General features: G+C 59.9%; 437 protein-coding genes, 9 tRNA genes, 3 rRNA genes, 1 other RNA gene and 4 pseudogenes (1 of these 454 only partly in view). 187 read left to right on the top strand and 267 right to left on the bottom strand.

The features are described 5' to 3' along the window. From nusA to rlmE, 10 genes are all read right to left on the bottom strand, one after another. On the bottom strand, positions 1–892 hold the 5' portion of the coding sequence (gene nusA / locus NL123_RS04610; protein WP_025857112.1) for a transcription termination factor NusA. 590 nt of this gene lie to the left of the window's left edge; only the first 892 of its 1482 coding nucleotides appear in the window; its start codon is at positions 890–892; the stop codon falls past the left edge of the window. A gap of 47 nt (positions 893–939) precedes the next feature. After that, positions 940–1398, bottom strand: coding sequence for a ribosome maturation factor RimP (rimP, locus tag NL123_RS04605; protein ID WP_032865935.1), 459 nt, complete (start codon positions 1396–1398; stop codon positions 940–942). A 140-nt stretch (positions 1399–1538) separates the two neighbouring features. Beyond that, positions 1539–1615 (bottom strand) — tRNA-Met (locus NL123_RS04600). A 96-nt stretch (positions 1616–1711) separates the two neighbouring features. Next, positions 1712–1797 (bottom strand) — tRNA-Leu (locus NL123_RS04595). Positions 1798–1819: 22 nt separating this feature from the next. Continuing rightward, positions 1820–2203, bottom strand: coding sequence for a preprotein translocase subunit SecG (gene secG, locus NL123_RS04590; RefSeq protein WP_003194191.1), 384 nt, complete (start codon positions 2201–2203; stop codon positions 1820–1822). Positions 2204–2207: 4 nt separating this feature from the next. Beyond that, entirely contained in the window at positions 2208–2963 is a 756-nt protein-coding gene (tpiA, locus tag NL123_RS04585) for a triose-phosphate isomerase (protein ID WP_058427650.1), read from the bottom strand. 66 nt (positions 2964–3029) lie between these two features. Further along, positions 3030–4367, bottom strand: coding sequence for a phosphoglucosamine mutase (glmM, locus tag NL123_RS04580; RefSeq protein ID WP_248484603.1), 1338 nt, complete (start codon positions 4365–4367; stop codon positions 3030–3032). Positions 4368–4383: 16 nt separating this feature from the next. Further along, a complete protein-coding gene (gene folP, locus NL123_RS04575; protein ID WP_494357312.1) occupies positions 4384–5235 on the bottom strand; it encodes a dihydropteroate synthase in 852 nt (283 codons plus the stop codon). Between the two features lie 8 nt (positions 5236–5243). Continuing rightward, positions 5244–7154, bottom strand: a complete 1911-nt coding sequence (ftsH, locus tag NL123_RS04570; protein WP_058427653.1) for an ATP-dependent zinc metalloprotease FtsH — start codon at positions 7152–7154, stop codon at positions 5244–5246. Between the two features lie 200 nt (positions 7155–7354). Beyond that, the gene (gene rlmE / locus NL123_RS04565) at positions 7355–8005 is read right to left on the bottom strand and encodes a 23S rRNA (uridine(2552)-2'-O)-methyltransferase RlmE (RefSeq protein WP_010206606.1); all 651 of its coding nucleotides are present in this window, start codon (positions 8003–8005) and stop codon (positions 7355–7357) included. 106 nt (positions 8006–8111) lie between these two features. Between rlmE and yhbY the strand changes: the two genes are divergently transcribed. Further along, complete coding sequence (yhbY, locus tag NL123_RS04560) at positions 8112–8420, top strand: ribosome assembly RNA-binding protein YhbY (RefSeq protein ID WP_028617972.1); 309 nt, start codon at positions 8112–8114, stop codon at positions 8418–8420. Positions 8421–8440: 20 nt separating this feature from the next. On the opposite strand, the gene NL123_RS04555 is transcribed toward yhbY, so the two are convergent. The 8 genes from NL123_RS04555 to grpE all read right to left on the bottom strand — a co-directional run bounded on the left by NL123_RS04555 (position 8441) and on the right by grpE (position 18908). Beyond that, on the bottom strand, positions 8441–8845 hold the full coding sequence (locus tag NL123_RS04555; protein ID WP_248488262.1) for an MFS transporter: 405 nt from the start codon (positions 8843–8845) through the stop codon (positions 8441–8443). Between the two features lie 28 nt (positions 8846–8873). Further along, positions 8874–9350 carry a transcription elongation factor GreA gene (greA, locus tag NL123_RS04550; protein WP_248484608.1) on the bottom strand — a complete coding sequence of 159 codons (477 nt, stop codon included), beginning with the start codon at positions 9348–9350 and terminating at the stop codon, positions 8874–8876. Then, the gene (gene carB, locus NL123_RS04545; RefSeq protein ID WP_010206612.1) at positions 9347–12568 is read right to left on the bottom strand and encodes a carbamoyl-phosphate synthase large subunit; all 3222 of its coding nucleotides are present in this window, start codon (positions 12566–12568) and stop codon (positions 9347–9349) included. Before carB ends, greA begins: the two co-directional genes overlap by 4 nt. Positions 12569–12673: 105 nt before the next feature. After that, complete coding sequence (gene carA, locus NL123_RS04540) at positions 12674–13810, bottom strand: glutamine-hydrolyzing carbamoyl-phosphate synthase small subunit (protein WP_071489993.1); 1137 nt, start codon at positions 13808–13810, stop codon at positions 12674–12676. 259 nt (positions 13811–14069) lie between these two features. Then, on the bottom strand, positions 14070–14876 hold the full coding sequence (gene dapB / locus NL123_RS04535) for a 4-hydroxy-tetrahydrodipicolinate reductase (protein ID WP_248484610.1): 807 nt from the start codon (positions 14874–14876) through the stop codon (positions 14070–14072). 10 nt (positions 14877–14886) lie between these two features. After that, a complete protein-coding gene (gene dnaJ / locus NL123_RS04530) occupies positions 14887–16011 on the bottom strand; it encodes a molecular chaperone DnaJ (RefSeq protein ID WP_248484612.1) in 1125 nt (374 codons plus the stop codon). Between the two features lie 317 nt (positions 16012–16328). Then, on the bottom strand, positions 16329–18245 hold the full coding sequence (dnaK, locus tag NL123_RS04525; protein ID WP_494357311.1) for a molecular chaperone DnaK: 1917 nt from the start codon (positions 18243–18245) through the stop codon (positions 16329–16331). Positions 18246–18347: 102 nt separating this feature from the next. Next, the gene (grpE, locus tag NL123_RS04520; protein ID WP_025857103.1) at positions 18348–18908 is read right to left on the bottom strand and encodes a nucleotide exchange factor GrpE; all 561 of its coding nucleotides are present in this window, start codon (positions 18906–18908) and stop codon (positions 18348–18350) included. A 254-nt stretch (positions 18909–19162) separates the two neighbouring features. Here grpE and recN point away from each other — a divergent pair, with 254 nt between their 5' ends. Beyond that, positions 19163–20836 carry a DNA repair protein RecN gene (recN, locus tag NL123_RS04515; RefSeq protein WP_058427660.1) on the top strand — a complete coding sequence of 558 codons (1674 nt, stop codon included), beginning with the start codon at positions 19163–19165 and terminating at the stop codon, positions 20834–20836. Positions 20837–20921: 85 nt separating this feature from the next. Here the strand turns inward: recN and fur are convergent, their stop codons facing one another. After that, on the bottom strand, positions 20922–21326 hold the full coding sequence (gene fur / locus NL123_RS04510) for a ferric iron uptake transcriptional regulator (RefSeq protein ID WP_003194220.1): 405 nt from the start codon (positions 21324–21326) through the stop codon (positions 20922–20924). Between the two features lie 98 nt (positions 21327–21424). On the opposite strand from fur, the gene NL123_RS04505 reads away from it, so the two are divergent. Next, positions 21425–21952, top strand: a complete 528-nt coding sequence (locus NL123_RS04505) for an outer membrane protein assembly factor BamE (protein WP_071493569.1) — start codon at positions 21425–21427, stop codon at positions 21950–21952. Between the two features lie 63 nt (positions 21953–22015). Here NL123_RS04505 and NL123_RS04500 read toward each other — a convergent pair whose 3' ends face one another. Together NL123_RS04500 and NL123_RS04495 are read right to left on the bottom strand one after the other, a co-directional pair. Next, a complete protein-coding gene (locus NL123_RS04500; RefSeq protein WP_494357310.1) occupies positions 22016–22318 on the bottom strand; it encodes an RnfH family protein in 303 nt (100 codons plus the stop codon). Then, entirely contained in the window at positions 22311–22745 is a 435-nt protein-coding gene (locus NL123_RS04495) for a type II toxin-antitoxin system RatA family toxin (protein WP_005791512.1), read from the bottom strand. Before NL123_RS04495 ends, NL123_RS04500 begins: the two co-directional genes overlap by 8 nt. 166 nt (positions 22746–22911) lie before the next feature. Between NL123_RS04495 and smpB the strand changes: the two genes are divergently transcribed. Then, entirely contained in the window at positions 22912–23394 is a 483-nt protein-coding gene (smpB, locus tag NL123_RS04490) for an SsrA-binding protein SmpB (RefSeq protein ID WP_058427663.1), read from the top strand. 37 nt (positions 23395–23431) lie between these two features. Here smpB and NL123_RS04485 read toward each other — a convergent pair whose 3' ends face one another. Beyond that, the gene (locus NL123_RS04485; RefSeq protein ID WP_494357309.1) at positions 23432–24199 is read right to left on the bottom strand and encodes an FCD domain-containing protein; all 768 of its coding nucleotides are present in this window, start codon (positions 24197–24199) and stop codon (positions 23432–23434) included. 251 nt (positions 24200–24450) lie between these two features. Between NL123_RS04485 and NL123_RS04480 the strand changes: the two genes are divergently transcribed. The 5 genes from NL123_RS04480 (at position 24451) to NL123_RS04460 (ending at position 31387) form a co-directional block, all read left to right on the top strand. Then, positions 24451–26145 carry a lactate permease LctP family transporter gene (locus tag NL123_RS04480; protein ID WP_058427665.1) on the top strand — a complete coding sequence of 565 codons (1695 nt, stop codon included), beginning with the start codon at positions 24451–24453 and terminating at the stop codon, positions 26143–26145. A gap of 70 nt (positions 26146–26215) precedes the next feature. Further along, positions 26216–29026 (top strand): FAD-binding and (Fe-S)-binding domain-containing protein, encoded by a 2811-nt coding sequence (locus tag NL123_RS04475; RefSeq protein ID WP_494357308.1) that lies wholly within the window; start codon positions 26216–26218, stop codon positions 29024–29026. A gap of 137 nt (positions 29027–29163) precedes the next feature. Further along, complete coding sequence (locus NL123_RS04470) at positions 29164–29442, top strand: PA2433 domain-containing protein (protein ID WP_010206635.1); 279 nt, start codon at positions 29164–29166, stop codon at positions 29440–29442. Positions 29443–29546: 104 nt separating this feature from the next. Beyond that, positions 29547–29943, top strand: a transfer-messenger RNA (tmRNA) gene (ssrA, locus tag NL123_RS04465). Between the two features lie 187 nt (positions 29944–30130). Continuing rightward, positions 30131–31387 (top strand): integrase domain-containing protein, encoded by a 1257-nt coding sequence (locus NL123_RS04460; protein ID WP_494357307.1) that lies wholly within the window; start codon positions 30131–30133, stop codon positions 31385–31387. Positions 31388–31561: 174 nt separating this feature from the next. Here NL123_RS04460 and NL123_RS04455 read toward each other — a convergent pair whose 3' ends face one another. The 5 genes from NL123_RS04455 to NL123_RS04435 all read right to left on the bottom strand — a co-directional run bounded on the left by NL123_RS04455 (position 31562) and on the right by NL123_RS04435 (position 36144). Further along, on the bottom strand, positions 31562–31831 hold the full coding sequence (locus NL123_RS04455; protein WP_494357306.1) for a hypothetical protein: 270 nt from the start codon (positions 31829–31831) through the stop codon (positions 31562–31564). Next, positions 31828–32808, bottom strand: a complete 981-nt coding sequence (locus NL123_RS04450) for an integrase domain-containing protein (protein ID WP_494357305.1) — start codon at positions 32806–32808, stop codon at positions 31828–31830. Before NL123_RS04450 ends, NL123_RS04455 begins: the two co-directional genes overlap by 4 nt. Continuing rightward, positions 32792–33145 carry a hypothetical protein gene (locus tag NL123_RS04445; RefSeq protein WP_494357304.1) on the bottom strand — a complete coding sequence of 118 codons (354 nt, stop codon included), beginning with the start codon at positions 33143–33145 and terminating at the stop codon, positions 32792–32794. The genes NL123_RS04450 and NL123_RS04445 overlap by 17 nt, the downstream gene beginning before the upstream one ends. After that, complete coding sequence (locus NL123_RS04440) at positions 33132–34538, bottom strand: YfjI family protein (RefSeq protein ID WP_494357303.1); 1407 nt, start codon at positions 34536–34538, stop codon at positions 33132–33134. Before NL123_RS04440 ends, NL123_RS04445 begins: the two co-directional genes overlap by 14 nt. A 1069-nt stretch (positions 34539–35607) precedes the next feature. Next, positions 35608–36144, bottom strand: a complete 537-nt coding sequence (locus NL123_RS04435) for a LasR-specific antiactivator QslA (protein WP_494357302.1) — start codon at positions 36142–36144, stop codon at positions 35608–35610. Between the two features lie 529 nt (positions 36145–36673). Between NL123_RS04435 and NL123_RS04430 the strand changes: the two genes are divergently transcribed. Both NL123_RS04430 and NL123_RS04425 read left to right on the top strand, forming a co-directional pair. Continuing rightward, positions 36674–37006, top strand: a complete 333-nt coding sequence (locus NL123_RS04430; protein WP_494357301.1) for a hypothetical protein — start codon at positions 36674–36676, stop codon at positions 37004–37006. A gap of 332 nt (positions 37007–37338) precedes the next feature. After that, positions 37339–38382: a DUF4062 domain-containing protein gene (locus NL123_RS04425; RefSeq protein ID WP_494357300.1), complete on the top strand. Its 1044-nt coding sequence runs from the start codon at positions 37339–37341 to the stop codon at positions 38380–38382. A gap of 67 nt (positions 38383–38449) precedes the next feature. Here NL123_RS04425 and NL123_RS04420 read toward each other — a convergent pair whose 3' ends face one another. Next, positions 38450–38791, bottom strand: a complete 342-nt coding sequence (locus NL123_RS04420; protein ID WP_494357299.1) for a hypothetical protein — start codon at positions 38789–38791, stop codon at positions 38450–38452. Positions 38792–38851: 60 nt separating this feature from the next. After that, a complete protein-coding gene (locus NL123_RS04415) occupies positions 38852–39076 on the bottom strand; it encodes a DUF2188 domain-containing protein (protein WP_017136943.1) in 225 nt (74 codons plus the stop codon). 965 nt (positions 39077–40041) lie between these two features. Between NL123_RS04415 and NL123_RS04410 the strand changes: the two genes are divergently transcribed. The 3 genes from NL123_RS04410 to NL123_RS04400 are packed head-to-tail and all read left to right on the top strand — an operon-like array spanning position 40042 to position 42178. Continuing rightward, the gene (locus NL123_RS04410; RefSeq protein WP_494357298.1) at positions 40042–41139 is read left to right on the top strand and encodes a hypothetical protein; all 1098 of its coding nucleotides are present in this window, start codon (positions 40042–40044) and stop codon (positions 41137–41139) included. Then, positions 41136–41486 carry an STAS-like domain-containing protein gene (locus NL123_RS04405; protein WP_494357297.1) on the top strand — a complete coding sequence of 117 codons (351 nt, stop codon included), beginning with the start codon at positions 41136–41138 and terminating at the stop codon, positions 41484–41486. Before NL123_RS04410 ends, NL123_RS04405 begins: the two co-directional genes overlap by 4 nt. Beyond that, the gene (locus NL123_RS04400) at positions 41483–42178 is read left to right on the top strand and encodes a hypothetical protein (RefSeq protein ID WP_494357296.1); all 696 of its coding nucleotides are present in this window, start codon (positions 41483–41485) and stop codon (positions 42176–42178) included. The genes NL123_RS04405 and NL123_RS04400 overlap by 4 nt, the downstream gene beginning before the upstream one ends. 184 nt (positions 42179–42362) lie before the next feature. Here the strand turns inward: NL123_RS04400 and NL123_RS04395 are convergent, their stop codons facing one another. From NL123_RS04395 to NL123_RS04385, 3 genes are all read right to left on the bottom strand, one after another. Then, entirely contained in the window at positions 42363–43292 is a 930-nt protein-coding gene (locus NL123_RS04395; protein ID WP_494357295.1) for an HNH endonuclease, read from the bottom strand. Positions 43293–43356: 64 nt separating this feature from the next. After that, positions 43357–44169, bottom strand: a complete 813-nt coding sequence (locus NL123_RS04390; protein WP_494357294.1) for a hypothetical protein — start codon at positions 44167–44169, stop codon at positions 43357–43359. Positions 44170–44248: 79 nt separating this feature from the next. Then, positions 44249–45412 (bottom strand): hypothetical protein, encoded by a 1164-nt coding sequence (locus tag NL123_RS04385; protein WP_494357293.1) that lies wholly within the window; start codon positions 45410–45412, stop codon positions 44249–44251. A 239-nt stretch (positions 45413–45651) separates the two neighbouring features. Here NL123_RS04385 and NL123_RS04380 point away from each other — a divergent pair. Beyond that, positions 45652–45825: pseudogene (locus tag NL123_RS04380) on the top strand (DNA cytosine methyltransferase); the annotation flags it as partial. On the opposite strand, the gene NL123_RS04375 reads toward NL123_RS04380, so the two are convergent. Continuing rightward, positions 45818–46072, bottom strand: a complete 255-nt coding sequence (locus NL123_RS04375) for a hypothetical protein (protein ID WP_494357292.1) — start codon at positions 46070–46072, stop codon at positions 45818–45820. The pseudogene NL123_RS04380 and the gene NL123_RS04375 overlap by 8 nt on opposite strands. Before the next feature lie 120 nt (positions 46073–46192). On the opposite strand from NL123_RS04375, the gene NL123_RS04370 reads away from it, so the two are divergent. Together NL123_RS04370 and NL123_RS04365 are read left to right on the top strand one after the other, a co-directional pair. Next, positions 46193–46570 carry a DUF7768 domain-containing protein gene (locus NL123_RS04370; RefSeq protein WP_494357291.1) on the top strand — a complete coding sequence of 126 codons (378 nt, stop codon included), beginning with the start codon at positions 46193–46195 and terminating at the stop codon, positions 46568–46570. Continuing rightward, positions 46567–46980, top strand: a complete 414-nt coding sequence (locus NL123_RS04365; RefSeq protein ID WP_494357290.1) for a hypothetical protein — start codon at positions 46567–46569, stop codon at positions 46978–46980. The genes NL123_RS04370 and NL123_RS04365 overlap by 4 nt, the downstream gene beginning before the upstream one ends. On the opposite strand, the gene NL123_RS04360 is transcribed toward NL123_RS04365, so the two are convergent. After that, the gene (locus NL123_RS04360; RefSeq protein ID WP_494357289.1) at positions 46940–47899 is read right to left on the bottom strand and encodes a hypothetical protein; all 960 of its coding nucleotides are present in this window, start codon (positions 47897–47899) and stop codon (positions 46940–46942) included. The genes NL123_RS04365 and NL123_RS04360 overlap by 41 nt on opposite strands. Positions 47900–48029: 130 nt before the next feature. Between NL123_RS04360 and NL123_RS04355 the strand changes: the two genes are divergently transcribed. From NL123_RS04355 to NL123_RS04340, 4 genes and pseudogenes are all read left to right on the top strand, one after another. After that, a complete protein-coding gene (locus tag NL123_RS04355; protein WP_494357288.1) occupies positions 48030–48440 on the top strand; it encodes a hypothetical protein in 411 nt (136 codons plus the stop codon). Beyond that, positions 48418–48537: pseudogene (locus NL123_RS04350) on the top strand (integrase); the annotation flags it as partial. The gene NL123_RS04355 and the pseudogene NL123_RS04350, both read left to right, overlap by 23 nt. A 395-nt stretch (positions 48538–48932) precedes the next feature. After that, the gene (locus tag NL123_RS04345) at positions 48933–49142 is read left to right on the top strand and encodes a hypothetical protein (protein WP_457338646.1); all 210 of its coding nucleotides are present in this window, start codon (positions 48933–48935) and stop codon (positions 49140–49142) included. Positions 49143–49401: 259 nt separating this feature from the next. Further along, on the top strand, positions 49402–50739 hold the full coding sequence (locus NL123_RS04340; protein WP_494357287.1) for a hypothetical protein: 1338 nt from the start codon (positions 49402–49404) through the stop codon (positions 50737–50739). A gap of 435 nt (positions 50740–51174) precedes the next feature. Here NL123_RS04340 and NL123_RS04335 read toward each other — a convergent pair whose 3' ends face one another. Together NL123_RS04335 and NL123_RS04330 are read right to left on the bottom strand one after the other, a co-directional pair. Continuing rightward, positions 51175–51597, bottom strand: coding sequence for a DUF6166 domain-containing protein (locus tag NL123_RS04335; RefSeq protein WP_494357286.1), 423 nt, complete (start codon positions 51595–51597; stop codon positions 51175–51177). A 37-nt stretch (positions 51598–51634) separates the two neighbouring features. Continuing rightward, positions 51635–51832 carry a hypothetical protein gene (locus NL123_RS04330; protein ID WP_494357285.1) on the bottom strand — a complete coding sequence of 66 codons (198 nt, stop codon included), beginning with the start codon at positions 51830–51832 and terminating at the stop codon, positions 51635–51637. A 716-nt stretch (positions 51833–52548) separates the two neighbouring features. Between NL123_RS04330 and NL123_RS04325 the strand changes: the two genes are divergently transcribed. Beyond that, a complete protein-coding gene (locus NL123_RS04325) occupies positions 52549–52800 on the top strand; it encodes a DUF6124 family protein (protein WP_494357284.1) in 252 nt (83 codons plus the stop codon). Between the two features lie 42 nt (positions 52801–52842). On the opposite strand, the gene NL123_RS04320 is transcribed toward NL123_RS04325, so the two are convergent. The 3 genes from NL123_RS04320 to NL123_RS04310 all read right to left on the bottom strand — a co-directional run bounded on the left by NL123_RS04320 (position 52843) and on the right by NL123_RS04310 (position 56834). Then, positions 52843–55251 (bottom strand): TonB-dependent siderophore receptor, encoded by a 2409-nt coding sequence (locus NL123_RS04320; RefSeq protein ID WP_494357283.1) that lies wholly within the window; start codon positions 55249–55251, stop codon positions 52843–52845. Positions 55252–55359: 108 nt separating this feature from the next. Then, positions 55360–56328, bottom strand: a complete 969-nt coding sequence (locus NL123_RS04315) for a DUF4880 domain-containing protein (protein WP_494357282.1) — start codon at positions 56326–56328, stop codon at positions 55360–55362. After that, entirely contained in the window at positions 56325–56834 is a 510-nt protein-coding gene (locus NL123_RS04310; RefSeq protein ID WP_494357281.1) for a sigma-70 family RNA polymerase sigma factor, read from the bottom strand. The genes NL123_RS04315 and NL123_RS04310 overlap by 4 nt, the downstream gene beginning before the upstream one ends. Before the next feature lie 302 nt (positions 56835–57136). Between NL123_RS04310 and NL123_RS04305 the strand changes: the two genes are divergently transcribed. The 4 genes from NL123_RS04305 (at position 57137) to NL123_RS04290 (ending at position 60900) form a co-directional block, all read left to right on the top strand. After that, on the top strand, positions 57137–57829 hold the full coding sequence (locus tag NL123_RS04305) for a DUF433 domain-containing protein (RefSeq protein ID WP_494357280.1): 693 nt from the start codon (positions 57137–57139) through the stop codon (positions 57827–57829). After that, on the top strand, positions 57826–58233 hold the full coding sequence (locus NL123_RS04300) for a PIN-like domain-containing protein (protein WP_494357279.1): 408 nt from the start codon (positions 57826–57828) through the stop codon (positions 58231–58233). The genes NL123_RS04305 and NL123_RS04300 overlap by 4 nt, the downstream gene beginning before the upstream one ends. A 91-nt stretch (positions 58234–58324) precedes the next feature. Then, the gene (locus NL123_RS04295) at positions 58325–59350 is read left to right on the top strand and encodes a hypothetical protein (RefSeq protein ID WP_494357278.1); all 1026 of its coding nucleotides are present in this window, start codon (positions 58325–58327) and stop codon (positions 59348–59350) included. Between the two features lie 116 nt (positions 59351–59466). After that, the gene (locus tag NL123_RS04290; RefSeq protein WP_494357277.1) at positions 59467–60900 is read left to right on the top strand and encodes an ArnT family glycosyltransferase; all 1434 of its coding nucleotides are present in this window, start codon (positions 59467–59469) and stop codon (positions 60898–60900) included. Positions 60901–60915: 15 nt separating this feature from the next. Here NL123_RS04290 and NL123_RS04285 read toward each other — a convergent pair whose 3' ends face one another. Beyond that, positions 60916–61404 (bottom strand): TIGR00645 family protein, encoded by a 489-nt coding sequence (locus tag NL123_RS04285; RefSeq protein WP_017253710.1) that lies wholly within the window; start codon positions 61402–61404, stop codon positions 60916–60918. A gap of 166 nt (positions 61405–61570) precedes the next feature. Here NL123_RS04285 and NL123_RS04280 point away from each other — a divergent pair, with 166 nt between their 5' ends. After that, positions 61571–63394 carry a hypothetical protein gene (locus tag NL123_RS04280; RefSeq protein WP_494357276.1) on the top strand — a complete coding sequence of 608 codons (1824 nt, stop codon included), beginning with the start codon at positions 61571–61573 and terminating at the stop codon, positions 63392–63394. Between the two features lie 3 nt (positions 63395–63397). Here NL123_RS04280 and NL123_RS04275 read toward each other — a convergent pair whose 3' ends face one another. Both NL123_RS04275 and NL123_RS04270 read right to left on the bottom strand, forming a co-directional pair. Beyond that, entirely contained in the window at positions 63398–63706 is a 309-nt protein-coding gene (locus NL123_RS04275) for a PA4575 family protein (protein ID WP_494357275.1), read from the bottom strand. A gap of 420 nt (positions 63707–64126) precedes the next feature. Next, positions 64127–66565, bottom strand: coding sequence for a Lon protease family protein (locus NL123_RS04270; protein WP_248484664.1), 2439 nt, complete (start codon positions 66563–66565; stop codon positions 64127–64129). 267 nt (positions 66566–66832) lie between these two features. Here NL123_RS04270 and NL123_RS04265 point away from each other — a divergent pair, with 267 nt between their 5' ends. The 4 genes from NL123_RS04265 to NL123_RS04250 all read left to right on the top strand — a co-directional run bounded on the left by NL123_RS04265 (position 66833) and on the right by NL123_RS04250 (position 71029). Then, complete coding sequence (locus NL123_RS04265) at positions 66833–67321, top strand: DUF3015 domain-containing protein (protein WP_015885974.1); 489 nt, start codon at positions 66833–66835, stop codon at positions 67319–67321. Positions 67322–67414: 93 nt separating this feature from the next. After that, entirely contained in the window at positions 67415–69268 is a 1854-nt protein-coding gene (locus NL123_RS04260; RefSeq protein WP_248484666.1) for an Lnb N-terminal periplasmic domain-containing protein, read from the top strand. A 158-nt stretch (positions 69269–69426) separates the two neighbouring features. Further along, positions 69427–69726: a chorismate mutase gene (locus tag NL123_RS04255; RefSeq protein WP_494357274.1), complete on the top strand. Its 300-nt coding sequence runs from the start codon at positions 69427–69429 to the stop codon at positions 69724–69726. A gap of 217 nt (positions 69727–69943) precedes the next feature. Continuing rightward, positions 69944–71029 carry a type I restriction endonuclease gene (locus tag NL123_RS04250; RefSeq protein WP_494357273.1) on the top strand — a complete coding sequence of 362 codons (1086 nt, stop codon included), beginning with the start codon at positions 69944–69946 and terminating at the stop codon, positions 71027–71029. 83 nt (positions 71030–71112) lie between these two features. On the opposite strand, the gene NL123_RS04245 is transcribed toward NL123_RS04250, so the two are convergent. Beyond that, on the bottom strand, positions 71113–71403 hold the full coding sequence (locus NL123_RS04245) for a DUF3077 domain-containing protein (RefSeq protein ID WP_494357272.1): 291 nt from the start codon (positions 71401–71403) through the stop codon (positions 71113–71115). 427 nt (positions 71404–71830) lie between these two features. On the opposite strand from NL123_RS04245, the gene NL123_RS04240 reads away from it, so the two are divergent. Further along, entirely contained in the window at positions 71831–72187 is a 357-nt protein-coding gene (locus NL123_RS04240; protein WP_058427696.1) for a hypothetical protein, read from the top strand. Positions 72188–72283: 96 nt separating this feature from the next. After that, positions 72284–72772 carry a GreA/GreB family elongation factor gene (locus NL123_RS04235; protein ID WP_494357271.1) on the top strand — a complete coding sequence of 163 codons (489 nt, stop codon included), beginning with the start codon at positions 72284–72286 and terminating at the stop codon, positions 72770–72772. On the opposite strand, the gene gdhA is transcribed toward NL123_RS04235, so the two are convergent. Continuing rightward, positions 72769–74106, bottom strand: a complete 1338-nt coding sequence (gene gdhA, locus NL123_RS04230) for an NADP-specific glutamate dehydrogenase (RefSeq protein WP_494357270.1) — start codon at positions 74104–74106, stop codon at positions 72769–72771. The genes NL123_RS04235 and gdhA overlap by 4 nt on opposite strands. A 269-nt stretch (positions 74107–74375) precedes the next feature. Next, positions 74376–76040 (bottom strand): energy-dependent translational throttle protein EttA, encoded by a 1665-nt coding sequence (gene ettA, locus NL123_RS04225; protein WP_071493613.1) that lies wholly within the window; start codon positions 76038–76040, stop codon positions 74376–74378. A 287-nt stretch (positions 76041–76327) separates the two neighbouring features. Here ettA and NL123_RS04220 point away from each other — a divergent pair, with 287 nt between their 5' ends. Both NL123_RS04220 and glyA (NL123_RS04215) read left to right on the top strand, forming a co-directional pair. Beyond that, positions 76328–80179, top strand: a complete 3852-nt coding sequence (locus NL123_RS04220) for a sensor domain-containing protein (protein WP_494357269.1) — start codon at positions 76328–76330, stop codon at positions 80177–80179. Between the two features lie 230 nt (positions 80180–80409). Further along, positions 80410–81663, top strand: a complete 1254-nt coding sequence (glyA, locus tag NL123_RS04215) for a serine hydroxymethyltransferase (protein ID WP_494357268.1) — start codon at positions 80410–80412, stop codon at positions 81661–81663. A 183-nt stretch (positions 81664–81846) separates the two neighbouring features. Here glyA (NL123_RS04215) and yjiA read toward each other — a convergent pair whose 3' ends face one another. The 3 genes from yjiA to NL123_RS04200 all read right to left on the bottom strand — a co-directional run bounded on the left by yjiA (position 81847) and on the right by NL123_RS04200 (position 85221). Continuing rightward, positions 81847–82806 carry a GTPase gene (gene yjiA, locus NL123_RS04210; RefSeq protein ID WP_248484676.1) on the bottom strand — a complete coding sequence of 320 codons (960 nt, stop codon included), beginning with the start codon at positions 82804–82806 and terminating at the stop codon, positions 81847–81849. Between the two features lie 135 nt (positions 82807–82941). Next, complete coding sequence (locus NL123_RS04205) at positions 82942–83139, bottom strand: YbdD/YjiX family protein (RefSeq protein ID WP_003194308.1); 198 nt, start codon at positions 83137–83139, stop codon at positions 82942–82944. 15 nt (positions 83140–83154) lie between these two features. Then, positions 83155–85221 (bottom strand): carbon starvation CstA family protein, encoded by a 2067-nt coding sequence (locus NL123_RS04200; RefSeq protein ID WP_058427703.1) that lies wholly within the window; start codon positions 85219–85221, stop codon positions 83155–83157. Between the two features lie 174 nt (positions 85222–85395). Here NL123_RS04200 and NL123_RS04195 point away from each other — a divergent pair, with 174 nt between their 5' ends. Next, positions 85396–85764, top strand: a complete 369-nt coding sequence (locus tag NL123_RS04195; protein WP_058427704.1) for a PilZ domain-containing protein — start codon at positions 85396–85398, stop codon at positions 85762–85764. Positions 85765–85768: 4 nt separating this feature from the next. On the opposite strand, the gene NL123_RS04190 is transcribed toward NL123_RS04195, so the two are convergent. The 4 genes from NL123_RS04190 to katB are packed head-to-tail and all read right to left on the bottom strand — an operon-like array spanning position 85769 to position 90053. Further along, entirely contained in the window at positions 85769–86503 is a 735-nt protein-coding gene (locus NL123_RS04190) for a hypothetical protein (RefSeq protein WP_494357267.1), read from the bottom strand. Positions 86504–86510: 7 nt separating this feature from the next. Beyond that, positions 86511–87878, bottom strand: a complete 1368-nt coding sequence (gene radA / locus NL123_RS04185; RefSeq protein ID WP_058427705.1) for a DNA repair protein RadA — start codon at positions 87876–87878, stop codon at positions 86511–86513. Between the two features lie 35 nt (positions 87879–87913). Next, positions 87914–88453 carry an ankyrin repeat domain-containing protein gene (locus NL123_RS04180; protein WP_248484684.1) on the bottom strand — a complete coding sequence of 180 codons (540 nt, stop codon included), beginning with the start codon at positions 88451–88453 and terminating at the stop codon, positions 87914–87916. 58 nt (positions 88454–88511) lie between these two features. Beyond that, positions 88512–90053 (bottom strand): catalase KatB, encoded by a 1542-nt coding sequence (gene katB, locus NL123_RS04175; RefSeq protein ID WP_058427707.1) that lies wholly within the window; start codon positions 90051–90053, stop codon positions 88512–88514. A 287-nt stretch (positions 90054–90340) separates the two neighbouring features. Here katB and mscL point away from each other — a divergent pair, with 287 nt between their 5' ends. Next, a complete protein-coding gene (gene mscL, locus NL123_RS04170) occupies positions 90341–90757 on the top strand; it encodes a large-conductance mechanosensitive channel protein MscL (protein WP_017737414.1) in 417 nt (138 codons plus the stop codon). Between the two features lie 45 nt (positions 90758–90802). Here the strand turns inward: mscL and NL123_RS04165 are convergent, their stop codons facing one another. Next, positions 90803–91579, bottom strand: a complete 777-nt coding sequence (locus tag NL123_RS04165) for a ferredoxin--NADP reductase (protein WP_494357266.1) — start codon at positions 91577–91579, stop codon at positions 90803–90805. A gap of 380 nt (positions 91580–91959) precedes the next feature. Here NL123_RS04165 and NL123_RS04160 point away from each other — a divergent pair, with 380 nt between their 5' ends. Next, a complete protein-coding gene (locus NL123_RS04160; RefSeq protein ID WP_494357265.1) occupies positions 91960–92670 on the top strand; it encodes a helix-turn-helix transcriptional regulator in 711 nt (236 codons plus the stop codon). Positions 92671–92821: 151 nt separating this feature from the next. Continuing rightward, complete coding sequence (locus tag NL123_RS04155; RefSeq protein WP_494357264.1) at positions 92822–93946, top strand: methyltransferase; 1125 nt, start codon at positions 92822–92824, stop codon at positions 93944–93946. A gap of 65 nt (positions 93947–94011) precedes the next feature. Here the strand turns inward: NL123_RS04155 and NL123_RS04150 are convergent, their stop codons facing one another. From NL123_RS04150 to NL123_RS04140, 3 genes are read right to left on the bottom strand one after another with little or no spacing between them, the layout of a single operon-like run. Beyond that, on the bottom strand, positions 94012–94179 hold the full coding sequence (locus NL123_RS04150) for a DUF2474 domain-containing protein (protein WP_010206690.1): 168 nt from the start codon (positions 94177–94179) through the stop codon (positions 94012–94014). A gap of 12 nt (positions 94180–94191) precedes the next feature. Beyond that, complete coding sequence (gene cydB, locus NL123_RS04145; protein ID WP_058427711.1) at positions 94192–95199, bottom strand: cytochrome d ubiquinol oxidase subunit II; 1008 nt, start codon at positions 95197–95199, stop codon at positions 94192–94194. A 1-nt stretch (position 95200) separates the two neighbouring features. After that, positions 95201–96640, bottom strand: a complete 1440-nt coding sequence (locus tag NL123_RS04140; protein ID WP_494357263.1) for a cytochrome ubiquinol oxidase subunit I — start codon at positions 96638–96640, stop codon at positions 95201–95203. A gap of 319 nt (positions 96641–96959) precedes the next feature. On the opposite strand from NL123_RS04140, the gene NL123_RS04135 reads away from it, so the two are divergent. Further along, positions 96960–98210: an MFS transporter gene (locus NL123_RS04135; protein WP_494357262.1), complete on the top strand. Its 1251-nt coding sequence runs from the start codon at positions 96960–96962 to the stop codon at positions 98208–98210. Between the two features lie 121 nt (positions 98211–98331). Here the strand turns inward: NL123_RS04135 and NL123_RS04130 are convergent, their stop codons facing one another. The 4 genes from NL123_RS04130 to NL123_RS04115 all read right to left on the bottom strand — a co-directional run bounded on the left by NL123_RS04130 (position 98332) and on the right by NL123_RS04115 (position 102547). Continuing rightward, positions 98332–100515: a xanthine dehydrogenase family protein molybdopterin-binding subunit gene (locus NL123_RS04130; RefSeq protein WP_494357261.1), complete on the bottom strand. Its 2184-nt coding sequence runs from the start codon at positions 100513–100515 to the stop codon at positions 98332–98334. Next, complete coding sequence (locus tag NL123_RS04125; RefSeq protein WP_248484700.1) at positions 100512–101501, bottom strand: FAD binding domain-containing protein; 990 nt, start codon at positions 101499–101501, stop codon at positions 100512–100514. Before NL123_RS04125 ends, NL123_RS04130 begins: the two co-directional genes overlap by 4 nt. Further along, on the bottom strand, positions 101498–102004 hold the full coding sequence (locus NL123_RS04120; RefSeq protein WP_071493627.1) for a (2Fe-2S)-binding protein: 507 nt from the start codon (positions 102002–102004) through the stop codon (positions 101498–101500). Before NL123_RS04120 ends, NL123_RS04125 begins: the two co-directional genes overlap by 4 nt. 96 nt (positions 102005–102100) lie before the next feature. Continuing rightward, positions 102101–102547, bottom strand: a complete 447-nt coding sequence (locus NL123_RS04115; protein ID WP_248484702.1) for a DUF4879 domain-containing protein — start codon at positions 102545–102547, stop codon at positions 102101–102103. Between the two features lie 173 nt (positions 102548–102720). On the opposite strand from NL123_RS04115, the gene NL123_RS04110 reads away from it, so the two are divergent. Together NL123_RS04110 and trmA are read left to right on the top strand one after the other, a co-directional pair. Beyond that, entirely contained in the window at positions 102721–104016 is a 1296-nt protein-coding gene (locus NL123_RS04110) for an NCS2 family permease (RefSeq protein ID WP_071493628.1), read from the top strand. Beyond that, positions 104013–105092 (top strand): tRNA (uridine(54)-C5)-methyltransferase TrmA, encoded by a 1080-nt coding sequence (gene trmA, locus NL123_RS04105; RefSeq protein ID WP_248484704.1) that lies wholly within the window; start codon positions 104013–104015, stop codon positions 105090–105092. The genes NL123_RS04110 and trmA overlap by 4 nt, the downstream gene beginning before the upstream one ends. Here trmA and NL123_RS04100 read toward each other — a convergent pair. The 9 genes and pseudogenes from NL123_RS04100 to NL123_RS04060 form a co-directional block, all read right to left on the bottom strand. After that, positions 105075–105545: a DUF2442 domain-containing protein gene (locus tag NL123_RS04100; protein ID WP_248484706.1), complete on the bottom strand. Its 471-nt coding sequence runs from the start codon at positions 105543–105545 to the stop codon at positions 105075–105077. The two genes, trmA and NL123_RS04100, sit on opposite strands and share 18 nt — an antisense overlap. After that, positions 105542–105972 (bottom strand): annotated as a pseudogene (locus tag NL123_RS04095) (DUF4160 domain-containing protein). The gene NL123_RS04100 and the pseudogene NL123_RS04095 overlap by 4 nt, the downstream one beginning before the upstream one ends. Before the next feature lie 135 nt (positions 105973–106107). Next, positions 106108–107424 carry a TolC family outer membrane protein gene (locus NL123_RS04090; protein WP_248484708.1) on the bottom strand — a complete coding sequence of 439 codons (1317 nt, stop codon included), beginning with the start codon at positions 107422–107424 and terminating at the stop codon, positions 106108–106110. Continuing rightward, on the bottom strand, positions 107421–108746 hold the full coding sequence (locus NL123_RS04085) for an HlyD family type I secretion periplasmic adaptor subunit (protein ID WP_248484710.1): 1326 nt from the start codon (positions 108744–108746) through the stop codon (positions 107421–107423). The genes NL123_RS04090 and NL123_RS04085 overlap by 4 nt, the downstream gene beginning before the upstream one ends. Beyond that, on the bottom strand, positions 108743–110479 hold the full coding sequence (locus NL123_RS04080) for a type I secretion system permease/ATPase (protein WP_494357260.1): 1737 nt from the start codon (positions 110477–110479) through the stop codon (positions 108743–108745). Before NL123_RS04080 ends, NL123_RS04085 begins: the two co-directional genes overlap by 4 nt. Before the next feature lie 162 nt (positions 110480–110641). Then, positions 110642–111262 carry a heme acquisition protein HasA gene (locus tag NL123_RS04075; protein ID WP_248484720.1) on the bottom strand — a complete coding sequence of 207 codons (621 nt, stop codon included), beginning with the start codon at positions 111260–111262 and terminating at the stop codon, positions 110642–110644. 81 nt (positions 111263–111343) lie between these two features. After that, positions 111344–114001, bottom strand: a complete 2658-nt coding sequence (locus tag NL123_RS04070; protein ID WP_494357259.1) for a TonB-dependent receptor — start codon at positions 113999–114001, stop codon at positions 111344–111346. 150 nt (positions 114002–114151) lie between these two features. Beyond that, positions 114152–115150 carry a FecR family protein gene (locus NL123_RS04065; protein WP_494357258.1) on the bottom strand — a complete coding sequence of 333 codons (999 nt, stop codon included), beginning with the start codon at positions 115148–115150 and terminating at the stop codon, positions 114152–114154. A 63-nt stretch (positions 115151–115213) separates the two neighbouring features. Continuing rightward, complete coding sequence (locus tag NL123_RS04060) at positions 115214–115735, bottom strand: RNA polymerase sigma factor (protein ID WP_058427728.1); 522 nt, start codon at positions 115733–115735, stop codon at positions 115214–115216. A gap of 207 nt (positions 115736–115942) precedes the next feature. Between NL123_RS04060 and aroQ the strand changes: the two genes are divergently transcribed. Together aroQ and NL123_RS04050 are read left to right on the top strand one after the other, a co-directional pair. Then, positions 115943–116392: a type II 3-dehydroquinate dehydratase gene (aroQ, locus tag NL123_RS04055; protein ID WP_010206717.1), complete on the top strand. Its 450-nt coding sequence runs from the start codon at positions 115943–115945 to the stop codon at positions 116390–116392. Next, positions 116389–117237, top strand: coding sequence for a shikimate dehydrogenase (locus NL123_RS04050; RefSeq protein ID WP_494357257.1), 849 nt, complete (start codon positions 116389–116391; stop codon positions 117235–117237). The genes aroQ and NL123_RS04050 overlap by 4 nt, the downstream gene beginning before the upstream one ends. A gap of 77 nt (positions 117238–117314) precedes the next feature. On the opposite strand, the gene NL123_RS04045 is transcribed toward NL123_RS04050, so the two are convergent. Beyond that, complete coding sequence (locus tag NL123_RS04045) at positions 117315–117956, bottom strand: TetR/AcrR family transcriptional regulator (RefSeq protein WP_033897904.1); 642 nt, start codon at positions 117954–117956, stop codon at positions 117315–117317. Between the two features lie 78 nt (positions 117957–118034). Next, the gene (quiC, locus tag NL123_RS04040) at positions 118035–119936 is read right to left on the bottom strand and encodes a 3-dehydroshikimate dehydratase QuiC (RefSeq protein ID WP_494357256.1); all 1902 of its coding nucleotides are present in this window, start codon (positions 119934–119936) and stop codon (positions 118035–118037) included. A 220-nt stretch (positions 119937–120156) separates the two neighbouring features. Between quiC and NL123_RS04035 the strand changes: the two genes are divergently transcribed. Further along, the gene (locus NL123_RS04035) at positions 120157–121491 is read left to right on the top strand and encodes an MFS transporter (RefSeq protein ID WP_248484746.1); all 1335 of its coding nucleotides are present in this window, start codon (positions 120157–120159) and stop codon (positions 121489–121491) included. Positions 121492–121504: 13 nt separating this feature from the next. On the opposite strand, the gene NL123_RS04030 is transcribed toward NL123_RS04035, so the two are convergent. Then, a complete protein-coding gene (locus NL123_RS04030) occupies positions 121505–122383 on the bottom strand; it encodes a DMT family transporter (protein ID WP_058427732.1) in 879 nt (292 codons plus the stop codon). A 184-nt stretch (positions 122384–122567) separates the two neighbouring features. Between NL123_RS04030 and NL123_RS04025 the strand changes: the two genes are divergently transcribed. Genes NL123_RS04025 through NL123_RS04015 form a run of 3 tightly spaced genes read left to right on the top strand, consistent with a single transcriptional unit; the run spans position 122568 to position 124901 of the window. Further along, positions 122568–122981 (top strand): membrane lipoprotein lipid attachment site-containing protein, encoded by a 414-nt coding sequence (locus tag NL123_RS04025; protein ID WP_248484748.1) that lies wholly within the window; start codon positions 122568–122570, stop codon positions 122979–122981. Between the two features lie 57 nt (positions 122982–123038). Further along, a complete protein-coding gene (gene ypfJ, locus NL123_RS04020; RefSeq protein ID WP_058427734.1) occupies positions 123039–123926 on the top strand; it encodes a KPN_02809 family neutral zinc metallopeptidase in 888 nt (295 codons plus the stop codon). Continuing rightward, positions 123927–124901 (top strand): alpha/beta hydrolase, encoded by a 975-nt coding sequence (locus tag NL123_RS04015; RefSeq protein ID WP_494357255.1) that lies wholly within the window; start codon positions 123927–123929, stop codon positions 124899–124901. It abuts the gene before it with no gap. A 39-nt stretch (positions 124902–124940) separates the two neighbouring features. Here the strand turns inward: NL123_RS04015 and NL123_RS04010 are convergent, their stop codons facing one another. From NL123_RS04010 to NL123_RS04000, 3 genes are read right to left on the bottom strand one after another with little or no spacing between them, the layout of a single operon-like run. Further along, positions 124941–125540 (bottom strand): HAD family hydrolase, encoded by a 600-nt coding sequence (locus NL123_RS04010; protein WP_248484752.1) that lies wholly within the window; start codon positions 125538–125540, stop codon positions 124941–124943. Then, positions 125537–126406, bottom strand: a complete 870-nt coding sequence (tesB, locus tag NL123_RS04005) for an acyl-CoA thioesterase II (protein WP_025858197.1) — start codon at positions 126404–126406, stop codon at positions 125537–125539. Before tesB ends, NL123_RS04010 begins: the two co-directional genes overlap by 4 nt. 38 nt (positions 126407–126444) lie before the next feature. Continuing rightward, entirely contained in the window at positions 126445–127014 is a 570-nt protein-coding gene (locus NL123_RS04000) for a GNAT family N-acetyltransferase (RefSeq protein WP_494357254.1), read from the bottom strand. Positions 127015–127089: 75 nt separating this feature from the next. Between NL123_RS04000 and NL123_RS03995 the strand changes: the two genes are divergently transcribed. The 3 genes from NL123_RS03995 (at position 127090) to NL123_RS03985 (ending at position 132644) form a co-directional block, all read left to right on the top strand. Further along, on the top strand, positions 127090–128010 hold the full coding sequence (locus tag NL123_RS03995) for a histone deacetylase family protein (protein ID WP_248484756.1): 921 nt from the start codon (positions 127090–127092) through the stop codon (positions 128008–128010). 229 nt (positions 128011–128239) lie between these two features. After that, positions 128240–131320, top strand: a complete 3081-nt coding sequence (locus NL123_RS03990) for a type III effector HrpK domain-containing protein (RefSeq protein ID WP_494357253.1) — start codon at positions 128240–128242, stop codon at positions 131318–131320. 97 nt (positions 131321–131417) lie between these two features. Beyond that, on the top strand, positions 131418–132644 hold the full coding sequence (locus tag NL123_RS03985; RefSeq protein WP_494357252.1) for a TIGR03862 family flavoprotein: 1227 nt from the start codon (positions 131418–131420) through the stop codon (positions 132642–132644). A gap of 121 nt (positions 132645–132765) precedes the next feature. On the opposite strand, the gene rhlE1 is transcribed toward NL123_RS03985, so the two are convergent. Beyond that, positions 132766–134100 (bottom strand): RNA helicase RhlE1, encoded by a 1335-nt coding sequence (rhlE1, locus tag NL123_RS03980; protein ID WP_248484769.1) that lies wholly within the window; start codon positions 134098–134100, stop codon positions 132766–132768. Between the two features lie 48 nt (positions 134101–134148). After that, on the bottom strand, positions 134149–135045 hold the full coding sequence (yedA, locus tag NL123_RS03975; protein WP_248484771.1) for a drug/metabolite exporter YedA: 897 nt from the start codon (positions 135043–135045) through the stop codon (positions 134149–134151). 161 nt (positions 135046–135206) lie between these two features. Between yedA and NL123_RS03970 the strand changes: the two genes are divergently transcribed. Both NL123_RS03970 and NL123_RS03965 read left to right on the top strand, forming a co-directional pair. Beyond that, positions 135207–135668 (top strand): Lrp/AsnC family transcriptional regulator, encoded by a 462-nt coding sequence (locus NL123_RS03970; protein WP_248484773.1) that lies wholly within the window; start codon positions 135207–135209, stop codon positions 135666–135668. Between the two features lie 444 nt (positions 135669–136112). After that, on the top strand, positions 136113–136409 hold the full coding sequence (locus NL123_RS03965) for a DUF6124 family protein (RefSeq protein ID WP_494357251.1): 297 nt from the start codon (positions 136113–136115) through the stop codon (positions 136407–136409). A gap of 64 nt (positions 136410–136473) precedes the next feature. Here NL123_RS03965 and NL123_RS03960 read toward each other — a convergent pair whose 3' ends face one another. From NL123_RS03960 to NL123_RS03950, 3 genes are all read right to left on the bottom strand, one after another. Then, positions 136474–137085, bottom strand: a complete 612-nt coding sequence (locus NL123_RS03960) for a 3'-5' exonuclease (protein WP_494357250.1) — start codon at positions 137083–137085, stop codon at positions 136474–136476. 25 nt (positions 137086–137110) lie between these two features. Next, positions 137111–137587, bottom strand: a complete 477-nt coding sequence (locus NL123_RS03955) for a LabA-like NYN domain-containing protein (protein WP_025858209.1) — start codon at positions 137585–137587, stop codon at positions 137111–137113. Between the two features lie 118 nt (positions 137588–137705). Next, positions 137706–138443 carry a DUF2076 domain-containing protein gene (locus NL123_RS03950; RefSeq protein ID WP_068932002.1) on the bottom strand — a complete coding sequence of 246 codons (738 nt, stop codon included), beginning with the start codon at positions 138441–138443 and terminating at the stop codon, positions 137706–137708. 176 nt (positions 138444–138619) lie between these two features. Here NL123_RS03950 and NL123_RS03945 point away from each other — a divergent pair, with 176 nt between their 5' ends. Together NL123_RS03945 and NL123_RS03940 are read left to right on the top strand one after the other, a co-directional pair. Next, the gene (locus tag NL123_RS03945) at positions 138620–139279 is read left to right on the top strand and encodes a DUF7847 domain-containing protein (RefSeq protein ID WP_058427787.1); all 660 of its coding nucleotides are present in this window, start codon (positions 138620–138622) and stop codon (positions 139277–139279) included. Positions 139280–139319: 40 nt separating this feature from the next. After that, positions 139320–140408, top strand: a complete 1089-nt coding sequence (locus NL123_RS03940; protein ID WP_248484779.1) for an endonuclease/exonuclease/phosphatase family protein — start codon at positions 139320–139322, stop codon at positions 140406–140408. Between the two features lie 123 nt (positions 140409–140531). Here the strand turns inward: NL123_RS03940 and hrpB are convergent, their stop codons facing one another. Then, positions 140532–143042, bottom strand: coding sequence for an ATP-dependent helicase HrpB (hrpB, locus tag NL123_RS03935; protein ID WP_494357249.1), 2511 nt, complete (start codon positions 143040–143042; stop codon positions 140532–140534). Between the two features lie 110 nt (positions 143043–143152). Between hrpB and pmcY the strand changes: the two genes are divergently transcribed. Then, the gene (gene pmcY, locus NL123_RS03930; protein WP_058427749.1) at positions 143153–143572 is read left to right on the top strand and encodes a periplasmic Zn2+ metallochaperone PmcY; all 420 of its coding nucleotides are present in this window, start codon (positions 143153–143155) and stop codon (positions 143570–143572) included. Between the two features lie 9 nt (positions 143573–143581). Then, the gene (locus NL123_RS03925; RefSeq protein ID WP_093125738.1) at positions 143582–144475 is read left to right on the top strand and encodes a cation diffusion facilitator family transporter; all 894 of its coding nucleotides are present in this window, start codon (positions 143582–143584) and stop codon (positions 144473–144475) included. Here the strand turns inward: NL123_RS03925 and NL123_RS03920 are convergent. Continuing rightward, positions 144472–145500: a DUF6515 family protein gene (locus tag NL123_RS03920; RefSeq protein ID WP_494357248.1), complete on the bottom strand. Its 1029-nt coding sequence runs from the start codon at positions 145498–145500 to the stop codon at positions 144472–144474. The two genes, NL123_RS03925 and NL123_RS03920, sit on opposite strands and share 4 nt — an antisense overlap. A 397-nt stretch (positions 145501–145897) precedes the next feature. Between NL123_RS03920 and NL123_RS03915 the strand changes: the two genes are divergently transcribed. Together NL123_RS03915 and NL123_RS03910 are read left to right on the top strand one after the other, a co-directional pair. Then, positions 145898–146377: an Lrp/AsnC family transcriptional regulator gene (locus tag NL123_RS03915; RefSeq protein WP_003194418.1), complete on the top strand. Its 480-nt coding sequence runs from the start codon at positions 145898–145900 to the stop codon at positions 146375–146377. 198 nt (positions 146378–146575) lie between these two features. Beyond that, complete coding sequence (locus tag NL123_RS03910; protein ID WP_025999909.1) at positions 146576–146785, top strand: DUF2788 domain-containing protein; 210 nt, start codon at positions 146576–146578, stop codon at positions 146783–146785. Here the strand turns inward: NL123_RS03910 and NL123_RS03905 are convergent. The 4 genes from NL123_RS03905 to NL123_RS03890 all read right to left on the bottom strand — a co-directional run bounded on the left by NL123_RS03905 (position 146780) and on the right by NL123_RS03890 (position 153254). After that, the gene (locus NL123_RS03905; RefSeq protein WP_494357247.1) at positions 146780–147415 is read right to left on the bottom strand and encodes a pseudouridine synthase; all 636 of its coding nucleotides are present in this window, start codon (positions 147413–147415) and stop codon (positions 146780–146782) included. The genes NL123_RS03910 and NL123_RS03905 overlap by 6 nt on opposite strands. 71 nt (positions 147416–147486) lie before the next feature. Then, the gene (gene amn, locus NL123_RS03900; RefSeq protein ID WP_172963337.1) at positions 147487–148959 is read right to left on the bottom strand and encodes an AMP nucleosidase; all 1473 of its coding nucleotides are present in this window, start codon (positions 148957–148959) and stop codon (positions 147487–147489) included. 179 nt (positions 148960–149138) lie between these two features. Then, a complete protein-coding gene (locus NL123_RS03895; protein WP_494357246.1) occupies positions 149139–150794 on the bottom strand; it encodes an acyl-CoA dehydrogenase family protein in 1656 nt (551 codons plus the stop codon). 69 nt (positions 150795–150863) lie between these two features. Beyond that, on the bottom strand, positions 150864–153254 hold the full coding sequence (locus NL123_RS03890) for a hybrid sensor histidine kinase/response regulator (RefSeq protein ID WP_248484794.1): 2391 nt from the start codon (positions 153252–153254) through the stop codon (positions 150864–150866). Positions 153255–153530: 276 nt separating this feature from the next. On the opposite strand from NL123_RS03890, the gene NL123_RS03885 reads away from it, so the two are divergent. The 4 genes from NL123_RS03885 (at position 153531) to NL123_RS03870 (ending at position 157051) form a co-directional block, all read left to right on the top strand. After that, positions 153531–154328: a hydroxymethylpyrimidine/phosphomethylpyrimidine kinase gene (locus NL123_RS03885; protein ID WP_049711392.1), complete on the top strand. Its 798-nt coding sequence runs from the start codon at positions 153531–153533 to the stop codon at positions 154326–154328. A gap of 18 nt (positions 154329–154346) precedes the next feature. Next, on the top strand, positions 154347–154976 hold the full coding sequence (gene thiE, locus NL123_RS03880) for a thiamine phosphate synthase (RefSeq protein WP_494357245.1): 630 nt from the start codon (positions 154347–154349) through the stop codon (positions 154974–154976). A gap of 11 nt (positions 154977–154987) precedes the next feature. Next, complete coding sequence (hemL, locus tag NL123_RS03875) at positions 154988–156271, top strand: glutamate-1-semialdehyde 2,1-aminomutase (RefSeq protein ID WP_016973898.1); 1284 nt, start codon at positions 154988–154990, stop codon at positions 156269–156271. Between the two features lie 225 nt (positions 156272–156496). Next, positions 156497–157051, top strand: a complete 555-nt coding sequence (locus tag NL123_RS03870) for a tetratricopeptide repeat protein (protein ID WP_071489908.1) — start codon at positions 156497–156499, stop codon at positions 157049–157051. Between the two features lie 8 nt (positions 157052–157059). On the opposite strand, the gene NL123_RS03865 is transcribed toward NL123_RS03870, so the two are convergent. Beyond that, positions 157060–157386 carry a DUF1820 family protein gene (locus NL123_RS03865; protein ID WP_003194436.1) on the bottom strand — a complete coding sequence of 109 codons (327 nt, stop codon included), beginning with the start codon at positions 157384–157386 and terminating at the stop codon, positions 157060–157062. Between the two features lie 131 nt (positions 157387–157517). On the opposite strand from NL123_RS03865, the gene miaB reads away from it, so the two are divergent. From miaB to lnt, 5 genes are all read left to right on the top strand, one after another. Continuing rightward, a complete protein-coding gene (gene miaB / locus NL123_RS03860) occupies positions 157518–158846 on the top strand; it encodes a tRNA (N6-isopentenyl adenosine(37)-C2)-methylthiotransferase MiaB (protein ID WP_058427758.1) in 1329 nt (442 codons plus the stop codon). Positions 158847–159061: 215 nt separating this feature from the next. Continuing rightward, positions 159062–160066, top strand: a complete 1005-nt coding sequence (locus NL123_RS03855) for a PhoH family protein (protein ID WP_058427759.1) — start codon at positions 159062–159064, stop codon at positions 160064–160066. After that, complete coding sequence (gene ybeY, locus NL123_RS03850) at positions 160059–160517, top strand: rRNA maturation RNase YbeY (protein WP_248484808.1); 459 nt, start codon at positions 160059–160061, stop codon at positions 160515–160517. Before NL123_RS03855 ends, ybeY begins: the two co-directional genes overlap by 8 nt. Positions 160518–160558: 41 nt before the next feature. Continuing rightward, on the top strand, positions 160559–161398 hold the full coding sequence (locus NL123_RS03845) for a CorC family transporter (RefSeq protein WP_010206772.1): 840 nt from the start codon (positions 160559–160561) through the stop codon (positions 161396–161398). A gap of 8 nt (positions 161399–161406) precedes the next feature. Beyond that, a complete protein-coding gene (gene lnt, locus NL123_RS03840; protein WP_494357244.1) occupies positions 161407–162930 on the top strand; it encodes an apolipoprotein N-acyltransferase in 1524 nt (507 codons plus the stop codon). A 122-nt stretch (positions 162931–163052) separates the two neighbouring features. On the opposite strand, the gene NL123_RS03835 is transcribed toward lnt, so the two are convergent. Both NL123_RS03835 and NL123_RS03830 read right to left on the bottom strand, forming a co-directional pair. After that, a complete protein-coding gene (locus tag NL123_RS03835; RefSeq protein WP_248484820.1) occupies positions 163053–163814 on the bottom strand; it encodes a YdcF family protein in 762 nt (253 codons plus the stop codon). A gap of 99 nt (positions 163815–163913) precedes the next feature. After that, positions 163914–164231, bottom strand: a complete 318-nt coding sequence (locus NL123_RS03830) for a hypothetical protein (RefSeq protein ID WP_494357243.1) — start codon at positions 164229–164231, stop codon at positions 163914–163916. Positions 164232–164492: 261 nt separating this feature from the next. Here NL123_RS03830 and leuS point away from each other — a divergent pair, with 261 nt between their 5' ends. The 5 genes from leuS (at position 164493) to NL123_RS03805 (ending at position 170505) form a co-directional block, all read left to right on the top strand. Next, complete coding sequence (gene leuS / locus NL123_RS03825; protein ID WP_494357242.1) at positions 164493–167099, top strand: leucine--tRNA ligase; 2607 nt, start codon at positions 164493–164495, stop codon at positions 167097–167099. Positions 167100–167187: 88 nt separating this feature from the next. Further along, positions 167188–167793, top strand: coding sequence for an LPS-assembly lipoprotein LptE (locus tag NL123_RS03820; RefSeq protein ID WP_071493669.1), 606 nt, complete (start codon positions 167188–167190; stop codon positions 167791–167793). Positions 167794–167832: 39 nt separating this feature from the next. Then, positions 167833–168870 carry a DNA polymerase III subunit delta gene (gene holA, locus NL123_RS03815; RefSeq protein WP_058427766.1) on the top strand — a complete coding sequence of 346 codons (1038 nt, stop codon included), beginning with the start codon at positions 167833–167835 and terminating at the stop codon, positions 168868–168870. Between the two features lie 83 nt (positions 168871–168953). Further along, complete coding sequence (gene arfA, locus NL123_RS03810) at positions 168954–169118, top strand: alternative ribosome rescue factor ArfA (RefSeq protein ID WP_494357241.1); 165 nt, start codon at positions 168954–168956, stop codon at positions 169116–169118. A gap of 61 nt (positions 169119–169179) precedes the next feature. Then, the gene (locus tag NL123_RS03805; RefSeq protein WP_248484826.1) at positions 169180–170505 is read left to right on the top strand and encodes a lytic murein transglycosylase; all 1326 of its coding nucleotides are present in this window, start codon (positions 169180–169182) and stop codon (positions 170503–170505) included. A 112-nt stretch (positions 170506–170617) separates the two neighbouring features. On the opposite strand, the gene NL123_RS03800 is transcribed toward NL123_RS03805, so the two are convergent. From NL123_RS03800 to NL123_RS03740, 13 genes are all read right to left on the bottom strand, one after another. Next, entirely contained in the window at positions 170618–171538 is a 921-nt protein-coding gene (locus NL123_RS03800; protein WP_494357240.1) for a S66 peptidase family protein, read from the bottom strand. 148 nt (positions 171539–171686) lie between these two features. Beyond that, positions 171687–172688, bottom strand: a complete 1002-nt coding sequence (gene lipA / locus NL123_RS03795; RefSeq protein ID WP_166794335.1) for a lipoyl synthase — start codon at positions 172686–172688, stop codon at positions 171687–171689. A gap of 26 nt (positions 172689–172714) precedes the next feature. After that, entirely contained in the window at positions 172715–173362 is a 648-nt protein-coding gene (gene lipB, locus NL123_RS03790; RefSeq protein ID WP_058427770.1) for a lipoyl(octanoyl) transferase LipB, read from the bottom strand. Further along, on the bottom strand, positions 173362–173637 hold the full coding sequence (locus NL123_RS03785; protein ID WP_015886061.1) for a DUF493 domain-containing protein: 276 nt from the start codon (positions 173635–173637) through the stop codon (positions 173362–173364). The genes lipB and NL123_RS03785 overlap by 1 nt, the downstream gene beginning before the upstream one ends. 84 nt (positions 173638–173721) lie before the next feature. Continuing rightward, positions 173722–174879: a D-alanyl-D-alanine carboxypeptidase family protein gene (locus NL123_RS03780; RefSeq protein ID WP_058427771.1), complete on the bottom strand. Its 1158-nt coding sequence runs from the start codon at positions 174877–174879 to the stop codon at positions 173722–173724. A gap of 180 nt (positions 174880–175059) precedes the next feature. Next, positions 175060–176058: a septal ring lytic transglycosylase RlpA family protein gene (locus NL123_RS03775; protein WP_058427772.1), complete on the bottom strand. Its 999-nt coding sequence runs from the start codon at positions 176056–176058 to the stop codon at positions 175060–175062. After that, positions 176058–177068: a lytic murein transglycosylase B gene (gene mltB, locus NL123_RS03770; RefSeq protein WP_494357239.1), complete on the bottom strand. Its 1011-nt coding sequence runs from the start codon at positions 177066–177068 to the stop codon at positions 176058–176060. The genes NL123_RS03775 and mltB overlap by 1 nt, the downstream gene beginning before the upstream one ends. 17 nt (positions 177069–177085) lie before the next feature. Next, positions 177086–178189: a rod shape-determining protein RodA gene (rodA, locus tag NL123_RS03765; protein ID WP_042570827.1), complete on the bottom strand. Its 1104-nt coding sequence runs from the start codon at positions 178187–178189 to the stop codon at positions 177086–177088. 31 nt (positions 178190–178220) lie between these two features. Further along, positions 178221–180119, bottom strand: coding sequence for a penicillin-binding protein 2 (gene mrdA / locus NL123_RS03760; RefSeq protein ID WP_248484832.1), 1899 nt, complete (start codon positions 180117–180119; stop codon positions 178221–178223). A 15-nt stretch (positions 180120–180134) separates the two neighbouring features. Then, positions 180135–180602, bottom strand: a complete 468-nt coding sequence (gene rlmH / locus NL123_RS03755) for a 23S rRNA (pseudouridine(1915)-N(3))-methyltransferase RlmH (RefSeq protein WP_003176297.1) — start codon at positions 180600–180602, stop codon at positions 180135–180137. A 9-nt stretch (positions 180603–180611) separates the two neighbouring features. Continuing rightward, positions 180612–181106, bottom strand: coding sequence for a ribosome silencing factor (gene rsfS, locus NL123_RS03750; RefSeq protein WP_003176298.1), 495 nt, complete (start codon positions 181104–181106; stop codon positions 180612–180614). A gap of 69 nt (positions 181107–181175) precedes the next feature. Beyond that, complete coding sequence (gene nadD / locus NL123_RS03745) at positions 181176–181820, bottom strand: nicotinate-nucleotide adenylyltransferase (RefSeq protein WP_122427405.1); 645 nt, start codon at positions 181818–181820, stop codon at positions 181176–181178. Further along, the gene (locus NL123_RS03740; RefSeq protein ID WP_058427776.1) at positions 181820–183085 is read right to left on the bottom strand and encodes a glutamate-5-semialdehyde dehydrogenase; all 1266 of its coding nucleotides are present in this window, start codon (positions 183083–183085) and stop codon (positions 181820–181822) included. Before NL123_RS03740 ends, nadD begins: the two co-directional genes overlap by 1 nt. 174 nt (positions 183086–183259) lie before the next feature. Between NL123_RS03740 and NL123_RS03735 the strand changes: the two genes are divergently transcribed. Together NL123_RS03735 and NL123_RS03730 are read left to right on the top strand one after the other, a co-directional pair. Beyond that, entirely contained in the window at positions 183260–183943 is a 684-nt protein-coding gene (locus NL123_RS03735; protein ID WP_494358280.1) for a DNA-3-methyladenine glycosylase, read from the top strand. A gap of 16 nt (positions 183944–183959) precedes the next feature. After that, on the top strand, positions 183960–185276 hold the full coding sequence (locus tag NL123_RS03730) for a bifunctional DedA family/phosphatase PAP2 family protein (RefSeq protein ID WP_494357238.1): 1317 nt from the start codon (positions 183960–183962) through the stop codon (positions 185274–185276). Here NL123_RS03730 and NL123_RS03725 read toward each other — a convergent pair. The 3 genes from NL123_RS03725 to NL123_RS03715 are packed head-to-tail and all read right to left on the bottom strand — an operon-like array spanning position 185273 to position 186951. After that, entirely contained in the window at positions 185273–185863 is a 591-nt protein-coding gene (locus tag NL123_RS03725) for an LON peptidase substrate-binding domain-containing protein (RefSeq protein ID WP_058427778.1), read from the bottom strand. The genes NL123_RS03730 and NL123_RS03725 overlap by 4 nt on opposite strands. A gap of 21 nt (positions 185864–185884) precedes the next feature. Next, on the bottom strand, positions 185885–186601 hold the full coding sequence (locus NL123_RS03720) for an LrgB family protein (RefSeq protein WP_494357237.1): 717 nt from the start codon (positions 186599–186601) through the stop codon (positions 185885–185887). Beyond that, entirely contained in the window at positions 186598–186951 is a 354-nt protein-coding gene (locus tag NL123_RS03715; protein WP_058427780.1) for a CidA/LrgA family protein, read from the bottom strand. Before NL123_RS03715 ends, NL123_RS03720 begins: the two co-directional genes overlap by 4 nt. A gap of 181 nt (positions 186952–187132) precedes the next feature. Between NL123_RS03715 and NL123_RS03710 the strand changes: the two genes are divergently transcribed. The 3 genes from NL123_RS03710 to NL123_RS03700 all read left to right on the top strand — a co-directional run bounded on the left by NL123_RS03710 (position 187133) and on the right by NL123_RS03700 (position 190083). Next, positions 187133–187588, top strand: coding sequence for a MaoC family dehydratase (locus tag NL123_RS03710; RefSeq protein WP_003194496.1), 456 nt, complete (start codon positions 187133–187135; stop codon positions 187586–187588). Positions 187589–187693: 105 nt separating this feature from the next. Beyond that, a complete protein-coding gene (locus tag NL123_RS03705; protein WP_248484839.1) occupies positions 187694–189412 on the top strand; it encodes a C13 family peptidase in 1719 nt (572 codons plus the stop codon). A gap of 29 nt (positions 189413–189441) precedes the next feature. Beyond that, complete coding sequence (locus NL123_RS03700; RefSeq protein WP_494357236.1) at positions 189442–190083, top strand: oxidoreductase; 642 nt, start codon at positions 189442–189444, stop codon at positions 190081–190083. A 113-nt stretch (positions 190084–190196) separates the two neighbouring features. On the opposite strand, the gene NL123_RS03695 is transcribed toward NL123_RS03700, so the two are convergent. The 7 genes from NL123_RS03695 to NL123_RS03665 all read right to left on the bottom strand — a co-directional run bounded on the left by NL123_RS03695 (position 190197) and on the right by NL123_RS03665 (position 198730). Continuing rightward, complete coding sequence (locus tag NL123_RS03695; protein WP_071489882.1) at positions 190197–190481, bottom strand: YceK/YidQ family lipoprotein; 285 nt, start codon at positions 190479–190481, stop codon at positions 190197–190199. After that, a complete protein-coding gene (gene ubiX / locus NL123_RS03690; RefSeq protein ID WP_028618086.1) occupies positions 190474–191103 on the bottom strand; it encodes a flavin prenyltransferase UbiX in 630 nt (209 codons plus the stop codon). The genes NL123_RS03695 and ubiX overlap by 8 nt, the downstream gene beginning before the upstream one ends. Further along, positions 191100–192449 carry a UDP-N-acetylmuramate:L-alanyl-gamma-D-glutamyl-meso-diaminopimelate ligase gene (gene mpl / locus NL123_RS03685; RefSeq protein WP_494357235.1) on the bottom strand — a complete coding sequence of 450 codons (1350 nt, stop codon included), beginning with the start codon at positions 192447–192449 and terminating at the stop codon, positions 191100–191102. The genes ubiX and mpl overlap by 4 nt, the downstream gene beginning before the upstream one ends. 134 nt (positions 192450–192583) lie before the next feature. Beyond that, the gene (locus NL123_RS03680; protein ID WP_248484845.1) at positions 192584–192979 is read right to left on the bottom strand and encodes a hypothetical protein; all 396 of its coding nucleotides are present in this window, start codon (positions 192977–192979) and stop codon (positions 192584–192586) included. Further along, positions 192980–194845: a hypothetical protein gene (locus NL123_RS03675; protein WP_494357234.1), complete on the bottom strand. Its 1866-nt coding sequence runs from the start codon at positions 194843–194845 to the stop codon at positions 192980–192982. 574 nt (positions 194846–195419) lie between these two features. After that, positions 195420–196664: a hypothetical protein gene (locus tag NL123_RS03670; protein ID WP_494357233.1), complete on the bottom strand. Its 1245-nt coding sequence runs from the start codon at positions 196662–196664 to the stop codon at positions 195420–195422. A gap of 176 nt (positions 196665–196840) precedes the next feature. After that, positions 196841–198730, bottom strand: coding sequence for a sigma-54-dependent Fis family transcriptional regulator (locus NL123_RS03665; protein WP_494357232.1), 1890 nt, complete (start codon positions 198728–198730; stop codon positions 196841–196843). Between the two features lie 272 nt (positions 198731–199002). On the opposite strand from NL123_RS03665, the gene exaC reads away from it, so the two are divergent. From exaC to NL123_RS03620, 9 genes are all read left to right on the top strand, one after another. Continuing rightward, a complete protein-coding gene (gene exaC, locus NL123_RS03660) occupies positions 199003–200523 on the top strand; it encodes an acetaldehyde dehydrogenase ExaC (RefSeq protein WP_494357231.1) in 1521 nt (506 codons plus the stop codon). A gap of 149 nt (positions 200524–200672) precedes the next feature. Beyond that, a complete protein-coding gene (eat, locus tag NL123_RS03655) occupies positions 200673–202106 on the top strand; it encodes an ethanolamine permease (protein ID WP_494357230.1) in 1434 nt (477 codons plus the stop codon). A gap of 52 nt (positions 202107–202158) precedes the next feature. Then, the gene (locus NL123_RS03650) at positions 202159–203553 is read left to right on the top strand and encodes an ethanolamine ammonia-lyase subunit EutB (protein ID WP_494357229.1); all 1395 of its coding nucleotides are present in this window, start codon (positions 202159–202161) and stop codon (positions 203551–203553) included. Further along, positions 203550–204383 (top strand): ethanolamine ammonia-lyase subunit EutC, encoded by an 834-nt coding sequence (gene eutC, locus NL123_RS03645; protein WP_248484859.1) that lies wholly within the window; start codon positions 203550–203552, stop codon positions 204381–204383. Before NL123_RS03650 ends, eutC begins: the two co-directional genes overlap by 4 nt. 92 nt (positions 204384–204475) lie before the next feature. Further along, positions 204476–204934, top strand: coding sequence for a GNAT family N-acetyltransferase (locus NL123_RS03640; protein WP_017735604.1), 459 nt, complete (start codon positions 204476–204478; stop codon positions 204932–204934). Positions 204935–205243: 309 nt separating this feature from the next. Next, the gene (locus NL123_RS03635; RefSeq protein ID WP_028618093.1) at positions 205244–205900 is read left to right on the top strand and encodes a DedA family protein; all 657 of its coding nucleotides are present in this window, start codon (positions 205244–205246) and stop codon (positions 205898–205900) included. A gap of 6 nt (positions 205901–205906) precedes the next feature. Beyond that, positions 205907–206722: a M90 family metallopeptidase gene (locus NL123_RS03630; RefSeq protein ID WP_248484861.1), complete on the top strand. Its 816-nt coding sequence runs from the start codon at positions 205907–205909 to the stop codon at positions 206720–206722. A gap of 109 nt (positions 206723–206831) precedes the next feature. Continuing rightward, positions 206832–207359 (top strand): inorganic diphosphatase, encoded by a 528-nt coding sequence (ppa, locus tag NL123_RS03625; protein ID WP_003219382.1) that lies wholly within the window; start codon positions 206832–206834, stop codon positions 207357–207359. A 214-nt stretch (positions 207360–207573) separates the two neighbouring features. Beyond that, positions 207574–208350 (top strand): LexA family transcriptional regulator, encoded by a 777-nt coding sequence (locus NL123_RS03620; protein ID WP_248484863.1) that lies wholly within the window; start codon positions 207574–207576, stop codon positions 208348–208350. 376 nt (positions 208351–208726) lie between these two features. Here the strand turns inward: NL123_RS03620 and NL123_RS03615 are convergent, their stop codons facing one another. Genes NL123_RS03615 through NL123_RS03580 form a run of 8 tightly spaced genes read right to left on the bottom strand, consistent with a single transcriptional unit; the run spans position 208727 to position 214731 of the window. Then, on the bottom strand, positions 208727–209884 hold the full coding sequence (locus tag NL123_RS03615) for a glutathionylspermidine synthase family protein (RefSeq protein ID WP_494357228.1): 1158 nt from the start codon (positions 209882–209884) through the stop codon (positions 208727–208729). 12 nt (positions 209885–209896) lie between these two features. Then, positions 209897–210607 carry a DUF1190 domain-containing protein gene (locus tag NL123_RS03610; RefSeq protein ID WP_494357227.1) on the bottom strand — a complete coding sequence of 237 codons (711 nt, stop codon included), beginning with the start codon at positions 210605–210607 and terminating at the stop codon, positions 209897–209899. A gap of 18 nt (positions 210608–210625) precedes the next feature. Continuing rightward, positions 210626–211054, bottom strand: a complete 429-nt coding sequence (locus NL123_RS03605; protein WP_494357226.1) for a DUF350 domain-containing protein — start codon at positions 211052–211054, stop codon at positions 210626–210628. Positions 211055–211069: 15 nt separating this feature from the next. After that, positions 211070–211744, bottom strand: coding sequence for a DUF2491 family protein (locus NL123_RS03600; protein WP_494357225.1), 675 nt, complete (start codon positions 211742–211744; stop codon positions 211070–211072). Beyond that, positions 211731–212765: an ion channel gene (locus NL123_RS03595; protein WP_494357224.1), complete on the bottom strand. Its 1035-nt coding sequence runs from the start codon at positions 212763–212765 to the stop codon at positions 211731–211733. The genes NL123_RS03600 and NL123_RS03595 overlap by 14 nt, the downstream gene beginning before the upstream one ends. A gap of 52 nt (positions 212766–212817) precedes the next feature. Continuing rightward, the gene (locus NL123_RS03590; RefSeq protein WP_494357223.1) at positions 212818–213378 is read right to left on the bottom strand and encodes a rhomboid family intramembrane serine protease; all 561 of its coding nucleotides are present in this window, start codon (positions 213376–213378) and stop codon (positions 212818–212820) included. Positions 213379–213433: 55 nt separating this feature from the next. Continuing rightward, a complete protein-coding gene (locus NL123_RS03585; RefSeq protein ID WP_078050361.1) occupies positions 213434–214132 on the bottom strand; it encodes a PspA/IM30 family protein in 699 nt (232 codons plus the stop codon). A gap of 17 nt (positions 214133–214149) precedes the next feature. Next, positions 214150–214731, bottom strand: coding sequence for a YjfI family protein (locus NL123_RS03580; protein WP_494357222.1), 582 nt, complete (start codon positions 214729–214731; stop codon positions 214150–214152). A gap of 371 nt (positions 214732–215102) precedes the next feature. On the opposite strand from NL123_RS03580, the gene ycaC (NL123_RS03575) reads away from it, so the two are divergent. Further along, positions 215103–215735: an isochorismate family cysteine hydrolase YcaC gene (gene ycaC, locus NL123_RS03575; protein WP_494357221.1), complete on the top strand. Its 633-nt coding sequence runs from the start codon at positions 215103–215105 to the stop codon at positions 215733–215735. 66 nt (positions 215736–215801) lie between these two features. Here ycaC (NL123_RS03575) and NL123_RS03570 read toward each other — a convergent pair whose 3' ends face one another. Continuing rightward, positions 215802–216734: a nucleotidyl transferase AbiEii/AbiGii toxin family protein gene (locus NL123_RS03570; RefSeq protein ID WP_494357220.1), complete on the bottom strand. Its 933-nt coding sequence runs from the start codon at positions 216732–216734 to the stop codon at positions 215802–215804. Continuing rightward, entirely contained in the window at positions 216724–217488 is a 765-nt protein-coding gene (locus tag NL123_RS03565; RefSeq protein ID WP_494357219.1) for a type IV toxin-antitoxin system AbiEi family antitoxin domain-containing protein, read from the bottom strand. Before NL123_RS03565 ends, NL123_RS03570 begins: the two co-directional genes overlap by 11 nt. 208 nt (positions 217489–217696) lie before the next feature. On the opposite strand from NL123_RS03565, the gene ycaC (NL123_RS03560) reads away from it, so the two are divergent. The 8 genes from ycaC (NL123_RS03560) to NL123_RS03525 all read left to right on the top strand — a co-directional run bounded on the left by ycaC (NL123_RS03560) (position 217697) and on the right by NL123_RS03525 (position 225887). Then, positions 217697–218329: an isochorismate family cysteine hydrolase YcaC gene (gene ycaC, locus NL123_RS03560; RefSeq protein ID WP_494357218.1), complete on the top strand. Its 633-nt coding sequence runs from the start codon at positions 217697–217699 to the stop codon at positions 218327–218329. Positions 218330–218453: 124 nt separating this feature from the next. Then, positions 218454–219098 (top strand): NAD(P)H-dependent oxidoreductase, encoded by a 645-nt coding sequence (locus tag NL123_RS03555; protein WP_494357217.1) that lies wholly within the window; start codon positions 218454–218456, stop codon positions 219096–219098. Beyond that, complete coding sequence (locus NL123_RS03550) at positions 219037–219417, top strand: MerR family transcriptional regulator (RefSeq protein ID WP_494357216.1); 381 nt, start codon at positions 219037–219039, stop codon at positions 219415–219417. The genes NL123_RS03555 and NL123_RS03550 overlap by 62 nt, the downstream gene beginning before the upstream one ends. An 89-nt stretch (positions 219418–219506) precedes the next feature. After that, positions 219507–220646, top strand: a complete 1140-nt coding sequence (locus tag NL123_RS03545; protein ID WP_494357215.1) for a Fic family protein — start codon at positions 219507–219509, stop codon at positions 220644–220646. Positions 220647–220721: 75 nt separating this feature from the next. Continuing rightward, the gene (locus NL123_RS03540) at positions 220722–220964 is read left to right on the top strand and encodes an exodeoxyribonuclease VII small subunit (RefSeq protein WP_248484875.1); all 243 of its coding nucleotides are present in this window, start codon (positions 220722–220724) and stop codon (positions 220962–220964) included. Beyond that, positions 220961–221848, top strand: coding sequence for a (2E,6E)-farnesyl diphosphate synthase (gene ispA / locus NL123_RS03535; RefSeq protein WP_248484877.1), 888 nt, complete (start codon positions 220961–220963; stop codon positions 221846–221848). Before NL123_RS03540 ends, ispA begins: the two co-directional genes overlap by 4 nt. Before the next feature lie 110 nt (positions 221849–221958). After that, on the top strand, positions 221959–223857 hold the full coding sequence (dxs, locus tag NL123_RS03530) for a 1-deoxy-D-xylulose-5-phosphate synthase (RefSeq protein ID WP_494357214.1): 1899 nt from the start codon (positions 221959–221961) through the stop codon (positions 223855–223857). Between the two features lie 140 nt (positions 223858–223997). Further along, on the top strand, positions 223998–225887 hold the full coding sequence (locus tag NL123_RS03525; protein WP_494357213.1) for a TonB-dependent receptor domain-containing protein: 1890 nt from the start codon (positions 223998–224000) through the stop codon (positions 225885–225887). Here the strand turns inward: NL123_RS03525 and NL123_RS03520 are convergent. From NL123_RS03520 to nrdR, 11 genes are all read right to left on the bottom strand, one after another. Next, positions 225884–226666, bottom strand: a complete 783-nt coding sequence (locus NL123_RS03520) for a cobalamin-binding protein (protein WP_494357212.1) — start codon at positions 226664–226666, stop codon at positions 225884–225886. The two genes, NL123_RS03525 and NL123_RS03520, sit on opposite strands and share 4 nt — an antisense overlap. After that, positions 226663–227082 carry a nuclear FMR1 interacting 1 family protein gene (locus tag NL123_RS03515; protein WP_071493707.1) on the bottom strand — a complete coding sequence of 140 codons (420 nt, stop codon included), beginning with the start codon at positions 227080–227082 and terminating at the stop codon, positions 226663–226665. Before NL123_RS03515 ends, NL123_RS03520 begins: the two co-directional genes overlap by 4 nt. After that, entirely contained in the window at positions 227079–227696 is a 618-nt protein-coding gene (ribA, locus tag NL123_RS03510) for a GTP cyclohydrolase II (protein WP_016978544.1), read from the bottom strand. Before ribA ends, NL123_RS03515 begins: the two co-directional genes overlap by 4 nt. Positions 227697–227825: 129 nt before the next feature. Next, on the bottom strand, positions 227826–228545 hold the full coding sequence (locus NL123_RS03505) for a substrate-binding periplasmic protein (RefSeq protein WP_248484886.1): 720 nt from the start codon (positions 228543–228545) through the stop codon (positions 227826–227828). A 66-nt stretch (positions 228546–228611) separates the two neighbouring features. Continuing rightward, positions 228612–229577 (bottom strand): thiamine-phosphate kinase, encoded by a 966-nt coding sequence (gene thiL / locus NL123_RS03500; protein WP_494357211.1) that lies wholly within the window; start codon positions 229575–229577, stop codon positions 228612–228614. Positions 229578–229595: 18 nt separating this feature from the next. Beyond that, entirely contained in the window at positions 229596–230096 is a 501-nt protein-coding gene (gene nusB, locus NL123_RS03495) for a transcription antitermination factor NusB (RefSeq protein ID WP_010206836.1), read from the bottom strand. After that, positions 230093–230569, bottom strand: a complete 477-nt coding sequence (gene ribH / locus NL123_RS03490; RefSeq protein ID WP_003176356.1) for a 6,7-dimethyl-8-ribityllumazine synthase — start codon at positions 230567–230569, stop codon at positions 230093–230095. The genes nusB and ribH overlap by 4 nt, the downstream gene beginning before the upstream one ends. A gap of 90 nt (positions 230570–230659) precedes the next feature. Then, positions 230660–231751 carry a bifunctional 3,4-dihydroxy-2-butanone-4-phosphate synthase/GTP cyclohydrolase II gene (ribBA, locus tag NL123_RS03485; RefSeq protein WP_494357210.1) on the bottom strand — a complete coding sequence of 364 codons (1092 nt, stop codon included), beginning with the start codon at positions 231749–231751 and terminating at the stop codon, positions 230660–230662. Positions 231752–231766: 15 nt separating this feature from the next. Further along, positions 231767–232429 carry a riboflavin synthase gene (locus NL123_RS03480; RefSeq protein WP_058424587.1) on the bottom strand — a complete coding sequence of 221 codons (663 nt, stop codon included), beginning with the start codon at positions 232427–232429 and terminating at the stop codon, positions 231767–231769. A gap of 47 nt (positions 232430–232476) precedes the next feature. Next, positions 232477–233613 carry a bifunctional diaminohydroxyphosphoribosylaminopyrimidine deaminase/5-amino-6-(5-phosphoribosylamino)uracil reductase RibD gene (ribD, locus tag NL123_RS03475; protein WP_248484892.1) on the bottom strand — a complete coding sequence of 379 codons (1137 nt, stop codon included), beginning with the start codon at positions 233611–233613 and terminating at the stop codon, positions 232477–232479. After that, complete coding sequence (gene nrdR / locus NL123_RS03470; RefSeq protein WP_010206843.1) at positions 233610–234074, bottom strand: transcriptional regulator NrdR; 465 nt, start codon at positions 234072–234074, stop codon at positions 233610–233612. The genes ribD and nrdR overlap by 4 nt, the downstream gene beginning before the upstream one ends. A 140-nt stretch (positions 234075–234214) precedes the next feature. Here nrdR and NL123_RS03465 point away from each other — a divergent pair, with 140 nt between their 5' ends. From NL123_RS03465 to trxA, 3 genes are read left to right on the top strand one after another with little or no spacing between them, the layout of a single operon-like run. Further along, positions 234215–234670: a YbaY family lipoprotein gene (locus tag NL123_RS03465; RefSeq protein WP_494357209.1), complete on the top strand. Its 456-nt coding sequence runs from the start codon at positions 234215–234217 to the stop codon at positions 234668–234670. After that, the gene (locus NL123_RS03460; protein WP_248484893.1) at positions 234667–235329 is read left to right on the top strand and encodes a class I SAM-dependent methyltransferase; all 663 of its coding nucleotides are present in this window, start codon (positions 234667–234669) and stop codon (positions 235327–235329) included. The genes NL123_RS03465 and NL123_RS03460 overlap by 4 nt, the downstream gene beginning before the upstream one ends. 32 nt (positions 235330–235361) lie before the next feature. After that, positions 235362–236234, top strand: coding sequence for a thioredoxin (gene trxA, locus NL123_RS03455; protein WP_248484896.1), 873 nt, complete (start codon positions 235362–235364; stop codon positions 236232–236234). Here the strand turns inward: trxA and NL123_RS03450 are convergent. After that, positions 236231–236578, bottom strand: a complete 348-nt coding sequence (locus NL123_RS03450; RefSeq protein ID WP_248484899.1) for a hypothetical protein — start codon at positions 236576–236578, stop codon at positions 236231–236233. The genes trxA and NL123_RS03450 overlap by 4 nt on opposite strands. A gap of 130 nt (positions 236579–236708) precedes the next feature. Here NL123_RS03450 and NL123_RS03445 point away from each other — a divergent pair, with 130 nt between their 5' ends. The 5 genes from NL123_RS03445 to NL123_RS03425 all read left to right on the top strand — a co-directional run bounded on the left by NL123_RS03445 (position 236709) and on the right by NL123_RS03425 (position 240600). Beyond that, the gene (locus tag NL123_RS03445; protein ID WP_494357208.1) at positions 236709–237299 is read left to right on the top strand and encodes a DUF2796 domain-containing protein; all 591 of its coding nucleotides are present in this window, start codon (positions 236709–236711) and stop codon (positions 237297–237299) included. A 6-nt stretch (positions 237300–237305) separates the two neighbouring features. Beyond that, positions 237306–238016: an ABC transporter ATP-binding protein gene (locus NL123_RS03440; RefSeq protein WP_494357207.1), complete on the top strand. Its 711-nt coding sequence runs from the start codon at positions 237306–237308 to the stop codon at positions 238014–238016. A gap of 1 nt (position 238017) precedes the next feature. Then, positions 238018–239283, top strand: coding sequence for an ABC transporter permease (locus NL123_RS03435; protein WP_058424578.1), 1266 nt, complete (start codon positions 238018–238020; stop codon positions 239281–239283). Positions 239284–239294: 11 nt separating this feature from the next. After that, complete coding sequence (locus tag NL123_RS03430) at positions 239295–239807, top strand: DUF3299 domain-containing protein (protein WP_248484905.1); 513 nt, start codon at positions 239295–239297, stop codon at positions 239805–239807. Between the two features lie 94 nt (positions 239808–239901). After that, positions 239902–240600, top strand: a complete 699-nt coding sequence (locus NL123_RS03425) for an OmpW/AlkL family protein (RefSeq protein WP_179030049.1) — start codon at positions 239902–239904, stop codon at positions 240598–240600. Positions 240601–240753: 153 nt separating this feature from the next. Here the strand turns inward: NL123_RS03425 and NL123_RS03420 are convergent, their stop codons facing one another. Both NL123_RS03420 and NL123_RS03415 read right to left on the bottom strand, forming a co-directional pair. Continuing rightward, positions 240754–241638 carry a sugar nucleotide-binding protein gene (locus NL123_RS03420; RefSeq protein ID WP_494357206.1) on the bottom strand — a complete coding sequence of 295 codons (885 nt, stop codon included), beginning with the start codon at positions 241636–241638 and terminating at the stop codon, positions 240754–240756. A gap of 86 nt (positions 241639–241724) precedes the next feature. Continuing rightward, on the bottom strand, positions 241725–243809 hold the full coding sequence (locus NL123_RS03415) for a mechanosensitive ion channel family protein (protein ID WP_494357205.1): 2085 nt from the start codon (positions 243807–243809) through the stop codon (positions 241725–241727). 156 nt (positions 243810–243965) lie between these two features. Between NL123_RS03415 and NL123_RS03410 the strand changes: the two genes are divergently transcribed. From NL123_RS03410 to NL123_RS03400, 3 genes are read left to right on the top strand one after another with little or no spacing between them, the layout of a single operon-like run. Further along, on the top strand, positions 243966–244745 hold the full coding sequence (locus NL123_RS03410) for an endonuclease/exonuclease/phosphatase family protein (protein WP_248484915.1): 780 nt from the start codon (positions 243966–243968) through the stop codon (positions 244743–244745). Next, positions 244742–246004 (top strand): cardiolipin synthase ClsB, encoded by a 1263-nt coding sequence (clsB, locus tag NL123_RS03405; protein ID WP_494357204.1) that lies wholly within the window; start codon positions 244742–244744, stop codon positions 246002–246004. Before NL123_RS03410 ends, clsB begins: the two co-directional genes overlap by 4 nt. Next, positions 245994–246941, top strand: coding sequence for a lysylphosphatidylglycerol synthase domain-containing protein (locus NL123_RS03400; protein WP_494357203.1), 948 nt, complete (start codon positions 245994–245996; stop codon positions 246939–246941). Before clsB ends, NL123_RS03400 begins: the two co-directional genes overlap by 11 nt. A gap of 18 nt (positions 246942–246959) precedes the next feature. Here NL123_RS03400 and NL123_RS03395 read toward each other — a convergent pair whose 3' ends face one another. Then, positions 246960–247919: a GlxA family transcriptional regulator gene (locus NL123_RS03395; RefSeq protein ID WP_494357202.1), complete on the bottom strand. Its 960-nt coding sequence runs from the start codon at positions 247917–247919 to the stop codon at positions 246960–246962. A gap of 96 nt (positions 247920–248015) precedes the next feature. Here NL123_RS03395 and NL123_RS03390 point away from each other — a divergent pair, with 96 nt between their 5' ends. After that, the gene (locus NL123_RS03390) at positions 248016–248579 is read left to right on the top strand and encodes a cysteine hydrolase family protein (RefSeq protein ID WP_494357201.1); all 564 of its coding nucleotides are present in this window, start codon (positions 248016–248018) and stop codon (positions 248577–248579) included. A 21-nt stretch (positions 248580–248600) separates the two neighbouring features. On the opposite strand, the gene tam is transcribed toward NL123_RS03390, so the two are convergent. Then, the gene (tam, locus tag NL123_RS03385; protein ID WP_494357200.1) at positions 248601–249362 is read right to left on the bottom strand and encodes a trans-aconitate 2-methyltransferase; all 762 of its coding nucleotides are present in this window, start codon (positions 249360–249362) and stop codon (positions 248601–248603) included. 102 nt (positions 249363–249464) lie between these two features. Between tam and NL123_RS03380 the strand changes: the two genes are divergently transcribed. After that, positions 249465–250382 carry a LysR family transcriptional regulator gene (locus NL123_RS03380; protein WP_248484927.1) on the top strand — a complete coding sequence of 306 codons (918 nt, stop codon included), beginning with the start codon at positions 249465–249467 and terminating at the stop codon, positions 250380–250382. 57 nt (positions 250383–250439) lie between these two features. Here NL123_RS03380 and NL123_RS03375 read toward each other — a convergent pair whose 3' ends face one another. Together NL123_RS03375 and NL123_RS03370 are read right to left on the bottom strand one after the other, a co-directional pair. Next, positions 250440–250955 (bottom strand): single-stranded DNA-binding protein, encoded by a 516-nt coding sequence (locus NL123_RS03375; RefSeq protein ID WP_003232445.1) that lies wholly within the window; start codon positions 250953–250955, stop codon positions 250440–250442. Positions 250956–250964: 9 nt separating this feature from the next. After that, positions 250965–252359, bottom strand: coding sequence for an MFS transporter (locus NL123_RS03370; protein ID WP_248484929.1), 1395 nt, complete (start codon positions 252357–252359; stop codon positions 250965–250967). 178 nt (positions 252360–252537) lie between these two features. Between NL123_RS03370 and uvrA the strand changes: the two genes are divergently transcribed. After that, positions 252538–255372, top strand: a complete 2835-nt coding sequence (gene uvrA, locus NL123_RS03365; RefSeq protein WP_248484930.1) for an excinuclease ABC subunit UvrA — start codon at positions 252538–252540, stop codon at positions 255370–255372. A gap of 66 nt (positions 255373–255438) precedes the next feature. Here uvrA and bfr read toward each other — a convergent pair whose 3' ends face one another. The 55 genes from bfr to tyrS all read right to left on the bottom strand — a co-directional run bounded on the left by bfr (position 255439) and on the right by tyrS (position 297997). After that, positions 255439–255903 carry a bacterioferritin gene (bfr, locus tag NL123_RS03360; protein WP_033900044.1) on the bottom strand — a complete coding sequence of 155 codons (465 nt, stop codon included), beginning with the start codon at positions 255901–255903 and terminating at the stop codon, positions 255439–255441. 155 nt (positions 255904–256058) lie between these two features. Next, positions 256059–257507, bottom strand: coding sequence for a catalase (locus NL123_RS03355; RefSeq protein ID WP_494357199.1), 1449 nt, complete (start codon positions 257505–257507; stop codon positions 256059–256061). Positions 257508–257745: 238 nt separating this feature from the next. Further along, entirely contained in the window at positions 257746–258132 is a 387-nt protein-coding gene (gene rplQ, locus NL123_RS03350) for a 50S ribosomal protein L17 (RefSeq protein ID WP_003176402.1), read from the bottom strand. Between the two features lie 41 nt (positions 258133–258173). Then, positions 258174–259175, bottom strand: a complete 1002-nt coding sequence (locus tag NL123_RS03345; RefSeq protein WP_003176403.1) for a DNA-directed RNA polymerase subunit alpha — start codon at positions 259173–259175, stop codon at positions 258174–258176. A 22-nt stretch (positions 259176–259197) separates the two neighbouring features. After that, complete coding sequence (gene rpsD / locus NL123_RS03340; RefSeq protein ID WP_003176404.1) at positions 259198–259818, bottom strand: 30S ribosomal protein S4; 621 nt, start codon at positions 259816–259818, stop codon at positions 259198–259200. Between the two features lie 18 nt (positions 259819–259836). After that, complete coding sequence (gene rpsK, locus NL123_RS03335; protein WP_002555466.1) at positions 259837–260226, bottom strand: 30S ribosomal protein S11; 390 nt, start codon at positions 260224–260226, stop codon at positions 259837–259839. Positions 260227–260256: 30 nt separating this feature from the next. Beyond that, the gene (rpsM, locus tag NL123_RS03330) at positions 260257–260613 is read right to left on the bottom strand and encodes a 30S ribosomal protein S13 (protein WP_024077676.1); all 357 of its coding nucleotides are present in this window, start codon (positions 260611–260613) and stop codon (positions 260257–260259) included. Positions 260614–260742: 129 nt separating this feature from the next. Beyond that, entirely contained in the window at positions 260743–260859 is a 117-nt protein-coding gene (rpmJ, locus tag NL123_RS03325) for a 50S ribosomal protein L36 (protein ID WP_002555468.1), read from the bottom strand. Between the two features lie 28 nt (positions 260860–260887). Continuing rightward, on the bottom strand, positions 260888–262216 hold the full coding sequence (gene secY / locus NL123_RS03320) for a preprotein translocase subunit SecY (protein ID WP_003176406.1): 1329 nt from the start codon (positions 262214–262216) through the stop codon (positions 260888–260890). Next, entirely contained in the window at positions 262217–262654 is a 438-nt protein-coding gene (gene rplO, locus NL123_RS03315) for a 50S ribosomal protein L15 (RefSeq protein WP_003176407.1), read from the bottom strand. It lies immediately after the preceding gene. Positions 262655–262657: 3 nt separating this feature from the next. After that, positions 262658–262834, bottom strand: a complete 177-nt coding sequence (gene rpmD, locus NL123_RS03310) for a 50S ribosomal protein L30 (protein WP_003176408.1) — start codon at positions 262832–262834, stop codon at positions 262658–262660. 2 nt (positions 262835–262836) lie between these two features. Then, the gene (rpsE, locus tag NL123_RS03305; RefSeq protein ID WP_003176409.1) at positions 262837–263337 is read right to left on the bottom strand and encodes a 30S ribosomal protein S5; all 501 of its coding nucleotides are present in this window, start codon (positions 263335–263337) and stop codon (positions 262837–262839) included. A 3-nt stretch (positions 263338–263340) separates the two neighbouring features. Next, on the bottom strand, positions 263341–263691 hold the full coding sequence (gene rplR / locus NL123_RS03300) for a 50S ribosomal protein L18 (RefSeq protein ID WP_003186037.1): 351 nt from the start codon (positions 263689–263691) through the stop codon (positions 263341–263343). 10 nt (positions 263692–263701) lie between these two features. Next, on the bottom strand, positions 263702–264235 hold the full coding sequence (rplF, locus tag NL123_RS03295; RefSeq protein WP_003194640.1) for a 50S ribosomal protein L6: 534 nt from the start codon (positions 264233–264235) through the stop codon (positions 263702–263704). 12 nt (positions 264236–264247) lie between these two features. Then, positions 264248–264640, bottom strand: coding sequence for a 30S ribosomal protein S8 (rpsH, locus tag NL123_RS03290; RefSeq protein ID WP_010206883.1), 393 nt, complete (start codon positions 264638–264640; stop codon positions 264248–264250). Positions 264641–264847: 207 nt separating this feature from the next. Then, positions 264848–265153, bottom strand: coding sequence for a 30S ribosomal protein S14 (gene rpsN, locus NL123_RS03285; RefSeq protein WP_003176414.1), 306 nt, complete (start codon positions 265151–265153; stop codon positions 264848–264850). A gap of 13 nt (positions 265154–265166) precedes the next feature. Next, on the bottom strand, positions 265167–265706 hold the full coding sequence (rplE, locus tag NL123_RS03280; RefSeq protein ID WP_003194642.1) for a 50S ribosomal protein L5: 540 nt from the start codon (positions 265704–265706) through the stop codon (positions 265167–265169). Positions 265707–265728: 22 nt separating this feature from the next. Further along, positions 265729–266043 carry a 50S ribosomal protein L24 gene (gene rplX / locus NL123_RS03275; RefSeq protein WP_003176416.1) on the bottom strand — a complete coding sequence of 105 codons (315 nt, stop codon included), beginning with the start codon at positions 266041–266043 and terminating at the stop codon, positions 265729–265731. An 11-nt stretch (positions 266044–266054) separates the two neighbouring features. Next, a complete protein-coding gene (gene rplN / locus NL123_RS03270; RefSeq protein WP_002555479.1) occupies positions 266055–266423 on the bottom strand; it encodes a 50S ribosomal protein L14 in 369 nt (122 codons plus the stop codon). 23 nt (positions 266424–266446) lie between these two features. After that, positions 266447–266713 carry a 30S ribosomal protein S17 gene (rpsQ, locus tag NL123_RS03265; RefSeq protein ID WP_003176419.1) on the bottom strand — a complete coding sequence of 89 codons (267 nt, stop codon included), beginning with the start codon at positions 266711–266713 and terminating at the stop codon, positions 266447–266449. A 2-nt stretch (positions 266714–266715) separates the two neighbouring features. After that, positions 266716–266907, bottom strand: a complete 192-nt coding sequence (rpmC, locus tag NL123_RS03260; protein ID WP_002555481.1) for a 50S ribosomal protein L29 — start codon at positions 266905–266907, stop codon at positions 266716–266718. Further along, on the bottom strand, positions 266907–267320 hold the full coding sequence (rplP, locus tag NL123_RS03255) for a 50S ribosomal protein L16 (RefSeq protein ID WP_003176421.1): 414 nt from the start codon (positions 267318–267320) through the stop codon (positions 266907–266909). The genes rpmC and rplP overlap by 1 nt, the downstream gene beginning before the upstream one ends. Positions 267321–267332: 12 nt before the next feature. Then, positions 267333–268019, bottom strand: a complete 687-nt coding sequence (rpsC, locus tag NL123_RS03250) for a 30S ribosomal protein S3 (RefSeq protein WP_003176422.1) — start codon at positions 268017–268019, stop codon at positions 267333–267335. Between the two features lie 13 nt (positions 268020–268032). Beyond that, on the bottom strand, positions 268033–268365 hold the full coding sequence (rplV, locus tag NL123_RS03245; RefSeq protein ID WP_003103908.1) for a 50S ribosomal protein L22: 333 nt from the start codon (positions 268363–268365) through the stop codon (positions 268033–268035). Positions 268366–268376: 11 nt separating this feature from the next. Beyond that, positions 268377–268652 (bottom strand): 30S ribosomal protein S19, encoded by a 276-nt coding sequence (gene rpsS / locus NL123_RS03240; RefSeq protein ID WP_003232420.1) that lies wholly within the window; start codon positions 268650–268652, stop codon positions 268377–268379. A gap of 16 nt (positions 268653–268668) precedes the next feature. Beyond that, on the bottom strand, positions 268669–269493 hold the full coding sequence (gene rplB, locus NL123_RS03235; RefSeq protein ID WP_003186055.1) for a 50S ribosomal protein L2: 825 nt from the start codon (positions 269491–269493) through the stop codon (positions 268669–268671). Between the two features lie 14 nt (positions 269494–269507). After that, positions 269508–269807 carry a 50S ribosomal protein L23 gene (gene rplW / locus NL123_RS03230; protein ID WP_002555488.1) on the bottom strand — a complete coding sequence of 100 codons (300 nt, stop codon included), beginning with the start codon at positions 269805–269807 and terminating at the stop codon, positions 269508–269510. Then, entirely contained in the window at positions 269804–270406 is a 603-nt protein-coding gene (gene rplD / locus NL123_RS03225) for a 50S ribosomal protein L4 (protein ID WP_003176424.1), read from the bottom strand. The genes rplW and rplD overlap by 4 nt, the downstream gene beginning before the upstream one ends. Positions 270407–270418: 12 nt before the next feature. Next, on the bottom strand, positions 270419–271054 hold the full coding sequence (rplC, locus tag NL123_RS03220) for a 50S ribosomal protein L3 (protein ID WP_003194649.1): 636 nt from the start codon (positions 271052–271054) through the stop codon (positions 270419–270421). Positions 271055–271135: 81 nt separating this feature from the next. Beyond that, a complete protein-coding gene (rpsJ, locus tag NL123_RS03215; protein ID WP_003186070.1) occupies positions 271136–271447 on the bottom strand; it encodes a 30S ribosomal protein S10 in 312 nt (103 codons plus the stop codon). A 159-nt stretch (positions 271448–271606) separates the two neighbouring features. After that, on the bottom strand, positions 271607–272800 hold the full coding sequence (gene tuf, locus NL123_RS03210; RefSeq protein WP_003176426.1) for an elongation factor Tu: 1194 nt from the start codon (positions 272798–272800) through the stop codon (positions 271607–271609). A 30-nt stretch (positions 272801–272830) separates the two neighbouring features. Further along, entirely contained in the window at positions 272831–274936 is a 2106-nt protein-coding gene (gene fusA, locus NL123_RS03205) for an elongation factor G (RefSeq protein ID WP_010206921.1), read from the bottom strand. A 30-nt stretch (positions 274937–274966) separates the two neighbouring features. After that, positions 274967–275437, bottom strand: coding sequence for a 30S ribosomal protein S7 (rpsG, locus tag NL123_RS03200; RefSeq protein WP_002555493.1), 471 nt, complete (start codon positions 275435–275437; stop codon positions 274967–274969). Positions 275438–275555: 118 nt separating this feature from the next. After that, complete coding sequence (rpsL, locus tag NL123_RS03195) at positions 275556–275927, bottom strand: 30S ribosomal protein S12 (RefSeq protein WP_002555494.1); 372 nt, start codon at positions 275925–275927, stop codon at positions 275556–275558. Between the two features lie 217 nt (positions 275928–276144). Continuing rightward, positions 276145–280344 carry a DNA-directed RNA polymerase subunit beta' gene (gene rpoC / locus NL123_RS03190; protein WP_058424562.1) on the bottom strand — a complete coding sequence of 1400 codons (4200 nt, stop codon included), beginning with the start codon at positions 280342–280344 and terminating at the stop codon, positions 276145–276147. Positions 280345–280408: 64 nt separating this feature from the next. Continuing rightward, entirely contained in the window at positions 280409–284482 is a 4074-nt protein-coding gene (gene rpoB, locus NL123_RS03185; protein ID WP_019819139.1) for a DNA-directed RNA polymerase subunit beta, read from the bottom strand. 219 nt (positions 284483–284701) lie between these two features. After that, positions 284702–285067 carry a 50S ribosomal protein L7/L12 gene (gene rplL, locus NL123_RS03180; protein WP_003210093.1) on the bottom strand — a complete coding sequence of 122 codons (366 nt, stop codon included), beginning with the start codon at positions 285065–285067 and terminating at the stop codon, positions 284702–284704. A gap of 78 nt (positions 285068–285145) precedes the next feature. Beyond that, the gene (gene rplJ, locus NL123_RS03175) at positions 285146–285646 is read right to left on the bottom strand and encodes a 50S ribosomal protein L10 (protein WP_010174464.1); all 501 of its coding nucleotides are present in this window, start codon (positions 285644–285646) and stop codon (positions 285146–285148) included. 199 nt (positions 285647–285845) lie between these two features. Continuing rightward, entirely contained in the window at positions 285846–286541 is a 696-nt protein-coding gene (gene rplA, locus NL123_RS03170; RefSeq protein WP_003232403.1) for a 50S ribosomal protein L1, read from the bottom strand. Continuing rightward, complete coding sequence (gene rplK / locus NL123_RS03165) at positions 286541–286972, bottom strand: 50S ribosomal protein L11 (RefSeq protein WP_003176435.1); 432 nt, start codon at positions 286970–286972, stop codon at positions 286541–286543. The genes rplA and rplK overlap by 1 nt, the downstream gene beginning before the upstream one ends. Positions 286973–287089: 117 nt before the next feature. After that, positions 287090–287623, bottom strand: coding sequence for a transcription termination/antitermination protein NusG (gene nusG / locus NL123_RS03160; protein WP_003176436.1), 534 nt, complete (start codon positions 287621–287623; stop codon positions 287090–287092). A 9-nt stretch (positions 287624–287632) separates the two neighbouring features. Then, positions 287633–288001 carry a preprotein translocase subunit SecE gene (gene secE, locus NL123_RS03155; protein WP_025857211.1) on the bottom strand — a complete coding sequence of 123 codons (369 nt, stop codon included), beginning with the start codon at positions 287999–288001 and terminating at the stop codon, positions 287633–287635. Between the two features lie 45 nt (positions 288002–288046). Continuing rightward, positions 288047–288122: transfer RNA gene (locus NL123_RS03150), tRNA-Trp, on the bottom strand. A 161-nt stretch (positions 288123–288283) separates the two neighbouring features. After that, a tRNA-Thr gene (locus tag NL123_RS03145) sits at positions 288284–288359 on the bottom strand. A gap of 25 nt (positions 288360–288384) precedes the next feature. Next, a tRNA-Gly gene (locus NL123_RS03140) sits at positions 288385–288458 on the bottom strand. Between the two features lie 24 nt (positions 288459–288482). Beyond that, a tRNA-Tyr gene (locus NL123_RS03135) sits at positions 288483–288567 on the bottom strand. A 143-nt stretch (positions 288568–288710) separates the two neighbouring features. Further along, positions 288711–289157, bottom strand: coding sequence for a hypothetical protein (locus NL123_RS03130; RefSeq protein ID WP_494357198.1), 447 nt, complete (start codon positions 289155–289157; stop codon positions 288711–288713). Positions 289158–289164: 7 nt separating this feature from the next. Beyond that, positions 289165–289914, bottom strand: a complete 750-nt coding sequence (locus NL123_RS03125) for a pantothenate kinase (RefSeq protein WP_248484933.1) — start codon at positions 289912–289914, stop codon at positions 289165–289167. Then, positions 289904–290863, bottom strand: a complete 960-nt coding sequence (birA, locus tag NL123_RS03120) for a bifunctional biotin--[acetyl-CoA-carboxylase] ligase/biotin operon repressor BirA (RefSeq protein ID WP_248484934.1) — start codon at positions 290861–290863, stop codon at positions 289904–289906. Before birA ends, NL123_RS03125 begins: the two co-directional genes overlap by 11 nt. 168 nt (positions 290864–291031) lie before the next feature. After that, positions 291032–291147: ribosomal RNA gene (gene rrf / locus NL123_RS03115) — 5S ribosomal RNA — on the bottom strand. Positions 291148–291302: 155 nt separating this feature from the next. Continuing rightward, a 23S ribosomal RNA gene (locus tag NL123_RS03110) occupies positions 291303–294194 on the bottom strand. 249 nt (positions 294195–294443) lie between these two features. Next, positions 294444–294519 (bottom strand) — tRNA-Ala (locus NL123_RS03105). A gap of 30 nt (positions 294520–294549) precedes the next feature. Next, a tRNA-Ile gene (locus NL123_RS03100) sits at positions 294550–294626 on the bottom strand. An 82-nt stretch (positions 294627–294708) separates the two neighbouring features. After that, positions 294709–296245: ribosomal RNA gene (locus tag NL123_RS03095) — 16S ribosomal RNA — on the bottom strand. The 16S, 23S and 5S rRNA genes sit together here with 2 tRNA genes alongside, the layout of an rRNA operon. 552 nt (positions 296246–296797) lie before the next feature. Then, positions 296798–297997, bottom strand: a complete 1200-nt coding sequence (gene tyrS, locus NL123_RS03090) for a tyrosine--tRNA ligase (RefSeq protein WP_494357197.1) — start codon at positions 297995–297997, stop codon at positions 296798–296800. 209 nt (positions 297998–298206) lie between these two features. Between tyrS and NL123_RS03085 the strand changes: the two genes are divergently transcribed. Both NL123_RS03085 and NL123_RS03080 read left to right on the top strand, forming a co-directional pair. Beyond that, a complete protein-coding gene (locus NL123_RS03085; protein WP_494357196.1) occupies positions 298207–299625 on the top strand; it encodes a peptidoglycan DD-metalloendopeptidase family protein in 1419 nt (472 codons plus the stop codon). Between the two features lie 2 nt (positions 299626–299627). After that, complete coding sequence (locus NL123_RS03080) at positions 299628–300719, top strand: anhydro-N-acetylmuramic acid kinase (RefSeq protein WP_248484937.1); 1092 nt, start codon at positions 299628–299630, stop codon at positions 300717–300719. Positions 300720–300786: 67 nt separating this feature from the next. Here NL123_RS03080 and erpA read toward each other — a convergent pair whose 3' ends face one another. Next, positions 300787–301137 carry an iron-sulfur cluster insertion protein ErpA gene (erpA, locus tag NL123_RS03075; RefSeq protein WP_003176443.1) on the bottom strand — a complete coding sequence of 117 codons (351 nt, stop codon included), beginning with the start codon at positions 301135–301137 and terminating at the stop codon, positions 300787–300789. A 165-nt stretch (positions 301138–301302) separates the two neighbouring features. Next, the gene (gene argC, locus NL123_RS03070; RefSeq protein WP_010206935.1) at positions 301303–302337 is read right to left on the bottom strand and encodes an N-acetyl-gamma-glutamyl-phosphate reductase; all 1035 of its coding nucleotides are present in this window, start codon (positions 302335–302337) and stop codon (positions 301303–301305) included. 135 nt (positions 302338–302472) lie between these two features. Between argC and hemJ the strand changes: the two genes are divergently transcribed. The 6 genes from hemJ to coq7 all read left to right on the top strand — a co-directional run bounded on the left by hemJ (position 302473) and on the right by coq7 (position 306922). Further along, a complete protein-coding gene (gene hemJ / locus NL123_RS03065; protein ID WP_058424790.1) occupies positions 302473–302901 on the top strand; it encodes a protoporphyrinogen oxidase HemJ in 429 nt (142 codons plus the stop codon). 24 nt (positions 302902–302925) lie between these two features. Next, on the top strand, positions 302926–303888 hold the full coding sequence (locus NL123_RS03060; protein WP_029296746.1) for an NAD(P)H-dependent flavin oxidoreductase: 963 nt from the start codon (positions 302926–302928) through the stop codon (positions 303886–303888). 69 nt (positions 303889–303957) lie between these two features. Continuing rightward, positions 303958–304920: a DUF805 domain-containing protein gene (locus NL123_RS03055; protein ID WP_248484938.1), complete on the top strand. Its 963-nt coding sequence runs from the start codon at positions 303958–303960 to the stop codon at positions 304918–304920. 63 nt (positions 304921–304983) lie between these two features. Next, positions 304984–305772, top strand: coding sequence for an SDR family NAD(P)-dependent oxidoreductase (locus tag NL123_RS03050; RefSeq protein ID WP_494357195.1), 789 nt, complete (start codon positions 304984–304986; stop codon positions 305770–305772). Between the two features lie 46 nt (positions 305773–305818). Continuing rightward, positions 305819–306157, top strand: a complete 339-nt coding sequence (locus NL123_RS03045) for a histidine triad nucleotide-binding protein (protein ID WP_010206940.1) — start codon at positions 305819–305821, stop codon at positions 306155–306157. 117 nt (positions 306158–306274) lie between these two features. Next, the gene (coq7, locus tag NL123_RS03040) at positions 306275–306922 is read left to right on the top strand and encodes a 2-polyprenyl-3-methyl-6-methoxy-1,4-benzoquinone monooxygenase (protein WP_015886151.1); all 648 of its coding nucleotides are present in this window, start codon (positions 306275–306277) and stop codon (positions 306920–306922) included. Positions 306923–306977: 55 nt separating this feature from the next. Here coq7 and NL123_RS03035 read toward each other — a convergent pair whose 3' ends face one another. Continuing rightward, positions 306978–307400: an OsmC family protein gene (locus NL123_RS03035; protein ID WP_005792019.1), complete on the bottom strand. Its 423-nt coding sequence runs from the start codon at positions 307398–307400 to the stop codon at positions 306978–306980. 246 nt (positions 307401–307646) lie between these two features. Here NL123_RS03035 and crp point away from each other — a divergent pair, with 246 nt between their 5' ends. After that, positions 307647–308291 carry a cAMP-activated global transcriptional regulator CRP gene (gene crp / locus NL123_RS03030; RefSeq protein ID WP_071494301.1) on the top strand — a complete coding sequence of 215 codons (645 nt, stop codon included), beginning with the start codon at positions 307647–307649 and terminating at the stop codon, positions 308289–308291. Here crp and NL123_RS03025 read toward each other — a convergent pair. The 14 genes from NL123_RS03025 to NL123_RS02960 all read right to left on the bottom strand — a co-directional run bounded on the left by NL123_RS03025 (position 308288) and on the right by NL123_RS02960 (position 323192). Then, on the bottom strand, positions 308288–308986 hold the full coding sequence (locus NL123_RS03025) for a lipoate--protein ligase family protein (protein WP_494357194.1): 699 nt from the start codon (positions 308984–308986) through the stop codon (positions 308288–308290). The genes crp and NL123_RS03025 overlap by 4 nt on opposite strands. Continuing rightward, a complete protein-coding gene (gene trpC / locus NL123_RS03020; protein WP_071494303.1) occupies positions 308986–309822 on the bottom strand; it encodes an indole-3-glycerol phosphate synthase TrpC in 837 nt (278 codons plus the stop codon). The genes NL123_RS03025 and trpC overlap by 1 nt, the downstream gene beginning before the upstream one ends. After that, positions 309819–310868 (bottom strand): anthranilate phosphoribosyltransferase, encoded by a 1050-nt coding sequence (gene trpD, locus NL123_RS03015; protein WP_010206948.1) that lies wholly within the window; start codon positions 310866–310868, stop codon positions 309819–309821. Before trpD ends, trpC begins: the two co-directional genes overlap by 4 nt. Before the next feature lie 9 nt (positions 310869–310877). After that, entirely contained in the window at positions 310878–311471 is a 594-nt protein-coding gene (locus NL123_RS03010) for an aminodeoxychorismate/anthranilate synthase component II (RefSeq protein ID WP_071490220.1), read from the bottom strand. Between the two features lie 10 nt (positions 311472–311481). Continuing rightward, a complete protein-coding gene (gene trpE / locus NL123_RS03005) occupies positions 311482–312963 on the bottom strand; it encodes an anthranilate synthase component I (RefSeq protein ID WP_025857058.1) in 1482 nt (493 codons plus the stop codon). A gap of 70 nt (positions 312964–313033) precedes the next feature. Then, positions 313034–313852 (bottom strand): phosphoglycolate phosphatase, encoded by an 819-nt coding sequence (locus NL123_RS03000; protein ID WP_248484942.1) that lies wholly within the window; start codon positions 313850–313852, stop codon positions 313034–313036. Continuing rightward, on the bottom strand, positions 313849–314523 hold the full coding sequence (gene rpe / locus NL123_RS02995; protein WP_025857056.1) for a ribulose-phosphate 3-epimerase: 675 nt from the start codon (positions 314521–314523) through the stop codon (positions 313849–313851). The genes NL123_RS03000 and rpe overlap by 4 nt, the downstream gene beginning before the upstream one ends. Positions 314524–314607: 84 nt before the next feature. Then, positions 314608–315756 (bottom strand): iron-containing alcohol dehydrogenase, encoded by a 1149-nt coding sequence (locus NL123_RS02990; protein ID WP_179029317.1) that lies wholly within the window; start codon positions 315754–315756, stop codon positions 314608–314610. Positions 315757–315973: 217 nt separating this feature from the next. Then, a complete protein-coding gene (locus tag NL123_RS02985; RefSeq protein ID WP_015886162.1) occupies positions 315974–316798 on the bottom strand; it encodes an ABC transporter permease in 825 nt (274 codons plus the stop codon). 12 nt (positions 316799–316810) lie between these two features. After that, positions 316811–318058 (bottom strand): ABC transporter permease, encoded by a 1248-nt coding sequence (locus NL123_RS02980; protein WP_058424777.1) that lies wholly within the window; start codon positions 318056–318058, stop codon positions 316811–316813. Between the two features lie 69 nt (positions 318059–318127). After that, positions 318128–319168, bottom strand: a complete 1041-nt coding sequence (locus NL123_RS02975) for an ABC transporter substrate-binding protein (protein WP_494357193.1) — start codon at positions 319166–319168, stop codon at positions 318128–318130. A 43-nt stretch (positions 319169–319211) separates the two neighbouring features. Beyond that, positions 319212–320324 (bottom strand): ABC transporter ATP-binding protein, encoded by a 1113-nt coding sequence (locus tag NL123_RS02970; protein ID WP_058424775.1) that lies wholly within the window; start codon positions 320322–320324, stop codon positions 319212–319214. Positions 320325–320549: 225 nt separating this feature from the next. After that, on the bottom strand, positions 320550–321179 hold the full coding sequence (locus tag NL123_RS02965) for a response regulator (protein ID WP_071490227.1): 630 nt from the start codon (positions 321177–321179) through the stop codon (positions 320550–320552). A gap of 18 nt (positions 321180–321197) precedes the next feature. Further along, positions 321198–323192, bottom strand: a complete 1995-nt coding sequence (locus NL123_RS02960) for a PAS domain-containing sensor histidine kinase (RefSeq protein ID WP_494357192.1) — start codon at positions 323190–323192, stop codon at positions 321198–321200. A gap of 77 nt (positions 323193–323269) precedes the next feature. Between NL123_RS02960 and NL123_RS02955 the strand changes: the two genes are divergently transcribed. Then, positions 323270–324244 carry an alpha/beta hydrolase family protein gene (locus tag NL123_RS02955; RefSeq protein ID WP_248484945.1) on the top strand — a complete coding sequence of 325 codons (975 nt, stop codon included), beginning with the start codon at positions 323270–323272 and terminating at the stop codon, positions 324242–324244. Between the two features lie 3 nt (positions 324245–324247). Here NL123_RS02955 and NL123_RS02950 read toward each other — a convergent pair whose 3' ends face one another. From NL123_RS02950 to NL123_RS02940, 3 genes are read right to left on the bottom strand one after another with little or no spacing between them, the layout of a single operon-like run. Next, complete coding sequence (locus NL123_RS02950) at positions 324248–325015, bottom strand: TerB family tellurite resistance protein (protein ID WP_248484946.1); 768 nt, start codon at positions 325013–325015, stop codon at positions 324248–324250. Position 325016: 1 nt separating this feature from the next. Next, positions 325017–325691, bottom strand: a complete 675-nt coding sequence (gene murU / locus NL123_RS02945) for an N-acetylmuramate alpha-1-phosphate uridylyltransferase MurU (protein ID WP_248484947.1) — start codon at positions 325689–325691, stop codon at positions 325017–325019. Continuing rightward, the gene (locus NL123_RS02940; protein ID WP_494357191.1) at positions 325688–326713 is read right to left on the bottom strand and encodes an aminoglycoside phosphotransferase family protein; all 1026 of its coding nucleotides are present in this window, start codon (positions 326711–326713) and stop codon (positions 325688–325690) included. The genes murU and NL123_RS02940 overlap by 4 nt, the downstream gene beginning before the upstream one ends. 130 nt (positions 326714–326843) lie before the next feature. On the opposite strand from NL123_RS02940, the gene NL123_RS02935 reads away from it, so the two are divergent. The 11 genes from NL123_RS02935 to NL123_RS02885 all read left to right on the top strand — a co-directional run bounded on the left by NL123_RS02935 (position 326844) and on the right by NL123_RS02885 (position 340886). Next, positions 326844–329654, top strand: coding sequence for an LPS-assembly protein LptD (locus NL123_RS02935; RefSeq protein WP_494357190.1), 2811 nt, complete (start codon positions 326844–326846; stop codon positions 329652–329654). Further along, positions 329629–330969, top strand: a complete 1341-nt coding sequence (locus NL123_RS02930; RefSeq protein WP_248484950.1) for a peptidylprolyl isomerase — start codon at positions 329629–329631, stop codon at positions 330967–330969. The genes NL123_RS02935 and NL123_RS02930 overlap by 26 nt, the downstream gene beginning before the upstream one ends. Next, positions 330966–331955, top strand: a complete 990-nt coding sequence (gene pdxA / locus NL123_RS02925; protein ID WP_248484951.1) for a 4-hydroxythreonine-4-phosphate dehydrogenase PdxA — start codon at positions 330966–330968, stop codon at positions 331953–331955. Before NL123_RS02930 ends, pdxA begins: the two co-directional genes overlap by 4 nt. Next, positions 331952–332764 carry a 16S rRNA (adenine(1518)-N(6)/adenine(1519)-N(6))-dimethyltransferase RsmA gene (rsmA, locus tag NL123_RS02920; RefSeq protein WP_248484952.1) on the top strand — a complete coding sequence of 271 codons (813 nt, stop codon included), beginning with the start codon at positions 331952–331954 and terminating at the stop codon, positions 332762–332764. The genes pdxA and rsmA overlap by 4 nt, the downstream gene beginning before the upstream one ends. A 100-nt stretch (positions 332765–332864) precedes the next feature. After that, positions 332865–333245, top strand: coding sequence for a Co2+/Mg2+ efflux facilitator ApaG/CorD (apaG, locus tag NL123_RS02915; RefSeq protein ID WP_010206973.1), 381 nt, complete (start codon positions 332865–332867; stop codon positions 333243–333245). Beyond that, complete coding sequence (locus NL123_RS02910) at positions 333245–334096, top strand: symmetrical bis(5'-nucleosyl)-tetraphosphatase (RefSeq protein WP_248484953.1); 852 nt, start codon at positions 333245–333247, stop codon at positions 334094–334096. The genes apaG and NL123_RS02910 overlap by 1 nt, the downstream gene beginning before the upstream one ends. A gap of 9 nt (positions 334097–334105) precedes the next feature. Continuing rightward, positions 334106–334435, top strand: a complete 330-nt coding sequence (gene glpE / locus NL123_RS02905; protein ID WP_248484954.1) for a thiosulfate sulfurtransferase GlpE — start codon at positions 334106–334108, stop codon at positions 334433–334435. Between the two features lie 285 nt (positions 334436–334720). Then, on the top strand, positions 334721–336643 hold the full coding sequence (locus NL123_RS02900) for a PrkA family serine protein kinase (protein WP_494357189.1): 1923 nt from the start codon (positions 334721–334723) through the stop codon (positions 336641–336643). Between the two features lie 113 nt (positions 336644–336756). Next, positions 336757–338028, top strand: coding sequence for a YeaH/YhbH family protein (locus NL123_RS02895; RefSeq protein ID WP_017138057.1), 1272 nt, complete (start codon positions 336757–336759; stop codon positions 338026–338028). After that, positions 338025–339590 (top strand): SpoVR family protein, encoded by a 1566-nt coding sequence (locus tag NL123_RS02890; RefSeq protein WP_058424761.1) that lies wholly within the window; start codon positions 338025–338027, stop codon positions 339588–339590. Before NL123_RS02895 ends, NL123_RS02890 begins: the two co-directional genes overlap by 4 nt. Positions 339591–339653: 63 nt before the next feature. Further along, positions 339654–340886, top strand: a complete 1233-nt coding sequence (locus NL123_RS02885) for a multifunctional CCA addition/repair protein (protein WP_494357188.1) — start codon at positions 339654–339656, stop codon at positions 340884–340886. Here the strand turns inward: NL123_RS02885 and folK are convergent. After that, a complete protein-coding gene (folK, locus tag NL123_RS02880; protein WP_494357187.1) occupies positions 340879–341397 on the bottom strand; it encodes a 2-amino-4-hydroxy-6-hydroxymethyldihydropteridine diphosphokinase in 519 nt (172 codons plus the stop codon). The genes NL123_RS02885 and folK overlap by 8 nt on opposite strands. Then, a complete protein-coding gene (folB, locus tag NL123_RS02875) occupies positions 341388–341741 on the bottom strand; it encodes a dihydroneopterin aldolase (RefSeq protein WP_015886183.1) in 354 nt (117 codons plus the stop codon). Before folB ends, folK begins: the two co-directional genes overlap by 10 nt. A gap of 74 nt (positions 341742–341815) precedes the next feature. On the opposite strand from folB, the gene plsY reads away from it, so the two are divergent. After that, positions 341816–342385 (top strand): glycerol-3-phosphate 1-O-acyltransferase PlsY, encoded by a 570-nt coding sequence (plsY, locus tag NL123_RS02870; protein ID WP_038843023.1) that lies wholly within the window; start codon positions 341816–341818, stop codon positions 342383–342385. Positions 342386–342409: 24 nt separating this feature from the next. Here the strand turns inward: plsY and tsaD are convergent, their stop codons facing one another. Further along, positions 342410–343435 carry a tRNA (adenosine(37)-N6)-threonylcarbamoyltransferase complex transferase subunit TsaD gene (gene tsaD, locus NL123_RS02865; protein WP_494357186.1) on the bottom strand — a complete coding sequence of 342 codons (1026 nt, stop codon included), beginning with the start codon at positions 343433–343435 and terminating at the stop codon, positions 342410–342412. Positions 343436–343637: 202 nt separating this feature from the next. Here tsaD and rpsU point away from each other — a divergent pair, with 202 nt between their 5' ends. The 5 genes from rpsU to NL123_RS02840 all read left to right on the top strand — a co-directional run bounded on the left by rpsU (position 343638) and on the right by NL123_RS02840 (position 352144). Next, on the top strand, positions 343638–343853 hold the full coding sequence (gene rpsU / locus NL123_RS02860; protein WP_002551877.1) for a 30S ribosomal protein S21: 216 nt from the start codon (positions 343638–343640) through the stop codon (positions 343851–343853). Positions 343854–344298: 445 nt separating this feature from the next. Further along, positions 344299–346272: a DNA primase gene (gene dnaG, locus NL123_RS02855; RefSeq protein WP_078050435.1), complete on the top strand. Its 1974-nt coding sequence runs from the start codon at positions 344299–344301 to the stop codon at positions 346270–346272. A 67-nt stretch (positions 346273–346339) separates the two neighbouring features. Beyond that, entirely contained in the window at positions 346340–348187 is a 1848-nt protein-coding gene (rpoD, locus tag NL123_RS02850; protein WP_248484958.1) for an RNA polymerase sigma factor RpoD, read from the top strand. A gap of 120 nt (positions 348188–348307) precedes the next feature. After that, positions 348308–352051 carry a bifunctional diguanylate cyclase/phosphodiesterase gene (locus NL123_RS02845; RefSeq protein ID WP_248484959.1) on the top strand — a complete coding sequence of 1248 codons (3744 nt, stop codon included), beginning with the start codon at positions 348308–348310 and terminating at the stop codon, positions 352049–352051. A 16-nt stretch (positions 352052–352067) separates the two neighbouring features. Next, positions 352068–352144 (top strand) — tRNA-Ile (locus NL123_RS02840). A gap of 110 nt (positions 352145–352254) precedes the next feature. On the opposite strand, the gene NL123_RS02835 is transcribed toward NL123_RS02840, so the two are convergent. Together NL123_RS02835 and NL123_RS02830 are read right to left on the bottom strand one after the other, a co-directional pair. Next, the gene (locus NL123_RS02835; RefSeq protein ID WP_494357185.1) at positions 352255–353505 is read right to left on the bottom strand and encodes an IS256 family transposase; all 1251 of its coding nucleotides are present in this window, start codon (positions 353503–353505) and stop codon (positions 352255–352257) included. Between the two features lie 264 nt (positions 353506–353769). Continuing rightward, positions 353770–353925, bottom strand: a pseudogene (locus tag NL123_RS02830) (phage portal protein); the annotation flags it as partial. 97 nt (positions 353926–354022) lie between these two features. On the opposite strand from NL123_RS02830, the gene NL123_RS02825 reads away from it, so the two are divergent. Further along, positions 354023–354100 (top strand): DUF6890 family protein, encoded by a 78-nt coding sequence (locus tag NL123_RS02825; protein ID WP_494358279.1) that lies wholly within the window; start codon positions 354023–354025, stop codon positions 354098–354100. A gap of 59 nt (positions 354101–354159) precedes the next feature. Here NL123_RS02825 and NL123_RS02820 read toward each other — a convergent pair whose 3' ends face one another. From NL123_RS02820 to NL123_RS02810, 3 genes are all read right to left on the bottom strand, one after another. Continuing rightward, positions 354160–354624 carry a DUF2442 domain-containing protein gene (locus tag NL123_RS02820; protein WP_248484960.1) on the bottom strand — a complete coding sequence of 155 codons (465 nt, stop codon included), beginning with the start codon at positions 354622–354624 and terminating at the stop codon, positions 354160–354162. Then, positions 354612–354842: a DUF4160 domain-containing protein gene (locus NL123_RS02815; RefSeq protein WP_248484961.1), complete on the bottom strand. Its 231-nt coding sequence runs from the start codon at positions 354840–354842 to the stop codon at positions 354612–354614. Before NL123_RS02815 ends, NL123_RS02820 begins: the two co-directional genes overlap by 13 nt. 80 nt (positions 354843–354922) lie before the next feature. Further along, positions 354923–355348 (bottom strand): VOC family protein, encoded by a 426-nt coding sequence (locus NL123_RS02810; protein ID WP_058424751.1) that lies wholly within the window; start codon positions 355346–355348, stop codon positions 354923–354925. Positions 355349–355460: 112 nt separating this feature from the next. Between NL123_RS02810 and NL123_RS02805 the strand changes: the two genes are divergently transcribed. From NL123_RS02805 to pqqE, 10 genes are all read left to right on the top strand, one after another. After that, the gene (locus tag NL123_RS02805; RefSeq protein WP_248484962.1) at positions 355461–356330 is read left to right on the top strand and encodes a LysR family transcriptional regulator; all 870 of its coding nucleotides are present in this window, start codon (positions 355461–355463) and stop codon (positions 356328–356330) included. 39 nt (positions 356331–356369) lie between these two features. After that, a complete protein-coding gene (locus NL123_RS02800) occupies positions 356370–356816 on the top strand; it encodes an Lrp/AsnC family transcriptional regulator (protein ID WP_010206997.1) in 447 nt (148 codons plus the stop codon). A 146-nt stretch (positions 356817–356962) separates the two neighbouring features. Further along, positions 356963–358654, top strand: a complete 1692-nt coding sequence (locus NL123_RS02795) for a flavin monoamine oxidase family protein (RefSeq protein ID WP_494357184.1) — start codon at positions 356963–356965, stop codon at positions 358652–358654. A 10-nt stretch (positions 358655–358664) separates the two neighbouring features. After that, entirely contained in the window at positions 358665–359459 is a 795-nt protein-coding gene (locus NL123_RS02790; RefSeq protein WP_058424748.1) for a carbon-nitrogen hydrolase family protein, read from the top strand. A 48-nt stretch (positions 359460–359507) separates the two neighbouring features. Continuing rightward, positions 359508–361856 carry a pyrroloquinoline quinone biosynthesis protein PqqF gene (gene pqqF, locus NL123_RS02785; protein WP_494357183.1) on the top strand — a complete coding sequence of 783 codons (2349 nt, stop codon included), beginning with the start codon at positions 359508–359510 and terminating at the stop codon, positions 361854–361856. A gap of 159 nt (positions 361857–362015) precedes the next feature. Continuing rightward, complete coding sequence (pqqA, locus tag NL123_RS02780) at positions 362016–362090, top strand: pyrroloquinoline quinone precursor peptide PqqA (RefSeq protein ID WP_003194766.1); 75 nt, start codon at positions 362016–362018, stop codon at positions 362088–362090. A 66-nt stretch (positions 362091–362156) separates the two neighbouring features. Then, positions 362157–363068 (top strand): pyrroloquinoline quinone biosynthesis protein PqqB, encoded by a 912-nt coding sequence (pqqB, locus tag NL123_RS02775; protein ID WP_494357182.1) that lies wholly within the window; start codon positions 362157–362159, stop codon positions 363066–363068. An 11-nt stretch (positions 363069–363079) separates the two neighbouring features. Next, positions 363080–363832: a pyrroloquinoline-quinone synthase PqqC gene (gene pqqC, locus NL123_RS02770; protein WP_017138042.1), complete on the top strand. Its 753-nt coding sequence runs from the start codon at positions 363080–363082 to the stop codon at positions 363830–363832. Beyond that, complete coding sequence (gene pqqD, locus NL123_RS02765; protein ID WP_092242265.1) at positions 363829–364104, top strand: pyrroloquinoline quinone biosynthesis peptide chaperone PqqD; 276 nt, start codon at positions 363829–363831, stop codon at positions 364102–364104. The genes pqqC and pqqD overlap by 4 nt, the downstream gene beginning before the upstream one ends. Next, the gene (pqqE, locus tag NL123_RS02760) at positions 364097–365227 is read left to right on the top strand and encodes a pyrroloquinoline quinone biosynthesis protein PqqE (RefSeq protein WP_494358278.1); all 1131 of its coding nucleotides are present in this window, start codon (positions 364097–364099) and stop codon (positions 365225–365227) included. The genes pqqD and pqqE overlap by 8 nt, the downstream gene beginning before the upstream one ends. Before the next feature lie 5 nt (positions 365228–365232). Here pqqE and NL123_RS02755 read toward each other — a convergent pair whose 3' ends face one another. Then, positions 365233–365391 (bottom strand): YqaE/Pmp3 family membrane protein, encoded by a 159-nt coding sequence (locus tag NL123_RS02755; RefSeq protein WP_003228885.1) that lies wholly within the window; start codon positions 365389–365391, stop codon positions 365233–365235. 172 nt (positions 365392–365563) lie between these two features. Beyond that, a complete protein-coding gene (locus NL123_RS02750) occupies positions 365564–366826 on the bottom strand; it encodes an aspartate aminotransferase family protein (RefSeq protein WP_248484967.1) in 1263 nt (420 codons plus the stop codon). A gap of 209 nt (positions 366827–367035) precedes the next feature. On the opposite strand from NL123_RS02750, the gene NL123_RS02745 reads away from it, so the two are divergent. Continuing rightward, positions 367036–367935, top strand: a complete 900-nt coding sequence (locus NL123_RS02745) for a LysR family transcriptional regulator (RefSeq protein WP_179030327.1) — start codon at positions 367036–367038, stop codon at positions 367933–367935. 226 nt (positions 367936–368161) lie between these two features. Here the strand turns inward: NL123_RS02745 and NL123_RS02740 are convergent, their stop codons facing one another. The 10 genes from NL123_RS02740 to bioB form a co-directional block, all read right to left on the bottom strand. Continuing rightward, positions 368162–369940 carry an acyl-CoA dehydrogenase C-terminal domain-containing protein gene (locus NL123_RS02740; RefSeq protein WP_494357181.1) on the bottom strand — a complete coding sequence of 593 codons (1779 nt, stop codon included), beginning with the start codon at positions 369938–369940 and terminating at the stop codon, positions 368162–368164. A gap of 123 nt (positions 369941–370063) precedes the next feature. Further along, positions 370064–371833, bottom strand: coding sequence for an acyl-CoA dehydrogenase C-terminal domain-containing protein (locus NL123_RS02735; protein ID WP_494357180.1), 1770 nt, complete (start codon positions 371831–371833; stop codon positions 370064–370066). A 90-nt stretch (positions 371834–371923) separates the two neighbouring features. After that, positions 371924–373213 (bottom strand): GGDEF domain-containing protein, encoded by a 1290-nt coding sequence (locus NL123_RS02730; protein ID WP_248484970.1) that lies wholly within the window; start codon positions 373211–373213, stop codon positions 371924–371926. Positions 373214–373419: 206 nt separating this feature from the next. Next, positions 373420–375225 (bottom strand): phenylacyl-CoA dehydrogenase, encoded by a 1806-nt coding sequence (locus NL123_RS02725; RefSeq protein WP_494357179.1) that lies wholly within the window; start codon positions 375223–375225, stop codon positions 373420–373422. Between the two features lie 328 nt (positions 375226–375553). Continuing rightward, the gene (locus NL123_RS02720; protein ID WP_058426691.1) at positions 375554–375835 is read right to left on the bottom strand and encodes a hypothetical protein; all 282 of its coding nucleotides are present in this window, start codon (positions 375833–375835) and stop codon (positions 375554–375556) included. A 106-nt stretch (positions 375836–375941) separates the two neighbouring features. Then, the gene (gene bioD, locus NL123_RS02715; RefSeq protein WP_494357178.1) at positions 375942–376622 is read right to left on the bottom strand and encodes a dethiobiotin synthase; all 681 of its coding nucleotides are present in this window, start codon (positions 376620–376622) and stop codon (positions 375942–375944) included. Beyond that, positions 376619–377431 (bottom strand): malonyl-ACP O-methyltransferase BioC, encoded by an 813-nt coding sequence (bioC, locus tag NL123_RS02710; RefSeq protein ID WP_248484973.1) that lies wholly within the window; start codon positions 377429–377431, stop codon positions 376619–376621. The genes bioD and bioC overlap by 4 nt, the downstream gene beginning before the upstream one ends. After that, entirely contained in the window at positions 377424–378155 is a 732-nt protein-coding gene (locus NL123_RS02705; RefSeq protein WP_248484974.1) for an alpha/beta fold hydrolase, read from the bottom strand. The genes bioC and NL123_RS02705 overlap by 8 nt, the downstream gene beginning before the upstream one ends. Further along, positions 378148–379329, bottom strand: coding sequence for an 8-amino-7-oxononanoate synthase (gene bioF / locus NL123_RS02700; protein ID WP_494357177.1), 1182 nt, complete (start codon positions 379327–379329; stop codon positions 378148–378150). The genes NL123_RS02705 and bioF overlap by 8 nt, the downstream gene beginning before the upstream one ends. A 175-nt stretch (positions 379330–379504) precedes the next feature. After that, positions 379505–380560, bottom strand: a complete 1056-nt coding sequence (gene bioB / locus NL123_RS02695; RefSeq protein ID WP_058426686.1) for a biotin synthase BioB — start codon at positions 380558–380560, stop codon at positions 379505–379507. 92 nt (positions 380561–380652) lie between these two features. Here bioB and NL123_RS02690 point away from each other — a divergent pair, with 92 nt between their 5' ends. From NL123_RS02690 to rarD, 5 genes are all read left to right on the top strand, one after another. Then, on the top strand, positions 380653–381390 hold the full coding sequence (locus NL123_RS02690; RefSeq protein WP_494357176.1) for a ComFC family protein: 738 nt from the start codon (positions 380653–380655) through the stop codon (positions 381388–381390). Positions 381391–381448: 58 nt separating this feature from the next. Continuing rightward, the gene (locus NL123_RS02685; protein ID WP_494357175.1) at positions 381449–382213 is read left to right on the top strand and encodes a TOBE domain-containing protein; all 765 of its coding nucleotides are present in this window, start codon (positions 381449–381451) and stop codon (positions 382211–382213) included. A 79-nt stretch (positions 382214–382292) separates the two neighbouring features. Next, complete coding sequence (locus NL123_RS02680; RefSeq protein WP_494357174.1) at positions 382293–384191, top strand: PhoX family protein; 1899 nt, start codon at positions 382293–382295, stop codon at positions 384189–384191. Positions 384192–384374: 183 nt separating this feature from the next. Continuing rightward, positions 384375–385349, top strand: a complete 975-nt coding sequence (locus NL123_RS02675; RefSeq protein ID WP_010207031.1) for a serine/threonine protein kinase — start codon at positions 384375–384377, stop codon at positions 385347–385349. A 55-nt stretch (positions 385350–385404) separates the two neighbouring features. After that, positions 385405–386289 carry an EamA family transporter RarD gene (rarD, locus tag NL123_RS02670; RefSeq protein WP_494357173.1) on the top strand — a complete coding sequence of 295 codons (885 nt, stop codon included), beginning with the start codon at positions 385405–385407 and terminating at the stop codon, positions 386287–386289. A gap of 223 nt (positions 386290–386512) precedes the next feature. On the opposite strand, the gene NL123_RS02665 is transcribed toward rarD, so the two are convergent. Then, positions 386513–387025: a glycine cleavage system transcriptional repressor gene (locus NL123_RS02665; RefSeq protein WP_248484979.1), complete on the bottom strand. Its 513-nt coding sequence runs from the start codon at positions 387023–387025 to the stop codon at positions 386513–386515. A gap of 266 nt (positions 387026–387291) precedes the next feature. Between NL123_RS02665 and NL123_RS02660 the strand changes: the two genes are divergently transcribed. Then, a complete protein-coding gene (locus NL123_RS02660) occupies positions 387292–389469 on the top strand; it encodes a malate synthase G (RefSeq protein ID WP_494357172.1) in 2178 nt (725 codons plus the stop codon). A gap of 149 nt (positions 389470–389618) precedes the next feature. On the opposite strand, the gene NL123_RS02655 is transcribed toward NL123_RS02660, so the two are convergent. After that, positions 389619–390065, bottom strand: coding sequence for a response regulator (locus NL123_RS02655; RefSeq protein ID WP_058426679.1), 447 nt, complete (start codon positions 390063–390065; stop codon positions 389619–389621). A 246-nt stretch (positions 390066–390311) separates the two neighbouring features. Between NL123_RS02655 and NL123_RS02650 the strand changes: the two genes are divergently transcribed. The 8 genes from NL123_RS02650 (at position 390312) to NL123_RS02615 (ending at position 399254) form a co-directional block, all read left to right on the top strand. Next, positions 390312–392234: a putative nucleotidyltransferase substrate binding domain-containing protein gene (locus NL123_RS02650; protein ID WP_494357171.1), complete on the top strand. Its 1923-nt coding sequence runs from the start codon at positions 390312–390314 to the stop codon at positions 392232–392234. Beyond that, entirely contained in the window at positions 392231–392938 is a 708-nt protein-coding gene (locus NL123_RS02645) for a 3'-5' exonuclease (protein ID WP_494357170.1), read from the top strand. Before NL123_RS02650 ends, NL123_RS02645 begins: the two co-directional genes overlap by 4 nt. Before the next feature lie 181 nt (positions 392939–393119). After that, the gene (locus tag NL123_RS02640; protein WP_494357169.1) at positions 393120–393638 is read left to right on the top strand and encodes an RNA polymerase sigma factor; all 519 of its coding nucleotides are present in this window, start codon (positions 393120–393122) and stop codon (positions 393636–393638) included. After that, the gene (locus NL123_RS02635; RefSeq protein ID WP_494357168.1) at positions 393635–394603 is read left to right on the top strand and encodes a FecR domain-containing protein; all 969 of its coding nucleotides are present in this window, start codon (positions 393635–393637) and stop codon (positions 394601–394603) included. The genes NL123_RS02640 and NL123_RS02635 overlap by 4 nt, the downstream gene beginning before the upstream one ends. A 227-nt stretch (positions 394604–394830) precedes the next feature. Then, positions 394831–397260, top strand: coding sequence for a TonB-dependent siderophore receptor (locus NL123_RS02630; RefSeq protein ID WP_494357167.1), 2430 nt, complete (start codon positions 394831–394833; stop codon positions 397258–397260). 62 nt (positions 397261–397322) lie between these two features. Next, positions 397323–398417 carry a PepSY-associated TM helix domain-containing protein gene (locus tag NL123_RS02625; protein ID WP_494357166.1) on the top strand — a complete coding sequence of 365 codons (1095 nt, stop codon included), beginning with the start codon at positions 397323–397325 and terminating at the stop codon, positions 398415–398417. Then, the gene (locus NL123_RS02620) at positions 398414–398590 is read left to right on the top strand and encodes a hypothetical protein (RefSeq protein ID WP_494357165.1); all 177 of its coding nucleotides are present in this window, start codon (positions 398414–398416) and stop codon (positions 398588–398590) included. The genes NL123_RS02625 and NL123_RS02620 overlap by 4 nt, the downstream gene beginning before the upstream one ends. 34 nt (positions 398591–398624) lie before the next feature. Then, positions 398625–399254, top strand: a complete 630-nt coding sequence (locus tag NL123_RS02615) for a glutathione S-transferase family protein (protein WP_494357164.1) — start codon at positions 398625–398627, stop codon at positions 399252–399254. Positions 399255–399428: 174 nt separating this feature from the next. Here the strand turns inward: NL123_RS02615 and creD are convergent, their stop codons facing one another. The 4 genes from creD to rloA2 are packed head-to-tail and all read right to left on the bottom strand — an operon-like array spanning position 399429 to position 403472. After that, positions 399429–400802 (bottom strand): cell envelope integrity protein CreD, encoded by a 1374-nt coding sequence (creD, locus tag NL123_RS02610; RefSeq protein WP_494357163.1) that lies wholly within the window; start codon positions 400800–400802, stop codon positions 399429–399431. A gap of 52 nt (positions 400803–400854) precedes the next feature. Continuing rightward, positions 400855–402294 (bottom strand): two-component system sensor histidine kinase CreC, encoded by a 1440-nt coding sequence (gene creC, locus NL123_RS02605; RefSeq protein WP_494357162.1) that lies wholly within the window; start codon positions 402292–402294, stop codon positions 400855–400857. Beyond that, positions 402294–402962 carry a two-component system response regulator CreB gene (gene creB, locus NL123_RS02600; RefSeq protein WP_248484988.1) on the bottom strand — a complete coding sequence of 223 codons (669 nt, stop codon included), beginning with the start codon at positions 402960–402962 and terminating at the stop codon, positions 402294–402296. The genes creC and creB overlap by 1 nt, the downstream gene beginning before the upstream one ends. Positions 402963–402971: 9 nt before the next feature. After that, complete coding sequence (gene rloA2, locus NL123_RS02595) at positions 402972–403472, bottom strand: retropepsin-like aspartic peptidase RloA2 (protein WP_248484989.1); 501 nt, start codon at positions 403470–403472, stop codon at positions 402972–402974. 173 nt (positions 403473–403645) lie between these two features. Here rloA2 and yihG point away from each other — a divergent pair, with 173 nt between their 5' ends. Further along, a complete protein-coding gene (gene yihG, locus NL123_RS02590) occupies positions 403646–404524 on the top strand; it encodes a 1-acylglycerol-3-phosphate O-acyltransferase, YihG family (protein ID WP_494357161.1) in 879 nt (292 codons plus the stop codon). Between the two features lie 37 nt (positions 404525–404561). Here yihG and NL123_RS02585 read toward each other — a convergent pair whose 3' ends face one another. Beyond that, a complete protein-coding gene (locus NL123_RS02585) occupies positions 404562–405104 on the bottom strand; it encodes a hypothetical protein (protein WP_494357160.1) in 543 nt (180 codons plus the stop codon). Between the two features lie 263 nt (positions 405105–405367). After that, positions 405368–405940, bottom strand: coding sequence for a DUF2780 domain-containing protein (locus NL123_RS02580; RefSeq protein WP_071494371.1), 573 nt, complete (start codon positions 405938–405940; stop codon positions 405368–405370). Positions 405941–406091: 151 nt separating this feature from the next. On the opposite strand from NL123_RS02580, the gene NL123_RS02575 reads away from it, so the two are divergent. Both NL123_RS02575 and NL123_RS02570 read left to right on the top strand, forming a co-directional pair. Further along, the gene (locus NL123_RS02575; protein ID WP_248484992.1) at positions 406092–406718 is read left to right on the top strand and encodes an RNA polymerase sigma factor; all 627 of its coding nucleotides are present in this window, start codon (positions 406092–406094) and stop codon (positions 406716–406718) included. After that, positions 406715–407392: an anti-sigma factor gene (locus tag NL123_RS02570; protein WP_494357159.1), complete on the top strand. Its 678-nt coding sequence runs from the start codon at positions 406715–406717 to the stop codon at positions 407390–407392. The genes NL123_RS02575 and NL123_RS02570 overlap by 4 nt, the downstream gene beginning before the upstream one ends. A 91-nt stretch (positions 407393–407483) precedes the next feature. On the opposite strand, the gene fdhA is transcribed toward NL123_RS02570, so the two are convergent. The 8 genes from fdhA to NL123_RS02530 all read right to left on the bottom strand — a co-directional run bounded on the left by fdhA (position 407484) and on the right by NL123_RS02530 (position 417475). Continuing rightward, complete coding sequence (fdhA, locus tag NL123_RS02565) at positions 407484–408683, bottom strand: formaldehyde dehydrogenase, glutathione-independent (RefSeq protein ID WP_016972852.1); 1200 nt, start codon at positions 408681–408683, stop codon at positions 407484–407486. Positions 408684–408864: 181 nt separating this feature from the next. Next, positions 408865–409722 (bottom strand): formyltetrahydrofolate deformylase, encoded by an 858-nt coding sequence (purU, locus tag NL123_RS02560; protein ID WP_494357158.1) that lies wholly within the window; start codon positions 409720–409722, stop codon positions 408865–408867. A 176-nt stretch (positions 409723–409898) separates the two neighbouring features. Further along, positions 409899–410531, bottom strand: coding sequence for a sarcosine oxidase subunit gamma (locus tag NL123_RS02555; RefSeq protein WP_248484994.1), 633 nt, complete (start codon positions 410529–410531; stop codon positions 409899–409901). A gap of 124 nt (positions 410532–410655) precedes the next feature. After that, a complete protein-coding gene (locus tag NL123_RS02550) occupies positions 410656–413673 on the bottom strand; it encodes a sarcosine oxidase subunit alpha (protein WP_494357157.1) in 3018 nt (1005 codons plus the stop codon). Next, positions 413670–413972, bottom strand: coding sequence for a sarcosine oxidase subunit delta (locus NL123_RS02545; RefSeq protein WP_010207083.1), 303 nt, complete (start codon positions 413970–413972; stop codon positions 413670–413672). The genes NL123_RS02550 and NL123_RS02545 overlap by 4 nt, the downstream gene beginning before the upstream one ends. Positions 413973–413987: 15 nt before the next feature. Further along, the gene (locus tag NL123_RS02540; RefSeq protein ID WP_010207084.1) at positions 413988–415238 is read right to left on the bottom strand and encodes a sarcosine oxidase subunit beta; all 1251 of its coding nucleotides are present in this window, start codon (positions 415236–415238) and stop codon (positions 413988–413990) included. Positions 415239–415260: 22 nt separating this feature from the next. Further along, the gene (glyA, locus tag NL123_RS02535) at positions 415261–416514 is read right to left on the bottom strand and encodes a serine hydroxymethyltransferase (RefSeq protein ID WP_248484996.1); all 1254 of its coding nucleotides are present in this window, start codon (positions 416512–416514) and stop codon (positions 415261–415263) included. 238 nt (positions 416515–416752) lie between these two features. Then, on the bottom strand, positions 416753–417475 hold the full coding sequence (locus NL123_RS02530; protein ID WP_494357156.1) for a TraX family protein: 723 nt from the start codon (positions 417473–417475) through the stop codon (positions 416753–416755). Between the two features lie 90 nt (positions 417476–417565). Here NL123_RS02530 and NL123_RS02525 point away from each other — a divergent pair, with 90 nt between their 5' ends. Next, positions 417566–418606, top strand: coding sequence for a threonine aldolase family protein (locus NL123_RS02525; protein WP_494357155.1), 1041 nt, complete (start codon positions 417566–417568; stop codon positions 418604–418606). Between the two features lie 177 nt (positions 418607–418783). After that, positions 418784–418981, top strand: coding sequence for a hypothetical protein (locus NL123_RS02520; protein ID WP_248484999.1), 198 nt, complete (start codon positions 418784–418786; stop codon positions 418979–418981). A gap of 117 nt (positions 418982–419098) precedes the next feature. Here the strand turns inward: NL123_RS02520 and gbcB are convergent, their stop codons facing one another. After that, complete coding sequence (gene gbcB, locus NL123_RS02515) at positions 419099–420199, bottom strand: glycine betaine monooxygenase reductase subunit (RefSeq protein WP_058426657.1); 1101 nt, start codon at positions 420197–420199, stop codon at positions 419099–419101. A gap of 281 nt (positions 420200–420480) precedes the next feature. On the opposite strand from gbcB, the gene gbca reads away from it, so the two are divergent. Beyond that, positions 420481–421776, top strand: coding sequence for a glycine betaine monooxygenase oxygenase subunit (gene gbca, locus NL123_RS02510; RefSeq protein ID WP_058426656.1), 1296 nt, complete (start codon positions 420481–420483; stop codon positions 421774–421776). An 814-nt stretch (positions 421777–422590) separates the two neighbouring features. On the opposite strand, the gene etfB is transcribed toward gbca, so the two are convergent. The 6 genes from etfB to NL123_RS02480 form a co-directional block, all read right to left on the bottom strand. Further along, positions 422591–423361, bottom strand: coding sequence for an electron transfer flavoprotein subunit beta (gene etfB, locus NL123_RS02505; protein ID WP_494357154.1), 771 nt, complete (start codon positions 423359–423361; stop codon positions 422591–422593). Positions 423362–423371: 10 nt separating this feature from the next. After that, the gene (gene etfA, locus NL123_RS02500; protein ID WP_494357153.1) at positions 423372–424592 is read right to left on the bottom strand and encodes an electron transfer flavoprotein subunit alpha; all 1221 of its coding nucleotides are present in this window, start codon (positions 424590–424592) and stop codon (positions 423372–423374) included. Further along, positions 424592–426535 (bottom strand): (Fe-S)-binding protein, encoded by a 1944-nt coding sequence (gene dgcB, locus NL123_RS02495; protein ID WP_248485002.1) that lies wholly within the window; start codon positions 426533–426535, stop codon positions 424592–424594. Before dgcB ends, etfA begins: the two co-directional genes overlap by 1 nt. Before the next feature lie 156 nt (positions 426536–426691). Then, complete coding sequence (dgcA, locus tag NL123_RS02490; RefSeq protein ID WP_248485003.1) at positions 426692–428752, bottom strand: NADH:flavin oxidoreductase; 2061 nt, start codon at positions 428750–428752, stop codon at positions 426692–426694. Between the two features lie 15 nt (positions 428753–428767). Further along, positions 428768–429298, bottom strand: a complete 531-nt coding sequence (locus NL123_RS02485) for a DUF5943 domain-containing protein (RefSeq protein ID WP_008083165.1) — start codon at positions 429296–429298, stop codon at positions 428768–428770. Between the two features lie 76 nt (positions 429299–429374). Beyond that, entirely contained in the window at positions 429375–430352 is a 978-nt protein-coding gene (locus tag NL123_RS02480; RefSeq protein ID WP_010207105.1) for a dipeptidase, read from the bottom strand. Between the two features lie 219 nt (positions 430353–430571). Here NL123_RS02480 and NL123_RS02475 point away from each other — a divergent pair, with 219 nt between their 5' ends. After that, positions 430572–430973 carry a lysozyme inhibitor LprI family protein gene (locus tag NL123_RS02475; protein ID WP_071494402.1) on the top strand — a complete coding sequence of 134 codons (402 nt, stop codon included), beginning with the start codon at positions 430572–430574 and terminating at the stop codon, positions 430971–430973. 3 nt (positions 430974–430976) lie between these two features. Here the strand turns inward: NL123_RS02475 and NL123_RS02470 are convergent, their stop codons facing one another. Both NL123_RS02470 and NL123_RS02465 read right to left on the bottom strand, forming a co-directional pair. Next, positions 430977–432215 (bottom strand): type II toxin-antitoxin system HipA family toxin, encoded by a 1239-nt coding sequence (locus NL123_RS02470; protein ID WP_494357152.1) that lies wholly within the window; start codon positions 432213–432215, stop codon positions 430977–430979. Continuing rightward, positions 432212–432508: a helix-turn-helix domain-containing protein gene (locus tag NL123_RS02465; RefSeq protein ID WP_248485005.1), complete on the bottom strand. Its 297-nt coding sequence runs from the start codon at positions 432506–432508 to the stop codon at positions 432212–432214. The genes NL123_RS02470 and NL123_RS02465 overlap by 4 nt, the downstream gene beginning before the upstream one ends. 217 nt (positions 432509–432725) lie before the next feature. Here NL123_RS02465 and NL123_RS02460 point away from each other — a divergent pair, with 217 nt between their 5' ends. After that, a complete protein-coding gene (locus NL123_RS02460; protein WP_494357151.1) occupies positions 432726–433142 on the top strand; it encodes a DUF3010 family protein in 417 nt (138 codons plus the stop codon). Between the two features lie 109 nt (positions 433143–433251). On the opposite strand, the gene NL123_RS02455 is transcribed toward NL123_RS02460, so the two are convergent. Together NL123_RS02455 and NL123_RS02450 are read right to left on the bottom strand one after the other, a co-directional pair. Further along, a complete protein-coding gene (locus NL123_RS02455) occupies positions 433252–434418 on the bottom strand; it encodes an AAA family ATPase (protein ID WP_494357150.1) in 1167 nt (388 codons plus the stop codon). Between the two features lie 68 nt (positions 434419–434486). After that, a complete protein-coding gene (locus tag NL123_RS02450; protein WP_494357149.1) occupies positions 434487–435431 on the bottom strand; it encodes a GlxA family transcriptional regulator in 945 nt (314 codons plus the stop codon). A 194-nt stretch (positions 435432–435625) separates the two neighbouring features. Between NL123_RS02450 and NL123_RS02445 the strand changes: the two genes are divergently transcribed. The 5 genes from NL123_RS02445 to NL123_RS02425 all read left to right on the top strand — a co-directional run bounded on the left by NL123_RS02445 (position 435626) and on the right by NL123_RS02425 (position 440195). Next, positions 435626–436570 (top strand): choline ABC transporter substrate-binding protein, encoded by a 945-nt coding sequence (locus NL123_RS02445; RefSeq protein ID WP_028618234.1) that lies wholly within the window; start codon positions 435626–435628, stop codon positions 436568–436570. Positions 436571–436648: 78 nt separating this feature from the next. Next, positions 436649–437536: a 3-dehydrocarnitine:acetyl-CoA trimethylamine transferase CdhC gene (cdhC, locus tag NL123_RS02440; RefSeq protein WP_494357148.1), complete on the top strand. Its 888-nt coding sequence runs from the start codon at positions 436649–436651 to the stop codon at positions 437534–437536. A gap of 30 nt (positions 437537–437566) precedes the next feature. Beyond that, complete coding sequence (locus NL123_RS02435) at positions 437567–438532, top strand: L-carnitine dehydrogenase (RefSeq protein WP_248485008.1); 966 nt, start codon at positions 437567–437569, stop codon at positions 438530–438532. Positions 438533–438545: 13 nt separating this feature from the next. Continuing rightward, on the top strand, positions 438546–439025 hold the full coding sequence (locus tag NL123_RS02430) for a thioesterase family protein (protein WP_248485009.1): 480 nt from the start codon (positions 438546–438548) through the stop codon (positions 439023–439025). Between the two features lie 9 nt (positions 439026–439034). Continuing rightward, positions 439035–440195 carry a gamma-butyrobetaine dioxygenase gene (locus NL123_RS02425; protein WP_494357147.1) on the top strand — a complete coding sequence of 387 codons (1161 nt, stop codon included), beginning with the start codon at positions 439035–439037 and terminating at the stop codon, positions 440193–440195. 21 nt (positions 440196–440216) lie between these two features. Here NL123_RS02425 and NL123_RS02420 read toward each other — a convergent pair whose 3' ends face one another. Together NL123_RS02420 and NL123_RS02415 are read right to left on the bottom strand one after the other, a co-directional pair. Next, positions 440217–440822 (bottom strand): hypothetical protein, encoded by a 606-nt coding sequence (locus NL123_RS02420; RefSeq protein WP_494357146.1) that lies wholly within the window; start codon positions 440820–440822, stop codon positions 440217–440219. Next, complete coding sequence (locus NL123_RS02415) at positions 440822–442108, bottom strand: AAA family ATPase (RefSeq protein ID WP_248485012.1); 1287 nt, start codon at positions 442106–442108, stop codon at positions 440822–440824. Before NL123_RS02415 ends, NL123_RS02420 begins: the two co-directional genes overlap by 1 nt. A 438-nt stretch (positions 442109–442546) precedes the next feature. On the opposite strand from NL123_RS02415, the gene NL123_RS02410 reads away from it, so the two are divergent. Further along, a complete protein-coding gene (locus NL123_RS02410) occupies positions 442547–442810 on the top strand; it encodes a hypothetical protein (RefSeq protein WP_071494411.1) in 264 nt (87 codons plus the stop codon). A 95-nt stretch (positions 442811–442905) separates the two neighbouring features. On the opposite strand, the gene gbdR is transcribed toward NL123_RS02410, so the two are convergent. Beyond that, positions 442906–444009: a choline metabolism transcriptional regulator GbdR gene (gene gbdR / locus NL123_RS02405; protein ID WP_005792167.1), complete on the bottom strand. Its 1104-nt coding sequence runs from the start codon at positions 444007–444009 to the stop codon at positions 442906–442908. 508 nt (positions 444010–444517) lie between these two features. Beyond that, positions 444518–445894 carry an L-serine ammonia-lyase gene (locus NL123_RS02400; RefSeq protein ID WP_464704543.1) on the bottom strand — a complete coding sequence of 459 codons (1377 nt, stop codon included), beginning with the start codon at positions 445892–445894 and terminating at the stop codon, positions 444518–444520. 416 nt (positions 445895–446310) lie between these two features. On the opposite strand from NL123_RS02400, the gene NL123_RS02395 reads away from it, so the two are divergent. The 3 genes from NL123_RS02395 to choV all read left to right on the top strand — a co-directional run bounded on the left by NL123_RS02395 (position 446311) and on the right by choV (position 449348). After that, positions 446311–447258, top strand: a complete 948-nt coding sequence (locus NL123_RS02395; protein ID WP_248485014.1) for a choline ABC transporter substrate-binding protein — start codon at positions 446311–446313, stop codon at positions 447256–447258. A 69-nt stretch (positions 447259–447327) separates the two neighbouring features. After that, the gene (gene choW / locus NL123_RS02390; RefSeq protein ID WP_016972877.1) at positions 447328–448173 is read left to right on the top strand and encodes a choline ABC transporter permease subunit; all 846 of its coding nucleotides are present in this window, start codon (positions 447328–447330) and stop codon (positions 448171–448173) included. Next, the gene (gene choV, locus NL123_RS02385; RefSeq protein ID WP_248485015.1) at positions 448170–449348 is read left to right on the top strand and encodes a choline ABC transporter ATP-binding protein; all 1179 of its coding nucleotides are present in this window, start codon (positions 448170–448172) and stop codon (positions 449346–449348) included. The genes choW and choV overlap by 4 nt, the downstream gene beginning before the upstream one ends. Before the next feature lie 140 nt (positions 449349–449488). On the opposite strand, the gene NL123_RS02380 is transcribed toward choV, so the two are convergent. After that, positions 449489–451423, bottom strand: coding sequence for a BCCT family transporter (locus NL123_RS02380; protein ID WP_494358277.1), 1935 nt, complete (start codon positions 451421–451423; stop codon positions 449489–449491). Between the two features lie 390 nt (positions 451424–451813). Here NL123_RS02380 and betI point away from each other — a divergent pair, with 390 nt between their 5' ends. The 7 genes from betI to mdtD all read left to right on the top strand — a co-directional run bounded on the left by betI (position 451814) and on the right by mdtD (position 461291). Then, a complete protein-coding gene (gene betI / locus NL123_RS02375; protein WP_017735982.1) occupies positions 451814–452407 on the top strand; it encodes a transcriptional regulator BetI in 594 nt (197 codons plus the stop codon). Positions 452408–452517: 110 nt separating this feature from the next. After that, a complete protein-coding gene (gene betB / locus NL123_RS02370) occupies positions 452518–453990 on the top strand; it encodes a betaine-aldehyde dehydrogenase (protein WP_494357145.1) in 1473 nt (490 codons plus the stop codon). Between the two features lie 145 nt (positions 453991–454135). After that, positions 454136–455839: a choline dehydrogenase gene (gene betA / locus NL123_RS02365; RefSeq protein ID WP_248485017.1), complete on the top strand. Its 1704-nt coding sequence runs from the start codon at positions 454136–454138 to the stop codon at positions 455837–455839. A gap of 181 nt (positions 455840–456020) precedes the next feature. Further along, a complete protein-coding gene (locus tag NL123_RS02360) occupies positions 456021–457463 on the top strand; it encodes a TldD/PmbA family protein (protein ID WP_494357144.1) in 1443 nt (480 codons plus the stop codon). Then, positions 457463–458779 carry a TldD/PmbA family protein gene (locus NL123_RS02355; RefSeq protein ID WP_248485019.1) on the top strand — a complete coding sequence of 439 codons (1317 nt, stop codon included), beginning with the start codon at positions 457463–457465 and terminating at the stop codon, positions 458777–458779. Before NL123_RS02360 ends, NL123_RS02355 begins: the two co-directional genes overlap by 1 nt. A 199-nt stretch (positions 458780–458978) precedes the next feature. Further along, entirely contained in the window at positions 458979–459827 is an 849-nt protein-coding gene (locus NL123_RS02350) for an alpha/beta fold hydrolase (RefSeq protein ID WP_248485020.1), read from the top strand. A 36-nt stretch (positions 459828–459863) separates the two neighbouring features. Beyond that, complete coding sequence (gene mdtD, locus NL123_RS02345) at positions 459864–461291, top strand: multidrug transporter subunit MdtD (RefSeq protein ID WP_494357143.1); 1428 nt, start codon at positions 459864–459866, stop codon at positions 461289–461291. Positions 461292–461373 lie beyond the last annotated feature (82 nt).

Genomic DNA, 461373 nt, shown 5'->3' with positions numbered 1-461373 from the left:
TTGCCGCCACTTCAGCCGGCGACATGGCGTTGATCACGAACTGCGCCGGGTTATCGTCCCACAGGACGATGTCCACACGCTCGCCACCCAACTCGCCCGACACCGCCTGGACGCGCGAACCGCGCATACCAATGCAAGCGCCTTGCGGGTCGATGCGTTTGTCCTTGGAGCGGACCGCGATCTTGGCACGCGAACCCGGGTCGCGGGACGCAGCCATGACTTCGATCAGGCCTTCGGCGATTTCCGGCACTTCGATACGGAACAGCTCGATCAGCATTTCCGGCGCGGTACGCGACAGGATCAACTGTGGGCCGCGGTTCTCGGTGCGGATTTCCTTGAGCAGCGCACGCAGACGCACGCCAACACGGAAGGTTTCGCGGGAAATGATGTCTTCGCGAGCCAGCAACGCTTCGGCGTTGTTGCCCAGGTCGACGATCACGTTATCGCGGGTGACCTTTTTCACGGTGCCGGAGATGATTTCACCCAGGCGCTCGCGATAGGCGTCAACGACTTGAGCGCGCTCGGCTTCGCGAACCTTCTGCACGATGACCTGTTTGGCGGTCTGTGCAGCGATACGGCCGAATTCGATCGATTCGATCTTTTCTTCGACGACATCACCGACCTTGGCACCAGGATGCGTTTCGGCAACCTTGCTTGGCCAGGTTTCGATGGCCGGATCATCAAGATCGGCTTCTTCGACGACCGTCCAGCGACGGAAAGTCTCATAGGCACCGGTGTGGCGGTTGATTTCCACACGCAGATCAACTTCGTCTTCAAAACGCTTCTTGGTAGCAGTGGCCAGGGCCAGCTCCAGCGCTTCAAAAATCACGTTTGCCGGTACGCCCTTTTCATTGGATACCGACTCAACAACCAGCAGTACTTCTTTGCTCATCGTACGCCTCGCCTTTCGCAAGCCATTGGATCCGCGGGATCCGCGTCTCAGTCAAAACTGGGAATAATGTTGGCCTTGTCGATCATATCGATCGGCAACAGGAACTCATGGTCTTCTACCTGCACCACGACATCCTGCTCTTCTACACCGCGCAGAAGGCCCTGAAAGTTGCGTCGCCCTTCAAAGGGAGAGCGCAGCTTGATCTTCACTTGTTCACCGGCAAATTTTGCAAACTGATCAATAGTGAACAGTGGGCGTTCCATGCCTGGCGAGGAAACTTCGAGGGTGTATTCAACGGCGATCGGATCTTCAACATCCAGCACACCGCTGATCTGACGGCTGACAATGGCACAATCGTCCACCAGCACGCCGCCCTCTTTATCGATATAAACGCGCAACATTGAGTGGCGACCTTGAGCCGAAAACTCAATACCCCAGCATTCATAGCCTAGGGCCACGACCACCGGGGCCAACAAGGCCTGCAACTCTTCTAGCTTGCTCGACACCTGAACCCCCTCGTGCATGTATGTGCATGCTGTGCAAAATAAAAAAATGGGCGAAACGCCCATCCTTGAAACGCCGTCGAACAGCGGCGTTGAAAGTGTCCAGCTAACAAAAAGCCCCTTAAAAGGGGCTCCGCTAAAACTGGTTGCGGGGGCCGGATTTGAACCGACGACCTTCGGGTTATGAGCCCGACGAGCTACCAGACTGCTCCACCCCGCGACAAAGCTGGGGCGGAAGTATACGACCGATCCCTTAAAGGGTCAATGTAACCTTCCACCTACAAGAAAGCCCGCAACAGCGGGCTCTCCTGATAATTGGTACCGAGAAGGGGACTCGAACCCCTACACCCTATGGGCACAACCACCTCAAGGTTGCGTGTCTACCAATTCCACCACCTCGGCAATACAGCGTTTACAACCCTTCTTACTTCTGCTCTTGAGCTGGAGGTACGTCAGTCGCTGGAGTAGCCGACTTTTGCTCTTGAAGCACCGGGACATCATCAGAAGCCGGTTTTGCTTTTGGTACTTCCAACACTGCTGGATTTGGGAGACCTACTTGAGTCAGCACATGAGCTTTCTCTTTAGCAAAGTAACCTAACCCCAAGCTGGTTATGAAGAAACCGGCGGCAAGTATAGCAGTAAACTTACTAAGAAAGGTAGAGGAACCTTGGCTTCCGAACACAGTATTTGAAGCACCTGCACCGAAAGACGCACCAGCATCCGCACCTTTACCCTGTTGCAGCAAAACCAGAGCAACTACGCTCAGAGCAGCCAACAGATGAAAAACGACTACGACTGTTTCCAGCATTTTTTCAGTTTCCCGCGGCGCGACAGATCGCACCGAACTCATCTGCATTCAGGGAAGCTCCACCAATGAGCCCCCCATCGATATCCGGCATGCCGAACAGTTCGACCGCATTGGCCGCCTTCACGCTGCCGCCGTATAGAAGCCGCACACCTTGTGCGACTTCAGAATTCTCTGCCGCCAACTGCGCACGGATGGCTGCGTGCACATCCTGCGCCTGTTGCGGTGTAGCAGTCAGCCCGGTGCCAATGGCCCAGACCGGCTCGTAGGCGATTACTGCCTTTGCAAACGCACCAACACCCAGCTCCTCGATGATGCTGCCCAGCTGACGCGAGACAACTTCAAGAGTCTTGCCCGATTCGCGCTGCTCCAGGGTCTCCCCTATGCACAACACCGGAATCAAGCCACAAGCCTGTGCTGCTGCGAACTTGCGATTGAGCGTCCCATCACGCTCGCCCATCATCTGACGGCGCTCGGAGTGCCCGACAAGCACGTAGGAACAACCCGCATCGACCAACTGACTCGGCGCTATCTCACCGGTCAATGCACCTTGCATGGCTTCCACCGCAGAATTCTGCGCGCCGACCTGGATCGACTTGCCCTTCAAGCCATCAACCACTTGGGTGATATGCAAGCAAGGCGGGAAAACCGCGACATCAACACCGCTCGGCAAGGCCAAGTGACGAAGGCCATTGATCAGCTCAGCGACACTGGCGCGGGTACCGTGCATCTTCCAGTTACCAGCTACCATAGTGCGACGCATGCTGTACCTCGTCGGTCAAAGTGGGCGCAGATGTTACCCAACCACATCATCACTGGCAAGCCGAATTCAGGCGCAAACTTCAGTTACCAGTTTTGCCAGGTCTTCGGCATGGCCGCGAACCTGTGTTTCATCGTCACCTTCGACCATGACACGCACCAATGGCTCTGTGCCGGACTTGCGCAACAGCACACGGCCACGCCCCGCCATTGCCAGGGTTACACGCTCGCATGCCTCTTTGACAGCCGGATGCTCAATAGGATTTTCACCGCCAGCAAAACGCACATTCAGCAATACTTGCGGACACTTGCGCATAGCTTGGCGCGCCTGGGCCAGGCTCTCTTCACGACGCTTCATGGCCATAAGCACCTGGAGCGCAGCAATGATCGCATCACCTGTCGTGGTGTGCTGGAAGCAGACAACGTGCCCGGAATTCTCGCCACCCACCTGCCAGTTGCGCTCAAGCAGCTCGGCGATCACATAGCGGTCGCCGACATTGGCACGCACGAACGGAATACCCAGATCCGCCAAGGCCAGTTCAAGCCCCAGGTTACTCATCAGCGTACCGACGACACCACCTTGCAGCTTGTTACGCTCATGCATGTCGCGGGCAATGATGAACAGGAGGTCATCACCATCAACAATGGCGCCTGTGTGGTCCACCATCAGCACGCGATCACCGTCACCGTCGAAGGCAATACCCAGGTCGGCATGCTCGGCAAGGACGGCCGCCTGTAACTGCTCCATGTGGGTGGAGCCACAGTTCTCGTTGATGTTCAATCCGTTAGGCTGAGCCGACAGCACCGTCACGTCTGCGCCCAACTCCTTGAATACGCTCGGCGCCACCTTGTAGGTCGCACCATGGGCGCAATCGACCACAATCTTCAGGCCGGCAAAATTGGTGCTGCTTGGCACGCTGCTTTTGCAGAACTCAATGTATCGGCCGGAGGCGTCGTTGATACGCGACACTTTGCCAAGCTTGCTGGACTCGACCACCGTCATCGGCGCATCCAGAAGCTCTTCGATCATCAGCTCGATCTCGTCCGGGAGCTTGGTGCCCTGGCCCGAGAAGAATTTGATGCCGTTGTCATCATGAGGGTTATGCGAGGCACTGATTACGATACCGGCTTCAGCATGAAAGGTACGCGTGAGGTAAGCGATCGCCGGCGTCGGCATCGGCCCCAGCAGCATCACATCGGCACCTGCGGCAGACAGCCCCGCCTCCAACGCCGACTCGAACATATACCCCGAAATACGAGTGTCCTTGCCCACTAGGATGCGGCACGCGCCCATGCTGCGGAACGCCATACCTGCAGCCCAACCGAGCTTGAGCATGAAATCAGGAGTAATCGGGAACTCGCCGACCCGACCGCGAATACCGTCGGTGCCAAAATATTTTTTAGTCATAAGTGCTCCATCATTCTTATTCGGCTGATTCTACCGCGGCCATCATACGCACCACATCCATCGTCTCGGCAACATCATGCACCCGCAAGATACGCGCCCCCTTGGTGACTGCAAGCGCCGCCAGCGCAAGACCGCCGTACAGCCGCTCGCCCACAGGACGATTCAGCGCCAGCCCGATCATGCTCTTGCGTGAAACGCCGACCAGAAGAGGCCGACCAAGGGCATGCAAGGACTCCATATGTTTGAACAGACTTAGATTGTGCTGCAGGGTCTTGGCGAAGCCAAAACCGGGATCGAGGACGATCTTTTCTGCAGCAATCCCGGCAGCAGTGCATTGCGCAACCCGCTCGGCAAGAAACCCACTCACCTCACCAACAAGATCATCGTAGTGAGGGTTGTCTTGCATATTGCCGGGCTCACCCAGCATATGCATCAGGCAAACCGGCAAACCGGTGGCCGCAGCCGCATCAAGCGCACCGTCACGCTGAAGCGAGCGCACATCGTTGATCAGCCCCGCCCCAAGGCGCGCCGTCTCACGCATCACGGCCGGCGTCGACGTATCAACCGAGATGATCACATCCAGCTCACGTGCAATGCGCTCAACAATTGGCGCAACCCTCTCCAACTCTTCCAGGGGAGAAACGATGCGAGCGCCAGGCCGCGTCGACTCCCCCCCCACGTCAATCAACGTCGCGCCAGCCGCCACCATCGCCTCGGCATGACGTAACGCCGCATCGAGTTGACTGAAGCGACCACCATCGGAAAAGGAGTCGGGGGTTACATTGAGAATGCCCATGACGTGCGTATGGGCCAAATCAAGAACCCGGTTGCCGCAAGGCAACCGGGTGGAGGACAACACAGAAGTCATTTCAAACCTTAGACGTCAGCTGCGGGACCGCCAATCGGGGTTTCAGGGCGTTCGTTCTGAACCACTGGCGGAGTGCCAGAAGTGCCCGAACCACCTTCCCAATCGCGAGGCTCGCGCGGCGTGCGACCGGCCATGATGTCGTCGATCTGGTCGGCATCAATGGTCTCGTACTTCATCAGCGCATCTGCCATGGCATCCAGCTTGTCGCGGTTGTCCGTGAGGATCTGCTTGGCCGTGCCGTAGCACTGGTCAATGATGCTGCGCACCTCGGAGTCGATCAGCTTGGCTGTCTCACCGGAGAAGCTGGCGTTTTGACCACCACCGCCACGCCCCAGGAACACTTCGCCTTCTTCCTCGGCATACATCAATGGACCGAGTTTTTCCGACAAGCCCCACTTGGTCACCATGTTCCGCGCAATCTGGCTGGCACGCATGATGTCGTTGGAAGCACCAGTGGTGACGCCGTCGAAGCCCAGGGTCATCTCTTCAGCAATCCGGCCGCCGTACAGCGAGCATATCTGGCTGATCAGTGCACGCTTGGAGAGGCTGTAACGATCCTCTTCCGGCAGGAACATCGTGACACCCAGCGCCCGACCACGCGGGATGATCGACACCTTGTAGACCGGGTCGTGCTCAGGCACGACACGACCAACGATGGCGTGACCAGCTTCGTGATAAGCGGTGTTCTGCTTCTCTTTCTCGGACATGACCATGGATTTGCGCTCGGCGCCCATCATGATCTTGTCTTTGGCCAATTCGAACTCTTTCATCTCCACGATACGCTTGCCAGTACGGGCAGCGAACAACGAGGCCTCGTTGACCAGGTTAGCCAGGTCGGCACCGGAGAAGCCTGGAGTACCACGGGCAATCACGGCCGGAGCCACGTCGTCGCCCATCGGCACTTTGCGCATGTGCACTTTCAGGATCTGTTCGCGGCCACGGATATCCGGCAAGCCCACCACAACCTGACGGTCGAAACGGCCTGGACGCAGCAGCGCAGGGTCCAGCACGTCAGGACGGTTGGTGGCAGCGATCACGATGATGCCGTCGTTCATTTCAAAGCCATCCATCTCAACCAGCAACTGGTTAAGGGTCTGCTCACGCTCGTCATGACCGCCGCCCATACCGGCGCCACGGTGGCGACCGACGGCGTCGATTTCATCGATGAAGATGATGCAAGGCGCATGCTTTTTAGCCTGTTCGAACATATCGCGAACACGGCTAGCACCAACACCGACGAACATCTCGACAAAGTCAGAACCGGAAATGGTGAAGAAAGGCACCTTGGCTTCACCGGCAATTGCCTTGGCCAGCAAGGTTTTACCGGTACCCGGAGGGCCAACCATCAGCACACCGCGAGGAATACGGCCACCCAGGCGCTGGAACTTGCCCGGATCGCGCAGGAACTCGACCAGCTCGCCCACTTCTTCCTTGGCTTCGTCGCAACCCGCAACGTCAGCCAGGGTGGTTTTCACCTGGTCTTCAGAGAGCAGGCGAGCCTTGCTCTTGCCGAAGCTCATCGGGCCGCCCTTGCCTCCCGCACCGCCTTGCATCTGGCGCATGAAGAACATGAACACGGCGATGATCACCAGGATCGGGAAGCTGGCTACCAGCAATTGGGTCCAGATGCTCTGCTGCTCAGGCTGCTTGCCTTCGACCACCACGTGATTATCCACCAGGTCGCCGATCAGACCGTTGTCCTGGATTGCCGGACGAATGGTCTTGAAGCTGTCGCCATCGTTGCGTTTGCCGGTGATCACGTAGCCATCAACCGCTACGCGCTCGACCTTGCCATCCTTAACTTGCTGGATGAAGTCGGAATAGTTGAGGGTCTGCGGCTCGTTAGGGCTGGAGAAGTTGTTCATCACCGTCACCAGGACAGCCGCGATGATCAACCACAGGATCAGATTCTTTGCCATATCGTTCAATTAACTACCCTCTGAAGCAAGCTCCGCTACTGGCGCGCGCTTCGCATGATATTCACCGGCCTAACTTACTACATTACCTACAACACTGGCAGGCGCCGTCTGTAACCCTTTGTGAAACTTTGACTACACAATATTCGTAAAGCTTCGTGACGAAAGCGATATAAAAAAACCTATCGACTCCCTTCAAACCTTCAAAGACGCTCATCACTGGCGGCGCCTTCGATGCCACGGAACCCCCGCGCCAACAGATACTGCTCGCGAGACCGGTCACGCGAGGAGTCCGGTTTGCGCATCTGTACCTTGTCGAACAGCTTGCGAATGTTCTTGTGGTACTCGTCGAAACCTTCCCCCTGGAAGACCTTGACCAGGAAATCACCACCCGGACGCAATACCCGACCCGCCAGATCCAGTGCCAATTCGCACAGGAACATGGCTCGCGGCATATCAACAGCCGGTAACCCACTCATATTGGGTGCCATGTCGGAAATCACAAGGTCCACCTGCGAATTTCCTACAGCTTCCAGGATCTCGGCCAGGACCGCATCCTGGGTGAAGTCACCATGCACGAAGGTCACATCCGGGATGCTGTCCATCTCCAGGATGTCAGAAGCGATCAATCGGCCTTGCCCACCAATCAGACGACTGGCCACCTGGGACCAGCCACCCGGGGCAGCGCCCAGGTCGATCACACTCATGCCGGGGCGAAACAATTTGTCCTTGTCCTGGAGCTCCAGCAGTTTGTAGCTGGCCCGGGAACGGTAGCCGTCCTTTTGCGCCTTTTTGACGTAAGGATCGTTGAAATGTTCTTGTAGCCACTTAAGGCTGGTTTTGGAACGGGCCACGGGCCACCTCGAAAAATAAAACGGGTCGTGATTAACTGGGCGGTCCCGGACTCGCTCGGGTAAACTGGCCGCCGCTTTTTACAAGATCAGACGCAGGGGTCAGATTATGCCGCTCACTCAAGAGCAGAAGAAACAGTACAAATCCATTGGCCACCATCTGAAACCAGTTCTGATTGTGGCAGATAACGGTTTGACTGAAGGTGTGTTAGCCGAGTTCGAACGTGCGCTGAACGATCATGAACTGATCAAGATCAAGGTCAACATCCTTGATCGCGAAGCGCGCCTGGCTGCCATTGCAGAACTGTGCAAGGCAGGCAAAGCGGACCTGGTCCAGGTCATCGGCAAGATGGCGCTGCTGTATCGCAAGAACTTCAGCGTCAACAAGCAACTGTCGAACGTACACCGCTTCAAGTAGCTTTTAAATTACAAAAAGGGTCACGGGCGTGCTTCGCGCGCCCCGCCACTCCATCCCGGTGCAGGCTGTAAAACCAGCACCAGGCCGGAGAACCCTAGCACAAGATAGCTGAATAGCTGCCAACGCAACGCTTCCGGCAACCAGACATGCACCACGCAAAACATTGCGCATGCATACAGCGCCATCAACAGCAGTTGCCCGCGAATATCCCGCCACAAACTCTCCAAGCCCTCGGCCTTGACCAGCACCAATGCCTGGAGCGTCACGCACGCCGCCGCGAAACCCACCAACAGCGCACTGAGTAATCCATCGATCTCATCGATCAGCAGCGGTGCCAGGCCTATCAGGCCGAGCGCCGGCAGCACACCAATGTGCAACAACCAAAGGCCGCCCACCCAAAGCATCTGAGAGAGCTGCCAAAGCATGGCGCCCGCACGAAGCGGGCGCCGTCTTTCAGACGTGACGAACTTCAACAATCTCGTACTCGATTACGCCACCTGGCGTCTTTACAGCCACCACATCACCCTCTTCCTTGGCAATCAAGGCACGGGCCAGCGGGGAACCGACAGAGATTTTGCCGAGTTTGAAATCAGCTTCATCCTCACCAACGATGTGGTAGACCACGCTTTCGTCAGTTTCAACGTTGGCGATTTCCACAGTGGTGCCGAAGATCACCTTGCCTGTCTTCGGAATGGTCGTCACATCGATGACCACCGAGTTCTGCAAACGGCCTTCGATGTCACGGATCCGCGCCTCGACCATACCTTGCTGCTCGCGGGCAGCGTGGTATTCGGCGTTTTCCTTCAGGTCACCCAGTTCGCGGGCCGTACCGATGTCCTGGCTCAGCTTCGGACGGACGACCTTGGTCAGATGGGCGTGCTCCTCTTCCAGGGCCTTGAAGCCCTGGACGGTCATTGGGTATTTGATCATGCCTTCAATCCTGCGTGTAGATCCTGCAAGCGGCGCACGGTCTTTTCAGGACCGAACTTGAGCGCTTCGCAGATGGCTTCGCCAGCAGCAATGGTGGTGGTGCAGTAGATCTTGTGCTGCAAGGCGTTACGACGAATGGAGTAGGAGTCCGCGATCGACTGGCGACCTTCGGTGGTGTTGATGATCAGGGTGACTTCGTCATTCTTGATCATGTCGACCACATGCGGACGGCCTTCCGTCACCTTGTTCACGCGACGCACTTTCAGGCCGGCAGCTTCGATCAGCTTGGCGGTCCCGGCGGTGGCCACGACTTCAAAGCCCAAGTTGATCAGATCACGGGCTACGCCTGCAACCAGTGGCTTGTCGTCATCACGCACGCTGATGAACGCAGTACCGCCGGTCGGCAGCACTTCGCTGGCGCCCATCTGGGCCTTGGCAAAGGCTTCACCGAAGGTATCGCCCACACCCATGACTTCACCGGTGGACTTCATCTCTGGGCCCAGGATCGGGTCCACGCCAGGGAATTTGGCGAATGGGAACACCGCTTCTTTCACGCTGTAGAAGTTCGGAATGATTTCCTTGGTGAAGCCGATTTCCTTCAGGGTCTTACCGGCCATCACGCGCGCAGCGATCATGGCCAGGGAGACGCCGATGCACTTGGAAACAAATGGCACGGTACGCGAAGCACGTGGGTTGACTTCGATGACGTAGATGTCTTCGCCTTGCAGCGCCAACTGTACGTTCATCAGGCCGACTACGCCCAGTTCCAGAGCCATTTTCTTGACCTGTTCGCGCATCTCGTCCTGGATGTGCGCCGGCAGCGAGTACGGCGGCAGCGAGCAAGCCGAGTCACCGGAGTGAACGCCCGCCTGTTCGATGTGCTGCATGATCGCGCCGATCACCACGTCAGTGCCGTCGCAGACCGCATCCACGTCCATCTCGATGGCGCAGTTGAGGAAGTGATCCAGCAGCACCGGGCTGTCGTTGGACACTTTCACGGCATCGCGCAGGTAACGCTTGAGCTCTTCTTCTTCATAGACGATTTCCATCGCACGACCGCCCAGCACGTAGGACGGACGCACCACCAGCGGGTAGCCGATCTTGCTGGCTGCGCGGATGGCTTCGTCTTCACTGCGCACAGTGGCGTTTGGCGGCTGACGCAGGTTCAGGCGCTCAACCATTTGCTGGAAGCGCTCGCGGTCTTCTGCACGGTCGATGGCGTCCGGGCTGGTACCGATGATCGGCACGCCGGCAGCTTCCAGGGCACGCGCCAGCTTCAGGGGGGTTTGGCCGCCGTACTGGACGATCACGCCTTTGGGCTTCTCGACGCGCACGATTTCCAGCACGTCTTCCAAGGTCACTGGTTCGAAGTACAGGCGATCGGAGGTGTCGTAGTCAGTGGAAACGGTTTCCGGGTTGCAGTTGACCATGATGGTCTCGTAGCCATCTTCGCGCAGGGCGAGGGCGGCGTGAACGCAGCAGTAGTCGAATTCGATACCCTGGCCGATACGGTTCGGACCGCCACCCAGGATCATGATCTTGTCGCGACCCGACGGCGCGGCTTCGCACTCTTCCTCATAGGTGGAGTACAGGTACGCGGTGTCGGTGGAGAACTCGGCCGCGCAGGTGTCAACGCGCTTGTAGACCGGGAAGATCTCCAGCTTGTGGCGATGGGTACGCAGGTTCTTCTCGGTCACACCCAGCAGCTTGGCCAGACGTTGATCAGAGAAACCTTTGCGCTTGAGGCGGAACATCATGTCGCGGTCGATGCTGGCCAGACCCAGGGTCTTGACCTTCTCTTCTTCCTTGATCAGATCTTCGATCTGCACCAGGAACCACGGATCGATCATGTTCATGCCGAAGATATCTTCGACGGTCATGCCGGCGCGGAAGGCGTCCGCCACGTACCAGATACGCTCGGCGCCCGGCACGGTCAGCTCACGCTTGAGCACGCTCATGCTTTCCGGGTTGCTCAGGTCGAGCTTCTCGTCCAGGCCGCAAACGCCCACTTCCAGGCCGCGCAGAGCTTTCTGCAGGGATTCCTGGAAGGTACGGCCGATGGCCATGACTTCACCGACAGACTTCATCTGGGTGGTCAGGCGCGCGTCAGCCTTGGCGAATTTTTCGAAGGCAAAACGTGGCAGCTTGGTCACGACGTAGTCGATGGACGGTTCGAAGGACGCCGGAGTCTTGCCGCCGGTGATGTCGTTCGACAGCTCGTCCAGGGTGTAACCCACGGCCAGCTTGGCCGCGACCTTGGCGATCGGGAAGCCGGTGGCTTTCGACGCCAGGGCCGACGAACGGGAAACACGCGGGTTCATCTCGATCACGACCATGCGGCCGGTGTTCGGGCAGATGCCGAACTGAACGTTGGAACCACCGGTTTCCACGCCGATCTCGCGCAGTACCGCCAGGGAGGCGTTACGCAGGATCTGGTATTCCTTGTCAGTCAGGGTCTGTGCCGGAGCGACGGTGATCGAGTCACCGGTGTGCACGCCCATCGGGTCAAAGTTTTCGATGGAGCAGACGATGATGCAGTTGTCCTTCTTATCGCGGACAACCTCCATCTCGTATTCTTTCCAGCCGATCAGGGATTCGTCGATCAGCAGCTCTTTGGTCGGCGACAGGTCCAGGCCGCGGGCGCAGATCTCTTCGAACTCTTCACGGTTGTACGCGATACCGCCACCGGTGCCGCCCATGGTGAAGGACGGACGAATGATGCACGGGAAGCCCAGCGTCTCGAGGACCGCATTGGCTTCTTCCATGCTGTGGGCGATACCGGAACGCGGGCACGCCAGGCCGATGGACTTCATGGCCTTGTCAAAACGCGAGCGGTCTTCAGCCTTGTCGATGGTGTCGGCATTGGCGCCGATCATCTCTACGCCGAATTTTTCCAGGACGCCTTCGCGCTCCAGGTCCAGGGCGCAGTTCAGTGCGGTCTGGCCACCCATGGTCGGCAGCAGCGCGTCCGGACGCTCTTTCTCGATGATCTTGGCAACGGTCTGCCACTTGATCGGCTCGATGTAGGTAGCGTCGGCCATGGCCGGGTCGGTCATGATAGTGGCCGGGTTGGAGTTCACCAGGATGACGCGGTAGCCCTCCTCGCGCAGGGCTTTACAGGCCTGGGCGCCGGAGTAGTCGAATTCGCAGGCCTGGCCGATCACGATCGGGCCAGCGCCGAGAATCAGGATGCTTTTTATGTCTGTACGTTTTGGCATGGGTTTGTCACTCAAATCCGCAGGTCAGTCGGCAAGCCGTCTTGAACAATCTTTGAAGAGCCTGCGGGGGCCACCGACACTCAGGGCCGCCCGCAGGCCGCTCAGTCAGCGTCGCTTGGCCATCTCATTGATGAAACGGTCGAACAGCGGCGCTACGTCGTTCGGGCCCGGGCTGGCTTCAGGGTGGCCCTGGAAGCTGAACGCGCTCTTGTCGGTGCGCTCGATGCCCTGCAGGGAACCGTCGAACAGCGACTTGTGAATGGCGCGCACGTTGCTCGGCAGGGTGGCTTCATCTACCGCAAAACCGTGGTTCTGGCTGGTGATCATCACAACGCCGGTATCCAGGTCTTGTACCGGGTGGTTGGCGCCGTGGTGGCCGTGCCCCATTTTCAGGGTCTTGGCGCCGGAGGCCAGGGCCAGAAGTTGGTGGCCGAGGCAGATACCGAACACCGGAATTTCGGTTTCCAGCACTTCCTTGATCGCCTGGATGGCGTAGTCGCATGGCTCAGGGTCACCCGGGCCGTTGGACAGGAACACGCCGTCCGGTTGCAGGGCAAGCACGTCGCTGGCCGGAGTTTGCGCCGGCACCACGGTCACGCGGCAACCGCGCTCGACCAGCATGCGCAGGATGTTGTACTTCACGCCGTAGTCATAGGCCACTACGTGGTAAGGCAGATCTGCGGCTTCGATAGTCGCATGGCTGTCGGTCTTCAAGTCCCAGACCGTGGAGCGCCATTCGTACTTCTCTTTGACGCTGACGACTTTCGCCAGGTCCATGCCCTTCAGGCCAGGGAAGCCCTGGGCTGCGGCAATCGCCGCCTCCTCGGAAATATTGTCACCGACCATGATGCAGCCGTTCTGCGAGCCTTTCTCACGCAGGATGCGCGTGAGGCGGCGTGTATCGATACCGGCGATCGCCACCACGTTGTTGGCTTTCAGGTAATCGGACAGCGACATCGTGTTACGCCAGTTGCTCGCAACCAGTGGCAGGTCACGAATCACCAGACCCGCCGACCAGACACGATCAGACTCGACGTCTTCCGGTGTAGTACCGGTATTGCCGATGTGCGGATAGGTCAGGGTAACGATCTGTTGGGCGTAGGAAGGATCGGTAAGGATTTCCTGATAGCCGGTCATGGCAGTGTTAAACACTACCTCTCCAACGGTCTGACCGTCGGCTCCAATGGCTTCGCCGCGAAAAATGCTGCCATCAGCAAGGGCGAGTATGGCTGGCTTAGTCAAGAAGACCTCCCGTAAATAAAGCCTGAAAGGGCGATCGCAGGTTGTAAAAAAGCGGAGTGACGTATGGACACGTCACCCCGCTTCTTCACCGAATTATTCTGCGCGCTTTTAGTGGACACACTAAAGCTGTAGCTTACAGAAAAAGGCTTTTTTGGTCCACCGCTAATGAGCCTTAAAGGCAGGGGAATGCGACAGGACGTCGCTTAGCGGGTAAAAACGGGGCCTAAGCATAAGCTTGAGGCCCCGTTTTAGCTACTGATTAGTGCAGATCCAGCACATCGCGCATGTCGTAAAGGCCCGCCTCGCGCCCCTCCAACCAGAGCGCAGCACGCACCGCGCCCTTGGCAAACGTCATGCGACTGGACGCCTTGTGCGTGATTTCCAGGCGCTCGCCCTCAGCGGCGAACAACACGGTGTGGTCACCCACCACATCACCACCACGCACAGTTGCAAAGCCGATGGTGTCGCGCGCGCGCGCACCGGTGTGGCCTTCACGGCCATACACCGCCACTTTCGACAAGTCGCGACCCAACGCATCGGCAATCGCTTCGCCCATGCGCAGAGCAGTACCTGACGGCGCATCGATCTTGTGGCGGTGATGGGTCTCGATGATTTCGATATCCGCTTCATCCCCGAGCACACGGGCGGCCAAATCAAGCAGCTTGAGCGACAGGTTCACGCCCACACTGAAGTTGGCCGCGAAAACGATAGGAATATCCTTGCCCGCCTCCACCAACAACTGCTTCTGCTCAACCGTCAAACCGGTAGTACCGATTACCATCGCCTTGCCCGCCTTGCGGCAGAACGCCAGGTTTTTCAGCATCACGTCCGGCAGAGTGAAGTCGATCAGCACGTCGAACTCGTCAGCTACCTGCTCCAGGTTGCCGGACAACGAAACGCCGATGCGCCCCAGTGAAGCCAACTCACCGGCATCTGCACCGATCAACGTGCTGCCCGGACGAACGATCGCCGCGGTCAGCCCAGAGGCCGGCGAGCGTTGCTGTACCGCCTCGACCAGTGTCTTGCCCATGCGCCCGGCAGCGCCCATTACGGCTATACGTCGCATACTCAATTCCTTACAGGTCGCCGAAGAAGCGCTTCACGCCTTCGAAAAAGCCAGAACTTTGCGGCGATTGAGAGCTGTTACCGTCCAACGAACTGCGGAACTCTTCAAGCAGCTCACGCTGACGACGATCCAGATTGACCGGAGTCTCTACCGCCACACGACACATCAGATCACCAGCACCGCCGCCACGCACCGGCGCAACGCCCTTGCCACGGATACGGAATTGCTTGCCGGTCTGCGTGCCCTCAGGGATCTTGAGCTTGACCCGACCGTCGAGAGTTGGAATTTCAAGCTCGCCACCCAGCGCCGCATCAACAAAGCTTATCGGCACTTCGCAGAACAAGTGCTTACCGTCACGCTGGAAGATCGAGTGCTCGCGCACATTGATCACCACGTACAGGTCGCCCGTAGGACCACCTTGAGTCCCCGCCTCGCCCTCGCCCGACAGGCGAATGCGATCACCGGTATCCACACCCGCCGGCACTTTCACCGAAAGGGTTTTGTACTCTTCGACACGGCCTTCGCCGTGGCACGAGTCGCACGGATCGGAAATGATCTTGCCCTGACCATGGCAACGCGGACAGGTCTGCTGCACCGAGAAGAAGCCCTGCTGCATACGGACCTGGCCAATACCGCCGCACGTCGGGCAGGTGATCGGCGAAGAACCTTTCTTGGCCCCCGAACCGTCGCACGGCTTGCAGTTGACCAGCGTCGGCACACGGATATTCACGCTGGTGCCGCGCACGGCTTCTTCCAGGTTCAACTCCAGGGTGTAGCGCAAGTCGCTGCCACGCTGGGCGCCGCCACGCTGACCACCCCGGCCACCGCCGAAGAAGTCACTGAATACGTCGCCGAAGATATCGGAGAAGTTCTGACCACCAAAACCGGCACCGCCGCCACCCATGCTCGGGTCGACGCCGGCATGACCATACTGGTCGTACGCCGCACGCTTGTTGGGATCAGACAGACATTCGTAGGCCTCATTGGCCTCTTTGAACATTTCTTCGGATTCTTTGCTATCCGGATTACGGTCCGGGTGATGCTTCATCGCCAGGCGACGGTAGGCCTTCTTCAGGTCCGCCTCGCTGGAGCCGCGCTCCACACCCAATACTTCGTAATAGTCACGCTTTGCCATAAGTCTTTGCACTCTTAAGGACGTTCAGCCAGACCCTCCTGAGCCTTGCCAAACTCGTTGAGCCCCAATACAGGCCCGGACCCAACTCACGTCAATTCAACGATCCTGGTCATTACTACTTTTAGCCAGGTACCCGGCCAAAAATGCGGTATTTACTGCTCGGAAAGCAGGAGCATTCCCGATCACACCGCCAGCATCCGAACACTGTCGCATGCTGTAAAAATTCGCATACCCCAGACACGCCAACGCGGGAGCAAGCTCCCGCGCGGCGACATCCTACCAGTCACCGCTTGATAGCGGTCAACCGGGCGACCAACTTACTTCTGGTCTTTGACTTCTTCGAACTCGGCGTCGACAACGTCGTCGTGCTTGGCTTCAGGCTCTGCGTGCTGCGCAGCACCGTCAGCCGGCTGGCCTTGTTCGGCGTACATTTTCTGAGCCACTGGCGCAGAGACTTTCGACAGCTCTTCGATCTTGGCTTCGATAGCCGCCTTGTCGTCGCCTTTTACAGCGGCTTCCAGGGCAACTACAGCAGCTTCGATGGCAGCCTTCTCTTCAGCAGTCACTTTATCGCCAGCATCAGCGACCATTTTGCGTGTCGAGTGAACCAGTGCGTCACCCTGGTTACGGGCGCCAGCCAGCTCGGCAAACTTGGCATCCGCATCAGCGTTGGCTTCAGCATCACGGATCATCTGTTGAATTTCTTCATCAGACAGACCGGAGTTGGCCTTGATGGTGATCTTCTGCTCTTTGCCGGTGGCCTTGTCTTTCGCGCCTACGTGCAGGATGCCGTTGGCATCGATGTCGAAGGTCACTTCGATTTGTGGCACGCCACGTGGTGCTGGTGGAATCTCGGCCAGGTCGAACTTGCCCAGGGACTTGTTCTGAGCCGCTTGCTTACGCTCACCTTGCAGCACGTGAATGGTCACCGCGCCTTGGTTGTCGTCGGCAGTCGAGAACACCTGGGATTTCTTGGTAGGAATCGTGGTGTTTTTCTCGATCAGCGCCGTCATCACGCCGCCCATGGTTTCGATACCCAGAGTCAGCGGGCTGACGTCCAGCAGCAGCACGTCTTTGACGTCGCCGGCCAATACCGCACCCTGGATGGCAGCACCCATGGCAACTGCTTCGTCCGGGTTCACGTCTTTACGCGCTTCTTTACCGAAGAACTCGGTAACTTTCTGTTGAACCAGTGGCATACGGGTCTGACCGCCTACCAGAATCACGTCGTTGATGGAGCCAACGTCGATACCAGCGTCTTTCAAAGCGATGCGGCAAGGTTCGATGGTGCGCTGAACCAGGTCTTCAACCAGTGCTTCCAACTTGGCGCGAGAGATCTTCACGTTCAAGTGCTTAGGACCGGTGGCGTCTGCAGTGATGTACGGCAGGTTAACGTCGGTCGACATGCTCGAGGACAATTCGATCTTGGCCTTCTCAGCAGCTTCTTTCAGACGCTGCATGGCCAGCGGGTCACCCTTGAGGTTCATGCCGCTTTCTTTCTTGAACTCGTCAACGAGGTAGTCGATCAAGCGGATGTCAAAGTCTTCACCACCCAGGAAGGTGTCGCCGTTGGTGGCCAACACTTCGAACTGGTGCTCGCCGTCAACTTCAGCGATCTCGATGACCGAGACGTCGAAAGTACCGCCACCCAGGTCATAAACGATCACGGTGTGGTCGCCTTTGGCCTTGTCCATACCGTAAGCCAGAGCGGCTGCGGTTGGCTCGTTGATGATACGTTTTACGTCCAGGCCCGCAATGCGGCCGGCGTCTTTGGTCGCCTGGCGCTGGCTGTCGTTGAAGTAGGCCGGAACGGTAATCACCGCTTCGGTCACTGTTTCGCCGAGATAGTCTTCGGCAGTCTTCTTCATCTTTTTCAAGACTTCAGCCGAGATCTGCGGCGCAGACATCTTTTGGCCATTTACTTCAACCCAGGCGTCACCGTTGTCAGCCTTGGCGATTTTGTAAGGCACCATCTTAATGTCTTTCTGTACGACTTCTTCGTCGAACTTACGACCGATCAGACGCTTTACTGCGTACAGAGTGTTGTGCGGGTTGGTGACAGCCTGACGCTTGGCGGACTGACCAACCAAGATCTCGCCATCATTTGCGTAAGCGATGATCGACGGCGTGGTACGCGCGCCTTCGGCGTTCTCGATAACTTTGGCTTGGCCGTTTTCCATGACGGAGACGCAGGAGTTGGTGGTCCCCAGGTCGATACCGATAATTTTGCCCATGATTTACTCTCCCGAAACTTGAATTTGGTTGCCGCAGCAGTGGTGGCTAACTGCGGTAGCACTTAAACGCTTGACTTATAGATGGGGGCTTTACAGCGTATTTCAAGCCTGCTCATCAATAGAAGGCGAAACCGGTGCAGGCGCCTTGCTCACCACGACCATCGCCGGGCGCAGCAGGCGACCGTTGAGCTGATACCCCTTCTGGAACACTTTCAGCACGCTGTTAGGCTCCAGGTCATGGCTTTCCTGCATGGCCATGGCTTGGTGATGCTCAGCGTTGAACGGTTCGCCGCCGGTTGGATCGATGGCTTCCAGCTGATAACGCTTCAGGGTGTCCTGGAACATTTTCAGGGTCAGCTCGATCCCTTCGCGCATCGGGCGGATGTTTTCATCGTCCGGGTTGGACAACTCGAGACCACGCTCCAGGCTGTCGATGATCGGCAGCAAGTCACTGGCGAATTTTTCCAGCGCGAACTTGTGAGCCTTTTCTACATCCTGCTCGGCACGGCGGCGGACGTTCTGCAGATCGGCGGCAACACGCAAAGATTGATCCTGCGCAGCAGCCAATTGCTCTTCGAGCACTTGCACACGCGTTGCCAGCTCATCGCCGACAGCCGAATTGGCGTCTGGAGTTTGCGTATCCTGCGTCTGTTCGTCAGCCATAGTTTTCTCCTTTCAAAATCATGCACGAACTCAACTCGCGCTTCTGTTCCGGTATATGGGGCCACAATTTCCAGGTTCAAGAGCGCAGGCGTTACCAAAAGTCTTTCCCATGATCGGGATCAATTCCTGCCGCCCCATTCCGCATTGCGCTAAAAAACACGCTCATTCAAGCAAATCGAGCTAAGCGCCAGGATTGTCAGCCCTGAACAAAACACTGTATAAATAACCAGACCTAAAGCCTGGGAGCGCCCGTCATGCTCGTGCACCTGTCCGTACATAATTACGCCATCGTTGAACATCTGGATCTCGAACTGGATCGCGGGATGAGCGTAATCACAGGCGAAACCGGCGCCGGCAAGTCGATCATGCTCGATGCCCTGGGCCTCACCCTGGGTGATCGCGCCGACAGCGGCGTGGTGCGCCCCGGCGCAGACAAGGCCGATATCCTGGCCACCTTCGACCTGGCCGATATTCCCGAGGCCGAAACCTGGTTGACCGAACGCGACCTTAATAATGAAGGCCCGTGCATTCTGCGCCGGGTTATCACGGCGGAAGGTCGCTCTCGCGGCTATATCAACGGCACGCCCTGCCCACTGGGCGACTTGAAAGCCCTGGGCGAGTTGCTTATCGATATCCACAGCCAGCATGAGCACCAGTCGCTGCTGAAAACCGACACCCATCGCCGCCTGCTCGATGAATATGCCGGTGCCACAGACCTTGCCCGCCAGGTGCAACTTGCCGCCCAGCGCTGGCGCCAGACGCGGCAGGAACTGGAGCGACTCTCCAACTCCGGCGATGAACAACGCGCTCGTCATCAGTTGCTCAGTTATCAACTCGAAGAACTGGAAAGCCTGGGCCTGGGCGAGACTGAACTGGAGCAGCTTGAGCAGGAACACAAGAACCTCACCAACGCTGAAACCTTGCTGGGCATTTGTCGCCAGGTAGTAGAGCAATGCAGTGAAAGCGACTCAGGCAACGTGCTCAATGCACTGACTGCCAGCCTCAATCGCTTGTCGAGCGTGAACAATGCCTCCGGCTCGCTGAGCGAAGCTACGACACTGCTCACCAGTGCACAGATTCAGGTGGAGGAAGCGGTCGGTGAATTGAATCGCTTTCTGGACCACTTCGATGCCGATCCTGCACGCCTGCAGGAAATAGAAGAGCGCCTGGACACCATCTATACCCTGGCGCGCAAGCATCGAATCCAGCCTACCGAAGTGGCAACGATGCAGCAAAAGCTGCTGGATGAAATCGAGACCCTGAATGCGAATGACGAATCCATCGAACGACTGGGCGAAGAACTCGCCTCGTTCGCTCGTCATTACCAGGAGAAAGCGCGCGAACTGAGCGACCTGCGCCAACAAGCCGCGACCGGCCTGGCCAGCGCAGTGGAACTTGAGATCCAACGCCTGGGCATGCCGGGCGGGCGCTTCACCATTGAACTGCGCGCCAACGCCAGCAACGAGCTGCAACCCCACGGCCTGGAACAGGTGGAACTGCTGGTCAGCGCCAACCCTGGGCAGCCACTCAAGGCGTTGGCAAAAGTGGCATCCGGCGGCGAGCTTTCGCGGATCAGCCTGGCGATCCAGGTGATTACCGCGCAAACCTCCCGGGTGCCGACGCTGGTGTTCGACGAAGTTGACGTGGGCATTGGCGGGCCGACAGCAGAAATTGTTGGCCAACTGTTGCGACGCCTGGGGGATAGAGGTCAGGTACTGACGGTCACTCACTTGCCGCAAGTGGCAGCCCAAGGGCATCAACACTTGTTTGTGCACAAGGTACGCGGCAGTGATGCGACGCACACAGCCGTGTCCAAGTTGAACAAGTCGGAACGCGTGGAAGAAGTGGCGCGCATGCTCGGCGGTATTGATTTGACCAAGGAGTCGTTGGCGCACGCGAAGAAAATGGTCGTGGCGGCAAAGGCCTGAGCGAAAAATTTCCTTCTTATAGAAAGCACGAAGGCGACCCTGAGGTCGCCTTCGATCGTTTTGCAGCGTAAATCTGCAGCGCTTGTTACTTTTTCTTACGGATGTACAGGACCAGATTATGGTCAACCAGATCGAAGCCATGCTCTTCAGCAATCTTATGCTGCAGCGCTTCAATCTCGGGGCTGGTGAACTCGATAACCTCATTGGTATCCAGATCAACCATGTGGTCGTGATGACCACCGTCAGCCAATTCGAACACTGCATGACCGCCGTCGAAATTATGACGAACCACCAGCCCTGCGGCTTCAAACTGGGTCAGCACACGGTAAACCGTAGCCAGGCCAACGTCCTCGTTAGACTCCATCAGCGCCTTGTAGACATCCTCGGCACTCATGTGGCGCTGCTCAGCAGAATCGAGCATTTGTAGAATCTTGACTCGTGGCAGAGTCACTTTGAGACCGGCTTTGCGTAGTTCGCTATTTTCAACCATGGTTAGCTTTCTCGCGGATGCTGCTTCGCAGCTTCTCTTAATACGGGTATGATCGGCGTTTACGTTGTCCCAGCCAAGATAGTGGAAGTCGCCCACCGATGCAAAACACCAAGCTCTTGCTAACCAGTTTCACCTTTGTGGGACTGCTCGCACTCGCCGGTTGTTCATTCCCCGGGGTTTACAAAATCGACATCCAGCAGGGCAATGTCGTCACGCAGGACATGATAGACCAGTTACGGCCCGGAATGACCCGACGGCAAGTACGGTTTATCATGGGCAACCCCCTGCTGACCGACACTTTCCATGCCGATCGCTGGGATTATCTCTACAGCCTGCAGCCAGGTGGCGGTGAACGCCAGCAGGAGCGTGTCAGTGTCATCTTCAATGGCAATGACCAGCTTGTCAGCCTGTCCGGCGACTTCATGCCCGGCGTAAGCCGTGATGAAGCCCTGCTTGGCAAGGATAACGGCAACAACGTGACTGCGCCTGCGCAGGAAGCTGAGAAGCCCAAGTCCGAAGTACCAGCCAAGCCCGGCTCCTTGCTCGACAAGATCCAGAAAGACGTCGACGGCGTGGAAACAGTGCCCGTCCCGACGCCTCAGCCTCTGGACACCAGCCCGCAGTAAGTTTGCGGCGCTCAACAAAAAGCCCGGCATGCCGGGCTTTTTGCTGTTTGCCATTTGACTGGCCTATGAACTCTGCTGCCTGGCCAAGGCCGCCTTGGCCGCGCGAAGCCGGCGCACCTCTTTCGGGTCCGCCAGCAACGGCCGGTAAATCTCAATACGGTCACCGTCCTGCACTGGGCGCACATCAGCATCCGTAACCACCTTGCCGAATATCCCCAAAGGGCAATCCGCCAAATCCAGCTCGGGAAATTGCACTGCAATACCCGACGCGTGCACCGCAGCACGCAGCTGGGTGCCCGCCGGCACCGTCACCGCCAGCAACACCTGGCGATCCTCAGCGGCATACACTACTTCGAACTCAACCATGCAGTTGCTTGGCACGCTGACAAAATGCATCCACCAGGGTATTGGCCGCCTGGTTGAATAACGGGCCCAGCGTCGCCCGCACAATAGGCCCGGCGTAATCAAAAGAAAGATCCAGGCTGATTTTGCAGGCCTTATCCGTCAGCGCCTTGAACACCCATACGCCATGCAGCTGGGTAAACGGCCCTTCCTGCAAATTCATTTCGATGGACTTACCGGGCACCAGTACATTACGCGTAACAAAATGCTGACTAAGGCCGCCCTTCGCGACCCCGACACTGGCGACCATGTGCTCATCACTGCTTTCCAGCACCTCGGCCGTTGAGCACCACGGCAGGAATTCCGGGTAACGCGCCACGTCGTTGACCAGGTCATAGAGCGCCTGTGCCGGATAGGGCAACAGCGCCGAACGTTGAATATGCGTCGTCATGTGTGCGTTATTTCCACAGCTGAGGCAAACATCGCGAAAAAACAGCCCGATCCGCGAAAGAAAAAATCCAGAGAACTGCCCGCATTGTCCGGGATTCGTCCAACACGCTCAAGCACGCAGGTTGACCGTAGCCGACACGCTCGCAACTCCCTATAATGCCGCCCCTATGGCTAAACAAAAGAAACACCCCACAGGGACCATCGCGCAAAACAAAAAGGCGCGACACGATTACTTCATCGAACATCGGTTCGAGGCTGGTCTGGTCCTGGCCGGCTGGGAAGTAAAGAGTCTGCGTGCCAGCAAGCTGCAACTGGTCGACAGTTATGTGCTGCTCAAGGATGGCGAGGCGTGGCTGCTCGGCAGTCATATCACCCCGCTGACCACCGCGAGCACCCACGTGATCGCCGACCCGGTGCGTACGCGCAAGTTGCTGCTCAATGCCCGCGAACTGGAAAAGCTCGCAGCCGCTGTACAGCAGAAGGGTTATGCCTGCGTCTGTCTGTCCTGGTATTGGAGCAAGCACCTGGTCAAGTGCGAAATCGCACTGGGCAAGGGCAAGAAGGAATACGACAAGCGTGATTCCGAGCGCGAACGTGATTCCAACCGCGAACTGCATCGCGCCGTGCGCAACAAGGGCAAGGAAGAATAATCCTTGCTGCGATGCAGCCGTGGGCGCCCACCCTCGGCTACATCCCCTTGCGCCGCTCCGCACGCGCCACGCGCTGAACTTCCTGACGCACTTCCTCCAGCACTTCCTGCACATACAGCAGGTGACGTGTTGAAACCTCGCGCGCCTGCTCGGCGCGACCTTCGATAATCGCCAGGTACAAATCCCGATGCTGACTGATCAGCATGTCGCGGGTTTCCGTACGCTGTTGGTACATGCCACCAATGTTGGTCACCACGTTACGTTTGAGCAGGTCGAACAGACCGCGAATGGTGTGCAGCAACACGGCATTATGGCTGGCTTCGGCGATCGCCAAGTGAAACCGCGCATCGGCCGCACCCTCTTCCACTCGACTCACCTCATCGGAGCGGGTGTAGCAATCCTGTAGCGCCTCGAAAGCCGCCGTCAGCCGCTCGCGATCAACCTCCGTGGCGCGCAGCGCGGCGTAATAGGCGCAAGAGGCTTCAAGGGTCTGGCGAAACTCCAGCAGATCACGCTGGGCCTCGGGATTGTTCTCCAGCAGATGCAGCAGCGGATCACTGAACGTGGAGCCCAGGGACTCAGCCACATAATTGCCCCCGCCTTGGCGACTGACCAGCAAACCTTTGGCCGCCAACTTCTGGATCGCCTCGCGCAAGGAAGGCCGCGACACCCCGAACTGCTCAGCCAAAGCGCGCTCGGCCGGCAAACGCTCGCCCGACTTCAGCGTGCCCTCAAGGATCATGCCCTCAAGCTGCTCGACAATATCGTCAGACAAACGGCGCTGACGCACCTGATCAAACCCCATCACTCACTCTCCACCATCCCGACCACTCGCCAGGGCCTCTATTCTGGCCTATCGCGGCGCTTGCGGCACCTATCAGAACGCCTTCCTTTCAACCGATCAGAACACCCTGCACAGCGACCTACGACCAAAGTTTCGCAGGCGGCAAATTGACACGCCCCCAGCAAGGCTTTTACTCTAGCCAACAGCGATTGTAAATTGGTATTACCAATTATCCAAGCTAACCAAACAACAACAATCAGGGGCCACCCCATATGCAAACCTGGCAACAGCTCTACAGCCCGCTCGGCAGCCTCGGCCTGTCCGCATTGGCGGCCGTCATTCCGATCGTATTCTTCTTCCTGGCCCTGGCCGTGTTTCGCCTCAAAGGCCACGTAGCCGGCAGCATCACCCTGGCGCTGTCGATCCTGGTGGCGATCTTCGCCTTCCAGATGCCGGTGGACATGGCGCTGGCCGCTGCCGGTTACGGCTTTGCCTACGGCCTATGGCCTATCGCGTGGATCATCGTCGCCGCGGTGTTCCTCTACAAACTCACGGTAAAAAGCGGCCAGTTCGAGATCATCCGCAGTTCGGTCCTGTCGATTACCGACGACCAACGCCTGCAAGTGCTGCTGATCGGCTTCTGCTTCGGTGCCTTCCTGGAAGGTGCGGCCGGTTTCGGCGCCCCCGTGGCGATCACCGCCGCGTTGTTGGTCGGCCTGGGCTTCAACCCGCTGTACGCCGCCGGCCTGTGCCTGATCGCCAACACCGCGCCTGTCGCATTCGGCGCCCTGGGAATCCCGATCATCGTTGCCGGGCAAGTCACTGGCATCGACGCGTTCAAGATCGGCGCCATGACTGGCCGCCAATTGCCTCTGCTGTCGCTGTTCGTGCCGTTCTGGCTGGTGTTCATGATGGACGGCCTGCGCGGCGTACGTGAAACCTGGCCGGCCGCGCTGGTCGCGGGCTTGAGCTTTGCCATCACCCAGTACTTCACCTCCAACTTCATCGGCCCGGAACTGCCGGACATCACCTCGGCCCTGGCCAGCCTGATTTCCCTGACCCTGTTTCTGAAAGTCTGGCAGCCCAAGCGCACTGCGGGCGCACAGATTGCCGGCGCCACTTCCAGCGCTGCGGTCACTGCGAGCGCAGGCGGTTTCGGCCTGCCGCGCAACACGATTGTCTCGCCCTACAGCCTGGTGCAGATTTTCAAGGCCTGGTCGCCGTTCCTGATTCTCACCGTACTGGTCACCATTTGGACCCTCAAGCCGTTCAAAGCAATGTTCGCCGCCGGTGGCTCGATGTACAGCTGGGTGTTCAACTTCGCGATCCCGCACCTGGATCAACTGGTGATCAAGGTTGCCCCGATCGTGACCAACCCCACCGCTATCCCGGCCGTGTTCAAGCTTGACCCGATTTCCGCGACCGGTACCGCGATTTTCTTCTCCGCGCTGATCTCGATGCTGGTACTTAAAATCGACATCAAGACTGGTCTTACCACTTTAAAAGAGACCTTCTACGAACTGCGCTGGCCGATCCTTTCCATCGGCATGGTGCTGGCCTTCGCCTTCGTCACCAACTACTCCGGCATGTCTTCGACCATGGCGCTGGTATTGGCTGGCACCGGTGCAGCCTTCCCGTTCTTCTCACCTTTCCTCGGCTGGCTGGGGGTTTTCCTGACAGGTTCCGACACATCGTCCAACGCCCTGTTCAGCTCGCTGCAAGCCACCACTGCGCATCAGATCGGGGTGAACGACACCCTGCTGGTTGCCGCGAATACCAGCGGCGGCGTCACCGGCAAAATGATCTCGCCTCAATCTATCGCCGTGGCCTGCGCCGCCACCGGCCTGGTAGGCAAGGAATCCGACCTGTTCCGCTTCACCCTCAAGCACAGCCTGTTCTTCGCCACCATCGTCGGGCTGATCACCCTGGCCCAGGCCTACTGGTTCACCGGTATGCTGGTGCACTGAGACCTGCACGCTATAGGGTAAGAATCGACGCCGGACAACGGTTCCGGCGTCAGCTATTTCTGGAGGACCGATGAGCCTGCCTGCTGCTTTCCTGCGCGACGTCACACAACTGATCCCGAAAGATCGACGCTTCGACGACCCACTTTCAACCCTCGCTTTCGGCACCGACGCCAGTTTTTACCGACTGATCCCACAGTTAGTGATCCGCGTGGAGTCGGAAGACGAAGTCGTCGCGCTGCTGCAACTGGCTCAACGCGACCACGTGCCGGTGACCTTCCGCGCTGCGGGCACCAGTCTGTCCGGGCAAGCCATCAGCGACTCGGTGCTCATCGTGCTGGGCGACAATTGGAACGGCCGCGAAATCCGTGGGCAAGGCACACAAATCCGCCTGCAGCCCGGAGTCATCGGCGCCCAGGCCAATGCCTGGCTGGCGCCTTTCGGGCGCAAGATCGGGCCAGACCCGGCGTCAATCAACGCCTGCAAGATCGGCGGCATCGTCGCCAACAACGCCAGCGGCATGTGCTGCGGCACGGCGCAGAACACCTACCACACCCTGGCCGGGATACGCCTGGTCCTGGCTGACGGTAGCCGGCTGGATACCGAAGACGCAACCAGCGTGGCAGAGTTTCGCGAACAACACGGCGCGCTGCTTGAACGCCTGGCGACACTCGGTCGCGAGACCCGGGCAAACGCCGAACTGGCGGCAAAGATCCGCCACAAATACCGTCTGAAAAATACCACCGGGCTGTCACTCAATGCCTTGGTGGATTTCGATGAGCCGCTGGATATCCTCAGCCATCTGCTGGTGGGCTCCGAGGGCACCCTTGGGTTTATCAGCGCGGTCACCTACGACACCGTGATCGATCACCCCAACAAAGCATCGGCGTTGATTGTGTTCCCGGACGTCGAAACCTGCTGCAACGCAGTCACCGTCCTCAAGACCCAACCGGTATCCGCCGTCGAGCTGCTGGACCGTCGCAGCATGCGCTCGGTACAGAACAAGCCGGGCATGCCCGCTTTCGTACAGCACCTATCGGAAAATGCCTGCGCCCTTTTGATCGAGTCGCGTGCAGCTTCCTCGTCGTTACTGCACGAGCAACTGGCGCTGATCATGGCCTCCCTGGCCCCGTTTCCGGTGGAGAAGCAAGTCGACTTCACCGAAGACCCTGTGGAAAACGCCCGCCTATGGGCGATCCGCAAGGACACCTTCCCTGCCGTCGGCGCCGTGCGCAAAACCGGCACCACGGTGATCATCGAGGACGTGACCTTCCCGGTTGAACAACTGGCAATCGGCGTGAATCGCTTGATCGAGTTGTTCGACAAACACCACTACGACGAAGCGATACTTTTCGGACACGCGCTGGAAGGCAATCTGCACTTCGTGTTCACTCAAGGCTTCAACAGCGCGGAAGAAGTCGCACGCTACCAAGCGTTCATGGACGATGTGGCACAACTGGTGGCCGTAGAGTTCGGTGGTTCGTTGAAAGCCGAACATGGCACCGGCCGCAATATGGCGCCGTTCGTCGAGCTGGAATGGGGCAGCGAAGCCTATCAACTGATGTGGCAACTCAAGCGCCTGCTCGACCCCAACGGCATACTCAACCCGGACGTGGTGCTCAGCGAAGACCCGCAAATCCACCTCAAGCACCTCAAGCCACTGCCCGCAGCCGACGAGCTTGTGGATAAGTGCATCGAATGCGGCTTCTGCGAACCGGTATGCCCGTCGAAAGGCCTGACCTTGAGCCCGCGCCAACGCATCGTTATCTGGCGCGATATCCAGGCGAAGAAACGCGCCGGTGTCGACACCACTGAGTTGGAAGCCGCGTATCAGTACCACGGCATCGACACCTGCGCCGCCACCGGGCTTTGCGCCCAGCGCTGCCCTGTAGGAATCAATACCGGCGACCTGGTGAAAAAACTGCGCAGCCGCGATGCTGACCGTACGAAAACCGCCGAATGGCTCGCCACGCATTTCGCCACCGCGCTGCAAGGCGCGCGTTTTACACTGCATGTGGCCAATGGCGCACGCATGCTGCTGGGCGCGCCGCGCCTGGCAAAGCTATCGGCCAGCGTGACCAAGCTGTCCAAGGGGCAGATTCCGCAGTGGACCAACGCCATGCCGCAGCCGGAAAAAGCCATTCGCTTCAGCCCGACGGTGACGGACGAGCGGCCACGGGTGGTCTACCTGGCGGCCTGCGTCTCACGCGCCATGGGCCCGGCGGCGGGCGATAAAGAGCAGATGTCGCTGTACGACAAAACCCGCAAGCTGTTGGAAAAGGCCGGATACCAAGTCGTATTTCCCGACAACCAGGACAACCTCTGCTGCGGCCAGCCGTTCGCCTCCAAAGGTTACGCGGAACAGGCCGAGCACAAGCGCCAGGAACTGATCGGCGCGCTGCTCCACGCCAGTCGTGGTGGTATCGACCCGATCTACTGCGACACCAGCCCCTGCACCCTGCGCCTGGTGCAGGACCTGGGCGAAACGCGCCTGGATCTTTACGACCCCGTGCGATTTATCCGCACCCACCTGATGGATCGCCTCGACTTCACGCCCCAGGAAGCGCCGATCGCCGTGCACGTCACCTGCAGCACCCAACACCTGGGCGAGAGCCAGGCCCTGATCGACCTCGCTCGCCGCTGCTCCAACACCGTGGTGATCCCCGAAGGCATTCATTGCTGCGGGTTTGCCGGCGACAAAGGCTTCACCACGCCGGAACTCAACGCCCACTCACTGCGCAGCCTCAAGGATGCGGTGCAACATTGCAGCGAAGGCATCTCCACCAGCCGCACCTGCGAGATCGGCCTGAGCCAGCATGGCGGCATCGATTATCACGGACTGGTCTACCTGGTGGACCGCGTCACCCAGGCCCGCGCTCACTGATCCTGCAAAAAAAACAGAACCCCTGCGCGCCGGCGTAGTCATCTGCATAGGCCTCGAAACACGAGGCTCATCAGTGATGTCGCTGGCAGCGGTTGAACGCCAGCAGCGTCGAGCCCTTTTGCGCAAGGAGATACCCGATGAAGCGTTCCGCTCTTGCTGGCTTGTTCATTACCGCTGCGATGCTGGCTTCCCCTGTATTCGCGGCGGGCGAGCCCGATCTGTGCAAAATCAATCTGGACAAAATCAACAACGGCAAAGCCCTGCTCGCCACCGACACCAGTGGTAAAAGCGGCGAGATAGACACTGCCGTCTCCCAGGCCAAGGCGGCCCACGCCGCGGGTGATGACAAAAAGTGCATCGAGATCACCTCGAAGGCGCTGCAAGACCTGCAGAACAGCGAAAAAGGCGGCCAATAGGTTGCTCAGTCACGGAAGGCCAACCTTCGGGTTGGCCTTCCGTGAGCGTTTGGCGTACACTGCATAGGCTTGTCACTCACTAAGAAACAACGAGTTACAAGCACGGGGCCGTTTAGGATTCGACGCCGGTCGCGAAACTTTAGGTGCATGCCGAGTTGGTAACAGAACTCGTAAATCCACTGTTGCAACTTCTTATAGTTGCCAATGACGAAAACTACGGCCAGGAATTCGCTCTCGCTGCGTAAGCAGCCTTAGCCCTGAGCTTCTGGTACCTTCGGGTCCAGCAATCACCAGGGGATGTCTGTAAACCCAAAGTGATTGTCATATAGAACAGAATCGCCGTGCAGTACGTTGTGGACGAAGCGGCTAAAACTTACACAACTCGCCCAAAGCACCCTGCCCTTCGGGTCGCTGAGGGTTAACTTAATAGAAACGGCTACGCATGTAGTACCGACAGCGGAGTACTGGCGGACGGGGGTTCAAATCCCCCCGGCTCCACCACTTCAACATCTAAAGACGTCCACGGACGTCTTTTTTTGTGCCTAAGATCCAGCAAATACAGGACCTTAGAGGCTATTGCGGTCTTTGTAGATTCTTGGAGTTCCAGAAGTTTTGGTATTCCAAACGGTATTCCAGCACCTCCGGTGCTAATCTTTGGAATACCAAATCAGTGTCTGAGGGAAATCTCATGACTGCTCAAACTCTCCGCCTCTCCGATCGACAGCTCAAGGGAGTCAAACCCGCGTCCAAGGATTACGTCCTCACCGACGGGGACGGTTTGCAACTCCGTGTACGCAGCAATGGCTCTCTGCTGTGGAATTTCAACTACCGTGAACCGGTGACTAAAAACCGAATTAACATGGGCTTGGGTACCTACCCAGAGCTTTCGCTGGCGAACGCCCGAAAGATGGCAGTGCAAGCCCGCGAGCTGCTCGCTCAAGGCATCGATCCGAAAGTGCAGCGCGATACGCTAAATGAGGCCAAGCGCGCAGAAACGGAACACACTTTCGAGAACGTAGCCACTGCCTGGTTCGAGCTTAAGAAAGACTCGGTCACGCCGGCCTACGCCGAGGATATTTGGCGGTCGCTCACGCTGCATGTGTTCCCCGATTTGAAGACGACGCCACTCGCGAAAATCACCGCGCCGATGGTGATCGAGCTGCTTCGTCCAATCGAAGCGAAAGGCAGCCTAGAGACGGTTAAGCGCCTTAGTCAGCGGCTTAACGAGATCATGACCTACGGCGTAAACTCCGGCCTGATCTTCGCCAACCCACTCAGTGGCATCCGGGCGGTATTCAAGAAACCCAAGAAAGAAAACATGGCTGCGCTCCCGCCCGAAGAGCTACCCGAGCTCATGCTGGAACTCGCAAACGCCAGTATCAAACGCACGACCCGCTGCCTGATCGAATGGCAGTTGCATACTATGACTCGCCCTGCAGAAGCAGCGACCACTCGCTGGGCAGACATAGATTTTGAAAGACGTGTCTGGACCATCCCTCCGGAGCGGATGAAAAAGCGCCGCCCGCACAGCATCCCGTTAAGCGATCAAGCCATGGCATTGCTGGAAATACTCAAGTCCCATAGCGGTCATCGAGAGTATGTCTTCCCGGCAGACCGAAACCCACGTACTCACGCCAATAGCCAGACCGCCAATATGGCGTTAAAGCGCATGGGCTTTCAGGACCGCTTGGTCAGCCACGGCATGCGCTCAATGGCCAGCACCATCCTAAACGAGCATGGGTGGGATCCGGAACTGATCGAAGTCGCGCTGGCGCATGTGGATAAAGACGAGGTTCGAAGCGCCTACAACCGTGCGGATTACATCGAACGCCGGCGTCCGATGATGGCCTGGTGGAGTGAACATATCCAGAAGGCGGCCACCGGCAGCCTGTCGGCAGCCGCGATCAATCACACCAGAGTCCTCAACGTCGTGCCGATACGCTGAGCATCCAGGAACTGATGGTGCCGGCGAAAAACCCTGTAACCGAGTCGTGCAGCATGGCGACAGACTTCACGACTATCACCAGATTTCTCGCAAGCCTGCGCTCCTAAGTCAAAGTCCCTGAGTATGGGAAGGCTCTGCATTCCCATACTCAGGGACTCACGCTTAAATGATCTATCAGCCAGCCACGATTTGCGCCTTTCTGCGACGGATCAATTCTGCCGTTAACTCGTAGTAGTAGGCGGTCGCAGGCGCTGAACAACGCAGAGAGTGTTCCAAAAACCATCTCACGTGCTTTTCCTTCCAGGACCAAGGAGTCGCGCAACCCCAGCGCTCACGAATCGCCTCTTGCATCTTTTCCGCTTGCCTGATGTGACGCTGCCGAGTGGAATGCGCGCCTTTGAGCACCGGAGTCAGAAACAACGCCATATCGAACTCGGACCTCATCGCCGACCACCGATGTAGGCATTCACCACATCGATGCGACTGTGTCCCAACTCATGGCTGATTTGCTGGCGGGCTCGTCGATCAAGCTTTCTATCCTCTCGATGGCCACGACCGCCATTGACGGGGGCAGGGAAACCGGTCAGTTGCTCATAGCGCTCACAGGCGTACGCAGCCCGCAGTTCATGAAAGCCTTTCAATCCATGCTGATGCAGAATGTCCCGCGCAGGTCGCACAACTGTCTGTAAGAAGACTTTGTAGCTTTCGTCGGGCGCCAATAGATTCCGACTGCCGTTGGGTGAGGCTTCGCTTGCTCTGTAGAGGGCATCGCGAACTTGATCCGTGACCGCAATCCAACGCGGTGCCGATGCGCCTGATCGACCGCCTTTGGTGCCGTCCTGGATGTTGATTTTGCCCAGTTGCCTGGCCTCTCGTTGCAGTCGGGACAGGTCCGCTAGGATCACTTCACGCAGACGCATGCCGATCTCCCGGGCCAGGTGCACAATTGCGCTTACTCGTTGCTGGCCGTGCTCTGACAACGCCTGTGCGATCTGCTCGACCTGCACACGGTCTTGGCCTTGCGGTGCCTCACTGCGCACGCCTGAGCGCTGATGGCCCAACACCTTGCTCGGACTGGGAATTTTGACGTACTGATCACCGCGTAGCGCGGCCATCGTTCGGTTCACGCTGGACAGGCGGTTCTGCGCGGTGGCAATACCGACGTTGCCTTGATCAACCTGCTCACGCACGTGGCAGGCGTAACGCATGAGGATCTCGCGATCAATCTGTCGCGCATCATTGAGCCTCGGTCCTTCATCGGATCGACACCATTGCACGAATGCCTGCCAGCGATCGCTATGGGCTTTGACCGTCGCGAAATGGCCGTCGCCAAACAGACCTTTCAGGGCTTGAGGTCCGGCGTAGCTCAGCTGACGGCCGAAGCCGAAATTGCGCCCCGCTCGCTTACCGACCCGAGCCATTTTCCTGCTCCTGATCGAATGCAGCGAGCTCATGCAAAAGCGCTCGCCAGTTCCCACCCACGGCGGCAAGCTGGGCCCAATCAGTAGGGCGAAAACACAGCGTGTTGCCGGCGACGTAAAGATGCGCACCCTCCTCTTTCAAACATTGAATAATGGCTGTCAGCGAGGCGCTAACTTCATGGGTAGTGGCGACATCGGCGACAGCGGCGACAACGCTTGTTCTGCCTGGCTTTGAGCGTGGCGACAAAGTGGCGACACCGGCGGCGACAAAACGCGCTTTCGGCTCCTTTTGGCGTTGGGCCAGGTGGTTGCGCAGTGCCTCATCAAGATTGAACATTGCGCACCTCGAACGTCTGGCCGTCAGTGATCAGCCACTGATGATCAATCAACTCGACCAACAGCTTGGTGGCATGGAGGCTGCTCTTACGCGCAAAGCGGGGCCCGTTGCGATTTAGCTCTCGAACACTGAAACGCTTCCACCCCTTGACCTGAAGCCAGCGCAGCAACCGATCCGCTTCTTCCTTTACCCGACACACCGGTTCCTGTTCGGTCAGGCGCTGAATCTCGGTGAGGTAGTAGCCCATCAAGGTCGAGGCGCGCTGGATATGGTCAACCTCCACCACACTGCTCTCCTCCAGGACCGCAAGGATGCCGGCGACACGCAGTAGGTTATCGGCGGCCTTTGATCCACTGGGCCGCACATTGGCCAGCTCGCCAAACTCACCCAACTGAGCCTCGATGGCATCATGCAGATCAATCCAGCGACGACGAGCTAACGAACTGAGGGTCAGCGGTGACAGCAATAAAGCACCGTCAGCGGACAGTGACCACGGCTGATGAAAGAGGGCCGAAAGGCGGTGGTGATATCGCTTCAGGGCGGGATCTTTGGACAAGTCGACAGATTGATAGCTACGTTGCCCGGCAAGGCTAGTGGGCCAGGTCATCAGGCAGCGCCCAAGTATGCCTTGCCCCTGCAGCAATGGATCACCGAGTAACTGCATTGCCAAATACGGTTGGAGCATTAGGTGCAGGCTCAAGCGTCGGTCGTAGGCTCGCAAGCTTTCACCAACCATAGAGCGCGCGCGATCTATCGGACTGCCATCCCAGAGTGACGACAAGGTCGTAACCGCTTTCAAACGGTTATCCCGACTCATGGTGCTGCTGCCGAGGAATTGTCCGCCTTCGTCACAGAACAGGCCCATGCTCGGTAGGTCATGACACAGCCCCTTGATCAGCGCCTCGATAGTCGGATCCGTGGTGATCAACCTAGGGGCCGAGGGCTCCTCTTCTAAGAGAACGCGGTTTGCGGAGTCAGGGTCGCCAGGGGTACCAGGCTGAGCCTGTTTTTGTACGGCACGGTATCGAGCAAGCTGTTCACGGTAGCGTTGCCACTGTTCACGCTCCCACTGCCTTGCTGGCAGCAAGGCAAATCGATCTGCTGCTGTCTTACGATCACCTGACGCGGCCACCGTGATCAGGAACAGCGACAGGGGATAATTTCTTCCGTCGAGCTGTAAGCCCGCATGGCCCTGGGTGGCCAGTGCTGAGGCGGCCAACACCGATTGTGCGGCCAGCGCCAGGGGCACGCCGATGACTTCGGCCATGCGCTCGACCGCAGGCCCAAGAATCCCACCCAGTGCCTGGAACGGATAAGTCTCGGCGACAGGATTCAACTCGATTAACGGTCGAGGTGGCCGTGGTAGCTCAAGCTTCGGATCTAACTGCTGCATGGGTCCTCTCCTCGTTCATTGCTGGTTGTCCTCACGTAGCCCCGCCACGGGTGTTGAGTGTTATCAGGGATCAAGGCCCCTGCGGCCTGTGAGGTGTTCACTGACGTGGAACGAACGACTCCTTACGACCGGGAGCAAGGGCATGACCCCATGAATCTGGCCTCCTTAGACGCTTCCGAAGATGCGGGCGGGTGAAGGCTGTACCGACTGACGAGTTCGGCACCTAGAGATCCTGAGCGGGAGAAGGCAACAACATCGACGCCTGGGGCATGCCTGACTGTCAGTCAGGTGCAGCCTTTCCATGGGCTGCGGCACCGGTGGCTGTGTCGTTGCGGATGGCGACGAATCGGATTTGTCAGTCCGATTGTCACGAGGAGAGTTGCGGCAATGCCATGTACGACGTGGCTTGCAGCAATGGTACGAGCGCCCGTCTCTTTCCAGGAGAAAGAGACGGGCGAGGTCTGGCGCAGCGAAGTGTGCCAAGAGGTGAGGTTGCTGTAATGCAGCGAGGTACGTCCATCGTCGGCCGCAGTGGGCAGATTGGTCGAGTAGGCATCCATCACTCTTGGGGAGTGACCGTGCGAGCCGCCGGACGCTAATCGCACTTGGGGAAGAACCACCACGCGAGGGGCGTAGCCTTAAAGGTTCTGGCTACCTGGGCAGGTGCTGTCAACGACAGCGATCCGTGCACCATTTTTTATACCCACTCGAAAAGGTGGTCAAGCGTCACAGCCAATGCGCTGAGAAAGTGGCGACTGTCGCCACCTCTGTCGCCATGCCCCAGACCACGTTATACGTGGGTTGTCGCCGCCGTCGCCACTGTCGCCACACCTACATCCATGCCCAACGAAAAGATTCGGACACATACACTGAATAACGTTGCGCTCGATGGAAATCGTAGGGAAATACTGATGGTGAAAGTAGGCGTGGTGTGAATTTAATTTGAGCATGGAGGATGGAACGCGGCAGCTTCGAAAAAAAGCGAGTGAACCCTCCGATCGGCGCGATCAAAGATTGCTTGATCGGAGGGTTTGGCGGGAAAAGCAAATCTCAAACGTCAATTACAAATTCAGGCATCGAAGCGGGTTGATTGGGAAGTGACGGCCTCACGTCGCATGATCAGCGTCTGCTGCAACCGCAGTAAAAAACCTGCTTCAAATGCCTCTTGTGGATCACCTGGACGATGACGTTTTCGGTTCTGAGACAGCGCCCACCATAACGGTAATGATGAGCCCTCAAGCCAAGTCTCTGCGCAACGAACGCCCTGCTTGATTACCGGGGCGAACTCATCGCCCCACGGAGTTTGGATCGCGGGAGCCCCTTCAACTGACGGGACAGAGACATATTCATGGATCTGTTGATGGACGCTTTGAGCTGGGATGCCAGTCAGATTCCGGAACGCCCTGTCGTACAACACCGCGGCGTCATCCAACAGCTCTACTGCCAGCTCAACGTCTTGCGGAAAATGAAGCAGAATACTCTGGGCTCCGTTAAGCCGGAGAGTGGCAGCCTGCCGCAGTTTAATCGCAGCATCTTCAGGGGTAAGCACTGAAGTATCGATGCTGTTGGGTTTGGGGAGTCCGATGAGAAGCGAAAGATCAAACATCACGGAATCCTCCGAGATAGTTTGCAGCCTGAACCATTTGGCCGGGGTGGCGCACGAGCTTAAAAGGGGGACATGCCATTTTCCTTATCTCCTTGGTTTGATTAAGGAATGCCATCCACCGTTGCGACACGAATGGGTGGCACACCGTACAGGGGTCGCAAACCGGAAACCAAGGAACCCGGCCAGGCCGAAGCCTGCCCTGCACGGTGCGCCATAGAAAAGCAGCAGCTAGCACTTGAAGTGCTGACTGTGCGATATGGCACATACCGCGCCTTGGTTTCGATTCAGGTTGCGACACCCGGTCGCGGGATTGACCGCGACGGAGCAAAGCGTAAATGTGAAGAGGCGACAACACAAGCAGGAGTGTCAATAAGGCTGCATTCGAACAAGCGCTCTGAGCAGAAACTCACACACGTTCGGATTTAGTGGCCATGGCAAGTCAGATACCACGTCAAGCCTTCTTATTTCCGACGCTGTCCGCAGTGATAGAATCGAAAACGCTATACACGACCCCCTCTCGAGAAATGGTATGACTACAGAGCTGACGGAAGAAGAAATGCGTCGGGCGCTATTCGGTGCGCCAGAGGCCCCTGCATCAGTAATCGACACCCATGAGCAAGACACTGCACCGGAAACCGTGATCGCGGAGCAGACAAAGGTAGTGAAGAAAAAGAAACTTTCAAAATCCTTTACTCCCAGATTGAAAGTCACACTGAGAGTGGGGAATGAATTCGAAGGCAAGATGCACGAGATCCTACATGAAGCCGATACGCTCAGTTCTCTAGTTGCAGAGCAAGAAGCTACAAAGTTAGCCAAGAAAAAATTCAGATTTGTGGACGTTATCTCGGTCAAGTCGATGTAAGAGGGCACGCTAACGTCCGATTAAAGCGCATTTCATCCCTGCGGCCCGCCCGGCCGACTAGTTCGTGTGAAGTGAGGGTCTTAACCTCGATTACCGTAGCCGTTCGAAGGCTTCAAAGCTAACGGTCAATCCAACGTTTCAAGGCATAACGGAGCACCAGCCCTCCCCTGCTGACCTCGGTCTGCGACTGGCAGAAAACGGCCAAAAGCAGTCAGTCTCTACGAAATCAGGGACTATTCAGCGACTAGTTTTTTTCAGCAGCTGTCACTTCGAGTAAAGCGGCCGCTATGATGAGGCGAAACGGATGTGACCTATTTATGACGGGGACTGCTATGAACGTGTTTATCAGCTCTGTAGTACGTAATTTTGAGCACTATCGTGCAGCCGCCAAAAAAGCAGTTTCTCTGTTGGGGCACACCCCAGTGATGTGTGAGGACTTTGGTGCAAGGCCCTATTCCTCTGAAGTCGCATGTATGACTGAGGTTGACCAGGCCGACGTAGTGGTGCTGATTCTTGGCGCGGACTTCGGCTTCAAAACCAACACAGGTGAGTCCGTCACTCAGCAGGAGTTCCATCGCGCCAAAGCTGCCAATAAACCCATCCTGGCTTTTCTGGAAGAGATTCCAGTCGAGGATGATCAAAAGCGCTTTCACTGGGAGGTTTCCGATTACGTCGACGGCCTTTTCCGTTCCACCTTCACAGGTGATCGCGATCTCTCAGACAAAATCATCCAGGGGCTAAGCCAACTTGCAGCCAGTCGCAGTGCCATTTCCGAACAGGAGTTCGTTCAGCACCTGCAGAATCGTAGCAACAGCCGAAATTGGAATAGCCGGCCTCGTGAAGATCGCCTAGAGCTCGTGTTTCTGCCGCAGCCCATTCTCTCGGGTACGTTGCGTTCCATGCACACCCAGCATGATGAATTCTTCCTCAAGCTTTCTCAGGCGGGCTTGGTTTCTATCAAGGGTGGTTACAAGTCATTTAACGAGGGAGACATCACCGGCCTAGATGCGGAGGAGGCCTCTTGGCGGCATCACGATAATGGGATGAGCTGGCTCTCTATTCCTCTGGCAGCCCCAGGAAAGGGCGGCGAATATTTTGCCTCCTATTACATCTCGCCCAGCCGGCTAAAACGCTTTGCGGAAGAAGCTTTTAGTTTGATTAGCAGAGGTAAGGGAGGCTGGTTCCAGTTGGGGATCTACGGAATTTCTCACCAAGTCTACACAGAGCCGCCAAGCACCCCTGCATCGTCAATGTCCATGCCGCACCGCAGTGAGAAAAACATTGAGGAAAGAAAACTGCTGATTCCAGCGTCACAGGGCGTTTTCAACCAGTGGCTGGAAGACGCTTTGTTCCGAATCGGACGCAAGCTTTCCTAAAGAATTGAGCGTGGCCAGCAGGCGGAAGGGGGATAAGCAACAATGAACCATTCGACCCCTTCGTGTCTCAGCTTGGCAGTTCTTCTAGCTTGAAGATTCGGTTGTCAGCCTTGAGCGCTGGAAAGGCTTCGCAATATGCATATCGCTCGATGAATGAAGTGCTGGGCGCATGAATGTTGAAGACCTTAACCTGGGGAGGGTGGCCGCTTTGACGTTCATGGCGAAGGTCGTTCAGAGACCCAGGTGCCTCACCATTTTGTTCGGCAATCGAAATCACTAGATCTCGAAGGGTTTCGATTTCTGCATCCGATGCTTCTGCATAGGTGGTCAGTCGCTTATGACTTCCAAATCCGCCACGGGTAGAGCCGATTCGATTCAGGTGCACGTGAACCACCGTTACGATCTTCATACCGAATACCTTATTGAAGCCCAGGATGCGCCTCCTTCCGGAGGCGCTGTGAGATCGTAATCAGCCCTTGGGAGGATGGGGGTCGTTGCCATAGGAGTCACGTTCACGGATCAGGTTGTCCCGGCCGTGGATGAGCACTTCGCTTTTTTGGTTTTGAGCTATCTGACGAGCCGCGTCAGCAGCTTCCTTTTGAGTCCGATGGTGGGAGGTGTCTTTAGTATTGCCCTCACCCCGAACCGCCCAGCCTTCATCACGTTTCACGACGTGCTGATTTTTGCCTGCCATGGAACACCTCTACTAGTGAGTTGCCTGCCTAGTAGAAGGTAGCATCGAAACGGACAAATACAACATGTAGTGATAGATCGACTTGGAGTGCATGTATGTTGTGCTTTGTCTCAGCCAATCGGCCTGTCTTGCTCAAGCTTACGTGCAGAAGCAGAAGTGCCTCGCCGGGTTCGCGACGCGGCTGCTCCTCTACTGTATCTATGAAAAAGGATGATCAGGCTAGCTAGCCTTTGGGCTTAGGGAATGTAGAAATGTACGCCAAAGTGTTCGACAGTCTTTTTGGACTACCCCCCGCTGGAGGACTGTCTGCTTTTGGCCGTTTTCTGCCTGTCACCGCCCCACAGGAGTCGACCGATAGCGGCCCACACATTGCCCTAATTTTGCCCTGATACCCCGCAAATATTTTGACTTCATTAAACATCTGCCCGTACTGGTCATAGCGCTGCAGCTCCCTGCATCCCCTGACGAGTCAGCGTTTCGGTAAGTGCCCATACCCCCAACCTCGCTGTAATTCGCCGGACTTCAAGATCAGCATGAAAAGGTTGGCGGGCAGTGGCTATCGATGCTCTTGGAGCACCGAATCGAAGCTACCGATCTCGCTACAAGCCTCCTTCCATAGGGGTTACGTTACGAGTTCTAGGACTGTTTTCTAACCCTCTCACAGCGGACTCCCCTCATTTAACCCAACAGCCCTCTCTCTGCTTTATACTGTGGGCCTGCACCGAAAACCTTTCAGATTGAACGTTAAGAGGCCGATGACCATGACGCCATTCTCCGCCCCAGGCGCTCATAGGTATGCATGGTCCTCCAAGCCAAATCTCACTGATGGTTTTAGGTCATCACACTCAAGCCATGAATTCCAGGCTGCACCAGCCGAGAATTCTGCCAAATGGAAAATTTCTTCAGCGCAATGGACGTTTGTATGGCGGGTTACCGACCGTACGACAATCTCAAGGAAACCAGAAATGAAGAAATTACACTCAGAGCAGAAGCAGTTTCTACATCGCCGTGGAGTGGCACGTTGGAATAATACTCTCTCTCGAAAAAACAAGACTTACAACCCTTACCGTTACACTCCAAACAGAGAAGTGTCGGGAAAACTTGTTATTACAGCCCCTACAAAAATCTCCATATATGACTTCTCTGAAAACAAAGCAAGATGCCCCTATTATCAAACATTAAGATTCACACAAACTATAAAAAGCAAATTGAGCACGCGCGATTGCATCGTAGACTTTAGCTCAACGACAAGCGTTTCAGCAGCAGCATTAGTAATTGTTTATGCCGCACTCGAAACTGCTATATCTGAGCGAATGGGTGACTCAGAAATTGTCTGGTCTAAAAACGAACACGTCAATCGTGCTCTCAAGGCCATGAACATAAACAAAATAATTGACGGCGCAGACATAGATTATAATTTAAAAACCGTAAAAATTCTTCCGATAATTTCCAGCGTTGGAAAAAAGCATATGGAGTCCATTATCGACTTCATCAAACAAAAAGTATTTAAAGATATGAGCCCAGTGACTGAGCACGTCTATGCGGACGCCATATCGGAAACGATAAATAATGTTGGGCTTCACGCCTATCCCGACGGTGAGCCAGCCACTAAACGATGGTGGCTTATGTGCAACACAATACGAAACCAGTTGTATCTAGCCATTTATGATTGCGGAATCGGCATTCCAAAAACTGTAATGAATCGCACGTGGTTTATACCCTCGTTGCAGATCACACACCCTAAACTGCATAAACGATTGCTCGAAGAGTTTCCAGACGACACAACTTCCGGACCAAAAAATTTCGGGCGAGTTGTGATACCTGATGAGAGACTGATCCACCTGTCTATGATGGGTGACGTGACCGGAACAGAAGAAGACAAGCATGGCCAGGGCAGCAAAAGCATTATGAAGTTAGTGGGCGACACTCCCAAAGGAAAGCTTTGGGTTTTTAGTAACAACGGCCTTTACACACACTGCCAAAGTGACAACAAACCAGGCGAGAAAAAGCTTTCAAAAAAGTTTCCAGGAACGCTGGTTCAGTGGAATATTAAATTATCATGACTCATTATAAGCTAGTTATTGTAGACGAATTTAGCCCCACCCCTTACGGCAGATACCCAGAGGAAGGCGAGGAAGATTTTTCGGGTCAAACATTTCGTCAAAAACATCTCGCACCAAAACTCAAAGAATACGACACAGTTCATGTTGTCCTTGACGGCTACAATCGTTATGGCAGATCTTTTCTTGACGAGGCCTTTGGAGGGTTGATAAGAGTTGAAGGCTTCACAGGTGACGATCTAAGACGTAAGTTGACTTATACCCACTCTCTAATAAAAAGCATTGATCAGGTTATCGCCGACAGAATAGAAGCTGCTGAAAAGGCCAGCAAGGATGCGTCTAAATCATGAGTTTTCAGAACCTACCAGCACAGATAATAATTTTACTAGTCGGGTGGGTATTCACCCTTTATTTGGATTATCGATCCAAGCATCGGACTGAAGCAATTAAACGAAAGGATGCAATAGTTTCACGGATAGAAAATTTAGCAGACTGGATAGATAAAGAAATTGCGAAAACCCACTTTGATGCGACTCGTCTCGAATCCAGCTTAGCAGGCAACTTAACTCAGACCGAACTTAAAATTCTTCAACTGAACTCACATTTAAAAACAGACTTACTAGACCCGTCTAGACTTTCCGCCATTCGAGATATAGATGTAGCCAACAAAATCATTATCCCCGAACTCTCCTTCAAAATCAGAGGTGCCTCATCTGATATTATCGAGTACATCGAACAAGCGAGCGATAAATACTTTTTTCAAAAAAATAAAAAAACACAGACACTTCAACACTACTCACCTAAAATAGGGTATTGCATATTCACCGCACTAATAACGGCCTCTCTTTTAATTCTGCATGACATATCCCAAAACCGAGAAATAGTAACGCCGCCGCTAAAAAAGTTCCTGAATCCACCAGAAAAAACTCAAGAAGTTCACTCTATAACCTGCAAATACAAGCCACCAACTAGCACCTCAAAAAACAGCCAACATACTGATCCCGATGCTGAATTCCTGTCATGCTCTCACATAAAAAATTGAGTTCTCCAACCCATTTACCAACCTCAAAACCATATATAAAACAATTAAATCACACTGACTATACACTCACATACCGCGGCACTAATTCGCACTACGAGCCTATTTGCTGTTGATGGATTTGACACTACAAAGCAAAAAGAAAATCTTGGATGAAGATGGCGGCCGATCGAATTGTTCGGACTTCTCAGCGCCCTAAACCCGCCTGATTCCACCTTATCTCAAGATATTTTGGATCAGGATCGGAGCCGTCTGTACGCGACCTAAGCTTTCGCCCAGAAAGTTTTTGATATTCCGTTTCCGCTAATAGTTGTGATACCACGACTTTGAGCGACCTCGGATCAATAGCTATAAGGCTGGCATCAAGCAGACGATGGAGATCAGACCGCAGTATCAGCCCGTTCCCCGTATGGTTTACCCCTGACTCAGAATGGCTCGCAATGTGGGCCGCCTCAAGCACCTCCACAACACCCTCGCCAGATATCGCGCACGCGCTACCGTATAACTCCATCATGTTCAGCCTGAATCGACTTTGATTACGTCGGGCTTTCCGCTTTGTTGCAACCATCCGTCCATCATCATCTATAGCCTCAACCAGTGGCTGACCAGCCTCGTCTTCTGTAGTGTGCGCGTCTATCGCTCTGCGCATAAGTTCAAGAAATTGGTCGCAGAGAATAGACCACTCGGCATTGTCAATGAATCGATAACCTTTGCGGGGCGTATTGATACCGGACTGTAGGCTGTTCTTTACTCCTCTAACTAACCCCGAATATTTTTCATCTAATGGTGCGGCCCCACCCAACCAAGCCTCTAGCAGCGCAACGTTATTCTCATGACTTGGTACTTTTAGATGCCACGCGAAACGGCCCCGCCGATGCATAATCATCGACAAGTCAAGCTCAAATACGTATTTCGTACCCTTGAATAGAATGATGTAAAAAGGTCCTTCACCCCCACGCCAACTTGTGAAACGGACATGCATCCCATTCGGTAGAGCCAATGTCTCATACGCTCCCTGCGATCCTCCTGAAGTCAACTCAACACCAACATAGGCCCCAGCTAATTCCCTCATCAACTCGTAACCAAGGCTCTTATAGAACGCTATATCTCGTGACACTTTCTCACTTCCTCCTATTTGTTAACGCCATGTTATTTCCTAGAGAAGGCGAAGCGATGATCACTTAAGAGGCTAGAGATGAAAAATCACGCCGCGTAATCAACATGCCGCTGTATGCGTCGGCTGGCTGAATCTCAATGTATTTATCCAGTGCGGGAATGAGACCGTGCAGAAATAGCACTACCTCTTGGCCGTTCTTCAAATATGGGTAAAGGACATCGCTAGATCTGACCCTAATCTTGATAGGGAGAACCCTCTCGTCGACCTTGAATCTGGTCGTTGTAGTGACATAGAAGGAATGGTTGTAATCGCTAACGGACGCATGTCCATAAAGTATTTTACGATCTGAATTCAACGCTTCCTTCTTGCTTACGTGGCTGAGAGGACTGAAGGCATCGAAATAAGTTTGGGTCTGAGAGGCGATTTGAAGAGGATGGGATTTTCGAGTACTCACACCATCCATTGAGCACCAAGCATTAACTACTTCCTGAAACGTCCCTGGGTGATGCACGGGCGCTAACCGGCTTCGCAGCGCGAGATCGTGCATTTGTGCCTCAGAGGGTCTGGTCCCTTTGCGTACCATTGCGATAGGGCCCAGATGACTTGGAATGGGTAGCGGGGGGACGGTGGATTTTCGGGAGATGAGTGTGGTTGGAACTGAAGATTCTATGGTTTTCTTCTTTTCGTTTGCACACCCAGGAGCGTGAGAGCCCAGTGCTCTGAAAAAAGCGTTGTTAATCTTTGCAGGTACGACTTCGGCCAAGCAGTTAGCTTCCGGGCAGAAGTAGAAAAGATCTTTAGCATGATAGGCAAACTCTACCGATGTTTTGGTACCTATATCCCAGCAAATTGCCACCGTCATCAACTCATTACTCATCTGATCCCTCAAATTAGTCGCGTATTTCCTACGGTTCTTACCCCGTCCTACTTGGCAGAAACGCCACTACGGCGCCAAATCATGCAGCGTACAGCCCCCAAATGTATATATTGTTCGTATTGTCACGCTGAAGTTCTTCAACCGGTACACCATGGGCCGCTGAGTAGCCTACGAGTGCCGCAATGCCAGCGGGTAATGCGTACTTCAAGCCAAGGTCCGACCCTAGGTCGTGAACGCCACCTATGAAGTAATGCGGGTTATATGTTTTGCACTGTTCCTCAAAAGCAGGTCGATCTTCGACATCGATATCGATGTAACCGACGAGTTTCGGATGGCCTGGGATCCCGATTTTGAGGGGCAGGCGGTCCGGGTGCGAAATTGCTCCTGCAATGACGTGGAGCATAAGCCGCCTCATTACGACAGCAGTTTCAGGCCAACAGCCGCCGATGAGCCAAGGGGAGCGAAGTACTTCGTCAGTAAGGAGAAGGCGGGCTGCGACTTCCGCTCTTCGTATTTTTGGGGATAGGCGGGCTAAATATTCCCGAAGCCCAGACCGTGCCTTACGTGCATCGACATCCAGAACCTCCAGCGCCTCGATTTCCGCGACCATCGCAATGGCATTCTGCTCGTCGACATGATCAACAGCGAATACAGCGCTGGGATTGTTCTTCAGCTCCCAACTCGCCTCGGAACAAAATAGGGCGAGTTCTTCATCAGAGAGCATGATGTTCAACTCGCGGTCCAGCGGCAGGCGGAGAGCAGGGACTAGAGTTGCCGTGCCTTTATTGGTCGTGCTGAAGAACTCGGGGAAATGCTTGTGAGCGACCCACTGATGATCCTCAAGAATACGCAGCAGGTCGTCCCAGCCATGGTAGGAAACCGAGAACAAGTTCGACTGCTTGTGCTTCCTTGTAAGCGTTTCAGCGTAGCTCACGAGCTTCGCATCGTGAGGCGCAGTGGTAACGACCACCAGATCACTGAGCGAAGGCGTGAACCTTTTTGCTCGGTCAACCTCGTCTTCTATGGTTATTTGACCCAACTTTCCTACTGCCTTGCACTGTAAGCCGATCAAGCGGTCGCCGATGCGTACCACGACATCTACACCATTTTGCCCTTGTCCATTCCTGCCATACAAAGTCGACTTAGCGCCCGCGTACTGAGCCCTCCAGAGATCCAGAGCGAACTTTTCAAACATTGGGGAATCCGAAATTGCTGGTAGTCGTTTACCTTTATAGCTACTCATCCTAAGTCATTACTCGTTCAGCCAATGTGGGTTTTGCTCAGAGGAAGCGGCCGAAATTAGCGGACCAGCAACGGCTGCTAACCGTCCGTCGTGTGCATGCCAATCGTAGCAAAATAATCGCAACGCTCTCCTCCTGTTAATCAGGCTATGAAATTGGGCAAAGCCTAATCGCGACCACCTCTATCGTGGATGACCGGTTTTGGCCGACTGATGCCGGTGGCGACGGGCGGCTTTCGGTTGAATGCGAGCGCCTACAGGGTATGGCCGACGACTACACCCTGATCCCCTGGCGCGGCAAGCCTGCCAGCGAATGCCCCGACGGCCCCCGCTATAAGGCGATCGGCAACAGCAAGGCCGTTACCGTGGTTCGCTGGATCGGCCGGCGCCTTCTACAACAACTCGGGGTCAACTAGAAAAAAGCTGGTGGTAGGCGATTTCAGCCTTGGAAATTACTGCAGGCAATCCTGCTGCGATGAAGCCATTAATGCACGCCCTGGTTTTTGGCACGTTGAATCGACTACCTCGATCCCTCATCTCGGCCAGCACAGTTACTGAAATTAGATACGTCCCACAGTCCGGGCATTCGACATCCCTGAACTCGCCTACTGAATACCGCTCGTTGCCCTTACCGCCGCAGATAACACATACGTAATTATCCATCACCACCTCCGTTTGGCTGATCGCTGAACTGTAGCTGATCCCTTCCGAAACTCCACCGCCCGGGCATGGCCCGGCAAGGAACCCGCTGTGTCCGCAAAACAGAAGATCCCGGTCGTCTATGTGGCTGGCCCTTACCGCGCAGCAACCCGCGAACTGATCGCCGAGAACATTGCTGAGGCCAGCTCGGTAGCCGTCGCCAGCGCCCGCATCGGCTGGTTCCCGCTCTGCCCCCACACCAATACCGCGCACTTCGATGACGACCTGCCCGGTCAAGACCAGTTCTTCCTCGACGGCACCCTAGCGCTGATGGAGCGTTGCGACGCGGTTGTCCTGGTCAACGGCTGGCGTTACAGCGCCGGCACACTGGGCGAGGTCCACCGCGCACGAGAACTGGGCATGCCGATCTTCGCCTGCCTGGAGGATTTGCCAACAGCCGAAGAGTTCTCCGGCATGACGGTTGTGAATGCCAATGATCTGGTAACGAGGGAGGCTGTATGAGCCGATTCTGTTTTTGTAACTGCCCTGCAGGCTTCTCCGCTGATCCTGAACGCCACGCACCTGATTGTCCCGGGCGATCCGGCGCGGGCAACGCACGGACTCCAGTGCCGGCCACACTTACCGCTTCGCAGCCGGTGGACAGTGGCGTGGATTTCGGAATTGAAGGGCGATCGGTGCGCGTATCTCAGGAGGTTTACTCGATCTTCCTGGCGCGTGAAGCGGCCGGACGAGAAAAGATCGCAGCCCTGCAACAGCGCCTGACCGCAGCGGATGATAAAATCGACATATTGTCCGGCGGACTGCGGCTAATTATGTCGTTCGGATCAGGTACAAATATCGCCGGGGTGAAGACCGTTACCAAGCAAACCCTCAACAGAGCCGATGGTCTCGCCAACACACCGACTCGTTGAAAATTTTACTCTCTACAGGGCTTGCCAAATAGGCTTCAGAAAGGTGAATGATAGGAGCCTCTACGGTATAGAATATAGAAAATCTATTCGCTCGCATCATGTCAAAAACCTGCGGCCCCCATTGTGCAACCTGCAAAATATGGAGCGCGGCTGCCGCGTCCAAGACTGAACGATAAGTACTACTGGAAAAACATCCTTCTCGATCATGTTTAACTTTATTGTAAGCGTCATACCAATTGATTGAAGCGGTCGGAAGTAGAACATTCCAGTATTTGAATGGCTGGAAAACTCTACCAGGGTAGTCTTTCAGCTCCACCTTCCATTCTGTCAATCGCAGAGGGTTGCCAACTCTGACGTAGTGCTTTGTGGAATACCGCCCCTTGGCCTCCTCTGCTAACTGGTTTGATCGAAGGACTCCAGTCCAGCAGGCTTCCACCTCAGTACAGAGCAAAATTAGAAGTTCGCGCAATCGGTGTCCATAACAGAGGTCATTAGCGCGATTAGGCTCAATAACCCGAAATAAATCTTTAACCTCAAGCAATAAACTTTCAGTCGCAACAACGGATTCCAAGTAAGTCCTACCATAAATATTGCGTGGACTTAACTGATCGTAGTTATTCGACCAACCATCATCGAGAGATATTCCGCGCCATATTCTAGGATAGTACTGACCTGGCTTAAGATGCAGCTTATGAAATTCGTCAGGCGAATGGCGGGCATTCTGCCTAAGAACCTGCCGAATAGCGTCAAGGCCGACCTCTTCGGAAACCTCAACCTCTCCGGTTGCATTCTGAACTTGTACTGTTGCGGTTTTATACCAACCACCATACTGACTAAACCAACAACGCGCCTCTTGGCGATCATAGGAGGCAAAGGCCAAACTACCATCAATCGAAATAAAGCCGTAATAATGAGCCATAACAATCCGTGTCTTATGAAATTGTTTAGCATTCTAGCTCGAGTCTGATCTAGAACAAGGCCTTTAACTCGGCCACCTCTACCCCAAAAAATCATCATTGCCCCCTTGATTAGGCGGGCGAGGAATTCCTATGTCCGCAATTCTTGAGCATTTACACCAGGCCGCGAACGACGCACTGGTCAGTATCAGCGAACACCTGTGGCCAGGCGCCAAGCTGGCTCTCGTGGTTTACGAACCAGGAAAACCCAAGCTGGATATCGTGCTCAAGGATAAAGGTATTGATCTAAACGAGGTGGTCAGCGCCCTGCGCCGTCGCGGCCTGAGCATCGACGGCAACAACGCCTACAAGCGTGATCTGTGCGACGCGATTGTCGGGGCGCTGGCACTGGGCGCCCAGAGCACCAACCCGCCACCGGCGGATCACTGGGGTCAGCGCTTCTGGGATATCGGCCGGGAGGAGCGCGCCAGCAGCGAGCAACTGCTGAAAGCACTGACGGCGCTCACCCAGATAGCAGGCGAAAGCCGCCAGCGAAATCCTTGATCTGGGGGATGCAAGTCGACTGCTGGGGCACACGGACAAGCGGATAACCGAGACTGTTTATCGACGGGTCGGGGAGATCGTGAAGCCCACCCGATGACTCCGAAATTTGGAAGAGTTGCGGAAACCGCCCGAAATGATGCGGAAACGATCAGGCGCTTAACTGAAAACATCGCCAGAGGCCAGAAACACAAAAGCCCCGCAATCGCGGGGCTTTCGTTTGAATCTTGGCGGGAAACCAGGGATTCGAACCCTGGAGAAGCTATTAACGTCCGCCGGTTTTCAAGACCGCGATGCAAACTCAAGCGGGCCGGTACCTTGGCGGCCTTAGGCGTTCCATTACTCGCAACCACCAACCAAGCTACAGGCTGCATTCAGCAAGGGGGGCGGTTTTGGTTTGGGAACTGTTTTTGCCCTTCTCTGGGTTCTGACGTTCTAAGTCAAGTACCTTCGTTTCACCAGCTGCTATGCTTCTCTCCATACGGAGAATCAGCTATGCCAAAATCAGACCTACTTCCCTCCCTTCTCTCAAAACTTTATGAAAACCAACTGGCCCTCGAAGCTTCTATTATGGAGCTATCGAGTTGGATTGAGCAGCGCGGCTCCGCCGAGGTGGCTGAGAATGTGCGTGGTGCTCTGCACACCCTTGACGAGAACGAAGAGTTCATAAAGCTCACTCTGGCCGTCCTTATGACATCAGAATGATCGAAGCTTAAATCTAACACGTAGCCTCAACCGCCTTTATCAGAAACCGGTAAAGATTTGATGCTTAGGGTGTGTGGGTTTTAAGCCCTTCCGCAAACCAAAATCCCGAAGACGTGCACCGCTTCTTGAAGAAGATGAGACAAGTAAAAATGGCGACCTTCCGCTAGGTAGCGCCCAAACCTTCTCATTCAATTGATCCACGGATCAATCTCCCGTACCCTTGCTTCAACCGAATTTAAAAATGAATGGACCTCATAAAATGAAGATTTTGGACGACATACTTTCGTCTATCTCAGGGAATACAAAAACCAGGATAAGCGACCCATTGCTTGGGGCCTTTATCATATCCTGGATCACTTGCAACTGGAATCATCTAGGAGTCTTAATATGGGGCGAAGGAAGTACTTCTGACAGAATCCATGATTTCTATATTTTCTTAACTGAAACTAAATTCATAGCTTTCAATACATTGTTTGCGATACCCGCACTACTAACAATATTTTATCTTTTTCTTCTACCGTGGTTTTCACTTGTTGCAAAATTAATTTTAGAGTTCGCCAACAACAAACTACATCACCAAGCTGTCACAACCGAATTAAACCAAATAAACTCACAAAAAGATTTGAACAAAGCAAGATTACTATCAAACCCCGACAAACCTTTTCTAGAAGAAAGCATTAAGCTTGAATTAAATCGGAGAGAAGAAATTCTCGAGCATTTAAAGCTGCGAACCAAAAGACTCATGGCGAGAGCGCTTGAGGCAGAATCCGCATCAAAAGAGGCCGCCACTAAGGCTGAAGAGGCTTTAGCTAGAGCTAAAATAATTCTAATTGAAAGATCCAATAAAAATCATCAAGCGAGGCTAGAGCGAAATCGATTCCAAATAGAGAGCAAGCGACTTAGGGCACTACAGGAGTCTAATCGCTTCCCCTCTGCGTATCTTTATATGTCAATGATTGAAAATGGCATGAACAAGGATTACATACACATATCAATGACGACAGCAGCGGAAATCGTTGCTGCAGTATTTGGATATGATAGTTTCAAGGACCTCATCAAAGACCAAAACTTTAATAACGACGAGCTTTCTAAAGTCGAGTACATATACTACGACCAAAAAATACTTGCTCAAAAATTAGAGACCATCGTGGACGAATCCTCTATAAAAAACGAAAACTTTACTTCTGACATTATCTTTGATCATGTGACAGCCATGTTTGAATCTCTCAGCATGGAGCTTATAACGCTTGATGAAATCGTAGAAAAAAGCAATGATTTTTTTGAATCATCCAAATACGAACTATTTGAACATGAAGAGCTTTCTTCTGAAATGGCCATTTCAAATACTACTTATGAGGAAATTGACTTTGAAGACATGGATTACATAAAACACTCCGGAGGCTTCACCTCCCGAATTAAAGCAATGGCAAGTGGCACTCACTATAAATTTGAACGTGCGCCTGGACAGAAAATGAGAATTTTTGCAGAAGTTAAAAGCGATGCAATTGTTGGTGAAAACGCTTTAGGCCCAATGGTATTCGGGGATATAAGCGGCAAAATCGTTGATACGCATGCAGAAGAGGAATATGGTCGATAAGTTTCTATTACGTATAAAACGAAAACTTAAGTCTTCCTTGGTGTTAATAGCCCTCGTTACTAGCTTCTCAAGCTAACACGAGGGTTTACTCCCTTCTGCCCCTGCAGGGGAATTAGACCCCTCACCCTGCGCCTGTAGGCAGCACCAGGCCGGAAAATACTAAGTTGTCCTCGCTTGTATCCTGTGCCAAGCGACCAGAAACGGCCCCAATAATGTCCAATTTTTTCCCTAAACTACGCAGACCGTTAAACGCAGCGGCTCATTAGCGGCAGTCGCGTAGCCGCTACAGGCAGCTATCGGCCAATCGCAGTCATCGATTGACTACTAAATTAGGGGCGATTCACAGCTCGGAAAATCGAGCCTACGATTTTGTCCGAATTCTGCCGGATTCCCACAAAGGAAAAGCCCCGGATCATCGAGGCTTTTGTAGATAAATCAGTCGAAAATCGGACGATTTCCATCACCAATACTTCCGCGAATAGCGTTGACACTCAAATCATGGTCGACATTCTGTTTAAGGGTTGGAATCAGTATTTCCACCAGTTTGATTGCTTTCTCGTACATATCGTCTTGCGACAGATCGTCGAATTCATACACACGACCAACAATAGCAAATGCCAGATTTTTGCAGCCTTCGCCCCTGTAGCCCCAACTATAGCCACCTTCGTACTTAAACAAGTCGCGCCGAGTGGGTAGCATTTCAGCATGCTGAGTCGGTGATTCACGCCATAACGCAACACCAGCGCCTTCGACAGTACGCAATAAAATCTGTGCCTGATCTTGCGTTGCTTTAGGTGGATTGATTTCCACCCTGCTGAAGTCAATGTCGTCCAGGGTCATGCGCGTCTCTTCATTCATGGATTTTTCCTTGTAGTTGGCATAAGGCTCTGCCCTGTTAGCCCTTGGCCTGCAGTGTTTTTTCGATATCCGCCAGGTCTTGTGCAAACGCCTGATCAAGAGCGCTCGGTTTCTTTTTCCACGGCCTTGTTTCGGGCTGCGGCTCCGCAGCATACAGCGTCACAGCATCGGGGCACGCTTGCAAGTGCTGCTCAAACTGCTCCCGCAACTGTTGTCTCAGTCCTTCTTTGGTCATTCAACCACTCTTGTTTTTATCAGTTCGGGTTAGCGTAGTCGGAGACATTTCAAACTGATCGATTGACCGCTTGCGGCGCTCATCGACGAACGGCGGCTCATGGCCGGTTTTTGCCATTCACCACCTTCAGCCTCTTATCAAGCGTCACCTGTGTCCTGAGAGCGGCAGGAAGATCACTCCAGATCATAGATGAGAAGCAATGCCGTAAAATCGATTACGAGCGACGTGTCAGAGCATGGATATGCTCGTTGGGCATTCCAATTGGTATTCCAATGAAAATAAAAAAATAAATTTAAATACATTAATCAATACTATAGGAGGCCAGTTCAGATTACCCCGGCGCATCAACAGAACCCGCCCAGTGCGGGTTCTGTTGTCTCTAGGGCTTGAAAAGCCCGGCAGGACGGACCTTCAGAATTTTCCTTCAAGCTATCGCGCCCTTGATGAACTAGCGCACCCCGCGCCACAACGCTAACGTCCTCCCGTCGCTGCTCATCAGCGACCGGCTTTGACAGGCCGAAAAGTGTAATCTTTCACACCCCTTGATAAGACGGCATGCTTTACGCATTCCGCCTCGTTCATGGCGGCTGTGCGTGGGGCATCTTCGGGTGCGCCGGGTTCCTACACTTCCGGTCTGTCAACCCGCGTACAGCTGCCACCCATTCCTGTTTGACAGCAGGGGGCGGTAGCTCCTTAAACAGTGTGGGAGCTTCATCATGAAAAAGATCACCCCCAACCCCCCCTCGACAACCCTCTTCACCCTCGCCCCAGATCTCTCCCCCGAAACCCTGCTAATCCAAGCCAGCGAAACCCTCGCCTCACTCAACGCCATGACCACCGACCTGGCCTTCGAACTCGAAGGTGCCAGCCGTCACAAGCTGCTAGCCACCCAGCAATTGATCGTGCTGAGCGAACTGTTGGTAGAGCGAGTACTGGTCCTCACCCAAGACACACAAGCATTCCAATAATAAAAAAGGCCGAGGAAACTCGGCCTTTTGCTGTCATGCGCTTCAGAAATCCCAGCGCGTCGTCACCATCACATTGCGCGGGTCACCGTAATACGCCGAGTCATAGAACCCGATATTGGTGAAGTATTTCTTGTCGAACAGGTTGTTGACGTTAAGCGTGGCCGACAGGTTTTTCGTCAGTTGATAGCGCGCCATCACGTCCACCAGCCAGTACGGGTCCTGGGTGAATTTTTCCGAACGACCGCCGCCCGGATAACCCCAGTTGCGTACGGTTTGCCAGCCCGCGCTCTGCCAGCGTGTGCCACCACCGAGCGTGAGTTTGTCCAGGCTGCCTTGGAGTTTGTAGCTGGTGTAGAGGGTGACCTGATCCTCGGGCTCCCAGGTCGCTACTTTTTTGCCATCGGCATCACGCGCAATCTTGTGGGTATAGCCCGCCTGCAACTGCCAGCCTGGAGCCAGTTCGCCGGAGATTTCCGCTTCGTAACCTTTGGTTTTGCTCTCGGTGCCCATGTACGAATAGTCGACGGCCGGCTGGGAGTTCCAGGCGGTATCGGCGATCGGGCGATTGGTCTCGTGCACTTCGAAGTAGGCGAGGCTGGCGTTCAGGCGGCCATCGAAGAATTCGCCCTTGAGGCCGATCTCGTAGTTTTTGCCTTCGTCCGGTTCAAGCATGGTGTTGGTGCGGTCGCGGTATTGGGTTTGCGGCTTGAAGATTTCGGTGTAGCTGGCGTAGGCGGTGAGGTTTTCGTTGAGGTCGTACGTCAGGCCGGCGTACGGCACGACCTTACCGCTTTCTTCGGTGTCGCTGGTGCCGGTGACTTGATAGTTGGCCACCCGCGTGCCCAGCAACAGGTGCATCGCGTCGGTCAGGCTGAAGCGCCCGGTGACGTAGGTGCCGGTCTGGCGCGTGATTTCATCGCTGAACCGGGAAGCCTTGCCCCACGCCGGTTCAATGGCTTCACCGTGCCAGTTGTAAAAGTCATAGGAATTGTTGAAGTAGACAGGGTTACGGTAGTCCTTGCCCTTCCACCGGGAGCTCGACACGGACTGCCCGATCACCAATTCGTGCTCACGCCCGAACAGGTCAAACGGCCCCGACGCGTAAACATCCAGGCTGTCGCTGGTGGTGTCACCGGTGTATTTGGCCGCATAGATCGAACTGGCGGTGGCGGAGTCCTGGGAGATGTAGCCCAGCGGCGCGTCATAGCCATTGACCTGATGGTTGTACTGGCCTTTGGTGACCCAGCCGTTGTCGAAATTGTGTTCCAGGGTGGCGAACACGGTGTGGCTGTATTGTTGCCATGAACCCCACTTGGGCCCGTTGTTGAACGAGCGCGGCAGGTCAAGTTTGTTGCCGGTGGCGTCGAAGATGGTGCGGGTGCCGGTCCAGCTGGAACCTTTGGGGTCGCTGTCCTGGTAGTCGGCGCCCAGGGTCAGCAGGGTGTCCGGGGTCAGGTCGACTTCGAGGATGCCGTAGAGCACGCTGGTCTTGCGTGAGTAGTGATCGAGGAACGACTTTCTGTCCTGGTATGCCGCCACCGCGCGGCCACGCACGTTGCCGGTGTCGGTCAGGGGGCCGCTGACGTCGACCTGGGAACGGTAGTTATCCCAGGAGCCCGCGCCCAGTTCGATGCTGCTTTTGAACTCGGAGGTCGGTTTCTTGCGGATCAGGTTGATGGTGCCGCCCGGGCCACCGGCACCGGTGAGCAGGCCGGTGGCGCCCTTGAGCACTTCGACGCGGTCGTAGATCGCCATGTCAGTCATGGTCTGGCCTGCCGAGTATTGGGCGTCGCGCAGGGTCGGAATGCCGTCGTACTGGAAGTTCTCGATGGAGAAACCACGCGAGTAATAGTTGGTGCGCTCGGTGTCATAGGTCGACACGGTGATGCCTGGCGTGTGGCGCATTACGTCATCGATGGAGTTGAGGCCGAAGTCATCCATGACCTGGCGGGTGACCACCGAGATCGATTGTGGTGTTTCCCGTGGTGTCAGTACCAGGCGCGTGGACGTGGCGATGGTGCCCGGGGTATACGAGCCCGTGCCTTCGGTGACCGTGCCGAGTTGGTTGGCGCTGACTTGGGTGGTCTGCAACTCCACCTTGCCGTCCTGGGACAACGGCTTGGCGACCACGCGATAGCCGCCTTGCTCGCGCTCCGCCTGTAAACCCGCCGGGCTCAACAGGCGCTCCAGGCCTTCGTCCACCGAGAAATTACCTTTGAGCCCTTTGCTCTGAATGCCGGCTGCCAGCGCCGAATCAATGCCGATCATCACGCCCGCTTGCTGCCCAAAGGCCCCCAACACACGGTCCAGGCTATCGGGCGAAATGTCATACGCACGAGGTTGGGATTGTTGCTGGGTAGGCGCCGCAGTGGCGGCCATGATGCTGTGGCTTGCGGTTGCCACCGATAAACCGAGGATAACGGTGCGCAAAGCGCTGACGCGGCTGAGCATAAAGACTGTCCTGTCATGAAAGGGTTGGGTGGACGCTTTTTTCTGCGTCTTACCTGTCTTGATGCTCGAGATGGGAAAACCTGCCACGCGGTGAACACTATTTTTCGGTCAGGCGGGCACGACGGTCGCCAGGTAGCCAAACACCCGCTGCACGCGCACGGGCAACACCTTGGCCAGCAGGTCGAGGCTGGCTTCGGGCTGGTCCAGCGAGAACGAACCTGACACCTGCAAACTCGCCACCGCAGGGTCGCAGCGCAGCACGCCACGCCGGTAGCGGTCGAGTTCTTCGAGTACTGCGCCGAGCGGCATGCGCTCGGCGATCAACAGGCCTTGGGTCCAGGCGTCGGCGGTGGATGGCACGGCTGCTGGCTGACTGCTCTGAAGACGATTGAAGATCAATTGCTGGCCGATACCGAGTTGCGTGCCGGCACCGTGCAACGGCTCGACAGAGGCGCTGCCCGAGAGCATCTGCACCCGCGTACCCTGCAGGCGAAGCAGGTCATGGCTGATGATGATCTGTGAGAATGCCGCAGGCCGTACCCAGCCATTGGCAGTCTGGACCGCAATGTCGGCGCGCGTGCCTGTGGTCAACAGCAGCCGACCGAGGTTCAGCGCCAAGTGGGCGCCACGGATATCCACAGCGGTGCGCGTATCCAACTGCAATTCCCCGGCATTGGCCAGGCGCAGGTGCCGTCTCTCCCCGGTAGCGGTGTGGTAATCGCTGAACAGCTCCGGCAACAGCGCCCGCTCGCGCACACTCAGGCCAACGGCGGTGGCCACGCTCAGGCAGGCGAGGCCCTTGAGCACGGTGCGCCGCGACGGAACACTGCGTGCGCGCAACAATTGTCGAGCGCTGGGGGCCGGCAATGTGTGTGTGTTGAGGCGCATGTCACGGCTGAGCCCGGCAAGGCGCTGCCAGGCCAATTCATGTTGTGGGTTATCGTTGCGCCACTGCTGGCAAGCCTGCTGCTCGGCGGCGCCGCAGGTGCCCGATTGCAGTGCGACCATCCAGTTCAGCGCCTGGTCCAACACGTGCTCGTCCAGAGGCTGATTATTGGCGGGCTTGAACCGGTTCATGCCGCGTAAACCGCCAGGTAGCAATGGCGATAGGCTTTAAGCATGGCTTTTTGCACCACATTCACGCTGAGGTCCATGCGCTCGGCGATCTGTGGATAAGTCAGGCCATCCAACTGGGACAGCAGGAAGATCTCGCGCACCTTGCTGCCCAACCCATCCAGCACCTGGCCGACGGCGTCCAACGCTTCAAGCACCAGCAAACGGGTTTCCGGCGACGGCATGTGTTCGGGCTCCAGGATCATCAGCGACTGTTCATACGCTCGCTCCAACGCCTGGCGACGGAAGTACTGCCCGCATAAACGGCTGGCGACAGTCGTAAGGTAGGCTCGCGGCTCACGAAAAACCGGCACGCTGCCGCTGCTCAGGATCCGCACGAAGGTGTCCTGCGCCAAGTCCAGGGCCTGCTCTTGCCCACCCAGCTTGCGCCGCAACAACTGCACCACCCAGCTGTGGTGCTGGGCGTAGAGTTCGCCCACAACCTGATGGGCAGAAGAAGATGAGGCCATCGGTGCAATATCCAGGGGACGGCTAAGGAAAGTCACACATGATAATACTTCTCATTAGAGACGGGTTAGGAGTTTCTGTCTTACCTGAAGAATGCTGCGAGCTGTTGCAAGTCACCGATATGGACTACACCCGCTTACTCAAGCAGCCAGAAAAGTCCTGCATGTTGGCGCGCCGTGGATGAACTGGCGCGAACTCGGTTGCTCGAATAGTCTTCAGAGGACTGCTCGTCTGCCGAAGATTGAACGCAATCACTCAAGCCCCCAGACTCCAGCACGCCCATTCACGAATAAGGAGGCCCTTCATGCAAAGCACTGTCTCGCCCAGCCCCCTTGTGGGCGTCGGCCTCTATACCCCCAGTGAAGCCTCCCTTTACACCGGTATCCCCGCCGCAGATATTCGTAGATGGCTATTCGGTTACAGTTCCAACGGCATTCATCATCCCGGCCTTTGGCAATCAGAACTGATGGATGTGAACGAATACATGTTGAGCTTCCATGACCTGCTTGAAATTCGCTTCGTGCACGCCTTTCGTCAACACGGCGTGAGCCTGCAAGCCATTCGCAACGCCTCCCGACAAGCCTCAGAGCTGTTCGGTCAAGCCTACCCGTTCACCTGCAAGCGCTTCCAAACAGATGGTCGCAGCATCTTTGCGACTGTTCTGGATGAGACAGGCGACGAGACACTGCTGGACCTGATTAAAAAACAATACGCGTTCAAGCACGTCATCAGCCCATCGTTGTACGAGGGGATCGACTACACCGGCAAAGGCTCGGCCCAACGCTGGTACCCAGTCAAACGCAGCAAGATCGTCGTACTGGACCCCGCCAGGAATTTTGGAAAGCCGGTACTGACTGGAGCGGGTATCGACACCGCAACGCTGTTTAACGCCTATGAGGCGGAAGGAAACGACACAAAACGTATTGCCCTGCTATACGAGATCCCACCCTCCGCTGTAAGAGCCGCTATCGAGTTCGAGCAAAGGCGCGCGGCTTGAATTTCCTTCTGGACCACAACCTGCCACCTGCACTGGCGCGAGCATTGAATGAATTTTCAAAAGTCCATGAGCATGGCGTAGTTCCGCTCAGGGATAAATTCCCCCAGAACGCAAGTGATGCTTCCTGGATATCAGTGCTTCGCGATGAAGGTGATTGGGTGGTTATCTCTCAAGACCGCTTTACCAAAGGGCATGCAGAAAAACAGGCATTTCGAGACTGCGGGCTCCCCATTTTCTGTCTGGCGAAACACTGGAATAACGAGACCTATTGGAACAAGGCGCACAATCTCGTGCGATGGTGGCCGGCCATCATGAATCAATCAGCGTTGATAAGAGGAGCAGCCGCATTCAGCGTGCCATGGCGTTTTTCTGCGCCCGGGAAATTTGATCAGATAAAAATGTAAGCCTGCAACGCAAAACAGTCCCTATCTGGAATCCCCCCCCACTTACGATTACCCTGCTCCCCTCTATCAGACACCCGGAAGTCCGATACCCGTGTTCAAGCCACTCGCCATCCTCACCCTTGCCTGCTCCCCTCTGCTTGCAAACGCCGCCGACCTGGCCGGTGTCTGGACCGGCACCTTGGGCAAGTCCGCGATCACCGCCTGTTTCAACGGTGCCCACGGTGCCAATGGCAGTTACTACTACCAACGCATCCTGACGCCCATTCAGCTCACTCAAGCCAACGCCAGTGAGCCGTGGGCCGAGGAAGGGCAAACCGGCTTCTGGCAGTTGGATGAGCCGCAGGGCGACACGCTGACCGGCATCTGGAGCAAAACCCTCGGCGGTAAAAGCCTGGCGCTGATGCTCAAACGCGCGGACACCGACGGTTGTGCCAGCGATGCCTATAACAATGCGCTTGAAGCCGTGCCACCCGCGGTAACGGTCGAGCGAAAAACCTTCGCCGAACACGCCTATCAAGTGAAGACCCAAGGGGGTCAGGTCATCCTGAAACTTGAAGGCGAAGGGGCCGCCATCGACAAGATCAACCGCGAGCTCGCGCGCATGGCCATCAACCCGGACGGCCAGACCGATTTCTACAGGGAGCGGCGCAACTCACTGGACCAGAGCGGCGGCACCACCACCAGCGAGATCGCGGTAGAGCCGTTCTACTGGTCATCGCAATGGATCACCGTGCGGTTCTATCGCTGGTCGGCGGGCTACGGGCGCGGGGGCATCAGCTGGGGCCTACACAGTTGGAACCTGCAAACCGGTGAAAAGGTCGACCCCTGGACGTGGTTGGGCGGCCATGAGCAATGGGACACGCCCTACTCGGGCCAGGTCAAGTTGCCGGCCGCTTTCAGCAGCTGGCTGGCCAGGCAGACCACCACGGACGAAGGGTGCCCGGCCGTGACCAGTTATTCCTCGTTCGACTTGAGCTTCAACACCCAGGGCCTGCAACTGTCGACGCCCGCCCAAGGCGATGGCTGCGATAACGAACTGAGCTTTACCTGGGAGCAATTGGAGCCTGTGCTGACCCCGGAAGGTAAAGCCGCACTGCCCAGCTTGATGGCGCCGTGACCTACCTTACAAAAAACCCACATTCGTTCACGAAATATTCAGAAACGCCGACGGATACTAGCCCATTGCAATGACCGTTCCCCCGGACGGTCCTCCTGCCCTGGTAGCCACACTCCATGACGCGTCCCGCTCCCCTGCTGTTCCTGCTTGCTGGTCTGTTGTTCTTCTTTGCCCTGGGTAACCACGAGCTGCAAGGCTCCACCGAAGCCCGCGTGGCCGGGATCGCCATGGCCATGCACCTGGACAATAACTGGGTGGTGCCCCAGTTGTTCCGTGAACCTTTCCTGGAAAAACCACCCCTGAGCCTGTGGATCGATGCCGGGGCGATTCGCCTGTTTGGCGGCACCACCTGGGCGGTGCGCCTGGCTTCGGCATTTGCCGGGTTGTTCAGCGTGATGCTGCTTTACACAATGCTGCGCAAGTTCGGTCGGCCGCAGACGCTGGCGTTCAGCGCGGCCTTGATGCTGGCGACCATGGCCAGTTATTGGAGCAATGCGCGCGGTGTGGGTGAAGATTCGCTGCTCACCCTCGGCGTAACCACCGCGCTGCTGGCGTTCTACCAGGCCGTGCGACACGATCGCCAAGGTTCAAGCACAGGCGCCTGGGCACTGTTTACCGCAGGGATGGTGATCGCCACCCTCAGCAAAGGCGTACTGGGCCTGGCGATGCCGGGCATTGTGATTTTTGTGTACCTGGCCAGTACCAGCGTCATGGACAAGCGCCTGCGCCTTGGCGACTGGCTCAAGCCCGCGCTGTTCACCTTGGTGGCGCTGGTGCCACTGGTGATCTGGCTGGGCTTCCTGTTCCAGCGTGGCGGCATGCAAGCGGTGGCCGAAGTGTTGCTGACCAACAGCGTCGGCCGGTTCAGCGGTTCGTTTGTCGAGGCCGGGCATTACGAGCCGTTCTACTACTACATCGCCAAGCTGCCGGAGGCATTCCTGCCCTGGAACATCCTGGTGTACCTGGGCCTGTGGCACTTCCGTAAAACCCTGGTGCGCAACCGCTACCACCTGTTCTTCAGCGTCTGGCTGGTGGCGCAGTTCACCCTGCTGACCCTGGCCTCGAGCAAACGCACGGTGTACCTGATGGCACTCGCGCCAGCCGCCGCCGTCCTGGCCGCGGAGTATGCACGAGTGCTGCTGGATTGGCTGAAAGCCCATAAACCTGCGCTCTACACACATCACAAAACCATCGTGGGTGGCGTTTTCACCCTGGCCATAGGCTGCTACCTGATCGCCGCGTTCTGGTTTGCGCCCAAAGCGGACGTGCGCCAGTCGTTCGTCCCGGTGATCAGCCAGGTTCAGGCGTTCAAGGATGAAGGCAAGGAAGTGGTGCTGTTCCAGCCCAACGAGCGCATCGCCGGGGCCAGCGTGTTCTATCTGCAGGCCTACTTGCCGATCCTGAAGACCGAGGCCGAGCTGCACAGCTACCTCGGCGCCAAGCCCGGCAACGTTGCGCTGCTGGACCACACCGATGACCTGGCGACCCCGGTGAAGGTGATCAAGCAAATGTCGATCAATCGCCAGCCTTACTACTTCGTGGAGCAGTAAGGCCGGCGCGGGGCATCAGTGCTTGGTGACCTTGTCCAGGTAACCCATGGCAAACGCCGAGATCACGAAGGTCATGTGGATGATCACGTACCACATCAGATGCTGCGGATCGACGTTCTTGGCGTCCATGAAGATGCGCAGCAAGTGGATGGACGAGATCGCCACGATGGAGGCCGCCACTTTCATCTTCAGCGATGAAGAATCCATGGTGCCCAGCCAGTTGAGCTTCTCTTTGTTTTCATCGATATCCAGCTGCGAGACGAAGTTCTCGTAGCCGGAAATCATCACCATCACCAGCAAGCCGCCAACCAGGGCCATGTCGATCAACGACAGCAGCACCAGGATCAGCTCCGACTCGGCCATCGAGAACACGCTCGGCAGCAGGTGAATCACTTCCTGGAAGAATTTCAGCGCCAGCGCCAGCAGCCCCAGGGACAAGCCGAAATAGATCGGCGCCAGCAGCCAGCGCGAGGCGTACATAGCATTTTCGATAAAGCGTTCCATTGAATCTCACACAGCTTGGCTAGAAATGGCGGCGAGTATACCAGCCGCTATAAGACACCTGTCACCACGAGAAAACTGACCTGTGCGGCATCTGTAAGAGAATTTTTCTGCTAGTGTCGAGCCCAATAACAACTCGGCTCAATGACGTCGGACAGGAAAAACTCAGATGATGGATGTGCGATCCCCTTTGGCCAGTATCGGCCTGTGCGCGGCATTGCTGCTGGCTGGCGGCTGCTCCCCCAGCGACGAGCAGAAGCAGACCACCCTCGAAGAGAAAACCGCAAAGTTCGAACACTCCCTGGACAGCATCCAGGACCCCAAGCTGCGTGACGCCGTCGCCGACCTGGGCGGTTCGCTGCTGCTGCTGGAGCGGGCGCGGGTCAAGCTCGCCAGCAAACCCATCGAAGCCGAGTACGGCGAAGACACCCTGGCCCTGCTCAAGCACTACCCCACGCCCCAGGCGCTGGTGGACACCTATATCAATGGCCTGTTCGTGCTGCGCAAGACCTCCCACTCCGACTACCTGACCGACTTGCAGCCGGTGTTCCCGTTCAGCTTCAACATGCCTGACCAGTTCCCCTTCCCCCATGGCCTGGAGTGGCAGTCGGTGACCTTGAGCAACAACAAGGTCATCCCCTTCCAGCCGGAATGGTCGGAAACCGATCCGGGCATCCAACTGAGCCCCAGCAGCTCCAACCTGACCAACCCCGACGACCTGACGGTGACCTACCCGTTCATCGACGGCATAGAGACGGAAAACAAGAGCCAGCCTCAGCCCGTCAGTCTCAAGGGCACGGTGGAAGTGGTCGCGCCGGGCAAGGTGTTGACCTTTGACCTGTCGAAAAAAGACGTGGGCCACAAACGCACCGAGGGCAACATCACCCTCAACCTGCTGCTCCTGGAAAAAAACTACGCCGAGATCGAGCTGACCAACAGTCAACCGCTGGCGCCTGAAGTCGGCGACGAATCGCCCAACCCACTACTGGTACAGGCACGCGACAGTACCGGGCAATTACTTACCCGCTCCGGCTCGATCAACGAAAGCAGCGCCCAGGTGGCGTTCTATGAGAAACAACTGGCCGAGATGCAAAAGCAGAAGGCCTGGTCGGAGGCGTTCGAAAAACAGCTCACCGATGAGCAAAAAGCCTTCGAACACAAACAAAGCAGCCATTACGCCAAGGTGTATTTCAATGGCGTGATCGACAACCTGCAGGTCAACGTACTGGACTTTTCCACCGCCACCCGCACGCGCAAAGACCTCGACCTGCCCGTGATGCGCTTCGACAAGAACAGCCTGCAGAACAGCGTCCAGGCCCTGCCGATGCCGGTCACCGTGTATGACGACGGCGCCGCCAGCTGGCTCAAAGACGCGGGCATGACCGAGGACCAGTTGAAAAACAGCGTCACCATCAGCCAGTCGGTTGAAGACGCCAGCGCCGCACACATCGTGTTCGACCACCCGTTCACCTTCAATGACGACCTGGTGGGCAGCGAGCGCAACAGCAGCGAGTCGCCAGTGACCTTCTTCACTGCCGACGAAAAAGGCGAGCGCGGTGAGCCGATCGAACTGCCGGCCGAGGCGTTTGAATTGAACCCGGCACGCGGCACCCTGACCTACGACCTGAACCTGTTCCCGGAAAACCCGGCGTATGTGGTGGGCTCGATCCCGCTGTTCCTGGCGACCATCGACAAAGCCGAGATCGACGTGGCCAAGCTGCCCAAGGGGCTGTCGCTCAAGGACAACGCGCTGATCGTCGACCAGAAGGAGTTCCCCGCCGACAGCTGGCGCTTCTACGCCAAGGACGCCAGCGGCAACTACCTCAAGGAAATCCTCGGCGTCAGCCACCGTGCCGAGGAGTACGGCACGGCGCTGTTTGACGTGCATTACTTCTACGGCCAGCCGACCGCCCTGGAAAGCTACCAGCGCACCGACCTGAGCACCGTGCAATACGGTTTCGAGGTCAAGCTGGACAAGCCCGAGGGCAAATAGCGATCAGTGCTGGGTGTCACCATTGAGCTGTCGCAGATGGGCCTGCATGTGCAGGCACCAGATCTGCGGGTCACCCGCTTTCTCGTAACCGTGCTGGGTCAGGCTGTCCACGATGGACTCCAGAATATTTTCCGCGACGAAGGGCCCGGGGAACGGGCCTTGGGACTTGATAGTGGAAGGCTGTTCACCGGTCATTCCGGCGGCAAACAACAAGGTCCACATCCCGTTATCCCCCGCGAGAGGGCGAATGGAACATTCAATACGGGTGACCAGGCCAAAGCACTGGCGGGTAAGGCAAAGGTTGCGCGGCATGGCGGCGACCCTCGGTAGATCGGTGTTCAACCTGCGCCTGGGGCGAGGCTGTTTCTATCCCGCGACTCCTGTGGATATCCCTTGAGCATAGAATAGAAGAAAACCACGACAAACCAAGGTTGTAGGGACCAACGGGCGTTGGCCCTACAGCCGCGCCAAATTTGTGACGGTTTTACTGGTCATGTGGTGAGGGGCTTGTTGTGGCTATGGGGCTTGTTGTGGCGAGCGGGCTCCTGTGGTGAGCGGGCTTGCCCCGCGTTGGGTGGCGCAGCCGCCCTAATCCAGTCGCCGCGTTCTTCCAGACAGAACTCAGTTGTCTGGTTTTGGGGCCGCTTCGCAGCCCAACGCGGGGCAAGCCCGCTCACCACAACAAGCCCGCTCACCACAGGAGCCCGCCCAGCCCAATAAGCCACTACGCCGTCAGGTGGGCTTGGCTTGCGCCAACGCCTCCTGCGCCAACTCCTTTTCCGCCTCCTTCAGGTCATCCTCGCTGATCATCTCGGCAATCGCGCGCAACCGCTCTACCACACGCGCATTCACCGTGCCCTCCGGGAACTGCCCTTCGGCATCCGGCTCACCGGCAGGCTCGCCCACCAACAGGCTCAACGCCTCGTCCGCCTGGCGCACGGCATAGATATGGAACTGCCCGGCACGCACGGCCTGCAGCACCTTCTCATCGAGCATCAACGTGGCGACGTTGGCCTGGGGAATGATCGCACCCTGTTCACCAGTCAAACCGCGCGCTTCGCACAGGCGGAAGAAGCCTTCGATCTTCTCGTTGACCCCACCCACCGCCTGCACTTCACCAAACTGGTTGATGGAGCCGGTGATGGCGAAGCATTGCTTGAGCGGGGTTTTCGACAAGGCCGAGATCAAGGTGCACGCCTCGCCAAGGGAGGCGCTGTCGCCGTCCACATAACCGTAGGACTGCTCCAGCGCGATACTCGCCGAGATCGCCAGCGGGAATTCTTGGGCATAACGGCTGCCCAGGTAACCGGTGAGGATCATCACGCCCTTGGAGTGGATCGGCTGGCCGAGGTTGACCTCACGCTCGATGTCGACAATGCCGCTGCCGCCCGGGTACACCGTGGCGGAAATCCGCGCCGGCACGCCAAAGGCCGAGTCACCGACTTCCAGCACCGTCAGCCCGTTGCACTTGCCCACCGCTGCACCGGCAGTGTCGATCAGGATCACCCCGGCGAGCATGTCGTCGAGAATCCGCGCCGACACCCGCCCAGTGCGCGTGGCCTTGGCCTTGAGGGCGCGCTCGATATGCCCGGCATCGGTCATTTCGTCGCCCGCCAGGTGGCGAATGAAGTCTGCCTCGCTGACCAGTTGGAACAAGTCACCAATGCGCGCCGACAAGCGCCCCTGGTGCTCCGCCAACCGTGCGCTGTAAGTCGCCAACCGCGCCACCGCGTCCGAAGTCAGCGGCGCCATGCCTTCTTCCGACGTGCGAGTTTTCAGCAATTGGGCGAACTGCTCCAGGCTTTCGTCGACCATCGGGATGTCTTCGTCGAAGTCCACCAGTACGCGGAACATCTCCTGAAAGTCCGGATCGGCATCCTGCAACGCGTAGTACAACTGGCGCGAACCGATGATGATCACCTTGACCTGCAACGGGATCATCTGCGGGTTGAGCGTCACGGTGGCCAGGCGGCCCAGCTCGCCCAGCGGCGATTCCATCTTCAACTTGCGCGATTGCAGGGAGCGCTTGAGAGCGTCCCACACGAACGGCTCGCTGAGCATTTTTTCGGCTTCAAGAATCAGGAAACCGCCGTTGGCACGGTGCAACGCGCCGGGGCGCAGCTGGCGATAGGTGGTGTAGAGCGCGCCCTGGTCGGTGCTGTATTCGATCCGGCCGAACAGGTTGTCGTAGGTCGGGTGCGGTTCGAACACCACCGGGGCGCCACCGTTGACCGGATGGCCGACCACCAGGCTAGGGCAGTACTGCTCTTCGAGCAGCTTGCGCGCCTGGGCATCGGTCTTGGCGTCGTCCACCAATTGCTCGACCACGGTCTTGAGCAAGTACACCTGCATGGCTTGCAGGTAACCGCAAACGCCTGCGTTTTCCGCGTACTTTTCCGACAGTGGTGCAAGCAAAGGCTGCAGGGCCAGGGTGATGGTTTCTTCGTTGAACTGGCGCAGTTGGTTGTTCGACTCACGTTTCCACTGCGGCAGGCTGGCCAGCTCTTCGTTGAGGCGCTCTTCCAGCTCGGAAATATCCGTGTGGAACCGCTCGCGGTCGGCTTCCGGCAGCTGCGAGAACTCAGCTTCGTCCAACGCCTTGCCGTCGAGCATCGGCGTGAAGGCAATGTTGGAGCTGTCGCGGTACAGCGCCACATCCTTTTCCAGGGCCAGGCGTTCGATCACGTCCAGGGCCTTGTCGTAGCGCTGGTTGAAGGCGCGGTCGATGGCGCTCTTGCGCTGTTGATACGTCGGGTGTTCGAAGGCCGCCGGGAAGGTGGCTGCGAGGTTGTCGATCAAACCGTTGATGTCGTTGATGAACGCCGCCGCTGCGCCGCCGGGCAATTCCAGGGCGCGGGGTTCGCGAGGCTCATCAAAATTATTCACGTAGACCCAATCAGCCGGGGTCTGCAGGCGTTTGCCTTCGGCCTTCAGGTAGCGTTTGACGAACGAAAAGCGGCCGGTGCCCGGCTCGCCCATGACAAACACATTGTAACCGGGGCGCGGCATGGCCACACCGAACTGCAACGCTTCAACCGCACGTTCCTGGCCAAGCACACCGCGAAAGGGCTCCAAATCATTAGTGGTCGAGAAGCTGAACTGTTCAGCGGAGAAGGGGCGAGTCAGCGCTTCGGGCGCTAGACGCAAGCTGGCAGCAACAGGATCAGGCATCGGGCTTCCTTACATCAGGCGGGGCAGATGACGGCATTCTGGCTCCCGGTTACGCGCTCTGGCAAGGCGCGCCTGTGGGAAAGCATAGACACGGGATGCGTCCCGCAAAAAAATCGCGACATCGCGGATTGTTTTATAAAAATGCACGGAACCCTTGGAACGTGCCTAAACTCCAAACTGCGCGGGTTGGACTAATAACTGGCCCCTAGGGCGCTGCGAAGCGCCTGAACCCTTGTCCATTGGTTTGCACACAAAGAGAACAAAGCTATGAAACGGATCCTTCTCGGTACTCTCTTCACCGTCGTCTCCCTCAATGCAATGGCAGAAGCACCAGGTGGCCCGAACTGCGGTTGGGGCAACATGTTGTTCGAAGGCCAGCGCGGCACTCCAGCTCACTTCCTGGCTTCCACCACCAACGGTACTTCGGGTAACGCCACTTTCGGCATGACCTCGGGCACCAACGGTTGCAGCACCAACAGCGCCCTGACTTACGGCGGCAAATCGTGGATTGCCATGAATGGCATGATGAACGAGCTGTCCGAAGACATGGCCAAGGGTAATGGCGAAGCACTGACCACCTACGCCGTGGTACTGGGCGTGGCGCCGGAAGATCGCGAGCACTTCGCGGCCGTGACCCACGAGCACTTCCAGCAGATCTTCAGCAAGGCTGACGTGACCGCTGACGACGTGCACAACAACACCATTGCTGTACTGAAAAGCGATGCCCGTCTGGCGAAATACGCTACCCAGGCTTAAGCTCGTGCAGCCCGCGCCTGCTTAAGGCGCGGGTTTTATTTTTGGGCCCGCCTCCCCTTTGGGTCTCTCTTATTTCCGACTTAAGTTGCCCCTATGCTCAAACGCTTTGCCTGGATGGCACTCTTTGCCTGCGCCCCGCTGTACGCGGCCCCGCATCTTGATGATCAACGTTTGCAGCAATTGGCCAACGATCCGTTCTGGCTGTCCCTCGGCCATTATGAAGCCGGCAAAATCAGTGGCTGGCGCAGCTATGTCAGCGACAAGAAATTCTTCCTCGCACCCGATGGCGCCCACCACCCGGACGCCGAGCTCAAGGCCACCGTTGACGCGCTCTACGCGCCCGCCAGCCTGGGTCAAAAGCACGCCCAATGCGTTTACCCCGCACGGACCCGCTGGCTCAAGGATCAGTTGCACCTCACTGACCTGCCTGCCGTGGACTGCACCGAATTCAAGCAATGGTTCAAGGACGTCGCCCCGCACAGCGCAGTGATGATCTTCCCGGCGGCCTACCTCAACAGCCCGTCGTCGATGTTTGGCCACACCCTGCTGCGCATCGACCAGGCCGACGTGCAAAGCAACAACACCGCCCTGCTCAGCTATGCGATCAACTTCGGCGCCTATATCGAAGGCTCCGACAACAGCATTCTCTACGCCTGGAAAGGCCTGATGGGCGGCTACCCCGGCCTGTTCGCCCTAGTGCCTTACCAGGAAAAACTCTCCGAATACCGCAGCCTTGAGAATCGCGACCTGTGGGAGTACCGCCTGAACCTCACCCAGGTCGAGACCGAGCGCATGGTCGAGCACGTGTGGGAACTCAAGCAGATCCAGTTCGACTACTTCTTCTTCGACGAAAACTGCTCCTATCGCCTGCTCGAACTGCTGCAAGTGGCACGCCCCGGCCTGCGCCTGACCGAACAGTTTCCGCTGACCGCCATCCCGACCGACACGGTCAAGGCCGTCAAGGATGCGGGCCTGGTGGAAAGGATCGACTACCGCCCGTCCCGCGAACGCGAGCTGTTGGAGCGCGCCAAGCCGCTGGACAGCGACGAACAGCAGTGGGTGTTGAAGGTCAGCGATGACCAGAAGCAGCTGCAGGAGCCTGCGTTCAAGGCCATCGCGAAAGACCGCCAGGCCCTGATCATCGACGCCGCCTACCGCCTCGGCCGCTACCGCGCCAATGGCCTGGAGCGCGACACCGCGCGCTCCCAACGCAGCTTCGAACTGCTGCGCGCAATCAACCAGAACCCGGCGCCCGACCTCAAGATCACCCCGCCCGGCCTGCCGGAAAACGGCCATGAGTCGCGCACCTGGCAAGCCGGCATCGGCACCCGTGGCGACAAGGCCTTCGGCGAATACGGCCTGCGCATGGCCTACCACGACCTCAACGACAACGCCGAAGGTTTCCCCCTCGGCGCACAGATCGAAATCCTGCAGATGAAACTGCGCCAGTACGAAGGCAACCACTGGCAACTGCAGCAACTGGACCTGGCCACCATCCGCTCCCTGACCCCACGCAACGCCCTGTTGCAGCCGTGGTCCTGGCAAGTCACTGGGGGCCTTGAACGCGTGCCCGGCAAACACGACGACGAAACCCTGGTCGCCCACGTCAACGGCGGCGCCGGCGGTACCTGGCAGTTGAGCGACGACATGCTCGGCTTCGCCCTCGGCACCGTGCGCGTGGAGCACAACAACGACTTCAGCGAAGCCATCTCCCCGGCAGCCGGGTTCAACACCGGCGTGCTGTGGAAGAACCCACTGGGCAACCTGAGCCTGGAAGCCAAGGGCGACTTCTTCACCAATGGCGAAGTGCGCCGCAGCATCAGCCTGAACCAACAGTGGGAATTGTCGCGCAACCTCGGCCTGCGTTTGAGCGCCCAGCGCGAGTACAGCCACCTATCGACCCCAGTGAATGAAGTGATGCTTGAAGTGAAGTGGTATCACTACTGACTAAAGCCTGGCCGGGATCAACATGTGGGAGGGGGCTTGCCCCCGATAGCAGTGCATCAGTCACGTATCCATCGACTGACACGCCGTCATCGGAGGCAAGCCTCCTCCCACATTGGGTCCGCGTCTATTCAGTTCCCTCTAAAAGGAGCCCCACCAACATGGCCGTTAACTGCACCAGCCTCGAAGAAATCCGCACCCATATCGACCGCCTCGACCAGCAGATCGTCACCCTGCTGGCCGAACGTGGTGCCTACGTCTCCCAGGCTGCACGCTTCAAGAAAGACACGGACAGCGTCAAGGCACCACAACGGGTTGAACAGGTAATCGCCAAGGTACGGGAGATATCCCAGGCCGTGGGCGCCAATCCCGAGGTCACCGAGAAGGTGTATCGCGCGATGATTGCGGCGTTCATCCAGCAGGAATTGGCGGAGCATGCTGCGCTCACGGAAACTCGCTAAGAATTACCCCATTTATTCGCCTACACAGCAAACTCATAAGCCATCCTCAAGCCACTGATTACTAAGCAGGAAATCTCGCGGGATTTTTTAGCTTTTTTGAATCATCGAAAACTTGCTCCGACGAAGCCTCGCTTTATGGAGATTTGTGTCTAGTCTCGGGTAGCAGTCAAATTGCCACCACCTCTATACACGGATCTGAATAGGTAAGAGGCTTACTATGGAATTTTTCGAAAAGCTCACCAGTCTGGCCGCCAAGGTTCGGTTGCAAGGCCCGGCCATTCAAACAGAAGAAGCGACCAAGAATGCTTTTGTAATGCCGTTTATCAACACGGTGCTGGGTTATGACGTGTTTGATCCGCAAGAAGTGACGCCTGAGTTTGTCTGCGATGTCGGGACGAAGAAAGGTGAAAAAATCGACTACGCCATCATGAAAGACGGCGAAGTTCAGATACTCATTGAATGCAAAAAAATCGGCGAGTCACTGAACATCAATCATGCCTCGCAGCTATTTCGGTATTTTCATGTCACCAGCGCAAGAATCTCAATTCTCACCAACGGTCAGGTCTATCGGTTTTTTACTGATCTGGACGCACCTAACAAGATGGACGAAAAGCCATTTCTAGAGCTGGACCTGCTGGACATTGATGAGTATTCCGTACCGGAGTTGATAAAGCTGACAAAGTCAGCCTTCGACGTCGATTCAATCATTAACGCTGCGGGAGAGCTGAAATATGTCAGCCAGCTCAAGAAGCTGATTGGCGCTCAAGTCAGCAAGCCGGAAGACGACTTCGTAAAATTCTTCGCCTCCCGCGTTTACGAAGGCGTGATCACGCAGAAAGTCCGTGAGCAGTTTTTCGAACTGACACGAAAAGCCTTGGCTCAGTTTCTGAATGACCAAATCAATGATCGACTCAAGTCAGCCATGAGCGGCGTAATTCAACCAACGATAGCTTCATTGACTGTCACGAACAGCGCGAATACGGATCTTCAGGAACGAGACGAATCGGAAGACAAGATCCTGACGACGCTTGAGGAACTGGAGGGTTATCACATCGTTCGCGCTGTCGTACGCTCCGTTGTCGATGCCAAACGAATCGTTCAACGCGATACCCAGAGCTATTTTGGGATATTACTGGACGACAACAATCGCAAGCCTATCTGCCGTCTTCACTTCAATCGCAGCCAAAAATACCTTGGGATATTCGACGAGGAAAAAAATGAAACCCGGCACGCCATTTCATCCATTGATGAGATTTACGAATACGCGGATCAACTGAAAAAAACCGTGGGTTATTACGACTGAAAGCCGCACCGGAATATTTTCAGCCGTCGATAACCCTGTGGTGAGCGGGCTTGCCCCGCTCACCACAGAAGCAAATTCACCTCTTAAGTTGCAGATGTTATCGCCTGGGTCAGGTCATCCACTACGGCTTTGCCCATCTCACACAGATAGTGCGCGGCCCAGGCGTATTGCTCGCCACGCACATCCATTGCGGCTTCCATGGCGAGCTTCTTGGAATAAAAAAGCAAAGTGGAGGCGTGCTCCAGCGCTTCCTCAATCGGCATGCCGGAATTGACACGAAACAGCGGTTTTTCGTTTTCGCCGTAGTCGCCGAAAGTGACGACGCCGAGTGTGGTGATTGCGGACAAGGGTGGATCAGGGACGACTTTGCTCATGATGATTGCTCTCTTATGAAGTCGAGCCACCAGATCACATCGCTAAACATGAAGATGGTGGCAGCTGTGTGCAGGTTAGCGATCCGGGTCTGAGAGCACCCCGGGTAGACTCAAAGGTCTCCCGCACACAGCCGCCATAAAACGCTAAAAGCTGACAGATGCCAGCTAATACTATTGGGAGCGGTGCCACTCTTGAGGCTCGGATCGCTAAACCCGGCCGCTGATATGCAGCGACCCGAAGAGGCTAATGATCCAAACGGTACGGCACAATAGGCCAGAGATTCTCTAGGAAACGTCCTGCAATTTAAAGGGAATCGTCATTGATGGCCCTTTACCCCAACACCTTTCTCACCATCCTTTCACACCGCCCCAACAAACCCCTGACTAGACTTCCCCTATCAGCCGTGAAACGGCCAGGGAGTACGCCATGTGGCGGTCTGCGGTAATGCTGTGTGCAGTGGTGTTGTTGGCGGGTTGCCAGTCGACCCATCAGGAGTTGTTGGCCAAGGGTTACCCACCGGCGTTTGCCGATGGTTTTGATGACGGTTGCAGCAGCGGTCGCCAGGCGGCCGGGGTGATCAGCGGGGAGTTTCGCAAGAACGTGCCGCGTTATCTCAAGGACCGTGAATACGCCGAGGGCTGGGAGGATGGTTTTCGCCAGTGCAAGGCCATGCGCGAGAACGAAGACCTGCGCGACTACAAGGACAATCACTGGGACGACCGCGAACGCGCCTGGCAGCATGAGAAAGACCGCGACGCCGCCAGGGCCTATCGTTCGCAGTAGGTAGCGGACGCAGAGCGTGCAGGGCAGCATTCCCACGCAGAGCATGGGAACGATTGCGCGGCGATGATGGCCCAAACTCCATTGAGGGAGAACGTCATGAGCCGAGCTTTTGTAAACGAGGACAACGCCGCCGCCCAGGCCGACCAGCCGGTAGAGCGCCAGGTCAGCGAGCAACCCAACCGCCTCACCGCGCAAGGGCTGGCGCAGTTGCAGGCCAAGGTTGCGCAGTTGCAGCACGAATACGGCCTGGAGTCCGCCAAAGACGACAAGCAGCGCCAGGCGGATCTTGAGCGGGATTTGCGCTACTTCAACCAGCGGGTGCAGAGCGCCCAAGTGGTGGCGCCCGCAACGTCCACCGACAAGGTGCAGATCGGCAGCTGGGTAACCTTCGCCAATGAGCAGGACGAACAGCAACGCATTCAGTTGGTCGGTGAAGACCAGGCCGACGCCGGCGCCGGCTTGATCAACTGGGGGTCGCCCCTGGGCCGCGCCTTGCTGGGCGCCCAGGTCGGCGACGAGGTGTTGTGGCAACGCCCCGTCGGCGATCAGTTGATCGAAGTGCTGCGGATCGAGCCCGAGGCTTAGACGATGCCTTGGGCCAGCATGGCGTCGGCAACTTTGACGAAGCCCGCGATGTTCGCGCCTTTGACGTAGTTGATGCGGCCGTTTTCTTCGCCGTAGTGCACGCAGGCATGGTGGATCGACTGCATGATGTTGTGCAGCTTGCTGTCCACTTCACCGGCGCTCCACAGCAGGCGCATGGCGTTCTGTGACATTTCCAGGCCACTCACGGCCACGCCACCGGCATTGGACGCCTTGCCCGGGGCGAACAGGATGCCGGCCTCGATAAAGATATCCACAGCCTCCAAGGTGGTCGGCATATTGGCGCCTTCGGCCACGCAGAGGCAGCCGTTGCGCAGTAGAGTACGGGCGGCCTCGGCGTCGAGTTCGTTCTGGGTCGCACAGGGCAGTGCGATATCGCAGGCCAGTTCCCAAGGGGTTTTACCGGCGCGGAATTCCAGGCCGTAACGTGACGCCAGTTCGCTGATGCGCCCGCGCTGCACGTTTTTCAGCTCCAGCAGGGCCGACCATTGTTCCTCGGTCAAACCGCTTTCGGCGTACAGGGTGCCTTCGGAATCGGACAGGGAAATCACCTTGCCGCCCAGGTCCATGACCTTGCGCGCCGCATATTGCGCCACGTTGCCGGAACCGGACACCGCCACGCGCTTGCCTTCAACCCGCTGGTTGTTGCGCTTGAGCATTTCTTCGGCGAAGTATACGCAGCCAAAACCGGTGGCTTCCGGGCGAATCAGGCTGCCGCCGTAGGTCATGCCCTTGCCGGTCAGCACCGAGGTGAACTGGTTACTCAGGCGCTTGTACTGGCCGAACAGGAAGCCGATCTCACGGGCGCCAACGCCGATGTCACCGGCCGGCACGTCCACATCCGCGCCGATATGGCGATACAACTCGCTCATGAAGGCCTGGCAGAAGCGCATGACTTCGGCGTCGCTCTTACCTTTTGGATCAAAGTCCGAGCCGCCTTTGCCGCCGCCCATGGGCAGCGACGTCAGGGAATTCTTGAAGGTCTGCTCAAAGGCGAGGAATTTCAGCACGCCCAGGTTGACCGACGGGTGGAAGCGCAGGCCGCCTTTGTACGGGCCGATGGCGCTGTTCATCTGGATACGGAAACCGCGATTGACCTGGACCTTGCCGTGATCATCCACCCACGACACCCGGAAGGTAATCGCGCGTTCCGGCTCGCAGATGCGCTCCAGGATGCCCGAGGTCAGGTAGTGGGGGTTGGCTTCGAGAAACGGCCACAGGCTGCGTAGGACCTCTTCTACAGCCTGGTGGAATTCCGGCTGGTCAGGGTCGCGTTTCTTGAGACGGGCAAGGAAGGATTCGACGGATTCGATCATGAAAAGTCTCGGCAAATTGATTGTTTTTAAATGAGATTGGGCCGGACTTTAACAATTCATGTCGCACCGCGACAGGGCAAAATGTCGCCTTTGTGAATTTAAATGGTGCATTAGATGTAAATCACAGGCCATTTCTGCCCTTAAACAGGGATTTCAGCTCAAGCGACGCACCAATAGTCACACAGCTATCGGGGGCAAGCCCCCTCCCACATTTGAAAGCAAAAAAAACGGAGCCCGAAGGCTCCGCTCTTTCAAACCACCAGCCCGGATCAGGCCAGTTTTTTGTGCCGTACACGGTGCGGTTGGGCAGCTGCTTCGCCCAGGCGCTTCTTACGGTCCGCTTCGTACTCGGTGTAGTTACCTTCGAAGAACACCGCTTGCGAGTCGTCTTCGTACGCCAGGATGTGGGTCGCGACGCGGTCAAGGAACCACCGATCGTGAGAGATCACAATGGCGGCGCCCGGGAAGTCCAGCAGGGCTTCTTCCAGGGAACGCAGGGTTTCAACGTCGAGGTCGTTGGACGGTTCGTCGAGCAGCAGGACGTTGCCGCCCTCTTTCAGGGTCAGGGCCAGGTGCAAGCGACCGCGCTCACCACCGGACAGGTCCTTGACGAACTTCTGCTGGTCGCCGCCCTTGAAGTTGAAGCGACCGACATAGGTACGCGACGGGATTTCATAGTTGCCGATGCGGATCTGGTCGGAGCCGTCGGAAATCTGCTGGAACACGGTCTTGCTGCCGTCGAGGTCTTCACGGCTCTGGTCCACGCAGGCCAACTGCACGGTTTCGCCAACTTCGATGGTGCCCGAATCCGGGGTTTCCTTGCCCATCAGCATGCGGAACAGCGTGGATTTACCCGCACCGTTACCGCCGATTACGCCGACGATCGCGCCTTTTGGCATGGAGAACGACAGGTTGTCGATCAGCACGCGGTCGCCATAGCCTTTGGAAACGTTCTTGAACTCGATGACCTTGTCACCCAGGCGCGGACCGGCCGGGATGTAGATTTCGTTGGTTTCCGAACGCTTCTGGAATTCCTGCGACTGCATTTCTTCAAAGCGTTGCAGACGGGCCTTGGACTTGGACTGGCGGGCCTTGGCGCCTTTGCGCACCCACTCCAGTTCTTCCTTCATGGCCTTTTCGTGGGCCGATTGCTGCTTGGATTCGGCGGCCAGACGGTCGGACTTGGCTTCCAGCCAACCGGAGTAGTTGCCCTCGTAAGGGATACCGGCGCCACGGTCGAGTTCGAGGATCCAGCCGGCGACGTTGTCCAGGAAGTAGCGGTCGTGCGTGATCGCAACCACGGTGCCCGGGAAATCGTGAAGGAAGTGTTCCAGCCAGGCGACGGAATCGGCGTCCAAGTGGTTGGTCGGTTCGTCGAGCAGCAGCATGTCGGGGGCCGACAGCAGCAGGCGGCACAGGGCCACGCGGCGCTTCTCACCACCGGACAGGTGTTCGACCTTGGCGTCCCACGCCGGCAGGCGCAGCGCGTCGGCGGCGACTTCCAGCTGGCGCTCCAGGTTATGACCGTCGCCGGCCTGCAGGATCGCTTCGAGCTTGGCCTGCTCGGCGGCCAGTTTGTCGAAGTCGGCGTCCGGTTCGGCGTAGGCGGCGTAGACCTCGTCCAGGCGTGCCTGGGCGTTCTTGATTACGCTGACGGCCTCTTCGACCACTTCACGCACGGTCTTGGTCGGGTCCAGGATCGGCTCTTGCGGCAGGTAGCCGATATTCAGATCTGGCATCGGGCGGGCTTCGCCTTCGAACTCGGTGTCGACGCCGGCCATGATTTTCAGCAGCGTGGATTTACCCGAACCGTTGAGGCCGAGTACGCCGATCTTGGCGCCTGGGAAAAAGGACAGCGAAATGTTTTTCAGGATTTCCCGCTTCGGGGGGACAACTTTGCCCAGCCGATGCATGGTGAAGACGTATTGAGCCATGGAGAACCTAGCGTCAGTGACTGATGAATTAAGCGGACGAAGCCCGTGCCAGGCCATGCGCGGCGCGGGCCGTTGACTATCATCAATGCCTGCGTGCGGTATAAAGCCTGAATATCTGGGGCTGGAACGCCCCCGCGTAACCGGCAAAGCTACCTGAATGCGCTTGGTCAGTCCAGCCAGGCAAGGGCTGGCACTTTGCCACAAGTCAAGGCATGCTAGCCGCCCTCCGGGCGTCCGGCTTATAGTGCACGTCGCGCGCCAGTCCAGCCAAACCGCAGGATCACAGCTTGTCCAAAGTCACGCCGCCAACTCCCCTGCGCGCCGCTCATATAGCGCCGGGAGCGCCCCTGCACGGCACCCTCAAAGGCGCATTGGCGACGCTTGTCCTCATGCTGCTCGCGTTATTGTTCTGGCAACTGCTGGACCAACTGCAACAAAACCAGAAGAACCAGCAGCAATACACCATCGACTACAGCGCCGACCTGGCTGAACAGATCAGCCTGAACATGGCCCTCAGCGCAAAGATTGCCCTGAACCTGCTGCCGATGGTCGAGCCGCCGCGTGACAGCGAACAGCAACAGGCCTTGATGCGCACCTTGCAACGTTCGTTGCCGGAACTGCGCAGCATCGCCCTGCTTGCCCCCAGCGGTGCAATGATCAGTGACAGCGCCACTGATAGCCAGGACAGCGCCTGGCTCGAAGAACTGGTGCAACGCAGCCACGGCCAGTCTTATTACCTGAGCAACAGCAATGACGGCACCCTCATCTATCTCTTGTTGCACCAGCCAAGTGGCGGCTCACGGATGTATTGGGCGCTGCGCCTGGCGCCCAACTACCTGACCAACCTCACCCGCCAGGACGGCCAGGGCCAGCGCCCGATGTGGGCCATCGAGAACCGCCTTAACCATCGCGTGGTCAGCCGTGACAGCGGCATGCCGGCGCAGTGGACCTCGGCGCTGACCCCGGACGAATTGAACAAAAGCGTGCTGGTCACCCCCCTGAGCAAAAGCGACTGGCAATTGCGCGGGCTGTTCGACCGCAGCGCCGTGCTGGAGCAACTGCTGCCGGCCTTCATCGGTAAATGCCTGCTGGGCCTGGCGTTCTCGTTGATCCCGGTGATCGTGCTGCTCAACATGCGCCGCCGTCAGCGCCAGGTGCATGAGGGGCGGCGGCGCTACCAGGATATTTTCGAAGGCACCGGCGTGGCCCTCTGCGTGCTGGACCTGTCGGGGCTGAATGCGTTCTTCGACAAGACTCGGCTGGAAACCCGCGAGCAACTGCACGCCTGGCTGCAGGACAACCCTGGCGAGCGCCAGCAACTGCTCAAGGAACTGCGCGTCACCGAGGTCAACCAGGTGGCGGTCAGCCTGCTGAATGTGGGTTCCTGCGAGCAGGCCTGGGAGCGCCTGATCGATGACTGCCCACGCAACGCTACGTCCATCGGTTACCAGATTCTCGAAGCCGTCCTGACCCAACAAAGCCAGTTGGAGCTGGAAATCCAGCTCAAGGACGTGGTCGGCAACGAGCAATACCTGTGGCTAGTGATGCGCCTGCCCGAGCAGCAGGACGATTTCAAGGCGGTGATCCTCAGCATCAGCGATATCACCAGCCGCAAGCTGATCGAACTGTCGCTGGTGGAACGCGAGAGTTTCTGGTCGGACGTGGTGCGCACCGTGCCCGACCACCTGTATGTGCAGGATGTGATCAGCCAGCGCATGATTTTCAGCAACCACCATCTGGGCCACACCCTCGGCTATAACAAGGCCGAATTGCAGCAAATGGGCGAGTACTTCTGGGAAATCCTGCTGCACCCCGAAGACGCCGAGCATTACCACGACTTGCGCCAGCAACAGCGCCAGGTCGGCTACACCACCCAACTGCAATGCCAACTGCGTTTCCGTCACCGCAATAACGACTGGCGGCGCTTCGATATTCGCGAACAGGCCCTGGCGCGGGACAAGACTGCGCAAATCACCCGCATCATCGGCGTGGCCAAGGACATCACCGACCAGATCGAAGCCAGCGAATCCCTGCGCGACAGCGAACAGCGCTACCGCATGCTGGCCGAAAGCATCAGCGACGTGATCTGCTCCACCGACAGCCAGTTGGCCCTCAACTACATCAGCCCGTCAGTCAACGCCGTGCTCGGCTATGACGTGGACTGGGTGTTCAAGAACGGCTGGCAGTCAATCATCGCCAACCCGCAGCAACTGACCGGCATTTACAGCCTGATGGAACAGGTCAGCCGCGCGCTGGGCGACCCCGAGGCACTGAACAGGCTGCGTGATGAGATCCAGACCCAGCTGTTCCTGTTCGACTGCCTGCGCGCCGACGGTCGCAAGGTGCCGATCGAACTGCGCCTGGTGCTGGTGTGGGACGAACACGGCGCGTTCGAGGGCATCCTTGGGGTGGGCCGCGATATCAGCCAGCAACGCCGCGCCGAGAAAGACCTGCGCATGGCGGCCACGGTATTCGAACACTCAACCTCAGCGATCCTGATCACCGACCCCGCCGGCTATATCGTGCAGGCCAACGAGGCGTTCAGCCGGGTCAGCGGCTATGCGGTCAGCGATGTGCTCGACCAGTTGCCGAACATGCTCACCGTCGATGAACAACAGGAAGCCCACCTGCGCTATGTGCTCAAGCAGTTGCACCAGCACAGCACCTGGGAAGGCGAAGTGTGGCTCAAGCGTCGCAATGGCGAGCATTACCCGGCGTGGGTCGGCATTACTGCCGTGTTCGACGATGAAGGTGACCTGGCCAGCTACGTGTGCTTTTTCAGTGACATCAGCGAGCGCAAGGCCAGCGAGCAGCGCATCCACCGCCTGGCCTACTACGACGCCCTGACCCACCTGCCCAACCGCACGCTGTTCCAGGACCGCCTGCACACCGCGCTGCAGTCGGCGGAACGACAGAAGTCTTGGGTGGTGCTGATGTTCCTCGACCTCGACCGCTTCAAGCCGATCAACGACTCCCTGGGCCACGCCGCCGGCGACCGCATGCTCAAGGAAATGGCCACGCGCCTGCTGGGCTGCGTCGCCGAAGACGACACCGTGGCGCGCATGGGCGGCGATGAGTTCACCTTGCTCCTGCAACCACGGGTCAACCGTGACATGGCGCTCAACCGTGCGATTCATGTGGCCGAGCAGATCCTCGCCAGCCTGGTGAAACCCTTCGTGCTGGAGGGCCGTGAGTTCTTCGTGACCGCCAGTATCGGTATCGCCCTGAGCCCGCAGGACGGCAACGAACTGAGCCAGTTGATGAAAAACGCTGACACGGCGATGTATCACGCCAAGGAACGCGGCAAGAACAACTTCCAGTTCTACCAGGCCGACATGAACGCCAGCGCCCTGGAACGCTTGGAGCTGGAAAGCGATTTGCGCCATGCGCTGGACCAGAACGAATTCGTACTCTATTACCAACCGCAGTTCAGCGGCGACGGCAAACGCCTGACCGGCGCCGAAGCCCTGCTGCGCTGGCGTCATCCGCGCCGCGGCCTGGTGCCGCCGGGAGACTTCATCCCGGTGCTGGAAGAGTTGGGCCTGGTGGTGGATGTGGGCGACTGGGTGATCAGTGAGGCCTGTCGTCAGCTCAAGACCTGGCACCAGAACAAGGTGCGGGTGCCGAAAGTCTCGGTGAACATCTCGGCTCGGCAATTCTCCGACGGCCAGTTGGGTACGCGCATCGCCACCATCCTCAAGGACACCGGCCTACCGCCGGCGTGCCTGGAGTTGGAGTTGACCGAAAGTATCCTGATGCGTGAGGTCAACGAGGCCATGCAGATCCTCGACAGCTTGAAAAACCTGGGCCTGAGCATTGCGGTCGACGACTTCGGCACCGGTTACTCGTCGCTCAACTACCTCAAGCAATTCCCCATCGATGTGTTGAAGATCGACCGTACCTTCGTCGACGGCCTGCCTTCTGGCGAACAGGACGCGCAGATCGCCCGCGCCATTATCGCCATGGCCCACAGCTTGAACCTGGCGGTGATCGCCGAGGGTGTGGAAACCCATGAGCAGCTGGATTTCCTGCGTGAGCATGGCTGTGACGAGGTGCAGGGCTATCTGTTCGGGCGGCCGATGCCGGCGAACCGGTTCGAGGCGCAGTTCAGCAATGATGCGCTGTTCATGTTCGACTGAAGTTTTGCGGTGAGGCCACTGGCCTCATCGGGGGCAAGCCCCCTCCCACATTCTGATCTGCGAACACATTCAACTGTGGGAGGGGGCTTGCCCCCGATCAGGCACTCTCAGCCACCGCCTATCCCCAGATGAGCTCCACTTGTCCGCGACATGATGTCCTTTCATATGCCATCTAAAACCCATTGGGTTAGAATGCCCTCCTTTTCTGCCCCCGATCCTTGAGGACCGCCATGTTCAGCCGTGATTTGACTATTGCCAAGTACGACGCCGATCTCTTCGCCGCCATGGAGCAAGAAGCCGTGCGCCAGGAAGAGCACATTGAGCTGATCGCTTCGGAAAACTACACCAGCCCTGCGGTGATGGAGGCTCAAGGCTCGGTTCTGACCAACAAGTACGCCGAAGGCTACCCAGGCAAGCGCTACTACGGTGGTTGTGAGTACGTCGACGTGGTTGAGCAACTGGCCATCGACCGTGCAAAAGAACTGTTCGGCGCCGACTACGCCAACGTCCAGCCACACGCCGGTTCCCAAGCCAACAGCGCCGTGTACCTGGCCCTGCTGCAAGGCGGCGACACCATCCTGGGCATGAGCCTGGCCCACGGCGGTCACCTGACCCACGGCGCCAGCGTTTCCTCCTCCGGCAAGCTGTACAACGCCGTTCAATACGGTATCGATGCCAACGGCCTGATCGACTACGACGAAGTCGAGCGCCTGGCGGTTGAACACAAGCCAAAAATGATCGTGGCCGGTTTCTCTGCCTACTCGCAGATCCTGGACTTCCCACGCTTCCGCGCTATTGCTGACAAAGTCGGTGCCTATCTTTTTGTTGATATGGCCCACGTTGCCGGTCTGGTCGCCGCTGGCGTCTACCCGAACCCGGTGCCTTTCGCTGACGTCGTGACCACTACCACCCACAAGACCCTGCGCGGTCCACGTGGCGGCCTGATCCTGGCTCGCGCCAACGCCGACATCGAGAAGAAGCTGAACTCCGCTGTCTTCCCAGGCGCCCAGGGTGGCCCGCTGGAGCACGTGATCGCCGCCAAAGCGATCTGCTTCAAGGAAGCGCTGCAGCCTGAGTTCAAGACCTACCAGCAACAAGTGGTCAAGAACGCCCAGGCCATGGCCAGCGTGTTCATCGAGCGCGGCTTTGACGTAGTGTCTGGCGGTACCGAGAACCACCTGTTCCTGCTGTCGCTGATCAAGCAGGACATTTCTGGTAAAGATGCTGACGCTGCCCTGGGCAAAGCCTTCATCACCGTGAACAAGAACTCCGTGCCGAACGACCCACGTTCGCCGTTCGTCACCTCCGGCCTGCGCTTCGGCACCCCGGCTGTGACCACTCGCGGCTTCAAGGAAGCAGAGTGCAAGGAACTGGCTGGCTGGATCTGCGACATCCTGGCAGACCTGAACAACGAAACCGTGATCGACGCGGTACGTGAGAAGGTCAAGGCCATCTGCAAGAAGCTGCCGGTGTACGGCGCTTGATTGCAGTTGCTTGAATAAGAAGCCCGGCTGAAGAGCCGGGCTTTTTTATGCCAATTCCAGTTTGAAATACAGTTAATTGTGGGAGGGGGCTTGCCCCCGATAGCAGTGTGTCAGTCACAGAGTTATCTACTGACACACCCTCATCGGGGGCAAGCCCCCTCCCACATTTGATTGTGTTTCAAGTCAGGGTTGGTAGACCTTGGCAAAACCTTCGCGAATTTTGTCTTCGGGCAACTCATCGGCAATGAACACGATCACACTCTCTCGCACCTCGCCTTCGGCCCATTCGGTATCCCAATCGAAACCGTAGAGTTTCAGCACGCCCTGAAACACCATGCGCCGGTCTTCCCCGGCAATGTTCAGCACGCCCTTGTAGCGCAGCAGTTGCTTGCCGTGGTCTTCCAGCAGTTCGTTCATGAACTCACTGAGTCGGTCGATATCCAGCGGCTGGTCGGTGCGCAGCACCAGGCTGGAGATACGGTCGATGGACGGCGCGGCGCGCACCGGGCGCAGGCTCATGCCCGCGTTGAGGTTGAAGCCGCGCACATCGAGCAGTTCGGCCAAATCAATCTTGCCGTGCTCGACCACGCGAATCGGCGCACGGCGGTTGATGCGGGTCAGGCGTTCGCTGAGTGCGTCGAAGGTGGCGTCGTCCACCAGGTCGCGCTTGCTCACCAGCAGGCGGTCGGCAAAGCCGATCTGGGCCTGGGCGATGGTCTGGGTCAGGTGGTGCTCGGCGTGGGCCGCGTCCACCAGGGTGATGATGCCGTCGAGGATGTAGCGCTCACGCAATTCCTCGTCGATGAAAAAGGTCTGGGCCACCGGCGCCGGGTCGGCCAGGCCGGTGCACTCGATCACCAGGCGGTCGAAGGCGATCTCGCCGCTGTCCAGGCGCTCGAGCAGCAGGTACAGGGCTTTGGTCAGGTCGGTGTGGATGGTGCAGCACACGCAGCCGTTGGACAGGGTCATGACTTGCACCGGCTCTGCGCCCAACAGCTGGGTGTCGATACCGGCGTCGCTGAATTCGTTTTCGATCACGGCGATTTTCAGGCCGTGCTCGGCTCTGAGCAGGTGGCGCAGCAAGGTGGTCTTGCCGGCGCCGAGGAAGCCGCTGAGGACGGTGACCGGGATGGGAGAGGACAAAATATTCTCCTTGAAGGAACACAGAAACAAATGTGGGAGGGGGCTTGCCCCCGATAGCAGCGTGTCAGGCGCTTATCTGTCACTGACACACCGCTATCGGGGGCTTGCCCCCTCCCACAGGGGAGTTGCGTTAACTCAACAGCACTTGGGCCCACCCTTGCCGCCGTAACGGGCTTCCTGGCGTTCCCGGAAGAACGCCTTGTAGTCCATCACCGGCTTGTCCGGGTGTTTGGTTTGCATATGCTCGACGTAGGTGTCGTAGTCGGGCATGCCGACCATCAGGCGCGCGGCCTGACCGAGGTATTTACCGAGGCGACTGATGTCATTGAACATGGTTGCAACCCTCGATTACGCGTCCGGTACGGCCTGGAACGGGGCTTCTTTATCCGTACGTTCTTTGTTGCCCCAGGCGGCGACGCCAACCTTGAGCGCATAGAACAGGATGCTGAACACCACGAACAGGAACAGCGCCGTCAGCGTTGCGTTGGTGTAGGCGTTGTAGATCACGTGCTGCATCTGGTCGATGCTCTTGGCCGGGGCCAGGATCTGGCCGTTGGCCAATGCATCGCTGTATTTCTTCGCCAGCGACAGGAAGCCGATCGCCGGGTTGGCGTCGAACAGCTTGATGAAGCCCGCGGTGGTGGTGCAGATCAGCAGCCAGACGGCCGGCAGCATGGTCACCCAGATGTAGCGTTGGCGCTTCATTTTGATCAGCACAACGGTAGCCAGCATCAGCGCGATACCCGCCAGCATCTGGTTGGAGATACCGAACAGCGGCCACAAGGTGTTGATGCCGCCCAGTGGGTCGATCACGCCCTGGTACAGCAGGTAACCCCACATCGCCACGCAGCCTGCCGTTGCAATGAGGTTGGCGGTCCACGACTCGGTGCGTTTCAGCGCCGGCACGAAAGAGCCCAGCAGGTCCTGCAGCATGAAACGACCGGCACGGGTGCCCGCATCCACCGCCGTCAGGATGAACAGCGCTTCAAACAGGATCGCAAAGTGGTACCAGAACGCCATGGTGTTTTCACCCGGCAGTACGCTGTGCAGGATCTGTGCGATACCCACCGCCAAGGTCGGTGCACCGCCGGCACGCGCCAGGATGGTGGTTTCGCCGATGTCATGGGCCACGGCTTGCAGCGCCTCAGGCGTGATCGCAAAACCCCAGCTGCTGACGGTTTGCGCCACGGCAACCACATCACCACCGACCACGGCGGCCGGGCTGTTCATGGCGAAATACACGCCCGGTTCGATCACCGAAGCGGCAACCATCGCCATGATGGCCACGAACGACTCCATCAACATGCCGCCGTAACCGATATAACGGGCGTTGGTTTCGTTATCCAGCAGCTTGGGCGTGGTGCCCGAAGAGATCAGCGCGTGGAAACCCGAGACCGCGCCACAGGCGATGGTAATGAACAGGAACGGGAACAGGCCGCCCTTCCACACCGGGCCGGTGCCGTCGATGAACTGGGTCAGGGCCGGCATTTTCAGCTCGGGCATGGTGACCAGGATGCCGATCGCCAGGGCGATGATGGTGCCGATTTTCAGGAAAGTGGAGAGGTAGTCACGCGGTGCCAGGATCAGCCACACCGGCAGGACGGCGGCGACGAAACCGTAGCCGATCAGCATCCAGGTAATTTGAATGCCGGTGAAGGTGAACGCTTTGGCCCAGACCGGATCAGCGGCAATCTGCCCGCCCAGCCAGATCGAACCCAGCAGCAACAGCACGCCGATGATCGAAATTTCACCGATGCGGCCCGGGCGGATGTAGCGCATGTAGATGCCCATGAACATCGCGATCGGGATGGTCGCCATCACCGTGAAGATGCCCCATGGGCTCTCGGCCAGGGCCTTGACCACGATCAGCGCCAGCACCGCGAGGATGATGATCATGATCAGGAAGCAGCCGAACAGCGCGATGGTCCCCGGGATGCGGCCCATCTCTTCGCGAACCATGTCCCCCAGGGAACGGCCATTGCGACGGGTGGACAGGAACAGGACCATGAAGTCCTGCACCGCACCGGCCAGCACCACGCCGGCAATCAGCCAGAGCGTGCCGGGCAGATAACCCATTTGCGCCGCCAGTACCGGGCCGACCAGCGGGCCTGCACCGGCAATCGCCGCAAAGTGGTGACCGAACAGGATGTGTTTGTTGGTCGGCACATAGTCCAGACCATCGTTGTTGAGCACTGCGGGGGTGGCCCGCCGTGGATCGAGCTGCATCACATTATTAGCGATGAACAGACTGTAGTAGCGGTACGCAACCAGATAGATGGCCACAGCAGCGACCACAATCCACAAGGCGTTGATCGCCTCGCCGCGGCGCAAGGCCACTACGCCCAGGGCGCACGCTCCTACGATTGCCAGCACCAGCCAGGGTAGGTGGCGTAGCAGGCTATTATTATTTTTCATTTTTGTATTCCAGCCAGGGTGGACAGAAAGGACAGCCATCCGGAGTTTAGCGCTACTGGACTTAAAGGCCACCCCCCTACGTTGGTCTAGAGCCTTCTGCGGACAAAAAAAGCAGAAAACCCGGGCCAATAATGACGCACGGCTACAATCCCCCTATCCCCGGAGGGTTTCACCATGACCGAGCAACCGTCTGACCGCCGTCGTTTCCGCCGCATCGCCTTTGATGCCAAGACCGAAATTCGGCAAAACGGCCGCGAATGGCCAGTGCAATTGGTGGATTTGTCGTTAAAGGGCCTGCTGGTGCAACGGCCGGAAGACTGGAAGGGCAACAAGGCGCTGCCGTTCGACGTCGACATCCGCCTGGATCCCAAGGCGCATATAAAGATGCAAGTGCGACTGACCCATGAGGATCCTGGGCAACTGGGTTTTGTGTGTCAGCACATCGACCTGGACTCGATCAGCCACTTGCGGCGGCTGATCGAGTTGAACCTGGGTGACGAGGATGAGCTGCACCGAGAGTTGGCCGCCTTGCTGGAAGTGTGACGACTCAGGGAAATGCCGTACGCGCCGGGAAGTCGCTTTCCGACTCCCAGAAGCCGGCTTTCTGAGTCGACGCAGCCTGCCAGAGGCCATCGGCAAAACGGTAGGTGGTGTAACGGGTGGCGAAGTCTTCGTCCCCATCACCGTCCATGAAGGACGACACTTGCAGCAATTCATCCGCCCCACCCGCGGTTGGCGTCGCCGCCTGCCAGGCGGCCTTGCCAGTCTGTGCCAGGGTCAGTGGCTTGATCTTGCCGTCGGTGCCTTTGTAGTCCATCGGTTTGAGTTGTTGCTTGGCGGGCATTAACAACTGCGTGGCCGGGCCGCTATAGCTACCCATCGGCGCGGTCTGGTCGATGACCAGGAAATACACCGTCTCCGGCAAGCCCTTGAGCGGGGCTTTCTTGACCTCGGCCAACGGGTAACCGAGGTCTTCATGGGCGATCACGTCGCCGGAGGCCGACACTAACCGGACCTGGGCTTCCAACAACGGTTTTTCCACCAGGTCGCCGGGCTCGTCGAACGAATCTTCGTCCAACCCGTTGCCCCAACTGTCCTTGTGCAACTGAGCGCTGATGCGTTGGTCTTCGAGCACCTGTAGAACGCTGCCGTCATCCGTTGCCAGCTTTTGCGCCAGACGATATCCGGCGGGCAACTCGGCCCACGCCAAAGCGGGCAACCCGGCCAAGGCGACAAACAGGGCGACTGCGCCCCAGCATTTCGATGGTTGCATGGCATTCATCCCTGATTTATTCGAACAGTGCATCCAGCGCCTGCTCCAGGCGCGTGACCCCAATAATTTTTATGCCTGGCGGCGACTCTTTCGGCGCATTGCCCTTGGGCACGATTGCGCGTTTGAAGCCATGCTTGGCCGCTTCTTTCAACCGTTCCTGACCACTCGGTACCGGGCGCACTTCGCCCGACAGGCCGACCTCGCCAAACACCAGCAGGTCGTGAGGCAGCGGTTTATTGCGCAAGCTCGACATGACCGCCGCCATCAACGCCAGGTCGGACGCCGTCTCCAGCACCTTGACCCCGCCCACCACGTTGAGGAACACATCCTGGTCATGGGTCGGAATGCCGCCATGCCGGTGCAATACCGCCAGCAACATTGCCAACCGGTTCTGATCCAGGCCCAGGGTCACGCGGCGCGGGTTGGCCAGGTGGCTGTCATCGACCAACGCCTGCACTTCCACCAGCATCGGGCGGGTGCCTTCCCACGTTGCCATCACCACGCTGCCCGGGACTTCTTCCTGGGCACGCGTCAGAAAGATCGCCGACGGGTTGGAGACCTCTTTCAGTCCCCGGTCGGTCATGGCGAACACGCCCAATTCGTTTACCGCCCCGAAGCGGTTCTTCACCGCCCGCAGCAAACGCAGGCGGCCATCCGATTCACCTTCGAAATACAGCACGGTGTCGACCATATGCTCCAGCACCCGAGGCCCGGCCAGCGCGCCTTCTTTGGTGACGTGGCCGACCAGGAAGATCGCCGTGCCGCTCTGCTTGGCATACCGCACCAGCAGCGCCGCGCTCTCGCGCACCTGGGACACGCCGCCCGGCGCCGATTGCAGTTGCTCGGTGAAAATGGTCTGGATCGAGTCGATCACCATGACCTTGGGTTTTTCAATACGGGCCGTGGCAATGATGCTTTCGATGCAGGTTTCGGTCATGACCCGCAATTGGTCCTGGGGCAATCCCAAGCGGCGGGCGCGCATGGCCACTTGTTGCTGGGATTCCTCGCCGGTGACATACAGCGCCGGCATGCGGCTGGCGATGCTGCACAGGGTTTGCAGCAAAATCGTCGATTTGCCGATGCCAGGGTCACCGCCGATCAGCACCACCGAGCCGTCCACCAGGCCGCCGCCCAGCACGCGGTCCAACTCGCCGGATGCCGTGGAAAATCGCGGGATCTCTTCCACGCTGACTTCAGCCAGGGTCTTGATCTGCGCCTGCTGCCCGGTCCAGCCGGCACGGCCGGTGGGGGCCGCCGCACCGCCGCTCTCGATCATGGTTTCAGTCAGGGTGTTCCACGCACCGCACTCGGTGCACTGGCCGGCCCACTTGGGAAAGGTCGCGCCGCACTCCGTGCAGCCGTACATGCGCTTGGCCTTTGCCATTTGAGAACCTCCAACCGAAAAACCGCGATGATAGCTCAGCGCGACGCCGGGGTCCGGATTTCACCACTGGCCAAGCGTGAAGCACTGTTGCCGACCGGGTCCTCGGCGTTAAGGTCGGCACCTTTGGCCTTGAGTTCATCGAGCAGTTCGACACGCTTGAACAGCCCGGCGTACATGGCGGCGGTCTGTCCGGCACCGTTGCGCTGGTCGGGGTTGCAGTCGGTGGCCAGCAGGCGCTGGGCGATTTTCAGCTCGCCCTTGAAGATCGCGCCCATCAGCGCGGTGTTGCCGCGTTTGTCCTGCACGCAGGCGTCGGCACCGGCGTTGAGCAAGCGCTCCACGAACGGCCCCTGGCCGTGGTAGGCGGCGAGGATCAGCGCGGTGTAGCCCTTGTCGTCCTGGGTGTTGAGGCTATAACCGGCGTCGATGAAGGTGTTGAGCATGTCCAGGTCACCACGGCGGGCGGCGTCGAAGTAGTAGTCCTGCAACTGGGCCTTGAGCGCTACCGGGTCGGGAGTCTCGGCATGGGCGACAAAGGCCAGCATGGTCATCAGCAAGCCGATAGAAATTCGCATGGTTTTTCTCCTGCCAGGGGTCGACGCCCGTATCGGGGCGTCGACCGTAACCAACGGATCAGTCGGTCAGTTTTTCCGCCAACGCCTTCACGCGCGCCAGGTCACCCTTGGCCACCTTGGCCACGCCGGTGCCGTATTCCGGGTCGGCTTTGTAGAGGAACGACAGGATGATGTGCTTGCTCTCGTCATCGGTGGTGGCCAGCGAGCCGCCGAAGTTTTCGATCAAGTCCTGACGCTCTTTCTTGCTGTAGGAGCGGTACAAGTCACCTGCCTGCTTGAAGTTCTGCTCACGCTGGATCTTCGCCTGCTGGGTGCTGCCTGACAGCGCCGACTGGCTGTAGCGCGCGGTTTGCGGTTCTTCCCGTGGCAACAGGCGGCTTGGCTGGTAGTTCACACCGGTGGTGGTCTTGCCGAAGTTCATCGCGCCGTCCTGGTTGCCGTTGTTGACGGTCACCCGTGGCGCGTTGATCGGCAGTTGCAGGGCGTTGGCGCCCAGGCGGTACATCTGGGTATCGGCGTAGGAGAACACCCGGCCTTGCAGCAGGCGATCCTCCGACGGCTCGATGCCCGGCACCAGGTTGGCCGGGGCCATGGCCACTTGCTCGGTTTCCTGGAAAACGTTGGCCGGGTTGCGGTTCAGCACCATTTGTCCGACTTTGCGCTCGGGTACATCCGGCCAGATCTTGGTGGCGTCCAGCGGGTCGAAATCGAACTTGGCCAGGTCTTCAGGCTTGAGCACCTGCACGTACAGGTCCCACTTGGGGAAGTCGCCCTTGTTGATGTGGGTGACCAGGTCGTTGGTCATGTGGCTGTAGTCGCGGCCCTGCACTTCGGTGACCTGCTTGGGGTCGAGGTTCTTGATGCCTTGCAGGCTCTTCCAGTGGAACTTGACGTAGTGCACTTCACCCTTGGCGTTGATCAGCTTGTAGGCGTGCACGCCGTTGCCGTCCATCTCCCGGTAACTGGCCGGAGTGCCAGAGTCGGAGTACAGCTCGGTCAGCGTACGGGTGGCTTCGGGCACGTGGGAGAAGAAGTCGAAGCGACGCGAGTCGTCATCCAGGTTGGTACGCGGGTCCGGCTTGAACGCGTGGACCATGTCCGGGAACTTGATGGCATCGCGGATGAAGAACGTCGGGAAGTTATTGCCTACCAAATCCCAATTGCCTTCGGCCGTATAGAACTTGGTGGCGAAACCGCGTGGGTCACGCAGGGTTTCCGGGGAGTGGTTGCCGTGGACCACGGCGGAGAAGCGCACGAACACCGGCGTCGCCTCGCCGGCCGCAAAGACCTTGGCCTTGGTCAGGTCGCTAAGGCCGTCAGTGACGGTGAAGGTGCCATGAGCGCCGGTGCCACGCGCGTGTACGACGCGCTCGGGGATGCGCTCGCGATCGAAACGCTGCAATTTCTGAATAAGCTGCACGTCCTGGAGCAGCACCGGGCCATTGGCGCCGGCGGTTTGCGAGTTCTGGTTGTCGCCGACGGCGGCACCGTTGTCGCGGGTCAGGTTGGCGGCGTGTACCGACAGGGAGAGCAGGCTGGCGGTCACCAGTACCAGCGCGGATCGCGCTGTAACGGGCCCACGGCTCATTGGGTTGTTCATCGAGGTTTCCTCTGGTTTTTTTAGTGCACATTCAGTTGTGCTTGCCAGAGGCTAGTGACCCGCGAGTCAGAAGATAAATAGAAAAGCCGTACCAACCCGATAGATAAAATAATCTGGTAAGTCGCTGATTTGGCGAGTATTTCGCGCGCGATTGATGGCACTTTGCAAACTATTTGCGTTTTAATGTGTCGATAAAAGCTAACAGTGTTAACGGTTGTTTCAGGCAAGCCCTCTACGACTGACTTACACTGGGTACCACCCTTCTCATCTGTAACAAGGAATAACCTATGGGCGTGATCAGTGAGTTCAAGGCCTTCGCGGTCAAAGGTAATGTGGTCGACATGGCCGTCGGTATTATCATCGGCGCCGCCTTCGGCAAAATTGTTTCCTCGTTTGTAGGCGATGTGGTTATGCCGCCCATTGGTCTGTTGATCGGGGGCGTTGACTTCGGTGACCTGGCGATAACGCTCAAGGCCGCCCAAGGCGATGTGCCTGCGGTGGTCCTGGCATACGGCAAGTTCATCCAGAGCGTCATCGACTTTGTGATCGTCGCGTTTGCGATTTTCATGGGTGTGAAGGCAATCAACCGCCTCAAGCGTGAAGAGGCCGTGGCACCAAGCCTGCCGCCGACGCCGACCAAGGAAGAAGTGTTGCTGGGTGAGATCCGCGATCTGCTCAAGGCACAGAACGACAAGCCGCTCTAATCGAGCCGGCACGAAAAAGGCGCCTGGTGTGAGGCGCCTTTTTTATTACCAGTAGTTTTCCACCGCCACCTGGCCAGGTCGACGGCTCAAGCTCAGGTTCATATCGCGCTGCTTGAACAACTGGCGTGTGTCATCGACCATCTGCGGGTTGCCACAGATCAGCACGCGGGAATGCTCCGGGGTCAGTTCGACGCCCGCCGCGCGTTCCAACTCGCCATTTTCGATCAGCGTGGTAATGCGGCCGTTCAACGCACCGGGGTGTTGTTCGCGGGTGACGATGGGGATGTAGGTGAACTTGTGCGCGTATTCGGCCAGGTACTCGCGTTCGCCCAACGTGTTGATCAGCGCTTGGTAAGCCAACTCTTTGGCTTCGCGTGCGCTGTACACCAGGATGATGCGTTCGAATTTCTCCCAGACCTCGAAGTCCTGCAGGATCGACAAAAACGGCGCCACCCCGGTGCCGGTGCCCAGCATCCACAGATCTCGGCCGTCGACGAAACGGTTCAAGGTCAGGAACCCCGTGGCCTGGCGCTCCACCATCAAGGTATCACCCACACGCAGGCGGCTCAGTTCGCTGGTGAACTCACCGTCCGGGACGACAATCGAGAAGAAGTCCAGGTGCTCATCAAACGGCGAGGACACCAGGGAATACGCACGCCATACCGTGCTGCCATCCGCCTTGGTAACCCCCAGGCGCACAAACTGGCCCGCGGTAAAACGAAAGCCCGGGTCGCGGGTGGTGCGCAAGGTAAACAGGCTGGGGGTCAGCGATTGCACGTCGAGCAAGGTCTGGCGGGTAAATTTCTCAGCACTGGCCGTCATGGGGGGCTCCGTTCTACAGGTGCCCTAGTGTCGCTCAAAGTCACGTGCGGAAACACCTACGATAGGTAGTGGCATCACGCAAGCACACAGTGATGGCAAATTAATTTCACCTTCGATCAATTCGCTATTAGCTATAAAAACTACCTCATATAGCCGCTGTTAGTGGGTTGTTACAGGGGCTTCAACCCCCTAATAAGTCGCGGGTTTCAAACTTGCCACTTGCTTGGCTAACTACCTTCCTGTGGAAAAATTCTTAAACCTTACAGCGCAAGAACGAAATTTTCCTCTCGCCATGTAGTACGTGTCCTACACTGATTTTCGTGCAACGTTGGGGATAAAGGACGTACCCCAAGTCACGGAGATCCCATGGAGATTTACCCATGCTTAACTGGCGAAATACACGACTCCACTCGCTCGAAGGTGAGGACGAGGTCACCAGCGTATTCGAAATGACCATCAACAAGGCCTACGAACTCGGTTTCCAATACTGTTCCTTCAAGATGAGCTCTCAACTCACCAACGGTCAAAACAAACCGGTGGAACTGACGAACTATCCAATTGAATGGAAAAATCTATACAACCAAGCGCACTACTTCGATGTAGACCCCGTAGTGAAACATTGTAGGGAGGGCGTGTTACCCCTTGTCTGGAAGGAGGAAACATTCAAAGACGTGCCCAGTCTTTGGTCTTTGGCCGCTACCTTGGAGGTACACAAGGCGTTGACTATCAGCGTGCATGATTTCCGGGGGGTCTTCAGCATGCTGACGTTGAGCCGTGGCAAGGGTGACATCAGCCCGGAAGAATTGTATGAAAAAGCAGGAATGGCGCTATGGCTCTGCCACGCCATGCATGCCGTGCTGGCGCAGAAGTTTGCCGAAAAACCCAGCGTCAACCCTGCAAGCAAATTGACCCCTAGGGAAACGGAAGTCCTTATGTGGTCTGGCATGGGCAAGACCGCAGCAGATATCGCCGCCATCCTTTGTTTGTCCGAGCGTACGATAGGCTTTCATATGAACAGTAGCTTCAAGAAACTGGGCGTCAACAACAAAATCGCCGCCGTGCTTCGCGCCGCTCGGGCCGGCATCATTTAAAACACTCCATGTAATCCCCTTGAAAAAAACGTAACATTTACCGCCCATTCTGAGTGCTGAGCAGCCCCTTCCGGGGAGTCGCCCGTGGTTCACTCAGACGGTTCGGCAACCGCTGTCGAACACCCATCGTTTACCCAGAGTCTCCCCCGCCATGCCCCTGCTCGAAAGCCCCTTTGCCCAGCTCGATCTGATCCGCCAGCCAGAGCAACACAACGATCCGCTGCAAGCCTTCGATGCCGCCGACGAGTACCTGCTCAGCCATTTGGCCGAACAGCAGCCGGCCGCACACACCCGGGTGCTGGTGCTCAATGACAGCTTCGGCGCCCTTGCCGCCAGCCTTCAGGGCCAGGTGCAGGTGACCTCCAGTGGCGACTCGTTCCTGGCGGCACAAGGCCTGGAAAAAAACCTGGTGCGCAACGGCAAGGCGTTTGACGCTGTTCCGTTCATCCCGGCCAGCCACCTCCCCACCGGGCCGTTCGACCGGGTGCTGATCCGCGTACCCAAAACCCTCGCGCTGCTGGAAGAACAACTGATCCGCTTGCAAGGCCAACTGGCCCCAGGCGCCGAAGTGATCGCCGGGGCAATGATCAAGCATTTGCCACGGGCGGCGGGCGAGTTGCTGGAGCGTTACATTGGTCCGATGCACGCATCGCTCGCGGTAAAAAAAGCACGCCTGCTGATCGCCACCGCAGAGGATCGCCCCGTTGCCGTCTCGCCCTACCCCACCCGCTACGCCCTCGACGCACCGGCTATCGAGTTGCTGAACCACGCCAACGTGTTCTGCCGTGAAAGCCTGGACATCGGTACCCGCGCGTTCCTGCCCCACCTGCCGAAAAACCTGGGCAGCGCCCGCGTGGCGGACCTGGGGTGCGGCAACGGCGTACTGGCGATTGCCAGCGCCCTGCACAACCCCGAAGCACACTACACCTTGGTGGACGAGTCCTACATGGCCGTGCAGTCGGCGCTGGAGAACTGGCAAGCCGCCCTCGGTGAACGTAATGTGGTGGTGCGTGCCGCCGACGGCCTGGCCGGGCAAGAGCCACAATCCCTGGACGTGGTGCTGTGCAACCCACCGTTCCACCAGCAGCAGGTGGTCGGTGATTTCCTCGCCTGGCGCATGTTCCAGCAGGCACGGGAAGCACTGGTGGTGGGCGGCGCCCTCTATATAGTCGGCAACCGACATTTGGGTTATCACACCAAGCTGGCACGCCTGTTCCGGGGTGTCGAGCAAGTCGCCACCACGCCGAAGTTCGTGATCCTCAAGGCGCGCAAATAAAAAACCCTGCTTCTCTCGCAAAAAGCAGGGCTGGAAAGCCGGGCCGCAAAGCCCGGATCGGGATGTCAGTGGGTGGTCAGGCCGGCCGCATTCATAAACATGCGCATCAGGCTGGCCACGACGAACAGGGCCAGCACACTGCCAGTCCAGATCATCGCCAGCCACCCCAGGCGCCGCCACAATGGCTGCTTCTCGGCCTGTTCAATCTCGTGCAACGAAGGTTTGCCGGACATGGAACGACCCTCCTAGTGATAACCGTCTTCGTGGGTGACCTTGCCGCGGAACACGTAATAGCTCCAGAAGGTATAGCCCAGGATGAACGGGATAATGAACAGCGTACCCACCAGCATGAAGCCCTGGCTTTGCGGCGGCGCGGCAGCATCCCAAATTGAGACTGACGGCGGGATGATGTTCGGCCACAGGCTGATGCCCAAACCGCTGTAACCCAGGAAGATCAGCACCAGCGTCAGCAGGAATGGCGTGTAGTGTGCGTTACGTGCCACCGCGCGGATCAACCCGTACATGGTCACCAGCACCAGGATCGGCACTGGCAGGAACCAGAACAGGTTTGGCAGGGTGAACCAGCGCGAGGCGATTTCCGGGTGCGTCAGCGGCGTCCAGATACTCACGATGCCGATCACCGCCAGCACCACGAAGGCCAATGGCCGCGCCAGGTTGTGCATTTTCTCCTGCAACGAGCCTTCGGTCTTCATGATCAGCCAGGTGCAGCCGAGCAACGCATAAGCCACGATCAGCGCCACGCCGCAGAACATCGTGAACGGCGTGAGCCAGTCCAGCGAACCGCCGGCAAACTGGCGATTCACCACTGGAATGCCATCGATGAACGCACCCAGCGCCACGCCCTGGAAGAACGTTGCCGCCAGCGAGCCGCCAATGAATGCCTTGTCCCACAGGTGACGCTTGTGGTCCTTGGCCTTGAAGCGGAATTCGAAGGCTACACCGCGGAAGATCAGCCCGATCAGCATCAGGATCAGCGGCAGGTACAGCGCCGACAGCACCACCGAATAGGCCAGCGGGAACGCACCGAACAACGCCGCGCCGCCCAGTACCAGCCAGGTTTCGTTACCGTCCCAGACCGGGGCCACGGTGTTCATCATCACATCACGATCGGTCTTGCCCGGGATAAACGGAAACAGGATGCCGATACCCAGGTCGAAACCGTCCATGACCACGTACATCATGATGCCGAAGATGATGATCACGGCCCAGATCAGCGGAAGATCAATACCCATCTCAATGCCCCTTGTGCTGGATGTGGGTGTGGTCGTCATCGCTGCCATCATCGGCGGCGGACAACGGACGGGCCGGCGTACGTTTCTGGCCAGGGCCACCGTGGGTGGGCTCGCTGCCTTCGTGGGTCTGAGGCCCTTTGCGCACCAGGCGCATCATATAACCCAGGCCCGCACCGAACAGCGCGAAGTACACGACCACGAACAACACCAGGGTGATGGTCATCTGCGCCAGGCTATGCCCGGAGGACGCGTCCGCCGTGCGCATCAAGCCATAGACCACCCACGGCTGGCGGCCGATCTCGGTGGTGAACCAACCCGCAAGAATCGCGATCAGGCCGGACGGCCCCATCCACAACGCCAGGTACAGGAACGGCTTGGACGTGTACATCTTGTCGCCCCGGCGCAGCCAGAGGCTGAATAGGCCAGTGAAGATCATCAGGAAGCCCAGGCCGACCATGACCCGGAACGACCAGAATACGATGGTCGAGTTGGGGCGGTCTTCCGGTGGAAACTCCTTGAGCGCCGGCACCTGTTTGTCCAGGGAGTGGGTGAGAATCAGGCTGCCCAGGTAGGGGATTTCTACCGCGAACTTGGTTTTCTCGGCCTTCATGTCGGGCCAGCCGAACAGGATCAACGGCGTCGGTTCGTTGCCGATGTTTTCCCAGTGGCCTTCAATCGCGGCAATTTTCGCCGGTTGGTGCTTCAGGGTGTTGAGGCCATGGAAATCACCGATCACCGCCTGGATGGGCGCAACGATCAGGGCCATCCACATTGCCATCGAGAGCATCTTGCGGATCGCCGGGTTGTCCTTGCCGCGCAGCAAGTGCCAGGCCGCCGAGGAACCGACAAAGAACGCAGTGGCCACGAAGGCTGCCGTGGCCATGTGCGCCAGGCGATACGGGAACGACGGGTTGAAGACCACGGCGAACCAGTCGGTCGGGATCACCCGGCCATCGATGATTTCAAAGCCCTGGGGCGTCTGCATCCAGCTGTTGGAAGAGAGGATCCAGAACGTGGAAATCAGCGTACCCACGGCCACCATCACGGTGGAGAAAAAGTGCAGGTTGCGCCCGACCTTGTTCCAGCCGAACAGCATCACGCCGAGGAAACCGGCTTCGAGGAAGAAGGCCGTGAGCACTTCGTACGTAAGCAGCGGGCCGGTGACGGCGCCGGCGAAGTCCGAGAAGCGGCTCCAGTTGGTGCCGAACTGGTAGGCCATGACCAAACCGGACACCACGCCCATGCCGAAGTTGACGGCGAAGATCTTCGACCAGAAGTGGTAGAGGTCACGGTAGGTGTCGTTGTGGGTCTTGAGCCACAAGCCTTCCAGCACCGCGAGGTAACTGGCCAGGCCGATGGTGATCGCCGGGAACAGGATGTGGAAAGAGATGGTGAACGCAAATTGAATTCGGGCGAGATCTAGCGCCTCCAAACCGAACATATGTCTTCCTCTGTCAGGTAATACCGGCTGCTGGCGGGAGCCTGCACCCACTGCCCCCACGGATATGGAGCCTGGCGAATTTCGATTCGTTTCTTTTTTTAGCCAACCACGTAGGGAATCTGGCCCTGAGGCCGCCAGGCCGATGCCCGGGCGGGCATTGATCTGGATCAAGCATTGCTGAAAGAGTAGTCCCATTTTCAGGATTGAACTGTGTGGTCTTTTGCCGCGTGACAGACTGCCTCAGCTCAGTTGTTGCAACTATCTGTTACAACTTAATGATAATCTCGGTGCTCCCTCCGGCTCTGATCTGAATTCCCCGATGCCTAGTGAACCCGCGTTGCTGTTGCGTCACCACCGCCCTTTCATCGCGTTCTGGCTGGCGCGTATCTTCACCGCCAGCGGCTTCCAGATGCTCACCGTGGCCATCGGCTGGAACCTCTACCAACTGACCGGCAATGTGCTGGACCTGGGGTTGGTCGGCCTGGTGGAGTTCGTACCTCGCGTGCTGTTCATGTTGCACACCGGGCACGTGGCTGACCGCTATGAACGGCGCAAGGTAGCGGCCATCTGCCAGACCGTGCAGGCGCTGATTGCCCTGAGCCTGGCCATCGGCGGCCTGACCGGCAACGTGACCCGCGAGATGATCTTTATCCTCGCCTTCCTGCTGGGTGCTGCGCGCTCCTTTGAAATGCCCACCACCCAGGCGTTGCTGCCAAGTATTGTGCCCAGCGCCTTGTTCCCGCGAGCCGTGGCCTCATCGCAGTCTGCCCAACAATTGGCAACCATTGTCGCGCCGGCCCTCGGCGGTTTGCTGTATGCGTTCGGCAGCGTGTGGGTGTATGGCCCCACGGTGGTGCTGTACCTCATTGCCTGCGTGCTGACCCTCAACCTGCCCGCCCGCCAGACGCCGTTGAACAAAGGCAAGGCCACCCTGGATTCGCTGCTGGCCGGCATCCGTTTTATCCGCAGCCGCCCGGACATCCTCGGCGCCATCTCCCTGGACCTGTTCGCTGTGCTGCTGGGCGGCGCGACTGCATTGCTGCCAGTGTTCGCCAAAGACATCCTGCTGACCGGCGCCTGGGGCCTGGGCCTGCTGCGCTCGGCGCCGGCGGTGGGCGCATTGTTGATGTCATTGTGGCTGGCGCGGTTCTCGGTGGACCGCCATGTGGGCCGCGTGATGTTCACGGCTGTCGGTGTGTTTGGCGTGGCGACCATCGCCTTCGGCCTGTCCACCTCCTTCTGGTTTTCCCTGGCGGTGCTGGTGGTGCTGGGGGCGGCGGATATGATCAGCATGGTCATCCGTGCGTCGTTTGTGCAGTTGGAAACCCCGGATGAAATGCGCGGCCGCGTCAGTGCGGTCAACGGCCTGTTTATCGGCGCATCCAACCAGTTGGGTGAGTTCGAATCCGGCATTACCGCCCACTGGTTCGGCACCGTGCCCGCCGTGGTCATGGGCGGGATCGGTACGCTGGTGGTGACGGGCGTGTGGATCAAGCTGTTCCCGACCCTGGCCAACCGTGACCGCATGCACGTGCTGGTGGAAGAGCCTATTCAAAAAACCAGCGTATAACCCATGTGGGAGGGGGCTTGCCCCCGATAGCGCCATGTCAGTCACAGCATCGTTGACTGACACCCCCCATCGGGGGCAAGCCCCCTCCCACACTTGGATAACCAGTGCTGGCTAGAGCGTGTCAGAGCACCTTATCGAGGGTGATGGGAAATTCCCGCACCCGTTTGCCGGTGGCGTGATAAATCGCGTTCGCCACCGCCGCCGCAACACCGACAATGCCGATCTCCCCCACGCCCTTGGACCCGAGGGCGTTGACGATCTCGTCATGTTCCTCGACAAACACCACGTCGATCTCGCCAATGTCCGCGTTCACCGGGATATGGTATTCGGCCAGGCTGTGGTTCATGAAGCGCCCCAACTGATGATCGGTCTGGGTTTCTTCATGCAGGGCCATGCCGATGCCCCACACCACCCCGCCAAGAATCTGGCTGCGGGCCATCTTGGGGTTGACCACGCGCCCGGCGGCAATCGCACTGACCACCCGGCGGACCTTGATGGTGCCCAGGTCCTCATCCACCTGCACCTCGACGAAGACGGCCGAATGGGTGGCGGTGCTGTAGCCCTCGCGTTTTTTGTCGGGCTCGCTGTCGACCTGCACTTCCAACGCGTCCTCGCCACTGTCCTTGACCAACTGCGCCAACGACACACTCACGTCACCGGTGTGCAAGTGGCCGTCTTCAAAGCGTACGGATTCAGCCTGCGCGAACACCGGGTAAGTCTGCCGGGCAATGGCCAGCAGTTTGCCGGTCAACGCTTCGCAGGCTTGCTGCACCGCCGTCCCCACCGAGGACACGGTAAACGAACCGCCCTGCAGTGGCGCGGTGGGCAGTGAGGAGTCGCCCAACAGAAAGGCCACGTCTTCGACCGCCACACCACTGGCCTGCGCCGCAATCTGGGTCATCACCGTGTAAGTGCCAGTGCCGATATCGGTGGTGGCGCTGCTGACCGTCAGCTTGCCCTGCGCGTCGATCCGCGCCTTGGCACTGGCCTTCATCTGCATGGCTTCCCACACACCGCCGGCCATGCCCCAGCCGATCAACTGGCGGCCGTCGCGCATGCTGCGCGGTTCCGGGTTGCGCTGGCTCCAGCCGAAACGCTCGGCACCTTCGCGGTAGCACTCGCGCAGGACCTTGCTTGACCAGGGTTTGTCTTCGTTCTGGTTGCGCTCGGCGTAGTTGATCAATCGCAGTTGCACCGGGTCGATCCCCAGGGCGCAGGCCAGTTCATCCATGGCGCACTCCAGGCCAATCACCCCGAGGGCAGCGCCAGGCGCACGCATGTCCAGGGGCGTGAACACGTCCAGGGGCACCAGGTTGTAGGTCAGTTGCACGTTGTCGCAGTGATAGAGCATGCCGCTCCACTCCACCACATGTTCGCTGAAATCCTCGAAGCGCGAGGTCTGGCCGATAGCGGTGTGGCCCAGCGCGAGCAAACGACCGTCGGCGGCCGCGCCCATTTGCAAACGCTGCAGGGTGCGCGGGCGGTAGCCGAAGGTAAACATCTGTTGGCGAGTCAGGGTAACGCGTACCGAGCGTTTGAGCGCCAGGGACGCCATCACCGCCAGCGGCAATTGGTACTGCGGGCGCAAACCGGAGCCAAACGCACCGCCGACGAAGGCGGCAAAGATGCGCACCTGGCTTTTATCCAGGCCGAAGACTTTTTGCACATAGGCCTGGCAGTTCTGCGGGCCCTGGGTCTTGTCATGGATATGCAGGGTGCCGTCCGGCTGATACAGCACGGTGCTGGCGTGCGGCTCCATCGGGTTGTGATGTTCGACGGGCGTGCTGTAGTGCAGGTCCAGGCTGACGGCGGCGCCGCTCCACTCGGCCTGGAAGTTGCCGCGCGGCTTGGGCGGGGTTTGCGGCGAGGCATAGGCCTGTTCCTGCATGGCCAGCAGGTCGGTTTCGAAGGCTTCGGTTGCGTACTCGATCTCCACCAGGGAGCCGGCATGCCGCGCCAATTCGAGGTTGTCGGCGATCACCAAGGCCAGGGGTTGGCCGCTGTACAGCACACGGTCGTTGTACAGCGGGCGGAACGGCGAGCCGTCGGCCGCGTCGTCGTCCTGGAAAGCGTCGTCGTAGCTGGCGATTCTTGGCCGGTTGAGGTGATCAATTACCGCCACCACCCCCGGCAGCGCCAACGCCCTGGAAGCGTCGATACGCAGCACCCGGCCCTTGGCGACGGTGCTGGACACCACGCTGCCATGCAGCAAGCCATCCTCGGGAAACTCACCGGCGTAACGCGCCTGGCCGGTGACCTTGAGCAGACCGTCGACCCGGTCCAAGGGTTTGCCGATGGCAGTCATGGGCGTTCTCCTGCGACAGCGGCGTCACTCAGGGCACGAATGATGCCCCGGCGCGCCAGCTTGATTTTGAAGCCGTTGTGCGCCAGGGGTTCGGCATCTTGCAGCAGGGCGTCGGCGGCTTGGCTGAAGGTTTCGCGGCTGACGACCTGGCCGATCAGCCCGGCTTCCACCGCGCGGTCGCGCCAGGGTTTGTGGGCCACGCCGCCGAGCGCCAGGCGTGCGTCGACGATGACGTCACCGTCCAGCTCAAGGGCTGCGGCTACAGACACCAAGGCGAAGGCGTAAGAGGCGCGGTCGCGAATCTTCAGGTAGTTGCTGTGGCTTGCCAGGTTGTCGGCAGGCAGTTCGATGGCGGTGATCAACTCATCGTCGGCCAGCAGGTTGTCGCGTTGCGGCGTGTCGCCGGGCAAACGGTGGAAGTCGGCGAACTCAATGATCCGCGCACCGCCACGGCCCTCGACATGTACCCGCGCCGCCAATGCCGCCAGGGCGACACACATGTCCGAAGGGTGGGTAGCAACGCACTGCTCACTCGCCCCCAGGATCGCATGGATGCGGTTCAAGCCGGTGCGCGCCGGGCAGCCACTGCCAGGCTCGCGCTTGTTGCACGGCACCGTGGCGTCATAGAAGTAGTAGCAACGGGTGCGTTGCAGCAAGTTGCCGCCAGTACTGGCCATATTGCGCAGCTGCGGCGAGGCACCGGCGAGGATGGCCTGGGAAAGCAACGGGTAATGCTGTTCGATCAACGGGTGCCAGGCCAGGTCGGCATTGCTCACCAGGGCGCCAATCAACAGCCCGCCACTGGCCGTTTGCTGAATGTCGTGCAACGGCAGGCCGGTGATATCGATGAGATGCTCGGGGCGGCTGATGTTTTCTTTCATCAGGTCCAGCAGGTTGGTGCCCCCGGCGATAAAGCGCGAAGCAGCGCTGCTGAGGTGCACGGCCTCCTGTACGCCGGTCGGCCGGCTGTAATGGAAGGGGTTCATGGTTTGCCCTCCAGGACTTCCTCGATGGCATCGCGGATATTGCTGTAGGCGCCACAGCGGCACAGGTTGCCGCTCATCAATTCCTGGATTTGCGCGGTGTCATGGGCGCGGCCTTCGTTGGCCAGGCCCACGGCGGAACAGATCTGGCCGGGGGTGCAGTAGCCGCATTGGAAGGCGTCGTGCTTGATAAACGCCTGCTGCATCGGGTGCAGTTGGTCGCCGTCGGCCAGGCCTTCGATGGTGGTCAGCTCGGCGCCGTCGCACATTACCGCCAGGGTCAGGCAGGCATTGATCCGCTTGCCATCGCGCAACACCGTGCAGGCGCCGCATTGGCCGTGGTCGCAGCCTTTTTTGCTGCCGACAAGGTCAAGTTGCTCGCGCAGCAGGTCGAGCAGTGTGGTCCAGGGCAACACATCCAGTTGGCGATCCTGGCCGTTGAGGCTCAGGCGTATCGAGTGGCTGACGAACGGTTGGGCCGCCGCGCCATTGGGGGTTGCGCTCATAAACACCTCACGGGTTGGTGGACATCCGCGGCGTTCAGGGAAGTCGCCGTCTCAGGGGTACGACTTCCCGGGGTAATGAGCGTTCAAGGTGATTGATCAGCGGATATTGAGCAGTGTCGTCAGGGTGTTCTGCGGAGGGTTGATCGAGGAGTTGCTGTATTGGAACCAGCCCTGGGCCTCCACGTTCAGGTCAAACACATAGATGTAGCCCATCAGCGTGCCGGCCCCGTTGCAGGCCTCGCTGATGTTGCCCACCTGGCAGACCGCCGTGCGCTGCCCATTGAGCTCTGCGCCATCAAAGCGGCCCATGGGGTTGTTGCCCAGGCCGACTTCCATGACTGACACCTTGGTGGGCCCACGGTGCGTGCACATCTGCGTGCTTTGCGCGCGCTCCGGAATGGCTTCCGTGCACGCCGCCGATTCAACCTTGAACACGCGCACTTCGCTCAACGGCGGTGCAGTCGCGCCCCAGGCCGGTGCTGCGCCGAGCAACAGGCTGATACAGGGGATCAGGGCTAGACTCCACGGGCTGGCGTTTTTCATGTTGCAGATGACCTTGGTTTAAACGTCGGCGCAGTATGCCTCAAGGCCTCGGCTGCTGGTATGATGCGCCGCTTTTTCCGATCCTCTCTGAAACCAAAGGCGCTTGGCGCAGTTTGTGCTTTGACTTAGAGGTCAACAAATCACGACGCCACAGAGCGTCACAGGGAGCAGGCATGCTGGAAAAGCTGTTTCAACTCAAGGCACACAACACCAACGTGCGCACCGAGATCCTCGCGGGCATCACGACATTCCTGGCCATGGCCTACATCCTGTTCGTGAACCCGAGCATCCTCGGAGAGACCGGCATGGACAAGGGCGCGGTGTTCGTCGCGACCTGCCTGGCGGCCGCCATCGGTTCGACCGTGATGGGCCTGATCGCCAACTACCCGATCGCCCTCGCGCCGGGCATGGGCCTCAATGCCTTCTTCACCTACACCGTGGTGCTGCACATGGGCCACACCTGGCAGGTGGCGCTGGGTGCGGTGTTTATTTCGGCGGTGTTGTTCTTCCTGCTGTCGATCTTCCGTATCCGTGAATGGATCATCAACGCCATCCCCCTGCCCCTGCGCTCGGCGATTGCCGCCGGTATCGGCCTGTTCCTGGCCTTGATCGCCCTGCACAACGCCGGGATCGTGGTCAGCAACCCGGCCACCATGGTGGGCCTAGGCGACTTGAAACAACCAGCACCGATTCTCGCCACCCTCGGCTTCGTGCTGATCGTAGCCCTGGAGGCCTTGGCCGTGCGCGGCGCGGTGTTGATCGGCATCCTGGCGGTGACCATTGTTTCCATCCTGCTGGGCGTCACACCCTTTGGCGGCGTGACGTCGATGCCGCCGTCCCTGGCCCCGACGTTCCTGCAGCTGGATATCAAGGGCGCGCTGGATATCGGCCTGGTCAGCGTGATTTTCGCCTTCCTGTTCGTCGACCTGTTCGATAACTCCGGCACCCTGATCGGCGTGGCCAAGCGTGCCGGCCTGATGGGCAAGGATGGCCACATGCCGAAAATGGGCCGTGCGCTGATCGCCGACAGTACCGCCGCCATGGCCGGTTCCCTGCTCGGCACCTCGACCACCACCAGCTACATCGAATCGGCTGCGGGCGTGAGCGCCGGTGGCCGTACCGGCTTGACTGCCATCGTGGTCGCCATACTGTTCCTGCTGGCGTTGTTCTTCTCGCCACTGGCCGCCAGCGTCCCCGCCTTCGCCACCGCGCCGGCCCTGCTGTTCGTGGCGGTGCTGATGACCCAGGGCCTGGCCGAAATCGACTGGGACGACATTACCGTTGCAGCGCCGGTGGTGATCACCGCCCTGGCGATGCCTTTCACCTACTCCATCGCCAACGGCATCGCCTTCGGTTTCATCGCCTGGACCGCCATCAAGCTGCTTTCGGGCCGCTACCGTGAGCTGAACCCGGCGCTGGTGATTCTGTCGATTCTGTTTGTGATCAAGCTGGGCTGGTTCAACGCATGACTTTTGACGCCGCACGCTACACCGCTCAACTGCAAGACAAGGTCACGCGCTTGCGTGACCTGTTGGCACCGTTCGACGCGCCCGAGCCGCAGGTCTTCGACTCGCCGCTGCAGCATTTCCGCCTGCGCGCGGAGTTCCGCCTGTGGCGCGAAGGTGGTGAGCGCCACTATGCGATGTTCTCCCAGGACGACAAGCGCACGCCGATCCTGATCGAAGAGTTCCCCATCGCCAGCCAGCGCATCAACCAGTTGATGCCCCAGCTCAAGGCCGCCTGGCAAGCCAGCGCCGCCCTGAGCCACAAGCTGTTCCAGGTGGAGTTCCTCACCACCCTGGCTGGCGACGCGATGATCACCTTGTGCTATCACCGCCCGCTGGACGAGCACTGGCACACCGCCGCAAACCAGCTGGCTGCCGACTTGAATGTCAGCATCATCGGCCGTTCCAAGGGCAAGCGCGATGTGATCGGCCATGACTACGTGGTGGAAAAGCTCGAAGTCGGCGGCCGTACCTTCAGCTACCGCCAGCCCGAAGGTGCCTTCACCCAGCCCAACGGCACGGTGAACCAGAAGATGCTCAACTGGGCCTATGAAGCCCTGGGCGATCGCCCGGATGATCTGCTGGAACTGTACTGTGGCAACGGCAACTTCACCCTGCCCCTGGCGACGCGCGTGCGCAACGTGCTGGCCACCGAGATCAGCAAGACCTCAGTGAATGCGGCCTTGAGCAACCTCGATGAAAACGCGGTGGGTAACGTCACCCTGGTGCGCCTCTCCGCCGAAGAGCTCACCGAAGCACTGAATGAAGTGCGCCCATTCCGTCGCCTGCACGGCATCGACCTGAAGCGCTACGAGTTCGGCAGCGTGTTCGTCGACCCGCCCCGCGCCGGCATGGACCCGGACACCTGCGAACTGACCCGGCGCTTCGACAACATCCTGTACATCTCCTGCAACCCGGAGACCTTGGCGGCGAACATCGCGCAACTGCATGACACGCATAAGATTACGAAATGCGCGATGTTTGACCAGTTTCCGTGGACGCACCATATGGAATCCGGGGTGTTATTGACTCGGCGGTAACTCGACGTCCTCCGGCTGCTTCTTGCGCGGCCGTCCGCCCTTCTTGCCATTGGCGCGGGCGGCGGCGGCTTTGGCGGCGCTGCTTTTGCGACCGTTGCGCGAGGCAACCAGGCTGATCGCCAGGTCCATCAGGGGTTTGCTGGTGGCAATCAGGCCAGTGATCGAAACGTCCAGGTCTTGGGCCTCACAGCACAGCGCCTTTCCGCCAAAGCCGACTTCCAGTTGCTCAAAGTCCTCCAGGGAAAACCCCGCGAACTCGGGCAGGCCAGCCACCGGCAGTACAACGCGACTGCCGTCGCTGAAGCCGATGGAAAGGCAGTTGTCTTCATAACGCACAGCGCTGGCACGGGCATAAAGGTGCCGTGTCTTGCGCCCTCGGGCTATCGCCTTTTCTACATCGGCCTCAGTGAGCGGTTTATAGGGTACAACTTTGGCTTTTACGATTTGCTTCATAGTTCAATCTCCACAAAACCCGGTGCCCTGACCAGATTCAAAATTGTTTTCTGCCCCACGACATCGTGCCGGGCACGCGCGATCACATAAACTCCAGGCTGAATGATCAGCCCAGGCAACACCTCGCGGGCCTCCCAATCCCAGGAATGATTTTCCAGGCAGACCGTTTGCAGGTATTCCCACCAGATCCTGCGTGCCCGTGCCAAGTAGTGCCGCTGCATGATCGCCCCGCGTATTTCTTTCAAAACCGCCATGGGTGGGGCTGCCGCCGCTCAGGCTCTACGTCCCACAACTCCACGTCCCCATCCAGAAAACTGAAACGAAAACGCGCATCCCATTCCTTGCCCCGCACATGCACATGGGGCGGGCAATGCTCATCCCTGATAAACACCGAAATTACATATCCCTTGTAAGCGCCTATTCTCATCGTAACCCATCCGTTAGGTTATTTTCCGCCAGGTAACAATTTTCCCCTGCCACCCGACAACCGGCTTCAACTACACGAAGCTGTTTCACAGACTAGTAAGCACAAAAAACCCGGCGACGGCCGGGTTGTAACCACTCATGCCGAGGGCTGGAAATACTCCGCCAACGCCCGCAGATCCTGCTCGCTCAGCAACCCCGCGTAATACTTCAGCTGAATCCTCGCCAGCAGATACGCATGCCGCGCATTCGCCAGGTCGCGGCGGGCAGTGAACAGTTGTTGCTCGGCGTCGAGCACGTCGAGGTTGACCCGCTCACCGCCGGCAACACTCTTCTTTGTCGCAGCGACCAACGCCGTGGCGGAGCTGACCGCCATTTCATAGGCGCGCACCTTGGCCGCGCCGCTGGTGTTGAGGTTGAACTGCTTGCGCAACTCCACCAGCGTGGCCGAGGTTTGCACGTCCAGTTCATATTGGGCCTGGGACAGTTGATTAGCCGCCTGGCGCGTGGACGCCGACACGCCACCACCGGCAAACAGCGGCAGGCTGACCTGGATGCCGACCGTGTTGGTGTCGTACTTCTGGTTGTAGCTGCTCTCCGAGTCGGAGTTGGTCTGGCGGCTCGTGGCGTACAAGCTGACCTTGGGCAGGTGCCCGGCGCGTTTGCGTTCCACTTCGTAGGAGGCCACGTCCAGGGCGTGGTGCTGGGATTGGAGTTCCGGGTTGTTGGCCATGGCCAGTTCGCGCCAGGTTTCAAAACGGTTGGGCTCCAGCGGCGGGATCTCGAATTGGCGCGTCAGCGGCGCCAGTTCTTCGATCTGCAACGGTTGGCCGACGATGGCTTCCAACTCGCGCAGGGCGCTGTCCTGGGTATCCTGGGATTCGATCTCTTCGGCCTGGGCCAGGCTCAGGCGCGCCTGGGTTTCCAGCACATCGGTACGGGTGCCTTCGCCGCCTTTGAGCAGGCGGTCATTGAGTTGCAGGCGCTCGGCATACGCGCGTTTCTGTGCGCGGCTCAGCTCGATACGTTCCTGTGCAAGTAAGGCCTGGCTGTAGGCATTGAGCACCCGCACCGCCAGTTCCTGGCTCTTGCCGCGAAAGCGTTCATCGGCCATCAAGGCCTGGGCGGTGCCCTGGCGAAAGCGCGCGTAGGCTTCGTAATCCAGCAGCGGTTGCTGCAAGGTCAGGGTCGAGGCATAACTGCGGTAATCACGGTCGCTTTTGACATCCCCCGCCGTCACTTCGGATTCATTGCGCGAGTTGTTATAGCTCCACGATAAATTGGGCAACAACGCCGCACGACCGATCGCGCGATTTTCTTCACCGCCCTCACGCTCCTGGATGGCTGCCTGGAAGGACGGATCATTGCGCAGGGCCAAGTCGTAGGCCTCCAGCAAACCCAAGGCGTGCGCCGCCGAGGTGCAACCCAAACACAAGGTAAAAAACAGCGCCTTCATTCTTCCACCAGGGCCATGTGGGTGCGATCCATCAGGGGTTTGAACAAGTAGTTGAGCATCGAGCGCTCACCCGTCTTGACGAAGGTTTCCACCGGCATGCCCGGACGGATCTGCACGCCGTCCAGTTGCTGCATGCCCGCCGCGCTGACCTGGGCACGCAGCGTGTAATACGGCTCGTCGGTGCGCTCATCAACCTGGCGGTCGGCAGAGACCAGCGTCACCTCACCGGCCACCCGTGGCGTGGTGGATTGGTTGAACGCCGAGAACATCAACTCCACCGGCAAGCCCGGATGCACTTTATCGACCATCTGCACCGGCACCCGAGCTTCTACCAGCAGCGGCTCGCCCTGGGGCACGATGTCCATCAACGCCTGGCCGGGCTTGATCACCCCACCTTCGGTGTACACGTCCAGCCCCACCACCACCCCGGACGCCGGCGCTCGCACCAGGCTGTTGGCCAGTTCGAACTCGGCCGAAGCCAGGCGATTGCGCAGGTCGTCGCTGCGGGTGCGGGTCTCGGCCAACTGGCCGCGCAGGTCTTTCTGGAAGTCTTCGCCAAGCTGGCGGATGCGCAGACGCAGTTCCTGCACCTGGCGCTGCAATTGGCCGATGCGGCCGTAGTCTTCGGCGATGGCGCCGTCGATCTGGGAATACAGGCGCTCGCTGTCGAGCAGGCGGTTGCGCGGGATGTAACCGTCACGCGCCAACTCGCGCAGGCCTTGCAGTTGCTCATTCAACGCGGCCCGTTGCTGGACTTTGCTCGCCTGCGAATCCCGCGTGCCGCGCAACTGGGCCTCGGCGCCGGCGATGGTTTCGCGCAGGCCTTGTTGCTCGGTGGCCAGTGCCTGGGCACGGCTATGGAACAGTTGCCGTTGCAGGCTCAGCGTGCCGGTCGCCTCAGGATCGTTGAGCAGTTCCGGGCCGAAGGTGATCGCCGCCAGCCCTTCGCTTTCGGCACTTAAACGCGCTTCGCTGGCCAGGGATGCCAGGTACTGGCTGCGCAGGGACTGCATCTGCCCGCGCAACGGGGTTTCCTTCAAGCGCAGCAGCACCTGGCCAGCGTTGACCACATCACCGTCGCGCACCTCGATACGTTCCACGATCCCCCCGGCCGGATGCTGCACCGTCTTGCGATGGCCCGAAACCATGACCTTGCCCGGCACCGCCACGCCCTTGTCCAGTGGCGCCCACGCTGCCCAGCCGAGGAACCCGGCAAAACCGCCGAGCACCAACAGCCAGCCCAACCGTGAATATTTTTTATCATCCAGCGCCAGCACGTTGTTCGGCGCATCACTGATCAGCACGGGTTTGCTCTGGCTCATGCCTGTTTTCCTTCACCGAGGCGGTAACTCATGCTCAGGGTCGACACCGGTTTGCTCGCTGCCGGTTTCTGCCGCGCCTCCAACACCCGTGCCGTCGACCCGAAGGCCTGCAATTGGCCGTCCTTGAGGATCAGCAACTGGTCCGTGAGGGTCAGTACGTTGGGCTTGTGGGTGATCAGGATCACCGTGCGGCGCTGTTGCTTGAGCTGGGCGATGGCTTGGAGCAGGGCTTGTTCGCCGACTTCATCGAGGTTGGCATTGGGCTCGTCCAGCACGATCAGCGCGGGCAGGCCATACAGCGCACGCGCCAGGGCGACCCGCTGTTTCTGGCCACCGGACAATCCAGCGCCGCCCTCCCCCAATTGCGTGTCGTAGCCCAGGGGCAGTTGCAGGATCAGCTCATGCACGCCGGCCATTTGCGCGGCGGCAAGGACTTTGTCCGCCTCGACCTCGGCAAACCGTGCAATGTTTTGCGCGATGCTGCCGGCGAACAACTGGATGTCCTGCGGCAGGTAGCCGATGTGCGGGCCCAGTTGCTGTTTGTCCCACAGGGCCAGGTCGGCACCGTCCAGCCGCACCTTGCCGGCCAGGGGTGCCCAGGCGCCCACCAGTATCCGGGCCAGGGTGGATTTGCCGCAGCCCGACGGCCCAATCACCCCCAGCACCTCACCCGCCGCCAGGCTGAAGCCCAAATTGGCCAGCGCCGGTCGACGGCTGCCGGGGGCACAGGCGCTGATTTGCTCGACGCACAGTTGCCCTTTGGGCACCGGCAAGCTCATGCGTTCGGGCCGTGCCGGGTTGGCCTCCAGCATCTGTGACAGGCGATCAAACGCCAGGCGCGCCGAGCCCCACTGTTTCCACACGCCGATCAACTGGTCGATCGGGCTGAGCACGCGGCCCATGAGGATCGAACCGGCAATCATCATCCCCGGCGTGATGGCGCCCTGCACCGCGAGCAACGCGCCCAGGCCCAGTACCAGCGACTGCAACGCCAGGCGCACGCCCTTGGACCAGGCGGTGACGGTCGCGGTCTTTTCACTGGCCAGGTTCTGCTGCGCCAGGAACGCCTGGTGCTGGCCGAACCAACGCGCGCGCAACGTGGCGAGCATGCCCATGGCTTCGATGGTGTCGGCATTGCGCAGGTTGGCCGTGGCCTGCTGGCTGGCGCTGATCGACAGTTGGCTGGCCAGCGCCATCGGCGCCTGGCTGACGTGATGGTTGACCCACGCCAGCACGATCAGCAGCACCGCACCGACCAGCGCCAACAGCCCGAGCCAGGGGTGGAACAGGAAGATCACCAGCAGGTACACCGGAAACCACGGCGCGTCGAAAAACGCGAACAACGCCTGGCCGGTGGCGAACTGACGCAACGTGGTCAGGTCATGCAGCGCCTGCCCGGCCGCCTGGGTGCCGCCCTTGAGTTGCGCTTCGAACGCGGCGTCGTACACCCGCTGGTTCAAGCGCATGTCCATCTGCGTGCCGAGGCGGATCACCACCTGGCTGCGCACCCACTCCAACGCGCCCATCAGGCCAAACAGGCCGAGGATCATCAGCGTCAGCATGAGCAGGGTCATCTGATTGCCCGAGGCCAGCACCCGGTCGTACACCTGCAGCATGTACAGCGCCGGGGCGAGCATCAGCAGGTTGATCACCGCCGAGAACAGGCCGATGTTGAAGAAGCCACTTTTATAGGCCGTGAGGGCGGCCAGGGTTTCGTTGCCGGCGTGGCGCATCTGGGGATTCTCAAAGGGTTGAGCGGGCAGCGCCGTCGCGTTGACAGGCGGTACGACGCTGCGCAGAATTCGGCACCGCCGTCGCTGAAGAAATAGAAGGCTTGGGCGACGGCGGTGTGTCATGCGGCGAATGGGAGAGCGATCTTCCATTCGCTTTTTTGCTTAAGCGGCCAGGGCGAAGTCCTGAGGCACGTCTTGCACGCCCACCAGGGCCACATCGGAGGCGGCGACAGCAGCCGAGTCCACATGGGCCACACCGGCTGCGGCCAGTTGGTCGAACGTCGAGTTGATCGACAGGCTTGGGTCGATGTCCTTGAGCAGGGAGTCGATCGCCGACGCCAGTGCCGAGCTGTCGCCGCTCATCAGGCCGTAGATGATCTTGTGCACCTGGCCATCGCGGCCTTCGGCCTGCAGGCTCGACAGGCCCAGGTTGGCGAAGCTGACTTCCTGCTCAGCGAGGGCGTAGCTACCGCCGGCAGCGCCGCCGGTGAGGACAGTGCCCAGGTTTAGCGAGTCGATCGAACCCCACAAGGTGTGCGACGGCGGGTTGAACAAGGTGTAATGCAGGTCGCCGTTGGCCACCACCGCCGCGTTGCTGACAGTGCTCGACACGCCATATTGGGTACCGTCGAACGGGCCAGGATTGAAACCACCGGTATTCGAACCCTCTTTGACCGACCCTTCACGGTGGTTCAGGTCACCAAAGTAAGCCGACCAGTCGCTCAGGTACTCGGCAACGGTGTTCGCGGCGTAGGCGGTGCTGTATGAAATAGAAATGCTCATGCAAAACTCCAAGTCATGGGGTGGTATCTCCGCAGCAAGCCAGTGCCTGCTGTGGTTTTGCCCGTCACTGGGCAAAATCGGTCAGAACTGATATTCAACGGTGCCCTGCAACGTGCGCCCACGCCCCAGGGTGAAGGCCAATACGTCGCCCAGTGGCACCAGGTAGGCGCGGTCGGTGACGTTTTCCATGGCCAGGCGCAGGGTCAACTGCTCGGTGGCGCGGTAGCTGCTGTACAGGTCGTAGACGGTGTAGGGTTTCCAGTCGGCCGGATAGACACCGGTTTGCGAGGTGGTCACGCCGGCGCCACCTTTGACGTAGTAACCGCCGCTGTAGCGGGCACGAACCCCCACATCCAACGTGCGCTCGAAGAAGCGTGCGCCCAGCGTCGCGGTGCCACGGTCCATCGGCATGTGTTCGGAGGAGCCCAGGATCGCGCTGCAGCTCTGCCCCGCATTGGCCACGTCGTCCGGCACCATCGCGTCTACCGGCGCCCGGCTGCCCGGCCCTTTCTGGATCTTGGTGACGCCACCCAGCCACGCGGTCTTGCTGCAGAACGTATTACTGCCGAGCATGCGCGTGTAGTTGAACTGGCCGTAGGCAAACCCGGCGTCGTAATCCAGCTGATACTCAAGGCCGCGAAAACGCGTGGTTTCCAGGTTGTTCACATACGCCGCATTACCGATGTTGGCGATGCCATAACCGGGCGGCTGCACCCCCAGGGCCATATAGGAAAAGTCATCCACGCGGGTGTTGAAGTAGGAGACCTTCATGCCCACGCGGTCCTCGGCGAACAGCAGGTCTTCCTTCAGCACGTTGAAGCCGACCTCCCAGGCCGTGGACGTCTCGGGCTTCAAGTAAGGGTTGGGGAAAATCGATTCCGAACCGCCGCCATGTGGCCGGCCGCTGACCAGCGATTCGGTGACGGCCGGCGGGCGCCAGCCCTTGCCGTACGTGGCAAACAATTGCAGCCAATCCACGCCGGGCTTGACCGACAGGCCAAAGGTCGGCGAGAAATGCCCTTCCTCCCGATCCACGTCATAGGTCATGGGCAAGCCGACCTGCCGAGTGGTGCCGATAATGAAGGTACGGGTGTTCAGGCCGGTTTCACCGCGCAGCCGATAGCGGTCGTAACGCAACCCGGCCTTGAGGTTCAGCCAGTTGTCGTAGTCGTAGTCCAGGCGCGCGAACAGGCTGCCCATTGCCCGATCACCCTTGGGCGTGATGCTTTCCGCCGCCGAGGCCGTCACCGCCGAATCGGCGGCCACCATCTGGTTGGAGTCCGGCCGGACCTTGTCGTAGAAAAACTCCAGGCCATAGTTGGCCTTGATCACCGACAGTTCGCTCAAGGCAAAGGTCGAAATATTCTGCGCCTGCACACCATAGGTATTGGTCTGGTAGGTGACGTCATAGCCCTTGCTGCTGCCACGGGTCAGCGTGGTCTGGTCATTACGGGTGTCGACGTAATAAAGCTTGGCCTTGAAATCGATCAGCGGGTTGTCCGGCGTGTAGCTGTAGTCCAGCGCGAAGTTCTGCGCCGTGACGTTGCTGCTGCCGAGCTTCTCCCACAGCTGGGCTTTTTCGGCGGTCATCATGTTGACGTCGTCGTAATTGACTTCGGTGGTCAGGTAGCTCAGTTGCAGGCGCTGATCTACGGGCAGGTTCAGACCCAGCTTGAGCAGGCGCGAGCGCATCACCGAGCCGGTGTACTCAACGGTAGAGTTTTTGATCCGGTCTTCACTGGCCGGCAGGAAGGAACTGCCGGTGCGCAACTCACCGATGCTGCCCCGGGTGCCGGGTTTGTAGTCGCCGAGATGACGCTCACTGGCGGCCACCAGCATGTCCCACACATCGGTGCCCACGGCAAACGCCGAACTACCGATAAAATGCGTGCCGTTGCTGCGCCCGCCCAACCCGCTGGTCAAACGGATGCGCCCACCGATTTCCTTGCCGCCCTTGAGCAGGTCGGCCGCTTCCACGGTGCGAAAATTGGCCACCCCGCCGATCACCCCGGCGCCGCCCATCGTAGACGTGGCGCCCTTCTCGATCACCACCTCCGAGAGCAATTCCGGGTCGACATACAGCGTGCCATTGCGTTGCTGGTGACCACTTTGCTGGTAGTTCTGGCGCATGCCGTCCACTGACATGTTGACCCGGCCGTAGTCCTGGATACCGCGAATGTTCACCGACAGGCCAGGGTCTTGCTGGCTGACCGCCGAGTAGACACCCGGCGCCTCTTCGAGCATCTCGGCGGCATGCCGTGGCGGGTTGCGGTCCAGTTGCTCACGCCCGACCACACTCACCGAGCGTGGCGATGCATACACCCAGTCGTTGGGGTGCAGGCCGGTGATCGTGGTGGTCGCCAGCGCCAGTGCGGCGCCGCTCTGCTCCACGAGGGTCAGAGTGACTTGGCGCTCGCCATTGAAGCGATACTCCACTGGCGCATTCCCCAGCAGACGCGCCAACCCTTCCTGCACGCCGTATTGCCCCTTCACCGCCGTGCTCTGCAAACCGGCCAGGCGCTGGCTGTCGAACAGCACTTGCAGGCCGGCCTGGTCGGCGAATGCCAGCACGGCACTGCCCAGGGGTTGCGCGGGGATATCCAGCATCAGCACCGCAGGTTGCGCCGCATTCGCCTGAGACTGAGCAGCGAATACTGGAGCCACTGCGGCGAACAGGCCCAAGTGGATGGCCAGGGCTAACCGGCTTGCGGTGATACGCCCCTTGTTGAGTGCTGACATTTCTGTGGTTCCCTGCGTTGAGCGCTTTCTTGTTTATGCGAATGCTTCTCACCTAGCAAGACGTGCGACGCGCAGGAAGTCAGTAAGGTTTTTTGAAAGTTTTTCAGGAAGGGGGATTTCAGGCGGTGGGAGCAGGCCCCCACCGGGTCATCAATAGATCAGGCTGAGGCCTGCCAGGTCCAAGCGTTGCACTTGCAGTTCCTGGGTGAGCGTGTCGAGAGCGGTGTCGAGCATGTCGAGGCGGAACACACCGCTGACTTCACGATCGCCCAATGCCGAGTCGATCAACACCACGCGCCCGGGGCGGTAGCGGTTGAGCTGTTCGATGACGTTGGCCAACGGCTGGCGATCAAAGATCAACACACCGCGTCGCCAACTGGTGGCGCGCGCTACGTCGAGCTGGTCCAAAGGGACGATGCCTTCCTGAGTGCTGTAGCGTACGGCCTGGCCTTCTTTGACCACTCTGTCGGCCGGACCTTTTTTCGGGACAGCTTGCAGCGTGACCTCGACACTGTGCTCCAACACGCCGGTCCACGCCTGGCTATCGCCCTCGCGCTCCACCACAAACCGCGTGCCCAGCGCCCGGGTTTGTCCCCCGGCGCTCTGCACCACGAACGGTCGGGTTTCTTCGCCCACCCTCGGTGCCACATCAAAGATCGCCGAGCCTTGCAGCAGGCTGATTCGGCGTTGCACACCGTCGTAATCCAGGCGAATGGCACTGCCGGAATCCAGCTCGACCTTGCTGCCATCGGCCAGGTGCACGGTGCGCACTTCGCCTTTTTCGGTGATGTAGTCGGCCTGCATGCGCAGCAACAGGTCCGGCCCACGCCCCCAGCCGACACCGGCTACCACCACGACCAGCGCAACGGCAGCCGCACGTTGCCATGGCCGGCGCCGCCTGGTCCCGCGCACAGGCTGCGTCGCCGCCGACGGGCGCTGGCGGTTCACCGGCGGCTCCTTGTACACCTCGCCCAGTGCCGCCCAGGTCTGTTCGGCAAAGCGCAATGCCGCTTCGTGGCGGCTGTCGCAGGCGATCCAATGCCGCAACTCGGCCTGCTCCTGTTCGGTCAGGGCACCGGCGTGCAGGCGCACCGCCCACTCGGCGGCCTCCTCGGTAATGCTGTGCTGTTGCGGACCCTGGCTATTCACGTGTGAATCTCGAATTTTTCGTTATATAACGCTGTGACGAGTGAACGGGCGTTTTTCGGTAATTCATTCGTCGGATGGCGCCCTCTCGCCTTCCTGCAAGCGCTGCATCACGTAGGCCAACGCTTTGGCCAGATGCTTTTGTACTGAGCTGTCAGAGATGTCCAGGTGCCGGGCGACCTGGGCGTGGGTCATGCCTTCGATGCGGTTGAGACGGAAAATCTGCTGGGTGCGTTCCGGCAATTCCGCCAGTGCCTGCTTCAATGCCTGTCGCTGTTGCTGCGCCATTGCCTGAGCCTCCAACCCGGCCACGTCATCTTCAATCTCGGCCAGCGCCTCATGGGGCACGGAGTCTGTCTTGCGCCGCGCTTCCTGGCGAATATGGTCGATCAGCAGATTGCTCGCCGTTCGATAGAGATAGCCCTGGGAGTTGTCGATGCGCTCGCCGGCCGGCTTTTCCGCCAGGCGCAGGAAGCTCTCCTGCACCAGGTCTGCGGCCAATTGCGGGTCCCGTACCTTGCGCGCCAGATACCCGCGCAGGGTATCGGCATGCTTGAGAAACAGGCCTTTGAGATCCACGTCCGACAAACCGACTCCCTGGAATGTTAAGGAAACAGGCGGGCATCTTAAGCGTTGTCGAGAATGATTTTCAATTGATATCTAATCTGATCCGGCGGTATGAAAGGCCTGATTAACAGTTCGGTAATCGAACACATCCGCTGCGATCAATTGACCAAATTAACCAACCAGTACATTTTATCCCCACAACGAACAATAACTGTGGAGAGACGCCCCATGCCGCCTATCGTGCTGGTGCTCAACGGCCCCAACCTCAACCTGCTCGGCACTCGCGAGCCCGCCACCTACGGCCATGAAACCCTGGCTGATGTTGCTGCTTTGTGCGGCCGAAGCGCTGAACAGTTGGGCCTGAAAATCGAATTCCGCCAGACCAACCATGAAGGCGAACTGCTCGACTGGATCCACGGCGCCCGCGCCCGCTGCGCCGGTATCGTGATCAACCCGGCGGCCTGGACCCACACCTCGGTGGCGATTCGTGACGCGCTGGTGGCCAGTGAAGTGCCGGTGATCGAAGTGCACCTCTCCAACGTGCACGCCCGTGAAGCATTCCGTCATCACTCCTTTGTCTCGCCCATCGCCAAGGCCGTGCTCGCGGGTTTCGGCAGCCATGGCTACCACCTGGCACTGGAACACTTCAGCCAGTTGCTCAAAGGGTCGGCCCGATGAAACCGCGCATTCTCGCCGGCCTGATCGGCGCCGGTATCCAGGCCTCTCGTACGCCCGCGCTGCATGAACACGAAGGCGATGCCCAAGGCTTGCGCTACCTGTACCGCCTGATCGACCTTGAACCCCGGCACCTGGATATCCACGCCCTGCCCGATCTACTGCGCGCCGCCCAACTCATGGGCTTTACCGGGCTGAACATTACCTACCCGTGCAAGCAGGCGATCCTGCCGTTGCTCGATGAGTTATCCGACGAGGCCCATGGCATCGGCGCGGTCAATACGGTGGTGTTCAAGGACGGCAAACGCATCGGCCATAACACCGACTGCCTGGGATTTGCCGAAGGATTCCGGCGCAACTTGAGTGATGTCGCCCGCCAACACGTGGTGCAGATGGGCGCCGGCGGCGCGGGTGCGGCGGTAGCCCATGCGCTGCTGGCCGAGGGGGTGCAACAGTTGAGTATTTTCGACGTGGACCCCGCGCGCGCCCGCGACCTTGTGGATAACCTCACGCTGCGTTTCGGGCCGGGCCGTGCCCAAGTGGGCAATAACGTGAAAAACGCCGTGGCCGAGGCCGATGGCCTGGTGAACACCACGCCGATGGGCATGGCCAAACTGCCCGGCACACCAGTGCCCGCCGCCTTTTTACGGGCCGAACTGTGGGTGGCTGAAATCGTGTACTTCCCGCTGGAAACCGAACTGCTGCGCGATGCCCGTGCCTTGGGCTGCCGCACCCTGGATGGCGGCAACATGGCGGTGTTTCAGGCAGTGAAGGCGTTTGAGTTGTTCAGTGGGGAAGTGCCGGATGCCGATAGGATGCTGGCGCATTTCCAAAGCATGAATACCTGACTGAGTTGGAATAAAAATCCAAATGTGGGAGGGGGCTTGCCCCCTCCCACATTTTGAATGCATTCCAACCTGAAACTTCAGGCCTGGAGGTAACGCATCACCGAATCACAAATCATGTCCCGATGCCGCTGTTTAACCGCCTCATCCGACAGGTCGATCTGAAAAATCTCACTGAAGGTATGGCGGTTGGACACCCGGTAAAAGCTGAACGAGTTGATCAGCAGGTGCACGTCCAACGGTTCCAGCCCTTCGCGGAACAAGCCCAGCTCGGCGCCACGGCGCAAGGTCTCCCCCAACCCTTCAAGGATCTTGCTGTTCATCGCCTTGATGGTGTCTGTGCGCTTCACGTACTCGGCATTGTGGATATTTTCGATGCTGACAATGCGCACAAAATCCACATTCTGGTCATGGTGATCAAAGGTAAACTCCACCAGCCGCCGGATCGCTTCACGCGGTTCCAGGGCCGTGAGGTTCATGCGCGTTTCGGTGTTGCGGATGTCGCCGTAGAGTTTCTCCAGCACCTCGACGTACAACTGCTCCTTGCTGCCGAAGTAGTAGTAGATCATGCGCTTGGAGGTGTGGATGCGTTCGGCGATCGCGTCCACGCGAGCGCCGGAAAGGCCCTGCTGGACAAACTCGACGATGGCTTCCTGGAGTATGTTTTCGCGGGTCTTTTCCGGATTGTTCTTACGACTCTTGCGAGGTGCCTCGGTGGTCATGGTGCGCTCACGGCCAGTGTTATGCAGGCCGTGATTATGGGCCGCGACGCTCCCCGAAAGAAAGCACCGCAACCGTCGTTATAAACGTGCCTGGCGCACCGCACCGCTGCGCGATTTGGCCATGGCGGCCAGGCGCACCGCCACGTTGGCCGCGCCGTAGCCGGCATAACCGTTCTTGCGCTGGATGATCTCGAAGAAAAACCGCCCTTCGAAGGGTTCGGTGTACACGTGAAACAGCTCACCGCCTTGGGCGTCACGGTCGTACAGCACGTTGTAGTACGCCAGCTCACTGAGGAATTCATCGTCGAAATCGAAACGCGCCGCCAGGTCGTCGTAATAGTTGAGCGGGATATCCAGCAGCGGCACCCCGGCCTCCTTGGCGCGGCGCACTTCGGCGAAGATGTCCGCGCAGTCGAACGCAATGTGGTGCACGCCCGAGCCGCGATAGCTCGACAGCGCGTGGGAAATCGCGGTATTGCGGTTCTCGGAGATGTTCAGCGGCAGGCGGATCGAGCTGCAACGGCTGCGCAGCGCGCGGCTTTTCACCAGGCCGTAAGGGTCGGGCAGCACCACTTCGTCATCGGCTTCGAAATCCAGCAGGCTCTTGTAGAACAGCACCCAACTGTCGAGGCTATCGGCCGGCAAGGCCATGGCCATGTGGTCGATGCGCAGCAACCCGCCGCTGGATGACGCGGCGGGCTGCAGGTTGAAGTCGGTGTCGTAGAGCCCGCCTTCGCTCTGATCCACCAGGTAAATCAGGCTGCCATCCGGCGCACGCACCGCCGCCAGCTCCAGCTCATTCGGCCCGACCAGGCCGCGATACGGCTGGCCTTTGTACGCCACCGCCCGCTCCAGAGCCTTGGCGCTGTCCTTGACCCGAATCGCGGTGGCACACAGCGACGGCCCATGGGCTTCGAAAAAGTTGTGGGCAAACGAATAGGGTTCGCAGTTGAGGATCAGGTTGATATCGCCCTGGCGCAACAGGCTTACGCTCTTGGAGCGATGCTGCCCGGCCTTGACGAACCCCAGGCGTTCCAACCAGTGGGTCAGCTTGGCGCCAAGGCTCTCGTCCACGGCGAATTCGAGGAACTCGATGCCGTCGTATTCGCTGGCCGGCGGGGTATCAAACAGAATCTCCACCGGTTGCGCCGGTGCTTGCTGTTTCAGGCGTTCGCGGGTTTTCTCTTCCAGGTACAGCAAGGAGCGCAGGCCATCCGCCGCGTTCGCACGGGTGGGCGCGGCGCGGAAGCCGTCGTTGAAAATTTCCAGGGACAGCGGCCCGGTGTAGCCGCTCTTGATGATCGGCCCGAGGAACCCAGCCAGGTCGAATTCGCCTTGGCCGGGGAAGCAGCGGAAGTGCCGACTCCACTCCAGCACGTCCATGGCCAGGATCGGCGCGTCGGCCATTTGTACGAAGAAGATCTTGTCGCCGGGGATCTCGGCGATGGCGCTCGGGTCGCCCTTGAGGGACAGGGTATGAAAGCTGTCGAGCAATACACCAAGGCTCGGGTGATCGACCTGACGCACCAGGTCCCACACCTGTTGCCAGTTATTTACATGCTTGCCCCAGGCCAGCGCTTCATAACCGATGCGCAAGCCACGGCGGCCGGCATGTTCGGCGAGCAGGCCAAGGTCATCGAGCAAAATGCGCTCGTCGCCCACGCAATCGGCCGAGGCATTGCTGCACACAAGCACCAGGTCGGTGCCCAGTTCCTGCATCAAGTCGAATTTGCGTTCGGCACGTTCCAGGTTGCGGGCCAGGCGGTCACGGCGGCAGCCTTCAAAGTCGCGAAACGGCTGGAACAAGGTGATGGCAATGCCCAGGTCGGCACACATTTGCCTAACTTCGCGGGGGCTGCCGTCGTAATACAACAGGTCGTTTTCGAAGATTTCTACACCGTCGAACCCGGCGGCCGCGATGGCGTCGAGTTTCTCCGGCAGGGTTCCGCTCAAGGAAACGGTGGCAATAGAGCGTTGCATGGGCGACTCCCGGCATTTAAGGCGCGTCTTATTTACGGCAAATTATTGGCCGCTAAACTGTTCACAGCAATTAAAATGTACGAACCGGTTAGTTTTTGGTGCGATTATCGAACACAAAGCCGTTTTGGCGAATTGACGATTTTTTAGCCACTGCGCACCATCGATTCAGTAACAAGACCCAGAACACACCATAAAAATTTCAAAAAACGGGTACGACCTCATGCCTCTGCAAAACTCCGTCCTGGCCGACCGCCCGGACACCCCGCACGCCGGCATCGGCGACAAGATCCGCGGCGCCCTGGCCGTGGGTAAAACGCGCTGGGGCATGTTGGCCCTGGTGTTCTTCGCCACCACCCTCAACTACATCGACCGCGCCGCATTGGGCGTGATGCAGCCTATCCTCGCCAAGGAGATGAGCTGGACGGCGATGGACTACGCCAACATCAACTTCTGGTTCCAGGTCGGCTACGCCATCGGCTTTGTGCTGCAGGGGCGCTTGATCGACCGGGTCGGCGTGAAACGCGTGTTTTTCTGCGCGGTCCTGTTGTGGAGCCTGGCCACCGGCGCCCACGGCCTGGCCACCTCGGCGGTGGGCTTCATGGTCTGTCGTTTCATTCTCGGGCTGACCGAAGCCGCCAACTACCCGGCCTGCGTCAAGACCACACGCCTGTGGTTCCCGGCCGGCGAACGGGCAGTGGCCACCGGTATCTTCAACGCCGGCACCAACGTTGGCGCGATGATGACGCCGATGCTGCTGCCGTTGATCCTGCACGTGTGGGGCTGGCAGGCGGCGTTCCTGTGCATGTCGGCACTCGGCGGGATCTGGCTGCTGTTCTGGGGCTTGAAATACTTCAACCCGGAAGACCATCCCACCGTTAAACAGTCCGAACTGGACTACGTGCAGCAGGAAGTCGAACCAGAACAACCCCGCGTGCCCTTCAGCCGCATCCTGCGCATGCGTGGTACCTGGGCCTTCGCCCTCGCCTACTCGCTGACCGCGCCGGTGTTCTGGTTCTACCTGTATTGGCTGCCGCCGTTCCTGAACCAGCAATACAACCTGGGCATCAACGTGACCCAGATGGGTATCCCGCTGATCATCATCTACCTGACCGCCGACTTCGGCAGCGTGGGGGGTGGGATCCTGTCGTCGTTCCTGATCGGCCGTGGCATGAACTCGATCAAGGCGCGGCTGCTGTCGATGCTGCTGTTTGCCTGCTGCATCGTCGGCGTGATCATGGCGGCCGGCTCCAGCCAGCTGTGGGTCGCGGTGTTTGCCATCTCCCTGGCAATTGGCGCGCATCAAGCCTGGACCGCCAACATCTGGAGCCTGGTGATGGACTACACGCCCAAGCACATGATGAGCACAGTGTTCGGTTTTGGTGGCATGTGCGCGGCCATCGGCGGCATGTTCATGACCCAGATCGTCGGCCACATCCTCACGGTCACGAACAACAACTACACCGTGTTGTTCACCCTGATCCCAGCGATGTACTTCATTGCGCTGACCTGGATGTACTTCATGGCACCGCGCAAGATCCCTACCGTAGACGTTTGATCTATCGTCTCAGCTACCGGCGCCGCTGCTGCCAGGCAGCGGCCAGCCCGCTCATGCAGATCACCCCGATACCGACCACCGTGGTCAGGTCCGGGGTGTGGTTGAACACCAGCCAGCCCAACAACCCCGCGAACACGATCTGACAATAGCCGAACGGCGCCAGCAAGGCCGGTGCCGCGAAGCGGAACGCCTGGGTCAGCATCAAGTGCGCGGTCATCCCGCAGGTGCCCAGGGCCAGCATCAACACCCCATGCCACAGCGTCGGCACCTGCCAGAAGAACGGCACCATCGCACTCATCACCAGGGTATTGCACAGGCCGGCGAAGAAGTTGCTGGTGGTGGGGGTGTCGTATTGGCTGAGGATGCGCGTGAGCAGTTGGTAGAAGCAGAAGAACAGCGCTGAACAAAGTGGCAGCAAGACCGCCGGGGTGAACAGTTCGCCACCGGGGTGGATGATGATCAGCACCCCTACAAACCCGCAGATCACCGCCAGCCACTGGCCACGCGTCACATGCTCGCCGAGCAGCGGCACCGAGAGCGCCGTCACCAGGATCGGTGCGAGGAAGTTCACCGCCGTGGCTTCCGCCAGGGGGATGAAGTGCAGCGCCGAGGTGAAAAACAGGCTGGTGCCCAACAGGCATAACGCCCGCACCACCTGCATCCCCGGCCGTTTGCTGCGCAGCACGCGCAAACCCGATTGCGGCAGGAAAATACCGGCCATCAACAAGGTGTGCACCAGGTAACGCGCCCACACCACCATCACGATCGGGTAAAACCCGGCCAGGTATTTGGACAAGGCGTCATGGCTGGAGAACAGGAACGTCGCCAGTACAATCAGCAAAATGCCTTTGAAGGGGTGATTGACGCCGGAAAGGGGGGTGCTGACAGTCATGGAATTCTCTTGCGTGGCGAGCTGAACGCGTGGCACTCAACCCGGTAATCTAGCAGCCGGGCCTGCGTCTGCCCCTAGAGCATAACCAAACACCGTGCGAACAGCGCACTAAATCACCGGATTCGAGTCCAACGCTGCACGTTGACTGCCGTGTTGCACACTTTTTAATCAAGGCCTTGCCGCTATGAAAAAAATCCTCTTTGTTCTGTCTGCCCTTGCCCTGCTCACCGCATGCAACCAGCAAGAGGCGCCAGCCCCCAAGCCGGCCCCGGCGTCCGTACAAGCCACACTGGTGCCGGCAACGCCGCCCACCGACAAATGGGTCGGCAAGTGGATCGGCGTCGAAGGCCTCTACCTCACCATCGCCAAGGACGACAGTATCGGCCGTGGTCACTACATCCTGACCATGAAGTACGGCCTTGATGACGACGACTCGGGCACCTTCAAAGGTGAAGCCAACGAAGACGGCATCGCCTTTACCCGTCCGGACGGCCCGCAGCAACTGAGCGCCGGCGACGGCGAAGCCACCGGTTTGAAATGGTTGGCGGATAAAAAGGATTGCTTGATCGTCGATACCGGCGAAGGGTATTGCCGCTAATAACGGCCATACTCAACCCACATCCCTGTAGGACCGTTCATCAAAGAGGATTGCCCCATGCTATGGAAAAAAGGCCGACGCAGCGACAACGTGGTCGACGCCCGCGATGACAGCGGCGGCGGTGGGGGCGGTATGCGCTTTGGGGGCGGCAAGGGCCTGAGCCTCACGGCGATCGTGCTGATCGTCGGCATCGGCTGGCTGACCGGCCAGGACCCGATGCAGATCCTCGGCCAGTTGACCGGCCAGCTGGAACAGGCACCGTCAGTGAGCACGCAGACGCGCCAGGCGCCGCCGGCCAACGATGAGCAGGCGGATTTTGTCCGTGCCGTCCTGGGCGACACCGAAGACACCTGGGGCCAGGTGTTCCAGGAAAACGGCTTGGCCTACAAGAACCCGAAACTGATCCTGTTCCGTGGCCGGGTCAATTCCGCCTGCGGGGGTGCCACCTCCGCCAGCGGCCCGTTCTATTGCCCGGCTGACCAGCAGGTATACCTGGACCTTGATTTCTTCCGGGAAATGTCGCAACGCTTCCAGGCCGCCGGTGATTTCGCCCAGGCCTACGTAATCGCCCACGAAGTCGGGCACCACGTGCAGACCTTGCTGGGCATCTCGTCGAAGATCCAGGCGGCGCGCCAGCAAGGCCGGCAGATGCAAGGCGATGGCGGCCTGCTGGTGCGTCAGGAACTGCAGGCCGACTGCTTCGCCGGGGTGTGGGCCAACCGTGCGCAAAAGCGTCTCAACTGGCTGGAGCCCGGTGACATTGAAGAAGCACTGAACGCGGCCAACGCCATTGGCGATGACCGTCTGCAGCAACAGGGTCAGGGGCGCGTTGTGCCGGACTCGTTTACCCACGGCACCTCGGCACAGCGGGTTCGCTGGTTCAAGACCGGCTTCGCCCAGGGCCAGATCACTCAATGCGACACGTTTACCGCCAAGAGTCTTTAAATGAATAAACGATTGGGATGGCTGCTGGGCTTGTTAGTTACGTGTTCTACCTGGGCCGCCGAGCACGGCGTCAAGGACGTCAGCCCTGATCGTTTCCACCTGGAGGCCGGCGATCTCAGCCTGGGCTTGAGCCAGGACTGGCGCCAGCCGCTGCCCCAGGTCACCCGCGCGCTGATCATCGTGCACGGCCGCCTGCGCAATGCGCAGACCTACCTGCACAGCGCTGAAGACGCCGCCGAGCACGCCGGCCAGGCCACCAACACGCTGGTGATTGCACCGCAGTTTCTGAATGAGTCCGACGTCAAGCGCAACCATCTGGAAAACCAGGTGTTGCGCTGGAACGGCAATGACTGGATGGCCGGCGAGCCTTCCACCGGTCCGGGGCCAATCAGCTCCTACGGCGCCCTCGACCAGATCATCAAACACCTGGGCAACCGCAAGCTGTTCCCAGCGCTGAAAGAAATCGTGGTCGCCGGCCACTCCGGCGGCGGCCAGGTGGTGCAGCGCTTCGCCCTCACCGGCCACGACCACCCAATGCTGCAAACCGAAGGCATCAGCCTGCGTTACGTGGTGGCCAACCCCTCGTCCTACGCCTACTTCACCCCACAACGCCCGGTGAAGTTCGACATCGCCAGTTGCCCCGGCTTCAACGACTGGAAGTACGGCCTGCACAACCTCCCCGACTACGCCAAGGGCCAGAGTGCCCAACAGCTTGAGCAGGCTTACGTGTCACGCAACATCACCTACCTGCTGGGCCAGCAGGACACCGACCCGAACCACCCGGCGCTGGACAAAAGCTGCGCCGCCGAAACCCAGGGCGCGTACCGCCTGATTCGGGGGCGCAACTATTTTGACTACCTCAAGCAGCGGCATCCGCAGTTGAGCCATCAACTGGTGGAAGTGCCGGGGGTGGGGCATAACGGGGATGGGATGTTTACGTCGCCCGAGGGCCAGAAAGTACTGTTCACGCCATAACCTGTGGGAGGGGGGCTTGCCCCCTCCCACAGTTGATCTCTATTGCCTGGGCTGGATCATCTGGTGCAGCACCGCGCAGTCCGATGCATGCCAATCCGCCAACTCCGGCCACGGGTTCTCCGGCAGATTCACCAACACCGTCCGCGTCCCCGCCGCCCGGCCACAATCCAGGTCGAAACGGTAATCTCCGACCATCACCATCTCGCTGGGCGCAACGTCCCAAGCGGCTGCGAGTTTCAGCAAACCATCCGGATCAGGCTTGGGTTGCGCATCATCCCGCCCCAGCACGTCCTCGACGGCAAAGCAGTCCGCCAGGCCAATCGCCTCCAGGGTGATATGCGCCAACTCCCGCGCATTGCGCGTCAGGATGCCCAGGCGATAGCCACGCCCGGCCAGTTCGCGCACCAGGTCCACCGCACCGTCGGCAGCCACTGAACCCAACGCCAGCTCGCGCTCATGCTCCAGCAGCCAGGCATGCTTGGCCGCCCCAACCTGCGCCGGCAACGCTGCCAGGTGCGTGAGGATGTCGTCTTCGGGCGGGATTTCCAACGCTACGCGAATGGCCGCGAAATCATGCACCGCCACCGTGAGCGTGCCGTCCATGTCGAACACCCAATGTCTAACGTCCGCCAGGCTCATGCCCAATCCTTGCGATGGCGAATCAGGCCTTCCTGGGTCACCGAGGCCACCAACTGCCCGGCGCGGTTGTACACGCTGCCCCGGGAGAACCCGCGGGAATTGCCGGCCCACGGGCTGTCCATGGCGTAGAGCAACCAGTCATCGGCACGCAGGTCGGCGTGGAACCACAGCGCGTGGTCGAGGCTGGCGACCTGCATATCTTTCTGCCATACGGTTTTGCCATGGGGCAGCAGCGAGGTGGTCAGCAGGCCAAAGTCCGAGGCGTAGGCCAGCAGGTATTTGTGCAGCGCCGGCGCGTCGGCCAGGGCGCCGTCAGCACGGAACCACACGTACTTGACCGGGTCGGACGGCTGCGGGTTGAACGGGTCTTTTTCGGTGACCGGGCGCACTTCGATCGGCTTGGGGCACAGCAGCTTGTCACGCATGTGCTCGGGGATCAGGTGCGCACGCTGCTGGGTCAGTTCCAGTTCCGAGGGCAGGTTTTCCGGGCCGACCACCACCGGCATGGTGGTCTGGTGGTCGAAGCCTTGCTCGTCGTACTGGAACGAGGTGGTGCAAGTGAAGATCGGGTGGCCTTTCTGGATAGCGGTCACGCGGCGCGTGCTGAAACTGCCGCCGTCGCGAACGCGATCCACCGAATACACCACCGGCAATTTCGCATCACCGGGGCGCAGGAAATAACCGTGCAGCGAATGCACATGCCGCGCTTCTTCTACCGTCTGGCTGGCGGCCGACAGCGATTGGCCGAGCACCTGGCCACCGAACAGTTGGCGAAAACCCAGGTCCTGACTGCGGCCGCGAAAGAGGTTTTCCTCGATCGGCTCCAGGGTCAGCAGGTCCACCAGATCTTCCAATACTTGGCTCATTGAGCAACTCCTAAAATCTATCGGGCATTCCGGGCTGCCTATCCGTGCAGCGTGTCCAACCATTGGGCGCGGGTGATGCGGTACAAAACATGATGGCGCAGCGGGTCATCGGCTGCGACCTTGGGGTGTTCAAAATCTGCCTGGGGATCGTAATGCATACCGATGGCCTGCATGACTTTTTGTGATGGCAGATTGGCTTCCGTGGTGAATGAAACAATCTCGTCCAAGTTCAGACGATCAAAACCACAGCGCAATGCGGTCCAGGCGGCCTCGCTGGCATAGCCCAGGCCCCAGTGTTCGCGGGCCAGACGCCAGCCGATTTCTACCGCCGGGGTAAAGTCGGCATCGAAGCTGACATTCAGCAACCCGGTGAGGCCGATGAATTCCCCGGTGTCCTTGCGTTGCAAGGCCCACAGGCCAAAGCCGTATTCGGCGAAGTGGCCGCGAATCCGCCCGATCAACGCGGCGCTTTCCAGGTGGCTCAGTGTGGCCGGGAAATAACGCATCACCTGCGGGTCGGCGCACATGCGCGCAAAGTCCGGCAAGTCGCTGTCGCGCCATTGGCGCAATACCAAGCGTGCGCTTTCCAATTCGAGTATCGGCTCCATGGGTCCCCTCCCTTGCCATGTGCGTGAGTGTACAACGCGGGTAAGATGCGCCGCAGGTTCCCGTCAGAAAATCCCATGCCTTTGCCATTGATCTACCACGATGACTACAGCCCCGAGTTCCCGGCGGACCACCGGTTCCCCATGGACAAGTTCCGCCTGCTGCGCGACCACCTGGTGTCCACTGGACTGACTGAGGACAGCCAACTGCTGCGCCCGCAGCTGTGCCCGCCGGAAATTCTGGCCCTGGCCCATGACGCGGGGTATATCGAACGCTACATGGGCGGCGAGTTGTCCCGCGAAGACCAGCGCCGCCTCGGCCTGCCCTGGAACGAAGCCCTGGCCCGGCGCACCGTGCGCGCGGTCGGCGGTTCCATCCTGGCAGCGGAGCAAGCATTGGAACACGGCCTGGCCTGCCACCTGGCCGGCGGCACCCACCACGCTCACTACGATTACCCGGCGGGCTTTTGCATCTTCAACGACCTGGCGGTGATCAGCCATTACCTGCTGGCCAGCGGCCGGGTCAACCGCGTGCTGATCTTTGATTGCGACGTGCACCAGGGCGATGGCACAGCACGCATCCTCCACGACACGCCGGACGCCATCACTGTATCGCTGCACTGCGAAAAGAACTTCCCCGCCCGCAAGGCCCAGAGTGACTGGGACATCCCGCTGCCGATGGGCATGGGCGACGCCGACTACCTCAAGGTGGTGGACGATGCCCTCAGCTACCTGCTGCCGCTCTACCAGCCCGACCTGGTGCTGTACGACGCCGGCGTCGATGTGCACAAGGACGACGCCCTGGGTTACCTCAAGCTGACCGACCAAGGCGTCGCCGCCCGCGATGAAAGCGTGATGCGCCATTGCCTGGGCCGCGACATCCCGGTGATGGGCGTGATCGGCGGCGGCTACAGCAAAGACCGCCCCGCCCTGGCCCGCCGACACGGCATCCTGCACCACAGTGCGCAGCGGGTGTGGACGTCATCAGGTTGTCACTGAACTGTGAGCGTTACCCACAATGCCTGTGGAACCACCTGTGGATAACTTGAGCGTAAGGCGCTGAAAGCCAGAACCAGTATAGCCCGTAGGAAGCTGTACGTTTTTTAACCAGAATCCTTTCCACAACCGTGAAACGTTGTGGAACATGGCATTTATGGCCGTTTTGCAACAAAACTGCCGCACCCCGCCATCAACCTGAGGGCCTCTTCCGCTTTCAGAGTACCCAGCGATGGCAACCTACAAGATCGGCAGCAGCTCGACGCCCGGCAATGACGACGCCCTGAAGAAAGTCGCCGCCACCTTCGACGCGGCAATGTCCCGCGCCCTGTCCGGCTTCAAGGACGCCGCCCACCCCGGCAATTTCAAGGTGCTGGCGGTGACCGACAACCCTGCCCTCGCCTCCAGCAAGGCCGACGGCTACCGCATCGCCCAGGCCGGTGACACCGCACCGGGCCTGGATACCTACAAAGCCATCGGCCCGGCCGATGAAGTGGGGCCAGGGATGATTCGCTACGAAACCCTGTCGGGCGACAAGGTGGTCGTCAGCAAGGAAACCAACCTCGACCTGTACGAAAAAGTGAAGTCCGATGGCGAGACCTGGGGCCTGATCAACGACAGCAAGAACGCAGGTTATCGTCTGGCCGGGGCCGATGAAGCCGGCAGCGTGAGCCTGGTGGGCACGCCGGAAGAACTCGGCCACGGGCTGATCCGCTACGAAACCGCGTCCGGTGACAAGATCATCGTGTCCCAGGCTATCAGTCCCGACCTGTACGCCTCGGTGGTCAAGGAATCCAACGGCATTTTTGGCGTCGGCGGCGCCGTGGACACCAATTGGATCGACAACTCCAAATACGCCAGCGCCAAGGACTGGGACAAGATTGTCGGCAACACCAGCGGCACGCCGACTCAGGCAGAACGCGACCTCGACCGCCCGCGCGCCGCCTCGAAAATGCTTAGCGACAACTGGGACAAATGGGGCCTGCACGATCGCCCCATCGACTTCTCCAACCCGCCCGCCGACCTGCCGCCCGAAGCCCAGGCCTGCCTCAAATACCTGGCCGGCAGCCCGAGCCTGATGAACGCCCTGGACAGCGGTGGCCTGGGCAAAAGCGATGGGGTGATTACCCACGCGGATGTGGATAAATTCATCAGCCAATCGAACAAGGATCTGTCGGCCGCTTCGAAGTCTTACAGTACCTTCCTCAGCAAGAACCCGGATGCCACGAGCCTGGCCAAGGAAAACGCCAAGTCCGCCGCCATCGTCATGGCCAACATTTCCCTGGTGAGCAGCGCCGGCCCGGAGATGCAGGGCCCCAACCAGCGCGCCAACAACGGCAGTCTGAACACCGCCAACCTCAAGGCGATCAAGGATGACTCAGGCCTGAGCCCCGAGCTGACCGGTGCCGCGGGCTATTGGTCCACCCCCGGCATGCTGCGCACCCTCGACATGGCCGGCGACCTGCCCGCCACCGCGAAGGCTGACGGCATCACCCAACAGAAAAACATCGGCGCCTGGCTGGAAAACCAGGCGCCCAAGGACGACCACGGCGTGTTGATGATGCTCAGCAACGCCTCGGTGCGCAGCTCGGTGGCCGACGTCGACACCTCCAAGCTGACCAAGGACGTGCTCGAACACCCGGAGAACTACGACGGCAAAACCAAAGCCGCGGTGATGATGGAAATCAGCGACGCCCGCGCCCGCATGGCCGCCAGTGACAAAGTGGGCGACGGCGACCTGTACGCCGGGATCACCGCCGATACCCAATACCACCTCAACCCGACCAAATCCAAGGTCACCGACCAGCTCGACGCCGCCGTCGCCAAGCTTTCCAGTGACCCGGACGTGAAGACCTTCCTCTCGCAGAACCAGGCCTCCGGCATGCGCGATATCGTCAACAGTGACCCGGCGATCAAGCACGAACTGCAGGCCTACCAGGACGGCCAGATCAACAGCGGCAATGTGCTCAACACCGCCCTGGCCACCAAAGGGGCTGATGGCAAACCGCTGTCGTTGATCGACGCTCTGAGCCTGGCCGGCACCGACGCCACCCTCACCGACCTGGCCCTGGGTGGCGACGGCCATGTGGACCTCAGCGTCATTGCCGAAAAATCCGGCAAGTCCGGGGACATCGAGCAATTCTTCAAAGACCACATCCTCAACGGCAAAGACCTGCAAGACGCCCTCGCCCAGCCGAACGCCGACCCGATGACCGCCATCGGCCAATACGCGGCCAAGGCGGAGTTGCTCAAGGAGTTCCTCGGCGACAAGGTCTCGGCCCAGGATTCGTCGACGGTGCAGCAATACGTCAACCAGGCGGTGTCCGACTCCCTGGTCAACGGCGCCAACGACGACGTGCTCAAAGGCGCGTTCGGCGATGCCAATGGCAATTTTGACGAGGCCAAGACCACGGCCATCATCGACAAAGCCATGGCCGACGACCCGGACCTGTTCAAGGATGCCAGCAGTGTGCAGATCAAGCCGCAGGACGTGATCTCGTTGATCCGCTCAATGTGGGACGTGAACCGCCAGGGCCAGAAGATCAGCGACGTGCTGCCCAAGGCCGTCGATGGGCTGAAGCTCAACGCCAGTGACGCCTATAAACAGGGCCTGCTGCATATCGGCAGTGCGCTGCTGGCCGGCGGCGTACTGGCGGCGCGCTCGGCCACCGGCGGCAACAGCCCGGCGGACAACGCCGGGCGCGTGGCGGCGGGCATGCAGTTCGCCGGGCTGATCACCGAAGGCGGCACCAAGTACGCCAAGGAGGCCGGCTACGGCATGACCTGGAAACCCACGCCGATTGACCCGAACAAACCCCAGGGCATCGGCGACTTCCCCACCGGCAAAATGGTGCAGAACACCGACGGCCTCAACCGCCTGGGCAACCTGGGCAAGATCGTCGGCGGCACCGGCAGCTTCATCGGCGGCGTGTTCGGCCTGATCAGCGGGGTCAACAGCGCGTTTGCCGGCGACAACGTCAACGCCGGTTTCTCCCTCACCAGCGGCGCCCTGGGCACCGGCGCGGCGGTGGCCTCGATTATTGAAGGCGGCGCCGGCCTGTTCGGCGTGGCGGATGCGGCGGCGATTGCCGGCACCTTCGCCGGTGTACTCGGCTGGGCTGCGGCAGGCGTGGGCATCGTGACGTCGTTTGTGTTCCCGATCATCGAGGTGGTGAAGCGGGAAAAACAACAGGACGCGTTCTTTGGCAACCTGGTGCCGACCCTGGATAAATATGGCCTCACTGGCGGCCCGATCACCGACGCCGACCGCAAGGATGAGTACCCGCCTTACGCCAATACCGGTTTTGCCTGACCCATATGAGCCCGCTCGCCACTACAGATTTTCTACCCCCCGTAATGGCGCGGCATTGCTTACAATGGCCACCCTTTCGTTTTCACCAGGCTTGACGATGTCCGCTACTGCTCCTTCCCACGTTGCCATCATCGGCGGCGGCCCTACCGGGCTGATGGCCGCCGAAGTCCTGAGCCAGGCAGGCGTGCGGGTGGACCTGTACGACGGCATGCCGTCCGTGGGGCGCAAGTTCCTGCTGGCCGGCGTGGGTGGCATGAACATCACCCATTCCGAAGCGTACCCGGCGTTTCTTTCGCGCTATGCCGAACGTGCGCCGCACATGGCGCCACTGCTGCGTGGTTTTGGTGCCGAGGCGTTGTGCGAGTGGATTCATGGCTTGGGCATCGAGACCTTTGTCGGCACCTCAGGCCGGGTGTTTCCTACGGATATGAAAGCCGCACCGCTTTTACGTGCCTGGCTCAAGCGCCTGCGCGATCAGGGCGTGGTTATCCACACCCGGCATCGTTGGCTGGGCTGGAATGCCGAGGGCGGCTTACTTATCCACAACCCCGAAGGCGAAAAAACTGTCCACAGCGACGCCGTGCTGCTGGCCCTTGGCGGCGGCAGTTGGTCGCGCCTGGGCTCCGACGGTGCATGGCTCAAGTTGCTGGAGGATCGCGGCGTGCCTTGCACCGCGTTGCAACCGAGCAACTGCGGTTTCGAGGTGTCGGCCTGGAGCGAATTGATGGTCAGCAAATTCGCCGGCGCACCGTTGAAAAACGTCGCCATCGGGCTGGGGGATGACAAGCCTCGGCTGGGCGAATGTGTGGTCACCGCCACCGGAATCGAAGGCAGCCTGATCTATGCGCTGTCAGCGCCAATCCGCGAAGCGATCAACAGGGACGGCTCGGCCACCGTGCACATCGACCTGCTGCCGAGCAAGCCGCTGGACAAGGTCCAGGCTGCGCTGGCCAAACCCCGTGGCTCACGCTCAATGAGCAAACACCTGCACAGTCAGTTGGGGTTGGATGGGGTGAAGGCAGCGCTGCTGCGGGAGTTGACACCGGCCGACCACTTCAATGATCCGGCGCAGTTGGCGGTGGCGATCAAGGCGCTGCCCTTGACCCTGGTGAAGACCCGGCCGATGGATGAAGCGATCAGCACTGCCGGCGGCGTGCCGTTCGAGGCGCTGGATGAGCGGCTGATGCTCAAGCAGTTGCCAGGCGTGTTTTGTGCGGGGGAGATGCTGGACTGGGAGGCGCCGACCGGCGGGTATTTGCTGACGGGGTGTTTTGCCAGCGGCCGGGCGGCTGGGCGGGGGATGTTGGAGTGGCTTAATCGCTGAGATTTGCGCTGAATTCAAGACCGCCATCGGGGGCAAGCCCCCTCCCACATTTGACTGTATTCACACATCAAAGTGTGGGAGGGGGCTTGCCCCCGATGAGGCCATCAGCAGCGCCAAAAAATCATTTCTTCTTGCGCGGCCCGGTATTGAAAACTGGCACCTTGCGCACCGGCTTGATCGACGGCTCCACCGGCGCCGCTTCGCCGCTGTCCACCCACTTGCCCAGGTTGCGCTTACCGCCACCACCCGACGTTTTAGGTTTCTTCGGCTTTTTCGGCTTCTTCACCACCTGCCCGCTGGCATCGGTGTCCGGCACGCGGTGTTCCGGCTCGAAGTCCGGCTCCATCTTGCGGGTCAAGGTCTGACGCGTGAGCATCTCGATGGCCGACAGCATGTTCACTTCATCGGCACACACCAGGGAAATCGCCTCACCGGTGTTGCCCGCACGCCCGGTACGGCCAATACGGTGGATGTAGTCTTCAGCCACGATCGGCAAATCGAAGTTGACCACCAGCGGCAAGTCTTCGATGTCCAGGCCACGGGCCGCCACGTCGGTGGCCACCAGGATCTGCACGTCACTCGACTTGAAACGGTCCAGCGCACGTTGGCGGGTGGCTTGCGGCTTGTCACCATGGATGCCGTCGGCGTTGATGCCCAGGCCCTGCAACTTATCCACCAGCGCATCCACGCCGTTACGGGTCTTGGCGAACACCAGCACCTGTTTCCAGCGACCTTTGCGCATCAAGTGCACAAACAGCTCCGGCTTGCGCTTCTTGTCCACCGGCACCACCCACTGCTTCACGGTGTTGGCAGCAACGTTGCGCGGGCTGACCTCGATGCTCAGCGGATCGTTGAGCATCTGCCCGGCCAGCAGGCGGATATCATCGGAGAAAGTCGCGGAGAACAGCAAGGTCTGACGCTTTTTCGGCAGCATGCGGTAGATGTTCGCCAGCTCTTCGGAGAAGCCCAGGTCGAGCATGCGGTCGGCTTCGTCGAGCACCAGGGTTTGCAGCTGGTTGAGTTTCAGCGCGTTCTGGCGGAACAGGTCGATCAGGCGGCCCGGCGTGGCGACCAGGATGTCGACGCCCTTGCGCAGCTTCATCATCTGCGGGTTGATGCTCACGCCGCCGTACACCGCATAGGTGGTCAGCGGCAGGTGCTGGGCGTACTCGGCAACACTGGCGTGAACCTGCTCGGCCAGCTCGCGGGTGGGGCACAGAATCAGCGCACGCGCCGAGTTGGCGGCGACTTTCGGCCCTTCCATCGTCAGCAGTTGCAGGAGCGGCAAGGCGAAACCGGCGGTCTTGCCGGTGCCGGTCTGGGCTGCGGCCATCAGGTCGCGACCGGCCAGCACCGCCGGAATGGCTTGCGCCTGCACCGGCGTCGGGGTCTGGTAGCCAAGCGTCTCAAGGGCGCGCAGCAAGGGTTCGATCAGGCCAAGGGTGGCGAAAGTCATGTGTTTACCGTAGGAAAAATTCAGCGCAAGGTCGCAATGCGCCGCAGTTTACCTTATTTCCGGCTTGGGCTTGCGCCACTGGGGCAGGCTGATCAACAGCACCGCGCTGATAATCACCAGCATCGCCAGGGCTTCTTCGACGCCGATGGTCTCACCCACGAACACAATCCCCAGCAATACCGCCACCGCCGGGTTGACGTAGGCATAGCTGGTCGCCGCCGCCGGACGCACGTGCTTGAGCAGGTACATGTAGGCGTTGAAGGCGATGATCGAACCGAATACCGCCAGGTAAGCCAGGGCCAGCCAGCCCTCGATCGGTGGCACCGCGTGCAACCGCTCACCGGTCAGCGCACTGCCCACCAACAGCAGCGCACCGGCAATGATCATTTCCGCCGCGCTGGCCATCGCGCCCGCCGGCAACGGCAAGTGCTTGCTCCACACCGAACCGAACGCCCAGGACGCGGCGGCAAACAGCAACAGCATCGCGCCGGTCGGACTTGATTGCAGGTTGGAGCCCATGTTGAGCATGGCAATGCCGATAATCCCCAGCACCACCCCGGCCCACTCCAGGCGGGTATTACGCGCGCCCCAGAAATAGCCGCACAACAAGGTGAACAACGGCACCGTCGCCACCGCTAACGCCGCTACGCCGGACGCGACACCGGTGTGCTCGGCCACCGTCACCGCGCCATTGCCGAAGGTCAGCAGCAGAACGCCAATCTTCGCCGCCGCCTTCCACTGCACCCAGGTCGGCGCCGGTGCCCCGCGCCAGCGCAGAAAGCCATACATCGCCAAACCGGCCACCAAAAAGCGAATCCCGCCCAGCATCAACGGCGGCCAGTACTCCACGCCAATGCGGATCACCAGGTAGGTGGAGCCCCAAATCACATACAGCGCAAAAAAGGCAGCGATCAACGGTAAGGGAAAGCGACGTGGGCCAGGCATTGGGCAGCTCTAAGGCAGAGAGAAGAGAGGCTTATTCTAAAAAGGCAGGTCGATAAACATAAGTTACAAAACCTGTTTAAAACGCCATTACACTTTCCAAAGCATGGTTGTGAAGGCTATAAACCGTGCTTTCGAAAGCCACGCACAACTGGAGCCTTATCATGGACAAATACGACCGCATGCTCCTCAGCGCACTGCTCGAAGACGGCCGTGCGTCCTACGCGCAACTGGCCCGCACGGTAAACCTCTCCGCCCCTGCCGTGGCCGAGCGCTTGGCCAAGCTGGAGGCCTGTGGCGTGATCACCGGGTATCAGGCCAAGGTGGATTTATCCAAGGTGGGGTTGCCGATCCAGTGCGTGATTGAACTGCGGCTGACCAATCATGGCAGTCAGAAGGTGTACGACGCGCTGGCGGAAATTCCAGAGCTGACAGAATGCCATCGGGTGACCGGCGACCCGTGCGTGATCATGCAGGCGGCGGTGGGGTCGATGCCGGAGTTGGAGAATTTGATCAACCGGATCGCGAAGTTCGGGTTCAGCAAGACCTCGATTATTTTGTCGAGTGCGATAGAGCGGCGGGTGCCGTTGGGGCAGTTGGAGGGGAATGGGAAAAATGGTGGTTGAACCGCAAAGTCGACAATCTGAATGAAGCGGAAAAACAGAAGGGTCCTAGGCAGCGATAGGATTCTGCCTACTGACCATTCAGAAACCTGCCTTCAAAAGCCAAGTTTTCAATGGCCAGCAAGACCTATCTCTTTCATTTGAAGGATGTTTCCGAGAGAATCCTGGAGCCTTGCGTCAGCCGGATCCGGTAGCTAGTCTCGCCCCGTCATCGAAAAAATCGGTGATCGGACGTGCAAGTCCAGCTCGCAAAGGTGCACAAACGCCCTACATCTCAACGTGCGGTTTTAATGACCGACGTTTATCTGTTATGGCGGCTGTGCGCTGGAGACCTTCGGGGTCTGCCGGGTTCTCCTTTGCCCCGGTCTTGCACACCTGCGTACAGCTGCCACCCTCTTTCGCGTGCAAGCGAACGGTGATGGCTTCTTAATTCAGAGGAGTTACACCATGGTCAAAGTAACCCCCGATCCACCCCGTTTCCTCAGCGAAGACGCCCTGCTCAACCGCCGAGCCATCGACTATTACCTAAAAGCCTGCGCCCCGGATGCGCCCGCCTTCACCCTGAACGACAACCTGAGTTTCGAAGACGCCCTCGCCCATGCGGCCGATTTGCTGCATTGCGCGGTGGAGACAGCGCATTCATCGAATGAGGCGATGAAGGCGCAACAGCGGGCCGTGATGCATTTGGTGGAGATGGCGAAGGGGGTGGTGGATCGGGCGTTGGCCTGTGTACAGCCTCGCTAAACACCCCCTCCCACATGTTGAGTTTCACATTCAGAGCTTCAGTGTTCTGGAGAGCGTGGCGGGCTCAGAACCCGCGATGCTTCTTCAAATGCTCATTGATCTTCGCCGCCGGCACTTTCTGCAAGGTGCACAGCAGGTCGTGGGACAGTTCGCGCAAGCCGTGGGTACGGCGCAGTTCCTCGGCCAGGTGCGCCGTGAGGTTGGCCGCCATCTCCGCATCCGCCAGCGCCCGGTGAGCCTGGCCGGTGTGGGGCAGCTGAGCGAAGGCGTTCAACGTGCCGAGCTTGTGATTGGGCGCAGACGGCATCAGGCGACGCGCCAGCAACAGCGAGCAGGCAAATTTCTGTAACCGGGTGCGGCGGATCAAGCCCAATTCGTAATCCCAGAACTTCTGGTCGAACGCAGCGTTATGCGCCATCAGCGGCGTAGTACCGACGAACTCATTGACCTCGTTCATCACCCGCTCCGCCGGCGGCGCGCTGCGCAGCATGGCGTTGCTGATGCCGGTGAGTTGTTCGATAAAACTCGGTACGTGCACGCCGGTTTTCATCAGGCTCTGGTAGCGGTCCACGATCTGGCCACGCTCGAGGATGACCACTGCGATTTCCGTGGCGCGGCAGTGGCTGCTCGGGGTGATGCCGGTGGTTTCAAAGTCGATGACCGCTATACGTTCCAAACCTGTTCCAACTCCATCTGAAGATCTATTTAAGCAACAAAGCGCCTTCGATCGGCACATAACGGCTGGCGGCGCGAATCAGCGAATTGGCCGTCAGCCCCGGCACGCCATAGGCCACGGCTTCAACACCATGCTTGTGGATAACCCGGTCTAGGAGCATGTCGAAGTCCCCGTCGCCGGAGGCCAGCACGATTTCGTCAACGTGGTCGGCGGCGTCCATGATGTCGAGGGTGATGCCCACGTCCCAGTCGCCCTTGGCCGAGCCGTCGCTGCGCTGGATGTAGGGCTTGAGTTTTACCGTGAAGCCGAGGTTGCGCAGGATCTGCTGGAATTGCTGCTGCTTGCTGTCGCCACGGTCGATGGCATAGGCGTACGCCTCGACGATCTGCCCGCGCGCGCTGATGTCAGCCCACAGCGCGGCGTAGTTGAAGTGGCAACCATAGGCCTGGCGGACGGTGTAGTAGAGGTTTTGTACATCGGCGAACACTGCAATTTTCTTCACCGCACTTCCTCATGACAGCCAGGCGCCAGGGCCCGGAAAGGCTGCAAGTATGCCAGTCGCGACGAGGTTGTCGGGAAAAATCAGACCGGGGCGACGCAGCGCCCCGGGCCGAGGTGGGTCAGACGAAGGAATCGTCGTCGCCGAAAGAAGACGAATCGTCGGAATAGTCGCTGTCAGCGAAGCTGTCCGAATTGTTGCTGCCCCAGCTGTCGTTGCCGGCGTACTTCTGGTCATCATTGCCCCAGTTGCCGTTGTCACTGGCAGGCGCTGGCTCCTCACGAATGATTTCTTCCACGACTTGCGGCTGTTGCGAATTGTGGTTGAACAGGCTGCTGATGCCTTCGGCCAGCAATACACCACCGGCCACGCCGGCTGCGGTTTTCATCGCGCCGCCGAGGAAGCCGCTGCCCACCGGAGCGGCTGGAGCAGGCTGTTGATAATTCTGCTGCGGGGCAGGTTGGCTGAACCCAGGGCGCGCCGGTTCGCGCCAGCCGCCACCAGAAGAAGGCGGTGCACTTTGAGCCGGCTGCTGATCACGGGAACCACCGCCGCCAAAGATGCTCGACAGGAAACCGCCGCTGCTCGCCGGAGCAGGCTGCGCGGATTTGGCCCTCTGCAGTTCATCCTGCAATTGCTGGATCTGCTGCGCCTGCTGCTTGTTCTGCGCGTCGAGGCTCTTGAGCGCATGTTCCTGCACCAGGATCGACTGGGTCATGTAGTACCCGGCCGCTGGTTGGCGCGTCATGTGCTCCTTGATCCGCGCTTCGGCCTGGGCGTCGCGGGGGGCTGAGTCCGTTTCGGCTTGTTGCAACCGTGAAAACAGTCCATCGATCAGGGTTTGCTCTTCGCTGTTCATGGCGACCTCGTTAGATTGCCGGTAGAAATCGTGGTGTCGCCTGTGATCAGGCGCCGTGCTAGTTATGGGGGTGTTACGAGTTGTTTCAATAGTCTTTACTCAAGGTTTACGTTTGCTTACCGCCGGTGATGATCGGTTAAAGTGTTGCCCTTGCTTTCAGGCCTGCGATGAACTTGATGAATCCGTTAGACGTGCTGCGCGACTCCTTCCGTTTCACCCAACGCAACCTGGGCGCCATCGTCCAGTTGTGCTTGCCGTTGGTGATTTTCGAAGCCCTGCTGCAACAGGTGCTGAATCACGTGGTAGGCGAGGATGCATTCCCCGGCTACAGCGTGGTGGTGGGGTTGCTGGTGTACCCGCTGTACACCGGGGCGTTGATTCTGTTTCTGGATGCCCGCACCCGTGGCGAGTCGCCGCGCACCAAGGATGTATGGGCCATGGCCCTGACTCTGTGGCCGCGCTTTGCCCTGCTGACAGCCATGAGCACACTGCTGATTCTGCTGGGGCTGTCGCTGTATTTCCTGCCGGGGCTGTGGCTGATGGTGGTGCTGGCCTTTGCCGAGTACCTGCTGGTGCTGCGCGGCATGCCGGCGTTGGAGGCGATGAAGGAAAGTTTCCGCCTGAGCCGTGGGCATTTCTGGCGGATTCTGGTGTGCCTGCTGTGCGTGATGACGCCGCTGTGGCTGCTCAAGGGCGCCAGTGTGGCGGCCTACCCCACGCCCGCGCCGCTGCTGGGCCTGTTTCTGGACAGCGCCCACAGTTTCCTGCAGCTGTTTACCAGCGTGGTGCTGTTCCGTTTATTCATGCTGATCGGTGGCGATGCCGACGCGCGGTGATATGCTCCGTGCCACCTCTGAAACGCTATAAGCCGAGCCGATGACCCGTTTATTGCGCATCACCTTGCTGAGCCTGCTGATCATCGCGGGGCTGTTTGCAGCCATGGTCTACAGCCTGACCTGGCGCCCCGAGCCCAAGGAAACCCTGCCGGTGAGTTGCGTCGCGCCGCGTGCGCCCACGCTGCTGCCGGGGCAGGCGCTCAAGGTCATGACCTGGAACGTGCAATACCTGGCCGGCAAGAACTACGTGTTCTGGTACGACACGGTCGATGGCAGCGGCCCGGATGATCGGCCTACCGTGGAAGACATGGCCGCCAGCCTCGACGAAGTGGCGCGAGTGATCCGCGACGAACAACCCGACATCCTGCTGTTGCAGGAGCTCGACGAAAACGCCAAGCCTTCCCACTATCAGGACCAACTGGCCCTGCTGCAAGAACGCCTGGTCGACCTGTACCCATGCAGCGCCCAGGCCTTCGACTGGAAAGCGGACTTCGTGCCCGATTGGCATATCTTCGGCAGCGTCGGCCGAAAGCTCGCGACACTCAGCCGCTATCAGATCGAACACGCCGAACGCCTGCAATTGCCGGCACCCGAGGCCAACATCCTCAGCCGCCAGTTCCAGCCCAAGCCGGCCTTGCTGCTGACTTACCTGCCCCTGAGCGACGGCGGCCAACTGGCGGTGCTCAACACGCGCCTGGACGGTGACGCCCCAGGGCGCAGCGCGGTGCTGGAGCAGGTACAAACCACGGTCAAGCTGCTGGATAAATTCGAAGGCCGTGGCACGCCCTGGCTGATCGGCGGGGATTTCAACCTGCTGCCCCTGGGCCAGTTCCTGCGCCTGGACGCCACCAAACGCGGGCAGTATTCGCCAGACAGCGAGCTGCACCTGCTGTGGGACAAATACCCGATGATCCCGAGCAACAGTCAATCCAGCGGGATTGACCGTGAAAAGTGGCTGACCCACTTCCCCAACGACCCCAGTGTGGAAGGGCCGGATCGCACGCTGGATTACCTGTTCTACAGCCCGCGGATCAAGCGGGTCGAGGCGAAGGTTCGCCAGGAAGACACCTTGCGCATCTCCAACCACCTGCCGGTGATCGCCCGGTTCCTGCTACCCCCCGCGCCATAACCAACACCGTAAAACCCATGTGGGAGGGGGCTTGCCCCCGATGGCAGTGTGTCAGCCAATACCTCTCTCGCTGCCAGACCGCTATCGGGGGCAAGCCCCCTCCCACATTTGGACCCTGTGGTGTTACGACTTGCGAGGTTTTATCCGTGCCGTCGCCTCGGCCACCAACGGATCATCCGGCCAGTAATGCTTGGGGTAGCGCCCCTTCAGATCCTTCTTCACCTCGGCGTAGGTACTGCGCCAAAAGTTCGCCAGATCCTGCGTGACCTGCACCGGCCGCCGCGCCGGGGACAGCAGGTGCAGTTTCACCACCTGGCGCCCACCAGCAATGCGCGGGGTGTCGGCCAGCCCGAACAATTCCTGCAAGCGCACCGCCAGGATCGGCGGCTGTTCGCTGTAGTCCAGCCGCACCGACGAGCCCGACGGCACTTTCACATGCTGTGGCGCCAGTTCATCGAGGCGCTGGGGCAGCGGCCACGGCAGCAGGTTGTGCAGGAAGCTGGAGATATCCAGGTTGGCGAAATGGCTCAGGCGCGAGACTTTGCCCAGGTAGGGCATCAGCCAATCTTCAAGATTGGCGAGCAAAGCCTTGTCGCTGATATCCGGCCACTCGCTGGCTTTACCGGCGTCAAGGTGACGCAGCAGCATCACGCGGGCCTGCCATTGGCGCAGCTCCGGCGTCCACGGCAGCAGCTCCAGACCTTTGCGACGCACCAGGTTGACCAGCGCCTGGCTGCGTGCGGACTCGTCGAGGCCGGTGAGCGGTTCGCGGCTGAGCACCAGTTCACCGACTTTGCGTTGGCGTTCGGCGCGCAGCACGCCTTCGCGCTCGTCCCAGTCAAGCTGATCGACGTTGCGCACTTGTTCGGCAAGCACCGTGTCGAACAGCGCCGGATCGAAATCCGCCGCCAGGTAAATGCGTTCTTCACGCTGGCCCTGGCGGCTGCCCAGGTCGGCGATGACCAGCCAGGGTTGCTTCATCAGGCTGTCGGCCTCGGCGAACAGCGCCGCGCGGCCGTTGGCCAGGCGGTATTCGGCGCCGCCTGGGCGACGTTGCTGGGCGACGCGGTCCGGGTAGGCCAGCGCCAACAGAGCGCCGAGCCAACGCGGATGATCGGGATCCGCCACGGGTTGCGTGGCCTGGCCTCTCAAGTAGCCGCGATATTGTCGGGCCAATTGTTTGGCCCGTTGCACGCCGCCTTGAGTACCGCGCGCGCGTTCTTCACCGGACAGCAGCGCCAGGCGACTGTGCAAATCCGCACCGCCGCCGCGCAGGATGTCGCGCTCGCCCAACAGCGCGGCGACATCGCACGCGGTGCTCGCCAGCCCCAGGTCCTGCCCGCGCAACAGCAGATGGGCGATACGCGGGTGGGCCGGTAACTCGGCCATTTTCTGGCCGTGGGCGGTGAGTGTGTCGTCATTCAACGCGCCGAGGCGCACCAGCAAGTCCTGGGCCTGGGCATACGCGGCGGTGGGCGGCACATCCAGCCACACCAGTTGGGTGGGCGTAACGCCCCAGCGCGCCAGCTGCAGGGCCAGGCCGGCCAGGTCGGCGGCGAGGATTTCCGCGCTGCCATAGGCGGCCAGGCCTTCATGCTGGTCCTCGGACCATAGGCGATAACACACGCCCGGCTCCAGGCGCCCTGCCCGGCCGGCACGTTGCGTGGCGCTGGCGCGGGAGATGCGTTGGGTGTCGAGGCGGGTCATTCCGCTGCCCGGGTCGAAACGCGGTACGCGTGCCAGCCCGGCATCGATCACCACGCGCACGCCGTTGATGGTGAGACTGGTCTCGGCAATATTGGTCGCCAGCACCACTTTGCGCTTACCGGCGGGCGCCGGGTCGATGGCGGCGCGTTGGGCATTGAGGTCCAGTTCGCCATGCAGCGGGCACAACAGCACATCGCTGCGCTCGCCCAAGGCGTCCGCCAACTGCTGGTTGACCCGGCGAATCTCCGCCTGCCCCGGCAAGAACACCAGCACGCTGCCGGTTTCGTCGTGCAGGGCTTCGAGGATGGTTTGCACCACGCGTGGTTCGATGAATTCACCGGGCTGATAAGGGCGGCCCCAGCGCATCTGCACCGGGAACATGCGGCCTTCACTGCGCAGGATCGGCGCGTCGTCCAGCAGGCTGGCGAGGCGCTCCCCTTCCAGAGTGGCGGACATCAGCAGAATTTTCAGCGGTTGCTCGTCGCGAAACAGCTCGCGGCCGTTGAGGCTCAGGGCCAGTGCCAGGTCGGCGTCGAGGCTGCGCTCGTGGAATTCGTCAAAGATCAACAGCCCCACGCCCTCCAGCGCAGGGTCGTCTTGCAGGCGACGGGTGAGGATGCCTTCGGTGACCACTTCGATGCGGGTGTTGGGGCCGACTTTACTGTCCAGGCGAATGCGATAGCCGACCGTTTCGCCAACTTTTTCACCCAACTCGCTGGCCAGGCGTTCGGCCGCCGCACGGGCGGCCAGGCGGCGAGGTTCGAGCATGAGGATGGTCTGCCCGGCCAGCCAGGGCTCGCTCAATAACGCCAAAGGCACGCGGGTGGTTTTACCGGCGCCGGGCGGCGCTTCCAGCACGGCTTCATGGCGATTCGCCAAGGCGTCACGCAGGGCGGGTAAAACTTCATCAATCGGCAACGAATTCATACTGGCTCCAAAGCAGAGCGGCGAGTATAACGGCGAACTGCCGAGTGCCGACGATGGTCTCAAGGCCATTGCTATATAGTCGCGTATCCACCGTGTTCAGGAGAGTCTCCATGCGTATCGCTTCCCGTGTCATCGGCGGTGTCCTTGCCGTCACCCTGCTGAGCCAACTGACGGCCTGCGGTTCGATCTTCTACCCGGACCGCCGTGGCCAAATCGATGGCAAGATCGACCCGACCATCGCCGTGCTCGATGCCGTGGGCCTGCTGTTCTATGTGATCCCCGGCCTGATCGCGTTCGGTGTGGACTTCGCCACCGGCGCCATCTATTTCGAACCGGGCAAGACCGCCCAGGTCGACCCGGCCAAACTCCACGACGCCATCGGCGCCGACGGTAAGGTCGACAACGCCAAGCTGCAAAGCATCATCCAGAAGGAAACCGGCCGCCGCCTGCCGCTGGACGACCCGCGCATGATCCAGTTCAAGGGCAGCGTGCAGCAACTCGCATCCCTGGGCCTTCAACCCGCTGCCTAAGGACCGTCCATGACCAGCAGTCCCGAACACGCCAGGCTCTTGCGCCTGGCCACCCGCGCTTCGGTGGGCGTGGCCTGTGCGCTGATTATCACCAAGGCCATCGCCTGGTGGCTCAGCGGTTCGGTGAGCATGCTCGCCGGGTTGACCGACTCGCTGTTGGACGGCGTAACCTCGCTGTTGAATTTGCTCGCGGTGCACTACGCCCTGCGCCCAGCCGATGACGATCACCGCTATGGGCATGGCAAGGCCGAATCGCTGTCCGGCATGGCCCAGGCGCTGTTTATCGGCGGCAGCGCGGTGCTGATCGCATTCCAGGCCTACCAGCGCCTGCAACACCCGGAGCCGGTCGGCGCACCGTGGCTGAGCATTGGCGTGATTGTGTTTTCCCTGGTCCTGACCGTGGCCTTGTTGATGCTGCAACACCGGGTGATCCGCGAAACCGGCTCCAACGCCGTGCGCGCCGACTCACTGCACTATCGCTCGGACCTGCTGCTCAACGGCAGCATCCTGGTGGCGCTGGTGCTGGCAGGGTTTGGCTACCATCAGGTGGACGCCTGGTTCGGCCTGGGCATTGCCGCTTATATCTTGTGGAGCGCGATCCAGATCGCCCGGGAAAGTTTTGCAGTACTGATGGACGAGGAGCTGCCGCCGGAGGTCAGCCAGCACATGCTGGAACTGGCCCGTGGCGTGCCGGGCGTGTTGGGCGCGCATGATTTGCGCACGCGCATTTCCGGCAGCCACTGGTTTGTGCAACTGCACCTGGAGCTGCCGGGGGAATTGACGCTGTCAGTGGCCCACGGCATCAGCGACCAGGCCGCCGACGCCATTCACAAAGCCTACCCGCGTGCCGAAGTGCTGGTGCACGCCGACCCACGGGAAGTGGTCACGGGCAATAAGCCCTAGTACTGCACCTGATAGCCGCGACTGCTCAGGCAGTTGCCCTGGGCCTGGCGGTAGGTTTGCACCACCGCCGGGTCAGGCGCGTAGGTGACTTGCTGCGGGTCGAAGCCGCTTTGCTGCACCGCCCAGCGATAGCAGTCATAACCGTCCTGCTGCACCTGGGCCGGCGACTGCCCGTTGGCGGGATACGCCACCACGTCATAGCCATTGCCTTGCGGCGCGGGCGGCGGCGCGGGCACCTGCGTCGGTGGTTGCACCACCACGTACTGTTGGGAGCTGCTTTCGTAGGTGTAATACGCACCGGCCGCGAGGAAGAACAGCGTGCTGCCCACCCACACTTCGCGCGCGTAGTCCGGCAGGTAATGCACGCGGATGCCGTAGGGTGGCGTCACCACTACATAACGCGGGCCTTGCGGGCGATACCAATAGCCGCCGGAGTAGAAGTAATCCTGGCCTCGGTAAGGCACGCGGTAGTTGCGGTCGGGGAAGCGGTCGATTACATAGCCTGGGCGATGTTGCGGGCCTGGGCCCCAGCCATTGCCATGCCCATCGGGGCGACCTGGCCAGCGGTTGTCGCCGAGGCGCGAGCCTGGGCCGCCGGCTTCCCAGTGTGGGTTGCCGTCATTACGGCGCGGGATGTCGCGGTAGTAGCCCTGACGCGGTTCTTGGGTCTGGCGCACGGTGTCGGGGCGACTCTGGATCGGCAGGTTGTTCGACGGCTGCGGTTGAGGCTGCGGTCGCCCCTGCTCGTTACCTTGGGGGCGCCCTTGCCATTGGCCACCACCGTTTTGGCCACCACGATCAAAATGCTGATTCTGCGGGCGTGGTTGATTGTTTTCCGGCCGAGGCTGATTGTTCTGCGGGCGCGGCGGCTCATTCCCACCCCCAGGTCGCCCGCCCTCCGGCCCTCTTTCATGCTGGCCGCCGCCTTCACCACGCGGCCCGTTGTCACGTTCGTCGGCCAATGCCTGGACGCCAACGGTGACCATCAGCAAACCTACACCTGCCATACGCCAGATGCGCTTCATGCTATTCCTCACTGCGGATTAGGGCCTGTCCATGAGACTGGAAAAGCCAGGCCCGGTTCGCGGACAGGTTATCAGCAGGCAAAAGAAAAGGGGTGACCCGTCGGCCACCCCTTGAGAACTTCGTCCTGGCTCAACGCTTTTGGCGTTGGCTCACCTCACGCCGTCTTGTGGACAGTGTGCAGCCTGGAGGCCGGCTCAACCCTGCTGGGGTGGCGGCCGCAGCGGGCCTGATTGGGCGGGCTGCTGTGGACTGTTGTCCAGGCGGTGATTCTGTTGATAACGATACCCGTAGGCGCCCGACAGATGATTGCGAAGATTGCGTCAATAAACAGTGCTTGCGCAATTTTTAACCCTTCATAGATAATTCACCGCAATAGTTACGACAAAGGCCAACCCAATGAGCAAGCTTGACCGATACGACCTGAGTATTTTGGCGGAATTGCAACGTGATGCGAGGATCTCCAATCAGGAGTTGGCCGAACGCATCGGCTTGTCGCCTTCGCCGTGCTCGCGCCGGGTCAAGCAGTTGGAGGACGACGGCTACATCGCCCGCCAGGTCGCCCTGCTCGACCGCAAGATGCTCGGCCTGAGCCTGACCGCCTACGTGCTGATCGGCATGGACCGCCACACCCCGGAGCGTTTCGAGAACTTCGAGGCGGCGATCCGCACCCTGCCCCAGGTGCTGGAGTGCAGTTTGGTGACAGGTATGGATGCGGACTATCAGCTGAAGGTGGTGGTGCCGGACATGGATCACTATCAGAAACTGCTGCTGGGGCATTTGACCCGCATCGAAGGTGTGACCAGTGTGCGGTCGAGCTTTGTGCTCAATCAGGTATTGAACAGCACCGAACTGCCACTGACGCACCTGCGAACCTGAGATCAATATAAATCAACTGTGGGAGGGGGCTTGCCCCCGATGGCTGAGTGTCAGTCAGCCTATATATGACTGACCCTGCGTCATCGGGGGCAAGCCCCCTCCCACATTTGGATTGCGCTTCGACTCAGGTCAATGTTGCGTCTGTAACACTGCCTTATACTTCCCGCCTGCTCCTGTCGGAAAAACACCATGAACAACATCGACCCCGCCCTCTTCGAAGAATGGATGATGACCGGCCTGGTCACGATCCTGATCATTTTCATGGGCTTTATCGTCTGGGACCTGGCGAAGAAGTCCAAGGCCGGGCGCTTTGGCTCGTTCATTCTGTTCTTCGTGCTGGGCCTGGGCGTGGCCGCGTTCATCATCAAGAGCGTGGTGATCGGCCTGATCGAGTCCGGCGCCTTATAAGCGCGCCGGTACTTCCTTCCACTGGCCTTGGTCCAGGCCGTCGATCGACCAATCGCCAATCCGCACGCGCACCAGGCGCAAGGTAGGCAAACCGACAGCAGCGGTCATGCGCCGTACCTGGCGGTTGCGCCCCTCACGAATGATCAGTTCCAGCCAGTGCGTCGGGACGCTTTTGCGAAAGCGCACGGGCGGGTTGCGCGGCCACAGTTCAGGTTCATCCAACTGTCGGGCCTCGGCGGGCAAGGTCATGCCGTCGTTCAGTTCGACGCCTTTGCGCAGGCGTTGCAACTGTTCCTCGGTGGGTTCGCCTTCCACCTGCACCCAGTAGGTTTTCGTCAGCTTATGCTTGGGGTCGGCGATACGCGCCTGTAATTGGCCATCGTTGGTCAGCAGCAACAGGCCTTCGCTGTCACGATCCAAACGGCCCGCCGGGTAGATGCCGGGGATATCGATGAAATCCTTGAGGGTCGCGCGCCCGCCTTCGTCGCTGAACTGGGTCAGCACATCGAACGGTTTATTGAACAGGATCAACTTCGGCTCGGCCGGAGGCGCCTTGGCGACACGCCGCGCAGCGGAATACGGGGTTTTCACGCCAGGGCGGCGCGAATCGGGACGGGTGGGACGGGACATGGCAAAGGAACATCTAACGGTCAGGACCGACAATGCTAGTGGCCTGACCGTTAAATGACCATCCCAACCGCTTAGCGGAACGGCGGCTCGTCGAAGCTGCGCAGTTTGCGCGAGTGCAGCGAGTTGAGTTCGGTGCGCAGCAGGTCCACCGCCTCGATGCCGATCTTCAAGTGCTGGCTGACCGCACGCTCATAGAACGCGTTGGCCGAACCCGGCAGCTTGATTTCGCTGTGCAGCGGTTTGTCCGATACACACAACAAGGTGCCGTACGGCACCCGCAAACGATAGCCTTGCGCGGCGATGGTGCCGCTCTCCATATCCACGGCCACGGCGCGGGACAGGTTGATCAGTGGGCGTTCCTGGGCCCAGCGCAGTTCCCAGTTACGGTCGTCGTAGGTCAACACGGTGCCGGTACGCAGGCGTTTTTTCAGCTCTTCGCCTTTTTCGCCGGTAACGTTGGCGGCCGCTTGCTGCAACGCAAGCTGCACTTCAGCCAGCGCCGGGATCGGGATGTTCGGCGGCACCACGCGGTCGAGAATACCGTCGCGGCGCATGTAGGCGTGCGCCAGTACGTAGTCGCCGATGGTCTGGGATTGGCGCAGGCCGCCACAGTGGCCGATCATCAGCCAGCAATGTGGACGCAGTACGGCCAGGTGGTCGGTGATGTTCTTGGCGTTGGACGGGCCGACGCCGATGTTTACCAGGGTCACGCCGTGGCCATCGGTGGCCTGCAGGTGGTAGGCCGGCATCTGGTAACGGTGCCACACCACACCGGCGGCAATTGCCGACGCCTCACCGTGATCCATGCTCTTGTCGATCACCACGTTGCCCGGCAGCACCATGCGGATAAAGCGCGGGTCGCTGCGCAGTTGCTCCAGGCCATGCAGGATGAACTGGTCGACATACCGGTGGTAGTTGGTCAGCAGGATCCACGGCTGCACATGGCGCCAGTCGCTACCGGTGTAGTGCACCAGGCGGCGCAGGGAGAAGTCCACGCGGGCCGCATCGAACAGCGCCAGGGGCAGCGGGTCGGTGTTTTCCCAGTCGTACAAGCCATCGGCGATGCCATCGGTGGCGGCCGACAGGTCGGTGCTCGGGAATACGCGAGCCAAGGTCGCAGCGGTAACGCCGGAGCCGGCCAGTTCATCGCCCTGCTCCACCACGTAGGGGTACGGGATGTTCTGCTGGCTCACGCCGACTTCCACGGTCACGGTGAAGTCGTGCATCAGCGGCACCAGTTGCTCCAGCAGGTATTTACGGAACGCTGCAGGATGGGTGACGGTGACACTGTAGGTTCCTGGTAGTTGAACCTTGGCATACGCCCGGGTGGTCTGTGGGACTTCGCCGTGGCAGTGGTAAGTCAGGCGCAGTTCCGGGTAGCGAAACAGCGCACGTTGTGCGGCGTCGGGCTCGACGCGGTCTTTGAGGTATTGCTTGAGGGCTTGATTGAGCGCGCCAGTGGCACGCTCATGCAGGGCCGCCAGCCGGTCCACGGCTTCTTCAGCGGTTTGAACGACAACAAAAGCTTCGGTCACGGTAAGCATCCTGTGTTCTGACTTGCAGGCCTTTATCTTGCCTGTATCCCGGCCTCACCGAAACACCAGAGTTGGAATGCGGTAAATGTGGGAGGGGGCTTGCCCCCGATAGCTGACTGTCAGCCAACACATCTATCGCTGACACACCGCTATCGGGGGCAAGCCCCCTCCCACATGTTTACCGCATTTTAGTCCGATAGATTGGGGGTGGAACGGGTGACGAGCGCCGCCACATCCACACCACGCGGCAAGGTGCCATACACCCGAGCGGACGTTTCGCCCAACCGACTGGCGATAAACCCATCACTGACCGCCGCATTCCCCGCCTCCAGCAACAACTTGGCCTGTAATGCCACGGCGATGTCTTCGGTGAGTTGCCGCGCACGGTACTGGATGTCCTGGGTGTCCATGAACGCCGACTTGAGCTGTTCGATATGCCGCACAAGCAACTTGTCGCCATGCCCATCGCCCAGTTCGACAAACAGCGCCTCCAGCACACCCGGCTCTTTCGACAACGCCCGCAGCACGTCCAGGCACTGCACGTTACCGGACCCTTCCCACGTCGAGTTCACCGGTGCCTCACGGTACAGACGCGGCAAAATGCTGTCTTCGACATAGCCGGCGCCGCCCATGCATTCAGCGGCCTCGTTGATCATCGCCGGCGCACGTTTGCAGATCCAATACTTGCCCACCGCCGTCACCAGCCGGGCGAACTTGGCTTCCTGTTCATCGTCCAGATGATCCAGCGCACGGCCCATGCGCAGGCTCAGGGCCAGTGCGGATTCGCTTTCCAGCGCCAGGTCCGCCAGCACGTTCTGCATCAACGGCTGCTCGCTGAGCACGCGGCCGCCGACCGAACGATGGGCACAATGATGGCTGGCCTGGGTCAGCGCCTGGCGCATCAGGGCGCTGGAGCCGACCATGCAATCGAAGCGAGTCATGGCGACCATCTCGATGATGGTCGGCACGCCACGGCCTTCTTCGCCGATCATCCAGGCCAGGGCACCACGGAATTCCACTTCGCTGGAGGCGTTGGAGCAGTTGCCGAGTTTGTTTTTCAGGCGCTGGATGTAGAACTCGTTGCGCGTGTCATCCGGACGGTGCCGGGGCAGCAGGAAGCAGGTGAGGCCCTTGTCGGTTTGCGCCAGGGTCAAGAACGCATCACACATCGGTGCCGAGCAGAACCACTTGTGGCCCACCAGTTCATAGGCCTGCCCTGGCCCGCCCGCTCCCACCGGATACGCCCGGGTGGTATTGGCACGCACATCGGTACCACCCTGCTTCTCGGTCATGGCCATGCCGATGGTGGCACCGGCCTTGTGGGCGATGCCAACGTTGCGCGAATCGTATTGGGTATTGAGGACTTTCGGCAGCCAGATGTCAGCCAAGTCAGGCTGCAGACGTAGCGCAGGCACACAGGCGAAAGTCATGGTCAGCGGACAGCCGGTGCCGGCTTCGGCCTGGCTGTGCAGGTAGGTCATGGCGGCGCGGGCCACGTGGGCGCCGGACTGCGGATGGGCCCAAGGCAGCGACGGCAGGCCGTGTTCGACAGCGGTACGCATCAGTTCGTGATAAGCCGGGTGAAACTCCACGAGGTCGATGCGATGGCCATACCGGTCATGGCTGCTGAACACCGGTTTGTTCTGGTTCGCCAGGAACCCGGCTTCCATCAATGGCCCGCCGGCCAACGCACCGTAGGCATCGATACGCGCTTTTGCCCAGCCGGCACCAAAGCGGCGCGACCATTCCTGCAAAGGCAAGTCGATACGGTACAGGTTGGTGCCGTCCAGGGACGGCGGCTGGTTGGTGACGTCGTGGGTTTCGGCAAATTGATGCAGGTTCATGACGGGCCTCCAAGAAAAAAGGCCACGTTCAGTTGAGGCCTGCATTTCAGTTAAGCACCGTCATACCCCTTAAAAAAGTGGCATACCCGCCGATTGTCCGGCGCTTTTGCCCTCTAAAGGGCGCAACAACCGACGCTCCAACACCGCCTGCAATGCCTCGAAACGCACAGGCTTGGCCAGGCGCTCGGAAATCCCGATGCCATGGCACCCCTCACGTTCCGACACATTCAGCGACGTGCTCAAGGCAATCACTGGTAATTCGCCACAGCCCGGCAGCGCACGAATCTGACAGCACAACGAGAAACCACCCTCGGGAATATCCAACAGCACTGCGTCGAAATCCGCCGCCTGCAACGCCGCCAACGCGTTCGGGCCGCTGTCCACGGTTTTCACCCGGTAACCGAGCTTGAGCAGCATGCCGCGCACCGCCAACTGGCCGACGCTGTTGTCATCCACCAGCAGCACCGAGCACTCCTGGGGCGCACGTTGCTTGTCCGGCGCAGGCTTGGACTCGGGCGCGACCGGGCTGACCTCCACTTCCAGCTGGAAGCGGCTGCCTTTGCGCGGCTCGGAATGATGGGTAAGGCGCCCGCCCAGCAGCTCGATCAGTTGCCGGCAGATGGCAAGGCCGATGCCCAGGCCGCCGTATTCACGGGTGGTGGAACCATCCAGCTGGAAGAAGCGCTGATACAGGGTGGCTTCATCCAGGAAAGCAAAGCCGATCCCGGTATCGGTGACGATAAAGCTCAGGCGCAAGCGACCGTCGCTGTGGGGCACGCCGACCACACGCAGGCGTACCGAACCTTCGTGGGTGAACTTGAAGGCGTTATCCAGCAGGCAATCGAGGCACTGCAACAGTTTGTCGGCGTCGCCCAGCACACGGTCCGGCAGCTCGTCCGCCACGTCGATGGAAAACGCCAGGCCCTTGCTCTGGGCGCTGGCGCTGAACTGCTGGCGCAAGGTGTCGAGGGTACCGCGCAGGCTGAACACCTCGGGCTGCGCAACCAGGCGCCCGGCCTGCAACTCGGTGAGGGTAAGGATACCGTTGACCATGCGCATCATGTCCCGCGCCGAGCCGGCGGCGGTTTGCTGGTATTGCGCCAGGTCCGCATCCAGCGGCACGGTTTGCATCAGTTCGAGGGAGCCGATCACGCCGTTCATCGGGGTGCGCAGTTCGTGGGTCAAGGTGGCGAGGAATTCATCCTTGAGTCGGTTGCTGCGTGCCAACTGCAGGTTGAGCACTTCGAGCTTCTGGCTGGCGTCGAACAGGATCTGCGCCTGTTGCTCACGCATGGCATTGATGCGGTCGGCCAGGGCCAGGGACAACAACGCGACTTCGATCGCCGAACCAATCTGGCTGGCGTACATGGTCAGGAACATATTCGGCAGGTAGCCCAGCACCATTAGGGTATTCACCACCCCGCCGAGCAGGAACGCCGACCAGGCGATGATGAAATAGCGCGCCACCCGCTGCCCGCAATACCAGGCCTTGATGGCCGCGACAAAGATGGTCACGGTAAACACCAGCGCCAAGCCGGTGGCCAGGCGCAGCGCCAGGGCGTAGCTGGTCATCAACGACAGCAGCATCACCACACCGCCACACGCCACCAGCGCCAGCAACAGACGGTTGATCCAGCGACTGTGCTGGGCCGTGTGCAGGAAGCTGCGCGCAAACAGGCTGCCGAACAACGCTGCCGAGCCAATCAGGAACGGCGTCGCGGCATTCGCCCACCACGGGTTGTCCGGCCAGAAGTACTCCACTGCCGCGCCATTGACCGACAGCTGGTACATGCCGAATGAAGCGATATACAGGATGTAATAGAGGTAGCTGGTGTCGCGCACGCTGAGATAGATGAACAGGTTGTACACCAGCATGCCCAGCAACACGCCATAGATCAGGCCCAACACATACAGGCGCAGCGGCTGTTGTTCCAGATACGCGGTGCTGGACCACAGCGTCAAAGGCGCCTGGATCGAGCCTTCGCTTTGCAGGCGCAGGTAGACGGTTTTCGCTTCGCCCGGCGTGAAGTCGAGTTTGAACAGGTAGTTGTTCTGGCGAATCTCACGGGCGGCAAACGGCAGCGCATCCCCTGTGCGCCCGGCGAGGCGATAGGTGCCGGTGCTGTCGGGCAGGTACAGGTCCAGATGGTCGAGGGGCGGGTAGGCCAGCTCCAGCAACCAGGTGCGTTGGGCTTCAGGATTCTGGGGCAGGTAGTGCAGATTGACCTTGAGCCAGAACACCGAGCGCGAATAACCAGCATTCAGGGTGTCTTTATCGTGGGGCTTGAATTGCGTGACAGCGGAGGGTGCGCTGACATCGGCGATGGTGAGGGCATCGGTCGGGTCTTCGAGCACTTGCAGGGCTCGCCCCAGCGGCAGGCTTCGCGTGTCCTGGTTGAACTCGATGGCGCTGGCGAGCATCGGCAGCCCGCACAACAATAAAATCAGCAAATAGCGCATAGAGCCCCAGCGTGGCCTGTCCGGTTATGTCAAAAAAGCCCCCCATTCCTTTTGAGAAGACGTACACCGGCAATACAGTTAGTAGTTTGGATCCACTCTAGCATAGCCACTAAAGGCTATTAGACACCATTGAAATAATTTTTTGAAAGGCTCTAGAACGGGGCTTTCAGCAATTCGCATGCACTCATTTGGGTTGCTGAAACCTTCCACCCACGGTGAAAATCCTACTGTGCGCAACAGCCCCGCCAAAAGCGTTTGGTGGTAAGCTCGCGCACCATGAATATCTACAGCTCTCGCCCCGTTGTCCTCTGTCTCTCCGGCCATGATCCCAGTGGTGGCGCCGGCTTGCAGGCAGATATCGAAGCCCTGCTCGCCCAGGGTTGCCATGCGGCTCCGGCCGTCACCGCGCTGACTGTGCAGAACACGGTCAACGTCAGCGATTTCCGCGTGCTCGACCGCGAGTGGGTGCTGGCCCAGGCCAATGCCGTGCTCGGCGACTCCGAAGTGGCGGCGGTCAAGCTCGGCATGCTCGGCTCGACCGCGATGGTCGACACCGTGGTCGAACTGCTGCAGGCGCATCCGCACCTGCCGGTGGTGTGCGACCCGGTGCTGCGCGCCGGTGGTGGCGGCAGCCTGGGCAAGGACGAGGTCGGTTATGCGATGCGTGAGCGGCTGTTGCCGTTGTCGCTGATCGCCACGCCGAACCTGCCCGAAGCGCGCATCCTCGCCGAACTGCCCGAAGGCACCGCAGACGAATGCGCCGAGAAGCTGCTGCCCTATATAAAGCACCTGCTGATCACCGGTGGACATGGCGACGAGCACGAAGTACACAACCGCCTCTACAGCCGTGACGGCACGCGCCAGACCTTTACCTGCCAACGCCTGCCCGGCAGTTACCACGGTTCGGGCTGCACGCTGGCCAGCGCCCTGGCAGGTCGGATCGCCCAGGGCGAAGGCCTGGTGAGCGCCGTGCAGTCTGCCCTCAACTACACTTGGCGCACCCTGCGTGACGCTGAACAACTCGGCCAGGGCCAGTTCGTGCCGCGCCGTCTGCCGCTGGATTTCTGCTCTTAACAGCACGAGGCCTGCCTGATGAAACTACGTGGCCTTTACGCCATTACCGACAGCCAACTGTTGGCCGGCAAATTCCTCGCCTACGTCGAAGCGGCGCTGGACGGTGGCGTGACCCTGCTGCAATACCGCGACAAAAGCAGCGACGAGGCCCGGCGCCTGCGTGAAGCAGAAAAGCTGCGAGAGCTGTGCTCACGCTACAAGACTCAACTCATTATCAACGACGACGCCGAACTGGCCGCGCGCCTCGGCGTCGGCGTGCACCTGGGCCAGACCGACGGCCCGCTGACCCCGGCCCGCGCCCTGCTCGGTTCCAAGGCCATCATCGGTTCTACCTGCCACAGCCAGATCGAACTGGCCGAGCAGGCTGCCAAGGAAGGTGCGAGCTACGTCGCCTTCGGTCGCTTCTTCAATTCCAGTACCAAGCCCGGCGCCCCTGCCGCCACCGTCGAAATGCTGGCCCAGGCCCGTGCGCGCCTGCAGTTGCCGATCTGCGTGATCGGCGGCATCACCCTGGAGAACGCCGAGCCCCTGGTGGCCCACGGTGCCGATCTGCTGGCGGTGGTGCACGGCCTGTTTGGCGCCGACACAACCCAGGAAGTCACGCGCCGCGCCCGTGCGTTCAACGACCTTCTTAAAAATTCAGTTTAGAGAGCCCGATCATGTCCCGTTCCGAAACGCTGTTTGCCAATGCCCAGAAACACATCCCCGGCGGTGTGAACTCCCCCGTGCGTGCGTTCAAGAGCGTGGGCGGTACGCCGCTGTTCTTCAAGCATGCCGAAGGCGCCTACGTCACCGACGAAGATGACAAGCGCTACGTGGACTACGTGGGCTCCTGGGGCCCGATGATTCTCGGCCACAGCCATCCGGACGTGCTGGATGCAGTGCGCAAGCAACTGGAACACGGCCTGTCCTACGGCGCACCGACCGCCATGGAAACCGAGATGGCGGACCTGGTCTGCTCGATCGTGCCGTCGATGGAAATGGTGCGCATGGTCAGCTCCGGCACCGAAGCCACCATGAGCGCGATCCGGCTGGCCCGTGGTTTCACCGGCCGCGACAGCATCATCAAGTTCGAAGGCTGCTACCACGGCCACTCCGACAGCCTGTTGGTCAAGGCCGGCTCCGGCCTGCTGACCCAGGGCGTGCCAAGCTCGGCCGGCGTACCGGCTGCGTTCGCCAAGCACACCCTGACCCTGCCGTTCAACGACATCGCCGCGGTCGAGCAGATGCTTAATGAAGTAGGCCAGGACGTGGCGTGCATCATCGTCGAGCCGGTGGCCGGCAATATGAACTGCGTGCCGCCCGCGCCGGGCTTCCTTGAAGGCCTGCGCGAGCAGTGCGACAAACACGGTGTGGTGCTGATTTTCGACGAAGTGATGACCGGTTTCCGCGTCGCCCTCGGCGGCGCCCAGGCGCACTACGGCGTCACGCCAGACCTGAGCACCTTCGGCAAGATCATCGGCGGCGGCATGCCGGTGGGCTGCTTCGGCGGCAAGCGCGAGATCATGCAGCACATCGCGCCGCTGGGCCCGGTATACCAGGCCGGTACCTTGTCGGGTAACCCGCTGGCCATGGCCGCCGGCCTGACCACCCTGCGCCTGATCAGCCGCCCAGGCTTCCATGCCGAGCTGACCGACTACACCACACGCCTGCTCGACGGCCTGCAACAGCGCGCCGATGCCGCTGGCATTCCGTTTGTCACCACCCAGGCCGGCGGTATGTTCGGCCTGTATTTCAGCGGTGCCGACGATATCGTCACCTTTGATGACGTGATGGGCAGCGACGCCGATCTGTTCAAGCGCTTCTTCCACCTGATGCTGGAAGGCGGCGTGTACCTGGCACCGAGCGCTTTCGAAGCCGGCTTCACCTCGATTGCCCATGGCGAAGCCGAGCTGAAACTGACCCTCGACGCCGCTGAACGCGCCTTCGCCGCACTGAAGTAATAGGCTGCGAACATCCGGCACCGCGCAAACGGTGTCTGATTTGCTACTTTGCTTACAGATATTTCCGAGTTTTTCCGAGAATTCACCTGCAATCCGGCAGATAACTTGCCCAAGCAGCAGAAAAACGAGTAAAGACTTTGTAAGCAGAGGCCTGCTTATTTCATAATGCGCGCTTATTGGATCCCCCGAGGGTCCGCGTGCCCCGTCAGAGGTAAGTCGATTCCCATGAAACGCACCGGCCGCACCCTGGTTCTGGGCTGCCTGTTGCTCCTTCAGCCGCTGCTGGCACATGCACAAGCAGGCGGCAACTCGTTGTTAATCCCAGCGATGGGTCGTTGCACCCTCAATACCCAGCCAGACAGCCAGGCCGAAGCTCTGAGCGCGTGCCAGAAACAGGCCGACGGCGGGGATGCGCAGGCGCAATACGAGTTGGGCGAGTACTTCCACGACAGCAAGAACCCCGCCCGCGACCTCAACAAGGCCTTGAGTTACTTCGAGAAAGCTTCGTTGCAGGGCCATGCCCAGGCGCAATTCCAGTTGGGCAACATGTTCTTCAAGGGCGAAGGCGTGCCAGCCAATAACGTCCAGGCGTACATCGTGCTGAAAATGGCTGCGGTCAACGGCGCTGAAGACGCGCTGGACACGGCCGACGAAGTAGCCGAGCACATGCAGCGCGATGAACTGGAAGTGGCGACCCAGGTGCTGGGCCAGATTTTCCGCAACTACCTTCTGGAACTGCAGAGCGCCGATGGGCGTTCGCCCTTCTCACCCCTGCCCTGACAGCTGCCTTACTTCTCCGGCATTGGCATCGGAAATGGCATCACATTGCTGGTGCCCCGTGCCTCGCTGATCTTCGGCGTGCCCAGGCGCTCGACTTCATCGATGCGCACAATCGAATGCATCGGCACAAAACTGCGCACCACGCCTTCGAACTGTGCCTTGAGCTTCTCTTCGCCCGGGTCGACGACCAACTGGGTGCGCTCGCCAAAGACGAACTCTTCCACCTCCAGGAAACCCCACAGATCGCTCTGATAGATCTGCTTGGCGTACATTTCGAACACCTGGCCCTGGTTGAGGAAAATCACCTTGTAGATTGGAGCTTCACGTTTGGTCATGGTGGGCGAACAACACATCGGGGATATAAAAGAGGGCGCGAACTATAGCATGGCACCCGATGCACAACGCTAGGAACCAATGGGCATGCCCCCTATAATGCGCGGTTCTTTACCACCAGTTGACGATTCCCATGGCCAAGAAGCTTTACATCGAAACCCACGGTTGCCAGATGAACGAGTACGACAGCTCGCGCATGGTCGATCTGCTGGGCGAACACCAGGCCCTGGAAGTCACCGCCCGCGCCGAAGATGCCGACGTGATCCTGCTCAATACCTGCTCGATCCGCGAGCGGGCCCAGGACCGTGTGTACTCCCAGCTGGGCCGCTGGCGCGAATTGAAACTCGCCAACCCGGACATGGTGATCGCCGTCGGCGGTTGCGTGGCCAGCCAGGAAGGCGCCGCGATCCGCGACCGCGCACCCTATGTCGACGTGGTCTTCGGTCCACAGACCCTGCACCGCCTGCCGGAAATGATCGATGCCGCGCGCGTCACCAAGCTGCCGCAGGTGGATGTGTCGTTCCCGGAAATCGAAAAATTCGACCACTTGCCCGAGCCGCGTATCGATGGGCCAAGCGCCTACGTGTCGGTGATGGAAGGCTGCAGCAAGTACTGCACCTTCTGCGTGGTGCCCTACACCCGCGGCGAAGAAGTCAGCCGGCCGTTTGACGACGTGCTGTCGGAAATCATCCACCTGGCCGAAAACGGTGTGCGCGAAGTGACCCTGCTGGGCCAGAACGTCAATGGCTACCGCGGCCTGACCGAGGACGGCCGCCTGGCCGACCTGGCAGAGCTGATCCGCGTGGTGGCGGCCGTGGACGGTATCGAGCGCATCCGCTACACCACCTCACACCCGCTGGAGTTCTCCGACAGCCTGATCCAGGCCCACGCTGAAGTGCCGGAACTGGTCAAACACCTGCACTTGCCGGTGCAATCGGGCTCGGACCGCATTCTGGCGGCCATGAAACGCAACCACACGGCCCTGGAATACAAATCCAAACTGCGCAAATTGCGCGCAGCGGTGCCGGGCATCTGCATCAGTTCCGACTTTATCGTCGGCTTCCCCGGCGAGACCGAGAAAGACTTCGAGCAGACCATGAAGCTGATCGAAGACGTCGGTTTCGACTTCTCCTACTCGTTCGTCTACAGCCAGCGCCCCGGCACCCCGGCGGCCGACCTGGCGGACGAGACCCCGGAAGCGCTGAAAAAAGAGCGCCTCAATGCGCTGCAACACCGCTTGAACCAGCAGGGTTTCGAGATCAGCCGACAAATGGTCGGGTCCATCCAGCGCATCCTGGTCACCGACTATTCGAAAAAAGACCCGGGCGAATTGCAGGGGCGTACCGAGAACAACCGAATCGTAAACTTCCGCTGCGATAATCCGACCCTGATCGGCCAGTTTGCCGATGTGCATATCGATGCGGCGCAACCGCACTCGTTGCGCGGATCATTGTTGCAATAATGACCTGATTAACAGCGACTCAATGTGGGAGGGGGCTTGCCCCCGATGACGGCGTGTCAGACACAGATGTTTTATCTGAACCGGCGCTATCGGGGGCAAGCCCCCTCCCACATTTTGACCGTGCAACATTCCGATGACGTAAGTGCTTTCGCACACGGGCAGCTGGCGTTATTCTCTATTTCACCTCAACAGCCAAAGGGCGGCTAAAAACAACCTTGAACGCACCCATCGCAGAACCCCATCGTTTTCTCCTCGAGCCGTTTGAGGCTCGCCGTTTCGCCAATCTGTGCGGACAGTTCGACGAGCACCTGCGCCTGATCGAACAACGCCTGAGCATCGAGATCCGCAATCGCGGCAATCAGTTCGAGCTCATTGGTGAACCCCAACACACCACGTCCGCAGAAAACCTGCTGCGCCGCCTCTACCGTGAAACCAAGGGTAGCGAGCTGTCGCCGGAAACCGTGCACCTGTACCTGCAGGAATCGGCCGTGGAAGACCTGGCCAACAACCCCGTGGCCGAAGCCAGCGTGGCCCTGCGTACCAAAAAAGGCATGATTCGCCCGCGCGGCTTGAATCAGCAGAAGTACGTCAAGGAAATCCTCGGCAACGATATCAACTTCGGCATCGGCCCCGCCGGTACCGGCAAGACCTACCTGGCCGTGGCCTGCGCGGTCGATGCGCTGGAACGCGAGCAAGTGCGCCGCATCCTGCTGGTACGCCCGGCGGTCGAGGCTGGCGAGAAGCTCGGCTTCCTGCCCGGCGACCTGGCCCAGAAGATCGACCCGTACCTGCGCCCGCTCTACGACGCACTGTACGAGATGCTTGGCTTCGAATACGTGGCCAAGCTGATCGAACGCCAGGTGATCGAGATCGCCCCGCTGGCCTACATGCGCGGCCGCACTTTGAACAACAGCTTCATCATCCTCGACGAAAGCCAGAACACCACGGTCGAGCAGATGAAGATGTTCCTCACCCGCATCGGTTTCGGCTCCACCGCCGTGATCACCGGCGACATCACCCAGGTCGACCTGCCCAAGGGCACCAAGTCGGGCCTGGGCCAGGTGATCGAGGTGCTCAAGGATGTGCCGGGCATCAGCTTTACGCACTTCATGCCCAAGGATGTGGTTCGCCACCCGCTGGTACAGCGCATCGTCGAGGCCTACGAGCGTTTCGAACACCGTGACGATGGGTTGTCCAAGGACGTTCGCCGCGATGCTTGAGCTAGACCTGCAGCTGGCCACCGAAGCGCCCGCCCCCAGTGAAGCCCAGTTCCGTCAGTGGTGCGCCCTGGCCCTGCGCCAGCGCAGCGCCGACTCGGAACTGACTATTCGCCTGGTCGATGAGCCCGAAGGCCGCGAACTGAACCACACCTGGCGCCAGAAGGATTACGCGACCAACGTGCTGTCCTTCCCCGCCGACGTGCCGGATGAGCTGCTGGATATCCCGTTGCTGGGCGACCTGGTCATCTGTGTCGCGGTGGTGGAGCGCGAAGCGAAGGAACAAGGCAAGGAACTTGAGGCCCACTGGGCCCATCTAGTCATCCACGGCTGCTTGCATCTCTTGGGTTACGACCATATAGACGATGACGAAGCCGAGGAAATGGAAACACTGGAACAAACGTTGCTTGCAGAATTGGGTCATCGGGACCCGTATGCCGACGACGAAGCTTAAAAACACTCAACTGTAACAATAAAGGATTCAGAGTAATCGCTATGAGCGAAGACCGATCGAGCAACGGGCAGAAGTCATGGCTGGGTAAACTGACCCAGGCTTTTGCCCACGAGCCGAAAAACCGCCAGGAGCTGCTGGAGCTGCTGCGCGAGGCCCATCAGAACAAGTTGCTGGACAGCGAAGCGCTGGCCATTGTCGAGGGCGCCATCCAGGTGGCTGACCTGCAAGTGCGGGACATCATGGTCCCGCGCTCGCAGATGATCAGCATCAAGGCGACCCAGACCCCACGGGAGTTCCTCCCGGCCGTGATCGACTCGGCGCACTCGCGCTACCCGGTGATCGGTGAAAGTCATGACGATGTCATGGGCGTCCTGCTGGCCAAGGACCTGCTGCCGCTGATCCTCAAGGAGAACGGCGACAGCTTCAACATCAAGGACCTGCTGCGTCCGGCGACCTTCGTGCCTGAATCCAAGCGCCTGAATGTGCTGCTGCGCGAATTCCGCGCCAACCACAATCACATGGCCATTGTGATCGACGAATACGGCGGCGTGGCCGGCCTGGTCACGATTGAAGACGTGCTGGAACAGATCGTCGGCGATATCGAAGACGAACACGACGTCGAAGAAGACAGCTACATCAAGCCACTGCCCAGCGGTGACTTCCTGATCAAGGCGCTGACGCCGATCGAGAACTTCAACGAGTTCTTCGACAGCGAATTTTCCGACGACGAGTTCGACACCGTCGGTGGCCTGGTGATGAGTGCGTTTGGCCACCTGCCAAAACGTAACGAAACCACCGAGATCGGCGCCTATCGCTTCCGTATCCTGAATGCCGATAGCCGTCGCATCCACTTGATCCGCTTGACCCCTATTGCCCGCTAAGGACTGACATGCGCCGTCTCACCGCTCCCGGCTGGCCCGGTAATTTGCTGGCCGTGGTGGCCGGCGCCATCACTACCCTGGCGCTGGCGCCGTTCGACCTGTGGCCGTTTGCGCTGGTCGCGGTCGGCTTGTTCTATGTGGGGCTGCGGGACCTGAGCCCACGCCAGGCCCTGGGTCGTGGCTGGTGTTTCGGCTTCGGCCTGTTTGGTGCCGGCACCAGTTGGATCTACTACAGCATCCACCACTTCGGCGGCGCTTCGGTGTTGCTGGCGGGGTTCCTGATGCTGTTGTTCACCGCCGCCATCGCCTGGTTCTTCGCCCTGCCCGCCTGGTTGTGGGCGCGCTGGTTGCGCCGCAACGAAGCGCCGCTGGCGGATGCGCTGACATTCGCAGCGTTGTGGGTCGGCCAGGAGGCGTTTCGCGGCTGGTTCCTTACCGGGTTCCCGTGGCTGTACTCCGGCTACAGCCAACTCGACGGCCCCCTCACCGGCCTCGCGCCGCTGGGCGGGATGTGGCTGATCTCCTTTGCCCTGGCACTCACCGCCGCCCTGCTGTGCAACCTGCCGCGCCTGCTGGCCGGCAAGCGCAACGCCTTTATCGGTGCCGGCCTGGTGTTGCTGGTCGCGCCTTGGGCGATCGGCCTGGCGCTCAAGCATCACGCCTGGACCAGTCCGTCCGGCGCGCCGCTGAGCGTAGCCGCCATCCAGGGCAACGTTGAACAGAGCATGAAGTGGGACCCGGAGCAGCTCAACGCGCAGCTCGCGCTGTATCGCGACATGAGCTTCAGTTCCAAGCGTGTCGATTTGCTGGTATGGCCGGAAACGGCGGTGCCGGTGCTCAAGGAGTCTGTCGAAGGCTACCTGGGCATGATGGGCAAATTCGCCGCCGACCGGCACACCGCGCTGATCACCGGGGTACCGATCCGCCAGGAAGTGCACCACCAGAAGCGCTACTTCAACGGCATCACCGTGGTCGGCGAAGGCGACGGCACCTACCTCAAGCAGAAACTGGTGCCGTTCGGTGAGTACGTGCCATTGCAAGACATGCTGCGCGGCCTGATTGCCTTCTTCGACCTGCCGATGTCGGACTTCGCCCGCGGCCCCTCGGACCAGGCGATGCTGCAGGCCAAGGGCTATCAGATTGCGCCGTTCATTTGCTACGAAGTGGTGTACCCGGAATTCGCCGCCGGCCTGTCGGCGCAGAGCGATCTGCTGCTGACCATCAGCAACGACACCTGGTTCGGCCGCTCCATCGGCCCATTGCAGCACCTGCAAATGGCGCAGATGCGTGCATTGGAAGCCGGGCGCTGGATGATCCGCGCCACCAACAATGGCGTGACCGGCCTGATCAACCCGTTCGGGCAGATCACCGCGCAGATCCCGCAATTCGAACGCGGCATCCTCTACGGTGAAGTGGTGCCGATGCACAACCTCACGCCGTACCTGCAATGGCGTTCGTGGCCGTTGATCATTGTGTGCCTGGGGCTGTTTGGCTGGGCGCTGCTGGCGAGCCGCATGTCCAAAACCGTCTGACAGACAACCCAAAACCAATGTGGGAGGGGGCTTGCCCCCGATGGCTGTGTATCAGTATCAGATGTACTGACTGACACTCTGCTATCGGGGGCAAGCCCCCTCCCACATGATGATCTGCCGCGTTATCGGTAGAACAACCGATAGCCCACCTGCCCCACCGCTTCGTTGATCAACTGCCCGCTGCGCCACACTGAGACGAACTCCGGCATCCAGCCACCCAGTGGCCTGGCGTTGTCCACGCCCAGGAACCCCACCGGCGCCGGCACCACGGTAAAGCCGGCTCTCTCAAAGCTCCACACCGAACGCGGCATGTGCCAGGCCTGGGTCACCACCACCACGCGCTTGATGCCTTCGGGCAAGAGAATCTCTGCGCTCATCTGCGCGTTTTCCCAGGTGGTTCGGCTGCGCTCTTCCTTCCAGCGCACCGTCACACCGAAGTCATCCTGCATCGACACCGCCATCAGCTCCGCCTCGCTAGGCGGTGTGCCGTAATGCAGGCCGCCGGTCGTCAGCACCGGCAGCCCGGAGGCCTTGGCCAATCGTGCGGCATAGCGCTGGCGCTCCAGGCCGGTACCCGTCGGCTGATCGATGCCCCAGGCCGGGTCACCGCGCTCACGCCCGGAGCCCAACACCACGATCGCATCGGCGCGTTGCGCCAGCGTCGACCAATCTTCCCGCGCCAACGGCGGCTCAGTCTCCAGGGCTCGTGCGCCCCACTCCACCATCACCGGCAGGCTGATCAGCCACATACCGCCAAACCCCAGCGCAAAGCAGCAACCCGCCAAGCGTGGCCGGCTACGCCGAAACCACCAGGCAAGGGCCAGCAGCAGCAAGAGAATGCCGGGCGGCAGGAGCAGTTGTTTAATGAAGTAACGAATAGGCATCGGGCATCTCCAAAGATGCCCGAAGCCTAAGGTGTAACGGGGTTTAGCGACAATCTTTACCGTGACATGACGCGAAGGTGTTGCTCTAGGGGGAGTGAACTACTTGTAGCGTACGAAGCGGCGTTTTTCCGGGCCGCGACCGACCGACAAGTCCTTGAGCCACACCACCTTGGCAGAGTGCGTGGGCTCCTTGGGTGGCGGGGTTGCCACCAGAGGAGGCGCACCGCGCCCATTCCGCTCCAGATAAGCCTTGATCAGTTCCAACTCCGCGCGGGTCAAACCGCGCAGTTCCAACTCCACAGGCCGTTCATCACGCAATCGGCCCGCTGTCCTCGCTGCATCCAATGCACGACCCAAACGGTCGATCAGTCCTTCGTAGATTTTCGGTTTCGTTACGATTCGCTGCGATTCAACCATCCCCTCACCTCATTGAAGAAAGACTTGCTCCCCAATAAACAGCGTAGCCCCCGTGGCTGCGCCTGCCCGGCGCCGCGACAGACGGCCCTGCCAGAGCAATCAGGGTTTCCCTCGATAGAGTGGGGTCATGTATGCTACGGCGCTTCCTGTAACTCCACTTCCCGCAGGGTTTGGGCACGGACGCGCCGCTTTTTGGTGTCGATCAACCTGAATGTTGCACCGAAGAGGATTAGGCCACCCCTATTCAGTTCAAAAGTAGCCATGCACGAACAATATCAGCCCCGTGAAATAGAAAATGCCGCCCAAACCTTCTGGGACGAGCAAAAGTCCTTTGAAGTCAGTGAACAGCCAGGCAAGGAGACTTACTACTGCCTATCGATGTTCCCTTACCCCAGCGGCAAGCTACACATGGGGCACGTGCGTAACTACACCATCGGCGACGTGATTTCCCGTTACCAGCGCATGCAAGGCAAGAACGTCCTGCAACCCATGGGTTGGGATGCCTTCGGCATGCCGGCGGAAAACGCCGCGATGAAAAACAACGTGGCCCCCGCCAAGTGGACCTACGAAAACATCGCCTACATGAAGTCCCAGCTGCGCAGCCTGGGCCTGGCGGTGGACTGGTCCCGCGAAGTCACCACCTGCAAGCCGGATTACTACCGCTGGGAACAATGGCTGTTCACCCGCCTGTTCGAAAAAGGCGTGATCTACAAAAAGAGCGGCACCGTGAACTGGGACCCGATCGACCAGACCGTCCTTGCCAACGAGCAAGTGATCGACGGTCGCGGCTGGCGCTCCGGCGCGCTGATCGAAAAGCGCGAAATCCCGATGTACTACTTCAAGATCACCGCCTACGCGGATGAACTCTTGTCGAGCCTCGACGACCTGCCGGGCTGGCCGGAACAGGTCAAGACCATGCAACGCAACTGGATCGGCAAGTCCAAGGGCATGGAAGTGCAGTTCCCGTACAACGTCGACTCGATCGGCGCAGCGGGCGCACTGAAAGTCTTCACCACCCGTCCGGACACCCTGATGGGCGCGACCTACGTCGCCGTGGCTGCCGAACACCCGCTGGCCACCCAGGCTGCACAGAACAACCCTGAGCTGCAGGCGTTCATCGCCGAATGCAAAGGCGGCAGCGTGGCCGAAGCCGACGTCGCCACCCAGGAGAAAAAAGGCCTGCCGACTGGCCTGTTCGTCGAGCACCCACTCACCGGTGAAAAGCTGCCGGTATGGGTCGCCAACTACGTGCTGATGCACTACGGCGATGGCGCAGTAATGGCAGTGCCGGCCCACGACGAGCGCGATTTCGAATTCGCCACTAAATACAGCCTGCCGATCAAGTCCGTGGTGCGCACCAGCTCGGGCGACACTAACCCGGCCCCGTGGCAAGACGCCTACGGCGAGCACGGCACGCTGATCAACTCCGGCGAGTTCGACGGCCTGGATTTCCAGGGCGCTTTCGACGCCATCGAAGTCGCGCTGGTCAAGAAAAACCTCGGCGCCTCGCGCACCCAGTTCCGCCTGCGCGACTGGGGCATCAGCCGCCAGCGCTACTGGGGCTGCCCGATCCCGATCATCCACTGTGAAAGCTGTGGCGACGTGCCAGTGCCGGAAGACCAACTGCCGGTCGTCCTGCCGGAAGACGTGGTGCCGGACGGCGCCGGTTCGCCATTGGCGCGCATGCCCGAGTTCTACGAGTGCAGTTGCCCGAAATGCGGCGCGCCTGCCAAGCGTGAAACCGACACCATGGACACCTTCGTCGAGTCCTCGTGGTACTACGCCCGCTACGCCTCGCCGCACTATGAAGGCGGCCTGGTAGAGAAATCCGCGGCCGACCACTGGTTGCCGGTTGACCAGTACATCGGCGGTATCGAACACGCCATCCTGCACCTGCTGTACGCGCGCTTCTTCCACAAGCTGATGCGTGACGAAGGCCTGGTGAGCTCCGACGAGCCGTTCAAGAACCTGCTGACCCAGGGCATGGTGGTCGCCGAGACCTACTATCGCCGTGAAGCCAACGGCGCCTACACCTGGTTCAACCCGGCTGACGTCGAGCTTGAGCGCGACAGCAAAGCCAAGGTCATCAGCGCCAAGCTGATCGCCGACGGCCTGCCGGTGGAAATCGGCGGCACCGAGAAGATGGCCAAGTCGAAGAACAACGGCGTTGACCCGCAGTCGATGATCGATCAGTTCGGTGCCGACACCTGCCGCCTGTTCATGATGTTCGCCTCGCCGCCTGACATGAGCGCCGAATGGTCCGACTCCGGCGTCGAAGGCTCGCACCGCTTCCTCAAGCGCGTCTGGCGCCTGGCGCACGCTCATATCAGCCAGGGCCTGCCGGGCAAGCTGGACGTCGCCGCCTTGAGCGACGAGCAGAAACTCATTCGCCGCAGCACCCACCTGGCCATCAAGCAAGCCAGCCAGGACGTGGGCCAGAACCACAAGTTCAACACCGCCATCGCCCAGGTGATGACGCTGATGAACGTGCTGGAAAAAGCCCCACAAGTCACTGAGCAGGATCGCGCACTGGTACAGGAGGGCCTGGAAACGGTCACCCTGCTGCTGGCGCCGATCACGCCGCACATCAGCCACGACCTGTGGAACCGTTTGGGCCACAGCGACGCCGTCATCGATGCGCGCTGGCCGGTGCAGGATGACAGCGCCCTGGTACAGGACACGCTGCAACTGGTGATCCAGGTCAACGGTAAACTGCGTGGTCAGATCGACATGCCGGCCACCGCCAGCCGCGAAGACGTCGAGGCGGCTGCCCGCATTAACGAAAACGTGCTGCGCTTTACCGAAGGCCTGACGATCCGCAAAGTGATCGTGGTGCCTGGCAAACTGGTCAATATCGTCGCGAGCTAATCGGATCGGGCGCAGGGTTTGGGCCCTGCGTCGAACAAAGCCTTCAGGGCCTCGATAAGGCCCACATGGTTTCAAGGGGAGCAACAAAATGATCAAACGCAATTTGCTGGTGATGGGCCTTGCCGTGCTGCTGAGCGCTTGCGGCTTCCAGCTGCGCGGTACCGGCACCAATGACCTGACGATCAAGGAACTCGACGTCAGCGCCCGCAACGCCTACGGCGATACGGTGACGCAGTTACGTCAGGTGCTGGAAAACAGCGGCGTGCACGTTTATACCGGCGCGACGTACAAACTGTTCCTGGTGGACGAGCGAGAAACCCAGCGTAACCTGAGCTACGCCAGCGCCGGGCGTGCGTCCGACATCGAACTGAACACTGCGCTCAACTTCGAAATCCAGGGCCGCGATCATCTGCCGCTGATGGGTGACAAGATCCAGGTGCAGAAAGTGGTCAGCCATGATGGCAACAACCTGGTGGGTTCGGACTCCGAAATCCAGCAAGTGCGCAAGGAAATGCGTCGCGAACTGGTACAGCGCATGGTGCTGCGCCTGTCGATGCTGACTCCGGAACAACTGGAGACCCTGCAGCAACAGGCTGACAACAAGGCCAAGGCCGACGCCGACGCGCTGAAAGCTGCCAAAGAGTACGAAGACAACACGCCGAAACAGTCGCCTGTTGAAGTCCCTGTCGAGTAAGCCGGACGGGGCGCCCCAAACGCCCCGTTTACCCTGCCTATGAAACTCGCCCCCGCCCAACTCGCCAAACACCTGCAAGGTGGCCTTGCGCCTGTCTACATTGTCAGCGGTGATGATCCGCTGCTGTGTCAGGAAGCCGCCGACGCCATTCGCACTGCGGCACGCCAGCAAGGTTTCGACGAACGCCAAGTCTTCAGCGCCGACGCCAGCTTCGACTGGGGCACGCTGCTGCAGGCGGGTGCGAGCATGTCGCTGTTTGCCGAGAAGCGCCTGCTGGAACTGCGCCTGCCTTCGGGCAAGCCTGGCGACAAGGGCGCGGCCGCCCTGATGGAATACTGCTCGCGCCCCGCCGAAGACACGGTATTGTTGATCAGCCTGCCCAAGCTTGATGGCAGCGCGCAGAAAACCAAGTGGGGCAAGGCCCTGGTAGAAGGCGCACAGACCCAGTTCATCCAGATCTGGCCGGTGGACAGCAGCCAGTTGCCGCAATGGATTCGCCAACGCCTGTCCCAATCGGGGCTGTCGGCAACCCAGGACGCAGTGGAGTTGATCGCCGCCCGGGTTGAAGGCAACTTGCTGGCCGCTGCCCAGGAGATCGAAAAGCTCAAGCTGATGGCCGAAGACGGGCAGATTACCGTCGAGACCGTCCAGGGCGCCGTGGCCGATAGCGCGCGCTTCGATGTGTTCGGGCTGGTGGATGCGATCCTCAACGGCGAACCCGCTCACGCCTTGCGTATGCTCGAAGGCCTGCGCGGCGAAGGCGTGGAGCCGCCGGTGATTCTCTGGGCCCTGGCCCGTGAACTGCGGGTGCTGGCCAATATTGCCCTGCAATATAGCCAGGGTACGCCGCTGGACAAATGCTTCAGCCAGGCCAAGCCACCGGTGTGGGACAAGCGCAAACCCTTGATGAGCAAAGCGCTGCAACGGCACTCGGCGCAACGCTGGGCACAATTGCTGCTGGAAGCGCAGCGCATCGACGCGCAGATCAAGGGCCAAGCCGCTGGTTCGCCGTGGATGAGCCTGAGCCGTTTATCGTTGCTGATGGCCGGCCAGCGCCTGACATTGCCGGCAGAATAGTCCTACCTCTCGAAGGGCTTTACAGCGGCGCAACATCGGCAGATGATTTGCACCGCTTCCACCACCCAACGAGAGTAACGACCATGAGCAAAAAGCCATCCAAGCATGGCCCCAACAAGGCCAAATCCATCATCGCCCAGCCACTGTTCCGCAGCCGTCAGGAACGCGCCGGCAAGGGCAAAGGCAGCTACCGCCGCGAAGCCTTCCAGTCTAATAGCTGGGAGGCTTCTTACTTTCTGGCTACCTGAAGGCAAGCAGCCCTCTGGCATGATAAGGTCTGCACCTGATTTGCAATCCCTGGACCTGTGCATGCCCTCTAGTCTTTCCCGTCGTTGGCACTTTCGCCAACTGATCGCTGCCTCCAGCCTCATTCTGCTCGTCGCCTGCGCGGAGAAACCCACCGCCGCCGACGCTCAACCGCTGCCCAAGCTCCAGACCGCCCCTGTGGTTGCGCCCGCCGTCGTGGCCCCGCTGGCCGTGGACAATCTTGATATCCAGCCGACCCAGACCTTCGCCGAATGGCAGGCGGCCTTCCGCGTGCAAGCCCTGCAGGCCGGCATCACCGCCGCCGTATTCGACAACGCATTTGCCAACGTTACCCCCGACATGGCGGTGATCCGCGCCGACCGCAGCCAGCCGGAATTTTCCCGCCCGGTGTGGGAATACCTCGACGGTGCCCTGTCGCCCGTGCGCGTGCGCAACGGCCAGGCGTTGCTGGTCAAGTACGCCGACATCCTGCAAAGCATCGAACAGCGTTATGGCGTCGACCGCCAGGCGCTGGTGTCGGTGTGGGGCATGGAGAGCAACTTCGGCCAGTTCCAAGGCAACAACTCGGTGATCCGCTCCCTGGCGACCCTGGCCTACGAAGGCCGCCGCCCGGCATTTGCCCAGGCGCAACTGCTGGCGGCGCTGCAGATCATCCAGCACGGCGATATCCAGGCCGACCAGATGAAAGGCTCCTGGGCCGGCGCCATGGGCCAGACCCAATTTATCCCGACCACCTACAACACCCACGCCGTCGACTTCGATGGCGACGGTCGCCGCGATATCTGGAACAGCCCGGCAGATGCCCTCGCCTCCACCGCGCACTACCTGCAAAGCTCCGGCTGGCAGAAAGGCCAGCCGTGGGGTTTTGAGGTGAAACAATTGCCGGCGAACTTCGACTACGCCCTGGCCGATGGCGGCATCCGCAAGACGGTCGCAGAATGGCTGAAACTGGGCATCCAACTGCCACCGGGTGCCAGCCTGCCACCCAACGTCGACCAACTCTCCGCTGCCCTGCTGTTACCGGCCGGTTATCGCGGCCCGGCGTTCCTGGTGCTGGATAACTTCCGTGCGATCCTCAAGTACAACAACTCGTCGTCCTACGCTTTGGCGGTCGGCCTGCTGTCGGAACGTTTCGGTGGCGGCGGCGTGATTCGTGGCGATTGGCCGAAAGATGAATTGCCATTGAGCCGCTCGCAGCGCATCGACTTGCAGACGGCCTTGAGTGCCAATGGCTATGACGCGGGCAACCCTGACGGGATTATCGGCGCCAATACGCGTAAGGCGATTCGTGCGGCGCAGCAGGCCTTGGGCTGGCCGGCGGATGGGTATCCGACGGTGAAACTGCTGGAGTCGTTGCAGAGCCGCTAGATCGGCATATGGCGGCTATTGCTATCGGGGGCAAGCCCCCTCCCACATTTCGACAGCATTCCATTGTGGGAGGGGGCTTGCCCCCGATGACGGCCTGACAGGTCGCAAAAACTCAGGCTTTGAACACTACATCCTGCTCCAACACCACCCGCTGCTCCCCCGCATCCAACCGCACCAACGCGCCCATCGGCAACGTCAGGTTCGGGTCGCAATGCCCACTGCGCCAACCGGACAACACGGGGATGCACAGCGGCTCGAAGGTCTGCTTGAGCAAGCGCTCCAACGCAACCTTATCCACACCCGCCACGTCCCCTACCAGTACACCGGCGACCTGCGCCAGCTTGCCTGCCAGGCGCAGGTGCGTCAGCAGGCGGTCAATGCGGTAGATCGGCTCGTTGACGTCCTCGATCAACAGGATGATGCCTTCTGCGTCGATCTCAAAGGGTGTGCCCATGACTGCCGCGATCATCGACAGGTTGCCGCCCAGCAAGCGCCCACAGGCGATGCCAGGCTCGATTGTGGTCAGCGGGTACGCCACGGGGTGCATCAACTCGCTGCCAGCGCCCAACTGGCCGCGCAGCATGCTGAACAATGAAGACTCGGTAGGTGGTTGCTTGTCGCCCAAGAGATCGGCGTTGAGCATCGGCCCATGGAAGGTCACGAAGCCGGCGTAACGGCTGATTGCCAGGTGCAGCGCGGTGATGTCGCTGTAACCCACGAAGGGTTTGGCATTGGCGCGCAGCAGGTCGAAGTCCAGGCTATCGAGCAGGCGCGGCGTGCCGTAGCCGCCACGCAGGCAGAAGATGGCGTCGATTTCAGGGTCGGCGAAAGCTTTGTGCAGGTCGTTGAGGCGGGTTTTATCGCTGCCGGCGAGGTAGCCGTCGCGTTCATAGACACCCGGGAAGATGCGCAGGTCGTAGCCGCGGGTGCGCATCCATTGGCCGGCTTTTTCAACGTCCAGGGTGGCGGGGCCGGCGGGGGCGATCAGGGCGATGGTGCCTTCGCTACGGAGGGCAGGTACTGCAGCGGTCATCCACGACTCTCCTTGGCTAACGCGAAACAACTATGGGAGGAGGCTTGTCCCCGATGGCGGTGTATCAGTATCAGAAGTGCTGACTGACAGTCCGCTATCGGGGGCAAGCCCCCTCCCACATTAACCTGCGGTGCCGCTCACAGCGCTATCAGGAAACCAGGCTTGCCTTGACCAGCTTGGCCTGCTCGTCCGCATGGTACGAGGAGCGCACCAGCGGGCCCGACGCCACGTTCTTGAAGCCCATCTTGTAGCCTTCCTCGGCGAACCAGGCGAAGGTGTCCGGGTGCACGAAACGCTGCACCGGCAAGTGGCTGCGGGACGGTTGCAGGTATTGGCCCAGGGTCAGCATGTCGATGTCGTGTTCGCGCATGCGCTTCATGACTTCGATGACTTCTTCGTCGGTCTCGCCCAGGCCCAGCATCAGGCCGGACTTGGTCGGGATGTGCGGCATCATCTGCTTGAATTTCTGCAGCAGGGTCAGCGACCACTGGTAATCCGAACCTGGACGCGCAGCCTTGTACAGGCGTGGCACGGTTTCGAGGTTGTGGTTGAACACATCAGGCGGCTCGGCGGCGGTGATTTCCAGCGCCACGTCCATACGGCCACGGTAGTCCGGGACCAGGGTTTCGAGCATCACGTTCGGCGACAGCTTGCGGATTTCGCGGATGCAGTCGGCAAAGTGCTGGGCACCCCCGTCACGCAGGTCGTCGCGGTCTACCGAGGTGATCACCACGTACTTGAGGCGCAGGTCGGCGATGGCGATGGCCAGGCTCTCCGGCTCGTTGACGTCCAGTGGCTTCGGACGGCCGTGGCCGACGTCGCAGAACGGGCAGCGACGGGTGCAGATGTCACCCATGATCATGAAGGTGGCGGTGCCGCCGGAGAAGCACTCGCCCAGGTTCGGGCAGGAGGCTTCTTCGCACACGCTGTGCAGTTTGTGCTTGCGCAGCAGCGCCTTGATACGGTCGACTTCCGGCGAAACCGGGATGCGCACGCGGATCCAGTCGGGTTTCTTCGGCAATTCGGTGGTCGGAATGATCTTCACCGGGATGCGTGCAACCTTCTCGGCGCCGCGCAGCTTGACGCCGGCTTCCACCTTGGCACGCGGGGCCGGGGCTGGGCGTTCGGTAACGTCCACCGTCGGGATCATGGTTTGCACTGCATCAGTAGTCATAATCAGTCGATTCCGCCCGTAAGGGTCGTCTGCTCAGCATAGTCGAGGTGTTTGACGAGCTGCGCACGCAGCCGGGCACTTACCTCGGCAAATTTAATCGGTGTGGCGTGGTCACTCAGTTGCGTCATTGCCAACCCGGCATAGCCACACGGGTTGATCCGCCGGAACGGCGCCAGGTCCATGTCCACATTCAGGGCCAGGCCATGAAAGGAACAGCCGTGGCGAATCCGCAGCCCCAGGGAGGCGATTTTCGCGCCATCAACGTACACACCCGGCGCATCCGGCTTGGCTGCGGCGCTCACGCCGTAACTGGCCAGCAGCTCGATCAGGCAAGCCTCCATGCGGCTGACCAGGTCGCGCACGCCGAACCCCAGCTTGCGCACATCCAGCAGCAAGTAGGCCACCAGTTGACCCGGCCCATGGTAAGTCACTTGGCCACCTCGGTCGACCTGCACCACCGGAATTTCCCCCGGCAGCAGCAGATGTTCGGCCTTGCCGGCCTGGCCCTGGGTGAACACCGGCGGGTGTTCCACCAGCCAGATTTCATCGGGGGCCGAGGTGCCGCGCTCGTTGGTGAAGCGCTGCATGGCGTGCCAGACGGGCTCGTAGTCCATCCGGCCGAGCTCGCGAAAGCCCAGGACCTGTGACATCACAGCACCATGTGCACGAAGCCGGTGGCCCGCAGTTCACTGTTGATGTTGTAGAGCTGGTCCTGATCCGTCGCAACGATGTGCAACTGGATCGTGGTGTATTTGCCGGTTGAACTGGAGCGTTCATCCACGCGCTGATCGTTGATCGTGGCGTGTTTACGCACGATCTCAAGGATCAGGTCTTTACGGCCGACACCGGTATCGCTGATCACCTTGATGGGATAGTCCACCACCGGGAATTCGATCTTTGGCGCCTTTACTTCTTTATCGGTCATGGCGTAACGGCCTCGTAAGCGTAAGCCGTGGCGACGGGCAAAGCCCCGTGTCGGATCAACACGGGGCTTTGCAGGTGCACACAATCAGTTGAACAGGCTGTAGAAGAATAGACGGATGCTATCCCACACGCGGCGGAAGATACCACCTTCGTCGACAGCGTCCAGGGCGATCAGGTCGGCGCTGTGCACCACCTTGTCGTCCAGCTTCACTTCGACTTTACCGATCACGTCGCCCTTGGCGATGGGCGCAACCAGTTGCGGGTTCATGGTCATGCTGGCAGCGAGCTTCTTCAGCTGGCCTTTAGGCATGGTCAGGGTCAGGTCTTCAGCCAGGCCAGCCTTGACTTGAGAGGTCGCGCCTTTCCACACCGGCGCGGTCGCCAGTTCAGCACCCTTCTGGTAGAAGGTCTGGGTTTCGAAGAAACGGAAACCGTAGGTCAGCAGCTTTTGCGTCTCGGCCGCACGGGCCTGTTCGCTGTTGGTGCCGAAGACCACGGCAATCAGGCGCTGGCCGTCACGGACAGCGGACGACACCATGCAGTAACCGGCTTCTTCGGTGTGGCCGGTTTTCAGACCATCGACGGTCTTGTCGCGCCACAGCAGCAGGTTGCGGTTAGGCTGCTTGATGTTGTTCCAGAAGAATTCCTTCTGGGAGTAGATCGCGTAGTGCACCGGGTCGACACGAATGATCGCGCGCGCCAGGATCGCCATGTCGTGAGCCGACGAGTAGTGCTCCGGGTTCGGCAGGCCGGTCGGGTTCATGAAGTGGCTGTTGGTCATGCCCAGGTCGGCCACGGTTTTGTTCATCATGTCGGCGAATGCATCTTCGCTGCCGGCGATGTGCTCGGCCAGCGCGACGCTGGCATCGTTACCGGACTGGATGATGATGCCGTGCAACAGGTCGCTCACAGTCACCTGCGAACCCACCTTGATGAACATCCGCGAACCGCCGGTACGCCAGGCGTTTTCGCTGACGGTGACCGGGTCGTTCTCGCCGATCTGGCCGCGACGGATTTCCAGGGTCGCGATGTAGGCGGTCATCAGTTTGGTCAGGCTGGCCGGTGGCAGGCGCTGGTCACCGTTGTTCTCGACCAGCACGTTGCCGCTGGCGGCATCCATGAGGACCCAGGCCTTGGCAGCCAGTTGCGGGGAAGCCGGCACCATTTCAACCGCCCAGGCGGCCGGGGTGATGATCAGCGAAAGAAGCAGGCACGTGCGTTTGGCTAAGGTGGTGATGTTCATCCGTCTCTCGAAATTGCTTATGGAAACTTGCCCTCGCGGGCAAAACTTATTCAGACAGCCCGCTACCAGACTGTCACGTGTTCGGTTGCCCGCTCACCCCTTGCCCCCGGGTTTTTATTGTTCAACGAGCCAACAACCAGGGTTCAAGCCCGCGCACGGGCCAGAACCATCAATTCTGTTTTATTCAGCGGTGACCACGCTAGGCTGACCCAGATTGGCCAGGCGCACGCTGTTCTGCACTTGCGCCACTTCGCTCGGCGAGCCGATCGGGCCCATGCGCACACGGTGCAACGTCTGCTGGTTACGCACGATGGAGCTGATGAACACCGGCGCGTTGACCATGCTGCTGAGCTTGGACCTTAACAGTTCTGCCGCATCCGGGTTGGCGAAAGCGCCCACCTGCAAGTATTGGCCACCGGCCAGCGAAGCACCCTGGGCAGCCTGCGGCACTGCCACGGTGTCCGGGGCGTGCTGTTGTGGCGGCGGTGTCCACTGCTCGACCTTGCCCGCCGATGCGGTGATTTGCGGTTGTGGTGTCTGCGGCTCGTTGAGCATCAATGGCGCCGGCTTGCCGCGCTGGGCCCAGTACTGCGCCGGGTCGATGCCTTCGACCTTGACCCGTGCGGTGCCGGTTTCGGCGTAGCCGAGTTTCTTCGCGGCGGCGTAGGACAGGTCGATGATACGGTCCGAGTAAAACGGGCCGCGGTCGTTGACGCGCAGGATCACCGTGCGGTTGTTGTCCAGGTTGGTCACCCGCACATAGCTCGGCAGCGGCAGGGTCTTGTGCGCTGCACTCATGCCATACAGGTCATACACTTCGCCATTGGCGGTGTTCTGGCCGTGGAACTTGGTGCCGTACCAGGACGCCGTGCCCGATTGCACGTAGGTCTTGGATTCCTGCAGCGGGAAATAGGTCTTGCCCAGCACGGTGTACGGGTTGGCCTTGTAGGCACCGGTGTGCAGGGTGGGCGTGGCGTCCGGGATCTTCGACACATCGACATCCCACCACGGCGCGCCGTCTTTGTGCGCACGGTTGATGTCCAGGCCCGGCTGGGAACGAACTGCGGTGCCCCCGGACTTCTGCGCCGGACCGCGGCTGGTGGAGCAACTGACGACCAGCAGGGACAACGCGACGAACGCCACCAGCTTGAGCGGTTGATTGAACGGCGATGCCCGCATTACTTAGTGCCCCGTGCTTGGACCAGCATGTCTGACAGCTGATGCACGGCCATGGCGTACATCACACTGCGGTTATAACGCGTGATTGCGTAGAAATTCTTCAGGCCCATCCAGTATTCCGGGCCGTTTTCGCCCTCAAGGCGGAATGCCGTGACCGGCATCTCGTCAGGCAGCGCATTCTGACTCGACCAGCCCAGCGCCCGCAACTCCCCGACCGTCTTGGCCGGCTCGATGCCCTGCGTCAGGCCTTCGTCGGCGCGATCGCCCGTGACATCCGCACGTATCACCACCGGCTCACCGGCGACCCAGCCATGGCGCTTGAAGTAGCTGGCCACGCTGCCGATGGCGTCGTCGGGGTTGCTCCAGATATTGATATGCCCGTCGCCGTCGAAGTCCACTGCATAGGCGCGGAAGCTGCTCGGCATGAACTGCGGCAAGCCCATCGCACCGGCATAGGAACCCTTGAGGCTCAGCGGGTCGACCTGCTCTTCGCGGGCCAGCAGCAGGAACTCGCGCAGTTCCTTGCGGAAGAACTCGGCGCGGGGCGGATAATCGAAGCCCAGGGTCGACAAGGCGTCGATCACCCGATAGCTGCCGGTATTGCGCCCGTAGAAGGTTTCAATGCCAATGATCGCAACGATGACCTGGGCCGGCACGCCGTACTCCTGCTCGGCGCGAGCCAGCACGGCCTCGTGCTGGCGCCAGAAGTCCACGCCACGGGCCACGCGGGCGTCGGTGAGGAACATCGGGCGATATTCCTTCCACTGCTTCACACGCTCAGCGGGGCGCGAAATGGCGTCGAGGATCGCCTGCTTTTTCTGGGCTTCGCGGAACACACCCATCAGCTGTTCACCGGCGAAACCATAGTCGCGGGTCATCTCACCGACAAACTCGGCGACCTGGGGTGAACCATCGTAGTCACCGGCCTGCGCCTCTTGCGTTGCGCCCAGCAGCCCAATCAGGCCCATCCAGGACGCGTGCCGAGTCGCCCAGCCGCGCATTACTTGCATTGACATCTTCACCTTATTCAAACCTGTGCGATCCATTTGCGATGCGTATGAATCGACATCAAAACCCCAAACGCTGACAGCAATGTCACCAGCGAAGTTCCGCCGTAGCTAATGAATGGCAACGGCACCCCAACCACCGGCAACAGGCCACTGACCATACCGATGTTGACGAAAACGTAAACAAAAAAAGTCATGGTCAGGGCGCCGGCGAGCAATTTGCCGAACAGCGTCTGCGCCTGCGCGGTGATCACCAGGCCGCGACCAATCAACAGCAGATAGATCAGCAACAGCGCGCAAATGCCTACCAGGCCGAACTCTTCGCCCATCACCGCAATAATGAAGTCGGTGTGGCTCTCGGGCAAAAAGTCCAGGTGCGACTGGGTACCCAGTAACCAGCCCTTACCAAATACCCCGCCGGAGCCGATGGCGGCCTTCGACTGGATGATGTTCCAGCCGGTGCCCAGCGGATCGCTTTCCGGGTCGAGGAACGTGAGAATTCGCTGCTTCTGGTAGTCGTGCATAAAGAAGAACCACATGGCCACGGCCACCGGCACCGCGGCAGCGAGCACGCTGAGGATCCAGCGCCAGCGCAGGCCGCCCATGAACAGCACGAACGCACCACCGGCCAGTATCAGCAGCGAGGTGCCCAGGTCCGGCTGGCGCACGATCAGGATGAACGGCACGCCAATCAGGATCAGGCTGATCCCTACGTGCTTGAGCTGCGGCGGCAACGTGCGCTTGGACAGGTACCAGGCGATGGTCGCCGGCATCAGGATCTTCATGAATTCCGACGGCTGGAAGCGAATCACCCCCGGAATGTTGATCCAGCGGGTCGCGCCCATGGCGTTGTGGCCCATCACGTCCACCACCACCAGCAGCAACACCCCGGCGACGTAGCCCAACGGCACCCAGCGCGCCATGAAACGCGGCTCCAGCTGGGCGATCACCACCATCGACAACAAGCCCAGGCCAAACGAAGACGCCTGCTTGATCAGCAGGTCCCAGTTCTTGCCGCTGGCCGAATACAGGACGAACAGGCTACCGGCCGCCAGGGTCAGCAGCAGGATCAGCAACGGGCCGTCAATGTGCATGCGTTGCAGCAACGTCGCACGGCGACGCATCACATCCTCACTGGAGAGGATGCGGTCAAAATTACTCTTCACGGGCCGTAACCTCGGTGCTTGAAGGGGGCCCGCCGTATTCGGGCTTGAGCCTGCCGTCGTCGGCCAACAGCCAGGCGTCCATTACTTGGCGCACCACGGGCGCCGCGACGCCGGAGCCGGACTCGCCGTTCTCGACCATCACCGCCACCACGATCTTCGGGTCGTCCGCCGGGGCAAAGCCGACAAACAAGGCGTGGTCGCGGTGGCGCTCCTGGACCTTGGAGCGGTCATATTTTTCGCCCTGCTTGATCGCCACCACCTGGGCGGTACCGCTCTTGCCGGCAATGCGGTACTGCGCGCCGATGGCCGCCTTGCGCGCGGTGCCGCGTGCGCCGTGCATCACTTGCTGCATGCCGTGGTTGACCTTGGTCCAGTCGGACGGGTCGCGCAGTACGATGTCCGGGATCGGGTTTTCATCCAGAGGCTTCTCGCCCTCGATGGTCTTGGCCAGGTGTGGACGGTTCCAGATGCCTTTGTTGGCGACCAACGCCGTGGCCTGCGCCAGTTGCAACGGCGTGGCCTGCATGTAGCCCTGGCCGATACCGAGGATCAGGGTTTCGCCTGGGAACCACGCCTGGCGGCGGGTCGCGCGCTTCCACTCCCGCGACGGCATCAGGCCGGGGGACTCTTCGAACATGTCCAGCGAGACCTTCTGGCCAAGGCCGAACTTGCCCATGTAAGCGGACAGGCGATCGATCCCGAGCTTGTGGGCCAGGTCGTAAAAATAAGTGTCGTTGGAGCGCATGATCGCGGTGTCCAGGTCGACATAGCCGTCACCGGTGCGGTTCCAGTTACGGTATTTGTGATCGTAGTTGGGCAGCATGTAGTAGCCCGGGTCGAACACGCGGCTGGAGGCCGTGACCACACCTGCGTCCAGTCCGGCAATCGCCACCGCCGGCTTGATGGTCGAGCCCGGCGGATACAGGCCGCGCAACACGCGGTTGAACAGCGGCCGATCGATGGAATCACGCAACTCGGCGTAGGCCTTGAAGCTGATCCCGGTCACAAACAGATTGGGGTCGAAACTCGGCTGGCTGACCATCGCCAGGACTTCGCCAGTAGCCGGGTCCAGGGCAACCACCGCGCCGCGCCGCCCGCCCAGGGCCATCTCCGCCGCTTCCTGCAGCTTGATGTCCAGGCTCAGCACGATGTCCTTGCCCGGCACCGGGTCGGTACGCTTGAGCACCCGCAGCACGCGGCCACGGGCGTTGGTCTCGACTTCCTCGTAACCCACCTGACCGTGCAACTCGGGCTCGTAGAAACGCTCGATGCCGGTCTTGCCGATATGGTGGGTGCCGCTGTAATTCACCGGATCGAGGGTTTTCAGCTCTTTCTCGTTGATCCGCCCCATGTAGCCAACGGAGTGGGCAAAGTGCGGCCCTTGCGGGTAATGCCGCACCAACTGCGCCACCACTTCCACACCCGGCAGACGAAACTGGTTCACCGCAATCCGCGCGATCTGCTCTTCGGTCAGCTCGAACAGGATCGGCACCGGCTCGAAAGGCCGGCGCCCCTGTTTCATGCGTTTCTCGAAGATCACCCGGTCTTCCGGCGTCAGTTGCAGTACCTCGACAATCACATCGAGGATCTGCTGCCAGTCGCCGGAACGCTCGCGGGTCATGCTCAGGCTGAAGCTGGGCCGGTTGTCCGCCACCACCACGCCATTACGGTCGAAAATCAGCCCACGGGTCGGCGGGATCGGCTGCACATGCACCCGGTTGTTTTCCGACAGCGTGGAGTGATAGTCGTACTGGATCACCTGCAGGAAATACAGGCGGGCGATCAGCACGCCCAACAACGCCACCACCATGATTGCGCCAAACACCACGCGTGCGCGTACGAGACGTGCGTCTTTCTCGTGGTCCTTGATGCGGATCGGTTGGGTCATCGGGAGGGGCGCAGATTATTTGTGGTAAGGGTGCCCGGACAGGACTGTCCAGGCGCGATACAGCTGTTCACCGATCAGGATCCTTACCAACGGGTGCGGCAGCGTCAACGCCGACAGCGACCAACGCTGGTCCGCCCGCGCGCAGACTTCCGGCGCCAGCCCTTCGGGGCCACCGACCATGAAGTTGACCGTACGCGAGTCCAGGCGCCAGCGATCCAGTTCCACCGCCAGCTGCTCGGTGCTCCAGGGCTTGCCGTGCACTTCGAGGGTGACGATGCGCTCGTTGGGGCCGACCTTGGCCAGCATGGCTTCGCCTTCCTGACGGATAAAGCGCGCCACGTCGGCATTCTTGCCCCGGGTATTGAGCGGTATCTCTACCAGTTCCAGCGACAGCTCAGCGGGCAGACGCTTGGCATACTCGTGCCAGCCTTCTTCCACCCACTTGGGCATACGTGAACCGACAGCAATCAGACGCAGGCGCACAGCCGTTCCTTATTCCTGGTCTTTGTTGAGCTTGTCGAAGTGCGCGTGGCCCACTTCCGGGCTGTGGTGCTTGCCATCGGCGGCACGGCTCTGCTCGGCGCCTTTCCACAGACGCTCCAGGTCGTAGAACTGGCGGGCGTTGGAAGTCATCATGTGAACGATCACGTCGTCCATGTCCAGCAACACCCAGTCGCTGTCGCCCTTGCCTTCTTCACCCAGCGGCTTCACGCCCTGGGCTTTGACGGCTTCACGGACTTTATCGAGCATCGCGCCGATCTGACGGTTCGAGGTACCGGTGGCGATAATCATGAAGTCGGTGATGCTTTGCTTGTCGCGCACGTCCAGCACCTGGATGTCCTGGGCTTTAACGTCCTCCAGGGCAGCCACCGCGACCTTTACCAGCTCTTCGCCAGCCAGTTCCGGGCCTACGTGGGCTTCAACCGGCAGCGGCGCGCTTTTGAAGGTGCCTTTGCGCTTAACTTTGCTTACGTCTTTGTTCGTCATATAAAACTCGTTTTGCTCGTATGTTCGGACGCTTGCTGCACGAATTTTCGTACGTTCAAGCGCGCCTTTTCAGTTCGACGCACGGTAAAGCCCGTGCGCATCGATGTAGGCCAGGACCGCGTCAGGCACCAGGAAACGTACCGACTTCCCGCTGGCCAGCAGTTGACGGATCTGGGTGGCGGACACCGCAAGCGGGGTCTGCCAGACGAATGCAATATTCCCGTTCGGCCCGGTCAGGGCCAAGGGGTCACTTACCGACCGCGCGGCCAGCAGGTTGCGCAAGGCATCCGGCGGTTCGCTGTCGGCATCCGGGCGTTGCAGAACCAGGATGTGGCAATGCTGGAGGAGTTCCTCCCAGCGATGCCAAGAGGGCAGGCCGCAAAAAGCGTCCCAGCCCAGAAGCAAAAACAACTGGTCATCCGCGGCCAACTCGGCACGCATCAGCTCCAGGGTGTCAACAGTGTAGGACGGTTTGTCGCGCTTGAGCTCGCGGTCGTCCACCACCAGCGGCGCTATGCCTTCCACCGCCAGGCGCACCATCTCCAGGCGTTGCTGCGGCGACACCTGCGGCGTATCGCGATGAGGCGGCCGCGCGTTGGGCATCACGCGCAGCTCGTCCAGCGCGAGGGCATCCGCGACTTCCAGGGCACTGCGCAAATGGCCGATGTGCACGGGGTCGAAGGTACCGCCGAGCAGCCCGATGCGTTTACCCATCAAGTGCGCACATGACCGTCGCCGAACACCACGTACTTCTCGCTGGTCAGGCCTTCCAGCCCGACCGGGCCACGGGCGTGAAGCTTGTCGGTGGAAATCCCGATCTCCGCGCCCAGGCCGTATTCGAAGCCGTCGGCAAAGCGCGTCGAGGCGTTGATCATCACCGAAGCGGAATCCACTTCGTTGAGGAAGCGCCGCGCATCGCTGAAATGCTCGGAGACGATGGCGTCGGTGTGCTTGGAACCGTAGGTGTTGATGTGTTCGATAGCCTCGTCGAGGTCATCGACGATCTTGATCGACAGGATCGGCGCGGTGTATTCGGTGTACCAGTCCAGCTCGGTCGCCTCGATCACGTCCGCACCCAGCAGCGCACGGGTGCGCTCGCAACCGCGCAATTCAACGCCCTTGTCGCGGTAGATGGCAGCCAGCGGCGGCAGCACGCGCTCGGCAATGCCGACGTGCACCAGCAGGGTTTCCATGGTGTTGCACGGGGCGTAGCGGTGGGTCTTGGCGTTGTCGGCGATGCGGATCGCCTTGTCGATGTCGGCGGCGATGTCGATGTACACGTGGCACACGCCGTCCAGGTGCTTGATCACTGGCACCTTGGCATCGCGGCTGACGCGTTCGATCAGGCTCTTGCCACCGCGCGGCACGATCACGTCGACGAATTCCGGCATGGTGATCAACGCGCCCACGGCGGCGCGGTCGGTGGTTTCCACCACTTGCACCACTTCGGCGGGCAACTCGGCCACGGCCAGGCCCTGCTGGATGCAGGCCGCGATGGCACGGTTGGAATTGATCGCCTCGGAACCGCCGCGCAGGATGGTGGCGTTGCCGGACTTGAGGCACAGGCTCGCGGCGTCGATGGTCACGTTCGGACGCGACTCGTAAATGATGCCGATCACGCCCAGGGGCACGCGCATCTTGCCGACCTGGATGCCGGACGGCAGGTAACGCATGTCGCGGATTTCACCGATGGGGTCAGGCAGCTTGGCCACCTGACGCAGGCCTTCGATCATGTCGTCGATACGTGCCGGGGTCAGGGCCAGGCGGTCCAGCAGGGCTGGCTCCAGGCCATTGGCGCGGCCGTTGGCCAGGTCCAGTTCGTTGGCGGCGCTGAGCTCGGAGCGCGAAGCATCCAGAGCATCGGCGGCGGCCAGCAGGGCACGGTTCTTCTGCGCGGTGCTCGCACGGGCGATCAACCGCGAGGCCTGACGGGCAGCGCGACCCAGGCGGGTCATGTAGTCAAGAACGGACTCAGTCATGGTCAGGGAGTCTTGGCAGGGAGGAAAGCGGCAGATTATAGCTGTGACGCCGCCCGACTGACAGCGGTGAGGGGCGGATGGTCGAAATGAACTGTAAAAACCTGGGGTTCAGCGGTAATTAAGGCGAGAGTTGTTATGATTCCGTCACATTTAGCCGTATTTACCCTGACCGCCATGCCCAGTTCATCACCCCGACTCCCCGCCAGCGCCCTGCCCGACTGCTTCTTCGACCGTGACGCGCAAATACTTGCGCGGGAATTGCTCGGGAAAGTCATCCGCCATCGCGTCGGCGAAACCTGGCTTTCGGCGCGAATTATCGAAACCGAAGCCTATTACGTGGCGGAAAAAGGCAGTCACGCTTCATTGGGCTACACAGAAAAGCGTAAGGCTTTGTTTCTAGATGGCGGGCATATCTATATGTACTACGCCCGCGGTGGCGATTCGCTGAACTTCAGCGCCCATGGTCCAGGCAATGCCGTGTTGATCAAATCGGCCTATCCATGGGTCGATGAATTATCCGGCCCGGCGAGCCTGGCGCAGATGTTGTTGAATAACCCGAACCCCGACGGCAGCCCCCGCACCTCGCAAAAGCTGTGCGCCGGCCAGACCCTGCTGTGTAAGGCCCTGGGGTTGAAAGTGCCGGCATGGGATGCCAAGCGCTTCGATCAGGAACGGCTCTACGTGGAGGATGTGGGGCAGACCCCGGCCCAGATCATCCAGACCACCCGCCTGGGAATCCCCAGCGGCCGCGATGAATACCTGATGTACCGCTTCGTCGATGCTGGCTACGCACCTTATTGCACGCGGAACCCGCTGCGCCGGGGCCAGGTCGAAGGCCGCGATTATTTTTTGATTTGAGCAGGGAGTGGATTGTATGGGCCAATGGCTCGATAGCATTACCGGCTGGTTGACCCTGAACCCCGAATGGCTGGCGGTCGCGGTGTTTATCGTCGCCTGCGTGGAGTGCCTGGCTATCGCCGGGCTGATCGTGCCGGGCGCAGTATTGTTGTTTGCCATTGCCGCCCTCGCCGGCAGCGGCGCGCTGTCCCTTAGCGAAACCCTGTTGTTGGGTTTCCTCGGCGGCTTGCTGGGCGACGGGGTTTCCTACTACCTGGGGCGACATTTCCACCAGAACATCCGGCGCTTGCCTGGCTTGCGTCATCACCCTGAATGGATGAACGGCGCCGAAACCTACTTCCACAAGTACGGCATTGCCAGCCTGCTGGTCGGGCGCTTCATCGGCCCGCTGCGGCCCATGCTGCCAATGGTGGCAGGCATGTGCGACATGCCCTTCCCGCGTTTTGCGATGGTCAGCATCGTGGCGGCGGCGGGCTGGTCGGTGGCGTATCTGCTGCCAGGCTGGGCAACCGGCGCCGCGTTCCGCCTGCCATTGCCGGAGGGTTTCTGGCCTGAAGCGGGGGTGGTAGCCGCCTGTATCGCGGTGGTGGTGGGCCTGAGCTTGAACAGCAGCCTGCGCGGCCATCGGCGTGCCACCCTATGGATCGGTTGCGCCAGCCTGACGATGTTGATCGCCTTGTTTATCGGCTACCCCCACCTCAATGACTTTGACCAGGGCCTGAGCGCCCTGGTGCAGGAACACCGCAGCGCCTGGCTGGACGAAGTGATGGTGCGCATCACCCAACTGGGCGAGTTCAAGAAGATGTTCGTCGCCAGCGCCGTGTTTACCGGCTTGCTGCTAGTGGCTCGACAATGGCGCCATGCGCTGTTTGTCGGCGCGACCCTCGCCGGTGCGGCAGTGATCAACACCGGGACCAAGCTGTTTTTCGCCCGTGGCCGCCCGGAAATCCTCACAGACCCACTGACCAGTTTCAGCATGCCCAGCGGCCATGCATCCGGCGCGTTTGCGTTTTTCCTGGCCCTGGCGGTCCTGGCCGGGCGCGGGCAACCCATCCGGCTACGCCTGACCTGGATGTTGCTGGGCTGCATTCCCGCCGCGTTCATTGCGTTGTCGCGGGTCTACCTCGGCGCGCATTGGCCCTCGGACATCCTGGCCGGCACGCTGCTGGCGATGACGGTATGTGCGTTCAGCCTGGGGGTCAGCCAGTACCGCAGCCCGCTACCGGCGATGCCGCAAAAAGCCTGGTGGCTGTTGCTGCCAGCATTGGTGGCGGTGCTCAGCTTCATCGCCCTCACCGGCACGCCCCACGCGCTGCTGCGTTACGCCTATTAAGTGAACAGCTCGCCCTGCAACTCATCGAGCAGCATCTGGATCGCATCCAGGCGCTGCTGCGGGTCATCGAGTTGCAACAGATCGATCTTGTCGGCCTCGGTGAAGGGCAGCAGATACGCCAGCTGATTGCCCAAGGCTTGCTGACCGTCGGCGTGGGCGTCCATGTCCAGCGAGGCCACCATCGGGTGCTCGGCCAACGCCTGGAGCAATGCCAGCAGGTCGGCGTCCTCTTCTTCCAGCGGTTGGTCCGGCAGTTCTTCGAGCCACTGCACATCGGCCACCAGCAGTTGGTCTTTCTGCACGCCGGCGTCGCGCACCCGGAACCGGCGACCACCTTCGACACGAATCCCCAGCAGGCCATTGTCCTGCTGCTTGAAGTCGCGGATCAGTGCCTCGCACCCAATCAACGCGTAACCATCCGGTGCCAGGCCCACTTCCTTGCCGTCGAGGATGCACACCACGCCGAAGCTTTCGCCCTTTTTCATGCAGCGGGCGACCATATCCAGATAGCGCGCCTCGAACAGTTGCAGGTCGAGGGTGCAGCCTGGGAACAGCACGGTATTGAGCGGGAACAGCGCCAGACTCATAAAGGTTTCCTTAACCCTGGTTTAAACGATCACCGACACAGCCAGCGGCAGGAACACTGCCGTGGCCACGCCCATCAGACTCATGGCCAGCGCCGCAAAGGCGCCGCACTCTTCGCTTTCCTGCAACGCCACCGAGGTGCCGACCGCGTGGGCGGTCATGCCCAGGGCCATGCCTCGCGCCTCAGGGCTGTGCACGCCCAGGCGCGACAGGTACGCCGGGCCGATCATCGCGCCGATCACCCCGGTGATCAGTACAAACACCGCCGCCAATGCCGCCACACCGCCAATCTGCTCGGCCACCAGCATGGCGATCGGTGAGGTCACCGACTTGGGCGCCATGGTCATCAACATCCTATGTTCGGCGCCAAACCACCAGCCCAACAGTACACACAGGCCGGTGGCCAACACCCCGCCTATCACCAGCGTAGTAAAAATCGGCCAGAACAATTGGCGAATACGCCGCAGGTTCAAATAGAGCGGCACCGCCAGGGCCACCGTCGCCGGGCCCAACAGGATGCCCATGATCTCGGTGCTCTTGCGGTACTCGGCGTAGCTCAGGCCACAGCTGATCAGCACGCCGATCACCAGCAGCATGGAAACCAGCACCGGTTGCAGGAAAATCCAGCGGGTTTTCTCGAAACCGGCCAGTACCAGTTGATAGGCACCCAGGGTGATGCCAATGCCGAACAACCGGTGATGGATCACCGCCATCCAGGCGCCCTGCCAGTCGACGGTCATTGGTCCTTCTCCTTGCGCTTGACCATCTGCTGCATCAGTACGCCGACAAAGCCCATGGCAATCACCAGCGATAACACCAGCGCGCCGACGATGGCCCAGAAGTCCGCAGCGATGTCCTTGGCGTACACCATCACGCCCACCGCCGGCGGCACCAGCAGCAACGGCAGGTAACGCAACAGGCTGCTGGCGGCCAGGCTCAATGGCTCGCCGACCTCGCCGCGCCAGACCAGAAAACCCAGCATCAGCAGCAGCCCGATGATCGGCCCCGGCAGCACCGGCACCAGCAAATGATTGATCGCGGTGCCGATCAATTGAAACAGCACCAGCCAGGTCAGGCCCCGTAACAGCATCCGTTCTTCCCCCTCGAAACTCGCCCGCATTATAAGCATGCCCGCCCTATGCATCGGCATTCGCCAAAAGCATGGTGGGTTGACCGGGCCGATTGGCCATGATGATCTACATTGGTTCTCTGTAACCCATAAAAAACACGCCCTGCAGGGCGGCAAAAATGATGAACCAAGGAGAGACGCAATGCCCTATGTACCCGTAGCGCAGCTCAAAGACTATGTCGGCAAGGAACTGGGACGTTCCGAATGGCTCACTATCGACCAGGCACGCATCAACCTGTTCGCCGAGGCAACGGGCGATCATCAGTTCATCCACGTCGACCCGGTCAAGGCCGCGCAAACCCCGTTCGGCAGCACCATCGCCCACGGTTTCCTGTCGCTGTCGCTGATGCCCAAGCTGATGGAAGACATTCTGATCATGCCCGAAGGCCTGAAGATGGCGGTCAACTATGGCCTCGACAGCGTGCGCTTCATCCAGCCGGTGAAGGTCAATTCCAAGGTGCGCCTGAACGTGACCCTGACCGATGTCACCGAGAAGAAGCCAGGCCAGTGGCTGTTCAAGGCCACCGCCACCCTGGAAATCGAAGGCCAGGAAAAACCGGCTTACATTGCCGAGTCGTTGTCACTCTGCTTCGTATAAGGCCGTGCCTGTGGTGGGGAAATAAACCTCACCACAGGGTATGTAAATTTATGTATGAAACTCGCAGCTGCGGCATACTCGGCGCTCAATTATCCGGATCCCGCTATGCGCCCACTCGCTCCCCTCGCCCTTGCCCTGTTGCTCACCGCTTGCGGAGACGGCGAATCGCTGTTGCCGCCCGATGCGCGCCTGCCCGATGGCGGCCGCTACCGGGGTGATGTGGTCGATGGCTTGCTGCAGGGCCAGGGCCGCGTGGACTACCCCAATGGCAGTTGGTACGCCGGCCAGTTCGACAAGGGCCAGTGGCACGGCCAGGGCGAATGGCATGGCAGCAACGGCGAAGTCTATAAAGGCCAGTTCCAGCAAGGCCTGTTCGATGGCCAGGGCAGCCTGACCACGGCGGGCAGCCACTATGTGGGCGGCTTCAAGAATGGTCGACGCAACGGCGAAGGCACCCTCAAAGAGGGGCAGATGACCTACCGCGGCGAATTCAAGAACGACCAGTATTCCGGCCTCGGTCGCCTGGAGCTGGCGGACGGCAGCCAGTACCAGGGCCAGTTCGCCCACGGCAAACCGAATGGCGAAGGCCAGCGCAACGACGACAGCGGCAACCAGTTCAGCGGCCATTTCGTCGATGGCCAATTGGAAGGCAACGGCACCTTCAACAGCGCCGATGGCGACATCTATGTCGGCCAGTTCAAGCAGAACCAACTCAACGGCAAGGGCCGCTACGAGAACGCCGACGGCGATGTGTGGATCGGCCAGTTCAAGGAAGGCGCGCTCAGCGGCAAGGGCGAGTTGATAGGTGTGGATGGCAGCCACTACGTCGGCCAGTTCGCTGATTGGCGCTTTACCGGCGAAGGCCGCCTGAACCTCACCGACGGTAGCTTCTATATCGGCGGTTTCGACAGCGACAGCTATCAAGGCAAAGGCACCCTGGTGCTCACCGATGGCACCGTGCAGGCCGGCACCTGGGTCAATGGCATGCGTGTACGTGATGCCGACGGCAAACTGCTGCCCGACCCATTGGAAATCGGCGTGCTGGCCCAAGGCCGCCTGCTGGATGCTGCCCTCGCCGCCGTGCCCGCCTCCACCCCCGCCGTGGAGCTGTACACCCTGGCTGTGGCTGGCGACGGTAAACAAAGCGTGTTCCTGCGCGAAGCCGATTACGTCAGCAACATGCTCGCCACCCGCTTCGGCGCACGCGGGCAGATTCGCCTGGTCAACCACCGCGATCACATCACCGACCGCCCCCTGGCCACCCGCGAAAGCTTGCGTCGCGCCGTGCAAACCCTGGCCGAGCGCACCGGCCCGGAAGACCTGGTGTTCATCTACATGACCAGCCACGGCACCCACGAACACGAACTGGTGCTGGACCAACCGCGCATGGAGCTGGCCGACCTGCCAGCTGATGAGCTGGCGGCCGTGCTGGCGCCGCTGAAGAACCGCGACAAGATCGTGGTGATTTCGGCCTGCTACTCCGGCGGATTCATCCCGGCCCTGAAGGATGAGCACACGCTGATCATGACCGCCTCCCGGGCCGACCGCGTGTCTTTCGGCTGCTCCGAGGAAGCCGACTTCACCTACTTCGGCGACGCCCTCTTCGCCCAAGCCCTCAACCAGACCGACGACTTGCAGCAAGCCTTCAAGCTGGCGCAACTGCATGTGGCCGAACGCGAACAGGCGGACAACTTCGAAGCCTCCGAACCGCAGATCTGGGCCCCCAAGGGTGTGATCGCCCATTGGCAATTATTACGCAAACAGCAGGCACGAAAGGCGCTGGAAAGCGTCTCAATGAATAGCAAGGAAGCCAAAGGCAACTAAGCTGTAACGTGTAACAAGGGGGAAACACCATGTACCTGACGCCTCAGCATATCTTGCTCGCCGGAGCCACCGGCCTTACCGGCGAACACCTGCTCGACCGCCTGCTCAACGAACCCACCGTGACCCGCGTGCTCGCACCCAGCCGCAAGCCGCTGGCCGAACACCCGCATTTGGAAAACCCGGTGGGCGACCCAGCGGTGTTCTTGCCGCAACTGAGCGGCCGGGTGGATATCGCCTTCTGCTGCCTGGGCACCACCATCAAACAAGCCGGTTCCGAAGCCGCCTTTCGCGCGGTTGACCTGGACATGGTCGTGGCCTTCGCCAAGCGCGCGCGGGAAATGGGCGCACGGCACCTGATCGTGATCAGCGCGATTGGCGCCGACCCGAAATCCTCGATCTTCTACAACCGCGTCAAAGGGGAAATGGAAGAAGCGCTTAAAGCCCAGGACTGGCCGCAACTGACCATCGTACGACCATCGTTATTGCTGGGGGAACGGTTGGAGCCACGCCTGGCGGAACAACTGGCCGGGCCGTTGTCGCGCTTGATTCCGGGCAAATACCGCGGCATTGAGGTGTGCGAACTGGCCCGCGCCATGTGGCGCCTGGCGCTGGAAGAACAGGATGGGGTGCGGGTGGTGGAGTCGGACGAGTTGCGCAAGCTAGGCAAGTAGTTTTGTGGTGAACAGAAGGGCGTCATCGCAGGCAAGCCAGCTCCCACATTTGGAATGCGTTCCCTGTGGGAGCCGGGCTTGCCCGCGATGAGGCCAGCACAGCCACTTGTCATTTAAAGACCACCCGTAGCGTTGAAGCCAACGCCAAGTACCGTCAACACCGACAGCGGCAACAACAAAGTATCGAGCAACGCACTCGCCGGCAGATCCACCCCAGGATAACTCGGTGCCTCGGCACCAAACCTGTCCTTGGCGCAGCAGCCGCCATTCATTGCATACAAATCCAACCGCGTGCCGGCATACACCACCGGCGCACCCGGTTGCGCCGCGTCCAACGTACGCGCGGTGGCGCAGCCCGTCAGTTGCAGTGCCAGCAGGACCAACAGCGCCTTATTCATCGCTGCTCAAATGGTGCTCGCCCCAACGTGGCAGCATGTCCTGGGGAATGTTCAACAGGTTGAGAATGCGCGCCACCACAAAGTCGACCAGGTCATCGATGGTCTGCGGCTGGTGATAGAAACCCGGCGAGGCCGGCAGAATGGTCACGCCCATGTTCGACAACTTGAGCATGTGTTCCAGGTGAATACTGGAGTAAGGCGCCTCACGGGGCACCAGAATCAACTGGCGGCGCTCTTTCAAGGTCACGTCCGCCGCCCGTTCGATCAGGTTGTTGCAGGCCCCCGTGGCAATCGCCGACAAGGTGCCCGTGGAACACGGCACCACCACCATCGCCGCTGGCGCGCCGGAGCCGGACGCCACCGGCGACATCCAGTCCTCTTTGCCGTAGACCTTGATCTGCCCCGCCGCCGCACCGGTGTACTCGGTGAGGAACGCCTGCATGGTCTGCACCTTGGGTGGCAGCGCCACGTCGGTCTCGGTGGCCATCACCAACTGCGCGGCCTTGGAGATCAGGAAGTGCACCTCGCGGTCTTCACGTACCAGACAGTCCAACAGGCGCAAGCCATAGGGCGCGCCAGATGCGCCGGTCATCGCCAGGGTGACGCGCTCCGGCCCGCTCATTTCAGCGCCTCGGCCAGCTTGCCATGCAGGCCGCCAAAGCCGCCGTTGCTCATGACCACCACATGGGTGCCCGGCTTGGCTTGATGCTTGACGTGTTCAATGATGCCTTCGATGGAGTCGCAGACGATGGACGGCACCGTGCACAGGGCCGCAATCGCCGGCAGGTCCCAGCCGAGGTTGGCCGGTGCGTACCAGACCACCTGGTCGGCGTCATTGACACTTTCCGGCAGGCCGTCGCGGTGCGCGCCAAGCTTCATCGAGTTGGAGCGCGGCTCGACAATCGCGATGATCGGCGCATCGCCAACGCGCTTGCGCAGCCCATCCAGGGTGGTGGCAATCGCCGTGGGGTGGTGGGCAAAGTCGTCGTAGATGGTAATCCCATTCACATCGGCGACTTTTTCCATACGCCGCTTCACACTCTTGAACGCACTCAATGCGGCAATGCCCATGGACGGCACCACGCCTACATGCCGCGCAGCCGCCAGGGTCACCAAAGCGTTGGCAACGTTATGCTGGCCGGTCATGTCCCACTCGACGATGCCCTGGGCTTCACCTTCGAACAGCACTTCAAAGCGCGAACCGTCTTCACTGAGTAACTTGACCTGCCACTGCCCGCCCGTGCCGGTGGTTTGCACCGGGGTCCAGCAACCCATCTCGATCACGCGCTGCAAGGCCGGCTCGGTGGTCGGGTGGATCACCAGGCCTTCGCTGGGAATGGTCCGCACCAAGTGGTGGAACTGGCGCTCGATGGCCGCGAGGTCAGGGAAGATGTCGGCGTGATCGAACTCGAGGTTGTTCAAGATCGCGGTGCGCGGGCGGTAGTGAACGAACTTGGAGCGTTTGTCGAAGAAGGCGCTGTCGTATTCATCCGCCTCGATCACGAAGAACGGCGTGTCGCCCAGGCGGGCCGACACCGAGAAGTTCTGCGGCACGCCGCCGATCAGGAAACCCGGGCTCATGCCCGCGTGCTCCAGCACCCAGGCCAGCATGCTACTGGTGGTGGTCTTGCCGTGGGTGCCGGCGACCGCCAATACCCAACGGCCTTGCAATACATGGTCGGCCAGCCACTGCGGGCCAGACACATAAGGCAAACCTTTATTAAGGACGTATTCGACCGCCGGGTTGCCACGGGACATGGCATTGCCGATCACCACGAGGTCCGGGACCGGGTCGAATTGCGCCGTGTCGTAGCCTTGGGTCAGCTCGATACCCTGGGCCTCGAGTTGCGTACTCATGGGCGGATAGACGTTGGCGTCGGAGCCGGTGACGTGATGGCCCAGTTCTTTGGCCAGAACCGCCATCGAGCCCATGAATGTGCCGCAAATACCGAGAATATGAATGTGCATAGTCGACCTCGTAAAACATCGAGGCAGGTTAGCGCAGGGACGGGGAAATCGCACTCTTTAGGTGAGCCGCCCACGCTATGCGGCGGCTTGCCTATGCCGTGTCGACACCTACGTCAGCGCGTCACGTATGGCAGCTATTTTTTCTCAATTGTGTTCAGTCGATCCGCAACGTCCCCGTTGCCTTGACTCACGGAGTCTTCGTGTTTGTACGGTTTGAAGAAAACCTCATAAGCCTGTGCAAGATCAATGGTGAGTTCCTCAAGCAACTCCACGAAAGCCTCCAACTGATCGACGGCCTGCAGCGGTTCGCTGGACCATTTCGGGATGTCCACCACAACACCCGGCATCAATTGCAAAAACAACTTACCCAACTCACTGGCGCCCTGCGTTGCAGCGTCGACGCGAGCTCGAAGGGCAGGGTCAACGGGTTCAACTGCCGGGCCCAGGTCTGCAACTTCTACGTCGCCGGGGTTAATACCGCCGTCAGGAGCAGCAGGACGCTCATAGTGGTTTTGAAGAGCTTTTTGCACCTAAATGACAGCTGCCACAATGCCAGCATCGGTCACCGCTTCCATTGCCCAGCGCTTGACCTGACCGACAAAAGCGCAAGCAGAGGACTGGACAAAGTCCTTCAATGGCGCACCGTATGGCGTTTGGGTCGCAGGGTCGAAGGCATACCATTTTCCGTTGCGCTCCACGGCAACGACGGGAACCGCATCGCTATTAGCGCCCAACGGCCTGTAGAGGCCTTGGACCCCGCCTTTTAACCCCGGAATAAAAAAGCCAAACACATCCAGCACTAAATTGAAAAAGCCTTCAGCGGGCCTGCCCTTAATAAAACTTTCAACCGCACTGTAGAAAGGAATCAGGCTTAAAAAGAACGCCTTGACGGCCTGTGAGCGCGCGCTTTCCCGCTCTTGCTCTGTGCTGCCATTGGCCGTTGCTTTCGCCTCATCCAAACCTCGCGTGAAATAAGCACCGACAGCGACTGACAGTTCATCGGTTTTAGACGAGAAAAAAGTCGTCGGCGGGGCGAGATGCTCTCCGGGTATACCGGCCTCCAACGATTTGGAGGTATAGATACGATAGGCGGAAAAGTCCACCGGGTCGTTTTTCGGCGATGTACTACCGACTGCCTGCCACAGGATAGTGACCGGTGGTGCTTTACCGCCCGGCGAATCAGGCAGCGACATGGAGAAGTACAAACGAGAGCCTGGAAACTGCAGGCCGGGCCTGGAAGGGTCGGCATCCTTGATGATTCGGCCCTGCGCTGGTGAATACAGATAATGACAAACCTTCCCATCACGTTCAGCCCTGATAAGTACCGCGCCGCTGCCTATATACGCTTGAATTTTATGATCGGCGCTGACAGGGCCCTGATTGGCACTGGGCGTCTGGAGAGAGAATGTCGTGACCTTGCCGTATTCAATCAGCCGCCGATCTTCGAGCGGGAGCAATGAGAGTTGATACTTAAACTGCGCGGCAAAACCGTCCTTGAGCCCTTGGATGTATTTGTCGAAGCTTTCATCAAACTGCTGTTTGATGTTTGGCAACTTCGGAAAACCCAAATTCACTTTCTCGGTATTGAAGTCAGGGTGGCTGGATATCCAGAAGTGCTTATCCAGATCACCTGACATGTAAGTATCCAGCAGCGAATAGGCTTTTCGGCCGGGCGACCCCGGCGGAACATTCGCCAGCAGCTTCTGCTCAAAAAAAGCTTCATTTTCGACGCCATACACGCGCCGCAGCTCAACGAGCGCCAACTCTCGCCGGGTTGGCATCGACGTGGACAGCGCATCAACGGAATCAGCCAAGGTTTTATACTGTGCTTGCATGGCCTTCAATGCGCTTTCGACTTCCTCGGGGGTGTACGCATCATCGCTTTTTTCAACAATAATGCCGTTGGCAATGCCCCAGTCGATAACGGCCGTCATCTGAGCGAGTTGTTGCTGACGCTTATCAAGCTCCGAAACAGGCGCTTTCTCATCGAGTTCCATGATCTGCGCATAGGTTTTCGCATGCGTTGATCCCGGGTGACTCGCCTCTTGGCGAGCCACCGCTGCACTGAAGGAGGCCCATTGGTGGGAACCATACACCAGCGCCGAGGGCAGATCGTTTACCCGAAACTCGGGGGCAGACACCGACAACAGTTGAAAGGCGATGATTTTGGCATTGGCTTCGCCGAACCGGGTGGCCAGACGCTCTTCAAAACCCGTGACAATTTGCGCAGCGCTGAAGCCCCAATTACCTGGCTGACGCAACGAGTACCCTGCCAGATTATTACGCTCCAGGCCTCCTGCCGAATCCACATCCAACAATAGCGCGCTAAGCAGTACTTCCTGCAGGCTGGTAGCCGTGGATACTGCGTCGATGCTGTCCTGGAGCAACCTGGCCAACGCCATGCCTTCTGGAGAACCGAGAATGGCTTTAAGGATTTTTCAGGTTCCCCCTTACCAGACCGTAAAGGTTCAGGAAGGGTAAGCCGCAAGAATTCGATTAGGCTCGGCATACCGCTGGCTTCATCAGTTTTCGCTTTCGGTTGAGCGGCTTTCCAAGTGGCAACTACCTGGCGTAATTTGGCTTGGGCGTCAGCCGCCAAAGGGACTTCTTTAGTGAGTAGCCCGCCATAATCAGCCGTTTGTGGAGACTCGGCACTGCGTCGATATCGTGAGGAGGGGGGAAAGTTATGGATTTATCTGGAGGAGTTGCACCGTTAAATTTGTTATCTATCGGCGAATCGGTTTGAGGATAAAGCGATATAGAACGTGATGAATCCAGATAGTTGGAAATCATGGCGACACTCTCGAAAGCTATTGCGCGCGACGGGGCAATCTTTCATAAAAGCCTGTCACAGAGACTCCATTCAGCGCCAGGCTTACTACCAATAACAGTCTACTCAACCTTCCCTTTCGACGTTGTAAAATCAACATTCACTGCAAAAGCCAACAACGATATTTTGCGCATACCCGCTCATTCTTTACTCGCGCGCTTTTCCATTTTCAGCAAGATACCAGCCTGTGCCTTACTCACCCTGGCTATTCGTTCTTCGAGTGTATTCATGCGACTTTCCAGTCCGTCAACCCCACAGGCAGCGGGTTCAGCAGCCAGATAAGGTTTGAAGAAAACTTCATATTGATCGGCAACGTCCTTCGTATGTTGTTCAGCGAAGTCCAACAGGTTCTCAAGTTGGCTCATGCGCTCCAGCGGGTCTTTCGACCAGTTTTGATCCGGCAAAAAACCCGTTTCGGTATCCCCAAACTTGAGCACCATCGACTGATTGGCAACCGTGAACGCAAGCACCTGAGCCTCATTCATTCTCGAATAGAGCTTATTGAGGTCAGTGGTCACTGGCGCCTCTGGACGCTCGACCACAGACTTACCGCTGGGCGTCGGCGGAATCATAGGTTGAGGCAGATACGACGCCTTGATTTGTTCAGAAGCGGCGGTAGACCCGGCATATGTCCCAATGTTAATTGGCGCGGACACTATCCCTGTTATCCCGGCACTGATCGCCGCATCGCGCGCGACATGCGCCACAGATGGCGACGATGGAATCACACCAGACTTGACCATTTTTTCGGCATTCATCATCCGGGTCGTGGCTTCCGCAATCGTCATTTTAGGCGTAGCAGCGGGCGCAGGGACTTTGTTCTTCCAATCGAGGATCTTTTGGTTGATTTTGGGCGGAAGCAGTTGCACATGAGGCTCGTTATTGCCCTTGACGGCGCTGGACTGATCCCTTGCTACCTTGCCGTTCTTATCGAGCAGCCTTCCAGTGCGATCAATCAGAAAGCCTTCTCGATTGACGCGCTTTCCATCCCTATCCACCAAGTGACCCTCAGCGCTGACCAAGCGACCCGAGTGATCGATCAAGCGGCCCTGGGGGTCGACGAGCTGATTTTTCTCATTGACAAGCTTGCCTTGGGCATTGATCAAATGCCCCTTTTCATTGACCAGGCGGCCCTTGTTATCGACCGCTTGACCGTTATTATTAACCCGTTGCCCATGTTCATTGATCCGCTGGTTATTCGAATTAATCAGATGGCCTTGTTTATTAATCGCCTGCCCTTTGTCATTGAGCAACTGACCTTGCTTATTGACCAGCCGCCCTTCCTTATTATAATAACTGCCTGAAGGCGCGTAATGCGGAACCACTTTAGACGGCCCCGGCAGACGTTTAGATACGTTAACCGCGGGTGGTTTGATTGTCGGCATATAGCCACCTCATCATGAACGGACATTAAACCCAATAGCGAAACCTTATGGCTTCTGTTCATTACGTGGTCACCGGTAAAAAATAGTTCCTTCCGGCCTGCACCCACACTGCCTATTAGATAAAGCGCCCCACCCGAGCCTAAAGACCGCCATAAAAACTTCAGAGCACGCTCACATTAACTAGATACCACCGCACGCCGTTGAATTTTATATTTGCGCAACTTCCTATAAAGAGTATTACGACTTATTCCCAGCGCTTGCGCCGTGCACGTCATATGCCAGTGCTGTTGCTCCAATGCCGCCAACAACGTCTGGCGCTCGGCATTATCGAGGAGTGACTCGTTGGTGTGTTGAACAGGGGTGTATTGCACCATATCAGGCAGATCCAACAACCCTATCCACCCGTCTTCGCTGAGTGCCACCAGTGTGCGCAATACCGTGCGCAACTGACGGACATTGCCCGGCCAGGCGAAGGCCAGCAATGCCTCGCGCGCTGCGGGCTCCACACTGACCGATTGCTCACCGGCCTCCTCCCTCAGCAGGAAGTCCAGCAGTTGCGACTTGTCGCTGCGTTCACGTAACGCCGGCAAGCCAATTTCCAGGCCGTTAAGTCGGTAATACAGGTCTTCGCGGAAGCTGCCAGCCCGCACGCGCTCACACAAGTTTCGGTGCGTCGCGCTGATAATCCGGACATCCACGGCTTGAGGCTCGCCGCCGATGGGGACCACTAGGCGATCCTCCAGTACCCTTAAAAGACGGGTCTGCAAAGCCAGTGGCATATCACCGATTTCGTCAAGGAAGAGTGTGCCACCGTCGGCCTGTTGGAGCTTGCCGCGCATGCCATCCTTGAGGGCACCGGTGAAACTGCCCCCACGATAGCCGAATAACTCGCTTTCAATCAGGCTTTCCGGAATGGCCGCGCAATTGAGCGCTACAAACGCTTTACCGGCGCGCTGACTGGCGTGGTGCACAGCTTTGGCGAAGGCTTCTTTACCGGAGCCGGTCTCGCCATTGATGAGCAGTGGCACATCACGCTCAAATACCCGCAGCGCTTTGCGAAAATCATTTTGCATCGCCGAATCGCCCAGGCAAATGCTGGGCAGCCGTGAAGGCTCAGGCTGGGCGATGGGGGCTGACGCGCTGCGCGCTTGCCCACGCAAAGCGGCGAACAGATGCCGGCCATCCCGCGTGCGCAAGGGCCAACTGGCCGTGGCATTCGCACTGGCGCGGCCGAGCAATTGATCCAGGGAGCAATCGAAAAATGCCTCTACTGGCTGCCCCAACAACCCGTCACGCCGTTGCCCCAACAAGTTCAACGCACTCTGGTTGACCGCACAGATGCGCCCTTCCCCATCAAACGCCAGCAACCCTTCGCTGAACAACCCCACCGACTCCGCCTGCAGATGAAAACGCAGCAGCCAATGGTTTTCGAAATGACGCAGGAAGTAACAACTCTCGATCATCTTCGCCGACAGATTGACCAGCGCCATAGTGTGGAACTGGCTCTGACGCGATACCGCTTCCCGTGCGGATGACACATCCAGCACAGCCAGCAGATCGCCATGGGGATCGAACACCGGGCTCGCCGAACAGGTCAGCCCGGTATGCCGGCCACGGAAGTGTTCGTCACGATGAATGGTCAGGGATTGGCGCTCCACCAGGCAGGTGCCGATGCCATTGGTGCCTTCGCACGCTTCACTCCAATCGGCACCGAGCCACAGCCCGGCGCGTTCGAAGATCTTGCGCTCTGATGGCGCGGTGACACAGTTGAGGATCACGCCTCGCGCATCGGTCAACAGCACCGCATGCCCGGCGCCGGACAGCTGCTGGTGCAGGCTGTTCATCTCACTGCCGGCGATGTGCAGCACCTGTTGCAGCCGCTCGCGGCTTTCCAGCAAACGGCCGTGTTCAAGCACGGTGGGGGCGATGGTTTGCGCAGGGTCGAGGTGGTAGTCCTCCAGGCAGCGCAGCCAGGAGCGGGCGATGGAGGGATCGCTGGACGGGTCGCGGCCATGCGCCACGGTGAGCACTTGCTGGGCATGGCGACTGAAATGATCGTTGTGCATTTCTTATTATTCTCCCTGCGTGAGAACCCCCAGCATCCCCCAGCCATCCAGGCAATGCAATCCCGGGCCGACCCGCCGGTCACAGGCTGTACCGTTTATGGCACAAACTGTCACTCGGGCTGTATCGACCCTGCCACAGCAACGCCTTGCAACAATGCCCAACCCCTTGATTTAGCTGGCTCACACAGCAGTGGCCCAACCTTTGCTCTACGCTTATCAAGCGCTCGCTGCGCTGCGCTCCCAATAAACATAAAAGCCAGGAGATACCCACCATGCGTTACGCACACCCCGGTACTGAAGGCGCCATCGTTTCGTTCAAGGCCAAGTACGGCAACTACATCGGTGGCGAGTTCGTTGCGCCGGTCGATGGCAACTATTTCACCAACACTTCGCCGGTCAACGGCAAGCCAATCGCCGAATTCCCGCGCTCCACCGCCAAAGACATCGACAAAGCCCTGGACGCCGCCCATGCCGCCGCCGACGCCTGGGGCAAGACCTCGGCCCAGGACCGTTCGCTGGTCCTGTTGAAAATCGCCGACCGCATCGAACAGAACCTCGAACTGCTGGCCATCACCGAAACCTGGGACAACGGCAAGGCCGTGCGTGAAACCCTCAACGCCGACATCCCGCTGGCCGCCGACCACTTCCGTTACTTCGCCGGCTGCATCCGCGCCCAGGAAGGCACCAGCGCCGAAATCAACGAACACACCGCGTCCTATCACTTCCATGAACCGCTGGGCGTGGTCGGCCAGATCATCCCGTGGAACTTCCCGATCCTGATGGCTGCGTGGAAACTCGCGCCGGCCCTGGCCGCCGGTAACTGCGTGGTGCTCAAACCCGCCGAGCAAACCCCGCTGGGCATCACCGTGCTGCTGGAGGTGATCGGTGACCTGTTGCCACCTGGCGTGTTGAACGTGGTTCAAGGTTTCGGCAAAGAAGCTGGCGAAGCCCTGGCCACCAGCAAACGCATCGCCAAGATTGCCTTCACCGGCTCCACGCCCGTGGGCGCGCACATCATGCATGCGGCGGCCGAGAACATCATTCCGTCCACGGTTGAGCTGGGCGGCAAGTCGCCGAACATCTTCTTCGCCGACATCATGAAAGCCGAACCTTCGTTCATCGAAAAGGCCGCCGAAGGCCTGGTGCTGGCGTTCTTCAACCAGGGTGAAGTGTGCACCTGCCCTTCCCGTGCGCTGGTGGAAGAGTCGATCTACGACGACTTCATGAAAGTGGTGATGAAGAAGATCGAATCGATCAAACGCGGCGACCCGCTGGACACCGACACCATGGTCGGCGCCCAGGCGTCCGAGCAGCAGTTCGACAAGATCCTGTCCTACCTGGAAATCGCCAAGGGCGAAGGCGCGCAACTGCTGACCGGCGGCAAGGTCGAGAAGCTGACCGGCGACATGGCCGGCGGCTATTACATCCAGCCGACCCTGCTCAAGGGCACCAACAAAATGCGCGTGTTCCAGGAAGAAATCTTCGGCCCGGTGGTGAGCATCACCACCTTCAAGGACGAAGCCGAAGCCCTGGCGATTGCCAACGACACCGAGTTCGGCCTCGGCGCCGGTGTGTGGACCCGCGACATCAACCGCGCCTACCGCATGGGCCGCGCGATCAAGGCGGGCCGTGTGTGGACCAACTGCTACCACCTGTATCCGGCCCATGCCGCGTTCGGTGGCTACAAGAAGTCCGGCGTTGGGCGTGAGACGCACAAGATGATGTTGGATCACTACCAGCAGACCAAGAACTTGCTGGTGAGTTACGACATCAATCCTCTTGGGTTCTTCTAACTGACAACCCGCTCTCACAGTTGAAATGCAATTAAACATGTGGGAGCGGGCTTGCTCGCTCCCACATTTAAATCTTCATAAGTACTTGCGAAGTGCATTCGGCACGAAGAGGCCGAGTTAAAACAATAACAACGGAAGGTACTTTTCCCATGTCTAGCGAACCTACAAGTTCTTCTGTCGACTTCGAAAAAGTCGACTCCCAATACTTCCAACAACGCGAACTGAAAAAAGGCGCCGCCGGCTGGGTGCTGCTGGTAGGCCTTGGCGTTGCCTACGTGATCTCCGGCGACTACGCCGGCTGGAACTTCGGCCTGGCCCAGGGTGGCTGGGGCGGTATGTTCCTGGCCACATTACTGATGGCCACCATGTACCTGTGCATGTGCTTTTCTTTGGCCGAGCTGTCTTCCATGATCCCCACCGCCGGTGGTGGCTACGGCTTCGCCCGCAGTGCATTCGGGCCGTGGGGTGGGTTCCTCACCGGCACCGCGATCCTGATCGAATACGCCATCGCCCCCGCCGCCATCGCGGTGTTTATCGGCGCGTATTGCGAGTCGCTGTTCGGCATTGGCGGCTGGATGATTTACCTGGCGTTCTACATCATCTTTATCGGCATCCACATCTTTGGTGTCGGTGAAGCCTTGAAGTTGATGTTTGTGATTACCGCCGTGGCCGCGATTGCCTTGGGTGTATTCCTGGTGTCGATGGTGCCGCACTTCAGCGTCGCCAACCTGCTGGACATCCCGGTGACCGAGGCCAAGGGCGCCAGTACGTTCCTGCCGTTCGGCTATGTGGGCGTGTGGGCGGCAATCCCCTATGCCATCTGGTTTTTCCTGGCCGTCGAGGGTGTGCCGCTGGCCGCCGAAGAAACCAAGAACCCGAAACGCGACCTGCCACGCGGCCTGATTGGCGCCATTGTGGTGCTGACCAGTTTTGCCTTGCTGATCCTGGTGATCGCACCGGGCGGTGCCGGCACCTACGCGTTGATCAAATCCGGCAACCCGTTGGTTGAAGCGCTGGCGTTGTCCTACGGTGGTTCGACCTGGATGGGCAGCTTCGTCAACCTGGTGGGCCTGGCTGGGCTGATCGCGAGCTTTTTCTCGATTATCTACGCTTATTCGCGGCAGATCTTCGCGCTATCCCGAGCCGGCTACCTGCCACGCAAACTGTCGCAAACCAACAAAAGCAAGGCGCCCGTACTGGCCCTGGTCATCCCCGGCATCATCGGCTTTGGCCTGTCGCTGACCGGCCAGGGTGACCTGCTGATCCTGGTGGCAGTGTTCGGTGCAACCATTTCCTACGTGCTGATGATGGCCGCGCACATCACCCTGCGCATCCGCCGCCCCAAAATGGACCGCCCGTACCGCACGCCGGGCGGCATCTTTACCTCGGGTGTTGCACTCGTGCTGGCCTGCGTGGCCGTGGTGGCGGGCTTTCTGGTGGATCCACGGGTGGTGATTGGCGCAGCGATCATCTATGGAGTATTAATTGCTTACTTTGCTTTCTACAGCCGGCATCACTTGGTAGCGGGCACGCCCGAAGAGGAATTCGCGGCGATCCAGGCCGCAGAGGCCGCCTTGCACTGATAGCCGTAAACCTCGACGCAGGCACGTGCCTGCGTCGCCAAGGAGACACTGTATGGCAAGTTTTTCCCACGCGGTGGGTGCACAGACCTACCGCTTCGACAGCCTCAAGGACGTGATGGCCAAGGCCAGCCCCGCACGCTCCGGGGACTTTCTCGCTGGCGTCGCCGCACAGAACGACGGTGAGCGGGTGGCCGCGCAGATGGCGTTAGCGAATATCCCGCTGAAACACTTCCTCGAAGAAGTGCTGATTCCCTACGAAAGCGATGAAGTCACCCGGCTGATCATCGACACCCACGATAAACAGGCGTTTACCGCCGTCAGCCACCTGACCGTCGGCGGCCTGCGCGACTGGCTGCTCAGCGACGCAGCCGATGAACATTCCCTACGCGCCTTAGCGCCAGGGCTGACACCGGAAATGGCCGCTGCCGTGTCGAAGATCATGCGCGTGCAGGACCTGGTACTGGTCGCGCAGAAGATCCGCGTGGTCACGCAGTTTCGCGGCACCATGGGCCTGCGCGGGCGCTTATCCACGCGGCTGCAGCCCAACCACCCTACGGACGAACCGGCCGGCATCGCCGCGAGCATTCTCGATGGCCTGCTGTACGGCAACGGCGACGCCATGATCGGCATCAACCCAGCCACCGACAGCATCGCCTCGATCTGCGCCATGCTGGAGATGCTCGACGCGATCATCCAACGCTATGAAATCCCCACCCAGGCCTGCGTGCTGACCCACGTCACCACCTCCATCGAGGCGATCAACCGTGGCGTGCCGCTGGACTTGGTGTTCCAGTCGATTGCCGGCACCGAGGCCGCCAACGCCAGCTTCGGTATCAGCCTGAGCGTGCTGCAGGAAGGTTACGAAGCGGGCCTGAGCCTCAATCGCGGCACCTTGGGCCAGAACCTGATGTACTTCGAAACCGGCCAGGGCAGCGCCTTGTCGGCCAACGCGCACTTTGGCGTCGACCAGCAAACCTGCGAAACCCGGGCCTACGCCGTGGCCCGACATTTCAAACCGTTTTTGGTGAATACCGTTGTAGGTTTTATCGGCCCCGAATACCTGTACAACGGCAAGCAGATCATCCGCGCCGGCCTCGAAGACCACTTCTGCGGCAAGCTGCTCGGCGTGCCGATGGGCTGTGACATCTGCTACACCAACCACGCCGAAGCCGACCAGGACGACATGGACACCCTGCTGACCCTGCTGGGCGTGGCCGGGATCAACTTCATCATGGGCATCCCCGGCTCCGACGACATCATGCTCAACTACCAGACCACTTCGTTTCACGACGCCTTGTACGCCCGCCAGACCCTGGGTTTGAAACCGGCGCCGGAGTTTGAGCAGTGGCTGGCGAAAATGGGCATCTTTACGCAAGCCGACGGCAAGGTGCACTTCGGCAACAGCCTGCCACCGGCGTTTCGCCAAGCCTTGACGCAATTGGGATGAAGGAGCCGCCTGTGCAACTCGACCTGCCTGACAACCCGTGGCTGGAACTGCGCCGCCTGACGCCAGCCCGTATAGCTCTGGGCCGCACCGGCACCAGCATCCCCACTAGCGCGCAGCTGGATTTCCAGTTTGCCCACGCCCAGGCACGGGATGCGGTGCATCTGCCCTTCGACCATGCGGGCCTGCGCAGTCAGTTGGCTGAACGCGGGCGTGACAGCCTGTTGCTGCACAGCGCCGCCACTGACCGTCACCTGTACCTGCAACGCCCGGACCTGGGACGGCGCCTGGGCGATGAGTCGGCCCAGCTGCTGCGCGATCATGCATCGGCCAATCCCGGCGGCGTGGACTTGGCGGTGGTGGTAGCAGATGGCCTGTCGGCACTGGCGGTGCATAAACACACCTTGCCGTTTCTGACGCGCCTGGAGGAACAGAGCAGCGCAGACGGTTGGTCCTTGTCGCCGGTCATCCTGGTGGAACAGGGCCGCGTAGCGGTGGCGGATGAAGTGGGCCAGTTGCTCGGGGCCAAGATGACCGTCATCCTGATCGGCGAACGGCCGGGCCTCAGTTCGCCGGACAGCCTGGGCCTGTATTTCACCTACAACCCCAAGGTCGGCCTCACCGACGCCTATCGCAACTGCATCTCCAATGTGCGCCTGGAAGGCCTGAGCTACGGCATGGCGGCCCACCGCCTGCTTTACTTGATGCGAGAGGCGTGTCGCCGGCAGCTGTCGGGGGTCAATCTCAAGGACGAGGCGCAGGTGCAGACCATCGAATCGGATGATCCGGACCTGATGAAAGGCAATTTCCTGCTCAGTTCACCGGATGACTGATCGCGGCACGATTGCGCTTTTTCACGCCATTAGGCAGCATCGAGTCACGGCCGCTTGTGTGGTCATCCCCCATTTGGAAGTTGAGGCCTGGCATGCGGATTACTCAAGCGACCCTGGAACACCTGGACCTGTTGACCCCGCTGTTCGTTAAATACCGTGAGTTCTACGGGGCTTTGCCGTTCCCGGATTCGTCGCGGGCCTTTCTGGAAAAGCGCCTGCGCCGCAAGGAGTCGGTGATCTACCTGGCCCTGGCGGATGATGATGACAAGAAGCTGCTGGGGTTTTGCCAGCTGTATCCGAGCTTTTCGTCGCTGTCGCTCAAGCGGGTGTGGATTCTCAATGACATCTATGTGGCTGAAGATGCACGCCGGCAACTGGTGGCGGACAACCTGATGCGCACAGCGAAGAAGATGGCCAAGGAGACCCACGCAGTGCGACTGCGCGTGTCGACCAGCAGTGACAACGAAGTGGCGCAGAAGACCTATGAGTCCATTGGGTTTCGCGAAGACACGGAGTTCAAGAACTACGTATTGCCGATCAGCGAAGATTGATCGCGGTAGACCAAACACCTCAAATCTACTGTGGGAGGGGGCTTGCCCCCGATAGCAGTGTGCCAGTCAGCCAATTTGTAACTGGCATTGCCTCATCGGGGGCAAGCCCCCTCCCACATTTAGCCCTGCAGCGCTTGCAAGCCCGAGTACCACGACATCCTTCGCTACAAAACCAACACGCTTTTCACCTCTCAATCCGTATAATGCGGACCTTTCAGGGTTGTAAGAAATGCGGCATACACTTGTAGCCTTATTACCCGAGCTTCCGCACAGGCCTGCTGAGCCGGGCCATCCACACAGGTGCCATCCATGGATTTCAACCCGCTCGACCTTATCCTGCATCTCGACGTCTACCTCGACCTGCTGGTAACCAATTACGGTCCGTGGATCTACGCCATTCTGTTCCTGGTCATCTTTTGCGAAACCGGCCTGGTGGTCATGCCATTCCTGCCGGGTGACTCGTTGCTGTTCATCGCTGGCGCAGTCGCTGCGGGCGGCGGCATGGACCCGGTGCTGCTGGCGGGCCTGCTGATGCTGGCGGCGATCCTCGGCGACAGCACCAACTATGTGATCGGGCGAACGGCCGGGGAGCGCTTGTTCAGCAACCCGAATTCGAAGATCTTCCGCCGCGACTACCTGCAAAAGACCCACGACTTCTACGACAAGCACGGTGGCAAAACCGTAACATTGGCGCGCTTCCTGCCGATCCTGCGCACCTTCGCGCCGTTCGTGGCCGGCATCGCAAAAATGCCCTACCCGCGCTTCTTCGGCTTCAGCGTATTCGGCACCATCCTCTGGGTCGGCGGCCTGGTGACCCTGGGCTACTTCTTCGGCAACGTGCCGTTCATCAAGAAAAACCTGTCGCTGCTGGTGGTGTTCATCATCCTGCTGTCGCTGGTGCCGATGATCATTGGTGTGTTCCGCAGCCGGTTTGGCCGCACCTCCTCCGAAGCCAAGCCGCAGTAACCTGCGATGTGGTCCCTCAGCGCCTGGCGTCGCCAGCGCTTGCTGGCCAAGCACCCGATTGCCGATGACACCTGGCAACGGGTGCGCCACCACCTGACCTTCCTCGACGGCCTCACCGCCGAGCAGGACCAGTGGCTGCGCGAAGCCTGCGTACTGTTCCTCGCCGAAAAACACCTGACCGCCCTGCCCGGCGTCGAACTGCACCAGGAACAACGCCTGCTGCTCGCCGCCCAGGCGCAACTGCCGCTGATGAACCTGGGCGACCTCGACTGGTACCAGGGTTTCCACGAAATCGTGCTGTACCCCGACGACTTCCTCAGCCCCCAGCGCCACCGCGACAGCAGCGGCGTCGAACACGAATGGGACGGCGAGCACAGCGGCGAAGCCTGGCAACAAGGCCCAGTGATCCTGGCCTGGCCCGGCGTGCTGGCCAGCGGTCAGTGGGAAGGCTACAACCTGGTCATCCACGAACTGGCCCACAAGCTCGACATGCTCAACGGCGACGCCAACGGCCTGCCACCGCTGCACCACGACATGCGCGTGCAGGAATGGGCCAGCGTGATGCAGAGCGCCTACGACGACCTCAATCGCCAACTCGATGCCAACCCGGACGCCGAGACCGAGATCGACCCCTACGCCGCCGAAAACCCTGCTGAATTCTTTGCCGTCACCAGTGAATATTTTTTCAGCGCCCCGGATTTACTGGTCAGCCGTTATCCACAGGTGTACGCCCAACTCAGCCGCTTTTATCGCCAGGATCCCCTGGCCCGCCTCACCCAACTGCAAGCCAGCGACCCGCGCTATCAGCCACAGGGCGAATGACCGTACGACGTCTGGCGCATGGCATCGGCGTCAGAATGTGCCTATAATCGCCGCCACTTTTAGGCCAATCCGGCCATGTTTCATGGCCAATTAACGGGGGCAACGCCCAATGAGCTACAGCAAGATTCCGGCTGGCAAAGACCTGCCGAACGACATCTACGTCGCCATCGAGATTCCGGCCAACCACGCGCCGATCAAATACGAAATCGACAAAGACAGCGACTGCCTGTTCGTTGACCGTTTCATGGCCACCCCGATGTTCTACCCGGCCAACTACGGTTTCATCCCCAACACCCTGGCTGACGATGGTGACCCCCTCGACGTGCTGGTGGTAACCCCTTACCCGGTGACCCCGGGCTCGGTTATCCGTGCTCGCCCGGTCGGCATCCTGAACATGACCGACGACGGCGGCGGCGACGCCAAAGTGATCGCGGTTCCACACGACAAGCTGTCCCAGCTCTACGTGGACGTGAAGGAATACACCGACCTGCCGCCCCTGTTGCTGGAGCAGATCAAGCACTTCTTCGAGAACTACAAAGATCTCGAAAAAGGCAAATGGGTGAAGATCGACGGTTGGGGCAACGCAGACGCCGCCCGCGCCGAGATCCTGAAGTCGGTTGCCGCCTACAAAGGCTGATACCCGCTCCTCATTGCCTCGGCAATTGAAAAAGCCCCGATCATTCGGGGCTTTTTTTGTGGGAAAAATTAAACAGCAAGTTCAATACTTTATAAACAACGTTTAACTTAAAACGAAATCCGAAGTATCAGGCTACAACTAAGCAAAACCCTACAAGCGCAACTCAACGCATGGTTTATTTGATCTGTAATTCCGGCCAGTAAACTCTGCGTTTATGAATACATCAGGTGATCGTTTAAAAGCGCTACTACGGGAAGTTCATCTTTCCGCCTCCGACTTCGCCAAGAACCGCGGTGTCACGCCCCAGCACGTGAACAACTGGTTCAAGCGCGGTGTACCCATGGGCCGACTCAACGAGATCGCAGAACTGCTGTGCATCTCCAGCCGTTGGCTGCGCACCGGCGAAGGCCCCAAACACCCACCGGCCAACTTCCTGCTGGAAGGCCCGAGCTCACGAAAAGGACTGCCCACCACCCGCGAAGCCAGCGGCAAATACCTCACAGGCCCCGCCTGCCTCCCGGAAAAAACCGACGTGGAGATCGACCTCCACCCCTCATTCACCTCTACCGAATGCATCCGCATCACCCTTCACACCCTCCAGGCCCTCAACGTAAAACCCGACCGCGCCCTGGGCGCCTACATGGTCGACAACAGCATGATCGACATCATCCAACAAGGCGCCACCCTCGCCATCGACCGAGGCCGCACCCAAATCATCGACGGCGAAATCTACGCGGTAGAACACGACGGCATGCTGCGAATCAAATACCTCTACAACCGACCTGGGGGCGGTTTGCGCATGCGCAGCCACAATGCCGGCGAGCACCCAGACGAATACCTCACCTACGAGCAGCGCTTCGAGCAGAACTTCCAGATTGTGGGTTGGGTGTTCTGGTGGTCCACCCTGAATAACCGCCGCCCGCCCGTGCCGCTGGATGAGCATTTATTGGGCTGGGAAGGCTCTAAATCGGATCCGGAGGTGGGCAACTGAGGTGAATGTGGGTATCATGCGGCCCACATTTGGCAGGGGGGTGGTTTTGCGCTATCCACCTTGCCTGGCGAAGCGGAGGAGTTCCCGCGGATGCCCCTACTATTCAGCCAGACGAGATGTGGGCTGAGCGATTTGAAGGCTGGTGAGGCTTGTCAAAAACAAGCTGAAGCAGTCCCCGAGAAGCCGGCCACAAGCCGGCTTTTTAATGTCCGTAAATCCCCCTAGTGAATTGTCCAACAAGCTGTTGGACAATTGAATGACCAAAAGCGGGCGGCTCACAGCCCCTCATTCCGGCTATCTCTTCCAGATCCAGATAACGAGAATTTGAGGCTGCTACACAGCCCAACGCGGGGCAAGCCCGCTCGCCACAAGACGCTCAATCAAGTATCAAGTGCGGCAAAAACCGACTCGAATCCTTCGTGATCAAACTATTATCCTCCCGCACCCCAATCCCCGCCGCCTGGTCCCCGATCACCCAAGACCCAATCAACGTATAGCTGTCCCCGAACCGTGGCAGCGGTGCAAACTCCTGAAGAATAAACGGCGCATCCGTATAAGGGCCGTCCTCCTTCACGATCAGGCCGTCAGCCGTTTGCAATTCAATATTCGCCCCTTCCCGCGAAAAAAACGGCTTACGCACCCAGCCCTTTGGCACAGCTTTACCCGGCTCAGTATCCAGGTGCGACGCCAGCAAATTCGGATGCCCTTTGTTGAACTCCCACAACAACGGCAGGATGCCTTTGTTGGAAAGAATGGCCTTCCACGCAGGCTCGAAAAACTGCGTGTCGCACTGGGCAATCGCCGCACCAAAGGGCTCGTGAAAGATGAATTCCCAGGCGTGTAGTTTGAACAGGTGGGGAATCCAGCGATCTTCGAGGTCAACGAAGCGACCTTCTGCGGTCAGGCCGATGTCTTCGATGTCGATGTGGCGTGATTCGATACCGACTTTTTCTGCGACGAGGCGCAGGTAGTCGGTGGTGCCTTTGTCTTCGACCGAGTCTTTCATGGAGGCGAAGTAGAAGGGCTGGCTGACCTGCAGTTGGGCGAAGGCCTGGTGCAGTTTGGTGTCGATGCTGTTGAATTGGTCAGCGTGCTTGGGCAGCAGGCCGCGTTCGATGCATTGTTCCAGCCAGCCCCATTGGAACGCCGCGGCTTCGTAGAGGCTGGTGGGGGTGTCGTAGTTGAGTTCGAGCAGCTTGGCGGGGCCGGTGCCGTTGTAGGAGAAGTCCATGCGCCCATAGAGGTGCGGGTGGCCTTCGAGCCATGAGGTGCGGATCATGTCGTAGAACGGAGCGGGGATGCTCAGGCGGTCGAGCAGTTCTTCGCTGTGGACCACGCGAGCGACGAGGTCCATGCACATGTCATGGACCTCGGTGGTCGGGTCTTCGAGGTCGTGCTCGATTTGCTTGAGCGTGAACTGGTAGTACGCGCTTTCGTCCCAGTAGGGTTCGTTGTCGATGGTGTGGAACAGAAAGCCGAGGCTGTCGGCGGTCTGTTTCCAGTCATGACGTTCTGCGCAGTGGATCTTCTTCATGGCCCGTCTTCCTTAGCTACTCGACCCGCCGCCGCCCCAGCCGCTACGTGCGCTGGCCTTGCTGCCGAAGCCGCCACGGGAGGTGGCCGACGCCACGGAGCTCGACTTGCTGGGCGTGCGCAGCGTGTTGGTGTAATTGCTGCTGCCGTAGCGGGCCTGGTTGGAACGGCCGAAGGTGGCGCCATTGGAGACGCGCTGGTTGAGCGTCGAGTTGCCGTAGTTGCCACGATCATCGCGATAGCGGTACACCGGTTCGGAGCGGTAGCTGTTGCGATTGTTGCTCAGCATGTTGCCGATCAGCAGGCCGGTCAGCAGGCTGCTGGTGGAGAAGCCTGAGCCGCCACTGTTCGCTTGGGAGCTGGCTTGAGCGTTGGCCGCGTCGACCTGGGATTGTGTCACCTGGCCTTCGGCGGTCAGTTCGAAACCGCCCAGCCGGGGGATGAACTTGCCGGTGGAGTCCTGCTGGCACCAGTCGGCGACAAAGTCGGCATCGCAATCGGCCTGGCTGTCGTACACCGGTGCGATGCGGCGATGCTCGGCCATGGCGGTCATGTAGGCGTCCGAGCAGACGTCCACCGGGAGTTTTTCGTCGGCGCACTGCTGGACGGACTGGAAGTTGTACTTCTTCTGCAGGTCGTAGGTTTTTTCCGTCGGGCCGCAGCCGGAAATCGCCATGGCGACCGACGCTGCCAGCGACAGCTGGACGTACTTGCTTCGTTTCATCGGGAGCTCCGTGCGCGATCAGTTCTGGGTAGGCGTCATGCACGCGGCATTCAACATGCCGACGCTGATGGCCACGGCGGCGACGTAGATGCCGGCCGCAAGCTCGCCGTTCTTGATGCGCTGGGACGTGCCCTTGAGCACCAGGCTGGTCAGCAAAAACGCCAACAGCTGGACGACGGCGGCGATCACTGCCCACACGACAAAGTCGAGCACGCTGATCGAGTAGGCAATCACGTTGCTGGCCGGAATGGCGAAACCGACGATGGCACCGCCCAAGGCGACCGCCGCGGAGACGTTACCCGCACGAATCAGTTCGAATTCCTTGTGCGGGGTGATGCGGGTGTAGATGAACTGGAACAGCGCGAACAGTACGGCGGCCCCGAGGATATAGATCACAAACCCGAGCACGGCGGCTTTGTTCAGGGAGATGGAGAGAGCTTCTAGCATGAATGGCTTCCTTGTTTAGAGCGCGTTCAGGTCGGTTGTGTACAGCGAAATGCCCAGCGAGGTGCTCAGGCTGATGGTGCCTTCAGCGTCTTCTTCGACGGAAAACAGCAGGAACTCGCGTCGATCGGTCAGGCCGGTGTCACGGGCATATAGCATCGAGCGGTGCTCGACGCTGTAGGAATCCTCGGGGTTGATCACGCGCTCGCTCATGGCCACCAGTTCGGTCTGGCCCTCCTCGCTGCCCCATACGCGCGCGTATTCGACGCCGTCGTGGGTGTAGGTCGGCAACCCGATCAGGCTCTGCGGCCCCGCCAGCCGACGCAGTTCGGCTTCACTACTGATGGTGATGTAACTGAGGTAGTTAAACAGGATCACCGACTCGACCTGCCCGGCGATGTCACCCGTGGTGTGCACCTGCAACCAGTAGTCTTCGTCGTTCATGTAGTAGCGCGACAGCCAGGTCGACTGCCCGAGGTCGACGGTGCCGTTGCTCCAGATTTCCTGGGAGCCGGGGATAACCACCGAGGTGTGCCCATCCAGCAGCAATTTCAGGGTGGTGTCGAACATCACGCCTTTGTCCGGTGCCAGGCCCAGCGGCCCAGTGGTCGGCAGGGCTTCGGCGGCGGCGTGGTTCGGTTGTGGGTTCGCGTTCGGGGCCTCGAGCCCCATCAACTGTTTAAACCATCCCATTGGAGATTTCCTTGAGGCGGGTGGAGGCGATGTAGAAGAGTTCGCCACCCTCAACGCGCGTGGCGCTGGGCGGGTTGATCGACGGTTGCTGGGCGCCCTTGGCGCGATAACCGATAAGGGTGGCGTTGTGATGTTCTTTCATCCGGGTGTACAGGTCGCCGAACGTGGCTTCAAAGGCCTCGGGCAATTTCATCAGGTATTGGGTGGCGCCCTGCCCCACGCACAGCAGCTCATTGATGACCACCGACGAGCCCGGGTCCTGGGAGGCACGCACCAGCATCTCGATGGCCATGCTTGAGGTGCATTCCAGACGCGGCGCGTAGGAGCTGGCGAGTGCGGCAATTTCGCTTTCATTGAAGTGCGCGACCACATGCCCGACAGGGTTGAGTTGATTCACCGCCAGCACCGTGGCCAGGGTCAGGTCGTCAGACGGGGTTCGCACCAGCACACGCTCGGCACCGGGCACACCGGCACGCAGCAATAGCGCCGTGGAAGACAGGCTGTCACCGCGGATAAATGCGGCCTTGCCCGGCATCGGGTTTTCGTCGAGGGTGCAATCGCAGATGACGATCAGGTTGTCGTTCGAGGTTTCGTCCTGCAGCAGCAACTCGATGACCCGCTCACTGGACGCGCCTTCCCAGCCAATCAGCACGGTATGCCCGACCTTGCCGGTGAAATCACCTTTGCCCTTCATGCCTTTTCTCCATGCATCGATGACGCTGCTGGTGGTTTTGCCGATGGCTGCCGTCAGCAGCGCAATGCCGCCGAGCATGATCCAGGCGGCCACGAAAACCCGCCCGGCGGAAGTCTGCGGCGCAAGATCGCCATAGCCGACGGTCAGCGTCGTGGTGAGATAGAAGTAAACAAATGTGGCGAAGGCGGTGAGGTGCTGTTCGCCCAGCACCACCAGGCCCAGATAAGCCGTGCTCAGGTGTACGCCCAAGGCGATGACCAGGCCCGCCCAGCCGAAGCGGTGAAACAGGGACGAGGCGTACATGCGCAACAACAGAAAAATCGACATTCTTGCCCCTGATTCCCTGGGTACTTGTCATCGCCTGGAGGCGCAAGTGCGTTCAGCCGGCATTAAACCTGCTGCGCGGCGTAGAGAGAAGTACCTTGGCTGCAATAAATCCGGCGAATGCACCAAACAGATGCCCCTCGAATGAAACACCCTGGCGAGGCATAAAGCCAAGGACCAGTCCGCCATACAGTACCGCCACGACAGCGGCCGTTATCAGGTTGCTCCAGCTCCGGTGGAACCAGGCGCGCGACAACAGGTAGGCCCACAAACCGAAGACCCAACCACTGGCCCCCACGTGCACGCCGGCAAAGCCGAACAGCCAGACCAGCGAGCCGCCCAGCAGGATGATGATCGCGCTGACGGTCACGAACCGATTGAGCCCTTCGATAATGACCAGGGTGCCCAGGATCAAAAAAGCAATCAGGTTCGCGCTGAGGTGCGCAAACGACCCGTGCAAAAACGGTGAGGCGAGTATGCCGAACAGCCCCTGCAGCGTTCTCGGGACCAGGCCGAATGCCATGAGGCTGTAACCGGTCGCGACATTGACCAGTTGCAACGCGACCATGAACAGCGCCAAGCCTGCGATTGTCTTGAAACCCTTCAGGGCATCCATCCTGACCTCGACATAATAAGAAGGGCAGACACTGCCCTTCCTGCATCGCCGTTGCTTACTCGGCCGACTTTTGCTTCAGACGTTCCAGAATCGCATTGGCACTGCCTTCGTTCGGCGTGATGCCGGCTTCACGCAGCTTGCGTTCCAGGTCGGTACCGGTCGACGCTTCGGCCAGTTCATCCTGGGCTTGCAGTTCAGCGGCACGTTGCTGCTGCTTGGCCTGCAGACGATTCAGCGTACCGACGGCGGTTTCCAGCTTGCCGTTGGCCCCACCGCTGGCGATGGACGCGCTGACCTGGGCCTTCTGTACGCTTTCGCGCGCCTTGGCCATGTCCACTTGCTGGCGCAGGCTTTTGATGCGGCTTTCAGCCTTGGTGATGTCCTTGCGCATGCTGTCCGCATAGGCGCCGAACTCGGTGGCCTGCTTGTGCTCGGCGTCCCGCTCGCTGGTCAGGGTCGAGATGGCTTCGGCCACTTCCAGGGCGAGGTCTTCACGATTGGCCTGCAGGGCAGCCATCGCCTTGGATTCCAGGTCCTTGATCTTGGCGTCGTACTCGCTGACACGATCCGTGGCCAGCTTGTGCTTGGCCATGATGCTGACCAGCTCACGCTTGGCATTGGCCAGCGCGGTGTCTGCATCGCGAATTTCCTGATCGAGAATGCGCAGGGCCTGCTGGTCGACGATTGATTCGCCGACTTCGCTGGCACCGCCACGCAGCGCGGTGAACAGTTTGCTCCAGATGGATTGAGTCATTGGATACTCCCGGATACTTAATTGAAGAAACGTTCAAAGGCTTCGCTAGCGCGTTGCACGTTGTCGACCAGGGTTTTCACCTCGGTCACGATGTTGGTCAGGCTGGAGTCGGAGCTCAATGCGCCGAACATGTTGTAGACCACCTGCCCGTTCGGCATGGACTCGATGCCGATGGAGGACAGCGGGAACATTTCCCGGCTGCGCAGCACCGCATCATTGAATTTCGCGACATCGTTGATGGACTCGACATCGACCAGCACGGTGTCGACGATGATCTGCTCACCCACCACCGCAATGTAAATCGGCAAGCCGCCGAAGTCGTTCATCTCCAGCTTGATGCTCGACTCGGAGCCTTGAACCAGAGAAAGCGTAATGTCGTTGGAGACCACGTCGTCCAGGGCCTGAAGCGCCGTGAAGAGGCGGTCGATATTCCAGTTGTTACCTGCGCTCATGAAATTCTCCGACATGAATGAGCCAGCCAGGATCGGCTGGCGAAGCTGTTTCTCCATCTGCTTGAGCAGGCTTCGGTTTTCGGGAAGCACCCAAGTCTCGTGTTTCACATAGCCGGCGGCCGCCAGGCCCGCGCGCATCTGCTTCATGTAAAAGCTCGATGGTTTTTTCGCGGACGACTTCAAGCGCTCTCCCTGAAGGCTGGCTGAATCGGTATCGGGCCCTGTTGGGGGGCTCGATGGAGAGCTGCTTTTCATGGTGCTGACCTCGTTGTGAAAAACTCACGCGTGAGAAAATCTACAGGCTATGTTCGCGCTTCTCAATAGCTCACGCGTGAGATTTTTTTCCTTACATTTTCCTGTCACAAAAAGGACCTGGCTTCTTGTTCAAGAGACAATTGTCTCCTTTGAGTTGACGGTATTACCTATTCCAGCCGATTTATCCCCCGCAGCCCACCCATTAATCTGTGCCCATGTTGAACGCAACGCCCAACCAACCTGAACAAAAAAAGGATTCAACCATGAGCACTGCAACCTACAACCGCTTGAACAAAGACGACGCCGTAGTCCTGCTGGTCGACCACCAGACCGGCCTGATTTCCCTGGTGCAGGACTTCTCGCCCAACGAGTTCAAGAACAACGTGCTCGCCCTGGCTGACCTGGCCAAGTTCTTCAACCTGCCGACCATCCTCACCACCAGCTTCGAACAAGGCCCGAATGGCCCGCTGGTGCCGGAACTGAAAGAGATGTTCCCGGACGCGCCGTACATCGCCCGCCCTGGCCAGATCAATGCGTGGGACAACGAAGACTTCGTTAAGGCGATCAAAGCCACCGGCCGCAAGCAAATCATCATTGCTGGCGTGGTCACCGATGTGTGCGTAGCCTTCCCGACCTTGTCGGCGCTGGCGGAAGGGTTTGATGTGTTCGTGGTGACCGATGCCTCGGGCACGTTCAACACCACGGTGCAACAAGCGGCTTGGAGCCGGATGACGCAAGCCGGAGCACAGATGATGAACTGGTTCTCGGTGGCCTGTGAGCTGCACCGCGACTGGCGCAACGATATCGAAGGCCTGGGGAACCTGTTGTCCCAGCGCATCCCTAACTATCGCAACTTGATGAATGGTTATGCGGCGCTGACGGCCTATCAGAAGTAAATCAACCGAACCTCGCAACAAGCCTGCCCTGAAAAGCAGGCTTTTGTTGCTGTGCGCAGGCCACTGTTAAAACGGTGACCCGACCAACATTTGTCCGGCTACACGGTCCAGCACTGCAAATGCCTCTTCACGCTTTTCAACAGACATTCCAGCAATATTGCGTAGCTTCCATTGCACCGCAGGTAGCTTATCAATACCGTCCAGGGCCAGCAGCGCCCAATCAGGCTTTGCACGCTTAAGTGAAAGCAAAAAAGCAGCATCTTGCGCACAAAACTGCTGCCGTATCGCCTCAAGCAACCCATGCCGGGTACTCTCCAACTGTTCAAGCGTGACAGGCTCACGGGTCATGCCGGCAAACTCCGCTTGGAATATGCCCGCGAGCGGTTTCCACCGTGGCGCGAGCAGCTCGCTCATCGGCCTCCGATGACTGATCAAGTACACCAGAAAACCCTCGAAGATTTCCCGCGTCAGCCCCTCCTCGCGGAGCATCAGCATCACGTCGAAAAGATCCCGGGGATGCTGCCGATCCAGCGCAGCGCAAATCTTGCCACCATACAAATCGGGCAACGAGACCATAGGGATAGAAGCGAACCCGAATTGATCTTCAACCAACGCCACGACATCACGCTCTTGCGGCGCATGAACAGTGCCCCGCATCACGGGCGAAACTTCGATCTTGATTTGAGCAAACGGGCTGCGTACCAGCACTCGCAGCTCATCGTCTCGATTTGTTTGGACCGTCGCACCGACGTGAGGTAAGCCTCGCCCAACCGCATCCGCGATGCGTTGGAGCGCCAGACGGACATCGCCTAATGCCTGTTGGCGATCAGAACTTGGCAGGTACGCCAGGTCTATGTCCACCGACAGACGAGGGAGATCACGTATGAACAGATTGATGGCCGTCCCCCCTTTCAGGGCAAAACACCGCTCTGCCGCTACGTGAGGGATGACCTGGACCAACAATCGAACCTGAGCGGCATAACGAGCATCAAGCGCCACTGGCAAAACTCTCCGGCACGGTGATTAGGAACTCTTTATCGAGTCGACCACCCCGGATGAGTTGGCGTTTGCCTTTACCTAGATCGATGCTGGAAAGATCTATTCGCTCATACCACACGTGTCGCGCGTTTCGCGCCAGCAGGAGGAAAACACGTTTGACGCGAATCGAGTTGCACGCTTCAAGCAACTTCTGCAGGCGCCTGGGGCTCAGTGAGCCCAAACCGCTGAACACATCAGCGACATGACTGAAGAGCATCTCGTCGGCGGCTTGATGAATAAGCTCAAGTACGGCGCGTTCCGGGGTTGCGATTTTTAACTCAAATCGGCTGTAAGGGACCTGGAAAACTTGTAACGCCATATCTTCCATTTCCGCGAAAAGTCCACCGGGATAGAAGTTCACGTCGACGCCCCAAGGGTACTTGCGGAACCAGCCCGCAAGCACAGCGCCCGGTGTTCCGAACAGATCGACAGCCTGCTTTCCAAAGGCGAGGTAATGGCTGTAGCCGAGCAAACTCAACGCCGTCGCGCCGCCCGGCCAAATATGTACCGATGCATTTTGCTGCAAAGCGAATACCCCGCCCTGCCAATCCAGATCATCGCCGCAGCGTTTCCACGCGCCATGGCCCACCCGCTCGACCCAACCACTGCGCTGATACTTTTGGATCAGGCTGGGGCCGACGCCATGGCTATGCAGCCAGGCTTGCGTCGCAATGGAGCCCGGTGGCCAATCAGTCAGCAGGCGGTTTATTTTCATGGTAAATAAGCACCTATAAGGTCATTTTTTTCATAAATACTAAACCATCCTCAAGATTATTTCTGCGATAAACCATAGATAAACAATCGTCTCCTTTGAGTTGACGGTATTACCTATTCCAGCCGATTTATCCCCCGTAGCCCACCCATTAATCTGTGCCCATGTTGAACGCAACGCCCAACCCACCCAAACAAAAAAGGATTCAACCATGAGCACTGCAACCTACAACTGCCTCAACAAAGACGACGCCATTGTTCTGCTGGTCGACCACCAGACCGGCCTGATTTCCCTGGTGCAGGACTTCTCGCCCAACGAGTTCAAGAACAACGTGCTCGCCCTGGCTGACCTGGCCAAGTTCTTCAACCTGCCGACCATCCTCACCACCAGCTTCGAACAAGGCCCCAACGGCCCGCTGGTGCCGGAGCTGAAAGAGATGTTCCCGGACGCGCCCTACATCGCCCGCCCTGGTCAGATCAATGCGTGGGATAACGAAGACTTCGTCAAGGCAATCAAGGCCACCGGTCGCAAGCAGATCATCATTGCCGGCGTGGTCACCGATGTGTGCGTAGCGTTCCCGACCCTGTCGGCGCTGGCGGAAGGGTTTGAGGTGTTTGTGGTGACCGATGCGTCGGGCACGTTCAACACCACGGTGCAGCAGGCGGCGTGGAGCCGGATGACGCAAGCCGGAGCACAGATGATGAACTGGTTCTCGGTGGCCTGTGAGCTGCACCGCGACTGGCGCAACGATATCGAAGGCCTGGGAAATCTGTTGTCCCAGCGCATTCCTAACTATCGCAATTTGATGAATGGGTATACGGCGCTGACGGCCCATCAGAAGTAACTCAACCGAACGTAGCCCTAAGCCTGCCCTGAAAAGCAGGCTTTTGTTGCTGTGTGCAGCACACGCTTGACTCTCCCCTATACGGCAACCCCTACCCTGAAACGCCCTGTTCAGGACCTCACCCATGCCAACGCGCATCCTGGTTATTCTCGGCCATCCATCCGCAAACAGCTTTTGCTCTGCCCTGGCCGACACCTACACCCACTCGGCAAAAACCGCAGGCCATGAAGTACGCGTCCTGCGCCTGGGCGGCCTGGCTTACGATCCCGTCCTGCGCCATGGCTACAACCAGTTCCAACCCCTGGAGCCCGACCTGCTCAGCGCCCAATCCGACATCCTCTGGGCCACCCACCTGACATTCGTTTTCCCAATCTGGTGGGGCAGCATCCCCGCCTTGATGAAGGGCTTTATCGACCGCGTTTTCCTACCCGGTTTTGCCTTCAAGTACCAAACCGGCAAGGCGTTTCCCGACAAACTCCTGAGTGGCCGGACCGCTCACCTGTTGGTGACCCTGGACACGCCGCCGTGGTATTACCGCTGGTTCTACCGCATGCCCGGCATCCACCAGATACGCAAGACCACGCTGGGATTGTGTGGGGTCAAGACAACCCAAACATTGCTGTTGGGACCGGTGCTGGGCTCTACTGCCGCGCAGCGGGACCGGTGGCTGGAACAGGCCGGCGCTTTAATCGGAAAAGGGAGTTTTCATGTACATCGGCAAAGCCGCGCAGTTGTCGGGCACCACCATCAAGGCGATTCGTCACTATGAAGCAATCGGGCTGCTGCCGGCGCTGCAGCGTCAGGGCCAGTACCGGGTTTATTCGGCGCAGAGCGTCGAGTTGCTGATGTTTATCAAGTGCGCACAGCAGTTGGGGTTCAAGCTCAAGGAGCTGCAAGAAATTCTTCGAGACCACGCTGGCGGTACATTACCTTGGGATCGGGCGGATCAGGCCATCGCTGACAAAAAACACGCGCTGGCCATGCAGATTACGACGCTGCAACAGATGCAAGCAGGGCTGCTTGAGTTCGAAGGCCAGTTAAAAGATGCACATGGCCGCTGCTCTCAACTGGTAACCGCGCCGCGCTAAGTGGACGATGAGCCGAATAGAATGCACAATCGGCTCACTCAATGAGCCGAATAAATGTGGTATTCGGCTCACTCATCAGGTATTCGCCCATGAACCGTCCTTTCTGGATATGGCAACACGCCGACTGGCCGCACTTCCACTGGCAACCGGGACGCCTGGCCGTCGTGCTGCGTGAGTGCGGGCACGCGCAGGGTCGGCTAATGGGCATGCTCGGCACCGTCAGCCAGGCGGTCAGTGCACAGAATGAGCTGGATGCCTTGCTGCAAAACATCCTGACTTCTTCGGCAATCGAGGGAGAGCAACTGAATGTCGGCTCGGTGCGCTCGTCACTGGCACGACGAATGGGCCTGGAGGCGATGAAAGACGGTCAGGTCAGCCGTCGCAGCGAGGGGCTCGCAGAGCTGATGATGGATGCCACGCAACAATTTGCCCAACCCTTCACCCTCGCTCGCCTATTGAATTGGCACCACTTGCTATTCCCTGCTCAGCATGAAGGCTTTGCTGCGCGCGCGCTGAACATCGGGGCGTTGCGCGGGGATGAGCCGATGCAGGTGGTATCGGGGCGACTTGATCGACCAACGGTTCATTTCGAGGCGCCGCCGCGCAAAGGCCTGGAACACGCGCTCGGTGAGTTTCTGGAATGGTTCGACACCAGCCGCAACCAACCGGAACTGGACCCACTGGTCCGCGCCGGCGTGGCACATTTCTGGTTTGTCACCCTGCACCCCTTCGATGACGGCAATGGTCGTCTGACGCGTGCCATCACCGATTTGGCGCTGGCCCAAGGCGAGCATCAAGCTATCCGCTTTTACGCCATGTCGGCCAGCATCCTCGAAGACCGCGCTGGCTATTACACCGCGCTGGAATCCAGCCAGAAGGCCACGCTGGATATCACCGACTGGCTGGAATGGTTCCTCAAGACCCTGCTGCGCAGCCTGGAACAAGCGATAGCGCGGATTGACCGGGTCTTGGACAAGAGCCGTTTCTGGCAGCAGCACCGTGACCTCGCGCTGTCTGCCGAACAGATCAAGGTACTCAACCGCCTGCTCGATGGCGATGAAAAGGGTTTTGAGCACGGTATCAGCGCGGCGCAGTACCAAGCAGTGGCAAAGGTGTCCAAGGCCACGGCGACGCGTCATCTAGCTGATTTGCTGGAAAAGAACTGCCTGATCCGACTCCCCGGAGGCGGCCGCAGCACGCGGTATCAAGTCAATACAGCGGACAAGTGATACCCCCGCTCATTTGCCCAGAATCCCCATGTCTGCTAGTGTCCCGCCGGTTTACCGTCTACCGGAATAGCCGCCATGGCCCGCAAAAAAGTTGCACTCGATTTCGAACAATCCCTCGCCGACCTGCAATCCCTGGTCGAGCGGCTGGAGAACGGCGAGTTGTCGCTGGAAGACTCGCTGACGGCGTTTGAGCAAGGCATCGGCCTGACCCGTGACTGCCAGAGCGCCCTGGCGCAGGCGGAGCAGAAGGTGCAGGTGTTGCTGGAACGTGACGGGGAGTTGGCCGAAGAACCTTTCGATGCGGAACAGCCCGAATGATCGACGCGTATCAGGCCAGTAGCCAAGCCCGGGTGAATGCGGCGCTGGAACCCTTGTTTGTTGCGCCAAGCCCCGAACTCAAGCGTCTTTATGAAGCCATGCGCTACAGCGTGATGAATGGCGGCAAGCGCGTGCGTCCGTTGCTGGCCTATGCCGCCTGCGAAGCCTTGGGCGCAAGCGCCGAACAGGCCAACGGCGCGGCCTGTGCGGTGGAGTTGATCCACGCCTACTCCCTGGTGCATGACGATTTGCCGGCGATGGACGACGACGATCTGCGTCGCGGTCAGCCCACCACCCACAAAGCCTTCGATGAAGCCTGCGCGATCCTCGCCGGTGACGGCCTGCAAAGCCTGGCGTTCAGCGCACTGCTGGACCCGGCATTGAGCAGCGTGAATGCCGAGATCCGTTTGCGCATGGTCACCGCCCTGGCCGTGGCGGCAGGCCCGGCCGGCATGGTCGGCGGCCAGGCCATCGACCTCGGCTCGGTCGGCCAGAAGCTTGATCAACAGGCGCTGGAATACATGCACCGCCACAAGACCGGTGCCCTGATCGAAGCCGCCGTACACCTGGGAGCACTTGCCAGCGGGCGGGCCGACGCCGCTCAGTTGGCCGCGCTGAAGACCTACGCGCGGGCCATCGGCCTGGCCTTCCAAGTGCAGGACGACATTCTCGACGTCGAAAGTGACACCGCCACCCTGGGCAAACGCCAAGGCGCCGATATCGCACGGGACAAACCGACTTATCCTGCGCTGCTCGGGCTGGAAGCCGCCAAGGCCTATGCCCTGGAACTGCGCGACCAGGCCCTGGATGCCCTGCGACCTTTCGACGCGGCGGCCGAGCCACTGCGTGACTTGGCGCGGTATATCGTCGAACGCCGGCACTGATAACGGCGGCCTTTAGGGCCGCATATCGGCCAAGTTCGGCGCTCTGCGTGGGCAGTTTGCGATGCTTGAGGTAAACTGCCGCCTCTTCTATACCTATAACGATTCGCCTGATGCCCACGACGTTTCAAGAGATTCCCCGCAAGCGCCCGTCCACGCCCCTGCTCGACCGTGCTGTCACGCCGGCCGGCCTGCGTCGACTCGGTGAAGCCGAGCTGGAAACCCTGGCCGATGAGTTGCGCCTGGAATTGCTCTACACGGTCGGCCAGACCGGTGGGCATTTTGGTGCTGGCCTGGGCGTCATCGAGCTGACCATCGCCCTGCATTACGTGTTCGACACCCCGGACGACCGGCTGGTGTGGGACGTGGGCCATCAGGCGTATCCGCATAAAATCCTCACGGGCCGCCGCGAGCAAATGGGCACCCTGCGCCAGAAGGACGGCATTGCCGCTTTTCCGCGCCGCGCCGAGAGCGAGTACGACACCTTTGGCGTCGGCCACTCCAGCACCTCCATCAGTGCAGCGCTGGGCATGGCGATTGCCGCCCGCCTGCAAGGCAGCGACCGCAAGGCAATTGCCGTGATCGGTGATGGCGCGCTGACCGCCGGCATGGCCTTCGAAGCGCTGAACCATGCGCCTGAAGTGGACGCCAACATGCTGGTGATCCTCAACGACAATGACATGTCGATCTCGCGTAACGTCGGCGGCCTGTCGAACTACCTGGCCAAGATCCTCTCCAGCCGCACCTACGCCAGCATGCGTGAAGGCAGCAAGAAGGTGCTCTCGCGTCTGCCCGGCGCGTGGGAAATTGCCCGGCGCACCGAAGAATATGCCAAGGGCATGCTGGTGCCCGGCACGCTGTTCGAAGAACTGGGCTGGAACTACATCGGCCCCATCGACGGCCACGATCTGCCGACCCTGATCGCCACGCTGCGCAACATGCGCGACCTCAAGGGCCCGCAGTTCCTGCATATCGTCACCAAGAAAGGCAAAGGCTTCGCCCCGGCGGAAGTCGACCCGATCGGCTATCACGCCATCACCAAGCTGGAACCCCTGGACGCTCCTGCCGCCGCGCCGAAAAAGGCCAGCGGGCCGAAGTACTCCGGTGTGTTCGGCGAATGGCTGTGCGACATGGCCGCCGCCGACCCGCGCCTGGTGGGCATTACCCCGGCGATGAAGGAAGGCTCCGACCTGGTGGCGTTCAGCGAGCGTTTCCCGCTGCGCTACTTCGACGTGGCGATTGCCGAGCAGCACGCGGTCACGTTTGCCGCCGGCATGGCGTGTGAAGGTGCCAAGCCGGTCGTGGCGATCTACTCCACCTTCCTGCAGCGCGGCTACGACCAGTTGGTGCATGACGTGGCGGTGCAGAACCTCGACGTGCTGTTCGCCATCGACCGCGCCGGCCTGGTGGGCGAAGACGGTCCGACCCACGCCGGCAGCTTCGACCTGTCCTACCTGCGTTGCATCCCCGGCATGCTGGTGATGACGCCGAGTGATGAAAACGAACTGCGCAAGATGCTCAGCACAGGCCACCTGTACAACGGCCCGGCCGCCGTGCGCTACCCGCGCGGCAATGGCCCGAATGCAGTGATCGAAAAGGACCTTGAGCCTATCGAGGTCGGCAAGGGCATCGTGCGTCGCCAAGGCAGCAAGGCCGCCTTCCTGGTGTTCGGCGTGCAATTGGCCGAAGCACTGAAAGTCGCCGAGAAGATCGACGCCACTGTGGTCGACATGCGCTTCGTCAAACCCCTGGATGAAGCCCTGGTGCGCGAGATTGCCGGCAACCATGAGCTGCTGGTGACCGTTGAAGAAAACGCAATCATGGGTGGCGCCGGTGCGGCGGTCAGCGAGTTCCTGGCGCGGGAGAATATCCTCAAGTCGGTGCTGCACCTAGGCTTGCCGGATGCGTACGTCGAACATGCCAAACCGGCGCAGATGCTGGCGGAGTGTGGGTTGGACGAGGCCGGCATTGAGGCATCGGTGCGCGAGCGCATGGCGTTGCTCGGCCTGTAGAAACCGGATCAAAAGGTGGGAGGGGGCTTGCCCCTGATAGCGGTGGCTCAGTCAAAATTATGCTGACTGACACGACGCCATCGGGGGCAAGCCCCCTCCCACATTTGATTTGCGCCATCTTCAAATGCCATGGACAGCCCATGAAACACCTTAGCCTCAGCTTGCCCCTGTTACTGCTAACATCCCCCGAACTACTCGCCGACACCCGCGACGACGCGCTGAAGCTCCCCAACGTGGTCATCAGCGCCAACCGCCAGGTCCAGGCGCGCAACGACAGCAGCGCCGCCAACACCGTGTTCACCCGCGACGACATCGACCGCCTGCAACCCACCAGCCTCACCGACCTGCTAAGCCGTGTGCCCGGCATGCAAATAGCGCCCACCGGTGGCCGTGGCAGCTTGCCCGGGGTCTATATACGTGGCACAAAATCCGCACAAAGCCTGGTGTTGGTGGACGGCCAGCGCATTGCCAATACCACCTCCGGCGACAGCGGCCTGCAATATCTGAACGTCGACCAGATCGAGCGGGTCGAAGTACTGCGCGGCTCACGTTCGGTGATCTACGGCAGCGATGCGATTGGCGGGGTGATCCAGGTGTTCACCCGGCGCAATGCCGGGCAGGGCCTGCAACCACGTCTGAAGCTCGGGTTTGGCAGTAATAAGACCTGGGAGCGCAGCCTCGGCCTCTCCGGCGGCGATGAGTACACGCGTTTCAACCTTGGCGCGAGCCTGGATGAAACCGCCGGTATCAACTCGACGCACACCTCGTTCCCCAGCGATGGCGACCATGATGCCTACCGCAACCAGTCCCTCAGCCTGAACCTCAGCCATTCGTTCAGCGATGCGCTGGAGGTGGGGTTCAACCTGTTGGATAACCGGGGCAAGTCGGAATACGACAACAGCTTCGGCCGCTACGACGTCGCCACCGGGCAAACAGTGGGGCAAAAACCCTACACCGATTACACCGTGAGCAGCGCCAGCGGCTATGTCGACGCCACGCTCAACGAGCGCTGGCAATCGCGCCTGGAACTGGGCCATAGCGAGAACCGCGACACCAAGCGCGACACCCTCAGTGATGACTTCAGCGTGTTCAACACTTACCGCGACTCGGTCAACTGGCAGAACGACCTGACGCTGAATGAGCAGAACAGCCTGATTCTCGGCGGTGACTGGTACGAAGACCGCTTCCACGGCTCCACCACCCTCACTGAAAACAACCGCTGGAACCGTGCGGCCTTTGTGCAGCATCGCTTCCATGGCGAAGGGTTTTCCACCGAGCTGGGCCTGCGGCGTGACCAGAACCAGCAGTTTGGCGGGCAGAACAGCTGGAGCGGCACCCTGACCTTGCCGGTCAACCCGGACAACGACCTGCTATTGAGCTACAGCGAGGGCTTCCGTGCCCCGACATTCAATGACCTGTATTACCCGGACGAGTACGGCTTCAAGAACAGCAACCCGAACCTGAAGCCCGAAACCTCGAAAAGCTACGAAGTGCAATGGCGTAGCCAACTCAGCGACACCAGCCGTCTGGAAGCTTCGTTGTACCGCACCGACATCCAGGATGCGATCGTGTTCGACAGCGACGGCCCGCAAAACGTCAGCTCAGCGCGCATCAACGGCTTCGAAGCCGCGCTCAAGCAAGAGCTGTTCGGCTGGCAAGGCAACCTGGGGCTGACAATAATTGATCCACGAGACCGTGATTCCGGACGTACGTTGGCGCGTCGCGCCAGGCGCACCGTGAGCCTGGACCTGGATCGCCAATTCGACCAATTCGGCGTCGGCGCCAGCTGGCAAGCGGTCAGCAGCAGCTACGACGATACGAAGAACCAACAACCGTTGGGTGGCTATGGATTGCTCGGGCTGCGCGCCAGTTGGACGCTGAACCATGAAGTCACACTGAACATGAAGCTCGACAACCTGCTGGACAAAGCCTACAGCCGGGCGCTGTATCAGTACCAGGGCCAGCAATATGGCTACCGGGAAGAAGGCCGGGCGCTGATGCTTGGCGTGACCTGGACGCCGGACCTCTAGCCGGGCGCGATCACTTCACACAGTCGGGCCACGGCTTCCAGCATCTGCCCGCTGGGCCGCTCCAGGCCTTTATCCGGCACCAGCCGTACCCGCTCAGCCATCGTCGGCCAGACCTTCCAGGCGTCCTTCTGCGCCTGGTCGCCCACCAGAATCATCTCCGGATCACGCTGCAACACCGACTCGATGCTCACCTGCGGCGCCGGCAGCTTGAGATCATCAAACACATTGCGCGCGCCGCACACCCTTAACGCATCGCTGATGATCTGCCCGCCACCCACGGTGTACAGCGGCTGATTCCATACCTGGTAAAACACGCGCAATGGCTCGGCGCGCTGATAGCGCTGACGCAGCTCGGCCAGGCGTTGGCGCAACTGCGCGGCCAACTGTCGACCCGCGTCAGCGCGACCCAATTGCTCGGCAATGGCCTGGACCTGGGTGGTGAGCTGTTCAAGGCTATGGGGTTCGGCGACGTACACCGGGATATTCAGGCGCTGTAACTGCTCACGCTGGGCCGGGCCGACACTGCCGGGCCACAGCAGGATCAGGTCGGGCTTGAGGCTGAGCAGGCGCTCCATGTCCAACTGACCGTATTGCCCCACTGATGTCACTTGCACCAACACTGCCGGGCGTTCGCCGCCGTCGAGCACGCCGACCAGCATATCGGCTGCGCCCAGTTCGACCACGATTTCAGAGAGGGACGGCGCCAGGCTCACCACACGCTCGGCCGCCAGCGCCTGGGCACTGAATACCAGCAACACTGCCAGCCAGTGACGAATCATCCCAGTTGGCGGGGAATGCGGTAGAGGTAGAACAGCACCACGGTCGACAGCGCCAACAGGAACAGCGGTACCGCTTCCAACCCGACGAAGACCGACAACGCGCCGATCCAGGCCGGTACGGCCGCAACCAGCAACGCCGTGCGCCGACGGGCCGCCAGGGTGATCCAGGCAGCGGGTTCTTCGGGGGTATCGAGGGCTTTGGAGGTGGCGATCAACGCGTGTTTATAGCCGTTGAAGTAGCGCAGGCTGAGGAACATCGAGGCCACACCGGCAATGAAGAACGGCATGGCCAGCACCGGGAGCAAGGATTCGGCCTGGCCGAACACCAGGTTGAGCACAAACAGGGGGAGCAGCGCCAGGGCCAGGTACTGCCACCAATTGAAGGACAGTCGCCGTTTCACCTGGCCTCGGGTCACGCGCGGTCGACCTCGCCCTGGTGCTCGTTGCCCATCATGTGGTCGAGCTTGCTGGCCTTGGTGGCCAGGTAGAGTTTGTTATGCGGGTTGTGCCCGGTGTGCAGTGGCACACGCTCGGCCACGGTGATGCCCATCTCGGTCAAGGCTTTGACCTTGCGCGGGTTGTTGGTCATCAGGCGCAGGGATTTGACGCCCAGGTGTTCAAGCATCGGCAGGCAGATCGCGTAGTCACGCTGGTCGGCGGCAAAGCCCAGGCGCTCGTTGGCCTCGACGGTATCGGCGCCACCATCTTGCAACTCGTAGGCGCGGATCTTGTTCATCAGGCCAATGCCACGACCTTCCTGGCGCAGGTACAGCAGCACGCCACGGCCCTCACGGGCGATCGCGCGCATGGCGGCTTCCAGTTGCGAACCGCAGTCGCAACGCTGGCTGAACAACGCATCACCGGTCAGGCATTCGGAGTGCACCCGGCCAAGCACCGGCGCGCCATCGGCGATATCGCCCAGGCTGAGCACGACATGCTCGCGCCCGGTGGCTTCTTCGAGGAAGCCGTTCATGGTGAACGTGGCAAAAGGGGTAGGCAGCTTGGAAGCGGCGACGAAAACGACGGGCACCGTGTGCTCCTGATTTCAGTTTTTACAGAGGCGGCTATTGTAACAGCAGGTTCCTACAGACGCTTAAGCTGAATTATCGCTGATAAAGATCAATGGGTTCGATTGGCCTTCATCCTGGTTCTATGCAGGTCAGAACGGATAGGGTTGTTTCCAGCGCTCGAATATCGGCTTTAACTCACCGCTTTTCACCAGGGCCGCCATGCGCTGGTCAAAGACCGCCATCAAGCCCCGGCCCCGCTCGTTATCGGCAAACCCGATGTACAACGGCAGTTCGGCAATCGGCGTCAGCGTGAACTTCGAGGGATCATCGGCCTGGTTGAGCACGTACTTGGCCTCGGTCAACGCATCTATATAGAAGTCCGCACGGCCGTGTTGCAGCATCGGCAAAATGCCGTCGCGACGCTCGACCTGGTTGAAACGGTGCACATTGGGCAAGTATTCCTCGTACTTGTAGCCACGCACCCAGGCCAGGCGGTAATTGCCCAGCGTAGCCGCCGTCGGCGCCGGCGTGCTGGCCAGCCCGAGGGCGTAGATGTGGTCGGAATCGAAGTTCCAGTGGGGGTACAACACGCCTTTGGCTTCATCGCGGTAGGAACCGACCCAGCCATCCACCTCGCCGCGCTGGGCCAGGCCGACCGAGCGGGTGTAGGGCACGGAGCGGGTCTGCAATTTGATGCCGGCGGGCTCGAAGACCTGACGCAACACGTCCCAGGCCAGGCCCGTGCCGTCTTTGTTGGTGTAGTCGTTCCACTCCTCACTGGCCAGCATGATCTTGCCAGGCACGTCCTGCGCCTGGACCACGCCCGTAAAGGCACACAGCATTATCAGCAGCCAGCGGCGCACATCCATGGTGACGACCTCCTACAGGGCCTTGCATCCTTGATAACGCTATAGAGGGTAGCGCAGGTCGCCGATTCAGGGCGCCTCGCGAAAATGCTGATAACCACGGATGGCCGGCGTGATGTCCTGCCCGCTGCCATCGAGCAACGTTACGCCCTGCCCTGCCTCGACCCGGCCGATCACATGGATCGGCCAACTATCGGCCAGCAACGGCGCCAGTTCGGCGGATGGCAGGGTGAACGCCAGCACGTAGTCATCCCCCCCACTCAGGGCCGCCACGCGTGCTGCATCATCGCCAACAAACGCCAGCAGCGCCTGGGACAATGGCAACTGCTCGCGCTCGATCAACAGGCTGACCTTTGACGCCATCGCGATATGCCCGCAATCGGCCAGGAGTCCGTCGGAAATATCCATCGCAGACGTCGCCTTGCCACGCAGCACCAGCCCCAGGGCCAACTGCGGCTGCGGCGACCAGTAATGAGCCAACAACGGCTCGGCGATGGCTGCGTCGGCGCTGCGCTGGCCCAATACCAGTGGCAAGGCACCGGCGGCATTGCCCAATTCGCCGCCGACACACAGCAGGTCACCCGGCTGCGCACCGCTGCGGGTCAAGGCTTGCCCGGCCGGTACACGACCAAACACCGTCAGGGTCAGGCTCAGAGGGCCACGGGTGGTATCGCCGCCCACCAGGCCCACGCCGCAGCGTTGCGCCATGAGGTTCAAACCCTGGGCATAGCGTTGCAGCCAATCGGCATCGACGGTTGGTGTGGTCAAGGCAAGGGTAAATGCGAGGGGGTTGGCGCCCATGGCCGCCAGGTCGCTCACCGCCACGGCCAACGAGCGTTGGCCAAGCAGGAACGGGTCACAGGGGTCGGCAAAATGCACCCCGGCGACCAAGGTATCCGTAGAGATTGCCAACTGCTCCCCAGCGGGGAGCGCCAGCAAGGCGCAGTCATCGCCGATCCCCAGGGCTATACCTTCGCCGCCCTGCGCACAGGGCGCGGCGGCGAAGTAGTTGCGGATCAGCTCAAACTCTCCCATTCAGGTTTCAAGCGCGATTCAGCGCTTGTACGCCTTCACTTCGGCTTCACGCAGGCGCGGGGCCAGCTTGTCGAGCACGCCGTTGACGAACTTGTGGCCGTCGGTCGAACCGTAGACTTTCGCCAGTTCGATACCTTCGTTGATCACCACGCGGTACGGCACGTCGACGCGATACAGCAGCTCCCAGGCCGACAGGCGCATCACGCACAGCTCAACCGGGTCCAGCTCTTCGATGGTCAGGTCCAGGCAAGGCGCCAGGGCGGTGTCGATCTCGGTCAGGTGGGCATGCACACCGTGCAGGATGTCGTGGAAGTACGGCAGGTCGGCGAAGGTGAAATCGTTATCGACGCGAAACTGTGCTTCGATCTCGTTCAACGACGCGCCCGCCAGGTGACGCTGATACAGCGCCTGGGTCGCCAACTGACGAGCAGCGCGGCGCTTCTCGTTCTTCGACGGTTTGCCAGCATCGGCTGGACGTGGCTCGCGCGGGTTGAAGTTGTCGCTCTCGTCGGAAATCACTTGGCCTCCAACTGCGACAGCAGGCTGACCATTTCCAGGGCAGACAGGGCAGCTTCAGCGCCTTTGTTGCCGGCCTTGGTGCCGGAACGCTCGATGGCTTGCTCGATGGAATCCACGGTCAGCACGCCGAACGCAACCGGTACGCCGAACTCCATGGACACCTGGGCCAGGCCCTTGGTGCATTCGCCAGCCACGTATTCGAAGTGCGGAGTACCGCCACGAATGACCGCGCCCAGGGCGATGATCGCCGCGTATTCACCCTGTTGAGCAACTTTTTGCGCAACCAGTGGAATTTCGAAGGCGCCAGGGGCACGGATGATGGTGATGTCGCTTTCGCTCACACCGTGGCGAACCAGGGCGTCAACGGCACCGCTTACCAGGCTTTCAACCACGAAGCTGTTGAAGCGGCCAACCACCAGGGCATAGCGGCCTTTGGGGGCGATGAAGGTACCTTCGATGGTCTTCAGGGTCATTCGACAAATCTCTTAAAGAGCCGGGACGCGTGTATGACGCGTCCCTTAGTGATATTTGAACCGCGAACAAGGGGCGAAAATCGCCGGCCTTTATTCGGAGGGCACGTATTCTACTACTTCCAGGTCGAAACCGGATATCGCATTAAATTTCATCGGTGCGCTCATCAGGCGCATTTTGCGCACGCCCAGGTCACGCAGGATCTGCGAACCGGCACCGACGATGCTGTAGGTGGTCGGTTTTTTCACCGGCGCGTGGTCCGCCGTTTCGCGGATATGCGCCAGCAGCACATCGCCATCCAGCGGATGACCGAGCAACAGCACTACACCGCTGCCTGCCTCGGAGACCGCAGCCATGGCGGCGCGCAGGCTCCAGCGGCCCGGTTGCTTGACCATCAGCAGGTCGCGCAGAGGGTCCATGTTATGCACACGCACCAGGGTCGGCTCTTCGGCGCAGATGTTGCCCAGGGTCAGGGCCATGTGCACATCGCCTTCCACCGAATCACGGTAGGTCACCAAATTGAATTGGCCCAGTTCGCTGTCCAGTGGCTGCTCGGCAATCCGCTGAACGGTACGTTCGTGGATCATGCGGTAGTGAATCAGGTCGGCAATGGTGCCCACCTTGATGTTGTGTTCGGCGGCAAAGGCTTCGAGTTCGGCACGGCGGGCCATGGTGCCGTCGTCGTTCATCACTTCGCAGATCACGCCGCTTGGCTCGAAACCGGCCATGCGCGCCAGGTCGCAGGCGGCCTCGGTGTGGCCGGCACGGGCCAGGGTGCCACCCGGTTGGGCCATCAGCGGGAAGATGTGGCCGGGGCTCACGATGTCTTCGGCCTTGGCATCTTTCGCGGCGGCGGCTTGTACCGTACGGGCGCGGTCGGCGGCGGAAATCCCGGTGGTGACGCCGGTAGTGGCTTCAATCGATACGGTGAACTTGGTGCCAAAGCCCGAGCCATTGCGCGGCGCCATCAACGGCAGCTTGAGCAACTCGCAGCGCTCACGGCTCATGGGCATGCAGATCAGCCCACGGGCGTGCTTGGCCATGAAGTTGATGTGCTCAGGCTTGCAGGCCTCGGCGGCCATGATGATGTCGCCTTCGTTCTCGCGGTCTTCGTCATCCATCAGGATGACCATCTTGCCTTGGCGGATGTCTTCAACCAGTTCTTCGATGCTATTGAGCGCCACGCGGCACCCCCTTGGTCAGGATTTCAGGTAGCCGTTAGCGGCCAGAAAACTTTCGGTGATGTTACTCCCGGCTGGCTCTGCGGCCTTATCGCCCAACAACAGGCGCTCCAGGTAACGGGCAAGCAAGTCCACTTCCAGGTTCACCCGGCGACCTGGCTGGTAAGACGCCATGATGGTTTCGCTGAGGGTGTGGGGAATGATGGTCAGTTCAAATTCGGCGCCGTTCACAGCGTTCACGGTGAGGCTGGTGCCATCGACGGTGATCGAGCCTTTATGGGCAATGTACTTGGCCAGCTCTTTGGGTGCGCGGATGCGGAACTCCACAGCACGCGCGTTTTCGCTGCGCGATACCACTTCGCCAACGCCGTCGACGTGGCCGCTGACCAAGTGACCGCCGAGACGGGTGGTCGGGGTCAGGGCTTTTTCCAGGTTCACCGGGCTGCCGGCCTTGAGGTCGTTCATCGCGGTGCAGTCCAGGGTTTCCCGACTGACATCGGCAGCAAAGCCGTTGCCCGGCAGTTCGATGACGGTGAGGCACACGCCGCTGACGGCGATACTGTCGCCCAGCTTGACGTCGCCCAGGTCCAACTTGCCGGTTTCAACCAGCAGGCGCACGTCGCCGCCCTTGGGGGTCATGGCGCGGATGCTGCCGATGGATTCGATAATGCCGGTGAACATGGCCTTCTCCTGGAAAACGGGACGGGCACTTGAGCGCCCGGTCAGAATTATACGCTCGCGGGTGGAAGCGGGATGGCAGTGACTCGCCAGTCGTCGCCTACAGCGCGCATTTCAGTGATCTTGAGTTGGGGAGCGTCGGCCAGTCTCTCAAGCGGCCAGTCCAGCAAAGGCCGGGCGGCGGAGCCGAGGAATTTGCCGGCGATGAATATCACGTACTCATCCACTAGGTCTTGCTGGGCAAATGCCCCCGCCAGGCTTGGGCCTGCTTCTACCAACACTTCGTTGACGCCACGGGCGGCCAAGGCGACCAGCGCCGAGCGTAGATCGACCTGGCCATCGACGCCCGGCACCACCAGGCATTCGGGACCACGAGGGAACTGGTTCTCCGCCGTCACGCAAGTGATGACCAACGCCGGCCCGGCCTTGAAGAACGGCGCATTGAGCGGCACGCGCAGGCGGCCGTCGATCAGCACACGCAACGGCGGGCGCGACATGGCCAGCGCCGTGGTCGCTTCGTCCAGGCCGAGTTCGGCGGCGCGCACGGTCAGGCGGGCGCCATCGGCGAGCACCGTGTCGGCGCCGGTCAGCACCACGCTGGCCTCGGCACGCAGGCGCTGCACGGCGGCGCGGGCGGCGGGGCCGGTGATCCATTGGCTTTCGCCGCTGGCCATGGCGGTGCGACCGTCCAGGCTCATCGCCAGCTTGACCCGCACGAAGGGCAGGCCGTGTTCCATGCGCTTGAGAAACCCCGGATTCAACGCGCGGGCCTGGGCTTCCAGCACGCCACTGAGGACCTCGATCCCGGCCTGCGCCAAACGCTGCATGCCGCGCCCGGCCACTTCGGGGTTCGGGTCCTGCATACCGGCCACCACACGTGCGACACCGGCCGTTACCAACGCGTCCGCGCACGGCGGCGTGCGCCCATGGTGGCTGCAGGGTTCGAGGGTCACGTACACCGTGGCGCCACGGGCCTTCTCACCGGCAGCACGCAGGGCGTTGGGCTCGGCATGGGGTTCGCCGGTGCGCTCATGCCAGCCTTCGCCGACAATCTGCCCATCGCGCACAATCACGCAGCCCACACGCGGATTGGGATGGGTGGTGTACAAACCCTTGCGCGCGAGTTCCAGGGCGCGGGCCATGTAATGGGCGTCGAGCACCGCTTGTTCGGCAGACGGTGGGTTCATTCTTTGGCAGGCTCCCGGGCCAGGCGGTCGATCTCTTCGCGGAACTCATTGAGGTCCTGGAAGCGTCGATACACTGAGGCGAAACGGATGTAGGCGACTTCGTCGAGCTTTTGCAGCTCACCCATCACCAACTCTCCCACCACCAGGCTCTTGACCTCGCGTTCGCCGGTGGCACGCAGCTTGTGCTTGATATGCACCAGCGCCGCCTCCAGCCGCTCGACACTCACCGGGCGTTTTTCCAGGGCGCGCTGCATACCGGCACGCAGTTTTTCTTCGTCGAAGGGTTGGCGGCTGCCGTCGGATTTGATCAGGCGCGGCAATACCAGTTCGGCGGTTTCGAAGGTGGTGAAACGTTCACCGCAGGCCAGGCATTCGCGCCGGCGACGGACTTGATCGCCCTCGGCGACCAGACGCGAGTCAATGACCTTGGTGTCGTTGGCACCGCAGAAGGGACAGTGCATGGTGGGCAGGCCACAAATAATGGGAGGGCCATGGTAGCGCATCCCCGTGGCAAGACAAGCCATAGCCTTTACGGTATATAGGCTGACTATTATGTTTCATATTTTTTAAGCCACGGATTTTGTCCTTTCTGGAGCCGTACATGCAGTTACGACCACTTGTTTTGCTCAGCCTGTTCAGTTTCCTGGTCGCCTGCAGCAGCGAAGCCCCCAAACCGACCACGCCTCAACCGACGCCCGCACAAGAGAAAAAAGTCCCCGGTATTGAAGACCTCGGCCCCCTGCCCGCCTATCAACGTGAAATCAGCGGCAGCCTGACCAACATTCCGGCCGGTGCCGAAGTGGAGATGGCGCTGCTGGTGATCGACGACCGTTCGCGCCCGCAACAATTGCTGGCCAGCAGCGTGCTGACCGGTAACGGCAAGCCCCTGGCCTTCCGCCTGCGCTTCAATCCTGAAGCGTTCCCAGCGGGTGCCCGGGTTGAATTGCGTGGTCGCGCCAGCCAGTCCGGCCAGTTGATCCTGCACCTGCCGGCCGTGCGCATCACCCAGGCGATCACCCAGACCACCGGCCCCCTGCAACTCGTCAAGGCCCCATGACGCCACCGCTGGGCCTGCAAGTTGCCCTGAGCGAACTGATCGGCGACGCGCAATTGGTGCCCTGCCCACTGCCGGGCACTGAGTTGTCGTTGTGGTTGCTGGATGCGGACAACATGGACCGCGCCTTCAGCCCCGAAGAAACCCGGCGCATCCTGCATGAACCGCCCTACTGGAGTTTTTGTTGGGCCAGTGGCTTGGCGCTGGCACGGTACCTGGCGGCGAACCCTGAGTGGGTCGCCGGCAAACGCGTGCTGGATTTTGGCGCGGGTTCCGGCGTTGCCGGGATTGCGGCGATCAAGGCTGGCGCGCTGGAAGTGGTGGCCTGCGACCTCGACCCGCTGGCGCTGGCGGCCTGCCGGGCGAATGCCGAACTCAACGGTGTGGAACTGGGTTACTCCGCAGACTTTTTTGCCGAAGCCGATCGCTTCGACCTGATCCTGGTCGCCGACGTACTCTACGACCGCGCGAACCTGCCGCTGCTGGACCAGTTCCTGACCCGAGGCCGCGAAGCGCTGGTCGCCGATTCGCGCGTGCGCGACTTCCAGCACCCCGCTTATCAAAGGCTGGAGATCCTTGATGCGCTGACACTGCCTGACCTGGCGGAGCCTTGGGAGTTTCGCAAGGTGAGCCTGTACCATTCGCGGCGCCAGCCCTTATAGTTGCCCCATTCCCGCTTTATTCGAGACGCCCCATGAGTGAGCCCACGCCGTACATCTTCGACGTCACTACCGCCAATTTTGACCAGGCAGTGATCCAGAACTCCTTCGAAAAACCCGTGCTGGTGGACTTCTGGGCCGAGTGGTGCGCGCCGTGCAAGGCATTGATGCCGCTGCTGGCGCAGATTGCCGAGAGTTATCAGGGTGAATTGCTGCTGGCCAAGGTCGACTGCGAGGCCGAGCAGGATATCGTTGCGCGTTTTGGTATTCGCAGCCTGCCGACAGTGGTGCTGTTCAAGGATGGCCAGCCGGTGGACGGGTTTGCCGGGGCGCAGCCGGAGTCGGCGGTGCGGGCGATGCTGGAGCCGCATGTGCAGATGCCGCCGCCGGCTGCGGCAGATCCTCTGGAACAGGCCCAGGCGCTGTTTGCCGAAGGTCGTATCAGCGATGCCGAAGCGGTGCTGGTCGCGCTGTTGGGCGAAGACAACACCAACGCCGCCGCGTTGATCCTGTACGCACGTTGCCTGGCCGAGCGCGGGGAATTGGGCGAGGCCCAGACCGTGCTGGACGCGGTGAAAAGCGACGACCACAAGGCCGCCCTCGCCGGGGCCAAGGCGCAGATCACTTTCCTGCGCCAAGCGGCCGACCTGCCGGACGCCGCCGACCTGAAAAGCCGCCTGGCGCAAAACCCGCAGGACGATGAAGCGGCCTACCAGTTGACGATCCAGCAATTGGCGCGCCAGCAGTACGACGCAGCACTGGAAGGCTTGCTCAAGCTGTTCATCCGCAACCGCAGCTACAGCGAAGGCCTGCCGCACAAGACCTTGCTGCAGGTGTTCGAATTGCTGGGCAACGATCACCCGCTGGCGAGCGTGTACCGCCGCAAGTTATTTGCCGCGTTGTATTAATCGCCGACCCAACTGTACAGCGGCGTATCCCCGCCGCTGCTGACTTTTACCTGGGCACTATGGCGCAGGCGCACCAACAGGCGCTTGCCCACCGAGGTATCGCCGGCCAAGCCTTCCAGTTGATCAAGCAGTTCCAGACCGCTGAGCTGGCCGGCCTTGCGCAACAGGTCCTGGGCGCCTTGCCACAGGTCATCATTGTGTTTGACCGGAGCCGCCGGTGCGGTGGTCGCGCTGGCAGCGGGCGCCGCCTGCAACTGCGCACCCAGCCGTGCCCAATCGCCGTCGTCCAGCTCCAGAGTCAAATCCACCGGCAAGTCGCCGACCGTTCCACGAATTCGCAACATCGTCCTCACTCCTGCACTTTTCTGACGAGCATGCTCCCATGCGGCTTGCGCAACGCCAAGCGGGCGGTCAAACTCTGGCGCCATTGTTATAAGATCACATAACAAAACTTTCATGTTCTGGAGTCCTCTCATGCGCCGTCTGTTGCTTGCTTTACCGTTTGCCCTGCTGCCATTGGCGGTTGCCCACGCTCATGATGATCACGACCATGAACACGGTAGCCTTGGCGCCCACGAGCATGGCGTAGGCCGCCTCAACGCGGTACTCGACGGCCAGGCCCTGGAGCTTGAACTGGACAGCCCGGCGATGAACCTGGTGGGTTTTGAACACCTGGCCACCACCCCGGCGGACAAGGCCAAGGTCGCCGCTGCACGCAAACAGCTGGAAAACCCCGTAGCGCTGTTCAACCTGCCCAAGGCCGCCGGTTGCATGGTCAGCAGCCAGGAACTCAACAGCCCGCTGTTCGGCGACAAGCCCGAAGCCGACCATGACGACGATGATGATGACGCCAAAGACGGCGCCCACGAGCATCATCACGACCACAGCGAAATCCACGCCCACTACCAGTTCACCTGCGCCACGCCGACTGCGCTGAGCAACTTGGACCTGACCCAGGTGTTCAAGACCTTCCCCGCCACCCAGAAAATTCAGGTACAACTGATCGGCCCGAGCGGCCAACAAGGTGTGGAAGCGACGGCCACAGCAGCCACCCTGAAATTCTGAGTTCACATGACCCACGCATTGATCGAACTGTCCGGCCTGGGCTTCAACTGGCCCGGTCATCCACAGTTGCTGGATATCCCCGCGTTCCGCCTGGAAGCGGGGGAAACCCTGTTTCTCAAGGGCCCCAGCGGCAGTGGCAAAACCACCCTGCTCGGCTTGCTCGGCGGCGTGCAGAAACCCAGCCAGGGCAGCATCCGCCTGCTCGGCCAGGAGCTGACCGCACTCTCGGCCGGTGCGCGTGACCGTTTTCGCGTCGACCACACCGGCTATATCTTCCAACAGTTCAATCTGCTGCCGTTCTTGTCGGTGCGCGAGAACGTCGAGTTGCCTTGCCACTTCTCCAAACTGCGGGCGCAACGCGCCAAACAGCGTCATGGCAGCGTTGATCAGGCCGCCGCTGCCCTGCTCGCGCACCTGGGTTTGAAAGACAAAAACCTGCTGGAACGCCGCGCCGACTCACTGTCCATCGGCCAGCAACAACGTGTCGCCGCCGCCCGGGCGCTGATCGGTCAGCCGGAGTTGGTGATCGCCGACGAGCCCACCTCGGCCCTGGACTACGACGCCCGCGAAGCTTTCCTGCAACTGCTGTTCGCCGAATGCCGCGAAGCGGGCGCCAGTCTGTTGTTTGTCAGCCACGACCAGAGCCTGGCCTCGCTGTTCGACCGCAACCTGTCGCTGGCCGAACTCAATCGCGCCGCTACGCCCGCAGAGGTTTGAGATGTATCTGTTCCGTCTAGCCATGGCCAGCCTGGCTAACCGCCGCTTTACCGCGATTCTCACCGCGTTCGCCATCGCGCTTTCAGTCTGCTTGTTGCTCGCGGTGGAACGCGTGCGCGTTGAAGCGCGCAACAGTTTTGCCAGCACCATCAGCGGTACCGACCTGATCGTCGGCGCTCGTTCCGGTTCGGTGAACCTGCTGCTGTACTCGGTGTTCCGCATCGGCAACGCCACCAATAACATCCGCTGGGACAGCTTCGAACACTTCGCCGCCAGCCCCCAGGTTAAATGGGCGATCCCGATTTCCCTCGGCGATTCGCACCGCGGCTACCGCGTGATGGGCACCAACGAATCCTACTTCGAGCACTACCAATACGGGCGCAAGCAGAACCTTGAACTGGCCAGCGGCCGAGCTTTCGCCACCGATCCCTTCGAAGTGGTACTCGGCGCCGAAGTCGCCGATGCGCTGCATTACAAACTCGGCGACAAACTGGTGCTGGCCCATGGCGTCGCGGTGGTCAGCCTGGTCAAGCACGATGACAAACCGTTCACCGTGGTCGGCATTCTCAAGCGCACCGGCACCCCGGTGGACCGCACCTTGCACATCAGCCTCGGCGGCATGGAAGCGATCCACATCGACTGGCACAACGGCGTGCCGGCCCAGGGCAAAGGCCGCATCAGCGCCGACCAGGCGCGCAACATGGACCTCACGCCGCAGGCCATCACCGCGTTCATGCTCGGCCTGAACAACAAGATTTCCACCTTTGCCCTGCAACGGGAGATCAACGAATTCCGTGGCGAGCCGATGCTGGCGATCCTGCCCGGCGTGGCGCTGCAAGAGCTGTGGAGCATGATGGGCACCGCCGAAAAAGCGCTGTTCGTGATCTCGCTGTTTGTGGTGCTCACCGGCTTGATCGGCATGCTCACGGCGATCCTCACCAGCCTCAACGAACGCCGCCGTGAAATGGCGATCTTGCGTTCGGTGGGTGCACGGCCCTGGCATATCGCGACGCTGTTGATCTTCGAAGCCTTCGCCCTGGCGTTATCCGGTGTGATCGCCGGCGTGGGGTTGCTGTATGTGTGCATCGCCGCGTCACGCGGGTATCTGCAGGCCAACTACGGCCTGGACCTGCCGATGTCGTGGCCGAGCGAATATGAATGGACGCTGCTCGCCGGTATCCTGGGCGCCGCGCTGTTGATGGGCAGCGTGCCCGCGTGGCGCGCCTATCGGCAATCCCTGGCCGACGGCCTGTCCATACGTTTATGAGGAAGGCCTTGATGCGTCGCGTCCTGTTTGCACTGTTGCTGCTGCTTGCCCTGCCCGCCTGGGCAGCCGAGCCTAAAGAACTGACCTGGTCGGAGCTGATACCGCCGGATGCCCCGCCGGAAGTGCCGAACATGCAACCCCTGCACAATCTCTCCAGCATGGCGGATGCCCTGGAATCGGCCCCTGCAGCCAAGCAGGACCTGCCCAACGCGCCGGTGGTGCCAGCGCTCGATGGCCAGCACATTCGCTTGCCCGGCTACATCGTGCCACTGGAAGTCAGTGAAAACGGCCGCACCACCGAGTTTTTGCTGGTGCCGTATTTCGGCGCGTGCATCCATGTGCCGCCGCCGCCGTCGAACCAGATCGTGCATGTCAAAAGCGAAATCGGCGTGAAGCTTGATGAGTTGTATCAGCCGTACTGGATCGAGGGTGCAATGCAGGTCAAACCGTCCACCAGCGAGCTCGCCGACGCCGGTTACCAGATGGATGCCGAGAAGATTTACATGTACGAATTGCCCGAATAGCGCTTATCGCCCTTTCATTGAGCTGAGTCAAAAGACCGAACGGAACGATCTTTACCATTGGACCTACAACTTTTAAACGTCCTTTGGAGCTCCCATGAACAAGTCTCTGCTCGGCGCGTCCCTCTTCGCGCTCGCCCTCGTTGCCCCTGTTGCGCACGCTCACGAAGCGGGCGACATTCTGGTTCGTGCCGGTGCAATCACCGTGAACCCGAAGGCCGACAGCGGCCACGTCAAGGTTGACCAAGGCCCATTGGCCGGCGCCAACCTCGGCGGCAAGGCGACCATGAGCAGCGACACTCAGTTGGGCCTGAACTTCGCCTACATGCTGACCAACCACGTGGGTATCGAACTGCTGGCCGCCACGCCGTTCGAGCATGACGTGAAGATCAAGGGCACCGCCCTCGGCGCCGCCAACGGCAAGCTCGGCACCCTGAAACACCTGCCGCCGACCCTGAGCGTCGTGTACTACCCGCTGGATAACAAGTCGGCCTTCCAGCCGTACGTGGGCGCCGGTATCAACTACACCTGGATCTACGACGAGCACGTCGGCAGCCGCGCCCAAGGCGCAGGCTTCAGCAACTTCAAGGCTGAGAACTCCTGGGGCTGGGCCGCGCAGATCGGCGCCGACTACATGATCAATGACAAGTGGATGATCAACGCCCAGGCGCGCTACATCGACATCAGCACCAAAGCCACCGTGGACAACAATGCCCTGGGCCAAGGTACTCGCGCCAAGGTGAACGTGGACGTGGACCCGATGGTTTACATGGTGGGTATCGGTTACAAATTCTGATGCCGACCTGACCAGCAACACAAAAACCAATGTGGGAGGGGGCTTGCCCCCGATTGCAGTGTGTCAGCCAACACCTAGTTGACTGAACCACCGCTATCGGGGGCAAGCCCCCTCCCACATTTAGCTCATGCCCACATTGGGTTTTGTGTTGGGTCAGCCATGGCGGTAGTAACGGTCCAGCAACGCCGGCAACCCCGCCCGCCACGCGCGTGGCTTGATGCCGAAGGTGTGGAGGATTTTCTTGCAGGCGAGCACCGCGTGTTGCGGTTCTTCACTCGCATCCGGCCGGGCCGCATGAGCCTGGGCGGTCGGGGATTCGATCGCCAACGGGTGGTAGTTGCGCGCTTCGGTGAGGATCGCCTGGCCCAGCGCCAACGGCGTGGTCGCCTCATGGCCGGCATAGTGGTACGTGCCCCACAGCGGCGCCGCGCAATCGAGTTGCTTGAGCACCGAAATGATCACCCGTGCTGCGTCATCCACCGGTGTCGGGTTGCCGCGTCGGTCGTCGGCCATCAGCAACTCATCCGGCTTCTCGGCCCGGGCCAGGAAGCGCCCGAGGGTGCCGTCGACGCTGTCATCCAGCAGCCAGCCGAAGCGCAACAGCACATGTTGCGGGCAGGTGGCGCGCACGCTCTGTTCGATACGCCACAACGCCTGGCCACGCAGGCCCAGGGGCACCGGCTCGTCTTTTTCACTGTAGGCGGTGGCGCGGGAGCCATCGAACACGCGGTAACTGGACGGCTGCAACAGGGTGATGTTGTGGTGCTGGCACAGCTCGGCCAGGCGTTCGATGGCGAACTCCTGGGCAGCCAGGCGGGTTTCGCTGACCGCTTCGGCCTGGAACCAGTCGAAGTAGTAGGCGAGGTTGATCAACGCATCGGGACGGGTGTCGTCGAGCAATTGGGTGAGGCTCGCGGCATCCCAGCCGTCTTGGGGCGGTTTGGGTGCGAGGAAACCGATGTCTTCCTCTGCACCGAGGCGAATCAGCGCCTGCCCGAGGGCATTCCCGCCGCCCAGTAACATAAGGCGCATTTGCATAGATTGAGCAGGCCCGGTCTGTTTGGAACGAAGGTTTTCTGGTATTGGCCAGAATCGTTGCATTTTGCGGGTTTGTAGCGCAACCGTCACGGATTAACTGTCTTCGCGTCAACCTCCCCAGGCTCATGCTCAAGGGCCGTGCGCGCTGGCACCATGACCTGCTGTGGATAAGTCTGCGCGAAGTGCACCTCGGCGCAGTTATCCACAAGCTTTTTCAGGCGCTGGTTGAACGCACGGCTCACCGCATACTGCCCGCCCGACACCGTGCGGAACTGCGCCGTCAGCACCACGCCGTTGAGGTCCATCTTGTCCACGCCAAACACCTCCAGCGGCCCTTGCAGGTTGTACTTGAGGAATACGTCGTCACGGATCGACTGCCCCGCTTCACGGATCAGCTCCACTGCCTTGTCCACGTCCGTGTCGTAGGTGAACTGTACCGAGAAGAACGCATAGGCAAATTGCCGCGACTGGTTGGTGACCGCCTTGATCTGGCCGAACGGCACCGAGTGCACAAAGCCCTTGCCGTCGCGCAGGCGCAGGGTGCGGATGGTCAGGCCTTCGACGGTGCCGGCATGACCGGAGTCGAGCACCACCCAATCGCCGATGGACAGAGTGTCTTCGATGATGATGAACAGGCCGGTGATCACATCCTGCACCAGTTGCTGGGAGCCGAAACCGATCGCCAAGCCGACTACTCCGGCACCCGCCAGCAACGGTGCGACGTTGATGCCGAGGTTGGCCATGGTGGTGATCGCGCAGATCACCACCAAAATGATTTTCACCGCATTGCGCAGCAGCGGCAGGATGGTTTTCACCCGCGTGCTGGGCTGACGGCTGGAGCGTTTGTTGACCGGCGGCTTCAGCGCTTCCTGGATCGCCGTGTCGAGCACCACCCAGAACAGCCATGTCATCAACAGGATCAGGCCGATGCTGCTGAGCGAGTCGCTGATCGCGCGACCAATCGAGTTGCGCTCGGCGAATTCAAACAACGACACGCCCCAGATACGCCCGAGCACTTCGATAAAGGCCACCGCCATGACGATGCGCAACAGCGCATGCAGCAGACTGAGGAAGCGCTCTTTGTAGGCGCTGCTGCGCTGGATTGCCACCTGGCTGCGGGATTTGAACAGGTGTTGCAGCACCGTACTGAGGAATACCGTGCCGATCAGCAGGATCGTGGTGAACAACGCACAGCGCAGCACCTTCTGATTGTCGTCGCCAGCGCCGATCAGGTTGATCGCCGAGACCAGCACCATCAGCAGGATCGGCCAGTACCAGAGCCCCGAGAAGATCCGCAGTGATTGCTGCAGCGCCGGGTGCTTGAGGCGCTGGGCCAATGGCCGATTGCGGATCAGGTGGGCGACCGGGCGGCGCAGGCGAACCACCAGCACGCCGAAGATCACCGTCGCAAACAGGCCGGTGAAGACCGCGATGCTGCTGGTGATATTACCGCCCAATTGGCGTGCGATCTGCGGGCTGGTGAGCGCGTCGCTGAGGGCGGCGAGGAAGCCGATCAGGAACAGCGGCTTGGGGCAGTAGTCGCGAATGATCTGCACCGCCGGGCGTTTGTGGCCGACGTTGAACATGACGATCACGCACAACAGCATTGAGGTGGAAAAGATACCGCTGCTGGTGGCGTAGGCAAAACACAGCGCCAGCGCGCGGCCCACGGAGGTCGGTAGAAAATGGCTGACGTACAACGTGAGGGGCAGGCAAACCAAAGCCGGGAGTGTGTACGGCACGACATAGCCGAGAACGGCCTGGAAACGTTTGCGCCGCTCGAAAAACGTGCGTTGCCCCAGGCGTCGCACCATCACACGCCCCAGTAACGTCAGCAGCGTAAAGGCGCCGACCCACACCCCGGACAGCAACAGAAAGTCCCCGGCGACGCTCCACGGCGAGCGCTCAGCGGTCTGGTTGACCAGGCGGCCGACTTCGTTCGCGGCCCGGTCGGCGCGCAGGCGCCATTCGTCAATGAAGTTCTGGTTGAGGTCCAGCTTCTGCTGCACATCATCAATGCTGGAGCTGATCGCCCCCAGAAGGCCACCTTCCACCAGCAACTCCGGCTTGGCCGGCGCCTCGGGTTCCGGCGCAGTGGCCGCAGCGTGTAGCGCGCCACTGCCGCAAAACAGCAGCACGCCGAGCAGTAATGCAATCTTGGGATTCAGCAAAACACCGGGCTCCTTCAAAAGGGTCTGTAAGGAACTGACGGGTTTGCGTCTTGAACGTTCCCCTCTGCCGTCTGTAGGAAGCCGGAAACTTTCAGCCAAAAATCGCAGTCAGCCATACACGGGGGCCAGGCCCCCACTTTTTTCACAGGAGCAATCATGGCTGCGATCCCCGACTGGGTGCCCATCACCCCCAGCGTCGCCATCACTCGCTTCACGGTGTTGACGGTCAATATCCACAAGGGCTTCACCGCCTTGAATCGACGCTTCATCCTGCCCGAGCTGCGTGAAGCGGTGCGCAGTGTGGGTGCCGACATGGTGTTCCTGCAGGAAATCCACGGCACCCACGAGCGTCATCCGCAGCGCTTCAGCGACTGGCCGAACATGCCGCAGTACGAGTTCCTGGCCGACAGCATCTGGCCGCAATACGCCTACGGCCGCAATGCGGTCTACCCCCACGGCGACCATGGCAACGCGTTGCTGTCGAAATTCCAGATCGTGCGCTACGACAACCTCGACATCTCCCAGAGCGGCCATGAAAACCGTGGCCTGCTGCATTGCGTACTGCGCCTGCCGGGCACCGGCCAGGAGGTGCATGCCGTCTGTATTCACCTGGGCTTGCGCGAGGTGCATCGCCAACAGCAATTGCGCTTGATCGAGCAGCGCATCAGCGAGATCCCGGCCGATGCGCCGTTGATTGTTGCCGGTGATTTCAACGACTGGCGACAAAAGGCCGACCTGAGCCGCAGCGGCCTCAGAGAGGTCTTCGTCGAAACCCACGGCAAACCCGCACGAACTTTCCCGGCACGCCTGCCGTTGCTGCCGCTGGACCGGATCTACGTGCGCAATTTGAAGGTGCATAACGCCCGGGTACTGACCACACGGCCCTGGTCCCATCTGTCGGACCATGTGCCGCTGTCAGTGGAGATCGAACTATGAACGTCGCCGTAGAACACATCGCCACCGACCAACCGCCCGACGACGCCAAGGCCCGCGACCTGGATTACGGCTGGCAGAGCGGCAACCAGATCGAGTTGCTGGAGAACGGCGAGGCGTACTTCCCCAAGGTGTTCGAGGCCATGCGCGTGGCGCGGCGGGAGATCCTCCTGGAGACCTTCATTCTTTTCGAAGACAAGGTGGGCCACGAGCTGCAAGGCATTCTGATCGAGGCTGCGCAGCGCGGCGTAAAGGTGGTGGTTAGCCTGGACGGATTCGGCTGTGGCGAATTGAGCCAGCCCTTTCTTGGCGAGCTGGCCGAGGCTGGCGTCATCGTGCAGATGTTTGACCCGGCCTCCAAGACGCTGGGCATTCGCACCAACTGGTTTCGCCGCCTGCACCGCAAGATTGTGGTGGTAGATGCCGAAGTCGCGTTCATCGGCGGGATCAACTTTTCCGCCGACCACCTGGGCGATTTCGGCCCCGAGGCCAAGCAGGATTATGCGGTGCGGGTGACAGGCCCGGCGGTGGCCGACCTGCATCATTTCGCCCTGGCCCAAAGTGGCCGTCAGGTGCGCACGCGACGCGGTTGGCGGCGGCGCCAGCAGCGGCCTGCGTTATGGTCCAGCGACAACGGTGACGGTCTGGTGCGCTTGATCTACCGCGACAACGTGCAGCATCGCGATGACATCGAAGAGGCGTACATCTACGCACTGAGCAAGGCGCAACAGCGTGTGGTGATCGCCAACGCCTACTTCTTCCCCGGCTACCGCCTGCTACGCGAGATTCGCAACGCCGCGCGCCGTGGCGTGCAGGTGCAACTGATCATGCAGGGCCAGCCCGATGTGCTGCTGGCCAAGCTGGCGGCGCGCATGCTCTACGACTATCTGCTCAAGGATGGCGTGGTGATTCATGAGTACTGCCAGCGGCCACTGCACGGCAAGGTGGCGCTGGTGGATGACGAATGGAGCACCGTGGGTTCAAGTAACCTGGACCCGTTGAGCCTGTCGCTGAACCTGGAAGCCAACGTGTTGATTCGCGACCGAGGGTTCAATCAACAGCTGTACGAGCGCCTGGAAACACTCGCCAAAAACCATTGCCAGACCATGCCGGAAAACCGCAAGCCACGCCTGTGGCTCTGGCGATTGACCGTGGGCTTCCTGGTGTTTCATGTGCTGCGTCACTTCCCCGCCTTGACCGGCTGGCTGCCTGCCCACAAGCCACGCTTGAAACCCATCGGGAGCCAGGCCAATGAGCACTGAATCCAGGTTTGCACGGTGGAAAAAACCGCTGACGATTGCCTTCTTCCTGCTGCTGATCGTGCTGTTCACCCTGCTCGCTCGCCGCATCGATTGGAGCGAGGTGGTGCAGACCCTGGGCGACTTCAAGGTACGCACGCTGCTGATCGCAAGCGCACTGACGCTGTGCAGTTTCCTGGTGTACGCCAGCTTCGACCTGATTGGCCGCACCTACATCCGCCAGAACCTGGTGTGGAAGCAGATCTTGCCGGTAGGCATCATCAGCTATGCGTTCAACCTCAACCTGAGCGCGTGGGTCGGCGGCATCGCCATGCGTTATCGGCTGTATTCGCGGTTGGGCGTGAGCACCAGCAATATCGCCAAGATTCTTGGCCTGAGCCTGGCCACCAATTGGTTTGGCTATATGGCGATCGCCGGGGTCGTGTTCAGCAGCGGCCTGGTCACGATGCCACCGGGGTGGAAAGTCAGCACCACGGCATTACAAGGCATCGGCGCATTGTTGGTGCTGGCCAGCCTGGGTTACCTGGTGGCCTGTCAGTTTTCGAAAAAGCGGGCGTGGACCATTCGCGGCATGGAAATCAACCTGCCGTCGGTGCGCATGGCGTGTCTGCAGTTGCTGTTGGGCGCGTTGAACTGGTCGCTGATGGCGGCGGTGATCTACACGCTGTTGCCGGCCAAGCTCGACTATCCACTGGTATTGGGGGTGTTGCTGATCAGTGCGATTGCCGGAGTACTCACCCATATTCCAGCCGGGCTGGGCGTGCTCGAGGCGGTGTTTATTGCGCTGTTGCAGCATGAAGCGTCGCGGGGCAGTTTGCTTGCCGGCTTGATTGCGTACCGCGCCATTTATTTCATTGTGCCGCTGCTGATCGCGCTGGTGATGTACCTCGGCGTGGAGGCGAAGGCCAAGGCGTTGCGGGTGAAGAACACGCCCGCCTGATTCACTGCGGGCGGTGACTCAAACTCCAAAGCGGCTGCGGTAATCGCTGGGCGCCAGGCCGGTGATCTTCTTGAACGTCGCACGAAAGGCACCGGGGTCCTGATAGCCCACTGTCCAGGCGATATGGTCGATAGTGCCGTTGGTGAACTCCAGCATCTGCCGCGCCTTGCCCACGCGCAGGTGCTGGCAGTATTCGGTGGGTTTCAAGCCCGTGGCGTTGCGAAAGCGCCGCAGGAAAGTGCGCTCTTCCAAACCTGCTTCCTGAGCCATCGCCGCAAGAGAGACATCCACCGCCCCGCTGGCCTGCAACCAGTGCTGAACCTTGAGAATGGCCGCATCACCGTGGCCAAGAATCGGCGCGAAGTTACTGCCACATTGGCTGGCACTGTCACTGTGCTCGATCACCAGGAACCGCGCCGTGTCCGCCGCGATGCTCGGGCCCATAAGGCGGTCGACCAGGCGCAGGCCAAGTTCGGACCAGGCCATCAAGCCGGCGGTGGTGATCAGGTCGCCGTCATCGACGATAGGCTTGTCGGCCTCCAGGCGCACCGCCGGGTAGCGGGTGGCGAAAGACTTGGCGGAAGACCAATGGGTGGTAGCGCTGCGCCCATCGAGCAGTCCACTGCGCGCCAGCATGATCGAGCCAATGCACACACCGCCCAGCACCGTGCCTGCCGCATGTTGTTGGCGAATCCACTCCAGCAGCGCAGGGGGTGCCTGCTCTTCTGTAAACTCGCCGATCGACGGCGGCACCAGCACCGCCATCATCGGTTGCTCGGGACCGGGATGACTGCTGAAGACGCGCACCGGTGTACCGGCGCTATCCACCTGCCAATGGCTGACCCGTAGCAATGGCAACTGCGCGGATTGATGCTCGGCGGCGATGCGATTGGCCACGCCGAACAGGTCAGTCAAGCCGTGCACGGCGGCCAGTTGCGCCCCCTGGTAGATCAACACACCCAGCTCAACCACGACCATTGTCAGTTTTCCCCCTGTTATTGTCGGTGCAGCCAATCCTAAGTGCGGACGCCAGCTAAGATACTGGGCCCATCAACCCATCACGAGGCAACACACATGGCCAAGCAAGCGCTCATCCTAATCGATATCCAGAACGACTACTTCTCCCAGGGCAAGTGGCCACTTGACGGCGTGGACGCCGCGGCGGACAAGGCTGCACAGGTGCTGCAGGCGTTTCGCAAGACGGGTGATGCGGTGATTCATGTACGTCATGAGTTCACCTCCGATGACGCGCCGTTCTTCACGCCGGGCTCCGAGGGCGCGCACCTGCATGGCAAAGTGCTGAACCAGGGCAATGAGCCGGTGGTGCTCAAGCATTTCGTGAATGCGTTTCGCGAAACCAACCTGCGTGCCCTGCTGGAACAGCGCAGCATCACGGACCTGGTGGTGGTCGGCAGCATGAGCCATATGTGCATCGACGCGGTGGTGCGGGCGGCGGCGGACCTGGGCTACACGGTTACGGTGATTCATGACGCCTGTGCGACTCGGGACCTGGAGTTCAATGGGCAGGTGATTCCGGCGGCGCAGGTGCATGGGGCTTATATGGCGTCGCTGGCGTTTGGGTATGCGGGCGTGGTATCGGCGGATGAATACTTGAAGGCGCAAGCGGCGGCGGCATGACCGCCACTTGTCGCTGCGGCGTCAGCGGGTCGCGATGATGAACAGGCGCGGAAACGGCAGCAGCACGGTGCCATCGGCCAGGGCTGGATAAGCCTGGGTGATCCGCGCCTGGTATTCCTGTAGGAACGCGGCTTTTTCATCGCCAGTCAACAGTGCGAGAAAGGGTCGCAGCGCCGAGGCTTTGAACCACTCCACCACTGCCGCGTGATCCGCCAGCGGGTGCAGATAGGTGGTGCGCCACACATCGACGGTACTGCAGTGCTGACTCAGCAGCTCGTAGTAGTAACTCGCGGCGTGGCGCTCATTGTGTTTGACCGCGCCGATTTTTGCAGACCAGGGGCCATCGGCGGCGACTTCGCGGGCCAGCCGGTGGGCGGGCTCATCCAGATTGTCCGGGGTTTGTACCGCCAGCGTACCGCCAGGGGTCAGTTGGCGGACCAGGTGCGGGTACAGCGCGGCGTGGTCCGGCAACCATTGCAGGGACGCGTTGGCCAGGATCACATCGAAGGCTTGCGCAGGCTTCCAGGCACCGATATCCGCCAGTTCGAAGTTAAGCGCCGGTAGCCGCTTGCGGGCGTCGGCCAGCATGTCATCGGAGCTGTCCATGCCGGTGACATGGGCTTGAGGAAAGCGCTCGGCCAGCACTTCAGTGGAGTTGCCGGGTCCACATCCAAGGTCAACGGCATTGCGTACCTCGGTATTCGCAATGGCCGCGACCAGATCACGGACAGGACGGGTGCGCTGCTGTTCGAACATCGTGTACTGCTTGGCTGACCAGGTCATCACGGCTTTCCTTCTTTTTGAGGGTGGCTGCAAGCCTAAATCTTGTGAGCCATGAGAACAAATGCCAGGATTGACGCACTCCCATACCTGAAAAGTATCCCGATGCTGGAACTTCGCCAACTCAAGGCCTTCGTTGCCATCGCCGAAGAAGGCTACATCACCCGTGCCGCCGAACGCCTGGGCATGCAGCAACCACCGTTGACGCGGATGCTGCAAAGCCTTGAAGCCGAGTTAGGCGTGGTCTTGATGGAGCGCTTGCCCCGTGGCGTACGCCCCACTACGGCCGGGCTCGCGTTACTGGACGAAGCGCGGCAGATTCTCGCCCAGGCAGATAGGGTTGCAGAGGTGGTGCGCCGTGCCGCACGCGGTGAACGGGGGCGCCTGGCAATCGGCTTCACCAGCTCGGCGGCGCTGCATCCCTTTGTGCCGAGCGTTTTACGGCGGTTTCGCGAAACCTTTGTCGGCGTGACAGTGGTGCTGGAGGAAGCCGGGACCGGCGAACTGCTGGACGCGTTAATACACGAGAAGCTCGACGCCGCGTTTATCCGCTCGCCCCTCAGCGGGACGCAATCGTTGCAGGACGAACCGATCCTGGTAGAACCCATGTTGCTGGCGCTACCGACGGAGCATCCCTTGGCAATCGATTCAGGATCGCCCCTGCCCTTGGCGGCATTGGCGACGGAGTCTTTCGTGCTGTATCGCCGGCGCGTGGGGTTGGGCTTGTATGACGCGATTCTGGTGGCATGCCGAGAAGCTGGGTTCAGCCCGCAGGTGGTCCAGGAAGCCCCGCGCATGACCGCGACCCTGAGCCTGGTGGCGGCGGGGCTTGGGGTGTCCATTGTCCCGGCGTCGATGCAGCGCTTGCGCGGGGATGGCATCGTTTATCGGGCGTTGACGGAGTGCCGCAGCCTGGTGGCGCCGTTGCATCTGGCGACGCGGATCGATGACAGTTCGGCGGTGTTGCAGCGGTTCAAGGAGATGGTTGTCACCGCCGCGTCGACTGAAGCTGACCACGGGTAATAAAAAACCCCCGAGGCCTGAGCCAGCGGGGGTTCTGTGTGTTCCGGGTTTTAAACCTCAGAACGGGATATCGTCATCAAAGCTGTCGAAATCCGGAGCCGGCTGCGGCGCGGCTTGTTGTGGTGCTGGACGCGACTCACGCTGCGGCTGCTGGCTTGGCTGCGGACGCGACTGCTGTGGACGCGGTGCCGAGTTGGACATGCCGCCCTGGCCCTGTTGGTCGCCCTGTGGACGGCCGCCCAGCAGTTGCATGGTGCCTTGCATGTCGACCACGATTTCAGTGGTGTAACGCTTGATGCCGTCTTTTTCCCACTCGCGGGTCTGCAGCTTGCCTTCGATATAGACCTGCGAACCTTTGCGCAGGTACTCGCCGGCGATCTCTGCGACCTTGCCGAACATCGACACACGGTGCCATTCGGTTTTCTCGACCTTCTGGCCGGTCTGCTTGTCGGTCCACTGTTCGCTGGTCGCCAGACTCAGGTTGGTCACGGCGTTACCGTTAGGCAAGTAGCGAACTTCGGGATCCTGGCCGCACGTACCGACCAATATGACTTTGTTAACCCCACGGGCCATAACGTTCTCCTAGGCTGGGCGCGCTGTCGGCACTGGGTTGACCAGTTGCTCGAGCGTCGCGCGATCCAATAATTCGGTGTCCAATTTGATGTAGATGGCGGCTTCTTCAGCAACAACCACGGCATCGGTAACCCCAGTAACGGCCTTAAGGCGCTCGACCAGACCGGCTTCGCGGATCGCTTCGGGCGATAACGGCAAACGCAGACTCGTCACATAGGGAGGTTCGCGCATGGTAACAGCAAAGGCTAGCCAGAGGGCAGCCAGACCTGCGCATCCAAGGAACACAACCGACAAACCGCCGTGCTGGAACATCCAGCCACCCATGATGCCGCCCAGTGCGGAACCCAGGAACTGACTGGTGGAATACACCCCCATCGCCGTCCCTTTGCCGCCGGCCGGTGAAACTTTACTGATCAGCGAAGGCAGCGATGCCTCCAGCAGGTTGAACGCGGTGAAGAACACCACCGTGCCGATTACCAGCGCTCGCAGGCTGTCGCCGAACTGCCAGAAGAATAGCTCAGTGAGCATCAGCGTCGCGACGGCGCCGAGCAAAACTCGTTTCATTTTGCGTTTCTTCTCGCCATAGATGATGAACGGGATCATGGCGAAGAACGAAATCAGCAACGCTGTGAGGTAGACCCACCAGTGCTGCTCCTTGGGCAGGCCGGCTTTTGACACCAGCGCCAGGGGCAAGGCGACAAAGCTGCACATCAGCATGGCGTGCAACACAAAGATACCTAAATCCAGGCGGAGCAGGTCCGGGTGCTTGAGCGTCGGCAACAGGGCTTTGCGCGCAACGCCGGACTCACGGTGCTGCAACGTGCCGGTGGAGCGCGGCACCATAAAGGCCACGATCACGATGCCGAACAGTGCCATGCCGCCGGTGGCGAGAAACAGCCCGTGCAGCCCGAACGCGCGGGTCAGCAAGGGGCCGACCACCATGGCCACGGCAAACGACAGGCCGATGGTCATGCCGATCATGGCCATGGCCTTGGTGCGGTGTTGTTCGCGGGTCAGGTCCGACAGCAACGCCATGACCGCAGCGGAAATCGCGCCGGCGCCTTGGAGGATGCGCCCGGCGATCACACCCCAGATGGAATCGGCTTGAGCCGCGAGCACGCTGCCGAGGGCAAACACGATCAGCCCCAGGTAGATCACCGGGCGGCGACCAATGCGGTCGGAAATGATCCCGAACGGTATCTGAAAAATCGCCTGGGTCAGGCCGTAGGCACCAATGGCCAGGCCGATCAATGCGGGGGTCGCGCCAGCGAGATCCATGCCATAGGTCGCCAGTACCGGCAACACCATAAACATGCCCAGCATACGGAAGGCGAACACCAGGGCCAGACCGCTTGCCGCTCGGGTCTCGCCGCTACTCATGCGTTCGCTGTGGGGATCGTGCATGGAAAAACCTCGTGTGAACCGGCGGCGATTCTACCAGTCCCATCGATTGAGAGGGTATATGCGGCGCTTTGCCGCGCAGCTTTCATCTAAGGCTGCACACGGCCTTTTGACAGTGTATATTCATCCAGTCTTTAGCCGTATACTCCGGCATTATTTATGCCCGCCGTGCGAGGCCATCTTGGACAAGATCCTGATTCGTGGGGCTAGAACCCACAACCTGAAGAACATCGACCTGACCCTGCCCCGGGACAAACTGATCGTCATCACCGGCTTGTCCGGGTCCGGCAAATCGTCGCTGGCGTTCGACACGCTGTATGCCGAAGGCCAGCGCCGCTATGTGGAATCGCTGTCGGCCTACGCCCGGCAGTTCCTGTCGATGATGGAAAAGCCCGATGTCGACACCATTGAAGGCTTGTCGCCGGCGATCTCCATCGAGCAGAAGTCGACCTCCCATAACCCGCGTTCCACCGTGGGCACCATCACCGAAATCTACGACTACCTGCGCCTGCTGTATGCACGCGTGGGTATTCCGCGTTGCCCTGACCACGACATACCCCTGGAAGCCCAGACCGTCAGCCAGATGGTCGACCTGGTGCTGGCCCAGCCGGAAGGCGCCAAGCTGATGCTGCTGGCACCGGTGATTCGTGAGCGCAAGGGCGAACACCTTTCCGTCTTCGAAGAGCTGCGGGCGCAAGGTTTTGTGCGGGCACGGATCAACGGCAAGCTGTATGAGCTGGACGAAGCGCCGAAGCTCGACAAGCAGAAGAAGCACTCGATCGATGTCGTGGTCGACCGCTTCAAGGTGCGCGCCGACCTGCAGCAGCGCCTGGCGGAATCCTTCGAAACCGCATTGAAACTGGCCGACGGTATTGCGCTGGTAGCACCGATGGACGACGAACCGGGCGAAGAGATCATCTTCTCCGCCCGCTTTGCCTGCCCGATCTGCGGCCATGCCATCAGCGAGTTGGAACCCAAGCTGTTTTCCTTCAACAACCCGGCCGGCGCCTGCCCGACCTGCGATGGCCTGGGCGTTAAGCAGTTCTTCGATATCAAGCGCCTGGTCAACGGTGACCTGACGCTGGCGGAGGGCGCCATACGCGGCTGGGACAGGCGCAACGTCTATTACTTCCAAATGCTGGGGTCGCTGGCGTCGCACTATAAATTCAGCCTCGAAGTGCCTTTCAATCAACTGCCGGCGGACCAGCAGAAAGTCATCCTTCACGGCAGCGGTTCGCAGAACGTCGACTTCAAGTACCTGAACGACCGTGGCGATATCGTCAAACGCTCCCACCCGTTCGAAGGCATCGTGCCGAACCTTGAGCGTCGCTACCGCGAGACCGAATCGGCCAGCGTGCGCGAAGAGTTGGCGAAATTCCTCAGCACCCAGCCTTGCCCGGATTGCCGCGGCACTCGCCTGCGTCGTGAGGCACGGCATGTGTGGGTCGGCGAGAAGACATTGCCAGCGGTGACCAACCTGCCGATCGGTGATGCCTGCGAATACTTTGGCGTGCTCAAGCTGACCGGTCGCCGTGGGGAGATCGCCGACAAGATCCTCAAGGAAATCCGCGAGCGGCTGCAGTTCCTGGTCAACGTTGGCCTGGACTACCTGTCGCTGGATCGCAGCGCCGATACCTTGTCTGGCGGTGAAGCCCAACGGATTCGCCTGGCCAGCCAGATTGGCGCCGGTCTCGTGGGGGTGTTGTACATTCTTGATGAGCCGTCCATTGGTTTGCACCAGCGGGACAACGATCGCCTGCTGGGTACGTTGAAACACCTGCGGGATATCGGCAACACGGTGATCGTGGTCGAGCACGATGAAGACGCGATTCGCCTGGCGGATTACGTGGTTGATATCGGCCCGGGCGCGGGCGTGCATGGCGGACATATTGTCGCCGAGGGCACGCCTGCAGAAGTCATGGCGCACCCGGACTCGCTGACCGGTAAGTACCTGTCCGGCCGGGTGAAGATCGAAGTACCGGCAAAGCGCACTCCACGTAACAAGAAGCTGGCGCTGCACCTCAAGGGCGCACGCGGCAACAACCTGCGCAATGTAGACCTGGAAATCCCGCTGGGGCTGCTGACCTGCGTGACCGGTGTTTCCGGCTCCGGCAAGTCGACGCTGATCAACAACACGCTGTTCCCGTTGAGTGCCACTGCCCTGAATGGCGCGACCACCCTGGAAGCAGCGGCCCATGACAGCATCAAGGGCCTGGAGCACCTAGATAAGGTGGTCGATATCGACCAAAGCCCGATTGGCCGTACCCCACGCTCCAACCCGGCGACCTACACCGGACTGTTCACACCGATTCGTGAGCTGTTTGCGGGCGTACCGGAATCACGCTCACGGGGCTACGGACCGGGTCGGTTCTCGTTCAACGTCAAGGGCGGCCGCTGTGAAGCGTGCCAGGGCGATGGCTTGATCAAGGTGGAGATGCACTTCCTCCCGGACATCTACGTGCCGTGCGATGTGTGTAAGAGCAAGCGCTATAACCGCGAAACGCTGGAGATCAAATACAAGGGCAAGAGCATCCACGAAACCCTCGAGATGACCATCGAGGAAGCGCGGGAGTTCTTCGACGCCGTTCCGGCACTCGCGCGCAAGCTGCAGACCCTGATGGATGTGGGCCTGTCGTATATCAAGCTGGGGCAGTCGGCGACCACGCTGTCCGGTGGTGAAGCGCAACGGGTGAAACTGTCCCGCGAGCTGTCAAAGCGCGATACCGGCAAGACCCTGTATATCCTTGATGAGCCGACCACCGGCCTGCACTTCGCGGATATCCAGCAATTGTTGGACGTGCTGCACCGCCTGCGCGACCACGGCAACACCGTGGTAGTGATCGAGCACAACCTTGACGTGATCAAGACTGCCGATTGGCTGGTAGACCTCGGGCCGGAAGGTGGTTCCAAGGGCGGTCAGATTATCGCTGTGGGCACGCCGGAGCAGGTCTCCGAAATGCCGCAGTCGCACACTGGTTACTACTTGAAGCCGTTGCTGGAGCGCGACCGGGCCTGACTTTTTCAGGCTCAATAAAAAGCCCCTGTCACTTTACGGTGACAGGGGCTTTTTCGTATCCGGGAATCAGAACTGCGATTGCAGGTAATTCTCCAGGCCGATCAGCTTGATCAGGCCCAGCTGCTTTTCCAACCAGTAGGTGTGATCTTCTTCGGTGTCATTCAACTGCACGCGCAGGATTTCCCGCGTGACAAAGTCGCTGTGCTGCTCACAGAGCTCGATGCCTTTGCAAAGCGCAGCACGGACCTTGTACTCGAGACGCAGGTCGGCAGCGAGCATGTCAGGGACCGTGGTGCCCACATCCAGGTCATCCGGACGCATACGTGGCGTGCCTTCGAGCATGAGGATACGGCGCATCAGTGCGTCGGCGTGCTGTGCCTCTTCTTCCATTTCGTGGTTGATACGCTCGTAGAGCTCAGTAAAGCCCCAGTCTTCGTACATACGCGAGTGGATGAAATATTGGTCACGAGCCGCCAGTTCGCCCGTCAGCAACGTGTTGAGGTAATCGATTACGTCGGGGTGACCTTGCATCGCCCTACATCTCCCTGCTTGAAAGTCTGTAGTTTGAACCATGATGACTCGAAGGTCACGGGACCAACGGCAGAAAAGTGAAGATTTTCCGAGAAAAGTGGCGGAATTAACGCAAAAACCGCCCAAATGAGGGCGGTTCTGCTTATCGTTTAGAGTCAGTTAAGCGATACACCCAGCGCCTTTGCGATTGCTTCTCCATAAGCCGGATCGGCCTTGTAGAAATGCTGCAGTTGGCGCTGAACCACGTCAGTGGAAACACCCCCCATTGCGCCGGCAATGTTGTTGGTGAGCAAGTCTTTCTGCTCATCGCTCATCAAGCGGAACAGTGCACCGGCATGGCTGTAGTAATCGGTGTCTTCACGGTGATCGTAGCGATCAGCCGCACCGCTCAAGGCCAAGGCAGGCTCAGCGTACTGAGGAGCCTGTTTCGGCGCATCGGCGTAGCTGTTCGGCTCGTAGTTAGGTGCAGCACCGCCGTTGCTGCCGAACGCCATCGAACCATCACGCTGGTAGCTGTTCACCGGGCTACGTGGGGCGTTCACCGGCAAGTGCTGGTGATTGGTGCCGACACGGTAGCGGTGGGCATCTGCGTAGGCAAAGACACGACCTTGCAGCATGCGGTCTGGCGACAGGCCTACGCCTGGAACCATGTTGCTCGGGCCGAATGCGGCTTGTTCCACTTCAGCAAAGTAGTTCTGCGGGTTGCGGTTCAACTCCAGTTCGCCGACTTCAATCAAAGGGAATTCCTTCTGCGACCAGGTTTTGGTCACATCGAAAGGATTCTCGTAATGAGCGTTGGCCTGGGCCTCGGTCATGATCTGGATGCACACGCGCCATTTCGGGAAATCACCGCGCTCGATCGCACCAAACAGATCGCGCTGGGCATAGTCCGGATCAGTACCGGCCAGGCGAGCAGCTTCGGCGGGTGCCAGATTCTTGATGCCCTGTTTGGTCTTGTAGTGCCACTTGACCCAGTGACGCTCGCCCTTGGCGTTTATCAGGCTATAGGTGTGGCTGCCAAAGCCGTGCATGTGGCGGTAGCCATCAGGGATGCCACGGTCCGAGAACAGGATGGTGACCTGGTGCAGCGCCTCTGGCGAGTGAGACCAGAAGTCCCACATCATTTGCGCGCTCTTCAGGTTGCTTTGCGGCAGACGCTTCTGGGTGTGGATGAAGTCAGGGAACTTCAATGGGTCGCGAATGAAGAATACCGGGGTGTTGTTGCCAACGATGTCCCAGTTGCCTTCTTCGGTATAGAACTTCAGGGCGAAGCCGCGTGGGTCGCGCTCGGTATCCGCCGAACCGCGTTCGCCACCCACTGTGGAGAATCGCAAGAAGGTAGGCGTTTGCTTACCGACGGACTCGAACAGTTTGGCGCTGGTGTATTGAGTAATGTCTTGGGTAACCGTGAAGGTGCCGTAGGCACCCGAGCCCTTGGCGTGTACGCGGCGCTCCGGGATGTTTTCACGGTTGAAGTGAGCGAGCTTCTCGATCAGGTAAAAATCGTCGAGGAGCAACGGACCGCGCGGGCCGGCAGAACGGGAATTCTGGTTGTCCGCAACGGGAGCGCCGCTGGCGGTAGTAAGGATTTTATTCTGGCTCATGTTCAATTTCCCTCAGGTCAGACTTGGAACTGCCGGCTAATCGGCTTGGAGGGAGTATTGATCATCAATATGACGTCTACAAATTCATTAAATTGTAGGCTTCGATAGAAAATAACTACCAAACTCCCCGCGACTCATAGTGCCAAGCACAACCGACAGAAAATTGTACAAATCGCGCTTTTCTTACGCGCACAAAAAACCGGGCACTAGGCCCGGTTCTTCGTTACAGCTTGTCGTCTTACTCGGCGCTTACAGCTTCGCCAGCAGTAGCACGATCAACCAACTCGACGTACGCCATAGGCGCGTTGTCGCCAGCGCGGAAACCGCACTTGAGGATGCGCAGGTAGCCACCCTCACGGGTAGCGTAACGCTTGCCCAGATCGTTGAAGAGCTTACCAACGATAGCTTTCGAACGAGTACGGTCGAAAGCCAGACGGCGGTTAGCCAGGCTGTCTGTCTTGGCCAAAGTAATCAGCGGCTCAGCAACGCGACGCAGTTCTTTAGCTTTCGGCAGTGTAGTTTTGATCAGCTCGTGCTCGAACAGCGACACCGCCATGTTTTGGAACATGGCCTTGCGGTGCGAGCTGGTACGGCTCAGGTGACGACCACTTTTACGATGACGCATGGTTCATTCCTTACCAAACTCACGTTCGGTGATTACGACGATCAGGCAGTCGCCTTGTCGTCCTTCTTAAGACTTGCAGGCGGCCAGTTGTCGAGGCGCATGCCGAGGGACAGACCGCGGGAGGCCAGAACGTCCTTGATTTCAGTCAAGGATTTCTTGCCCAGGTTCGGAGTCTTCAACAGTTCTACTTCGGTACGCTGAATCAGGTCGCCGATGTAGTAAATGTTTTCCGCCTTAAGGCAGTTAGCCGAACGTACAGTCAGTTCCAGATCGTCAACCGGGCGAAGCAGGATCGGATCGATCTCGTCTTCCTGCTCGATTACCACTGGTTCGCTGTCACCTTTGAGGTCGACGAACGCAGCCAACTGCTGTTGCAGGATGGTTGCAGCGCGGCGGATAGCCTCTTCAGGATCCAGAGTACCGTTGGTTTCCAGATCAATAACCAGCTTGTCCAGGTTAGTACGCTGCTCGACACGGGCGTTTTCCACCACGTATGCGATGCGGCGAACCGGGCTGAACGAAGAGTCAAGCTGCAAGCGACCAATGCTGCGGCTTTCGTCTTCATCGCTCTGACGCGAGTCGGCCGGTTCATAACCACGACCACGAGCTACGGTGAGCTTCATGTTCAGGGCGCCGTTAGACGCCAGGTTAGCGATTACGTGATCGGGGTTAACGATCTCGACATCATGATCCAGCTGAATATCGGCAGCGGTAACCACCCCCGAACCCTTCTTCGACAAGGTCAGCGTAACTTCGTCACGGCCGTGCAGCTTGATAGCCAGACCTTTAAGGTTCAACAGGATTTCAATTACGTCTTCCTGTACACCTTCGATGGCGCTGTACTCGTGGAGCACACCGTCAATCTCGGCCTCGACTACTGCACAGCCGGGCATTGAGGACAACAGGATGCGGCGCAGCGCGTTGCCCAGGGTGTGGCCAAAACCACGCTCGAGAGGCTCGAGAGTAATTTTGGCGCGGGTTGGACTGACAACCTGCACATCAATGTGGCGGGGTGTCAGGAACTCATTTACCGAAATCTGCATGGATGCACCTATTTTCTAGCCCTTACTTGGAGTAGAGCTCGACAATCAGGCTTTCGTTGATGTCGGCGGACAGATCACTGCGAGCAGGAACGTTCTTGAAAACGCCCGACTTCTTCTCAGTGTCTACTTCTACCCATTCTACGCGGCCACGTTGGGCACACAGATCGAGAGCTTGGACAATGCGAAGTTGGTTTTTTGCTTTCTCGCGAACTGCGACCACGTCACCAGCACGAACCTGGTAGGACGGAACGTTTACGGTCTGACCGTTAACGCTGATCGACTTGTGCGATACCAGCTGACGGGATTCGGCACGAGTCGAACCAAAGCCCATACGGTATACAACGTTGTCCAGACGGCATTCGAGCAGTTGCAGCAGGTTTTCACCGGTTGCACCTTTCTTGCCAGCAGCTTCTTTGTAGTAGCCGCTGAACTGACGCTCGAGAACGCCGTAGATACGACGGACCTTCTGCTTTTCACGCAGTTGGGTGCCGTAATCGGACTGGCGACCGCGGCGTTGGCCGTGGATACCAGGTGCTGCTTCAATGTTGCACTTCGATTCGATCGCGCGCACGCCGCTCTTCAGGAAGAGATCGGTGCCTTCGCGACGAGCGAGTTTGCATTTTGGACCAATGTAACGAGCCATTCTTTACAATCTCCTGGATTACACGCGGCGCTTCTTCGGCGGACGGCACCCGTTGTGCGGGATTGGCGTCACGTCGGTGATGCTGGCGATCTTATAGCCACAGCCGTTCAAAGCACGGACAGCAGACTCACGACCTGGACCTGGACCTTTGACGTTAACGTCGAGGTTTTTCAGGCCGTATTCCAGCGCAGCTTGACCAGCACGTTCAGCAGCTACTTGAGCAGCAAACGGGGTGGACTTGCGGGAACCGCGGAAACCCGAACCACCGGAGGTAGCCCAAGAAAGCGCGTTACCTTGACGGTCGGTGATGGTCACGATGGTGTTGTTAAAAGAAGCATGGATGTGGGCGATGCCATCAACCACTGTCTTTTTAACTTTTTTACGAGGACGAGCAGCAGGTTTTGCCATGATAATTTTCCTGTCGATTCGCTGGGGCGATTACTTGCGGATCGGCTTACGCGGACCTTTACGGGTACGCGCGTTAGTCTTGGTACGCTGACCGCGCACTGGAAGACCACGACGATGACGCAGACCGCGATAGCAACCGAGGTCCATCAAACGCTTGATTTTCATGTTGATTTCGCGACGCAGGTCACCTTCAGTGGTGAACTTCGCCACTTCGCCACGCAGCAATTCAATCTGCTCGTCGCTCAGATCCTTGATCTTAGCGGCTGGGTTTACCCCAGCAACTGCGCAAATTTTCTGCGCAGTAGTGCGACCAACACCATAGATGTAGGTCAGCGAGATAACAGTGTGCTTGTTATCTGGAATGTTAACGCCTGCAATACGGGCCATTCAGTGGGACTCCAATTGACAGCTACCTACGCCCCGGAAGCCAAGAAATAGGGCGCGAGATAATATCGCTGTAATAACAAATAATCAACCCGGCAGCGCACTAGCTGCCGGGCTTCAAGCGGATCACACTCAGCCTTGGCGCTGTTTGTGACGCGGTTCCGCGCTGCAAATTACTCGAACAACACCTTCGCGGCGAATAATCTTGCAGTTACGGCACAGCTTTTTCACCGATGCACGAACTTTCATCACCAACTCCTCGAACCTTATGGGGTACTCAGCGCAACATGCCGCTGCCGTAGCCCTTCAGGTTGGCTTTCTTCATCAGGGATTCGTACTGGTGCGAAACGAGGTGCGATTGTACTTGGGACATGAAGTCCATCACAACCACGACCACGATCAGCAACGAGGTCCCGCCAAGGTAGAACGGAACGTTTGCTGCAACCACCAGGAACTGGGGCAACAAGCACACGGCCGTCATATATAGAGCACCGAACAGGGTCAAACGAGTCAGAACGCCATCAATGTAGCGTGCAGACTGCTCACCTGGACGGATGCCCGGAATAAAGGCACCGGACTTCTTCAGGTTTTCCGCTACGTCTTTCGGATTGAACATCAACGCCGTATAGAAGAAGCAGAAGAAAATAATCCCTGCACTAAACAGCAGAATATTCAACGGCTGACCAGGAGCGATCGACTGAGAGAGGTCCTGCAGCCAGCCCATATTTTCAGACTGACCAAACCAGGTACCCAACGAAGCCGGAAACAGCAAAATGCTGCTCGCGAAAATTGCCGGAATAACACCGGCCATATTCACTTTCAGCGGCAAGTGGCTGGTCTGCGCAGCAAAAACCTTACGGCCCTGCTGACGCTTGGCGTAGTGAACAGCAATACGACGCTGGCCACGCTCAATGAACACCACAAAACCGATAATCGCTACTGCCAGCAAACCGATGGCAACCAAGGCAAAAATGTTGATATCACCCTGACGTGCAGACTCGAAAGACTGCCCAATCGCTCTCGGAAGACCGGCGACGATACCTGCGAAAATCAACATCGAGATACCGTTGCCAACACCACGCTCAGTAATCTGCTCACCCAGCCACATCATGAACATCGCACCAGCCACAAAAGTGGATACCGCGACGAAATGGAAGCCAAAGTCACCAGTGAACGCAACACCCTGCCCGGCCAGGCCAACGGACATGCCGATAGCTTGGACCAAGGCGAGGATGACAGTGCCGTAGCGGGTGTACTGGCTAATCTTGCGACGGCCAGCTTCACCTTCCTTCTTCAACTGCTCCAGCTGCGGACTGACGGCGGTCATCAGTTGCATGATGATCGATGCCGAGATGTACGGCATGATCCCCAGTGCAAAGATGCTCATCCGTTCCAGCGCGCCGCCGGAAAACATGTTGAACAAGCTAAGAATGGTCCCCTCATTCTGTCGAAACAGGTCTGCGAGTCGGTCCGGGTTGATACCTGGAACCGGGATGTGTGCGCCTATTCGGTAGACGATAATCGCCAGGAACAGAAAACGCAGACGAGCCCAAAGTTCAGACATACCGCCTTTGCCGAGCGCTGAGAGAGCACCTTGCTTAGCCATTTATTCCTCGAACTTGCCGCCAGCTGCTTCGATAGCCGAACGCGCACCTTTGGTGGCGCCGATTCCCTTGCCGATAGTGACAGCGCGAGTCACTTCACCGGACAGCATGATTTTCACGCGCTGTACGTTGACGTTGATCACGTTGGCATCTTTCAGGGTCTGCACAGTAACGATGTCGCCTTCCACTTTAGCCAGCTCGGACAGACGCACTTCTGCGCGATCCATGGCTTTCAGAGAAACGAAACCGAACTTAGGCAGGCGACGATGCAGCGGCTGTTGACCGCCTTCAAAGCCTGGAGCGATGGTGCCACCGGAGCGGGAGGTTTGACCTTTGTGGCCACGGCCACCAGTCTTACCCAAACCGCTACCGATACCACGGCCCGGACGATGCTTTTCGCGACGGGAACCCGGCGCTGGACTCAGATCATTGAGTTTCATCGATTAACCCTCTACACGCAGCATGTAGTAAGCCTTGTTGATCATCCCGCGATTCTCGGGAGTATCCTGGACTTCTACAGTGTGACCGATGCGACGCAGACCCAAACCTTTAACGCACAGTTTGTGGTTAGGGATGCGGCCGGTCATGCTTTTGATCAGCGTTACTTTAACGGTAGCCATGATCAGAAGATCTCCTTGACAGTCAGGCCACGCTTGGCAGCGATGGACTCAGGAGATTGCATAGCTTTCAAACCTTTGAAAGTGGCGTGAACCACGTTTACTGGGTTAGTCGAGCCGTAGCACTTGGCCAGAACGTTCTGAACGCCAGCAACTTCGAGGACAGCACGCATAGCGCCGCCAGCGATGATACCGGTACCTTCAGAAGCAGGCTGCATGTACACCTTCGAAGCGCCATGGGCGGACTTCATTGCGTACTGCAGAGTGGTGCCGTTCAGATCAACTTGGATCATGTTGCGACGAGCAGCTTCCATTGCCTTCTGGATCGCAGCAGGCACTTCACGTGACTTGCCACGGCCGAAGCCAACACGCCCTTTACCATCACCTACCACGGTCAACGCGGTGAAAGTGAAGATACGGCCGCCTTTAACGGTTTTGGCTACGCGGTTAACTTGAACCAGCTTCTCAATGTAGCCTTCGTCGCGCTTTTGGTCGTTATTTGACATAACTTAGAACTCCAGCCCAGCTTCACGAGCAGCATCAGCCAGCGCTTTCACGCGACCGTGGTACTTGAAGCCAGAGCGGTCGAAAGCCACTTGCGAGACGCCAGCGGCCTTAGCACGCGTAGCGACCAGCTGGCCAACCTTTGTGGCCGCGTCGATGTTGCCGGTGGCACCATCACGCAGTTCTTTATCCAAAGTCGAGGCGCTTGCCAGGACTTTGTTGCCGTCGGCCGAGATGACCTGGGCGTAGATGTGCTGCGACGAGCGGAACACGCAGAGACGCACGACTTCGAGTTCGTGCATTTTCAGGCGTGCTTTGCGAGCGCGACGCAGTCGAGTAACTTTTTTGTCGGTCATTTGCTATGCCCTACTTCTTCTTGGCTTCTTTACGACGGACGACTTCGTCCGCGTAGCGCACACCTTTGCCTTTGTACGGCTCTGGTGGACGGAAGTCGCGGATCTCAGCGGCCACTTGACCTACCAGCTGCTTGTCGATGCCCTTGATCAGGATATCGGTCTGGCTAGGAGTCTCAGCAGTGATGCCCGCTGGCAGTTCGTAATCCACAGGGTGCGAGAAGCCAAGGGCCAGGTTCAAAACCGTGCCTTTTGCTTGCGCTTTGTAACCAACACCGACCAGCTGGAGCTTACGCTCGAAGCCTTGGCTTACGCCTTGGACCATGTTGTTTACCAACGCACGCGTGGTACCGGCCATTGCGCGAGTTTGTTGATCGCCATTGCGAGCAGCGAAACGCAGCTCACCAGCTTCTTCAACGATCTCAACGGACGAATGGATGTTCAGTTCAAGAGTACCCTTGGCACCCTTCACCGAAAGCTGTTGGCCTGCGAATTTGACTTCGACACCGGCTGGCAGCTTAACGGGGTTCTTAGCGACGCGAGACATGCTTATCCCCCCTTAGAACACAGTGCAAAGAACTTCGCCGCCGACACCGGCAGCGCGCGCAGCACGATCCGTCATCACACCTTTGTTGGTGGAGACGATAGACACGCCCAGACCGCCACGAACTTTCGGCAGATCTTCAGCGGACTTGTACTGACGCAGGCCTGGACGGCTAACGCGCTTCACTTCCTCGATGACCGAACGGCCTTCGAAGTACTTCAGCTCGATGGACAGCAGTGCTTTTACATCGCTGCTGATCTGATAACCCGCAATGTAGCCTTCGTCTTTCAGGACTTTGGCAACAGCTACCTTCAACTTGGAAGATGGCATGCTTACGACGGACTTTTCAGCCATCTGGGCATTACGGATACGAGTTAGCATGTCCGCTAACGGGTCCTGCATACTCATGGGCTAGACGCTCCTAATACAAAAAAATTAGCCTTTGCGGCTACATATGTCGCCGAGAATCTCCGGGTAAAACACACGGGCTCAGGCGAGCCGCGTATTTTAGACACACTCCAGAAATGAAACAAGCCCCAAAAGGGGCTTGTTCCAGATTCAAGGTCACCGGTGGTCGTTATCTTGCGATTCGAACCACCTGGACTTCGAAAGTACTTACCAGCTGGCTTTAACCAGACCTGGTACGTCACCACGCATTGCCGCTTCACGCAGTTTGTTACGGCCGAGGCCGAACTTGCGGTAAACGCCGTGTGGACGACCGGTCAGGCGGCAGCGGTTACGCATGCGCGAGGCGCTTGCGTCACGTGGCTGCTTCTGCAGGGCAACTGTCGCTTCCCAACGTGCTTCTGGACTTGCGTTCAGATCAACGATGATTGCTTTCAGTGCTGCACGCTTCTTGGCGTACTTGGCAACCGTGAGCTGACGCTTCAGCTCGCGGTTTTTCATGCTCATCTTGGCCATGGTCCTACTCCAATCAGTTGCGGAACGGGAATTTGAAAGCACGCAACAGGGCGCGACCTTCATCATCGTTCTTGGCAGTGGTGGTCAGGGTGATGTCCAGACCGCGGAGAGCATCGATCTTGTCGTAGTCGATCTCCGGGAAGATAATCTGCTCTTTCACGCCCATGCTGTAGTTACCACGACCATCGAAGGACTTGGCATTCAGGCCGCGGAAGTCGCGAACCCGAGGCAGGGAGATCGACAGCAGACGATCCAGGAACTCATACATACGCTCACGGCGCAGGGTCACTTTGACGCCGATCGGCCAACCTTCACGGACTTTAAAGCCAGCGATGGATTTCCGAGCGTAGGTCACAACGACTTTCTGGCCGGTGATCTTTTCCAGGTCAGCAACAGCGTGCTCGATGACTTTTTTGTCACCGATCGCTTCGCCCAGACCCATGTTCAGGGTGATTTTGGTAACGCGCGGAACTTCCATCACGTTCCCAAGCTTAAGTTCTTCCTTAAGCTTAGGGGCGATTTCCTTCCGGTAAATCTCTTGTAGTCGTGCCATGGTCTAATCTACCTAGCAGTGTTCAAGCATCAACCGCTTTTTGGGTCGACTTGAAGACACGAATTTTCTTACCGTCTTCTACTTTGAAACCAACGCGGTCAGCCTTGTTGGTTTCGCCGTTGAAGATGGCGACGTTAGAAGCGTCCAGCGGAGCTTCTTTCTCGACGATACCGCCCTGCACGCCCGACATCGGGTTAGGCTTGGTATGACGCTTGACCAGGTTCAGACCACCGATAACCAGACGGTTATTAGCGAGAACCTTAAGCACCTTACCGCGCTTACCTTTGTCTTTGCCGGCGATCACGATGATCTCGTCGTCACGACGAATCTTTTGCATGTCGGATCTCCTTACAGCACTTCTGGGGCGAGCGAGACGATCTTCATGAACTTCTCAGTACGAAGCTCACGGGTCACTGGCCCAAAGATACGGGTGCCGATCGGCTCTTGCTTGTTGTTCAGAAGAACAGCAGCGTTGCCATCAAAGCGGATAATGGAGCCATCAGCACGACGTACGCCGTGGCGAGTGCGGACTACAACAGCAGTCATCACTTGGCCTTTTTTCACTTTACCGCGAGGAATTGCTTCCTTCACGGTAACTTTGATGATGTCACCGATACCAGCGTAACGACGATGGGAGCCACCCAGCACCTTGATGCACATAACACGGCGAGCGCCGCTGTTATCGGCCACATCGAGCATGGATTGAGTCTGAATCATATAATTTCTCCGACCCCTAGTCCTTAGACTTCCACAGCGCGTTCGAGAACATCAACCAGTGCCCAAGACTTGGTCTTGGCCAGCGGACGAGTTTCACGAATAGTGACTTTGTCGCCGATGTGGCACTGATTGGTTTCGTCGTGCGCGTGCAGCTTAGTCGAACGCTTAACATATTTACCGTAGATCGGGTGCTTAACGCGACGCTCGATCAGAACGGTGATGGTTTTGTCCATCTTGTCGCTGACAACACGGCCAGTCAGCGTACGGACAGTCTTTTCGGCTTCAGCCATGATCACTTACCTGCCTGCTGGTTGAGCACAGTCTTCACGCGAGCGATGTCACGCTTAACTTGCGAGAGCAGATGAGACTGCCCCAACTGGCCAGTTGCTTTCTGCATACGCAGATTGAACTGGTCGCGCAGCAGGCCGAGCAGTTGCTCGTTCAGCTGCTGTGCGGATTTTTCACGAAGTTCATTCGCTTTCATCACATCACCGTCCGTTTAACAAAGGAGGTGGCGAGCGGCAGCTTTGCAGCAGCCAGGGCGAAAGCCTCACGCGCCAGCTCTTCAGAAACACCCTCGATTTCATACAGGACTTTGCCTGGCTGAATCTGGGCTACCCAGTATTCCACGTTACCCTTACCTTTACCCATCCGAACCTCGAGAGGTTTTTTGGAGATCGGCTTGTCCGGGAATACACGGATCCAGATCTTGCCGCCACGTTTCACGTGACGGGTCAGTGCACGACGCGCTGACTCGATCTGACGAGCGGTGAGACGACCACGAGCTACAGACTTCAGCGCGAACTCGCCGAAGCTGACTTTGCTACCGCGCTGAGCCAGACCACGGTTGTGGCCTGTCATCTGCTTGCGGAACTTCGTACGCTTAGGTTGCAACATTTGGCGTACCCCTTACTTAGCAGCTTTTTTACGAGGCGCTGGTGCTTGTGGTTTCAGTTCTTCTTGGCGACCACCAATTACTTCGCCTTTGAAGATCCAAACCTTTACACCGATCACACCGTAAGTGGTGTGAGCTTCGTAGTTGGCATAGTCGATGTCGGCACGCAGGGTGTGCAGTGGCACACGACCTTCGCGATACCATTCAGTACGTGCGATTTCAGCACCGCCGAGACGACCGCTCACTTGGATTTTGATGCCTTTGGCACCAATGCGCATGGCGTTCTGTACAGCGCGCTTCATAGCGCGACGGAACATTACGCGACGCTCCAGCTGCTGAGCTACGCTCTGCGCAACCAGCATACCGTCGAGCTCCGGCTTGCGGATCTCTTCGATATTGATGTGCACAGGCACACCCATTTGCTTGGTCAGGTCCTGACGCAGTTTCTCAACATCTTCACCTTTCTTCCCGATAACAATACCTGGACGAGCGGTGTGGATGGTGATACGTGCAGTTTGCGCCGGACGATGGATATCGATACGGCTTACGGACGCGCTTTTTAGTTTGTCTTGGAGATACTCACGCACCTTCAGATCAGCGAACAAGTAGTCCGCATAAGTCCGACCGTCTGCGTACCAGACGGAGGTGTGCTCCTTGACGATTCCCAGGCGAATGCCAATGGGATGTACTTTCTGACCCATCTCTTCGACTCCGTTACTTGTCAGCAACCTTGACAGTGATATGGCAAGACCGCTTGACGATGCGATCAGCACGGCCTTTGGCACGTGGCATGATGCGCTTCAGCGAACGCCCTTCGTTGACGAAAACGGTGCTGACCTTCAGGTCATCAACGTCTGCGCCTTCGTTATGCTCGGCGTTGGCTACGGCCGACTCCAGCACTTTCTTCATGATCTCGGCGGCTTTCTTACTGCTGAAAGCCAACAGGTTGAGCGCTTCGCCCACCTTCTTCCCGCGGATCTGGTCGGCGACCAAGCGGGCTTTCTGGGCGGAGATTCGAGCGCCCGACAACTTAGCGGCTACTTCCATTTCCTTACCCCTTAACGCTTGGCTTTCTTGTCTGCCACGTGCCCACGATAAGTGCGGGTACCGGCAAACTCGCCTAGTTTGTGGCCGACCATGTCTTCGTTCACGAGAACTGGGACGTGCAAGCGACCGTTGTGTACAGCGATGGTCAGACCGACCATTTGTGGCAGGATCATCGAACGACGCGACCAGGTCTTAACTGGTTTGCGATCGTTCTTTTCCGCCGCCACTTCGATCTTCTTCAGTAGGTGAAGATCAATAAAAGGACCTTTTTTCAGAGAACGTGGCACTGTCGTATCCCTCTATTTACTTGCGACGACGGACGATCATTTTGTCGGTACGCTTATTACCACGAGTCTTCGCGCCCTTAGTCGGGAAGCCCCATGGCGATACCGGATGACGACCACCAGAGGTACGACCTTCACCACCACCGTGTGGGTGGTCAACCGGGTTCATGGCAACACCACGAACGGTTGGGCGAACGCCACGCCAGCGTTTGGCACCAGCTTTACCCAGCGAACGCAGGCTGTGCTCGGAGTTCGAGACTTCGCCCAGGGTCGCGCGGCATTCAGCCAGCACTTTACGCATCTCACCAGAACGCAGACGCAGGGTCACGTAGACACCTTCACGAGCGATCAGCTGAGCCGAAGCACCAGCGGAACGAGCGATTTGCGCGCCTTTACCTGGCTTCAATTCGATGCCGTGTACGGTGCTACCAACTGGAATGTTGCGCAGTTGCAGAGCGTTGCCCGGCTTGATCGGTGCCAGGGCACCTGCGATCAGCTGGTCGCCAGCGCTCACGCCTTTAGGGGCAATGATGTAGCGACGCTCGCCATCTGCGTACAGCAGCAGAGCGATGTGAGCAGTACGGTTTGGATCGTATTCGATACGCTCGACAGTGGCAGCGATGCCATCTTTGTCGTTGCGACGGAAGTCGACCAGACGATAATGCTGCTTATGGCCACCACCGATGTGACGAGTGGTAATACGACCATTGTTGTTACGACCACCAGACTTCGATTTTTTCTCGAGCAGCGGTGCGTGAGGAGCGCCTTTATGCAGCTCCTGGTTGACCACCTTGACCACAAAACGGCGGCCAGGGGAAGTCGGTTTGCATTTAACGATTGCCATGATGCACCCCTTCCTTACTCAGCACTGCTGCTGAAATCGAGATCTTGGCCTGGCTGAAGGGAGATAACTGCCTTCTTCCAGTCATTACGCTTGCCCAGACCGCGAGCAGTGCGCTTGCTCTTACCCAGAACATTCAGGGTAGTAACACGCTCTACTTTCACGCTGAACAGGCTTTCGACGGCCTTCTTGATTTCCAGCTTGGTTGCGTCAGTTGCAACCTTGAAAACGAACTGGCCTTTCTTGTCAGCCAGAACCGTAGCCTTTTCGGAAACGTGCGGGCCAAGCAGAACTTTAAATACGCGTTCCTGGTTCATCCCAGCAGCTCCTCGAATTTCTTCACGGCCGACACGGTGATCAACACCTTGTCGTATGCGATCAGACTAACTGGATCGGAACCTTGCACGTCACGTACATCAACGTGTGGCAGGTTGCGAGCAGCCAGGTACAGGTTCTGATCAACAGCTTCCGACACGATCAAAACGTCGGTCAGGCTCATGTTGTTCAGTTTGCCCAGCAGATCTTTGGTTTTCGGGCTTTCAACAGCGAAGTCCTGAACCACGACCAGACGGTCAGTACGCACGAGTTCAGCAAGGATGGAGCGCAGAGCTGCGCGGTACATCTTCTTGTTGAGCTTCTGCGAGTGATCCTGCGGACGAGCTGCGAAAGTGGTACCGCCGCCACGCCAGATTGGACTACGGATAGTACCGGCACGAGCACGGCCAGTACCTTTCTGACGCCAAGGGCGCTTACCGCCACCACGTACGTCGGAACGGGTCTTTTGCTGCTTGCTACCTTGACGGCCGCCGGCCATGTAGGCCACGACTGCTTGGTGAACCAGCGTCTCGTTGAATTCGCCGCCAAATGTCAGTTCGGAAACTTCGATCGCTTGAGCGTCATTTACATTTAATTGCATGTCAGCTTCCCCTTAACCGCGAGCCTTGGCCGCTGGACGTACAACCAGGTTGCCGCCAGTAGCGCCAGGAACAGCACCCTTGACCAACAACAGATTGCGTTCAGCGTCGACGCGCACTACTTCGAGGGACTGCACGGTCACGCGCTCAGCGCCCATATGACCGGACATTTTTTTGCCCTTGAATACACGACCAGGAGTCTGGCACTGGCCAATAGAGCCCGGGACGCGGTGGGAAACGGAGTTACCGTGAGTGTTGTCTTGGCCACGGAAATTCCAACGCTTGATCGTACCCTGGAAGCCTTTACCTTTGGACTGACCGGTTACATCAACCAGTTGACCAGCAGCGAAGATTTCAGCGTTGATCAGATCGCCAGCCTGGTAGTCACCGTCTTCAAGACGGAACTCCATAACAGTGCGACCAGCTGCAACGTTTGCTTTAGCGAAGTGGCCTGCTTGAGCAGCAGTCACACGCGAAGCACGACGCTCGCCGACAGTGACTTGCACTGCACGATAGCCATCGGTTTCTTCAGTTTTGAACTGGGTGACGCGATTCGGCTCGATCTCAATGACCGTGACCGGAATGGAGACACCTTCTTCGGTGAAAATACGGGTCATACCGCATTTACGACCGACTACACCAATAGTCATGTTGTAAACCTCATGAGTGTACGGGGCTTTCACCCGCTATGGCCGCCCATTTCAGAGCGTTACACGACTAAGACCCGAGTCTTAGCCGAGGCTGATCTGTACTTCCACACCGGCCGCCAGATCGAGCTTCATAAGTGCATCAACGGTTTTATCCGTTGGCTGGACAATGTCCAGTACGCGCTTATGAGTACGGATCTCGTACTGGTCACGCGCGTCTTTGTTGACGTGCGGGGAGACCAGAACGGTGAACCGCTCTTTACGGGTAGGCAGTGGAATTGGACCACGCACTTGTGCACCAGTACGTTTCGCGGTTTCCACGATTTCCTGGGTGGATTGGTCGATCAGGCGATGGTCAAAAGCCTTCAACCTGATACGGATTTGCTGATTTTGCATTGGATTTCAGACTCCGGCTGCTATTCCCAGCGAGCGCAATACGCCCGTTAAAAGGAGGCGCAATTCTATAGACGGCCCTGATAGGTGTCAACCCAATAAAAAAGGCCCCCGCTGAGCGGGGGCCTTTTCAAAACATCAGAGCTATCTCAGAAGAGATAATTACTCGATGATTTTAGCTACGACGCCAGCACCAACGGTACGGCCGCCTTCACGGATTGCGAAACGCAGACCGTCTTCCATAGCGATGGTTTTGATCAGGGTGACAACCATTTTGATGTTGTCGCCTGGCATTACCATTTCTACGCCTTCCGGCAGTTCGCAGTTACCAGTCACGTCAGTAGTACGGAAGTAGAACTGTGGACGGTAGCCTTTGAAGAACGGAGTGTGACGACCGCCTTCTTCTTTGCTCAGCACGTACACTTCAGCTTCGAACTTGGTGTGCGGCTTAACCGAACCTGGCTTAACCAGAACCTGGCCACGCTCAACGTCGTCACGCTTGGTACCACGCAGCAGAACGCCGCAGTTCTCGCCAGCACGACCTTCGTCGAGCAGCTTACGGAACATTTCAACACCGGTGCAGGTGGTGACGGTAGTGTCACGCAGACCAACGATTTCCAGTGGATCTTGAACCTTGACGATACCGCGCTCGATACGACCAGTTACAACAGTACCGCGACCGGAAATCGAGAATACGTCTTCGATTGGCATCAGGAACGGCTTGTCGATAACACGGACTGGATCTGGGATGTAGCTGTCCAGAGTCTCAACCAGCTTACGAACGGACGTGGTGCCCATTTCGTTGTCGTCTTTGCCTTCCAGAGCCATACGAGCAGAACCGATGATGATCGGAGTGTCGTCACCTGGGAAGTCGTAAGTGCTCAGCAGATCGCGCACTTCCATCTCAACCAGTTCCAGCAGCTCAGCGTCGTCTACCAGGTCAGCCTTGTTCAGGTAAACCACGATGTACGGAACGCCTACCTGGCGGGACAACAGGATGTGCTCACGGGTTTGTGGCATCGGACCATCAGCGGCCGAGCAAACCAGGATAGCGCCGTCCATTTGAGCAGCACCGGTGATCATGTTCTTCACATAGTCAGCGTGACCTGGGCAGTCAACGTGAGCGTAGTGACGGATCAGCGAGTTGTATTCAACGTGCGCGGTGTTGATGGTGATACCACGAGCTTTTTCTTCTGGCGCGCTGTCGATTTTATCGAAATCAACGATTGCGGAACCGAAAACTTCGGAGCAAACGCGAGTCAGAGCAGCAGTCAGAGTGGTTTTACCGTGGTCAACGTGACCGATGGTGCCAACGTTGACGTGCGGTAGGGAACGATCAAATTTTTCTTTAGCCACGACAATTAACTCCTTGCCTAAAGGACTGAATCAGCCTTGTTTTTTGGATACAGTTTCAGCGATGTGCGCCGGAGCTGTGTTGTATTTTTTGAATTCCATAGAGTAGCTTGCGCGACCCTGGGACATGGAGCGAACGTCGGTCGCATAACCGAACATCTCACCCAACGGAACCTCGGCGCGAATCACTTTGCCGGAAACCGTGTCTTCCATACCCAAGATCATGCCGCGACGACGGTTAAGGTCGCCCATGACATCACCCATATAGTCTTCAGGTGTAACAACTTCTACCGCCATGATTGGCTCAAGCAACTCACCACCGCCCTTCTGGGCCAGTTGCTTGGTTGCCATGGAAGCAGCCACCTTAAACGCCATCTCGTTGGAGTCGACGTCGTGGTAAGAACCGTCAAAAACGGTTGCTTTCAGGCCGATCAGCGGATAGCCGGCAACAACACCGTTCTTCATCTGCTCTTCGATACCCTTCTGGATAGCAGGGATGTATTCCTTAGGAACCACACCACCTACTACTTCGTTCACGAATTGCAGACCTTCCTGACCTTCGTCAGCAGGAGCAAAACGGATCCAGCAGTGACCGAACTGACCACGACCGCCGGACTGACGAACGAACTTGCCTTCGATTTCACAGTTTTTCGTGATGCGCTCACGATAGGAAACCTGAGGCTTACCGATGTTGGCTTCGACGTTGAACTCACGGCGCATCCGGTCAACCAGGATGTCCAGGTGAAGCTCGCCCATGCCGGAGATGATCGTTTGACCAGTCTCTTCATCAGTTTTGACGCGGAAAGATGGATCTTCCTGAGCAAGCTTGCCCAGAGCGATACCCATTTTTTCCTGGTCATCCTTGGTCTTAGGCTCTACGGCAACCGAAATAACCGGCTCCGGGAAGTCCATGCGAACCAGGATGATTGGCTTGGCAGCGTCGCACAAAGTCTCACCCGTGGTGACGTCCTTCATGCCGATCAGGGCCGCGATGTCACCAGCGCGCACTTCCTTGATCTCTTCACGGGCGTTTGCGTGCATTTGCACCATACGACCCACGCGCTCTTTCTTGCCTTTAACCGAGTTGATCACGCCGTCGCCGGAGGCCAACACGCCCGAATAAACGCGGACGAAGGTCAAAGTACCCACGAATGGGTCGGTAGCGATCTTGAACGCCAGAGCCGAGAACGGCTCGCTGTCATCGGCGTGACGCTCCATTTCTTCTTCCTCGTTATCAGGGTTGGTACCCTTGATAGCAGGAATGTCGGTTGGAGCCGGCAGGTAGTCGATAACGGCGTCGAGAACCAGGGGAACACCCTTGTTCTTGAAGGAAGAACCGCAAACAGCCAGGACGATCTCACCAGCGATAGTACGCTGACGCAGAGCAGCCTTGATTTCCACGTTGGTGAGCTCTTCACCTTCGAGGTACTTGTTCATCAGCTCTTCGCTGGCTTCGGCCGCAGCCTCAACCATGTTGTTGCGCCACTCGTCAGCCAGTTCCTGCAACTCTGCAGGGATAGGCTTGCGAACAGGAACCATACCTTTGTCGGAATCATTCCAGTAAACAGCTTCCATGTTGATCAGATCAATCTGACCCTGGAAGTTGTCTTCGGAACCGATAGCCAATTGGATTGGCACCGGGGTGTGACCCAGACGCTGCTTGATCTGACCGATCACGCGCAGGAAATTGGCACCAGCACGGTCCATCTTGTTTACATAAACAAGACGTGGAACGCCGTACTTGTTGGCTTGGCGCCATACGGTTTCCGACTGAGGCTCAACACCCGAAGTACCGCAGAACACAACGACAGCGCCGTCGAGTACGCGCAGGGAACGCTCAACTTCAATGGTGAAGTCTACGTGACCCGGGGTATCGATTACGTTGAAGCGATGCTCGTCTTTGTACTGCTTCTCGGAACCTTTCCAGAAGGCGGTAATAGCAGCAGAAGTAATGGTAATACCACGCTCCTGCTCCTGAACCATCCAGTCTGTGGTCGCGGCGCCATCATGCACCTCGCCCATTTTGTGACTTTTGCCGGTGTAAAACAGTACGCGCTCGGTGGTGGTGGTTTTACCAGCATCCACGTGAGCAACGATACCGATGTTACGGTAGCGGCTAATCGGAGTAGTACGAGCCATAAAGCCCTCGCAAAATTAGTGAAGCTAAGATTAGAAGCGGTAGTGCGAGAAAGCTTTGTTAGCTTCAGCCATACGGTGCACGTCTTCACGCTTCTTAACAGCAGCACCTTTACCTTCAGCAGCGTCCAACAGCTCGCCGGCCAAACGCAGAGCCATAGACTTCTCGCCGCGCTTACGGGCGAAGTCTACCAACCAGCGCATTGCCAGAGCGTTACGACGGGACGGGCGAACTTCGACCGGAACCTGGTAAGTAGCACCGCCTACACGGCGCGACTTCACTTCGACCAGCGGAGCGATGGCGTCGAGAGCTTTCTCGAAGATTTCCAGGGGATCGCTGTTCTTGCGTTCTTTAACCTTCTCCAGCGCGCCATAAACGATACGCTCGGCAACGGCTTTCTTGCCGCTTTCCATCACGTGGTTCATGAACTTGGCCAGGATTTGGCTTCCGTATTTTGGATCGTCAAGCACTTCGCGCTTGGCTGCTACGCGTCTTCTTGGCATGGATAAGCCCTCAAACGGTCTTCAGGTTCGCTCGGAATCGGTGCCCTTTCGGGACGCCTCCGACCTTACTCTTATCGACTCAGAAAATAAGATGATTCAGTGTTACAAAAAGCCGCTACTACTTAGGCTTCTTGGTACCGTACTTCGAACGACCCTGGTTACGACCTTTAACGCCGGAAGTATCCAAGGAGCCGCGTACGGTGTGGTAACGAACACCTGGCAAGTCTTTTACACGACCGCCGCGGATCAGTACCACGCTGTGCTCTTGCAGGTTGTGACCTTCACCACCGATGTACGAGGAAACCTCGAAACCGTTGGTCAGGCGCACACGGCATACTTTACGCAGTGCCGAGTTAGGTTTTTTCGGCGTAGTGGTATACACGCGAGTGCATACGCCACGACGTTGCGGGCAGTTCTGCAGCGCAGGCACGTCGGATTTCTCGACGATACGCTTACGCGGCTGACGTACCAGCTGGTTGATAGTTGCCATCTACTAGCTCCACTGTTGTCTTGCGACGCTATTGTCTTGCAAGAAAAGCAAAATGGCAGGAACGAATTCCCGCCAAATTTAGGGGTACAAGAGTCTAAAGAGGATCTTGTCCCCAGTCAAGGCAAGGCCCCGACCTCCCCTCTCATCGAACCGGGACAAAACTGCCTCGATCCGACGAATGGGGGCTGCCAGGGCCCGGACTTATTTATCGCAGAACTCAGTTACCGCTGGAGTTCAGCGCTTCGGTCAGTGCAGCTTCCACTTCACTGGCGCTTACGCGCAACGGCTTGTCAGCATCACGGCGGCGCTTACGCTCGCTGTGGTAAGCCAAACCGGTACCGGCTGGGATCAAACGACCCACAACTACGTTTTCTTTCAGGCCGCGCAGGTAATCGCGCTTGCCGGTTACCGCTGCTTCGGTCAGTACGCGGGTGGTCTCCTGGAAAGAGGCCGCCGAGATGAACGATTCAGTCGACAACGACGCCTTGGTGATACCCAACAGCACGCGAGTGAACTTGGACACGAATTTGTCTTCGGTCGCCAAGCGCTCGTTTTCCACCAGTACGTGAGTCAGTTCCATCTGGTCGCCCTTGATGAAACTGGAATCGCCGGATTCAGCGATTTCAACTTTACGCAGCATCTGACGCAGGATGGTCTCGATGTGCTTATCGTTGATCTTCACGCCTTGCAGGCGGTAAACGTCCTGGATCTCGTTAACGATGTACTTGGCCAGCGCACTTACACCCAGCAGACGCAGGATGTCATGTGGATCGCTTGGACCGTCAGAGATAACTTCGCCGCGGTTTACCTGTTCGCCTTCGAAGACGTTCAGGTGACGCCACTTCGGAATCAGCTCTTCATACGGATCGCTACCGTCGTTCGGGGTAATGACCAGACGGCGCTTGCCCTTGGTTTCCTTACCGAACGCGATGGTGCCGCTGACTTCAGCCAGAATCGACGCTTCTTTCGGACGACGCGCTTCGAACAAGTCGGCAACACGCGGCAGACCACCGGTGATGTCACGGGTTTTCGAAGTTTCTTGCGGGATACGCGCGATAACATCACCGATGGCGATCTTCGCACCATCCGCTACACCGACCAGGGCGTTGGCTGGCAGGAAGTACTGAGCGATTACGTCAGTGCCTGGCAGCAACAGATCCTTGCCGTTGTCATCGACCATCTTCACGGCAGGACGGATGTCCTTGCCGGCAGCTGGACGATCTTTCGCGTCGAGTACTTCAATGTTGGTCATACCGGTCAATTCGTCAGTCTGACGCTTGATCGTGATGCCTTCTTCCATGCCCACGTAGGTCACGGTACCTTTCATTTCGGTAACGATTGGGTGAGTGTGCGGATCCCACTTGGCCACGATTGCGCCAGCGTCGACCTTGTCACCTTCTTTAACCGAAATCACAGCACCGTACGGCAGCTTGTAACGCTCACGCTCACGACCGTAGTCATCAGCGATTGCCAGCTCACCGGAACGGGACACAGCAACCAGGTGACCATCCACTCGCTCAACATGTTTCAGGTTGTGCAGACGGACAGTACCGCCATTCTTCACCTGAACGCTGTCGGCTGCGGAGGTCCGGCTTGCCGCACCACCGATGTGGAATGTACGCATGGTCAGCTGGGTACCGGGCTCACCGATGGACTGGGCAGCGATAACGCCGACCGCTTCACCGATATTCACCTGGTGACCACGAGCCAAGTCACGGCCGTAGCATTTGGCGCAGATGCCGTAGCGGGTTTCGCAGCTGATCGGCGAGCGAACGATCACTTCGTCGATGCTGTTGAGTTCGATGAACTCGACCCACTTCTCATCAACCAGGGTGCCGGCAGGAACGATAACTTCCTCGGTACCTGGCTTGAATACATCACGGGCAATAACACGACCCAATACGCGCTCACCCAACGGCTCTACAACGTCACCGCCTTCAATGTGCGGCGTCATCAGCAGGCCATGCTCTGTGCCGCAATCGATCTCGGTTACAACCAGATCTTGTGCAACGTCTACCAGACGGCGAGTCAGGTAACCGGAGTTAGCAGTTTTCAACGCGGTATCCGCAAGACCCTTACGAGCACCGTGAGTCGAGATGAAGTACTGAAGTACGCTCAAACCTTCACGGAAGTTCGCAGTGATCGGCGTTTCGATGATGGAACCGTCCGGCTTGGCCATCAGGCCACGCATACCGGCGAGCTGACGGATCTGCGCAGCAGAACCCCGTGCGCCCGAGTCGGCCATCATGTACATCGAGTTGAAGGACTCTTGGTCAACTTCGTCGCCGTGACGGTCGATGACTTTCTCTTTCGAGAGGTTGGCCATCATCGCCTTGGAAACTTCGTCGTTCGCCTTGGACCAAAGGTCGATTACCTTGTTGTACTTCTCGCCCTGGGTTACCAGGCCGGAGGCGTACTGGCTTTCGATCTCTTTCACTTCATCAGTGGCAGCACTGATGATGCGGGCTTTTTCATCCGGGATAACGAAGTCGTTAACACCGATGGAAACGCCAGAAATGGTCGAATAGGCAAAACCGGTGTACATCAACTGGTCAGCGAAGATCACGGTCTCTTTCAAACCAACCACGCGGTAGCACTGGTTGATCAGCTTGGAGATCGCCTTCTTCTTCATCGGCAGGTTGACGACGTCGTACGACAGACCTTTTGGCACAACCTGGTACAACAACGCACGGCCGACAGTGGTGTCGACAATACGAGTGTTGCTCACGCTGCCGCCATCACGATCGTTGACGGTTTCGTTGATCCGCACTTTGACCTTGGCGTGCAGTGCGGCTTCGCCGGCACGGAACACACGGTCAACTTCTTGCAGGTCAGCGAACACACGACCTTCGCCCTTGGCGTTGATCGCTTCACGCGTCATGTAGTACAGACCCAATACAACGTCCTGCGACGGAACGATGATTGGCTCACCGTTGGCTGGCGACAGAATGTTGTTGGTCGACATCATCAACGCACGCGCTTCCAACTGGGCTTCCAGTGTCAGCGGTACGTGCACGGCCATTTGGTCGCCGTCAAAGTCGGCGTTGTACGCAGCACAGACCAACGGGTGCAGCTGGATAGCCTTACCTTCGATCAGTACCGGTTCAAACGCTTGGATACCCAGACGGTGAAGGGTCGGTGCACGGTTGAGGAGAACCGGGTGTTCGCGGATCACTTCGGCGAGAACGTCCCAAACCTCTGGCAGTTCGCGCTCGACCATTTTCTTGGCGGCTTTGATGGTGGTCGCAAGACCGCGCATTTCCAGCTTGCCGAAGATGAATGGCTTGAACAGCTCAAGTGCCATCTTCTTAGGCAGACCGCACTGGTGCAGACGCAGGGTCGGGCCTACGGTAATTACCGAACGACCGGAGTAGTCAACACGCTTACCGAGCAAGTTCTGACGGAAACGACCTTGCTTGCCCTTGATCATGTCAGCCAGGGATTTCAGAGGACGCTTGTTCGAACCGGTGATAGCGCGGCCACGACGACCGTTGTCGAGCAGGGCATCGACAGCTTCTTGCAACATACGCTTTTCGTTGCGCACGATGATGTCCGGAGCGGACAGATCAAGCAGGCGCTTCAAGCGGTTGTTACGGTTGATCACGCGACGGTACAGGTCGTTGAGGTCGGAAGTCGCGAAACGACCACCATCCAACGGTACCAGCGGACGCAGGTCTGGCGGCAGAACCGGCAGAACGGTCAGCACCATCCACTCTGGCAAGTTGCCGGAACCCTGGAAGGCTTCCATCAACTTCAGACGCTTGGACAGCTTCTTGATCTTGGTTTCGGAGTTGGTTTGCGGAATCTCTTCACGCAGACGGCCAATCTCGTGCTCCAGGTCGATAGCGTGCAGCAGTTCGCGGACAGCTTCGGCACCCATGCGGGCATCGAAATCATCGCCGAACTCTTCCAGCGCTTCGAAGTACTGCTCGTCGTTCAGCAGTTGACCTTTTTCAAGGGTGGTCATGCCTGGATCGATAACGACATAGCTCTCGAAGTAGAGAACACGTTCGATATCACGCAGGGTCATGTCCATCAGCAAGCCGATACGGGACGGCAGCGATTTCAGGAACCAGATGTGGGCAACCGGCGAAGCCAGTTCGATGTGCGCCATGCGCTCACGACGAACCTTGGCCAGTGCAACTTCAACGCCGCACTTCTCGCAGATCACACCACGGTGCTTCAAGCGCTTGTACTTACCGCACAGGCACTCGTAATCCTTAACCGGGCCAAAGATCTTGGCGCAGAACAGGCCGTCACGCTCAGGTTTGAACGTACGGTAGTTGATGGTTTCCGGCTTTTTAACTTCACCGAACGACCACGAACGGATCATCTCAGGCGATGCCAACCCAATACGGATGGCGTCGAACTCTTCGACTTGACCCTGGTTTTTCAGCAAATTCAGTAGGTCTTTCAAGGCCTTTCCTCCTGGCGGAGCAGAGAGCGGGCTAAACAGCCCCGCTCTCGATTCGCGTCACGTGTTATTCGGTTTCCAGATCGATATCGATGCCGAGGGAACGAATTTCTTTGATCAACACGTTGAAGGACTCGGGCATGCCCGGCTCCATACGGTGATCGCCGTCCACGATGTTTTTGTACATCTTGGTCCGACCGTTCACATCGTCCGACTTCACTGTGAGCATTTCTTGCAGAGTGTAAGCAGCACCGTATGCTTCCAGTGCCCAGACCTCCATCTCCCCGAAACGCTGACCACCGAACTGAGCCTTACCACCCAGCGGCTGCTGGGTAACCAGGCTGTACGAACCGGTAGAACGAGCGTGCATCTTATCGTCTACCAAGTGGTTCAGCTTCAGCATGTACATGTAGCCAACAGTAACCGGACGCTCGAACTTGTTGCCGGTACGGCCGTCGAACAGCTGCATCTGGCCGCTTTCTGGCAGGTCCGCCAGTTTGAGCATGGCCTTGATTTCGCTTTCCTTGGCACCGTCGAACACCGGGGTAGCCATTGGAACACCGCCGCGCAGGTTCTTCGCCAGATCCAGGATTTCCTGGTCGGAGAAGGTGTCCAGCTCTTCGTTGCGACCGCCGATCTCGTTGTAGATCTCGTGCAGGAACTTACGCAGGTCTGCAACCTTGCGCTGCTCTTCGATCATACGGTTGATCTTCTCGCCCAGACCTTTGGCCGCGAGGCCCAGGTGGGTTTCAAGGATCTGACCAACGTTCATACGCGAAGGTACGCCCAACGGGTTGAGGACGACGTCGACCGGGGTGCCATTGGCATCGTGCGGCATGTCTTCAACCGGCATGATCACGGAGACCACACCTTTGTTACCGTGACGACCGGCCATCTTGTCGCCCGGCTGGATGCGGCGACGGATTGCCAGGTAAACCTTGACGATCTTCAGCACGCCTGGAGCCAGGTCATCGCCCTGCTGCAGTTTGCGCTTCTTGTCTTCGAACTTGTCGTCCAGCAGACGGCGGCGATCAACGATGTAGGCCTGGGCTTTCTCGAGCTGCTCGTTCAGAGCATCTTCAGCCATGCGCAGCTTGAACCACTGGCCATGCTCAAGACCGTCGAGGATTTCGTCGGTGATGTCCTGACCTTTCTTCAGACCTGCGCCGCCTTCAGCCTTGTGGCCTACCAGGGCAGAACGCAGACGTTCGAAGGTCGCGCCTTCAACGATACGGAACTCTTCGTTCAGGTCCTTGCGGATCTCGTCGAGCTGGGTCTTCTCGATGGACAGTGCACGAGCATCACGCTCAACGCCGTCACGGGTGAAGACCTGTACGTCGATGACAGTACCTTTGGTACCGGTAGGTACACGCAGGGAGGTGTCTTTAACGTCGCTGGCTTTTTCACCGAAGATGGCACGCAGCAGTTTTTCTTCCGGGGTCAGTTGGGTCTCGCCTTTCGGAGTGACCTTGCCGACCAGGATGTCGCCTGCGCCTACTTCAGCACCTACGTAAACGATACCGGCTTCGTCCAGTTTGTTCAGTGCAGCTTCACCCACGTTCGGGATGTCTGCAGTGATTTCCTCTGGGCCAAGCTTGGTGTCACGGGCCACACAGGTCAGTTCCTGAATGTGGATCGTGGTGAAGCGGTCTTCTTGAACGACACGCTCGGACAGGCAGATGGAGTCTTCGAAGTTGAAGCCGTTCCATGCCATGAACGCGATGCGCATGTTCTGACCCAGTGCCAGTTCACCCATGTCGGTGGACGGGCCGTCGGCCATGATATCGCTACGCTGAACGCGATCACCCTTGCTCACCAGCGGACGCTGGTTGATGCAGGTGTTCTGGTTCGAGCGGGTGTATTTGGTCAGGTTGTAGATGTCGACACCGGCTTCGCCAGTTTCAACTTCGTCATCGGCAACACGAACCACGATACGGCTGGCATCAACGGAGTCAATTACGCCGCCACGGCGAGCCACGACGCAAACGCCGGAGTCACGGGCTACGTTACGCTCCATGCCGGTACCTACCAGCGGCTTGTCAGCGCGCAGGGTCGGTACAGCTTGACGCTGCATGTTGGAACCCATCAACGCACGGTTGGCGTCATCGTGCTCCAGGAACGGGATCAGCGACGCCGCTACCGAAACTACCTGCTTCGGCGAAACGTCCATCAAGGTGACGTCTTCCGGCGCCTTGACGGTGAACTCGTTCAAGTGACGAACCGCTACCAGCTCGTCGATCAGGACTTTCTTGTCGTTCATCGTGGCCGAAGCCTGAGCGATCACGTGATCAGCTTCTTCAATGGCGGACAGGAACACGATCTCGTCGGTGACCAGAGCGTCTTTCACCACTCGGTACGGGCTCTCGAGGAAGCCATACTGGTTGGTGCGCGCATAAGCGGCCAGGGAGTTGATCAGACCGATGTTCGGACCTTCCGGCGTTTCGATCGGGCAAACACGACCGTAGTGCGTCGGGTGTACGTCACGAACTTCAAAGCCGGCACGCTCACGGGTCAGGCCGCCCGGGCCCAGTGCAGAAACACGGCGCTTGTGGGTGATCTCGGAGAGCGGGTTGTTCTGGTCCATGAACTGGGACAGTTGGCTGGAACCGAAGAACTCTTTCACCGCCGCAGCCACTGGCTTGGCGTTGATCAGGTCTTGCGGCATCAGGCCTTCGCTTTCAGCCATCGACAGACGCTCTTTGACCGCACGCTCAACACGTACCAGGCCAACGCGGAACTGGTTCTCGGCCATTTCGCCTACGCAGCGAACACGACGGTTACCCAGGTGGTCGATGTCATCGACGATGCCTTTACCGTTACGGATGTCGACCAGGGTCTTCAGTACCGCGACGATATCTTCCTTGCACAGCACGCCCGAACCTTCGATTTCGGTACGACCGATACGACGGTTGAACTTCATCCGGCCGACCGCAGACAGGTCATAGCGCTCAGGGCTGAAGAACAGGTTGTTGAACAGGGTCTCGGCAGCGTCTTTGGTTGGCGGCTCGCCTGGACGCATCATGCGATAGATCTCGACCAGCGCTTCCAATTGGTTGCTGGTGGAGTCGATCTTCAGAGTGTCGGAGATGAACGGACCGCAGTCGATGTCGTTGGTATAAAGGGTCTCGATGCGAACGACCTGAGCCTTGGCGATTTTGGCCAGGATCTCGGTGTTCAGCTCGGTGTTGCACTCAGCCAGGATTTCGCCTGTCGCCGGGTGAACGATAACCTTGGCGGTAGTGCGACCCAGGACGTAGTCCAGAGGCACTTCCAGCTCTTTGATACCGGCTTTTTCGATCTGGTTGATGTGGCGCGCAGTAATACGACGGCCAGCCTCAACAATGACCTTGCCTTTTTCATCCTGGATGTCCAGGACGGCAATTTCACCACGCAGACGCGAAGCGATCAGCTCCAGCTTGAGGGTTTCATCCTTCAGGCTGAATACGTTGGTGGTGTAGAAGGCGTCGAGCACTTGCTCAGTGGTATAGCCGAGCGCGCGCAGCAGTACCGAGGCCGGCAGCTTGCGACGACGGTCGATACGCACGAACACGCAGTCTTTCGGGTCGAACTCGAAGTCCAACCACGAACCACGGTACGGAATGATCCGCGCGGAGTACAGGAGTTTGCCGGAGCTGTGCGTCTTGCCGCGGTCGTGGTCGAAGAACACGCCCGGGGAACGGTGCAGCTGGGAAACGATAACACGCTCGGTACCATTGATTACGAAGGTACCGTTCTCAGTCATCAATGGGATTTCACCCATGTAGACTTCTTGCTCTTTGATGTCCTTGATCGCTTTGTTCGACGATTCTTTGTCGAAAATGATCAGACGGACTTTTACCCGCAAAGGTACGGCGTACGTAACACCGCGCAACACGCATTCTTTGACATCAAATGCCGGTTCGCCCAGGCGATAACCGACGTACTCCAGCGCAGCATTGCCGGAGTAGCTGATGATCGGGAAAACGGATTTGAAGGCCGCATGCAGGCCCACGTCGCGGAACTGATCTTTGGTCGCTCCCGCCTGCAAGAATTCACGATACGAATCCAGCTGGATAGCCAGAAGGTACGGGACATCCATGACGTCCGGCAACTTGCTAAAGTCCTTGCGGATACGTTTTTTCTCAGTATATGAGTAAGCCATCAGCGTTCCCCAGCTTGGTCACCTGCTTGTTTGGCCCCTCCGACGGGAGCAGCCAGAAAATCTTGCAAACCCCATGGTTTGCACCACCGCATCGGGTGGTTACAGCGCGTTATTGGCGGCGACCGAGTCGACAGCCAAGAACGGAAAAAGGCCGGTGGCAAGAGCCACCAGCCATCAGCCTTCAGCTTAACGCTTGGGCTGGAGACGCAAGGTCGATGCTTACTTCAGCTCGACTTTAGCGCCTGCTTCTTCCAGCACTGCTTTGGCTTTGTCAGCGGCGTCTTTCGACACTGCTTCCAGAACCTGGGCAGGAGCGCCGTCAACTACAGCCTTGGCTTCTTTCAGGCCCAGACCGGTCAGTTCACGTACTGCCTTGATCACGTTTACTTTCTTCTCGCCAGCTTCCAGCAGCATGACGTTGAATTCGGTTTGCTCTTCAGCAGCAACAGCAGCAACAGCTGGGCCAGCGGAAGCAGCGGCAGCGGAAACGCCGAATTTTTCTTCGAAAGCTTTGATCAGCTCAACAACCTGCAGAACCGACATTTCAGCTACGGCGTTGAGGATATCGTCTTGGGAGATAGACATTGCTGTATTTCCTGAATTGGGGGACGGCCTACTCGGCCATCGAAATAAACAAAAATACGCGAGAGAAGTCGCTCAGCCTTAGGCTGCGGCAGCTTCTTTTTGCTCGCGAACTGCGGCCAGAGTACGAGCCAGCTTGCTGGTAGCGCCTTGAATCACGCTCATCAGCTGCGAAATGGCTTCGTTGCGGGTCGGCAGTGTTGCCAGTACGTCGATTTGGTTAGCTGCGAGGAACTTGCCCTCGAACGCAGCTGCCTTGATCTCGAACTTATCCTGACTCTTGGCAAATTCCTTGAACAAACGGGCAGCAGCGCCTGGATGTTCTTTGGAGAACGCGATCAGAGTCGGGCCGGTGAACACGTCGTTGAGGACACTGTATTCAGTGTCAGCAACAGCGCGCTTGAGCAGGGTGTTACGTACAACACGTACGTATACGCCAGCTTCACGAGCCTCTTTACGGAGTCCGGTCATAGCGCCTACTGTCACACCACGGGCATCAGCCACGACAGCGGACAGAGCAGCTTTGGCAGCCTCGTTGACTTCAGCGACGATGGCCTTCTTGTCTTCGAGATTAATTGCCACGGGTTTAACTCCTGCTTGTTACCGTTTCATCTGGCCGAAGCCGGATGTCGTTTTGGTGTCTGATTCGGTAAGGAACCGGGAGCACCATCTGCGTAGGCTTGTGGTTTAAGACTTGCGTCGCCTACGGTCTTGGATAGCCCCCGCCAGGCAGGGACCCCAATTTTTTCAATTGGCGCGATCGCTCGCACCAATTTGTGTCTTATACGTCCAGCGAGCCTTGGTCGATGACCAGACCTGGGCCCATAGTGGTGCTCAGGGTAACGCGCTTGACGTAGATACCTTTCGAAGAAGCTGGCTTGATACGCTTCAGATCAGCGATCAGGGCTTCAACGTTTTCCTTCAACTTGACGGCATCGAAGCCGACTTTGCCAACGGAGGTGTGAATGATGCCGTTTTTGTCAGTGCGATAACGAACCTGACCAGCCTTGGCGTTTTTGACCGCAGTGGCTACGTCTGGCGTTACGGTGCCGACTTTCGGGTTAGGCATCAGACCACGTGGACCCAGGATCTGACCCAACTGACCTACAACACGCATTGCATCCGGGGATGCAATAACTACGTCGTAGTTCAGGTCGCCGCCTTTCATTTCGGCAGCCAGGTCGTCCATGCCAACGCGATCAGCGCCAGCGGCCAGAGCAGCTTCAGCTGCCGGGCCTTGGGTGAAGACAGCTACACGTACAGTCTTGCCAGTACCGTGTGGCAGCACAGTAGCGCTACGAACGACCTGGTCGGATTTACGTGGGTCAACACCCAGGTTTACAGCAACGTCAACGGACTCGCTGAACTTGACAGTCGACAGCTCGGTCAGCAGGGCAGCGGCGTCTACAAAGTTGTAGGCCTTGCCTGCTTCGATTTTGCCGGCGATAGCCTTTTGGCGCTTGGTCAGCTTAGCCATTACACACCCTCCACGTTAAGGCCCATGCTACGAGCAGAACCGGCGATGGTACGCACGGCTGCATCCATATCAGCTGCAGTCAGATCCGCGTTTTTGGTTTTCGCGATTTCTTCCAGCTGAGCACGAGTTACGGTGCCAACCTTAACGGTGTTCGGACGAGCGGAACCGCTAGTCAGACCAGCAGCTTTCTTCAACAGAACCGAAGCCGGAGTCGACTTGGTTTCGAAAGTAAAGCTACGGTCGCTGTATACAGTGATGATCACTGGAGTCGGCAGACCTGGCTCAAGACCCTGAGTACGGGCGTTGAAGGCCTTGCAGAATTCCATGATATTCACGCCGTGCTGACCCAGAGCTGGACCGACGGGTGGGCTAGGGTTGGCCTGAGCGGCCTTCACTTGCAGCTTGATGTAAGCGGTAATCTTCTTGGCCATGAGGCACTCCAATTACGGGTTCGAACGCCTCGAAAGGCTCCCCGGTTACTTGCGCGTTTATCCCAGTGACGACAAAACCCCACAGCCTAAGGCTGTGGGGTTGGGATGCTTGCTCAGCTAGACCTTCTCGACCTGGCTGAACTCCAACTCTACCGGAGTAGAGCGACCGAAAATGAGCACTGCCACTTGGATCCGGCTCTTTTCGTAGTTAACTTCTTCGACAGTACCGTTGAAATCAGCAAACGGACCATCTGTAACACGAACAACCTCACCCGGCTCGAAAAGCGTCTTCGGCTTAGGCTTGTCGCTACCATCAGCAACACGGCGCAGAATTGCTTCCGCCTCCTTGTCAGTGATAGGAGCAGGCTTATCAGCAGTTCCGCCGATAAAACCCATGACACGAGGAGTGTCCTTGACCAAATGCCAAGTACCTTCATTCATGTCCATCTGAACCAGCACATAGCCAGGGAAGAACTTGCGTTCGCTTTTGCGCTTCTGACCATTCCGCATTTCAACCACTTCTTCAGTGGGAACCAGAATTTCGCCGAAGCCATCTTCCATGCCTGCCAGCTTTACGCGCTCCAGCAAAGAGCGCATAACATGCTTCTCGTAACCCGAGTAAGCATGCACAACGTACCAACGCTTAGCCACGGGACACCCTTAGCCAACAATCAAGGAAACAAGCCAGCCGAGCAGGGAATCGAGCCCCCACAACAGCAACGCCATAACCAGAACAACAGCCACGACAATCAATGTGGTCTGCGTAGTTTCTTGGCGAGTCGGCCAAACGACTTTACGGATTTCGGTGCGAGCTTCCTTTACCAGGACCGCGAAAGACTTGCCTTTGGCAGTCTGCAGGCCTACAAAGGCAGCTACAGCAGCGAGAACAAGCAAAGCGAGTACGCGGTACAGGATCGGCGAAGCAGAATAGTACTGATTGCCAACAACGCCTACGACCACCAAGGCAACCACAGCGAGCCACTTGACCAGATCGAAACGAGAGCTTTGAGCTTCAGCCTTAGGAGTCATCTATGAAGATCCTGTGAAAAGAAAGCCAGACACACCACGTGAATCTGGCAGGTCAGGAGGGAATCGAACCCCCAACCTACGGTTTTGGAGACCGTCGCTCTGCCAATTGAGCTACTGACCTAAAACAAAATCAGGCCGACCATTATGCAGGCCTGAAAAAGACTTTACAACAACCAACCCCACTAGACCTGAAATCACCTGGCAACAACGCCAGACAGAACACCTTCAAGCCGAGACAGCTGTTAAAACAAAGGCAGATATTTTCATATCTGCCTTGTTATATGGAGCTCTTGAGCGGATTTGAACCGCTGACCTCACCCTTACCAAGGGTGTGCTCTACCAACTGAGCTACAAGAGCAAAACACCTGCACAACCTGCAAACTTGGAGCGGGTAGCGGGAATCGAACCCGCATCATCAGCTTGGAAGGCTGAGGTTCTACCACTAAACTATACCCGCGGAGCTTGCAGCTCACGCTAAAAATGGTGGAGGGGGAAGGATTCGAACCTTCGAAGTCGTAGACGTCAGATTTACAGTCTGATCCCTTTGGCCGCTCGGGAACCCCTCCTAAGCGAGCCGGCATTTTACATTACGCCGACCTTCTGTCAAGCATTTTCTCATTTAAAAATATGAGGTTAGCTGCATTGACCTTCGCTTCACACTATTGACCTAGAAGGTCTTCACTGCGAAGCGGGCGCCATTCTATGCAAACTATTCGAGAGTTGCAACGCCTTCGCACAACATTATTTTATGTTTTAACTCATTGAATTCCTTAGCAAGGTTTTCAAAGGGCAGATCGTCAGCCAGGCGTCGACTTTCAGGGGCTACACGCAGCCAGTAGCCAGAGGCATCAACCGTATTGAGCAACTGGACCTTGACCTTGATATCCAAGCTCGTGAGTCGCTGCTCAACGGACTGCGCCTGGCGCTGGTCCGCAAAACCACCGATGTACAGGCAAGTGTTTTGCGCCTCGGATGTTTTTGCGCGATCCCTGCGCACCACCGCATCAGAAGATTCACTGAGTAGTCGGATGTCTTGCTGCGAGCCCTTGTAAAGGCTCAAGGGCGTGACATCCTTAGCGCGCAATGGCGCTTCTTGCTGGTGCCAGATGTAGTAGAAGGCGTTGAGAACCAGTAAAAGCAAAAACAGCCAACGCATAATCACCTCAGGACAAAGGACAAGCCATCGCCAAACCGACAAAGACCAGATCGGGCACGAGCCGCGCCTGGGGCACCGCATCCGCTACCAAATCAGCATCCCCGCCGGTCAGGAACACGGTAAAGTCATCCCCCCAGTAGCCCCTCGCCAACTCCAACTGAGTCAGTACAAACCCTCTGAGCATCAACGTACAGCCGCGCTCAACGGCTTCTACCGTCGTACGGCCCGGAGAGAGACGCTCCAGCGCCCTTTCAGCGGCAGCGTCGTCGTAGCGTATCTTGCGCGTGTGGGTTCGCAACTGATTGCGCATAAGGGGCATTCCAGGACAAATGAACCCACCCAAGTGCTCACCGTCCACAGCAATAAAATCTGCAGTGGCGGCCGTACCAAAATCAAGCACCAGGCAGGCCCCACGCGCGAGCTTGAACCCACCCAGCATCGCCAGCCAGCGATCAAGCCCAAGACGTTCGAAATCTTCGTATCCGTTGCGCACTCCCGCCATTTCTCGCGCCGGGGCCGCGCAGGAAACGATAACGCCGAAAGTGTCTTGCAAGGCAGTGACCAACTTGCTTGTTTCTTCCAGGGCACGAACGCTTACCAATCGGCAACGTGTCAGTAGAAGCCCAGAAAGCGCTACCAGGCTCTCAATCAACGCCAGATCCGAGCCTACAACCCCTTCTGCGGAGGTATTCGCCGATTCCGAATCAAGCACACGCCATTTGATAAAGCTATTTCCACAGTCGAGCTCAAGAATCATCACGCAACCTCAGGCTTAACTCACCACCACTGTATATTTTCTCAACACCATTAACACTCAAGCGCAATGCCCCCTGGCGATCTACACCCAGCACAACCCCATCGACCTGGTTGACACCCGCGGTAAGGGAGACCGGCCGACCCTGCCAGGCGTGATTCTGCTCCCACTCTCCCTGAAGCGCGACAAAACCGCCTTCCCGATGCCGCTCAAGGTAGCCTTGCAGCTGCCGCCCCAGTTCCGACACCAGAAGATTGCGATTCACCGGAGCACCCGTCTCAAGTTGCACTGAGGTCCATTGCTGATCAACCTCATCAGCCCTCTGCATATTCACGTTGATACCTATTCCGAGAACTACGTGACAGATATCCGCAGGATCACCTACCAACTCCAGCAAAATTCCAGCGATTTTCTTCTGCCCTACCAAAACATCGTTTGGCCACTTCAGGGCGGCGCCCTGCACCCCGGACTCGCGCAAAGCCTGCATGACTGCCAAGCCCACAACCAGGCTCAGCCCCTCCAGCTGTCGCAGACCTGACTCAATACGTAAAACGAGACTGTAATAAACGTTTTGCGCGAACGGGCTGACCCACTTTCGTCCCCTCCTACCTCTTCCCGCAGTTTGTTGCTCTGCGAGCACCAGGAACGGCGCCGCGCATCCAGCGTCTACCAGCCGCAAAGCTTCAGCATTAGTGGAGTCAATGGAATCAGATATATGAACGGGCCATGTCAAGGATGGCGTACTCTGCGAAATATCTTCAGCACTCAAGAACACTAGTGGGGATGCCAATTGATACCCCTTGCCTCGCACCTTGTGAATTGGCAGATTCAACTCTGCCTCCAGGTGCTGGAGTTGCTTCCATACAGCACTGCGACTGACGCCAAGAGCGGCACCCAGTGCTTCTCCGGAATGGAATCGGCCATCTTTCAGAAGTTTCAACAACGTCAGCATGCAAGTATCGCCTCACAATGAGGCACGCATGATAGCCATGCGCAGGGTCATTGCATAGAAAGGCCGGACTTTAGCGCTGGAGGCCACGCACGCGGATCTCTTCGCACTTTTCGACCGCCCAAAACAAAACCCCTGACTGCATAAGCAATCAGGGGTTCTGGAATTTAATCTTGACGATGACCTACTCTCACATGGGGAAACCCCACACTACCATCGGCGATGCATCGTTTCACTACTGAGTTCGGGATGGGATCAGGTGGTTCCAATGCTCTATGGTCGTCAAGAAATTCGGGTACTGAGTCGTGGCCTGGGCCTCGCTTCAGCAAATTGGGTATGTGACAGCTTTCGGTGTTTTGTGAACATCGAACTTTCGGTTCATTTCGTCTTCACACACCGCAATCTGATGCTCGTTAGAGTAGTCAAATTGCTTGGGTGTTATATGGTCAAGCCTCACGGGCAATTAGTATTGGTTAGCTCAACGCCTCACAGCGCTTACACACCCAACCTATCAACGTCGTAGTCTTCGACGGCCCTTCAGGGAACTCAAGGTTCCAGTGAGATCTCATCTTGAGGCTAGTTTCCCGCTTAGATGCTTTCAGCGGTTATCTATTCCGAACATAGCTACCCGGCAATGCCACTGGCGTGACAACCGGAACACCAGAGGTTCGTCCACTCCGGTCCTCTCGTACTAGGAGCAGCCCCTCTCAAATCTCAAACGTCCACGGCAGATAGGGACCGAACTGTCTCACGACGTTCTAAACCCAGCTCGCGTACCACTTTAAATGGCGAACAGCCATACCCTTGGGACCGGCTTCAGCCCCAGGATGTGATGAGCCGACATCGAGGTGCCAAACACCGCCGTCGATATGAACTCTTGGGCGGTATCAGCCTGTTATCCCCGGAGTACCTTTTATCCGTTGAGCGATGGCCCTTCCATACAGAACCACCGGATCACTAAGACCTACTTTCGTACCTGCTCGACGTGTCTGTCTCGCAGTCAAGCGCGCTTTTGCCTTTATACTCTACGACCGATTTCCGACCGGTCTGAGCGCACCTTCGTACTCCTCCGTTACTCTTTAGGAGGAGACCGCCCCAGTCAAACTACCCACCATACACTGTCCTCGATCCGGATAACGGACCTGAGTTAGAACCTCAAAGTTGCCAGGGTGGTATTTCAAGGATGGCTCCACGCGAACTGGCGTCCACGCTTCAAAGCCTCCCACCTATCCTACACAAGCAAATTCAAAGTCCAGTGCAAAGCTATAGTAAAGGTTCACGGGGTCTTTCCGTCTAGCCGCGGATACACTGCATCTTCACAGCGATTTCAATTTCACTGAGTCTCGGGTGGAGACAGCGCCGCCATCGTTACGCCATTCGTGCAGGTCGGAACTTACCCGACAAGGAATTTCGCTACCTTAGGACCGTTATAGTTACGGCCGCCGTTTACCGGGGCTTCGATCAAGAGCTTCGCGTTAGCTAACCCCATCAATTAACCTTCCGGCACCGGGCAGGCGTCACACCCTATACGTCCACTTTCGTGTTTGCAGAGTGCTGTGTTTTTAATAAACAGTCGCAGCGGCCTGGTATCTTCGACCGGCATGAGCTTACGGAGCAAGTCCTTCACCCTCACCGGCGCACCTTCTCCCGAAGTTACGGTGCCATTTTGCCTAGTTCCTTCACCCGAGTTCTCTCAAGCGCCTTGGTATTCTCTACCCAACCACCTGTGTCGGTTTGGGGTACGGTTCCTGGTTACCTGAAGCTTAGAAGCTTTTCTTGGAAGCATGGCATCAACCACTTCGTTACCTAAAAGGTAACTCGTCATCAGCTCTCGGCCTTAAGATCCCGGATTTACCTAAGATCTCAGCCTACCACCTTAAACTTGGACAACCAACGCCAAGCTGGCCTAGCCTTCTCCGTCCCTCCATCGCAATAACCAGAAGTACAGGAATATTAACCTGTTTTCCATCGACTACGCTTTTCAGCCTCGCCTTAGGGACCGACTAACCCTGCGTCGATTAACGTTGCGCAGGAAACCTTGGTCTTTCGGCGTGGGTGTTTTTCACACCCATTGTCGTTACTCATGTCAGCATTCGCACTTCTGATACCTCCAGCAAGCTTCTCAACTCACCTTCACAGGCTTACAGAACGCTCCTCTACCGCATCACTTACGTGATACCCGTAGCTTCGGTGTATGGTTTGAGCCCCGTTACATCTTCCGCGCAGGCCGACTCGACTAGTGAGCTATTACGCTTTCTTTAAAGGGTGGCTGCTTCTAAGCCAACCTCCTAGCTGTCTAAGCCTTCCCACATCGTTTCCCACTTAACCATAACTTTGGGACCTTAGCTGACGGTCTGGGTTGTTTCCCTTTTCACGACGGACGTTAGCACCCGCCGTGTGTCTCCCATGCTCGGCACTTGTAGGTATTCGGAGTTTGCATCGGTTTGGTAAGTCGGGATGACCCCCTAGCCGAAACAGTGCTCTACCCCCTACAGTGATACATGAGGCGCTACCTAAATAGCTTTCGAGGAGAACCAGCTATCTCCGAGCTTGATTAGCCTTTCACTCCGATCCACAGGTCATCCGCTAACTTTTCAACGGTAGTCGGTTCGGTCCTCCAGTTAGTGTTACCCAACCTTCAACCTGCCCATGGATAGATCGCCCGGTTTCGGGTCTATTCCCAGCGACTAGACGCCCTATTAAGACTCGCTTTCGCTACGCCTCCCCTATTCGGTTAAGCTCGCCACTGAAAATAAGTCGCTGACCCATTATACAAAAGGTACGCAGTCACAGAACAAAGTCTGCTCCCACTGCTTGTACGCATACGGTTTCAGGATCTATTTCACTCCCCTCTCCGGGGTTCTTTTCGCCTTTCCCTCACGGTACTAGTTCACTATCGGTCAGTCAGTAGTATTTAGCCTTGGAGGATGGTCCCCCCATATTCAGACAAAGTTTCTCGTGCTCCGTCCTACTCGATTTCATGACTAAGAGATTTTCGCGTACAGGGCTATCACCCACTATGGCCGCACTTTCCAGAGCGTTCCGCTAATCTCAAAGCCACTTAAGGGCTAGTCCCCGTTCGCTCGCCACTACTAAGGGAATCTCGGTTGATTTCTTTTCCTCAGGGTACTTAGATGTTTCAGTTCCCCTGGTTCGCCTCTTGCACCTATGTATTCAGTACAAGATAACCATCTTATGATGGCTGGGTTCCCCCATTCAGACATCTCCGGATCAAAGTCTGTTTGCCGACTCCCCGAAGCTTTTCGCAGGCTACCACGTCTTTCATCGCCTCTGACTGCCAAGGCATCCACCGTATGCGCTTCTTCACTTGACCATATAACCCCAAGCAATCTGGTTATACTGTGAAGACGACATTCGCCGAAAATTCGAATTTCTCAACTAAGAGAACTCACAAATTTTACCTTAGCCTGATCCGTTACCAGTGAAAGTAACGTTCAGTCTATCTTTCTATCACATACCCAAATTTTTAAAGAACGATCTAATCAAAGACTAGAAATCAACATTCACCATCACCTTGATGGAATGCTCATTTCTAAGCTTTCAAAACTTTCAGAAGCAGTAGTGGTGGAGCCAAACGGGATCGAACCGTTGACCTCCTGCGTGCAAGGCAGGCGCTCTCCCAGCTGAGCTATGGCCCCGTATTTCTACAGGCGTTTCCCACACAAAATTGGTGGGTCTGGGCAGATTCGAACTGCCGACCTCACCCTTATCAGGGGTGCGCTCTAACCAACTGAGCTACAGACCCAATTTCGGGCTGCTTCTTATCGTCTTCTTCAATGAATCAAGCAATTCGTGTGGGAACTTATGGAGCAGCTGATGTCGTCGATTAAGGAGGTGATCCAGCCGCAGGTTCCCCTACGGCTACCTTGTTACGACTTCACCCCAGTCATGAATCACACCGTGGTAACCGTCCTCCCGAAGGTTAGACTAGCTACTTCTGGTGCAACCCACTCCCATGGTGTGACGGGCGGTGTGTACAAGGCCCGGGAACGTATTCACCGCGACATTCTGATTCGCGATTACTAGCGATTCCGACTTCACGCAGTCGAGTTGCAGACTGCGATCCGGACTACGATCGGTTTTATGGGATTAGCTCCACCTCGCGGCTTGGCAACCCTCTGTACCGACCATTGTAGCACGTGTGTAGCCCAGGCCGTAAGGGCCATGATGACTTGACGTCATCCCCACCTTCCTCCGGTTTGTCACCGGCAGTCTCCTTAGAGTGCCCACCATTACGTGCTGGTAACTAAGGACAAGGGTTGCGCTCGTTACGGGACTTAACCCAACATCTCACGACACGAGCTGACGACAGCCATGCAGCACCTGTCTCAATGTTCCCGAAGGCACCAATCTATCTCTAGAAAGTTCATTGGATGTCAAGGCCTGGTAAGGTTCTTCGCGTTGCTTCGAATTAAACCACATGCTCCACCGCTTGTGCGGGCCCCCGTCAATTCATTTGAGTTTTAACCTTGCGGCCGTACTCCCCAGGCGGTCAACTTAATGCGTTAGCTGCGCCACTAAAAGCTCAAGGCTTCCAACGGCTAGTTGACATCGTTTACGGCGTGGACTACCAGGGTATCTAATCCTGTTTGCTCCCCACGCTTTCGCACCTCAGTGTCAGTATTAGTCCAGGTGGTCGCCTTCGCCACTGGTGTTCCTTCCTATATCTACGCATTTCACCGCTACACAGGAAATTCCACCACCCTCTACCATACTCTAGTCAGTCAGTTTTGAATGCAGTTCCCAGGTTGAGCCCGGGGATTTCACATCCAACTTAACAAACCACCTACGCGCGCTTTACGCCCAGTAATTCCGATTAACGCTTGCACCCTCTGTATTACCGCGGCTGCTGGCACAGAGTTAGCCGGTGCTTATTCTGTCGGTAACGTCAAAACAATCACGTATTAGGTAACTGCCCTTCCTCCCAACTTAAAGTGCTTTACAATCCGAAGACCTTCTTCACACACGCGGCATGGCTGGATCAGGCTTTCGCCCATTGTCCAATATTCCCCACTGCTGCCTCCCGTAGGAGTCTGGACCGTGTCTCAGTTCCAGTGTGACTGATCATCCTCTCAGACCAGTTACGGATCGTCGCCTTGGTGAGCCATTACCTCACCAACTAGCTAATCCGACCTAGGCTCATCTGATAGCGCAAGGCCCGAAGGTCCCCTGCTTTCTCCCGTAGGACGTATGCGGTATTAGCGTTCGTTTCCGAACGTTATCCCCCACTACCAGGCAGATTCCTAGGCATTACTCACCCGTCCGCCGCTCTCAAGAGAAGCAAGCTTCTCTCTACCGCTCGACTTGCATGTGTTAGGCCTGCCGCCAGCGTTCAATCTGAGCCATGATCAAACTCTTCAGTTCAAACATCTTTGGGTTTTTAAGAAACCCTAAACTTGGCTCAGCAATCGTTGGTTACATCTTTGATTTCTCGCGGAGTAACTTGTGATGCTGATAATCTTGTTGACTATCAGTCTGACTCCACAAGCACCCACACGAATTGCTTGATTCAGTTGTTAAAGAGCGGTTGGTTAAGATCTTTCGTCTCAACCGAGGCGCGCATTCTACAGCAGCCTCATTTGCTGTCAAGTGATTATTTTCAGAAGTTTTCGAAGATTTCTTCAACAACTTCAACCACTTGCGCTTCCGATCTCTCGTTAGCGGGAGGCGAATTCTACAGCGTTACACGCTGCTGTCAACACCTCTTTTTTCCGCTTTCGACCGAGAGGATCGAAACGTTAATAGAGCCAGACAACACTGCTCTACCAACTCCTTCTGGGCTTCGATGAACTGAAGCAACTCGCTGTCGAATTCTGCGTAACTCGTTGTTTACCAAGGAGTTTTCCGTTTCGACTGCGCCGGAAGTGGGGCGAATTATAGACAGATATAATTCGCCGTCAACACCTAATTTCAGTTTTATTCGGATTTGAGCGTAATACGCGCAAATGCCTTCTTCCCAGCCTGACAAATGTGGGTAGCACCCAGCTCGTATATAAAGGTGCGATCCACAACCTCACCATCTATACGCACACCACCCGACCCCAGAAGGTCGCGCGCAACTGCCGAGTTCTTAACCAGGCCCGCCTTATTAAGCACAGCAGCAATCAGCATCGCCTCGGCAGCAGACAGCTCGATCTCCGGCAGATCATCAGGCAGCTCGCCATCCTTCATGCGATTACCCGCAGCACGGTGAGCGTTGGCCGCAGCCTCTTCACCATGGAACCGCGCAACAATCTCTTCCGCCAGCTTAATCTTCACGTCACGCGGATTAGCGCCTGCCTCTACATCAGCACGCAGCGCATTGATTTCATCCATCGACCGGAAGCTCAGCAACTCGAAGTAACGCCACATCAAAGCATCAGGAATCGAAACCAGCTTGCCGTACATAACGCCCGGCGCTTCCTGGATACCGACATAGTTCCCCAGGGACTTGGACATCTTCTTGACGCCATCCAACCCTTCCAACAACGGCATGGTAAGGATGCACTGGGCTTCCTGCCCATATGCACGCTGGAGCTCACGCCCCATCAACAGGTTGAACTTCTGATCAGTGCCGCCCAGCTCAACGTCCGCACGCAACGCTACCGAGTCATAGCCCTGGACCAACGGGTAGAGGAACTCGTGAATGGCGATCGGCTGATTGGTGGAGTAGCGCTTGTCGAAGTCATCACGCTCAAGCATGCGCGCAACAGTGTACTGAGAGGTCAAGCGAATGAAGTCCGCCGGCCCCATCTGATCCATCCAAGTGGAGTTGAACGCCACTTCGGTCTTGGCCGGATCAAGAATCTTGAATACCTGAGTCTTGTAGGTCTCGGCATTATCAAGCACCTGCTCACGGGTCAGCGGCGGACGCGTGGCGCTCTTGCCGCTCGGATCACCGATCATTCCGGTGAAGTCACCTATAAGGAAGATGACCTGGTGCCCCAACTCCTGGAACTGGCGCAGCTTATTAATAAGCACGGTATGCCCCAGGTGCAGATCCGGCGCAGTCGGATCAAAGCCAGCCTTAATACGCAGGGGCTGACCACGCTTGAGCTTTTCGATCAGCTCAGCTTCGACCAACAGTTCTTCCGCACCACGTTTTATCAGCGCTAGCTGCTCTTCAACCGACTTCATAACAGACCCGCAAGGCTCAGATTCAAAAGGGAACCAACCATACAAGATCAGGGACTAATTACAAGTTTTGCCCTGCGAACGGACACCGTTCAGCAAGCCCAGCGTTCGCGAGCTTGCGCCACAGATGATTTGGTTATATTTTATACAGTTATTTCATCTTCATCATGTCATTCATCTTTTCCATTTCATCTTCAAAGTCAAAATTACCTATGACCACTGAACCGTCTAAAGCGCCGCCGCTTTACCCGAAGACCCACCTGCTCGCCGCAAGTGGTATCGCCGCCCTTCTCAGCCTGGCACTCCTGGTATTCCCTTCCAGTGACGTAGAAGCCAAACGAACATCCCTGAGCCTTGACCTGGAAAGTCCCGTTGAACAACTGACACAAGATCAAGACGCTTCCGACGCGCAACAAGCCACAAACCTTGGCACCGAGTCGCCGTTCGCACAGATAGAAAACAGCCCCGAAGACACCCAGCAAGCAGCTCAAAGCCCATCTGCGCCTGTTGCCGACACGGCCAAGACCCCCCAGCACCGCGAAGTGATCGTGGCCAAGGGCGACACACTGTCGACACTCTTCGAGAAGGTCGGCCTCCCCGCCGCTACAGTTAATGAAGTGCTTGCCAGCGACAAACAAGCCAAGCAGTTCACCCAACTCAAGCACGGCCAGAAGCTCGAATTTGAATTCACCCCCGATGGCCAACTGAACAACCTGCACAGCAATGTCAGCGACCTCGAAAGCATTACTCTGACAAAGGGTGCCAAAGGCTTTGCCTTCAATCGCATCACCACCAAACCTGTGATGCGCTCCGCCTACGTACACGGCGTGATCAACAGCTCCCTGTCACAATCCGCCGCGCGGGCAGGCCTGTCCCACAGCATGACCATGGACATGGCCAACGTGTTCGGCTACGACATCGACTTCGCCCAGGACATCCGCCAGGGCGACGAATTCGACGTAATCTACGAGCAGAAAGTCGCCAACGGCAAAGTCGTCGGCACCGGCAACATTCTCTCCGCACGTTTCACCAACCGCGGCAAGACCTACACCGCCGTGCGCTACACCAACAAACAAGGCAACAGCAGCTACTACACCGCCGACGGCAACAGCATGCGCAAGGCCTTTATCCGTACGCCGGTGGACTTCGCTCGTATTAGCTCGCGTTTCTCCATGGGTCGCAAGCATCCAATTCTGAACAAAATCCGTGCCCACAAAGGGGTCGATTACGCCGCACCGCGTGGCACGCCGATCAAGGCAGCCGGTGATGGTAAAGTCCTGCTGGCAGGGCGTCGTGGTGGCTATGGCAATACGGTGATCATCCAGCACGGCAATACCTACCGTACGCTGTATGGCCACATGCAAGGCTTTGCCAAGGGCGTGCAAACCGGCGGCACCGTGAAACAAGGCCAGGTGATTGGCTATATCGGCACTACCGGGCTGTCTACCGGCCCGCACTTGCACTATGAGTTCCAGGTCAATGGCGTTCACGTCGACCCACTGGGCCAGAAACTGCCCATGGCCGACCCGATCGCCAAGGCTGAACGCGCCCGCTTCATGCAACAGAGCCAGCCGTTGATGGCGCGCATGGATCAAGAGCGCTCCACCCTGCTGGCTTCGGCGAAGCGTTAAGTATGGCGCTCTATATCGGTGTGATGTCCGGGACCAGCCTTGATGGCCTGGACATCGCCTTGATCGAGCAGTCCCCGGCGATCAAGCTGATCGCCACACACTACATTCCCATGCCCGATACCCTGCGCACCGAGCTGCTTGCTCTTTGCGCCAGCGGGCCGGATGAGATCGCCCGCTCAGCCATTGCCCAACAGAACTGGGTAAATCTCGCTGCTCAAGGTATCCACGCTTTACTCGACCAGCAAAACCTCAAGCCCCAGGACATTCGCGCAATTGGCAGCCATGGCCAGACCATCCGCCATGAACCCGCCCGGGGCTTTACCGTACAGATCGGCAACCCGGCCTTGCTCACCGAGCTCACAGGCATCACCGTGGTCAGCGATTTCCGTGGCCGCGACGTCGCCGCCGGCGGCCAGGGCGCCCCATTGGTCCCTGCGTTCCATGAAGCACTGTTTGGCGAGCACAGCGGTAACCGTGCCGTATTGAATGTTGGAGGTTTCAGCAACCTCAGTCTGATTGAGACCGGCAAACCTGTAGCCGGCTTCGACTGCGGCCCAGGCAATGTCCTGCTGGATGCGTGGATTCACCAGCAACGCGGTGAACACTTTGATCGTAATGGCCAGTGGGCGGCTAGCGGCAAGGTCGAGCCTGCGCTACTCAACGCCCTGCTCAGCGACCCTTTCTTCGTGACTACGGGCCCCAAGAGCACCGGCCGCGAAGTGTTCAATCTGGAGTGGCTGCACCAACACCTGGGTCGCTTACCAACATTCGAGCCTCAGGATGTTCAGGCCACCCTGCTGGAACTGACCGCCCTGACCATCATCGAATCCCTGCAGGCCGCCCAGCCCCAGACCAGAACACTGCTGGTGTGTGGTGGCGGTGCCCACAACGCCACGCTGATGAATCGCCTGGCCGCCCTGCTACCGTCAACTCAAGTCAGCAGCACCGCCGCCTACGGAGTAGATCCCGACTGGGTCGAGGCCATGGCCTTCGCATGGCTGGCCCATTGCTGTCTCGAAGGTATCGCAGCCAACCGCCCAAGTGTCACAGGGGCACGAGGACTTAGGGTACTGGGCGCCATCTACCCAGCGTAAAATCTCCAGACAGCAAAACGCCGCTTGGCCTATCACAGCCAAGCGGCGTTTTTGCGTCCGCTGTCGATCAGATCGAGAACGAAGACCCGCAACCACAGGTGGTGGTGGCATTAGGGTTCTTGATCACAAAACGCGAACCCTCCAGACCTTCCTGGTAATCCACCTCGGCACCTGCCAGGTATTGGAAACTCATCGGGTCCACAACCAGGCTCACGCCTTCGCGCTCAACGATGGTGTCATCATCGGCCACATCTTCATCGAAGGTAAAACCGTACTGAAACCCTGAACAACCGCCGCCCGTAACGAATACGCGCAGCTTCAAGCGATCATTACCCTCTTCATCGACCAGGCTCTTCACCTTGTGCGCAGCACCGTGGGTGAATTGCAAAGCCGTGGGGGTGAAGGATTCAACGCTCATGCTGATAATCTCCCGGCGTAGCGCCGCCATATGCGTAATGCCCGGCATTATCCGCTTCTCCTAGAAAAGCGGTCAACTATTGTTACGGTATATCAATCTGCGCTGTCGCCATTAAAAACACAAAAGGCCCGATCAACGGGCCTTTTGCTTCGCGACTCAACAGCCTTAAGGCAGCATGCCCGCGTGGGACAGCCCCAACTTCTCATCCAGGCCAAACAGGATGTTCATGTTCTGCACCGCCTGCCCGGACGCGCCCTTGACCAGGTTATCGATCACCGACAACACCACGACCAGGTCACCATCTTGCGGGCGGTGCACGGCAATCCGGCACACGTTGGCACCGCGCACGCTGCGGGTTTCCGGATGGCTGCCGGCCGGCATCACATCGACGAACGGTTCGTTGGCATACCGTTTTTCGAACAGCGCCTGCAGGTCGACCGAGCGATCGACCACAGTGGCGTACAACGTGGAGTGAATGCCGCGGATCATTGGGGTCAAGTGCGGAACGAAGGTCAGGCCCACATCCTTCCCAGCCGCACGACGCAGCCCCTGGCGAATTTCCGGCAAGTGACGATGCCCCTTTACCGCATAGGCCTTCATGCTTTCCGACGTTTCAGAGTACAGCGAACCGACCGCAGCACCACGACCGGCACCGCTGACGCCCGATTTGCAGTCCGCAATCAAGCGCGAAGCGTCCGCCAGCCCCGCTTCCAGCAATGGCAGGAAGCCCAACTGTGTGGCGGTTGGATAGCAACCTGGCACCGCAATCAGGCGCGCTTGCTTGATCTGTTCACGATTCACTTCCGGCAGGCCGTACACCGCCTCTTCCAACAACTCCGGCGCGCCGTGCGGCTGGCCGTACCATTTGGCCCACTCGTCAGCGTCCTGCAGACGGAAGTCCGCCGAGAGGTCGATGACCTTGGTACCCGCAGCCAACAGTTCACCGGCCAACGCATGGGCAACCCCGTGCGGCGTGGCGAAGAACACCACATCGCAGGCGCCCAAGGTCTTGATGTCCGGCACGCTGAACGCCAGGCCGTCATAGTGGCCTCGCAGGTTCGGGTACATATCGGCCACGGCCAGCCCGGCCTCGGATCGGGAGGTGATGACCACTACCTCAGCTTGCGGATGCTGAGCCAACAGACGCAGCAATTCGACACCGGTATAACCCGTGCCGCCGACGATACCGACCTTGACCATAAACCTGCCCTCAACGAACCCACTGGAAAGCCGTCGATAATAGGGGCCGTATCGTCCTGCGACAACCGTCAACGTGACGTACGGGCGCATGAGCCACTACTATCTCGGCTACCGTGAACCTGGGAATAACTAAAAATGCTTTATCTATGGGTCAAAGCCTTCCATATCGTCAGCATCGTCTGCTGGTTTGCCGGGCTGTTCTACCTGCCACGCCTGTTCGTCTATCACGCCCAAAGCGAGGACACCGTCAGCAAAGAGCGTTTCAGCGTCATGGAGCGCAAGTTGTATCGCGGCATCATGGGGCCGGCGATGATCGCCACGCTGATTTTCGGCGGCTGGCTGATCTACCTGAACCCCAGCATCTTTCATTCGGGCGGGTGGATTCACGCCAAGCTGACCCTCGTCGTATTGCTCATTGGCTACCACCATATGTGCGGCGCGCAGGTAAAACGCTTCGCACGTGGCGAAAACACCCGCAGCCATGTCTTTTATCGCTGGTTCAATGAAGTGCCCGTTCTGATATTGCTGGCTATCGTAATTTTGGTCGTGGTCAAACCGTTCTAACTTCAATTACTCGGGGTACCTCCAATGTCGCTGCCCGCTCTGCTTGAACAACGTCTGCGCCTGCCCGTCGTGGCGGCGCCGATGTTTCTGATTTCCAACCCGCAACTGGTCCTGGCGTGCTGCCGCAATGGGGTGGTCGGGAGTTTCCCGGCGCTTAACCAACGCGAAAGCAGTGGCTTCAAGGCTTGGCTGGAGGAAATCGAAGCGGGCCTGGCGCTGCTGGACAACCCTGCGCCCTACGCCGTCAACCTGATCGTGCACAACAGCAATCCCCGCTTGGAGGCAGACCTGGCGATTTGCGTTGAGCATAAAGTGCCCATCGTCATTACCAGCCTGGGTGCCGTCAAAGAGTTGGTGGACGCGGTGCATAGCTACGGCGGCCTGGTGTTCCACGATGTCACCACCCGCCGCCATGCCGAGAAGGCTGCCGAGGCCGGTGTGGATGGCCTGATCGCCGTGGCGGCAGGTGCCGGTGGCCATGCCGGCACCTGGAGCCCATTCTCGTTGATTGCCGAGATCCGCCAGTTCTTCGACAAAACCCTGCTGTTGGCCGGCTGCCTCAACCACGGGCACGAGATTCTCGCAGCCCAACTGCTCGGTGCAGACCTGGCCTATTTCGGCACGCGCTTTATCGGCACCACCGAAAGCCATGCCCCTGATGCGTATAAAGAGATGCTGCTCACATCGCGCGCCGCCGACATCGTGCACACTCCCGCTGTCTCCGGCGTACCCGCCAGCTTTATGCGCCAGAGCCTGGAAAACGCCGGTTTCGACCTCGCCGCCCTGCAAGGCAAAGGTGAAGTCAACTTCGGCTCCAAGCTCAAGCCGTTGAGCGACGAGGCCAAGGCCTGGAAGACTGTATGGTCTGCTGGCCAAGGCGTCGGTGAGATTGATGATTTGCCCAGCGTCGATGAACTCGTTGCGCGCCTGGATGCCGAATACCGCAAGGCACGCGAACAGGCGGCACAACTGCGCTGGCCACGGTGACCCAACCGCTAGGCCTGCCGACTGAACAGGCCTGCCCTACCTCCCTGAACAAGTGACAAGGAAGCCCGCATGAGCGACAACCGTTTCAAGATTGTGTTTGATGGAGCCTTGCTCCCGGGTGTCGAAAGCACCACGGCCAAACTGAACCTGGCCGAGCTCTTCAAGAGCGAAGTCGAAGCCATCGAGAAGCTCTTTACCGGCCGCCCGGTTGCACTCAAGCGCGACCTGTCTCGCCCGGATGCGGAAACCTACCTCACCGCGCTGAAAAACGCCGGGGTCGACGCGCGTATCGAACCTGAACAACCCGTGGCCTTCAGCCTTGCCGAGACCCACGAGACGGACTCCGGTCCTTCTGGCTTCGCGCGACCGGCGGCGTCACCTTATGCTCCGCCCCGGGCGACGGTAGGTGATGATTTGCCCGAGTACGCGACCCTCAAAGTCTTCACTATCCATGGCCGCATCGGCCGCCTGCGCTACCTGGCATGGACCCTGGTGTTGACCCTGGCGATGCTGGTTGCGGGCGGCATCATCAGCACCGTCAGCTTTGCCGTGGCCACCGCGTCGCCGATTGCGGGCACCATCATCGGAGTACTACTGGGTCTCGCGCTGTTTGTGGCGCTGGTATGGGTCAGTGTGCAGATCGGCGTGCAGCGCCTGCATGACCTGGGCTGGTCGGGCTGGTTGTATCTCCTCAACCTGGTGCCGCTGGTAAACAGTGTCTTCCCGATCCTGTTGCTGGTATTGCCGGGCAATGCGGGCGCCAACCAGTACGGCGCGCCACCGCCACGTAACTCCACCGCGGTAAAAGTCCTGGCCACGCTGTGGTTGGCGTTTATTCCGGTCATGCTTGCCATCGTGGTGACCTTGGGCATGAACGGTTACCTTGACCAGCTCGAAGCCAACGTGGACAGCAGCTACGAAAGCAGCTCCATCACCTCCGATGAAGACGCCGACCAAGCCACCACCGCTGAAGAAGACGAAGCGCAGAGTGCTGACGAAGCGGGCGAACCTGTAGACTCTCCAGAACAGTGAAGAAACGCCCCCGGCCTGTAATGCCTTTGTTACAGGCGCGGCGGCGTTGCGATGGAGAAAGGCATGACCCGTTACGCTCTGATCACCGGCGCCTCCAGCGGCATCGGCCTGGCCCTGGCCGAAGCACTGGCACGTCGCGGCCGCAGCTTGATTCTGGTGGCCCGCCAGCGTGATCAGTTGGAAAGCATTGCAATCGAATTGACTCAACGCTTTGGCGTCGAGGTGCTGTTCCGGGCCTGCGACCTGGGCGAGCCGCTGCGCTTGTCCGGGTTCCTGCTGGAGCTTGAAGAAGGCGAACGTCAGATCGACCTGCTGGTGAACTGCGCCGGTATCGGCACCAGCGGGCCGTTCCTGGCCCAGGACTGGATGACCGAACAGGACCTCATGGAGGTCAACATCCTGGCCCTGACCCGCATGTGCCATGCGCTCGGCAATGCCATGGCGCTGCACGGCGGCGGGCAGATTCTCAATGTGGCATCTGTCGCGGCATTCCAACCCGGCCCCTGGATGAGTACCTACTACGCCAGCAAAGCCTATGTACTGCATTTCTCCGAAGGCCTGCGGGAAGAATTGAAGACCTGCGGCATCAAGGTCTCGGTCCTCTGCCCCGGCCCGACGCGCACCGCATTCTTCGGCACCGCACAAATGGACACCGCCAAGCTCGATCGCAGCCAACAGTTGATGAGCCCCGAAGAAGTAGCGCTCTACACCGTGCGCGCCCTGGATAAGAACAAAGCCATCATCATTCCCGGTCGTCGCAACCGCTGGATCGCCTTCAGCCCACGCTTCAGCCCACGCTGGCTGACCCGCAAGATCGCCGGCGCCATCAACAAGGCCTATTGCCCGCGCTGACTGGCTGGGTACACTCACCCTGCATACTCATAATGGAGAAACAGCTGTGGATACTCTGTTCACCAAGATCATCAACAGAGAAATACCCGCGGACATCATCTACGAAGATGACCAGGTCCTGGCGTTCAAGGACATTCATCCGGCGGCACCTGTGCATTTCCTGGTCATTCCCAAGAAGCACATCCCCACCCTGAATGACCTGACCGAAGAAGACAAAGCCTTGGCCGGCCACATTCTGTTCACTGCCCAGCGCCTGGCCGTGGAACAAGGCTGTGAGGAAGGCTTTCGGGTGGTGATGAACTGCAACCCGAAGGGCGGGCAAACCGTTTATCACATCCATATGCATGTGCTGGGTCAGCGCCAGATGAACTGGCCGCCGGGCTGATTCCCCCCCGAACAAGGGTCGCGGCCCCTGGCTGCGACCCAATGCCCTTGACGCAACGCAAACGCTTGCCCCTCTCTTGCGGTAAACTGGCCGCCGAGATTCTTCCCGGAGGTCAGCATGACTACCCAACGTCACTACTCGCCGATTGACCGTCTGTTGCTGCAAGCCGACATGGCCATGCGTACGCTGCTGCCCTTCAGCGGCCAACCGTATCGCCCTTCGCCTGCCATCGTGCAGCCCGACGCGCAGATGAGCGAGACCGAGACCCGCCACGTCGCCGGCCTGATGCGCATCAACCATACCGGCGAAGTCTGCGCCCAGGCGCTGTACCAGGGCCAGGCGCTGACCGCCAAGCTGCCGCAGGTTCGCGCCGCCATGGAACATGCCGCCGAGGAAGAAATCGACCATTTGGCCTGGTGCGAGCAACGCATTCGCCAACTGGGCAGCCACCCCAGCGTGTTGAACCCGCTGTTTTACGGTTTATCGTTCGGGATCGGCGCTGCAGCCGGCCTGATCAGCGACAAGGTCAGCCTGGGCTTTGTCGCAGCAACTGAACATCAGGTGTGCAAACACTTGGACGAGCATCTGGAACAACTGCCGGCCGAAGATGAAAAATCCCGGGCCATTCTTGAACAGATGCGTATCGATGAAGAACATCACGCAGAAAGCGCGCTGGATGCCGGTGGTTTTCGCTTTCCGGCACCGGTGCGGTTTGGCATGAGCCTATTGGCCAAGGTCATGACTAAAAGCACGTACCGAATCTGAGCCCAAAAAAGGGCGCTATCACAGCGCCCTTTCTTTTTGCCCGTCGATTGAGCGATCAACCCAGTTCGATGATTTCGTAATCATGGGTGATGGCCACCCCGGCCGCGCCCAGCATGATCGATGCCGAGCAGTACTTCTCGGCCGACAGTTCGATAGCGCGCTTCACCTGCGCCTCTTTCAGCGCCCGCCCCTTCACCACGAAATGCATATGGATCTTGGTGAATACCTTCGGATCTTCAGTGGCACGCTCGGCCTCCAGGAAAGCTTCGCAGCTCTCCACAGCCTGGCGTGACTTCTTCAGGATGCTGACCACGTCGAAATTGCTGCAACCGCCTACGCCAAGCAGGAGCATTTCCATCGGGCGAACGCCCAGGTTGCGGCCACCGGCTTCCGGCGGGCCGTCCATGACCACCACATGACCACTGCCCGACTCACCGAGGAACATGGCTTCGCCCGCCCATTGGATGCGTGCCTTCATCGCCCAGACTCCACTGTAAAAAAAGGGTCGCCAGCTTAGCACAGCGCCTGCGTGCGTCAGCGTTTCGCACAAAAGCGATCAATAGCAGGGTTTGCACGGAAAATTGGTTAATCGAGTCAGAATGTGTCTGTTAAGCTGACGCCAAATCGATGGCGTAATGCCACCCTTTATACAGCGTGTATCAATGCCGATACCGATGAATACAACAACTCCAACTATTTCGCGCAGTCTTTTCGGGATACAACCATGGTTGCCCTTACTCCCATACCCAAGATCAAGAATCTCGACAAACTGCTGATGCATTGCCAGCGCCGCCGCTACCCGGCCAAGCACAACATCATCTGCGCCGGCGAACGTTCCGAAACGCTGTTCTTCATTATCAAAGGTTCGGTCACCATCCTGATCGAAGATGAAGACGGTCGCGAAATGATCATCGCCTACCTGAACACCGGGGATTTTTTTGGGGAACTGGGGCTGTTCGAACAAGCCGGCAAAGAGCAGGAACGCAGCGCATGGGTGCGCGCCAAGGTCGAGTGCGAAGTGGCCGAGATCAGCTACGCCAAGTTCCGCGAACTGGCCCAGCACGACCCGGACATCCTTTACGTCCTCAGCGGCCAGATTGCGCAACGCCTGCGCGATACCACGCGCAAAGTCGGCGACCTGGCATTCTTCGACGTCACCGGTCGCGTTGCCCGCTGCCTGCTTGACCTGTGCAAGCAACCCGACGCCATGACGCACCCCGATGGCATGCAGATCAAGGTCACGCGCCAGGAAATCGGGCGCATTGTCGGCTGTTCACGGGAGATGGTCGGGCGCGTACTCAAGGACCTGGAAGAACGCAACCTGGTGCACGTCAAAGGCAAGACGATGGTGGTATTCGGTACCCGTTAAGCCGGCAGGAAGCTGGCCAACATCTGACGGTACAACGTGTCGAGCCGGCTGATCGCATCCGGCGCCGGGAAGGCTTCGTGCAGGGCGATATGGCTCTCGGCACGCACCCGCTGGTCGAGACCGCAGGCTTGATTGAAGCGGTTGACCGCCGCGATCAGTTCTTCACGATCGTTTTCCAGCAACAGTGCACCGTGCACCAGGCCCACCGGGCGCCCCCCGCTTTGACGCCAGCGCTGGGCAGTGCCAACCATTTTGCGACCATTGAGATTGACGTTGTAGCGACCGTCGCAAAATGCGCCGTCGATCTCGCCGACAGACGCTTTGCCACCCAACTCGATCAGCAAGTCGCAGATCGGTTGGCATAAACGCAAGTAACCGGTTTCGATACGATTCTGGTCGCCTTCACTGCGCGGCGGGGCGTAGACCAGGGCAATGTTGACCGTGGCGCTCGACTGCGGCACCGGCTCACCGCCGGTTTCACGCAGCAGCACCGGCCAACCGGCGTCGGCGGAGACTTGGCTGGCAGTTTCAAAGGCCGGCAAGCGGCTCAACCGACGTGGCATAACCAAAGCCTGGTTGCTGGGTTGCCAGAACAACAACCCATACTCCCGCTCACCTGCGCAAACAGCAGCCAGCAGGTCCTGCTCGGCGGCAAGTCCGGCTTCGACGGTCATCGCAACCGGCTGCGTCATCATCAATCCAGCGTCGAACCGCTGACCGCCACGCCCCGCTCCGGGAAGAACAGGCGCTGCAATTCAGCCCCCGGGTTCTCAGCACGCATGAACGTCTCGCCCACCAGGAACGAGTAAACGCCGCTGATCTCCATCAACTCAACATCGGCGCGGTTGACGATGCCGCTCTCGGTGATCACCAGGCGGTCACGCGGAATGCGCGGCAGCAGGTCGAGGGTGTTTTCCAGGCTGACTTCGAAGGTGTGCAAGTTGCGGTTGTTGACCCCCACCAGCGGTGTGTCGAGGGTTTTCAGGGCGCGTTCCAGCTCATCACCGTCGTGCACTTCCACCAGCACGTCGAGGCCGACGCTTTTGGCGACGGCAGCCAGCTCGGCCATCTTCACGTCATCCAGCGCGGAAACGATCAGCAGCACGCAGTCGGCGCCCAGGGCACGGGCTTCGACGATCTGGTACGGGTCGACCATGAAATCCTTGCGGATCACCGGCAACTTGCACGCGGCGCGAGCCTGCTGCAGGAACAGGTCGGAACCCTGGAAGTAGTCGATATCGGTCAACACGGACAGGCAAGTCGCCCCCCCCTTCTCATAGCTGACGGCGATTTCCGATGGCACAAAGTGTTCGCGGATCACGCCTTTGCTCGGCGAGGCTTTCTTGACCTCGGCGATCACGGCCGGTTGCTTCTGCTTGGCCTGGGCGATCAACGCATTGGCGAAGCCGCGCGGTGCATCGGCGATCTTTGCCTGGGCTTCCAACTCGGCCAGGCTCACGCGGGCACGCCGCTCGGCGACTTCTTCAGCCTTGCGGGCCAGGATCTTTTCCAGAACGGTCGGCACACTCATCCTTCATTCTCCATCTTGAATACTGCGGTGAATGCTCCCAGCTCTTCGAGCTTCTCACGAGCCAGACCGGTGTGCAGCGCATCGTGGGCCAAAGCAACACCTTCCTTAAGACTATAGGCGTGGTCGGCTGCATAAAGTGCCGCGCCAGCATTCAAAACAATCATCTCGGCGGCTTTCTGACCGTTCTCGGTCTTGCGACGGCCCAGTGCATCACGAATCAGTTCCAGCGAAGCCGCCGGGCTTTCCACCGCCAGGCCGTGCAGGCTCTGACTCTTCATGCCCAAGTCTTCCGGTTCGACCCAGTATTCGGTGACCTGGTCATTCTTCAGTTCCGCCACGAAGGTCGGCGCTGCCAGGCTGAATTCGTCCAGGCCATCCTTGGAGTGCACCACCAGCACATGCTTGCTGCCCAGGCGTTGCAGCACTTCGGCCAGTGGGCGGCACAACGCCTGGCTGAACACGCCCACCACCTGGTGTTTCACACCGGCCGGATTCGTAAGCGGGCCGAGCATGTTGAACAGGGTACGCAGGCCGAGGTCCTTGCGCGGGCCGGCGGCGTGCTTCATCGCACCATGATGGGATTGGGCAAACATGAAGCCAATGCCGACGCTGTCAATACAGCGCGCCACTTGTACCGGAGTCAGGTTCAGGTAGATGCCCGCCGCTTCCAGCAGGTCGGCACTGCCGCTCTTGCCGGAGACCGCGCGGTTACCGTGTTTGGCCACGGTGCAGCCCGCCGCCGCGACGACAAAAGAAGACGCCGTCGACACGTTGAAGATGTTCGCACCGTCACCGCCGGTGCCGACCACGTCGACCACACCGTCGAGGGTCTTGAGTTCGACCTTGTCAGCCAACTCGCGCATCACCGACACGGCGCCGACGATCTCGTCGATGCTCTCGCTCTTCATGCGCATGGCCATCATGAACGCGCCGATCTGCGCGTCGGTGCATTGACCGGTCATGATCTCGCGCATCACATCGCTCATTTCAGCGGTGCTCAGGTCCAGGTGGCCGACGATACGGCTCAGGGCAGTCTTGATATCCATGGAAAGTCCTTAGCGCGTGCCGCCGCTCTGCTTGAGAAAATTGGCGAACAGCTCGTAGCCCTGCTCGGTCAGGATCGATTCGGGGTGGAATTGCACCCCTTCGATATTCAGTGTCTTGTGGCGCAGGCCCATGATCTCGTCGACCGAGCCGTCCTCCAGTTGGGTCCAGGCGGTCAGTTCCAGACAATCCGGAAGGGTTTCGCGCTTGACCACCAACGAATGGTAGCGGGTCACGGTCACCGGCAAGTTAAGCCCATGGAACACGCCCTGATCATGATGGAATACCGGGCTGGTCTTGCCGTGCATCACCTGCCGTGCACGCACCACGTCACCGCCAAAGGCCTGGCCGATGGACTGGTGGCCCAGGCATACGCCCAGGATCGGCAGCTTGCCGGCGAAATACTGGATCGCTTCCAGGGAAATACCCGCCTCGGTCGGCGTGCACGGGCCTGGCGAAACCACGATGCGCTCCGGGTTCAGGGCAGCGATCTCGGCCACGGTCAATTCGTCGTTGCGCACCACCTTGACCTCTGCACCCAGCTCGCCCAGGTACTGCACAACGTTGTAGGTAAAGGAGTCGTAGTTATCAATCATCAGCAACATGGGGGAAACCTCAGGAATTGGGGGTCTGTTCAGCCAGCGCAACGGCGCGGAACATCGCGCGGCGCTTGTTCAGGGTTTCTTCCCATTCGAGGGCCGGCACCGAGTCGGCGACAATCCCGCCACCGGCCTGCACGTGCAACTCCCCGTCCTTGATCACGGCCGTGCGGATCGCAATGGCCGTGTCCATGTTGCCGTTCCAGGCGAAATAACCCACGGCGCCGCCGTAGACGCCGCGCTTGACCGGCTCCAGCTCGTCGATGATTTCCATCGCGCGGATCTTCGGCGCACCCGACAAGGTGCCCGCCGGCAGAATCGCGCGCAACGCATCCATCGCCGTCAGGCCAGCCTTCAGCTCGCCGGTAACGTTGGAGACGATATGCATCACGTTGGAATAACGCTCGATCACCATCTTCTCGGTGAGCTTCACTGAGCCGATTTCCGAGACCCGCCCGGTGTCGTTACGCCCCAGGTCGATGAGCATCAGGTGCTCGGCGATTTCCTTGTCGTCGCTCAACAGGTCTTCTTCCAGCGCCAAATCGGCTTCTTCGGTCGCACCCCGTGGGCGCGTACCGGCGATCGGGCGCACGGTGATCAGGTTGTCTTCGACGCGCACCAGCACTTCCGGCGAACTGCCCACCACGTGGAAGTCACCAAAGTTGAAGAAGTACATGTACGGCGTGGGGTTGAAGCAGCGCAATGCGCGATAGAGATCGATCGGCGCGGCCTTGAAGTCGATGGACATGCGTTGCGACGGCACCACCTGCATGCAGTCACCGGCAAGGATGTATTCCTTGATGGTATCGACCGCACGTTCGTAGTCATCCTGGGTAAAGCTGGAGCGGAACACCGGGTCGGCCGCCGGCGGACGACTGAGGTCCAGGCCGCGACGCGGAGTGATCGGCTGACGCAGTTTTTCCAGCAGGGCTTCGAGGCTGGCCCGGCCTTGCTCGAACGCATCGGCCTGGGACGGGTCGGCCAGCACAATTGCGTGCATTTTTCCGGCGAGGTTGTCGAACACCACCACCGCGTCGGAGACCATCAGCAGGATGTCCGGCACCCCCAATGGATCCGGATTCGGGCATTTGCCCAGGCGTTTTTCCACATAACGCACGCAGTCGTAGCCGAAGTAACCCACCAGGCCGCCGTTGAAGCGCGGCAGGCCGGCAATGGTCGGCACGTTGTAGCGCGCCTTGAAGGCTTCGACAAACGCCAACGGGTCTTCTACATCATGGCTTTCGATCTCGACGCCATCATGGGTAATGCTCACATGATGGTCATGTACCCGCAGCACCGTGCGGCACGGCAGGCCGATGATCGAGTAACGCCCCCACTTCTCGCCGCCCTGTACCGACTCGAGCAGGTAGGAGTTAGGCTCGTCGGCCAGTTTCAGGTAGATCGATAGCGGCGTGTCGAAGTCGGCCAGGGTTTCGCAGGCCAGGGGAATGCGGTTGTAGCCGGCAGCGGCCAAACGCAGGAATTCTTCGCGGGTCATGATATGCCTCGTGGCTTGAGGGTCTAACAGTCAGGTATGCAAACGTGCCGCAGAGCGCGGCCAGGATCAGTCAGGCGCGCCAACGCCAGCGGGCCAGGGCCTTGATAACTTTCATCCAGAGTTTGCGAGTGACCACCACGATGGAATTTCCAGAAGGGGACGGATCGGTATCGGGCAACGTTATCTCAGCGCCCGCTCCCAAGCAACCGGGGATTAACAGGCGCAGGTCATCAATCACCAATGAAGGCGACTCTTCGGCGATCGGCCGACCATGGTTATAGCCGTAGCTGAGGGCCACACACTGCACGCCTGCGGCCTTCGCCGCCTGCACATCACTGCGTGAATCGCCGACAAACAACGACTGCGAAGCCGGGATATTGGCCATTTTCATCACGAAAAACAGCGCCGCCGGATCGGGCTTTTTCTGCGGAAGGGTATCGCCGCCGATGATCCAGCGGAAATACCGGCCGATTTTCATCTGGTCCAGCAGCGGCGCTACGAAGCGTTCCGGCTTGTTGGTGATCAGGGCCATTTCCACGCCCTGCTTGCTCAGCCATTTGAGGGTGTCACGTACGCCGGGGTAAACCACGGTCAGTTCGTGGCCGTCTTCATAGGCGGCATTGAACAGTTCCAGCGCATGCTCGGCCTCCACATCATCGACACCTTCGGCATCGATGTTGTTAGCCAAGGCGCGGCGCACAAGCATGTGCACGCCGTTGCCGACCCACTCACGCACCGACTCGATCCCGGCTGGCTTGCGCCCCAGCTTGAGCAGCATCTCGTCCACCGCCGCCGCCAGGTCGGGCACCGAGTCGATCAAGGTACCGTCCAGATCGAACATCACCAGCCGTGGCAGTTTGCCGGGGAACAGCCGCTCAAAGCCGCTCATGGACGCGCCAGCGCCAGTTCGGCACGCATCTTGTCGATGACTTCCTGGTAGTCCGGCGCATTGAAGATCGCGGAGCCGGCCACGAAGGTGTCGGCACCGGCCGCTGCGATTTCACGGATATTGTTGACGTTGACTCCGCCGTCGATCTCCAGGCGGATATCACGGCCGGAAGCATCGATCAGCGCGCGGGCTTCGCGCAGCTTGTTCAGGGTGCCGGGGATGAACTTCTGCCCGCCGAAGCCTGGGTTGACGCTCATCAGCAGGATCATGTCGACCTTGTCCATCACGTACTCAAGCACGCTCAGCGGCGTGGCCGGGTTGAACACCAGGCCCGCCTTGCAGCCGCCTTCGCGGATCAGTTGCAGGGTGCGGTCGACGTGCAGCGAGGCTTCCGGGTGGAAGGTGATGTAGGTCGCGCCGGCTTCCACGAAGTCGCCAATGATGCGATCTACCGGGCTGACCATCAGGTGCGCATCGATCGGCGCGGTGATGCCGTACTTGCGCAGCGCCGCACACACCATCGGGCCGATGGTCAGGTTGGGCACGTAGTGGTTGTCCATGACGTCGAAGTGCACGAAGTCGGCACCGGCGGCCAACACCTTGTCCACTTCCTCACCCAGGCGGGCGAAATCGGCGGAGAGAATCGATGGAGCAATAACGAAGGGCTGCATGACGCACCTTTTTTGAGCTAAATCACGATGGCGCGCATTGTATACCTCATGCTTTGCCGCGCGCACCGTGACCTGGCTCAACGGCTAGTAAGCCGCCCGGTAGATTTTCTCGATATCGGCGGCGCTGAGCTTGCGCGGATTGTTGCGCATCAGCCGCTCAATGCCTGCCGCCTCAACCGCCATGGCCGGGATCGCGTCCTCGGGCACGCCGAAACTGCGCAGGCCTGCCGGGATCTCGACGGCGGCACACAGTCGCGTCATCGCGTCCACGGCCTGGTCGGCCGCGTCGTTGACGCTCAAGCCGCTGACATTCACACCCATGGCCTGGGCGATATCCTGCATGCGTTCGACACAAGCCAGTTTGTTCCAGTGCATCACATAGGGCAGCAGCAGCGCATTACTCACGCCGTGGGCGATATTGAAACGCCCGCCGAGGGGGTACGCCAACGCATGCACCGCACCGACCCCGGCGTTACCGAACGCCATGCCGGCCATCAGGCTGGCGGTGGCCATGTCGTCACGGGCCTGCAGGTTGGCCGGGTTGGCGTAGGCCTTGGGCAGCGCCTTGGCAATCAGTTTGATCGCGCCGATGGCCAGCGCATCCGTGATCGGCGAGGCATTCAGTGACAGGTAGGATTCGATGGCATGCACCAGCGCATCCACGCCACTGGCGGCAGTAACGCTGCGCGGGCAGGTCAGGGTCATTTGCGGGCTGATCAGCGCCACATCCGGCAGCAGGTAGTCGCTGACGATGCCTTTTTTAAGCTGTGCGGCCTTGTCGGAGAGGATCGCCACATTGGTCACCTCCGAACCCGTGCCAGCCGTGGTCGGGATGGCGATCAACGGCGGGCCCTTGCGCGGCACCTGGTCGACGCCAAAGAGGTCCGCCAGCGCACCGTGGTAACCGGCGTAGGCGGCAACACTTTTGGCGATATCGATGGCGCTGCCACCGCCCACGCCGATCAGGCCGTCATGCCCGCCTTCGCGGTAAGCGCGCATGCAATCTTCGACGATGGCGATTTCCGGGTCGGGCAGTACGCGGTCGAAAATCTCGTAGGCACGTTCGCCCAGGTGTTCGAGGGCCAGCGCCACGGTGCCGGATTTGACCAGCGCGGCGTCGGTGACGATCAGCGGGTTGTCCACATCCAGGCGGGTGAGCTCAAAGGCCAGTTGTTCGATGGCGCCAGCGCCGGTGAGCAGTTTGTGGGCGATCTTGAATGAGGAAGTACTCATGTGCGCGGCCTCTTATTAAGAAATGGGCTGGCACAAGAGTAGCTCGGAAACTTGGGTTGCCTAGCATTCAGAGGCTGAATGGTGATTTCCAACACGACACAAAACCATGTGGGAGGGGGCTTGCCCCCGATTGCAGTGGGTCAGGTAAGAATTTATTCACTGACACGCCCTCATCGGGGGGCAAGCCCCCTCCCACACTTGAATCTCCAGCAAGCCGTTAGACTGCCGCCGTACGCAATTTCTCGCTACGCCCGCGCAGCCATTCCAGGGTCAACAACAGCAACACCGAGAAGGCAATCAACAAGGTTGCCGCCGCCGCAATCGTCGGGCTGAGGTTTTCGCGGATGCCGCTGAACATCTGGCGCGGCAAAGTCGCTTGCTCAGGGCCGGCGAGGAACAGCGTCACCACCACTTCATCGAACGACGTGGCGAAGGCAAACAGCGCGCCGGAGATCACCCCCGGCGCGATCAACGGCAAGGTCACCCGGCGGAATGCCGTGAGTGGCGAAGCCCCGAGACTGGCGGCCGCCCGCACCAGGTTGTGGTTGAACCCCTGCAACGTGGCCGACACCGTGATGATCACAAACGGTACGCCCAGCACCGCATGCACCACGATCAACGAGAAGAAGCTGTTGCCCAGGCCCAACGGTGCAAAGAACAGGTAGCTGGCCACACCGATAATCACCACCGGCACCACCATCGGTGAAATCACCAGCGCCATTACCAGCGCCTTGCCGGGGAAGTTGCCGCGGGTCAGGCCGATGGCCGCCAGGGTGCCGAACACCATCGCCAACACCGTGGCCGCCGGGGCAACGATGATGCTGTTCTTCAGCGCCCGCATCCACTCGGCGGAGGCAAAGAAGTCCTGATACCAGTGCAGTGAAAAACCCTGCAACGGATACACCAGGAAACTGCCGCTGTTGAAGGACAACGGGATGATCACCAGCACCGGCAGGATCAAGAACAACAGGATCAAGCCGCAGAGGATCCGCAAGCTGTAGAACCAGACCCGTTCAACGGGCGACATGTAAGGGCTCAGCATCGCAAGGTCTCCTCAGCTCAGGCGCAGGCGACTGGCGCCCACCAGCCGGTTGTAGATCAGGTACAGCACCACGGTGGCCAGCAGCAGCAAGCCGCCCAGCGCCGTCGCCATGCCCCAGTTGATACTGGTGTTGGTGTAGAACGCCACGAAGTAGCTGACCATCTGGTCGTTCGGGCTGCCCAGCAGGGCCGGGGTGATGTAGTAACCAATCGCCAGGATGAACACCAGTAGGCAACCGGCGCCTACACCGGCGTAGGTCTGCGGGAAGTACACGCGCCAGAAGCTGGTGAATGGGTGGCAACCCAGGGAAATAGCCGCACGCATGTAGGTGGGCGAGATGCCCTTCATCACGCTGTAGATCGGCAGGATCATGAACGGCAACAGAATATGCACCATCGAGATGTAGACCCCGGTGCGGTTGAACACCAGTTCCAAGGGTTTATCGATCAGGCCCATGCCCATCAAGGCGCTGTTGATCAGGCCGCCGGACTGCAGCAACACGATCCACGCCGCTACCCGTACCAGGATCGAGGTCCAGAACGGCAGCAGCACGAGGATCATCAGCAAGTTGCTCTTGCGCGCCGGCAGGTTGGCCAGCAGGTACGCCAAGGGATAGGCCAGCAGCAGGCAGATGGCCGTAATCACCAGGCCCATCCAGAAGGTACGGGCGAAGATGTCCAGGTAGATCGCCTGGTCCGGCGTGGCCGGGGCGACTTCGCCAAGGTCGTCGATGCGATGGTCGACGGCCGCCAGCAGGTAGAACGGCGTCAGACTGCTGGTGTTGCGCCGGATCGCCTGCCAGTACGCCGGGTCGCCCCAGCGTTCATCGAGGTTTTCCAACGCTTCTTTATAAGAGCCGGGCGCTTCACTGAACGGCAGCGCCCGCGCGGTTTTGGTCAGCAGGCTGCGGTAGCCGGCCAGTTCCATGTTCAAGCGCTTGGACAGATCGCCCAGGGTCTGGTTCTTGCGCGCCTCGCCCAGATCCTCGCTGAGGGCCTGGTACACCGGTTCACCCGGCAAGCCACGGCCGTCCCAGGCCGTCACCGCGACCACGGTACGCGGCAAGCCACCCACCACTTCCGGGTTGCCGACGCTCTTGAACAGCAACGCAATGATCGGCACCAGGAACACCAGCAGCAAGAACAGCACCAGCGGCGCAATCAAGGCCTGGGCCTTCCAGCGATTGAGCCGCTCGGCACGCGCCAGGCGCTGCTTGAGGGTGGGGCTGTTGACCTCGTTCGAGGGAACGGCGATGGCCATGGCTGACTCCGAATCTTAAAGATAAATACAGACCCCCTGTGGGAGGGGGCAAGCCCCCTCCCACATGGGTTACTTGGCCGCCCAGGCGTTGAAGCGCTGCTCCAGCTGCTCGCCGTTATCCGCCCAGAAGCTCACATCGATCTGCACCTGGTTGGCGATGTTTTCCGGGGTGGTCGGCATGTCCTTGAGGATGTCCTTGGCCAGCAACGGCACGGCTTGGGTGTTGGCCGGGCCGTAGGCGATGTTTTCCGAGTAGGTCTTCTGTTGCTGAGGCTGTACCGAGAAGGCGATGAATTTCTTCGCCGCTTCGGCACGGTCCTTGGCCAGGCCTTTTGGGATGGCCCAGGCGTCGAAGTCGTAGATGCCGCCGTTCCACACCACCTTGAGGTTGCTTTCTTTCTGTACGGCGGCGATGCGGCCGTTGTAGGCCGAGCTCATCACGACGTCACCGGAAGCGAGGTACTGCGGCGGCTGTGCGCCGGCTTCCCACCACTGGATCGACGGCTTGAGTTCATCGAGTTTCTTGAATGCACGGTCCTGGCCATCTTTGCCGGCCAACACTTTGTACACGTCTTTCGGCGCAACGCCGTCGGCCATCAAGGCGAATTCCAGGGTGTACTTGGCACCTTTACGCAGGCCGCGTTTGCCTGGGAATTTCTTGGTGTCCCAGAAATCTGCCCAACTGGTGGGGGCGGAGGTGAGTTTGTCGGCGTTGTAGGCGAGCACGGTCGACCACACGAAGAAGCCCACGCCGCAAGGCTGGATCGCGCCTTTCACGTAGTCAGCGGTGCTGCCGAACAGTTTCGGGTCCAACGGCTCGAACATGTCTTCGTCACAGCCACGGGAGAGTTCCGGCGATTCCACTTCCACCAGGTCCCAGGACACGCTCTTGGTGTCGACCATGGCTTTCACCTTGGCCATTTCACCGTTGTACTCGCCGGCGACGATCTTGCCATTGCCCGCGCTTTCCCACGGTGCGTAGAACGCCTTGACCTGGGCCGCCTTGTTCGCGCCACCGAAGGACACGACCGTCAGGTCCGGGCCTGCCATGGCCTGGGTTGCGCCGATCAAGCCAATGGCCAGCGCCGAATACTTAAGGGATCTCAACATTGTTGTTCTCTCCACGTGCAGGGTTGGTGAAGCCAGGGGGCGATCAATTCGCCTCTAGAAGTGGGTCGAGTGCGCGAACGTGCTCGACTTGCCAGCCAATCGGTACCACGTCGCCGACCGCCAGGGCTGGGTCCAGCTCGGCAATCGGTTGTTTCACAAAAAAATCGGTCTTGCCGCAGACTTCCAGGCGCACGCGCACGTGGTCGCCCAGGTAGATGAATTCCGCCACCCGCCCCGAGAAACGGTTGACGCAGCTTTCGCTGGAACCATTGAGGCTGACGCGCTCCGGGCGCACCGAGAGGGTCACCGGGCCGCCGACCTGGCCGACGTTCACCGCCAGCGCCTCGACCTTCTCGCCCCGCGCCAGCTCCACCACGCAGCGCTCGCCGGTGTGGCTGTGCAGGCGACCATTGAGGCGGTTGTTCTCACCGATGAAATTGGCGACGAAGGTGTTCTTCGGCTCTTCGTACAAGGTGCGCGGCGCGGCGATCTGTTGGATCTCGCCCTGGTGGAACACCGCCACGCGGTCGGACATGGTCAGCGCTTCGCCCTGGTCATGGGTCACGTACACCACAGTCACGCCGAGGCGCTGGTGTAGGTGCTTGATCTCCATCTGCATGTGTTCGCGCAGTTGCTTGTCGAGGGCGCCGAGGGGTTCGTCCATCAGCACCAATTGCGGTTCGAACACCAGCGCGCGGGCCAGGGCCACGCGCTGCTGCTGGCCGCCAGAGAGTTGCGCCGGGTAGCGCTGGGCGAAGGCATCGAGCTGGACCATGCTCAACACGCGTTTGACCCGCTCGCTGATGTCGGTCTTGCTCAAGCCCCGTACCGACAGCGGGAACGCCAGATTCTCGGCGACGGTCATGTGCGGGAACAACGCGTAGTTCTGGAACACCATGCCGATGTCGCGCTTGTGCGGCGGCACATTGTTGATGGAACGCCCGGCCAGCTGGATTTCCCCTGCGGTCGGCGTCTCGAAGCCGGCGAGCATCATCAGGCTGGTGGTCTTGCCCGAACCGGAAGGCCCGAGCAGGGTGAGGAACTCGCCCTTGCGAATCTCCAGGTTGAGGTCTTTGACGATCAGGTTCTCGCCGTCGTAGCTCTTCTGCACGCCACGAAAGCTGACCAGCACATCATTTGAATCCACCTCGCTCATACCCGCACCTTTTTGTTTTGGACTGCTGTGGAACAAGCGTAGTCCAGGCGCGAGACCCCGGAAATCGGGGGCCAGGAGAGAATTGCATCAGCCGGATGGAAGGTTGGGGGTAGGGATTGCCCTACAGGGATGGCGCGCACGGAACGGTGCCGCGCCAAGGGGTGAGCGGCAAGCGGCAAGAATGGGCTCCGCGGGTTTTTCGCGGTGTCGTTATCAGGTATGTGGTTAGAGCAGCTTGTGTTCCATGGCGTACTTCACCAACTCGGCCAGCGAGGTGATATTGAGCTTTTGCATCAAGCGCGCCTTGTGGGTGCTGATGGTCTTGCTGCTCAGCGCCAGCTGCTGGGCGATGTCGTTGACGTTGGCGCCCTGGGCCAAGCGCTCGAACACCGAGAACTCACGCTCCGAGAGCAATGAATGCAGCGGTCGCGTATCGGTCAGGCCGACCTCGAAGACCATGCGGTCGGCCAGGTCCGGATCGATATAGCGCCCGCCAGCCGCCACCTTGCGGATCGCCGTAAGCAACAGCGCCGGGTCACTGTCCTTGGTGGCGTACCCGGCGGCGCCAACCTTCAAGGCGCGGGCGGCCATTTGCGCTTCGTCGTGCATCGACAACACCAGGATGGCCGGCGGATTGTTCAGCGCACGGATGCGCGCAATCGCTTCCAGGCCATTGACGCCGGGCATCGAGATGTCCAGCAACACCACCTCGCAAGGCACGTGACGCAAGGTCTCCAGCAACTGCTCGCCATTGCCGGCCTCACCCACCACCAGCAGGTCCTTGGCCAGGCCGATCAACTGCTTGATGCCTTCACGAACAATGGTGTGGTCTTCGGCTACCAGTACACGGATCACAGGGCTTTCCTCTGGGTGTTATGCATCCAACGGCACCGTGACGCTCAGGGTGGTGCCCTCCCCCAACTCGCTGTCCAGGCTTAATTGCCCGCCCATGATCAGCACCCGCTCGCGCATGCCTACCAGGCCGAACGATACCGGACGGCCCTGGGCCTGGACGAAACCGACGCCGTCATCACTGATGGTCAGCCGCAGATGCGTGCCTTCCACTGCCAAGGTCAGTTCGACAGTATGCGCCTGGGCATGGCGCATCACATTGGTCAACGCCTCCTGCAGGATGCGGAACAGGCCGATGGCCTTGGCATCGCTCAGGGTCGGCAGATTATCCGGCACCTGGACCAGGCAGGGGATTTGCGTGCGCGCTTCAAAACGTCGCGCCTGCCATTCGATGGCCGAGGCAATGCCGGCATCCAGGATCGGCGGGCGCAGCGCCGTCGCCACATCGCGTACCAATTGGAATAACTGGGCGATCAGGCGCTTCATGCTGTTCAAGCGCTCGTGCAAACCGGGGTCGAGTTGCGCATAGGCCAGTTCGCACATCGAGGTTTCGAGCTTGAGCACCGTGAGCATCTGCCCGAGTTCGTCGTGCACTTCACGGGCGATACGGGCCTTTTCTTCTTCGCGCACGGTTTCCAGGTGGGCGGAGAGTTCGCGCAGTTGCGCTTCACTTTGCAGCAACGCGGCCAACGTCCGGCGCAGTTCGGTGACGTCGTTGAGGTAGACCACCAGGTATTCGGCTTCGGCAAACCGCAGAAAACTCAAGGACACGTTGGTCGGCAGGATGCTGCCATCGGCACGCCGGCAATCGGTGGCAAAGTTCTGCGGGCCGTCTTCGCTGGCCCGCGCGCGTTTCCACAGGTTGAGCCAGCGGTCCATGTCCAGGCTTGGATCAAGGTCAGCCAAGGGCCGCTCGATCAGTGCACCGGGGCCGTAGCCCAGCATGCTTTCAGCGGCGCGATTGGCGTAGCGCACATGACTGTCCCAGTTGACCCACAAGATGCCCACGGTGCTCTGATCAATGGAAAACTGCGTCAGCCGCAAGGCTTCGGCCCCGGCGGCGCGGGCGGCGCTTTCTTCGCGGGCGGCCAGTAGGCCATGTTCGAGCACCCGTTGCTGGCGGCGCTGCCAGAACACGACAGCCAGGCTGGCAAGCAAAAACAGGCCCAGCAACAGGCTGAGGTTTTGCCACAGGCCCGGGGTTTCCGTCAGGCGTGGGTACTTGGGTTGCAGCCAGCGGCTATGCAATTGGTCCAGGTCGCGGGCGGGGATGGCGCGCAGGGCGCTTTCCATGATGCCGGCCAGTTCCGGCCATTCCCGGCGCGTGGCCACCCGCAGCAACTGTGGCAGGCCAATATCCCCCACTACCGCCAGCCCGGCGAACTCCGCCTCGCCGGACAAGCGACTCAATTGCGCCTCGTCCACCACTGCGTAGCGTGCCTGCTGGCTCACCAATAGCTGCAGGGCCTGGCGCTCCATCGGCACACCTTGCAGGTTGAGGCCGGGGTAGGTGCTGCGCAGGTAGTCCGCCACGGCGCTCGGCGTGCGCACGGCAACGCGGGATTGCTCATCGAGTTTCTCCAACTCCACCGCACCACCGCCCTCGCGGATACCGACAATGTGCTGCGGCACACGCATATAAGGGTCGGTGAACAACCACAGGCGTAAACCGGCCGGGGTTTGTTGCAGGCCGGGGGCGATGTCCACTTCGCCCTCGCGCACGGCGGTTTCCAGTTGCTCCTGGTTGGGGAAGTTGCGCCAGGTCAGCTCGATGTTCAGTGTCTTGGCCAACCACTGCATCAACTCCACGTTCGCCCCGGACAGCCGTTGCAAACGCCGGTCGTATTGCGCGTAGGGCGCCTGCAACACCAGGCCCACCCGCAGCTCCGGGTGCTGGGCCAGCCACTCGCGTTGCTGCGCATTGAGCTGCGCCTGGGGCGTGGCGGGCACAGTGGCGGCATTGGCCATCAAGGCAAGGCACCAACAGCCGATAACCAGCAGACAGCGAAAACCCATGATTGACGTCTCACATCACTGACAAATACTGACCAACCCATTAGGCTGCCGGAATCACTTCTGGCCGGGAATTTACGATGCCCTTTGTTCACCGTTCGGCACTGCCAGCATTGTGCCTGTCGTTACTTATTACCAGTGCCTTTTCCGTACAGGCCGCTGACGCCCCCGCACCTGCCGCCGAAAAACCGGTCGAACGCCAGCCTTTGCTCGAGCGTAGCCAGGAGGAGGCCAGCGCCCTGGAGCGCAAAATACCGCAACAGGAACAGCAACAATTGCAGGCCGGCAGCGATTCATTCCTCGCCCTGTGGAAACCGGCCAACAGCGCCGAGCCCGAGGGTGTGGTGATTATCGTACCGGGCGCCGGCGAAAGTGCTGACTGGCCGCAAGCAATCAGCCCGTTGCGGCACAAATTGCCGGATGCCGATTGGGGCACCCTCAGCCTGTCGCTGCCGGATGTGAGCGTGGACACCCTGCCACCGCGCGTGATGGAAGCGCCCAAGGCTACTGTCGACACCAGCAGCAAAGAGGCAAGTACCGCCGACAAACCTATCGAACAAGCCGCCAGCGCCGAAGCCGAAGGCACCGACCCGGCCGTGGTACCTGGGGCCGATGAACAGGACAAGACCGACGCTTCGCGCATCTTCGCGCGCATCGACGCGGCCGTGGCCTTCGCCCAGACCCAGAGCGCACGCAGCGTGGTGCTGCTCGGCCATGGCACCGGCGCCTGGTGGGCTGCTCGCTATTTGAGCGAGAAACAACCGTCCCAGGTGCAGAAGTTCGTCATGGTTGCGGCGCAGACGCCCACCGGGCGCCATCCGGATGTGCAACAACTGGCCCCCGGCCTGAAGTTGCCGACCGCCGATGTCTTCTATCAAGACAGCGCTCAATCACGCAAAAACGCCGTGGCCCGCGCCCAGGCGGCCAAGCGCTTGAAGAATGACGGTTACAAGCAGGTGTCGTTGAAAGCCTTGCCCGGCAACAGTGATGCCGGGCAGGAGCAGTTGTATCGCAGGGTTCGCGGCTGGTTGAGCCCGCAGGCCAGCGTCGACTGAAACCTAGCGGAAATCTCGGCGCTCGCGAATCAACGTATAGGCGTTGTGCAATTCACGGGTACGCTCGGTCGCCTCACGCACCTGCGCGGGGCTGGCACCCGTGCCAGCAATCTTGTCCGGGTGATGGCGACTGAGCAGCCTGCGATAAGCCTGCTTGATTCCCGATGGCTCGGTGGTGGCCGTCACTCCCAGCAAGCGCAACGCCTCCTGATAAGTGACGCCGCGACTGACCAATGGCCGGTGCTCAGGCTTGAAGTCAGCGGCCAATGCCTGGAGCTGTTGTGGCGTCCAGCCCAGCCATTTGCCCCACAGGTCGATCAGGTCGCGCTCGGCGTCATCCGCCTTGCCATCGGCCCACGCCATACGCCAGCACGCGCGCAAGACACCTTCGGCGGCATGGGGCTGCGCCTTGAGCACACGCAAGTAGCTGCGCACCCGGTCAGCGCCGGACTTGCCGCGATTGAACGCCGCAATCGCACGGCGCTGGGCCGACTCGGTCATGTCCAGCGCACGCATCTCCTGGCGCGCCTGTTGGATATGCCCATCCACCACGCGCCCATTGCTCTTGGCCAGGCGCCCCAGCAACACAAACAACAACTCGTCATTGCGCAACGCCGGGCGCCCGCCCAGGCGCTCGCGCAATTGTGCCCAACTGTGCAGTTGCAGGCGGCGGTCCAGCGCCTGCCCCAGCAGTGCGCCCAACATGGCCCCCGGAATACTGGCAATGGCAAAGCCAGCTCCCGCGCCGATCAGCGTCCCTGGCCACAGCATGCTACTGCCCCGCTGTCAGCAGGGTTTCGACCTGCGCCAGGCGCTCCAGCGTGCCGACATCAATCCAGCGTCCCGCCATGTGTTCCCCCGTTACCAGACCTTTGGCCATGGCGGTCCGCAACAGCGGCGCCAGCTTGAAGGCACCCGCGCTGCACCCCTCGAACAGCTTGGGGTCGAGCACGGAAATGCCACTGAAGGTCAGGTTATCGGCACCGGCCGCCGCATCATGAAGCAAACCCTGATCCAGGTAGAAATCGCCACCCGAGGGGTGATGCGCCGGGTTATCGACCATCACCAGATGGGCCAGGCCCTTGAGCGGTTGCTTGAGCCGGGTGAAGTCGTAATCGGTCCAGATGTCGCCATTGACCACCAGGAAAGGTTCGTCCCCCAGCAATGGCAGCGCCTGGAAAATCCCACCGCCGGTTTCCAACGGTTCGCCTTCGGCGGAGTAACGGATGCGCACGCCAAACTGCGCACCATCCCCCAGGTAACTCTCGATCTGTTGGCCGAGCCAGGCATGGTTGATCACGATATCCGTGAAGCCGGCCTTGGCCAGCGCCTCCAGGTGATACTCGATCAGGCGTTTGCCGCCGGCCTGCACCAGCGGCTTGGGCGTATGCAAGGTGAGCGGACGCATCCGCTCGCCTTTGCCGGCCGCCAGGATCATCGCCCTCATACGCTTGCCTCGGCGGGCTGGCGCAGGCTGGCGAGCAATTCACCCAGTTCGCTCAGCTCCGGGCGGTCGGCCAGCACCGCTTCTATATAGGCAAAGAAGCGCGGCACATCGGCCAGGTAACGTGGCTTGCCGTCGCGATGGCAGATGCGCGCGAAGATGCCGATAACCTTAAGGTGGCGCTGCACACCCATCAGGTCGCTGGCGCGCAGGAAGTCTTCGAAGTCCGCCTGCACCGGGATGCCCAGTTTCGCGGCACGCTCCCAATAGCCGCGCTGCCAGTCCCGCACGCGGGCCTTGGGCCAACTGAGGAACGCGTCCTTGAACAGGCAGGTGATGTCATAGGTGACCGGCCCGTAGACCGCATCCTGGAAATCCAGCACGCCGGGGTTCGGCTCGCTGATCATCAGGTTGCGCGGCATGTAGTCGCGGTGCACCAGCACTTTCGGCTGCGCCAGGGCGCTGTCGATCAGGTGGTCACTGACGCGCTGCCAAAGCGCCTGTTGCTGTGTATCCAACTCGATACCCAGATGCCGGCGTACGTACCACTCGGGAAACAATTCCAGCTCGCGGCGCAGCAGGGCGACGTCATAACTGGGCAGCGGCGCATCCATCGGCAACTGCTGGAAAGCCAGCAAGGCGTCGATGGCATCGGCAAACAAGTGATCGGCATTTTTGTCGTCAATCACGTCCAGGTAGGTTTTTTGGCCCAGGTCATTGAGCAAAAGAAAGCCTCGCGGCAAATCTTCTGCATAAATTTTTGGAACATTTATGCCCGACTTCGCCAGCAAATGAGCGATATCGACGAAAGGTTTGCAGTTTTCCTGGGGGGGTGGAGCGTCCATTACGACAAAGGTCCGGCCCCCCCCTTCCCAGCGGAAGTAGCGCCTGAAACTCGCGTCGCTGCTGGCCGCGGTCAATGTGGCCGGGGGGACGGCGCCCCAGCCTTGAGTGTTGAAAAGGATCGGCAACTGCTCATCCAGCCAGGCTTCCAGCTGTTGTAAACGTAGATCTTGCTCGGGCATTACAAGGGTCTCCGACGGCGCTAGCCGTCAAGCGGGGCATGCTTTATTATCACGCATCTTTTTCAGACCATCGAGAGGCGTGCGGCCCAAACCGCGGGCAGATGGCACGCAGGAAGCCCGGACTAATAAGATGGCATTGAAATCCCCCGCGTTTCGTAGAAAATTTCCGTTGCTGGTAACCGGCAGTCTGCTGGCCCTGCAACCCTTCGCCACCTCATTCGTGGTCGCCGCGGAACAGTATGACTGCTCAGTCTCTGCTTCGGGTGCCTGGGATTGCGCGCCAAAAACCGCCGCAGCCCCACTACCACCACGCCCGGTGCATGACGGTGCAGCCGTCAGCTCCGCCAACAGCACGGCGCAGGCCGATGCTGGCGGCAACGCCGAGGCCGAGCCCAAGACCGCTCTGGTCACCGAAGCCAAGGGCCGTGGCCTGCGTTCGCGCAGCGCCGACTACAGCCACCTGGACTGGGTGCCACGCGACAAGCTGACCGCAGCACAGTTGGCTGAAACCGGCCCTTACTGCGGCGGTGCGTACATCGAGCCGACTCGCCCTGGCATGAACGACAAGACGAACAAGAGCGATGCGCCCACCTTCATCGGTGCCAAGGCCTCTCGTTACGAGCAGGAACAACAGGTGGCAACCCTGGCCGGTGACGTCGTCATGCGCCAGGGCAGCATGCAGCTGGAATCCGAGGAAGCCAGCCTGTACCAGGCCGAGAACCGTGGCGAGCTGAACGGCAAGGTCCGTCTGCGCGACAACGGTGCACTGATCGTGGGCGACCATGCCGAAGTGCAACTCGACACCGGCGCGGCGCAGATCGATAACGCCGAATACGTGCTGCACAAGTCGCGTATCCGCGGCAGCGCGCTGTACGCCAAGCGTGCCGAGAACGCGATCATCCGTCTCAAGGACGGCACATACACCACCTGTGAGCCGGACAGCAACGCCTGGCAGCTCAAGGGCAACAACATCACGTTGAACCCGGCCACCGGTTTCGGTACGGCCACCAACGCGACGTTGCGGATCAAGAACATTCCGATCCTGTACACCCCCTACATCTATTTCCCGATCGACGACCGTCGTCAATCCGGCTTCCTGCCGCCGAGCTTCAGCACCGGCAGCGAAACCGGCTTCACCCTGGTCACGCCGTACTACTTCAACCTGGCGCCCAACTACGACGCCACGTTGTACCCGCAATACATGACCAAGCGCGGCTTGTTGATGGAAGGCGAATTCCGCTACCTCACCAAATCCAGCGAAGGCCAGTTCGGCGGCGCGTACCTGAACGATGACAACAACGAGCGCAGCAAGCAGACCGATTACGAAAAAACCCGCTACATGCTCAACTGGCAGCACAAGGGCGGGCTGGATTCGCGCGTACTGACCCAGGTCGACTACACACGGATCAGCGATCCTTACTACTTCCAGGATCTGAAATCGTTCCAGGAAGGCGTTGAAAGCCGGGATGCTCTCAACCAGCAGGGTTCCGTGACCTACCGGGGCGACTCTTACCAGGCGCGCCTGAACGTCCAGGCCTACCAGCTGGCGACGATCTCCCAGATCACGCCGTATGACCGGTTGCCGCAAATCACCTTCAATGGTGCCTTGCCGTACCATCCGGGCGGGCTGAACTTCACCTATGAGACTGAAGCTGTTCGCTTTGAACGCAGCCTTGAAAAAGGCACGTTTACCGATCAGAACGGGCTTGTGTCGCCTCGCCTGGACACCTATGTCACCGGCCTGACCCGCGCCAACGGCACACGCTTGAACGTTGCGCCAGCCGTCGAATACCCGATGAACTGGACCTACGGTTTTGTCACGCCGAAGCTCAAGTACGTCTACACCAAGTACGATCTTGACCTCGACAGCATCGGCAAGAACCAGGTCATCGCCCAGCAAGCGGCGGCCACTGCGGCCAACCCGTACGCCGGTGGCAACTTCAAGAGCTCGCAAGACCGCGCGGTACCAATCGCCAGCGTCGACAGCGGCCTGTATTTCGACCGCAACACCAACTGGTTCGGCAAAGACTATCGCCAGACCCTTGAGCCGCGTGCGTTCTACCTGTACGTACCGAACAAGGACCAGGCTGACATCCCGGTCTTCGACACCAGCGAGTACTCGTTCAGCTACGCCTCGCTGTTCCGTGACAACCGCTTCAGCGGCTCCGACCGGATCGGCGACGAGAACAAACTGTCCCTGGGCTTGACCAGCCGCTGGATCGAAGACAATGGCTTCGAGCGTCAACGCGTGTCCGTGGGCCAGGCGGTTTACTTCAAGGATCGTGAAGTGCAACTGCCAGGTATCCTGGCCGCCGACCGTGCCGACGCACGTTCCGATGTTTCGCCAATCGCCCTGGACTACGAGTTCCGCTTCAACCGTGACTGGCGCGCCACTGCCGACTACAACTGGGACACCGAGGAGCACAGCCCTCGTTCCGGTAGCGCAATGCTGCACTACCAGCCGGAAGACAACCCGAACAAGATCATCAACGTCGGTTATCGCTATCGCAACGACCAGGTCGTCTACAACCAGCTGACCGGCAAATGGCAGTTCGGTGGTGACTACGGGCAGCCAGGTGATCCGAACTTCGTGAAGGATTACTACAAGATCCAGCAACACGACTTCTCGATGATGTGGCCGATCATTCCACAATGGAACCTGATCACCCGCTGGCAGTATGACTACGCCCGCAACCGTACCCTGGAAGCCTTCGGTGGTTTCGAGTACGACAACTGCTGCTGGAAACTGCGCGTCATCAACCGTTACTGGGTTTCCAACGACGAATACAGCCAGATCGCCCCGCTTAACGAAAAGGGTGACCACGGGCTCTTCTTCCAGATCGTCCTCAAAGGACTCGGCGGCCTGACCGGCGCCAAGGTAGAGAGCTTCCTCGACAAAGGCATTGAAGGTTATCGTGAACGTGAAGACCAAGCTTTCTGATTGTCTGCGCCCGCTAGTGCTGGGCGCGCTGTTCCTGGGTACCGCTTCGGCGCACGCTGCAGTTCAGCAACTGGATAAGGTCGTGGCCATCGTCGATAACGATGTGATCATGCAGAGCCAACTGGACCAGCGCGTCAAGGAAGTCCAGCAAACCATCGCCAAGCGTGGCGGTGGCGTGCCACCGACGAGTGTCCTGGACCAGCAGGTGCTGGAACGCCTGATCGTCGAGAACCTGCAACTGCAGATCGGTGATCGTTCCGGCATCCGTATTTCGGACGAAGAACTGAACCAGGCCGTTGGCACCATTGCCCAGCGCAACAACATGAGTATCGATCAATTCCGCGCGGCCCTGGCCCACGATGGTCTTTCGTATGAAGACGCCCGTGACCAGATCCGCCGCGAAATGATCATCAGCCGTGTGCGTCAGCGCCGTGTTGCCGAGCGGGTCCAGGTGTCCGAACAGGAAGTGAAGAACTTCCTGGCCTCGGACCTTGGCAAGATGCAGCTCTCCGAAGAACTGCACCTGGCCAACATTCTGATCCCGACTCCGGACAGCGCCAACTCCGAGCAGCTCAATGCCGCCGCCGCCAAGACCCAGGCTATCTATGATCGCTTGAAGGCGGGTGCCGATTTTGCCCAAATGGCGATCGCCCAATCTGGCAGCGACAACGCACTGGAAGGTGGCGACATGGGCTGGCGTAAAGCCGCTCAACTGCCTCCTCCGTTCGACCGTGAACTGAGTGCAATGGAAGTGGGTGGCATCACCCAACCTGCGCGCACACCGGGTGGTTTCATCATCCTGAAGCTCCTGGAAAAACGCGGCGGCGAAACTTCACTCAAGGATGAGGTGCACGTTCGTCACATCCTGGTCAAACCAAGCGAAATCCGCACCGAAGCGCAAACCAAGGAATTGGCCCAGAAGATCTACGACCGCATCGAAAGCGGTGAAGACTTCGCCACCCTGGCCAAGAGTTTCTCGGAAGACCCGGGTTCCGCCCTCAACGGTGGCGACCTGAACTGGATCGACCCGAAAGCCCTGGTGCCAGAGTTCCAGGACGTCATGGCCAAGACCCCGCAAGGCGTGCTGTCCAAACCGTTCAAGACTCAATATGGCTGGCATGTGCTGGAAGTCCTTGGCCGTCGCGCCACCGACAACACCACTCAAGCCCGCGAGCAACAAGCGCTGAACGTACTGCGTAACCGCAAATACGACGAAGAGCTGCAAACCTGGCTGCGTCAGATCCGCGACGAAGCCTACGTGGAAAACAAGCTGCCAGGCGCCAGTCAAACAGGCACCGACCAGGCAGCGCAGTGAAACCCCAGCGTTTTGCGGTGACACCCGGCGAGCCGGCCGGCATTGGTCCTGACCTGTGCTTGCTGCTCGCCTCGCAACCCCAGCCACATCCCCTGATCGCCATTACCAGCCGTGACCTGCTCCTTGAGCGGGCCGCGCAGCTGGGTGTGGCTGTCACTTTGCTGGACGTGGCGCCGGGCAACTGGCCCGATCTGCCCGCCCCTGCCGGCAGCCTGTATGTGTGGGACACCCCACTGCAAGCCAAGGTGATTGCCGGGCAACTGGACAAGGCCAACGCAGCGTTCGTGCTCGAAACCCTGACCCGCGCCGGGCAAGGCTGCATCGACGGCGACTTCGCTGGCATGATCACCGCCCCGGTGCACAAGGGTGTGATCAACGAATCCGGCATCGCTTTTTCCGGCCATACCGAATTCCTTGCCGAACTGACCCACACCGAGCAGGTAGTGATGATGTTGGCCACGCACGGCCTGCGGGTCGCCCTGGTGACCACGCACCTGCCGCTGCGCGACATTGCCGATGCCATCACCGTCGAGCGACTGGAGCGCGTGACGCGCATCCTGCACGCCGACCTGCAACAGAAATTCGGCATTGCCCAGCCGCGCATCCTGGTCTGTGGGCTCAACCCCCACGCCGGTGAAGGCGGCCACTTGGGCCACGAAGAAATCGACATCATCGAACCCACCCTGGAGCGTCTGCGCCAAGAAGGCATGGACCTGCGCGGCCCACTGCCTGCGGACACTCTGTTTACCCCCAAATATCTGGAGCACTGCGATGCAGTGCTGGCGATGTACCACGACCAGGGGCTGCCGGTGCTTAAATACAAAGGCTTCGGCGCCGCCGTCAACGTGACACTGGGCCTGCCGATCATCCGCACCTCCGTCGACCATGGCACCGCCCTGGACCTGGCGGGCAGCGGCAAGATCGATACCGGCAGCCTGCACGTGGCCCTGGAAACCGCCTATCAGATGGCCGAGACCCGTATATGACTGAGCATTACCAACACCGGGCGCGCAAGCGCTTCGGGCAAAACTTCCTGCACGACGCTGGCGTGATCGATCGCATCCTGCGCTCCATCCATGCCAAGCCCGAAGACCGTCTGCTGGAAATCGGCCCGGGCCAGGGCGCGCTGACCCAAGGCCTGCTGGCCAGCGGTGGCCAACTGGACGTGGTGGAACTGGACAAGGACCTGATCCCGATCCTCAACCAGCAGTTCGCCGGCAAGCCCAACTTCAACCTGCATCAGGGCGATGCGCTGAAGTTCGACTTCAACACCCTCAACGCCGCACCCAACAGCCTGCGCGTGGTGGGTAACCTGCCGTACAACATCTCCACGCCGCTGATTTTCCACCTGCTGAACAACGCCGGGATCATCCGCGACATGCACTTCATGCTGCAAAAGGAAGTGGTCGAGCGCCTGGCGGCAGGCCCTGGTGGTGGTGATTGGGGCCGCCTGTCGATCATGGTTCAGTACCACTGCCGTGTCGAACACCTGTTCAACGTCGGTCCGGGTGCGTTCAACCCACCGCCGAAGGTCGATTCGGCGATTGTGCGCCTGGTGCCCCACGCGGTACTGCCGCACCCGGCCAAGGACCATCGCCTGCTGGAACGCGTCGTACGCGAAGCGTTCAACCAGCGCCGCAAGACCCTGCGCAACACGCTCAAAGCCTTGCTGAGTAATGCCGAGATCGAAGCTGCCGGCGTCGATGGCAGCCTGCGTCCCGAGCAACTGGACCTGGCCGCGTTCGTGCGCCTGGCCGACCAGTTGGCTATCCAGCCTGCGCCCGCAGCGGAATAGAGCCTCCCTGGGATAGGCCAGACAGCATGTCTGGCCTAGTGCCCACCTCTTGGCCTAGACTGACCCGCATCTGCTGTCCTCCGCTTTTAAGGCCTCTTGCATGTCCGATCCTCGCTACCAGATCGACGTCAGCGTCGTCACCCGCTTCCTGGCGGACCAATCGCAACCTGAACAGAACCGCTTCGCCTTTGCCTACACCATCACGGTGAAAAACAACGGGCTGGTACCGGCCAAGTTGCTGTCACGCCACTGGGTGATCACCGACGGTGACGGCCAGGTCGAAGAAGTGCGCGGCGCAGGCGTGGTCGGCCAGCAGCCGCTGATCGACAGCGGCGCCAGCCACACCTACAGCAGCGGCACGGTGATGACCTCCAAGGTCGGCACCATGCAAGGCTCGTATCAAATGAAGGCCACCGACGGCCAACTGTTCGACGCCATCATCGCGCCGTTCCGTCTTGCCGTGCCGGGAGCCCTGCACTGATGACGACGTATGCGGTCGGTGACCTGCAAGGTTGCCTGGAGCCGCTCAAGTGCCTGCTTGAGCGCGTAGCCTTCGATCCGGCAAGTGACTGCCTGTGGTTGGTCGGCGACCTGGTCAACCGCGGCCCGCAGTCCCTGGAGACGCTGCGCTACTTATATAGCCTGCGCGATTCCCTCGTGTGCGTACTGGGCAACCATGACCTGCACCTGCTGGCGGCGTGCAACAACATCGAGCGCCTGAAAAAGGGCGATACCCTGCGGGAAATCCTCGAAGCACCCGATCGTGCCGAATTGCTCGACTGGCTGCGCCGCCAGAAAATCATGCATTACGACGAAGGCCGTAACGTGGCCCTGGTCCATGCGGGCATCCCGCCCCAATGGTCATTGAAAAAAGCCCTCAAGTGCGCCGCCGAAGTCGAGAGCGCCCTGGCCGATGACAACCTGTACACCGCCTACCTCGACGGCATGTACGGCAACGAGCCGGTCAAGTGGGACAACGACCTGACCGGCGTCACACGCCTGCGGGTCATCACCAACTACTTCACGCGCATGCGCTTCTGCACCGTCGAGGGCAAGCTGGACCTCAAGAGCAAGGAAGGCGCCGACACCGCGCTTCCCGGCTATAAGCCTTGGTTCGCCCACAAAGAACGCAAGACCCGTGACACCAAGATCATTTTCGGTCACTGGGCTGCACTTGAAGGCAAGTGCGATGAGCCTGGCGTATTCGCCCTCGACACCGGTTGCGTGTGGGGCGGCGCCATGACCCTGATGAACATCGACACCGGCGAGCGTTATAGCTGCCAGTGCGAATCCCCCCTGCCCGTTACACTGCCGGCTGCCGCCAGGCCCTAGGAGCCATCCATGAGCGAATTCAAACGTATCCCTCCCGAACAAGCCCAGGCCCTGCGCGAGCAAGGTGCCGTGGTGGTCGATATCCGCGACCAGCCGACCTACAACGCCGCACACATCACCGGTGCCAAACACCTGGACAACGTCAACATCGCCGACTTCATCCGCGCCGCCGACCTTGACGCACCGGTAATCGTGGCCTGCTACCACGGCAACTCCAGCCAGAGCGCGGCGGCCTACCTGATCAGCCAGGGCTTCTCCGACGTCTACAGCCTGGACGGCGGCTTTGAGCTATGGCGTACGACCTATCCTGCAGAAATTTCCTCAGGCGATTCGCAATAATTTTTTTCACACCCCGCTACCCCGCGTGACGCTTGGGCTTGCGCCGTTTCTGACGAACGGCGCAGCCAAACTAATTGCGCATCGCGCCTTGACCTCTGCGATTCCGAACTATCCTTAAGCGCAGGCCATCCGAATCAGGGGAGAGCCGGTACACCGGCGTGCGGGTCATCGGTAGCGTTTCAGGGTGTTCTGGGGGGAAAACAGCCATTGGCGTTCGTCAATGTCTGCCAGCATCGACTGATTGATCCGGCGTCGGCTCCACGTATCGAGCGAGGTGACGACGTCATGAGTATTTTCAGCCACTTCCAACAACGCTTCGCGTCCACACAGCAGGAAGAACTCACGCTGCAAGAGTATCTTGAACTGTGCAAACAGGACCGCAGCACCTACGCGTCTGCCGCCGAACGTCTGCTACTGGCGATTGGCGAGCCGCAGTTGATCGACACCTCGAATAATTCGCGGCTGTCGCGAATATTCTCCAACAAGGTGATCCGTCGCTACCCGGCCTTTGAAGACTTCCATGGCATGGAAGAATGCATCGACCAGATCGTCTCCTACTTCCGCCATGCCGCCCAAGGCCTGGAAGAGAAGAAACAGATCCTCTACCTGCTCGGCCCCGTCGGTGGCGGTAAATCGTCCCTGGCCGAAAAGCTCAAACAACTGATCGAGAAGGTGCCCTTCTACGCCATCAAGGGTTCCCCGGTGTTCGAGTCGCCCCTGGGCCTGTTCAACGCCACGGAAGATGGCGCGATCCTCGAAGAGGACTTCGGCATCCCGCGCCGCTACCTCAACACCATCATGTCGCCCTGGGCCACCAAGCGCCTGGCGGAGTTCGGCGGTGACATCAGCCAGTTCCGCGTGGTCAAGCTCTACCCCTCCATCCTCAACCAGATCGGCGTGGCCAAGACCGAACCGGGCGATGAGAACAACCAGGACATCTCGGCGCTGGTGGGCAAGGTCGATATCCGCAAGCTCGAGGAATACCCGCAGAACGACGCCGACGCCTACAGCTACTCGGGCGCACTATGCCGGGCCAACCAGGGCCTGATGGAGTTCGTGGAGATGTTCAAGGCACCCATCAAGGTGCTGCACCCACTGCTGACCGCCACCCAGGAAGGCAACTACAACAGTACCGAAGGCCTCGGTGCGATTCCGTTTACCGGGATCCTGCTGGCCCACTCCAACGAATCGGAGTGGCACACCTTCCGCAACAACAAGAACAACGAAGCCTTCATCGACCGGATCTATATCGTCAAGGTGCCGTACTGCCTGCGGGTCAGCGATGAAATCAAGATCTACGACAAGCTGCTGTTCAACAGCTCCCTGGCCAAGGCGCATTGCGCACCTGACACCCTGAAGATGCTTGCCCAGTTCACCGTGCTGTCGCGCCTCAAGGAGCCGGAAAACTCGAACATCTACTCGAAGATGCGCGTGTACGACGGCGAAAACCTCAAGGACACCGACCCCAAGGCCAAGTCGATCCAGGAATACCGCGACACCGCCGGTGTGGATGAGGGCATGAACGGGCTCTCGACGCGTTTTGCGTTCAAGATCCTGTCCAAGGTCTTCAACTTCGACCCCCACGAAATTGCTGCCAACCCGGTGCACTTGCTCTATGTGCTGGAACAGCAGATCGAACAGGAGCAATTCCAGGCGGAAACCCGCGAACGCTACCTGCGTTTCCTCAAGGAATACCTGGCACCGCGCTACATCGAGTTCATCGGCAAGGAAATTCAGACTGCGTACCTGGAGTCCTACAGCGAGTACGGCCAGAACATCTTCGACCGCTACGTGCTGTACGCCGACTTCTGGATCCAGGACCAGGAATACCGCGACCCGGAAACCGGCGAGATCCTCAACCGCGTGGCCCTCAACGAGGAACTGGAAAAGATCGAAAAACCCGCCGGCATCAGCAATCCGAAGGATTTCCGCAACGAAATCGTCAACTTCGTGCTGCGCGCCCGGGCCAACAACAACGGCAAGAACCCGACCTGGCTCAGCTACGAGAAACTGCGGGTGGTCATCGAGAAGAAAATGTTCTCCAACACCGAGGACCTGCTGCCGGTCATCAGCTTCAACGCCAAGGCCAGCAAGGAGGACCAGCAAAAACACAACGACTTCGTCACACGGATGGTCGAGCGCGGCTACACCGACAAACAGGTACGGCTGCTATCCGAGTGGTACCTGCGGGTGCGCAAATCGCAGTAAGGCAGCGACAGGCGTGCGCTGCCGGGCTTCTGGCCTGGCAGCCGACCGCTTGTCTCTAAGCTTCCAGCTCGCGGCTTGAAGCTTGTAACGTGAAGCTGCCCGGAGGGCTCCCCATGAGCTATGTGATCGACCGACGCCTCAATGGCAAGAACAAGAGCACGGTAAACCGCCAGCGTTTCCTGCGGCGTTACCGTGACCACATCAAAAAGGCCGTCGAAGAGGCCGTCAGTCGCCGCTCCATCACGGACATGGAGCATGGCGAACAAATCAGCATTCCCGGACGGGACATCGATGAACCGGTGCTGCACCACGGCCGGGGCGGTAAGCAGACCGTCGTGCACCCCGGCAACAAAGAGTTCACCACCGGCGAACATATCCAGCGTCCCCAAGGCGGTGGCGGCGGCAAAGGCCCAGGCAAGGCGGGCAACTCCGGCGAAGGCATGGACGAGTTCGTGTTCCAGATCACCCAGGAAGAGTTCCTTGAGTTCATGTTCGAGGACCTGGAACTGCCTAACCTGGTCAAGCGCAACCTGACCGGCACCGACACCTTCAAGACCGTACGTGCCGGGATCAGCAACGAGGGCAACCCCTCGCGCATCAACATCATCCGTACCCTGCGCTCGGCCCATGCCCGGCGTATCGCCCTGTCGGGCAGCAGCCGCGCCAAACTGAAGGAAGCCAAGGAAGAGTTGGCGCGCTTGAAGCGTGAAGAACCGGACAACTTCGGCGATATCCAGCAAATTGAGGCAGAAATCGAGAAACTCAGCGCGCGTATTCACCGCGTGCCATTTCTGGACACTTTCGACCTGAAGTACAACCTGTTGGTCAAACAACCCAACCCCAGCTCCAAGGCCGTGATGTTCTGCCTGATGGACGTGTCAGGCTCCATGACCCAGGCCACCAAGGACATCGCCAAGCGCTTCTTCATCCTGCTGTACCTGTTCCTCAAGCGGAACTACGACAAGATCGACGTGGTGTTCATCCGCCACCACACCAGCGCCCGGGAAGTCGACGAAGAAGAGTTCTTTTATTCGCGGGAAACCGGCGGCACCATCGTCTCCAGCGCCTTGAAGCTGATGCAGGAAATCATGGCCGAACGCTACCCGGCCAATGAATGGAACATCTACGCGGCGCAAGCCTCGGACGGCGATAACTGGAACGACGACTCGCCCATCTGCCGTGACATCCTGATCAACCAGATCATGCCGTTCGTGCAGTACTACACTTATGTTGAGATCACCCCCCGTGAGCACCAGGCCCTGTGGTTCGAATACGAGCGCATCGGCGAAGCCTTTGCCGACACGTTCGCCCAGCAGCAACTGGTCTCGGCCGGCGATATCTACCCGGTCTTCCGTGAACTCTTCCAGCGCAGGTTAGTGACATGACCGCCAAAAAAGAGCATAAGCGCCAACCCATCTCCACGGGGTCTGAGTGGACCTTTGAACTGATCCAGGCCTATGACCGGGAAATCAGCCGCATCGCGGCGGGTTATGCCCTGGACACCTACCCCAACCAGATCGAAGTGATCACCGCCGAGCAGATGATGGATGCCTACGCCTCGGTGGGCATGCCCCTGGGCTATCACCATTGGTCCTACGGCAAGCATTTCCTCAGCACCGAAAAGTCCTACACCCGCGGCCAAATGGGCCTGGCCTACGAGATCGTGATCAACTCCGACCCGTGCATCGCCTACCTGATGGAAGAAAACACCATCTGCATGCAGGCGCTGGTGGTGGCCCATGCCTGCTACGGGCATAACAGCTTCTTCAAGGGCAATTACCTGTTCCGCACCTGGACCGACGCCAGTTCGATCATCGATTACCTGGTGTTTGCCAAGCAGTACATCATGCAGTGCGAGGAACGCCACGGCATCGATGCGGTAGAGGACCTGCTCGACTCCTGCCACGCGCTGATGAACTACGGCGTCGACCGCTACAAACGCCCCTACCCGATTTCCGCCGAGGAAGAACGCCTGCGCCAGAAAGAGCGCGAGGAGCATCTGCAGAAGCAGATCAATGACCTGTGGCGCACCATTCCTAAAAAGACAGGAAAAAACAGCGACAAGGACAATGCACGCTTCCCCGCCGAACCGCAGGAAAACATCCTGTACTTCCTGGAAAAACACGCGCCATTGCTGGAGCCATGGCAGCGGGAAATCGTGCGTATCGTGCGCAAGATCGCCCAGTACTTTTATCCACAGCGCCAGACCCAGGTGATGAACGAAGGCTGGGCCACGTTCTGGCACTACACCCTGATGAATGACCTGTACGACGAAGGCCTGGTGACCGACGGTTTCATGATGGAATTCCTCACCTCCCACACCAGCGTGGTCTTCCAACCCGGCTTCGACAGCCCTTACTACAATGGCATCAACCCCTATGCGCTGGGCTTTGCGATGTACCGCGATATCCGCCGCATGTGTGAGCACCCCACCGAAGAGGACCGCCGCTGGTTCCCGGAAATCGCCGGCAGCGACTGGCTGTCCACCATCAAGTTCGCCATGAGCAGCTTCAAGGACGAGAGCTTTATCCTGCAGTACCTGTCGCCTCAGGTAATCCGCGATCTCAAGCTGTTCAGCATCCTCGACGACGACCTCAAGGATGACCTGGTGGTGCCGGCCATCCACGACGAGCCGGGCTATCGCACCATCCGTGAAACCCTGGCGGCGCAGTACAACCTGGGCAACCGCGAGCCCAACGTGCAGATCTACAGTATCGACGTGCGCGGCGACCGCTCGCTGACCCTGCGGCACCAGCAGCACGACCGCAAACCTTTGGGTGAATCCACCGAGGAAGTACTCAAGCACCTGCATCGGCTATGGGGCTTTGATATCCACCTGGAAACCCTGCAAGGCGATCAGGTGATGAAGACCCACCATGTGCCACCGCGCAGCGATCACAACGACAACGACTACGGCCGATTGGACCTGGCTGTCGTTCATCTCTGAAACAGCAAAGCCTCCATTGGTCAGGCACAGGCGGTATCCTGTGCCGCTAACGGAGGCTTTTTCATGAAAATCTACAAAGTCGGCGGTGCGGTACGGGATCGCCTCTTGGGCATCCCGGTCACCGATATTGACCGCGTCGTGGTGGGCGCGACTGCCGAAGAGATGCTAGCCAAGGGCTATAAGCCGGTGGGCGCAGACTTCCCAGTGTTCCTGGACCCGAAAAACGGCGATGAATACGCCCTCGCCCGCACCGAACGCAAAAGTGGCCGGGGTTACGGCGGCTTTGTGTTTCACGCGAGCCCCGAAGTGACGCTGGAAGAAGACCTGATCCGTCGCGACCTGACCATCAACGCCATGGCCGAAGACGATGACGGCAACTTGACCGACCCTTATCACGGCCAACGCGATCTTCAAGCGCGCATTCTGCGCCACGTTTCCCCGGCGTTCGCCGAAGACCCCCTGCGCGTACTGCGAGTGGCGCGATTTGCTGCACGTTATGCGCCCCTGGGTTTTACCGTCGCGCCGCAAACGCTGGAGCTGATGAGCCAACTCAGCGAATCCGGCGAACTGGAAGCCCTGACGCCGGAGCGCAGCTGGAAAGAAATCTCCCGGGCGCTGATGGAAGATCAACCGCAGGTGTTTATCCAGGTGCTGCGTGACTGCCAGGCACTGAAAACCTTGATTCCCGAGGTCGATGCATTGTTCGGCGTGCCACAACCTGAAGCCCATCACCCGGAAATCGACACCGGCGTGCACACCCTCAGCGTGCTAGAACAAGCCGCTTTGCATCAACAGCCACTGACTGTGCGCTGGGCCTGCCTGCTCCACGACCTGGGCAAGGGTACGACGCCTGTGGATAAGTTGCCGCAGCACATCGCCCACGAACACCGGGGCTTGACGCTGATCAAGACGGTCAATGAACGCTTCAAGGTGCCGAGGGATTGCCAGGAATTGGCACTGCTGGTGGGCCAATATCACACCCATGGCCATCGGGCTCTCGAGCTGAAGGCCTCGACCTTGCTGGAGTTGCTGCAAAGTTTCGACGTGTACCGGCGGCCGCAGCGCTTTGAAGAGTTCGTGGTCGCCTGCGAGATGGACGCCCGCGGTCGCAAGGGCCTGGAGCAAAGAAGTTATCCACAGGCGGATTATCTGCGCGGGGCGGCCAAGGCGGCCCGCGAGGTAGCCGTTGCGCCACTGCTGGAGAAAGGTTTCAAAGGCCCGGAGCTGGGTGAGGCGCTCAAGCGCGAAAGGCTCAAGGCACTCAAAATCTACAAGGAACAACACGCCTTCATGTAGGAGCGTTTGGTGTCAGTGGCTGGCCCTGCCATTCGAACGCGACAGGCGCCAGCACCTGGTCGATCTGCGCATCGCGCCACAACTCGGCTAGCGTCTTGCCCGCCTCGGGATGCACGCGCTCCGGCGCCATCAACGACAGCGGCCACAACACAAAGGCGTTTTTCAGGATCTCGGCCCTTGGCAGGATCAAACCGTCAAAGTTGCCCACCAGGTCGCCAAACAACAACACGTCGATATCCAACGGCAGCCCTTTGCGGTCCGGCGCATAGCGACCATTGTCGGCCTCGATGAATTTCAACCGGCGATCCAGTTCCATCAGCGGCAGATCGGTATACGCCGACACCACCAGATTGAAGAACGGCCCACTCTTGATGCCCACCGGCTGGCTTTCGAACACCGCCGAGCAGCGCATATCGGTCAAGAAACTCGCCAGCGCATCCAAGCCGGCGCACAGGTGAGACTCACGCTCGATATTGCTGCCGAGGCCAAGGTAAACCTGAGTTAGCGACATCCGCGCTCGATCTCCACGCCCACGCCCTTGGCAGCCGGCACGGCACCAGGTTTGGTCAGCTTGAGGTGCAGCCAGGGAATCTGGAATTCACTCATCAACACTTCCGCCAGGCGTTCGGCAAAGGTTTCCACCAGTTGGTACTGGGATTGCTCGGCAAAGGCCTGGATGCGCGCGGACACGCTGGCGTAATCCAGCGCCAGGGTCAGGTCGTCCCCGGCCGCAGCCGGGCGGTTGTCCCAGGCAAAGCTCAGGTCCAGGCGCAGGCATTGGCGGATTCCGCGCTCCCAGTCGTAGGCCCCAATGACGGTGTCGACTTCCAGGCCTTCGATAAACACTCTGTCCAAGCACTCTTCTCCGCAGCACGACAAGGGCGCGATGCCCCGTTAGAATCAGGGCGTCCTCGCCCGGAATAGTTAGCATGTTTTGGTCACTGGCGATTTTCGCCTACCTGCTCGGCTCGCTGTCCTTCGCCATTTTGCTCAGCCGCCTGACGGGAAACCCCGATCCGCGAATGAGTGGCTCAGGCAATGCCGGCGCCACCAATATGTTGCGCCTGGCCGGCAAGAAGCTCGCCGTGCTGACGCTGCTGGGCGACCTGTGCAAGGGCTTGTTGCCCGTGCTGATCGCCAGCCTCGCCGGCCTGCCCCTGCAACAGCAGGCCTGGATCGGCGTCTGCGCGGTCCTCGGCCATCTGTTTCCCCTGTACTTCCGCTTTCGCGGCGGCAAAGGCGTCGCTACGGCTGCCGGCATGCTGCTGGGGATTTATCCACCGGCAGCGTTGCTGGCTGTACTCGCCTGGCTGCTGACGTTCTACCTGACCCGCACCAGCTCACTCGCCGCGCTGATCGCCACCCCGCTCACCCTGCCGTTGCTGGCCTGGCAAGAACCGGCGGCGCTGCTGCCGATGAGCGTGCTGACACTGCTGATCGTCTGGCGCCACCGGGGCAATTTACGCGACCTGTTTGCCGGGCGCGAACGGCATTTTTAAATACCTTCAATTCACGTTGCGGCGTTACAGCGGCGACAACTGCTCCATCGGCCAACGTGCCTGCACGCTGATCGCCAGGCTTTCATGCTGCCCGGCCTGCAGGCGCTGGCAACCGGCGTAGGCGATCATCGCGCCGTTGTCGGTGCAGAATTCCGGCCGCGCGTAGAACACATCGCCTTTCATGTCGCCGAGCATTTTTTCCAGCGAAGTGCGCAAGGCCTTGTTGGCACTGACGCCGCCGGCGATCACCAGGCGCTTCATGCCGGCCTGCTTGAGGGCGCGTTTGCACTTGATGGTCAAAGTCTCCACCACGGCCTGCTGGAACGCCAGCGCGATGTCGCAACGGGCTTGCTCGCTGTCGTCCCCGGCGCTGACGCTGTGCTGCCAGGTGTTTAACGCGGAGGTTTTCAAGCCGCTGAAGCTGAACATCAGGCCGGGGCGATCACACATCGGGCGCGGGAAGGTGTAGCGGCCGGCCACGCCTTTTTCGGCAAGACGGGCGATTTCCGGGCCGCCGGGATAATTGAGGCCCATCATCTTCGCGGTCTTGTCGAAGGCTTCACCGGCAGCATCGTCCAAAGATTCACCCAAAAGGGTGTATTGGCCGATTCCTTCCACCTGAACCAGCTGCGTATGCCCCCCCGAAACCAACAAAGCGACGAACGGGAACTGTGGCGGGGTTTTCTCCAGCATGGGAGCCAATAAATGGCCTTCCATATGGTGCACGCCGAGCGCCGGAATGCCCCAGGCAAAGGCCAGCGCCTGGGCGCAAGAGGCCCCAACCAGCAGGGCTCCGACCAATCCGGGGCCAGCGGTGTAGGCGATGGCATCGATCTCGGTCGGCACGCAGCCGGCTTCGTCCAGCACCTGGCGGATCAGGGGCAGCATGCGCTTGACGTGATCACGGCTGGCCAGCTCCGGCACGACGCCGCCATAGGCACGGTGCAGGTCGATCTGGCTGAACAGCGCATCGGCCAGGAGCCCGCGTTCACTGTCGTAAAGTGCGACACCGGTTTCGTCGCAGGAGGTTTCAAGTCCCAGTACTAGCATGGGTTTGCGCCTTGTAGAGGCTGAATTCGAAGGCGCGCATAATAGTCGCCACTCCCCCTCCCGACTAGCGGTTTTCGATCAGAGGCTTTGCATTCCGGGCAATGAGGGGTTAACATCCGCAACCCTTAAAAACCGACGACCTCAGCCGCGAATTTTTTGCGACGAGAACGTTGATCCCGGTAATGAAAGAAGGTAGCTCTGGATGCCAGCCGTCAAAGTTAAAGAGAACGAACCCTTCGACGTAGCTCTGCGTCGTTTCAAGCGCTCCTGCGAAAAAGCCGGTGTACTGGCTGAAGTTCGTAGCCGCGAATTTTACGAGAAGCCAACTTCTGAGCGTAAGCGCAAAGCAGCAGCCGCTGTTAAGCGTCACGCCAAGAAAGTTCAGCGCGAACAGCGCCGCGCCGTTCGTCTGTACTAATACACAGACGTTCGTAGCAAGCTTCTGCCAAGCCCGGCCCTCAGCCGGGCTAATGGCATTTGCGGATATCGCTTGATGCTTCACCGTTGACGCCGCACATGCGACTGAGACAACTGCTTCACACGTCAGGACTGGCTCTTTTGCCAGCGGTGCACGTCTCTTCTGACGAGCCTATCAAGGCTACTGACGAGCACACTCATTCTGTAACCAGCCGACCAACCGGGTCGACTGCGCCCAACGAGGCGTTTCCGAGGCCCATCAACGGCCAAGACCGGACGCCGGGGCAACATTTCCACACCGAAGACTGATCAGAAACTAACGTCAGTGAATATTCGGCAGATACACTTCCGTACAACCCATGCAGTCGCTGGATGCTCGAGCACTCGATACGCGCGCTTGAACACCTCACGGGCCCTCATTTACACGCAGTGATGACGAGAACGCCATGGCCGGGCTGATTCCCCAGAGCTTTATTGACGACCTTCTGAACCGCACCGACATCGTCGATGTGGTCAGCTCGCGCGTGCAAATGAAGAAAGCCGGCAAGAACTACACCGCCTGCTGCCCGTTCCACAAGGAAAAGACCCCGTCGTTCAGCGTCAGCCCCGACAAGCAGTTCTACTACTGCTTCGGCTGCGGCGCGGGCGGTAATGCCCTCGGCTTCATCATGGACCACGACAACCTGGACTTCCCCCAGGCCGTCGAGGAACTGGCGAAAGCCGCCGGCATGGAAATCCCCCGCGAAGAAAGCGGCCGCCCGCACAAACCGCGGCAACCCACCGATTCGCCGCTGTACCCGCTGCTGACCGCCGCTGCCGACTTCTACCGTCAGGCGCTTAAAAGCCATCCGCAGCGCAAGGCCGCCGTCGACTACCTCAAGGGACGCGGCCTCACCGGCGAAATTGCCCGCGACTTTGGCCTGGGGTTCGCCCCGCCCGGCTGGGACAACCTGTACAAGCACCTGAGCAGTGACACCCTCCAGCAAAAGGCCATGATCGACGCCGGCCTGCTGGTGGAGAACGCCGAGACCGGCAAACGCTATGACCGCTTCCGCGACCGCGTGATGTTCCCGATCCGCGACAGCCGAGGCCGCATCATCGCCTTTGGTGGCCGCGTACTGGGCGACGACAAGCCAAAATACCTGAACTCCCCGGAAACCCCGGTGTTCCACAAAGGCCAGGAACTCTATGGCCTGTTCGAAGCCCGCAAGAACAACCGCAACCTCGATGAAATCATCGTGGTCGAAGGCTATATGGACGTGATCGCGCTCGCCCAACAAGGCCTGCGCAACGCCGTCGCCACTTTGGGCACCGCCACCAGCGAAGAACACATGAAACGCCTGTTTCGTGTGGTGCCCAGCGTGTTGTTCTGCTTCGACGGCGACCAGGCCGGCCGCAACGCCGCCTGGCGCGCGCTCGAAGCTACGCTGTCGAGCCTGCAGGACGGACGCCGTGCGCGCTTCCTGTTCCTGCCCGAAGGTGAAGACCCGGACACCCTGGTGCGCTCCGAAGGCACCGACGCATTCCGCGCGCGCATCAATCAACACGCGCAGCCGCTGGCCGACTATTTCTTCCAGCAACTGACCGAAGAAGCAGATCCGCGCTCCCTCGAAGGCAAGGCCCATATGGCCACCCTCGCGGCACCGCTGATCGATAAAGTACCAGGCGCCAACCTGAAGTCCCTGATGCGCATGCGCCTGCTGGAAATCACCGGCCTCAGTGGCGAAGCCGTCAGCCAGCTGGTGCATAACGCACCGCATGACGCAGCGCCACCCGCCTACGACCCAGGCATGGATTACGACGCCATGCCGGACTACTCCGACTTCCACCAACCCCAGGAGGCCTACGCGCCCCAACAGGAGTGGACGCCGAAGAAACCCGGTGCCGGCGGCAAGAAATGGGACAAGAAACCCTGGAGCAAGAACGGCAAGCGCGGCGACGGCGATGAGGCCTACGCCCCGCGCACCCCGGTTGCCGTGGAAGCGCCGACGCTGATTGCCCTGCGCACGCTCATCCACCACCCGCAGCTGGCGGAGAAAGTCGAGAGCGCGGATCATTTTGCCAACGAGAGCAACACCTATGCCCAGGTACTGATCGCCCTGATCGAGGCGGTACAGAAAAATCCTAAGCTAAACTCAATTCAATTGATGGCTCGTTGGCATGGCACCGAACAAGGCCGCCTGCTCAAAGCCCTCGCGGAAAAGGAGTGGCTAATTGACGGCGATAACCTTGAACAACAGTTTTTAGACACCATTACTAGGTTATCCGCGGGTCAGCACACGCAGACCCTCGATGAACTGATCAAGAGAGCGAGGCAGCCGGGATTGTCGGCTGAAGAGCAAATTCAGATAGCAAAACAGATGCGCGACCTCTTAAAACAGAATGTTTCCGCATCAAACCCGACCTCAGCTGGCGTGTGAGGTCATAGCTCGGGTATAATCCTCGGCTTGTTTTTTGCCCGCCAAGACCTTCAGTGGATAGGGTGTTATGTCCGGAAAAGCGCAACAGCAGTCACGTATCAAAGAGTTGATCGTTCTCGGTCGTGAGCAGGGTTACCTGACTTACGCGGAGGTCAACGACCACCTGCCTGAGGATATTTCAGATCCAGAGCAGGTGGAAGACATCATCCGCATGATTAACGACATGGGGATCAACGTATTCGAAGCTGCGCCAGATAAGGATTCCCTTATGCTGGCGGACGCCGATACCGACGAGGCTGCCGCAGAAGAAGCGGCTGCCGCGCTGGCTGCTGTGGAGACCGATATCGGTCGTACCACCGACCCTGTGCGCATGTATATGCGTGAAATGGGTACCGTCGAGCTGCTGACACGCGAAGGCGAAATCGAAATCGCCAAGCGTATCGAAGAGGGTATCCGTGAAGTGATGGGCGCAATCGCGCACTTCCCAGGCACGGTTGACCACATTCTCTCCGAGTACACCCGCGTCACCACCGAAGGTGGTCGCCTGTCCGACGTTCTGAGTGGTTATATCGACCCGGACGACGGCATTGCGCCGCCTGCCGCTGAGGTACCGCCGCCTGTCGATGCCAAGGCTGCGAAAGCGGACGACGACTCCGAAGACGACGACGCTGAAGCCAGCGACGACGAAGATGAAGTCGAAAGCGGTCCGGACCCGATCATCGCTGCCCAGCGTTTCGGTGCGGTTTCCGATCAAATGGAAATCACCCGCAAGGCTCTGAAAAAGCACGGTCGCGCCAACAAGCAGGCGATTGCCGAGCTGGTGGCCCTGGCTGAGCTGTTCATGCCGATCAAGCTGGTGCCAAAGCAATTCGAAGGCCTGGTTGAGCGTGTTCGCAGTGCCCTGGAGCGTCTGCGTGCCCAAGAGCGCGCAATCATGCAGCTGTGCGTGCGTGATGCCCGCATGCCGCGTGCCGACTTCCTGCGCCAGTTCCCGGGCAACGAAGTAGACGAAAGCTGGACCGACGCACTGGCCAAAGGCAAGGCGAAATACGCTGAAGCCATTGGTCGCCTGCAGCCGGACATCATCCGTTGCCAGCAGAAGCTGACTGCGCTTGAGACCGAAACCGGTCTGACGATCGCCGAGATCAAGGACATCAACCGTCGCATGTCGATCGGTGAGGCCAAGGCCCGCCGCGCGAAGAAAGAGATGGTTGAAGCCAACCTGCGTCTGGTGATCTCCATCGCCAAGAAGTACACCAACCGTGGCCTGCAATTCCTCGACCTGATCCAGGAAGGCAACATCGGCTTGATGAAGGCTGTGGACAAGTTCGAATACCGTCGCGGCTACAAGTTCTCGACTTATGCCACCTGGTGGATCCGTCAGGCGATCACTCGCTCGATCGCCGACCAGGCCCGCACCATCCGTATTCCGGTGCACATGATCGAGACCATCAACAAGCTCAACCGTATTTCCCGGCAGATGTTGCAGGAAATGGGTCGCGAACCGACCCCGGAAGAGCTGGGCGAACGCATGGAAATGCCTGAGGATAAAATCCGCAAGGTATTGAAGATCGCAAAAGAGCCGATCTCCATGGAAACCCCGATCGGTGATGACGAAGACTCCCATCTGGGTGACTTCATCGAAGACTCGACCATGCAGTCGCCAATCGATGTCGCCACTGTTGAGAGCTTGAAAGAAGCGACTCGCGACGTACTGTCCGGCCTCACTGCCCGTGAAGCCAAGGTACTGCGCATGCGTTTCGGCATCGACATGAATACCGACCACACCCTTGAGGAAGTCGGTAAGCAGTTTGACGTGACCCGCGAGCGGATCCGTCAGATCGAAGCCAAGGCGCTGCGCAAGTTGCGCCACCCGACGCGAAGCGAGCATCTGCGCTCCTTCCTCGACGAGTGACACCAGACCCCCGGCCCAGGCCGGGGGTTTTGTTTTGTATAGATAAAATCCCTCGCAACGCCCCTCCCTCGCAATGCCCGTCTACACTCGAAACATTCCCCGTGCCATAACGAGACCGTTATGCCCAGATTGCCGACTGTGTTACTGCTGTCGCTGCTGACCTGGACCGCAACGGCTGGCGCGTTGACTCTCACTGATGATGAGCGTGGCTGGTTGGCGGACCATCAGGAGCTGCGCCTGGGGGTGGACGCGTCATGGCCACCCTTTGAATACCGTGACGAAGAGGGTCGCTACCAAGGTTTGGCGGCGGATTACGTGCGTCTGATCCAGGATCGCCTGGGTATACGGGTCAAGCTGATCGAACCGGTGAACTGGAGCGCGGTGCTGGAGCTGGCCCGCAACAACCAGCTCGACCTGCTGCCTGGCATCATGTCCACACCGGAGCGCCAAGGTTACATGGCGTTCACTCGCCCGTACCTGGACTTCCCCATCGTCATCCTGGCCCACGAAGGCGGGGCCAAACCGCGCAACCTGAAGGATCTCTACGGGCTGAAGATTGCCGTGGTGGAAAACTACGCGCCCCATGAACTGCTGCGCACGCACCATCCCGACCTCAACCTGGTGGCCATGCCGAATGTGAGTTCGACGCTGCAAGCCTTGGCCACGGACGAAGTGGATGCGGTCGTCGGCGACCTCGCCTCAAGCGTCTGGAGCCTGCGCCAACTCAAGCTCGACGGCTTGTACGTCAGCGGCGAAACGCCCTACCGCTACCAGTTGGCGATGGGCGTACCGCGCGACAACAAAATGCTGGTGAGCATCCTCGACAAGGTACTGGCCGACCTTAGCGCGGAGGAAACCGACGCGATCCAGCAACACTGGGTCGGCAGCTTTACCGACCACCGTACGTTCTGGACCGACTTGCTGACTTACGGCCTGCCCACAGTGTTGCTGCTGAGTACGGTGCTGGCCGTGGTGATCCGGATCAATCGCCGGCTCAGTTCGGAAATCTCCCGCCGCGTAGCCCTCGAACAGGAACTGCGCAGCAGCGAGTACCACTATCGCGGCCTGGTGGAGAGCTTGTCCGCGATCGCCTGGGAAGCCAGCGTTACCGATTTCACCTACAGCTATGTATCACCCCACGCCGAGGAACTGCTGGGTTACCCGCGGGCCCACTGGCTGATTCCGGGCTTCTGGCGCAACATCATTCACCCCGCCGACCTGATTCGCACCGAATCCTACTGCCAACGCGAAACCCGCGCCAACCGTGACCACAGCGTTGATTACCGGGTCATCACCGCCGACAACCGTTGCTTGTGGGTGCGTGACATCGTCAGCCTGATCGAGCACGGCCATGAGCCCGTGCTGCGCGGCTTGATGATCGACATCAGTGAGGCAAAGCGCACCGAAGAGGCCCTGCAACTGTCTGAGCAGAAGTTCGCCTCGGTGTTCCAGCAATGCCCGGACATCCTGGTGATTGCACGGCTGTCCGACGGCTGCCTGCTGGAGGTGAACAAAGCGTTCGAGGACCAGGTCGGGCTGACAGCCGAACAGGTCGTGGGTAAAACCGCTACCGAGCTGAACATCTGGGGCATCCAGGGCGCAGGCCCCGATCTGCTGCAGCGGTTGCAGACCACCAGCATCCGCAACCTGGAAATGCCCTTTCTGCGCAGCAATGGCCAAGCCTTCACCGGGCTGATTTCCGCCGAGCCGTTTCAACTCGACACTACAGAGGCCATCGTGGTGGTGGTGCGCGACATCACCCAACTCAAGGAAACCCAGCAACAGCTGCAAACCTCCGAGGAGAAATTCGCCAAGGCCTTCCACGCCTCCCCCGACGGCTTGCTGTTGAGCCGCCAGCGCGATGGCCTGCTGATAGAAGTGAACGATGGTTTCAGCCGGATCACAGGTTTCAACAGCGCCGCCTCCGTCGATCAGTCCACCTTGGACCTGGGCATCTGGGTCGACCTCAACGAACGCAAACACATGCTCGAACTGATGCAGCGCGATGGCTTTGTGCGCGACTTCATCTGCCACATACGCCGCAGCGATGGTCAGATTCGCCTGTGCGAGCTATCCAGCCGCCCACTGCCGATTGGCGATGACGACTGCATGCTGACCATCGCCCGAGACATCACCGAACGCCAACTGATGCAGGAAAAACTGCAACAAGCTGCCACCGTGTTCGAGAGCACAGCCGAAGGTGTGTTGATCACCGACACCCGGCAGAACATCAGCGCCGTCAACCGTGCCTTCAGCGAAATCACCGGCTACAGCGAGGCCGAAGCCCTCGGTAGCACCCCGCGCCTGCTCGCTTCCGGCCTGCACGACAGCGCGTTTTATGCGGCGATGTGGCACCAATTGACCGCCCAAGGGCACTGGCAAGGCGAGATATCCAACCGTCGCAAGAACGGCGAGTTGTACCCCAGCTGGCTGACCATCAGTGCCGTGCGCAACCGCGACCAGTTGATCACGCATTTCGTCGCGGTGTTCGCCGACATTTCCAGCCTCAAACTGGCCCAGGCGCGCCTCGACTACCAGGCGCATCACGACCCTTTGACCGGCTTGCCCAACCGCACGCTGTTCGAAAGTCGACTGCAGGCCGCCCTCAACGGCCACCAGGAAACCGGCAAACAAGGCGCCGTGCTGTTTCTTGACCTGGACCGTTTCAAACACATCAACGACAGCCTCGGCCACCCGATCGGCGACCTGCTGCTCAAAGACATCGCCGTACGCCTCAAGGAGCAACTGCGCGACATCGACACCGTGGCACGCCTGGGCGGCGACGAATTCATCATTCTGCTCCCCGGCCTGCAGCACGCCAACGACGCCCAGAACCTCGCCAATAAACTGCTGGCCTGCTTTACACCGCCGTTCCAGGCCGGTGAGCACGAGTTCTTTATCAGTGCCAGCATCGGCACCAGCCTCTACCCACAGGACGGCACCGACGTCGCCACGCTGGTCAAGAACGCCGACGCGGCGATGTACCGCTCCAAGGCCAAGGGGCGCAACCGGGTCGAAAGCTACACCCGCGACCTCACCGCCCAGGCCAACGAGCGCGTGGCGCTGGAACATGAACTGCGTCGCGCCATCGAGCGCAACGAACTAAGCCTGTACTACCAGCCCAAACGGAGCCTGATCACCCAGGAACTGATCGGTGCCGAAGCATTGATCCGCTGGCATCACCCCACTTTTGGCGACGTACCGCCCGAACACTTCATCGCCCTGGCCGAAGAGAACGGCATGATCCTGCAGATCGGTGATTGGGTGCTGGAGCAGGCCTGCCGGCAACTGCACACCTGGCAAGGCACGTTCGAGGAGTTCGGCCCACTGTCGGTGAACCTGGCCGGCGCTCAACTGCGCCACCCCGGCTTGCTGGCACGCATCGAACAGCTATTGCGCGACTATCGACTCGACCCGGGCTGCCTGCAACTGGAGATCACCGAAAACTTCATCATGAGCCAGGCCGAAGAAGCGCTGGAGGTGCTGCACCAACTCAAAGACCTCGGCGTACAACTGGCAATCGATGACTTCGGCACCGGTTACTCTTCCCTCAGCTATCTCAAACGCCTGCCCCTGGATTACCTGAAGATCGACCAATCCTTCGTCCGCGGCCTGCCCGACGACCCCCACGACGCCGCCATCGTGCGCGCCATCATCGCCCTGGGCCACAGCATGCAATTCACCATCATCGCCGAAGGCGTGGAGAACCCCGCACAACAAGCCTTCCTCGCCGCCGAAGGCTGCGAACAGATGCAAGGCTACATCGTCAGCCTGCCGCTGCCGCCGGAGCTTTTTGCTGCTACGTTTCTTCGTATGAGCATTGAGGATTTTTCGGATGGCACAGCGGGGAAACCATCGTTATAATCCGCGACCTGTTACAGGGCCTATAGCTCAGTTGGTCAGAGCAGAGGACTCATAATCCTTTGGTCCACGGTTCAAGTCCGTGTGGGCCCACCAATTCAAAAGCCGCGCATTGCGCGGCTTTTGTCGTATCTAGAGCTTGAAAGGGACTGTCAGATATTTTGTGTGCGGGCCGGTAACGGCCTGCCGTCAGGCAGGCCCTGCTTTTACCAGGTAGGCCTGATAAATCGATCTCCGTAAAGAATCGCAAATTGATTCATCGCACTTTTCCAATCATGGGCCGCTGAGCCCCAGTTGGCGGTGATATTGCGCAGTCCAAGCCAGATCAGTTTTGTCGCCGCATCGTCGGTCGGGAAGTGGCCACGCGTCTTGATGATCTTGCGCAACTGAGCGTTGATGCTCTCGATGGCGTTGGTCGTGTAGATCACTTTTCGGATCGCCGGCGGGAACACGAAAAATAGGACCACACGATCCCAAGCGCGACGCCAGGCAGCCACTACCGTCGGATATTGCTTGCCCCATGGCCCACTTTCAAACGCATCCAGCGCCTGCTCGGCCGCTTCGGCGGTCACCGCCTGATAGATCGGCTTAAGCGCCTTGGCCAGTTCGCGACGCTTGTCCCAAGCCGCGTAATCAAGGCTGTTGCGGATCAGATGAACAATGCATGTTTGCAGTGTCGTGTCTGGAAACACGGCGTTGAGCGCTTCTGGCATGCCTTTGAGGCCATCGGTCACAGCAATCAACACGTCTTCGACGCCGTGTGTCTTGAGGTCGTTGAAAACCTTCATCCAGAACTTGGCGCCCTCGATATTTTCTATCCAGATGCCGAGAATATCGCGTGTTCCGTCAGGCAAAACACCCAGGGCCAAGTAGATCGCCTTGTTGCGAACCAGCCCCTCTTCGCGGATTTTGACCCGTAGAGCATCGAAGAAAATAACCGGATACATCGGCTCCAAAGGCCGCTGTTGCCATGCACCGATCTCTGCCATGACCTCGTCGGTCACAGAGCTGATGAAGTCCGGAGAAACATCAGTACCGTACTGCTCGGAAAGAAACGCCCGGATCTCTCTGACCGTCATTCCACGGGCATACATGGCAATGATCTTGTCATCGAACCCGGTGTAGCGGCGCTCGTGCTTGGGAATCAGGATAGGGGAAAAACTGCCGTCCCGATCACGTGGAATATCCAGTCGGAGCGGGCCATCGCCGGTGAGAACCGTCTTGCCGCTCTTGCCATTGCGCTGGTTGGTTTCATCCTCTGGGCGCTGTGCGCCCGGCGGATAGCCCAGGTGATGACCGAGCTCAGCACTCAGCGCTCGCTCGATCAAAGCCTTCTTGAACGCCGCAGACGCGTCCTCGATGGCTTCAGCGGTCATCGGACCATCGGTGAATTGCTCGAGAAGCTCTTTCGGGATTTTCGGCAGCTCTCGCAACGCGGGTTTCTTTTTGGTTGGCATACATGCACCTCTTACTCATGTTATGCCCGAACACAAAATTACTGACACCCCCGCTTGAAAAGTCAGTGCTGAAAAATGTGAAAATTCCCTTCCCCTCCACAAAACGTCCACTCCCACCTGAAATGTTAAAACTCCAGTAGGTCACGGCGCGCAATCCAGCCCGTAATTTCTTTCTCACCGACCTCAACCTGTACGTGAGTCCAGCCATCACTGTTTGCGCCCCTTCGGGTGCATAAACACATGTCTATCTGTGCTCAACCCACCCTACCGTCGATCCACACGCAACCGCCTATTCACCTGCAAAAACAACTGCCGGATCGGCCGTATCTCATTATTCGTGTACACCCGATCAATCTTCTCCACATCCCCAAACCCCGCCGCATTCTCCGGCATGCAACCCGCCAACGCGGGGTTCACCCTCGCCCCCCCCAAGACGTGACCAAGTACTTCAACGCCGCCCCCCCCAACAACAGGGTGGCGCCGTCCCGAGCCCACGGCGGACAACCTGGGCACGGCCATGTGGCAGGAAAGTGAGTATTGGAAACGCATGGAAATCACCGTGGCGAACGGGATTGCCAGGGCGTTGAAAGGCTAACAAAAACCCCGCACAGGGCGGGGTTCGGGGGCAACGTGATCAGTATCGCCGTTAAGGCGTCAGGCCCGTTTCAGCTGGGGCCGCTCTTGCAGGTGATCCCAACCCAGGCACGCCAGCGCCAGCGTGCGCGGTACAGCTTCGCGCCCGTTGCTGTAACGGGTGATGCTACGCGTGCCGACACCCAACGCCTCGGCGGCTTGCGACAAGTTAAGCCCGGTGCGGGCACGCCAACCGATGAAGATCCGGGTGTTCTCATCCGGTGCGGCCTGGGCCAATGCGTCCAGGTACAGCGTGTCGGCACCGATCTGAATGTCCAGTTCGGGCCATTCCACGGTCCAGCCATCGTCGCCAACGGTCGCACCTTTAAAGGCTTTGGCCGCTTGCAACGGTTTGAGCCCCGGATAGGTGGCCACGTCTTTGCTCATATCCAGCACAAACTGTTGGCCGTCGATAAATGTCAGCTCCAACACATGGCCGGGACGCGCCTGCACAGCCCGCAGGCGGGGGCGTTTCATGGATGCCATTTATGCCACTCCTCCAGTAATTCGTCTTGGTGCGCTCGCACCCAGGCCAAAGCCTCTTTCAGCACCATCGTCGGCGCTCTGCCCAGCATCGCCTCACATGTTTCAAGGCTTATCAAGACATCGACGCCGCCGCCCGTCAAGTGCACGTGGGGCGGCAGGTGGTCCTTTTCCCGCAGCTCTATGCGGTACTTGTCGCGAAATCGGTATTTGGTAGACATGCCAAAATAATATAGCCAATTTGGCGATACATAAAGTGATGGGAAGTTGCCATGAGCACATCCGCCACCAGCAAAAGCCCTCACTTCGCAAACAACTGCCCAATATCCTTGAACGCCTTGAACTCCAGCGCGTTCCCGCACGGATCAAACAGAAACAACGTCGCCTGCTCCCCCACCTGCCCCTTGAACCGAATATGCGGTTCCAGCACGAAGCGGGTTTGCCGGGCCTGCAAGCGTTCGGCCAAGGCGTGCCAATCTTCCCAGCCCAGCACCACGCCAAAGTGCGGCACGGGCACGTTGTGGCCGTCGACGGCGTTGGTGTGGGCTGATTCCTGGGAGGCGGTTTTCGGGTGTTCGTGAATGACCAATTGATGGCCGAAGAAGTTGAAGTCGACCCAATGATCGCTTGAGCGTCCTTCTTCAAGGCCAAAGACTTCACCGTAGAAATGCCGCGCAGCGGCCAGGTCGTAGACCGGGATTGCCAGGTGGAAAGGGGCGAGTGTCATCAGGTCAAACCTCTATGGGCGTTAAGTGCCCCGAGTTTAGCCTTGCCCTCAGCGATGAAAAGACGATAGTTTTTGCATCGAGCTCAAATTATTTCGATCAATCGAGACACCTATGCTGCGTGAACTGAAGACCTTTATCGCAGTAACCCGCCACGGCACGTTCGCGGCGGCGGGTATGCATATCGGACTGACGCAGTCGGCGGTGAGTGCGCAGATCCGCCAATTGGAGCAGGCGCTCGGTGTGCCGTTGTTCGACCGTACCGGGCGCCAGGCCACGTTGAATGCTGCGGGTTTGCGTGCCTTGCCGTTGGCCAGGGAGATCCTGGAAACCTTCAACCGCATGGCGGTGCCGGTGGATGCCAACGAATACCGGGGCGAGTTGAAGGTGGGAGCCATCACCACCGCGCAAACCGGTCTGTTGCCTCAGGCACTGGTGCGTTTGCGCCAGGTGGCGCCGACGGTGGAGTGCAAGCTGATACCCGGCGTGTCCCTGGAGTTGTTGAGCCGGGTGGACGCCGGTGAACTGGACTCGGCGATCATCATCCGCCCGCCCTTCGACCTGCCCAAGGAACTGCACGTGCAGCTGCTGCGCAAGGAGCCGTTCGCGCTGATCGTGCCTCACACGTTGGCCGGTGATGACCCGTTGCAGTTGCTCGCGACGCAGCCGCATGTGCGCTATGACCGCGCTTCCTTTGGCGGTCGCCTGGTCAGCCGATTCCTGAAGGAACATAAACTCGACGTGCAGGTAGCATTGGAATTGGATGAGCTGGAAGCCATCGTCAAGATGGTCGAATGCGGCCTGGGGGTATCGCTGATTCCTCAAGCCGGGTTGTGGCTGGAGCGCTCGCCCAACGTGCGAATCATCCCATTGGGCAGCCGGACCTTTTACCGCGAAATCATCCTGCTGAGCCGCTACAGTCAACGCCACCTGCCCGTGCCGCAACTGTTTACCCGCTGCCTGCTCGCCGACGCCAACCTGTAAGATGCCAACACACTGCCCCCCCGCATCGGAGCCCTCGCCTTGCCCGCCCTAGATGAAATCGACCGCCAACTGATCGCCGCCCTGCAGATCAACGCCCGCGAAAGCGTGGCCATGCTCGCCCGGCAGTTGGGTATCGCGCGCACCACGGTGACGTCACGCCTGGCACGCCTGGAGAAAACCCAGGTGATCACCGGTTATGGCGTGCGCCTCGGGCAGCGGGTGGTCGATGGTGGTTTGCAGGCTTATGTGGGCATTACCGTACAAGCGCGCTCGGGCAAAGAAGTGTTGCGCCGGTTGAGTGCCATGGCCCAGGTGCAGCAGTTGTGCGCGGTGAGTGGCGAGTTTGATTATGTGGCCTGGCTGCGCACGGATTCGCCGGAGCAGTTGGACCAATTGCTCGACCAGATTGGCAGCGTCGACGGCGTGGAAAAAACCACCACATCGATCATCCTCAGTAACAAACTGGATCGCGGCCAACCAATCTGACCAACAGCTTCGTCATTCTGACTAAAAACAGATCAATCCGACGACACTTTGCGTCTTATTAACGAACGCTACACTCCCTAAACTGGCTGCCATCATTTCCTATACTCAGCGGGTCGTGCCCCGCCGAGTCATCAGCCAGGTCAGCCATGAACACGTCCAACAAAAGCAATCGCCACCCTGCAGACGGTAAAAAACCCATCACCATCTTCGGCCCGGACTTCCCGTTCGCCTTTGATGACTGGATCGAACACCCCGCCGGCCTGGGCAGCATCCCCGCCGCCAACCATGGCGCCGAAGTGGCGATCGTCGGTGCCGGGATCGCGGGCCTGGTGGCCGCTTACGAGTTGATGAAGCTGGGCCTCAAGCCGGTGGTGTATGAAGCCTCAAAAATGGGCGGCCGCTTGCGCTCCCAAGCCTTTGAAGGCGCCGAAGGCATCATCGCCGAGCTGGGCGGCATGCGTTTTCCGGTATCGTCGACGGCGTTCTACCACTATGTGGACAAGCTCGGCCTGGAAACCAAACCCTTCCCCAACCCGCTGACCCCGGCCTCCGGCAGCACGGTCATCGACCTTGAAGGCCAGACCCACTACGCACAAAAACTCTCCGACTTGCCGGTGCTGTTCCAGGAAGTCGCCGACGCCTGGGCCGATGCGCTGGAAGACGGTTCACAGTTCGGTGATATCCAGCAGGCCATCCGCGACCGCGATGTACCGCGCCTCAAGGAATTGTGGAACAAGCTGGTGCCGCTGTGGGATGACCGCACCTTCTACGACTTCGTCGCCACCTCCAAGGCGTTCGCCAAGCTGTCGTTCCTGCACCGTGAAGTCTTCGGCCAGGTGGGTTTCGGCACCGGCGGCTGGGACTCGGATTTCCCCAACTCGATGCTGGAAATCTTCCGCGTGGTGATGACCAACTGCGACGACCACCAACACCTGGTGGTCGGCGGCGTGGCCCAGGTGCCCATGGGCATCTGGCGCCATGTGCCGCAGCGTTGCGCCCACTGGCCGGCCGGCACCAGCCTGAGTTCACTGCATCGCGGCGCGCCACGCGCGGGCGTCAAACGCATTGCCCACGCCGCCGATGGCCGTTTCGCCGTCACCGACAACTATGGCGACACCCGTGAATACGCCGCCGTGCTGACCACCTGCCAGAGCTGGCTGCTGACCACCCAGATCGAATGCGACGAAAGCCTGTTCTCGCAAAAAATGTGGATGGCCCTGGACCGCACGCGCTACATGCAGTCATCAAAAACTTTCGTGATGGTCGACCGCCCGTTCTGGAAAGACAAAGACCCGGAAACCGGCCGCGACCTGATGAGCATGACCCTCACCGACCGCCTGACCCGGGGCACCTACCTGTTCGATAACGGCGACGACAAGCCGGGGGTGATCTGCCTCTCGTACTCGTGGATGAGCGACGCCCTGAAAATGCTGCCGCAGCCCATCGACAAGCGGGTGAAGCTGGCCCTCGATGCGCTGAAAAAGATCTACCCGAAGGTCGATATCAAGGCGCGCATCATTGGCGATCCAATCACCGTGTCCTGGGAAGCCGACCCGCACTTCCTCGGGGCCTTCAAGGGCGCGTTGCCGGGTCACTATCGCTACAACCAGCGCATGTACGCGCACTTCATGCAGAAGGACATGCCCGCCGAACAGCGTGGGATTTTTATCGCCGGTGACGATGTGTCCTGGACGCCGGCCTGGGTCGAAGGCGCCGTGCAAACCTCGCTGAACGCAGTGTGGGGCATCATGACCCACTTCGGCGGCAGCACTCACCCCGAGAACCCGGGGCCGGGTGATGTGTTCGATGAAATCGGGCCGATTGCCCTGGCGGATTAAGGAGTTGAACATGCGCGTCGCCCTGTACCAATGCCCGCCGCTGCCGCTGGATGTGGCCGGCAACCTCAAGCGCCTGCATCAACTGGCGCATGAGGCCTCCGATGCCGATGTGCTGGTGCTGCCGGAGATGTTCCTCAGCGGCTACAACATCGGTGCCGAAGCCGTTGGCGCCTTGGCCGAGACGCAGGACGGGCCGTCGGCGCAGGCGATTGCCGAACTGGCCAAAAGCGCCGGCCTGGCGATTCTGTACGGTTACCCGGAACGGGCTGAGGATGGTCAGATCTACAACGCCGTGCAGTTGATCGACGCCCACGGCCGGCGCCTGTGCAACTACCGCAAGACCCATCTGTTTGGCGACCTGGACCATTCGATGTTCAGCGCCGGTGACGATGATTTCCCACTGGTAGAACTCAACGGCTGGAAGCTCGGTTTCCTGATCTGCTATGACCTGGAGTTCCCGGAAAACACCCGGCGCCTGGCCCTGGCTGGCGCTGAGCTGATCCTGGTGCCCACTGCCAACATGGTGCCGTTCGATTTTGTCGCCGATGTCACCGTGCGGGCGCGAGCCTTTGAAAACCAGTGTTATGTGGCCTACGCCAATTACTGCGGGCATGAAGGCGAGATCCAGTACTGCGGGCAGAGCAGCATTGCCGCGCCGAATGGACAGCGCATTGCCCAGGCCGGCCTGGATGAAGCCTTGATCGTCGGTACGCTGGAGCGCCAATCGCTCCTTGACGCCCGCAGCGCCAATCACTACCTGCAAGACCGCCGCCCCGAGTTGTACGGCGCGCTGCACAAGCCCTGATCCAGCCGGTTTGTTAGCATAGGCACATTCTATGTTTCGGAAGTGCCCATGCCTGCGCCGGCCCCCCCTCATCACCTTCACCTGACCCTGGCCAATGGCCTGCGGGTTTCCTTGCGTCATGCCCCACGGTTGAAGCGCTGCGCCGCCGTGCTGAGCGTGGCGGCCGGCAGCCATGATGTGCCGTTGGCGTGGCCGGGGCTGGCGCACTTCCTGGAGCATTTGCTGTTTCTCGGGACAGAGCGTTTTCCCACGGATGACGGGTTGATGGCCTACGTGCAAAGCCATGGGGGCCAGGTCAATGCCAGCACCCGTGAGCGCACCACGGACTTCTTCTTTGAACTGCCGGATGCCACTTTTGCCGGGGGCCTGGAGCGCTTGGCCGACATGCTGACCCATCCGCGCCTGGCGCTGGAGGATCAATTGCGTGAGCGTGAGGTGCTGCACGCGGAATTTATCGCCTGGTCCCAAGATGCACAGGCGCAACAACAAGTCGCACTGTTGGAAGGTTTGGCGGTGAATCATCCGCTACGTGGCTTTCATGCAGGCAACCGCGACAGCCTGCCAGTTGAGCGAGAGACCTTTCAGCAAGCCTTGCAGGAATTTCACACGCAGTTCTATCAGAGCGGGCAGATGACCTTGAGCCTGGCCGGCCCACAATCGCTGGAGGCACTGGAAACCTTGGCACAGCGGTTCAGTGAACAGCTGACTTCAGGGCCCCTGCGCCCGCAATCCGTGCCCCTGGCCTTGATGCCGGGGCAAGCGCAGCACTATCAGCACATTGCCAATGATCATCTGCACCAGGTCATCACCTGTGATGCGCCCCGTGAAGCGCTGGAGTTTCTCTGCACCTGGCTTAACGCGTCGGCACCCGGCGGATTGCTGGCCGAACTGAAAGCGCGACACCTGGCGAGCGCACTGCAGGCGTCGGTGCTGTATCACTTCGCCGGGCAAGCAGTGCTGGATATCTTCATTACGCTCAGTGGTCCCGCTGAATCAGCCACACAAGTCGAGGCGTTGCTGTACGACTGGCTGAGCTTTTTCGCACACAGCGACTGGGCTGCGTTGCGCGAAGCGTTTGCTCTGCTGGCCGCTCGCCAACAGCAAACCCAAGACGCCCTGGCATTGGCCCGAAATGACCGCCAGGACCTGTCGGAACAGGATGCCGTCGCCCTTGAGGCCCTGCTTGAATCGCTGCGCTTGCCACCCTCCGAACACCCATGGCAACTGCCGCCGAATAACCCTTTCCTGCGCCCGCCGGTGAAGGAAGAACGCGCCGGCCTGATTCGCGGCCAGACCAGCGCCCACCGAGGCTTGCGCACGTTTGCCCAGGATCGCTCCCGAGGGCGTCGTGATGCATCGGCACTGGCCTTCAGCCAGGCATTGGCGGACGACAGCCACGAAGGCGCGTTGTATCTGCAATGGCAATCAGCTCCGCCACATCAGGAAAGCGCGTTGCAGTCGTTGCGCGACAATGCCCGCCAGGCGGGTGTCGAAGTGTCGTTCGAAAACCTGGGCAGTCACTGGCTGGTGAAAATGGTCGGGCTACAGGAGCCGATCCCAGCAGTTCTGGAAGTGCTGGCGCAACGCCTGGGCGATCCGCAAGAGGCACAAGCCGCCGCGCCGCCCATGATCGCCATCCGCGAATTGCTCAAGGCGCTGCCCGCTTGCTGCGCCACGACCACGTCCGAAACAGCCGCGTGGGACACCGCACGTTGGCAAGGCCTGGGGCTGGGTTTCTCTACCGCCCATGAAGCCGCGATCAAAACCGCTGCGGCCCGCCTGCCGGGGCAACCTGCAAGCCTCAATCATGTCGCGCCATCCCTCAGCGGCCAACGTATCTGGCATGAAGTAGAAGCCGACTCAAACGAAGCCGCCCTGCTGCTGTTTTGTCCAACACCACGCCAATCCTTGGCGGACGAAGCCGCATGGCGACTACTCGGCCATCTGCTCCAGGCGCCGTTCTACCAACGCCTGCGGGTAGAGCTGCAAATCGGCTACGCCGTGTTCAGCAGCATCCGACAGATAAACGGCCAGACCGGCCTGCTGTTCGGTGTGCAATCCCCTGGCCTGTCCCTATCGGGCATCGCCGATCACCTGAACACCTTCCTCAAGCAACTGCCGGCGCTGATCGACCGCAGCGACGACCTGGGCAACCTGGCGTTGGCCGAGCAGTTCTGCGCACGGACGCTGCCCAACGCCCAAGCCGCCGAACTGCTGTGGCATGCCCATCTGGCGGGCCATCCGTCGGACTACCTGGTTCAACTTCAATCCCGGATCCAAACCTGTACCCGCGAAGCATTGCAGCATGCCGCGCAACAATTAAACGACGCCGCAGGCGGCTGGCGCTGCGTGGCCAACGGACCGCGCATATCGACTAAGTGGCAAGCGGCAGGGTGATCATTGCCGCCCCTGCAAAAGGCTTTCTCCCTCAAGACAGCGCTAACTTGAAAAGAATTGAGTAATATTCCCACGCACACATCTGAACATCTCCGACTGGAGGTGGACTATATGTATTACTTGGTAGTAAACGTCCCATCCCTTCGTAGGAGTATGAATATGACCTGGTCCAAACCTGCTTACACTGATCTGCGCATCGGTTTCGAAGTCACCATGTACTTCGCCAGCCGTTAATCCGCTGGGTACTACAACGCCTCGGTTCGCCCGGGGCGTTTTTGTTTTGAGCTTGATGGAGCGACCATGTTTGTCCAGATTCTAGGCTCCGCCGCCGGCGGTGGTTTCCCGCAGTGGAACTGCAACTGCGTGAACTGCGCGGGTTTTCGTGATGGCAGCCTGCGGGCCCAGGCGCGCACCCAGTCGTCCATCGCGATCTCCGACGATAGCGTGAATTGGGTACTGTGCAACGCCTCGCCGGATATCCGCGCGCAACTCCAGGGCTTTGCACCGATGCAACCCGGCCGCGCCCTGCGCGATACCGGCATCAGCGCGATCATCCTGATGGACAGCCAGATCGACCACACCACCGGCCTATTGAGCCTGCGCGAAGGCTGCCCGCACCAGGTGTGGTGCACCGACATGGTCCATGAAGACCTCAGCACCGGTTTCCCGCTGTTCACCATGCTCACCCACTGGAACGGTGGCCTGGCCTGGAACCGTATCGAGCTGGACGCCAGCTTCACCATCCCGGCCTGCCCCAACCTGCGCTTCACCCCGCTGCCGTTGCGCAGCGCAGCGCCGCCTTACTCGCCACACCGCTTCGACCCGCACCCGGGCGACAACATTGGCCTGATCGTCGAAGACCTGCGCACTGGCGGCAAACTGTTCTACGCCCCGGGCCTGGGCAAGGTCGACGCGCCATTGCTGGAGATCATGGCCGGCAGCGACTGCCTGCTGGTGGACGGCACGATGTGGGATGACGATGAAATGCAGCGCCGTGGCGTGGGCACCCGCACCGGCCGCGAGATGGGCCACCTGGCGCAAAACGGCCCCGGCGGCATGCTCGAAGTGCTGGAACAGTTGCCCGAGCAGCGCAAGGTGCTTATCCACATCAACAACACCAACCCGATCCTCGATGAAGACTCCCCCGAGCGAGCGGAATTGGTGCGGCGCAATGTCGAAGTGGCTTACGACGGCATGAGCATTGAATTGTAGGAGCTGAAGAGATGACTGACACGCCATTGACCACCGCCGAATTCGAAGCCGCCCTGCGAGCCAAGGGCGCCTTCTACCACATCCACCACCCGTATCACGTGGCGATGTACGAAGGCCGCGCCACCCGCGAGCAGATCCAGGGCTGGGTCGCCAACCGTTTCTACTACCAGGTGAACATCCCGCTCAAAGACGCTGCGATCCTGGCCAACTGTCCGGACCGTGAGATCCGTCGCGAGTGGATCCAGCGCCTGCTCGACCACGATGGTGCCCCCGGTGAAGACGGCGGCATCGAAGCCTGGCTGCGCCTGGGACAGGCGGTAGGCCTCGACCCCGACCAACTGCGCTCCCAGGAATTGGTACTGCCCGGCGTACGATTCGCGGTAGACGCCTACGTCAACTTTGCCCGTCGCGCCAGTTGGCAGGAAGCCGCCAGCAGCTCGTTGACCGAGTTGTTCGCGCCGCAGATCCACCAGTCGCGCCTCGACAGTTGGCCGCAGCATTACCCCTGGATCGACCCGGCCGGCTATGAATACTTCCGCACCCGCCTGGGCCAGGCCCGCCGCGATGTGGAACACGGGTTGGCGATCACCCTGCAGCACTACACCACCCGCGAAGGCCAGGAGCGCATGCTGGAGATTCTCCAGTTCAAACTCGACATCCTGTGGAGCATGCTCGATGCCATGAGCATGGCCTATGAACTCAAGCGCCCGCCGTATCACAGCGTGACCGAGCAGCGGGTGTGGCATAAAGGGATCACCCTATGAGCTTTGACCGCAGCAAGAAACCGACCTGGCGCCCAGGCTACCGTTACCAGTACGAGCCGGCGCAAAAAGGCCACGTGTTGCTCTACCCCGAAGGCATGATCAAGCTCAACGACAGCGCCGCATTGATCGGTGGCTTGATCGACGGCGAGCGCGACGTGGCGGCCATCATCGCCGAGCTGGAGAAACAATTTCCTGGTGTGCCTGAGCTCGGTGAAGATATCGAGCAATTCATGGAGGTCGCCCGTGCTGAGCACTGGATCACCCTTGCCTGAAAAGCCGGCCATCGGCCTGCCGCTGTGGTTGCTGGCCGAGCTGACGTACCGCTGCCCGTTGCAGTGCCCTTATTGTTCCAACCCGTTGGACTTTGCCGAGCAGGGCAAGGAGCTGACCACCGAGCAGTGGTTCAAGGTATTCCGCGAAGCCCGCGAGATGGGGGCCGCGCAGCTGGGGTTTTCCGGCGGTGAGCCGCTGGTGCGCCAGGACCTGGCCGAGTTGATCGCTGAAGCACGCAAACTGGGGTTCTATACCAACCTGATCACCTCGGGTATCGGCCTCACCGAGCAGAAGATCAGCGACTTCAAGAGAGCCGGCCTGGACCATATCCAGATCAGCTTCCAGGCCAGCGACGAACAGGTGAACAACCTGCTGGCCGGCTCGAAAAAAGCCTTTGTGCAGAAATTGGAGATGGCCCGTGCGGTGAAGGCCCACGGCTACCCGATGGTGCTCAACTTCGTGACCCATCGGCACAACATCGACAAGATCGACCGCATCATCGAGCTTTGCATTGCGCTGGAGGCGGACTTTGTCGAGCTCGCCACCTGCCAGTTCTACGGCTGGGCACAGCTCAATCGAGTGGGGTTGTTGCCGACTCGGGAACAATTGGTGCGCGCCGAACGCATCACCAACGAATATCGCGCCAAGCTGGAAGCGGAAGGTCACCCGTGCAAGCTGATCTTCGTCACACCGGACTACTACGAAGAACGCCCGAAGGCCTGCATGAACGGCTGGGGCAGTATCTTTCTGACCGTGACGCCGGACGGCACCGCCCTACCCTGCCACGGCGCCCGACAGATGCCGGTGCAATTTCCCAATGTGCGCGACCACAGCATGCAGCACATCTGGTACGACTCGTTCGGCTTCAACCGCTTTCGTGGCTACGACTGGATGCCCGAACCGTGCCGGTCATGCGATGAAAAGGAAAAGGATTTCGGCGGCTGCCGATGCCAGGCCTTCATGCTCACGGGGGACGCGAGCAATGCCGACCCGGTGTGCAGCAAGTCCGAGCAGCACGGCATCATCCTGCAAGCGCGGGAAGAAGCCGAATACGCCACCCAGACCATCGAGCAGTTGGCCTTTCGCAACGAGCGCAACTCACGGCTCATCGCAAAAGGCTGACGGCCTCAGCGCTTGGCGATGATGTACACCGCGTGCACGATGCCCGGGATGTAGCCGCACAGGGTCAGCAGGATATTCAGCCAGAACGCGCCGCCGAAACCCACTTGCAGAAACACACCCAGTGGCGGCAACAGAATAGCGATGATGATACGAATGAAATCCATGGGATCAGCTCCAGAAAATCGGCTCGTGTGAGCCGTGTAGCTAATCGACCTTGGGCATTCGTGAGGGTTCAGTGGGATCTGGCGTTGGGCCATCCAGGCAAAAAAACGCCCCCGGCCAAAAGAATCAGGCCGGAGGCGCTGCGTAGACCGCGAGACGGTTCAGGAATAAGGGTTAAACGGCGATACCCTTGCGGCATTGCAGTTGGGCGGTACGCACGCGGGAGAAGGCGCGGGCCAGGCGCAGGAGCATTTCGTCGATGTTGCTTTTGCTCACGGTCAGGGCCGGGGTGAAGCGCAGGCAGTTGGGTTGCGGAGCTTGAAGGATCAGGCCTTCGTGCAGCGCCGCTTTTACAACAGCATCCGCAGAATCATCCGACAACGTCAGGCCCCACATCAGGCCATGGCCACGCAGTTGACCGTGGCCGTAGCGGTAGGCCAGGCGGGCAAGACCTTCGCCCAGGTACAAGCCGGTCTCACGCACGTGATCCATAAAGCCGTGCTCCAGCACGGAGTCGAGTACTGCCAGCCCGGCCGACGCCATCAGCGCGTTGCCATGGTGGGTGCCTTCCAGCTCGCCCACTTCGAAGCAACAGGCCTTGCCGCGAGCCAATAGCGCTGCAACGGGAACCCCACCACCCAGGCCTTTGCCGAGGGTGATGATGTCGGCACGTACGCCGTATTGTTGCTCGGCGAGCAAAGTGCCGCAGCGGCCCATGCCGGTTTGCACTTCGTCGAGGATCAGCAAGATCCCCAGTTCACGGCACAGGCGCTCGACGCCCTTGAGATAGTGCTCTGTCGCGGGGATTACACCCGCTTCGCCCTGGATCGGCTCCAGCAGGATGGCGACAGTTTGTGCGTCGACTGCTGCATGCAGGGCCGGCAGATCGTTGAAGGGCACATGGCTGAAACCGGGCAACTGTGGTTCAAAACGGTTTTCAAGCGTACTTGCCGACGCCGACATCGCCGCAAAGCTACGGCCATGGCAACCACCGCTCGCGCTGATGATGCGATAGGCGCCGCCGCGATGCAGTTGGCCCCATTTGCGCGCCAACTTGATCGCGGCTTCAACGGCTTCCGCGCCGCTGTTAAGCAGGTAAGCCTGGTCACTGCCGGTGCGATGGCACAGGCGCTCGGCGAGGTTGAGTTGAGCGCGGTTATGCAAGCCGTTGCCTGGGTTGATCAGCGCCTGAGTCTGGTCGGCCAGTGCCTTGATCAACACCTGCGGGCTGTGGCCGAGGCTGTTGGCGGCGTTTCCCTGGCTGAAATCCAGGTAAGCCCTGTCATCGCTGTCCCACAGCCAGGAACCCTGGCCGCGCACGAAGACTTGGGGTGGCCGCGCTACGGAGGGCATCAGGGATTCGTTGGGAGGATTATCGCTGGGCGTCTCCAGAACTAAATCGTCCAGGCTCGGCGCGGGGCGACGGAACAGATTCATGATTCACCCCCAATAGTAATCGGACCTTGGTCGCTGCGACCCGTCATTATTGCCTTGAGGTTTTTTGCCTTGCCTATGTAAACGCTATCAACATAAACGCTGTTCATTGCCCGATCCGGCCCTGTAAGCCCTGCGAATAGGCGCTAGACTAGGCGCCTCGGGGGCCAGCGGCCATTTCGATTTTCCAGCTTTTTCGATAAGTAAGTCTTATGGATTTCAAGCAACTGCGTTATTTCGTCGCGGTGTATGAGGAAGGCCACGTAGGCCGTGCCGCCGAGCGTCTGTCGATCTCCCAGCCGGCGCTGTCCCAGCAGATTCGCCAGTTGGAGCAGAACCTGGATGTGAGCCTGTTCGAACGCAGCAGCAAGCGCCTGCTGCCGACACTGGCGGCGCATACGCTGTACAACCACGCCCTGCCATTGATCGATGGCATGCAGCAGGCGGTTGAGGCCCTGCGCAACTTCAAGGGCCAGGCGATGCGCACGTTGGCCATCGGCGTGCTGCAAACCGTGCACACCAGCCTGGTCCCGCAGATGCTCGAGCGCGTGCGCAAGGCCCAGCCACATTTGGTGGTGCAGATCTACGAATTGACTGGAATTGAGATTGAGCGGCGGCTACTCAACGGCTCGCTGGATATCGGCATCAGCTACTTGCCGCCACGCCAGCCAGGGTTGCACGGCGTGTTGTTGTACGAAGATGAGTTGAAGGTGGTCATCCCAGAAGACCATCCCTTGCGCGAATTCAAGAAAGTCTCACTGAAGCAGGCCGCCGAGTTGCCGATGTTGCTGCTCGGGGAAGAATTCCAGGTCCGGCAGATCTGGCAGGGCCAACTGTCCAACCTCGGGCGGCGCCCGCAAGTGCAGGCAGAGCTCAATACCATGGCGGGGATTCTCGATAGCCTGCCTCATACCAAGCTGGCGACGGTACTGCCGGGGCGCTCCCAGGATGAACACAACAGCCAGGCGCTGCTGTGGAAACCCTTGAGTGAACCCAGGGTGCCGCTGAAAGTCGGTTTGGTATGCCGCGATGTGCAACGCCAGCAGGCGACGGTGGCGTTGCTGCGCACCTTGCTGGAAGACGTGATGAATGCCCCGCAGGCGCCTGCCTGACTTTTTCGCGGGCAAAAGAAAACCCCGCCGAAGCGGGGCTTTGCAGACTGTTTCCCTGACATCCATTTCACTCCGCCGTCCTGGCAGAATCCTACGTGTCCGTGTTGTTGCTTTGCGCTTCCTGCGCGACGTCCATGTGAAGTAGATTATCCGTGGATCCAATATGGCGATAGAGGACGAATAGCAGTACGTCATGTAAGAGAATGCTTACACGCCCTCCAAGCCTTTAGAACAGGGCTTCATCCAGCAAAAACAGTGATTCGCTACCGGCTTTTACCGACGCACTCAGCGAGTGGATGCGCGGCAACAGGCGCGCAAAGTAGAAGCGTGCAGTCCCGAGCTTGCTGGCGTAGAAGTCTTCTTCCGACTCCTTGCCCAACGCGGCCTTGGCCATGCGCGCCCACATGTAGGCATACGCCATGTAGCCAAAGGCATGCAGGTACTCCACCGACGCCGCGCCGATCTCATTCGGGTTGGTCTTGGCGCGGTCCAGCACCCAGGCGGTCAACTCATCCAGGTTATCCACCGCCACGCCCAGCGGCTTGGTGAATTCGGCCAGCTCGGCCCCCGCCGAGGCAATGAACGCGCGGATCTCATCGGCAAACAGGGTGTAGAACGCCCCGCCACTGCCGACGATCTTGCGCCCCATCAGGTCCAGGGCCTGGATGCCGTTGGTGCCTTCATAGATCTGGGTGATGCGCACATCGCGCACCAGCTGCTCCTGGCCCCACTCGCGAATATAACCGTGGCCGCCAAATACCTGTTGGCCCAGCACAGTGGTTTCCAGGCCCAGGTCGCTCAGGAATGCCTTGGCCACCGGCGTCAGCAACGCCACCAGGTTATCTGCACGCTCGCGGGCTGCGGCGTCGTCGCTGAACTTGGCGATGTCCAGTTGCGTCGCCACGTAGGTGGAGAACGCCCGGCCACCTTCGTTGGCGGCTTTCATGGTCAGCAGCATGCGCCGCACGTCCGGGTGCACGATGATCGGGTCGGCCATTTTGTCTTTGGCCTGGGCGCCGGTCGGTGCACGGCTTTGCAGGCGGTCGCGGGCGTATTCGATGGCGTTCTGGTAGGAACGCTCGCCGGACGCCAGGCCCTGGATACCCACCCCCAGACGCTCGTAGTTCATCATGGTAAACATCGCCGCCAGGCCTCGGTTCGGCTCGCCCACCAGGTAACCAACGGCCTCGTCGAAGTTCATTACGCAGGTCGCCGACGCCTGGATCCCCATCTTGTGCTCAATGGAGCCGCAGCTCACAGCGTTACGGGCACCCAGGCTGCCGTCGGTGTTCACCATGAACTTCGGCACCAGGAACAGCGAAATCCCCTTGGGCCCCGCCGGCGCGTCCGGCAGCTTGGCCAGGACCAGGTGGATGATGTTATCGGTGAGGTCGTGTTCACCGCCGGTGATAAAGATCTTGGTCCCGCTGACTTTATAGGAACCGTCCGCCTGTGGCTCGGCCTTGGTGCGGATCATCCCCAGGTCGGTCCCGGCGTGGGCCTCGGTCAGGCACATGGAACCGGCCCACTCACCGGAATACATCTTCGGCAAGTAAGTGGCCTTGAGCGCTTCGCTGGCGTGGGTGTTGATCGACACACAGGCGCCAGACGTCAGCATCGGGTACAGGCCAAAGGCCAGGCTCGACGAGTTGATCATCTCTTCGACCTGGGCCGACACGGCCTTGGGCATGCCCATGCCGCCGAACGCAGGATCACCACCGACACCCACCCAGCCGCCTTCGGCATAGGTTTTGTAGGCCTGTGGGAAACCGTCCGGGGTAAACACGGCGGTGTTGTCCCAACGGCAACCTTGTTCATCGCCACCACGGCTGAGCGGGGCGATGGATTTGGCGGTGACCTTGCCGGCTTCTTCGAGGATGGCCTCTACGGTTTCGGCGTCAACGGTGTCTGCCAATGCCGGCAACTGGGCCCAAGTGGTGGCGACCTCAAAGACTTCGTTGAGGACGAAGCGCATATCACGCAGCGGCGCTTTGTAATCAGCCATGGCAAACCTCGTGAGAACGTGAAAAGTAATTCGGTAAGAGTCGGTTTTACAGGCTCAGAGTGTACCCGAACAACTTTTCAGACACATAGGGTCCACTTGTGACTGATTGGTATTTTTAAGTCATCACCACGCAAACGCCTCCGCAGGCAGACTCATCAGGCATTCGCTGCCCGCTTCCACGGCAGCGCGATGGGTAGCCGTACGCGGCAGTAGACGCTTGAAGTAGAACTCGCACGTGGCCAGCTTGGCCTTGGCAAAATCGCCATCTGGCTGTTCAAGAGCAGCGATCGCCATGCGCAGCCACAGGTACGCGAGCACCACGTAACCGCTGTACATCAGGTAATCCACGGCTGCCGAGCCCACCTCATCGGGGTTCTTCATGGCGGCCATGCCGACCTTCGTCGTCAACTCGCCCCATTCCCCGTTCAACTGATTGAGCTGCGCCACATAGGCCTTGAGTTGTGGGTGCTCGGCATTCGCCCCGCAGAACTTATGCACGATTTTGGTAAACCCACGCAGCAACTTGCCCTGGCTGCCCAGCACCTTGCGCCCCAGCAGGTCGAGGGCCTGGATGCCGTTGGTGCCTTCATAGATCGGCGCAATCCGCGCATCGCGCGCCAGCTGCTCCATGCCCCATTCACGGATGTAACCGTGGCCGCCGAAGATCTGCATGCCGTGGTTGGTCACCTCAAGGCCGGTATCGGTCATAAAGGCTTTGCAGATGGGCGTGAGGAACGCCAACAGGTCTTCGGCATCCTGGCGCTGGCCGGCGTCACTGCTCAGGTGCGCGGTGTCGAGCAATTGCGCGGTGAAGTAGGTCAGTGCGCGGTTGCCTTCGTTGAAGGCCTTCATGGTCAGCAGCATGCGGCGCACATCGGGGTGCACGATGATCGGGTCAGCCGCTTTGTCCGGGGCCTTGGCGCCGGTCAGCGCGCGCATTTGCAGACGGTCGTTGGCGTATTTGATCGCACCCTGGAAGCTCGCTTCGCCATTGCACAGGCCCTGCATGCCGGTGCCCAGGCGCGCGTGGTTCATCATGGTGAACATGCAGTTGAGGCCCTTGTTCGGCTCGCCGATCAGGAAGCCCCTGGCGCCATCGAAGTTCAGCACACAGGTAGCGGACGCCTTGATGCCCATCTTGTGTTCGATGGAACCGCAGTGCACCGCATTGCGCTCACCCGTATCGGCATGGAATTTGGGCACGATAAACAGCGAGATACCCTTGGTGCCTGCCGGCGCATCCGGCAGCTTGGCCAGCACCAGATGGATGATATTGGCGCTCATGTCGTGTTCGCCGGCGGAGATGAAGATCTTGCTGCCGGTGACCGCATAGCTGCCGTCTGCCTGGGGCACGGCACGGGTCTTGATCAGGCCCAGGTCGGTGCCGCAATGGGCTTCGGTGAGGCACATGGTGCCGGTCCATTCGCCCGCTGTGAGCTTGGTCAGATAGGTGTCTTTTTGCTCGGCGGTGCCGTGGGCGTGAATCGCCGACATCGCGCCGTGGGTCAGCCCGGGGTACATGCCCCAGGAGGTGTTGCTGGAGCCGATCATCTCGCTCAGCACCAGGCCGAGCGACTGCGGCAAGCCCTGGCCACCGTAGGCCGGGTCCGCCGCCACGCCGTGCCAGCCGCCCTCCACGTACTGGGCGAAGGCTTCCTTGAAACCCTTGGGCGTGGTGACCACGCCATTGTCGAAATGGCAGCCTTCTTCATCGCCGCTGCGGTTTAGCGGCGCCAGCACGTTCTCGCAGAATTTCGCGCCTTCTTCGAGGATCGCACCGACCATGTCCGGGCTGGCGTCGGTGGCACCCAACGCGGCGTAGTGGCCGTGGAAATCAAACACGTTGTCGATCAGAAAGCGCATGTCGCGAAGGGGAGCTTTGTACTCAGGCATGGCAATGTCTCCGTCAGCAGATGGTTTCAACCTACTGCCGGCCAACGCCTGGGACAATCACTGTAGAACCGCTGAATACACCGCCATCACTCAACCGGCAGCGCTCTGCATGCGCACCGCGCCACGCCGGGTCTGCCCGGACGCCACCACGCAGTTACGCCCGGCGCCCTTGGCGGCGTACAGCGCCTGGTCGGCGGACTTGAGCACTTCCTCGGGGGAGCGCTGCTCGGCCTGGCGTTCGGCCACGCCGATACTGATGGTCACCGAGACACTGGAGGCGCCGCTGCCCGAACGGCGCTGACGCCCTTGCTGATCGTCCTGGGGGCGGTCCGAATTACGCAGCTTGATGTCGTAGTCGGCGATGATCTCGCGGATCTCCTCCAGGTGCGGCATGCATTCATCCAGGGTCTTGCCGGCGAACACCACGGCGAATTCTTCACCGCCGTAGCGATAGGCGCGCCCGCCGCCGTTGACCTTGGACAGCTTGCTCGCCACCAGCCGCAATACCTGGTCGCCCACGTCATGACCATGGGTGTCGTTGAAACGCTTGAAGTGGTCGACGTCGCTCATCGCCAACACATAGTTGCGCCCCAGCCGCTGCATGCGCTCGTTCAGCGCACGACGCCCCGGCAAGCCGGTCAGCTCATCGCGAAAGGCCATTTGATAAGCCTCGTGGGCCACACCGGCGGCGATCATCAGCATCACCTGGCTGCACATGATATTCAGGGTGAAGGGCAGGATGAACGTCTGCGGCAACATCCAGAACAGGCCCAGCAACCCCACCAGTTGCGCCGCATGCAGCGGGCGCGGCTGGTACCAGTATTGCGCCGCCAGGGTCAGGAAGCCGATCAGGAACATCGGGTACGACAGCTGGATCAGGCTCATCCAGCTGCCATGCAGCGCCGGCCAGCGGATCTCCGCCAGCCAGTTCAGCACCGCCTGGGGATAACTCTGCTCCAGCGCCAGGGCCACGCTGCCCACCGCCAGCAACACCGCGCCACGGGCGACAAAGTCACGAAACAGGTGGGTCTTCTCCTGCCACAGCGCGTAGATGCTGAACAACAACGGCAGCAGCAGGCAGCACAGGTGGAACACCACGGCGGCGTCTTCGCGCACGCGGCCATTGTCGCGGTAGAAGTCGGTCTGGGTATCGAGCAGGAAGTAGGCGATGTATACCGTGATCATCAGGAACAGTTCACGCTGGCGGCGGTACACCGCGCAGTACGAACCACCGAGCAACAGCACCAGGGTCGGCAACACATTGAACAGTGAGGTGAAGAAAACGTTGAGGTCCTTGACGTACGCAGCCGAGAGCCCGGCCAGCAAGAGCAGCAACGAAGGTAGAAAATGACTGAAACGTACAGCGGACACGCGTGACAAGGGTAAAACTCCGACCCGCAAAAAATGATGGCACTGTGCCTCTATATGGACAGTTAAGCACAACCTGACACACATGCATCACATTGCCATCACTGTAACGGCAGCCGGCGGTAATCCCTGAGTGCTGCGGTGTGGTTTTTTATCGCCCACAAAAAAGCCGCCGCCCCCGTAGAGGAGCGGCGGCTCTGGAAGTGAACCGGTAAGGCTTAGTAAGCCAGGCCGAAGTCTTCTTCTTTCATGTCCATCAGGTTGTTGGCACCCGACAGCATGGTGGCTTTGTGGGCCAGGGTACGCGGCAGGATGCGCTGGAAGTAGAAGCGCGCGGTCTGCAGCTTGGCGGTGTAGAACGCTTCTTCGGTGGTGCCGGCAGCCAGTTTCTCGGCCGCCAGGCGCGCCATGTCGGCCCAGAAGTAAGCCAGGCAGGCGTAACCGGAGTACATCAGGTAGTCCACCGAGGCGGCACCCACTTCTTCGCGGTCTTTCATCGCGGCCATGCCGACCTTCATAGTCAACTCGCCCCACTCTTTGTTCAGCGCAGCCAGCGGTGCAACGAACTCTTTGACCGCTTCGTTGCCTTCGTTGGCCTGGCAGAACTTGTGCACGATCTTGGTGAAGCCCTTGAGCGCTTCGCCTTGGGTCATCAGCACTTTACGGCCCAGCAGGTCGAGGGCCTGGATGCCGGTGGTGCCTTCGTACAGCATCGAAATGCGGCTGTCGCGAACGTTCTGCTCCATGCCCCACTCGGCGATGAAGCCGTGGCCGCCATAGATCTGCACGCCGTGGTTGGCCGATTCAAAGCCGACTTCGGTCATGAACGCCTTGGCGATCGGGGTCATGAAGGCCAGCAGGCCATCGGCCTGTTTCTTGGCGTCTTCGTCGGTGCCGTATTTGACGATGTCCACTTGCTTGGCGGTGAAGTACACCATCGCACGGTTGCCTTCGGCAAAGGCCTTCATGGTCAGCAGCATGCGGCGCACGTCGGGGTGCACGATGATCGGGTCGGCGGCTTTGTCCGGGGCTTTCGGGCCGGTCAGGGAGCGCATTTGCAGGCGATCGCGGGCATATTTCAGGCCACCCTGGAAGCCGATTTCGGCGTGGGACAGGCCTTGCAGCGCGGTACCCAGGCGAGCGGTGTTCATAAAGGTGAACATGCAGTTCAGGCCTTTGTTCGCCGGGCCGATCAGGAAACCGGTGGCCGCGTCGAAGTTCATCACGCAGGTGGCGTTGCCGTGGATGCCCATCTTGTGTTCCAGGGAACCACAGCTCACGGCGTTGCGCGCGCCAATCGAGCCATCGGCGTTCGGCAGGAACTTCGGCACGATGAACAGCGAGATGCCTTTGGTGCCGGCCGGTGCGTCCGGCAGGCGGGCCAGTACGATATGGACGATGTTGTCGGCCATGTCGTGTTCACCGGCCGAGATGAAGATCTTGGTGCCGGAGACCTTATAGGAACCATCCGCCTGAGGCTCGGCCTTGGTGCGCAGCATGCCCAGGTCGGTGCCGCAGTGTGGCTCGGTCAGGCACATAGTGCCGGTCCATTCGCCCGACACCAGTTTGGTCAGGTAGGCCTCTTGCTGCTCGGGCGTGCCGTGCTCGGAGATAGTGTTCATCGCACCGTGGGACAGGCCTGGGTACATGCCCCACGACCAGTTGGCGGCGCCGACCATTTCGCTCACGGCCAGGCCCAGGGATTCCGGCAGGCCCTGGCCGCCGTGCTCCACGTCGTGGGCCAGGCTTGGCCAGCCGCCTTCTACGAATTGTTTGTAGGCTTCTTTGAAACCGGTAGGGGTTTTAACGCCCGACTCACTCCAGGTGCAGCCTTCGATGTCGCCCACGCGGTTCAGCGGTGCCAGCACTTGCTCACAAAACTTGGCGCCTTCTTCAAGGATGGCGTCAACCATGTCCGGGGTAGCGTCCTGGCAAGCCGGCAGGCTCTGATAGTGCGCTTCATAGCCAAGCAGTTCGTCACGAACGAAGCGAATATCACGCAAGGGGGCCTTGTAGTCAGGCATAGCGATAAACCTCTGCTGATGTATCTGGAATGAACAACCGCGTGGAAGTGTTGGGGCGGTCAAACAGGTGTTTGAAACATACGTTTACGACCTGGGGATGTCAAGCGTCGTCCGGATGCCGTTTGTCATGACGCGGGTCAATGGCGCGCACGGTAACGCTTGCGGCTAGACGCCACATGACTGGGGGAGTGTAGAAGTTCAGAAGGACGACACAGTAAAAATGTGGGAGGGGGCTTGCCCCCGATAGCGCAGTGTCAGCCATACACACATTGGCTGGTCCATCACTATCGGGGGCAAGCCCCCTCCCACATTTTTTAGCGCCAGCAGATCAGGCGTAGGTGTCGATCAGGGTACCGAGCATTTCATCGGAAGCCTTGGCGACTTTAGCGCCGAGTTCCACTTGGAACTTGCCTTGGGCCATTTCAACCATGTTGCTGGCCGAGTTGGACGGCTGGGCGCGGTCGTTGGCTTGCAGACGGTCGCTTTGCGCGTCCGATGGCTGAGTGGTCGCGGCGCTGGCAATTCTGCCGGCGGCCTGATCGACACGGTTCTGCCCGGACTGAATGCTGCTCAGGCCCGAGTAAAACGCGCTGCTTCCAGAGATTTCCATGGCGTAAGCCTGCCTTTAGAGAATCGTGAAGTTGAATTGAAGCAGATATCCCGTCAAAGGGCTCGTCAAAAACACTAATGGCATAATGCCTTGTCGATAGCCAAAATCAGTCAAGCAGGTCCAGTTGCAAGTACTCGGCAACCGCTTCAGCCCCGGCGTGCTTGAGTTTCGGCACACGCCCCAAGCATGGCGCAGGCAGGCGCTCAGCCAGGGTGGCAAGGTTTTCTTCCAGACGGGAGGTCTTGGGGTCGATGATATTCGCCACCCACCCGGCCAACGGCAGGCCATCCCGGGCGATGGCTTCGGCGGTCAGCAAGGCATGGCTGATGCAACCCAGGCGCACCCCCACCACCAGGATCACCGGCAATTTCAGCGCCATGGCCAGGTCCGACATATTCGCCTGGTCAGCCAATGGCACGCGCCAGCCACCGGCGCCTTCGATCAGGGTGAAATCCGCTTGCCGTGCCAGGATCTGCTGCATGGGCTTCAACAACGATTGCACGGTGAGCGAGAAACCCGCCTCCCGCGCCGCCAGATGGGGTGCGATGGCCGGTTCGAACGCCACCGGATTGACCTCGGCATAACTCAACGGCAGCGAGCATTCGGACAGCAACGCCAACGCATCGGCGTTGCGCAAGCCCTTGGGCGTGACCTGGCAACCGGAGGCCACCGGCTTACCCGCCGCGGTGCTTCTGCCGGCTTGCCGCGCCGCGTGCAACAGACCGGCGGCGATGGTGGTTTTGCCGACATCGGTGTCGGTGCCGGTGATGAAGTAGGCGGCGCTCATAGAGGTTTCTCCAGTACGGCATACACCACTTGGTAAGTCGCCGGCAGGCCTTGGGCCTGGCGGAACCGCTCATACGCGTGCACCAGTGCAACAATCCGCGCGCGCCCCGTCAACCCACCGGGGCGACCGGGGTTGAGGTTATGCGCGCCCAGGGCCTTCAATTCGTGGGTCAGGCTGCGCACATCCGGGTAATGCAACACATGAGGACGGCGCTCCAGGCTCACCACCCGCAGGCCGCTGGCCGCACACACTTGTTGATACGCCTCGAAGGTGCGGAAGCGATTGACATGCACCAGGCCATCCGCCGCACGCCAGCTCTCGCGCAGCTCTTCCAGGGTGCCCGTGCAGAGACTGGCGAAGGCCAGCACACCGCCCGGTTGCAACACCCGATGGGCCTCGCTGAGTACCGCCTCGAAATTCGCACACCACTGCACCGCGAGGGACGAGAAGATCAGCTGCACGCTGTCAGCTTTGAGCGGCAAGCGTTCGGCGTCGCCGGCGATGAAGTGCTCGGCGCCACCCAGGGGGCGTGCGTGGTTGAGCATGCCTTCGGCGATGTCCAACGCGATGCCTTGGCTGGCGGGCCAGCGCTCCCCCAGCACACGGCTGAAATAACCGGTGCCGCAGCCCATGTCCAACCAACGTTGCGGCGCGGTATCGGCCGGTAAGCGCGCCAGCAATTGGCAGCCCACCGCCCGCTGCAACTCGGCGACGCTGTCGTAACTGGCGGCGGCACGGGAAAAGGACGCCGCCACCTGGCGCTTGTCCGGCAACGCACCCGGCAGCGGGGCGTGGGATAAATCAGTCATCGACGCACTCATGCAAAAAAGCCTGGATGGCCCCCGCTACACCGTGAGGGTCTTCCAGAAGAAAAGCGTGGCCGGCCTGTTCAATCAGGCCGATTTCAACATCCGGCAGCAGGGCCAGCAGGTCGCTGGCGGCTTCGGCGGGCACCAACCCATCCAGGCCGGCGAACAGGTGCAACTGCGGGCCGCGATAGGCCAATAAGGCTTCACGGGTATCCAACTGGGCGAGTAGCTCAAGGCCGGGCATCAACACACTGGGCGGCGTGTTCGGCGCGCTACTGACCAGCAGGCGCGACAGCCCGCGCGGGTCTTCGGCACCCTTGGCGCACAACAAACCGAAGCGTTTGAGGGTGACTTGGGAGTCGGCATGGCAGCCGGCGAGGAATGCATCGAAGGTCTCGGCGGGCATCGCGCTTGGCCAGCCAGCGTGGGCGACGAAACACGGGTTACTCGCCAGCGTCAGCAGGCCGCAGCAACGTTCGCCGCGCCGCGCCGCCAGTTCCGAGGCCAGCATGCCGCCCAGGGACCAGCCGCCCAGCCAGGCGTTGTCCGGCAGCGTAGCGTCGAGTTCGTCGAGCCACTCGTTCAGGTCGCTGGAGTCCAGTGCAGGCAACGGTTCGATCTGCACCTGCAGGTGCTCGTCCAAACCTTGCAAGGCGGCGGCCAACGGCTCCAGCGGCGATACACCGAGGCCCCAGCCGGGCAGTAATATCAGTCGATCACGCATGGCCTCGCTCCGAACTGCCTAACAAGCGGAAACACGCTTCCAATGCGTTTAACAATAGCTGCACCTGCGCCGCGCTGTGGGCTGCCGTCAATGTCACGCGCAGACGCGCGCTGCCGGCGGGCACGGTGGGTGGGCGGATCGCCGTCACCATCAGGCCGCGTTCACGCAGCATCTGCGACAGGCGCACGGCCTTGGCGCTGTCGCCGATCAGGATGGGTTGGATCGGCGTAAAGCTGTCCATCAGCTCCAGCCCAATCTGCTCGGCGCCCTGGCGGAACTGGCGGATCAGGCGGTTGAGGTGCTCGCGCCGCCAATGTTCGCTGCGCAACAGTTCCAGGCTTTTCAAGGTGGCACAGGCCAGGGCGGGCGGTTGGCTGGTGGTGTAGATGTACGGGCGGGCGAACTGGATCAGGCTTTCGATCAGCTCTTCACTGCCGGCCACAAATGCCCCGGCCGTGCCGAACGCCTTGCCGAGGGTGCCGACCAGCACCGGCACGTCCTCCTGGCTCAGGCCGAAATGCTCGACGATCCCGCCGCCGTTGGCGCCCAGGGGGCCAAAGCCATGGGCGTCATCTACCATCAACCAGGCGCCTTTGGCCTTGGTTTCGCGGGCCAGCGCGGGCAGGTCGGCCAGGTCGCCGTCCATGCTGAATACACCATCGGTGACCACTAGGGTATTGCCGGTAGCTTTCTCCAGGCGCTTGGCCAGGCTCTGCACATCGTTATGCAGGTAACGATTGAAACGCGCACCCGAGAGCAAGCCCGCATCCAGCAGCGACGCATGGTTGAGACGGTCTTCCAGCACCGTATCGCCCTGCCCCACCAATGCCGTGACCGCGCCGAGGTTGGCCATGTAGCCGGTGGTAAACAGCAGCGCACGCGGGCGACCGGTGAGGTCGGCCAGGGCTTCTTCCAGTTCATGGTGTGGCGTGGCATGCCCGACCACCAGGTGCGAAGCGCCGCCGCCCACACCCCAACGCGAGGCACCGGCGCGCCAGGCCTCGATCACCTGCGGGTGATTGGCCAGGCCCAGGTAATCGTTATTGCAGAACGCCAGCAGCGGCTGGCCGTCCACCACCACTTCCGGGCCCTGGGGGCTGTCGAGTAGCGGGCGTTGGCGATAAAGGTGTTCGGCACGGCGGGCAGCGAGACGCGCGGCGAGATCGAAAGACATGCAGGCCTCGATTAAACAGATGTAGGCGGTCAAGAATGTGGCGGGGATCCAGTGTGGGAGGGGGCTTGCCCCCGATTGCAATCTGTCAGTTGATGCAGGTGTCGACTGACCCATCGCTATCGGGGGCAAGCCCCCTCCCACACAAGCCGTTTCCCACAGGTGGCTGGCATTTCAATCAAACAACGGCGTTATAGAACTGCTCGCTGCTCTTCTGCTCCACCAACGCCTGCTCGATGGCCGCCTGGTGCACTTCATCGGCATGCTCTTCACGGGCTTCCGGCAGGATGCCCAGGCGCGCAAACAGTTGCATGTCCTTGTCAGCCTGCGGGTTGGCGGTGGTCAGCAACTTGTCGCCGTAGAAGATGGAGTTGGCACCGGCAAAGAACGCCAACGCCTGCATCTGCTCGTTCATCGCTTCACGGCCGGCCGACAGGCGCACATGGGACTTCGGCATCAGGATGCGCGCCACGGCGAGCATGCGGATGAAGTCGAACGGGTCGATGTCTTCGGCGTTTTCCAGCGGCGTACCCGCCACTTTCACCAGCATGTTGATCGGCACCGACTCCGGATGCTCCGGCAGGTTGGCCAGTTGGATCAGCAAATTGGCGCGGTCGTCGAGAGACTCGCCCATGCCGAGGATGCCGCCGGAGCAGATCTTCATCCCCGAATCACGTACATAGGCCAGGGTTTGCAGGCGCTCGCTGTAGGTACGGGTGGTGATGATGCTGCCGTAGAACTCCGGCGAGGTGTCGAGGTTGTGGTTGTAGTAGTCCAGGCCGGCCTGGGCCAGGGCTTCTGTCTGGTCCTGGTCGAGGCGGCCGAGGGTCATGCAGGTTTCAAGGCCCATGGCCTTTACGCCTTTGACCATCTGCAACACGTAGGGCATGTCTTTGGCCGACGGGTGCTTCCAGGCGGCGCCCATGCAGAAGCGCGTCGAGCCGATGGCTTTGGCGCGGGCAGCCTCTTCGAGGACCTTCTGCACTTCCATCAGCTTCTCTTTTTCGAGGCCGGTGTTGTAGTGGCCCGACTGCGGACAATATTTGCAATCTTCCGGGCAGGCGCCGGTCTTGATCGAGAGCAGCGTCGACACTTGCACACGGTTGGCGTCGAAATGCGCGCGGTGCACGGTCTGCGCCTGGAACAGCAGGTCATTGAATGGCTGCACGAACAGCGCTTTGACTTCGGCGAGGGACCAATCGTGACGCAAGGTGGCGGTGGTGCTGGCGCTCATGGGCGATTCCTTGATTATGCTTTGGCAAGCGCTGCGGGAAGGGCAATACCCACAGGCACGACACGGATGCTCGGCATATTTAAGGAAGATTCATGCACTGTCAACCGAGATACAAACACCAGGTTTACATCTGGTTAAATAACATACAAAGCTGTTTGATCTGTGATGAAGCGACACAATCCGCCCATTGTGTGTGCAACGTCTGCGAAACCGAGCTGCCCTGGCTCATGGAGCACTGCGATGTGTGTGCCCTGCCCCTGCCGATGGAGGGTTTGACTTGCGGGCAATGCCAAAAAAATCCCCCTGCGTTTAAACAGGTCATCGCCCCCTGGTCCTACAGCTTTCCCATCGACAGCCTGATCAGCCGCTTCAAGCATCAGGCACGCTGGCCCCTCGGGCAGATGCTGGCGTGGCTGTTGGCGCAGCACCTGCACCATCGCTTTGATAACACCGGACTCACCCGCCCCGACTGCCTGCTACCGGTGCCCATGGCCCGCAAGCGCCTGCGCGAACGCGGCTACAACCAGGCGTTGATGCTGGCACGCTGGCTCAGCAGCGACTTGAACATTCCCCACGATGAACAGCTGTTGTTACGCCCCCATGAAACCGTGGCACAGCAGGCACTCGACGCCAAGACCCGTAAACGCAACCTGCTCGGTGCCTTCGCCCTGGCGCCCCACGCCCAGGTGCAGGGCCGCCACTTCGCCCTGGTCGACGACGTGCTGACGACCGGCGCCACGGCCCATAGCCTGGCGCGGTTATTGATGAACGCCGGTGCGAAGCAGGTCGATGTGTATTGCCTGGCCCGCACGCCCAAACCGGGCAGTTGACTTGACTCCAGCCCACCTTGCCCGCAACGTTCGGCTCATCCCAGCCAAGCGTATCCACATGTCTCTGCCAACCTCCCTCAGCCAACACATCATCCGCCGCCCCCAGCGCATTGCCTTGCTGGCACATATCGCCGAGCAGGGCTCCATCACCCGTGCGGCCAAAAGCGCAGGCTTGAGTTACAAGGCGGCGTGGGATGCCATCGACGAGCTGAACAACCTGGCACAAAAGCCGTTGGTGGAACGCAGCGTGGGCGGCAAGGGCGGTGGTGGCGCGAAGCTGACGGCCGAAGGTGAGCGCGTGCTGCGTCTTTACCAGCGCCTGCAAGTGCTGCAAGCCGAAGTGCTGGGTTCCGATGAAGCCGCCAGCGACTTCAACCTGCTCGGCCGCTTGATGCTGCGCACCAGCGCGCGCAACCAATTGCATGGCCAGGTGATCGCCATCGAGCAGCAGGGCCGTAACGACCTGATCCGCCTGCAACTGGCCGGTGGCCTGAGCCTGGACGCGCAGGTCACCCATGACAGCACGCAACGCCTGGAACTGGAAACCGGCGTGGAAGTGGTGGCGCTGATCAAGGCCGGCTGGCTGGAAGTGCTCGCATCCGAGCAAGCTGCAACACCTGGACACAATTGCATGAGCGGCACCGTCGACGTCATTCTCGACGCCGACGACGGCCCCAGCGAAGTGCGCATTGCCCTGCCCAATGGCCAGGTTTTATGCGCCCTGGCGCGGCCCGAGGCACTCAAGGACGTGGGCGCCGCCGAAGGTAAAACCATCACCGTGCAATTCGCGCCAAGCAATGTGCTGCTCGGCACGCCGGTGTAGGCGCAGCCCGCCTTCAAACTGCAACAATTTCGTCACGCCCGCTCCTTATGGTGTCTGCAAAAACCGCAGGGAGCCTGAGATGAGCCTATTAGAAGAAAACCAAGCCACCGACCTGGAACAGATGGTCGGCCTCACCCGCCGCCGCTTTATCGGCGCCGGTGCGCTGTGCGGTGCCGCGATGTTCCTCGGCGGCAACCTGCTGAGCCGCAGCGCCCTGGCCGTCAACGCCGCCAGCGCCAGCCCACTGCTGGGCTTTACCAGCATCGCCGCCGCCACCAGTGACGCCATCACCTTGCCGCCAGGCTACAGCGCCTCGGTGCTGATCAGTTGGGGCCAACCGCTGAGCAAGAACGCACCCGCCTTCGACCCGTCCGGCAACGGCACGGCCAAGGCCCAGGAGCAGCAGTTCGGTGACAACAACGACGGCATGAGCCTGTTCGCCTTCCCGGGCGACGACAACCGTGCGCTGATGGCGATCAACAACGAATACACCAATTACCGCTACCTCTTCGCCCACGGCGGCGCGCCGCAATCGGCCGAAGACGTGCGCAAGGCCCAGGCCAGCGAAGGCGTGTCGGTGATCGAAGTGCGGCGCAAGGGCGACACCTGGCAGTTCGTGCAGGACTCGCGCTACAACCGGCGCATCCACGGCAACTCGCCGATCAATCTCAGCGGCCCCGCCGCCGGCCACGCCTGGCTGAAAACCAGCGCCGACAAAACCGGCAAGAAGGCCCTCGGCACTTTCCAGAACTGCGCCAACGGCAAGACACCGTGGGGCACCTATCTGACGTGCGAAGAGAACTTCACCGACTGTTTTGGCAGCAGCAACCCACAACAAACCTTCGACGCCGGGCAGAAACGCTACGGGGTGGTAGCCGCCAGCAAAGACATCAACTGGCACCCGCACGACCCGCGCTTTGACATCGCCAAGAACCCCAACGAGCTCAACCGCCACGGTTGGGTGGTGGAAATCGACCCGTTCGACCCCAAGTCCACCCCCGTCAAACGCACCGCCCTGGGCCGCTTCAAGCATGAAAACGCCGCCCTGGCCGAAACCCGTGACGGCCGCGCCGTGGTGTACATGGGCGACGACGAACGCGGCGAGTTCATCTACAAGTTCGTCAGCCGCGACCCGATCAACCACCACAACCCCAAGGCCAACAAGGACCTGCTCGACCACGGCACCTTGTACGTGGCGATCTTCGATGCGGGCGACGGCAACGCCGACCATCCCAAGGGCAAGGGCCAATGGGTCGAGCTCAGCCACGGCAAGAACGGCATCGACGCCAGCACAGGTTTCGCCAGCCAGGCCGAGGTGCTGATCCACGCGCGCCTGGCCGCCAGTGTGGTGAAAGCCACGCGCATGGACCGCCCGGAATGGATCGTGGTCAGCCCCACCGATGGCCAGGTCTATTGCACCCTCACCAACAATGCCAAGCGCGGTGAAGACGGCCAGCCGGTGGGCGGCCCCAACCCGCGTGAGAAAAACGTCTACGGCCAGATCCTGCGCTGGAAGGCCGACGCGGATAACCATGGCTCCACGGAGTTCAGCTGGGACCTGTTTGTGGTGGCCGGCAACCCGGGCGTGCACGCTGGCACGCCGAAGGGCGGCTCGTCGAACATCAACCCGCAGAACATGTTCAACAGCCCGGATGGCCTGGGTTTCGACAAGGCCGGACGCCTGTGGATTCTCACCGATGGCGACTACAGCAACGCGGGTGACTTCGCGGGCATGGGCAATAACCAGATGCTCTGCGCCGACCCGTCTACCGGGGAAATCCGCCGTTTCATGGTAGGGCCGGTGGCCTGTGAGGTGACAGGCATCAGCTTCTCGCCGGATCAGAAGACGCTGTTTGTGGGGATTCAGCACCCAGGCGAAACAGGCGGTTCGACCTGGCCGGAGCATCTGACGAATGGCAAGCCGCGCTCGTCAGTGATGGCAATTCGGCGGGATGACGGCGGTATCGTCGGCGCCTGACAAAGCCTCATCGGGGGCAAGCCCCCTCCCACACTGACTGTGTTCACAGTCAAAATATGTGAATGCAGTCAATGTGGGAGGGGGCTTGCCCCCGATAGCAATGGCACAGCCACCACCTATCTCAGCCCCGGTGCGTTACCATACCCGGCCGGACGCGGCGCCCTGCTGCGCGCAGGAGTTCGCATGGCCCACCCGTTTGAAACACTCACCCCCGACCTGGTACTCGACGCTGTCGAAAGCATCGGTTTCCTCAGCGATGCGCGCGTATTGGCGCTCAACAGCTACGAAAACCGCGTCTACCAAGTGGGCATCGAAGACTCCGAGCCGCTGATCGCCAAGTTCTATCGCCCGCAGCGCTGGACCAACGAGGCGATCCTTGAAGAACACCGCTTCACCTTCGAACTGGCCGAATGCGAAGTGCCGGTGGTGGCACCGCTGATCCACAACGGCGAAAGCCTGTTCGAACATGCCGGCTTCCGCTTCACCCTGTTCCCGCGCCGTGGCGGCCGTGCGCCGGAACCGGGCAACCTCGACCAACTCTATCGCCTCGGGCAACTGCTCGGCCGTTTGCATGCGGTGGGCTCGACCCGCCCGTTCGAACATCGTGAAGCCCTGGGCGTGAAGAACTTCGGTCACGATTCCCTCACCACCTTGCTGGAAGGCAATTTCATCCCCAAAAGCCTGCTGCCGGCCTACGAGTCCGTGGCCCGCGACCTGCTCAAGCGCGTGGAAGAGGTGTACAAGGCCACGCCGCACAAGAACATCCGCATGCACGGCGATTGCCACCCCGGCAACATGATGTGCCGCGACGAGATGTTCCACATCGTCGACCTGGATGACTGCCGCATGGGCCCGGCGGTTCAGGACCTGTGGATGATGCTCGCCGGCGACCGTCAGGAATGCCTGGGGCAACTGTCGGAGTTGATGGACGGCTATCAGGAGTTCCACGACTTCGACCCGCGTGAACTGGCGCTGATCGAACCCCTGCGCGCCTTGCGCCTGATGCATTACAGCGCCTGGCTGGCACGGCGCTGGGATGACCCGGCGTTCCCCCATAGTTTCCCGTGGTTTGGCAGTGAGCGGTATTGGGGCGATCAGGTGTTGGCCTTGCGCGAACAGCTCTCGGCGTTGAATGAAGAGCCACTGAAGCTGTTTTGACTGACAAATATCCTTACAATCGCGCTTTGTTAGCTGCCTAAGCAAGGATTTCGCAATGCAAGCCGCCAACCCCCGCAAGGGGTACATCCTGGGCCTGAGCGCCTATGTCATCTGGGGTCTGTTCCCGCTCTACTTCAAAGCCATCGCCAGCGTGCCCGCCGCCGAAATCATCGTGCACCGCGTGCTGTGGTCGGCGCTGTTCGGCGGTTTGCTGTTGATGGTCTGGAAGCATCCCGGCTGGTTTCGCGAACTGCGTGACAACCCCAAGCGCCTGGCGATCCTGGCCCTCAGTGGGTCGTTAATCGCGGGTAACTGGCTGACCTACGTGTGGTCGGTCAACACCGGGCGCATGCTGGAAGCGAGCCTGGGTTACTACATCAACCCGTTGGTGAATGTGGTGCTGGGCATGTTGATCCTGGGTGAACGCCTGCGCCGTTTACAGTGGGTCGCCGTTGGGCTGGCTGCGGTGGGTGTGGCGCAACAGGTGTGGCAGGTGGGCAGCTTGCCGTGGGTGTCGCTGGTACTGGCGTTGACCTTTGGTTTCTACGGGCTGATCCGCAAGCAGGCACCGGTGAAAGCGCTGCCAGGGCTGGTGGTGGAAACCTGGATGCTGGTGCCGATTGCGGTTGCATGGCTGCTGTTCAATCCGACCGCCCACAGTGCGCAGATGGAATTCTGGGGCACCTCCGAAGCCTGGTGGCTGGTAGCCGCCGGCCCGGTGACACTGATCCCGCTGGTGTGTTTCAACGCCGCCGCACGGCATTTGCCCTATACCGCCCTGGGCTTTTTGCAGTACGTCGCGCCGACCCTGGTATTGCTGGAAGCCGTGCTGCTGTTCGGCGAGCATCTGGCACCAAGCACCTTGACGGCCTTCGCGTTCATCTGGGCGGGCCTGGTGGTGTACAGCGTGGATATCTGGCTCAGCGCACACAAACGCTGATCAAATAACGTACAAACCTCTGCAAGCCATAATCTACGTGGCTTGCAGACATCCACCCCAAGGTTATCCACAACCTGATCCCCGCCATTTGTTCACAAGCCCTTGAAACTGCTCGTTTTTTGCTCAAGTAGCGAAGAACCCCGCACGGCGTGGCCTGGCGCCGGGTCTCTACAGGTTATCCACAGGCCCATGCAAGATTTCCATGCATAACCCTGTGGGCAGATTATTCCTCGTGGTGCAGCTCCACCATCAGATCATCGGCCAGGGTTTCCAGGGACAATTGCAAAGTATCCAGGGATAACGCTGCCGGCACCTGCAACAGCGCCTCGGCGGTAAACAACGGATCACCGCTCATGGGCGCCGGGCGCACGTCCGTGCTCAGGCTCTCCAGGTTCACGCCCTGCTTGCTCAGCAGCGCCGTGATCTCGCGCACAATGCCCGCACGGTCATTGCCCACCAGCGTCATCATGATCGACTTGGAGGCTGAGGCCTGCCCGCTGCTGCCCTCACCCACCAGCACGCGAATGCCGTGTGTGGATAAGTCCTCCAGCGCACCGACCAGCGCCTGACGGTTCTCTGTAGGAACGCCGACGCGCAGGATCCCGGCAAATTGCCCGGCCATGTGCGCCATGCGGCTTTCCAGCCAGTTGCCACCGTGGGCGGCGATGTTCTGTGCGATGCGCTCGACCAGACCGGGTTTGTCGGCGGCGATAATTGTGAGTACAAGATGGTCCATGGCAAAGCCCTCTGAATTCAATCTACAAGGTGGACTCGGAAGCCCTCGAAAACAAATCGTGTACCATTTTTATATTTATCTGGAACAATCCAATAGTTTTTTGAGAACATCCGGTTCTCCGCTGTGACCGTACGACCAAAGTGGGTCGCTAAACGACGTATTTAGTCTAATTTTCACAACCGCAAGTCATCATGTAGTATGCCCAACCGTGCACTACATAATGAAAATCTGAAAAAGCGCATAAGCTCCGCAGAGTGAGGCAAGCAATGACTGAACACGTTCAAGTCGGTGGCCTGCAGGTCGCCAAAGTCCTGTTCGACTTCGTGAACAACGAAGCCATTCCCGGTACCGGCATCACTGCCGACCAGTTCTGGGCCGGTGCCGACAAGGTCATCCACGACCTGGCACCGAAGAACAAAGCCCTACTCGCCAAACGCGACGATTTCCAAGCGCGGATCGATACCTGGCACCAGACTCACGCAGGCCAGGCGCACGACCCGGTGGCTTACAAAGCCTTCCTGCAAGACATTGGATACCTGCTGCCAGAAGCCGCGGATTTCCAGGCCACGACCCAAAACGTCGATGACGAGATCGCCCGCATGGCCGGCCCGCAGCTGGTGGTGCCGGTGATGAACGCGCGCTTCGCCCTCAACGCCTCGAATGCGCGTTGGGGCTCGCTGTATGACGCGCTGTATGGCACCGACGCCATCAGCGAAGCCGACGGCGCCGAGAAGGGCCAGGGCTACAACAAGGTCCGTGGCGACAAGGTGATCGCCTTCGCCCGCGCCTTCCTCGATGAGGCCGCCCCGCTTAGCGCTGGCAGCCATGTGGAGTCGACCGGCTACAAGATCGTTGATGGCACGCTGATCGTCAGCCTCAAGGGCGGCAGCAACAGCGGCCTGCGCGACGATGCCCAGTTGATCGGCTACCAGGGCCCTGCGGCCGAGCCGATTGCGATCCTGCTGAAACACAACGGCCTGCACTTCGAAATCCAGATCGACGCCAGCACCCCGGTCGGCCAGACCGACGCCGCCGGCGTCAAAGACGTGCTGGTGGAAGCCGCGCTGACCACCATCATGGACTGCGAAGACTCCGTCGCTGCCGTGGATGCCGACGACAAAGTGGTGATCTACCGCAATTGGCTCGGCCTGATGAAGGGCGACCTGGCCGAAGAAGTGGCCAAGGGCGGCAAGACCTTCACCCGCACCATGAACGCCGACCGCGTGTACACCGGCGTAAATGGCCAGGATGTGACGCTGCATGGCCGTTCGCTGCTGTTCGTGCGCAACGTGGGTCATCTGATGACCATCGACGCGATCCTCGACAAAGACGGCAACGAAGTGCCCGAAGGCATTCTCGACGGGCTGATCACCAGCCTGGCCGCGATCCACAGCCTCAACGGCAACAGCAGCCGCAAGAACAGCCGCACCGGTTCCGTGTACATCGTGAAACCGAAGATGCACGGCCCGGAAGAAGCCGCGTTCACCAACGAGCTGTTCGGTCGCATCGAAGACGTGCTGAAGCTGCCGCGCAATACCCTGAAAGTCGGGATCATGGACGAGGAACGCCGCACCACGGTCAACCTCAAGGCCTGCATCAAGGCCGCCAGCGAGCGCGTGGTGTTTATCAACACCGGTTTCCTCGACCGTACCGGCGACGAGATCCACACCTCCATGGAAGCCGGCGCGATGGTGCGCAAGGCGGCAATGAAGGCGGAAAAATGGATCGGCGCGTATGAAAACTGGAACGTCGATATCGGCTTGAGCACCGGCCTGCAAGGCCGTGCGCAGATCGGTAAAGGCATGTGGGCGATGCCCGACCTGATGGCGGCGATGCTCGAACAGAAAATCGCCCATCCACTGGCCGGCGCCAACACCGCGTGGGTACCGTCGCCTACGGCGGCTGCGCTGCACGTGTTGCACTACCACAAGGTCGACGTATTCGCCCGCCAGGCCGAATTGGCCAAGCGCGAACGCGCGTCGGTGGACGACATCCTGACCATTCCCCTGGCCAGCAACACTGATTGGTCTGACGAAGAGATCCGCAACGAGCTGGACAACAACGCCCAAGGCATCCTGGGCTATGTGGTGCGCTGGATCGACCAGGGCGTCGGCTGTTCGAAAGTGCCGGACATCAACGATGTGGGCCTGATGGAAGACCGCGCCACCCTGCGTATCTCCAGCCAGCACATCGCCAACTGGCTGCGCCACGGCATCGTCAACGAAGCCCAGGTGATGGAAAGCCTCAAGCGCATGGCGCCGGTGGTAGACCGTCAGAATGCCGGGGACAAACTGTATCGCCCACTGGCACCGGACTTCGACAGCAACATCGCGTTCCAGGCAGCGGTGGAGTTGGTGATTGAAGGGACCAAGCAGCCAAACGGGTACACCGAGCCGGTGCTGCACCGTCGGCGTCGGGAGTTCAAGGCTAAAAACGGCCTGTAAATGAAAAAGCCCTGATCGAGAGATCGGGGCTTTTTCTTTAGGGTTGTGGTGGCTGAACTGGCGCTATCGGGGGCAAGCCCCCTCCCACAACTAATAGAACATGTGGGAGGGGGCTTGCCCCCGATGAGGCCGTTATAGACACCGCAGAATCAGGACGCCATCCCCAACTCCCGCTTCACCATCTTTGCCAATTTCACGCTATCAATCGGCTTGAGCAAGAAGTCCACCACGCTCAAATGCATCGCATCGATCACGTCCGGCGCTTCGGCGTCCCCCGACATGATGATGATCGGCAGCGCTGCCCGGGTGGATTCACGCACTTGTCGGATCAGTTCCAGGCCATTGCTGGGCGCCATGCGCAGGTCGGTGATCAGCAAACCGATGGAGCTGCTGGACTTCAACAAATCCCACGCTGCCTCACCACTGTCGGCAGTCATGCAGCGAATGCCGTCCAGCCCCAGGATTTCCGCCAGCAGTTCACGCGCGTCCTTGTCGTCGTCAACAATCAACACGCGTTGTGGCGGTAAATCAGGCTCCAGCATCACGGCGCTCAGCGCCTCGCGCTCGGCATCGCTCAAAATATCGTGGTCGGACATACAGTTCTCAGCAATTCTCATCTAGCTCCCAGCACACTCGTCAGACATCTGCGGAAGGGCGATCAATGTGCACTTCGTCGGAAAGTTTGACTAGTGGGTGTTCTACGGGGTTTGGACGATAGTCATGTAAGGTTTTTCCCTAGGTGTGTGCCGTTTGTATCGACCTAGACTTACGTCCAATGGGCACCCGCTGCGCAGGAGTCGACCATGAGGGACGATAACGACAAAAAAACTGCGGTCACTGTTATGAGTAAAGCTGATGCCTACGCCCAGGCGGGGAAAACTGCCGTATTGCAAAATATCCACGGCACCCTGCAATTCCTGCAACGTTTCCCGCCGTTCAACCAGATGGAAAACGCCCACCTGGCGTTTTTGGTGGAACAGTGTCAGTTACGCTTCTACAGCCCCGGCGACAGCATCCTCAAACCATCGGGCGGGCCGGTAGAGCATTTTTATATCGTCAAGCAGGGCCGCGTTGTGGGCGAGCGGCCGGACAGCGCCGAAACCACCTTTGAAATCACGACGGGCGAATGCTTCCCCCTGGCAGCCCTGCTCGGTGAACGGGCCACCCGCACCGAGCACAAGGCCGCCGAAGACACCTTCTGCCTGCAACTGAACAAACCGGCGTTTATCAAGCTGTTCGCGCTGTCCAGCCCGTTTCGCGACTTTGCCCTGCGCGGCGTCAGCAGCCTGTTGGACCAGGTCAACCAGCAAGTGCAGCAAAAGGCGGTGGAAACCCTTGGCACTCAATACTCCCTGAACACTCGCCTGGGTGAATTGGCCATGCGCCACCCGGTAATGTGCAGCCCAACCACCCCGCTGCGCGAGGCCGTCACGCTGATGCATGAGCAGCAGGTGGGCAGCATCGTGATCGTCGATGAACACAAAGCGCCCCTGGGGATTTTCACCCTGCGTGACCTGCGCCAGGTGGTGGCCGATGGCACCAGCGATTTCAGCCGGGCCATTGAAGGCCATATGACCCAGGCACCGTTCTTCCTGACCCCGGACCACAGCGCCTTCGACGCCGCTATCGCCATGACCGAACGGCATATCGCCCATGTGTGTCTGGTCAAGGAACAGCGCCTGTGCGGCGTGGTGTCCGAGCGCGACCTGTTTTCCCTGCAACGCGTGGACCTGGTGCACCTGGCGCGCACCATCCGCAACGCACCGCGGGTGGACAACCTGGTGGCGATTCGCGGTGAAATCGGTCAACTGGTGGAGCGCATGCTGGCCCATGGCGCGTCGTCCACCCAGATCACCCACATTATTACCCTGCTCAACGACCACACCGTGTGCCGGGTGATCGAACTGACCCTGGCCGAAAAAGGCGACCCCGGCGTGCCGTTCAGCTGGTTGTGCTTCGGTAGCGAAGGCCGCCGCGAGCAGACGCTGTACACCGACCAGGACAACGGCATCCTGTTCGACGCCAAGGATGCCGCCGAAGCGGCCGAAATACGTGGTCGGCTGCTGCCGCTGGCACAGCAGGTCAACCAGAGCCTGGCGCTGTGCGGGTTCAGCCTGTGCAAGGGCAATATCATGGCCGGCAACCCGGAACTGTGCCTGTCGCGGGCCGAATGGGCGCGGCGTTTTGCAGCGTTTATCCGCGAGGCCACGCCGGAGAATCTGCTGGGTTCCAGCATTTATTTCGATCTGCGCGTGGTGTGGGGCGATGAACGTGGCTGCGAGCAACTGCGCCAGGGCATTCTGGATCAGGTCGCGGACAACCGGTTGTTCCAACGCATGCTGGCCGAGAACGCGTTGCGCCAGCGCCCACCTGTAGGACGTTTCCGCGAGTTTGTGCTGACCCGTAAAGGTGGCGAGAAAGCCACCCTCGACCTCAAGGTGCAGGGTCTTACGCCGTTTGTGGACGGCGCGCGCCTGCTGGCCCTGGCCAATGGCATCCACGCCAACAACACCCTGGAGCGCCTGCGCCAACTGGTGATCAAGGAAGTAATCGAGCGCCTGGACGGCGCCGCCTATGAAGAGGCCTACCACTTTATCCAGCAAACCCGCATGCAGCAGCACCAGTTGCAGACCCGCGAGAACCAGCCGTATTCCAACCGTGTCGACCCCGACAGCCTCAACCATCTGGACCGACGCATCCTGCGGGAATCCCTGCGTCAGGCCCAACGCCTGCAAAGCAGCCTGACGTTGCGGTATCAGCTGTGAGCTTGTTCAACTGGCTGCGTACGAAAAAGCCTGGGTTAGACAGCACGCAACAACAGCGCCTGGAGCAACTGTGCAAGCCTTCACTGCTAGGCAACCAACCTTTGCGCAGCCAGCGCTGGGTCGTGGTGGACCTGGAAACCAGCGGCCTGAACCTCAATCGCGACCAGGTGCTGTCCATCGGCGCGGTGGTGATCGAGGACGGTGCGGTGGATTTCTCCCAGATGTTCGAACGCACCCTGCAACGCGCCGAGACCAGACTCAGCCCCAGCGTGCTGATCCACGGCCTCGGCCCCAGTGCCATTGCCGCCGGCAGCGACCCGGCCGAGGCACTGCTGGATTTCATGGAGTTCGTCGGCGATAGCCCCTTGCTGGCCTTCCATGCGCCATTCGATCAACACATGCTGTGCCGGGCGCTCAAGGACAGCCTGGGTTACCGCCTGGCCCACCCGTTCCTGGACGTGGCCGACATCGCCCCTTTGCTGTGCCCCGACGCGCATATCCGCGAGGCCGGGCTGGACGACTGGATCAACCATTTCAACCTGCACGTGGGCGAACGCCATCATGCCAGCGCCGATGCCCTGGCCACGGCGGAGCTGATGCTCATCCTGTTCAGCCGCGCGCGGGCGCAACACATCGACACGCCACAGGCGCTGCAAGAGCGCTTGAGCCAATGGAAACGGCGTCAACACGCGCACTCTTTCTAACACCGCTGACCTTTGTAGTGAGCAGGCTTGTTGTGGCGAGCGGGCTTGCCACAGAAAGCCCGTTCGCCACAAGAGCATCCCCCCTTCGAACCGACAGACGCCAATTGCGCACACTCCACGGCTCTGACACAATCGCGAATAATTCTCGTTAGTTTAAACATCGCGTTTACCAGGTGATGCCTTGTCGTCGATCCAGAACCCACGCAGTGAGCTTGTTGGTACGTTGTATCGCGACCATCGTGGCTGGCTGTTGACCTGGCTTCGACGCAACGTGGCCTGCCCCAGCCGCGCCGAAGACCTGAGCCAGGACACTTTCATGCGCCTGCTCGGCCGTGATGAGTTGCGCGCCCCCCGTGAACCCCGTGCGTTTCTGGTGGCGATCGCCAAGGGCTTGTTGTTCGACTACTTCCGCCGCGCCGCCCTGGAACAGGCCTACCTCACCGAACTGATGCTGATCCCGGAGAGCGAACACCCCTCGCCGGAAGAACAGCAACTGATCCTCGAAGACCTCAAGGCCATCGACCGCCTGCTCGGCAAACTGTCGAGCAAGGCCCGCGCCGCCTTCCTCTATAACCGCCTCGACGGCCTGGGCCACGCGGAAATCGCCCAGCGCCTCGGCGTCTCGGTGCCGCGGGTGCGCCAGTACCTGGCCCAGGGCATTCGCCAGTGCTACATCGCACTGTACGGCGAGCCGCAGTGACGGTGATCAGTTCCAAACCGGTCTCGGCCCGCGTGCTGGATGCCGCGATTGCCTGGCAGCTGTCCCTTGATTCAGGTGACGGCAGCGCCATTGAGCGCGAAGAGTTCGATAAATGGCTGGCCAGCGATGAAGAGCACGCCCGCGCGTGGCGCCAACTGGGCATGCTCGACCAGCGGTTCAGCGTGGCCTCGGGCCCGGCACGGGTAGCGTTGTTGCAATCGCGCGACAGCATTCGCCAACGCGTGCGCAAGCTGGGCAGTGGGCTGGCGAGCATTGCACTGGTGATCGGCCTGGCGTTGTTTGCCGGCGAGCGCTATGTGCCGATCCACTATTGGCTGGCCGACCAACGCACCGCCACGGGTGAACAGCGCACGCTGAAGCTGGCAGACGGTACGGTGATCAACCTCAATACCCACAGCGCCATCGACGTGCGTTTTGATGAAAAGCGCCGGCTGATCGTGTTGCAGGAAGGCGAGATCCTGGTCGAGACCGGCCATAACGATGCGCGCCCGTTCTATGTGCAAACCCGCGACGGCAGCCTGCGGGCGCTGGGTACGCGGTTTATCGTCAAGCGCGAAAACGACGCCACGCGCTTGAGCGTGCTGCAATCGGCGGTGGCTGCCCAGCCCGAGGCGCTGCACCAGGAGCAGATTTTCAAGGAAGGCCAGCAAGTGCTGATGCGCAGCGACGGCCTCGGCCCACTGCTGGCCGTTACCCCCGCCACCGACGCCTGGACCCGCGGCATGCTGGTGGTGGACAACGCCCGCCTGGGCGATGTGATCGAGGAATTGAGCCGCTACCGCACCGGTTATCTGGGTGTGGATAAAAACGTGGCCGATTTGCGCATCACCGGCAGCTTCCCATTGCGCGACACCACGCTCGCGCTCAATGCGCTGCTGCCGACCCTGCCGGTGCAGATCGAGCAGCACACGCCGTGGTGGGTGACGGTTAAGGGCAAGCCTTAGTTTTAGCGGTGCCTTGGCTATCGCTTTCGCAGGCAAGCCAGCTCCCACACTTGACCGCGTTCTACCTGAAAAAACACGGTCGAATGTGGGAGCCGGGCTTGCCCGCGAAGAGGCCCGCAAGCACACCTTACGCCCCGGGGAAAAATATTTTCAGCCTGCTCTATCACTTTCTGATTCTCGTTCGGCACATAGGCAATTGCGAATTACTTCCATTCAGGAGCCGCCCTATGTCCCGCACGCTAGACACCTTGTTGCGCCCCAGCCTGTTAGCCGTGGCCATTGCCCTCGGCGCCCCGCTGGTCAGCCCTTTGCTGATCGCCGCCGAGCAGGCGTCCAGCGTGCGCGCCTACAACTTGCCGGCGGCGCCACTGGCGAGCACCCTGAACCAGATCGCCAGCCAGGGCGGCCTGGCACTGACCCTCAGCCCGGCGCTGGCATCGGGCAAGACCTCGGCGCCGGTCCAGGGCCAGTTCGACGCACCCGGTGCGCTGCGTGAGGCGTTGCGTGGGACGGGCCTGCAGTTGGAGCAAAGCAGTGCGGGCACTTACACCCTGGTGCCGGTTCCGGAAGGCGTCGTAGCGTTGCCGACCACCAATATCACCGGCCAGGACAGCTATGAAAGCGCCTGGGGCCCGGTCGACGGTTACCTGGCCAAGCGCACCGCCGCCGGCACCAAGACTGACACCGCGTTGGTCGAGGCGCCGCGCTCGATCTCGGTTGCAACGCGCCAGCAGATGCAGGACCGCAACGTGCAGAACCTGGATGACGCGGTTAAATACATGCCCGGCATCGTCTCCGCCAGCTACGGCAGCGACACCCGCTACGACTGGATGCGTGTGCGCGGCTTCGAACCGACCCAGTTCCTCGACGGCCTGCCGCTGCCACGCGGTGTGTACGCCAACCCGAAAGCCGAAACCTGGAACCTCGACCGCCTCGCCCTGCTGCGCGGCCCGGCCTCGTCGATCTACGGCCAGACCCCACCGGGCGGCCTGCTGGACATGGTCAGCCGCCGCCCCAGTGCCGAGTCGAGCAATGCCGTACAGGTGCAATACGGCAGCGACAACTACCGCCAGATCAACTTCGCCAGCACCGGCAAGATCGATGACGAAGGCCGGTTCCTCTATGGCCTCAGCGGCGTGGTGCGGGATGCCGGCACCCAGGTCGATCATATCGACAACAAGCGCTACAACATTGCGCCGAGCCTGACCTGGAACATCGACCCGGACACCAAGCTGACGTTCCTTTCGCAGTTCACCCGCGACGATACGGGCACCACCAGCCAGTTCATGCCGATCCAGGGCACCAAGATCAAATCGCCGCTGGGCGAGGTGTCCCACCACAAGAACCTGGGCGACCCGGACTACGAGTTCTACGACCGTACCTACTACGCGCTGGGCTATGCGTTCGAGCATCGCTTCAACGACACCTGGCAGTTCAAGCAGAACCTGCGCTACACCAAGTCCGAGCTGGACTTCCAACAGCTGACCGTGGGTTCTTATGCCTTCTCCCCAGCGGATGCGGCGGGCAATATCAGCCGGTCGACCACCAACGTGAATGAAAGCATCGGCCAGTTCGCGCTGGACAACAACTTCCAGGCGGACTTCGCCACCGGCGACATCACCCACACCTTGCTGCTCGGCCTGGATCACCAGCGCACCGATACCACCTATCGCGCGATCTACGGTACAGCGTCGAATATCAACATCTTCAACCCGGTCAATACCCAACCGACTGTGCGCCCTACCGGCGTCCGCCCTTTTTACGACTACAACCAGAAGACCGTGCAAACCGGCCTCTACGCGCAGGACCAGATGGCCCTGGACCAATGGCGCCTGGCCGTGGGTGGGCGTGAGGACTGGGTGCATCAGGGCACCACCTATTTCAACGATAACGATGCGACCAACACCGACCGCATCAAGCACTTCAGTGGCAACGCGGCGCTGAGCTATGTGTTCGATTCGGGCTTCGTGCCGTACTTGTCCTACGCCGAATCCTTCCAACCGGCGAGCAACGCCGACACCAATGCCACCAAGACCTTCAAGCCGACCGAAGGCAAGCAGTGGGAAATGGGCGTCAAGTACCAGCCGCCCGGCTCCAACACGCTGCTGAGTGCGGCGGTCTACGACCTGACCCAGAAGAATGTGCAGGTGACCACCCTCGGCGCCGGCGGCCAGCAAATCAACAGCCAGACCGGCGAAGTGAAGGTCAAGGGCCTGGAGCTGGAAGCCGTGTCTGATGTGACCGAGAACCTCAAGGTCATCGCCGCCTACACCCTGGCGAAATCCGAGGTGCAAAAAGGCATCTACAAAGGCAACCGCCTGACCTTGATGCCGAACCAGCAAGCCTCCCTGTGGACCGACTACACCTGGCACACCGGCCTGCTCGACGGCTTCGGCATCGGCTTTGGCGCCCGCTACACCGGCAACACCTACGGCGACCAGGCCAACACCTGGCTGGGCAAGGCCAACGCCTACACCGTATTCGACGGCGCGGTGCACTACGACCTCGGCCGCCTGGACAACAGCCTCAAGGGCGCATCGGTCAAGTTGAACGCCACCAACCTGTTCAACAAGGACTACCTGTCCACCTGTGACGGCAACTACTGCTACTTCGGCGACCAACGCAGCGTCGTCGCCAGCGCCACCTACCAGTGGTAATCAGCTGAGTTAACCGCCGGGCCGCCCAAGGGGCGGCTTTGGTGTGTCTGAAGGTTGAAAACATGAAAAGCCAAACCATCCGCCGCTGGTCCTTCATCCACACCTGGACCAGCCTGATCTGCACGGTATTCCTGCTGCTGCTCGCCCTCACCGGCCTGCCGCTGGTGTTTCACCACGAGATCGACCACCTGCTGGGCAACGAGCCGGAACTGGCGCAGATGCCCGCCGATACGCCGCAGCTCAACCTCGAGCAGCTTGTAGCCAAAGCGCAGGCCCATCGCCCCGGCGACGCCATGCAGTACCTGGCCTGGGACGAAGACGACAAGAACGGTGTGATCGCAATCATGGCCGCCACCGCCGGCACCGAACCCAACTCGTCGCACACCTTCATGCTCGACGCGCGCACCGGCGAAGCCATGGAAACCCCGGCGGCCAACGGCGGATTCACGCTGTTCCTGCTGCGCTTGCATGTGGATATGTTCGCTGGCCTGCCGGGCAAGTTGCTGCTGGCGTTCATGGGGGTTCTGTTTGTGCTGGCGATCATCTCCGGCACGGTGCTGTACCTGCCGTTCATGCGCCGCCTGAAATTCGCCACTGTGCGTCAGGACAAATCCACCCGCCTGCGCTGGCTCGACCTGCACAACCTGATCGGCGTGGTCACCCTGACCTGGGCGCTGGTGGTGGGCGTGACCGGGGTAATCAGCGCCTGCGCCGACCTGATCATCGCCGCCTGGCGCCAGGACAGCCTCAGCGCCATGATCGAACCCTACAAAAACGCCCCACCCCTGACCCAACGCGCACCGGCCACCGAGCTGTTGGCGATTGCCGCCAAGGCCGCACCCGGCATGGCGCCGGACTTCATCGCCTTCCCCGGCACACGCTTTTCCAGCGAGCACCATTACGCGGTGTTCATGAAAGGTAGCACCCACCTCACCTCGCATTTGCTCACGCCGGTACTGATCGACGCCAGCACCCTGGCCGTCACCGCCATCGCCGAACGCCCGTGGTACATGGACGCCATGGGCATGTCCCAACCGCTGCATTTTGGCGATTACGGCGGCATGCCGATGAAGATCCTGTGGGCGGCGCTGGATGTGCTGACCATCATCGTGCTGGTGAGCGGGATTTACCTGTGGATCGTAAGGCGCCGGACATGAAGCCACGTCAGTCGAGTTTCTGGAAGGTCTTTGGGATTCCGCTGGGGATCGGCCTGCTCAGCGCCGCCGGGTTGTTTGCAGCGCTGCTCGGCGATGGGCTGTGGGATTCGCTCAGTTGGCTCGGGTTGGGCATTCCCGCTGCAATTGGCACTTGGGCCTTGCTCAAACGGTGAGATAGATTAGCGCAGCCCAATCAGAGGAATGCCCATGTCCGCTCCCAGCATGACCTTGTTCCACAACCCCGCTTCACCGTTTGTTCGTAAGGTTCGCGTGCTGCTGGCTGAAACCGGCCAGCAGGACCGCGTCGCCCTGCACGGCTGCATGCCGACCCCGGTCAACCCGGATGCGCAGGTGGTGCAAGGCAACCCCGTGGGCAAGATCCCGGCCCTGCGCCTGGCCGATGGCACGGTGCTGCACGACAGCCGGGTGATCCTCGATTACTTCGACCACCAACACGTCGGCAACCCGCTGATCCCCCGCGACGGCTCGGCCCGCTGGCGCCGCCTGACCCTGGCCTCGATGGCCGACGGCATCATGGATGCCGCCGTGCTGGTGCGCTACGAAACCGCCCTGCGCCCGGCAGAAAAACACTGGGACCAATGGCTCGACGAACAGCGCAACAAGATCCGTCGCACCCTCGCCGAGCTGGAAGCCGACGCGATTGCCGAGCTGGCCAGCCACTTCGACATCGCCGCCATCAGCGTGGCTTGCGCCCTGGGTTACCTCGACTTCCGTCACCCGGATACGCAATGGCGGTTGGATAACCCGCAGCTTGCCGCCTGGTACGCGGAGGTCAGCCAGCGCCCTTCGATGCTGGAAACCCAGCCACCCCTTTGACAGTCATTGTAGTCCGGTGTGGGAGGGGGCTTGCCCCCGATGGCGGTGGGTCAGCTACAGGTGAAGTAACAGACACACTGCAATCGGGGGCAAGCCCCCTCCCACACTGGCCGGCGGCAAGGTTGAGATAGTCGATGATCCTCGCCTTCATTTGCTGATCTTCCCGCAACCCGATCATTGCACCGCCTCCAGGTCAAACATCAACGGCTCGGCCGCCTTGCGTTTGCCCACGCCATACCAGTCCAACTTTCGCGTCAGTACCATCACCGTGCCCAGCAGGCCGAACAGCAGCAACGAGCCCATCAGCAACGCGTAGTCCTCGGCACTCAACAACCCGTACAGCAAGCCATACAACGCCGCCAGCCCCGCCGAAAAGCCCAGGCCATGGGCGACGCTGCGCAGCACGTGGCACACATAGAAGCCGATCAACAACACGCACGCACTGGCCGAGATCAGGTAGGCCAGGGCGAAGCCTATGTGCTCGGACAACGACAACAACAGTAGGTAGAAGAACGCCAGCGCAAAGCCCACCAACGCGTACTGCACCGGGTGCACCGCCAGGCTCTTGAGCACTTCGAACAGGAAGAAGCCGGCAAAAGTAAGGGCGATAAACAGCAGCGCGTATTTGATCGCACGGTCGCTCTTGAGGTATTGGTCCACCGGGTCGATGAAGTTCACGCCGAAGCTGCGGTTGTTGAAGTCATTGCAGCCCTGGCCGTCCAGGCAGGTTTGCAGGGCCTGTTCGAGGTTGGTGGAGAAAAATGAGGTCTGCCAGTTGGCGGTAAACCCCTTGTCGGTGACCTCACGCTGCACCGGCAGGAAGTTGCCGATAAAGCTGGGGTGCGGCCAGTTGGAGGCGAGTGACACCTGGCTGGTCTTGCCCACCGGCACCACTTGCAATTGTTCGGTGCCTTGCAGGCGCAGGTCGAAGGCAAAGTCCACGACAGAGGGCTTTTTGCTGTCCTGCTCCGGCAGCGCCACGTGCACGCCTTCACCCAGCCAGTCCACCTGAGAGCCCGGCTCGAACTCCAGTTGCTGGCTGCCCAGCTCCAACTTCAACGCATTCTCGATGCCGCGAATATCGCTGATGCCCACCGCCAGAAACGCCGGATCAAAGCGGTAATCGGCAAAGTCCTCGGTGATGCCCAGCTGCGCAGGCAATTCGAAGCGCCCGCTGATGCGGTTGTCGGCATGGAACAGCCGCGCCTGGTAGATGCCGCGTGCACGCAGTTCGGTCTGCACCTTGCCGTCGAGTTCAAAACGGTCCGGCAGGAAATACAGACGACCACGCTCTTCACGGGTGACTTCGTAGCGTTTGTTGAGCTTTTCATTGAGCTTCCACTCGCGGACGGTCTTGCGATACGGCACCACCATCACCGGGCCGGTGAGGCGCTGGGCGTAGCTGGAGCTGCGGGCGATGTCCATCAGGACGCCGTCGCGCAGTTGCTGGCGGTCGCTGATGATGCCGTTGATCATCAGCAACGGAATCAGCAACAGCAGGATCAGCAGCGCAATCGCGCCAAGTTTGAAAAGCAGGCTGCGGTTCATGGGTCTCTCCCTGTTTTGATGGGGGAGAGTCTGGGCAGCCTGTGTGGGAGATTTATGTGGGCAATGTGGAGACTGTATGGAGATGCAGCACCACTTGCACGCCACCTTGCACATTACCGATCTGCAACGCGCCGCCGTGCAGCTTCATCACTTCCTCGACAAAGTTGAGGCCCAGGCCGGTGCTTTTGCGCCCACTGGCCGGGCGTGGCAGCGAATAGAACCGTTCGCTCAGGCGCGGCAGGGCGTAGTCGGGAATCGGCGCGGCCTGGTTGAACAGGCTCACCTGCACGTCGTTGTGCCGGGTCTGCGCGCTGAATTTCAAGGTGCCGCCAGGCGGTGTGAAATCCAGGGCGTTATCCAGCAGGTTGCCCAGGGCCTGGCGCAGCAGGAAGGGTTCGCCGTACACCTTCACATCCGCCGCAATCGTCTGTTCAACGTGCAATCCGGCACCTTCGATCCGCGCACATTGCGCCTTGAGCACCTCATCGACCATGGCTGCCAGCGGGATGCTCACCTGCTCTTCCAGGCCCTGGCGTTGCTCGACCTGCGCCAGGTTCAGCAGGCGTTCGATCAACTGCTGCAGACGCGCGCTTTCGCTGTCGATATTGCCGACGAAGCGCTGCTGTTGCTCACGGGTCATATCGCCCTGCAACAGCTCTGCCGCACCGCGTATCGCGGCCAGCGGGCTCTTCAATTCGTGGGTCAGAGTGTGCACGTAGTGTTCGACGTAGGCCTTGCCTTCCAACTGCGTGCGCATATGCTCGACGGCGGTGGACAACTGCTTGAGTTCGCCGCCACGGTAATGCGGCAACTCGGCGCGCCGGCCCTCGCTGACCGCCTCGGCGTAGGCCGTCAAGCGACGCAGCGCAACGCTCAGCCACCACGACAGCAGCGCGCCGAGCAACAGGCCGAGAATCACCAGGCCCGCGCCGTACCACAGCAGGCGCCGCTCGGTGCGGTCGACGTAGGGCTGCAACGAGCTGTTCGGCTTGGCCACGGTGACCACGCCGATGATCTGGCCGTTGTCACGGATCGGCGCGCCCACGTGCATCACCGAGGAAGTGGGGTCATCCAGCTCGCTGCGTGTGGAGCGGGCACCGTACTCGCCGCGCAGGGTCAGGTACACATCGTTCCACTTGGAATAGTCCTGCCCCACCGCTTCGCCCGTGGAGTCGAGCAGCACGGTGCCCTTGGCATCGGTCACGTAGATGCGGTGATTGACCTGGTTCTTCGGCAGCCCCCAGATCGTCGCGCCCGGCTGGCGATTGCCGTAGGCCTTGAGCAGTTCAGGCCAGTGGCTTTGGCCGAGGGTGCCGTTCTTCACATCGTCGCGCAGGATTTCGGCCAGCAGGTTGGCGGTGTCCACCAGGGTTTCTTCGGTGGACTGGCGCACGCCGGGGCGGATTTCCTTCATCACGGTGCTGAGCACGAAGTAGCCGGTCAGGCCGATAAACAGCGCGTACACCAGGAAAATCCGCAGCCCCAGGCGCATCAGCTGTTGCCTGGGCTGTAGCTGTAGCCAAGACCGCGATGGGTCTGGATCGGCTCGGCGTCGGCAGCCACATTGCGTAACTTGCTGCGCAGGCTTTTGATATGGCTGTCGATATTGCGCTCGTAACCGGCATCCGCCGCGACGCCGACCGCGTCCAACAGCTGCTCGCGGCTGAATACGCGCTCGGGTTGTTCCAACAGGCTTTGCAATAGGCGGAATTCGTGACGTGTGAGGCTCAACGGCTGACCGCGATACATGATCTGCATGCGCTCCAGGTCTACCTGGAATACCGCCGGCGCAGCCCCTGGACCAATCCGCTTGAGGATCGCCCTGACCCGCGCCGTCACTTCCCGTGGGCTGAACGGCTTGACCACATAATCGTCGGCGCCGATTTCCAGCCCCACCACCCGGTCGATCTCGCCATCCCGCGCGCTGAGGAACATCACCGGCACTTCGCTGAACCGGCGCAGTTGCTTGCAGGTTTCAAACCCGGTGATGTCCGGCAGGCCAATGTCAAGGATGATCAGATCGGCCGGCGTCTGGCGTTGATGCTCCAGCGCAGCCTGGCCGAGTGTCAGCCAGGTGGTGGTGAAGCCCTCGCCTTGCAGGGCGAATATCAGCGTGTCGGCTATCGCCGCTTCGTCTTCGACAATCAGGATGTGGGGCATGGTGGTCCGTCAGCAGTCCGGTTTGTCAGCAGTGTAACGACGCGCCGGGTTGACCGCAGCGCCGAACTCGCGCAGAGCCTTGGCGCCGATCAGCAGCGGGTAGTTGAAGCTGCTGCGGTCGGTGAGGTTGACCTCGACGGTGCGCTTGACGTCGCCCAGGCACATTTCCAGGTCGATCACCGGGCGCTTGGCCACGGTGGCTTCGTCCTTGTCCTCGTCTTCGTCGGCGCGGCTCTTGATCTTGCTGATGCGCGAGACTTTGTGTTCGTAGACCTTATTGGACGCGTCCTTGCCGCCGAGGCGGAAACGCACCCAATCGTCACCGTCACGGGTGAAGGTTTGGATGTCACGGGCCGACAGCGAGGCGGTGAGCGCGCCGGTGTCCATCTTGGCCTTGAAGGTTTCGCCGATCTCCGGCAGCTGGATGTATTCGTAGCGACCGTAGAGGGTCGGTTCGGCGGCCATGACCGGCAGGGCAGCCAGGGCCAAAGAGGCAAGGAGCAGTTTCACGAAGTGATTTCCTCGGAAAGAAGTAGGCGGATTCTAGACCGCAAAAGCGCCGGTTAGTTAGCTCATCCCACCATACCCGGCACATTGTGAAACATTCGTACGGTGATTTGCGATTTGGCCTCTAGACTCACCTTGCTTATGATGGCCCGCCCACAAGATTCCAAGAGTTACTTATGCGCCGCCTGCTCACCGGCTGTTTCGTCACCCTGCTGCTCTTGCTCAACACCCTCGTGCTGTTCGGCCCGTTGATGGTGTTTGCCCTGCTCAAGCTGGTAGCCCCGGGGCGCTTGCGTGACTACATGTCATGGGCGGTAATGTGGATCGCCGAGACCTGGGCCGAGATCGACAAGCTGATTTTCTCGCTGTGCATCCCGACCCAGTGGGACATTCGCGGCGGCGGCGATCTGCGGGGTGACACCAGTTACCTGGTGATCAGCAACCACCAGTCCTGGGTGGATATCCCGGCCTTGATCCAGGCCCTCAACCGCCGTACGCCGTTCTTCAAATTCTTCCTGAAAAAAGAGCTGATCTGGGTGCCCTTCCTGGGCCTGGCCTGGTGGGCGCTGGATTACCCGTTCATGAAGCGCTACACCAAGGCGTTCCTGGCCAAGCATCCCGACCTGGCGGGGCAGGATTTGAAGATCACCAAAGAGGCCTGCGAGCTGTTCAAGCGCCAGCCGGTGACAGTGGTCAATTATCTGGAAGGCACGCGGTTCAGCGAGGCCAAGCGCAAACAGCAGGGCTCACCTTTCACCCGCTTGCTCAAGCCCAAGGCGGGCGGCGTGGCGTTTGTGCTGGCGGCGATGGGCGAGCAACTGGATGCGGTGCTGGACGTGACGGTGGTGTATCCGCAGCAAAAGATTCCGGGGTTCTGGGCTTTGATCAGCGGTTCGGTACCGAAGGTGATCATTGATATCCGCACCCGCGAACTGGACCCGGCGCTATGGCAAGGGGACTACGAGAACGATCCGGCATTTCGCCAGACTGTCCAGAGCTGGGTGAACCAGCTCTGGCAGGAGAAGGATCAGCGCATTCAGCTATTGCTCAAGTAATACGGCATGGCGTCGTTCAGGTGCCCCACCATCCCGATCAAAATGCTTTGGCGCCTTCGAGCGCAGCTTTGAGACTGGCAATCAAGTCAGCATCAGAGGTGTTTACCGCGCCATCGAGCTTCAGGAACGCTTTCGCTACCGCAGCCAGGCGTTCAAGATCGGCCGGCTCAAGGCCTTTTTCGGAAGCTTCGGCTTTGAGGAAATCCCTCATGCTGGAAAGCATCTCGTCTCCGCCCAAGGAGTTGGTAGTGCTATCAGGCACCGCTTTCTTGTAAGCGGCAACGAATTTCTCCGACTCCTCGTTCGTCGGCGCTTTTATGCCCGCGAACAATGCATTGGCACTCAGCGGAAAATTCGATTTTTGCTCAGATTGAGTGTGTTCCACAAAACGTCGAAGATCCGAAAGCAGTTGCTTGAGTTGCAAGTCCGGCTTCTTGCTGCTCCCTGCCACCTCCCAGGCATTGCGTATATCCTGGATCAACCCGGACGGCAGGGTGAGGCCTTGCCGGGCCACACGAACCGCTGCCTGCTCGAAAGAAATACCGGAAGACATTGGGGACTGTGAATTAATCTGAGTCATTGGAGCACCATTTCGGTCAGTTGAAGAGTCTCTCAAATACCGCTCTTAGCGATTGATGAGAGAGTTCTTATTAGGTGGCCACTCAACCTCCCACAGTTCCCAGCGCTATATCACAGGATATTACGCAGTCAGTCGTCCTTCCAACACAGACGAAGACGATACCAATAGAGGAATACACGAGCACAGTGACCGCGCATCCTCGTAAGCCCCCCCGCACTGGATGAGCCCGCCACGGAGAGGCAAAAAGGCATGCTGAACATCCGTCAGTTGCCAGTGCCCCAGGCCGAGGCCAATTTACCCAGCAATGACTGGTTCGCACCCTGGCCACCCAAGTATTGCAGGATCACCGGCGCAAACTGGCCTACCATCCCACTGTCCATGCCCAGGGCGCTGAACGCAGTGTTCAGGTCGTTGGTGTTCTTCACGTTGCCCAGCAGGCCGTCGAGGCCGCTGGTCTTGCTACCGCCAGCCTGGCCGAGCATCCCGCTCAAGGCCCCGAGGCTGCCCAACGCATTATTGCCCGACAGTTGGTCGAGGCCCGGCACACTATTGCCCAGTTGCGAATAGTCGTTGCCGCTCAATTTGTTCTTGGCCAGGCCCAGCATGGCGCCCGTACCGCCGACCGCTTGCTCGGGGGTGATGTTCAGTTGCGAGGTCAGGGCGCTCAACAGGCCGGCCGTCTCGGACGACGGTGCAGCAGCGGCTGCCTTGTTGTTACCACCCTGCATGCCGGAAATGGCATTGGCCGCGTCGCCAAGGCTGAACCCTGCGGCGAGCACCGGGCCGGCTGCCAGGGTCATCAGGCAGGAAAGGGCGAAACCGCGTGAAATCTTCATCGAAACAACCTCTGGGTGTAGGAGCTAAAAGCAGGCGTTTGACTGACAGTCCGGAACGATTGTTCCCACACCAAGGTTAGTTCAGATTTTTCTGCATCCGAATCGCCTCGGCCCGCGTATAGCCTGCATACGCCACTCGGAGTTGGATGGAATGAATGCCCAGGCTGAACTACCCTCCGCTTACCGCGTGCAGTCCCGTCACCCTCGAACGAGGGTCTGGAGAAGCCCAATTAGCGCCGATGATGCTGACCCATTGCGCCCTTTGCTGGCGCAATGTGCCCTAGGTAACCGCCAGGCATTCGAAACCCTCTACCGCAGCGTGTCGCCGCGCCTGCACGGCGTGGCCCTGCGTTTCATGGGCCGCCCTGACCTGGCCGAAGAGGTGTTGCAGGAAGCCTTCGTGCGCATCTGGTACAACGCCTCCCGCTACGAAGCGCACCTATCTGCGCCGATGACCTGGATGGTCAACATCACCCGCAACCTGGCCATCGACCAATTGCGCAAGCACCGTGAACAGCCGCTGGCCGAGGGTCAGCAAGACGCCTTGCTCGATGACGCCCCCAGCGCTCACGACCAACTCGACAACGAACGCCAAGCCCGCGCCTTGAACCGTTGCCTGGACACCCTCGACGGCATGCAACGCCAGTCGATCAGCGTGGCTTACTTCCAGGGCCTGTCGTGCTCGGAATTGGCCGAACACTTGGCCGCGCCCCTGGGCTCGGTCAAATCCTGGATTCGTCGCGGCATGGAACGCCTGCGCAGGTGCCTTGAATCATGAACTACCAGACCACCGCCCTGCGTCGCGCCCTCGCCGCCGACTATGCCATAGGCCTGATGCCCGCCACCGCGCGCCGGCGTTTTGATGCGCTGCTTCTGGAGGATGCCGCACTGCGCGTGGAACTCGGCCATTGGCAGGACGCGCTCGCCAGCCTGACCGGTGCCTTGCCCGAGCGAGCGGTGCCGGCGCATGTCTGGGAAGGCATCAAGGCACGCATAGAGCCGCAGGTGCTGCATGTGCCGGCGAAAAAACCGTTCTGGATGAACCTGCGCCTGCAGGCGGCGGCGTTTGGCATCGTCATTGCCGTGCTGGTGGGCGTGCTCTACCAGCGCGACCTGGGAATGGAATACAACGCCACGCTGGTCGCCGCCAACCAGCAACCGGCGCTGCAGATCAAGGGGTTTGCCGACCACCTGCAAGTCGAGCCGCTGGCATTGGCCGCTTTTGAGCCGACACGCGCCCTGGAACTGTGGGCCATTCCTGCCGGGGGCAAGCCAATATCCCTGGGCCTGGTGCCAGTGGCGGGCAAAGGTCGAATCGCGTTGAACAAAGCGCAGCAGGCGCTGCTGAAAACACCGCTGACCCTCGCCGTCAGCCTGGAGCCACAAGGGGGCTCGCCGACCGGCCAACCGACCGGGCCGGTGCTGTATCAGGGTCAATTAGCATCACTTTGAGGTGAGATGGCGCCAGGAACCCGGCGCGCAGACTGTTAGATCTGTGGGAGGGCTTGCCCCTCCCACATTTGGAACGCGGTATCCCAGGGATTTAAGCCGCGCTGAACAGTTTGTGCGGATCAATCACAAACTTCTTCGGCACACCCGCATCGAACTCGCCATACCCGCGTGGCGCATCATCCAGGCTGATCACCTGCACACCCACGATTTCGGCAATGTTGATACGGTCCCACATGATCGCCTGCATCAGCTGGCGGTTGTACTTCATCACCGGCGTTTGCCCAGTGTGGAAGCTGTGGGATTTAGCCCAGCCCAAACCAAAGCGAATGCTCAGGCTGCCCATTTTTGCGGCGGCATCCACGGCACCCGGATCTTCGGTGACGTAGAGGCCTGGGATACCGATCTTGCCCGCCACGCGCACCACGCCCATCAGCGAGTTGAGTACGGTGGCCGGGGCTTCTGCCTTGACCCCTTCATGGCCGTGGCCCCGGGCTTCGAAGCCCACGGCATCGACGGCGCAGTCCACTTCCGGCTCGCCCAGCAGTGCGGCGATCTGTTCGTGCAGCGGGGTGTCCTTGGACAGGTCGGCAATTTCGAAACCCTGGGCCTTGGCGTGGGCCAGGCGGACCGGGTTGACGTCGCCGATGATCACCACGGCAGCGCCCAGCAGGCGGGCGGAAGCGGCAGCCGCCAGGCCCACAGGACCGGCACCGGCGATGTAGACCGTGCTGCCTGGGCCAACGCCGGCAGTGACGGCGCCGTGGTAGCCGGTCGGGAGAATGTCGGAGAGGCAGGTCAGGTCGCGGATTTTCTCCATGGCCTTGTCGCGATCCGGCAGTTTGAGCAGGTTGAAGTCGGCGTACGGCACCAGTACGTATTCGGCCTGGCCGCCGGTCCAGTCACCCATGTCGACATAGCCGTAGGCGCCACCGGCACGGGCCGGGTTGACGGTCAGGCACACGCCGGTGTGTTGCTCTTTGCACGAGCGGCAGCGGCCGCAGGCTACGTTGAACGGTACGGACACCAGGTCGCCGATTTTCAGGTTCTCGACGTCGCTGCCCTTCTCGATCACTTCACCGGTAATTTCATGACCGAGCACCAGGCCGGTCTGGGCAGTGGTGCGGCCACGCACCATGTGTTGGTCGGAGCCGCAGATGTTGGTGGAGACCACGCGCAGGATGACGCCGTGCTCGATCTTCCTGCCACGGGGGTCCTGCATTTTGGGATAGTCGATTTTCTGTACTTCGACCTTGCCGTTGCCGAGATACACGACACCACGATTACCAGACATGCTTTCACCTCGCTGTTGTTTTTATGGAACTGCGTTGCCCGTTGGGTGGGCAGCGCGTTTAAGTGCTCGGGTACAGATGCTGTTCTTGCGTTGTTTGTGAGGGCCTCATCGGGGGCAAGCGCCCTCCCACATTCGACCGCATTCCAAATGTGGGAGGGGGCTTGCCCCCGATTGGCGCCAGTCAGAGCACCACCGTCCGATTGGCGTTCAAAAACACCCGCCGCTCAATGTGATACCCCACCGCCCGGGCCAACGTCAGCCCTTCGATATCCCGCCCCTTGGCAATCAAGTCCTCGGGATAATGGCTGTGATCCACCACCTCCACGCCCTGGGCGATGATCGGGCCTTCATCCAGGTCGTTGTTGATGTAATGCGCCGTGGCGCCCACCAGTTTCACGCCCTTGTTGTACGCCTGGTGATACGGCTTGGCGCCCTTGAACCCCGGCAGCAACGAGTGGTGGATGTTGATGGCCTTGCCATCCAGCTTGCGGCACAGCTCCGGCGACAGCACTTGCATGTAGCGCGCAAGAATCACCAATTCGGCGCCGGTGTCTTCCACCACTTGCCACACCTGACGCTCCTGGGACGGTTTGTCGTTGGGGTCGAGGGGGAAATGGTAGTAGGGAATCTGGTGCCAGTCGGCCAACGGTTTCAGATCGGGGTGATTGGACACCACCGCGACCACGTCCATCGGCAGCTGGCCGATGCGCTGGCGGTACAGCAGGTCGTTGAGGCAGTGATCGGCCTTGGAGACCATGATCACCACTTTTGGCCGGTAGTTCGGCGCCGTCAGCTCGAAGATCATGCCGAAGGCTTCACCCCGCGTGGCCAGGCCATCGCGGAACGCCTGCTCGTCAAAACCGTCGGGCTGGCGGAATTCCACGCGGATAAAGAACCGGCCCGAAAGCCGATCATCGAACGAGTGATGCTCAGTGACGTAGCAACCCTGTTCGAACAGGTAGCGGGTGACCGCGTCCACCGTGCCGAGCACGCTGGGGCAGTCGGCGGTCAAAATCCATGTATCGGGTGCGCGGCTCATAGTGCAATCCTCAGGCCCTTGTGGCGAGGGGGCTTGTCCCCCGTTGGGCTGCGAAGCAGCCCTTAAACCTGCTGCTCGGTTATTTCATGATAAATGCGCTGACTGTATTGGGACCGCTGCGCGCTCCAACGGGGGACAAGCCCCCTCGCCACAACAGCCCTCTTGTGCTCATTCAATCAGGCTTGGACGCTCAGGCCGAACTCGGCCGAGGCATCCTGCAACCACAACCACCAGTAGTCCGAGAAGCTGCGACGGATCAGCAGCTCCCAGGTGTCTTCAGCCGTGTGGCGGATCACCAGTTGCGACTTGGCGAACACCGTGCCCACCGCCTTGCCCACCGGGAAGTTGTTGGGGTGCACGTCGTAGCTGGTGGACTTCATCAGCACATCGCGCACGTTCGGGCCGCTGAGTTCGAGGATCTGCTGGCCGCCGCTGACATTGACGACCTGGATATGCAGGTCGCCCAGGGCGGCGCGCAGGTTTTGCTCGGCGGCGAATTCTTCACCGCTCGGCACGATCAGCAACCACTCATCCGGGCCGAGCCATTGCAGGCTGGTTTCGCCCTTGACGATCACTTGCAGGGCTCCCGGCAACTCGATGCCGACAGCTTTGTGCACGCCGGCGGCGAAGGCTGCGTCATGGCCGTCGCCACGAATAGTCAGGTGGCCCAGGAGTTTCTTTTCACGCACGGTCACACCGGCGTTCTTGCGGCCCTTGCCGACCAGGCTGGCGAGGTCGGCATGGTGCAGCGACGACTCGGCCTTGGCGCCGGAGGTGGGGCGTTGTTGGTAAACATTGGCTGCTGTCATAAAGCACCTGTTCTAAATGCTGTGGTGTCTGTTCTGGCCTCATCGGGGGCAAGCCCCCTCCCACAGGGGAATGCATTTCAACATGTGGGAGGGGGCTTGCCCCCGATACAGGCGACTCGATCCATCAGATGTTCTGGCGATCGCCTTTCGGGTCGAAGAACACCGAAGAAACAATCTCCGCCTCGATCACGCTGCCATCGGCCTGCGGTGAGAACACCCGCTCGCCGATACGCTTCAAGCCACCCTTCACCACCGCCATCGCGAACGAATAGCCGAGGGAGTTGTGGGCATAGCTTGAGGTGACGTGACCGACCATCTTCATCGGGATCGACTGCTTCGGATCAAACACCAGTTGCGCGCCTTCCGGCAGCCACACCTTCGGATCGACCGGCTTCAAGCCCACCAGTTGCTTACGCTCTTCACGCACGCAGTCTTCACGGTTCATGCCGCGCCAGCCGATCCACGAGAACGGTTTAGTGCGGCCCACACACCAGCCCATGTTCAGGTCGTCCGGGGTCATCGAGCCGTCGGTGTCCTGGCCGACAATGATGAAGCCCTTCTCGGCCCGCAGCACGTGCATGGTCTCGGTGCCGTACGGCGTCAGGTTGTACTTCTTGCCGGCGTCGACAATTTTTTCCAGCACGCCCATGGCGTAGTCGGCCTGCACGTTGATTTCGTACGACAGCTCACCGGTAAACGAAATGCGGAACACCCGCGCCGGTACGCCGCCCACCAGGCCTTCCTTCCAGGTCATGAACGGAAAACCGTCCTTGTCCAGGTCGATGTCGGTGACTTCGGCCAGCAGCTTGCGGCTGTTGGGGCCAGACAGCGTCATGGTCGCCCAGTGGTCGGTGACCGAGGTGAAGTACACCTTGAGGTCTGGCCATTCGGTCTGTTGGTAGATTTCCAGCCATTGCAGCACGCGTGCCGCGCCGCCGGTGGTGGTGGTCATCAGGAAGTGGTTGTCGGCGAGGCAGGCAGTCACGCCGTCATCGAATACCATGCCGTCTTCCTTGCACATCAGGCCGTAGCGCGCCTTGCCCACGTCGAGCTTGGTCCAGGCGTTGGTGTAGATGCGGTTGAGGAACTCACGCGCGTCCGGGCCCTGGATGTCGATCTTGCCGAGGGTGGACGCGTCCAGCAGGCCGACGCTGTCGCGCACGGCCAGGCATTCGCGCTTGACTGCAGCGTGCAGGTCTTCACCGTTGCGCGGGAAGTACCATGGGCGTTTCCACTGGCCGACATCTTCAAACTCGGCGCCGTTCTTCACGTGCCAGGCGTGCAGCGCGGTGTAGCGCACCGGCTCGAAGATGTGCCCACAGTGACGGCCCGCTACCGCGCCGAAGGTGACCGGCGTGTAGTTGGGACGGAACATGGTGGTGCCCATCTGCGGGATGGTCACGTTCAGCGAGCGGGCGGCAATGGCCAGGCCGTTGACGTTGCCCAGTTTGCCCTGATCGGTGCCGAAGCCCAGCGCGGTGTAGCGCTTGACGTGCTCGACCGACTCGAAACCTTCACGGGTCGCCAGTTCGATGGCGGCGGCGGTCACGTCGTTTTGCAGGTCGACGAATTGCTTCGGCGCTCGTGCAGTCGGCTTGTCGTGTGGCACTTGGTAAATAGCCAAAGTCGGCTCTTCCAGGCGGCTCAAGGCTTTTGGCAAGGTACCTTCCACTGGCGCGAAACCGGCTTCGCTGGCAGCGCGCACGCCGCCTTCAAAACCGTCTGCCAGGGAATCGCCAAGGCCGTAGACGCCGTTGATGCCACCGACGCACACGCGTTTCTGCGGGGCTTCGCCCGGTACAAAACCGAGGATATCTTCACGCCAGGTCGGCTTGCCGCCCAGGTGCGAAGCCAGGTGGACCACCGGGCTGTAGCCACCGGAGCTGGCTACCAGGTCACACTCCAGCCATTCACCTGGGCTGGTGACTTTATGCGCTTTCACATCGATCGCGGCCACGCGGGCGGCGGTCACGTGCTTGCTGCCACGGGCTTCGATCACGGCGCTGCCGGTGAGGATACGAATGCCTTTGGCGCGGGCCTCTTCCACCAGCGCACCACGTGGGTTGTGGCGCACATCGGCCACCGCCACCACTGCAAGGCCCGCATCGAGCCAGTCCAGCGCAACGCGGTAGGCGTGGTCGTTGTTGGTCGACAGCACCAGTTTCTTGCCGGGTGCCACGCCGTAGCGACGCACGTAAGTGGAGACCGCACCGGCCAGCATGTTGCCCGGCACGTCGTTGTTGCCGTACACCAGCGGACGCTCGCACGCACCGGTCGCCAGCACCACACGCTTGGCGCGCACCCGGTGGATACGCTGGCGCACCACGCCAATCGGCGCACGGTCACCGAGGTGGTCGGTGAGGCGTTCGTGAATGGTCAGGAAGTTATGGTCGTGGTAGCCGTTGACAGTGGCACGAGGCAGCAGCACCACGTCCGGCAGCGCTTTCAATTCAGCGATGACGCTGGCAACCCATTCAGCCGCTGGCTTGCCGTCGAGGCTTTCACGCGAATCCAGCAGCGAACCGCCGAACTCTTCCTGCTCATCGGCGAGGATCACGCGGGCACCGCTGCGGGCGGCGGCCAGTGCGGCAGCCAGGCCAGCAGGGCCGGCGCCGACGACCAGCACGTCACAGTGACGGTTGAAGTTGTCGTAGGTGTCCGGATCATTCTCGGTCGGCGAGCGGCCAAGACCGGCGGCCTTACGAATGTACTTCTCGTACGTCATCCAGAACGATTGCGGGTACATGAAGGTTTTGTAGTAGAAACCCGGCGGCATCAGCTTGCCGCCGACCTTGCCGAGGATGCCCATCACGTCATTGTTGACGTTCGGCCAGCCGTTGGTGCTGGTGGCGACCAGGCCCTGGTACAGCGCCTGTTGGGTGGCGCGCACGTTGGGAATCTGGGTGGCTTCGGTGGCGCCGATCTGCAGCACCGCGTTCGGCTCTTCGGCGCCGGCGGCAAAGATGCCACGCGGGCGCGAGTACTTGAAGCTGCGGCCAATGATATCGACGCCGTTGGCCAACAGGGCTGCGGCCAATGTGTCGCCTTCAAAGCCTTTGTAGCTCTGGCCGTTGAACGTAAACGTAAGGACTTTATTACGGTCGATCCGGCCACCGTTGGACAGGCGATTGGTCTGGCTCATACCTTCTCTCCAGAGGCCTTGGCGGTGAATTGTGGCTTCTCACCGATCTTGTAGGTTTCAAGAATTTCGTAGGTCAGGGTGTCGCGGGTCGCGTTGAAGTACTGGCGGCAACCGGCGGCATGAATCCACAGCTCGTGGTGCAGGCCACGGGGGTTGTCGCGGAAGAACATGTAGTCGCCCCACTCTTCATCGGTGCAGGCATTCGGGTCCAGCGGACGCGGGATGTGCGCTTGGCCGGACGCGTGGAATTCCTCTTCGGAGCGCAGTTCGCCACAGTGAGGACAGAAGATATGCAACATAGGGAATTTCTCCTGTTAGTGGGCGACGGCCGCAGCGCCGTGTTCGTCGATCAACGCACCGTTGTGGAAACGGTCGATGGAAAAAGGTGCCGCCAACGGGTGCATTTCACCCTTGGCCAGGCTGGCGGCAAACACGTTGCCTGAGCCCGGCGTGGCCTTGAAGCCACCGGTGCCCCAACCGCAGTTGAAGAACATGTTCGGCACGGGAGTCTTGGAGATGATCGGGCAGGCATCGGGCGTGGTGTCGACGATGCCGCCCCACTGGCGGTTCATGCGCACGCGGGACAGCACCGGGAACATCTCGACGATGGCCTGGATGGTGTGTTCGATCACCGGGTACGAACCGCGCTGGCCATAGCCGTTGTAGCCGTCGATACCGGCGCCGATCACCAGGTCGCCCTTGTCGGACTGGCTGATGTAGCCGTGCACGGCGTTGGACATGATCACGCTGTCGATAATCGGCTTGATCGGCTCCGACACCAGCGCTTGCAGCGGGTGGGATTCGATCGGCAGGCGGAACCCGGCGAGCGAAGCCATGTGCCCGGAGTTGCCGGCGGTGACCACACCGACGCGCTTGGCGCCGATGAAGCCCTTGTTGGTTTCCACGCCGATGCACACGCCGTTTTCCTTGCGGAAGCCGATCACTTCGGTCTGCTGGATCAAATCCACGCCCAATGCGTCGGCGGCACGCGCGAAGCCCCAGGCCACGGCATCGTGACGCGCTACGCCGCCACGCCGTTGCACGGTGGCGCCGAGCACCGGGTAGCGGGTGTTTTTCGAGCAGTCGAGGTACGGGATCTCGTCGGCCACTTGCTTGGCGTTGAGCAGTTCACCGTCCACGCCGTTGAGGCGGTTGGCACTCACGCGGCGCTCGGAATCACGGATGTCCTGCAAGGTGTGGCACAGGTTGTACACGCCACGCTGGGAGAACATCACGTTGTAGTTGAGGTCCTGGGACAGACCCTCCCACAGTTTCATCGCGTGCTCGTACAGGTGCGCCGACTCGTCCCACAGGTAGTTGGAACGCACGATGGTGGTGTTGCGCGCGGTGTTACCGCCGCCCAGCCAGCCTTTCTCGACCACGGCCACGTTGGTGATGCCGTGCTCTTTGGCCAGGTAATAGGCGGTCGCCAGACCATGCCCGCCGCCGCCGACGATGACCACGTCGTAGACCTTCTTGGGGGTCGGCGTGCGCCACATCTTCTGCCAGTTTTCGTGGTGGCTGAGGGAGTGCTTGAAGAGGCCGAAGCCCGAGTAGCGTTGCATAGTCATTACTCCAAAACCGCGCTCAGCGATAAACCGGGAAATCAGCGCACAGGGCAGACACGTGCTTGGCCACGTTGGCCTCGACATCGGCGTCGCCGAGGTTGTCGAGGATGTCGCAGATCCAGCCGGCCAGTTCGATGCACTGCGGCACTTTGAAACCACGCGTGGTCACCGCCGGGGTGCCGATGCGCAGGCCCGAGGTCACGAACGGCGACTGCGGGTCATTCGGCACGGCGTTCTTGTTGACGGTGATGTGGGCGCGACCGAGGGCGGCGTCCGCCTCTTTGCCGGTGAGGCCCTGACGGATCAGGCTGACCAGGAACAGGTGGTTATCAGTGCCGCCGGACACTACATCGTAGCCGCGTTTGATAAACACGCTGGCCATGGCCTGGGCGTTGTCGATCACTTGTTGTTGGTAAGCCTTGAAGCCTGGCTCCAGCGCTTCCTTGAAGCACACGGCCTTGCCGGCGATGACGTGCATCAGCGGGCCGCCCTGGGCGCCGGGGAATACGGCGGCGTTGAGTTTCTTTTCAATTTCTTCGTTGGACTTGGCCAGGATCAGGCCGCCGCGAGGACCGCGCAGGGTCTTGTGGGTGGTGGTGGTGACCACATCGGCGTAGGGCAGCGGGTTCGGGTACAGGCCGGCGGCAACCAGGCCGGCGACGTGGGCCATGTCGACGAACAGCAGCGCGCCCACTTTGTCCGCGATCTGACGGAAGCGTGGGAAATCCAGGGTCTTGGAGTAGGCGGAGAAACCGGCCACGACCATTTTCGGCTTGTGTTCGACGGCCAGGCGCTCGACTTCGTCGTAGTCGATCAGGCCGGTGTCGGTGTTGATGCCGTACTGCACCGCGTTGTACAGCTTGCCCGAGGACGACACTTTGGCGCCGTGGGTCAAGTGACCGCCGTGGGCCAGGCTCATGCCCAGGATGGTGTCGCCGGCATTGATCAGCGCCAGGTACACCGCGCTGTTGGCGGACGAACCGGAATGCGGCTGCACGTTGGCGTAATCGGCGCCGAACAGCTGCTTGGCGCGCTCGATGGCCAGGGCCTCGACTTTATCCACATGCTCGCAGCCGCCGTAGTAGCGCTTGCCCGGGTAGCCTTCGGCGTATTTGTTGGTGAGGCCGCTGCCTTGGGCTTCCATCACGCGTTTGCTGGTGTAGTTCTCCGACGCGATCAGCTCGATATGATCTTCCTGGCGCTGCTCCTCGGCATTCATGGCCGCCAGCAGTGCGTCGTCATATCCCTGGATCTGGTCTTGTTTGCTGAACATCGCGTCTCTCCCAGCCTTTCGTATTGTTGAGGCCCGTGCAGGGCCCTTTGATGCGATGGTAGGGCTGGCGCAGGCAGGTCAAATGCCTACGCACGCCACGCAAAGGTGCGTTTACGACATAGCGGGAACAACGCGGAAAAAATGTGGGAGGGGGCTTGCCCCCCGATTGCGGAGTGTCAGCCACTGCATCTGCAAGCTGGCCCACCGCTATCGGGGGCAAGCCCCCTCCCACCAGGGTTTATACGATGATCTGGCGGATGAGTAGCAGCAGCAGGAAATGCAGGGGATAGAGGGTGTAGGCCCAGCGACGCATGGCGGGTGGCGAGATGTTTTGCCCATGTCGCAATAAGACCAAGCCTGCCAATGGCGCAATCAGGCACGCAGCCAACCCCAACAGCGCCACAGGCGTGCCGCTATCGAGCAGGATTTGCCATTGATTGGCGGCGACACAGACCAAACCTGGCAATACGCTGAAATACCATGGGCGACTGAACACCAATAGCATAGCCAGCGGCAGCAAGACCCCAAACAAACCGAACATCAACTGCGCGGAAAACACGGTCGCAATCGTGACGGCAATTAGCGCCAATCCTCGATCAAAAAGCGCCTTCTGCTGCCATCCTCGGGCAACCAGCAAACCCAGCGCCAGGGTTGGCAACACATTCAACGTATCGGCATCCTCGATAAACATCCGATACGGCACCTCGCTGATCACGCTGAACAGCAACAACCAGCCCAGGTAACTCCCGCTCACCGGCGCGTTTTTCGCCCGGTGCAAATTCGCCGCAATCGCCAGGCAAAACCACGGAAACGCCAGACGCCCCGGCACATACAGGCCATCCAGGCTTAAACCGACATAGCGCAGGTGGTCCAGCACCATACTCAGCAGCGCCAGCCACTTGAGCAGATCCAAGGCGCCATCGCGGACACGTCCGACAGGCATCGTTCCAGTACCGTGCATAATTCCCCAGTGACTTTGCATTTACAGAGCGTGCGCACCCGCGACAATCTTGGTTACAGTGCGCACCAACATCGACCACAGGAATGGGCCATGACCGACAAGAGCCAACAATTCGCCAGTGACAACTATTCCGGCATCTGCCCGGAAGCCTGGGCCGCCATGGAACAAGCCAACCAGGGCCATCAGCGCGCCTACGGCGATGATGAATGGACCCACCGCGCCGCAGACGGTTTCCGCAACTTGTTCGAAACCGACTGCGAAGTGTTCTTCGCCTTCAACGGCACCGCCGCCAACTCGCTCGCGCTGTCTTCGCTGTGCCAGAGCTACCATAGCGTGATTTGCTCGGAAACCGCCCACGTTGAAACCGACGAATGCGGCGCGCCGGAGTTTTTCTCCAACGGCTCCAAACTGCTCACCGCCCGCACCGAAAACGGCAAGCTGACCCCGGAGTCGATCCGCGAGATCGCCCTCAAGCGCCAGGACATCCACTACCCCAAGCCACGCGTGGTCACCCTGACCCAAGCCACGGAAGTCGGCAGCGTTTACACCCCGGAAGAAATCCGCGCCATCAGCGTCACCTGCAAAGAGCTGGGCCTGAACCTGCACATGGACGGCGCACGCTTCTCCAACGCCTGCGCGTTCCTCGACTGCTCGCCCGCCGACCTGACCTGGAAAGCCGGTGTGGACGTGCTGTGTTTTGGCGGAACCAAGAACGGCATGGCCGTGGGTGAAGCGATCCTGTTCTTCAACCACAAGCTCGCCGAGGACTTCGACTACCGCTGCAAACAGGCCGGGCAGTTGGCGTCGAAAATGCGCTTTCTTTCGGCCCCGTGGGTGGGCCTGCTGGAAAACGACGCCTGGCTCAAACACGCACGCCACGCCAACCACTGCGCTCAATTGCTGAGCAGCCTGGTGGCGGATATTCCCGGTGTGGAGTTGATGTTCCCGGTGCAGGCCAACGGCGTGTTCCTGCAACTGTCGGAGCCGGCTATCGCAGCGCTGACGGCCAAGGGCTGGCGTTTCTATACCTTCATCGGCAAAGGCGGCGCGCGCTTCATGTGTGCGTGGGATACCGAGGAAGAGCGTGTAAGAGAACTGGCGGCGGATATTCGGAAAGTGATGGAAGCCTGATGCCACGGGCATTTCAGCCCGATTTCAGAGACTGTTTGTACGTATTTCTGACAGTATCTATCTAGCCCCTGCCCTGGATAAGATCTCGTCACCCCGAACGCAACGGACGCGTTGTTTCGGGGCTGACTGCCTGCCGAATAGTCGGCTGGAAATGGAAATCCCACAGAGGGCAACATCATGGAAATTCAATGCTACACGACTGATTCTCAGCTTCGATCCGAGGCCAACGCCACCCTCGTCGGCCTGGACGACCTGAGGAAACTGGCGAATGTTGGTGACACTATCATCGAGCCTTCAAGGCTCTTTACCGTCACCGGTAAAGAGTTCGAAATGACAGCATCCGGTGCGTACATCATCAACCTGTTCGTGCGTTAACCACTGACTGTGGGAGGGGGGCTTGCCCCCGATGGCGGTGGAGCATTAACCAATGCGCTGACTGACACACTGCTATCGGGGGCAAGCCCCCTCCCACATTTAGACCGGTTTCGTTAGTCAGAACTCGATACGCACATCACCCTTCGGCACGCTGCAGCACGACAGGATGTAGCCTTCGGCCTCATCTTCCTCGGTAATCCCGCCGTTGTGGTCCATCTCGACCTCGCCGCCCAGCTTCAGTACCTTGCACGTCCCGCAGATACCCATGCCACAAGCTTTTGGAATCAACAGGCCAAGCTTGGCTGCTGCTGCGTGCACGGTTTCGCCCGGCGCCACGCGAATGCTCTTGCCCGACGCAATGAACTCCACCTGGTGCAGATCCGCCAGGTCGATTTCCGGTGCGTCGGCGGCCTGCTCGGCTTGCTCCACCGCATCCGCACGGGCCTCCGGCGGCGTGGCGCCGAAGGACTCCTCGTGATACCGCGTCATGTCGAAACCCGCCACTTCCAGCAGGCGCTTCACCGCGTTCATATACGGCGTAGGCCCGCAGCAGAACACTTCGCGCTCGAGGAAGTCCGGCACCATCAGTTCGAGCATCTTGTGGTTCAGGTAACCGCGATAACCGGCCCATGGCTCACCCAACCCGTGTTTCTCGCAGATCAGGTGCAGGCTGAAGTTGTCGATCCGCGACGCCATGTGCTCCAGCTCGCGGTGGTAAATGATGTCTTTGGGCGAGCGGGCGCTGTGGATAAACGTCATGTCGACGTTGGCGTTGGTGTCGTAGAACCAACGGGCCATGGACATCACCGGCGTGATGCCGACGCCGCCGCTGAGGTACAACACTTTCGGGCTAGGAAAGTCGATGGCATTGAACAGGCCCACCGGTCCGTGTACCGCGAGCTCCTGGCCCTCGTGCAACGTGTCATGCAGCCAGTTGGAAACCTTGCCGCCCGGCACGCGCTTGATGGTCACCGAGAAGCTGTACGGCACCGACGGTGAGCTGGAAATGGTGTAGGAGCGCATGATCGGCTGGCCTTCGATCTCCAACTCCAGGGTGACGAACTGCCCTGGCTTGAAGAAGAACAGGATCGGCTGGTCGGCCATAAAGCAAAAGGTGCGCACGTCCCAGGTTTCCTGGATGACTTTGACGCACCGGACGATGTGCCGACCATTGGCCCAGGTCTGGGTGGTTACCGGATTCAGGAAATTATTGGACATGTTGTTCTCCACCGCCGACGTCGGCCTTATGGTGGCGATTCTGCGTAACGCCGGAACCACCCATTTACCTATCTGCGACATTCACATACTTATCGCGACCAGCCCCCAACGACCTAGGGTTGCGCGTCGGGAACAGATTGGGCCATGTCGCCCATGGATAAGGTTCTGACGTTGCGCGGCCCCACACTCGCTCCCAACAACGACGCTTTCTTTATGCCTTGCGTAGTACAACCGTAGCCACTATTCGCCGGCCACACAGAATGGCCATGAGGACACACACGATGGACGTCACCGCAACCTTAAGCTTGGGCGATCCGCTGGAACCCGCACGCAAGGCCACCGCGCAGATGCTGCAAGAGCGCGAGCGCACTTTCTCGCTGCCGCAGCCGTTCTACTCTGATGAGCGACTGTTTGATATCGACATGCAGGAGATCTTCCAGAAAGAGTGGTTGATCGCCGGCATGACCTGCGAAATCCCCACCAAGGGCAACTACCTGACCCTGCAAGTGGGCAAAAACCCGATCATCGTGATCCGTGGCGCCGAAGGCGTGGTGCATGCGTTCCACAACGTGTGCCGCCACCGTGGTTCGCGCTTGTGCACCAGCGACAAGGGCAAGGTCGCCAAACTCGTATGCCACTACCATCAGTGGACCTACGAACTGGACGGTCGCCTGCTGTTCGCCGGCACCGAGATGGGCGCCGACTTCGACATGAAGCAGTACGGCCTCAAGCCAGTGAATGTGAAGACCGCCGGCGGCTACATCTTCATCAGCCTGGCCGAGAACCCGCCAGCCATCGATGACTTCCTGTCGACGCTGAACCACTACATGGAACCCTACGACATGGAGAACACCAAGGTGGCGGTGCAAACCACCTTGATGGAAAAAGCCAACTGGAAGCTGGTGCTGGAAAACAACCGCGAGTGCTACCACTGCAACGCATCGCACCCGGAACTGCTGAAAACCCTGCTGGAATGGGACGACGTCACCGACCCACGCGCCGACCAGGCGTTCAAGGACCATGTGGCCGCTTCCGCCGCCGCCTGGGATGCCGAGAAGATCCCTTACGCCCACGCCAGCTTCGGCCTGCGTAACCGCATCGTGCGCATGCCGCTGCTCAAGGGCACCGTATCGATGACCATGGACGGCAAGCAGGGCTGCGCCAAGCTCATGGGCCGCATCAAGAACCCGGACCTGGGCTCGATGCGCATCCTGCACCTGCCTCACTCGTGGAACCACTGCATGGGCGACCACATCATCGTGTTCACGGTGTGGCCGATCAGCGCCCAGGAAACCATGGTCACCACCAAGTGGCTGGTGCACAAGGACGCCGTGGAAGGCGTGGACTACGACGTAGCGCGCATGCGCGAAGTGTGGGACGCCACCAACGACCAGGACCGTCGCCTGGCCGAAGAGAACCAGCGCGGCATCAACTCCACCGCCTACCAGCCTGGCCCGTATTCCAAGACCTATGAGTTCGGCGTGGTGAACTTCGTGGATTGGTACAGCGAGCGCATGCTGAACAACCTGGGCGCAGCACCGGCACCGTACCTCAAAGGCGTGCCTGTACAGGGATAAACCGCTTTTTGTAGTGAGCGGGCTTGTCCCGCGTTGGGCGGCGCAGCCGCCCTGAAACCAGACACCGCGAACTGCCTGGCAGAGCGCGGTGTTTTTATTGGGGCGGCTGCGCCGCCCAGCGCGGGGCAAGCCCGCTCACTACAAATAATCTGCCCATGCCGCAAGCTGGGTATTTTTTGATCACTTCCTTGTAAGCCAGGTGTTACCTGGGCTGTGAAGCAGCACCAACATCTTATCCACAGAACCGCGCACAGACTTTGTGGGCAACTGTGCTGCGCACTGTGGAAAACTCGCTGTGACCCCAGGTAATTCAAGAATAGGCACAATCGATCATTTTTTGATCACACCGATCAAACCCCTTGTTTACGGGCCTTTTATCGGATAGCAAACATGTTATCCACATAACCACCAACAGACTTTGGGGGCAACTTTTAATCCTTTGTGGAAACCCCAATAAAGACCATGAAAATCAAGGCTTCCACTGACATTTTCATGCCAAATGCGCGATTCTGGTCATATTTTAATCACCCCCACCAAAGCCTTTATTTATAAGGGCTAGAGCCGACAGCGAACATCTTATCCACAGAAGCGCCAACAGACTTTGGGGGCAACTCTGCATCGGAGAATCAGCTTGATTGGCGAAAAACCTGAATAAAAACCGTCAGTTAGCCTGGTTGTTTTTCGTACAGAGGGCTGGAGAGCTTGAAATACAAGGGGTGCGGACAGCCGCGAACAGGTTATCCACAAGTGGATCAACAGGGATTGTGGGTAAGAACCCTGTAGGAGGAGGCAAGCCCCCTTCTACAGTCTGGGTTCAGCGCACCACGCCTTCTTCGATGAGTAGCTGGAGAATGGCCTCTGCGCCCGCCTCAGGGCTCAGGCCTTTGAGCACCTGCCCACCACCGCCACTGGCCTTGGCCGTTGCAGCCTTCATACGGTCAGCGCCGCTTTTGGCCTTGATCACCTTGAGGCGCTTGGGCCGTGGCTTGGCCGGCTGCAACACCGCAGCATTGAACAACTCATCCTCTTCAATCTGGACGTCATGCGCCGCCAACTCGCCGCGCTGCGCCGGTCCGTAGGCGCTTTGCCGTGGCTTGGGCGCAGCGTTATCCACGGTCGCCAGGAACGGCAAACGCACCTTCAAGCGCCGCCGCTGACCACGGGGCAAGGCTTGCAGCACATGGGCCACGCCGCCCTCAATGGACTCCACCTGCGCCAGCCCGACGATCAGCGGCCAGCCCAGTTGCTCGGCCAGCAGGAACGGCAGCATGCCCGAGCCTTCACCGGTTTCGGCCTGGCTGCCGGCGAGCACCACCTGGGCACCGGCATCGCGCAGGTACTCGCTGAGCACCGGCAACGCATCGCTGCCCGCCGGTTGCTCCAGCACATGCAATTGCGGCAGGCCCATGCCCAGGTAGCTGCGCAAGGTCGGTTCGGCGATGTTGCCGGCGTGCAGCACCTGCAACTTATCCCCCGCCATTTGCAGGCCCAGTTCCACGGCACGCGCATCCTGCTCGGCACGGCGCGGGCGCCCGGAGGTAGGGTGGGCGCCGATGGACACCAGGCTGATTACATTCGTGTTCATGACCATATCCTTAAGCTGCATCGCGCTTGGCGCCATTGCGGTAGGCCTCGACCGCTGCGATCAAGGCTTGCAGTATTGCGGCGCTTTCGCCGATCACCGACAGGTCGGCACGCTTGATCATGTCGCAGCCAGCGTCGAGGTTGATCGCCACCACCTTGTCGCAAGCACCGATGCCTTGCAGGTGCTGGATCGCCCCGGAAATACCCACGGCCACGTAGACCCGCGCCGTGACCCAGGTGCCGCTGGCGCCGACCTGGCGATCACGCGCCATGAAGCCATCGTCCACCGCCACCCGCGAGGCGCCTTCGGTGGCGCCCAGGGCGGCGGCGGTCTGGTGGAACAGCGCCCAGTCCTTCACGCCGTTGCCGCCGGAGAAAATGAACTCTGCCTCGGCCATCGGAATCGCCGCCGGGTCCACCGCCACCGCGCCGAGGTCTTCGATGCGTGGCAGGCTGCGCGCCAGGGCTGTGGATAACTCTACGGGCAGCACTTCGTGACGGGTCTCGCTGACCGGGTCGGCACATTCGACAGCCGCCAGGATCAGGCGCGGCAGTGGCCGGGCCAAGTCTTCCTGGCCAGCACCGGCACGGCCGATGCACTCGTCACCCTTGATCTGCCACACCCGCGTGGCCGGGCGCTCCTTGAGGCTGGCGGCAAAGCGCCGACCCAACTCGCCACCGCCGCTGCGGCTGTCCGGCAGCAGCCAGTGCCGTGGGTTGAACTGGTTATCCACAGCCCGCAGGCCCTGGACGCGTTGCTCCGGTGAATAACCGTCGAATGCATGGCCTTCCAGCACCAGCAAACGGTCGACACCCGCCGTGGCAAACGCACTTTCCTTGTGTTCACCAAACACCACCGCCAGCACCGCGCCGTCGCTGCCGGCCAGTTGCCGTGCCAGGCCAAGCAGGTCGCGGTCGTGACTGCTCAGGCGGCCGCCGACCATGTCCGGTACCACGTTGATGTAGAACGCGGGGGCTGCAATCTGATGCAGCGGCAATTGCACTTCCACCGCTGCCGTACGTTTGGCCGCACCGCCCTGCTGGGCGCCACTGCGGTCGATGCGCTTGATGCCGTTGGGGCCGATAAAACCGACGCCATGCACATTCTTGCGGATGACGCCGTTAGGCCCCATCCAGCTGTGCTGCACCGGTTGCATTGCCGCATGCAGCGGGTGCAGGCGGTTGCGGGCGATCCATTCGGCCCGTGGGTCGCGGCGGATAATGTCGCTCATCAGTGCACCTCCGCAGGTTCACGCTTGAGTGGGGCTTTGGCCGGTGCCGCGCCTTCCAGCAATGCGTCGGCCACCAGCTCGGCAATGTCCTTGATCAATGGGCGCGGCTCGACCACGCCTTCCAGCATCGCGGTGCATTGCGGGCAACCCACGGCCACCAGCTCGGCACCGGTTTCGCGGATGTCTTCCATGCGCATATCGGGGATACGTTGCTTGCCGGGAATGTCAGTGATCGGCGCACCGCCACCACCGCCGCAGCAGCGTGAGCGGAAGCCCGAGCGTTGCATCTCCTTGACCTCGATGCCCAGAGCTCGCAGCACTTGGCGCGGCGCCTCGTATTCGCCGTTGTAGCGGCCCAGATAACAAGGGTCGTGATAGGTCACGCTGTTGCCTTTGTGCAGCCCCAGGTTCAGCGCGCCCTCACCGATCAACTCGGCCATGAAGGTGCTGTGGTGCTGCACCACGTAGTTGCCGTTGAAGGCGCCGTACTCGTTTTTCAGCACATGGAAGCTGTGCGGGTCGCAGGTGACGATGCGCTTGAAGCTGTACTTGGCCAGGGTCTGGATATTGCGCGAAGCCAGCAGTTGGAAGGTCGCTTCATCGCCCAGGCGCCGGGCGACGTCGCCGCTGTCGCGTTCTTCCAGGCCGAGCACGGCAAAGTCGACCTTGGCCGCTTTCAGCACTTTGACGAAGGCGCGCAAGGTGCGTTGGTTGCGCATGTCGAACGCGCCATCACCGACCCAGAACAGCACCTCGGCACTACCTTTTTCGCTAAGCAATGGCAGGTTCAAATCCGCCGCCCAGTTCAGGCGGCCACCCGGCGCGAAGCCGCCAGGGTTGTCGGTGGCGATCAGGTTTTCCAGGACTTCGGCGCCCTTGTTCGGCGTGGCGCCCTTTTCCAAGGTGAGGTGGCGGCGCATGTCGACGATGGCGTCTACGTGCTCGATCATCATCGGGCACTCTTCCACGCAGGCACGGCAGGTGGTGCACGACCACAGGGTCTCGGCGTCCACCAGGCCGTTGACGATCGGCTGGTGCGGGTTGCCGCCGTGCTCGCCCACGGGTTTGCCCGGATACGGGCTGCCGGCGAACCTGGCATCGGTGCCGCCAGCCAGGCCGACCACCATGTCTTGGATCAGCTTTTTCGGGTTCAGCGGCTGGCCGGCGGCGAACGCCGGGCACGCGGCTTCGCACTTGCCGCACTGCACGCAGGCGTCGAAACCGAGCAGTTGGTTCCAGGTGAAATCCTTGGGTTTCTCCACACCCAGGGGCGCAGTCTTGTCACTGAGGTCCAGCGGTTTCAACCCGGTGGAACGCCCACCGCCAAAACGCTCGGCGCGGCGGTGCCAGGCCAGGTGCAGGGCACCGGCAAAGGCGTGTTTCATCGGGCCGCCCCAGGTCATGCCGAAGAACATCTCGGACACGCCCCACAGCACACCGACGCCGAGCAACGCAGCGAGCAGCCAGCCGCCAAAGTCCGCCGGCAGGATCCCGGCCACCGGCAGCGTCACCAGGAAGAAGCTCACCGAGAACGCCATCAGGCTTTTCGGCAGGCGCATCCACGGGCCTTTCGACAGGCGCGAGGGCGGGTTGCGCCGACGCAGATAGACGAAGGTGGCGCCGACAAACATCAGCACCGAGGCCAGCAGCAAGGCGTAGCCGAGGATACGGTTGTGCAGGCCGAAACCGTGGACCAGGATCGCCAGCAATGCCGACAGCACAAAGCCCAGTGCCGTGGCGACGTGAGTGTTGGCGATGTACTTGTCACGGGCGACCACGTGGTGCAGGTCGACCATGTAGCGCTTGGGCATGGCCAGCAGGCCGCCCAGCAGGTCGACTTTGGACGCGCGGCCACGGCGCCACATGTTCACCCGGCGCAGGGCGCCGAGGACGGCGAGGCCCAGGGCGGCAAACAAGAGAATAGGCAGCAAGGTGTTCAACATGGTGAAGCTCCCACAGACCACACAGGTCTACTGTGAAACCGGCCTTAATGTGGGAGGGGGCTTGCCCCCGATGGCAGTGGGTCAGCTACAGCTGTATCAACTGACACTAAGCCATCGGGGGCAAGCCCCCTCCCATATTTGACCGCGTTCACCTCATCAAAAGTCTTTGCAGAGGCGCAGGGCGTCATAGATCGCAGCGTGGGTATTACGCTGCGCTACACAGTCACCGATGCGGAACAGCAAGTACCCATCACCCGTCTCGCTCAGGCACGGCTGCGGCTTGATCGCGAACAAGGCTTCGACGTCGATCTGGCCTTTGTTGCGCGAGCCTTCCTTGAGCGCGTAGTAGATGGCTTCATCCGGACGCACGCCGTTCTCCACCACCACCTGATCGACCACCCGCTCCTCTTTGGCGCCGGTGTATTCGTTCTCCAGCACCGCCACCAGCTTGTCGCCCTCGCGGTAGACCTTTTCCAGCATCATGTCGCCGGTCATGATCACTTCCTTGGGGTACATGCTGCGGTAGTAGGTCGGGAACGACGTACCGCCGATGGCCACGCCCGGCTTGATGTCGTCGGTGACTATCTCGACCTGGCTGCCTTTGTCCGCCAGGAAATCCGCCACCGACATACCGGTGAATTCGCAGATGGTGTCGTACACCAGTACGTTCTTGCCCGGTGCCACCTTGCCGTCGAGCACGTCCCAACTGCTCACCACCAAACCTTCGGCGGCGCCCCAGTGTTCGTTCTGCTCCACATTCGGGTGCCCGCCCACCGCCAGCACCACCACATCGGGGCGCAGGTCCAGGATGGTGTCGGCATCCGCCGCCACGCCCAGGCGCAGGTCGACTTTCAGGCGCGCCAGCTCCAGCTGATACCAGCGGGTGATGCCGGCGATCTGGTCACGCTGCGGCGCTTTCGAAGCGGTGGTGATCTGCCCACCGATAAATTCTTTCTTCTCCAGCAGGGTCACATCATGGCCACGTTCGGCGGCCACGCGCGCGGCTTCCATCCCGGCAGGACCGGCACCGACCACCACGACCTTGCGTTTGACGCCGGTGGTTTTTTCGATGATATGCGGCACGCCCATGTATTCACGGGACGTCGCGGCGTTCTGGATGCACAGTACGTCCAGGCCCTGGTACTGGCGGTCGATGCAGTAGTTGGCGCCGACGCACTGCTTGATCTGGTCGATCTGGCCCATCTTGATCTTGGCGATCAGGTGCGGGTCGGCGATATGTGCACGGGTCATGCCGACCATGTCCACGTAACCGCCTTCCAAAATGCGCGTGGCCTGGTTCGGGTCCTTGATGTTCTGCGCGTGCAGCACCGGGACCTTGACCACTTCCTTGATACCGGCGGCCAGGTGCAAAAACGGCTCCGGTGGATAACTCATGTTGGGGATCACGTTGGCCAGGGTGTTGTGGGTGTCGCAACCCGAGCCCACCACGCCGATGAAATCGAGCATGCCGGTGTCGTCGTAATACTTGGCGATCTGCTTCATGTCCTCGTGGGACAAACCGTCCGGGTGGAACTCGTCACCGCACAGGCGCATGCCCACGCAGAAGTCGTCACCGACCTCGGCACGCACGGCCTTCAGCACTTCCAGGCCGAACTTCATGCGGCCTTCGAAGCTGCCGCCCCATTCGTCGGTCCGCTTGTTGACCCGCGGGCTCCAGAACTGGTCGATCATGTGCTGGTGCACGGCGGACAGTTCCACCCCGTCCAGGCCACCGGCCTTGGCGCGGCGCGCGGCCTGGGCGTAGTTGCCGATCACGCGCCAGATTTCTTCCGGTTCGATGGTCTTGCAGGTGGCGCGGTGCACCGGCTCACGCACGCCGGACGGCGACATCAGCGTCGGCCAGTTGAAGCCGTCCCAACGCGAGCGACGGCCCATGTGGGTAATCTGGATCATGATCTTGGCACCATGCTTGTGCATGGCGTCAGCCAGGTTCTGGAAGTGCGGGATGATGCGGTCGGTGGACAGGTTCACCGAGCTCCACCATTCCTGCGGGCTGTCGATGGCCACCACCGAGGAGCCACCGCAGATTGCCAGGCCGATACCGCCCTTGGCTTTCTCTTCGTAGTACTTCACATAGCGGTCAGTGGTCATCCCGCCGTCGGTGGCATACACCTCGGCGTGGGCGGTACTGAGCACGCGGTTGCGGATGGTCAGTTTGCCGATCTGGATCGGCTGGAACATTGCTTCGAAAGCCATGGCACGGTCCTCGGCTTACAACGGCTTGACGGTGAACAGGCCGTCATCGTGGCCCTCTTCGGAGCCTCCGTAGACTTGTTCGGCCACAGTGCGGATCTTGCTGCCACGGGCCTCAAGAATCTGGTCCATGGCACCGGCAAACCAGCCGGTGAACATGTAGTCGACCTTGCGCCCGACCTTGCCGTACACGTAGACGAACGCCGAGTGTTCGAGCTTGACGCTGGCGGTGCCTTTGTCGAGGTCGATGTCCTGGATCTTGAACAGGCCCCAGCCGCGTTGCGACAGGCGCTTCATGTAGTGCTCGAACACCGCGACGCCTTCCAGGCCGTGGCATTCGGCTTCTTTCTCGCACCAGTGCCAGGCGGACTTGTAGCCGGCCTTGTAGAGGATTTCGGCGTAAGCCTCGGCGCCCAGCACTTCTTCGATGCCCATGTGGTTGTTGACGAAGAAATGGCGCGGCACGTACAGCATCGGCAGGGCGTCGGAAGTCCAGACACCGGTTTCGCTGTCGACTTCGATAGGCAATTGCGGGGCGATCTTGGCCATGGAAACTTAACTCCAGAAAATTCTTGTGTAGTGCCCCGGCGCGGGTGGCCGGGGAAGAAGATGCGGTGGCGGTGGCTTACTCGCCCCAGACGTCCTTGAGGACGTTGACCCAGTTCTCGCCCATGATCTTGCGCACCACGCGCTCAGGGTGGCCGCGCTTGAGCAGGGTCTCGGTGAGGTTGGGGAACTCGCCCACGGTGCGGATGCCCAGCGGGTTGATGATCTTGCCGAAGCTGGTCAGGCGGCGTGCATAGCCCTTGTCATGGGTCAGCATTTCGAAGAAATCCTGGCCATGGCCCTGGGTGAAGTCGGTGCCGATGCCGATGGCGTCTTCGCCAACGATATTCATGGTGTATTCGATGGCTTCGGCGTAATCGTCGATGGTCGAATCGATGCCCTTGGCCAGGAACGGCGCGAACATGGTCACACCGACAAAACCACCGTGGTCGGCGATGAACTTCAGCTCTTCATCGGACTTGTTGCGCGGGTGTTCTTTAAGGCCGGACGGCAGGCAGTGGGAGTAACACACTGGCTTTTTCGATTCGAGGATGACTTCTTCGGACGTCTTGGAACCCACGTGGGACAGGTCACACATGATGCCGACGCGGTTCATCTCGGCGACGATCTCACGCCCGAAGCCCGACAGGCCGCCGTCGCGCTCGTAGCAACCGGTGCCGACCAGGTTCTGGGTGTTGTAGCACATCTGCACCACACCGACGCCGAGCTGCTTGAAGATTTCGACGTAGCCCAACTGGTCTTCAAACGCATGGGCGTTCTGGAAGCCGAAGATGATGCCGGTCTTGCCCTGTTCCTTGGCCTTGCGGATGTCCGCGGTGGTCTTCACCGGAATCACCAGGTCGCTGTTCTCACGGATCAGGGTCTGGCTGGCCACGATATTGTTGATGGTGGCCTGGAACCCTTCCCACACCGACACCGTGCAGTTGGCGGCGGTGAGCCCCCCTTTGCGCATGTCCTCGAACAGGTCGCGGTTCCACTTGGCAATAATCAGCCCGTCGATAACGATGCTGTCGGCGTGCAATTCGGCTGGGCTCATCAGGCGTCCCCTTATTGGCGATTCATGCGCCGAATCGTCTGCCGGCGCTTTGGGGCCAGCATATGCCCAGGGGCCGACAGAGCCGGGTGCAAAAACGACAGGGGAATTGCCGAAAGCGTCAATCCGCGACAAAGGCTGTTAAGAGAGGTCTGACTCGCGGCTGTTCTTTGTCTTACGCTTGAGCCAGAATTCGGGCATTACCTGATATGAGACGGCGCAATGAAATCGATTTTCCTGGCTTTGGCACTCATCGCAACCGGCGTCCACGCGGCTGAAGACACCGACAGCACGCCGTGCGACGGCATCGAAAACGACAAGCAAACCCTGGAATGCGCCACCTATAACAAAACCACCGCCGAACAACTGCTCAAAGACAACTATCAAGGCCTGCTCGAACGCATGGCGTCGACCTACGGCAGCGACAAGACCAAGCTGGCGGACATTACCGCTCGTCTGAAGGATGCCCAGCAGAAGTGGGAAAAACTGCGTGATGCTGATTGTGCCGTGGACACCTTCCCGGCGGTGACCGGCACCAAGGCCTATGCGATTGCACAGAATGACTGCCTGGCACGGATGAGTGATGAGCGGTCGGAGTTTTTGGAGTCGATTGGGCAAGAGTGACGGTTAAAAGGCCTTCCATATTGAGTTGAAGGCCATTTGCAGATGATCACGCTGAGTCTTGTCGATATTGAGGTCCGCGCAATGCTGGCCCCACTGCGATAAGGCCTCCATCGTCTGCTCGATGTAAAGGTCGGGCTCGAGAAAGCTGAAGGGTGCGCAGACCTTCTTGATCGCCTGACGTGATGGCTGGCCTGCACCTGCAAAAGCACAGGTGTGCTCATTCCCGCCACCGCTGGTAGTGGCAAACGTCAGGTCATAGGCTGGCGCCATCTGCCAGCCAGCCGAAGAGCCGAAGAAAGAGAAGTTTTTCGCGTGATCGTCGCGATTGTGTGCCAACGCATTGAAGACCATCAGCCGGGCCATTTTCTGCACATCCCCGGCGTTTTGGGTGATGGCGAAGGTCAGACGCAACAGGTCGCCGTAGTCAAGGCTGGGCATGCGGAAATCGGCATACAGGATCGCCGCGCTGGTCAGCATATGACGCTTGATGTGGCCGGTGCGGTCAAAGCGTCGAGTGCTGAAGAAACGTTCTACGCCGGTATCCGTCTGCACCTCGAGCAAGCTTGAATCCGAGACCTCGACCCCCGCGTAACGAGCGACCATGGCGTAGGCTTGCTCGATAGCGCCACTGTCGCGAGGCTCGTCCTGGCTGCGGAATTTGATCAACCAGTGTTCATAGCCTTCAGGCATATCGCCAAATGAAGAGATGGCCTGCGTCTTGTCGGCCGAAAGCCCAATCACCGCTTTTGGTCGCGCACCACCGGGAGAGCCGCCCGCCAGGCGCAATGACTCGATCACCTCATGCGTTTCCCCAGACAACACGTTTTGCGAAGCCTGGTAAAGGGAGGCCAGGTCCAACTCGCCTGGCTCTGGATCCTTCTCGAACATCGGCCTGTACTCCAGCGCCCCCATTCCCCGGTTGCCCATATAGGCCAGCCGGTCCAATGGGCGGATCGTACGCCGTTCAATCCCCAGTTCCATGCGAAAAAACCGGTCCATCAGCAACAGCCCCCAGCCATCGGGCAACGAATCGCTGAACGCTCCCGGCAGGCCACCGAACAGCAACGGGTCAGCTGCCAACTGAGGCGTAGAAGAGAAGTCCATGTACAGCGGCGCCAAGTTGAAGCCGTTCGCCAGCCAACCCGGATCATACGAAAAATAAATTCCCCTGCCGGGCGCATCCACCAGCTCACCGACGTGTGAACCTTGCAACATGACGTGCAATGCGGAGACTGTTTTCATCGACGTCCTCGAAGCCTGGTTTGACCTTTCAATTCCTGAAGACTGATCGGCGGCGGCGCGCTGAACAGATTCGCCATTTGTGCGCCTACCCCCAGGCTCATCGCAATCAGCAGCAAGGCATCAAGGGAAACCTTTCCGGTCGTTTCAAAGCGCTTGAGCGTGGACTCGGCAACCCCCGACTGGGCTGCCAGGGCTCGGCGAGAAAGGTTCTTGCTCAGCCGCAGCGCCTTGGCATTCCCTGCGATCTGCAAAGCAATCTCGCCGGGGGCGTAGAGAATATGAGTAAGGGCCATGGTTCGACCTCAAGTGAGTGTTAGCAAGTGTAGCAGGCGCTGAATAAACCTATCACATAACGGACAACGGGTTATCCAAAAATAGAATTTATTGTTAATAACAGACAATATTTTATCTCTTATATTTTTATGAGTTTCATCGGGCCTGCGACACCTTTGACCCTTCTCGAAAGGTGCGCGACCATCTGCGCCATCTCACATCCTTCAAGGCCAGACCATGAAAACCTGCGGCATCGAAATCAAAGGCAGCGAAGCCATCATCGCCGTCGCGTCACTGGACAACCAGACGCTGGCCCACGTCGCCCTGGCGACCAAGAAAATTGCCCTGGAAGACGACGACGAGGCCGCCAACGTCAAAGCCTTCGCCGCACAGGTAAAGGCATTTGTGCAGGAAAACGCCATCGAGCGTATCGCGATCAAGAAGCGCAGCAAGAAAGGTGAATTCGCCGGTGGCCCGACCACGTTCAAGATTGAAGGCGTGTTTCAGTTGCTGGATGGGGTTGAGGTGATGTTGCTGTCGCCGCAGACCCTTAATGCGCAGAATAAGAAGCACAACTTCGAACTGCCGGCGACGCTGAACAAGTATCAGCATGAGGCTTACAAGGCGGCGTGTTCGGCGCTGCTGAAGAAATAGGCCACATCATTAATCTACTGTGGGAGGGGGCTTGCCCCCGATAGCGGTGGGTCAGCCAACGTTGTATCAACTGACAGCCTGTCATCGGGGGCAAGCCCCCTCCCACATGTCAGCGCTTGTTGCGCAGCCAGTCGCCAAAGGTTTTGTCCTCCAGGGCATACCCTCCCCGGCTCGACTTCCACACCAGCTCTTTATCGCGAAGGGCATCGATACAGGCCTGAATCGTCTGGGTGCCCGGCACCACGTCGCTGCCCATGTCCTCCAGCGCCTTGCTGACCGCCGTTAGGGTGCTGTCGGTGAACGGCGCGAAGGGTTCGTTGTTTTGCGAGCGCTCCACCATCACTTCCAGAACGGCGCGCTGGGGGATGGTGAGGTTGTTCCAGGCGCTTTCGAATTCGGTCCACACACCGGCACGCAGCAGTTCGGCACGACTGTGCAGCAACTGGCCGAGGTTGCTGGCCTCACCCAGCTCCAGTGCCACTTCACCGATGATCGTGCGCAACATCTCGGGACGCCGGCCGACCAGTTCAAAGGCTTCATCAATATCGGCGGCGTTGAATTGGTTGGTCTTGGCCAGGTGCGCGTTGAGGTGCGCGGTGTAGGCCTGGGTGAACTCTTTACCCAGCAGCGGGAACGGCGTGATGCTGGAGCCGAAGAACGGCTGACTTTTACCCAGTACCAAGTGAGCCAGCTTGTCGCGATTGGAGCCGGTGAACACCAGATGCAAACCGCTGCCGTCCTCGTCACGCCCTTGGTTGAGCTGATCCCGGGCAGCCTTGAGGGCGAACATCGCATTGATGCCTGAATCGCTGGTCAAGGCGTGCTGGGCCTCGTCAATCACCAGCACGACCGGTTTTTCCGCAGCGCGGTGGAGCAACTCCAAGGCCTGGGTCAACGTCGCGCCAAGCGGCAATTGAGGCTTGCTGAAGTCCCAGGACAGGGTACGCAGAAAGCTCAGTTTCTCGATTCCAATGTGCTTGGCCAGCTTGCGAATGCCCTTTTCATAGGGCACCAGCGCGGCAGCAATAGCACTGGCAATCAACTCCGCGGGATCTTTCTCTTTGTCTGCCCACAGATCGACATACACGGTAAGCCAACCTCGAAGCTGACACTCCGGGATCAGATCTTCACGTAAAAAAGTACTTTTGCCCGTACGACGCGGCGCTGCGAGAAACAGGCCAGAGGTGAAATCCTGGATGCCTGCGCCTACCAGCCCGTCGGCAATGCTGCAAGCCAGGGTGGGGCGGCGGAATACAAAGCCGCTGTGCTTGGACATGGTTTTATACTCAATTATGGAAAGGACTATAAATTATAGTCGCGAGTATAATTTACTATAATTGCCCATTACACCACCTCCCGTCGCCGATCCTCCCTCGGACATTTCGCAAACCGCGCCCGATAACTGCGGGTGAAGTACGACGGCGACTCGAACCCGCACGCAATACTCACCTCCAGCACGCTCATACCGCTTTGGCGCAAGAGCTGCCGGGCTTTTTCCAGGCGCAGGCCAAGGTAGAAGTTGCTCGGGGTGTCGTTCAGGTGCAGGCGGAACAGGCGCTCCAACTGGCGCCGGGTGACTTTGATCGCCTCGGCCAGGGCCAAGGTGCTCAGCGGCGGTTCGGTGTGCTGTTCCATCTCACCAATCACTTGCACCAATTTTTTGTTGTTGATGCCGTAGCGTGTGGCGATCTGCATGCGCTGGTGGTCTTTGCGCGGGCGGATGCGCCCGAGCACGAATTGTTCGGAGACCTGGATCGCCAGCTCGGGGCCGTGGGCCTGGGCGATCAGGTCGAGCATCAGGTCGATGGAAGCGGTGCCGCCAGCGCAGGTGATGCGGCGGCGGTCGATTTCGAACAGTTCCTGGGTGACCGTCAGGTGCGGATAGGATTCCTTGAACGCGTCGATGGCTTCCCAGTGCAAGGTGAGGCGGTGGCCGTCGAGCAGCCCGGCTTCGGCGAGGACGCAGGCGCCGGTGTCGATGGCGCCGAGGGTCACGCCATCGTGATCGAGGCGACGCAGCCAGTGCTCCAGCACAGGCGTGGCGAACTGCAGCGGCTCGAAGCCCGCCACCACCAATAACGTCGCGCCCTTTTTCAACGGTTCCAGCGCAGCGTCGGCGTTGACCGACATGCCATTGCTCGCCAGCACCGCGCCGCCATCGGCACTCAATACATGCCAGCGGTACAGCTCGCCACGAAAGCGGTTGGCCACCCGCAGCGGCTCCAGCGCAGAGATAAAGCCGATGGCCGAAAAGCCCGGCATCAGCAGAAAGTAGAAATCCTGGGACATGGTGGCGCTCTCGTAGGACGGGCAGCGTGCTCACTGTGATACGCCAGTTCAACGAGCCATTCAAGGGCACAGGTCGCTGCAGTGCAAGAGCTGGTCGCCGCCGTGCGTTTTGTCGGCCCTCAAGCTGCGTAATTTGATCCCACGGCGCACAAAGACGCCGGACCCCACAATAACGACCTGCCGAGGGACCCACCATGAACCGACTGATCAGCCGCTGCGTGCTCGCACTCAGCGCCAGCGCCATCTTGAGCACGAACGTACTGGCTGCCGACGCGGCATCCTGCCAGAACGTGCGCATGGGCGTGGTGAACTGGACCGACGTAATCGCCACCAGCGCCATGACCCAAGTGTTGCTCGACGGCCTCGGCTACAAGACCAAACAGACCAGCGCCTCCCAGCAAATCATCTTCGCCGGTATCCGCGACCAGCGCCTGGACCTGTTCCTGGGCTACTGGAACCCGCTGATGACCCAGACCATCACGCCGTTCGTCGACGCCAAGCAAGTCAAGGTGCTCGACAAGCCCAGCCTGGAAGACGCCCGCGCCACCCTCGCCGTGCCCACCTACCTGGCAGACAAGGGCCTGAAAACCTTCGCCGACATCGCCAAGTTCGAGAAAGAGCTGGGCGGCAAAATCTACGGCATCGAGCCAGGCTCGGGCGCCAACACCCAGATCAAGGCGATGATCGCCAAGAACCAGTTCGGCCTGGGCAAATTCCAGCTGGTCGAGTCCAGTGAAGCCGGCATGCTCGCCGCCGTCGACCGCGCCGTGCGCCGCAAGGAAGCCGTGGTATTCTTCGGCTGGGCGCCGCACCCGATGAACGTCAACGTCGCCATGACCTACCTCACCGGCAGCGACGACGCCCTGGGGCCGAACGAAGGCATGGCCACCGTGTGGAGCGTCACTGCACCGAACTACGCCGAGCAGTGCCCCAACGTGCACAAACTGCTGACCAACCTGACCTTCACCGCCGCCGACGAGAGCCGGATGATGCAGCCGTTGCTGGATCACAAGGACGCCATCGAGTCCGCCAAACAGTGGCTCAAGGATCACCCGCAAGACCAGGCCCGCTGGCTGGAAGGCGTGACCACCTTCGACGGCAAGCCGGCTGCGGCCAACCTGCAACTGACCAGCAAATAACCTGATTCGAATCACCGTGTCGCAGCCATTCCCGGCTGCGCACGGCATCACTACGCCCGCCTGTAAGGAACCTGCCTCATGAACCACGACGTCATCATCACCTGCGCACTCACCGGTGCTGGCGACACGACCAGCAAAAGCCCACACGTGCCGGTCACCCCCAAGCAAATCGCCGCCGCTGCGGTGGAAGCCGCCAAGGCCGGCGCGACCGTGGTGCATTGCCATGTGCGCGACCCGCAAACCGGCAAGTTCAGCCGCGACGTCGCCCTGTACCGCGAAGTGATGGAGCGCATCCGCGAGGCCGACATCGACATCATCGTCAACCTCACCGCCGGCATGGGCGGCGACCTGGAGATCGGTGGCGGCGAAAACCCGATGGAGTTCGGCCCCAACACCGACCTGGTCGGCCCGCTGACCCGCCTGGCCCACGTCGAAGCGCTGCTGCCGGAAATCTGCACCCTGGACTGCGGCACCCTGAACTTCGGCGATGGCGACACCATTTACGTGTCCACCCCGGCGCAACTGCGGGCGGGCGCCAAACGCATCCAGGAGCTGGGCGTAAAGGCCGAGCTGGAAATCTTCGACACCGGTCACCTGTGGTTCGCCAAGCAGATGATCAAGGAAGGCCTGCTCGACAACCCGCTGTTCCAACTGTGCCTGGGCATCCCATGGGGCGCACCGGCCGACACCACCACCATGAAGGCCATGGTCGACAACCTGCCCGCCGACGCCGTGTGGGCAGGCTTCGGCATCGGCCGCATGCAAATGCCGATGGCGGCCCAAGCGGTGCTGCTGGGCGGCAACGTGCGGGTCGGCTTGGAGGACAACCTGTGGCTGGACAAAGGTGTGCTTGCGACCAACGGCCAGCTTGTGGAGCGGGCGAGTGAAATCCTCAGCCGCCTCGGCGCACGGGTCATGACCCCGGCGGAAGGCAGAATCAAGATGGGCTTGACCAAGCGCGGTTAATTGCAGTCACCATTTTTCTAGGAATTTGCCATGAGCTTTATCACTGAAATCAAAACCTTCGCCGCCCTCGGCAGCGGTGTCATCGGCAGCGGCTGGGTGTCCCGCGCCCTGGCCCATGGCCTGGATGTGGTCGCCTGGGACCCGGCGCCCGGTGCCGAAGCCGCACTGCGCAAGCGCGTCGCCAACGCCTGGGGCGCCCTGGAGAAACAAGGCCTGGCGCCGGGTGCCTCGCAAGAGCGCCTGCGCTTCGTCGCGACCATCGAAGCGTGTGTGAAAGACGCCGACTTCATCCAGGAAAGCGCCCCGGAGCGCCTGGAGCTGAAGCTCGACCTGCACAGCAAGATCAGCGCAGCAGCCAAGCCGAATGCGTTGATCGGTTCAAGCACCTCGGGCCTGTTGCCGAGTGAGTTCTACGAAGGTTCGACCCACCCGGAACGCTGTGTGGTCGGCCATCCGTTCAACCCGGTTTACCTGTTGCCGCTGGTGGAGGTCGTCGGCGGCAAGAACACCGCGCCAGAAGCCATCCAGGCTGCGATCAAGGTGTATGAATCCCTCGGCATGCGCCCGCTGCATGTGCGCAAGGAAGTGCCTGGCTTTATCGCCGACCGCCTGCTGGAAGCGCTGTGGCGTGAAGCACTTCACTTGGTCAATGACGGCGTCGCTACCACCGGCGAAATCGACGATGCAATTCGCTTCGGCGCTGGCCTGCGCTGGTCGTTCATGGGCACGTTCCTCACCTATACCCTGGCGGGTGGCGATGCCGGCATGCGGCACTTCATGGCGCAGTTCGGCCCGGCATTGCAATTGCCGTGGACCTACCTGCCGGCGCCGGAACTGACCGACAAGCTGATCGACGATGTGGTCGACGGCACCAGCGATCAGTTGGGCAAGCACAGCATTTCGGCGCTGGAACGCTATCGTGATGATTGCCTGCTGGCGGTGCTGGAAGCGGTGAAAACCACCAAGGCCAAGCACGGCATGACCTTCGCTGAATAACGGAAACCCCGACATGCCCGCACTCACCACCTACACCACCCAGGTCCACCCCGACTGGGTGGACTACAACGGCCACCTGCGCGACGCGTTCTACCTGCTGATCTTCAGCTACGCCACCGACGCGCTGATGGACACCCTCGGGCTGGACAGTGAAAACCGCGAAGCCAGCGGCCATTCGCTGTTCACTCTGGAGTTGCACCTGAACTACCTGCACGAAGTGAAACTCGGCGCCGACGTGGAGGTGCATACCCAGCTGATCGCCCATGACGCCAAGCGCCTGCACCTCTATCACAGCCTGCACCTGGTGGGGGATGAGAAGGAACTGGCGGGCAACGAACAGATGCTGTTGCACGTGGACCTGGCCGGCCCGCACGCCGCGCCGTTCACCGAGACCACACTGGAAAGACTCACTGCCATCAGCGCCGAGCAGGCTGACCTGCCGCGCCCTGCCCTGCTCGGCCGAGTGATTGGACTGCCACCCAAAAAACAATAAGGAGCCACCATGCAAACCGCCGCCGCTGTTGCCGATTTCCGTACCTACCCGAAGATCTGTGACCTTGCGCAGGTGCGGGTGCTGGATGATCAGATTCATGTGCAATGGGCCGATGGACGGGTCAGCCCGTTTCATCATCAATGGCTGCGGGACAACTGCCCGTGCCCCGAGTGCGTATACAGCGTGACCCGCGAGCAGGTGCTGGAGATTGTCGATGTGGACGAGCACCTCAGCGCTGTCGACGCACGCATCGAGCAAGGCTTGCTGAGCGTGCAATGGCGCGGTGGCCACCGCAGCCAGTACGATCCCGGCTGGCTGCGGGCGCATGCCTACGACGATGAGTCGCGTGCCGAACGCCAGGCGGCGAAACCCAAATCCCAGCTGTGGGACAACCGCTTCCAGCTACCGGTTTTCGACTATTCAGCAGTCATGGAAGACCCGCACACATTGTTGCAATGGTTGCTGGCGCTACGCGATTGCGGCCTCACGCAAATCCGCGGCGTGCCCACCGAGCCCGGCGCCCTGGCGCTGGTGGCCAAGCGCATTTCCTTCATCCGCGAGAGCAACTTCGGCGTGCTGTTCAACGTGCAATCCAAGGCCGATGCCGACAGCAATGCCTACACCGCTTTCAACCTGCCGTTGCACAGTGATTTGCCGACGCGGGAGCTGCAACCGGGCCTGCAGTTTTTGCATTGCCTGGTGAATGATGCAGACGGTGGCGAGAGCATTTTTGTCGACGGTTTTGCCATCGCCAATACCCTGCGCACAGAAGCCCCCGAAGCGTTCCGGGCGCTGTGCGACATCCCGGTGGAGTTTCGCAACAAGGACCGTCATAGCGACTACCGTCGCCTGGCACCGATCATTGCGCTGGATGCCTCTGGGGATGTTGCGGAGATCCGCATGGCCAATTTTCTACGCGGGCCGTTTGAGACGAGCGTGGAGCAGATGCCGTTGCTGTATCGCGCCTATCGGCGCTTTATCGCGATGACGCGGGAAGATCGCTTTCGCGTGGTACAGCGCCTGAATCCGGGTGAGCTGTGGTGCTTTGATAACCGCCGCACCTTGCATGCGCGCAATGCCTTCAACCCGGCTTCCGGTGCGCGGCACTTCCAGGGGTGCTACATCGACCGGGATGAATTGCTCTCCAGAATCCTGGTGTTGCAGCGATAACATTGGGTTGGTTGCGCTAGGTTACCTAGCCTCCTCATCTGGCAATTGTGCAGCCTCAAGGGCCTCTTTTTTTTCTACAGCGGCGGCAATGAGAGGCGCCATTTCACGCAGCATTTCTAAATCGCCATTCTTCTCATAAAGGCTCAGCCATTTGCGTCGAGGCCTCATTATCCGTTCATCATCCCTGATGGGGAGTTTCTTGAGCGTATTTTCCGCGCGCTCTCGGAATTCGGCTGGAACAGCATCCGTTAATACCAATTGAAGGGATGGCAGACTGATTTCGAACCATCCTTCCTGCACTTCAAATGGGTCCAACAATCCAGCAGCCACTTGCTTGCTTTTAGAGCTGTTAATCCATCCGTCAATGTATCGATAGTTCGACCATTCGTAAGCAAGCAATCGATCCTCGTTGTAACTGACACCATGATCGACAGTACCACTGGGGATATACATCGCGGCATAACCACACCGGTCATAAAACCCGTCCGCCAGCGCATGCCTGAAGGGTGACCACAAGTCTCTTGGTCTCTCGGCAGTCGGGTTTTCCTTAAACCAAACACCACCCGGTTTTCGACATTTTTCATCAAACTTATCTGGCTCCGGGATAGGATTCGACACAGGCGTCATTATTTTTTCCCTTTCGTTGCTTTTTCAGGTTTGCCCTGAGAAACGACCCAGCGTGGCCAAAAGTCATCAAGACCTGGTAAAACCCGAACCAACTCTTGATGAATAGCTGACTTCGTACTCAACTTTTCTGGCAGCTGTTCCTTATCACCACGCATCCATGCCTCGGCGGCTTCGATTGCGTCTTCTGCGGCAACTGAACGGGCCTGTTGCAAACCAAAAACATCCGAGACTAGCCAGTTCACGACATCGCCTTGCTTGGACCACACCTCTTTAGTGACCTTGGCTTCTCCAGCCTCAAGGTGAATGTTGAAAACGGCATCTTTCTCTTCAATAAACTCAGGCTCGGCCGAGGCCAATACCAGTGGGGAGTGGGTCGCTACGATCAGCTGCACTGCAACTTTTTCTTGCGTCATCTCCTCTACCACTTTCAAAAGAGCAGGCACGATCCGACGCTGCCATTGAGGATGCAAATGGCATTCGACTTCGTCGATCAGGAAAATAATTTCTTTGGCAGGGTTAACTTTTCGCTGCTTGCAGGCGCGCTTATGGCCATTCCAAGTCCAGACAATCATGTAGGCCAGCGCAGCAATTCGACGCATTCCCGCAGAGGCATGAACCAGTGGGACGTCAAGGCCATAGGACATGCGCAATGTTGGATATTCGGTCTCGTCCAGAGGGCCTATATGGCAGGGCTCGCCCGGCGACAACTTCTCAATGCCCGATGGCGACAATGCATCCAATGCGACTGTTAACTCTTTGAAAGAAGGGTCTCCCGCCGTTCGCTGCCAACGAACCCAGTCATGAATTAAACCATTACATATATTTGTTCCCTTTTCCGAAATTGCCCCTTTCCATACCTCATCGGGAGAAAAGTTAAACGCTCGAATTTTCTCTTCAGTTCCAGCCTGCTGATCCGTCCAATAGTTACGCGCAGGGTCCCAAGCAGAAAAACTGCCATCCACCCCAGCATAAATAACAATTCCCGGGATGGATGGTCGAGCCTTAGGCTGGCGCCAAAAACCGTCTTTGAAATGAACCTCACCTTCCTTGTCTCCAGCCGTCACCTTGCTGAACGCAAAACCAATACTAGCCGCATTGGAGGATTCTCTAGGAATCGCCTCTGCTCCACGTGCCCAAGTGCGCGTCAAAGCCCACCAGGCAGCATCCAGCAGAAAGCTTTTGCCGAGGCCATTGTCACCCGTGATGAAGTTGAGACGAGGCGCAAACTCAACCGGCCCAAACTTTTCAGCAGGGCCGACACCTTTGAGAGACAGGAGCTTTAGCATTGCATTACCTTTTGATTTGCCTGAGAGCGTGGGCTAGGTTGGACGCCAACAACGCTGGTAAAGCCCACCCGTGTAAGTAAACAGCATATAGGCATTCCGGGCATTTGAGCTGCGGCAATGCTAATGCCAAACAATAACGACTAGCTATCCCCTATTCATCCCACCCTTCTAGAAACGGGGCGCCCAAAACAAAAAAGCCCCGATCAAGCCGTGACAAGATCGGGGCATAGCGCTTTGTGTGAGCCTTGCATCCCGAGGGTGACCAAACCTTCAAGGTGCGTGCTGGTGTTCAGTGTGCCCATTACTGCTATCGGTATATGACCCGAAAACGACCTGCTCATAGCCATCTGAGCCATTCGTGGATTCTGCCCTTGCCGACCGGTCGGAGGCCTACCAGAATCCCAATCAAGCCCCGTTCCCTACACCAGGATAAACGTCATGATGCATGCGGATTTGATTGACCAGGATGACCTGCTGGGCCAACTGCGCTCGCTGGGTTTCGAAGTCTCCAGCGGCGCCACCGCCGAGCAGGCCTGCGAGTGCGCGGTGCGTGGTTTGAGCGAGGCGCGGGCCAAGGCGCTCAAGGGCATGGTGGAGCAGATGTACACCGGCAGTGCAACGATTCTGCCGGCCGTGCGCCAGGCGATCGATAAGCAGCTGTTGCCGGCACTGGTGCAGTTCAAGCAGAACTCCCGCGCCTGATCGATTCCTATCGGGGGCAAGCCCCCTCCCACCTTTGACTGTGTTCACCCATCCAAATGTGGGAGGGGGCTTGCCCCCGATACAGACACCTCGGTCTAGAGCCGCACGCTGGCAAACGTCGACTCGTTGCGCGCCTGGCTCAACGCCGACATCGGCCCCGACAACGGTGACAACACCAGCGCCTGAGGAATCGGCATCATCGCCACCTGCTGGGTGGTGTTGGAGCCGACGCGCTCATCTCTTGGCGGAATGCCGAAGTATTCGCGGTAGCACTTGGAGAAATGCGGCGTGGACACAAACCCGCACACCGACGCCACTTCGATGATCGACATCGGCGTTTGCTTGAGCAGCTGCCGTGCACGGATCAGGCGCAGCTTGAGGTAGTAACGCGACGGCGAGCAGTGCAGGTACTTCTGGAACAACCGCTCCAACTGGCGACGGGAGACGGCGACGTACACCGCCAGCTCATCCAGGTCGATCGGCTCTTCCAGGTTGGCTTCCATCAACGCCACGATTTCCTGCAGCTTCGGCTGGTTGGTGCCGAGCATGTGCTTGAGCGGCACGCGCTGGTGGTCTTGCTCGTTGCGGATGCGCTCGTACACAAACATCTCGGAGATGGCGGCCGACAGTTCGCGACCGTGATCGCGGCTGATCAGGTGCAGCATCATGTCCAGCGGCGCGGTGCCGCCGGAGCTGGTGAAGCGGTTACGGTCGAGGGTGAACAGGCGAGTGCTCATGGCCACGCGGGGGAAGGCTTCCTGCATAGAGGCCAGGCATTCCCAGTGCACGCTGCAATCAAAACCGTCGAGCAGACCGGCACAGGCCAGGGCCCAACTGCCGGTGCATACCGCGCCCAAGCGGCGCGATTGGCGTGCCTGGCTTTGCAGCCACGACACGTGTTCACGAGTCACGGTACGCTGGATACCTACGCCACCGCACACGATCACGGTGTCCAGGGCCGGGGCTTTGTGCATGGAAGCATCGGGAGTGATTTGCAGACCGTCGCTGGCCCACACCTGGTTTCCGTCGACGCTCAAGGTCGTCCAGCGATACAGCTCGCGGCCGGAGAGCTGGTTGGCCATGCGCAGCGGTTCGACTGCGGAGGCCAGGGAAATCAGCGTGAAATTGTCCAGCAGCAAAAAGCCGATGGATTGAGGCGCACGGTTCTGGGGTTGGGCCCCGGAGTTGAACGACGTCATCGCGGTATCTCCTCACACAAAGCGGGTGATGGCCTCAGGCGAGGCTCTTGTTATTGCGCTCTTCATCCGGCGAGGAGAGAGGCTTTGAATTGATAGAGCAAATGCCATGCCTAAATTTGAATGGCCGTCCAATAACTCCTAAAAACGACCTCATGACGCGTCTAAACAAGCCCGCGCAGCAAGTATGGTTATGGCTGGAATTGGCCGTAGGAACATGCCCGGACAAGGTGTGTGAGCAGATCGGTAGCACTTGTGGGAAGGCGCTTTGCGGGCGTGGGAGAAGTCTGTCACCCAACGCGCGGGAGACCGGTGGTCAGGTCGGAAATCGTTCGCAAGCTACTTATCTATTTGCGACGCGCTAAAAGGTGGCGCTTTTGGTTGGGGTGTTCACTTTTTGCGCAGCGGCGCCTGGATGATTGCTATCGGGGGCGAGCCCCCTCCCACCTTTGACTGTGTTCACCAATCCAAATGTGGGAGGGGCCTTGCCCCCGATGCAGGCAACGCGGTCTCAGCACTCCACGGCGCTGACCGCCAACCCACCGCGCGAGGTCTCTTTGTACTTGTCATGCATGTCCGCCCCGGTATCGCGCATGGTGCGGATCACCCGGTCCAGGGAGATAAAGTGCTGGCCGTCGCCGCGCAGCGCCATTTGCGCCGCGTTGATCGCTTTCACCGCCGCGATTGCGTTGCGCTCGATGCACGGCACTTGCACCAGCCCGCCCACCGGGTCGCAGGTCAGGCCCAGGTTGTGTTCCAGGCCGATCTCGGCGGCGTTGCACAGTTGTTCCGGCGTGGCGCCGAGGATCTCGGCCAGCCCGGCGGCGGCCATGGCGCAGGCAGAACCGACTTCACCCTGGCAGCCGACTTCGGCGCCGGAGATCGAGGCGTTCTTCTTGCACAGAATGCCCACCGCCGCCGCACCGAGCAGGTAGTCGACCACATTGGCTTCGGTGACTTCCTCGCTGAACTTCATGAAGTAGTGCAGCACCGCCGGGATGATCCCAGCCGCGCCGTTGGTGGGTGCGGTGACCATGCGTCCACCGGCGGCGTTTTCTTCGTTCACCGCCAGGGCGAACAGGTTGACCCATTCCATGGCACTCAGGGTCGAACCGATCACATTCGGCTTGTTCAACTCCTGCAGGCTGCGGTGCAGCTTGGCGGCACGCCGACGCACGTTGAGGCCACCGGGCAGGATGCCTTCGTGCTTGAGGCCTTGCTCAACGCAATCCTGCATTGCACGCCAGAGCTTCATAAGGCCGCTGCGGATTTCATCTTCAGAACGCCAGACCTTCTCGTTGGCCATCATCAACTCGGCCACGCGCAGGTTGTGGGTCTTGCACAGCTGCAACAGCTCCACCGCGCTGGAAAAATCGTAAGGCAACTCGGTGCGGTCCATGTCGGCCACGCCGCTTTGCGCCTGGGCTTCATCCACTACGAAACCGCCGCCCACCGAGTAGTAAGTGTCGCGGTGCAGCTCGCCGTTGTCACCCGACACCACCAGGGTCATGGCGTTGGGATGGAACGGCAGGTTTTCGTCGAGCAGGCGCATGTCCCTGGCCCAGACAAAGGGCACCGGCAAGCGCCCATCGAGCAGCAGGGTGTCGGTCTCGCGCAGGGTGTGGATACGCTGGCCGATCTGCGACGGGTCGATGGCGTCCGGCCATTCGCCCATCAGGCCCATGATGGTCGCAGTGTCACTGCCGTGGCCGATGCCGGTGGCCGACAGCGAGCCATACAGCTGAACTTCGACGCGCCGCACCTGTTCCAACACTTCACGTTCACGCAAGCCTTGAACGAACAACGCCGCGGCGCGCATGGGGCCGACGGTGTGAGAACTCGAAGGCCCGATGCCGATCTTGAACAGGTCGAAAACACTGATAGCCATTGCCGTAGAACTCCTCGATAAGCACGGGCCAGCCTTGAACGAGCTGCTACGCTCAGATCGCCCTGATGGCGGCATCATCAAGCTTTTGTTCGCCGTCACGGCGTCTCACACCGACGCACCCATGCTCACCAGCGCCGCGTCTGTGCGATCACCGGTTTTGGCCGTTTTTAGCGGTGCAGATGGGCAAAAACTGCAGTTTTGCCTTGGGAAAAACCTGTAAGCGACGTCACCGACACTGGATACGACCCTCCCTGTACTGGATACGACGCCCCCTGTAGGCGTCAGATTTTCACTGGTACATGATCAGTCTCGACTCGTTTGCAAGGCACCGTGCCAGAGCTGTTGTCGCACGCTCCAACCGCAACACTTATAAAGCGCGGCGAACGCCGCCAGAAAAAACACAGGAGTCTAGCCCCATGAAAGCTTCACCCTCGTTGTTGTTGGCCGCCATGCTGAGTCTGCCAGTCCTGGCGCACGCTGCAGAACCGGCACAATGTCAGACCGTCAACTTCTCCGATGTCGGCTGGACCGATATCACCGTCACCACCGCCACCACCAGCGAAATCCTCAAGGGCCTGGGCTACAAGCCGCGCACCACGATGATTTCGGTGCCGGTGACCTACAAGTCCCTGGCCGACGGCAAGAACATGGATATCTTCCTCGGCAACTGGATGCCGACCATGGAAAACGACATCAAGCAGTACCGTGATGCCGGCACCGTGGAAACCGTGCGCGCCAACCTGGAGAACGCCAAGTACACCCTGGCCGTCCCGGAAGCGCTGTACAACAAAGGCCTGAAGGACTTCGCCGATATCGCCAAATTCAAGGATGAGCTGGGCGGCAAGATCTACGGCATCGAGCCGGGTAACGACGGCAACCGCACCATCCAGACGCTGATCGACAAAGACGCCTTCGGCCTGAAAACCGCCGGTTTCAAAGTCGTCGAATCCAGCGAAGCCGGCATGCTCTCTCAGGTTGAACGCGCCACCAAGCGCGACCAGGCCATCGTGTTCCTCGGCTGGGAACCGCACCCGATGAACACCCGCTTCAAGATGAAGTACCTGACCGGGGGTGACGATTCGTTCGGCCCCAACTACGGCCAGGCCACCATCTACACCAACACCCGCAAGGGCTACACCCAGGAATGCAGCAACGTGGGCCAGTTGCTGAAGAACCTGGTGTTCACCCTGAACATGGAAAGCACCCTGATGGGTAATGTCCTGGACGACAAGATGAAACCCGACGCCGCGGCGAAAGCTTGGCTGAAGAAGAACCCGCAAGTACTCGACACTTGGCTCGCCGGCGTCACCACCGTTGATGGCAAACCTGGCCTGGACGCCGTGAAAGCTTACCTCTCCAAGTAATGCCGCTGACCCCGGGGCGGTGCGCTGCCCCGGGATGTTTTCCCTCTTCGCATGTGGACATTCACTACCATGCTGACTGAACAGAAAATCCCACTAGGCCAGTACATCGCTGCCTTCGTCGAATGGTTGACCCAACACGGCGCCAACTACTTCGACGCAATCGCATCGACCCTGGAAACGATGATCCACGGCGTGACGTTTGCGCTGACCTGGTTCAATCCGCTGGCATTGATCGGTCTGATTGCGCTGCTGGCTCACTTTATTCAACGTAAATGGGGGCTGACTGTGTTTGTCATCGCCTCCTTCCTGCTGATCCTCAACCTGGGTTACTGGCAGGAAACCATGGAGACCCTGGCGCAAGTGCTGTTCGCCACCCTGGTCTGCGTGGTCATCGGTGTGCCGCTGGGCATTGTTGCCGCGCACAAACCGTTGTTCTACACCATGATGCGGCCGGTGCTCGATCTGATGCAGACCGTACCGACCTTCGTCTACCTCATCCCTACCCTGACCCTCTTCGGGCTGGGTGTGGTGCCTGGGCTGATTTCCACGGTGGTGTTCGCGATTGCCGCGCCGATCCGCCTGACCTACCTGGGTATCCGTGATGTACCGCAAGAGTTGATGGACGCCGGCAAGGCCTTTGGCTGCTCGCGCCGTCAGCTGCTCTCGCGCATCGAACTGCCCCACGCCATGCCGAGCATTGCCGCCGGCATTACCCAATGCATCATGCTGTCGCTGTCGATGGTGGTGATCGCGGCCCTGGTGGGCGCCGACGGCCTCGGCAAACCGGTGGTCAACGCACTCAACACCGCCGACATCGCCCTGGGCTTTGAAGCCGGCCTGGCAATTGTCTTGCTGGCCATCATGCTCGACCGCATCTGCAAACAACCCGACGCTAAAGTAGGGGGTGATGCATGAGCATTATCCGATTCGACAAAGTCGACGTGATCTTCTCCAAAGACCCACGCGAAGCGCTCAAGCTGCTGGACCAGGGCATGAGCCGTAACGAGATCCTGAAAAAGACCGGGCAGATTGTCGGCGTGGAAAAAGCCAGCCTGGATATCGAGAAAGGCGAAATCTGCGTGCTGATGGGCCTGTCGGGTTCCGGCAAATCGAGCCTGTTGCGCTGCATCAACGGCCTCAACACCGTGAGCCGTGGCCAGCTGTTCGTGGAGCATGAAGGTCGCCAGATCGACATCGCATCCTGCACCCCCGCCGAGCTGAAAATGATGCGCACCAAGCGCATCGCCATGGTGTTCCAGAAGTTCGCCCTGATGCCTTGGCTGACGGTGCGCGAAAACATCAGCTTCGGCCTGGAGATGCAGGGCCGCCCGGAGAAAGACCGCCGCAAACTGGTGGATGAGAAACTCGAGCTGGTGGGTCTGACCCAGTGGCGCAACAAGAAGCCGGACGAACTCTCCGGCGGCATGCAGCAGCGCGTCGGCCTGGCCCGAGCGCTGGCGATGGACGCCGATATCCTGCTGATGGACGAACCCTTCTCCGCCCTCGACCCACTGATCCGCCAGGGCCTGCAGGACGAGTTGCTGGAACTGCAACGCAAGCTGAGCAAGACCATCGTGTTCGTGAGCCACGACCTCGATGAAGCGCTCAAGCTGGGCAGCCGTATCGCGATCATGAAAGACGGCAAGATCATCCAGTACAGCGTGCCGGAAGAGATCGTGCTGAACCCGGCGGACGACTATGTGCGTACCTTCGTCGCCCACACCAACCCGCTGAACGTGCTGTGCGGCCGCAGCCTGATGCGCACCCTGGACAACTGCAAGCGCGTCAACGGTTCGGTATGCCTGGACCCGGGCGGCGACTCGTGGCTGGACCTGGCCGAAGGCAACACCATCAAGGGCGCTCGCCAGAATGGCGCGGTGATGAACCTGCAGAACTGGGCGCCGGGGCAAGCGGTGGAAGACCTGGGCCGGCTACCGACACTGGTGGACTCGAACATCGGCATGCGCGACGCGTTGCAGATTCGTTATCACACCGGGAACAAGCTGGTGTTGCATGACAACAATCAGGTGGTGGGGATTCTCGGAGACAGCGAGCTGTACCACGCCCTGCTCGGCAAGAACCTGGGCTAACACTGCACATCTCACTGTAGAAACGGGGTCAATGTGGGAGGGGGCTTGCCCCCGATAGCAGTGGATCAGTAATAAATATACTGACTGACATACTGCAATCGGGGGCAAGCCCCCTCCCACATTTAAAGCACTACCAGGCTTCAGCTATAGACCCGGCCAAGGAGTTGCCGATGGCTTTCAAACTGATCGAGCACGTCCCGGGTGATCTGTTCCTGGGCGAAGCCCATCAGGTCGTATTCCTGAGGCCCGTTGTGCAGGTACACCTCGGCACGGTAGTAGCGAGTGCGCTCTTCCTCGGGCAGGTCACTCGGCGCCGACGAGTAGGCATCCAGGCTCACTTCATAGACAAACGGGTTGCCCTCTTCCATCTCGATGCGTACACCGATGCAGCGCTTGGACTTGCCGAGCAAGGTCTGCACTTCCAAGCCCTGATCACGCAACGCCGTCGCCGCCTCTTCCAACGCCGGCGTCACGTGTTTGTCCATAAAGCGCTGCACGGTGCCTTGGCTAGGTTGCAGGTCCAGCGCCGTCAGACGCTCGCTGAAACCACGGCGACCCCGCTCGGCCAATTGCGCCTGCTCCTGTTCGATGGCCACGTCCTGGCGCATCGCCTTGTGCAAACCGAACATAAAGAAGATCAGCACCACCGAGAACGGCAGCCCCGCCAGCACCACCATGGTTTGCATGGCTTCGAAGTTGCCGGCGAACAGCAGGCCGATGGTCACCAGGGTGATCACCGCCGACCAGAAGATCCGCAGCCAGTGCGGCGCATCTTCGTCAACATTGCCGCCTTTGCACGACAGGTTGGCCATCATCACCGCACCGGAATCCGCCGGGGTCAGGAACAGCACGAAGCCGACGAAGATCGATACGCCGATGACGATTTTCGACGCCGGGTAATGCTCCAGCAGTTGATAGATGGCCATCGACGGCTGTTCCAGTGCGGTCTTGCCCAACTCCACCGCACCGTGGTTCAGCACCAGGTCCAGCGCCGAGTTACCGAAGATCGACAACCACGCCAGGGTAAAGCCCAACGGGATCAGCAGCACGCCGGCCACCAGTTCGCGCACCGTGCGACCACGGGAAATCCGCGCAATGAACATGCCCACGAATGGCGCCCAGGAAATCCACCACGCCCAGTAGAACAGGGTCCACAGGCCCATCCAACGTTCGGTCTTGTCGGCGTCGCCTTCGTACACGTACAGGTCGAAGGTTTTCAGGATGATGCCGTTGAGGTAGTCCCCAGTGTTCTGCACCAGGCCATTGAGCAAATGCAGGGTCGGGCCGAACAACAGCACGAAAATCAACAGGCCGCTGAACAGCACGATGTTGAGGTTGGACAGACGGCGAATGCCGTTCTCCACGCCCGACACTGCGGCGATGGTCGCCACGGTGCTCATCACGATGATCACGATCAACAGGTTGGTGTTGCTGTGCTGCATGCCGAACAGGTTTTCCAACCCGGACGACACCTGCATCGAACCGATCCCCAGGTTCGTCACCAGGCCCAGCAGGGTCACGAACATGCCGAAACCGTCTACCGCATGGCCGGCCGCGCCTTTCACCCAACGCTCGCCCACCAGCGGGTACAGCGCCGAACGCAGGGCCAGCGGCTGGTTATGCCGATACGCGAAGTACGCCACGGCCAGGCCGACCAGGGCATAGATCGCCCAGCCATGCAGGCCCCAGTGCAGGAAGGTCAGTTGCAGTGCCTGGCGGGCGGCGCCGTTGCTGGCGGCTGCGCCTTCGGGCGGGTTGAAGTAGTGATCCAACGGCTCCGAGGCGCCGAAGTACAGCAGCGAGATGCCGATACCCGACGAGAACAACATGCCGGCCCAGGCGCCGTAGCTGAAGTCCGGGGTATCGTCCTTGCTGCCCAGTTTCAACTTGCCGTAGGACGAAAACGCCAGGCCCACCACAAACACCAGGTAGGCGGCGATGACCACCATGTAGTACCAGCCGAAGCTTTTCGACAGCCACGCCTGGGCAACACCGAGCATGCGCCCGGCCTCCTGCGGGGCGATGATCAGAATGGCGGTCAACAACAGAATCAGCGCGGTGGAGGTGTAGAACACCCAACCGTTGACCCGCACCTTTTCCGGTGGGGTTTTTATAAGAGAGGCAGAACTCATGGCGCAGATGCTCCGGGCAGTGCGAGAGAGAAACACAAGGCAACGGTTATCCCGGGACATCGATTTTTCGGCAGTCGACGGACGGGTGTTATAAAGACACCCCGAAAATTCCTGAACCCCGCCGAAGCGGTGTACAGGCCCTGATACGGCCTGTTTCAAGGATTTTTGCAGGTGTCAGATGTCGCGGCTCCCAGGTAGGAAATATCTGTAGGCAGCGACCATTTGTCGCAGATCTTATTCTTTGTTGATTGAACGTTCAATCAAAACAAAATAGACTGGCCATCAAGCCGACGGACGTTTATCGCCCGCCGCAGGCCTAAGGAGAGGTGCTACATGCCCAAGGTCGGTATGCAACCCATACGCCGCCAGCAATTGATCGAAGCCACGTTGACGGCCATCGATCAGGTCGGAATGGGAGATGCCAGCATTGCGCTGATCGCCCGTTTGGCCGGCGTCTCGAACGGTATCATCAGTCACTACTTCAAGGACAAGAACGGCCTTATTGCAGCGACGATGCGCTACTTGATGAACGCGCTGATCGACAACGTCCACGAACGCCGACAGGCGCTGACGGACGACAGCCCACGGGCGCACCTGCAGGTGATCATCGAGGGCAACTTCGACGCCAGCCAGGTCAACGGACCGGCAATGAAAACCTGGCTGGCCTTCTGGGCCACCAGCATGCACCACCCGTCATTGCACAGGTTGCAGCGGATCAACGATCAACGTCTGTATTCCAACCTGTGCTGCCAGTTCCGCCGAGTGCTGCCGCTGCCGCACGCACGCAAAGCAGCCCGCGGCCTGGCGGCCCTGATCGACGGTTTGTGGTTGCGCGGCGCCCTGTCGGGAGACGCTTTCGACACGGCGCAGGCGCAACGGATCGCTTACGAATACATGGATTTCCAATTGGCCAAGCAGGTGAGTTAGAGCACACATAAACCGCTCAACCCCTGAACGTCTGCCGCTCAGTGTTGCCACACCTTCATGGCCCACCGACGGCGGGTAACGCCAACCACTTATGCACTTGCGAGGACTTTATGGCCCGTTTCGACCTGCAAAAACTCTACATTGACGGCGGCTACAGCGACGCTGGCAGCGATGCCACCTTCGAAGCCATCAACCCGGCTAACGGTGAAGTTCTCGCCCAAGTGCAACGCGCAACGAAAGAAGACGTTGAACGTGCCGTGGTCAGCGCCGAAAAAGGCCAGAAAATCTGGGCCGCGATGACCGCCATGGAGCGTTCGCGCATCCTGCGTCGTGCCGTCGACATCCTGCGCGAACGCAACGACGAGCTGGCCGCCCTGGAAACCCTGGACACCGGTAAAGCCTTCTCCGAAACCAAGTACGTCGACATCGTCACCGGCGCCGACGTGCTGGAATACTACGCAGGCCTGGTGCCGGCCATCGAAGGCGAGCAGATCCCGCTGCGCGACACCTCGTTCGTCTACACCCGCCGCGAGCCGCTGGGCGTGGTCGCCGGTATCGGCGCGTGGAACTACCCGATCCAGATCGCCCTGTGGAAATCCGCACCGGCCCTGGCCGCCGGTAACGCAATGATCTTCAAGCCAAGCGAAGTCACCTCGCTGACCACCCTGAAACTGGCCGAGATCTACACCGAAGCCGGCGTTCCAGCGGGCGTGTTCAACGTGCTGACCGGCAGCGGTCGTGAAGTCGGCACCTGGCTGACCGAGCACCCACGCATCGAGAAAGTCTCGTTCACCGGCGGCACCGACACCGGCAAGAAGGTCATGGCCAGCGCTTCGAGCTCCTCGCTCAAGGAAGTGACCATGGAACTGGGCGGCAAGTCGCCGCTGATCGTGTTCGAAGACGCCGACCTGGATCGTGCCGCCGACATCGCGATGATGGCCAACTTCTACAGCTCCGGCCAGGTCTGCACCAACGGCACTCGCGTGTTCGTACCCAAGCACCTGCAAGCCGTGTTCGAAGCCAAGATCGTCGAGCGTGTGGCGCGCATCCGCGTTGGCAACCCGCAGGACGACACCACCAACTTCGGCCCGCTGGTCAGCTTCGCCCACATGGAAAGCGTGCTGGGCTACATCGCCAAAGGTAAGGAAGAAGGCGCACGCGTACTGTGCGGCGGCGACCGCCTGACCGACGGCGACTTCGCCAAAGGCGCCTTTGTTGCCCCAACCGTGTTCACCGACTGCACCGACGAGATGACCATCGTCCGTGAAGAAATCTTCGGCCCAGTGATGAGCATCCTCACTTACGAGACCGAAGAAGAAGTGATCCGTCGCGCCAACGACACCGACTTCGGCCTGGCCGCCGGCCTGGTGACCAAGGACCTGAACCGCGCCCACCGCGTGATTCACCAATTGGAAGCGGGTATCTGCTGGATCAACGCCTGGGGCGAATCCGACGCGAAGATGCCGGTCGGTGGCTACAAGCAATCGGGTGTTGGCCGTGAGAACGGCATCAGCTCGCTGAACAACTTCACCCGCATCAAATCGGTACAGGTTGAGCTGGGCGACTACGCCTCGGTGTTCTAAGAGCCGGGATTTGTATTGCCTGTGAGGCCGCCATCGGGGGCAAGCCCCCTCCCACACTTTGATTTGCGAATACATTCAAAAATGTGGGAGGGGGCTTGCCCCCGATGAGGCCCGACCTGACCACACATCAAAGAGGGTGCATCCAATGTCCCAAGAATACGATTACATCATTGTGGGTGCCGGCTCCGCCGGTAACACCCTGGCGACCCGTCTGACCGAAGACGAAGGCGTCACCGTCCTGCTGCTGGAAGCCGGCGGCCCGGACTACCGTTTCGACTTCCGTACCCAGATGCCAGCCGCCCTGGCGTTCCCGCTGCAAGGCCGCCGCTACAACTGGGCCTACGAGACCGATCCAGAGCCGCACATGGACGGCCGCCGCATGGAATGCGGTCGCGGCAAGGGCCTGGGCGGTTCCTCGCTGATCAACGGCATGTGCTACATCCGCGGCAACGCCATGGACTACGACAATTGGTCGAAGCTGCCAGGCCTGGAAGACTGGACCTACCTCGACTGCCTGCCGTATTTCCGCAAGGCCGAAACCCGCGACATCGGCCCCAACGACTGGCACGGCGGCGATGGCCCGGTCAGCGTGACCACGCCTAAAGCCGGCAACAACCCGCTGTTCCACGCCATGGTCGAAGCCGGCGTGCAGGCCGGTTACCCGCGTACCGAAGACTTGAACGGCTACCAGCAGGAAGGCTTCGGCCCGATGGACCGTACCGTCACGCCGAACGGCCGTCGCGCCAGTACCGCACGCGGTTACCTGGACACCGCCAAGAAGCGTTCGACCCTGACCATCGTCACCCATGCCCTCACCGACAAAGTGTTGTTTGAAGGCAAGCGTGCCGTTGGCGTGCGTTACCTGATCGGTGCCGCCGAAGAGCGTGTTGAAGCCCGCGCCCGTAAGGAAGTGCTGGTGTGCAGCGGCGCAATTGCTTCGCCGCAACTGCTGCAACGCTCCGGTGTCGGCCCGGCCAAACTGCTGGAAAGCCTCGACATCCCGGTGGTCCACGACCTGCCGGGCGTCGGCGAAAACCTGCAGGACCACCTTGAGCTGTACCTGCAATACGCCTGCACCCAACCGGTGTCGCTGTACCCGTCGCTGCTCTGGTACAACCAACCGGCCATTGGTGCCGAGTGGCTGTTCAACGGCACCGGCATCGGCGCCAGCAACCAGTTCGAAGCGGGCGGGTTTATCCGCACCCGTGAAGAGTTCGAATGGCCGAACATCCAGTACCACTTCCTGCCGGTCGCGATTAACTACAACGGCAGCAACGGCGTAAAAGAGCACGGCTTCCAGGCACACATGGGCTCCATGCGCTCGCCAAGCCGTGGCCGCGTCCAACTGAAGTCGAAGAACCCACGGGACTACCCGAGCATCCTCTTCAACTACATGGCCACCGAGCAGGACTGGCAGGAATTCCGCGACGGCATCCGCCTGACCCGTGAAATCATGCAGCAGCCGGCGCTGGACCCGTACCGTGGCCGCGAAATCAGCCCGGGCATCGACGTGCAAACCGATGAGCAACTGGACAAGTTCATCCGCGAGCACGCCGAAACCGCGTTCCACCCGTCCTGCTCGTGCAAGATGGGCACCGACGAGATGGCTGTCGTCGATGGCGAAGGCCGCGTGCATGGCATGCAGGGTCTGCGTGTGGTCGATGCGTCGATCATGCCGATCATCACCACCGGCAACCTGAACGCGCCGACGATCATGATCGCCGAGAAAATCGCCGACAAGATCCGTGGCCGCCAGCCATTGCCGCGCAGCACCGCCGACTACTACGTGGCAGGCGACGCGCCGGTGCGGGGCAAGCCGCTGCGTGAAGTGGGCCCTACCGCGCAGTAACGGATACACCGCGGTGTTCCCATCGGAGGCAAGCCCCCTCCCACATTTTTGACCGTGTGAACCCGATCAAGTGTGGGAGGGGGCTTGCCCCCGAAGAGGCCCGACCAGTCACTGCAAAACCCCTCCTTGATCAGCTACTCTGTCTGCCTGCCCGCGACGAGCCGCCCACAAGGAAGGCCCCATGTTCGATCACCACGCCACACTCAAACAGCATTTCAGTGCCCTGCGCACCCGTGCCGAATTCTTTTCGCTGCGTTATGTACGCGAATCCGGCCAATACCTGGCCGTACGCAAGAACGTCGCCGAACCGCCGCACCTGAGCCACGACGAGGGCGCCATGCTCACCGTGCGTCTCAACGGCGTGGAAGCCTACGCCGCGACCAACGATATTTCCCTGGCCGGCCTGCAAGCCGCCCTTGAGCGTGCCGAACAGCAAGCCCGGCAAATCTTGCCCCACGCCCTGCTCGACCTGCGCGAGCAACACGTCTCCAGTGACGTCGCCGATTACCTGTCGCCCAACCTTCAACAGCCCTTCCCATCCCTGAGCGATTGCTACCAGTTACTCGGCAGCGAATCGGCCTCCGTGCCGAAGGACGAGCGCCTGGTGAGCTGGGAAGTCAGCCTGGGCCTGACCCACGTCGAGCAGATCTACCTGAACAATGCCGGTGCCGAGTTGCGCCAGGCCCAGCGCTTTGTGTTCCCCGGCGTCAACGTCACCGCCTACGATGGCAATGACAGCCAGACCCGCACCCTCGGCGGCAGCAACTTCGGCCAGCAAGGCGGGTTCGACGTAATCAGCCGCTTCGGCCTGGTCGGTGCCGCGCCACGCATCGCCGACGAGGCCCTGCAACTGCTGGCCGCGCCGAACACGCCCAGCGGCCCGCGTGACCTGCTGCTGATGCCCGATCAGATGATCCTGCAGATCCACGAGTCCATCGGCCACCCGCTGGAGTTGGACCGCATCCTCGGCGACGAGCGCAATTACGCCGGCACCAGTTTTGTGAAGGCCAGCGACTTCGGCCACCTGCAATATGGCTCCCCGCTGCTGAACGTGACCTTCGACCCGGACATTCCCGAGCAGCTCGCCAGCTACGGCCACGACGACGAAGGCACCAAAGCCAGCAAACAGTTCCTGATCCGTGAGGGGCTGCTGCTCAAACCGCTCGGTGGCGCGCTGTCGCAATTCCGTGCGGGCATGCAAGGCGTGGCCAACAGCCGGGCCAGCAGCTGGAACCGTGCGCCCATCGATCGCATGGCCAACTTGAATATCGAAGCGGGCGACAAGAGCCTCGCGCAACTGATCGGCGGTATCGAAAACGGCATCCTGATGTCGACTAACCGCTCGTGGTCCATCGACGATGCGCGCAATAAATTCCAGTTCGGCTGCGAATGGGGCCAACTGATCGAAAATGGCGAGTTGAAAGGCGTGGTGAAAAACCCCAACTACCGGGCCATTTCCGCGAACTTCTGGCGCAACCTCAGCGCGGTCGGCGATGCCAGTACGTTCAAGGTGCTGGGCACGCCGAACTGCGGCAAAGGTGAACCCAACCAGGTGATTCGCGTCGGCCATGCCTCGCCGGCCTGCGTATTCAGCGATGTCGACGTATTTGGGGGAGATGCCTGATGAACAACTTCAAGGCACTGGTGGAGTGGCTCAAACAGGCCATCACCGACAACGAACAATTCCACCTGGGCTATGCGGATGAAGCATCCGAGTTCGTGCGCTTCAACCACGCCAAGGTGCGCCAGGCCGGCCAGGTGCAACAAGCCAGCCTCAGCCTGAAACTGATCAACAATGGCCGCCATGCCGACCTGGGCATCACCTTGTCCGGCGCAGCGGAACTGGACCGCCAACGTTTGGCCGACGGCCTGCAACAACTGCGCGACACCTTGCCGTTGCTACCCAAGGACCCGTACCTGCTGCTGAACCACAACGCCTGGCAAAGCAACAACGAACAAACGCGACCGCTGCCGGACCTGGCCCGGGTGTTGGAAGACATCAGCCAGGCGGCTGAGGGCGTTGATTTGGTCGGGTTCTACGCTTCCGGCCCGATCAGCCGTGGCTTTGCCAGCTCGGACGGCGCGTTCGGCTGGCACCGCGCCAACAGCTTCAACTTCGATTTCAGCCTGTTCCACGCCAATGGCGAAGCGGTCAAGGCCAGCTACGCCGGGCACACCTGGGACAGCGCCGAGTTCGCCGCGCGCTTCCAGCAAGCCCGCGAGCAATTGGAATTCCTCGGCCGCCCGCTGCATAAGCTGGCACCCGGGCAGTACCGCGCCTACCTCGCCCCAGCGGCGCTGGAAGAAATCATCAGTCTCATCACCTGGGGTGGTTTTTCCGCCCAGGCCATCGCCAGCAAAGGCAGCTCGCTGCAAAAGCTGTATGCCGGTGAACAGTCCCTGAGCCCGCTGGTGACCGTCGACGAACAGATCAGCGGCTCCCTGAGCCAGGCGTTCTCCACCGAAGGCTACCCGCGCGGCGACGTCACGTTGATCAACGCGGGCAAAGGCGCAGGCCAATTGATCAACTCACGCAGCGCCGCCGAATATGGCCTGAGCACCAACGGCGCCAGCAGCGACGAATCCCCCAGCGCCTTGCAGATGGCCGCCGGCGACCTGGCCCAGGCCGATATCCTCAAGCAATTGGGCACCGGGTTGTACATCAGCAACCTGTGGTATTTGAACTACTCCGACCTGCCGGCGGCGCGCCTGACCGGCATGACACGCTTCGCCACGTTCTGGGTGGAAGACGGCGAAATCAAGGCACCGGTCAGCACCATGCGCTTTGATGACAGCGTGTACAACCTGCTGGGTACGCAGTTGGAAGCCCTGACCGCTGAGCGGGAACTGCTGCTCTCGGCCAGCACGTACAGCCAGCGCAACACGGCCTCCAACCTGTTGCCGGGCGCCTTGGTCAAACGCCTGACCCTCACCCTGTAGCCCCCACCCTTTGTGGGCGTCGGCTTGCCGGCTCCTACAGGGGATTTACCTGCGCTGTAGCGAAGCTTCCCTTCTCCACACTTTGGCCATTCGGCCTGTTGTTCACCTCCAGATTCCTCGTTATAAGGGTTAGTGGCACCCCGCCACCCCACCCACGAGAGCATGACCTTGCCCGGGAAGGGCAAGCTGGAGCGTTGACATGAACCATGGAAGTTTTGTCATAGAAAAGCTGTTCAAGCACTACAACGTTCATGTTGAGCAGCTAGGAAACGATTCGGAAAAAAAGACCGTCCTGATGGTCAACGGCGCGCTGTCCACCACGCGCTCCTTTGCCCGCACCAGCAAATGCCTGGCCGAGCATTTCAATGTGCTGCTGTTCGACTTGCCGTTCTCCGGTTATTCCCGCGAACACAATACCGACCTGGACCTGGTCACCAAGGACGACGAGGTGCACATGCTGCGCGCCTTGGTCGAGCGCTTCCAGGTCAACCACCTGGTGTCAGCCTCCTGGGGTGGCATCTCAACCCTGCTGACCCTGGCCCACAACCCGCCGTCCATCGAAAGCTCGGTGGTGATGGCCCTGGCGCCCAACCTCAACCAGGCCATGCTCGACTATGTGGAGCGCGTGCGCGTGTTGATCGAAGCGGACGACAAGTCGGCCGTTGGCCACCTGCTTAACGAGACCGTGGGCAAATACCTCTCGCCCCGGCTCAAGCGCAACAATCACCGGCACCTGTCGAGCATGGCCACCACCGAATACCGCCAGGCGCGTTTTCATATCCACCAGGTGCTGGGCTTGGGCGACGGCAATTACCTGCCAGCACTCAAGCAGATTGAAACACCGGTGCACTTCCTCAACGGCGCGCTCGACGAATACACCCCCGCCGCCGAGGCGCAATTGTTCAAGCAGTACGTGGGGCGCAGCAGCTTTGCCGTGGCCGAACACACCGGCCACTTGCTCGACCTCGAATCCAACGAAGCGGCCACCGCGGTACACCGTGAACTGCTGGATTTCCTGGTGGGAAAAAGCACCCCGGTTGGCGCATAATCGCCGACACATAGCCAGCTAACAAAAAGGTTCTCTATGCCCAATCGCGTCCCGCTCGATGCCAAGACCGCCCGCTGGCTCCCCTGGGTGGTCGCGATTGCCTTCTTCATGCAGTCGCTGGACGGGACGATCCTCAACACGGCATTGCCGGCCATGGCCCGGGACCTCGCGGAAAACCCGCTGCGCATGCAAGGGGTGGTGATCGCCTACATGCTCACCGTCGCCTTGCTCATCCCGGCCTCAGGCTGGATTGCCGACCGCTTCGGCACCAAGAAAATCTTCTTTGGCGCCATCATGCTGTTCAGCATTGGTTCGCTGCTATGCGCCTTGTCCAGCAGCCTGACCATGCTGGTCGGTGCCCGGGTAATCCAGGGCCTGGGCGGTGCACTGATGCTGCCGGTCGGGCGCTTGGTGGTGCTGCGCGCATATCCGCGTTCCGAACTGGTGCGCATCATGGGCTTCATTACCATCCCCGGCCTGCTCGGCCCGCTGCTCGGCCCGACCATGGGTGGCTGGATGGTGCAATACCTGACCTGGCACTGGATCTTCCTGATCAACCTGCCGGTGGGCATGGTCGGCTGTTACGCCGTGTGGAAACTGATCCCCGACCTGCGCGGCAGCGAACGCACACGCTTTGATGGCGTGGGGTTTCTATTGTTTGGCGCGGCGATGGTGTTGATCACCATCGCCATGGAAGGCCTGGGCGAACTGCACCTGCCGCACCTGCGGGTGATGTTGCTGCTGTTCGGCGGGCTGGCGTGCCTGGCGGCGTACTGGCTGCGCGCCGGGCATATCGACAACCCGCTGTTTTCACCGGTGCTGTTCAAGACCCGCACCTTTGCCGTGGGTATCCTCGGCAACCTGTTTGCACGCTTGGGCAGTGGCGCGTTGCCGTTCCTGGTGCCGTTGCTGTTGCAGGTCGCGCTGGGCTACTCGCCGTCCGAAGCGGGTATGAGCATGCTGCCCCTGGCGGCGGCGGCGATGTTTGCCAAGTCAGTCGCGCGTACGCTGATCGAACGCCTGGGCTACCGCATCGTGCTCACCGGCAACACCCTGGCGCTGGGCATCATGCTGGCGAGCATGGGCCTGGTCAGCGAGCACACGCCCTACCCGCTGCTGTTGTGCATGCTGGCAGTACTGGGGGCGATCAACTCCCTGCAATTTACCGCGATGAACACCGTCACCCTGATCGACCTCGACGACGCCCAGGCCAGCAGCGGCAACAGTTTGCTGTCGGTGGTGGCGCAATTGTCCCTCAGCCTTGGCGTGGCCTGCGCCGGTGCATTGCTCGGCGGGTTCACCGCCGAAACCGGTAATGATGGGGTGGAAAGCGTACTCGGTGCGTTCCAACTGACCTTCCTCACCGTGGGCATCATGGCGATGCTGGCGGCGGCGATCTTCCTGCAATTGTCGCCAAATGACGGCAAACGAGTAGTCAGCCGCGAGCACGACATCGAGCATTAACAGGCTTCTCGTCTAGAACTTGCAGGGAAATTCCCACGGGACTGGTACACTGCGCGACATTTTGTTTTGCAGAGCCAGTCCC

This window comes from Pseudomonas sp. FBCC-B1565, from assembly GCF_059133265.1.
The sequence above is the reverse complement of the archived record's forward strand: the minus strand, read 5'-3'. Positions and strand labels throughout refer to the sequence as shown.

Bases quoted from the DNA above. Each gene is read 5' to 3' on its own strand.
- rarD (WP_494357173.1), top strand. From the start codon at position 385,405: ATGCAAGCCGCCAACCCCCGCAAGGGGTACATCCTGGGCCTGAGCGCC.
- NL123_RS02355 (WP_248485019.1), top strand. From the start codon at position 457,463: ATGAACAACTTCAAGGCACTGGTGGAGTGGCTCAAACAGGCCATCACC.
- rplN (WP_002555479.1), bottom strand. From the start codon at position 266,423: ATGATTCAGACTCAATCCATGCTCGATGTGGCCGATAACAGCGGCGCT.
- miaB (WP_058427758.1), top strand. From the start codon at position 157,518: ATGGCCAAGAAGCTTTACATCGAAACCCACGGTTGCCAGATGAACGAG.
- NL123_RS03890 (WP_248484794.1), bottom strand. From the start codon at position 153,254: ATGCGCTATTTGCTGATTTTATTGTTGTGCGGGCTGCCGATGCTCGCC.
- NL123_RS03610 (WP_494357227.1), bottom strand. From the start codon at position 210,607: ATGAAACGAAGCAAGTACGTCCAGCTGTCGCTGGCAGCGTCGGTCGCC.
- NL123_RS02805 (WP_248484962.1), top strand. From the start codon at position 355,461: ATGCTGCGTGAACTGAAGACCTTTATCGCAGTAACCCGCCACGGCACG.
- NL123_RS04455 (WP_494357306.1), bottom strand. From the start codon at position 31,831: ATGAGGTCCGAGTTCGATATGGCGTTGTTTCTGACTCCGGTGCTCAAA.
- NL123_RS04010 (WP_248484752.1), bottom strand. From the start codon at position 125,540: ATGAGCCTGGCGGACGTTAGACATTGGGTGTTCGACATGGACGGCACG.
- NL123_RS03585 (WP_078050361.1), bottom strand. From the start codon at position 214,132: ATGACTCAATCCATCTGGAGCAAACTGTTCACCGCGCTGCGTGGCGGT.
- ribD (WP_248484892.1), bottom strand. From the start codon at position 233,613: ATGAACCCACCGTCTGCCGAACAAGCGGTGCTCGACGCCCATTACATG.
- NL123_RS03670 (WP_494357233.1), bottom strand. From the start codon at position 196,664: ATGCCGACAATCAAACCACCCGCGGTTAACGTATCTAAACGTCTGCCG.
- eat (WP_494357230.1), top strand. From the start codon at position 200,673: ATGTCTAGCGAACCTACAAGTTCTTCTGTCGACTTCGAAAAAGTCGAC.
- NL123_RS03945 (WP_058427787.1), top strand. From the start codon at position 138,620: ATGAATCCGTTAGACGTGCTGCGCGACTCCTTCCGTTTCACCCAACGC.
- NL123_RS03665 (WP_494357232.1), bottom strand. From the start codon at position 198,730: ATGCACAACGATCATTTCAGTCGCCATGCCCAGCAAGTGCTCACCGTG.
- ettA (WP_071493613.1), bottom strand. From the start codon at position 76,040: ATGGCTCAATACGTCTTCACCATGCATCGGCTGGGCAAAGTTGTCCCC.
- NL123_RS03355 (WP_494357199.1), bottom strand. From the start codon at position 257,507: ATGAGCCAGAATAAAATCCTTACTACCGCCAGCGGCGCTCCCGTTGCG.
- rplC (WP_003194649.1), bottom strand. From the start codon at position 271,054: ATGACTATTGGTGTAGTCGGTCGTAAATGCGGTATGACCCGTATTTTC.
- NL123_RS04340 (WP_494357287.1), top strand. From the start codon at position 49,402: ATGAAGATTTTGGACGACATACTTTCGTCTATCTCAGGGAATACAAAA.
- NL123_RS04100 (WP_248484706.1), bottom strand. From the start codon at position 105,545: ATGAAGCAAATCGTAAAAGCCAAAGTTGTACCCTATAAACCGCTCACT.
- NL123_RS04125 (WP_248484700.1), bottom strand. From the start codon at position 101,501: ATGAACCCCTTCCATTACAGCCGGCCGACCGGCGTACAGGAGGCCGTG.
- bioC (WP_248484973.1), bottom strand. From the start codon at position 377,431: ATGACTGATTTATCCCACGCCCCGCTGCCGGGTGCGTTGCCGGACAAG.
- NL123_RS04260 (WP_248484666.1), top strand. From the start codon at position 67,415: ATGCTCAAACGCTTTGCCTGGATGGCACTCTTTGCCTGCGCCCCGCTG.
- NL123_RS02650 (WP_494357171.1), top strand. From the start codon at position 390,312: ATGAGTAAAGCTGATGCCTACGCCCAGGCGGGGAAAACTGCCGTATTG.
- NL123_RS03445 (WP_494357208.1), top strand. From the start codon at position 236,709: ATGCGCCGTCTGTTGCTTGCTTTACCGTTTGCCCTGCTGCCATTGGCG.
- NL123_RS04035 (WP_248484746.1), top strand. From the start codon at position 120,157: ATGCCTCTGCAAAACTCCGTCCTGGCCGACCGCCCGGACACCCCGCAC.
- rplE (WP_003194642.1), bottom strand. From the start codon at position 265,706: ATGGCACGACTACAAGAGATTTACCGGAAGGAAATCGCCCCTAAGCTT.
- NL123_RS02820 (WP_248484960.1), bottom strand. From the start codon at position 354,624: ATGGCATCCATGAAACGCCCCCGCCTGCGGGCTGTGCAGGCGCGTCCC.
- NL123_RS03410 (WP_248484915.1), top strand. From the start codon at position 243,966: ATGGCTGCGATCCCCGACTGGGTGCCCATCACCCCCAGCGTCGCCATC.
- NL123_RS02520 (WP_248484999.1), top strand. From the start codon at position 418,784: ATGGAAATTCAATGCTACACGACTGATTCTCAGCTTCGATCCGAGGCC.
- NL123_RS04155 (WP_494357264.1), top strand. From the start codon at position 92,822: ATGCCCCTGCTCGAAAGCCCCTTTGCCCAGCTCGATCTGATCCGCCAG.
- lipB (WP_058427770.1), bottom strand. From the start codon at position 173,362: ATGTCACAGGTCCTGGGCTTTCGCGAGCTCGGCCGGATGGACTACGAG.
- etfB (WP_494357154.1), bottom strand. From the start codon at position 423,361: ATGAACACGAATGTAATCAGCCTGGTGTCCATCGGCGCCCACCCTACC.
- NL123_RS02795 (WP_494357184.1), top strand. From the start codon at position 356,963: ATGAACACGTCCAACAAAAGCAATCGCCACCCTGCAGACGGTAAAAAA.
- NL123_RS02580 (WP_071494371.1), bottom strand. From the start codon at position 405,940: ATGAAGATTTCACGCGGTTTCGCCCTTTCCTGCCTGATGACCCTGGCA.
- NL123_RS04195 (WP_058427704.1), top strand. From the start codon at position 85,396: ATGACCGAGCAACCGTCTGACCGCCGTCGTTTCCGCCGCATCGCCTTT.
- NL123_RS04410 (WP_494357298.1), top strand. From the start codon at position 40,042: ATGAAGAAATTACACTCAGAGCAGAAGCAGTTTCTACATCGCCGTGGA.
- folK (WP_494357187.1), bottom strand. From the start codon at position 341,397: ATGTCGCTAACTCAGGTTTACCTTGGCCTCGGCAGCAATATCGAGCGT.
- rsmA (WP_248484952.1), top strand. From the start codon at position 331,952: ATGACTGAGCATTACCAACACCGGGCGCGCAAGCGCTTCGGGCAAAAC.
- NL123_RS03565 (WP_494357219.1), bottom strand. From the start codon at position 217,488: ATGAAAATAAACCGCCTGCTGACTGATTGGCCACCGGGCTCCATTGCG.
- katB (WP_058427707.1), bottom strand. From the start codon at position 90,053: ATGAACAACCCAATGAGCCGTGGGCCCGTTACAGCGCGATCCGCGCTG.
- NL123_RS03395 (WP_494357202.1), bottom strand. From the start codon at position 247,919: ATGGTCGTGGTTGAGCTGGGTGTGTTGATCTACCAGGGGGCGCAACTG.
- nrdR (WP_010206843.1), bottom strand. From the start codon at position 234,074: ATGCACTGTCCCTTCTGCGGTGCCAACGACACCAAGGTCATTGACTCG.
- NL123_RS03905 (WP_494357247.1), bottom strand. From the start codon at position 147,415: ATGTCCCGTCCCACCCGTCCCGATTCGCGCCGCCCTGGCGTGAAAACC.
- NL123_RS04495 (WP_005791512.1), bottom strand. From the start codon at position 22,745: ATGACGACGCATATTCAACGTTCGGCGCTGTTGCCCTATCCGGCACAG.
- NL123_RS03940 (WP_248484779.1), top strand. From the start codon at position 139,320: ATGACCCGTTTATTGCGCATCACCTTGCTGAGCCTGCTGATCATCGCG.
- clsB (WP_494357204.1), top strand. From the start codon at position 244,742: ATGAACGTCGCCGTAGAACACATCGCCACCGACCAACCGCCCGACGAC.
- NL123_RS03540 (WP_248484875.1), top strand. From the start codon at position 220,722: ATGGCCCGCAAAAAAGTTGCACTCGATTTCGAACAATCCCTCGCCGAC.
- NL123_RS04330 (WP_494357285.1), bottom strand. From the start codon at position 51,832: ATGACCAAAGAAGGACTGAGACAACAGTTGCGGGAGCAGTTTGAGCAG.
- yihG (WP_494357161.1), top strand. From the start codon at position 403,646: ATGCGCCGCCTGCTCACCGGCTGTTTCGTCACCCTGCTGCTCTTGCTC.
- NL123_RS04130 (WP_494357261.1), bottom strand. From the start codon at position 100,515: ATGACTGCCATCGGCAAACCCTTGGACCGGGTCGACGGTCTGCTCAAG.
- dnaK (WP_494357311.1), bottom strand. From the start codon at position 18,245: ATGGGCAAAATTATCGGTATCGACCTGGGGACCACCAACTCCTGCGTC.
- NL123_RS03440 (WP_494357207.1), top strand. From the start codon at position 237,306: ATGACCCACGCATTGATCGAACTGTCCGGCCTGGGCTTCAACTGGCCC.
- glyA (WP_494357268.1), top strand. From the start codon at position 80,410: ATGTTCAGCCGTGATTTGACTATTGCCAAGTACGACGCCGATCTCTTC.
- NL123_RS02955 (WP_248484945.1), top strand. From the start codon at position 323,270: ATGCCCTTTGTTCACCGTTCGGCACTGCCAGCATTGTGCCTGTCGTTA.
- rplK (WP_003176435.1), bottom strand. From the start codon at position 286,972: ATGGCCAAGAAGATTACCGCTTACATCAAGCTGCAAGTGAAGGCCGCT.
- NL123_RS03425 (WP_179030049.1), top strand. From the start codon at position 239,902: ATGAACAAGTCTCTGCTCGGCGCGTCCCTCTTCGCGCTCGCCCTCGTT.
- NL123_RS02545 (WP_010207083.1), bottom strand. From the start codon at position 413,972: ATGTTGCATATCTTCTGTCCTCACTGTGGCGAACTGCGCTCCGAAGAG.
- NL123_RS03695 (WP_071489882.1), bottom strand. From the start codon at position 190,481: ATGAATAAGGCGCTGTTGGTCCTGCTGGCACTGCAACTGACGGGCTGC.
- argC (WP_010206935.1), bottom strand. From the start codon at position 302,337: ATGGTCAAGGTCGGTATCGTCGGCGGCACGGGTTATACCGGTGTCGAA.
- NL123_RS04200 (WP_058427703.1), bottom strand. From the start codon at position 85,221: ATGAAAAATAATAATAGCCTGCTACGCCACCTACCCTGGCTGGTGCTG.
- NL123_RS02970 (WP_058424775.1), bottom strand. From the start codon at position 320,324: ATGAGCGAGGTGGATTCAAATGATGTGCTGGTCAGCTTTCGTGGCGTG.
- NL123_RS04115 (WP_248484702.1), bottom strand. From the start codon at position 102,547: ATGAAAAACGCCAGCCCGTGGAGTCTAGCCCTGATCCCCTGTATCAGC.
- rplF (WP_003194640.1), bottom strand. From the start codon at position 264,235: ATGTCTCGCGTCGCTAAGAACCCCGTTAAGCTGCCAGCCGGTGTCGAA.
- tsaD (WP_494357186.1), bottom strand. From the start codon at position 343,435: ATGCTAGTACTGGGACTTGAAACCTCCTGCGACGAAACCGGTGTCGCA.
- erpA (WP_003176443.1), bottom strand. From the start codon at position 301,137: ATGAGCGTTGAATCCTTCACCCCCACGGCTTTGCAATTCACCCACGGT.
- apaG (WP_010206973.1), top strand. From the start codon at position 332,865: ATGTCCGATCCTCGCTACCAGATCGACGTCAGCGTCGTCACCCGCTTC.
- NL123_RS03730 (WP_494357238.1), top strand. From the start codon at position 183,960: ATGGGCCAATGGCTCGATAGCATTACCGGCTGGTTGACCCTGAACCCC.
- NL123_RS03080 (WP_248484937.1), top strand. From the start codon at position 299,628: ATGGCGCTCTATATCGGTGTGATGTCCGGGACCAGCCTTGATGGCCTG.
- NL123_RS02540 (WP_010207084.1), bottom strand. From the start codon at position 415,238: ATGCAACGCTACTCGGGCTTCGGCCTCTTCAAGCACTCCCTCAGCCAC.
- NL123_RS04165 (WP_494357266.1), bottom strand. From the start codon at position 91,579: ATGACGGCCAGTGCTGAGAAATTTACCCGCCAGACCTTGCTCGACGTG.
- NL123_RS02410 (WP_071494411.1), top strand. From the start codon at position 442,547: ATGATGCATGCGGATTTGATTGACCAGGATGACCTGCTGGGCCAACTG.
- mpl (WP_494357235.1), bottom strand. From the start codon at position 192,449: ATGCACATTCATATTCTCGGTATTTGCGGCACATTCATGGGCTCGATG.
- NL123_RS04255 (WP_494357274.1), top strand. From the start codon at position 69,427: ATGGCCGTTAACTGCACCAGCCTCGAAGAAATCCGCACCCATATCGAC.
- NL123_RS02960 (WP_494357192.1), bottom strand. From the start codon at position 323,192: ATGGGTTTTCGCTGTCTGCTGGTTATCGGCTGTTGGTGCCTTGCCTTG.
- rpsN (WP_003176414.1), bottom strand. From the start codon at position 265,153: ATGGCCAAGATGAGCATGAAAAACCGCGAGCTGAAGCGTCAGCTCACG.
- radA (WP_058427705.1), bottom strand. From the start codon at position 87,878: ATGGCAAAGGCCAAGCGCATGTACGGCTGCACGGAGTGCGGCGCGACC.
- NL123_RS03380 (WP_248484927.1), top strand. From the start codon at position 249,465: ATGCTGGAACTTCGCCAACTCAAGGCCTTCGTTGCCATCGCCGAAGAA.
- quiC (WP_494357256.1), bottom strand. From the start codon at position 119,936: ATGCAACGCTCTATTGCCACCGTTTCCTTGAGCGGAACCCTGCCGGAG.
- trxA (WP_248484896.1), top strand. From the start codon at position 235,362: ATGAGTGAGCCCACGCCGTACATCTTCGACGTCACTACCGCCAATTTT.
- lnt (WP_494357244.1), top strand. From the start codon at position 161,407: ATGCGCCGTCTCACCGCTCCCGGCTGGCCCGGTAATTTGCTGGCCGTG.
- NL123_RS04030 (WP_058427732.1), bottom strand. From the start codon at position 122,383: ATGACTGTCAGCACCCCCCTTTCCGGCGTCAATCACCCCTTCAAAGGC.
- NL123_RS04430 (WP_494357301.1), top strand. From the start codon at position 36,674: ATGACTACAGAGCTGACGGAAGAAGAAATGCGTCGGGCGCTATTCGGT.
- pqqF (WP_494357183.1), top strand. From the start codon at position 359,508: ATGCCTGCGCCGGCCCCCCCTCATCACCTTCACCTGACCCTGGCCAAT.
- NL123_RS02435 (WP_248485008.1), top strand. From the start codon at position 437,567: ATGAGCTTTATCACTGAAATCAAAACCTTCGCCGCCCTCGGCAGCGGT.
- rpoB (WP_019819139.1), bottom strand. From the start codon at position 284,482: ATGGCTTACTCATATACTGAGAAAAAACGTATCCGCAAGGACTTTAGC.
- NL123_RS04450 (WP_494357305.1), bottom strand. From the start codon at position 32,808: ATGGCTCGGGTCGGTAAGCGAGCGGGGCGCAATTTCGGCTTCGGCCGT.
- NL123_RS03925 (WP_093125738.1), top strand. From the start codon at position 143,582: ATGACCAGCAGTCCCGAACACGCCAGGCTCTTGCGCCTGGCCACCCGC.
- NL123_RS03550 (WP_494357216.1), top strand. From the start codon at position 219,037: ATGTACATCGGCAAAGCCGCGCAGTTGTCGGGCACCACCATCAAGGCG.
- NL123_RS04500 (WP_494357310.1), bottom strand. From the start codon at position 22,318: ATGGTTGAGTTCGAAGTAGTGTATGCCGCTGAGGATCGCCAGGTGTTG.
- NL123_RS04205 (WP_003194308.1), bottom strand. From the start codon at position 83,139: ATGTTCAATGACATCAGTCGCCTCGGTAAATACCTCGGTCAGGCCGCG.
- ycaC (WP_494357218.1), top strand. From the start codon at position 217,697: ATGAGCACTGCAACCTACAACTGCCTCAACAAAGACGACGCCATTGTT.
- NL123_RS03710 (WP_003194496.1), top strand. From the start codon at position 187,133: ATGCCCTATGTACCCGTAGCGCAGCTCAAAGACTATGTCGGCAAGGAA.
- NL123_RS03085 (WP_494357196.1), top strand. From the start codon at position 298,207: ATGACCACTGAACCGTCTAAAGCGCCGCCGCTTTACCCGAAGACCCAC.
- rpsQ (WP_003176419.1), bottom strand. From the start codon at position 266,713: ATGGCTGAAGCCGAAAAGACTGTCCGTACGCTGACTGGCCGTGTTGTC.
- ribH (WP_003176356.1), bottom strand. From the start codon at position 230,569: ATGACCCTGAAGACCATCGAAGGTACCTTCATCGCCCCCAAAGGCCGC.
- NL123_RS03125 (WP_248484933.1), bottom strand. From the start codon at position 289,914: ATGATTCTTGAGCTCGACTGTGGAAATAGCTTTATCAAATGGCGTGTG.
- trpD (WP_010206948.1), bottom strand. From the start codon at position 310,868: ATGGATATCAAGACTGCCCTGAGCCGTATCGTCGGCCACCTGGACCTG.
- murU (WP_248484947.1), bottom strand. From the start codon at position 325,691: ATGAGGGCGATGATCCTGGCGGCCGGCAAAGGCGAGCGGATGCGTCCG.
- ispA (WP_248484877.1), top strand. From the start codon at position 220,961: ATGATCGACGCGTATCAGGCCAGTAGCCAAGCCCGGGTGAATGCGGCG.
- purU (WP_494357158.1), bottom strand. From the start codon at position 409,722: ATGAGCCGCGCACCCGATACATGGATTTTGACCGCCGACTGCCCCAGC.
- NL123_RS04445 (WP_494357304.1), bottom strand. From the start codon at position 33,145: ATGTTCAATCTTGATGAGGCACTGCGCAACCACCTGGCCCAACGCCAA.
- NL123_RS04440 (WP_494357303.1), bottom strand. From the start codon at position 34,538: ATGCAGCAGTTAGATCCGAAGCTTGAGCTACCACGGCCACCTCGACCG.
- NL123_RS02815 (WP_248484961.1), bottom strand. From the start codon at position 354,842: ATGTCTACCAAATACCGATTTCGCGACAAGTACCGCATAGAGCTGCGG.
- NL123_RS04000 (WP_494357254.1), bottom strand. From the start codon at position 127,014: ATGGAGCCGATACTCGAATTGGAAAGCGCACGCTTGGTATTGCGCCAA.
- NL123_RS02530 (WP_494357156.1), bottom strand. From the start codon at position 417,475: ATGCACGGTACTGGAACGATGCCTGTCGGACGTGTCCGCGATGGCGCC.
- rpmJ (WP_002555468.1), bottom strand. From the start codon at position 260,859: ATGAAAGTTCGTGCATCGGTGAAAAAGCTGTGCCGTAACTGCAAGATT.
- NL123_RS02395 (WP_248485014.1), top strand. From the start codon at position 446,311: ATGAAAGCTTCACCCTCGTTGTTGTTGGCCGCCATGCTGAGTCTGCCA.
- dxs (WP_494357214.1), top strand. From the start codon at position 221,959: ATGCCCACGACGTTTCAAGAGATTCCCCGCAAGCGCCCGTCCACGCCC.
- NL123_RS03400 (WP_494357203.1), top strand. From the start codon at position 245,994: ATGAGCACTGAATCCAGGTTTGCACGGTGGAAAAAACCGCTGACGATT.
- grpE (WP_025857103.1), bottom strand. From the start codon at position 18,908: ATGGCTGACGAACAGACGCAGGATACGCAAACTCCAGACGCCAATTCG.
- NL123_RS04235 (WP_494357271.1), top strand. From the start codon at position 72,284: ATGAGCCGAGCTTTTGTAAACGAGGACAACGCCGCCGCCCAGGCCGAC.
- NL123_RS03715 (WP_058427780.1), bottom strand. From the start codon at position 186,951: ATGCTGTTACGGGGCCTGACCTGGCTGGTGCTGTTTCAATTGATCGGC.
- NL123_RS02940 (WP_494357191.1), bottom strand. From the start codon at position 326,713: ATGCCCGAGCAAGATCTACGTTTACAACAGCTGGAAGCCTGGCTGGAT.
- yhbY (WP_028617972.1), top strand. From the start codon at position 8,112: ATGCCGCTCACTCAAGAGCAGAAGAAACAGTACAAATCCATTGGCCAC.
- creB (WP_248484988.1), bottom strand. From the start codon at position 402,962: ATGCCCCACATCCTGATTGTCGAAGACGAAGCGGCGATAGCCGACACG.
- NL123_RS03800 (WP_494357240.1), bottom strand. From the start codon at position 171,538: ATGACCGCTGCAGTACCTGCCCTCCGTAGCGAAGGCACCATCGCCCTG.
- NL123_RS03870 (WP_071489908.1), top strand. From the start codon at position 156,497: ATGAAACGCACCGGCCGCACCCTGGTTCTGGGCTGCCTGTTGCTCCTT.
- NL123_RS02425 (WP_494357147.1), top strand. From the start codon at position 439,035: ATGCAAACCGCCGCCGCTGTTGCCGATTTCCGTACCTACCCGAAGATC.
- rplB (WP_003186055.1), bottom strand. From the start codon at position 269,493: ATGGCAATCGTTAAATGCAAACCGACTTCCCCTGGCCGCCGTTTTGTG.
- NL123_RS03740 (WP_058427776.1), bottom strand. From the start codon at position 183,085: ATGACTGAGTCCGTTCTTGACTACATGACCCGCCTGGGTCGCGCTGCC.
- rsfS (WP_003176298.1), bottom strand. From the start codon at position 181,106: ATGACGAACAAAGACGTAAGCAAAGTTAAGCGCAAAGGCACCTTCAAA.
- rplV (WP_003103908.1), bottom strand. From the start codon at position 268,365: ATGGAAGTAGCCGCTAAGTTGTCGGGCGCTCGAATCTCCGCCCAGAAA.
- creD (WP_494357163.1), bottom strand. From the start codon at position 400,802: ATGAACCGCAGCCTGCTTTTCAAACTTGGCGCGATTGCGCTGCTGATC.
- ftsH (WP_058427653.1), bottom strand. From the start codon at position 7,154: ATGGCAAAGAATCTGATCCTGTGGTTGATCATCGCGGCTGTCCTGGTG.
- NL123_RS03885 (WP_049711392.1), top strand. From the start codon at position 153,531: ATGAATATCTACAGCTCTCGCCCCGTTGTCCTCTGTCTCTCCGGCCAT.
- NL123_RS03130 (WP_494357198.1), bottom strand. From the start codon at position 289,157: ATGCGTTGGCTGTTTTTGCTTTTACTGGTTCTCAACGCCTTCTACTAC.
- NL123_RS03640 (WP_017735604.1), top strand. From the start codon at position 204,476: ATGCGGATTACTCAAGCGACCCTGGAACACCTGGACCTGTTGACCCCG.
- NL123_RS02450 (WP_494357149.1), bottom strand. From the start codon at position 435,431: ATGTCCCAGGATTTCTACTTTCTGCTGATGCCGGGCTTTTCGGCCATC.
- NL123_RS02750 (WP_248484967.1), bottom strand. From the start codon at position 366,826: ATGAATCTGTTCCGTCGCCCCGCGCCGAGCCTGGACGATTTAGTTCTG.
- NL123_RS04120 (WP_071493627.1), bottom strand. From the start codon at position 102,004: ATGAGCGCAACCCCCAATGGCGCGGCGGCCCAACCGTTCGTCAGCCAC.
- NL123_RS03830 (WP_494357243.1), bottom strand. From the start codon at position 164,231: ATGGTTGAATCGCAGCGAATCGTAACGAAACCGAAAATCTACGAAGGA.
- rplO (WP_003176407.1), bottom strand. From the start codon at position 262,654: ATGAAACTCAATGATCTGAGTCCAGCGCCGGGTTCCCGTCGCGAAAAG.
- NL123_RS04280 (WP_494357276.1), top strand. From the start codon at position 61,571: ATGATGGATGTGCGATCCCCTTTGGCCAGTATCGGCCTGTGCGCGGCA.
- NL123_RS04085 (WP_248484710.1), bottom strand. From the start codon at position 108,746: ATGAGCCAGAGCAAACCCGTGCTGATCAGTGATGCGCCGAACAACGTG.
- rpsD (WP_003176404.1), bottom strand. From the start codon at position 259,818: ATGGCTCGTTACATTGGTCCAAAATGCAAACTCGCTCGTCGCGAAGGC.
- eutC (WP_248484859.1), top strand. From the start codon at position 203,550: ATGAAGGAGCCGCCTGTGCAACTCGACCTGCCTGACAACCCGTGGCTG.
- rpsL (WP_002555494.1), bottom strand. From the start codon at position 275,927: ATGGCAACTATCAACCAGCTGGTACGTCAGCCGCGTAAGCGTATCGTC.
- dapB (WP_248484610.1), bottom strand. From the start codon at position 14,876: ATGCGACGTATAGCCGTAATGGGCGCTGCCGGGCGCATGGGCAAGACA.
- rpsC (WP_003176422.1), bottom strand. From the start codon at position 268,019: ATGGGTCAGAAAGTACATCCCATTGGCATTCGCCTGGGAATCGTCAAG.
- lipA (WP_166794335.1), bottom strand. From the start codon at position 172,688: ATGATCCCGACGGTGGACGTTACCGAACGCCCAGCCCCGGCCCCGCGT.
- NL123_RS03000 (WP_248484942.1), bottom strand. From the start codon at position 313,852: ATGAGCGGCTTTGAGCGGCTGTTCCCCGGCAAACTGCCACGGCTGGTG.
- NL123_RS04290 (WP_494357277.1), top strand. From the start codon at position 59,467: ATGACGCGTCCCGCTCCCCTGCTGTTCCTGCTTGCTGGTCTGTTGTTC.
- NL123_RS03025 (WP_494357194.1), bottom strand. From the start codon at position 308,986: ATGATGACGCAGCCGGTTGCGATGACCGTCGAAGCCGGACTTGCCGCC.
- NL123_RS04135 (WP_494357262.1), top strand. From the start codon at position 96,960: ATGCCTAGTGAACCCGCGTTGCTGTTGCGTCACCACCGCCCTTTCATC.
- NL123_RS04475 (WP_494357308.1), top strand. From the start codon at position 26,216: ATGAGCCTGCCTGCTGCTTTCCTGCGCGACGTCACACAACTGATCCCG.
- NL123_RS04090 (WP_248484708.1), bottom strand. From the start codon at position 107,424: ATGAAGGCGCTGTTTTTTACCTTGTGTTTGGGTTGCACCTCGGCGGCG.
- NL123_RS03990 (WP_494357253.1), top strand. From the start codon at position 128,240: ATGGCAACCTACAAGATCGGCAGCAGCTCGACGCCCGGCAATGACGAC.
- betB (WP_494357145.1), top strand. From the start codon at position 452,518: ATGGCCCGTTTCGACCTGCAAAAACTCTACATTGACGGCGGCTACAGC.
- NL123_RS02555 (WP_248484994.1), bottom strand. From the start codon at position 410,531: ATGACAGCAGCCAATGTTTACCAACAACGCCCCACCTCCGGCGCCAAG.
- leuS (WP_494357242.1), top strand. From the start codon at position 164,493: ATGCACGAACAATATCAGCCCCGTGAAATAGAAAATGCCGCCCAAACC.
- NL123_RS02470 (WP_494357152.1), bottom strand. From the start codon at position 432,215: ATGAAAACAGTCTCCGCATTGCACGTCATGTTGCAAGGTTCACACGTC.
- rplW (WP_002555488.1), bottom strand. From the start codon at position 269,807: ATGAACCAGGAACGCGTATTTAAAGTTCTGCTTGGCCCGCACGTTTCC.
- pqqD (WP_092242265.1), top strand. From the start codon at position 363,829: ATGAGCTTTGACCGCAGCAAGAAACCGACCTGGCGCCCAGGCTACCGT.
- NL123_RS02890 (WP_058424761.1), top strand. From the start codon at position 338,025: ATGACCGCCAAAAAAGAGCATAAGCGCCAACCCATCTCCACGGGGTCT.
- NL123_RS04075 (WP_248484720.1), bottom strand. From the start codon at position 111,262: ATGAGCATTTCTATTTCATACAGCACCGCCTACGCCGCGAACACCGTT.
- hemL (WP_016973898.1), top strand. From the start codon at position 154,988: ATGTCCCGTTCCGAAACGCTGTTTGCCAATGCCCAGAAACACATCCCC.
- NL123_RS04470 (WP_010206635.1), top strand. From the start codon at position 29,164: ATGAAGCGTTCCGCTCTTGCTGGCTTGTTCATTACCGCTGCGATGCTG.
- NL123_RS03845 (WP_010206772.1), top strand. From the start codon at position 160,559: ATGAGCGAAGACCGATCGAGCAACGGGCAGAAGTCATGGCTGGGTAAA.
- NL123_RS02985 (WP_015886162.1), bottom strand. From the start codon at position 316,798: ATGCTGAGCCCTTACATGTCGCCCGTTGAACGGGTCTGGTTCTACAGC.
- NL123_RS03835 (WP_248484820.1), bottom strand. From the start codon at position 163,814: ATGCCTATTCGTTACTTCATTAAACAACTGCTCCTGCCGCCCGGCATT.
- rplX (WP_003176416.1), bottom strand. From the start codon at position 266,043: ATGCAAAAGATTCGTCGTGACGACGAGATCATCGTGATCGCCGGCAAA.
- NL123_RS02685 (WP_494357175.1), top strand. From the start codon at position 381,449: ATGTCTCTGCCAACCTCCCTCAGCCAACACATCATCCGCCGCCCCCAG.
- NL123_RS02400 (WP_464704543.1), bottom strand. From the start codon at position 445,894: ATGGCTATCAGTGTTTTCGACCTGTTCAAGATCGGCATCGGGCCTTCG.
- folP (WP_494357312.1), bottom strand. From the start codon at position 5,235: ATGACTTCTGTGTTGTCCTCCACCCGGTTGCCTTGCGGCAACCGGGTT.
- cydB (WP_058427711.1), bottom strand. From the start codon at position 95,199: ATGGGTATTGATCTTCCGCTGATCTGGGCCGTGATCATCATCTTCGGC.
- NL123_RS03635 (WP_028618093.1), top strand. From the start codon at position 205,244: ATGGATTTCAACCCGCTCGACCTTATCCTGCATCTCGACGTCTACCTC.
- crp (WP_071494301.1), top strand. From the start codon at position 307,647: ATGGTTGCCCTTACTCCCATACCCAAGATCAAGAATCTCGACAAACTG.
- NL123_RS02990 (WP_179029317.1), bottom strand. From the start codon at position 315,756: ATGAGTACTTCCTCATTCAAGATCGCCCACAAACTGCTCACCGGCGCT.
- NL123_RS02690 (WP_494357176.1), top strand. From the start codon at position 380,653: ATGCACTGTCAACCGAGATACAAACACCAGGTTTACATCTGGTTAAAT.
- recN (WP_058427660.1), top strand. From the start codon at position 19,163: ATGCTCGTGCACCTGTCCGTACATAATTACGCCATCGTTGAACATCTG.
- NL123_RS02550 (WP_494357157.1), bottom strand. From the start codon at position 413,673: ATGAGCCAGACCAATCGCCTGTCCAACGGTGGCCGGATCGACCGTAAT.
- dgcB (WP_248485002.1), bottom strand. From the start codon at position 426,535: ATGTTGAACACCTTGCTGCCTATTCTCTTGTTTGCCGCCCTGGGCCTC.
- NL123_RS03865 (WP_003194436.1), bottom strand. From the start codon at position 157,386: ATGACCAAACGTGAAGCTCCAATCTACAAGGTGATTTTCCTCAACCAG.
- NL123_RS03650 (WP_494357229.1), top strand. From the start codon at position 202,159: ATGGCAAGTTTTTCCCACGCGGTGGGTGCACAGACCTACCGCTTCGAC.
- NL123_RS02350 (WP_248485020.1), top strand. From the start codon at position 458,979: ATGAACCATGGAAGTTTTGTCATAGAAAAGCTGTTCAAGCACTACAAC.
- NL123_RS03435 (WP_058424578.1), top strand. From the start codon at position 238,018: ATGTATCTGTTCCGTCTAGCCATGGCCAGCCTGGCTAACCGCCGCTTT.
- bioB (WP_058426686.1), bottom strand. From the start codon at position 380,560: ATGAGCGCCAGCACCACCGCCACCTTGCGTCACGATTGGTCCCTCGCC.
- NL123_RS02835 (WP_494357185.1), bottom strand. From the start codon at position 353,505: ATGCCAACCAAAAAGAAACCCGCGTTGCGAGAGCTGCCGAAAATCCCG.
- cdhC (WP_494357148.1), top strand. From the start codon at position 436,649: ATGAACCACGACGTCATCATCACCTGCGCACTCACCGGTGCTGGCGAC.
- trpC (WP_071494303.1), bottom strand. From the start codon at position 309,822: ATGAGTGTGCCGACCGTTCTGGAAAAGATCCTGGCCCGCAAGGCTGAA.
- secY (WP_003176406.1), bottom strand. From the start codon at position 262,216: ATGGCTAAGCAAGGTGCTCTCTCAGCGCTCGGCAAAGGCGGTATGTCT.
- betA (WP_248485017.1), top strand. From the start codon at position 454,136: ATGTCCCAAGAATACGATTACATCATTGTGGGTGCCGGCTCCGCCGGT.
- NL123_RS04240 (WP_058427696.1), top strand. From the start codon at position 71,831: ATGTGGCGGTCTGCGGTAATGCTGTGTGCAGTGGTGTTGTTGGCGGGT.
- dgcA (WP_248485003.1), bottom strand. From the start codon at position 428,752: ATGGCTTTCGAAGCAATGTTCCAGCCGATCCAGATCGGCAAACTGACC.
- NL123_RS04325 (WP_494357284.1), top strand. From the start codon at position 52,549: ATGAAAAAGATCACCCCCAACCCCCCCTCGACAACCCTCTTCACCCTC.
- exaC (WP_494357231.1), top strand. From the start codon at position 199,003: ATGCGTTACGCACACCCCGGTACTGAAGGCGCCATCGTTTCGTTCAAG.
- NL123_RS02455 (WP_494357150.1), bottom strand. From the start codon at position 434,418: ATGTCCAAGCACAGCGGCTTTGTATTCCGCCGCCCCACCCTGGCTTGC.
- NL123_RS04275 (WP_494357275.1), bottom strand. From the start codon at position 63,706: ATGCCGCGCAACCTTTGCCTTACCCGCCAGTGCTTTGGCCTGGTCACC.
- NL123_RS03505 (WP_248484886.1), bottom strand. From the start codon at position 228,545: ATGGATGTGCGCCGCTGGCTGCTGATAATGCTGTGTGCCTTTACGGGC.
- NL123_RS04305 (WP_494357280.1), top strand. From the start codon at position 57,137: ATGCAAAGCACTGTCTCGCCCAGCCCCCTTGTGGGCGTCGGCCTCTAT.
- thiE (WP_494357245.1), top strand. From the start codon at position 154,347: ATGAAACTACGTGGCCTTTACGCCATTACCGACAGCCAACTGTTGGCC.
- rpsK (WP_002555466.1), bottom strand. From the start codon at position 260,226: ATGGCAAAACCTGCTGCTCGTCCTCGTAAAAAAGTTAAAAAGACAGTG.
- plsY (WP_038843023.1), top strand. From the start codon at position 341,816: ATGTTTTGGTCACTGGCGATTTTCGCCTACCTGCTCGGCTCGCTGTCC.
- NL123_RS02720 (WP_058426691.1), bottom strand. From the start codon at position 375,835: ATGGAAATCTCTGGAAGCAGCGCGTTTTACTCGGGCCTGAGCAGCATT.
- NL123_RS02460 (WP_494357151.1), top strand. From the start codon at position 432,726: ATGAAAACCTGCGGCATCGAAATCAAAGGCAGCGAAGCCATCATCGCC.
- rpsE (WP_003176409.1), bottom strand. From the start codon at position 263,337: ATGTCAAATAACGACCAAAAGCGCGACGAAGGCTACATTGAGAAGCTG.
- NL123_RS02725 (WP_494357179.1), bottom strand. From the start codon at position 375,225: ATGCCTGACTACAAGGCCCCCTTGCGTGATATTCGCTTCGTTCGTGAC.
- tyrS (WP_494357197.1), bottom strand. From the start codon at position 297,997: ATGAAGTCGGTTGAAGAGCAGCTAGCGCTGATAAAACGTGGTGCGGAA.
- NL123_RS04360 (WP_494357289.1), bottom strand. From the start codon at position 47,899: ATGGCTCATTATTACGGCTTTATTTCGATTGATGGTAGTTTGGCCTTT.
- rpsG (WP_002555493.1), bottom strand. From the start codon at position 275,437: ATGCCAAGAAGACGCGTAGCAGCCAAGCGCGAAGTGCTTGACGATCCA.
- NL123_RS04420 (WP_494357299.1), bottom strand. From the start codon at position 38,791: ATGAAGATCGTAACGGTGGTTCACGTGCACCTGAATCGAATCGGCTCT.
- tpiA (WP_058427650.1), bottom strand. From the start codon at position 2,963: ATGCGTCGCACTATGGTAGCTGGTAACTGGAAGATGCACGGTACCCGC.
- holA (WP_058427766.1), top strand. From the start codon at position 167,833: ATGAAACTCGCCCCCGCCCAACTCGCCAAACACCTGCAAGGTGGCCTT.
- NL123_RS04245 (WP_494357272.1), bottom strand. From the start codon at position 71,403: ATGAGCAAAGTCGTCCCTGATCCACCCTTGTCCGCAATCACCACACTC.
- NL123_RS04435 (WP_494357302.1), bottom strand. From the start codon at position 36,144: ATGTTTGATCTTTCGCTTCTCATCGGACTCCCCAAACCCAACAGCATC.
- mscL (WP_017737414.1), top strand. From the start codon at position 90,341: ATGGGCGTGATCAGTGAGTTCAAGGCCTTCGCGGTCAAAGGTAATGTG.
- NL123_RS03725 (WP_058427778.1), bottom strand. From the start codon at position 185,863: ATGAGTCTGGCGCTGTTCCCGCTCAATACCGTGCTGTTCCCAGGCTGC.
- rplL (WP_003210093.1), bottom strand. From the start codon at position 285,067: ATGTCTATCTCCCAAGACGATATCCTCAACGCCGTAGCTGAAATGTCG.
- dnaG (WP_078050435.1), top strand. From the start codon at position 344,299: ATGGCCGGGCTGATTCCCCAGAGCTTTATTGACGACCTTCTGAACCGC.
- secG (WP_003194191.1), bottom strand. From the start codon at position 2,203: ATGCTGGAAACAGTCGTAGTCGTTTTTCATCTGTTGGCTGCTCTGAGC.
- NL123_RS02745 (WP_179030327.1), top strand. From the start codon at position 367,036: ATGGATTTCAAGCAACTGCGTTATTTCGTCGCGGTGTATGAGGAAGGC.
- rplP (WP_003176421.1), bottom strand. From the start codon at position 267,320: ATGTTGCAACCTAAGCGTACGAAGTTCCGCAAGCAGATGACAGGCCAC.
- NL123_RS04415 (WP_017136943.1), bottom strand. From the start codon at position 39,076: ATGGCAGGCAAAAATCAGCACGTCGTGAAACGTGATGAAGGCTGGGCG.
- NL123_RS04485 (WP_494357309.1), bottom strand. From the start codon at position 24,199: ATGGGGTTTGATCAGGTGCGTCAGCGCCGTTTGTCTGACGATATTGTC.
- NL123_RS02620 (WP_494357165.1), top strand. From the start codon at position 398,414: ATGAAGCCACGTCAGTCGAGTTTCTGGAAGGTCTTTGGGATTCCGCTG.
- NL123_RS02445 (WP_028618234.1), top strand. From the start codon at position 435,626: ATGAACCGACTGATCAGCCGCTGCGTGCTCGCACTCAGCGCCAGCGCC.
- NL123_RS04400 (WP_494357296.1), top strand. From the start codon at position 41,483: ATGAGTTTTCAGAACCTACCAGCACAGATAATAATTTTACTAGTCGGG.
- rplA (WP_003232403.1), bottom strand. From the start codon at position 286,541: ATGGCTAAGCTGACCAAGCGCCAAAAGGCTATCGCCGGCAAAATCGAA.
- NL123_RS03580 (WP_494357222.1), bottom strand. From the start codon at position 214,731: ATGAAGCAGATGCGCGCGGGCCTGGCGGCCGCCGGCTATGTGAAACAC.
- NL123_RS03600 (WP_494357225.1), bottom strand. From the start codon at position 211,744: ATGGGATGGTTTAAACAGTTGATGGGGCTCGAGGCCCCGAACGCGAAC.
- NL123_RS04150 (WP_010206690.1), bottom strand. From the start codon at position 94,179: ATGTCCGGCAAACCTTCGTTGCACGAGATTGAACAGGCCGAGAAGCAG.
- NL123_RS03050 (WP_494357195.1), top strand. From the start codon at position 304,984: ATGACCCGTTACGCTCTGATCACCGGCGCCTCCAGCGGCATCGGCCTG.
- NL123_RS02680 (WP_494357174.1), top strand. From the start codon at position 382,293: ATGAGCCTATTAGAAGAAAACCAAGCCACCGACCTGGAACAGATGGTC.
- glmM (WP_248484603.1), bottom strand. From the start codon at position 4,367: ATGACTAAAAAATATTTTGGCACCGACGGTATTCGCGGTCGGGTCGGC.
- NL123_RS03590 (WP_494357223.1), bottom strand. From the start codon at position 213,378: ATGGATGCCCTGAAGGGTTTCAAGACAATCGCAGGCTTGGCGCTGTTC.
- NL123_RS02570 (WP_494357159.1), top strand. From the start codon at position 406,715: ATGAACTACCAGACCACCGCCCTGCGTCGCGCCCTCGCCGCCGACTAT.
- NL123_RS03915 (WP_003194418.1), top strand. From the start codon at position 145,898: ATGAGCAAGCTTGACCGATACGACCTGAGTATTTTGGCGGAATTGCAA.
- NL123_RS04405 (WP_494357297.1), top strand. From the start codon at position 41,136: ATGACTCATTATAAGCTAGTTATTGTAGACGAATTTAGCCCCACCCCT.
- NL123_RS02585 (WP_494357160.1), bottom strand. From the start codon at position 405,104: ATGACTCAGATTAATTCACAGTCCCCAATGTCTTCCGGTATTTCTTTC.
- NL123_RS02735 (WP_494357180.1), bottom strand. From the start codon at position 371,833: ATGCCTGAGTACAAAGCTCCCCTTCGCGACATGCGCTTTCTGATCGAC.
- rpmC (WP_002555481.1), bottom strand. From the start codon at position 266,907: ATGAAAGCGAATGAACTTCGTGAAAAATCCGCACAGCAGCTGAACGAG.
- NL123_RS02485 (WP_008083165.1), bottom strand. From the start codon at position 429,298: ATGGCCAAGATCGCCCCGCAATTGCCTATCGAAGTCGACAGCGAAACC.
- NL123_RS02910 (WP_248484953.1), top strand. From the start codon at position 333,245: ATGACGACGTATGCGGTCGGTGACCTGCAAGGTTGCCTGGAGCCGCTC.
- NL123_RS04555 (WP_248488262.1), bottom strand. From the start codon at position 8,845: ATGCTTTGGCAGCTCTCTCAGATGCTTTGGGTGGGCGGCCTTTGGTTG.
- NL123_RS04070 (WP_494357259.1), bottom strand. From the start codon at position 114,001: ATGTCAGCACTCAACAAGGGGCGTATCACCGCAAGCCGGTTAGCCCTG.
- NL123_RS04385 (WP_494357293.1), bottom strand. From the start codon at position 45,412: ATGAGTAGCTATAAAGGTAAACGACTACCAGCAATTTCGGATTCCCCA.
- NL123_RS03345 (WP_003176403.1), bottom strand. From the start codon at position 259,175: ATGCAGATTTCGGTAAATGAGTTCCTGACACCCCGCCACATTGATGTG.
- glpE (WP_248484954.1), top strand. From the start codon at position 334,106: ATGAGCGAATTCAAACGTATCCCTCCCGAACAAGCCCAGGCCCTGCGC.
- NL123_RS02845 (WP_248484959.1), top strand. From the start codon at position 348,308: ATGCCCAGATTGCCGACTGTGTTACTGCTGTCGCTGCTGACCTGGACC.
- bioD (WP_494357178.1), bottom strand. From the start codon at position 376,622: ATGAGCGCCGCCTACTTCATCACCGGCACCGACACCGATGTCGGCAAA.
- NL123_RS03370 (WP_248484929.1), bottom strand. From the start codon at position 252,359: ATGCACGATCCCCACAGCGAACGCATGAGTAGCGGCGAGACCCGAGCG.
- fusA (WP_010206921.1), bottom strand. From the start codon at position 274,936: ATGGCTCGTACTACTCCGATTAGCCGCTACCGTAACATCGGTATCGTT.
- NL123_RS04180 (WP_248484684.1), bottom strand. From the start codon at position 88,453: ATGCGAATTTCTATCGGCTTGCTGATGACCATGCTGGCCTTTGTCGCC.
- NL123_RS02575 (WP_248484992.1), top strand. From the start codon at position 406,092: ATGAATGCCCAGGCTGAACTACCCTCCGCTTACCGCGTGCAGTCCCGT.
- tam (WP_494357200.1), bottom strand. From the start codon at position 249,362: ATGACCTGGTCAGCCAAGCAGTACACGATGTTCGAACAGCAGCGCACC.
- NL123_RS02630 (WP_494357167.1), top strand. From the start codon at position 394,831: ATGTCCCGCACGCTAGACACCTTGTTGCGCCCCAGCCTGTTAGCCGTG.
- NL123_RS02655 (WP_058426679.1), bottom strand. From the start codon at position 390,065: ATGTCCGACCACGATATTTTGAGCGATGCCGAGCGCGAGGCGCTGAGC.
- rodA (WP_042570827.1), bottom strand. From the start codon at position 178,189: ATGCGTCGCCGTGCGACGTTGCTGCAACGCATGCACATTGACGGCCCG.
- NL123_RS03055 (WP_248484938.1), top strand. From the start codon at position 303,958: ATGAGCGACAACCGTTTCAAGATTGTGTTTGATGGAGCCTTGCTCCCG.
- carB (WP_010206612.1), bottom strand. From the start codon at position 12,568: ATGCCAAAACGTACAGACATAAAAAGCATCCTGATTCTCGGCGCTGGC.
- gbdR (WP_005792167.1), bottom strand. From the start codon at position 444,009: ATGACGTCGTTCAACTCCGGGGCCCAACCCCAGAACCGTGCGCCTCAA.
- aroQ (WP_010206717.1), top strand. From the start codon at position 115,943: ATGCCGCCTATCGTGCTGGTGCTCAACGGCCCCAACCTCAACCTGCTC.
- NL123_RS04265 (WP_015885974.1), top strand. From the start codon at position 66,833: ATGAAACGGATCCTTCTCGGTACTCTCTTCACCGTCGTCTCCCTCAAT.
- NL123_RS04050 (WP_494357257.1), top strand. From the start codon at position 116,389: ATGAAACCGCGCATTCTCGCCGGCCTGATCGGCGCCGGTATCCAGGCC.
- pqqB (WP_494357182.1), top strand. From the start codon at position 362,157: ATGTTTGTCCAGATTCTAGGCTCCGCCGCCGGCGGTGGTTTCCCGCAG.
- NL123_RS04140 (WP_494357263.1), bottom strand. From the start codon at position 96,640: ATGTTCGGTTTGGAGGCGCTAGATCTCGCCCGAATTCAATTTGCGTTC.
- NL123_RS04315 (WP_494357282.1), bottom strand. From the start codon at position 56,328: ATGAACCGGTTCAAGCCCGCCAATAATCAGCCTCTGGACGAGCACGTG.
- NL123_RS02415 (WP_248485012.1), bottom strand. From the start codon at position 442,108: ATGCTAAAGCTCCTGTCTCTCAAAGGTGTCGGCCCTGCTGAAAAGTTT.
- greA (WP_248484608.1), bottom strand. From the start codon at position 9,350: ATGATCAAATACCCAATGACCGTCCAGGGCTTCAAGGCCCTGGAAGAG.
- pqqC (WP_017138042.1), top strand. From the start codon at position 363,080: ATGACTGACACGCCATTGACCACCGCCGAATTCGAAGCCGCCCTGCGA.
- rpoD (WP_248484958.1), top strand. From the start codon at position 346,340: ATGTCCGGAAAAGCGCAACAGCAGTCACGTATCAAAGAGTTGATCGTT.
- NL123_RS04270 (WP_248484664.1), bottom strand. From the start codon at position 66,565: ATGCCTGATCCTGTTGCTGCCAGCTTGCGTCTAGCGCCCGAAGCGCTG.
- rpsH (WP_010206883.1), bottom strand. From the start codon at position 264,640: ATGAGTATGCAGGACCCGTTAGCGGACATGCTAACTCGTATCCGTAAT.
- NL123_RS03985 (WP_494357252.1), top strand. From the start codon at position 131,418: ATGTCCGCTACTGCTCCTTCCCACGTTGCCATCATCGGCGGCGGCCCT.
- NL123_RS02790 (WP_058424748.1), top strand. From the start codon at position 358,665: ATGCGCGTCGCCCTGTACCAATGCCCGCCGCTGCCGCTGGATGTGGCC.
- trmA (WP_248484704.1), top strand. From the start codon at position 104,013: ATGACTTTTGACGCCGCACGCTACACCGCTCAACTGCAAGACAAGGTC.
- NL123_RS02980 (WP_058424777.1), bottom strand. From the start codon at position 318,058: ATGGCCATCGCCGTTCCCTCGAACGAGGTCAACAGCCCCACCCTCAAG.
- NL123_RS04080 (WP_494357260.1), bottom strand. From the start codon at position 110,479: ATGCGCCACGCCGGCAACGAAACCCTGGCCGCCCTCACGGCCTATAAA.
- NL123_RS02885 (WP_494357188.1), top strand. From the start codon at position 339,654: ATGAAAATCTACAAAGTCGGCGGTGCGGTACGGGATCGCCTCTTGGGC.
- NL123_RS04390 (WP_494357294.1), bottom strand. From the start codon at position 44,169: ATGAGTAATGAGTTGATGACGGTGGCAATTTGCTGGGATATAGGTACC.
- rplR (WP_003186037.1), bottom strand. From the start codon at position 263,691: ATGACCGACAAAAAAGTTACTCGACTGCGTCGCGCTCGCAAAGCACGC.
- choV (WP_248485015.1), top strand. From the start codon at position 448,170: ATGAGCATTATCCGATTCGACAAAGTCGACGTGATCTTCTCCAAAGAC.
- NL123_RS03700 (WP_494357236.1), top strand. From the start codon at position 189,442: ATGTACCTGACGCCTCAGCATATCTTGCTCGCCGGAGCCACCGGCCTT.
- NL123_RS04365 (WP_494357290.1), top strand. From the start codon at position 46,567: ATGAGCCGATTCTGTTTTTGTAACTGCCCTGCAGGCTTCTCCGCTGAT.
- NL123_RS03460 (WP_248484893.1), top strand. From the start codon at position 234,667: ATGACGCCACCGCTGGGCCTGCAAGTTGCCCTGAGCGAACTGATCGGC.
- NL123_RS03430 (WP_248484905.1), top strand. From the start codon at position 239,295: ATGCGTCGCGTCCTGTTTGCACTGTTGCTGCTGCTTGCCCTGCCCGCC.
- NL123_RS02430 (WP_248485009.1), top strand. From the start codon at position 438,546: ATGCCCGCACTCACCACCTACACCACCCAGGTCCACCCCGACTGGGTG.
- NL123_RS03605 (WP_494357226.1), bottom strand. From the start codon at position 211,054: ATGCTAGAAGCTCTCTCCATCTCCCTGAACAAAGCCGCCGTGCTCGGG.
- NL123_RS03775 (WP_058427772.1), bottom strand. From the start codon at position 176,058: ATGCGGGCATCGCCGTTCAATCAACCGCTCAAGCTGGTGGCGTTCGTC.
- NL123_RS02975 (WP_494357193.1), bottom strand. From the start codon at position 319,168: ATGTTGAGATCCCTTAAGTATTCGGCGCTGGCCATTGGCTTGATCGGC.
- gbcB (WP_058426657.1), bottom strand. From the start codon at position 420,199: ATGTCCAATAATTTCCTGAATCCGGTAACCACCCAGACCTGGGCCAAT.
- gbca (WP_058426656.1), top strand. From the start codon at position 420,481: ATGGACGTCACCGCAACCTTAAGCTTGGGCGATCCGCTGGAACCCGCA.
- NL123_RS04320 (WP_494357283.1), bottom strand. From the start codon at position 55,251: ATGCTCAGCCGCGTCAGCGCTTTGCGCACCGTTATCCTCGGTTTATCG.
- ybeY (WP_248484808.1), top strand. From the start codon at position 160,059: ATGCTTGAGCTAGACCTGCAGCTGGCCACCGAAGCGCCCGCCCCCAGT.
- NL123_RS02950 (WP_248484946.1), bottom strand. From the start codon at position 325,015: ATGCTGTGGCCAGGGACGCTGATCGGCGCGGGAGCTGGCTTTGCCATT.
- NL123_RS04190 (WP_494357267.1), bottom strand. From the start codon at position 86,503: ATGAATGCCATGCAACCATCGAAATGCTGGGGCGCAGTCGCCCTGTTT.
- NL123_RS03965 (WP_494357251.1), top strand. From the start codon at position 136,113: ATGGTCAAAGTAACCCCCGATCCACCCCGTTTCCTCAGCGAAGACGCC.
- NL123_RS04310 (WP_494357281.1), bottom strand. From the start codon at position 56,834: ATGGCCTCATCTTCTTCTGCCCATCAGGTTGTGGGCGAACTCTACGCC.
- glyA (WP_248484996.1), bottom strand. From the start codon at position 416,514: ATGTTCAGCAAACAAGACCAGATCCAGGGATATGACGACGCACTGCTG.
- NL123_RS02825 (WP_494358279.1), top strand. From the start codon at position 354,023: ATGTGGCAGGAAAGTGAGTATTGGAAACGCATGGAAATCACCGTGGCG.
- NL123_RS02420 (WP_494357146.1), bottom strand. From the start codon at position 440,822: ATGACGCCTGTGTCGAATCCTATCCCGGAGCCAGATAAGTTTGATGAA.
- NL123_RS02615 (WP_494357164.1), top strand. From the start codon at position 398,625: ATGTCCGCTCCCAGCATGACCTTGTTCCACAACCCCGCTTCACCGTTT.
- thiL (WP_494357211.1), bottom strand. From the start codon at position 229,577: ATGGGAGAGTTTGAGCTGATCCGCAACTACTTCGCCGCCGCGCCCTGT.
- ubiX (WP_028618086.1), bottom strand. From the start codon at position 191,103: ATGAGCGGGCCGGAGCGCGTCACCCTGGCGATGACCGGCGCATCTGGC.
- NL123_RS02755 (WP_003228885.1), bottom strand. From the start codon at position 365,391: ATGGATTTCATTCGTATCATCATCGCTATTCTGTTGCCGCCACTGGGT.
- coq7 (WP_015886151.1), top strand. From the start codon at position 306,275: ATGACTACCCAACGTCACTACTCGCCGATTGACCGTCTGTTGCTGCAA.
- NL123_RS03805 (WP_248484826.1), top strand. From the start codon at position 169,180: ATGCCCTCTAGTCTTTCCCGTCGTTGGCACTTTCGCCAACTGATCGCT.
- NL123_RS02660 (WP_494357172.1), top strand. From the start codon at position 387,292: ATGACTGAACACGTTCAAGTCGGTGGCCTGCAGGTCGCCAAAGTCCTG.
- NL123_RS03595 (WP_494357224.1), bottom strand. From the start codon at position 212,765: ATGTCGATTTTTCTGTTGTTGCGCATGTACGCCTCGTCCCTGTTTCAC.
- smpB (WP_058427663.1), top strand. From the start codon at position 22,912: ATGGCTAAACAAAAGAAACACCCCACAGGGACCATCGCGCAAAACAAA.
- rpsM (WP_024077676.1), bottom strand. From the start codon at position 260,613: ATGGCCCGTATTGCAGGCGTTAACATTCCAGATAACAAGCACACTGTT.
- NL123_RS02935 (WP_494357190.1), top strand. From the start codon at position 326,844: ATGGCATTGAAATCCCCCGCGTTTCGTAGAAAATTTCCGTTGCTGGTA.
- NL123_RS03705 (WP_248484839.1), top strand. From the start codon at position 187,694: ATGCGCCCACTCGCTCCCCTCGCCCTTGCCCTGTTGCTCACCGCTTGC.
- NL123_RS02480 (WP_010207105.1), bottom strand. From the start codon at position 430,352: ATGAGCCCAGCCGAATTGCACGCCGACAGCATCGTTATCGACGGGCTG.
- NL123_RS03895 (WP_494357246.1), bottom strand. From the start codon at position 150,794: ATGAACCTGCATCAATTTGCCGAAACCCACGACGTCACCAACCAGCCG.
- NL123_RS02625 (WP_494357166.1), top strand. From the start codon at position 397,323: ATGAAAAGCCAAACCATCCGCCGCTGGTCCTTCATCCACACCTGGACC.
- rpe (WP_025857056.1), bottom strand. From the start codon at position 314,523: ATGCAGCCCTTCGTTATTGCTCCATCGATTCTCTCCGCCGATTTCGCC.
- creC (WP_494357162.1), bottom strand. From the start codon at position 402,294: ATGCGCCTGGGGCTGCGGATTTTCCTGGTGTACGCGCTGTTTATCGGC.
- NL123_RS02895 (WP_017138057.1), top strand. From the start codon at position 336,757: ATGAGCTATGTGATCGACCGACGCCTCAATGGCAAGAACAAGAGCACG.
- NL123_RS03035 (WP_005792019.1), bottom strand. From the start codon at position 307,400: ATGAAGGCACGCATCCAATGGGCGGGCGAAGCCATGTTCCTCGGTGAG.
- NL123_RS04335 (WP_494357286.1), bottom strand. From the start codon at position 51,597: ATGAATGAAGAGACGCGCATGACCCTGGACGACATTGACTTCAGCAGG.
- rpsJ (WP_003186070.1), bottom strand. From the start codon at position 271,447: ATGCAAAATCAGCAAATCCGTATCAGGTTGAAGGCTTTTGACCATCGC.
- fur (WP_003194220.1), bottom strand. From the start codon at position 21,326: ATGGTTGAAAATAGCGAACTACGCAAAGCCGGTCTCAAAGTGACTCTG.
- NL123_RS03555 (WP_494357217.1), top strand. From the start codon at position 218,454: ATGCCAACGCGCATCCTGGTTATTCTCGGCCATCCATCCGCAAACAGC.
- NL123_RS02360 (WP_494357144.1), top strand. From the start codon at position 456,021: ATGTTCGATCACCACGCCACACTCAAACAGCATTTCAGTGCCCTGCGC.
- NL123_RS03450 (WP_248484899.1), bottom strand. From the start codon at position 236,578: ATGTTGCGAATTCGTGGAACGGTCGGCGACTTGCCGGTGGATTTGACT.
- NL123_RS03780 (WP_058427771.1), bottom strand. From the start codon at position 174,879: ATGAACATCACCACCTTAGCCAAACGCACGTGCCTGCTTCTTTCGCTG.
- NL123_RS03010 (WP_071490220.1), bottom strand. From the start codon at position 311,471: ATGTTGCTGATGATTGATAACTACGACTCCTTTACCTACAACGTTGTG.
- hrpB (WP_494357249.1), bottom strand. From the start codon at position 143,042: ATGAATTCGTTGCCGATTGATGAAGTTTTACCCGCCCTGCGTGACGCC.
- rpmD (WP_003176408.1), bottom strand. From the start codon at position 262,834: ATGGCTACCGTTAAAGTAACGCTGATCAAAAGCATGACCGGCCGCATC.
- NL123_RS02705 (WP_248484974.1), bottom strand. From the start codon at position 378,155: ATGCGTGATCGACTGATATTACTGCCCGGCTGGGGCCTCGGTGTATCG.
- gdhA (WP_494357270.1), bottom strand. From the start codon at position 74,106: ATGATCGAATCCGTCGAATCCTTCCTTGCCCGTCTCAAGAAACGCGAC.
- tesB (WP_025858197.1), bottom strand. From the start codon at position 126,406: ATGAGCCAAGTATTGGAAGATCTGGTGGACCTGCTGACCCTGGAGCCG.
- rplD (WP_003176424.1), bottom strand. From the start codon at position 270,406: ATGCAATTAAATGTAAATGACGCTCAAGCGATCGAAGTTTCCGAACTG.
- etfA (WP_494357153.1), bottom strand. From the start codon at position 424,592: ATGAGCGACATTATCCGCCGCGACCCACGGGCCGAATGGATCGCCCGC.
- NL123_RS03480 (WP_058424587.1), bottom strand. From the start codon at position 232,429: ATGTTCACCGGCATTATCGAATCCATCGGCAGCATCCGCGCCATGACC.
- NL123_RS04025 (WP_248484748.1), top strand. From the start codon at position 122,568: ATGAAAAAAATCCTCTTTGTTCTGTCTGCCCTTGCCCTGCTCACCGCA.
- NL123_RS03060 (WP_029296746.1), top strand. From the start codon at position 302,926: ATGTCGCTGCCCGCTCTGCTTGAACAACGTCTGCGCCTGCCCGTCGTG.
- NL123_RS02665 (WP_248484979.1), bottom strand. From the start codon at position 387,025: ATGGACCATCTTGTACTCACAATTATCGCCGCCGACAAACCCGGTCTG.
- NL123_RS03390 (WP_494357201.1), top strand. From the start codon at position 248,016: ATGGCCAAGCAAGCGCTCATCCTAATCGATATCCAGAACGACTACTTC.
- dnaJ (WP_248484612.1), bottom strand. From the start codon at position 16,011: ATGGCAAAGCGTGACTATTACGAAGTATTGGGTGTGGAGCGCGGCTCC.
- NL123_RS04250 (WP_494357273.1), top strand. From the start codon at position 69,944: ATGGAATTTTTCGAAAAGCTCACCAGTCTGGCCGCCAAGGTTCGGTTG.
- NL123_RS03720 (WP_494357237.1), bottom strand. From the start codon at position 186,601: ATGACCGTCGACTGGCAGGGCGCCTGGATGGCGGTGATCCATCACCGG.
- nadD (WP_122427405.1), bottom strand. From the start codon at position 181,820: ATGGGTAAACGCATCGGGCTGCTCGGCGGTACCTTCGACCCCGTGCAC.
- bioF (WP_494357177.1), bottom strand. From the start codon at position 379,329: ATGTCTTTCGATCTCGCCGCGCGTCTCGCTGCCCGCCGTGCCGAACAC.
- NL123_RS03785 (WP_015886061.1), bottom strand. From the start codon at position 173,637: ATGACCGATAAAGAAGTAAAGGCGCCAAAGATCGAATTCCCGGTGGTG.
- fdhA (WP_016972852.1), bottom strand. From the start codon at position 408,683: ATGTCTGGTAATCGTGGTGTCGTGTATCTCGGCAACGGCAAGGTCGAA.
- NL123_RS02475 (WP_071494402.1), top strand. From the start codon at position 430,572: ATGAAATCGATTTTCCTGGCTTTGGCACTCATCGCAACCGGCGTCCAC.
- NL123_RS04355 (WP_494357288.1), top strand. From the start codon at position 48,030: ATGTCCGCAATTCTTGAGCATTTACACCAGGCCGCGAACGACGCACTG.
- NL123_RS03465 (WP_494357209.1), top strand. From the start codon at position 234,215: ATGCAGTTACGACCACTTGTTTTGCTCAGCCTGTTCAGTTTCCTGGTC.
- NL123_RS03970 (WP_248484773.1), top strand. From the start codon at position 135,207: ATGGACAAATACGACCGCATGCTCCTCAGCGCACTGCTCGAAGACGGC.
- bfr (WP_033900044.1), bottom strand. From the start codon at position 255,903: ATGCAAGGTCACCCCGACGTAATCGATTACCTCAACACGTTGCTGACG.
- NL123_RS04110 (WP_071493628.1), top strand. From the start codon at position 102,721: ATGCTGGAAAAGCTGTTTCAACTCAAGGCACACAACACCAACGTGCGC.
- NL123_RS04345 (WP_457338646.1), top strand. From the start codon at position 48,933: ATGCCAAAATCAGACCTACTTCCCTCCCTTCTCTCAAAACTTTATGAA.
- NL123_RS03615 (WP_494357228.1), bottom strand. From the start codon at position 209,884: ATGAAGAAGATCCACTGCGCAGAACGTCATGACTGGAAACAGACCGCC.
- trpE (WP_025857058.1), bottom strand. From the start codon at position 312,963: ATGACCCGCGAAGAATTCCTGCGTTTGGCCGCTGCCGGCTACAACCGC.
- NL123_RS04375 (WP_494357292.1), bottom strand. From the start codon at position 46,072: ATGGATAATTACGTATGTGTTATCTGCGGCGGTAAGGGCAACGAGCGG.
- secE (WP_025857211.1), bottom strand. From the start codon at position 288,001: ATGACTCCTAAGGCTGAAGCTCAAAGCTCTCGTTTCGATCTGGTCAAG.
- yedA (WP_248484771.1), bottom strand. From the start codon at position 135,045: ATGCCTGGCCCACGTCGCTTTCCCTTACCGTTGATCGCTGCCTTTTTT.
- ypfJ (WP_058427734.1), top strand. From the start codon at position 123,039: ATGCTATGGAAAAAAGGCCGACGCAGCGACAACGTGGTCGACGCCCGC.
- rpsU (WP_002551877.1), top strand. From the start codon at position 343,638: ATGCCAGCCGTCAAAGTTAAAGAGAACGAACCCTTCGACGTAGCTCTG.
- NL123_RS02675 (WP_010207031.1), top strand. From the start codon at position 384,375: ATGGCCCACCCGTTTGAAACACTCACCCCCGACCTGGTACTCGACGCT.
- NL123_RS03950 (WP_068932002.1), bottom strand. From the start codon at position 138,443: ATGAACAGCGAAGAGCAAACCCTGATCGATGGACTGTTTTCACGGTTG.
- NL123_RS03520 (WP_494357212.1), bottom strand. From the start codon at position 226,666: ATGATTCGTCACTGGCTGGCAGTGTTGCTGGTATTCAGTGCCCAGGCG.
- NL123_RS03820 (WP_071493669.1), top strand. From the start codon at position 167,188: ATGATCAAACGCAATTTGCTGGTGATGGGCCTTGCCGTGCTGCTGAGC.
- NL123_RS04160 (WP_494357265.1), top strand. From the start codon at position 91,960: ATGCTTAACTGGCGAAATACACGACTCCACTCGCTCGAAGGTGAGGAC.
- NL123_RS03545 (WP_494357215.1), top strand. From the start codon at position 219,507: ATGAACCGTCCTTTCTGGATATGGCAACACGCCGACTGGCCGCACTTC.
- NL123_RS03735 (WP_494358280.1), top strand. From the start codon at position 183,260: ATGCCCAGTTCATCACCCCGACTCCCCGCCAGCGCCCTGCCCGACTGC.
- NL123_RS03630 (WP_248484861.1), top strand. From the start codon at position 205,907: ATGTGGTCCCTCAGCGCCTGGCGTCGCCAGCGCTTGCTGGCCAAGCAC.
- NL123_RS04015 (WP_494357255.1), top strand. From the start codon at position 123,927: ATGAATAAACGATTGGGATGGCTGCTGGGCTTGTTAGTTACGTGTTCT.
- rplQ (WP_003176402.1), bottom strand. From the start codon at position 258,132: ATGCGTCATCGTAAAAGTGGTCGTCACCTGAGCCGTACCAGCTCGCAC.
- amn (WP_172963337.1), bottom strand. From the start codon at position 148,959: ATGCTTACCGTGACCGAAGCTTTTGTTGTCGTTCAAACCGCTGAAGAA.
- NL123_RS03375 (WP_003232445.1), bottom strand. From the start codon at position 250,955: ATGGCCCGTGGGGTTAACAAAGTCATATTGGTCGGTACGTGCGGCCAG.
- birA (WP_248484934.1), bottom strand. From the start codon at position 290,863: ATGCTGACGTTGTTGAAACTTCTGAAAGATGGCCGATTCCATTCCGGA.
- NL123_RS02465 (WP_248485005.1), bottom strand. From the start codon at position 432,508: ATGGCCCTTACTCATATTCTCTACGCCCCCGGCGAGATTGCTTTGCAG.
- NL123_RS02810 (WP_058424751.1), bottom strand. From the start codon at position 355,348: ATGACACTCGCCCCTTTCCACCTGGCAATCCCGGTCTACGACCTGGCC.
- arfA (WP_494357241.1), top strand. From the start codon at position 168,954: ATGAGCAAAAAGCCATCCAAGCATGGCCCCAACAAGGCCAAATCCATC.
- NL123_RS03420 (WP_494357206.1), bottom strand. From the start codon at position 241,638: ATGCAAATGCGCCTTATGTTACTGGGCGGCGGGAATGCCCTCGGGCAG.
- NL123_RS03525 (WP_494357213.1), top strand. From the start codon at position 223,998: ATGAAACACCTTAGCCTCAGCTTGCCCCTGTTACTGCTAACATCCCCC.
- NL123_RS02740 (WP_494357181.1), bottom strand. From the start codon at position 369,940: ATGGCTGATTACAAAGCGCCGCTGCGTGATATGCGCTTCGTCCTCAAC.
- NL123_RS03620 (WP_248484863.1), top strand. From the start codon at position 207,574: ATGAATACATCAGGTGATCGTTTAAAAGCGCTACTACGGGAAGTTCAT.
- choW (WP_016972877.1), top strand. From the start codon at position 447,328: ATGCTGACTGAACAGAAAATCCCACTAGGCCAGTACATCGCTGCCTTC.
- NL123_RS02900 (WP_494357189.1), top strand. From the start codon at position 334,721: ATGAGTATTTTCAGCCACTTCCAACAACGCTTCGCGTCCACACAGCAG.
- NL123_RS04045 (WP_033897904.1), bottom strand. From the start codon at position 117,956: ATGACCACCGAGGCACCTCGCAAGAGTCGTAAGAACAATCCGGAAAAG.
- mltB (WP_494357239.1), bottom strand. From the start codon at position 177,068: ATGCAAGTAATGCGCGGCTGGGCGACTCGGCACGCGTCCTGGATGGGC.
- mrdA (WP_248484832.1), bottom strand. From the start codon at position 180,119: ATGACCCAACCGATCCGCATCAAGGACCACGAGAAAGACGCACGTCTC.
- ycaC (WP_494357221.1), top strand. From the start codon at position 215,103: ATGAGCACTGCAACCTACAACCGCTTGAACAAAGACGACGCCGTAGTC.
- NL123_RS04425 (WP_494357300.1), top strand. From the start codon at position 37,339: ATGAACGTGTTTATCAGCTCTGTAGTACGTAATTTTGAGCACTATCGT.
- pmcY (WP_058427749.1), top strand. From the start codon at position 143,153: ATGCGTATCGCTTCCCGTGTCATCGGCGGTGTCCTTGCCGTCACCCTG.
- ppa (WP_003219382.1), top strand. From the start codon at position 206,832: ATGAGCTACAGCAAGATTCCGGCTGGCAAAGACCTGCCGAACGACATC.
- NL123_RS04505 (WP_071493569.1), top strand. From the start codon at position 21,425: ATGCAAAACACCAAGCTCTTGCTAACCAGTTTCACCTTTGTGGGACTG.
- betI (WP_017735982.1), top strand. From the start codon at position 451,814: ATGCCCAAGGTCGGTATGCAACCCATACGCCGCCAGCAATTGATCGAA.
- NL123_RS02525 (WP_494357155.1), top strand. From the start codon at position 417,566: ATGACCGACAAGAGCCAACAATTCGCCAGTGACAACTATTCCGGCATC.
- NL123_RS04460 (WP_494357307.1), top strand. From the start codon at position 30,131: ATGACTGCTCAAACTCTCCGCCTCTCCGATCGACAGCTCAAGGGAGTC.
- NL123_RS04480 (WP_058427665.1), top strand. From the start codon at position 24,451: ATGCAAACCTGGCAACAGCTCTACAGCCCGCTCGGCAGCCTCGGCCTG.
- mdtD (WP_494357143.1), top strand. From the start codon at position 459,864: ATGCCCAATCGCGTCCCGCTCGATGCCAAGACCGCCCGCTGGCTCCCC.
- NL123_RS03920 (WP_494357248.1), bottom strand. From the start codon at position 145,500: ATGAAGCGCATCTGGCGTATGGCAGGTGTAGGTTTGCTGATGGTCACC.
- NL123_RS03995 (WP_248484756.1), top strand. From the start codon at position 127,090: ATGCCTTTGCCATTGATCTACCACGATGACTACAGCCCCGAGTTCCCG.
- NL123_RS04285 (WP_017253710.1), bottom strand. From the start codon at position 61,404: ATGGAACGCTTTATCGAAAATGCTATGTACGCCTCGCGCTGGCTGCTG.
- hemJ (WP_058424790.1), top strand. From the start codon at position 302,473: ATGCTTTATCTATGGGTCAAAGCCTTCCATATCGTCAGCATCGTCTGC.
- rhlE1 (WP_248484769.1), bottom strand. From the start codon at position 134,100: ATGACTTTCGCCACCCTTGGCCTGATCGAACCCTTGCTGCGCGCCCTT.